Source organism: Galbibacter sp. L-19 (assembly GCF_056857615.1).
In genome coordinates this window covers 117,843-475,229 of sequence record NZ_JBSXNL010000067.1, presented here as the reverse complement: position 1 = coordinate 475,229, position 357,387 = coordinate 117,843, and the positions used below count along the sequence as shown (strand labels likewise).

At 32.7% G+C, this 357,387-nt stretch carries 312 protein-coding genes, 1 tRNA gene, 1 other RNA gene and 3 pseudogenes (1 of these 317 cut by a window edge); 157 read left to right on the top strand and 160 right to left on the bottom strand.

Annotation, left to right across the window (positions count from 1 at the left end; all coding sequences use genetic code 11):
* Nucleotides 1–512 precede the first annotated feature (512 nt).
* On the bottom strand, nt 513–1,406 hold the full coding sequence (locus AC13CQ_RS15395; protein WP_008614916.1) for a helix-turn-helix domain-containing protein: 894 nt from the start codon (nt 1,404–1,406) through the stop codon (nt 513–515).
* 181 nt (nt 1,407–1,587) lie between these two features.
* Here AC13CQ_RS15395 and AC13CQ_RS15390 point away from each other — a divergent pair, with 181 nt between their 5' ends.
* From AC13CQ_RS15390 to AC13CQ_RS15340, 11 genes are all read left to right on the top strand, one after another.
* Nucleotides 1,588–2,325: a carboxymuconolactone decarboxylase family protein gene (locus AC13CQ_RS15390; RefSeq protein ID WP_008614915.1), complete on the top strand. Its 738-nt coding sequence runs from the start codon at nt 1,588–1,590 to the stop codon at nt 2,323–2,325.
* A gap of 102 nt (nt 2,326–2,427) precedes the next feature.
* A complete protein-coding gene (locus tag AC13CQ_RS15385; RefSeq protein WP_008614914.1) occupies nt 2,428–3,504 on the top strand; it encodes an alpha/beta hydrolase in 1,077 nt (358 codons plus the stop codon).
* Between the two features lie 33 nt (nt 3,505–3,537).
* The gene (locus tag AC13CQ_RS15380) at nt 3,538–4,389 is read left to right on the top strand and encodes an aldo/keto reductase (protein ID WP_008614908.1); all 852 of its coding nucleotides are present in this window, start codon (nt 3,538–3,540) and stop codon (nt 4,387–4,389) included.
* A gap of 10 nt (nt 4,390–4,399) precedes the next feature.
* Nucleotides 4,400–4,876 (top strand): cupin domain-containing protein, encoded by a 477-nt coding sequence (locus tag AC13CQ_RS15375; protein ID WP_008614907.1) that lies wholly within the window; start codon nt 4,400–4,402, stop codon nt 4,874–4,876.
* A gap of 10 nt (nt 4,877–4,886) precedes the next feature.
* The gene (locus AC13CQ_RS15370; RefSeq protein ID WP_008614906.1) at nt 4,887–5,867 is read left to right on the top strand and encodes an aldo/keto reductase; all 981 of its coding nucleotides are present in this window, start codon (nt 4,887–4,889) and stop codon (nt 5,865–5,867) included.
* Nucleotides 5,868–5,904: 37 nt separating this feature from the next.
* Complete coding sequence (locus AC13CQ_RS15365) at nt 5,905–6,348, top strand: nuclear transport factor 2 family protein (RefSeq protein ID WP_008614904.1); 444 nt, start codon at nt 5,905–5,907, stop codon at nt 6,346–6,348.
* Between the two features lie 31 nt (nt 6,349–6,379).
* Nucleotides 6,380–6,826, top strand: coding sequence for a nuclear transport factor 2 family protein (locus tag AC13CQ_RS15360; RefSeq protein ID WP_008614902.1), 447 nt, complete (start codon nt 6,380–6,382; stop codon nt 6,824–6,826).
* Nucleotides 6,827–6,922: 96 nt separating this feature from the next.
* The gene (locus AC13CQ_RS15355) at nt 6,923–8,515 is read left to right on the top strand and encodes a carboxylesterase/lipase family protein (protein ID WP_008614901.1); all 1,593 of its coding nucleotides are present in this window, start codon (nt 6,923–6,925) and stop codon (nt 8,513–8,515) included.
* A gap of 24 nt (nt 8,516–8,539) precedes the next feature.
* Nucleotides 8,540–9,679, top strand: coding sequence for an alpha/beta hydrolase (locus tag AC13CQ_RS15350; RefSeq protein WP_008614900.1), 1,140 nt, complete (start codon nt 8,540–8,542; stop codon nt 9,677–9,679).
* 33 nt (nt 9,680–9,712) lie between these two features.
* Nucleotides 9,713–10,324, top strand: a complete 612-nt coding sequence (locus AC13CQ_RS15345; protein ID WP_008614899.1) for a flavodoxin — start codon at nt 9,713–9,715, stop codon at nt 10,322–10,324.
* Nucleotides 10,325–10,750, top strand: a complete 426-nt coding sequence (locus AC13CQ_RS15340; protein ID WP_050989703.1) for a helix-turn-helix domain-containing protein — start codon at nt 10,325–10,327, stop codon at nt 10,748–10,750.
* Between the two features lie 78 nt (nt 10,751–10,828).
* Here the strand turns inward: AC13CQ_RS15340 and AC13CQ_RS15335 are convergent, their stop codons facing one another.
* Together AC13CQ_RS15335 and AC13CQ_RS15330 are read right to left on the bottom strand one after the other, a co-directional pair.
* Entirely contained in the window at nt 10,829–13,084 is a 2,256-nt protein-coding gene (locus tag AC13CQ_RS15335; RefSeq protein ID WP_008614898.1) for a xanthine dehydrogenase family protein molybdopterin-binding subunit, read from the bottom strand.
* Between the two features lie 7 nt (nt 13,085–13,091).
* Nucleotides 13,092–13,550, bottom strand: coding sequence for a (2Fe-2S)-binding protein (locus tag AC13CQ_RS15330; protein WP_008614897.1), 459 nt, complete (start codon nt 13,548–13,550; stop codon nt 13,092–13,094).
* 486 nt (nt 13,551–14,036) lie between these two features.
* Between AC13CQ_RS15330 and AC13CQ_RS15325 the strand changes: the two genes are divergently transcribed.
* From AC13CQ_RS15325 to AC13CQ_RS15290, 8 genes are all read left to right on the top strand, one after another.
* Nucleotides 14,037–14,474 (top strand): ATP-binding protein, encoded by a 438-nt coding sequence (locus AC13CQ_RS15325; protein WP_040879774.1) that lies wholly within the window; start codon nt 14,037–14,039, stop codon nt 14,472–14,474.
* 12 nt (nt 14,475–14,486) lie between these two features.
* Complete coding sequence (locus tag AC13CQ_RS15320; protein ID WP_008614896.1) at nt 14,487–14,972, top strand: hypothetical protein; 486 nt, start codon at nt 14,487–14,489, stop codon at nt 14,970–14,972.
* Between the two features lie 815 nt (nt 14,973–15,787).
* Nucleotides 15,788–17,614, top strand: a complete 1,827-nt coding sequence (locus AC13CQ_RS15315) for an SLC13 family permease (protein WP_474507306.1) — start codon at nt 15,788–15,790, stop codon at nt 17,612–17,614.
* 239 nt (nt 17,615–17,853) lie between these two features.
* Entirely contained in the window at nt 17,854–19,176 is a 1,323-nt protein-coding gene (locus AC13CQ_RS15310; RefSeq protein WP_008614892.1) for a dipeptidase, read from the top strand.
* An 80-nt stretch (nt 19,177–19,256) separates the two neighbouring features.
* Nucleotides 19,257–19,553, top strand: a complete 297-nt coding sequence (locus AC13CQ_RS15305; protein ID WP_008614890.1) for a DUF3817 domain-containing protein — start codon at nt 19,257–19,259, stop codon at nt 19,551–19,553.
* 158 nt (nt 19,554–19,711) lie between these two features.
* Nucleotides 19,712–20,011 (top strand): thioredoxin, encoded by a 300-nt coding sequence (gene trxA / locus AC13CQ_RS15300; protein ID WP_008614888.1) that lies wholly within the window; start codon nt 19,712–19,714, stop codon nt 20,009–20,011.
* 539 nt (nt 20,012–20,550) lie between these two features.
* On the top strand, nt 20,551–20,853 hold the full coding sequence (hpf, locus tag AC13CQ_RS15295; RefSeq protein ID WP_335588065.1) for a ribosome hibernation-promoting factor, HPF/YfiA family: 303 nt from the start codon (nt 20,551–20,553) through the stop codon (nt 20,851–20,853).
* A 124-nt stretch (nt 20,854–20,977) separates the two neighbouring features.
* The gene (locus AC13CQ_RS15290) at nt 20,978–21,379 is read left to right on the top strand and encodes an arsenate reductase family protein (protein WP_474507838.1); all 402 of its coding nucleotides are present in this window, start codon (nt 20,978–20,980) and stop codon (nt 21,377–21,379) included.
* Between the two features lie 113 nt (nt 21,380–21,492).
* On the opposite strand, the gene AC13CQ_RS15285 is transcribed toward AC13CQ_RS15290, so the two are convergent.
* From AC13CQ_RS15285 to AC13CQ_RS15260, 6 genes are all read right to left on the bottom strand, one after another.
* The gene (locus AC13CQ_RS15285) at nt 21,493–22,095 is read right to left on the bottom strand and encodes a nitroreductase family protein (protein WP_335588067.1); all 603 of its coding nucleotides are present in this window, start codon (nt 22,093–22,095) and stop codon (nt 21,493–21,495) included.
* 6 nt (nt 22,096–22,101) lie between these two features.
* A complete protein-coding gene (locus AC13CQ_RS15280) occupies nt 22,102–24,078 on the bottom strand; it encodes an aconitate hydratase (protein ID WP_474507307.1) in 1,977 nt (658 codons plus the stop codon).
* 179 nt (nt 24,079–24,257) lie between these two features.
* Nucleotides 24,258–25,121: a dienelactone hydrolase family protein gene (locus AC13CQ_RS15275; RefSeq protein ID WP_474507308.1), complete on the bottom strand. Its 864-nt coding sequence runs from the start codon at nt 25,119–25,121 to the stop codon at nt 24,258–24,260.
* Between the two features lie 79 nt (nt 25,122–25,200).
* Complete coding sequence (locus AC13CQ_RS15270) at nt 25,201–25,887, bottom strand: YiaD family glycine zipper/OmpA-like lipoprotein (RefSeq protein WP_008614866.1); 687 nt, start codon at nt 25,885–25,887, stop codon at nt 25,201–25,203.
* A gap of 46 nt (nt 25,888–25,933) precedes the next feature.
* Nucleotides 25,934–26,431, bottom strand: coding sequence for a lipocalin-like domain-containing protein (locus AC13CQ_RS15265; protein WP_008614865.1), 498 nt, complete (start codon nt 26,429–26,431; stop codon nt 25,934–25,936).
* 110 nt (nt 26,432–26,541) lie between these two features.
* Nucleotides 26,542–28,545 carry an alpha-ketoacid dehydrogenase subunit alpha/beta gene (locus AC13CQ_RS15260; protein ID WP_474507309.1) on the bottom strand — a complete coding sequence of 668 codons (2,004 nt, stop codon included), beginning with the start codon at nt 28,543–28,545 and terminating at the stop codon, nt 26,542–26,544.
* Between the two features lie 153 nt (nt 28,546–28,698).
* Here AC13CQ_RS15260 and AC13CQ_RS15255 point away from each other — a divergent pair, with 153 nt between their 5' ends.
* The 5 genes from AC13CQ_RS15255 to AC13CQ_RS15235 all read left to right on the top strand — a co-directional run bounded on the left by AC13CQ_RS15255 (nt 28,699) and on the right by AC13CQ_RS15235 (nt 32,890).
* Nucleotides 28,699–29,649, top strand: a complete 951-nt coding sequence (locus AC13CQ_RS15255) for an isopenicillin N synthase family dioxygenase (protein ID WP_008614861.1) — start codon at nt 28,699–28,701, stop codon at nt 29,647–29,649.
* Nucleotides 29,650–29,678: 29 nt separating this feature from the next.
* A complete protein-coding gene (locus AC13CQ_RS15250) occupies nt 29,679–30,008 on the top strand; it encodes a translation initiation factor (protein ID WP_008614859.1) in 330 nt (109 codons plus the stop codon).
* 153 nt (nt 30,009–30,161) lie between these two features.
* On the top strand, nt 30,162–31,094 hold the full coding sequence (locus tag AC13CQ_RS15245; protein WP_474507310.1) for a DUF1835 domain-containing protein: 933 nt from the start codon (nt 30,162–30,164) through the stop codon (nt 31,092–31,094).
* A gap of 1 nt (nt 31,095) precedes the next feature.
* On the top strand, nt 31,096–31,971 hold the full coding sequence (locus tag AC13CQ_RS15240) for a nucleoside phosphorylase (RefSeq protein ID WP_474507311.1): 876 nt from the start codon (nt 31,096–31,098) through the stop codon (nt 31,969–31,971).
* A 67-nt stretch (nt 31,972–32,038) separates the two neighbouring features.
* Nucleotides 32,039–32,890: a substrate-binding domain-containing protein gene (locus AC13CQ_RS15235; protein ID WP_008614845.1), complete on the top strand. Its 852-nt coding sequence runs from the start codon at nt 32,039–32,041 to the stop codon at nt 32,888–32,890.
* Here AC13CQ_RS15235 and AC13CQ_RS15230 read toward each other — a convergent pair.
* The gene (locus AC13CQ_RS15230; protein ID WP_474507312.1) at nt 32,877–33,542 is read right to left on the bottom strand and encodes a uracil-DNA glycosylase; all 666 of its coding nucleotides are present in this window, start codon (nt 33,540–33,542) and stop codon (nt 32,877–32,879) included. The two genes, AC13CQ_RS15235 and AC13CQ_RS15230, sit on opposite strands and share 14 nt — an antisense overlap.
* 179 nt (nt 33,543–33,721) lie before the next feature.
* Here AC13CQ_RS15230 and AC13CQ_RS15225 point away from each other — a divergent pair, with 179 nt between their 5' ends.
* Nucleotides 33,722–35,899 (top strand): endonuclease MutS2, encoded by a 2,178-nt coding sequence (locus AC13CQ_RS15225; protein WP_474507837.1) that lies wholly within the window; start codon nt 33,722–33,724, stop codon nt 35,897–35,899.
* Nucleotides 35,900–36,552: 653 nt separating this feature from the next.
* On the opposite strand, the gene AC13CQ_RS15220 is transcribed toward AC13CQ_RS15225, so the two are convergent.
* Genes AC13CQ_RS15220 through AC13CQ_RS15210 form a run of 3 tightly spaced genes read right to left on the bottom strand, consistent with a single transcriptional unit; the run spans nt 36,553 to nt 38,300 of the window.
* Complete coding sequence (locus tag AC13CQ_RS15220; RefSeq protein WP_482882960.1) at nt 36,553–37,329, bottom strand: NYN domain-containing protein; 777 nt, start codon at nt 37,327–37,329, stop codon at nt 36,553–36,555.
* A 1-nt stretch (nt 37,330) separates the two neighbouring features.
* Entirely contained in the window at nt 37,331–37,774 is a 444-nt protein-coding gene (locus AC13CQ_RS15215; RefSeq protein ID WP_050989702.1) for a DUF6265 family protein, read from the bottom strand.
* A 31-nt stretch (nt 37,775–37,805) separates the two neighbouring features.
* Nucleotides 37,806–38,300: a hypothetical protein gene (locus tag AC13CQ_RS15210; RefSeq protein WP_335588608.1), complete on the bottom strand. Its 495-nt coding sequence runs from the start codon at nt 38,298–38,300 to the stop codon at nt 37,806–37,808.
* 662 nt (nt 38,301–38,962) lie between these two features.
* On the opposite strand from AC13CQ_RS15210, the gene AC13CQ_RS15205 reads away from it, so the two are divergent.
* The 7 genes from AC13CQ_RS15205 to AC13CQ_RS15175 all read left to right on the top strand — a co-directional run bounded on the left by AC13CQ_RS15205 (nt 38,963) and on the right by AC13CQ_RS15175 (nt 44,266).
* Nucleotides 38,963–39,340 carry a VOC family protein gene (locus tag AC13CQ_RS15205; RefSeq protein ID WP_008614828.1) on the top strand — a complete coding sequence of 126 codons (378 nt, stop codon included), beginning with the start codon at nt 38,963–38,965 and terminating at the stop codon, nt 39,338–39,340.
* 30 nt (nt 39,341–39,370) lie between these two features.
* A complete protein-coding gene (locus AC13CQ_RS15200; RefSeq protein ID WP_008614827.1) occupies nt 39,371–39,748 on the top strand; it encodes a nuclear transport factor 2 family protein in 378 nt (125 codons plus the stop codon).
* Between the two features lie 207 nt (nt 39,749–39,955).
* Nucleotides 39,956–40,633, top strand: coding sequence for a response regulator transcription factor (locus tag AC13CQ_RS15195; RefSeq protein WP_008614826.1), 678 nt, complete (start codon nt 39,956–39,958; stop codon nt 40,631–40,633).
* On the top strand, nt 40,630–41,913 hold the full coding sequence (locus AC13CQ_RS15190; RefSeq protein ID WP_474507573.1) for a sensor histidine kinase: 1,284 nt from the start codon (nt 40,630–40,632) through the stop codon (nt 41,911–41,913). The genes AC13CQ_RS15195 and AC13CQ_RS15190 overlap by 4 nt, the downstream gene beginning before the upstream one ends.
* A gap of 237 nt (nt 41,914–42,150) precedes the next feature.
* Complete coding sequence (locus AC13CQ_RS15185; protein ID WP_008614824.1) at nt 42,151–42,597, top strand: PepSY-like domain-containing protein; 447 nt, start codon at nt 42,151–42,153, stop codon at nt 42,595–42,597.
* A gap of 91 nt (nt 42,598–42,688) precedes the next feature.
* Nucleotides 42,689–43,375, top strand: coding sequence for a DUF2490 domain-containing protein (locus tag AC13CQ_RS15180; RefSeq protein WP_245547682.1), 687 nt, complete (start codon nt 42,689–42,691; stop codon nt 43,373–43,375).
* 141 nt (nt 43,376–43,516) lie between these two features.
* On the top strand, nt 43,517–44,266 hold the full coding sequence (locus tag AC13CQ_RS15175) for an SDR family NAD(P)-dependent oxidoreductase (protein WP_008614821.1): 750 nt from the start codon (nt 43,517–43,519) through the stop codon (nt 44,264–44,266).
* Nucleotides 44,267–44,449: 183 nt separating this feature from the next.
* Here the strand turns inward: AC13CQ_RS15175 and AC13CQ_RS15170 are convergent, their stop codons facing one another.
* The 4 genes from AC13CQ_RS15170 to AC13CQ_RS15155 are packed head-to-tail and all read right to left on the bottom strand — an operon-like array spanning nt 44,450 to nt 58,244.
* Complete coding sequence (locus AC13CQ_RS15170) at nt 44,450–46,384, bottom strand: OmpA family protein (RefSeq protein WP_474507807.1); 1,935 nt, start codon at nt 46,382–46,384, stop codon at nt 44,450–44,452.
* Nucleotides 46,385–46,386: 2 nt separating this feature from the next.
* Complete coding sequence (locus AC13CQ_RS15165; RefSeq protein ID WP_008614817.1) at nt 46,387–47,331, bottom strand: PorP/SprF family type IX secretion system membrane protein; 945 nt, start codon at nt 47,329–47,331, stop codon at nt 46,387–46,389.
* A 15-nt stretch (nt 47,332–47,346) separates the two neighbouring features.
* Nucleotides 47,347–55,503, bottom strand: a complete 8,157-nt coding sequence (locus AC13CQ_RS15160; protein WP_474507808.1) for a DUF7507 domain-containing protein — start codon at nt 55,501–55,503, stop codon at nt 47,347–47,349.
* A complete protein-coding gene (locus AC13CQ_RS15155; protein ID WP_474507809.1) occupies nt 55,434–58,244 on the bottom strand; it encodes a PKD domain-containing protein in 2,811 nt (936 codons plus the stop codon). The genes AC13CQ_RS15160 and AC13CQ_RS15155 overlap by 70 nt, the downstream gene beginning before the upstream one ends.
* 291 nt (nt 58,245–58,535) lie before the next feature.
* Here AC13CQ_RS15155 and AC13CQ_RS15150 point away from each other — a divergent pair, with 291 nt between their 5' ends.
* On the top strand, nt 58,536–60,104 hold the full coding sequence (locus AC13CQ_RS15150; RefSeq protein WP_474507810.1) for a M28 family peptidase: 1,569 nt from the start codon (nt 58,536–58,538) through the stop codon (nt 60,102–60,104).
* Between the two features lie 271 nt (nt 60,105–60,375).
* Here the strand turns inward: AC13CQ_RS15150 and AC13CQ_RS15145 are convergent, their stop codons facing one another.
* The 4 genes from AC13CQ_RS15145 to panB all read right to left on the bottom strand — a co-directional run bounded on the left by AC13CQ_RS15145 (nt 60,376) and on the right by panB (nt 63,898).
* Nucleotides 60,376–61,431 carry a vWA domain-containing protein gene (locus tag AC13CQ_RS15145; RefSeq protein WP_337900665.1) on the bottom strand — a complete coding sequence of 352 codons (1,056 nt, stop codon included), beginning with the start codon at nt 61,429–61,431 and terminating at the stop codon, nt 60,376–60,378.
* A 265-nt stretch (nt 61,432–61,696) separates the two neighbouring features.
* On the bottom strand, nt 61,697–62,188 hold the full coding sequence (locus tag AC13CQ_RS15140; protein WP_008614810.1) for a DUF4252 domain-containing protein: 492 nt from the start codon (nt 62,186–62,188) through the stop codon (nt 61,697–61,699).
* A 31-nt stretch (nt 62,189–62,219) separates the two neighbouring features.
* Nucleotides 62,220–62,912 (bottom strand): RluA family pseudouridine synthase, encoded by a 693-nt coding sequence (locus AC13CQ_RS15135; protein WP_008614809.1) that lies wholly within the window; start codon nt 62,910–62,912, stop codon nt 62,220–62,222.
* Between the two features lie 167 nt (nt 62,913–63,079).
* Nucleotides 63,080–63,898 carry a 3-methyl-2-oxobutanoate hydroxymethyltransferase gene (panB, locus tag AC13CQ_RS15130; protein WP_040880132.1) on the bottom strand — a complete coding sequence of 273 codons (819 nt, stop codon included), beginning with the start codon at nt 63,896–63,898 and terminating at the stop codon, nt 63,080–63,082.
* A 500-nt stretch (nt 63,899–64,398) separates the two neighbouring features.
* On the opposite strand from panB, the gene AC13CQ_RS15125 reads away from it, so the two are divergent.
* Entirely contained in the window at nt 64,399–66,240 is a 1,842-nt protein-coding gene (locus AC13CQ_RS15125; RefSeq protein ID WP_456867006.1) for a CocE/NonD family hydrolase, read from the top strand.
* A gap of 438 nt (nt 66,241–66,678) precedes the next feature.
* On the opposite strand, the gene AC13CQ_RS15120 is transcribed toward AC13CQ_RS15125, so the two are convergent.
* The 3 genes from AC13CQ_RS15120 to AC13CQ_RS15110 form a co-directional block, all read right to left on the bottom strand.
* Nucleotides 66,679–66,754, bottom strand: a tRNA-His gene (locus AC13CQ_RS15120).
* Nucleotides 66,755–66,816: 62 nt separating this feature from the next.
* A complete protein-coding gene (gene bshB1 / locus AC13CQ_RS15115; RefSeq protein ID WP_335589036.1) occupies nt 66,817–67,533 on the bottom strand; it encodes a bacillithiol biosynthesis deacetylase BshB1 in 717 nt (238 codons plus the stop codon).
* A 358-nt stretch (nt 67,534–67,891) separates the two neighbouring features.
* Nucleotides 67,892–68,242, bottom strand: a complete 351-nt coding sequence (locus AC13CQ_RS15110) for a 4Fe-4S dicluster domain-containing protein (protein ID WP_008614804.1) — start codon at nt 68,240–68,242, stop codon at nt 67,892–67,894.
* A gap of 179 nt (nt 68,243–68,421) precedes the next feature.
* Between AC13CQ_RS15110 and AC13CQ_RS15105 the strand changes: the two genes are divergently transcribed.
* The 5 genes from AC13CQ_RS15105 (at nt 68,422) to AC13CQ_RS15085 (ending at nt 73,433) form a co-directional block, all read left to right on the top strand.
* On the top strand, nt 68,422–69,480 hold the full coding sequence (locus AC13CQ_RS15105) for an acyl-CoA reductase (protein WP_474507216.1): 1,059 nt from the start codon (nt 68,422–68,424) through the stop codon (nt 69,478–69,480).
* Nucleotides 69,481–69,848: 368 nt separating this feature from the next.
* A complete protein-coding gene (gene serC / locus AC13CQ_RS15100) occupies nt 69,849–70,916 on the top strand; it encodes a 3-phosphoserine/phosphohydroxythreonine transaminase (protein WP_456867013.1) in 1,068 nt (355 codons plus the stop codon).
* A 128-nt stretch (nt 70,917–71,044) separates the two neighbouring features.
* Nucleotides 71,045–71,995 (top strand): D-2-hydroxyacid dehydrogenase, encoded by a 951-nt coding sequence (locus tag AC13CQ_RS15095; protein ID WP_008614801.1) that lies wholly within the window; start codon nt 71,045–71,047, stop codon nt 71,993–71,995.
* A gap of 172 nt (nt 71,996–72,167) precedes the next feature.
* A complete protein-coding gene (locus tag AC13CQ_RS15090) occupies nt 72,168–72,800 on the top strand; it encodes a DUF937 domain-containing protein (RefSeq protein WP_008614800.1) in 633 nt (210 codons plus the stop codon).
* Between the two features lie 156 nt (nt 72,801–72,956).
* Entirely contained in the window at nt 72,957–73,433 is a 477-nt protein-coding gene (locus AC13CQ_RS15085; RefSeq protein WP_008614799.1) for a DUF6146 family protein, read from the top strand.
* 194 nt (nt 73,434–73,627) lie between these two features.
* Here AC13CQ_RS15085 and AC13CQ_RS15080 read toward each other — a convergent pair whose 3' ends face one another.
* The gene (locus AC13CQ_RS15080; protein WP_474507215.1) at nt 73,628–74,182 is read right to left on the bottom strand and encodes a fasciclin domain-containing protein; all 555 of its coding nucleotides are present in this window, start codon (nt 74,180–74,182) and stop codon (nt 73,628–73,630) included.
* A 184-nt stretch (nt 74,183–74,366) separates the two neighbouring features.
* On the opposite strand from AC13CQ_RS15080, the gene AC13CQ_RS15075 reads away from it, so the two are divergent.
* Nucleotides 74,367–75,083, top strand: coding sequence for a hypothetical protein (locus tag AC13CQ_RS15075; protein WP_337900654.1), 717 nt, complete (start codon nt 74,367–74,369; stop codon nt 75,081–75,083).
* Nucleotides 75,084–75,092: 9 nt separating this feature from the next.
* Nucleotides 75,093–75,326 (top strand): putative signal transducing protein, encoded by a 234-nt coding sequence (locus tag AC13CQ_RS15070; RefSeq protein ID WP_474507214.1) that lies wholly within the window; start codon nt 75,093–75,095, stop codon nt 75,324–75,326.
* A gap of 218 nt (nt 75,327–75,544) precedes the next feature.
* Here AC13CQ_RS15070 and AC13CQ_RS15065 read toward each other — a convergent pair whose 3' ends face one another.
* The 6 genes from AC13CQ_RS15065 to ilvD form a co-directional block, all read right to left on the bottom strand.
* On the bottom strand, nt 75,545–77,140 hold the full coding sequence (locus AC13CQ_RS15065) for an NADP-dependent glyceraldehyde-3-phosphate dehydrogenase (protein ID WP_008614792.1): 1,596 nt from the start codon (nt 77,138–77,140) through the stop codon (nt 75,545–75,547).
* 116 nt (nt 77,141–77,256) lie between these two features.
* Nucleotides 77,257–78,498 (bottom strand): threonine ammonia-lyase IlvA, encoded by a 1,242-nt coding sequence (gene ilvA / locus AC13CQ_RS15060; RefSeq protein WP_008614789.1) that lies wholly within the window; start codon nt 78,496–78,498, stop codon nt 77,257–77,259.
* A gap of 123 nt (nt 78,499–78,621) precedes the next feature.
* The gene (gene ilvC / locus AC13CQ_RS15055; RefSeq protein WP_337900652.1) at nt 78,622–80,091 is read right to left on the bottom strand and encodes a ketol-acid reductoisomerase; all 1,470 of its coding nucleotides are present in this window, start codon (nt 80,089–80,091) and stop codon (nt 78,622–78,624) included.
* Between the two features lie 137 nt (nt 80,092–80,228).
* Complete coding sequence (ilvN, locus tag AC13CQ_RS15050) at nt 80,229–80,759, bottom strand: acetolactate synthase small subunit (protein WP_008614785.1); 531 nt, start codon at nt 80,757–80,759, stop codon at nt 80,229–80,231.
* Nucleotides 80,760–80,912: 153 nt separating this feature from the next.
* Nucleotides 80,913–82,646 carry a biosynthetic-type acetolactate synthase large subunit gene (ilvB, locus tag AC13CQ_RS15045; protein ID WP_008614783.1) on the bottom strand — a complete coding sequence of 578 codons (1,734 nt, stop codon included), beginning with the start codon at nt 82,644–82,646 and terminating at the stop codon, nt 80,913–80,915.
* 59 nt (nt 82,647–82,705) lie between these two features.
* Complete coding sequence (ilvD, locus tag AC13CQ_RS15040) at nt 82,706–84,388, bottom strand: dihydroxy-acid dehydratase (protein ID WP_008614770.1); 1,683 nt, start codon at nt 84,386–84,388, stop codon at nt 82,706–82,708.
* A 621-nt stretch (nt 84,389–85,009) separates the two neighbouring features.
* Here ilvD and AC13CQ_RS15035 point away from each other — a divergent pair.
* From AC13CQ_RS15035 to AC13CQ_RS15020, 4 genes are all read left to right on the top strand, one after another.
* Nucleotides 85,010–86,389 (top strand): aldehyde dehydrogenase, encoded by a 1,380-nt coding sequence (locus AC13CQ_RS15035; protein ID WP_474507213.1) that lies wholly within the window; start codon nt 85,010–85,012, stop codon nt 86,387–86,389.
* A 170-nt stretch (nt 86,390–86,559) separates the two neighbouring features.
* Entirely contained in the window at nt 86,560–87,930 is a 1,371-nt protein-coding gene (locus AC13CQ_RS15030) for a TolC family protein (protein ID WP_456867024.1), read from the top strand.
* 9 nt (nt 87,931–87,939) lie between these two features.
* Entirely contained in the window at nt 87,940–89,142 is a 1,203-nt protein-coding gene (locus tag AC13CQ_RS15025; protein ID WP_474507212.1) for an efflux RND transporter periplasmic adaptor subunit, read from the top strand.
* Nucleotides 89,142–92,273 (top strand): efflux RND transporter permease subunit, encoded by a 3,132-nt coding sequence (locus AC13CQ_RS15020; protein WP_474507211.1) that lies wholly within the window; start codon nt 89,142–89,144, stop codon nt 92,271–92,273. The genes AC13CQ_RS15025 and AC13CQ_RS15020 overlap by 1 nt, the downstream gene beginning before the upstream one ends.
* 374 nt (nt 92,274–92,647) lie before the next feature.
* Here AC13CQ_RS15020 and AC13CQ_RS15015 read toward each other — a convergent pair whose 3' ends face one another.
* Entirely contained in the window at nt 92,648–93,493 is an 846-nt protein-coding gene (locus AC13CQ_RS15015) for a DUF2911 domain-containing protein (protein WP_474507210.1), read from the bottom strand.
* A 253-nt stretch (nt 93,494–93,746) separates the two neighbouring features.
* Between AC13CQ_RS15015 and AC13CQ_RS15010 the strand changes: the two genes are divergently transcribed.
* Nucleotides 93,747–95,051, top strand: coding sequence for a cryptochrome/photolyase family protein (locus tag AC13CQ_RS15010; RefSeq protein ID WP_474507209.1), 1,305 nt, complete (start codon nt 93,747–93,749; stop codon nt 95,049–95,051).
* A gap of 343 nt (nt 95,052–95,394) precedes the next feature.
* Here the strand turns inward: AC13CQ_RS15010 and rpsA are convergent, their stop codons facing one another.
* From rpsA to lon, 5 genes are all read right to left on the bottom strand, one after another.
* On the bottom strand, nt 95,395–97,173 hold the full coding sequence (gene rpsA, locus AC13CQ_RS15005; protein ID WP_008614755.1) for a 30S ribosomal protein S1: 1,779 nt from the start codon (nt 97,171–97,173) through the stop codon (nt 95,395–95,397).
* 326 nt (nt 97,174–97,499) lie between these two features.
* Nucleotides 97,500–97,934: an MFS transporter gene (locus AC13CQ_RS15000; protein ID WP_474507512.1), complete on the bottom strand. Its 435-nt coding sequence runs from the start codon at nt 97,932–97,934 to the stop codon at nt 97,500–97,502.
* A 48-nt stretch (nt 97,935–97,982) separates the two neighbouring features.
* Nucleotides 97,983–98,672, bottom strand: a complete 690-nt coding sequence (locus AC13CQ_RS14995) for an MFS transporter (protein ID WP_474507511.1) — start codon at nt 98,670–98,672, stop codon at nt 97,983–97,985.
* Nucleotides 98,673–98,708: 36 nt separating this feature from the next.
* Nucleotides 98,709–99,398 carry a (d)CMP kinase gene (gene cmk, locus AC13CQ_RS14990; protein ID WP_456867033.1) on the bottom strand — a complete coding sequence of 230 codons (690 nt, stop codon included), beginning with the start codon at nt 99,396–99,398 and terminating at the stop codon, nt 98,709–98,711.
* Nucleotides 99,399–99,554: 156 nt separating this feature from the next.
* Entirely contained in the window at nt 99,555–102,005 is a 2,451-nt protein-coding gene (lon, locus tag AC13CQ_RS14985; protein ID WP_335588926.1) for an endopeptidase La, read from the bottom strand.
* A 385-nt stretch (nt 102,006–102,390) separates the two neighbouring features.
* Here lon and AC13CQ_RS14980 point away from each other — a divergent pair, with 385 nt between their 5' ends.
* Entirely contained in the window at nt 102,391–104,289 is a 1,899-nt protein-coding gene (locus tag AC13CQ_RS14980) for a beta-N-acetylhexosaminidase (RefSeq protein WP_474507510.1), read from the top strand.
* Between the two features lie 411 nt (nt 104,290–104,700).
* Here the strand turns inward: AC13CQ_RS14980 and AC13CQ_RS14975 are convergent, their stop codons facing one another.
* The 3 genes from AC13CQ_RS14975 to AC13CQ_RS14965 all read right to left on the bottom strand — a co-directional run bounded on the left by AC13CQ_RS14975 (nt 104,701) and on the right by AC13CQ_RS14965 (nt 107,422).
* Nucleotides 104,701–105,345 (bottom strand): response regulator transcription factor, encoded by a 645-nt coding sequence (locus AC13CQ_RS14975; protein WP_008614727.1) that lies wholly within the window; start codon nt 105,343–105,345, stop codon nt 104,701–104,703.
* A complete protein-coding gene (locus tag AC13CQ_RS14970; protein WP_008614726.1) occupies nt 105,345–106,130 on the bottom strand; it encodes a sensor histidine kinase in 786 nt (261 codons plus the stop codon). Before AC13CQ_RS14970 ends, AC13CQ_RS14975 begins: the two co-directional genes overlap by 1 nt.
* 905 nt (nt 106,131–107,035) lie before the next feature.
* On the bottom strand, nt 107,036–107,422 hold the full coding sequence (locus AC13CQ_RS14965) for a hypothetical protein (protein WP_474507485.1): 387 nt from the start codon (nt 107,420–107,422) through the stop codon (nt 107,036–107,038).
* Nucleotides 107,423–107,640: 218 nt separating this feature from the next.
* Between AC13CQ_RS14965 and AC13CQ_RS14960 the strand changes: the two genes are divergently transcribed.
* Together AC13CQ_RS14960 and AC13CQ_RS14955 are read left to right on the top strand one after the other, a co-directional pair.
* Nucleotides 107,641–108,477 carry an N-acetylmuramidase domain-containing protein gene (locus tag AC13CQ_RS14960; RefSeq protein WP_474507484.1) on the top strand — a complete coding sequence of 279 codons (837 nt, stop codon included), beginning with the start codon at nt 107,641–107,643 and terminating at the stop codon, nt 108,475–108,477.
* Between the two features lie 109 nt (nt 108,478–108,586).
* Nucleotides 108,587–109,174 (top strand): hypothetical protein, encoded by a 588-nt coding sequence (locus AC13CQ_RS14955; RefSeq protein ID WP_337900639.1) that lies wholly within the window; start codon nt 108,587–108,589, stop codon nt 109,172–109,174.
* Here the strand turns inward: AC13CQ_RS14955 and AC13CQ_RS14950 are convergent.
* The 9 genes from AC13CQ_RS14950 to AC13CQ_RS14910 form a co-directional block, all read right to left on the bottom strand.
* A complete protein-coding gene (locus AC13CQ_RS14950; RefSeq protein ID WP_008614721.1) occupies nt 109,163–110,005 on the bottom strand; it encodes a 5-oxoprolinase subunit C family protein in 843 nt (280 codons plus the stop codon). The genes AC13CQ_RS14955 and AC13CQ_RS14950 overlap by 12 nt on opposite strands.
* Nucleotides 109,989–110,723 carry a 5-oxoprolinase subunit PxpB gene (gene pxpB / locus AC13CQ_RS14945; RefSeq protein WP_335588727.1) on the bottom strand — a complete coding sequence of 245 codons (735 nt, stop codon included), beginning with the start codon at nt 110,721–110,723 and terminating at the stop codon, nt 109,989–109,991. Before pxpB ends, AC13CQ_RS14950 begins: the two co-directional genes overlap by 17 nt.
* The gene (gene pxpA / locus AC13CQ_RS14940) at nt 110,716–111,444 is read right to left on the bottom strand and encodes a 5-oxoprolinase subunit PxpA (protein WP_335588726.1); all 729 of its coding nucleotides are present in this window, start codon (nt 111,442–111,444) and stop codon (nt 110,716–110,718) included. The genes pxpB and pxpA overlap by 8 nt, the downstream gene beginning before the upstream one ends.
* A 361-nt stretch (nt 111,445–111,805) precedes the next feature.
* Nucleotides 111,806–111,913: an ATP-binding protein gene (locus AC13CQ_RS14935; protein ID WP_474507688.1), complete on the bottom strand. Its 108-nt coding sequence runs from the start codon at nt 111,911–111,913 to the stop codon at nt 111,806–111,808.
* 54 nt (nt 111,914–111,967) lie between these two features.
* Entirely contained in the window at nt 111,968–112,834 is an 867-nt protein-coding gene (locus tag AC13CQ_RS14930; protein WP_008614716.1) for a hypothetical protein, read from the bottom strand.
* Nucleotides 112,835–113,139: 305 nt separating this feature from the next.
* Nucleotides 113,140–114,675: a YifB family Mg chelatase-like AAA ATPase gene (locus tag AC13CQ_RS14925; RefSeq protein ID WP_474507483.1), complete on the bottom strand. Its 1,536-nt coding sequence runs from the start codon at nt 114,673–114,675 to the stop codon at nt 113,140–113,142.
* Nucleotides 114,676–114,770: 95 nt separating this feature from the next.
* Nucleotides 114,771–116,354 (bottom strand): solute:sodium symporter family transporter, encoded by a 1,584-nt coding sequence (locus AC13CQ_RS14920; RefSeq protein ID WP_474507482.1) that lies wholly within the window; start codon nt 116,352–116,354, stop codon nt 114,771–114,773.
* Between the two features lie 1,045 nt (nt 116,355–117,399).
* On the bottom strand, nt 117,400–117,780 hold the full coding sequence (locus AC13CQ_RS14915; RefSeq protein WP_008614713.1) for a hypothetical protein: 381 nt from the start codon (nt 117,778–117,780) through the stop codon (nt 117,400–117,402).
* Between the two features lie 96 nt (nt 117,781–117,876).
* Complete coding sequence (locus AC13CQ_RS14910; protein ID WP_474507816.1) at nt 117,877–121,074, bottom strand: cytochrome c biogenesis protein; 3,198 nt, start codon at nt 121,072–121,074, stop codon at nt 117,877–117,879.
* Nucleotides 121,075–121,366: 292 nt separating this feature from the next.
* Between AC13CQ_RS14910 and AC13CQ_RS14905 the strand changes: the two genes are divergently transcribed.
* The 13 genes from AC13CQ_RS14905 to AC13CQ_RS14845 all read left to right on the top strand — a co-directional run bounded on the left by AC13CQ_RS14905 (nt 121,367) and on the right by AC13CQ_RS14845 (nt 130,882).
* Entirely contained in the window at nt 121,367–122,134 is a 768-nt protein-coding gene (locus AC13CQ_RS14905; protein WP_335588723.1) for a Rossmann-like and DUF2520 domain-containing protein, read from the top strand.
* Complete coding sequence (locus AC13CQ_RS14900) at nt 122,115–122,645, top strand: KdsC family phosphatase (protein WP_008614709.1); 531 nt, start codon at nt 122,115–122,117, stop codon at nt 122,643–122,645. The genes AC13CQ_RS14905 and AC13CQ_RS14900 overlap by 20 nt, the downstream gene beginning before the upstream one ends.
* Before the next feature lie 216 nt (nt 122,646–122,861).
* Nucleotides 122,862–123,452, top strand: coding sequence for a Maf-like protein (locus AC13CQ_RS14895; protein ID WP_474507514.1), 591 nt, complete (start codon nt 122,862–122,864; stop codon nt 123,450–123,452).
* A 183-nt stretch (nt 123,453–123,635) separates the two neighbouring features.
* The gene (locus tag AC13CQ_RS14890) at nt 123,636–124,175 is read left to right on the top strand and encodes a mechanosensitive ion channel domain-containing protein (protein ID WP_474507515.1); all 540 of its coding nucleotides are present in this window, start codon (nt 123,636–123,638) and stop codon (nt 124,173–124,175) included.
* Nucleotides 124,176–124,541: 366 nt separating this feature from the next.
* The gene (locus tag AC13CQ_RS14885) at nt 124,542–125,381 is read left to right on the top strand and encodes an SDR family oxidoreductase (protein WP_335588721.1); all 840 of its coding nucleotides are present in this window, start codon (nt 124,542–124,544) and stop codon (nt 125,379–125,381) included.
* A gap of 415 nt (nt 125,382–125,796) precedes the next feature.
* Entirely contained in the window at nt 125,797–125,907 is a 111-nt protein-coding gene (locus tag AC13CQ_RS14880) for an Atu4866 domain-containing protein (RefSeq protein ID WP_474507517.1), read from the top strand.
* A 24-nt stretch (nt 125,908–125,931) separates the two neighbouring features.
* On the top strand, nt 125,932–126,837 hold the full coding sequence (locus AC13CQ_RS14875; protein WP_474507516.1) for a helix-turn-helix domain-containing protein: 906 nt from the start codon (nt 125,932–125,934) through the stop codon (nt 126,835–126,837).
* Nucleotides 126,838–127,113: a type II toxin-antitoxin system HigB family toxin gene (locus tag AC13CQ_RS14870; RefSeq protein WP_335588732.1), complete on the top strand. Its 276-nt coding sequence runs from the start codon at nt 126,838–126,840 to the stop codon at nt 127,111–127,113. It begins immediately after the preceding gene.
* A gap of 2 nt (nt 127,114–127,115) precedes the next feature.
* The gene (locus tag AC13CQ_RS14865) at nt 127,116–127,472 is read left to right on the top strand and encodes a helix-turn-helix domain-containing protein (protein ID WP_335588718.1); all 357 of its coding nucleotides are present in this window, start codon (nt 127,116–127,118) and stop codon (nt 127,470–127,472) included.
* Between the two features lie 422 nt (nt 127,473–127,894).
* Complete coding sequence (locus AC13CQ_RS14860; protein WP_040880123.1) at nt 127,895–128,467, top strand: helix-turn-helix domain-containing protein; 573 nt, start codon at nt 127,895–127,897, stop codon at nt 128,465–128,467.
* Between the two features lie 109 nt (nt 128,468–128,576).
* Nucleotides 128,577–130,058, top strand: a complete 1,482-nt coding sequence (locus tag AC13CQ_RS14855) for a serine hydrolase (protein ID WP_474507390.1) — start codon at nt 128,577–128,579, stop codon at nt 130,056–130,058.
* Between the two features lie 273 nt (nt 130,059–130,331).
* Entirely contained in the window at nt 130,332–130,565 is a 234-nt protein-coding gene (locus AC13CQ_RS14850) for a hypothetical protein (protein WP_337900628.1), read from the top strand.
* Nucleotides 130,565–130,882 carry a type II toxin-antitoxin system RelE/ParE family toxin gene (locus AC13CQ_RS14845; protein ID WP_474507391.1) on the top strand — a complete coding sequence of 106 codons (318 nt, stop codon included), beginning with the start codon at nt 130,565–130,567 and terminating at the stop codon, nt 130,880–130,882. Before AC13CQ_RS14850 ends, AC13CQ_RS14845 begins: the two co-directional genes overlap by 1 nt.
* Before the next feature lie 97 nt (nt 130,883–130,979).
* On the opposite strand, the pseudogene AC13CQ_RS14840 reads toward AC13CQ_RS14845, so the two are convergent.
* Nucleotides 130,980–131,147 (bottom strand): annotated as a pseudogene (locus AC13CQ_RS14840) (IS1182 family transposase); the annotation flags it as partial.
* 118 nt (nt 131,148–131,265) lie between these two features.
* Between AC13CQ_RS14840 and AC13CQ_RS14835 the strand changes: the two are divergent.
* A complete protein-coding gene (locus tag AC13CQ_RS14835) occupies nt 131,266–133,647 on the top strand; it encodes a S9 family peptidase (protein WP_474507392.1) in 2,382 nt (793 codons plus the stop codon).
* 204 nt (nt 133,648–133,851) lie between these two features.
* Here AC13CQ_RS14835 and AC13CQ_RS14830 read toward each other — a convergent pair whose 3' ends face one another.
* Both AC13CQ_RS14830 and AC13CQ_RS14825 read right to left on the bottom strand, forming a co-directional pair.
* Entirely contained in the window at nt 133,852–134,337 is a 486-nt protein-coding gene (locus tag AC13CQ_RS14830) for a monoheme cytochrome C (protein WP_337900624.1), read from the bottom strand.
* A 1-nt stretch (nt 134,338) separates the two neighbouring features.
* Nucleotides 134,339–135,559 carry a sulfite oxidase gene (locus tag AC13CQ_RS14825; RefSeq protein ID WP_474507393.1) on the bottom strand — a complete coding sequence of 407 codons (1,221 nt, stop codon included), beginning with the start codon at nt 135,557–135,559 and terminating at the stop codon, nt 134,339–134,341.
* Between the two features lie 126 nt (nt 135,560–135,685).
* Here AC13CQ_RS14825 and AC13CQ_RS14820 point away from each other — a divergent pair, with 126 nt between their 5' ends.
* Together AC13CQ_RS14820 and AC13CQ_RS14815 are read left to right on the top strand one after the other, a co-directional pair.
* Nucleotides 135,686–135,979 (top strand): DUF6787 family protein, encoded by a 294-nt coding sequence (locus AC13CQ_RS14820; protein ID WP_008614689.1) that lies wholly within the window; start codon nt 135,686–135,688, stop codon nt 135,977–135,979.
* A 607-nt stretch (nt 135,980–136,586) separates the two neighbouring features.
* Entirely contained in the window at nt 136,587–138,899 is a 2,313-nt protein-coding gene (locus tag AC13CQ_RS14815) for a TonB-dependent receptor (protein WP_474507774.1), read from the top strand.
* A 186-nt stretch (nt 138,900–139,085) separates the two neighbouring features.
* Here the strand turns inward: AC13CQ_RS14815 and AC13CQ_RS14810 are convergent, their stop codons facing one another.
* The 3 genes from AC13CQ_RS14810 to AC13CQ_RS14800 all read right to left on the bottom strand — a co-directional run bounded on the left by AC13CQ_RS14810 (nt 139,086) and on the right by AC13CQ_RS14800 (nt 141,083).
* Complete coding sequence (locus tag AC13CQ_RS14810; protein ID WP_008614683.1) at nt 139,086–139,385, bottom strand: hypothetical protein; 300 nt, start codon at nt 139,383–139,385, stop codon at nt 139,086–139,088.
* Between the two features lie 96 nt (nt 139,386–139,481).
* On the bottom strand, nt 139,482–140,078 hold the full coding sequence (gene folE, locus AC13CQ_RS14805) for a GTP cyclohydrolase I FolE (RefSeq protein WP_008614680.1): 597 nt from the start codon (nt 140,076–140,078) through the stop codon (nt 139,482–139,484).
* A 153-nt stretch (nt 140,079–140,231) separates the two neighbouring features.
* Nucleotides 140,232–141,083: a hypothetical protein gene (locus AC13CQ_RS14800; RefSeq protein WP_474507396.1), complete on the bottom strand. Its 852-nt coding sequence runs from the start codon at nt 141,081–141,083 to the stop codon at nt 140,232–140,234.
* A gap of 137 nt (nt 141,084–141,220) precedes the next feature.
* On the opposite strand from AC13CQ_RS14800, the gene AC13CQ_RS14795 reads away from it, so the two are divergent.
* From AC13CQ_RS14795 to AC13CQ_RS14755, 9 genes are all read left to right on the top strand, one after another.
* Nucleotides 141,221–141,883: an ABC transporter ATP-binding protein gene (locus AC13CQ_RS14795; RefSeq protein WP_335587837.1), complete on the top strand. Its 663-nt coding sequence runs from the start codon at nt 141,221–141,223 to the stop codon at nt 141,881–141,883.
* Between the two features lie 141 nt (nt 141,884–142,024).
* A complete protein-coding gene (locus AC13CQ_RS14790) occupies nt 142,025–142,789 on the top strand; it encodes a TIGR02757 family protein (RefSeq protein WP_474507384.1) in 765 nt (254 codons plus the stop codon).
* 76 nt (nt 142,790–142,865) lie between these two features.
* Nucleotides 142,866–144,356: a S10 family peptidase gene (locus AC13CQ_RS14785; protein WP_474507383.1), complete on the top strand. Its 1,491-nt coding sequence runs from the start codon at nt 142,866–142,868 to the stop codon at nt 144,354–144,356.
* A 380-nt stretch (nt 144,357–144,736) separates the two neighbouring features.
* Nucleotides 144,737–146,650 carry a BatA domain-containing protein gene (locus AC13CQ_RS14780; protein ID WP_474507382.1) on the top strand — a complete coding sequence of 638 codons (1,914 nt, stop codon included), beginning with the start codon at nt 144,737–144,739 and terminating at the stop codon, nt 146,648–146,650.
* Complete coding sequence (locus tag AC13CQ_RS14775; protein WP_474507381.1) at nt 146,647–147,900, top strand: dihydroorotase; 1,254 nt, start codon at nt 146,647–146,649, stop codon at nt 147,898–147,900. The genes AC13CQ_RS14780 and AC13CQ_RS14775 overlap by 4 nt, the downstream gene beginning before the upstream one ends.
* Before the next feature lie 23 nt (nt 147,901–147,923).
* Nucleotides 147,924–148,253, top strand: a complete 330-nt coding sequence (locus tag AC13CQ_RS14770; RefSeq protein WP_008614665.1) for a membrane protein — start codon at nt 147,924–147,926, stop codon at nt 148,251–148,253.
* A 14-nt stretch (nt 148,254–148,267) separates the two neighbouring features.
* Nucleotides 148,268–148,927, top strand: coding sequence for an alpha/beta hydrolase (locus tag AC13CQ_RS14765; protein WP_474507380.1), 660 nt, complete (start codon nt 148,268–148,270; stop codon nt 148,925–148,927).
* A 25-nt stretch (nt 148,928–148,952) separates the two neighbouring features.
* Nucleotides 148,953–149,339: an SMU1112c/YaeR family gloxylase I-like metalloprotein gene (gene gloA2 / locus AC13CQ_RS14760; RefSeq protein ID WP_474507379.1), complete on the top strand. Its 387-nt coding sequence runs from the start codon at nt 148,953–148,955 to the stop codon at nt 149,337–149,339.
* Nucleotides 149,340–149,470: 131 nt separating this feature from the next.
* Nucleotides 149,471–149,887, top strand: coding sequence for a thiol-disulfide oxidoreductase DCC family protein (locus tag AC13CQ_RS14755; protein ID WP_474507378.1), 417 nt, complete (start codon nt 149,471–149,473; stop codon nt 149,885–149,887).
* 19 nt (nt 149,888–149,906) lie between these two features.
* Here the strand turns inward: AC13CQ_RS14755 and AC13CQ_RS14750 are convergent, their stop codons facing one another.
* From AC13CQ_RS14750 to AC13CQ_RS14705, 10 genes are all read right to left on the bottom strand, one after another.
* Nucleotides 149,907–150,236 (bottom strand): L-rhamnose mutarotase, encoded by a 330-nt coding sequence (locus AC13CQ_RS14750; RefSeq protein ID WP_474507377.1) that lies wholly within the window; start codon nt 150,234–150,236, stop codon nt 149,907–149,909.
* 151 nt (nt 150,237–150,387) lie between these two features.
* On the bottom strand, nt 150,388–151,704 hold the full coding sequence (gene fucP / locus AC13CQ_RS14745) for an L-fucose:H+ symporter permease (RefSeq protein WP_474507376.1): 1,317 nt from the start codon (nt 151,702–151,704) through the stop codon (nt 150,388–150,390).
* A gap of 54 nt (nt 151,705–151,758) precedes the next feature.
* Nucleotides 151,759–152,553, bottom strand: a complete 795-nt coding sequence (locus AC13CQ_RS14740; protein WP_008614658.1) for an L-fucose dehydrogenase — start codon at nt 152,551–152,553, stop codon at nt 151,759–151,761.
* 84 nt (nt 152,554–152,637) lie between these two features.
* Nucleotides 152,638–153,453 carry an amidohydrolase family protein gene (locus AC13CQ_RS14735; RefSeq protein ID WP_474507773.1) on the bottom strand — a complete coding sequence of 272 codons (816 nt, stop codon included), beginning with the start codon at nt 153,451–153,453 and terminating at the stop codon, nt 152,638–152,640.
* Nucleotides 153,454–153,456: 3 nt separating this feature from the next.
* Complete coding sequence (locus AC13CQ_RS14730; protein WP_474507375.1) at nt 153,457–154,317, bottom strand: fumarylacetoacetate hydrolase family protein; 861 nt, start codon at nt 154,315–154,317, stop codon at nt 153,457–153,459.
* Nucleotides 154,318–154,440: 123 nt separating this feature from the next.
* Nucleotides 154,441–156,057, bottom strand: coding sequence for a sulfatase family protein (locus AC13CQ_RS14725; protein WP_482882959.1), 1,617 nt, complete (start codon nt 156,055–156,057; stop codon nt 154,441–154,443).
* Nucleotides 156,058–156,834, bottom strand: a complete 777-nt coding sequence (locus AC13CQ_RS14720) for an SDR family NAD(P)-dependent oxidoreductase (RefSeq protein ID WP_474507373.1) — start codon at nt 156,832–156,834, stop codon at nt 156,058–156,060.
* A gap of 2 nt (nt 156,835–156,836) precedes the next feature.
* Nucleotides 156,837–158,171: an alpha-L-fucosidase gene (locus AC13CQ_RS14715; RefSeq protein WP_474507372.1), complete on the bottom strand. Its 1,335-nt coding sequence runs from the start codon at nt 158,169–158,171 to the stop codon at nt 156,837–156,839.
* Nucleotides 158,172–158,222: 51 nt separating this feature from the next.
* Nucleotides 158,223–159,533 (bottom strand): L-fuconate dehydratase, encoded by a 1,311-nt coding sequence (locus tag AC13CQ_RS14710; RefSeq protein WP_482882958.1) that lies wholly within the window; start codon nt 159,531–159,533, stop codon nt 158,223–158,225.
* 184 nt (nt 159,534–159,717) lie between these two features.
* A complete protein-coding gene (locus tag AC13CQ_RS14705) occupies nt 159,718–160,587 on the bottom strand; it encodes an AraC family transcriptional regulator (protein WP_474506596.1) in 870 nt (289 codons plus the stop codon).
* 420 nt (nt 160,588–161,007) lie between these two features.
* On the opposite strand from AC13CQ_RS14705, the gene AC13CQ_RS14700 reads away from it, so the two are divergent.
* On the top strand, nt 161,008–161,241 hold the full coding sequence (locus AC13CQ_RS14700) for a CBU_0592 family membrane protein (protein ID WP_008614650.1): 234 nt from the start codon (nt 161,008–161,010) through the stop codon (nt 161,239–161,241).
* Nucleotides 161,242–161,355: 114 nt separating this feature from the next.
* On the opposite strand, the gene AC13CQ_RS14695 is transcribed toward AC13CQ_RS14700, so the two are convergent.
* The gene (locus AC13CQ_RS14695) at nt 161,356–161,961 is read right to left on the bottom strand and encodes a TetR family transcriptional regulator (RefSeq protein ID WP_008614649.1); all 606 of its coding nucleotides are present in this window, start codon (nt 161,959–161,961) and stop codon (nt 161,356–161,358) included.
* A gap of 162 nt (nt 161,962–162,123) precedes the next feature.
* Here AC13CQ_RS14695 and AC13CQ_RS14690 point away from each other — a divergent pair, with 162 nt between their 5' ends.
* From AC13CQ_RS14690 to AC13CQ_RS14680, 3 genes are all read left to right on the top strand, one after another.
* Complete coding sequence (locus AC13CQ_RS14690; RefSeq protein WP_474506597.1) at nt 162,124–163,365, top strand: alkaline phosphatase family protein; 1,242 nt, start codon at nt 162,124–162,126, stop codon at nt 163,363–163,365.
* A gap of 4 nt (nt 163,366–163,369) precedes the next feature.
* Nucleotides 163,370–166,468 carry a SusC/RagA family TonB-linked outer membrane protein gene (locus tag AC13CQ_RS14685; protein ID WP_474506598.1) on the top strand — a complete coding sequence of 1,033 codons (3,099 nt, stop codon included), beginning with the start codon at nt 163,370–163,372 and terminating at the stop codon, nt 166,466–166,468.
* A gap of 83 nt (nt 166,469–166,551) precedes the next feature.
* On the top strand, nt 166,552–168,000 hold the full coding sequence (locus AC13CQ_RS14680) for a SusD/RagB family nutrient-binding outer membrane lipoprotein (RefSeq protein WP_474506599.1): 1,449 nt from the start codon (nt 166,552–166,554) through the stop codon (nt 167,998–168,000).
* A gap of 179 nt (nt 168,001–168,179) precedes the next feature.
* Here AC13CQ_RS14680 and AC13CQ_RS14675 read toward each other — a convergent pair whose 3' ends face one another.
* The 4 genes from AC13CQ_RS14675 to pta form a co-directional block, all read right to left on the bottom strand.
* Complete coding sequence (locus AC13CQ_RS14675; protein WP_008614645.1) at nt 168,180–169,367, bottom strand: acetate/propionate family kinase; 1,188 nt, start codon at nt 169,365–169,367, stop codon at nt 168,180–168,182.
* A gap of 179 nt (nt 169,368–169,546) precedes the next feature.
* The gene (locus AC13CQ_RS14670) at nt 169,547–169,831 is read right to left on the bottom strand and encodes a helix-turn-helix domain-containing protein (protein WP_474506600.1); all 285 of its coding nucleotides are present in this window, start codon (nt 169,829–169,831) and stop codon (nt 169,547–169,549) included.
* Nucleotides 169,832–169,839: 8 nt separating this feature from the next.
* Complete coding sequence (locus tag AC13CQ_RS14665) at nt 169,840–170,172, bottom strand: type II toxin-antitoxin system RelE/ParE family toxin (protein WP_474506601.1); 333 nt, start codon at nt 170,170–170,172, stop codon at nt 169,840–169,842.
* Between the two features lie 98 nt (nt 170,173–170,270).
* On the bottom strand, nt 170,271–172,364 hold the full coding sequence (gene pta / locus AC13CQ_RS14660) for a phosphate acetyltransferase (protein ID WP_474506602.1): 2,094 nt from the start codon (nt 172,362–172,364) through the stop codon (nt 170,271–170,273).
* Between the two features lie 212 nt (nt 172,365–172,576).
* On the opposite strand from pta, the gene hutI reads away from it, so the two are divergent.
* The gene (gene hutI, locus AC13CQ_RS14655; RefSeq protein ID WP_474507681.1) at nt 172,577–173,812 is read left to right on the top strand and encodes an imidazolonepropionase; all 1,236 of its coding nucleotides are present in this window, start codon (nt 172,577–172,579) and stop codon (nt 173,810–173,812) included.
* 122 nt (nt 173,813–173,934) lie between these two features.
* Here the strand turns inward: hutI and AC13CQ_RS14650 are convergent, their stop codons facing one another.
* Together AC13CQ_RS14650 and AC13CQ_RS14645 are read right to left on the bottom strand one after the other, a co-directional pair.
* Entirely contained in the window at nt 173,935–175,971 is a 2,037-nt protein-coding gene (locus tag AC13CQ_RS14650; protein ID WP_474506604.1) for a PorP/SprF family type IX secretion system membrane protein, read from the bottom strand.
* Nucleotides 175,972–176,005: 34 nt separating this feature from the next.
* Nucleotides 176,006–178,159 carry a T9SS type B sorting domain-containing protein gene (locus AC13CQ_RS14645; protein WP_474506605.1) on the bottom strand — a complete coding sequence of 718 codons (2,154 nt, stop codon included), beginning with the start codon at nt 178,157–178,159 and terminating at the stop codon, nt 176,006–176,008.
* Nucleotides 178,160–178,501: 342 nt separating this feature from the next.
* Here AC13CQ_RS14645 and AC13CQ_RS14640 point away from each other — a divergent pair, with 342 nt between their 5' ends.
* Nucleotides 178,502–179,011 carry a phosphoglycerate mutase family protein gene (locus AC13CQ_RS14640; protein WP_008614638.1) on the top strand — a complete coding sequence of 170 codons (510 nt, stop codon included), beginning with the start codon at nt 178,502–178,504 and terminating at the stop codon, nt 179,009–179,011.
* Between the two features lie 277 nt (nt 179,012–179,288).
* Here AC13CQ_RS14640 and AC13CQ_RS14635 read toward each other — a convergent pair whose 3' ends face one another.
* Nucleotides 179,289–180,023, bottom strand: coding sequence for a DUF6503 family protein (locus tag AC13CQ_RS14635; protein ID WP_335589094.1), 735 nt, complete (start codon nt 180,021–180,023; stop codon nt 179,289–179,291).
* A 302-nt stretch (nt 180,024–180,325) separates the two neighbouring features.
* On the opposite strand from AC13CQ_RS14635, the gene smpB reads away from it, so the two are divergent.
* A complete protein-coding gene (smpB, locus tag AC13CQ_RS14630) occupies nt 180,326–180,784 on the top strand; it encodes an SsrA-binding protein SmpB (protein WP_335589093.1) in 459 nt (152 codons plus the stop codon).
* On the opposite strand, the gene AC13CQ_RS14625 is transcribed toward smpB, so the two are convergent.
* Entirely contained in the window at nt 180,785–181,048 is a 264-nt protein-coding gene (locus AC13CQ_RS14625; protein WP_008614635.1) for a hypothetical protein, read from the bottom strand.
* Nucleotides 181,049–181,055: 7 nt separating this feature from the next.
* On the bottom strand, nt 181,056–181,697 hold the full coding sequence (locus tag AC13CQ_RS14620) for a protein-L-isoaspartate(D-aspartate) O-methyltransferase (RefSeq protein ID WP_008614634.1): 642 nt from the start codon (nt 181,695–181,697) through the stop codon (nt 181,056–181,058).
* A 267-nt stretch (nt 181,698–181,964) separates the two neighbouring features.
* Here AC13CQ_RS14620 and AC13CQ_RS14615 point away from each other — a divergent pair, with 267 nt between their 5' ends.
* The 7 genes from AC13CQ_RS14615 (at nt 181,965) to miaA (ending at nt 189,370) form a co-directional block, all read left to right on the top strand.
* Entirely contained in the window at nt 181,965–182,933 is a 969-nt protein-coding gene (locus AC13CQ_RS14615; RefSeq protein WP_335589092.1) for a Gfo/Idh/MocA family protein, read from the top strand.
* A gap of 72 nt (nt 182,934–183,005) precedes the next feature.
* A complete protein-coding gene (locus AC13CQ_RS14610) occupies nt 183,006–183,890 on the top strand; it encodes a 3-hydroxyacyl-CoA dehydrogenase family protein (RefSeq protein ID WP_474506633.1) in 885 nt (294 codons plus the stop codon).
* Nucleotides 183,891–184,021: 131 nt separating this feature from the next.
* Nucleotides 184,022–185,254 carry a DUF1015 domain-containing protein gene (locus AC13CQ_RS14605; RefSeq protein WP_474506606.1) on the top strand — a complete coding sequence of 411 codons (1,233 nt, stop codon included), beginning with the start codon at nt 184,022–184,024 and terminating at the stop codon, nt 185,252–185,254.
* Between the two features lie 207 nt (nt 185,255–185,461).
* A complete protein-coding gene (locus AC13CQ_RS14600; RefSeq protein WP_474506634.1) occupies nt 185,462–186,136 on the top strand; it encodes a YggS family pyridoxal phosphate-dependent enzyme in 675 nt (224 codons plus the stop codon).
* Nucleotides 186,137–186,231: 95 nt separating this feature from the next.
* On the top strand, nt 186,232–187,590 hold the full coding sequence (locus AC13CQ_RS14595) for an exonuclease domain-containing protein (RefSeq protein ID WP_456867188.1): 1,359 nt from the start codon (nt 186,232–186,234) through the stop codon (nt 187,588–187,590).
* The gene (locus tag AC13CQ_RS14590; RefSeq protein WP_335588506.1) at nt 187,591–188,463 is read left to right on the top strand and encodes an ion transporter; all 873 of its coding nucleotides are present in this window, start codon (nt 187,591–187,593) and stop codon (nt 188,461–188,463) included.
* The gene (miaA, locus tag AC13CQ_RS14585) at nt 188,453–189,370 is read left to right on the top strand and encodes a tRNA (adenosine(37)-N6)-dimethylallyltransferase MiaA (protein WP_474506607.1); all 918 of its coding nucleotides are present in this window, start codon (nt 188,453–188,455) and stop codon (nt 189,368–189,370) included. Before AC13CQ_RS14590 ends, miaA begins: the two co-directional genes overlap by 11 nt.
* Here miaA and AC13CQ_RS14580 read toward each other — a convergent pair.
* A complete protein-coding gene (locus AC13CQ_RS14580) occupies nt 189,367–189,729 on the bottom strand; it encodes a YegP family protein (RefSeq protein WP_008614626.1) in 363 nt (120 codons plus the stop codon). The genes miaA and AC13CQ_RS14580 overlap by 4 nt on opposite strands.
* A gap of 283 nt (nt 189,730–190,012) precedes the next feature.
* Entirely contained in the window at nt 190,013–191,104 is a 1,092-nt protein-coding gene (gene ychF / locus AC13CQ_RS14575; protein ID WP_008614625.1) for a redox-regulated ATPase YchF, read from the bottom strand.
* Between the two features lie 268 nt (nt 191,105–191,372).
* Here ychF and AC13CQ_RS14570 point away from each other — a divergent pair, with 268 nt between their 5' ends.
* Nucleotides 191,373–192,359, top strand: coding sequence for a YitT family protein (locus AC13CQ_RS14570; protein ID WP_008614624.1), 987 nt, complete (start codon nt 191,373–191,375; stop codon nt 192,357–192,359).
* A 126-nt stretch (nt 192,360–192,485) separates the two neighbouring features.
* Here AC13CQ_RS14570 and AC13CQ_RS14565 read toward each other — a convergent pair whose 3' ends face one another.
* The 3 genes from AC13CQ_RS14565 to AC13CQ_RS14555 are packed head-to-tail and all read right to left on the bottom strand — an operon-like array spanning nt 192,486 to nt 194,717.
* The gene (locus tag AC13CQ_RS14565) at nt 192,486–193,433 is read right to left on the bottom strand and encodes a TerC family protein (protein WP_008614621.1); all 948 of its coding nucleotides are present in this window, start codon (nt 193,431–193,433) and stop codon (nt 192,486–192,488) included.
* 6 nt (nt 193,434–193,439) lie between these two features.
* On the bottom strand, nt 193,440–193,934 hold the full coding sequence (locus AC13CQ_RS14560; RefSeq protein WP_008614620.1) for a hypothetical protein: 495 nt from the start codon (nt 193,932–193,934) through the stop codon (nt 193,440–193,442).
* 18 nt (nt 193,935–193,952) lie between these two features.
* A complete protein-coding gene (locus AC13CQ_RS14555; protein ID WP_474506608.1) occupies nt 193,953–194,717 on the bottom strand; it encodes an MBL fold metallo-hydrolase in 765 nt (254 codons plus the stop codon).
* Nucleotides 194,718–194,802: 85 nt separating this feature from the next.
* Between AC13CQ_RS14555 and AC13CQ_RS14550 the strand changes: the two genes are divergently transcribed.
* Complete coding sequence (locus tag AC13CQ_RS14550; RefSeq protein ID WP_008614616.1) at nt 194,803–196,263, top strand: hypothetical protein; 1,461 nt, start codon at nt 194,803–194,805, stop codon at nt 196,261–196,263.
* Nucleotides 196,264–196,410: 147 nt separating this feature from the next.
* Here the strand turns inward: AC13CQ_RS14550 and bcp are convergent, their stop codons facing one another.
* Nucleotides 196,411–196,866: a thioredoxin-dependent thiol peroxidase gene (gene bcp, locus AC13CQ_RS14545; protein ID WP_335588512.1), complete on the bottom strand. Its 456-nt coding sequence runs from the start codon at nt 196,864–196,866 to the stop codon at nt 196,411–196,413.
* Between the two features lie 56 nt (nt 196,867–196,922).
* Here bcp and AC13CQ_RS14540 point away from each other — a divergent pair, with 56 nt between their 5' ends.
* Complete coding sequence (locus AC13CQ_RS14540; protein WP_008614613.1) at nt 196,923–197,591, top strand: endonuclease III domain-containing protein; 669 nt, start codon at nt 196,923–196,925, stop codon at nt 197,589–197,591.
* Between the two features lie 226 nt (nt 197,592–197,817).
* Here the strand turns inward: AC13CQ_RS14540 and AC13CQ_RS14535 are convergent, their stop codons facing one another.
* Complete coding sequence (locus AC13CQ_RS14535; protein ID WP_008614606.1) at nt 197,818–198,399, bottom strand: RNA polymerase sigma factor; 582 nt, start codon at nt 198,397–198,399, stop codon at nt 197,818–197,820.
* Between the two features lie 347 nt (nt 198,400–198,746).
* On the opposite strand from AC13CQ_RS14535, the gene uvrA reads away from it, so the two are divergent.
* The 3 genes from uvrA to AC13CQ_RS14520 all read left to right on the top strand — a co-directional run bounded on the left by uvrA (nt 198,747) and on the right by AC13CQ_RS14520 (nt 204,064).
* The gene (gene uvrA / locus AC13CQ_RS14530; RefSeq protein ID WP_474506635.1) at nt 198,747–201,524 is read left to right on the top strand and encodes an excinuclease ABC subunit UvrA; all 2,778 of its coding nucleotides are present in this window, start codon (nt 198,747–198,749) and stop codon (nt 201,522–201,524) included.
* A gap of 62 nt (nt 201,525–201,586) precedes the next feature.
* The gene (locus AC13CQ_RS14525; RefSeq protein ID WP_335588513.1) at nt 201,587–202,048 is read left to right on the top strand and encodes a hypothetical protein; all 462 of its coding nucleotides are present in this window, start codon (nt 201,587–201,589) and stop codon (nt 202,046–202,048) included.
* A gap of 864 nt (nt 202,049–202,912) precedes the next feature.
* Nucleotides 202,913–204,064 carry a hypothetical protein gene (locus AC13CQ_RS14520; protein WP_335588514.1) on the top strand — a complete coding sequence of 384 codons (1,152 nt, stop codon included), beginning with the start codon at nt 202,913–202,915 and terminating at the stop codon, nt 204,062–204,064.
* 184 nt (nt 204,065–204,248) lie between these two features.
* On the opposite strand, the gene AC13CQ_RS14515 is transcribed toward AC13CQ_RS14520, so the two are convergent.
* From AC13CQ_RS14515 to AC13CQ_RS14500, 4 genes are all read right to left on the bottom strand, one after another.
* Nucleotides 204,249–205,709, bottom strand: coding sequence for a lipopolysaccharide biosynthesis protein (locus tag AC13CQ_RS14515; protein WP_335588515.1), 1,461 nt, complete (start codon nt 205,707–205,709; stop codon nt 204,249–204,251).
* 4 nt (nt 205,710–205,713) lie between these two features.
* Nucleotides 205,714–206,985 carry a glycosyltransferase family 4 protein gene (locus AC13CQ_RS14510; protein WP_474506609.1) on the bottom strand — a complete coding sequence of 424 codons (1,272 nt, stop codon included), beginning with the start codon at nt 206,983–206,985 and terminating at the stop codon, nt 205,714–205,716.
* A 201-nt stretch (nt 206,986–207,186) separates the two neighbouring features.
* Complete coding sequence (locus AC13CQ_RS14505; protein WP_474507682.1) at nt 207,187–209,640, bottom strand: YfhO family protein; 2,454 nt, start codon at nt 209,638–209,640, stop codon at nt 207,187–207,189.
* A gap of 15 nt (nt 209,641–209,655) precedes the next feature.
* Nucleotides 209,656–209,925: a DUF4834 family protein gene (locus AC13CQ_RS14500; protein ID WP_008614597.1), complete on the bottom strand. Its 270-nt coding sequence runs from the start codon at nt 209,923–209,925 to the stop codon at nt 209,656–209,658.
* Between the two features lie 470 nt (nt 209,926–210,395).
* Between AC13CQ_RS14500 and AC13CQ_RS14495 the strand changes: the two genes are divergently transcribed.
* Both AC13CQ_RS14495 and AC13CQ_RS14490 read left to right on the top strand, forming a co-directional pair.
* A complete protein-coding gene (locus AC13CQ_RS14495; protein ID WP_474507665.1) occupies nt 210,396–211,373 on the top strand; it encodes a transporter in 978 nt (325 codons plus the stop codon).
* A gap of 3 nt (nt 211,374–211,376) precedes the next feature.
* Nucleotides 211,377–212,495 carry a GTP cyclohydrolase gene (locus AC13CQ_RS14490; RefSeq protein WP_335589059.1) on the top strand — a complete coding sequence of 373 codons (1,119 nt, stop codon included), beginning with the start codon at nt 211,377–211,379 and terminating at the stop codon, nt 212,493–212,495.
* A 216-nt stretch (nt 212,496–212,711) separates the two neighbouring features.
* Here AC13CQ_RS14490 and AC13CQ_RS14485 read toward each other — a convergent pair whose 3' ends face one another.
* From AC13CQ_RS14485 to AC13CQ_RS14465, 5 genes are all read right to left on the bottom strand, one after another.
* The gene (locus AC13CQ_RS14485; RefSeq protein ID WP_474506612.1) at nt 212,712–213,800 is read right to left on the bottom strand and encodes an AMP-binding protein; all 1,089 of its coding nucleotides are present in this window, start codon (nt 213,798–213,800) and stop codon (nt 212,712–212,714) included.
* Nucleotides 213,801–213,862: 62 nt separating this feature from the next.
* The gene (locus AC13CQ_RS14480; protein WP_335589057.1) at nt 213,863–214,819 is read right to left on the bottom strand and encodes a CPBP family intramembrane glutamic endopeptidase; all 957 of its coding nucleotides are present in this window, start codon (nt 214,817–214,819) and stop codon (nt 213,863–213,865) included.
* A 92-nt stretch (nt 214,820–214,911) separates the two neighbouring features.
* Complete coding sequence (locus tag AC13CQ_RS14475; protein ID WP_474506614.1) at nt 214,912–215,958, bottom strand: o-succinylbenzoate synthase; 1,047 nt, start codon at nt 215,956–215,958, stop codon at nt 214,912–214,914.
* Entirely contained in the window at nt 215,959–216,636 is a 678-nt protein-coding gene (locus AC13CQ_RS14470) for a metal-dependent hydrolase (RefSeq protein ID WP_335589055.1), read from the bottom strand.
* A gap of 77 nt (nt 216,637–216,713) precedes the next feature.
* Nucleotides 216,714–218,621 carry a tetratricopeptide repeat-containing sensor histidine kinase gene (locus AC13CQ_RS14465; protein WP_474507666.1) on the bottom strand — a complete coding sequence of 636 codons (1,908 nt, stop codon included), beginning with the start codon at nt 218,619–218,621 and terminating at the stop codon, nt 216,714–216,716.
* Between the two features lie 353 nt (nt 218,622–218,974).
* Here AC13CQ_RS14465 and AC13CQ_RS14460 point away from each other — a divergent pair.
* A pseudogene (locus tag AC13CQ_RS14460) lies at nt 218,975–219,294 on the top strand (IS1182 family transposase); the annotation flags it as partial.
* Nucleotides 219,295–219,411: 117 nt separating this feature from the next.
* Here the strand turns inward: AC13CQ_RS14460 and AC13CQ_RS14455 are convergent.
* The 12 genes from AC13CQ_RS14455 to AC13CQ_RS14400 all read right to left on the bottom strand — a co-directional run bounded on the left by AC13CQ_RS14455 (nt 219,412) and on the right by AC13CQ_RS14400 (nt 229,995).
* Nucleotides 219,412–219,714, bottom strand: coding sequence for a hypothetical protein (locus AC13CQ_RS14455; RefSeq protein ID WP_474506616.1), 303 nt, complete (start codon nt 219,712–219,714; stop codon nt 219,412–219,414).
* A gap of 173 nt (nt 219,715–219,887) precedes the next feature.
* A complete protein-coding gene (locus AC13CQ_RS14450; protein WP_474507667.1) occupies nt 219,888–220,478 on the bottom strand; it encodes a hypothetical protein in 591 nt (196 codons plus the stop codon).
* Nucleotides 220,479–221,022: 544 nt separating this feature from the next.
* Complete coding sequence (locus tag AC13CQ_RS14445) at nt 221,023–221,778, bottom strand: LytR/AlgR family response regulator transcription factor (protein WP_337900571.1); 756 nt, start codon at nt 221,776–221,778, stop codon at nt 221,023–221,025.
* 30 nt (nt 221,779–221,808) lie between these two features.
* Nucleotides 221,809–222,717 carry a 1,4-dihydroxy-2-naphthoate octaprenyltransferase gene (gene menA, locus AC13CQ_RS14440; protein WP_008614580.1) on the bottom strand — a complete coding sequence of 303 codons (909 nt, stop codon included), beginning with the start codon at nt 222,715–222,717 and terminating at the stop codon, nt 221,809–221,811.
* 8 nt (nt 222,718–222,725) lie between these two features.
* Nucleotides 222,726–223,340: an SPOR domain-containing protein gene (locus AC13CQ_RS14435; protein ID WP_008614566.1), complete on the bottom strand. Its 615-nt coding sequence runs from the start codon at nt 223,338–223,340 to the stop codon at nt 222,726–222,728.
* A gap of 39 nt (nt 223,341–223,379) precedes the next feature.
* Nucleotides 223,380–224,222, bottom strand: coding sequence for a 1,4-dihydroxy-2-naphthoyl-CoA synthase (locus tag AC13CQ_RS14430; RefSeq protein ID WP_008614564.1), 843 nt, complete (start codon nt 224,220–224,222; stop codon nt 223,380–223,382).
* 172 nt (nt 224,223–224,394) lie between these two features.
* Nucleotides 224,395–224,961 carry a cysteine hydrolase family protein gene (locus AC13CQ_RS14425; RefSeq protein ID WP_474506618.1) on the bottom strand — a complete coding sequence of 189 codons (567 nt, stop codon included), beginning with the start codon at nt 224,959–224,961 and terminating at the stop codon, nt 224,395–224,397.
* Nucleotides 224,962–225,015: 54 nt separating this feature from the next.
* A complete protein-coding gene (locus AC13CQ_RS14420) occupies nt 225,016–225,846 on the bottom strand; it encodes a CvfB family protein (protein WP_008614562.1) in 831 nt (276 codons plus the stop codon).
* A gap of 311 nt (nt 225,847–226,157) precedes the next feature.
* A complete protein-coding gene (locus AC13CQ_RS14415; protein WP_337900564.1) occupies nt 226,158–226,496 on the bottom strand; it encodes a DUF2853 family protein in 339 nt (112 codons plus the stop codon).
* A gap of 38 nt (nt 226,497–226,534) precedes the next feature.
* Nucleotides 226,535–228,307: a 2-succinyl-5-enolpyruvyl-6-hydroxy-3-cyclohexene-1-carboxylate synthase gene (gene menD / locus AC13CQ_RS14410; protein ID WP_474506619.1), complete on the bottom strand. Its 1,773-nt coding sequence runs from the start codon at nt 228,305–228,307 to the stop codon at nt 226,535–226,537.
* Between the two features lie 194 nt (nt 228,308–228,501).
* Nucleotides 228,502–229,566 (bottom strand): chorismate-binding protein, encoded by a 1,065-nt coding sequence (locus AC13CQ_RS14405; protein WP_474506620.1) that lies wholly within the window; start codon nt 229,564–229,566, stop codon nt 228,502–228,504.
* Between the two features lie 3 nt (nt 229,567–229,569).
* Nucleotides 229,570–229,995 carry a PaaI family thioesterase gene (locus AC13CQ_RS14400; protein WP_008614557.1) on the bottom strand — a complete coding sequence of 142 codons (426 nt, stop codon included), beginning with the start codon at nt 229,993–229,995 and terminating at the stop codon, nt 229,570–229,572.
* A gap of 37 nt (nt 229,996–230,032) precedes the next feature.
* Between AC13CQ_RS14400 and AC13CQ_RS14395 the strand changes: the two genes are divergently transcribed.
* Complete coding sequence (locus AC13CQ_RS14395; RefSeq protein ID WP_008614556.1) at nt 230,033–230,593, top strand: GNAT family N-acetyltransferase; 561 nt, start codon at nt 230,033–230,035, stop codon at nt 230,591–230,593.
* Nucleotides 230,594–230,685: 92 nt separating this feature from the next.
* On the top strand, nt 230,686–232,785 hold the full coding sequence (recQ, locus tag AC13CQ_RS14390) for a DNA helicase RecQ (RefSeq protein ID WP_474506621.1): 2,100 nt from the start codon (nt 230,686–230,688) through the stop codon (nt 232,783–232,785).
* A 724-nt stretch (nt 232,786–233,509) separates the two neighbouring features.
* Here the strand turns inward: recQ and dnaK are convergent.
* A complete protein-coding gene (dnaK, locus tag AC13CQ_RS14385) occupies nt 233,510–235,429 on the bottom strand; it encodes a molecular chaperone DnaK (RefSeq protein ID WP_008614543.1) in 1,920 nt (639 codons plus the stop codon).
* 207 nt (nt 235,430–235,636) lie between these two features.
* Here dnaK and AC13CQ_RS14380 point away from each other — a divergent pair, with 207 nt between their 5' ends.
* A complete protein-coding gene (locus AC13CQ_RS14380) occupies nt 235,637–236,167 on the top strand; it encodes a hypothetical protein (RefSeq protein ID WP_335588540.1) in 531 nt (176 codons plus the stop codon).
* A gap of 78 nt (nt 236,168–236,245) precedes the next feature.
* On the opposite strand, the gene fsa is transcribed toward AC13CQ_RS14380, so the two are convergent.
* Both fsa and ffs read right to left on the bottom strand, forming a co-directional pair.
* Nucleotides 236,246–236,902, bottom strand: coding sequence for a fructose-6-phosphate aldolase (gene fsa, locus AC13CQ_RS14375; RefSeq protein WP_008614540.1), 657 nt, complete (start codon nt 236,900–236,902; stop codon nt 236,246–236,248).
* 182 nt (nt 236,903–237,084) lie between these two features.
* Nucleotides 237,085–237,182: signal recognition particle sRNA small type (ffs, locus tag AC13CQ_RS14370), an RNA gene on the bottom strand.
* Between the two features lie 89 nt (nt 237,183–237,271).
* Between ffs and AC13CQ_RS14365 the strand changes: the two genes are divergently transcribed.
* Both AC13CQ_RS14365 and AC13CQ_RS14360 read left to right on the top strand, forming a co-directional pair.
* Nucleotides 237,272–238,324, top strand: coding sequence for a glutaminyl-peptide cyclotransferase (locus AC13CQ_RS14365; RefSeq protein ID WP_474506622.1), 1,053 nt, complete (start codon nt 237,272–237,274; stop codon nt 238,322–238,324).
* A gap of 74 nt (nt 238,325–238,398) precedes the next feature.
* Nucleotides 238,399–238,788, top strand: coding sequence for an acyl-CoA thioesterase (locus AC13CQ_RS14360; protein WP_008614538.1), 390 nt, complete (start codon nt 238,399–238,401; stop codon nt 238,786–238,788).
* Nucleotides 238,789–239,000: 212 nt separating this feature from the next.
* Here the strand turns inward: AC13CQ_RS14360 and AC13CQ_RS14355 are convergent, their stop codons facing one another.
* The 6 genes and pseudogenes from AC13CQ_RS14355 to AC13CQ_RS14330 all read right to left on the bottom strand — a co-directional run bounded on the left by AC13CQ_RS14355 (nt 239,001) and on the right by AC13CQ_RS14330 (nt 245,132).
* On the bottom strand, nt 239,001–240,233 hold the full coding sequence (locus AC13CQ_RS14355; protein ID WP_482882957.1) for a glycosyltransferase: 1,233 nt from the start codon (nt 240,231–240,233) through the stop codon (nt 239,001–239,003).
* A gap of 8 nt (nt 240,234–240,241) precedes the next feature.
* Complete coding sequence (locus AC13CQ_RS14350; RefSeq protein WP_008614532.1) at nt 240,242–240,865, bottom strand: L-threonylcarbamoyladenylate synthase; 624 nt, start codon at nt 240,863–240,865, stop codon at nt 240,242–240,244.
* A gap of 109 nt (nt 240,866–240,974) precedes the next feature.
* Nucleotides 240,975–241,235: pseudogene (locus AC13CQ_RS14345) on the bottom strand (restriction endonuclease); the annotation flags it as partial.
* Nucleotides 241,232–242,215 (bottom strand): virulence RhuM family protein/type II toxin-antitoxin system death-on-curing family toxin, encoded by a 984-nt coding sequence (locus AC13CQ_RS14340; RefSeq protein WP_335588545.1) that lies wholly within the window; start codon nt 242,213–242,215, stop codon nt 241,232–241,234. The gene AC13CQ_RS14340 and the pseudogene AC13CQ_RS14345, both read right to left, overlap by 4 nt.
* Nucleotides 242,216–242,554: a restriction endonuclease subunit S gene (locus tag AC13CQ_RS14335; protein ID WP_474506636.1), complete on the bottom strand. Its 339-nt coding sequence runs from the start codon at nt 242,552–242,554 to the stop codon at nt 242,216–242,218.
* A gap of 247 nt (nt 242,555–242,801) precedes the next feature.
* Nucleotides 242,802–245,132 carry an ATP-dependent helicase gene (locus AC13CQ_RS14330; protein ID WP_008614524.1) on the bottom strand — a complete coding sequence of 777 codons (2,331 nt, stop codon included), beginning with the start codon at nt 245,130–245,132 and terminating at the stop codon, nt 242,802–242,804.
* A gap of 231 nt (nt 245,133–245,363) precedes the next feature.
* Here AC13CQ_RS14330 and AC13CQ_RS14325 point away from each other — a divergent pair, with 231 nt between their 5' ends.
* The 7 genes from AC13CQ_RS14325 to AC13CQ_RS14295 all read left to right on the top strand — a co-directional run bounded on the left by AC13CQ_RS14325 (nt 245,364) and on the right by AC13CQ_RS14295 (nt 251,531).
* The gene (locus AC13CQ_RS14325; protein WP_474506624.1) at nt 245,364–246,638 is read left to right on the top strand and encodes an amidohydrolase; all 1,275 of its coding nucleotides are present in this window, start codon (nt 245,364–245,366) and stop codon (nt 246,636–246,638) included.
* Between the two features lie 23 nt (nt 246,639–246,661).
* Nucleotides 246,662–247,576 carry a sugar phosphate isomerase/epimerase family protein gene (locus AC13CQ_RS14320; RefSeq protein WP_474506625.1) on the top strand — a complete coding sequence of 305 codons (915 nt, stop codon included), beginning with the start codon at nt 246,662–246,664 and terminating at the stop codon, nt 247,574–247,576.
* Nucleotides 247,577–247,847: 271 nt separating this feature from the next.
* Entirely contained in the window at nt 247,848–249,452 is a 1,605-nt protein-coding gene (locus AC13CQ_RS14315) for an FMN-binding glutamate synthase family protein (RefSeq protein ID WP_335589001.1), read from the top strand.
* Between the two features lie 11 nt (nt 249,453–249,463).
* Nucleotides 249,464–249,982: a DUF7935 family protein gene (locus AC13CQ_RS14310; protein WP_008614520.1), complete on the top strand. Its 519-nt coding sequence runs from the start codon at nt 249,464–249,466 to the stop codon at nt 249,980–249,982.
* Nucleotides 249,983–250,350: 368 nt separating this feature from the next.
* Nucleotides 250,351–250,770 (top strand): DUF3995 domain-containing protein, encoded by a 420-nt coding sequence (locus AC13CQ_RS14305; RefSeq protein ID WP_335588998.1) that lies wholly within the window; start codon nt 250,351–250,353, stop codon nt 250,768–250,770.
* 154 nt (nt 250,771–250,924) lie between these two features.
* Nucleotides 250,925–251,230 (top strand): nucleotidyltransferase family protein, encoded by a 306-nt coding sequence (locus AC13CQ_RS14300; RefSeq protein ID WP_008614512.1) that lies wholly within the window; start codon nt 250,925–250,927, stop codon nt 251,228–251,230.
* Nucleotides 251,199–251,531: a HepT-like ribonuclease domain-containing protein gene (locus AC13CQ_RS14295; protein WP_008614511.1), complete on the top strand. Its 333-nt coding sequence runs from the start codon at nt 251,199–251,201 to the stop codon at nt 251,529–251,531. The genes AC13CQ_RS14300 and AC13CQ_RS14295 overlap by 32 nt, the downstream gene beginning before the upstream one ends.
* 215 nt (nt 251,532–251,746) lie before the next feature.
* On the opposite strand, the gene ettA is transcribed toward AC13CQ_RS14295, so the two are convergent.
* Complete coding sequence (gene ettA, locus AC13CQ_RS14290; RefSeq protein ID WP_474506627.1) at nt 251,747–253,441, bottom strand: energy-dependent translational throttle protein EttA; 1,695 nt, start codon at nt 253,439–253,441, stop codon at nt 251,747–251,749.
* Nucleotides 253,442–253,695: 254 nt separating this feature from the next.
* Entirely contained in the window at nt 253,696–253,872 is a 177-nt protein-coding gene (locus AC13CQ_RS14285; RefSeq protein ID WP_085942226.1) for a CAL67264 family membrane protein, read from the bottom strand.
* A 204-nt stretch (nt 253,873–254,076) separates the two neighbouring features.
* Between AC13CQ_RS14285 and AC13CQ_RS14280 the strand changes: the two genes are divergently transcribed.
* Entirely contained in the window at nt 254,077–255,705 is a 1,629-nt protein-coding gene (locus AC13CQ_RS14280) for an acyl-CoA carboxylase subunit beta (RefSeq protein WP_335588997.1), read from the top strand.
* Nucleotides 255,706–255,849: 144 nt separating this feature from the next.
* Here the strand turns inward: AC13CQ_RS14280 and capB are convergent, their stop codons facing one another.
* The 5 genes from capB to AC13CQ_RS14255 form a co-directional block, all read right to left on the bottom strand.
* A complete protein-coding gene (gene capB / locus AC13CQ_RS14275) occupies nt 255,850–257,112 on the bottom strand; it encodes a cysteate-C-fatty acyltransferase (RefSeq protein ID WP_474506628.1) in 1,263 nt (420 codons plus the stop codon).
* Between the two features lie 86 nt (nt 257,113–257,198).
* Nucleotides 257,199–258,059, bottom strand: a complete 861-nt coding sequence (locus AC13CQ_RS14270; RefSeq protein WP_474506629.1) for an SDR family oxidoreductase — start codon at nt 258,057–258,059, stop codon at nt 257,199–257,201.
* 32 nt (nt 258,060–258,091) lie between these two features.
* Nucleotides 258,092–258,955, bottom strand: coding sequence for a cupin-like domain-containing protein (locus tag AC13CQ_RS14265; RefSeq protein WP_335588343.1), 864 nt, complete (start codon nt 258,953–258,955; stop codon nt 258,092–258,094).
* 9 nt (nt 258,956–258,964) lie between these two features.
* Complete coding sequence (gene capA, locus AC13CQ_RS14260; RefSeq protein WP_008614502.1) at nt 258,965–260,005, bottom strand: cysteate synthase; 1,041 nt, start codon at nt 260,003–260,005, stop codon at nt 258,965–258,967.
* 72 nt (nt 260,006–260,077) lie between these two features.
* Complete coding sequence (locus AC13CQ_RS14255) at nt 260,078–262,135, bottom strand: S9 family peptidase (protein WP_482882956.1); 2,058 nt, start codon at nt 262,133–262,135, stop codon at nt 260,078–260,080.
* A gap of 137 nt (nt 262,136–262,272) precedes the next feature.
* Between AC13CQ_RS14255 and AC13CQ_RS14250 the strand changes: the two genes are divergently transcribed.
* Both AC13CQ_RS14250 and AC13CQ_RS14245 read left to right on the top strand, forming a co-directional pair.
* Nucleotides 262,273–262,596, top strand: coding sequence for a YbaB/EbfC family nucleoid-associated protein (locus AC13CQ_RS14250; protein ID WP_335588345.1), 324 nt, complete (start codon nt 262,273–262,275; stop codon nt 262,594–262,596).
* A gap of 42 nt (nt 262,597–262,638) precedes the next feature.
* Nucleotides 262,639–263,076 carry a thioredoxin family protein gene (locus AC13CQ_RS14245; protein ID WP_008614486.1) on the top strand — a complete coding sequence of 146 codons (438 nt, stop codon included), beginning with the start codon at nt 262,639–262,641 and terminating at the stop codon, nt 263,074–263,076.
* A gap of 227 nt (nt 263,077–263,303) precedes the next feature.
* Here the strand turns inward: AC13CQ_RS14245 and AC13CQ_RS14240 are convergent, their stop codons facing one another.
* Nucleotides 263,304–264,404 (bottom strand): OmpA family protein, encoded by a 1,101-nt coding sequence (locus tag AC13CQ_RS14240; protein WP_335588346.1) that lies wholly within the window; start codon nt 264,402–264,404, stop codon nt 263,304–263,306.
* Nucleotides 264,405–264,596: 192 nt separating this feature from the next.
* On the opposite strand from AC13CQ_RS14240, the gene AC13CQ_RS14235 reads away from it, so the two are divergent.
* Nucleotides 264,597–264,917 carry a YegP family protein gene (locus AC13CQ_RS14235; RefSeq protein WP_040879756.1) on the top strand — a complete coding sequence of 107 codons (321 nt, stop codon included), beginning with the start codon at nt 264,597–264,599 and terminating at the stop codon, nt 264,915–264,917.
* A 415-nt stretch (nt 264,918–265,332) separates the two neighbouring features.
* A complete protein-coding gene (locus tag AC13CQ_RS14230) occupies nt 265,333–267,120 on the top strand; it encodes a hypothetical protein (protein WP_337900540.1) in 1,788 nt (595 codons plus the stop codon).
* 92 nt (nt 267,121–267,212) lie between these two features.
* Here the strand turns inward: AC13CQ_RS14230 and AC13CQ_RS14225 are convergent, their stop codons facing one another.
* Entirely contained in the window at nt 267,213–268,247 is a 1,035-nt protein-coding gene (locus tag AC13CQ_RS14225; RefSeq protein WP_337900539.1) for a threonine aldolase family protein, read from the bottom strand.
* A 97-nt stretch (nt 268,248–268,344) separates the two neighbouring features.
* Here AC13CQ_RS14225 and prfB point away from each other — a divergent pair, with 97 nt between their 5' ends.
* From prfB to AC13CQ_RS14210, 3 genes are all read left to right on the top strand, one after another.
* Complete coding sequence (gene prfB / locus AC13CQ_RS14220) at nt 268,345–269,439, top strand: peptide chain release factor 2 (protein ID WP_456867264.1); 1,095 nt, start codon at nt 268,345–268,347, stop codon at nt 269,437–269,439.
* 121 nt (nt 269,440–269,560) lie between these two features.
* Nucleotides 269,561–269,902, top strand: a complete 342-nt coding sequence (gene arsC / locus AC13CQ_RS14215; RefSeq protein ID WP_008614476.1) for an arsenate reductase (glutaredoxin) — start codon at nt 269,561–269,563, stop codon at nt 269,900–269,902.
* A 90-nt stretch (nt 269,903–269,992) separates the two neighbouring features.
* Nucleotides 269,993–272,512, top strand: a complete 2,520-nt coding sequence (locus tag AC13CQ_RS14210) for a TonB-dependent receptor (protein WP_474506631.1) — start codon at nt 269,993–269,995, stop codon at nt 272,510–272,512.
* A gap of 51 nt (nt 272,513–272,563) precedes the next feature.
* On the opposite strand, the gene AC13CQ_RS14205 is transcribed toward AC13CQ_RS14210, so the two are convergent.
* Nucleotides 272,564–272,737 (bottom strand): hypothetical protein, encoded by a 174-nt coding sequence (locus AC13CQ_RS14205; protein ID WP_008614474.1) that lies wholly within the window; start codon nt 272,735–272,737, stop codon nt 272,564–272,566.
* Between the two features lie 438 nt (nt 272,738–273,175).
* Here AC13CQ_RS14205 and AC13CQ_RS14200 point away from each other — a divergent pair, with 438 nt between their 5' ends.
* The 4 genes from AC13CQ_RS14200 (at nt 273,176) to AC13CQ_RS14185 (ending at nt 276,484) form a co-directional block, all read left to right on the top strand.
* Nucleotides 273,176–273,811 (top strand): DUF4136 domain-containing protein, encoded by a 636-nt coding sequence (locus AC13CQ_RS14200; protein WP_474506632.1) that lies wholly within the window; start codon nt 273,176–273,178, stop codon nt 273,809–273,811.
* A gap of 19 nt (nt 273,812–273,830) precedes the next feature.
* The gene (locus AC13CQ_RS14195; RefSeq protein WP_008614470.1) at nt 273,831–274,280 is read left to right on the top strand and encodes a hypothetical protein; all 450 of its coding nucleotides are present in this window, start codon (nt 273,831–273,833) and stop codon (nt 274,278–274,280) included.
* A gap of 93 nt (nt 274,281–274,373) precedes the next feature.
* Entirely contained in the window at nt 274,374–275,771 is a 1,398-nt protein-coding gene (gene fumC, locus AC13CQ_RS14190; RefSeq protein WP_008614469.1) for a class II fumarate hydratase, read from the top strand.
* Between the two features lie 230 nt (nt 275,772–276,001).
* Nucleotides 276,002–276,484 (top strand): hypothetical protein, encoded by a 483-nt coding sequence (locus AC13CQ_RS14185; RefSeq protein WP_008614468.1) that lies wholly within the window; start codon nt 276,002–276,004, stop codon nt 276,482–276,484.
* Between the two features lie 473 nt (nt 276,485–276,957).
* On the opposite strand, the gene AC13CQ_RS14180 is transcribed toward AC13CQ_RS14185, so the two are convergent.
* The gene (locus tag AC13CQ_RS14180) at nt 276,958–278,577 is read right to left on the bottom strand and encodes an ABC-F family ATP-binding cassette domain-containing protein (RefSeq protein WP_008614466.1); all 1,620 of its coding nucleotides are present in this window, start codon (nt 278,575–278,577) and stop codon (nt 276,958–276,960) included.
* A gap of 167 nt (nt 278,578–278,744) precedes the next feature.
* Between AC13CQ_RS14180 and AC13CQ_RS14175 the strand changes: the two genes are divergently transcribed.
* Entirely contained in the window at nt 278,745–280,160 is a 1,416-nt protein-coding gene (locus AC13CQ_RS14175) for a thioredoxin-like domain-containing protein (RefSeq protein WP_335588353.1), read from the top strand.
* 198 nt (nt 280,161–280,358) lie between these two features.
* On the opposite strand, the gene AC13CQ_RS14170 is transcribed toward AC13CQ_RS14175, so the two are convergent.
* A complete protein-coding gene (locus tag AC13CQ_RS14170) occupies nt 280,359–281,864 on the bottom strand; it encodes a DEAD/DEAH box helicase (protein ID WP_008614462.1) in 1,506 nt (501 codons plus the stop codon).
* 260 nt (nt 281,865–282,124) lie between these two features.
* Between AC13CQ_RS14170 and AC13CQ_RS14165 the strand changes: the two genes are divergently transcribed.
* The 4 genes from AC13CQ_RS14165 to AC13CQ_RS14150 all read left to right on the top strand — a co-directional run bounded on the left by AC13CQ_RS14165 (nt 282,125) and on the right by AC13CQ_RS14150 (nt 287,359).
* Nucleotides 282,125–282,553, top strand: coding sequence for an FKBP-type peptidyl-prolyl cis-trans isomerase (locus AC13CQ_RS14165; protein WP_008614453.1), 429 nt, complete (start codon nt 282,125–282,127; stop codon nt 282,551–282,553).
* 212 nt (nt 282,554–282,765) lie between these two features.
* Nucleotides 282,766–283,629, top strand: a complete 864-nt coding sequence (locus AC13CQ_RS14160) for a sigma-70 family RNA polymerase sigma factor (RefSeq protein WP_008614450.1) — start codon at nt 282,766–282,768, stop codon at nt 283,627–283,629.
* A 142-nt stretch (nt 283,630–283,771) separates the two neighbouring features.
* Complete coding sequence (locus AC13CQ_RS14155) at nt 283,772–286,027, top strand: penicillin-binding protein 1A (protein ID WP_474507669.1); 2,256 nt, start codon at nt 283,772–283,774, stop codon at nt 286,025–286,027.
* A gap of 51 nt (nt 286,028–286,078) precedes the next feature.
* Nucleotides 286,079–287,359, top strand: a complete 1,281-nt coding sequence (locus tag AC13CQ_RS14150; RefSeq protein ID WP_335588355.1) for a mechanosensitive ion channel family protein — start codon at nt 286,079–286,081, stop codon at nt 287,357–287,359.
* A 65-nt stretch (nt 287,360–287,424) separates the two neighbouring features.
* Here the strand turns inward: AC13CQ_RS14150 and AC13CQ_RS14145 are convergent, their stop codons facing one another.
* Complete coding sequence (locus AC13CQ_RS14145) at nt 287,425–288,321, bottom strand: DUF72 domain-containing protein (protein WP_456867276.1); 897 nt, start codon at nt 288,319–288,321, stop codon at nt 287,425–287,427.
* A gap of 298 nt (nt 288,322–288,619) precedes the next feature.
* Here AC13CQ_RS14145 and AC13CQ_RS14140 point away from each other — a divergent pair, with 298 nt between their 5' ends.
* Both AC13CQ_RS14140 and AC13CQ_RS14135 read left to right on the top strand, forming a co-directional pair.
* The gene (locus tag AC13CQ_RS14140) at nt 288,620–291,880 is read left to right on the top strand and encodes a SusC/RagA family TonB-linked outer membrane protein (protein WP_456867278.1); all 3,261 of its coding nucleotides are present in this window, start codon (nt 288,620–288,622) and stop codon (nt 291,878–291,880) included.
* A gap of 26 nt (nt 291,881–291,906) precedes the next feature.
* A complete protein-coding gene (locus AC13CQ_RS14135) occupies nt 291,907–293,694 on the top strand; it encodes a RagB/SusD family nutrient uptake outer membrane protein (protein WP_335587924.1) in 1,788 nt (595 codons plus the stop codon).
* Nucleotides 293,695–293,747: 53 nt separating this feature from the next.
* Here the strand turns inward: AC13CQ_RS14135 and AC13CQ_RS14130 are convergent, their stop codons facing one another.
* The gene (locus AC13CQ_RS14130; protein ID WP_474507670.1) at nt 293,748–295,100 is read right to left on the bottom strand and encodes an NAD-dependent succinate-semialdehyde dehydrogenase; all 1,353 of its coding nucleotides are present in this window, start codon (nt 295,098–295,100) and stop codon (nt 293,748–293,750) included.
* A gap of 190 nt (nt 295,101–295,290) precedes the next feature.
* Between AC13CQ_RS14130 and AC13CQ_RS14125 the strand changes: the two genes are divergently transcribed.
* Together AC13CQ_RS14125 and AC13CQ_RS14120 are read left to right on the top strand one after the other, a co-directional pair.
* Entirely contained in the window at nt 295,291–295,698 is a 408-nt protein-coding gene (locus tag AC13CQ_RS14125; protein WP_008614432.1) for a hypothetical protein, read from the top strand.
* A 334-nt stretch (nt 295,699–296,032) separates the two neighbouring features.
* Nucleotides 296,033–296,479 (top strand): transcription elongation factor, encoded by a 447-nt coding sequence (locus AC13CQ_RS14120; RefSeq protein ID WP_008614430.1) that lies wholly within the window; start codon nt 296,033–296,035, stop codon nt 296,477–296,479.
* Here AC13CQ_RS14120 and AC13CQ_RS14115 read toward each other — a convergent pair.
* On the bottom strand, nt 296,476–297,156 hold the full coding sequence (locus AC13CQ_RS14115) for a DUF2461 domain-containing protein (protein WP_335587922.1): 681 nt from the start codon (nt 297,154–297,156) through the stop codon (nt 296,476–296,478). The two genes, AC13CQ_RS14120 and AC13CQ_RS14115, sit on opposite strands and share 4 nt — an antisense overlap.
* Before the next feature lie 272 nt (nt 297,157–297,428).
* Between AC13CQ_RS14115 and epsC the strand changes: the two genes are divergently transcribed.
* Genes epsC through AC13CQ_RS14100 form a run of 3 tightly spaced genes read left to right on the top strand, consistent with a single transcriptional unit; the run spans nt 297,429 to nt 299,930 of the window.
* Nucleotides 297,429–298,217: a serine O-acetyltransferase EpsC gene (epsC, locus tag AC13CQ_RS14110; RefSeq protein WP_008614427.1), complete on the top strand. Its 789-nt coding sequence runs from the start codon at nt 297,429–297,431 to the stop codon at nt 298,215–298,217.
* Entirely contained in the window at nt 298,210–299,097 is an 888-nt protein-coding gene (gene cysM, locus AC13CQ_RS14105) for a cysteine synthase CysM (protein WP_008614426.1), read from the top strand. Before epsC ends, cysM begins: the two co-directional genes overlap by 8 nt.
* Before the next feature lie 11 nt (nt 299,098–299,108).
* The gene (locus AC13CQ_RS14100; protein WP_474507696.1) at nt 299,109–299,930 is read left to right on the top strand and encodes a sulfurtransferase; all 822 of its coding nucleotides are present in this window, start codon (nt 299,109–299,111) and stop codon (nt 299,928–299,930) included.
* Between the two features lie 62 nt (nt 299,931–299,992).
* Here AC13CQ_RS14100 and AC13CQ_RS14095 read toward each other — a convergent pair whose 3' ends face one another.
* The 3 genes from AC13CQ_RS14095 to AC13CQ_RS14085 all read right to left on the bottom strand — a co-directional run bounded on the left by AC13CQ_RS14095 (nt 299,993) and on the right by AC13CQ_RS14085 (nt 302,024).
* On the bottom strand, nt 299,993–300,418 hold the full coding sequence (locus AC13CQ_RS14095) for a DsrE family protein (protein WP_474507697.1): 426 nt from the start codon (nt 300,416–300,418) through the stop codon (nt 299,993–299,995).
* Nucleotide 300,419: 1 nt separating this feature from the next.
* The gene (locus AC13CQ_RS14090; protein WP_474507364.1) at nt 300,420–301,445 is read right to left on the bottom strand and encodes a TQO small subunit DoxD; all 1,026 of its coding nucleotides are present in this window, start codon (nt 301,443–301,445) and stop codon (nt 300,420–300,422) included.
* 141 nt (nt 301,446–301,586) lie between these two features.
* Nucleotides 301,587–302,024: a hypothetical protein gene (locus AC13CQ_RS14085; RefSeq protein WP_474507363.1), complete on the bottom strand. Its 438-nt coding sequence runs from the start codon at nt 302,022–302,024 to the stop codon at nt 301,587–301,589.
* Nucleotides 302,025–302,402: 378 nt separating this feature from the next.
* Here AC13CQ_RS14085 and AC13CQ_RS14080 point away from each other — a divergent pair, with 378 nt between their 5' ends.
* Entirely contained in the window at nt 302,403–303,239 is an 837-nt protein-coding gene (locus tag AC13CQ_RS14080) for a sulfite exporter TauE/SafE family protein (protein ID WP_008614421.1), read from the top strand.
* A 7-nt stretch (nt 303,240–303,246) separates the two neighbouring features.
* On the opposite strand, the gene corA is transcribed toward AC13CQ_RS14080, so the two are convergent.
* The 10 genes from corA to hisG all read right to left on the bottom strand — a co-directional run bounded on the left by corA (nt 303,247) and on the right by hisG (nt 312,215).
* Nucleotides 303,247–304,338 (bottom strand): magnesium/cobalt transporter CorA, encoded by a 1,092-nt coding sequence (corA, locus tag AC13CQ_RS14075; RefSeq protein ID WP_008614417.1) that lies wholly within the window; start codon nt 304,336–304,338, stop codon nt 303,247–303,249.
* 35 nt (nt 304,339–304,373) lie between these two features.
* Nucleotides 304,374–304,970 (bottom strand): bifunctional phosphoribosyl-AMP cyclohydrolase/phosphoribosyl-ATP diphosphatase HisIE, encoded by a 597-nt coding sequence (gene hisIE / locus AC13CQ_RS14070; protein WP_474507362.1) that lies wholly within the window; start codon nt 304,968–304,970, stop codon nt 304,374–304,376.
* 50 nt (nt 304,971–305,020) lie between these two features.
* A complete protein-coding gene (hisF, locus tag AC13CQ_RS14065; RefSeq protein ID WP_008614415.1) occupies nt 305,021–305,776 on the bottom strand; it encodes an imidazole glycerol phosphate synthase subunit HisF in 756 nt (251 codons plus the stop codon).
* Entirely contained in the window at nt 305,777–305,986 is a 210-nt protein-coding gene (locus AC13CQ_RS14060) for an alkylphosphonate utilization protein (protein WP_008614414.1), read from the bottom strand.
* Between the two features lie 115 nt (nt 305,987–306,101).
* Nucleotides 306,102–306,827 (bottom strand): 1-(5-phosphoribosyl)-5-[(5-phosphoribosylamino)methylideneamino]imidazole-4-carboxamide isomerase, encoded by a 726-nt coding sequence (hisA, locus tag AC13CQ_RS14055; protein ID WP_456867293.1) that lies wholly within the window; start codon nt 306,825–306,827, stop codon nt 306,102–306,104.
* A gap of 73 nt (nt 306,828–306,900) precedes the next feature.
* Nucleotides 306,901–307,482, bottom strand: coding sequence for an imidazole glycerol phosphate synthase subunit HisH (gene hisH, locus AC13CQ_RS14050; protein WP_008614412.1), 582 nt, complete (start codon nt 307,480–307,482; stop codon nt 306,901–306,903).
* A 104-nt stretch (nt 307,483–307,586) separates the two neighbouring features.
* The gene (gene hisB / locus AC13CQ_RS14045; RefSeq protein WP_456867295.1) at nt 307,587–308,723 is read right to left on the bottom strand and encodes a bifunctional histidinol-phosphatase/imidazoleglycerol-phosphate dehydratase HisB; all 1,137 of its coding nucleotides are present in this window, start codon (nt 308,721–308,723) and stop codon (nt 307,587–307,589) included.
* Complete coding sequence (gene hisC / locus AC13CQ_RS14040) at nt 308,723–309,763, bottom strand: histidinol-phosphate transaminase (protein WP_474507361.1); 1,041 nt, start codon at nt 309,761–309,763, stop codon at nt 308,723–308,725. Before hisC ends, hisB begins: the two co-directional genes overlap by 1 nt.
* Before the next feature lie 45 nt (nt 309,764–309,808).
* Entirely contained in the window at nt 309,809–311,092 is a 1,284-nt protein-coding gene (hisD, locus tag AC13CQ_RS14035; RefSeq protein ID WP_482882955.1) for a histidinol dehydrogenase, read from the bottom strand.
* Between the two features lie 259 nt (nt 311,093–311,351).
* Nucleotides 311,352–312,215 carry an ATP phosphoribosyltransferase gene (gene hisG / locus AC13CQ_RS14030; RefSeq protein WP_008614408.1) on the bottom strand — a complete coding sequence of 288 codons (864 nt, stop codon included), beginning with the start codon at nt 312,213–312,215 and terminating at the stop codon, nt 311,352–311,354.
* A gap of 425 nt (nt 312,216–312,640) precedes the next feature.
* On the opposite strand from hisG, the gene AC13CQ_RS14025 reads away from it, so the two are divergent.
* Complete coding sequence (locus AC13CQ_RS14025; protein ID WP_008614407.1) at nt 312,641–313,402, top strand: nucleoporin Nup88 family protein; 762 nt, start codon at nt 312,641–312,643, stop codon at nt 313,400–313,402.
* Between the two features lie 194 nt (nt 313,403–313,596).
* The gene (locus tag AC13CQ_RS14020; RefSeq protein WP_008614406.1) at nt 313,597–314,154 is read left to right on the top strand and encodes a hypothetical protein; all 558 of its coding nucleotides are present in this window, start codon (nt 313,597–313,599) and stop codon (nt 314,152–314,154) included.
* A 36-nt stretch (nt 314,155–314,190) separates the two neighbouring features.
* Here AC13CQ_RS14020 and AC13CQ_RS14015 read toward each other — a convergent pair whose 3' ends face one another.
* The 12 genes from AC13CQ_RS14015 to AC13CQ_RS13960 form a co-directional block, all read right to left on the bottom strand.
* Complete coding sequence (locus AC13CQ_RS14015; protein WP_337900513.1) at nt 314,191–315,006, bottom strand: prohibitin family protein; 816 nt, start codon at nt 315,004–315,006, stop codon at nt 314,191–314,193.
* Between the two features lie 32 nt (nt 315,007–315,038).
* Entirely contained in the window at nt 315,039–315,839 is an 801-nt protein-coding gene (locus AC13CQ_RS14010) for an SDR family oxidoreductase (protein ID WP_008614395.1), read from the bottom strand.
* 12 nt (nt 315,840–315,851) lie between these two features.
* Nucleotides 315,852–317,885, bottom strand: a complete 2,034-nt coding sequence (locus tag AC13CQ_RS14005; RefSeq protein ID WP_474507699.1) for a vWA domain-containing protein — start codon at nt 317,883–317,885, stop codon at nt 315,852–315,854.
* Between the two features lie 100 nt (nt 317,886–317,985).
* Nucleotides 317,986–318,732: a 3-oxoacyl-[acyl-carrier-protein] reductase gene (gene fabG / locus AC13CQ_RS14000; protein ID WP_008614387.1), complete on the bottom strand. Its 747-nt coding sequence runs from the start codon at nt 318,730–318,732 to the stop codon at nt 317,986–317,988.
* Between the two features lie 207 nt (nt 318,733–318,939).
* Entirely contained in the window at nt 318,940–319,812 is an 873-nt protein-coding gene (gene sucD / locus AC13CQ_RS13995) for a succinate--CoA ligase subunit alpha (RefSeq protein ID WP_008614385.1), read from the bottom strand.
* A 193-nt stretch (nt 319,813–320,005) separates the two neighbouring features.
* Complete coding sequence (locus AC13CQ_RS13990; protein ID WP_337900510.1) at nt 320,006–320,419, bottom strand: nuclear transport factor 2 family protein; 414 nt, start codon at nt 320,417–320,419, stop codon at nt 320,006–320,008.
* Nucleotides 320,420–320,424: 5 nt separating this feature from the next.
* A complete protein-coding gene (locus AC13CQ_RS13985) occupies nt 320,425–321,354 on the bottom strand; it encodes a UDP-3-O-(3-hydroxymyristoyl)glucosamine N-acyltransferase (protein ID WP_337900509.1) in 930 nt (309 codons plus the stop codon).
* A gap of 90 nt (nt 321,355–321,444) precedes the next feature.
* Entirely contained in the window at nt 321,445–322,011 is a 567-nt protein-coding gene (gene efp / locus AC13CQ_RS13980; protein ID WP_008614379.1) for an elongation factor P, read from the bottom strand.
* 8 nt (nt 322,012–322,019) lie between these two features.
* Nucleotides 322,020–322,814, bottom strand: a complete 795-nt coding sequence (lpxA, locus tag AC13CQ_RS13975; RefSeq protein ID WP_008614376.1) for an acyl-ACP--UDP-N-acetylglucosamine O-acyltransferase — start codon at nt 322,812–322,814, stop codon at nt 322,020–322,022.
* A 6-nt stretch (nt 322,815–322,820) separates the two neighbouring features.
* Nucleotides 322,821–324,224, bottom strand: a complete 1,404-nt coding sequence (locus tag AC13CQ_RS13970; protein ID WP_008614374.1) for a bifunctional UDP-3-O-[3-hydroxymyristoyl] N-acetylglucosamine deacetylase/3-hydroxyacyl-ACP dehydratase — start codon at nt 324,222–324,224, stop codon at nt 322,821–322,823.
* Nucleotides 324,225–324,237: 13 nt separating this feature from the next.
* A complete protein-coding gene (lpxD, locus tag AC13CQ_RS13965) occupies nt 324,238–325,251 on the bottom strand; it encodes a UDP-3-O-(3-hydroxymyristoyl)glucosamine N-acyltransferase (protein ID WP_335587904.1) in 1,014 nt (337 codons plus the stop codon).
* A gap of 30 nt (nt 325,252–325,281) precedes the next feature.
* Nucleotides 325,282–326,505, bottom strand: coding sequence for an HD domain-containing protein (locus tag AC13CQ_RS13960; protein WP_474507222.1), 1,224 nt, complete (start codon nt 326,503–326,505; stop codon nt 325,282–325,284).
* A gap of 43 nt (nt 326,506–326,548) precedes the next feature.
* On the opposite strand from AC13CQ_RS13960, the gene porX reads away from it, so the two are divergent.
* Both porX and AC13CQ_RS13950 read left to right on the top strand, forming a co-directional pair.
* Nucleotides 326,549–328,096 carry a T9SS response regulator signal transducer PorX gene (gene porX / locus AC13CQ_RS13955; protein ID WP_008614368.1) on the top strand — a complete coding sequence of 516 codons (1,548 nt, stop codon included), beginning with the start codon at nt 326,549–326,551 and terminating at the stop codon, nt 328,094–328,096.
* A 195-nt stretch (nt 328,097–328,291) separates the two neighbouring features.
* The gene (locus AC13CQ_RS13950) at nt 328,292–328,675 is read left to right on the top strand and encodes a hypothetical protein (protein WP_008614366.1); all 384 of its coding nucleotides are present in this window, start codon (nt 328,292–328,294) and stop codon (nt 328,673–328,675) included.
* A 41-nt stretch (nt 328,676–328,716) separates the two neighbouring features.
* On the opposite strand, the gene AC13CQ_RS13945 is transcribed toward AC13CQ_RS13950, so the two are convergent.
* A complete protein-coding gene (locus AC13CQ_RS13945) occupies nt 328,717–329,952 on the bottom strand; it encodes a hypothetical protein (protein ID WP_482882948.1) in 1,236 nt (411 codons plus the stop codon).
* Nucleotides 329,953–330,051: 99 nt separating this feature from the next.
* On the opposite strand from AC13CQ_RS13945, the gene tsaE reads away from it, so the two are divergent.
* The 5 genes from tsaE (at nt 330,052) to AC13CQ_RS13920 (ending at nt 333,224) form a co-directional block, all read left to right on the top strand.
* Complete coding sequence (gene tsaE, locus AC13CQ_RS13940) at nt 330,052–330,459, top strand: tRNA (adenosine(37)-N6)-threonylcarbamoyltransferase complex ATPase subunit type 1 TsaE (protein ID WP_008614360.1); 408 nt, start codon at nt 330,052–330,054, stop codon at nt 330,457–330,459.
* Between the two features lie 336 nt (nt 330,460–330,795).
* Nucleotides 330,796–330,951 (top strand): hypothetical protein, encoded by a 156-nt coding sequence (locus tag AC13CQ_RS13935; RefSeq protein ID WP_474507702.1) that lies wholly within the window; start codon nt 330,796–330,798, stop codon nt 330,949–330,951.
* Between the two features lie 94 nt (nt 330,952–331,045).
* Nucleotides 331,046–331,579 (top strand): hypothetical protein, encoded by a 534-nt coding sequence (locus AC13CQ_RS13930; RefSeq protein ID WP_335587901.1) that lies wholly within the window; start codon nt 331,046–331,048, stop codon nt 331,577–331,579.
* Between the two features lie 44 nt (nt 331,580–331,623).
* Nucleotides 331,624–332,823 carry an alanine dehydrogenase gene (locus AC13CQ_RS13925; RefSeq protein ID WP_008614351.1) on the top strand — a complete coding sequence of 400 codons (1,200 nt, stop codon included), beginning with the start codon at nt 331,624–331,626 and terminating at the stop codon, nt 332,821–332,823.
* Nucleotides 332,824–332,825: 2 nt separating this feature from the next.
* A complete protein-coding gene (locus AC13CQ_RS13920; RefSeq protein ID WP_474507220.1) occupies nt 332,826–333,224 on the top strand; it encodes a DUF4258 domain-containing protein in 399 nt (132 codons plus the stop codon).
* 7 nt (nt 333,225–333,231) lie between these two features.
* On the opposite strand, the gene AC13CQ_RS13915 is transcribed toward AC13CQ_RS13920, so the two are convergent.
* Nucleotides 333,232–334,398: a proline dehydrogenase family protein gene (locus AC13CQ_RS13915; protein ID WP_474507219.1), complete on the bottom strand. Its 1,167-nt coding sequence runs from the start codon at nt 334,396–334,398 to the stop codon at nt 333,232–333,234.
* 105 nt (nt 334,399–334,503) lie between these two features.
* On the opposite strand from AC13CQ_RS13915, the gene aroB reads away from it, so the two are divergent.
* From aroB to AC13CQ_RS13890, 5 genes are all read left to right on the top strand, one after another.
* The gene (aroB, locus tag AC13CQ_RS13910) at nt 334,504–335,574 is read left to right on the top strand and encodes a 3-dehydroquinate synthase (RefSeq protein ID WP_008614344.1); all 1,071 of its coding nucleotides are present in this window, start codon (nt 334,504–334,506) and stop codon (nt 335,572–335,574) included.
* 296 nt (nt 335,575–335,870) lie between these two features.
* The gene (locus AC13CQ_RS13905; RefSeq protein ID WP_474507218.1) at nt 335,871–337,268 is read left to right on the top strand and encodes an arginine decarboxylase; all 1,398 of its coding nucleotides are present in this window, start codon (nt 335,871–335,873) and stop codon (nt 337,266–337,268) included.
* Nucleotides 337,261–338,145 (top strand): agmatinase, encoded by an 885-nt coding sequence (speB, locus tag AC13CQ_RS13900; RefSeq protein WP_337900497.1) that lies wholly within the window; start codon nt 337,261–337,263, stop codon nt 338,143–338,145. Before AC13CQ_RS13905 ends, speB begins: the two co-directional genes overlap by 8 nt.
* Nucleotides 338,135–339,109, top strand: a complete 975-nt coding sequence (locus tag AC13CQ_RS13895; RefSeq protein ID WP_337900495.1) for a deoxyhypusine synthase family protein — start codon at nt 338,135–338,137, stop codon at nt 339,107–339,109. The genes speB and AC13CQ_RS13895 overlap by 11 nt, the downstream gene beginning before the upstream one ends.
* A 37-nt stretch (nt 339,110–339,146) precedes the next feature.
* The gene (locus AC13CQ_RS13890) at nt 339,147–339,449 is read left to right on the top strand and encodes a hypothetical protein (protein ID WP_008614336.1); all 303 of its coding nucleotides are present in this window, start codon (nt 339,147–339,149) and stop codon (nt 339,447–339,449) included.
* A 287-nt stretch (nt 339,450–339,736) separates the two neighbouring features.
* Here AC13CQ_RS13890 and AC13CQ_RS13885 read toward each other — a convergent pair whose 3' ends face one another.
* On the bottom strand, nt 339,737–340,282 hold the full coding sequence (locus AC13CQ_RS13885) for a type 1 glutamine amidotransferase domain-containing protein (protein WP_474507217.1): 546 nt from the start codon (nt 340,280–340,282) through the stop codon (nt 339,737–339,739).
* Nucleotides 340,283–340,836: 554 nt separating this feature from the next.
* On the opposite strand from AC13CQ_RS13885, the gene AC13CQ_RS13880 reads away from it, so the two are divergent.
* Together AC13CQ_RS13880 and AC13CQ_RS13875 are read left to right on the top strand one after the other, a co-directional pair.
* Nucleotides 340,837–343,599 carry a gluzincin family metallopeptidase gene (locus AC13CQ_RS13880; protein WP_474507836.1) on the top strand — a complete coding sequence of 921 codons (2,763 nt, stop codon included), beginning with the start codon at nt 340,837–340,839 and terminating at the stop codon, nt 343,597–343,599.
* A gap of 237 nt (nt 343,600–343,836) precedes the next feature.
* Entirely contained in the window at nt 343,837–346,248 is a 2,412-nt protein-coding gene (locus AC13CQ_RS13875; protein WP_008614331.1) for an alpha-ketoacid dehydrogenase subunit alpha/beta, read from the top strand.
* Between the two features lie 46 nt (nt 346,249–346,294).
* On the opposite strand, the gene AC13CQ_RS13870 is transcribed toward AC13CQ_RS13875, so the two are convergent.
* Nucleotides 346,295–347,236 carry a mechanosensitive ion channel family protein gene (locus tag AC13CQ_RS13870; protein ID WP_337900491.1) on the bottom strand — a complete coding sequence of 314 codons (942 nt, stop codon included), beginning with the start codon at nt 347,234–347,236 and terminating at the stop codon, nt 346,295–346,297.
* Between the two features lie 160 nt (nt 347,237–347,396).
* Between AC13CQ_RS13870 and AC13CQ_RS13865 the strand changes: the two genes are divergently transcribed.
* Nucleotides 347,397–348,434, top strand: coding sequence for a GMP reductase (locus AC13CQ_RS13865; protein ID WP_337900490.1), 1,038 nt, complete (start codon nt 347,397–347,399; stop codon nt 348,432–348,434).
* A 295-nt stretch (nt 348,435–348,729) separates the two neighbouring features.
* Here the strand turns inward: AC13CQ_RS13865 and holA are convergent, their stop codons facing one another.
* Nucleotides 348,730–349,731, bottom strand: coding sequence for a DNA polymerase III subunit delta (gene holA, locus AC13CQ_RS13860; protein WP_008614320.1), 1,002 nt, complete (start codon nt 349,729–349,731; stop codon nt 348,730–348,732).
* A 59-nt stretch (nt 349,732–349,790) separates the two neighbouring features.
* Between holA and AC13CQ_RS13855 the strand changes: the two genes are divergently transcribed.
* From AC13CQ_RS13855 to AC13CQ_RS13840, 4 genes are all read left to right on the top strand, one after another.
* Nucleotides 349,791–350,237 carry a type I restriction enzyme HsdR N-terminal domain-containing protein gene (locus AC13CQ_RS13855; RefSeq protein WP_335588583.1) on the top strand — a complete coding sequence of 149 codons (447 nt, stop codon included), beginning with the start codon at nt 349,791–349,793 and terminating at the stop codon, nt 350,235–350,237.
* 40 nt (nt 350,238–350,277) lie between these two features.
* Nucleotides 350,278–351,288 (top strand): glycosyltransferase family 2 protein, encoded by a 1,011-nt coding sequence (locus AC13CQ_RS13850; protein WP_335588578.1) that lies wholly within the window; start codon nt 350,278–350,280, stop codon nt 351,286–351,288.
* Between the two features lie 109 nt (nt 351,289–351,397).
* The gene (locus AC13CQ_RS13845; protein ID WP_008614317.1) at nt 351,398–352,237 is read left to right on the top strand and encodes an OmpA/MotB family protein; all 840 of its coding nucleotides are present in this window, start codon (nt 351,398–351,400) and stop codon (nt 352,235–352,237) included.
* Between the two features lie 86 nt (nt 352,238–352,323).
* Nucleotides 352,324–352,860, top strand: coding sequence for a DUF3124 domain-containing protein (locus AC13CQ_RS13840; RefSeq protein WP_335588579.1), 537 nt, complete (start codon nt 352,324–352,326; stop codon nt 352,858–352,860).
* A 118-nt stretch (nt 352,861–352,978) separates the two neighbouring features.
* Here AC13CQ_RS13840 and glyA read toward each other — a convergent pair whose 3' ends face one another.
* Nucleotides 352,979–354,253 (bottom strand): serine hydroxymethyltransferase, encoded by a 1,275-nt coding sequence (gene glyA, locus AC13CQ_RS13835; protein WP_040879751.1) that lies wholly within the window; start codon nt 354,251–354,253, stop codon nt 352,979–352,981.
* A 111-nt stretch (nt 354,254–354,364) separates the two neighbouring features.
* Here glyA and fahA point away from each other — a divergent pair, with 111 nt between their 5' ends.
* A complete protein-coding gene (fahA, locus tag AC13CQ_RS13830; protein WP_337900489.1) occupies nt 354,365–355,660 on the top strand; it encodes a fumarylacetoacetase in 1,296 nt (431 codons plus the stop codon).
* 167 nt (nt 355,661–355,827) lie between these two features.
* Here the strand turns inward: fahA and AC13CQ_RS13825 are convergent, their stop codons facing one another.
* Nucleotides 355,828–356,280, bottom strand: a complete 453-nt coding sequence (locus AC13CQ_RS13825; RefSeq protein WP_474507835.1) for a GNAT family N-acetyltransferase — start codon at nt 356,278–356,280, stop codon at nt 355,828–355,830.
* 192 nt (nt 356,281–356,472) lie between these two features.
* Nucleotides 356,473–356,859 carry a bacillithiol system redox-active protein YtxJ gene (ytxJ, locus tag AC13CQ_RS13820; protein WP_482882943.1) on the bottom strand — a complete coding sequence of 129 codons (387 nt, stop codon included), beginning with the start codon at nt 356,857–356,859 and terminating at the stop codon, nt 356,473–356,475.
* Between the two features lie 147 nt (nt 356,860–357,006).
* Here ytxJ and clpB point away from each other — a divergent pair, with 147 nt between their 5' ends.
* Nucleotides 357,007–357,387, top strand: the 5' end (the start) of a protein-coding gene (gene clpB / locus AC13CQ_RS13815; RefSeq protein ID WP_474507725.1) for an ATP-dependent chaperone ClpB. Its footprint extends 2,226 nt past the window's final position; 381 of the gene's 2,607 nt are visible here — the first part of the coding sequence; it begins with the start codon at nt 357,007–357,009; its stop codon lies off the right edge, out of view.

Below are 357,387 nucleotides of genomic sequence, written 5' to 3'. Positions count from 1 at the left end.
GGTATACTTGTCTGCTCTTTTATCGCTTCAATGGCTACTTTGGCCTTAAAGGATGCGCTGAATTTTCTTCTTGATGTTTTCATATTGACAGGGTTAAAATTACAACTTAATTTCCTGTCCTAAATTTGGGGAGTATTATAGGCAATGCGGTTGGAAATTGTGTTTTAAAAAATTAATGTGAAAGCATAATTATTTTAAAAAAGCAATCGAGCGTATTGGCGTGCGGCAATTTTACATAACGGCTAATTATAGCTACAAACAGCAGAATGTTTCTTATTTAGTACTAAACCCAAGAGCCTAATGTTTAATGACCCAAGTACTACAGTTTATTGTTTGTACAAGATGTTACCCTCAATTTAAATTCTAGAACATGGCAATACACTTAATAATTACTTGTAACCACTTATGAATAATTGTTTAAAACCATTATTATCTTCACAAATAATAATTTAAAATCTGGAATTCACTTTAAATAGAAGTAATTCGCAATTTAAAAACTGGAACTTTAAAAATTAATTCATCAATCTATAATCATTGGGGGTTGTTCCTGTAACTTTTTTAAACATTTTACTAAAGTGTTGAGGGTATTTAAAACCTAGTTCATAAGCTATCTCAGAGATACTTTTGGAGGGATCAAAAATGCGTTCCTTAGCAATGCTAATTAATTTTAGCTGTATATGTTCCTGAGGAGATTTTCCTGTTTCTTTTTTTATCATATCTCCTAAATAATTAGGGGAGATAAACAATTGTTCTGCACAATAGGCAACGGAAGGTAAGCCAAGTTTTTCAGCCTTGTCGGAATGAAAATAGTCGTTTAGCAGTTTCTCAAAACGAGCTATAATATCTTGGTTCGCATTGGTTCGAGTAATAAACTGCCGATCGTAAAACCGCACACAATAATTTAAAAACAACTCGATATTAGAGATGACCAAACTCTTGGTGTGTTTATCTATAAGTTGCTCTAATTCATGGTTTACCTTTGCATAAACATCTTTAATCATATCCCTTTCGGGTATAGAAAGGTGCAAAGCTTCATTTACTTCGTAATTAAAAAAAGTATATTCCTGCATACGCTGACCAAGCGAAGTTCCAAGAATAAAATCTGGATGAAAAACCATAGCAAAGCCTTTCGGTTGGTAATATTCTGGTTTATTTTCACCGATAACCTGTCCCGGGGCTAAAAACACAAGGGTTCCCTCTTCATAATCGTAATAATTACAGCCATAGCGGAGATCCCCACATTTTATTTCTTTAAAAAAGATTACATAAAAATTATATCGAAAACGGGTAAATTGTCTTAGTTCGGCTTTAGATAAATCTATAATCCCAACCAGTGGATGCAAAGCTTTGTTATTGTTAAAATCGCAGTATTGTTTTATCGTATTGAAGGTGATGATATCTTCCATATTTATAATTTTTTGTTAAAGATACTGCTTGTTATTCATTTAAAATCAACTAGATAGTGTAAAACAGTAATCCGTGTTAGTATAACAGTAATTGGTATACGTAAACAGGCTTAATGTGTTCGGATATTTGCAATGAATACAAACAATACTATCGAAATTACAAACATAAAATAAATAAGACATGCATATTTCTAAAATTTTAACGGTATTTTCTATCTTCTTTTTGGCGGTGGGAAGTACTCAGTCTCTAAATGCTTGCGAAGGAATTTTATCTCAAGAGACGCTTACCGAAAAAGAGAAATCATTGGTATTGGTAGCATCTTATACAGCAAAAGGGGATCTAAAGAAACTAGAGAAAGTGCTTAACGATGGTTTGGATAATGGCTTAACAGTAAATCAAATAAAGGAGGCAATAGTCCATTTATATGCCTACTGTGGTTTTCCAAGAAGTATAAGGGGATTGCAAACTTTTATTAAAGTGCTAGACGATAGAAAGGCAAAAGGAATTGAAGATGTATGGGGGACAGAAGCCTCTCCAATAACAGATAGTAGAGATAAATACGCGAGAGGAAAAACGAACCTTGACAAATTGGTGGGTACAACACTCGATGGGCCTAAAAAAGGATATGCTAAATTTTCTCCTGAGATTGAAATCTTTTTAAAAGAACATTTGTTTGCAGACCTTTTTGAACGTGATGTACTTACCTATAAAGAAAGAGAACTGGTAACTATTTCTGTTATTGCCAGTATACAAAAAGCGGAACCCATGTTGCGCTCACATATGAATATTTGTTTAATCCAAGGTTGGACAGCAGAGCAACTTCAAGATTTTACTAAAATAATTAAGCAACATGTTGGCAGGCAAGAAGGAACAGCTGCAGAAACAGTATTGAAGGAATTATTACAATCTAAAGAATAATAAGTAATGGAAGCCCATAATGGGCATTTAATAGGTATTGACCAATATCTCCTATAAATAATTAAATTATTGGAAAAGAATTAATTATGAAAATTTAAATAGATGAAAAGAATAGAATTATTGATTTTTATAAGCTTACTAACCGTAAATTATAGTATCATGGCACAAAGTACTGTAGAAGTAGCTCCGCTTCAAGAAACATATAAACAAAATCCATTTACATTAGTGTATGCAGGGGCAATTACAGAAAATGTAAAAGGAAAAGTAAATATCCATCCTGTAACCTATAAGTTAAATGGATTAGAGATAGCTGCTAATGTTTATACGCCTGCTAATTATAATCCAGAGAATACGTATTTGGCTATTACAGTTGCGCACCCTAATGGTGGGATTAAAGAGCAAACAGCTGGATTGTATGCTCAACATTTGGCCGAAGCTGGCTTTATAACTATTGCTGCAGATGCTGCCTACCAAGGAGCAAGTGGAGGAGAACCTCGCCATACGGATAACCCATATTATCGTACGGAAGATATTCAAGGTATGGCCGATTTTATAGCTCAATTCCCTGGAGTTGATCCTGATCGCATTGGTGCTTTTGGGATTTGTGGAGGAGGTGGATATACGCTAAAAGCGACGCAATCTGATAAGCGTTTCAAAGCGGTTGCTACCTTGAGCATGTTTAATTCTGGAGAAGTAAGACGTAACGGATTTCAGAATTCTCAGTTAAACACTATTCAAGAGCGTTTAAAACAAGCTAGTGATGCTCGTGCTCAAGAAGCTGCCGGAGGAGAAATTATTTATGCAGGTGTTGCAAGCGTTACTGATAAGGAAATAACAGCTACTAAAACAGATTTATACAGAGAAGGGTATGAATATTATTATAGAACGCATGCACATCCAAACTCTACCTTTTTATACACTAGGAGTAGTTTACTTAAACTTATGACTTGGGATGCGGCTACCGATATGGATTTAATTAATCAGCCTTTATTAATGATAGCGGGTAGTAAAGCAGATACTAAATATATGACAGATGAAGCATTTGCAAAAGCTTCCAATGCAAAAGACAAAGAGTTATTCCTTATTGATGGTGCTACACATATAGAAACTTATTGGAAACCAGAATATGTAAAGCAAGCCGTAACTAAGTTGGTGGATTTTTACCAAGAGTATCTTTAAGAATGAAAATGAAGTAAAAATAAAAAGAATAACATGTATAATATAACATTAAATAATGGAGTTGAAATGCCTATTTTGGGTTTTGGAGTTTTCCAAATTCCTGACCCATTAGAATGTGAGAATTCGGTAATAAAGGCCATTGAAACTGGATATCGTTTAATCGATACAGCAGCTTCTTATATGAATGAAGAGGCCGTTGGTAAAGGCATTATAAACAGTGGAATTAATAGGGAAGAACTTTTTATAACGACAAAACTTTGGGTGCAAGATACGGGCTATGAAAATACGAAGGTGGCTTTTCAAAAATCATTGGAAAGATTGCAGTTGGATTATTTGGATTTATATTTAATCCATCAGCCATATGGAGATGTATTTGGTTCTTGGAGAGCTATGCAAGAATTGTATCATGAAGGTAAAATAAAGGCTATTGGAGTTGCAAATTTTCACCCTGATAGAATTATAGACTTAATTGTGAATAGTGGTTTTACACCAGCTATTAATCAAGTTGAAACACATCCGTTTCATCAGCAAATCCATACACAAGAATTCTTTCAAAAAAACAATACACAAATTCAATCGTGGGGGCCGTTTGCAGAAGGGAAAAATAATATTTTTCACAATGAAATATTGTCTACTATCGGTATTAAATACAATAAATCTGTAGCCCAGGTAATTCTTCGTTGGTTATTACAAAGAGATATTGTTGCGATTCCAAAAACAGTAAGAAAAGAACGTATGAAAGAGAATTTCAATGTCTTTGATTTTGAACTTTCTGCTGAAGATATGGCAAGTATCCAATCTTTAGATACCCAAGAAAGTTTGTTTTTTGATCATAGAGACCCCGAGAAAGTACAATGGTTAAGTGAAAGAAAATTGAATATTTAAACAAAAAAAAATGAAAATAAAATCAATTTTAGTAGCATGTATCCTTGTAGGATTAGCATCCTGCGGTAACCCTAATGATAAAAATACTGAAGATACAGTTTTACTTTATCCAAAAGGAGAAAAGATTACAAATAATAATTTTAAAGGTACTGCCTGGCTAACTTTTTTGGTAAAAGCAGATAGCATAAACCGAAATGGAGTTGGAAATGTTACGTTTGAACCTGGAGCACGCTCCAATTGGCATATGCATCCAAGCGGGCAAATTTTATTGGCAACTGGCGGTGTTGGGTATTATCAGGAAAAAGGGAGTCCAAAAAGAATATTACGTAAAGGAGACGTGGTAAAATGTCCAGCCAATACGCCTCATTGGCATGGCGCAAGTGCTGATAAAGAATTTATACAGATAGCCATTACAGGAAGAGAAAAAGGACCTACACAATGGTTAGCACCTGTAACAGATGAAGAATATTTAGCAGGCGATAAATAAAAAGAAAAACATGAAAAAAAGAATATTAGGAACTAATGGCTTGGAAGTTTCGGCTCTAGGCTTAGGATGTATGGGACTTAGCTTTGGTTATGGTCCTGCTACCGATAAAAACCAAGCAATTAAATTGATCCGTGAAGCATATGAACAAGGCGTTACCTTTTTTGATACTGCTGAAGCATATGGAGCAGCAAACGAGCAACTTGTTGGGGAGGCATTAGCTCCTTTTCGTAAAGAAGTGGTAATTGCTACTAAATTCGGATTTAAAAACGGCGATTCAAGTCAAGGGCAAGACAGTCGCCCAGAAAGGATTCGAGAAGTAGCCGAGAAATCTTTAAAACATTTAAAAACCGATGTCATCGATTTATTCTACCAACACCGGGTGGATACCAATGTACCCATGGAAGATGTAGCTGGGACGGTAAAAGATTTAATACAAGAAGGAAAAGTAAAACATTTTGGACTTTCGGAAGCCAGTGTAGCTTCCATTAGACAAGCACATGCAATACAGCCGGTTACGGCCTTACAAAGTGAATATTCGCTTTGGTGGCGTGAGCCTGAAAAAGAGATTCTCCCAACATTAGAAGAATTAGGAATCGGTTTTGTGCCTTTTAGTCCCCTAGGGAAAGGCTTTCTTACTGGAAAAATTAATTCGGAGACTGCATTTGATAAAAGTGATTTTAGAAACATAGTTCCACGTTTTAGTGAAGAAAACCGAAAAGCCAATCAAGCATTGGTAGATTTATTGGGAAAAATAGCAAATGATAAAAATGCAACACCAGCACAAATTGCTTTAGGATGGTTACTTGCACAAAAACCGTGGATAGCACCCATTCCTGGAACTACAAAATCACATCGATTAACAGAGAATATTGGTGCAGCGGCCATTAATTTATCATCAGAAGCTATTCTTGAAATAGATAATGCCTTTGCCAAAGTAGAAGTACAAGGAGATCGCTATCCAAAACATTTGCAGGAACGCGTAGGAAAATAATAAACAAATATCACCAAACTTTAAAATCAAAATCATTATGAAAACATTTATTGTTACCCTATTCTTAATTATTGCTAGTACACCAATTCTAGCACAAAATGCTCTAGAAGCAGAAGTAAAAGAACTCTCCAAAGAAAAATGGCAATGGATGGCCGATAAGAATGTGGAGGAACTAACCAAACTTTTTCATAAAGACGCACAATTTGTCCACATGGGAGGTGCTTGGGGAACAGATAGAGAACTTGCCATTATAGAAAGCGGAGGTATTTGGTATAAAAAAGCAGACATCCACGAAGTAACTATTGATATAATAGGAGAAGATACCGCCATTGTTTTAAACCGAATAACCTTATTGGCAGAAGTTGGCGGCAACGAAGTCACCAATCCGTTTATGGTAACCGAGGTTTATAAAATGATTGATGGGAATTGGAAATTAGCCAATTTATCTTTTGTAAAACTAATGGAGCGACCAGGGAATTAATTAAAAAATAGAAAATTTAAAACAACTTATTATGAGAACATTAGTTATTGGACTTTTTTTAATCCTTACAAGTACACCAATTTTGGCTCAAAATACCACTGAAACAGAAATAAAAGAACTCTCTAAAAAGAAATGGGAGTGGATGGCCAATAAAAATGTGGAAGAACTTGCAAAGCTCTTTGACGATAAATCAAGATTTGTACATATGAGTGGCTCTTGGAAAAAGGAACGAGAATTAGAAATTATTAAAACGGGGAGTATTTGGTATAAAAAAGCAGACGTTCATGATGTGGTTATAGAAACTTTTGGGGAAACTGTAATTCTGTGGAATCGGATTACACTTTTGGCTGTAGTTCGAGGAAATGAAGTGTCAAACGAATTTACGGTAACCGAAATCTACAAAAAAGAAAGTGGAGACTGGAAATTACTCGATTTAACTTTTAGTAGTGTTCGGGATTCCCATCAAATTGAACATTAAAATTTGAAGTAATATAACGCAATGAAAATATATTTATCCTAATAATTTATTGGGGAAAACGAACAAAAAAATAGTAATAGTCATTAACCATCTACCATGAAAATTCAAAAAATAATAGCCATATTAATTGTTATATATAGTTATACCGTAAAAGCACAGCAGGGGTATCCAAAAGTAGAAACAGTGTCTGGTATTGTACGAGGAGTTACCGAAGGTGGTGTTGATAGTTTTAAAGGGATTCCTTATGCAGCGCCACCTGTTGGAGAATTTAGATGGCGACCAACTCAACCAGCACTGAAATGGAAAGGAGAATTGGACGCAAGTAAGTACGGTTCAGATTGTGCTCAGGCTTCATATCCGCCAAATCCAGGGGCTATCAGAGAAGGTTCATCAGAAGATTGCTTGTCCTTGAATATTTGGAGACCCACTTCGGTTAATCATAAAAGCAAGCTACCGGTGATGGTATGGATTCATGGTGGAGCTTTTGTTTTTGGTAGTGGTTCTAGTCCTGGGTTTTCGGGTGAGAATTTTGCGAAGAAGGATGTTATTCTTGTTACTTTTAATTATCGCTTGGGAAGATTAGGTTTCTTTGCTTTTCCTGCATTAAGTGATGAACATCCAAATGAAGCCAAAGGAAATTACGCATATATGGATCAAATTGCTGCTTTAAAATGGGTGCAAAAAAACATAGCTAATTTTGGCGGAGATCCTGCTAACGTTACAATTTTTGGAGAGTCGGCTGGCGGCGTTTCAGTACATTCGTTATTAACAATCCCTGAGGCTAAAGGACTATTTCATAAAGCAATTATTGAATCTGGAGGTGGTTGTGATGGGGTTTTAACTGGAAGACCCATTGATAAAGAAAATGCCGATTCAAATTATCCAATTTCAGCAGAAACCATTGGAGTTAATTTTGCTCATAGGCATAAAATAGAAAAAACGGATGCCAATGCTTTGAAAAAGCTTCGTTCTTTGAGTGTGGGAGAGATTATTGATGGAGGTCAGGAAACTGATGGTCCGGGAGGTGTTCCTACCTATTCAGGACCTATTTTAGATGGAAAATTAGTAATAGAAACTGCCGAAAGTTCATACAAAGATAATTCACAAACCCAAGTACCCATAATTATTGGTTCTAACAGTGCTGAAGTACCGGCAGGATTTGTGAATGCCAATTCAAAAGAAGAACTATTATCTATGTTTGGGGATTATAAAAATGAGGCATCCAAAGCCTATGATCCAGATGGATCAACCGAGTTTGCAAGAATGCTGACCTTGGTTAATACCGATAAAGTTTGGGCAGAGCCTGCGCGTTTCACTGCAAATGCTTTTGTTTCAGAAGGTATTCCTGCTTACGTTTATCTTTTTTCTTATGTGGCAGAATCTATGCAGGAACGTATGCGATTTGGAGCCTCTCATGCATCGGAAATTCCTTATGTATTTGATAACCTTATGGAAAGAAATGGTTTTGTAGTTACCCCAAATGACAAAAAAGTTGCCAGTATGATGAATACCTATTGGACAAACTTCGCTAAAACAGGGAATCCAAATGGAGAGGGGTTACCAAAATGGCCTGTTCATGATCCAAAAAAGAATGAAGTTTTTGAAATTAGACACGATGGATCGGCAGGAAGTTCTTTAGATGAAAGAAAAGCAAGATTGGATGTTATCAAGAAAGCTTTTTATGAATAACAGATAATAAAAATAAATATTTATATGAAAAAGAAAACGAATAAGATTAGGGTAGGGCTTCATACGCTTATGTTGATTGGTGCAGTATTGTGTATTGTTTCATGCCAACCAAAAAATAAAGAGGAGACCAGTACTAAAATTGATGATAAAAATATTAGTATCCAAAAGCAAGGCAGTTTTACAGTAGGAGGGACTGTAAAAACAAGTCCAGGTACTTTTGATCCTATTAAACACGGTGTTTTTAATCCTTCCAATCAAAGTCAAGAGGGGCAAACCCTTCATGGAGATCATGCTTTTGTATGGTACCAAATACCGACTACCCCTAAAAAACTTCCTCTTGTATTTTGGCATGGATACGGGCAATCGATGAAAACTTGGCAAACAACTCCCGATGGGAGAGAGGGGTTTCAAACATTATTTTTAAGACGCAACTTTCCTGTGTATCTTATAGATCAGCCTCGGCGTGGATTAGCAGCACAAAGTACCGAACCAACTACAATTTCGGCAGCTACCAACGATCAATTGTGGTTTGGTATTTTTAGACTAGGTATTGGTACAGAATTTTACCCAAATGTTCAATTTTCAAAAGACCCTGAAGCTTTGAATCAGTTCTTTAGACAAATGACACCCGATACAGGCCCTTTAAATATCGATTTAAATGTAAAAGCAGTAGCAGAACTCTTCGATAAAATTGGATCGGGAATATTAGTAACTCATTCACATAGCGGCGGAATGGGGTGGTTAACAGCGCTAAAAAATAATAATATTAAAGCTGTAGTTTCTTTTGAACCTGGGAGCAATTTTATTTTTCCTGAAGGTGAAGTTCCTGAGCCTATTTCATATCTCGGTGGAGCTCTGAAAGCCTCAGAAGTTCCTATGTCGGAATTTAAGCGATTGACAAAACTTCCTATCGTTATTTTTTATGGGGATCATATTCCTAATGAAACATCTGAAATTCCAGGGGAAGATCAATGGCGTGCCTCTCTATCGATGGCTAAATTATGGAAAGAAACGGTAAACAAACACGGAGGTGATGTTACGCTTATTCACTTACCAGAAGAAGGAATTCAAGGAAATACACATTTTCCGATGAGCGATTTAAATAATGTGGAAATAGCAGATTTAATGTCTACATGGCTTCAAGAAAAAGGATTAGATAAGTAGAAATAAAGATTCAGCAATTATAAATAAACAAACATGGATAAAACATTAAAAACCTGTTTTCTTCTACTATTGACAATAGTCCCAGTGTTTTTTTGTAGTTGTACTGCTCAAGAATTAAAAAAAGAGAAAGGAAAGCTATTGATTGTATACCTATCTCGAACCAACAACACCAAACAAGTAGCAGAAATTATCCAAAAGGAAGTAGGTGGGGATTTGGTAGCACTCGAATTAAAAGAACCTTACCCAGAAAATTACGATTCTATAGTGGCACAAGTGGCAAAAGAAAACGAATCGGGATATCTACCACCATTGAAAACGCGTATCGATAATTTCAATCAATACGATAAAGTATTTGTAGGTTTTCCTACATGGGGAATGCAATTACCACCGCCAATGAAGAGTTTTCTCAACAAATATAATATGAGTGGCAAAACAGTAATTCCTTTCAATACCAATGCAGGATATGGAGTAGGAAGTAGTTTTAAAACGGTTAAAGAAATGTGTCCAAACGCAACGGTTTTAGAAGGATTTTCTACCAAAGGAGGAATTGAAAGAGACGAAATTTATTTTGTAATGAAAGGCGATAAAAAAATCAAAGTAAAAGAAGAAATAATGACTTGGTTGCGGCGGATTAAGTTTTTATAGATGAAAGATAATTTAGATACATATAAAAATATAAGTGTTGCAAGTCAGCGAATATCAAATGAATTCTTTAAACTTTTAGATAACGAGTATTCTACCAAGGAAGAATTTGGAAAACCAGTGAATCTAAGAGCTCCCGCTGATTTTGCCCAAGAATTAAATATTCATGTGAATCATTTAAATCGGGTGTTGAAGACTAGCACTCAAAAAACAACAACTCAATTAATAGCCGAACGTATTTTACAAAAAGCTACGTATTTATTGAGAGAAAAAAATTGGAACATTGCCGAGGTAGCATATTTTTTAGGGTTTAAAGAGGCTACACATTTTAGTAATTTTTTTAAGAAACATATGGATACCACCCCCCAAGCCTATAGAAAATGTTTGAATATTGTATGTTATTGTTTGATGGATATGGTCTGTTTGTAAATTGTATTCTAAAGTATACTATTAAAAAAACCGTCGGATAGACGGTTTTTCTAGTTAGTTTGAATAGTTATAAGTTTTTTAACCTATAATTTTTTTCTCAATTATAAAAGGTTGTTGGTAATGCCTTTGCCCTGTTGCACGGTATAAAGCATTTGCCATTGCAGCAAAAATAGGAGGGAAAAGAGGTTCTCCCATTCCTGTTGGGCTATGTTCATTTTCAACAAAGTGCACTTCAATAGACTTTGGTGCTTCAGACATTCTTATTAATTGATAACGGTCAAAATTGAGTTTTTGTGGCGCCCCATCTTTAAAGGTTTGTTCACCATAAAGTGAATTTCCAATACCGTCAATAATAGCACCTTCTCCCATGTTTTTGGCAGCATCTTTGTTAACAACAATTCCGCAGTCAACAGCAGCATACACATTATTAACCTTGGGTTTATCATTTTCTATTTCAAGGTCTAAAACTTGAGCTACATACGTATTATGGCAAAAATAGGCAGAAAAGCCTCTTGATTTATCATTTATCTCATCCCAATTAGACTTGCTTTTTACTAACTTAATAACACCGGCATAACGTTCAGGATCGTAATCGTTATTTTCTCCAACTGGATTATTTTTAGCTCTTTCTAAAAGTTCTAGACGAAACTCAATTGGATCCTTCCCAAGTTCTTCTGCAAGTTCGTCTAAAAATGACTGCTCAGCTCCAGCAATAAAATTAGACCTAGGAGCTCTAAATGCCCCGATGGTAATATTTGAAGGAATTTCCCAGGCTTCTGCCAAATAATTTTCTATCGCCCCGGCAGGAAAACGGTTAGGAGCTAGTGGTGATTCAGGAATCCCACCTGCTTTTACATGAAATGCAATGAGATTGTTATTTTCATCCATGGCGGCTTTGTAAGTCGCTGTGTAAGAAGGTCTGTAAATTCCGTAAGACATATCATCTTCACGTGTGTAAACCATCTTAATGGGAGCTTTCATTTCTTGAGAAATAACTGCTGCTTCAATCATATGGTGTCCATAAGCCCGAAGTCCAAAACCACCTCCCATACGGGCTAAATTAATTTGAATCTTGTCTTTAGGGAGTTTCAGCCGTTCAGATAATGTCCCTATGATAAATTCAGGAGCTTGAATTGGGCCATAAAGCTCAGCTTTTTCAGCAGAAACATTGGCAAAACAATTTACAGGCTCCATGGTATTATGTGCTAAAAATGGGGCAGAATACGTCCGTTCCAATATTTTAGCAGCATTTTTAAACGCTTTTTCCGGATCTCCGTCTTTTCTTAGAATATTTCCAGGTTTTTTATTGTACTGGTTCATTTTAGTTTGATGAACAGTAGTACTTTCCAAACCTGCTGGAACATTTATAGCTATTTTATTTCCTCTAGCATCCATTTGAAAAGTATGCTCTGGAGCTTGCTCCCAATCGACCACCACTTCTTTTTTGGCCTGCATGACTTCCCATGTGGAATTACCAACTACTGTAATTAATTCGGTAAAAGTTGTGGTGTCAAAATAATTCCTTGCGTAATCACTTTTTAAGGTATCTATTTTAAATACATCTTTAATACCAGGCATCGATTTGGCTTTTGTAGCATCAAACTTTTTTAGTTTCATTCCAAAAGCAGGAGGATGGATTATCATGGCAATCAACATACCTTCTGCTTGATAATCAATTCCAAACATAGGTTTACCAGTGACAATTTCTGTTCCAGCAACATTTTTTTTGGAGGTTCCTATAATTTTAAAATCTTTAATTTCTTTTAATTCTACTTCTTCCGGAATAGGCTGTATTGCTGCGAGAGAAGCTATTTCACCATAGGAAATTTCTTTATTTGTTGCGGTGTGGTAAAGGATTCCTGCCTTTGCTGTAACTTCATTAACTGGTACTTGCCAATGTTGGGCAGCAGCAGTAACAAGCATTCTTTTGGCGGTAGCACCTGCGGTACGCAAAATATTCCAACCTTGACGAATAGACTGACTCCCGCCAGTAAATTGTCTATCGTAACGTTTAGGATAAAAGTTAGCTTGTTCTACAATTACATTTTTCCAATCGACATCCAATTCATCAGCAAGAATCATCGGCATGGAAGTTTTTACATTTTGACCAAATTCAGGATTAGGATTAAAAAGTGTTACCACTCCATTATCTCCAATTTTTATATAACTATTTAATTCAAACCATTCTTCAGGCATTTCTATTGTAGCAGCTTCTTTTCTATTTGGGATTTCACAGCCCGCAAACCAACTGAAACTAAGCATCATGCCACCACCAGCCAATACGGAGGATTTTAAAAAAGATCGTCTTCCTAATGTTGTCTTAACAGTTGCCATTTTCTTATTATTTTGAGTTAGCAGCAGTTTTAATTGCCTTTTTTATTCGTGTATATGTTCCACATCTGCAAATATTCCCATTCATAGCCTCATCTATTTCTATATCAGAAGGATTTGGATTTTGATTTAGTAGAGAAGTGGCAGACATAATTTGTCCTGCCTGACAGTAACCACATTGGGGGACATCGTGTTCTATCCATGCTTTTTGTACAGGATGGTCTCCATTTTCAGATAGACCTTCAATGGTAGTTATTTTTTGTTCACCAACGGCTGAAACCGGTAGTTGACAAGAACGAACTGCAATACCTTCAATATGAATGGTGCATGCTCCGCATTGCGCTATACCACATCCAAATTTTGTACCTACTAATTGAAAATGATCTCTGAGCACCCATAATAGCGGCGTGGAAGCACTAACATCTACTTGTTGATCTTTTCCGTTGATTTTAAGGTTGTAAGTTGCCATTTTTAATAATTTATTTGAAATAGAAAAAAGGAGTATAAAAGATATTTATAAAAATATCGATTTAATGACTATAAAAATTACAAAATCCAAACAACATACAAGCTGATTCTTATAAAGAACTAGTCTTAATAGTTGCTTAGAGCTACATAAAATGTTTGAATGTTGTATTTTATTGTTTGATGGATGTATGTTTTTAAATGGAACCAATGCTACATTTGAATACACATTTAGTTAGCAGTTATGTACTCTATATCTTGTTTATAATAGCTGTTTACACATTTAGCAAAGGAAGCTGTCCTATCGGGCAGCTTTTTTATGAAATAAATGTATTAATTTTAAATTGTATACTTATATATAATATGTGAGACTGTATAATTATAAAAATAAAAAAGCTAAGACTGTATTTGAATTATTCAAAAAAAGTACCCTGCATTAAGTCCAGCAGAAAAAACAAGAATAATTACTGAAGAGACATTGAAAATATTGATGAAATTCCCACCAACTTCTGATGGGGCACAAGCTAGGGTTTTATTTGTTTTTGAAGAAGCACATTCTTTGGTGCCAGAATGGAATTCTATTGCTAATGAAGGAGATAAAACGGCAGTTAATGGAACAGCTAAGGTAATTTTACAAGGTAGAAAGTACGGCTTGGGAAGCTTGGTAATAACTCAACGTACTGCTAACATTAGTAAAAGCATCTTAAATCAATGTAATACAATTTTTGCCCTAAGAGTGTTTGATGATACTGGAAAACAATTCTTAGAAAATTATATTGGTTCAGATTACTCAAATACACTACCAACATTAGAAGAAAGACATGCTATCGCTGTTGGAAAGGCACTAAAATTAAAACAGCCAATTATTATTCAATTAAATGATAGGAAACATGTTATTAATGGAGAAGGTTTTGATAATGTAGAATAAATTGTTGTCAAAATGAATTCAGAAGAGATTGGAAAACAAATGATTTATGAGTTAGAAAATGATCTCGAATTATATTTGACTCATTGCAAAAATAATTATGTAAAATATGTAAAGGTTGCACAAGTGATTTTCAAAGATATATATGATAAAATGAATCTGTTTGACTATTCGAAGAGTAACCCTGCCGATATTAATTATAAAGCTAAAGAACTTCAAAAAGTCAATGAGTTAGAAACGGAGATTGATGTACTACAAGAAGCAATTTATTCTGAAATATACACACCATGGACTTATGAGCGTTTGGCAATTATATATATCAAGCAAAAGGAATTTGAAAAGGCGTATAAAGTATGTATGAAATGGTTTGAACTAGATTATTGGAAATTACCAAATACATCCGATGGGAGTTTAAGAATATTGAAAAGAATAAATAACTTGGAGAAAAAATTAAATATTTTCAATAAACTGAGAAAATATAAAGGTTATTATTTAATCTAAATTTCACGACTTTTTCACATTATTTTTACAATTTTATTATTATAAATAACTCTAAATGAAATAAATAATAAATTCCATGGCTAAAATCCTTCCAGTTTTTAAATTGTGTGATTCCATGTTTCAAAATATGGGCAACAAGCGCAACGGTTTCTTCTTTTTAGAAAACCGTCACTCAACAACAGTTGTACGTTAATAAAATAACTTCAACTTGCACTATAATTTATATTATGTAAAATAGAATATTTACAACCACTACTCTAATTCCTTTCTTTTGGTTCTAAGTAACAAATTTAAACAGTCATGTCGACCAACGGGAGACATCTCATTAAACTTTTAGTAAACTCAGGATAAAGTATAAAGCATTAGTATTTAAAGTATTATAGTAATGTGATTTCTCCTTTCAGTCGAAATGACTGGATTTAATGCACTCCATTTATATCCCTTTTTGTTAAGCCCATAAAACTTAGAACAGTACTAAATATTGGAATTCGGAGTATTACAGTCATGTCGACCAACGGGAGACATCTCATTACAGAAAGCAAACTATTAAAATAATTTTCTTTACAATAAGCTTTTAATAAACTCAGGATAAATTATAAAGTATTGTTATTTAATATGTTTCCTTGATGTGATTTCTCCTTTCAGTCGAAATGACTGGATTGCTTATCTACTTCTTTGTTTACAATCAAGCTATTATATTAGTAGTAATTGGTTTACGTTTAAATTAAGCTAAAGATTGTTAAATTTATAAAAACGTTACATACAACTAATCATAAAATCAAATATCTTTAAGTAACCAATGTAAAATCTACCAAATGTCTATAGAAATTATATATGTATTTGCAGTGCTATTTTTAGTAGTATTGTTTTTTGCTTTTGAAATATTTCCTGTAGATAAAATTGCGTTTTTTATTATTGTGAGTCTGCTACTCTTTGGGGTAGTTTCTCCTGAAGAAGCTATTAGTGGCTTTTCTAATAGTGCTACTATAACGGTACTCTGTTTAATGATTATTGCCATTGCGTTAGAGCAAAATGGAATTATTAATCTGCTTGCAAATGGATTGAAAAAGTTAAAAACACTCCCCATCCTTTTAATGATTCCTGTTTTTATGTTTATTTCTGGGAGTATTTCTGCTTTTATAAGTACTACAGCCGTTGTTATTGTGTTTATTAAGATCCTAACCGAACTTTCTGTTAAATATAATATTCCACGTTCTAAATTATTACTTCCTATTTCTTTTGCAGGAATTTTAGGTGGTAGTTGTACGTTAATGGGGACTTCTACCAATTTAATTGTGAATTCTGTGGCTACAAAATTTGGTGCTGAGCGGTTTACTTTCTTTGAGTTTTCAATGTATGGCCTTATTTTTCTTGCAATTGGGATTGTTTTCATTACCCTTACTTCTTTTTTACTCCCTTGGGACACTTCCAATAATTTAAATCAGGAGTATGAATTGGATCAATATTTAACGAGTATTGAGTTTGAACCTTCTTCAGAATTGATCGATAAAAAAATAATGGATACTTTTCTATATAACGATCTTGGAATTACGTTGTTAAAACTCACTAGAAATGGAATTTCAAATAAATCGCCTGGAAAATATATTACCCTACAAAAAGGAGATAAGCTCCTCCTCTCTTGTAATATGGATAGCTTGGTTAAGATTAAAGAAACCGAAGGAATTCTGATAAATAATTATGCGGTTTCTGGAATTGATGATAATGAAAAAGAAGACGAATCCAACGAATTTGATTCACAAAGAAATGCTATTGTTGAATTATTAATGCTTCCTGGAGCTCCATTTTTAAAGCGTTCTATTACTGAATTAAAAGGAAAAATGATTCACGGAGGTTTACCATTAGCTATAAAACGAAGAAAAAATATCCAAAACGTAACAGATAAATTACTTAATATAAATGTCGAGAAAATAAAGCTCAAAGTAGGAGATAGATTGCTGGTAGAAATGCCAAAAGACCGGTTAACAGATTTGTCTACCGTAGAAAATATGGCGGTTTTGCAAGAACACACCTCTTATGCTTCGGTTTCTAAATATAAAAAGATGCTTACCTTTTGCATCCTCATAGCAGTTATTGGCTTGGCAGCATCGGGAGTTCTTAGTATTCTTGCGAGTTCTCTTACAGGATGTTTCCTTTTATTAATGTTTAATTGCATCGAATTAAGTAAGGTATACCAAAACATTAACTGGGAAATAATATTTCTATTAGCGGGTATGATTCCTTTGGGAATAGCTATGAATAATAGCGGTGCCGATGTTTGGGTGTCCTCTCACCTCTTAGAATTAATCTCTGGCAAGCAGCCTACAATTATTATCGGACTCATTTTTCTGTTTACTATGCTTTTAAGCGGAATTATCTCCAACAATGCTACTGCTATTATTATGACTCCAATTGCCATTTCCTTAGCATCGGCAAGTAATCTACCTCTTAAACCTTTTATTTTAGCTGTTTTATTTTCGGCTAATTTTAGTTTTTTTACGCCCTTAGGCTATCAAACTAATACGCTTGTATATGGTCTTGGAATCTATAAATTCAAGCATTTTTTAATTATAGGTGGCATGTTGTCTATTATTTTATGGATAACGGCTTCCTTCCTCCTCGGAAATATGATTCCTGAATCTTAATTCTTCAATTTCACTCTTTAAAAAATTAGAAATTCAAAAAAACCGATAGGTATTATTATATAATTCCAATAAGTATATAGCTTTATTTACAGGGATTTGGATGCTTCGATTTATAGTTTTATTTTACAACCTACAAATCAATATTATTTATGAAATGCCCTTTAAAGATTTTATCGAATCAACCTATATGATAATCCAGAGCATTCTACCTGAACTTTTAAAACAATAAATATTAACAGATGAAAAAACTAAACTTATCCCTCCTAATCTTAACTACTGTACTCTCTTTTTCGTGTAAACAGACTCAAAAAGAAGAACCAGCTACTGCGGCGCTTACAGAAGACGAAATCAATGCTAAAGCCCTTAAAATACAAAAGGAAATCATTACGTTAGATACGCATTGCGATTTTAATGTGAATAATTTTACCGACTCTATTAATTACACTCAAGAATTAGAAACACAAATTACCTTACCTAAAATGGAAGCAGGCGGCTTGGATGTAGCTTGGTTTATTGTGTATACAGGTCAGGATTCCTTAACCGAAAGCGGTTACAAAGCAGCCTATGAAAATGCAATGGCAAAATTTAATGCAATTCATAAACTATGTGAAGAAATAGCGCCCGATGAAATTGAATTGGCTTTAACCTCAGATGATGTAAGACGTATCCATGCAAAAGGTAAGAAAGTAGCTATGATAGGTATTGAAAATGGATATTCTATTGGAACAGATCTTAATAATGTAAAGAAATTTTATGACCTCGGAGGTCGGTATATGTCACTTGCGCACCAAGGCCATAGCCAGTTAGCCGATTCTAATACAGGGGAAAAAGACAGTGTTTGGTTAAATAATGGTTTAAGCGAATTAGGAAAACAAGTCATTGCAAAAATGAATAAATATGGAATGATGATAGATGTTTCTCATCCATCCAAAGAAGCTATGAGACAAATGATTGAGCTTACTAAAGCTCCAATTATTGCTTCCCACTCCTCTGCCCGCGCGCTGAGTAACCATAGTAGAAATTTAGATGATGAGCAGTTACAATGGCTTAAAGGAAATGGTGGCGTTGTACAAACTGTTGCTTTTAGTCCTTATGTAAGTGTTACTAAGGATAGTATTTTTAAAAATGAATCCAAGAAAGTACTTGAAGCAGAAGCTCAAAAACAAGGCTTTGAATTACTGGAAAGAGATAGTGTAATGACATTTTCTAAGGAAAAAAGAGAGGCTTATTACCAGAAGTATATCGCTTTAAGAAATAATGCTGCTCCAAAATTAGATTCTCTTAAGAAAGTTGCAGACCCAGTAAACGTTGCTGATTTTGTAGATCATATTGATTATCTAATTGAGAAAGTGGGAATTGACCATGTTGGAATTAGTTCAGATTTTGATGGTGGCGGTGGTATTTATGGTTGGAATGATGCTTCTGAAACCTTAAATGTTACCAAAGAATTAGTAAGAAGAGGTTATACTAAAACAGAAATAGAAAAGCTGTGGAGTGGTAATTTACTACGTGTTTTAGATGAAGTACAAGCAGTAGCTCAAAAAATACAACAAGAAGAATAATGAAGGTTTAAACATACCTTTAACATCTTTAAAGCACCATATCTCAAAATGGTGCTTTATTTTTGTATAAAATTGTATCAATGAATATTAAGAATTTTAGACTTGTCAGTATATTAGAAGGAATTTCCTATTTATTACTTTTTGGAGTTACCATGCCTTTAAAATATTTAATGGATTTTCATGGGCCAAATAAAATTATCGGTATGATCCATGGAATCCTGTTCATTGCTTATGTGGTAATGGCTTTTGTTTTTTATAGAAGATTAAAATGGTCCTTCTCTACCCTATTTATTGTTTTGCTTTGTTCTATTATTCCATTTGGTACATTTTGGATGGAAAGAAAGTACCTACACCCTAATAAAGTACAAGAAAGTTAATTTTCTCTCATCTAAAGAAACGTTTTATACGTATTTATAGAAATTTTTAAGTATTTAAAAAGTTCACAACCAATTTAAATCCTTTAAAGAGGACTAATTCTAAATTGGTTTAGAGCTTTTTTACCAATACTAGAAATCGTAAAAAATAAGTAAAGTACATGAAAAGTAGTTTTAAAGATATTATAGAAGTAAATAAACCTGTATTAATAGATTTTTATGCAGACTGGTGTGGTCCATGCCAAACAATGATGCCAGTATTGGATGATGTTAAAAAAGCAATGGGTAATAACATCAATATCATTAAAATAAATGTAGATAAGAATCAAGAGTTAGCTGGTAGATTTCAAGTACGTGGTGTTCCTACATTTATGATTTTTAAAAACGGAGCTTCTGTTTGGCGACAATCAGGGATGATTTCAAAAAATGATCTAGTTAAAAAACTTACAGAGCATATTTAGGTTTTTTTGTGTTAAGTATTAATTATTAAGTACTTAGTATAAAGTATTAAGATGAAATAAGAACAAAGATAAGTCGGAAGACAGAATGCAGTGTTCAATGTTCAGTAGGCGTACATTTTCAATCAAGAGTCAGGAAGAGACAGAGATTGAAGAAGTCGGAAGTCGGAAGTCCGAAGTAAGGAGAAAAAAGGGGAACAAGAATAAAGAGAAGAGAATATAGACGGAAGGCAGTAGGCAGAAGATTAAAGAATTCGACAATTTACACAATCACAACTTTGCTTCTTTGAACCTTTGCATCTTTGAGTTAAAAAACTGCATACAGCATATAGCTTAAAGCATAAAGCCTCCCAACTTCTTTTCATTCCCACATTCCCACATTCCCACATTTTCAAATCTTCAAATCATAAAAGAGTATTTCATAAATTCATATTAAAACCTAAGGTTTACTTCATCAGCATTGTTAATTTTAGTATTTTTAAGAGAGTTACTTCAATAAAGAAAAAGAAGTACTTAATTGATAACACTAATTAACTATAACTATGCAAATAAATTTTGAGTACGACAATGTTGCTGCTAGCAACCGTTTGGAAGAACTAGCTACTAAAAAGCTTAATAAATTAGCAGATAAATACGATTTTATTGTAAGAGCTGATGTTTTTTTTAAAACTGAAAATACTTCTTCTAAAGAAACTGGAAAAATCTGTAATATTAGATTAAGCGTTCCAGGCCCGAGATTATTTGCAGAGGCTTCTCATGAAAAATTTGAAATGTCTATTGCAGAAGCTGGAGACGATCTAGATAAACAATTGAGAAAGAAAAAAGAAAAAATGAAAGCTAAGTGATAAGGCAAATCCCCTAAAAAATTCTACGCTAAGTATATAGATATTAATTAAATCCTACCTCAAGGCAGGCATTAGAAAATTAAATCCTCTATGAGGTATTAAAAAACATTTATACGTGGAAAAAATGAGCATTATATCAACAAACGACCGACAAATAACTTTTATTTTTGATCCTAGCACTAAATTAGGACGAGAATGCCAAGCTTATGCCCTATCTTCTGAGGCTGAAATTTTAGCAATCGATTTAACGAAAACTAAAATTGCAGATACCGAATGGGTAGAAATAGCGGAGAGAATAGGTAAAACTGTTCCAGAATTGATTGCAAAAGACCATCCTGCATTTACAAATCTTTATGGGGAAGGAATTGAATTGGACAATACAGATGCTCTAAAAGTTTTAAATAAAAATCCAGAAACACTAGTATATCCAATTGCAATACGTGGAGACAAAGCGGTAATGACGCATACATTTTCAGATATCTTAAAGCTTATAAAACCAGATTCTTCTGACGTTAAAATACCATAAAAATTTAATTTATAGACTTGAAGTTTAACAATGGTGATATTTTAAAATATTCCTTAAGGAATAAAAAAGCAGTTATATAGATTCTACTCAAAATAACTGCTTTTTGGTAATAATTACTTCCAAGAATCTTTAAAAGCAAAATCCTCCTGAGGAATCCGGTCTCTTTCACTTTTTTCCATTTCTAGAAGTTCACTATTTAATTTCTCAAAATCGCCTCCATAATATCCTAAAGCAATAGCAGTAGCTACATGAAATCCCTTTGGAATTTTAAATACTTTTTGGGCTTTTTCCCAATCGATTCCAGCCATTTGATGCATTCCTATTTTCATATATTGAGCTTGCACACTCATATTTCCAACGGCTAAGCCCAAATCGTGTAAAGCATGGAAATTTACATCACCCTCTTCTGTATTTTCTTTGTACGCGGTAATCATCAATAAAGGAGCATTGGTAACCCAACTCTTATTAAAATCGCTTAAACAGTCTAAAATTTTATCATAGGTGTCGCTTCCTTTTTCAGCATACATAAATCTCCATGGCTGCCTATTAAAAGAGCTTGGTGCCCACCTAGCAGCTTCAAAAAGCTGTTTTATTTCATTCTCTGGAAGTTTATCTTCTTTAAAAACTCTTGGACTCCAACGCATTTTTAAAAGTGCATAAATCTCATGGTTAGTTTTTGCTATTTTATCTAAATGTAATTGTTCTAATGCTGTCATAATTTTTTATTTTTTTGATGCTAGTTTTTGTTTGAAATCGTTGATTATTCCTCCTTTTAAAATAAGATTAATTTGACGCTCGCTCATGGAATGTTTAGTAAGAATTTCTTCTACCTTATTTTCATAAGAAACAACCAACCGAATTGGATTATTATTTTTTACGTCTTCTAACAGATTTTTAAAAGAAACCATTGCTCCTTGATGGATTTTGTCATAATCTGAAGTAGCTACAAATTCAAGAGGAAGAATTCCAAAATTAACCAAGTTCTGCCATGCAATACGGGCATAACTTTTGGCTACAACAGCTATTTGCCCTAAATATTTAGGTGCAATAGCAGCATGTTCCCTACTACTCCCCTGCGCATAATTATCGCCTGCTACAACAATATGACCTCCATGTTGGTTTTTAGCCTCCATGGCTCTGTCATAAAAAGTCTCATCTATAACCGTATAAGAATATTTACTAATTTCGGGAATATTACTTCTAAAAGGGAGCACTTCTGCTCCTGCTTTTAAAATTTCGTCTGTAGAAATATTGTCTCCCATTTTTAAAACCACAGGAATCTCATAAGTATCATTTAAAGGTTCTATATGAGGCAATGCTTTTATATTAGGTCCTTTCTTTAAAGCCAATTCTTGTCCGTTTTCTGGAGGAGCAACCAACATATCTGTATTAATAATATCTATTTCTGGAGCTTCAAATTCAGGATACTTCATATTAAAAAGCTTTTCCATATCCCTTGGATCGGTAATTTTACCTGTCAATGCTGAAGCTGCTGCGGTTTCTGGACTACAAAGATGCACTTGGTCGTCTTTGGTTCCAGAACGATCAGGGAAGTTTCTCGGCATTGTACGCAAACTAATAGTTCCACTAGCTGGCGCTTGTCCCATTCCTATACATCCCATGCACCCCGATTGATGGAATCTTCCTCCTGCCTTTATTAAACTAGCAAAAGCACGATTATCAATCATATTCTGGATAATTTGTCTGGAAGTAGGATTAATATCAAAGGAAACATCTGGACTTATCGATTTATCTTTTACAATAGCCCCTGCCATCCAAAAATCGCGTAATCCAGGATTTGCAGAAGAACCAATTACAACCTGACTTATATTTTTTCCTTCTACTTCTCTAACCGGAACTACATTACCAGGACTGGTAGGCAAAGCAATAAGCGGAATCAATTCATCTAAAATAATTTCATCCTCTAGATCATATTCACACCCTTCATCGGCTATTAATTCCACCCAATCATCTTCTCTTTGTTGCGATTTTAAAAAGCGCTTGGTCTCTTCATCACTAGGAAATACAGTTGTAGTAGCGCCCAATTCTGCTCCCATATTAGCAATAACATGCCTGTCCATTGCGCTTAAATGTTTTAATCCGTCACCATAATATTCAATAATCTTTCCTACACCACCCTTTACATCATAACGTCTTAACATTTCCAAAATAACATCTTTGGCACTTACCCAGTCTGGAAGTCTTCCTGTTAATTTAACTCCCATAACTTGTGGCATTTTTACAAAATATGGTTGCCCTGCAATTGCCGCTGCAACATCCAATCCTCCTGTTCCTATTGCTAGCATCCCTAAAGATCCAGCTGCAGGCGTATGACTATCTGATCCTACCAATGTTTTTCCTGGCTTTCCAAATCGCTCCATATGGACGGGATGGCTCACTCCATTTCCAGGTCGGCTATACCAAAGCCCAAATTTTTGTGCGGCAGAATGTAGGAAAAGATGATCGTCTGCATTTTTAAAATCTGTTTGCAATAAATTATGATCCACATATTGGACAGCAACTTCGGTTTTTGCAGTATCTAAACCCATTGCCTCTAATTCCAATTGTACCAAAGTACCTGTTGCATCTTGAAGTAACGCTTGGTCAATTTTAATTCCAATTTCGCTTCCAGAAGTCATTTCCCCTTGAAGCAAATGTGATTTTATAAGTTTTTGAGCTACGTTTAAGGGTTTGTTCATTATTAATTTTTTGAGTTGATAATTAATTATTCCCTTTAAGATACAATAGTTTTAACAGCTAACCATGTGTTTTAATGCACTTTAACGGAGGTTTAAGGATTGTTTAACAATACCTTATTTGTAGGAATAAAAAAATCCAAGCTTTCACTTGGATTTAAATAGTTAGGAAGTATTCTATTTTAGAAAACTTCATCTAATAGCTTTTTAAGCTCCTCCCATGATTTTTCATCCGCTTCTTTATTATATGCTAATGGCAAATCAAATTTCTTACCTAAAGAGTCTGCATCTTTACTGGTATATGCATGCACAGCATCTTCATAAGCTATGTACTCATAATCTGCATTTACGCTATCCATTGCTTTTGTATAATTAACAATAGATTCTTCAGAAACAAATGGATCTGCAGCTCCATTACACACTAAAATTTTAGCTTTTATAGCATCTGTAGGCATTACAGGAAGCTGTACTCCACTATGGAAAGCTGCAACTGCATCCAAGTCTTCTCCCATATTTGCCATTGTTAGAACAACACTTCCTCCAAAGCAATAGCCTATAGCTGCAATCTCATTAGCATCTACATGTGGGTTACTTTTTAATGCTTTAAGAGCTGCATCAAATCTAGCTTTAGCTACCTCAATATTTTTCATAACCATCCCAGAGAATTTTCCAGCATCATTAGGATGCTTTGCTTGTTTTCCATCTCCATACATATCTACAGCCAAAGCCACATAGCCTAATTCTGCAAGCATGTCTGCTCGTTGTCTGCTATATTCATTATGTCCCCACCATTCGTGAACAACCAATATCCCAGGTCTTTTTTCTTTTAGTTCGGGATTGTATGCTATATAACCTTTCATGGTTGTGGAATCTGCTTTATAGCTTATTTCTTCCCCTTTAATCATGGTCATTTTAGGACCGCCATGAGGGGTTTCTACTTCAGGTTCCTTAATTACTTCCTCTTTGTTTTTTTTATCACTTTTACAACTTATGGAAAAGGATATCACTCCTATTAGCAATAAAAATTTAATGTTATTAATTTTCATAATATTTACTTTTAAAATAGGTTTAAAACAAAAAAGTCCGATTACTTAAAATCGGACTTTAATTTATTGGTTTCTGAAATTACTCAGATTTAGCCTCTTGAATCATTTCTTGACTTGCAACGATACCAAGCTCTACACGTCTATTTTTAACACGTCCATCCTCAGTATTATTATCAAATTTAGGCTGTGTTTCTCCATACCATTTTGTAGTCATTCTAGAAGAAGCTACTCCATTAGCAGATAAAAAATCTCTAACCGACTTAGCTCTTTTTTCTGAAAGCGACATATTATATGAATCTGCTCCAGAACTATCTGTATGTCCTTCAATTAAAATATTTGTATCGTCATACTCTACAAAAACTTCGGCCATTTTTCTAAGCGTTTCCTGACCTTCAGGAGATATATCAGCAGAATTCAATGCAAATTTAACACCACTATTTTCATCAAAAGTAACATTAATACCTTCTCCAATTCTAGTAACTTCTGCACCAGGAATTGCCTCTTCAATAGCCTCTGCATTTCTATCCATTTTATTACCAATTCTATTACCAACGGCACCACCAACGGCTGCACCAATAATAGCTCCTAAAACAGAATTATTTCCGTCTCCTACATTATTTCCTATAATTCCACCAATAGCCGCTCCAGAACCAGCTCCAATAGCTGTTCCACGCTGTGTGTTATTAGAATTTTTAATAGCTTCACAGCTTATAAGCATTAACACTGAAGTTAATACAATACCGCTTTTTAAGATTATTTTTTTCATGTTGTATAGTTATTTTTATTTAATCCCAAATTCATGGGTTTTATTTTTATCTAAGTGATGCAATTTTGGTAAACTGATACACTACAGTTACAGTTTCTGCGCCTACGCTAGCATCCGCAGAAATTACCATTTGTTGTGGAGATAAAGAATTGATTTGAAATACGTACCCATATCCTCCACTAATATCATTTTTCTTTTCGTCTATAAATTTAAATTGAAAACGGTTTGGAGTACCATTTGCATCGTCTTGAATAGACCAACGGATATTACGTTGTCCTGGAGAACACTCTCCCCCATCTAAAATGTTGTAATACCCTGTACTGTTGTTTGAACGGAAAAACCATTCGCTACCTCTAAAGCACTTTGCAGAAACATCATTAAATAAAATTGACTTAAAATAACCTTCGTTATTTTGATAATCAATATTTGTGAGTTTCCAAGTTCCATCTAAGGTTTTTCGGTTGTCTTTATTTTCCTTGCTAAGTCCGCAGGAAGTTAATACCAAAGACACCATAAGTATAAGAATATACGCCTTATTTTTCATGATTGTTTAGTTTAATAATTATTGTTGATGTAACATCTAAGATAATAAAAATCCGCCTTAAAATAAGTATTTGCTTGTTAAATTAACATTTATTTAATTCTGTAAAAATGCTAATATGAGAGTAAATTCAACAATTCTTTTTCCAATCTAGACTTGGCTAAAAACTGGTTTTCAAGACTTTTAGCAAAAGGAATTGGGGTTTCTAAACTAGCTACACGCTTAACAGGAGCATCTAAATACTCAAAACAATTCTCCATAATTAAGGCTGAAATATCACTTGAAATACCTCCAAAAAGAGTGTCTTCCTGTAAAATAAGGGCTTTTCCTGTTTTCTTTACTGAAGAATAAATCATTTTCGTATCTAACGGAGAAAGTGTCCTTAAATCTATTAGCTCTACAGAAATATCTTTATGTGCTTCTAATACTTCTAATGCCCAATGCACCCCCATACCGTAGGTAATAATACTAACGTCTTTTCCTTCTTTTATAACAGAGGCTTTTCCTAATTCTATATCGAAGTAATTATCTGACACATCTTGATAGACATTTCTGTACAAAGCTTTATGTTCAAAAAACATAACAGGATTAGGGTCGTTAATAGCTGCAATAAGTAATCCTTTAGCATCTTGTGGAAATGCGGGGTACACTACTTTTAATCCAGGCACTTTTGTAAACCAAGCCTCATTAGTTTGTGAATGAAAAGGGCCTGCGCCTACTCCACCCCCGCAAGGCAACCTAATAACAACATCGGCATTTTGCTCCCATCTATAATACGATTTTGCTAAATAATTTACAATTGGATTAAAACCGCTAGAAACAAAATCTGAAAATTGCATTTCTACCACAGCCTTCATTTTATTTATAGAAAGTCCCATTGCTGTAGCTACAATTCCAGATTCACAAATGGGCGTATTTCTAATTCTATCTTTTCCAAATTGCTCAACAAAGCCTTCTGTTATTTTAAAAACACCTCCATATTCTGCTATGTCTTGCCCCATAACAATAAGATTATCATGCTTTTCTAAGCTTTGTTTTAAACCTTCAGAAACAGCATCAATATACCGAATGTTATTTTTTGATTCTGAATTCTTAAATAACTTATTAACAGTATCATAATAAACATCATTTAATTCATTAGTTTCATCAGAAACAATAGAATTTTCAGCATAAGAAATTTGTAAATTCTCATCAATTTCTGCTTGAATACTATCTTTATAATACGTTTCTATATCCTTAGTAAGGATTCCTTCATCATTTAAAAACTTACTATAGTTACTAATTGGATCTTTAGTAGCCCATTCATTAAGCAATTCATCTGGAACATATTTAGTGCCACTAGCCTCTTCATGGCCACGCATTCTTAAGGTTTTAAACTCCAATAAAACAGGTCTCGGATTTTCTCTTACACTTTTAGCAATCTCATTTACTTTGGTATACACTTCTAAAACATTATTCCCTTCAATAATATGAGCTTCCATACCGTAACCAATCCCTTTATCTGCAATATTTTTACAATTAAACTGTTCATTTATAGGGGTTGAAAGTCCGTAACCATTATTTTCAACACAAAAAAGTACAGGCAAATCCCACACCGAAGCAATATTAAGAGCTTCATGAAAATCTCCTTCGCTAGTTCCTCCTTCTCCTGTAAATACAGCAGTTACCTTTGCCTCCTTTCTAAGTTTATGTGCCAATGCAATCCCATCTGCTACCCCCAATTGAGGTCCCAAATGAGAAATCATTCCTACAATTTTATATTCTTGTGTTCCAAAATGAAAACTCCGATCTCTTCCCTTGGTAAAACCACTAGCTTTCCCTTGCCATTGTGAGAAAAGTCGGTTTAAAGGAATTTTTCTTGTAGTAAAAACCCCTAAGTTACGATGCATCGGTAAAATATATTCATCCGGTTGAAGCGCCATTGTAACGCTTACAGAAATAGCCTCTTGCCCTATTCCACTAAACCATTTTGAAATCTTTCCTTGACGCAATAGGATTAGCATTTTTTCTTCTATCATTCTAGATTTCAACATGTTTCGAAACAATTCTAAAAGTATAGGATTGCTAACAAATCGATTATCAAATTCAAAAGAATAAGGCGTAGTAGTATGATTCATAACTAGAGCTTTAAATCAAATTTAGAAAAAAATAGTATCATATAAGCAGTTTTTATGTGTTGAAAAATGTTCTTTTTGAAATTATAGAATCGCATAATAAATCGCTACATTTGTTATATATATGAGGCTTAGGCTTCTAAAAATGTTATAAAAATGAATAAAGTACCCAGCGTTGATTTAAGTGATTTTCTTTCTGAAGACCCTGCTCGAAAGCAGAAATTTATTAATGAAATTGGTAAAGCGTATGAAGATATTGGTTTTGTAGCTTTAAAAGGTCATTTTTTATCAGATCAATTAATAGAAGGTTTATATAGTGAAATTAAGAAGTTTTTTGACCTTCCGCAGGAGGTAAAAGACAAATATGAAATTGAAGGGATTGGAGGCCAACGAGGGTATACTTCCTTCGGAAAAGAACATGCTAAAGGTCGAAAAGAAGGCGATTTAAAAGAGTTTTGGCATTTCGGACAATATGTGGAAGACAATCCTAAATTAGAAAAAGAATATCCAGAAAATGTACAAGTAGCAGAGCTTCCAAATTTTAATGAAGTAGGAAAAGAAACCTATAAACAGCTTGAAAAAACTGCCAAATATGTTTTAAGAGCTTTAGCTTTACATTTAGATTTAGAAGAAACCTATTTTGATAAGTACATTAAAAATGGGAATTCTATTTTACGCCCTATTCACTACCCTCCAATTAAAGAAGAGCCAAAAAATGCTGTAAGAGCTGCCGCACATGGAGATATTAACTTGATTACCTTATTAATGGGAGCTCAAGGAAGAGGACTTCAAGTACAAAATCATGAGGGAGAATGGATTGATGCTATTGCAGAACCCGACGAATTAATGATTAATGTTGGAGATATGCTTTCTAGACATACTAATAACAGACTAAAATCTACTATCCATCAAGTTATTAATCCGCCAAAAGAACTTTGGGGAACTTCTCGCTATTCGGTACCGTTTTTTATGCATCCTGTAAGTGACATGCCATTAGATGTACTAGAAAATTGTATTGATGATGAGCATCCTAAACTTTATGATGATATTACCTCTGGAGAGTTTCTTTATGAGCGTTTAATTGAACTTGGATTAATTAAAGTATAATTTCTTTCTAAAAATTACGAATCGTAAAAATGGACTTACAAGACCAATTAAAAAATTTATTTCCGGAACACGAATTTAAAGAAGAACCAACGCAAAAAGCAGATCCAAACGCCATCTGGATGCAAGAAGACCCGCTTTTATGTAAGTATGAAAAGCGCAAAGGCAAACCTATTACTATAATTGACGGATATACTGGCGCTACAGAAGATTTTAAAAAATTAGCCAAAGAATTAAAAACAAAACTTAGTGTTGGAGGTTCTTTTAAAGATGACAAAATAATCCTTCAAGGAGATTTTAGGGATACTATAATGGAGCTATTAAAAGAAAAAGGTTTTAAAGTGAAACGTGTTGGAGGTTAACAAATTAGTTGGAAGATAAACCATAGCGGGCACTCTCGGATTATTCTAGTTTTTATTCAATAAATATTAATTAGAATCGTTATAGAATTAACGTACTTTTTCTTGTTTATTAAATCGTATTTAATACATTTACAGTCCTCAACCCTATATTAAATGGCTAAGACACTTCATATTACAAACGGAGACAGCTTTACTACTGTCTTAAACGAACTCAATATTTCTGGTGATATAATTACGTGGCGAGAAATGCTATGTGAAGGAAAAACTATTAATGAAGTTGGTAGTGAATCCTTTTGGCGTCAACGCTACGAATTCCTCAACAGAGCCTATAAAATTACAAAAGACACCTTTATAAATAGGACTTTAAAAGAATATAGGAACTTATGTAATCAAAAGAGTCAAGAGGAAATTGTTCTTTGGTTTGAATACGATCTTTTTTGTCAAGTTAATATGATTGCTGTATTGAGTTGGTTAAAGAAAAACCGTAGTGATGCAGATATATTTTTAGCTTGTTCTGGAAAAGAAGATGCTACAGATAAACTATATGCACTTACAGAACTCAGCAAAGAGAAATTAGAAAAACTTTACGAAAATAGAGTTTTACTAACTAAAGATGATATTGAATATGGAGATTATATCTGGCAATTGTATTGTGAGAACAGTCCTATAAGACTTCAAAATGCAATCAAACAAAACACGAGTCAGCTTACCTATTTATCTAAAGCTATGGAATCTCATATTCATAGGTTTCCAAGCTTAAAAAATGGATTGAATGAGTTGGAAAATAAAATGTTGGAAAAAAGTCTTAATAAACAACTAAAGTCAAAAGACGACATTATACAAGAAATGCTTCTAGATCAAGGAATCTATGGTTTTGGAGACATTCAATTTGTAAAAATGGCGAATAATTTAAGACCTTTATTTAAATCTTTTAATCCTGTAAAACTTACCAAAACAGGTGCTAAAGTAGCCGAGAAATTAGAAAATTACTATCCAAACATACGTAGCGACAAGGAATATTTAGGAGGGACTCCAAAATATTCTTTTTTATTTATGGAAGATAGTGAACAACTCCTAAAACTATAAAATGGCAAAAATTGCTGAATCTGAATTGATACTGAATGACGACGGCAGTATTTATCATTTAAATCTTCTTCCAGAAGACATTGCAGACACCATAATAACTGTTGGAGATCCAGACAGAGTGGCTACGGTTTCTAAGTATTTTGATACTATTGAGTTGAAAAAAGGAAAACGAGAGTTTGTAACACATACCGGAACCTTAAATAATAAGCGAATTTCTGTAATCTCTACAGGAATTGGAACGGATAATATTGATATTGTTTTAAATGAACTCGATGCTTTAGTAAATATAGATTTTGCTACCCGCACTATAAAAAAGAAACTCACCTCTCTTAATATTATTAGAATTGGAACAACAGGCTCTCTTCAGCCAGAAATTAAGGTAGACGACTTTTTAATGAGTGAATATGCGGTGGGGTTTGATAGTTTGCTTCATTTTTACCAAAGTGAAGAGATTCAATATACAGACATTCAGCAAAAAATAGTAAAACATACCAATTGGTTTCAGAAAAAATCAATGCCTTATGTTCTTGCTTATGATGAAAGTTTAGCAAGTAAATTACTATCTGAAAATGTACATTTAGGATTTACAGCAACCAATGTTGGATTTTATGGTCCGCAATCTAGAAAATTACGTTTAGAAGTTCAAGATCCCTCATTAAACGATAAATTAGCATCCTTTGATTACAACGGACTAAAGATTACTAATTTAGAAATGGAAACCGCTGGAATTTATGGCTTGGCAAAATTACTAGGACACAAAGCAGTATCTATGAATTGTATTCTTGCAAATCGACCTAACAAAAATTTTTCTAAAGATCCACTAAAAGCTACCGAAAAACTTATTCAATATACACTAGAAAAAATTACGCACATTTAAACTCTTTTATTTAGCTTTGACCTAAGATAAAATTGCTAAAAACCCCCTACATAAAAGCTGTATAAAGATGAAGAAAATTAAAATTGCTGGTGTTCCTGAGCATTTCAATTTACCTTGGCATTTAGCTATAGAAGACGGTGCATTCGAAAACCGAGGAATCGATTTAGAGTGGACAGAAGTTCCTGAAGGTACTGGAAGAATGTGTACTATGCTTCGCGACGGTGAAACCGATATTGCTATTATTCTTACTGAAGGAATTGTTAAAGATATTGTTGCAGGAAATCCTTCAAAGATAGTTCAGGTTTTTGTACAATCGCCTTTATATTGGGGAATTCATGTTGCCGCTAATTCATCTAATAAAAAAGTAGCTGATTTAAAAGATAAAAAGGCTGCTATTTCTAGATACGGAAGCGGAAGTCATTTAATGGCTGTTGTAAATGCCAATAATAATGGTTGGAGTTATAAAAATCTAGAATTTGAGGTTGTAAACAATGTAGATGGCGCTATTGAAGCCTTAAACAATGGTACTGCCGATTATTTTATGTGGGAGCACTTTACAACAAAACCTTTGGTAGATAAAGGCATTTTCCGTAGAGTTGACGACTGCCCTACTCCATGGCCTTGCTTTGTAATTGCGGTTACAGATAAATTGCTGGAGAAAAGTCCTTCTCTAGTAAATCATATTCTTGAAGTTATTAATACTTATACAGAAGATTTTAAAGACATTCCAAGTATTGACAGAATGTTAGCTAATAGATATGAACAAAAAGTTGAAGACATCCAAGAGTGGCTTTCTATTACCCGATGGAGCCAGGAAAACATCACTCCTATTATGGTTAAAAACATTCAAGAACAACTAGAAAGATTGGCTATTATTGAAAAAACACTACCTTATTCTAAAATTGTTACCAAAGTATAGGCTCTTTATTGTTTTTTAGTAAAATCTCATTACACTTACTAAAATGATTATTTCCAAACCAAAATCCTCTATTTGCACTAAGTGGAGATGGGTGTCCAGAAGTTAATATATCATGTTTGTTGGTGTCTATTAATTTTACTTTTCTTTTGGCATAGCCTCCCCAAAGTAAAAAAACAACATTTTCTTTTTTATCAGAAATACTTTTAATAACCACATCTGTAAAAGTTTCCCAGCCCTTTTTTTGGTGACTTCCAGCTTCGTGGGCTCTAACAGTTAAGGTAGCATTTAAAAGAAGTACCCCTTGCTTTGCCCAAGCTTCTAAATTACCACTGTCTGGGTATTCTTTACCTACATTGGTTTGTAGTTCTTTAAAAATATTTACTAGGGAGGGAGGGTGTTTAATCCCCTCCTTAACAGAAAAGCACAAGCCATTTGCTTGATCAACCCCATGGTATGGATCTTGACCAATAATAACAACCTTTACATCATTAAATGGACAGTAACTAAAAGCATTGAATATTTCATTTTCTGGAGGAAAACAAGTGTGGTGAGCATATTCTTCTTTTACATAAGAAGTTAATTCTTTAAAATATTCCTTCTCAAACTCATTATGTAAAACCGTTTTCCAACTAGATTCAATAGCAATATTCATTATTAATAATTTAGAATGGTAAATATAAAAGTTTAGGATTTTATAAATAGAAAATTATACTATTTTCATTTAGTAATTTAAAATAAAGGAGCTAGTTTTTAAAACTCTTATTCGAGTAACTATAAATCCAAATTAGTATGTAAATTTGCAGGAATCCAAAGCATTCGGATCTAATTTATATGAATAAAATACACGATAAAACATTACAAGACCTTGAATTTTCTAAAGTCCTTACACAGGTTTCCGAAATCTGTAATACCGAACTAGGAAAAGAAAGTGCTTTACAAATAAAACCATTTCGAAAAAAAGAGGAACTTTTTACTTCTTTGCATTTAACGAATGAATACCTGGCTTCTTTTGAAAATAATAATAGCATCCCACCTCATTATTTTGATGCTATTTCTAAAGAGGTTCAGCTATTAAAAATTGAAAATACGGTTATTGAAGTTGAAGGATTCAAAAAGATTGCTTCTATTTCTGTAACAGTAAATAATCATATTCTCTTTTATAAAAAATTTCATGAGTATTATCCTACGCTTCATCTACTTGCGCAGGAGATTGAATTTACAAAAGAAATTCAGCAACAAATAGAACAGGTAATAGATCGTTTTGGAGAAATAAAAGATGATGCTTCTCCTTCGCTATTCAATATTCGTAAGGATATGAATTTAGTTCGTGGTAAAATCAATCAAAGTTTTGCTGGTGCGCTGAGTAGTTATGCTTCGGCAGGTTTATTAGACGAAATTAGAGAAACGGTAATTGATAACCGTCGTGTACTGGCTGTAAAAGCTATGTATCGAAAGCGTGTAAAAGGCGCTATTATGGGAAATTCCAAAACAGGAAGTATTGTTTATATTGAGCCAGAAGCTACGCGCCACTATAACCGAGAACTTAATAATTTGGAGTATGAAGAAAAGGAAGAAGTTCAGAAAATATTAAAATTTCTTACCAATTTCATCCGAGATTATAGAGACTTATTAATAGATTATCAAACATTTTTAACACGTATTGATGTAGTTGCTGCAAAAGCAAAGTATGCAGACAAGATGAATGCGCTTTTACCTAAAATTACAGAAGGAAGGCAATTTAACATTATAGATGCTTACCACCCACTTCTCTATTTAACCAATAAAGCTAAGCGAGAAAAAACATATCCGCAAACTATAGAACTGCATCAGGAAAACCGAATTATTGTTATTTCTGGACCGAATGCAGGTGGGAAAAGTATTACGCTTAAAACCGTTGGTTTATTACAGGTTATGCTCCAAAGCGGACTTTTAGTACCTGTACATGAACGGAGTGAAATGTGTTTATTCGACAATGTTCTAACCGATATTGGCGATAATCAATCCATAGAAAACCATTTAAGCACTTATAGCTACCGATTAAAAAACATGAATTATTTCTTGCGAAAATGTAATCGGGAGACCTTATTTTTAATAGATGAGTTTGGAACAGGAAGTGATCCTGAGCTTGGAGGCGCTTTGGCGGAAACATTTTTAGAGGTGTTCTATGAAAGAGAAGCCTTTGGAATTATTACTACTCACTATGCTAATTTAAAAATGCTTGCCAACGATTTACCCCATGCTACTAATGCCAATATGCGTTTTGATAACCGTACGTTAGAGCCTGTTTTTAAATTAGTTTTAGGAGAAGCAGGAAGCTCTTTTACTTTTGAAGTAGCTCAGAAAAATGGAATTCCTTATAGCTTAATTAATCGTGCTAAAAAGAAGATTGAGCGCGGAAAAGTACGTTTTGATGCTACCATTGCTAAACTACAAAAGCAACGGAGCAAAATGGAAAAAACATCTACCAATTTAAAAGAAGAAGAAGATAAGGCGCGTGATGAAGCTAAAAGATTGGAAGAATTAAATGTAAAAATAAAAGCCAAGCTTGAGAATTATCAGCAGTTATACGACCATAACCAGCGTATGATTTACCTAGGAAATAAAATAAATGATATTGCTGAAAGCTATTTTATAAATAAAAAAAAGCGTCCGCTTGTATCAGAATTTCTTAGAATTGTAGAGACAGAAAACTCCAAACGCAAAAGAGAATCGGCTGCTAAAAAGAAAGAAGAACGTGCCAAGAAAAAGGCGGTTGAAGCAGAAGTTCAAAAAGAGGTAAAAGTTATTAGGGAGAAGAAAAAAATAGAGAAAATAGAGAAAGCTAAAGTTCCAGAAAAACCGAAGCATATTTTAAAACTAGGAGATCGAGTGCGTTTGATAGGGAGCAAATCTGTTGGAACCCTCGATAAGATTGAAAAAGGAAAAGCGCTAGTAAATTACGGGATGTTTACCACAAGTTCCGATTTAGATAAGTTAGAATTGGTAGAGGCTGTAAAGAAAAAAGGTTAAGCGGTAATGAGATATCTCCCGCCGGTCGACATGATTGCGATGCTTTAGTCATTTCGACTGAAAGGAGAAATCACATCCCTGTTTAACTCAAAGCATTTGCCGTAATGAGATGTCTCCCGCCGGTCGACATGATTGCGACGCTTTAGTCATTTCGACTGAAAGGAGAAATCACATCCCTGATATTTACCTCATGTATATTTTTAGTGATGAGATGTCTCCCACTGGTCGACATGACTGCGATACTTTAGTCATTTCGACTGAAAGGAGAAATCACATCCCTGTTTAACTCAAAGTATTTGCCGTAACGAGATGTCTCCCGCTGGTCGACATGACTGTGATGCTTTAGTCATTTCGACTGAAAGGAGAAATCACATTAACACAATAATCGAGGCTTGAGTGCTTTAAAGTCTTTCCTGCATCTACCGAAGGGTTTGTTTCAGAGCACTTATAGTGATGAGATGTCTCCCACTGGTCGACATGACTGCGATGCTTTAGTCTTTTATCTTTTTTCTTACAGCGAAGCGGTCTAGTGTTTTTACTCGGATATTAACGAAAGATAATTTTATAATACTGATTTACAGTTAATTAAAACTAAGCAAGAAAATCCTACTTAGCCTTTATTAAAGGATGATTCAACCCTCCTACTTCATTCTTTAGGACTTAGCCTTTATTAAAGGATGATTCAACCCTCCTACTTCATTCTTTAGGACTTCGTATTTATCGAGATTTTCAAACAATTTTGTCAAACTTTTAAAGCCGTAACTTCTAGGATCAAAACTAGGGTCAATTTTTCTGATATTAGCACCTAGTTTGGAGATATGAGCTTCTTCTTCTTCATTTAAAGAAATCTCAAAAGCCTTATTAATAGTAGCTAAATCCTCTTTTGAAAGTTTTGCGGAGGTATTAGAGGATTTTGACTTCCCACTGGTAGCTATAGTTTCTGCTTTTGGTTTTTCCTTGGGTTTTTCAGGTTCTTTAGTAACCAAATTTTCGGTAAAAGTAAAGACCTCACACGATTTTACAAATGCTTCTGGAGTTTTCTTCTCTCCTATTCCCATTACAAAAAGTCCTTCTTCTCGAATCCTTTTTGCAAGTCCCGTATAATCGCTATCGCTCGAAACAATACAAAATCCTTCTATATTTTTACCATGGAGAATATCCATAGCATCAATAATTAAAGAGCTGTCTGTGGAATTCTTCCCTGTAGTATAAGAAAATTTTTGAATCGGACTAATAGAATGCTGATTGATAATTGACTTCCAACTATTCATTTGTTGCGATGTCCAGTCGCCATAAATCCTTCTAATAGTTGCTTTTCCATATTTAGAAACCTCTTCTATTATCTCTTTAATCAGTTTAGGTTGCGCATTATCTCCATCTATTAAAACTGCTATATTAAATTTGGTTTCTGGCAACTTAGAATTCATCATTTTATTCAATTTTTTTAAATTCAAAAGAAATTTTCATTTCCTTATTTGATACTGCTGCATTTAAAGAAGTATCCATTTGTTTATAGGCTATTTTTGTAGGAAATTCAATTTCTTTATTTTCAGCAATAAAACTATTTCCCTCCATTGTTGTTACTTTAAAAACTGTAGGATGTGGTTCTTTAGGTGCCAATACATGCAAATTCCACTTTCCATCAATCTTTAATAATTGCATGTTTTCTTTAAAAATAGTGTCATTACTTTTCAGCGTAAAGCTAAGACCTTTATATTCTTTATCAGTAATTTTCTTCCAAAACTCGTAAGTTACTTTCCCTTCTTCTTCATTAACGCGTTCCCAATTACCGAGAAGCCAATCAAAATTAGGACTTGCTTGTTCTCTACAAGAAAAACTAATAACGAGGATACATAAAATAAAAATACTTCTCATATTTATGGGATAAAAAAGACTCACTTTATAATTACTTGTCAAAATCTATAGACAAATCAAAATACACATTCTTATAGACTACATAAGCAACACCACCAAAGCACAGCAGTGAACTCCCCGACTTAATCAACAAAGTAGAGATTAAAAAATCTGAATTTAATATTTGGTATGAATTGTTAATATTATCAAGGTTTTTCTGACCAAGATTAAGGTCTATAATTGGGAGTAAAATCCAAATAAAAAAAATAGAGATATTTATTAATACCCCCATTCTAAAAACTGATTTTACATCTGCTTCGCTTTTAAAACTAAATGTTGACATGTATTTTGACATTCCCACAAAGGACAAAAGAGCAAAAACAACAGCCATATAGGCCGCTATAGCACTAGCTGTAAACACATTAATAGGAAATATGAATAAAATTCTTTCTAAAAGTTTAAAAAATAAAGTATAAATTCCATAAGGGTAAAATGCTCCAAATAGCATTCCAATCAAAACTAATACATAATTTTTGTTAGGGTTCATTGGTTGATTTGTTAAGTTATACAACTAAGATACTAAATAAAAATAGCGAAACCCTTTTGCTCTTAAAAATTGAGTTGAATTTTATAGATAAAATGAGAATCTTATACGTCTAAAAGCTAAAAATTTAGAGACTATAACTAAACGTTTAATATCTTCTTTTAAACGTTTAAACATATAACCCAAGTGTTTAGCTAAACTCTTGATGTTTTTAGATTAAAAATAGATGCGATAAGGTTAAAAATAGATCTTTTTAGCTCTAACAATCCACATTTTACAACTTTTCATTAAAGTTTTAATTTAAGTGACTAAAATTTGAAAGTAAGCCTTTAAAAATAGTATTCTAAAGCCTTAAAACTGCTTCTTTTTAACCAAAAACATGAGTAAAACACCAAAACAGAATACCTTTTGAGTGAAATGGAGAATCTATTTGAATCTGAATATCTTGACTGATTTCTCTATTTTATTTGCTAAATTAGTTTTATGAATCGTTAATAACCAATTACATAGACTATTTCTATATAATAAATAACTCCCTTGTGAGGGATTCAAATAAAATAAATTAACCTCATTTAAACCCAACAAACCTTTGATAAACTCGATAGGCTTGGTAAAAATTAAATATTTGTAAGTGAAAACCTTAATTTTAAGAAGTAAAATAAAATATGGATTCGAAATTTGAAGCAGGAATAAACATTGCCATAAAAATTCCTAAAAGTAAATATAAAAAGACAGTTGCTTTTTATAAAGATATTTTAAAATTAAAAGTTGAAGAAAAACCAATTGATAACCCTACTGTTTCTAAAACACACAAAGTAGATTTTGGAAATAACGTGATATGGTTAGACTGTGTAGACAACTATACGCATTCTGAAACTTGGCTTCAGCTTAAGGTGCCAAATGTAGAAGAAGCCACAAAATATTTAAAGTTAAAAGGCGTAGAAACTTGTGACGAACTTGAAGAACTTCCAGAGAATATGCATTGGATTCAGGATCCTGCTGGAACAGTTTTTAATTTACAACAAAGAGAAACAGAACTATAAACGGAACACTGATTTTTAAATCTTTGCTAAATGACAAAAATTATTTCAACTCCAAACTGTGGCAATTCTCCTAAAATGCAGTTTATAAAAGAATTCAATATTGCTTTTGCTAAAGGAGATGTTGCATTTATTATTGAAAGTATCGCGGATAATATTGTTTGGGATATAATCAGCTCCAAGAAAATAGAGGGAAAAGAAAATTTTGTGAAAGCGCTTAATAAAATGAAAAGTATTCAAACAACAGAATTAAAACTCGAACAAATTCTATCTCACGGAAAACAAGCAGCTGCCAATGGTATAATTACATTAGAAAGCGGCAAAAAATATGCTTTTTCAGATTTTTACCTCTTTAAAAGTGCAAAAGGTGCACAAATACAATCATTAACATCTTATGTAATAGAAGTATAAGTATAAGTATACTAAATTGCTAGTTTATATTTGCCACTAATTCACAAATGAATTACTACACAGTACTAAGAAAACCTCTCCATTATCCGTATACCTGAGGCTATAACTTAAACTTCCTAAAGATAAAAAGGGCTTTATTTTAGACTATTCTTATAAAAAAGGAAATAATTCCCATTTCTTTCCAATATCAAGGAGTAAATTTGCGACATGAAAATTTTAGTAATCGAAGATGAGCCGCAGTTACTCAATAACATAAAAGAGTCGCTTGAAAAGGAAAAATTTCTTGTTGAAACAGCTTCTGATTATTACAGTGCTATTGACAAAATCTTTATTTATGAATACGACTGTATTCTTTTAGATATTATGTTACCAAATGGGAACGGATTAACCCTTTTATCTGAACTTAAAAAAAAGGGTGAAAATGAAAATATAATAATTATCTCCGCCAAAGATTCGTTAGACGACAAACTCAAAGGGCTAGCGCTTGGAGCTGACGATTATCTTACAAAACCTTTTCATTTAGCCGAACTTAATGCCAGAGTGAATGCTGTTTTACGAAGACAAAAATTAGGGGGTAAAAATACACTTGAAATTGCCAATATAATTATAGATATAAAAGAGCGAACCTTTACTGTTAATAGTAAGGATATTGTTTTAAACAGAAAAGAATTTGATATTATAAATTATTTCTTACTCAACAAAAATAGATTGGTTACCAAGGCTGCTTTAGCAGAACATGTTTGGGGGGATAATGCAGATAATGCTGATAATTTTGATTTTGTGTATTACCAAATAAAAAATTTGAGGAAAAAACTACACTCATGTAATGCTGAAATAGAAATTGAATCTATTTATGGAATTGGATATAAATTGATTGAAATATGAAATTACTAAACCAATCCATAAAATATGTGTCATTTTCTATTTTAGCTATTGTTACAATTTGGGCGGGAATTTTTTATTTCAATATGCTCAACGAAATAAAAAGTAGTATTGACGAAGGACTTGAAAACTACAAACGTATAATCATTCAAAATTCTCAACAAGACACTACGCTTTTAAGCAAAATTTATTTTGACGAAAGCTTTTTTACTATTCAAAGAATTGAGAAAGAAAAAGCGCTGTCTGTAAAAGACAGATACCTAGACACTGTGCTTTATATGCAAGATGCGGATGATGATAAACCAGAGGCAGAACCCGTGAGAATGCTCATTACTGCTTTTGAGTTAAATGGTAAATTTTACGAACTCAAAGTTGCTAACTCAATGGTAGAAGAAGATGATTTAATAAAAGAGCTTCTTAACGATACCATTTGGCTGTATATTAGTTTAATAGTTGGAATAGTTTTTATCAACAATTTTGTATTAAAAAAACTTTGGAAACCTTTTTATGATTTTTTATCTCAATTAAAAAAGTACCGATTGGGAATCACTCAAAGTCTCCCTAAAGTAAAGACCAAAACAAAAGAATTTACAGATTTACAGAATGCAGTTAATGCCTTATTAAAGCATACTACAGAAACCTACGAACAACAAAAACAATTTATAGGAAATGCTTCGCACGAACTGCAAACACCTCTAGCTATTGCTACTAATAAATTGGAGTTGTTAATTGAAAAAGGAAATCTACAAAACAATCAAGCAGAAGATATTGCAGAAGTAATGAGTATAATAGAGCGATTAGTTCGTATAAACAAATCCTTATTGCTATTAACCAAAATAGAAAACAAGCAATTTCTAGATAACCATACGGTATCTATAAACGAAGTTGTTCAAAAAAATATTAACGATTTGGAGGACATTTCATCCTTCAAAGATGTAAAAATTCATTTAAAGGAAGAAGCACAATTGTCAGTAAAAATGGATGCTTCTCTTGCCAATGTAATTATTTCAAATTTATTGAGAAATGCAGTATTTCATAATAATACTAATGGAAGTGTTGTTGTAGAAATTACAGAAAAAAACATCAAAATTAGTAATACAAGTAGCAATCTAAAACTTGATGAGAAACTCATTTTTATTCGTTTTTATAAACCTGGAAACAAATCTATGGGTACAGGGCTCGGATTAGCTATTATTAAAGCTATTTCTGATTTGTACAGCTTTAAAATTTTTTATTCCTACAACAACTCTATGCATTTATTTCAAATTTCTTTTACGGAATAATCTAATTTAAATATTTACATCCCTCTCAATACGTAGTTTACTTTTATCCCTATGAGCAAATTCATTAGGTGCTTAAAAGATGCCAATTAAACATATTTCCTCCCAAAATTCCTTTGACTTGTAGAATAGGTTTTGAAGAATCAACTCTTTTATAAAAGATAAGATTAAATAAATTCTTTTCCCAAGTCTTTCCAAATTTGGGTATTTCATTTGTTGTATAATTAAAAAATATACAAAATGAAAAAACAAATTTTAATTTTCGGTGCAGCAATAGTTATGAGTTCTATTACAAATGCACAAGACATTCCTCAAAGTCAGGTTCCATCAATTATTAATAACGAATTCAATAAACAATTCCCTAAAGCTACAGACGTAGAATGGGAAATGGCTGGTTATTTATACAATGTTGAATTTGAAATTAACTGGAATCAAGATCATGAAATATGGTATAACTCTGAAGGGAAAATAGTAAAACACAAAGAAGATATTTCTGTTAGTGAATTACCTAAAGTAGTAAACAACACCATCAAAAGGAAATTTAATGGCTATTCAATAGACGATTTGAAACGTATTACTGATAACGGACAAATAGTTTATAAAATGGAACTTAATGCCTTTACAAAACAAGATTGGGATATAGTAATAGATAACAATGGCGATGTAATAAGTAAAATAGCTGACTAAAATTCCCGAAATTATGCTAAGAACTCTTATAATTTTCCTTTTAGGATTCATTAGCAGTTCTAATTGCTTTGCCCAATTCTCTCCACCAGGATTGGGCAAAGTAAATACTGCTTCTTGGTTTGCAACTGGGATTAAACAAAGTTTAAATAAAAAAGAAACTATTACCTCTGCTACTTATTTTGGCTCTGGTAGAATTAGTAATCCTGATAATTATAATTTCTTCAACAAACAATCTATATATGTTTTAAATGAAGAAATATCTCACAGGTTTAAAAAAAATTGGAAATATGCTCTTGCGATAAGTTATAGATGGCAAAACAAATTTAAAACTACTCATCCCTATGAATTAGACACACCAAAGGCACGACAAGAATTAAGGTTATATGGCCGTTTTTACTATTTAAACTCTTATAAAATATTAGATTATTCCTTTAGTTATCGTCCAGAAATACGGTTTTTCTATAATCCCGATTTTAAATCAGCCACAAAGAACACTCAGTTTCGTTCTCGTATTCGAGCAAAAGGTTCGTTTAACTTAAATGCTTTAAAAACACGTAGGATTATAATTTCATCAGAATTTTTATTTTCCACAACCAAAACAATAAACTGGAGCAAATTTGAATATCAAGAAAGCCGTTTTTGTTTATACTATTCTTTAATTTTTCCTAGTGAGAAAATTAGATTGAATTTTGGTTATATGAATCAACTTGTCGGAAAAAAAACAATTACCGATGCACACTACCTTGCATTTGATATTATCTTAAAAAATCCGTTTTAATTACTAATCGCTAGCATAAAAAGATTTAGAATATCCTTAACAGTGGTAACTTGTATTTAGCTTTAAAAGGGATTAATTTTAAGGGAAATAAAAAAATAACATTCTAGTTAATTAGAATACATAAATCTTGAATTAATACATATGAAACTTTTAAAAGATAAAGTAGCATTAGTAACCGGAGCGGGATCTGGAATTGGTGAGGCTATAGCAAAATTATATGCTCAAGAAGGAGCAAAAGTTGTTGTAAACGATATTAATGTAGAAAATGGTAAAGCTGTGGTTACTCTAATAAAATCTGAAGGCGGTGAAGCTATTTTTATTGAAGCAGATGCAGCCGATGAGAAACAGGCTAAAAATCTAATTAAGCAAACCGTTGAAAAGTATGGAAAATTGGATATAGCATGTAATAATGCAGGAATCGGTGGAGAACAGAATATAACTGGAGCATATTCTATAGATAGTTGGAAGAAAGTAGTAGATATTAACTTAAATGGCGTGTTTTTTGGATGTAAATATCAGCTTGAAGAAATGGAAAAAAATGGTGGTGGCGTAATTGTTAATATGGCTTCTATTCATGGAACAGTTGCCGCTCCTATGTCTTCTGCTTATACTGCTACTAAACATGCGGTTGTTGGATTAACAAAAAATATAGGTGCTGAATATGGACAGAAAAACATTCGTTGTAATGCAGTAGGTCCTGCCTATATTGAAACTCCACTACTAAATGCTTTAGATGGAGATATGAAAAAACAATTAATTACTAAGCACCCAATGAATAGACTTGGAAGACCAGAAGAAGTAGCTGAATTGGTTTTGTTTTTAAGTTCTGAAAAAGCTTCTTTTATGACGGGAGGATATTACTTAATTGACGGTGGTTACACTGCTGTTTAATCCCACATGAGGGTTTTATTCCCCAGAGCCTGTCCTGAGTTTACCGAAGAGCTCTACGTCAAAATTGATTTAATTATTTTTCCTTTGAATACCTCGTAGTAGTTGATTTTTTTAATATTTTGGAGCTTTTGGAGGTCTTTATTTAATACCTCCAAAAGCTCCTCTTTTATTTTTAGGATCTTTTCACTTCATCTTTAAAATAATAAACTCTGAGCGTCGGTTTATATCATGTTGTTCCTCAGTACATTTAACGCCATTGCTACATTCGTTAAGCAATCTAGATTCTCCATAACCAATAGCACTTTCTATTCGCTGAGATTCAATTCCTTGAGAAACAATATAATCTTTAGTTGCTTTAGCGCGTTTGTCAGATAATTCCATATTATATTCATCACGCCCCCTAGAATCGGTATGCGATTCAATTTTGATTATCATGGCTGGATATTCTTTCATAATAGTTACTACTTTGTCAAGCTCTACAGTAGCTTTACTTGTAATATCCCATTTATCGAAATCAAAATAAATAAGTCCGATTTTAATTTTTAACATGCCATCCTCTTGAACAATTAAATTATGTTTAATTTGAAGAGGAATTTCATTTACAAAATCATTTTCATTAGGACTCACAAATACATTTTCTTGTCCTTCATAACCTTCTTTTGACGCTTCTACTCTATAGGAAGTTTCACAAGAGATAGGAGTTTGGAAAGCATAACTCCCGTCTTCCGCAGAGCTAACACTATCTAGTACCTTGTCTCCCATATATAATTTAACAGTTGCATTAGCTTCAGGAGTACCATTGACAATATTTGTTACCGTTCCTTGAATAGATTGTACACATTTTTTGTCTCTTTGAAACGAATAAATATCATCATCTCCCGCTCCTCCTGCTCTATTTGACGACACATACCCTTGTTGTGTTGTTTCATTTATAATAAAAGCAAAGTCGTCTGCCTTACTATTTAAGGGTCTTCCTAAGTTAGAAGGTTTTGAAAATGTACCATCAGAAATAGTGGTTTCAAAAACATCAAGCCCTCCATACCCTAAATGTCCATCTGAAGCAAAGTAAATTTTATTTTTAGTTACATAAGGAAACATTTCTCTTCCGGCTGTATTAATCTTATCGCCTAAGTTTTTTGGACTGGAAAAGGTACCATCAGCATAAATATCTACTACATAAATATCCGACCCCCCTAAAGTTCCTGGCATATCGGAAGTAAAATATAGCTTTTTCCCATCGGGGCTTAAGCTGGGGTGACCAACAGAATAATCATCACTACAAAAAGGAAGTTCTTCAAGATTTTTCCAATTGTTGTTATGAGCTACTGCTCTATATATTTTCAAATTATTACTCCCTTGAGCATCTCTTTTTAATCCATCTTTTAAATAATTATTTCTAGTGAAATAAATGGTATCAAATCCTTTGGTAAAAACAGCACTTGCCTCATGATATTTACTGTTAATAGATTTTGAAAATGATTTTACATTGGTTAAATCGGTACCTCCAGAAGTAGTATCTGCAATAAATAAATTTAAATAAGGCTGATTATTCCATCGATATTTCCGAGTTGTAAAAACACTAGAATCTCGTGTGGAAGCAAAAACTACATGATTTCCGTAATAAGCAGCTCCAAAATCTGAAAATTTGGAGTTAGAAGATATGTGAGTAACATAAAACGAGGGTTGTAGATTCCGAAGCGCATCTATTAACTTATCGTTGTCTTTTAACTGGTCTACATTAAAAGTAGTATCGTTTAATTTTTCAGTATAAATTTTCATAATCCCTTTAGCTAGAACATAATTTCCAGTACCTTCTAAGGATTGGATGTACCGAAATGCATAGATAGGCTCAAGGTCGTTTTCATATTTTGAAAAAAGTTCGCCATACCATTTGGCTGCATTTTCCATATCAGAATTAAAAAAATACGAATCTCCTAAACGCATTAATGTTTCCTTAGAAGTATCGCCTTTTTTAACTGCACTTTCGTATTGTTGTGCTGCTTTTTTATACCAATAGCGATCAAAGTTTTTATCAGAAGTTCTGTCTTTAGTCTGAGCAAAAGAATAGACACTAACCAAAGTTAAACACACTAAAAATATATTATTGATGTACTTCATATTTAAAAGAATCGTGGTGATTTTAATTTTTCTTTATCTGATTTAAATTCGAAACGAATAAATATTTCATGCGTTCCAGAACTATAGTTTTTCAGATTTGTGGTGGTCATATCATACGCATATCCAAGTCCTATTCCTTCGGTTATTTGAATTCCTAACAATCCGCTAAAAGAATCGCCCCATCTATAGGCTGCTCCTAAACTCAAACGATCGTAGAACAGAAAATTGGCTGAGAAATCTGCTATTACTGGTGCTGCAGGCACATATTTTACCATAAATGCAGGTTTGAATTTTACATTGTAACTTAAATCGAATATTCTTCCTCCAATAAAATAAAAATGAACGCGCTCTACTCCTATTTCTTCCTCTACATCATCGTAATGATCTTCAGCAAAAAAATTAGGAACAGAAAGCCCTAGATAAGATTTTGAAGTATGGTAATAAACTCCAGCTCCTATAGTTGGATAAAATTTATTTATATCTCCTTGAAAAGCAACATCTGGGTTTTGATAAATTCCTTTACTAAAATCGGCATCAAAAAAACGACCTCCTGCTTTTAATCCAAAGGATAAAAGTTCATCATCATTATTCAAATGGACAGTATAAGAAAAATTAGCATCGATATAGAGTTCATTAGTTGGTCCCAAAGCATCATTTACAATGTTAAGTCCTAACCCTACATTTTTCCCAACAGGCGTATCAAAACCAAAGGTTTGCGTTTCTGGAGCTCCTTCTAGTCCTACCCATTGTGTACGATACAGACCTATAAGCGACATATGTCCGCGAGATCCCGTATAACCAGGATTTATACTCATAGTATTGTACATATACTGAGTGTATTGTGGGTATTGCTGAGCAAATGACATTCCGCTACAGATAAAAGCCAACGCAATTAATATATATTTCAAATTTTCTTTCATTCTAATGCTTCTTGTATTATTAGGCATCTAATTATTCTTTATCTACTTGTTAATATATAACCATCCTGTTAGGGGTTCCGAACCATCTTTTAAATCTAAAATATAATAGTATGTCCCTAATGGTAATACTTTATCGGTAGATTTTCCATCGGTAGTTCCATCCCAATCGTTGTTATAACCATCTTCTGCATGTACTAAACTTCCCCAACGGTTATAAACTTCTAAACGGTTTCCTGGGTAATTATTAATACAATCTATATAGAAGAAATCGTTCACACCATCTCCATTTGGAGAAAACTCATTGTAAATAGTTAAACAATTAGGATCTATAGTTGCTTGTGCGCTATCGTTTTCTGGATTGATATCTAATTGATCTAAATAAGCCAAGGATACAATGTTTACATAATCGTTAACATCCAATACTTTAGCAATTATCTCAAGAGTTGTATTTGTGTTTCCAGCAAGTGAACTAATACTCCAAATTCCAGTAGTTTCATTATAACTTCCAGAAGTTGTTGTAGCACTAACAAACTCATATCCGCTTGGTAAGTTATCTTCAATACCAATATTAGTGGCTTCAGTAGAACTTAAATTAGTAGCCATTATAGTAAAAGTAACGTTAGCCCCTATACTTGGCTTCATTTTATCAACAGATTTTTCTAGTCCAATATCTACACTCATTGCATTTACTACCACACTAGCCTCATCGTCATCTGGAATACCATCATTTAAATCATCTGTATCAAAACTTGTATTCGGGTCGCTATCAGGATCGTCAACATCACTAGCTGTAATCTCCGCTCTATTAGTAAAGTCTTCTACATTTCCAGTTGGGGCTTCTACAATAGCTCTAATAGTTAGTGTTTCTGTTTCTCCGTCTGAAATAATATTGTTTAAACTCCAGATTCCAGTAGTTTCATTATAAACCCCTGCTGTAGCAAAATAAGATTCAAAAGTAAATCCAGCTGGGAGTAAGTCTGTTACTTCCACCCCAGTTGCATCATTATCTCCACTATTTTGAAGGTGAAGTGTAAAGCGAATAACTTCTCCTACATTCGGACTCGCATTATCAACTTCTTTTGTTAGAGATAAATCGGCAAGACCCGTAGGGAACGGACTTACAGTTGATTGGTCATCTTCTTCTTCTACATTATTATTAGGAGTAGAATCTGAATCCGTTTGATCTAAACCTACCAATTCAGCAGTATTAGCATACGAACCACTTTCCTGTACAGTTGCGGTAACCTCCAGTGTAACAATATCATTACTTGGTAAACTACCAATATTCCATCCTCCGGTTACCTCATTATAAGTTCCTGCAGTAGTTGTAGCGCTTACAAATTGATATCCAGAAGGTAGTAAATCGTTAACTACCACTCCAGTAGCATCACTCGGACCGTTATTAAGTGTTATAATAGTAAAAACAATCTCATCCCCAGTTTGTGGCTCTTGAATGTTAACTGTTTTTTCTACTTCAATATCTACCGTTACACGTGGTAAAGTCTGTGCTTCATCTTGATCGTCCTCATTATCATCGCCATTAGCAGGTGTTGAGTCGGCATCAGTTTCATTAGCAGCAGTTACCTCAGCACTATTTAAATAGTTTCCGGTAGAATTAACACTCACTGTAATATTCATAATTATTGAAGCACCACTTGTTAAAGTTCCTACATTCCAGATTCCAGTAGTAGGATCATATAAACCTGCACTATTATCGGAAACATACGTATATCCATCTGGGAGCATATCGGTTACTTGAACCCCTGTTGCTGTACTTGGTCCTGCATTTTCTAAAGTTAACGTAAATACAATCTCATCTCCAGTATCTGGACGTAACACATTCACTTCTTTTTCAAGAGAAAGATCTATTATTGATGCTGGAGTTACCAGTACTTCTGAATAATCATCCTCAGAAACATCTCCATTATTCGGAGTAGAATCTGGATCTGTATTATCTGATGCTGTTATTTCTGAAGTATTTAAATATTCATCTGTAGCTCCAGTTGAAGCATTTACACGTGCTATAAGGGTGAGTGTCTGACTACCACCTGAAAGTATAGGTGTATTTATGTTCCATACTCCAGTTGCCGCATCATAATTTCCATTAGTAGAAGTACTTCCAATATAGGTAAATCCACTTGGTAACATATCGGTTACTTGAACTCCTGTTGCAATACCAGGCCCTTGATTATCTACAGTAAGAATAAACTGAATAGGATCTCCCACATTTGGAGTTGCATTTCCTACTGTTTTAGTTAACATTAAATCGGCATTAGCCACAGGAATTACCGTTACAGTAGATTGATCGTCTTCAGATTCCACTCCATTTCCAGGTGTTGAATCTGGATCTGGGGCATCGGCAGCAATTAATTCGGCCGTGTTGGTATAATTTCCAAGTGCCCTTACTCTTGCTGATATAGTTAATGTTACCGTAGCTCCATTGGCTAAATCGCCAATATTCCATGTTCCTACCGACTCATCATAAGTTCCTACAGAAGCACTTGCACTTTCAAAACTTAATCCTGAAGGAAGAATATCTCTTATTACAATTCCTGTAGCGTCACTAACATTAACACCACTATTAGAATTATTTAAAACAGAAATGGTATAATTAATTACATCCCCAATTCCAGGAGTATCATCATCAACTGTTTTTATTACTTCTATATCTGTAGGTCTACGAGGAACAACAGCTATTTGACCAAAATCGTCTCCCGTGCCATCTGCAGGCTGCGAGTCAACATCTTCTTGATCCACAGCTGTAACCTCAGCAGTATTTAAATAAGTTCCTGTAGAATTTACTGTAACATTAAGCTGAAGAAAAACTGTTTCCCCTGCACCAAGATTTGGTAAGCTCCAAACTCCCGTACCATTATTATAAGTTCCGTCTCCAGAAGAAGAAACAAAAGTATACCCACTTGGTAAGGCGTCGGTAACTTCTATATTTGTGGCTTCATTTGGTCCATCATTACTTAATGCCAAAGTAAAATTGATAGTCTCACCTACATCTGGCAATAATTTACTCACTAATTTATCTAAAGAAAGATCGATTAGCGTATTAGGCGTAACCTCTGCATCGTCTATATTATTTGTAGTATCTGGATCTGTTTGATCTGCAGCTGTAATTTCAGCAACATTTAAATAATCTCCCGTTGCATTTACTCTAGCTACTACTAATCCATTTACTTCTGCTCCCACAGGAATATCTCGTCCTATTGTCCAAACTCCTGTAGTGGTATCATAATTACCATCGCCATTAACACCTACAAGCGTATAACCACTAGGTAATAAATCGGTTACTTGTACCCCACTAGCTATTGCAGGTCCGTTATTAGTAACTTTAATTGTAAAACTAACCAGTCCACCTACATCTTGAGTGGAAGGACTTACAGATTTTGTCAATACCAAATCTGCTGGAAATTGAGGAATTACAACAACGGTGTCATAATCGTCTTCAGTAGGATCATTATTAGAAGGCTCAGAATTTGGATCCAATTGATCTTGACCAGTTACTTGTGCTGTGTTTATATAAGAACCTGTGGCTTCAACCGTAGCTGTAATAGTTAAGGTTGCTGTAACTCCAACTGCTAAATTCCCTACATTCCATGCGCCAGAATTAGGTATATAATTCCCTACAGAAGTTGTATGACTCACGTATGAAAATCCTGGTTGGTTTAATTTATCTGAAACAATCACTCCAGTTGCGTCCTGCGGACCACTATTTGTAACTTCAATTGTAAAGACAATATTATCTCCAACAATTGGAGTTAAATTATCTGCAGTTTTTACTACTGATAGATCAATTTGTGTTGGATTCGGAGTTATCTGTACCTCTGCTTGATCGTCTTCTGAATCATCCGCATTGTTTGGAGTGGAATCCGTATCTTCTTCATCGGCACTATATACTTCCGCTACATTTAAATAATTATCAAGCGGAATTGGTTGAGTATCGTCATACAGTAATACTTTAGCAGTAATCTCAAGAGTTGAAGTTCCACTTACCGAGATATTTCCAACCGTCCAAATACCTGTTGTTTCATCATAAGTTCCTCCACTATTGTCTGATACATATTCCAAACCAGCAGGCAATAAATCTTTAACCTCTACATTGGTGGCCTCACTAGGTCCATCATTGGTTACATTGATAGTAAATATAACTTCCTCTCCAATATTTGGAGTAGTGTTGTCTACTGCTTTGGTTAGCGATAAATCGATTTGCGGAATTGGAGTTACAGATGCTTCGGCTTCATCATCATCTGCAATACCATCTCCTAAATCGTCTGTATCAAAACTTACAGAAACATCTGAATCTGGATCATCATTTGCCGAGGCGGTAATTTCTGCTTGATTTAGATAATCTCCTGATGGATTAACAGTAGCAACAATTTGTAAATTATCAACTTCTCCAACTCCAAGAGGACTTGACATCGTCCAATTTCCAGATATTGGGTCATACGCACCTTCCGTAACAGTAGATCCAACATAGGTATATCCGCTAGGTAATAAATCATTAATAACAACTCCAGAAGTAGTGTTAGGTCCGTCATTAGTTACCGTAATCGAGAAAATTACATTCTCTCCAACCTCTTGTTCAGTTACATTAACTGTTTTAGTTAAACTTAAATCGGAGATTAAAATAGCATCTAAATCTACTCCATCTTGATCATCTTCTGTAGCTACATTATTATTTGGTGTAGAATCTGCATCTGTTTGATCTAAATCTACTAGCTCAGCTACATTTGTAAAATCTCCTGATCCTGTAGTTATAATTAATGTTTCTATTGATAATGTTTCGGTTGCCCCTGCTGCTAAATTGCCTACTACCCATGTTCCAGGACTTCCATCTGTATAAAGTCCTGTTGAAGCTACATCCGATTGATATGTAAAATTATCGCCCATACGATCCTCAATAACTACACTCGTAGCATCTCCAGGACCATTATTAGTAACAGAAATAGTAAATGTTACAGTGTCTCCATCTGTTACTGTTTGTACATCTGATATTTTAGTTACTTCAATATCAACAATATTTTGAGGTGTTGTACTTGCTAGTGCAAAATCATCTTCAGTTGGATTATTATTTCCAGGAGTAGAATCTGGATCGTATTGATCGCTTGCAGTAACCTGTACTACGTTTACGTGTGCTGCTAAGGAACCATTCCCTGCTTCTACAGTAGCTGTATATTCTAACTCAACTACATCTCCTGAAAGTACAGTTAAACCATTCCATATAATTGTACTACCACTAATTACTCCTCCTTGATTTGCGGTTAGTGCTGTATAACCCGAAGGTACTAAATCTCTTATCTCTACTCCTGTAGCATCATTAGGGCCGTTGTTACTCACCTCAATAGTAAAAGTTACTGTCTGTCCTAAATTTGGGGTTGAGGTATCTACAGTTTTAGCAATACTTAAATCTGCAGATGCTGGAGTAATTTCTATACTATCTTCATCATCTTCACTTTGATCTCCATCATCGTTATTAGGTGTAGAGTCTATATCCACCTGATCCATTGCTGTTATTTGCGCTGTATTTACATATTCGTTTACAGTTCCTCTTGGAGCTAAAACTTCAGCAGTAAACGAACCTGAAACCGTTCCTCCAGCTGGGACATTAAACCCTGTCCAAGTAACTATACTTCCTATGTAGGAAGCATTGGCATCTACCGAAACAATGGTAAATCCTGCTGGCACATAATCTTGTACAGCAACATTGGTTGCCGCTGTTGTACTCTCATTAGTAACAGATAAGTTAAAAGTTACTACATCGCCTACATTTGGGTTGGCATTACTTACTGTTTTAGATAACGATAAATCTGTTTGTGAAATAGGAACTGTTAATTCAGCTTCATCATCATCTGCTATCCCATCATTTAAATCGTCTTCATCGGTACTTGAGCTTGGATCGCTATCAGGATCATTATTACTAGAATTTGTTATTTCTGCAACATTGGTATAATTAGTTCCAGTAGCATTAGGCATAGCCCTATAAATTAAGGAACTAGTAAATCCACTATTCAAACTAATATTATTCCAAGTAATAGAATTATCTCCTGTATTGTATTGTCCATTATTTGTTGCTGAACCCGTAACAAAAGTATAGCCATCTGGAATAGTATCTTTAACGCTAATATTTGAAGCATCTCCAGGCCCATTATTTACAAGGTTTAGACGAAAAGTTACTTCTTCTCCAATATTAGCTTCGGTAACATTGGCAGATTTTGTTAATTCTAGGTCGGCTGATTCTACCGTTACTAAAACTGAATCCTCATCATCGTCGGCTATACCATCATTTAAATCGTCTGTATTAAAGCCAGTAACAGGGTCACTATCGGGATCTATTTGATCTGACGCTGTAATTAGGGCTCTATTTTCATAGTTTCCTGTTTTGTTTACAGTAGCCTGAAACTCTAAGATTACTGTTTGTCCTAACGCAACTTCAAGATCTTCCCAAAGTATTGCTAAATTCCCAGAGTAATATATCCCTCCATTTGTTGCTGAATTTGGTACAAATGTATATCCGTTAGGAATTAAATCTGCAACAGATATTCCTGTAGCATCTGAAGTTCCTGTGGCATCATTATTAAATACATCAATAGTAAAAGTAACCACATCTCCAGGTGAAGCTGTTGTAGGATTTGCAGTTTTGGTAATCTCTAAATCGGCACTTCCAATAATATCTACTCTAACAACATCTGTAGATTGTGTACAAACCCCGTTAGAAATTGTCCAAGAAAAATAATAAGTCCCTTTAGAAACATTTGCCACCGATGTTGAAGGATTTGCTGGATTTGTAAAAACAGCCGCCGTAGGTCCAGAAACCATTGCCCATGTTCCTTGCCCAACTGTAGGTGTATTTCCTGCCATAATTAACGGAGTAAACTCTGCAATTGTTTGGTTAGGTCCAGCTTCTGCAGTTGTTGGACTTGCAAATACTTTAATTAGCATGCTATCCATATCACTACAACCTCCTTTCTCTGTAGTCCACATCAATTCATAATCTCCAGCCACTAAATCTAACAAGGTAGAATTAGGGTTATTAACATTTCCAAAAGTTGGCGTATTTGGACCACTTACCACCGACCATGTTCCTACGGTTGCATCACCACTAGGGATATCTCCTGCATCCAAAGTAGTGGTTGTGCTTGTTGCTGGAGCTATTAAACAAATTTCTTGATCTGCACCTGCATCTGCAACAATAGGCGGATCATCTGTAAAGGTTATAGCTACTGTATCTTCTGTTGGTGCGCAAGCAGATGGCGCTTGATAAGGTCCCGTAGAAACGGTCCATTTTAATGTATACGTTCCTAATGCTGTAATATTTGAAAGCGTGGTAGTTGGAGAATTTGGACTATCAATAATAGCATCGCCTCCAGAAGGGTCTGTTTCAAAACTCCAGCTCCCTACCCCTGCTGTTGGAGTTACAGCACTCATTTGAGCGGTTAATATACATGCGTTTGTTTGGTCTGGCCCCGCATCTGCTTGAGATGGTTCTGGATATACTACTAAACGTACTACATCTGATTCGGTTGTACAATTTCCTGCACTAAAATTCCACTCAAGAATATAAAACCCTGCAACATCCAATCCTGTAATAGTTGTAGTTGGTGATGATGGGTCTGTAATAGTAGCAACACCACCATCTGGTTGATAAGCTATTCTCCATTCTGCGGTTATTCCTGCTGGAGGGACATTTCCATTTAATGTATATGTATTGACAGGTTGAAGGTCTGCTCGACATAATTCTTGATCTGGCCCTGCTACTGGAGGAAACTCTGGTGACCCTGTATTTATTATAGTTACATCATCCGAAGTAATACACCCTGGACTATCTGTAGTAAAACGAAATACATAATCGGCTCCCGGTTCTATTTGTGCATTGGCAATATTACTATTTGCAGGACTCTGATTTATAACAGCATTTGTTCCTGTAGAAGACACCTGAGACCATGTTCCAGTAGAACCTTCTTCTGCTTGAAGGAATACATTGGTGGCATTACATAAGTTTTGATCTGGCCCTGCATTGGCGGGAGTCCCTATGGTAACTTGAACTTCATCTGTACTGGCCTCACAATTAGGATCGCCTTTAATAGACCATATAAATGTATAGGTTCCTGTTAATAAATTTGTTACTGTGGTATTTGGATTGGTTGGGTCTGTAATAACAGGAGTATTACGCCCCCTGGTCCTACAGTCCAAGTTCCTGTTTCTGTATTTGTATCGTAACTATTTGCCGCTAAAGTTATGGTGTTTCCTCCATCACAAATAGATTGATCCGGTCCTGCATTAGCTATAGTTGAAGGAATTCCCACATTTAGCGTTACTTGATCGCTAGCTGTAGAACATTGACCAGCACTCACCGTCCATTCAAAAATATAAGTTCCAGAATATGTAAAATTAATATCTGTTGTTGGATTTGTTGGATCTGTAATGGTATAGCCTCCTGGCCCAATTATTTGTGTCCATTCTCCTACCCCATTTGAAGAAGTAGCAGTCATTGTAAAAGTACTAGCACAAGCCGTTTGGTCGGGACCTGCATTGGCAGTTGCCTCTCCATCAATTACAATAGAAACAGAATCTTCAGTAGGTGTACAACCATTAATTCTACTTATAGTCCATGTAAAAGTATATTCGCCATCTGCTGGAATTGTAACAGACGTATTTGGATCGTTTACATCTGCTATAACAGGGCCAGCTGGAGAAACTGTCCACAAACCTGTTTCTATTAATGCTGGAGTATTTCCTTCTAAAGAAATTTCTGTGGTACCAGAAGCATAACAACGGTCGTCTCCTGCTTCTGCTTGTGTTGGTCCTGCGGAAGCAGAAGTACTTATAACCACTTCATCACTTCCTATTGAAGAACAATCGGATGTCGTATTTTCTACTGTCCATTGCAGCGTATAAGTAACGTTTTCATCATCAAAACCTGTAGCTATGGTATTTGGGTCATTTGCATCTTCAAAAACAACTGTTTGAGGGGCTCCATCGGCTACTTGAGACCACGTTCCTGTTTGTCCATCCACAGGAGTACTCCCTGCCATTTGCACTTCTATTCCTGTACATAAATCTAATTGATCTGCCCCTGCATCAACATCTCCATCTACAATTTCATCCGATACAGTTACCCTCACATCAGATTGTAACGTTTTATCTGGATTACAAGCCCCGCCAGCTGTATTTACCGTATATCTAAACACATAAATACCAGGAACTAAACCCGTTACAGAAGTTACCCTATCAAAGGGATTCACAAAATTTGCCGTACTAGGCCCTGTAAGTTGTGTCCAAACAGATTCTCCTGAATCTACATTATTTCCCGTAAGTTCAGTTTCAGTTATACCGCATGCTAAAGTTTGATTTGTCCCTCCATTGGCAGGTGTTGGTGCCTTAGAGATCGTAACATTTATTTCATCAGTAGCTACATCACATTCTGAAAGAATATCTCCCGTAACTCTTCTTCTAAAAGACAACACATACGATCCTGATTGTTCAAAAGTTATTTCTAAAGGTGATGAATTCGGAAAACTTTGATATGCGGTTGGATATGAGAAAGCTGATGGCGGACCACTAACAATACTATATTCATTTACACCATTACCTGTTGTGGCAAATGGAATACTTATAGTTTCCATACCACATTCTCCAATAATATCCATTCCGTTATTCACTTCTATAGCTAAGTTATTATCGCTATAACTAACCCTTACATTACTAGATGTAGAACACCCTGTTTCTTCATTTATAATAGTATAATTGAATTGATAGGTATTATTATAAGACAGACCAGTTACTGCCGTAGTAGAACTATTTGGATTAGAAATAGTGGCTGGTGGACCACTTGTTTGTGTCCATAATACTGTTTCTCCTGCATAATCAGGTTCGTTCCCTACCAAGGTAGTTTGTGTTACACTAGAATTACAAAATACTTGATTCCCATTTTGAACAGTAGCTTGTGTAACATCTTGTGAAGCTCCGTCAACAGTTATTGTTACCGTATCAGAACCATTTACACATGGCCCAGAAACAGTCCAACGAAATACATAAGTCCCTTCAAACAATCCAGTAACTTGTGTATTATTATCGTTTGAATTTACAATAGTAGGCTCACGAGTACCAGTTACAAATGTCCATGTACCCTGCTGTCCTCCTGTTCCATTTCCTGCAAAACTTCCGTTTAAATTAGTAGATTGAGATACAGTATAACAACTATTTAAAATTTGATCCGGACCAGCATCAACTGGTTCTACACCTCCATAATTTGTAATGGTAATTTCATCATAAGTCTCACATCTAAGACCAGGAGCATATTCTGGACCACTAATAGTCCACCGCAACGTGGTAGTTCCGGCAGAACCTTGAGACAAATCTAACGTTGTACTAGGAGCAGTAGCATTATTAATAGTAACCCCAGCACCATTATTACCTATAATACTCCACACCCCTGTTTCTCCTGCATTTGAAGGCGTATTTCCTGTAATAAGCACCCCTCCAGAACTATCAGGACAAGAAGTAATATCTGTACCAGCATTAGCTATAGTAATAGGTTCTACAGTTATAGTAACATCTTGAAAAACGGAAACACCATCCCCACACATAGCACTCAACCTAAAAGTATAAGTGTTCCCACCTATCATCCCTGTAATAGCCGTTTCTAAATTATTTGGATCTTCAATAGTAACTGCAGATCCGCTTACCTGACTCCAAACAGCACTACTATTTAAATTTCCTGCAGTAGAACCAGAAAGTTCAAAAGAAGTTATATCCCCACAAATAGTCTCATCAATTCCTGCATTAACACTACAATCTTGAGCATTTGCAGTAAATACACATAAAAATAAAACTAATAAAACACATAGTTTCCCTTGAAATTTAAAATGTTTACTATACGTTTTATAGGATACTGAAATTAAAGACAAAAAAGAAGAGTAATATTTAACCATGTAGATTATATTGACCTGTTAGTTATAAGTACTGATAGTTAACTTGATAAGCAGTAAAAATAAATAAAAAAAATATTTTCTTGCAAACAATGTAATATTAAACTACAAAATATAGAAAACTATCAATTATTAATTAATTATTTTAATAATCAAAAATATGTTCAGGGGAAGGGAAAATCTTATTCATCATAAATTTAAATAATTTTAACATCTAATTATAATAAAAATCAACTTTTTATTTCTTTGTCCTGCCTATATTTGAAAAAAATCAACGTTTAACAATTACTTACAATGAAAAAAATTCTATACGCAGGGCTTTTCTTCGCTTTTGCATGTAATAGTGCACAACAAAATGTTAGCACTAACTCAAACAGTAACACTACGGAAAAATCTGACCGAGTTACTTATGCAAACACTATTACTGAAGGCGAATTAAAAGAGCATTTGTACACCTATGCTTCAGATGAATTTGAAGGTAGAAATACAGGAGATGAAGGACAGAAAAAAGCTGTTGAATATTTAAAAAAGGAATATGAAACACTAGGAATTCCTGCTGCTCAAGGTAATGGCAACTACTTCCAAAATGTACCTCTTGAAGTTAGTGGTGTTCCTACTGGAGCTGTAACTATTGGAAATAACAATTTTAATTTAGGAGAAGGAGTTATAACTTTTTCCTCGGTAGCTAGCAAAGATTATGATATTGTATATGCTGGATATGGAATTGATACCGAAAAATATTCAGATTATAAAAATATTGATGTAAAAGGTAAATATATCCTAATTAAAATAGGAGAGCCAAAAACAGACGATGGTAACTATATTTTAACGGGAACAAAAGAACCAGGAGTTTGGTCTAATTGGAGAGAAACGCTTTCTAAAAGAATTGAAATTGCTACTGAAAAAGGTGCGGAAGGAGTTATTTATTATGATGATGCTTTTTACGATCGTGCTATTAGAAGATACCAACATTCTCTTGAATCAAATGGTGGCGGACAAATGAGCCTAAAAAGCGATGCTAAAAAAATAGCTGCCCTATTTGTTAATAAAGAGGTAGCTACAAAAATCTATAAGAACGTTGATACAGAAGTTAAAGCTAAATCTTTAGACGAAACTATTAAATTAAATGTTGAAAACGCTACAAAAGAAATTTCTTCTGAAAATGTTGCCGCACTAATTAAAGGTAAAAGTAAACCAAATGAATACCTAGTTATCTCTGCACATTTAGACCATGTGGGAGTGGATGCCGATGGAAATGTATTTAATGGTGCCGATGATGATGGAAGTGGAACTGTTGCCATTCTTGAAATTGCTGAAGCCTTTAAAAAAGCTGCAAATGAAGGAAATGGCCCTGAACGCTCTATTTTATTTTTACATGTTACTGGAGAAGAAAAAGGATTATTAGGTTCTGAATATTACTCTGAACACCCAATATTTCCTTTAGAAAATACAGTTGCCGATTTAAATATTGATATGATTGGTAGAATTGATCCTAAAAGAGAAGGCGATAGAAATTACATTTATTTAATTGGTTCTGATAAATTAAGTACTGAGCTACATGAGATTTCTGAAGATGTAAATAAAAAATATGCTAATATAGAATTAGATTACACCTATAACGACGAGAACGATCCAAATCGTTTTTACTACAGAAGTGATCATTATAATTTTGCTAAACACAATGTGCCTATTATCTTTTATTTCAACGGTACGCATGCAGATTATCATAAAATATCTGATACTCCAGATAAAATAAATTACGATTTATTAGCTAACAGAGCTAAATTGGTGTTCCAAACAGCTTGGGAAGTAGCAAATAGACCAGAAAGAATTGTAGTTGATAAAGCAGTTCCAACTAAATAAACCCCTCATTGAGGGTTTTATTCCCCAGAGTCTGTCCTGAGTATCTTGAAGGGTTCTACGTCGAAATGGACTAAATTATTCCCTTTTGAATACCTTGTAGGCTAGTCTTGAGGTAGTTGATATAACTAAGCACAAGTTTTTAATACTTTGCAAAATCTATAAAAAAAACCTGAGCAATTCTTGCTCAGGTTTTTTTATTCTTCAAAAGATTATTTTTTAAAACCTGCTCTGAAATTATCAAAGGGCAATCCCTCGAAATATATAATAATTTTTATTTACATCCTCCAGTAAATCCAGTAGCATCAAATTTTGTTCTAATTGCTCCTTGATTTTGCCCCTGAACAGCTTGAATAATTAAATCGTTAACTCCACTTCTTTTTGGGCTACAATATTCAAATAAGTAATAACTTTTAGCTTGTCCAGCCACATTATCAGAGATTTCTTCAAAAGTATCTTCCAACTCATCTTTGTTGCTTGCAAAAGCAGATGCAGTTTTCCCAATTCTCTGTAATACATCTTCATCTATTTCATCTCCTAAACCTATAGTGAAAAAAGAAATATTGTCATTCGCATTTTCAACAGTACTTAAAGCTGTACCTTCATCTACTCTAGCGGCTTGATCTGTTCCATCGGTAAAAATAACAATAGAAGAAGCAGCTAAAACATCATTTCCTTCATTTTCATTTAAAATATCAGTAGCAATTTTTGTAGAGTTTACTACTGCTCCATAAAGGTTGGTGGAAGGATCGTTACTTATGTCTGTTGTGATGCCATCTACAGCCATTTTTAATTCTTCTCTATTGGTAGTTAACGGATTTAACTCATGTAATTGCTCTTCCCCATCAAACCAATAAATAGCCATTTTATACTGTTCATCTGCAACTTCAGGCATTACTTCATCTATAAAACTAACAGAAGCAGCTTTTAATTCCTCTAAACTAGCACTCAAAACACTATTACTTAAGTCTAAAACTAAAAGTGTATTGGTATTAAATATTTGGGTATTTGGAGAAATTCTTCCATTAGATTCTGATGGAGAAATTGCTCTTGGACAATCGTCGTTTGTTCCTTGCTCAAATATATTAAAGTTATTAGCTTGAAGATTTGGAACTGCATTTCCTTCTGTATCATTTACCTTAAAAAATACAGACACTTTCCCTGGAAGAGTTTCATAGGTATCTTGAATGGTAAGTTTTAAAGTAGCTTCTTCAAAACCTAAACAGTTTGGAATTTCCGCAGAATCATTATAATCATCATCAGAAGAACCACAAGCTACAAGCAAACTGGTCACGCATAAAAAACTCACTATTGTTTTAAATAATTTCATTTGTTTCGTTTTAATTTTAAAAATTTTATTTGAATTTCTATTCCCCTATTTATACGATTATAAATTGTAAATAGACGTTTTAAAAGTGTTTTATCACTAGGCATTAAACGTAAAAAAGAAATTAAAATTATATAGGCATACTAAATGTTTACTACCTAAATAATACTGTTGGGAAATGAATATTACCCATAGATAAAGTAGCTCTATTTACAAATGAAGAAATTATTTTTAAAACCTTACTAATTAGGTTTTTATAAACAGAAATCTAGTATTTTTGATCTAAAGCATTGCTAAACTTAGAAAAATCATCTGTTTCTGCCATTTTTCTAATTTTATCAGCATCAAAATTTCCTTTTAAATAAAGTAAAGAATTATTAGAACCGTTACTGTTATGAAGTATAATTTGTTTAATTGTATTTCCTTGTTCTTTTACTGAAAGAAGACTACGGGTGTTATCGTTATTTTTTCTAAAAACATCGGAATAGCCACTTTTTGTAATCTTATCTATTTCTGTATTTATTTGCTGATTTCTAAGGGAAGAACTGCTAGGAAGATTCATGTATCTAATGTCTGATACATTTCCAATCAATTCATTCATTTCTGGAGATAGGTTTCCTAATAGGGAATACATAAATTTCGGAACTTGAACAGCTGTTACATTGGTGTCGTTCTTATGAGCATCGTAAAAACTTTCTACACTACTTCCACAAGAAATAAATAACAAAATGAATCCAGTAAATAGAATTTTTTTCAGCATGATGTATCTTTTTTCTAAAGATAATAAAAAATTAAACACATGCGTCCCAAAGAGAATCCTTTGGCAATGGAGCTATAATGCTTATTTTTTCTTTTTTTACAGGATGTTCAAATTCTAATTTTCTTGCATGTAAATGAATACTACCGTCTTTATTGCTTCTATCAAACCCATATTTTAGGTCGCCTTTTATCGGACTTCCAATCGAAGAAAGTTGTGAACGAATTTGATGATGCCGTCCCGTTTCTAAATCAATTTCTAATAGATGATAGTTATTTAAACTTTGTAATACCTGATACTCTAAAATTGCCTTTTTACTGTCTGGCACTTCATTTTTATGCGCATACGACTTGTTTTGTTTTGGATTACGCTTCATCCAATGCACCAACTTATCGGTTGTTTTTTCTGGTTTATTCTTTACAATTGCCCAATAGGTTTTTTTAGCATCTTTATCTTTAAAAAGCTTATTGAGTCTGGGTAAAGCCTTAGATGTTTTTGCAAAAAGCACAATCCCAGTTGTAGGTCTGTCTAACCGATGTACAACTCCCAAATATACATTTCCAGGCTTATTGTACTTATCTTTTATATATTCTTTTACAACTTCAGACAGTGGGGTGTCGCCAGTTTTATCGCCTTGTACAATATCTCCTGCACGCTTATTTACCACAATAATGTGGTTATCTTCAAATAAAACTTGTAAGTTATTTTTATTAGAATGCAATGCCATGTGTTGCGTTAATTTAATCCCTCATAGAGGGTTTAATTCTTCAAAGCCTTTTGAATTTATTAAAAGGCTCTGCGTTGAAATGAGTTGATTTTACTTCGTTTAAATACCTTTCCCTAACTTTGCTCTGACAGGTTTCAAAAAAGGTAATTGATTGCAATTCTTATAACCTAATATTGCTCATCATCATTTGGAAAATCCTTACTTTTTACATCGTCTACATATTGAGAAATAGCACCCGTCATCTCATCATATAAATTTAAATAACGTCTTAAAAAACGTGGATGAAACTCATGTGTCATTCCCAACAAATCGTGTAATACTAAAACCTGACCATCAACGCCGTTTCCAGCACCTATTCCAATAATTGGAATAGAAACCGACTCGGCAACTTCTTTTGCTAATTTTGCTGGAATTTTTTCAAGCACAATAGCAAAACAACCTGCTCTTTCCAACAGTTTAGCATCTTCTATTAATTTAAGAGCTTCTTCTTCTTCTTTAGCTCTAACGGTATAAGTTCCAAATTTATAAATAGATTGAGGAGTAAGACCTAAATGTCCCATTACTGGAATTCCAGCATGGAGAATTCTTTTAATAGATTCTTTTATTTCCTTCCCTCCTTCTAATTTTACAGCATGTGCGCCGCTTTCTTTCATAATCCTAATTGCAGAACGCAAAGCCTCTTTTGGATCCGATTGGTAACTCCCAAAAGGTAAATCTACCACTACCAAAGCCCTATTTACAGCTCTAATTACCGAAGAAGCATGATAAATCATCTGGTCTAAAGTAATTGGAAGCGTAGTCTCGTGTCCTGCCATTACATTACTTGCAGAATCGCCAACTAAAATAACATCAATTCCAGCACCATCAACAATTTTTGCCATGGAATAATCGTAGGCTGTAAGCATTGAGATTTTCTCATTATGCTCCTTCATGTCGATAAGCGATTTTACCGTAATTCTTTTATATTCTTTTTTAGCTACTGACATTTGTTCTAATTTAAGCGATAAAATTACAGTTTTCATAACAGATTACCCATTTATATTTAAAAATTTAAAGATTGAAGGATTGAAAAATTGAAGAAGACGGAAGGCGGAAGTCAGAAGATTAAGAATTCGATAATTTACACAATCACAACTCTGTCTCTCTGAACCTTTGCATCTTTGAGTTGAAATTTAAAAATTTAAAGATTGAAGGATTAAAAAATTGAAGAAGTCGGAAGACGGAAGAAAGAAGACGGAAGGCAGAAGAATTCGATAATTTACACAATCACAACTTTGTCTCTCTGAACCTTTGCATCTTTGCATCTTTGAGTTTAAAGCTTACAGCATATAGCTTATAGCATAAAGCCTTCCGACTTCTTGTATCTGTGACTTAATCTTAAAAAATCTTCACATAATTTTTTTTAACGCTATAAAACTTCGCTTTTAAGTACAATTACAATAAATTTGAGTTTCTTATTTAAAACAGCTAATTATAATCTATTCAAATGAAAAAACTCTTATTACTATTTTTATTAGTTTCCTACAGTTGCTTAAAAGCACAATCGGAATATAGTGTTGCCGATAATTATAACAAACAAGAAGTTATGATTACTATGCGAGACGGCATTAAACTCCATACAACTATTTACAGTCCTAAAGACACTTCTAAAAAGTATCCTATTTTAATGCAGCGCACTCCATATAGTTGTCAGCCATACGGAGAAGATCAATTTCGTTCTAAAATAGGTCCTAATGAAACCATGATGAAAGAAGGAAATATCATTGTTTATCAGGATGTTCGTGGACGTTGGAACAGCGAAGGGATTTATGATAATATGCGTGCTTTTATTCCGAATAAAAAGAAAAAAGAAGTTGATGAAGCTTCCGATACCTACGATACTATAGATTGGTTGGTAAAGAATGTAAAAAACACAAATAAAAATGTGGGTGTATGGGGAATTTCTTACCCAGGATTTTATTCAACATATTCTTTATTGAGTGAGCATCCAAACCTAAAAGCCGTTTCACCACAAGCCTGTATAGCTGATTTCTTTTTTGACGATTTTCACCATAATGGGGCTTATTTATTAAGTTATTGGAGAGCTACTGCCCTCTTTGGATATGAAAAAGACAAACCAACAACCGAGTCTTGGTATAAATTTCCAGAATTAAATACAGAAGATCAATATCAGTTTTTTTTAGATGCTGGTCCACTATCTAATTTAGATGAATATTATAAAGAAGATAATGTTTTTTGGCAGCAATTGAAAGATCATCCAAATTATGATGAGTTTTGGAAGTCGAGAGGCATTATTCAACATCTAGAAGATATTAAACCAGCAACTATGGTTGTTGGAGGTTGGTTTGATGCAGAAGATTTATATGGACCGCTTACTACTTATAAAACCATTGAAAAAACTAGCAATAACTATAACACTATTGTTATGGGGCCATGGAGTCATGGAGATTGGGCGCGAACAAAAGAACGCCAGGCAATTGGAAATGTTTATTTTGGAGATAATATCTCTAAGTTTTTTCAAGAAGAAATAGAAACAAAATTCTTTAATCACTTTTTAAAAGAAGATGGAAAAGGCTCTTCTGGACTTCCAGAAGCTTACGTTTATGATACAGGAAGAAATGAATGGGAAACCTATGATGTATGGCCACCAAAAAATATTGAAGAAAAAACATACAGCTTAGGACAACACCAATCTATGGGAGAGCTAATGACAATGCAATACTCTTACGAAGAGTTTGTAAGCGATCCGAGCAAACCTGTACCGTATAGTGAAGATATTAAAATGGTCTTTACTCCTAGAAAATATATGACCGACGATCAACGTTTTGCTGCTCGACGTCCAGATGTGTTAGTTTTTGAAACTCCCGTTTTAGAAGACGATATGACAGTTATTGGAGATATTATGGCAAAGCTGAAAGTGTCTACTTCTGGAACAGCTGCAGATTGGGTAGTTAAAATAATAGATGTTTTCCCTCCAGATGCTGAAGATTATGAAGAAACACAAGATTATTTAAAAATGGATAATTACCACATGATGGTGCGTAGCGAAGTAATGCGTGGTCGTTTTAGAAATAGTTTTGAAAATCCTGAGCCTTTTGTTCCAAATGAAGAAACTGCTGTAAACATTAAGCTCCAAGATATATATCATACATTTAAAAAAGGACATAAAATGCAAGTGCAAATTCAAAGTACTTGGTTTCCTTTAATCGATATTAATCCGCAAACATATGTAGATAATATTTTTATGGCTAAGAAAGAAGATTTCAAAAAGCAAACACATAGAGTTTACAATTCCTCTAAAATCGAATTTAAAGTTTTAAATAAATAAACTTATAAAGTTTCAAAAAATAAAACAGCCCGCTTTAAACTAATTTTAAAGCGGGCTGTTTGTTTGTAACTATAATGTAATTAAGTTTTAAAACTGAAAATTTGTTTGCCACGAATTCACTAATGCATTAATTAGTATTTAGTACAAAGTATTAAGATTTTTTTTATCCATAAATCTATGAGTGAAAATAGTACTAAGTATTCAGTATACAGTATTTAGAAACTCATTCAAGCATTATCCGTGCATCTGTGGCTAAATTCATAGAAACTGAAAATTTGTTTGCCACGAATTCACTAATGCATTGATTAGTATTTATTTAGTACAAAGTAGTAAGTAGTAAGATTTTTTTATCCGTGTATCTGTGGCTAAAAAAGAATTAATCAAATTACAGGAGTAAAACTAAAAAAGGCTTCCTTTTCAGGAAGCCTTTTACTTTTAGGGTGGAAGACCGGTTTCGAACCGGCGACCTCTAGAACCACAATCTAGCGCTCTAACCAGCTGAGCTACAACCACCATTTAATTGCGGATGCAAATGTAATTCATTTTATCACTTCTGCAAAGAAAAAATAAACTTTTTTACACTAAATTTCCTAACTCATTCACTCCCAGCAATCTTTCTACAGTAAAACCTTCAGCGTGCTCCACGCCTATTAATCTCCCTAAGTCTTTCGCTCGATAATCTAGACTATCAAAAAAGTTTTTACTTGTAATTGGAGTCTCTGGTTCTTTACTATTTGGATCAAAAAACTGAGAGCTATACGCTTTAATAGCTTCAATTTTAACATCAATATAACCTGTTACATTCACTACAAAATCTGGTTCTATATTTTTCCATTGAATATAATGATACACATATTTAGGTCGCCAAGCATCTTGATTTTTACCATCCAAAGAAGTTTCAATCTTTTTTAATCCACTTAAAAAACAAGCATCGCTCACTAATTTACTTCCTTTACCATGATCTATATGTCTATCGTCAATAGAATTACAAATTACAATTTCAGGCTTGTATTTACGGATCATTTTAATTACTTCTAATTGATGCTCCTTATCGTTTACAAAAAAACCATCTGCAAAGCGTAAATTCTCTCTTACCTCTACTCCTAATATTTTTGCAGCAGCAGCAGCTTCTTCATCCCTAATTTCAGCAGTTCCTCTAGTCCCTAACTCTCCTCTAGTTAAATCTACTATCCCTACTGTTTTTCCTAATCTTATTTCTTTTGCTATGGTTGCACCACATCCTAACTCTACATCATCTGGATGCGCCCCAAATGCAAGTATATCTAATTTCATGTATCTATTTTATTATTTTTAACGGTTACATGGAACACCCAAATAATCATTTCTCTGTGTCTAAATTCAGACATGGATGTTTCATTTTATAACGTATCTTAATTATTTAGTCAAAAATACATCAATCCTTTTTAAATCCCTCATAGTGGATTTAATTCCCCTAAGTCTGTCCTGAATTTGCCTAAGGTTTTACGTCAAAATGAAAATAATATTTTATTCTGAACAACTCCCAGGATGGCACAACTAGCTTTACATTCATAGGCTTCAAGCTAATCAACTAAAAAAGCTAAACAAAATAGTTTTTATTGTTCAGCTTTTTACAAATAATTGTTATTTATTAGAATAGTTTAGAATAAAATTATTCAGGATGCATAAATTGTTGCTTCCCTAATAATTCTTCTTCACTTTCTACATGGTCATCATCTGGCACACAGCAATCCACTGGACATACTGCAGCACATTGAGGTTCTTCATGAAAACCTTTACATTCTGTACATTTATCTGGAACAATGTAATAAATTTCGTCACTTACTGGATCTTGTGCATCGTCAGCATTTACTGACTTTCCATCAGGAAGTACTACGTCTCCATTTAATGATGTTCCATCACTATATCTCCAATCGTCTGCCCCTTCATATATTGCTGTATTTGGGCATTCTGGTTCGCATGCTCCACAATTTATACATTCATCTGTTATAATAATAGCCATAATTCTACTTTTTCATTTTTTATTGTACTTGCGACAAAAACAAGTATTTATTCTTCTATCGTCGGATTTAAACTTCTCTCCTTTCAAAATAATTTAATAAGAATAAAAGTACGCCTCGGTTCTATTGTGTAAATTTGCCATGTCAAAAATAAAGACAAACAAAATCTTAACCAAATATAATGAGTGACATTCACAACAGAATTGATGCTTTTGTTAAACTTGGTGCTTTTATAGCCCAATTTACTAGCAATAAGAAGCCTGAATTTAATAATGATAAAGAAGCTGATTTTTATGATGGTTTTAAACATCAATTAAAATTAGCACAAGAGCATAATACTTGGTTTACAAACAATAACATACAATTTGCCTTACAAAATTGGGCAGATGCTTTAACCGAATCCAATTTAAAAAAATGGTTGTCGGCATATTTAATTGACGAGGTAACGCCTAAAAAAGTGGCCATTATAATGGCTGGTAACATTCCATTAGTAGGCTTTCACGATTTTTTATCGGTATTAATTATAGGGCATGAAGTTCTTGTAAAACAATCGTCAAACGATAAACATTTACTCCCCTATCTAGCAAAATATTTAGAATCTATTGAGCCTAGCTTTAAAGGAAAAATAACTTTTACCGAAGAACAAATGGAAGGTTTTGAAGCTGTTATTGCTACTGGAAGCGATAATACTTCTCGTTATTTTGAATATTATTTTGGAAGCAAACCTAATATCATCAGAAAAAATAGAAATTCTGTTGCTGTTCTTACCGGAAAGGAAACTAAAGAACAATTAGAGGCTTTAGGAAAAGATATCTTTACTTATTACGGACTTGGATGCCGAAGTGTTTCTAAGTTATTTGTACCTAATGGTTATAATTTTGACGACTTTTTTAAAGGAATGTTTCCTTATGGGGATATTATTCATCAAAATAAATATGCTAATAATTACGATTATAACAAGGCTGTTTATTTAATGAGTCTCTTTAAATTATTGGAAAATGGTTTTTTAATGCTGAAAGAAGACAAAAGTTATGCCTCTCCAATTGCAACCGTATTTTACGAAAAATATGATGATATGGATTCCTTAAAAGAAAGACTCACTGCAGATGAAGATAAAATACAATGCATAGTGGCTGATAATCTTTTTGACAATGAAGTTAATTTCGGACAAACACAACATCCTAATTTGTGGGATTATGCCGATGGAGTTGACACTATTAAATTTTTATTGAAATTATAAGTTTTTTATTCCGAATTTATATTTATTTAACCTTATTGATTAATCTCTCCTAGGAAGAAATAAGATAGCTAGGAATCTGGGTCATAATTAAAATCAATAAAGTGTAAATTTAATGGGTGTAATTTTCATAAAACCTACTAAAAAGATAGGCTAATTGCTTAATTATCTAAAAATTAGCCTTCCCTACATCTCTTTATACAAATTAAGGAGGCTATAGCAACACTCTAAAGTTTTAACATATCGAACATTAAGTATCTAACAACTCCTTTATTTTTGTTAGCAATCAAACAAAATTATTATACTTTTGATAACAGTTTTTCTTTCAGAAATTAGCAACTTTGTAAACAGTAAACACAACTAACTATTGTATGAAAAAGCATAATTTTAGTGCAGGACCCTGCATTTTACCGCAAGAGGTATTAAAAAAAGCTTCAGAAGCCGTTATCAATTTTAATGGTTTAGATTTATCACTTATAGAAATATCACACCGTAGCAAAGATTTTATTGCTGTAATGGATAAGGCTCAGGAATTAGCTTTAGAACATTTAGGGCTTCAAAATAAAGGCTATAAAGCGTTATTTTTACAAGGGGGAGCAAGTTCTCAATTTTTAAATGTTGCTTATAATTTACTTAATAAAAAAGCAGCTTATTTAAATACAGGAACTTGGTCGTCTAAAGCTATTAAAGAAGCAAAATTATTTGGAGAAGTTGTAGAAGTAGCTTCTTCTAAAGATGCCAACTTTAATTACATCCCAAAAGGCTACAGCATTCCTTCAGACATTGACTACTTTCACTGTACCTCAAACAATACTATTTTTGGAACACAGCTAAAAGAATTTCCTGAGGTTTCCGCTCCGCTTGTTTGTGATATGAGTTCTGATATTTTTTCTAGAGTTTTAGATTTTTCAAAATTTGATATTATCTACGCTGGAGCTCAGAAAAATATGGGCCCTGCGGGAACAACACTTGTAGTTGTTAAAGAAGCTATTTTAGGAAAAGTAGAAAGAGCTATTCCTTCTATGTTAGATTATAGAGTACATGCAGAAAAAGACAGTATGTTTAATACGCCTCCTGTTTTTGCAGTGTATGTTTCTATGCTTACCCTTCAATGGTTAAAAGACCTTGGTGGAGTTTCAGAAATTGAAAAAAGAAATAATGCTAAAGCAGCACTTATATATAATGAAATTGACAGAAATCCATTATTTAAAGGATTTGCTGCAAAAGAAGATCGTTCTACAATGAATGCTACTTTTAACTTAGTAGATGAAGAAGCTCATAAAGCAACTTTTGACGCTTTAGCTAAAGAAGCTGGATTAAGTGGAATTAACGGTCACCGTAGTGTAGGTGGATATAGAGCATCAATGTATAATGCTTTACCGATAGAAAGTGTTCAAGCATTGGTTGATGTAATGCAAGCACTTGAAAAACAAGCTTAAAAATTAATCACAATACAAAAATTTACTTTGATTAAGGAAAAGAAGCTAGTGAGACATTAAAAGTATTTAAAATCTATTGTTAGCAATTAAATCTTGATTATTAAGTAAATTCAATAAAAAATAAAAAAATGAAAGTATTAGCAAACGATGGTATTTCTCAAAGTGGGATCGATGCTTTAAAAAGCAAAGGTTTTGAGATTATTACTACAAAAGTAGCGCAAGAACAACTTGAAAGTTATATAAACGAAAATAATATAGATGCGCTTTTAGTGCGTAGTGCTACTAAAGTACGTAAAGAATTAATAGATGCTTGTCCCTCTTTAAAACTTATTGGTCGTGGTGGTGTTGGTATGGATAATATTGATGTAGCCTATGCAAAAGAAAAAGGACTGCATGTAATTAATACTCCTGCCGCTTCTTCTGCGTCTGTAGCCGAATTAGTTTTTGCACATTTATATGGAGGTGTTCGTTTTTTATATGATGCCAATAGAAATATGCCTTTAGAAGGTGAAAGTAAATTTGGGCAACTTAAAAAAGCATATGCTGGTGGCGTTGAACTTAGAGGTAAAACATTAGGAGTTATTGGTATTGGTAGAATTGGGCAAGAAACCGCTAAAATTGCATTAGGAGTTGGAATGAAAGTTGTTGCTTTTGATCCATTCATTGAAAATGTAACGATTCCTGTTGAATTCTTCGACGGACAAAAAGTGGAATTCAATATTAAAACTATTTCTAAAGAAGACGTTTTAAAACAAGCCGATTTTATAACCTTACATGTTCCTGCACAAAAAGAATATGTATTAGGTAAAAAGGAATTTGCTCTTTTAAAAGATGGTGTAGGAATAGTTAACGCCGCTCGTGGAGGTGTTATAGATGAAGTTGCTCTTGTTGATGCATTAGATAATAAAAAAGTTGCTTTTGCAGGAATTGATGTATTTGAAAATGAACCAACGCCAGCTATTAAAGTATTGATGCATCCAAGCATTTCTTTGACTCCGCATATTGGAGCTGCAACTGCGGAAGCTCAGGATAGAATTGGAGTTGAACTTGCAGATCAAATTGAAGCATTGCTGAAATAATCTATTACAAAATAAATTTAAAATTGATAAAAATCAGCTTATTATATAGAAAAATAAACAATACGCTATTTTGATAAAGCGTTAAATTTTCTATATTTTAAAAAAAGTCCTTCCATAGCGAAGGACTTTTTTTGTAACTTGTTGGAGATTATAACCTTTAAAAATATTTCAAATGTCAGGATTAGCATCTTTATTAGATAGCGATATAGGTCGCCAAATTATTGGAGGCATAAGTAGCGAAACAGGAACTTCAGAAGATAAAACTTCTAACCTTTTAGGCATGGCACTACCTCTATTAACTGGGGCTATGAAAAAGAACGCAACAACTCCTCAAGGAGCAGAAGGACTTATGAATGCTATTAATAACAAACATGATGGTAGTATTCTGGATAATTTAGGAGGCTTCTTTGGAGGAGGAGTAGATCAATCTGCTATTAGTGATGGTGCTGGAATTTTAAGTCATGTACTTGGTGGAAATCAACCCAATGTTGAAAATGCTTTAAGTAGCAAAACAGGGATTGATGCTGGTACAGTAAGTCAGATTCTAAAAATGGCTGCTCCCTTAATTTTAGGTTATTTAGGGAAACAAACAAAGCAAAGTAATGTTAGTGGTGCTAATGATATGAGTAGTCTTTTAGGCAGTATGCTTGGCGGACAATCTCAAGAAAACCAAAGTCTAATAACCTCTCTTATTGACAGTGATGGCGACGGAAGTGTTTTAGATGATGTGGCAGATATGGTTATTGGATCTAATAAGAAAAAAGGCGGAATTGGCGGAATGCTAGGAAATTTTTTTAATAGCTAAACCCACAATTCAATAAAGACTTAGAAAGTCAGGTTTCAATAAATCTGACTTTTTTTGTATCTTTAAAATAAAACCCCTCTCAAAAATCAACTTAATTCATTTCGACAGAGCGTCGGGGAATTAAACCTTTTAAAAGGGATTAAAACTTTATTTCTGATGAGATATATTTTCACCTTTTTTGTTTTATTCTTCCTACTTTGGTCATGTTCTTCAACTAAAAAAGCAACAACAACTTCCGAAGAAAATATGGAATTAAATATTTCTGATGAAGAAAAACAAGCTTTTAATGCCAAAGGAGCTCAAGATACAGTACGTATTGCCGATGAAGAAACAGCATATGAAATTATAATAATAGACCCTGGTTTTAACAGTTGGCTCTATAGTATTGCGCAGCCCGAAGGCTATTATTCTCAAGAATTCTTAGAAAGTAGAAATAATATTTATGTAATTAATTGGAATCAACGCGTATTAAATCCACAACGCTACAATCCTAATTTATATGAAATGCAAATAGATTACAGTCCAAATATTGATTATGGATATGAGGTAAACTATAAATTATATAATTACTTTTTATATTTTCAACGTAAATACAATCAGCGATTGGGTCCTTTTTATCCAAGAATAAATTAAGAGGGCATTCGTTTTAGACTAAATTATTAGTATGTAGTACAGAGTATTGAGTATTAAAAAGTTTTTATCTGTGGCTGTAAAAGTATTAAGAAGTTTTATCCATGAATATGTGGCTAAATAAGACATATAAAACCTAAAAAAGACCACTTTTTCAAGTAGTCTTTTCCTTTTTTCTTAAGCAATTAATTCCCAACTTACGGTAATAAAACCGTATTGATAACATGTATAACCCCGTTAGACTGGTATACATCTGCAATGGTTACTTTAGCTTTATTTCCTTTAGCATCCATAATCCATAACTTTTTTCCTTTTTGCATTACTGTTAACTCTTCTCCGTTTACTGTTTTAAGCATAGCTTTTCCCATTCCATTTTTTACAGCATCCATCAACGCTTTTGCATCCATTTTTCCAGCAATAACATGGTAAGTCAAAACTGCCTGTAGTTTTTCTTTATTTTCAGGCTTTAGAAGCATTTCTGCAGTTCCTTCAGGTAAAGCTTCAAAAGCTTTATTTGTTGGAGCAAAAACAGTAAATGGTCCGTCAGACTGCAAAGTTTCTACTAAGTCCGCAGCTTTTACTGCTGCAACTAAAGTTGTATGATCTTTAGAGTTTACCGCATTCTCTACAATGTTTTTTGTAGGGTACATTTCTGCACCACCTACCATTTTAGTTTCTTGTGCTAAAACAACTGTAGATGCTAGAACAAATACTCCTAACAACATTCCTTTTTTTAAGTTTTTAATTTTCATAATGATTTTTTTGTTTGTATTTTCTTTCAATCTCACTTACGTAAGTTTATAGATTAAGGTTTTATGGCAATACATGATTTTCTAATTATTTAACAGAAACACCACTTAAATAGCTAGCTATAAGCACTCTATTAAAAAACATATTTATTAAATTTGAAAATAGTTGAACAATTGAAATTGAAGAATGATGCTGAAAACAACCAATATAGAAGAGAAGCTTCAATCCTACAGAAACAAAACAAGCAATGAAGAGAATATCCTTTTGCAAGTACATTCTATTTTACAAAAAGATGCTACCCATATAGCTCAAATAAAAAGTAACCTTGCAGCTACTACCAAAAAGAATAATGCCTTCAAAATTGATTTATTAGATGCTAACAAAATTTATCACATAAGTCAAATTAAAAAAATATGCATTGATTATAGATTACGATTTTTAAGTTCTAAATATTTTAAAGGACAAATTCCACAAGAAGCAATTTCAGCTATAAAGGAATTAGAGAAATTACATCAAACTACTATAAACGGACATCAAATAATTGCTCCTTCTAAACTTTTTAAACTTGAAAATGCAGATGATCCCCTACTCTTTGCTCCCATAGGAAACGATTATTATTATTTAATATATAAATGGGGGAACGATCTGCATCCGCTAAGAAAATTAGCTGTAATGCCGTTTAAAAATCTTTTTAATCTTATCATTTTAATACTTGGACTAAGCTTTGTTGTTGCAAAGTTGATCCCAATGGAATTATTTACAAGAGAAAAAAGTAGCGTCTATTTTTTAGTGCTCTATTTTTTTATATTTAAAATGATAGCTAGTATTACATTGTTTTATGGAGTTGCATTGGGGAAAAATTTTAACAATGTGATATGGAAAAATAAATATTTTAATGCTTAGCTTTAAGTTATGGAAAACAAAGATTACATAAGAATATTTACTGGGAGTGATATTCAAGGTACTTTTATAAAAAGTAAACTAGAAGAAGTTGGAATTAGTCCAATTATAAAAAATGAAACCGAATCTGCTAGATTAGCTGGTTTTGGTCCTTCCATAGTAAATCAAATACAGATATTTGTTCATAAAGATGAGCATACTGCTGCATTAGAAATATTGGCCACTGTTGATGGTGGAGTTAATTAATCGTCTTTTTAAAATATAAAAAACACTAGGCTGTGTAAAAAGTAATTAAACTCTAAATACCATCCTGATCTTGAAATATAATCCTGAGCTTGTCGAAGGATTCTTTTGAGTGCTAGCTACTTGAAAACTTCGACAAGCTCAGTTCGACAAACTCAGTTTGACTATTATAAATTACTTTTTACACAGCCTAGTGTTTTAGTTTTGAAACTTTTGTTGAATTACAAAATATAATCTGTACTAACAAAGTTAGAAGCTTTACTTCCTAAGAGATCATTTAAAATACGATTATTGTAATCGTTATCTTTAGAAGCTACAAAGGTTCTAATTGAAAAAGAACGTAATGCATCATGCACACTTAAAGTTCCTACAGCAGAGTCTTTTCTTCCTGTAAATGGATAAACATCTGGTCCACGTTGACAAGAACTATTTAAGTTTACTCTACAAACTAAGTTTACTAAAGTATCTATTAGTGGCGCCAATGTACGGATATCCGCTCCAAATAAACTTACCTGTTGCCCATAATTAGAATTAGCAATATCATCCAAAGGCTCATCTATATTTTTAAAAGGAACAATAGGAATAACAGGGCCAAATTGCTCTTCGTTAAAAACCCGCATTTCTTTATTTACAGGGTATAAAACGGCAGGAAAAATATAGTTATCGGTAATTTTTCCTCCTTTTCCATTCACAACCGTAGCTCCGTGTGCTTTAGCATCTTCTATTAACTCTTGAATGTAGTTTGGTTTTTCAGGCTCTGGAAGTGGTGTTAATTTAGCGCCATCTTCCCACGGGTTTCCAAACTTTAATTCGTCTACACGCTTAGAAAAACGTTTATTAAATTCTTCTATAATATCTTCATGAACATACACTAATTTTAAAGCAGTACAACGCTGCCCATTAAAAGAGAGAGTTCCAGCAATACACTCGTTAATAGCTAAGTCTAAATCGGCATCTCTTAAAACAATTGCAGGGTTTTTAGCTTCCAAACCTAAAACTAAACGCAATCTATTTTTATGAGGATGCTGATCTTGCAAAGCAACTGCCGATTTACTGTTTCCAATAAGCGCAAGTACATCTACTCTTCCAGATTTCATAATTGGTGCTGCTACCTCTCTCCCTCTACCGTAAACTATATTAACCACTCCTTTAGGAAAACTATTTCTAAAAGCCTCTAAAAGCGGCGTTATTAATAACACCCCATGCTTTGCTGGTTTAAAAATTGCAGTATTCCCCATAATCAATGCTGGGATTAATAAGGCAAAAGTTTCATTTAGCGGATAATTGTAAGGTCCTAAACAAAGTACAATTCCTAATGGTCCACGACGGATATGTGCATAAATACCATCTCGCTTTTTAAAATTAGCAGAATCTCTATCTAATTGCTTATAGTCTTCAATAGTATCATAAATATATTCTACCGTTCTATCAAACTCCTTCTCCGAGTCTGGTAAATTTTTACCAATCTCCCACATTAAAAGCTTTACAACTTCCTCTCTTTTGGTTTCCATTTGCTTTACAAACTTCTCCATACAAGCAACACGATCTGCAACCTTCATGGTTGGCCATAAACCTTTTCCTTTATCAAAAGCTTTTGCAGCAGCCTCTAATGCTTCGTCAGCTTCAGGCTCGCTCATATAAGGAATACTTCCTAAAAGTGTAGGCTTATAATCTTCTGTAGAAGAAATTGTAGAATACACTTCAGTAGTTTTTCCTGTCCATGGTTTTAGTTGCCCTCCCACCAAAAATTTATTTTGATGTACGAGTTCCGTTATTTGGTATTTTTCTGGTATTTCATTAAAAGTTTTGGTTTCCATAGATTATTTTTTTTAAAGACAGTATACTGCCATTACAAATAGTACCGCTAAAGTTCGGAATTCTAGCATTAAATATCAATATATTTAAGCAGTAATAACTTTATATTAAGATTGCTTTATACCAAATATTGAAAAAGGTCTGGTTTATTATTTAAATACTCTCCAAAGAAATTTTTAGATTTCATTCGTTCAATTAGCGGATCTAAATCGGATGGATTTTTCAACTCAATCCCCACCACTGCTGGAGCGTTTTCTTTCGCATTTTTTTTGGTATACTGAAAGTGAGTGATATCATCCGTTGGTCCTAAAATTTCAGCAACAAACTCCTTTAAAGCTCCTGCTCTCTGAGGAAAACGAATAATAAAATAATGCTTTAAATTTGCGTATAATAAAGCTCGCTCTTTTATTTCCGCAGTTCTCGTAATATCGTTATTACTCCCACTTACTACACAAACAACATTTTTACCTTTCAGCTTATCTTTAAATTGTTCTAAAGCAGAAAGAGTTAAAGCGCCTGCTGGCTCTACAACAATTGCATCTTTATTGTATAAATCTAAAATTTCCTGACAAACCTTTCCCTCTGGAACCGTAATCATTTCATCTAATAATTGCTGACAAATAGCAAAGGTACGGTCTCCCACACGTTGAACTGCAGCGCCATCCACAAATTTATCAATCTCTTGTAGCTCTGTATTTTTTTTATTCTGAAGCGAAGTTTTCATCGAAGGAGCCCCCATAGGTTCTACCCCAATAATTTTAGTTTGCGGAGAAAGAACATCAAAAACACTTGCCAATCCAGAAGCCAATCCACCGCCACCAATGGCTACAAAAACATAATCAATCCTCTTTTTTGTCTGTTCTAAAATTTCAAGACCAACTGTTGCTTGTCCCTCAATAACTTTTTCATCATCAAAAGGATGTACAAATGTTTTTCCAACGCGTTTACATTCTGTCATTGCCGCCTTATAAGCATCATCAAAGGTATCTCCTTCTAAAACAATGTCTATATAGTCTTCTCCAAACATTTGTACTTGCTCAATTTTTTGTTGAGGCGTGGGAGCTGGCATGTAAATAGTACCTTTAATTTTAAGTTCTTTACAAGAAAAAGCTACTCCTTGAGAATGGTTTCCTGCAGAAGCGCATACAATTCCCTTTTCTCTTTCTTCTTTAGTTAGCGAACTAATTTTATTATATGCCCCTCTAATTTTATAAGAACGTACTACTTGCAAATCTTCTCTTTTGAGCATGATATTAGCATCAAATTCTTTAGAATATCTTAGGCTATGTGTTAAAGGCGTAACTGCTGCAACCCCATTGAGGGTAGCAGCAGCTTTTCTTACATTTTCTAATGTTGGCATGTAAACTGTTTTTGTTTCCATAATTATTAGCGTATCTAAAACTCTCCTAAGGATTAAAATTTTAGATGATTTTTAGATTTTCCATACGTTGCCTTTTCTTTCTTGAAGGCTCCTTATGGTTAATTAAACAATCTTTTTCATAGCTGTCATAGAAGTACGCAACCAAGCTCCTACTTCTTCTACAGGGTGATTACGAATTTGATCGTTAATTTCTATCAACTCCTTATTATCAACTCCATTTGTATTTGAAAAAGGCTTGCCAATAATGTTAGTATCAACCTTTTTCATAAAATCGGTTAATAATGGTTTACATGCATGATCGAATAAATAACATCCATACTCTGCTGTATCAGAAATTACTCGATTCATTTCAAATAATTTCTTTCTCGCAATGGTATTTGCAATAAGCGGTGTTTCGTGTAACGATTCGTAATATGCTGATTCTTCAATAATTCCGGCTTCAGTCATCGTTTCGAAAGCTAATTCAACTCCTGATTTTACAAAAGCTACCATCAACACCGCATTGTCAAAGTACTCTTGCTCAGAGATAGCAACATCTGCTGCTGGTGTTTTCTCAAAAGCAGTTTCTCCAGTTGCAGCTCTCCAAGTATGTAAGTTTTTATCGTCGTTAGCCCAATCTTCCATCATTGTTTTAGAAAAATGGCCACTCATAATGTCGTCCATATGTTTTTGGAAAAGCGGACGCATAATTTCTTTTAATTCTTCTGAAATTTTAAAAGCTTCAATTTTAGCAGGATTTGACAAACGATCCATCATATTGGTAATCCCACCATATTTAAGAGCCTCTGTGATAGTTTCCCATCCGTATTGAATTAATTTTGAAGCATATCCAGGGTCGATTCCTTTTTCTACCATTTTATCAAAAGATAGAATAGAACCGGTTTGCAAAAGACCACAAAGAATGGTTTGTTCTCCCATTAAATCAGATTTTACTTCTGCAACAAAAGAAGAACGCAATACGCCTGCTTTATGTCCACCAGTTGCAGCAGCATAAGCTTTAGCTTGCTCTAATCCTTTTCCTTCTGGATCATTCTCTGGGTGTACCGCTATTAAAGTAGGAACTCCAAAACCTCTTTTATATTCTTCTCTAACTTCTGAACCAGGACATTTTGGCGCCACCATAATTACGGTAATATCTTCACGAATTTTCATTCCTTCTTCAACAATATTAAATCCGTGAGAATAAGATAAAGTAGCTCCTTTTTTCATTAAAGGCATAATAGTACTTACCACATCTGTATGTTGCTTGTCTGGCGTAAGATTACAAACTAAGTCGGCTGTAGGAATTAACTCTTTATAAGTCCCTACTGTAAATCCATTTTCTGATGCATTTACAAAAGATTGTCTTTTTTCTTTGATTGCCCCTTCACGTAATGCATAGGAAACATCCAATCCAGAATCTCTCATATTAAGCCCTTGATTAAGCCCTTGAGCACCACACCCTACAATTACTACTTTTTTACCTTTTAACTTTTCTACACCATCACTAAATTCTGAAATATCCATAAATTCACATACTCCCAATTGCTCTAATTGTTGTCTAAGTGAAAGTGTATTAAAATAATTTGCCATTTTGTGTTTATTAATTTTAGTTGTTTTTATTTATTGTCTCACTAAATGAGATTTAATTCTCCGATATTCTACATCGAAATGAATTAAGGTTGTTTCTTTTAAATACCCCGTTAGGATTGCCACGAGGTAGTTTTATTTTATTGATATTGAAATTCTTTTAAAATATTAGAAATTTGCATTTCTGATTTAGAGACTGAAATTCTCCCAGAACGTACAAATTGCATAATCCCATATGGCTTTAACTGTTCGTACATCTCTTCAATTTCTTCGCGTCTTCCCGATTTAGAAATCACAAAAAACTCTGGAGAAACAGTTACAATTTCTGAATGATTATCTTTTATAATATTCTGAATCTGACGTTCATCAAACAACAAATTAGAAGCTATTTTAAACAAAGCTGACTCCTGAAAAATAGTTTCTTCATTTGTATGATAATACGCTTTAATAACTTCAATTTGTTTTTCAATCTGACCTACAATTTTACGTACCCAATCTTCCGTAGAATAAATAACAATTGTAAATTTAGAAACATCCTCAATCTCTGATTTAGAAACATTTAGACTTTCTATATTAATGTGTCTCTTTAAGAATATTCCTGATATTCTATTTAATAATCCTACATTATTTTCAGAATAAACCGATATCGTATATGTTTTATTTTCTTCCATTATTATTTTAGTATTAAGTAGTCGGGAAAGTGTTGAATTATAATTTTCAGTAAATAACAGTTGCTCGTTATCATTCTATTTTTAGAACTTTTTTAACCTTCAACTTTACAAACTTTAAAACTCTTTCAACCTCTCCCTTTACAAACTCATCTCTTAACTTAAACGAATATCTGAAACCGAAGCTCCTGTAGGAATCATCGGAAACACATTATCTTCTTTTTCTACACCAACTTCTAAGAAATAAGCATCTGGAGATGCCATCATTTCTTTAACTGCTGCTTCTAAATCTTCTCTTTTGGTAACTTTTTTAGCTTGAATATGGTATCCTTCAGCAATGGCTACAAAATTTGGATTAGTCATTTCTGTAGAAGCATAACGCTTATCAAAAAACAACTGTTGCCATTGGCGAACCATTCCTAAAAATTCGTTATTTAATACCACTATTTTTACTGGAACTTTAGTTTGAAAAATAGTTCCCAACTCCTGAATAGTCATTTGGTACCCACCATCTCCAATAATAGCTACAACTTGTCTTTCTGGAGCTCCCATTTTTGCTCCAATTGCAGCAGGAAGTGCAAATCCCATTGTTCCTAATCCCCCAGAAGTAATATTACTTTTAGAAGTATTAAATTTTGCATATCTACACGCAATCATTTGATGCTGACCCACATCTGATACAATTACAGCTTCATGATTGGAGGCTATATTTATTTGTTCGATAACTTCTCCCATTGTTAAACCTTCTTTCTCTGGGTGAATATCGTTTTTGATAACCTTATCAAACTCTATTTTATAGCGGTCTTTAAACTCATTATGCCATGCTTCGTGTTTATTTTCTTTCACCAAAGGTAATAAGGCACTTAAAGTTTCTTTTACATTTCCTAAAACAGGTACATCTGCATGCACATTTTTATTAATTTCGGCAGGATCAATCTCAAAATGTATCACTTTAGCTTGCTTTGCATAAGTAGATAAGTCGCCCGTTACCCGGTCATCAAATCGCATTCCTAAAGCAATTAGCAAATCACATTCGTTTGTCAATACATTTGGCGCATAATTTCCGTGCATCCCTACCATTCCTACATTTAAAGGATGTGAAGATGACAAGGCAGAAGCCCCAAGAATAGTCCAAGCTGCAGGAATTCCAGATTTCTCAACAAAAGATTTCAATTCTTCTTCTGCTTTTCCTAAAATAATTCCTTGTCCCCAAACAATCATTGGTTTTTTAGCACTATTAATTAATGCTGCCGCTTCTTCAATTTTAGAAGGATTTAAGGTTGGATTTGCAGTATAACTACGAATAGCAGTACATTTTTGATAATCAAAATCAAACTCCTCAAATTGCGCATTTTTGGTAATATCTACCAAAACAGGACCTGGGCGACCAGATTTAGCAATATAAAATGCTTTTGCCATAATTTCTGGTATCTCAGAAGCCTCTGTAATTTGATAGTTCCATTTAGTTACTGGTGTTGATATTCCAACGATATCGGTTTCCTGAAAAGCATCAGAACCCAATAAATGACGAGCAACTTGACCTGTAATACAGACCATTGGAGTGGAATCTATTTGAGCATCTGCAATTCCAGTAATTAAGTTAGTAGCTCCTGGTCCAGAAGTAGCCATTGCCACCCCTACTTTACCAGAAACTCTAGCATAACCCTGTGCAGCGTGCGTAGCACCCTGCTCATGCCTTGTTAATACATGATGAAGCTTATCTCTAAATTTATAAAGTTCATCGTAAATTGGCATTATGGCTCCTCCAGGATATCCATAAATAGTTTCAATGCCTTCGGCTAACAAACAGTGTATTACTGCTTCAGCACCCGAAATTCTAATCTTAGTTCCGGTCTTACTTTCTTCTTTTTTCAATGTCTTTACTTCCATAAGTACAATCTATTAGTTGCCAACTCACGCTGCAATTATCAAATTGATGTTAGTCTTTTCTAAAATTCATCGGTAACGCACCCTTTTGAGGCAGAAGAAACCGTTTTAGCGTATTTATATAATGCTCCGTTTGTAGCTTTTAATGCTGGGGCTTTCCATTTTGATTTTCTTTCTGCTAATTCATCGTCAGAAATTTCTATGTTAATGGTATTGTTTACTGCATCTATTGCAATAATATCTCCATTTTCAACCAAGGCAATATTTCCTCCTACTTGAGCTTCTGGAGCTACATGTCCAACTACAAAACCGTGAGAACCTCCAGAGAAACGTCCGTCAGTAATTAAAGCTACCTCTTTTCCTAATCCAGCTCCCATAATAGAAGAAGTTGGTTTAAGCATTTCTGGCATTCCTGGTGCTCCTTTAGGACCTTCGTAACGAATAATCACTACATCGCCTTTTTTCACCTTCCCAGTTTTAATCCCCTCATTTACGGCAATTTCACTATCAAAAACATTTGCAGGTCCTGTGAATGACAACCCTTCTTTTCCAGTAATCTTTGCTACTGCGCCTTCTGTTGCTAGGTTTCCAAAAAGTATACGAATATGACCAGTATCTTTAATTGGCTTATCTAGGGTTCTTATAATATCTTGTCCTTCAATTAAATTAGGAACATCTTTTAAATTTTCAGCTAAAGTTTTACCAGTAACAGTTAAACAATCGCCATGCAACATATCATTCTCAAGCATGTATTTTAACACTCCAGGAATCCCTCCTATTGCATGTAAATCTTCCATTGAGTATTTACCGCTTGGTTTTAAATCGGCTAGTAAAGGAGTATTATCACTTATTCTTTTAAAATCTTCTAAAGTAAAATCTATTTTAGCTGATTTAGCTATTGCCAAAAAGTGAAGTACTGCATTGGTAGAACCTCCTAAAACTGTAACAAGTCTAAAAGCATTTTCTAAAGACTGTTTTGTAACAATGTCCGAAGGTTTTATATCATTTTCTAAAAGATAACGTAGCGCTTCCCCTGCCTTAACACATTCTTCTTCTTTTATATTTCCGTTACTAACTGCTGGATTGGAAGAATTAAATGGCAACGACATCCCCAAAGCTTCAATAGCAGAAGCCATTGTGTTTGCAGTATACATTCCTCCACAAGCACCTGCTCCAGGGCATGCTTTATGTACTACTTCTTTAAATTCAGATTCATCTATAGTTCCAGCTACTTTCTGTCCATAAGCTTCAAAAGCAGAAATAATATCTAACTTTTTACCATTATGACATCCTGAAGCTATTGTACCTCCATAAACCAATACAGAAGGTCTGTTTAAACGCAACATCGCCATTAAGGCTCCAGGCATATTTTTATCACACCCAACTACAGTTACTAATCCGTCATAACTCATTGCCTCTACTACAGTTTCCATAGAATCTGCAATAATATCTCTTGATGGTAATGAAAAACGCATTCCTGGTGTTCCATTAGAAATTCCATCACTAACTCCTATGGTGTTAAAAATGAGTCCGACTAAATTGGCATTTTCTGTTCCTTTCTTAACATGGGTTGCTAAATCGTTTAGATGCATGTTACAAGGATTCCCCTCATAACCTGTACTAGCAATACCTACAAAGGGTTTTTGTAAATCTTCATCAGTTAAGCCCAAAGCATGTAACATTGCTTGTGCAGCTGGTAGCGTTGGGTCTTGTGTTACTTGGTGACTAAATTTTTTTAAATTCACTTTATATGTTAAATTTTCGAGTATTATTTAATATTATTCAAAATTATACTATTGTTTTTCTAATTTTTCCCTTATTTCCTTTTTAACTTTAAATCCAATCTTCTTTATAAATAACTATTGTATTGAATACCAACTACTTAAATACATATTTTTAGGACATTCAACGCCTTTATTTTATGAATTTATACTTGTTTTTTCCTAAATTTTTAAAAGTTTATTATATCATTATCAGAAATAAAAAAAGCCTGTATCTAGCATTGATACAGGCTTTTTTTAATCATAGCAATTGTATCAACTCAAATGGAGTTCATAATAATACTAATGACTATAATAATGTTTTGTTTCATACTGTTTCTTTTTACATCTATATGCTTAGATTTTTTAAATGAAAAATATTTAATTTATTTCTCCCCAAAATCTTGAACATAAAACCACTTAGTGGTATAAAAAAAGCCTTCCAAAAAGGAAGGCTTGCTATATTTAATAATATACACTCCTTCCCTATCCCAGTGGAATAATCACTGCGACTTGAATAGAAATGATATTAATTATTTGCTTGTTCATCACTACAATATTAGATATAATTTCTAACTTGAAAAAACTTTTTTTACAATACTATAAATGAAAAATGACATTAAGAAGCTTATAGATGCTCAGAAATCGTTTTATAATGAAGGTTTTACAAAGGATGTGCCTACTCGGAAAAATATTCTCAAAAGACTAAAATCAGAGATTAAAAACCGAGAAAAAGACATTTGTGATGCCTTGTATGCTGATTTTAAAAAATCGGAATTTGAAACCTTATTAAGCGAAACTCAATATATTTTAGGGGAGTTAAACGATGCCATAAAAAAAATTCATTCTTGGACAGGAGAAAAAACAGTAAGCGCATCACTCATTAACTTTCCTTCTTCTGCTAAAATTATAAAAGAACCTTATGGAACTGTATTAATTATTGCTCCATGGAATTACCCTTTTCAATTAGCCATTTCTCCCTTAATTGGAACTATTGCCGCAGGGAATACTGCTATTATTAAACCTTCTGAATTAACTCCAAATACAGCTACTATTATTTCAGAAATCATAAAAGCTGTATTTCCAGAAAATTATGTAAGTGTAGTTCAAGGAGATAAAGATATTTCTACAGCTCTCCTACAAGAACGTTGGGATTACATATTTTTTACTGGGAGTCCGCAAGTAGGAAAAATAGTATATCAAGCGGCGGCAAAGCACCTAACTCCTGTAAGCTTGGAATTAGGAGGTAAAAACCCATGTATTATTGATGAAACTGCAAAATTAAAGCAAGCAGCAAAAAGAATTGTTTGGGGTAAGTTTCTTAATGGCGGACAAACATGTATTGCACCAGATTATATTTTAGTTGCCTCTAATGTTAAAGACAAATTAATTCAGCATTTAAAAAATGAAATAATAGCTGCTTATTCTGAAAATCCAAAAAATTCTTCTGATTATCCTAGAATAGTAAATAAAAATAATTTCGACAGACTTTCTAAATTAATTAATAATGAAGACATTGCTTTTGGAGGAGTTATTGATAAAACCGATTGCTATATTTCTCCAACCTTAATAAATGAACCAAGCTTAGAAAGCGATCTTATGAAAGAGGAAATTTTTGGCCCTTTACTTCCTATTATTAGTTATAATTCAGAAGAAGAAATCCAAAGTATCATCACCTCTTATGAAAAACCCCTTTCTTTATATGTTTTCTCCAATAGAAGGCAATTTTCTAATAAAATAATGAAACAATTCTCCTATGGTGGAGGCGTAATAAACGACACTATAGTCCATTTTTTAAATAAGCGCCTTCCTTTTGGAGGTGTTGGACATAGTGGCATTGGTGCATATCATGGCGATTTAACTTTTGATGTTTTCTCACATCATAAGTCGGTTGTAAGAAGAGGCACATGGCTTGATATTCCCTTAAGATACGCTCCTTATTCCAAAAAAATGAAATGGATAAAAATCTTAGAAAGGTTAAGGTAATTTCTCAACCACTCTTATTGTAAATACTGCTTCATAAATATCACAATTATGCTTTTTATTTTGAAAAGCATCTTATAAATAGTAAATTGTAGGTTGTTGATAATCAGAACTATTAAACTTTGGTAAATTATATCAGGTTTGAAGCATTCCACTACCGGTATCCACAAATAATGTGGATACCCTTAATTTTTTGTGCCTTTTTACTATTTACAAATTGTTCTCCCAAACTAGATCCTGTTGAGGCTCCTATAGACAATCCCGAAGCATTTACACAAACAGGATCTCAAGTAATTCCTGAAAAATGGTGGACTGTTTTTGAAGATGAAAAATTAAATATCCTTATTGATTCTGCACTTAATCAAAACCTAAATCTTGCCGCTACATGGGAACAGGTTATGGAAGCACAAGCAATTAGAAGAAGTGAAGCTTCCTTTCTTTGGCCTCAAGTTGAAGCTAATCTACAAACAGGAATTAGCAGACCACAGCCAGATTTTGCTGGTGGTGAAAATACTCAATTAGGACTTTCTGCTTCCTATGAGTTAGATTTATGGGGAAGGCTAAAATCAAGTAAACAAGCTGCGAATTTTCGCTTAGAAGCTTCATTTTTTGATTACCAAACTACCGCAATGACACTTTCAGCTGAAATTGCTACCACTTGGTTTCAATATTTAACTGCCTTAGAACAGCTAAAACTAGCCAACAAACAAATAGAAACTAATGAGGATATTATGAAGCTAATACGTGTGCGTTTTAGTGGAGGTACTATCCGTGGCGCAGATATTTTACGACAACAACAGCTTTTAGAAGCTACACAAAATCAAAAAATTGTTTATAAAACTAATGTTGAATTACTAGAGAATCAGCTTTCTGTATTATTAGGAAAACCTCCACAAAATAATCTCGAAATACAACCAAAAGGTCTCCCTGAACTCCCACAGATTCCCGAAACTGGCTTGCCATTGGACCTTGTTAGAAGAAGACCCGATGTTCAACAGGCTTACAATTTGGTGTTGGCGGCCGACAGAGATATGGCTTCTGCTATTGCAAGTAAATACCCTAGATTAACACTAACCACAGGAACACAATTACGCTCCAACGATTTTAATAATTTATTTGAAGAATGGGCGTATACACTGGGAGCAAATATTGTTGCTCCTTTAATTTATGGTGGAAGACTTAAAGCAGAAGTAGATAGAACAGAAGCTGTAAAAAACCAAATGCTATATCAATATGGGCAAACAGTTTTAATAGCCTTTCGAGAGGTTGAAGATGCATTGATACAAGAGCAAATGCAAAGAGAACAAATAGCAATATTGGAGAAGCGATTAAACTTGGCGCAAAAAACAAATCGGCAATTACGAATTGAATTTGTAAATGGCCTGAGTGAATATTTAGATGTTTTGTTAGCCTTAGACCAAGAACAACAATTGCGTAGAGATGTACTTTCTGCAAAGCAAGAATTAATAAATATCCGGATCTCTCTTTATCGTGCACTAGCCGGAGCATTTGAAACAGAACGGGAAAATGAATTAGAAGAATAACTAGAAACTATGAGCAACAAAAAGGTCATTTTTATATGTTTGGGTATTTTACTTACAGCTATTGTAATCACTTCCATCATTTTCTTTACCGAACCCACAGCAAAAAGTGAAGGTGCTGTAAAAGAATCAGCGATGTTAGTAAATGTGGTTACCGCTGAAAAAGGCAATTTTAAACCTACCATCGTAGCAACAGGCACTGTTCGCCCAGTAGAAGATGTTGTTATTAGTCCTCTTGTAAGCGGACAAGTAACACAAAGGGCAGCCCATTTCTCTCCTGGAGGTTTCCTAAAAAAAGGAGCTATTTTATTGCAAATTGATCCTTCCGATTATAAAAACATTTTAGAACTCCGAAAAAGTGAACTTCTACAGGCACAAACCAATTTAGAAATTGAAATGGGTCGCCAAGTAATTGCCGAGCAAGATTTGCAACTTATTGAAGGAGATACACTCTCAAAAAAACAACAAGACTTAGTTTTAAGAAAACCTCAATTAAATGCAGTAAAAGCAACTGTTATTTCTGCACAAGCTGCGGTAGATCAAGCACAATTAGACTTAGAACGTACCATGTTACGTGCTCCTTTTGATTCGCATATCATTAACCAGAATGTTACTGTAGGCTCTCAGGTTGCGCCTGGAGATAATCTTGGTCGTTTAGTAGGTACAGATTATTATTGGGTGGAAGTGACTGTCCCTTTAGGAAAATTAAAATGGCTCTCTTTCCCTAATTCAGAAGAGAAAAATGGCGCTAAAGTTAAAATTAGAAACGTTACTGCTTGGGCTGAAAACGAATATAGAATTGGGTACTTAGATAAACAAATTGGGGCTTTAGACAATCAAACTCGTTTGGCAAGAGTACTAGTACGTATTCCTGATCCTTTATCGCATAAAAAAACTTCAGAAGGTAATCATAAATTGATTATCGGTTCTTTTGTAGAAGTTCAGATTGAAGGAGAAACCGTTGAAAATGTTATTCGGATTGATCGAAATTACATCAGAAATAACAATACCGTTTGGACGATGGAAAATCAGAAATTAACCGTAAAAGAAGTTTCCATTGTTTTAACAGATGCCCACCATGCCTATGTTGAAAGTGGAATAGAAAACAACGCTAAAATAGTTACTACAAATTTAAGTACTGTAGCATCTGGAATTCCACTACGAACCGAAGCAGATTCTTCTAAAACCAATAATAACCAGCAAGAAGTAGAATAATGGCAGAAAAACAAGAACATCCCAAGGTTCGAAAAGAAGGAGCTATAGCTTATATGGCTCGTAATTCTATTGCCACCAATCTTTTAATGATTGTGCTTATTGGTGCTGGTATTTGGACTATGTATAACATCCAAAAGGAAGTATTTCCACAGTTTCAATTGGATTTTGTGGAAGTTAATGTGGCATACCCTGGTGCTGCTCCCGAAGAAGTAGAACAAGGAATATTACTCCCAGTAGAAGAAGCCATTCGCGGGATTCAGGGAATTAAAGAAATAACTTCTACTGCAGAAGAAGGTGCTGGAAATGTTTTAATAGAACTGGTTGCCGGTAGTAATAGAATGAAGGCCTTTCAAGATATAGACCAAGCAGTAAATCGTATTCGTACATTTCCAGATGATATTGAAGAACCCGAAGTGGCACTCCAAGATCAACAACGAGATGTGATGCAAATAGCCTTATATGGAGAAATTGATTTTTGGAATTTAAGAAAACTGGCAGAGCGACTCCGAAATCGGTTTCTCAGCAATCCAAACATCACTCAGGTAGAATTAGGCTATGTACCTGAATATGAAACTCGTATTGAAATATCACGACATAATCTCCAGCAATATCAATTAACTTTAGGGCAGGTAGCAAATATTATTGCCAATAGCAGTGAGGATGTTCCTGCTGGAGCTGTAGAAACACAAGCGGGAGAAATTCTTCTGCGAATGCAAGAACGTAAGCAATGGGCTAGGGAATTTGGAGAAATTACAATTATATCATCTCAATCTGGAGCACAACTCAAATTGGCTGATATTGCTACCATTACAGACGGTTTTGAGGAAACTGGGTTTCATGGTCAGTTTAATCAAACTGCATCTATCGACCTTGAAATTTTTCGTGTGGGCGATCAATCGCCTTTGGATATAGAAAAAACAGTACTGCAAATTCTCAACGATTTTCAATTACCTCCAGGGGTGAAATATCGTATCGATTCTAATCGGGCAGAAGACTATAGAGAGCGACTTTCATTACTTACAGAAAATGGAATCATGGCTATTTTTATTGTTTTGATTATCCTTGGTCTCTTTTTGGAATACCGACTCGCCTTTTGGGTGATGATAGGAATGACGGTTTCTTTTATTGGAGGAATGATTTTTTTACCCCTCATTGGTGTTAGTATCAATATGATTTCCATGTTTGGATTTTTAGTGGTAATGGGCATTGTTGTAGATGATGCCATTGTAGTTGGTGAAAATGTATACGAATATAGGCAACAAGGTCTTAGCCCTATTAAAGCAGCAATTGAAGGTACTAAAGATGTTTCTAGACCAGTAGTTTTTAGTATTATAACAACCATCATAGCCTTTGTTCCTTTACTATTTATGCCTGGGGAAACAGGGAAGTTTTGGAAGCCACTACCAGCTGTGGTTATTGTAATTCTAGCAGTTTCATTGCTAGAAGCTTTATTTATACTCCCCTCCCATTTAGCACACCTTAAAAAGAAAAAGAAAAAAGGATGGATTTTAAAACTAGAAAATTGGCAAGGAAAATTTGCCCATGGCTTTAATAAAATAATAGACACCTATTACCGCCCGTTTCTAGACAAATGTTTAAAATTTAGATACGTTACTTTAAGTATCGCAATTGCAATTCTTATTATAGTTGGAGGTTATGGGTATAGTGACCATATGGGAATGATTATGATGCCAGAAGTTGCTGCTGATGAAATCGAAGCTGGGGTAAGATTACCTGTGGGTACTACTCCCGATCAAGCTGAAGCTGTTGCCAAAGAAATTACATCAGCTACACAACATATGTTTGACGAACATAATTTATATGAAGTTGCCGAAGGTATAAAAACCAATGTTCGGGGACAGAACTTTATAGATGTTGAAATTGTAATGCTTCCTCCGGATCAACGTGATATGACAGCTGGCGAGGTAATTGAATTGTGGAGAGATAATATTGGAGATATTACTGGCGTAGACCAAATAACTTTTGAAGCAGAGCGCGGCCCTGGAGGGGCGCAGCAATCAATTAGCGTTGATTTAAGTCACGTAGAAATAGAAGTTTTAGAACGAGCAAGTCAAGATTTTGTAGAAAAAATGAGAGCCTTTGAAAATACCCGCGATGTGAACGACAATTACAACAAAGGTAAATTACAATATGATTTTAAACTTTTGCCAGCAGGTAGAAACTTAGGCTTAACCTCTTCTGAAGTAGGACGACAAGTTCGAAATGCTTTCTTCGGGGCTTTGTCAATGCGACAATTACGGACTATTAATGAAGTAGAAATACGGGTTAAATTACCACTCCATGAACGTAAAGATATTCAACACCTAGAAAATCTCCTTATAAGAACCCAAGATAGCATTGAAGTTCCATTATTGGATATAGTCGAGGTTACACAAAAAGAAGCCTTTACTAGTATTAATAGAAGAGATGGGAAACGTGTGGTTACGGTTGGTATGGATACAGAACCAGCAAATACAGTAGGTAGGGTTATGGAACGAATTAACCAAGAAGTATTACCGCAATTACGTGCCGACTACCCTGGGTTAACATGGTCCTTTGAAGGGAGTCAAGCCGACATGCGAGAATCTACAGAGACCTTATGGAGCGGGTTTCTAATTGCCATGATGCTAATTTATGCACTTTTGGCAGTAGCTTTTAGTAGTTATATCCAACCTTTAGTAGTAATGATGGCCATTCCTTTTGGGACTGTTGGAGCCGTTATCGGACATATTTTGTTAGGATACGACCTTTCTTTAGTCAGTTTAATGGGAGTTATTGCACTTTCTGGAGTGGTAGTAAACGATTCTCTCATTATGATTGATTATGCCAACAATCAACGTAAAAATGGAAATTCTATCTATGAATCGATTCACGAAGCTGGACTTCGTAGGTTTAGACCCATCATGTTAACCACCTTAACTACTTTTGGAGGTCTAACGCCTATCATCCTAGAAAGTTCCAGTCAGGCTTTTTACTTAATTCCTATGGCTATTTCTTTAGGCTTCGGAATTATTTTTGCAACTTCCATTATTCTAGTTATTGTTCCTTGTTTATATCTTATTCTTGAAGATGGTAGATTGATGTTTCTAAAAAGAAAAACAGTTCAACGTGATGAATCCGTTTTAGAATGATAAACTATAAAAATGCTTTTAAATATATTTTTAGAAAAAATTCATTAATGTCCGAGTAAAAATACAAGACCACTTCGCTGCAAGAGAAAAGAACAAAGACTAAATCTTAACTATTACAACATGAGTAGCTTAAAGAAACAACATTACTAAGCTCCTCTTTTTATTCATTTTTATTAATAGCAAGGGGTCTTCTATTTTGAAAACCCCATTTAAACCTTGATATAAGAGGAGTTCAACAAATTCCATAAACTTTTATCGGACAATAATAGAAAAAAAATCAAAAAAAAGAGGCTGAATTCTAAGTTAAAAAACAAGAAAATTCAGCCTCTGCTATTCTATCAGTATAAAGAGTGATACCACTCAAACAAGTGTAATTACTTAGCTCCCCACTCTGCTAATGAGTCTTGGTTTAATTTAACATAGTCTTTATTTCCTGCTTTTTCAGCAGCAGCCAACGACTGTTTTGCAGTTTCTATAGCCCCGTTTGTATCTCCATTTTTTGCTTGGATAAGAGATTTTTGTCGCAACATCCAAAAAGGAGGTTCATTTTGCATAGAAATTGATTTATCAATCCACTCTTGCGCCTGATCTAAATCCTTCCCTTCTTGTAAATAATAAACAGCCGCCGCATAATAATCGCCTGCCTGAGGTCCAGCCATTACCTTTTCTATGCTAGCCATAGCTTTGTCTACCGTTGGAACTTCAAATGGCACTTCAACATAAGTACTCTCCCAAACAATCCCGAAAGAAGCGCCATTGTTTGATAAATTATCTACATCAATAGTAAATGTTTCCACTTTAAAAGGCAATTCGTAAGTTTTTGCAGTAACAGAAGCTACTACCTTACTAGCATCCCATTTTTCTGGATTCCCCCAATTATTGGTATCACTATAAAAATAAACTTCCCAAGAATCTTTATTCGGCTTAGAGTACAAAGCATAACTTCCTTTTTTTACTTCCTTCCCTCCTATCATAACATCATCACTAAAAGTAACAATTGTATTTTGATTGGCGCCTGTTCTCCATAATTCTCCATAAGGAACAAGATCTCCAAAAATAGTTCTTCCACGCATAGATGGACGTGAATACGCTACAGTAACATCTGTTAAACCTACCTTTTGTTCCAATTTAGAAGTTGGACTCGGCTGCGGAGCTGTTACCTGAGCTTCCAATGCATATGACCCTATAAAAGCACATATTACAAGTATTATTTTTTTCATTTTAAATTATTTTTTAATTAGTTAGAACTCCTACGAATTTACATATTTAACAAATCTCATATGTTAACAATATCTTAAAAGAAAAGTTTAAATGCCATTTTTGTTTAAGTTTATTTATTTTTTGATAAACAAAATTAATACTTTTACTCAGTATTAAAAATATAAATACTCCCGACACTTAAACTTTATTTTTCAAGCTTTAACCTATACTTTGTGAGCTAAATCTAATATAGTTTACTTTTAATTTTTTAAAATGAAGAAATGTATTTCCATCTTCTGGTTTAGAAGAGATTTAAGACTAAATGATAATATAGGATTTTTAGAAGCATTAAAAAGTGGAAATCCAGTAATGCCTATCTTTATTTTTGATTCAAATATTTTACAAGAACTTCCTAAAAATGATGCTAGAGTAACATTTATACATGGAAGGCTTCAGGAAATGCGCATGGAACTTCAAGAAAAGTATGATAGCTCTATTGCTCTATATTTTGACACTCCCATTAATGTTTTTAAGTCATTAGTAAAGGAATACGATATACAAGCAATCTACACCAATCGGGATTACGAGCCCTATGCTAAAGAGAGAGATCAGGAGGTTTCTACATATGTATTGTCTAAAAAAATAGAATTCAAAACATTTAAAGACCAAGTTGTTTTTGAAAAAGATGAGGTAGTAAAAGACGATGGAGATCCTTATGTTGTATACACTCCTTATATGAAAAAATGGAAAGAGAATTTTAGCAAAAAAAATGTTACTTCTGTATCTTTAAGTGAATATTTTGATAAGCTAGTAAAGAACACAAGACTTCCACAATTAAACTTAACAGATATTGGTTTTAATAAATCTAGTATTGAAGTAAAGAACTATGATATTACACCTTCTATTTTAGATAATTATAAAAATTTAAGAGATTTTCCAGCACAAAAAGGGACTTCCAATATAAGTGTACATCTAAGATTCGGAACAATTAGCATTCGGCAAGCCATGCAAAAAGCATTGGAGGCTAAAGAGCATACTTTTTGGAATGAACTTATTTGGAGGGAGTTTTTTATGCAAATACTTTGGCATTACCCCGAAACAACACATAATGCTTTTCGTAAGAAATACGATAAAATAAACTGGAGAAATAACGAAACTGAGTTTCAAAAATGGTGCAAAGGAGAAACTGGCTATCCATTGGTAGATGCTGGAATGCGACAATTAAATAAAACGGGGTATATGCACAATCGAGTGCGAATGGTTGTTGCCAGCTTTTTATGCAAGCACCTTCTTATAGATTGGCGTTGGGGCGAAGCTTATTTTGCCGAAAAACTATTAGATTATGAGCTCTCTAGCAATGTTGGTAATTGGCAATGGGCAGCAGGAAGTGGCGTTGACGCCGCTCCTTATTTTAGAATTTTTAACCCTACTACACAGATTAAAAAATTTGATAAAGATTTAAAATATATAAATATATGGGTAGAAGATTTAAATGAACTTACCTATCCAGACCCAATTGTAGACCATAAAGAAGCTAGAGAACGGTGTTTAAAAGCTTATAAAGAAGCACTTAGTTAAGTCATTTCGACTGAAAGGAGAAATCGCATCAACAGAATTACAGAAATTTGATTGTTCTAGATTCTGTCGTATTCTTATAAAAAGTTCTATAAAGAAAACTTTCTTGTTAATGTTTAGAGCGCTCAATCCAAGCTGTTTTTGATAATGAGATGTCTCCCGCTGGTCGACATGACTGTGAGGTGAAAGGAGAAATCACATCCTGTTATTTAACTCATTAATATTTTCGGTGATGAGATGTCTCCCGTTGGCCGGCATGACTAAATTATATAAAAAAACAGAAAGTAAAAACACAAAAAAACCCTCCGAGTTGGAGGGTTTTACTTTTAAATGAATTGAAAAATTATTATTTCCCTTCCATTTTATCTTTCAACGCTTGAAGCTCAGCATTAGCATCACCAAGGGTTGTTTTTTCCGCTTGGTTGCTACGTTTTGCAGCAGCCTTAACGTTTTTCTCTTCTTCTGCTTTGAAGATAGCTGTATGAGAAGCTACTACTCTTTTGAATTCTTTATTGAACTCAATGATTTTGAAATCGGCAGTATCTCCTTTTTTCAACTTCTTACCATCTTCTTTCTCTAAATGACGAGAAGGTACAAATGCAACGATATCTTCGTTGAATTCGATAGTAGCACCTTTGTCTACAATCTCAGAAATTTCTGCATTGTGGATAGTTCCTTCAGCAAATTCTGCTTCGTATTTATCCCAAGGGTTATCTGTAGTTTGTTTGTGACCAAGGCTTAATTTACGTCCTTCAACATCTAATTCAAGAACTTCAACTTCTAATTTGTCTCCAACGTTTACAAATTCAGATGGGTGTTTAATTTTCTTAGTCCAAGAAAGGTCAGAGATATAAATTAACCCGTCAATTCCTTCTTCTAATTCAACAAATACACCAAAGTTTGTAAAGTTACGTACAATTCCTGTGTGCTTAGAACCTACAGGATATTTAGTAGTAATATCAGTCCATGGGTCTGGAGTTAATTGCTTAATTCCAAGAGACATTTTACGATCTTCACGATCTAAAGTAAGAACCACTGCTTCTACTTCATCTCCAACATTAACGAAATCTTGAGCCGAACGTAAGTGTGTAGACCAAGACATTTCAGAAACGTGGATAAGTCCTTCAACACCATCAGCTACTTCAATAAATGCACCGTAATCTGCAATAACAACTACTTTACCTTTAACTTTATCACCAACTTTTACTTCATCACCTAAAGCTTCCCATGGGTGTTTCTGTAATTGTTTAAGACCTAATTGAATTCTAGATTTGTTATCATCAAAGTCTAAAATTACAACATTTAATTTCTGATCCAATTCAACAACCTCATTAGGGTGATTGATACGAGACCAAGAAAGATCTGTAATATGGATAAGACCATCTACGCCACCAAGGTCGATGAATACCCCGTAAGAAGTAATGTTCTTAACGGTCCCTTCAAGAACTTGACCTTTTTCAAGCTGCCCGATGATTTCTTTTTTCTGTTCTTCGATATCTGCCTCGATAAGTGCTTTGTGAGATACAACAACGTTTTTGAACTCATGGTTAATTTTAACCACTTTGAATTCCATTGTTTTTCCAACGTAAGCATCGTAATCACGAATAGGCTTCACATCTATTTGAGATCCTGGTAAGAACGCTTCGATACCGAATACGTCTACAATCATACCACCTTTAGTTCTGCATTTAACAAAACCGTTAACAATCTCTGCTTTGTCATGTGCAGCATTAACTCTATCCCAAGCCTTGATAGTTCTGGCTTTACGGTGAGATAATACTAACTGACCAGTTTTATCTTCGCGAACGTCGATTAAAACTTCTACTTTGTCTCCAACTTTTAAGTTTGGATTGTAACGAAACTCATTTAAAGAGATTACCCCTTCAGACTTAGCGTTGATATCAATAATCGCTTCTCTGTCTGTTAAGTGAACTACAGTTCCTTCTACAACCTCTTCATCAGCTGTATCTACGAAGTTCTCTTCAACTAAATTTTCGAATTCTTTTAATTTAGCATCTTCAACTTGGTCAATACCTTCTTGGTAGTTGTGCCAGTTAAAATTTTGTAAAAACTCTTCCTGAGAAATAGTTTCTTTTTGTGCTGTGTTTTCTTTTGCTTCAGCCATGTTGCTGATAATAATTTGTATTCTGCTTTAAATCAAGAGGTTAACAACATTCAATAACAGAAGGTGTTTATATAAATAATTGATTTTCAATCCCTTTTCCCTCTTGGGGTTGCTAAAAAGGAGTGCAAATTTACAACTTAATTTTTGATTTTCAAATAATTACAAAGATAAATGTTTAAAGATTATGATTAATGTACAAGTGAAACATAAAACAGCTTCGCTAGATGAGCAAAGAACAAAGAATAATAAAATTATCTAGTCTTATTTTGTGTATTAAACTACTACAGATTAATAACGAAGAAAACTAAGGAGTAGTTAAGTTTTGATTATTGGGTAATTGGTTTTTTGTATAGTAAATGGAAAATTAAAATTAATAAGGTATATAGTATTCCTAAAGCTGCTACTCCCTTCCAATGAAACATTTCCCATAACTGAGCGCCTGTAATAGTACCAAGTGCTCCCCCAATAAAATAGATAACCATATATATTGTATTGATACGATTTCCTGCTTCTGATTTGCCAGAGAGAATAATACTTTGATTAGTAATATGCAAAGATTGGAGTCCCATGTCGAGTAAAATAACTCCGATAATCAGACCTATAATTGAAGCTGTAGAGAAGTAAAACACTAACCACGCAGCTATCATAATCAAAATTGCGATTAGAATTACTTTATTCTTATTGATACGGTCGCTTAATTTCCCCATTACATTTGCTGCCAATGCACCACAAATCCCCAATACTCCAAAGGTACCAGCTATACCACTACCATAATTAAAAACATCTTCTAGTAAAAAAACAAGAGTGGTCTAAAAAGCACTAAATCCTGCAAAACCCAATGCTCCTCGGAAAGATGCTAATCGCAGATTACTATCAGACTTAAAATAAAACCATAAAGATGTCATTAATTCCTTATACGTTCCTTTAAATTCTGAAGTAATTGCAGGAAGCTTATAATAAATTAATCCCCAATACAAAGCTACCGCCAAAGCTGCTATATAATACATAGAACGCCATCCAAAATATTCTCCTACAAACCCACTCATAAAACGGCTTCCAAGTATTCCAATTAACAATCCGCTCATGACAACGCCAATAGCCTTTCCTCTTTGGTTAGGATTTGCTAATTGAGCAGCCATTGGAACAAAAAATTGAGGAATTACTGAAGTAAATCCTATCAGGAAACTTGCTATTATTAAAACAACAAGAGAAGGCGCTATAGCGGCAATTAATAATGAAAGTATAATTAATATGAAGTCTATTAATATCAGTTTCTTTGTATTGAATTTATCGCCTAACGGAATTAAAAATAACAAACCAAAAGCATAGCCTACCTGTGTAAATAAAGGAATATTACTTACTTCTGATTCTGAAACTTGAAAACTACGTGCCATTAATCCAAGTAAAGGCTGGTTATAATAATTATTAGCTACTATTAGTCCAGCCCCAAATGCCATTAAATACAAAAGTGATTTTGGCAATCCCTTATTCTCACTCATCCATTTCTTACAATTTATATCAAAAAACTATAATAATTATTGTTTCTCAATAATTCTAAGTGCAAAATTATAAATCCGTTCAAATTGTTCTTTTAAGCCCATATCGCTATTATCAAACTCAATAGCTGTTTCTGCTTGAATTAAAGGAGAATCTTCACGATTTGAGTCTAAATGGTCTCTTTCTTGTACGTTTTTTAAAACCGCATCAAAAGTTACTTCTTCGCCTCTATCCACTAATTCTTTATAACGTCTGTGAGCTCTTGTTTTAGCAGAGGCAGTCATAAATAATTTTAATTCAGCATCTGGAAAAACTACCGTTCCAATATCTCTTCCGTCCATAACAACTCCCTTCTCTGCCCCCATCTTTTTTTGTTGCTCTACCAACTTTTTTCTAACTTCAGAAATGGCAGCTACCGTACTCACTACATTTGACACTCTTAAGGTTCGAATTTCTTTTTCTACATTCTCGCCATTTAAGTACATATCTGCATTCCCAGTTTCTTCATTAAGCTTAAAATTCAAAGTTATTTCTGGCAATTTCTCCACTAAGTTTTTAACTTCTCCAGCTTCATTTATCAAACCATTGTTAAGCGTAAATAAAGCCACCGCACGATACATGGCTCCAGTATCTACATATACATAATTTAGCTTTTTTGCTAATTGTTTGGCAATCGTACTTTTTCCTGTGGATGAAAACCCGTCTATGGCAATGGTTATCTTTTTCATTAAAAACTTTTAAAATTTATTAAAACAGAGCTTTTACTTTGTCAAAATCGGAAAATCAATTCCTCATTTACTTCGGGTAATATTCCTTTTAATTTAATTTCATGCTCCTCAACATGCTCTGGGTAAAAATCTTGACAACTGAATACTGCCTACTAACTAAAGCTCTTTTGCGTTTTTAACAGCTTCATCTGTAATTGCAAGGCCTATTACTTCGCTCATTTCATTTACATAATGGAAAGTAAGTCCTTTTAAATATTCTTCTTTAATTTCAAGAATATCACGCTTGTTTTCATTACACAAAATCAATTCTTTAATACGAGCTCTTTTTGCAGCCAGTATTTTTTCTTTAATCCCACCTACAGGCAATACTTTACCTCTAAGGGTTATCTCCCCAGTCATAGCTATACTTTTCTTAACTTTTCTCTGAGTAAATAGAGAAACTAAAGAGGTCAACATAGTAATTCCTGCACTCGGACCATCTTTTGGTGTTGCGCCCTCTGGAACGTGAATATGCACATTATATTTTTCAAACACCTCCGGATTAATTCCTAAACTTTCGGCATTAGATTTAATATATTCCATCGCAATGGTAGCCGACTCTTTCATTACTTTTCCTAAATTCCCAGTAATAGAAAGCGTTCCCTTACCTTTTGAAAGTATAGATTCTATAAATAAAATATCTCCACCAACACTTGTCCATGCTAAACCAGTTACTACTCCCGCAACTTCGTTGTTTTCGTATTTATCGCGTTCTAAACGTGCTGCTCCCAATACTTTTTCAACATCTTGTGTAGTTACTTTTACATCATACTCCTCTTCCATTGCTATAGATTTGGCAGCATATCTAACCATTTTAGCAATTTGCTTATCCAAACCACGTACCCCAGATTCTCTTGTATATCCTTCTACAATTTTCTCAAGTTCTTTTTTTCCTACTTTTAAATCTGCTGGTTTTAATCCGTGCTCTTTTAATTGCTTTGGAAGTAAATGGCGTTTTCCTATCTCTACTTTTTCTTCAATTGTATACCCCGTAACATTAATAATTTCCATACGGTCTCTTAATGCTGGCTGGATTGGACCTAAATTATTTGCTGTTGCAATAAACATAACCTTAGAAAGGTCGTAGCCCATTTCCAAGAAATTGTCGTAAAATTCTTTATTTTGCTCAGGATCTAAAACTTCTAACATAGCCGAAGAAGGGTCTCCATTATGACTAGAAGAGAGTTTATCTATTTCATCTAAAATAAAAACAGGATTAGAAGTTCCTGCTTTTTTAAGCGACTGTATAATCCTTCCTGGCATTGCTCCTATATAGGTTTTTCTATGTCCACGGATTTCTGCTTCGTCTCGTAATCCTCCTAAAGAAATACGCACATATTCTCTTCCTAACGCCTCTGCAACAGATTTCCCCAAAGATGTTTTACCAACTCCTGGAGGTCCGTATAAACATAAAATTGGCGATTTCATGTCGTTTCTCAACTTCAATACTGCCAAATATTCTATAATACGCTTTTTAACATCTTCAAGTCCGTAATGGTCTCTATCCAATATTTTCTGAGCACGCTTTAAATCAAATTTATCTTTAGAAAACTTATTCCATGGCAAGTCCAAAAACAAATCTAAATAATTACGCTGAATGGAATATTCTGCTACTTGCGGATTCATGCGCTGTAGCTTAGCCAATTCTTTTTCAAAATGTTCTTTTACCTTGGCATCCCATTTTTTCTTATTTCCTTTTATACGCATTTGCTCAATCTCTTCTTCAGACGAAACTCCTCCCAATTCTTCTTGGATGGTTTTCATTTGCTGATGAAGGAAATATTCCCGCTGTTGCTGATTAAGGTCGGATTGCACTTTAGACTGAATATCGTTTCTCAAATTTAACTTCTGAAATTCAACATTCATAAACTTCAAAGTAGCTAAAGCACGCTCCTGAAGATTTTTTGTTTCTAGTAACTTTTGTTTATCCTTTACTTCCAAATTCATATTAGAAGAAATAAAGTTGATTAAAAACGAGTTACTTTCTATATTTTTAATAGCAAAAGAAGCCTCCGAAGGAATATTTGGACTCTCTTTTATAATCTGTAAAGCCAAGTCTTTTATAGAGTCTATAATAGTTGTAAACTCTTCGTCTTCATTAGCAGGTTTTTCTTCTGGTAAATCTTTAATTTTCGCATTAAAATAGGGCTCTGTAGTTGTAATTTCCTCTATTTCAAAACGCTTTTTCCCTTGTATAATTACGGTTGTATTTCCATCGGGCATTTTTAAAACACGAAGAATTCTTGCTACAGTTCCTGTAGTATTTAAATCGGCTATTTCTGGATCTTCAACGGTTTCATCTTTTTGAGATACTACCCCAATTACTTTACTTCCGTTAGAAGCATCTTTTATTAATTTAATCGATTTATCTCTTCCTGCGGTAATCGGAATTACAACACCTGGGAAAAGTACCGTGTTTCTAAGAGGTAAAATTGGGAGTGTCTCAGGCAAAACCTCATTGTTGATTTCCTCTTCATCTTCCGGAGTCATTAACGGAATTAATTCAGCATCATCATCAATATTTTGCAGTGACAAACTGTCCATATTTAAAAATTTGTTATTACTCATAGTTCTTTATAAGTCATTCTGTCATTCAGAATGGGTTTAATTCTTCTTTTTCAGTAGTCCGTTAGCGCCTTAATTTACTGATAGTTTGTGTACAAATTAAGCTTGCCAACATTTTAATCATTCTGTATAGGCAATACCCGTGCCATAATTAACAAATTGTATTTTTACGTTTAACCTCTAGCTATTGTAGATTTTCATTTCACTTTTATCTATAAGTTTCACTTTTTCACTTCCAAAACTTATCCGAAGATTTAGTATCTTTCTCCCTTAATTCATTTTCAACACATGAAAGCCCACAATGGGCATTTAATAGAGAATAATCAACACCAACATAAATAATTTAAATTACTAACAATCAATTCGTTTTTGTAAAAATTTAATATAGATGAAAAGCATTTTTTTAATTCTTATCCTTTCCTTTACCGTTTTTAATGGGTTTTCTCAGGATTTCTCTAAATACTTTATCAATCCGCCACAAGAAATTACAGTTTTAGATTCTTGCGTTTCTTTAACAAGTACAAATGCTAGTCAGCTTGAAAAACTCCTTACTATTACTACAAACATGGATTTTATTGGGTCTATGGATATTGCAGAAAAGATTGGTTTTTCAAAATTACATCTCAATTTTAGTATCGATTCTTTACAGTTAAAGCCTCAAGGATATCGTTTAAAAATAACTACAGACACGCTGCAAGTTACAGGGCAAAATTTAGCCGGACTATTTTATGCTAAACAAACCCTTTCTCAACTCCTTTCGTATGCTATATCCGAAGGTAAGTCGCTTCCTTGTATAGAAATTACCGATTGGCCAAATTTTGAAAGAAGAGGTGTTATGTTGGATGTTAGTAGAGACAAAGTGCCAACTATGGAAACACTTTATCAACTTATTGATAAGTTAGCCGAATGGAAACAAAACGAATTACAACTTTATATTGAGCATACCTTTGCCTACAAAAACCATGAGGAAGTATGGAAAAATGCGAGTCCGTTTACTGCGGAAGAAATTAAACTCCTCGATGCTTATTGTCGAGAAAGACATATTGATTTAGTGCCGAATCAAAATTCGTTTGGGCATATGGAAAACTGGTTAAAGCATGATGAATATTTAGATTTAGCTGAATGTCCTGAAGATTGTGAAACTGTTTGGGGAAAACGAAAACGCACTAGTTTAAATCCGACTGACCCTGCTTCTTTTGAATTAATGAAGAGTTTGTATGAAGAATTACTTCCAAATTTTTCGAGTAAGTATTTTAATATTGGCGGAGATGAAACGGTAGAGCTTTGTTTAGGAAAGTCTAAAGAAGAATGTGAAAAGCTTGGAAAAGGACACGTATATTTAAACTACCTCACTAAACTCAATGAAGAAGTTAATAAGCAAGGAAAATTAGCTCAGTTTTGGGGAGATATTATTTTAAATCATCCAGAATTAATAAGTGAAATTCCTAAAAATATGACTGCGGTAGTTTGGGGATATGATGCCACCTACCCTTTTGATGAAAACTTACCAAAGTTTAAAAATGCAGGTTTAGAATTTTATGTGTGCCCAGGAACCTCTACATGGCGTTCTGAAATAGGAAGAAACACCAATGCCTTTGAAAACCTTAAGAATGCTGCAATTGAAGGGCAAAAAAATAATGCAAAAGGTTTTTTAAACACAAATTGGGGAGATTTTGGTCATTTTCAACCATTATCTGTTACCTATGCTCCACTGCTTCTTGGCGCTTCTTATTCTTGGAATTATTCAGAAAAATCTATTGATAACTTAGCTTTTCATTTAAATCATTATGTGTTTAAAGACGAAACAGCCAATACAGGAAAAGCTATTTTAATGCTAGGTGATGCTTATCTAAAAGCAGATATTCCTGCAGGAAATGCCAATGCTTTCCACTTAATGCTCCGAAGGTTTAAATGGACTATGAAAGGGCACTACCAAACGAAACACCTAACCATAAAAGGATTGGAAGCCGCAGAAAATGAGATTAATAACGCTTTAGCTATTCTTGATAAAGGGAAACCAACTTCTGAGGATGCTGCCATTGTAATTGCAGAAACAAAACAGGCTGCCAAACTTGCATTACATGGAGCTCATTTAGGAGAAGCTCGATTAAAAGCAAAAGGATATGCCACGGAAAACATTCCGGAAGTAGAAAAAGAAAAACTAGCGGAAGAACTCGCGCCAATTATAGAAAATCAAAAGAAAACTTGGTTGCTTAGAAATCGTGAAGGGGGACTTGAAGATTCTACCGATAAATTGAAAGAATTATTAGAGTATTATAAAAATTAATTTACAGCTGTTAAACTGAGTTTCTGGAAGTTTTTAAAATAATGCAAGATCCTTCGACAAGCTCAGGAGGACATAGACAAGCGGACAAACTGCAAGCCTGATATAGCTTACGAAAAGCTCAGGATGACAAACCGCAATCTTAAGATAACTTATTACGGCAAGCTCAGGATAACGTACAACAGGCTCAGGATAACAACTTGCAGCCCTAATATAACTTACTGAAAGCTTAGGATGACAAACCGCAATCTTAAGATAACTTATTACGACAAGCTCAGAATAACGTACAACAGATTCAGGATAAACAACTTGCAATCCTAATATAACTTAAGGCTACAGCAAACCAGACCTAGGATTAACACAATAAATACAACAAGGATGATAAATGGTGCTTTTTAAAAAGCTTCCTTTTATTTACAATTTAATATACTTGTTTTTAATTCCGTAGAGTACTAATCCAATACGACTCCTAACTTGGAGTTTATCAAAAAGACTTTCTCGATAGCCATCTATTGTTTTAGGAGATAAAAACATTTCAGCAGCAATCTCTTTATAAGTCATTTCAGTACAAGCCAATTTTAAAAACTGTATTTCACGGTCTTTAAGCTCCACTCCATTCACTTTATTTTCTTCTTTTAAAACAGCGTCCAACAACTCATTAGTAATTCTATCTGAGTAATAAAATCCTTTATGGATAACATCATCTATAGCTTTTTCCAATGTGTCTGGGTGAATATCTTTTAACAAATACCCTTTGGCGCCATTACACAACATTTTAATTATAATCTCCTCGCTATCGTCCATAGAAAGCGCAATAACTTTTTGTTCTGGATGATTTTTATACAACCACTTCATTGTCTCCACTCCATTCAAAACTGGCATATTTATATCCATCAAAATTACATCTGGCATGGGTTTATGCTGTATTGTGTTTATTAAACTTTGACCGTTAACAGCATGGAAAGAAACTTGGTATTTATCAAAAGAATCTATTAGGGAAGTTAGGGATTTAGCAAATAGCAAATGGTCATCTACAATTGCAATATCATATTTTTTCATTACTCTTTTGGCTTAGTTGGATACACCAAAGTTACAGAAACTCCTTCATTCTTTTTACTTTCAATAGAAAAATCTGCTTCAATTAATTTAGCTCGCATCTGCATATTCATAATCCCCGTTCCATTTTGTGCTGCTTCAACATCAAAACCAACACCATCGTCTACAACTTTTACATATAAATAAGAAGGGGTATATTTTAATAACACTGCCAAGTTAGCCGCTTTAGAATATTTTACCACATTAGAAAAACACTCTTGAAAGATTCTAAAAATAATAATTTCGTCTTTTTTATCAATAGCATAAAAATCGCCTTCAATTGTATAGTTTATACTAATAAAATTTAGCCTTTTAAAACGGTCAATTTCTATTTTTAAAGATTCTTCTAAGCCCCTTCTAGAAATAAAATCAGTATTTAATGTATGAGATAATTGTCTTATTTCACTTACTCCCTGTCCAAGAACATAAACGGCTTCTTCGTAAAATTTTTGCTTTTCTGGAGAGATATCATTCTGTAGCATATTTAATTGCATCTTCGCTACCGAAAGCAATTGGCCAACATTATCATGCAATTCCCAACTAATATTTTTAAGGGTTTGTTCTTGAATTTCTGTTTGAGCTTTTGTAAGCTCCTTTTCATAGTTTTGCTTATCCTCAACTCTTTCTAGTAAAAATTGTGTTTTTTTCTGTTGATATGATAAAAAGTATTTAGTGGCATATATTACAACGATTATTATAATAAAACTGACATATAAAATTAAACCAACAATTTCCTCTTCGTGTTCCATTAATTAGGATAAGTTTTTCTAATATTTAATTCCTCGATAAATCAACTACCTCGAGGTAGTTGATTATAGTTTAATTTAGGATTCTCTCTCTGTTTATAAATAACATTAAATAATTGTTATAAATAAAACATTTGCTGACAAATTTAAATTTTACACCTTCCATTAATAGGGGGCTTTTCCCCTTTCTAAAACACTTTTTTTTGCATTCACTACAAAACCAATAATAAAGCAGCCATAAAGCACTATGTTAGAAAGCAGTAATATAGAAACATAAATTCCTTGGAAATTGTAAAAAAGCCTAGTGAAAATAGTTATAGGTACTGTTACTAAATAATAAAAAAGAGAGCCTATTATAAGCCAAAAAGAAAGTTCTTTATAGATGTTTAAAATTTTATCGGAATCAAAAATCTCATTAAAATAAAAGGTGGTAGCCAATAAGATCGATAAAGTCCCTGAAATACGAACCCACATTAAGCTTTTAGAAAAGAAACCTTCACTCCTTAAAGTTAAATCTAATATCACAAAAACAGTATAAATTAATAATATAACATAGATATACCGCCTATGCTTAAGCTTTTTTAACAATCTTAAAAAATAGTATAAATAAAGATAAAAGGTAATTATTCGAAATATATTAAATGCCCAATAATTTTGTTCTGAAATTACTTCTGGAAGTATTCCCTTAAAAAAAACGGTGAAAGTTGTTTGAGGAAAAAAATGAAAATAGATATAACTATATCCTATACATTCTGTTCCTAACGTTAATAGTAATAAATACAAAAAGTACCGATTGGGGGTATCTCGGTACTTTTTATAGGTAATACTTGCTATAACAGTAGCAGCTATAATAAAAAGAAAAATTAAAATTCGTAAATATAACATATAGCTTCACTAATTTTCTCCACTTAATTAGGAGGCCATCCCATTGATGAATCATTATAAGAATCTACATCTTCTATCATTTCAGGTTCAGCTGCTTTGGCGCTTTTTGCAACAGTAGGAACGTCTTTAACACCTGTAGGCATAATAAACCCAGAGATATTTCCTTCTTTATCGTCGTCATTATATCTTCCTAAAGAAAAACGTAACCCCAAGTCTTTATACCCTTTGTCTTTTGCTTCTTGTTTAAAATATGCAATGTACTCTTCTAACTCTTCTAAAGACCACCAAAACTGACTAGCAAATTCTTTTCCGAATTCTTTTTTAAGCGCTTTTTCAATAGTTTTAGCGTACTTGTCTTGTAGTTTTATCGCTTTTTTGTGTGTAATACACTTTTTTGGTTTTTTCGCCATTTTGTAGTTGGTTTAATTATTTGTTTTAGGTTAAAAATTTTTCTTTCGTCCACTAAAATATATATTTTAACGTTTATATCCGATGGTTTCCTTATTTTTTTGATGAAATACTTATAACCTCGCACAACGTTACTTATTGAAGACATTTTTAAATAGAAACTATTTTGATTATACTAGTTAAAATAAGTAACTTAAAGTGTTCATTAAAAACAACATATATGAAAGTCCTCAAATACAAATCTTCCGACCCCGCAGTTTATCTCTTAGAACAAATTCTCTTTAAATTAGGATACTCCATATATATTTCTAATTACTTTGGAAAAGATACCGATAATGCGGTAAAAGATTTTCAGCAAAAAAATGATTTAGTTGTAGATGGAATTGTAGGAGTAAAAACTTGGAGTAAATTATTAAGCATAGAAAGAGAGCTTTTTAATAATACCGACAAACTACTTTCTGAAAAAGACTTAATTAATTTTGCACAAAAGTTTGAGATAGAACTTGCTACTGTTAAAGCTATAAATGAGATTGAAAGTAACGGAAAAGGCTTTCTCCTTTCTGGTAAAGCTAAAATACTATTTGAAGGACATGTTTTTTGGAGAGAATTAGTAAAAAGAAATATAGATCCAGCCCCTTATGTTAATGAAAATACTAAACATGTACTTTACAAGAAATGGACAAAGAAATATTATGTTGGTGGCGAAGGAGAATACAATAGATTAAGAATTGCTGCAACACTAGAAGCTAATGCAGCTTTTTATGAAAGTGCCCACGCAGCAACCTCTTGGGGAACATTTCAAATAATGGGATATCATTACAAATCTTTGGGATATCCATCTATAACAGCTTTTGTAGAGGCTATGCAAACCCATGAAAGAGAACATTTAAAAGCTTTTGGAAAATTTCTTGAGGTAAATAATTTAATAGGTTACTTAAAAAATAACCAATGGGAAGCTTTTTCTCGTGCCTACAATGGTCCTTCTTTTAAACGTAATCAGTACGACAAACAACTAAAGCTTCTATACTTTAAATATAAAAATATTGACTTACGCTAAATGCCTTTTATAAACGTTTTTAGCTCCCATTTGGTCGAAAACGTAACTAGGTATTTTCCCCTTTTAACTGGCGGATATTTTCTTTATTTTGCTAAAAACAAAAAGCAAGATGACACATACTACCTCTTATTTGGATGTTTTCCAATGTGTAAACTCCAAAACCACCCATTCTGTAGGGAAAATTAAATACTTAATTGAGAATGACGATTTAAGTGCTTCCGATGAATTATACCGTTTTTTAAATGAAATTGAAGATATCTTCCGAAGGAACCAATTGTCGGAATTTACAGCTATAGCAACCTATAGAATTGAATTATTAGCCTCACGTTGGGCTTTGGATCAACGTATTCCGCAAAAGAGGTTTCAATTAGACAAAGCATCCGCTTTAATTCCTAATATTACAAAAACTGTTTCTAACGCCTTAAAACCTATAGAAAACAAAATTAATACGGCTCGTAAAATTATTCAAGAATTGGTTTGTATGGCTTATGACAGTAATATGATTCATTACCAAGAAAAAATAAACTTTGCGGATTTTTCAAACGGTTTATGGACACTTTTTCTTACCCATGATAGTTTCAAGGAAAAAGCTACTTTAGTTTCTAAATCCTTGAGTAAAAACGACATTATTATTTTAATTTCTGAAGAAATTCATCAAAAAGAAAAGATTTCTCCTTCAGAAAAATCACTCTTTTAATGAAAAAATAATTTCTTCATCTGTACGTTTTTGCGCCAACAACGCTATAGCTTCTTCTGTAAGCTGTAAAATTCTAGGATATCCCCCAGTTGTTTGTGCGTCTTTCATTAAAATAATAAGTTTTCCAGCAGGGGTAAATTGAACTGTTCCTGGCAGGGTTGACGAGGTTAAAATAGAATATTTATGTGGAAAAAGCTGTTGCTTTAATTGATATGCCATTCGGCTATTTTCCTTTGCAACATTAAATATTCCGCTTAACACTTGGTTTACTTGGTCTTTAGACAGTAAATTAAATTCTGGACCTTTGTAAACCTCCAATTCTTTATTATTAAAATCGTGATTCATTCCTGGTAAATGTTCTTTTACCTTATATTCTTTCCGTTTAGCTATTTCCAATGTTTTTCCCCTTTGCAAATGAGAATAGTTGGTTAAAGAAACATACCACGATTTACTTCCTAGCACAGTTTCGGTTTTAAATCCGCCTTGAACGGCTAAATAACAACGAAATCCATTTTTTAATTTCCCAAAAGAAATCATATCTCCTTTTTTTATATGATAAACTTCGTCATTATAGATATCATTTCCATTAAGTTTTGGAGAGATAATAGCGCCACTAATAGCTATAAGCGTTTCTTCATTAAATTCTAATTCAGGTCCCGTCATCGTTATTTCTAAAACAGCCGCTTTTTCTGGATTTCCAATAAGTTTATTTGCAAATTTTGCAGAAATCATATCCATAACACCAGAAATAGGTACCCCTTTATCTCGATATTCAAACCGACCTAAATCTTGAATAGAAGAATAAAACCCGGGTTTATGTATTTGTATCATCTAACTCATATGTTTTTAAATGAAAAATTCCAGCAGCTACTTGAATGGTAATTAGTTCGTGCTCGTCTTTATTAATAGGATAAAATTTAATTTTATCTCCTACACTAACGCCACAAGGATTTTCATTATTTGGATTAAAAACTTTAACAGGCGAATTCCCTATAATATTCCATCCACCAGGGGATTCTTGAGGATAAATCCCTGTTTGCTCACCTCCAATTCCTACAGAACCTTGCGGGATTTGCAAACGAGGCACTCCTCTTCTCGGATGATGAAGAGTTTTATTAAGTCCGCCTAAATACATAAAGCCAGGTAAAAAACCAATACAATAAATAGTGTATAAAGGTTCGGAATGGAATTTAATTATCTCTTCTATATTCAACTTTTTTTCTAAGGAAAAAGCTTCTAAATCTATTCCGAAGTCGAGATCATAACAAACTGGAATATGCCATAATTTTTTCTGAATTTTCTCAAAAGTATAATTCTGTTTGTACACTTTCTTTAAGCGTGAGGTAAGCGACTTAAAATCGATTGGTGTTGTTGAAATTAAAGTCAAAGAATTGTATGCAGGAATGAGCTCAAAAGTATCTATTTCCTGAAGGATGGCGTTTTTAAACTTCAAAATATCATTTAAAATAGCTTCATTAACCATTCGAGGCCATTCAATTAACAACGCTTTATTTCCGTATTGCCGATATTCTAATTTGAATTTATCCAATGGTTGCTGTTTGTATGTTATTATATAAAAATTCCACAATCTCCTGTGCATTTTCAGTATCTGAATGTACACAAAACGTAGAAGCATCTGTTGCTACAATTTTATTATTGATAGTAACAACACTGTCATTTTTTGCTATATGAAGCACTTGTTTTAAGACTTCCTCTTTATTTGTTAATATTGCATTAGGAAGCGTTCTACTTACTAACGACAAATCATCATTATAAGCACGGTCTGCAAAAGCTTCATAGAAAATTCGGAATCCATTCTGTAAGGCTTTTCTAGCAATCTTACTTTTATAAGGTACGTAAATTCCCATTTCATTTTTATAATCTCCAATCGCTTTTAAAAAAGTCATTGCTAAATCTTCATCCTTAGCAATATCATTATATAATGCACCATGAGGTTTTATATGATGTAGCGAAGCTCCTTTCTTAGTCAACACCTCTTGGAGCAAGTTTAGTTGTTGCTGTATGGAATTAATAAGCTGTTCTTCTGAAATAGAAAGCGATACTCGCCCGAAATTTTCTTTATCAGGATAGGAAGGATGCGCGCCAATAGCAACGTTATTTTGTACTGCCAATTCCACAACCTTTTCTATGGTTTCTCTATTTCCAGCATGTCCCCCACAAGCAATATTACAGGATTGGATGTAAGGCATTAGCTGTTCCTCATTCCCGATTCCTTCTCCTAAATCACAATTAATGATAATTTCATCCATTTTCTACAAATCCTTTAATTACAAGATTTTAAAAAGTACTAATCGTTATGAATAAATATACTGTAAGTTTTGTGAATGACTAAATTTAATTAGAAAATTATTTATAAAATAACCTTATCTCACTAAACCGCTCTGTTTGCAACTAATTCACAAATAAATCTTTGATTTCCTTGCTTAAAGCACTATTAGTAAGTTCAGCAAAAATAGTAAGTTTAATATCGAGATTTAAAATTTTAGAATAGCAACATGAGGGATTTAATCCATGTCTTAAATCTATAAAGCCACACTAGATACTATCCTAACCACCCTTCTCTATCTAAGCTTCTATATTGAATGGCTTCGCTAATGTGATTTCTAGTGGTCACTCCATTATCTCTAAAACACTTCGTTTCAATTCGGTTAATTCCTTCAGTAATAACACGCAATTATAAGCCATGGAAATCTCTTCAGGCTTCGGGTAAGCTCCCAATCAACAAGAGTTACATCTGTTGTTTTTTTAATGTGGTGGTGTAGTTAATAAGACTTACTCATCATCTAAATTTATTGTAGCGATTAAATTTGAAACATTACTAAAATCAACAGATAATATACGGTTTCGTTTAAATAAATTAGAAGATTTATATGTTTCCCCTCCAACTGTGAAATAAGTAGAGGCAGCAATACTTGCTTTAAATTTGTCTTCTTTAAATAAATTACCTGTTGCAATTGTCAAAGTAACCGTTTCAACATAATAATATTTATCACTATCTTCAAAAGATTGTATTTTTTTTAAATACTTATTATACAATTCTTTATTTATAGAACTTGTAGGTATTGACGCTTTAGCAACATCAACAACTCCAATTTCAATCACTTCTTTTTTACCTGCTTCAAATCCACCAAATACTGTTGAACCATTCAAACTAGAGCCTTCTTCAATATAGCTTTTAAATAAAGCTCCATCATCAATAATGTCAACCTCAATTAGTTTTCCTTCTTTTAATAACTCACCTTCAAGGGTTACTGGTGAGTATTTATTATCTGCCACTTTTTTATAAAATCTCCCTACTACTCTATTGATGTCATAAGAGTTTGCGCTTAATCCTATAAAGAAATTCCTCTCTAGAAATGATTTTGGCAAATCTGAATTAGAATAATCAGTACTCAATTTAGCACTATTTAAACTAATTGAATCGTTGATTATATTTCCTGAAAAATTTTTCAAGCGCTGAGTTTTCATAAATAACTCAGTATTTGAGTATTGCTCATATATGGTATTTAATTCCATATTTTTCTGATTAATCTCAGATTCTAATTCCTTCTGATTAGCTTCTAATGCTGCATATTGTTTTTGTGATATACATCCAATTATTAAAATTGATATTGAGAGAAGAAGTAAAGGTTTTTTCATGATATTTTTATCTTAGATTAAACTGAACTTGAAAATAAGTTAAATATCTGATATTCAAAATAATTATTCTTAAAAATGTATAATATTATTCTATTAACTAAGAAAAATAAAGTGCAAAAAAATAATAGATAAAACCTTTAAATCCTTCATTGAGGATTTCATTTTCTAGAGTCTGCCCTAAGTATCTTGAAGGATTCTACGTCGAAATTGATTAAATTATTTTCCTTTGAATACCTCCTAGGCTTGCCTCAAGGTAGTTAATTTCCAATAGAATATTATAAATATATATAAAACCAACCTAAATATTACCCCAACCATCCCTCTCTATCTAAACTTCTATATTGAATGGCTTCGCTTATATGGTTTCCATTGATAGAAGTTTCATTCTCCAAATCGGCTATTGTTCTAGCTACTTTTAAAATACGGTCGTAGGCTCTAGCAGATAGGTTTAAGCGTTCCATTGCTTTCTTTAATAGTTCCAACGAAGAAACTTCGAGTTTACAATACTCTCGTATTTGTTTTGTATTCATCTGTGCATTGTAATGAATATTTGGTAACTCCCTAAAACGTTGCGTCTGTATTTCTCTAGCTTTGGTAACTCGCTCTCTTATAACTGTGCTTCGTTCTCCTTTTCTATCTTCGGATAGTTTTTCAAAAGGAACGGGAGTCACTTCAATATGAATATCAATTCGATCTAAAAGGGGACCAGAAATTTTGCTCAAATACCGTTGCATTTCTGCTGGAGTGGAGGTTACTGGGGCATTTGGATCGTTAAAATACCCTCCAGGACTTGGATTCATACTAGCCACTAGCATAAAGCTAGACGGATAAGTTACTGTAAATTTAGCTCTAGAAATGGTTACCTCTCTATCTTCCAACGGCTGCCTCATTACCTCTAAAACACTTCGTTTAAACTCGGGTAATTCATCTAAAAATAAAACACCATTATGAGCCATTGAAATCTCTCCAGGCTGCGGATAAGCACCACCACCAACAAGGGCAACATCAGAAATAGTGTGGTGTGGACTCCTAAAAGGACGGTAATTCATAATCCCCGAATTAATAGTCCGTCCAGTTACGGAATGAATTTTAGTAGTTTCTAAAGCTTCATGCAACGTCATAGGCGGTAAAATAGAAGGCAGACGTTTTGCTAACATCGTCTTTCCAGAACCTGGAGGTCCAATTAAAATAATATTATGTCCCCCTGCTGCCGCTATTTCCATACTTCGCTTAATACTTTCTTGTCCTTTTACATCAGCAAAATCAAACTCAGGAAAATCTAATGCTTTTGAAAATTCTTCTTTAATATCTACAATGGTCTGCTCCAGCGGAATTTCTTCATCAAAAAATGCAATTACTTCTTTAATATCTTTTACACCAAATACATTTATTCCTGCTACTATTGCCGCTTCTTTAGCGTTTTCATCTGGTAAAATAAACCCCTTAAAGCCTTCTTCCTTAGCTTTTATAGCAATTGGTAAAGCCCCTTTTATGGGTTGGAGCGTCCCATCTAAAGACAGCTCTCCCATAATTATATACTCTTCTAAACCCGTTGCTTTTATTTGCTCTGAAGCCGTTAATATTCCTATAGCCAAGGTTAAATCGTATGCAGAACCTTCCTTACGCATATCTGCAGGCGCCATGTTTATAGTAATTTTTTTACCCGGAATTTTAAAGCCATTAAATTGAAGTGCAGAAGCTATTCTATAATTACTCTCTTTAATTGCATTATCTGGTAGCCCTACCAAATGATAACCTATCCCCTGCCCTATATTAACTTCTACAGTTATTGTTGTGGCTTCAATTCCAAATACTGAGCTACCGAAAACTTTTCTCAACATGTCATACTTTATTTACATTTATAAATATAATAAAAAAAATAAGCTCCAAAATGGAGCTTATTATAATAATTTATAAAGTTTTATATATCTATAATCTATGCGAAGTACATATAAATTCCTATTACAATAACACATATTGTAATTCCTACAGGCACTAAGAATTTATAAGGTTCAATACTTACTTTTTGAGTGTATTCTAATTCAAAATCTGTTTCCCTTGGCGCAACTTTACCAATAATCAACATGATAAGGATATTGATAACAAATAATATTGCCATTACATGAAGGTAATGCGGCATATTGTCTTCTCCTACTACAAAATACTTCAGTAATAGATATACAATATACAGTAATACTCCAGAAGCAATTGCCACTTTGGCAGCAAGGGCTGGAACACGTTTTGTAGCGTATCCAACCGCAATAATTGTTAAGATTGGAATACTATAACACCCATTAACTTCTTGTAGGTATCCAAACAATCCATTTGGAGCATTTGCAATAAAAGGAGCAATAAGCATTGCTGCAATTGCCAATACAATCCCGAAATACTTTCCATTTTTAATAACGGTAATTTCAGAAGCATCTTTATTGATATATTCCTTGTAAAAATCAATACTAAATAAGGTTACAGAACTATTTAAAGCACTGTTAAACGAACTTAATATAGCTCCAAAAAGTACTGCAGCAAAGAATCCAATTAAAGCTGTAGGAAGAACTTTATTAACCAATAAAGGATACGCCTGATCTGGAGTTTCCAAATCTGGACCAAAAATATAAAAAGCAATAATACCAGGAAGCACAACAATAAGCGGCCCTAATATTTTAATAAAAGCAGCCAATAACAGTCCTTTTTGACCTTCTTTCAGGTTTTTTGCAGCAAGTGCACGTTGAATAATAGCTTGATTTGTTCCCCAATAGAACATTTGTACAAGCATTAAACCTGTAAAAATAGTACTAAAAGGCACAGAACTTGAGCTATCTCCCATAGATTTGAATTTCTCTGGAGCCTCTCGCATTAGGGTTGTAATCCCTTCCGTCATGGAACCATCTCCAATCATCATTAATCCAAAAACAGGAATCATTAAACCTCCTATTAAAAGCCCTACAGCATTTACTGTATCTGAAACTGCTACTGCTTTTAAACCTCCAAAAATAGCGTATATAGAGCCTATAATTCCAATTCCCCATACACAAATCCAAATAGAAGTATTAAGCGAAACGCCTAGCATTTCTGGGATGTTGAACATAGTTGAAATTGCTAAAGAACCAGAGTATAAAACAATTGGTAAAAAAATAACAACATACCCTAACAAAAAGAGTCCCGAAGCTATTGTTTTAGTCCCTTTGTCGTAACGTGTTTCTAAAAATTGAGGAACCGTTGTTAGTCCGCCTTTTAAATAACGTGGTAGTAAGTAAATAGCAGTAATTACCATTGCAATAGCTGCTAAAGTTTCCCAAGCCATTACTAGAATTCCTTCTGAATATGCCTGTCCGTTAAGACCAACTATCTGTTCGGTAGATAAATTTGTTAATAATAAGGAGCCTGCTACTACTCCTGCTGTTAAACTCCGACCTCCAAGAAAGTATCCATCTGATGAGCTTTCGTTTGTTTTTTTTGTAGCAAAATATGCGATTATTGCCACAAGAAGCGTAAATCCTACAAAGGAAAGTATTGCCATGCCAAATAATAGTTTAAGTTAGATTGCGAATATATAATATTTAAAGAAACTTATTTGCGGTTTTAATAATTAAAAAGCTTCATTTTTAATCATATTAACATCTTTTTGTTTCATTGTTAAGTTGTTCTGCCACAAATACACGAATGGCTAAATAGTATTAAGTACTTAGTACAAAGTATTAAGATGAAATAAGAATAGAGAAAGAAGTTGGGAGACAGGAGATAAGAATAAAGAGCAAAGAGTATAGATGCATTCTAACTCTTTTTCGAATTTATAGTTAACCATAAACTTACTGCAAACTGAAGACTGCCTACTGAATACTTTGCTTTATATTTAAAAATTGAAAGATTGAAAGATTTAAAGATTGAAAGATTGAAAGATTTAAAGATTGAAGGATTGAAAAAGTCGGGAGTCTGAAGTAAAAGTTATGCTGTTATGGAGTTACGATGTTACAATGAAAAAAACTGCATACTGTAACTGCCAACTGAACACTTCCGTCTTCGGACTTCCGACTTTTTTTCTCACATTTACAACTTTGCCTCTTTGCCTCTTTGAGTTAAAAGTTATGCTGTTATGGAGTTACGATGTTACAATGAAAAAAAATGCATACTGTAACTGCCAACTGAACACTTCCGTCTTCGGACTTCCGACTTTTTTCTCACATTTCCTCATTTCCTCATTTCCAAATTAGCAAATTAGTACATTCACAAATTTAAAACTTTGCCTCTTTGAGTTAAAAGTTATGCTGCTATGGAGTTACGATGTTACAATGAAAAAAACTGCATACTGTAACTACCAACTGAACACTTCCGTCTTCGGTCTTCGGACTTCCGACTTTTTTTCTCACATTTACAACTTTGCTCCTTTGCCTCTTTAAGTCAGAAGTTATAAAGAAAAAAACTATCCATAAAAAGTGATAAAATAAATCCGGGTATTTGTGGCTAAATAGGTAAGACATAAAAAAGCTGAACAATGAGACCACTGTTCAGCTTTTGTATTATTAATTATCGATAACTCCTACTATATCAAACCAAATGCATCTAGTTTACAATGCATATTTTAAAAGTTTTACCTTTCTATTAAAAGGCTTAAGCTTCTTTTTCATAGACTTTTTGTACTTATTAAAGTCATCTTCCCCAAGGATATCTATTCCCTTCTTTTTAGTATCTTTTTGAAGCGATTTTAAGTCGGCTATTTTTTTATCCTGATCTTTATCGCTATTTAATATGTCTGAAACATTATCCACTAATCCTTTATTCAAATCCTTTAGCTCACTAGATTTATCTGGAGATAGATCTAGTCCGATATCATCAAAACTATTCATTGTATTTAAAAAATCGGCTTTGGGGAAATCTACTTGCGCTGAGCTTGTATTTATAACTACAAGTCCCATAACAAAAGCTAAAATAAATCCTAAATTCTTCATGACAATTAGTTTTTTAATGTTAAACATATATAATTAACGAGTAATAAATATACAACATTAAAAGATTATTCTCACAAAAAAAGAAATAATAAACTACTATTTCTGATTTATTTTCCTATACCTCCAATAACTTACAGCTCCTAATACCAACACAAATGCAACCGAATAATATACAAAAGTTGGGGTTATAATTTTATCTCCACTTGCGTAAGAATGTAAGCCAGAAAGGTAGAAATTAACTCCAAAATAAGTCATCATAATACTAGCATATGCAACAATACTGGCAAAACTATATGTCCATTTACCACGTAAACCAGGAACCAAACGCATATGAATTACAAAAGCATAAACCATAATACTTATAAGTGCCCATGTTTCTTTTGGATCCCATCCCCAATAGCGTCCCCAACTCTCGTTAGCCCATTGTCCACCAAGGAAGTTTCCAATAGTTAACATTACTAGTCCTACTGTAAGTGCCAGTTCATTGATAATGGTAAGCTCTTGAATGCTTAAATCCATCTTAGCTTTGTTCTTTTTAGTAGTAAAAATCATCAAGAAAAGCGTTACAATTCCTAAAATCATCCCTAAAGTAAATGGTCCATAACTACCAGAAATAACCGCAACGTGGATCATTAACCAATAACTATCTAGTACAGGTTGTAGGTTAGCAATAGCTGGATCGAGCCAATTTAAATGCGCTCCAAACAAAATAATAGCCGTTACAAAAGCTGTAGATGCAACTGTAAGCCCACTTTTTCTAGCAAAAAGCAATCCTAATCCCATGGTACTCCAAGCTACATATAGCACACTTTCATAAGCATCACTCCATGGTGCATGGCCACTAATATACCAACGTGTAGCAAGTCCTAATGTATGGAAAACAAATAGAATGAAAATCCCAATGCTACACACTTTTATTAGAATTTTAAGCAGTTTGTTATCTTTAAAAAGCTGAACAATTATAAAAGTAAACATCAAGAAACCTAATAACATGTACCAAACAAGTAACTCCTGAAAAATATTAATCTTATTGTATAATATTTCAGCCTTAACTTTAGCATCCGAAGGCATTACTTCCGCTCCATAATTTTTTTGATTCTGCTTAAACGCTTCAACAATCTTGTCTGCTTGCGAATAATCGCCTGTACTTTTAGCCTGTTGTAAAGACATCATATAAAACGACAAAGATTTATTGATGAAGTTAGCATACAATGAATCTTTTACTTTGTATGCTCCTTTTTGATATGCTGCTGCAGAAATCCACTTATGATTATCGTCATTTGGCAATGGATAAATACGAAGGATCTCTCCTCCTAATGCTTGATTTATCAATCCTAATTTTAAGTCAAAAGCTCTAAAATCTTTTTGAAATTGATTTGGTATTTTGGTTGCATATGCCTCTTCTAAATAAGACGATAGCTTGTATTTAACCCCATCAAAAAAGTCGACTGCCTTTACATATTTTTGATCAGAAGGAACTCCAATAACCGTACGGATACTATCGTTTTTCTTTGTTATATTAATAAAATCTACATTATACCAGAGCCCTGGGTTTTGTAGCATAGAAAGCAATATCTGATTGGCATCCATCCCCTCAAATGTTTCAGAAGAATGTAACTTTCTCATTAATTCAGAAGCAAATGTATTTATAGGTTTCATTCGCCCTTCACTATCTTGCATCACTAAAGCGCCAAACTTAGCAGCATGCTCTTTAGAAACAATGGTCGTTTTTAAAATTGAATCTACTTGACGGTCTGTTGGTGCCGTAACATGCATATGCTCTTCTTCCACCTGCGGTTCTTCTGGATTATCTATGGTTCCATGCATTGGAATATTTTGCGCAAAACCATTAAAAACAGTAAACAATAGTACCACAACAGATAACGCTGCCTTTTTAGCCCTTACTTTCTCTAACATTTCTCCTAAACTAATAAAACGTGTTTTTCCGAAAAACATAATTCCCATAAGTCCAGCATATAATAAAAAGTATCCCAGATATGTAATTCTTGTTCCCCATTGGTCGTGATTTACAGAAAGAATAGTTCCTTGTTCATCTGGGTCAAATCCAGATTGAAAGAAACGATATCCTCCATGATCTAAAACATGATTCATATAAATATCATAATCAAACGGACTCCCATCGTTTACGGTAACTTTACTCATAAAAGAAGAATATCCTTTTTCAGTTCCTGGATATTTTTCAGCTACAAAATCGTTTAAAGTAATACTAAAAGGGATATCAATTTTCCTAGAACCGTAAGATAAATGAAACTCTAACCCGCCTACTTTTACTGTTTTTGGGTCGTTTAAATGTCCTACTCCTCCAAGAATTTTTACTTGCTTAGTTTCCCCATTGGCAGTAACATCTAGAATTATTGCATCCTGATCGTTCTTAGTTTTTACATCCTTTTCTACTATTCCATACTCTCCTTTTATAACTTGATCTGGAAAAACAAATTGCATTCCAGCTGCATTGTATAAAGAGCGGTACATTAAAGGTTGTAAACTATCCTTAACAACAGTTCCTTGAAACTGATCTGCCATTCGCATAAAAGTTCCATCAAATGGAGATTGTATGGTACTTATACTATCATTTATAGTTAAATTAATGGCACCTTCGGTAGGTTTATTTAAAGCGAATAAAATATTATGAATGCTAGAAACCTCTCCGCTTTTTAGGTAATGATCGTGTCTGTTACCGCCACCAGCTTCTACTATTTTTAAATAAGTATCTCCATTTTCAGTTTCTACAAGTCCTTCTTCTGCTCCTTCAATAAAACCAGCATAAGAAATGGTAAAGGGCGCTCCATTAAAATCGGATTTCCATGGCAAAGAAGAGTTAAGTGCTTCTTTGGTAACCATTATTTCATCCTGTAGGGCTTTTCGTTTAGGCTCTCCATCAATTTCTCCATCCACAAAAGCAGAAAGATACTTTTTTTGAGATAAAATATAGTCGGTAGTTTGCCCCTCTCTAATAGGCATTGCTCCTTCATAACCAATATAACGGGTTACAAAAGCTCCACCTATTATTAAAACAAAAGATAAGTGTAATAAAAGTACAGGCCATTGTTCTTTTCTAAATAAGCGGTAGCGTTTTATGTTTCCGAAGAAATTTATCATAAAAAAGAGCATAATTAGCTCAAACCACCAAGTATTGTAAATCCAAATTTTGGAAGTTTCGGTACTGTACCAATTTTCAATAAAAGTTCCAAATGCCATAGCGGTTGCAAAAACTACAAAAAGAATGGCCATTAAACGTGTAGAGAATAGAATTTTCTTTAGGGAATCTAACATCAGTATTATTTGTTTTACTCACATTGTGAGATTTTAAATACCTCGTGGGCTTACCTAAAGGTATTTTTTTAAGTTGAATTTCAGTGCGCAAAAATAAGGCGTTTTTATGATTTATTACGTTAATTTAGGATTTTATTAGCACGGTAAAAAAAGAGATTTTTACTTCTTGTTTTTGTTGGTTAGGACTTGATTGTAAATTCCATTAATAATGATAACGCTACAAACAGCCATTTTATAGTAACTTTTTATGTTATAATTAATCAAAATCAACCGCATTCCGTAATTTAGCAACATGTTAAAAATTGTACTTATTGGCGGAGGTAATATTGCGCATCATTTTTTTAAAGTGTTTAGCAACCATAAGTCTATTGACTTAATTCAATGTTATAATAGGAATCTAGACAAGATTAAGAGTTTTGAAAAATCAACAATAATTACCAATAATTTAAATGAATTACTAGAAGCAGCTATTTATATTCTTGCAATAAATGATGATGCCATCCCCGAATTTTCCAATAAACTCCCTTTTTCAAACAGCTTGGTAGTTCATACTTCTGGAAATGTTTCGATGTTGGATTTAAATGAAAAAAATAGACGAGGAGTTTTTTATCCGCTACAATCTTTTTCAAAAAATAAAGAAATAGATTTTAATGAAATTCCAATTTGTATTGAAGCTGAAAATAAAGCAGATTTAAACATATTAAAAGTCCTTGCGGAAACTATTTCAAGCAAAGTTTTTAAAATCAGTTCTGAACAACGTAAAATTCTTCATGTATCGGCGGTTTTTGTCAATAATTTTGTCAATCAGTTATATTATATTGGTCACGATATTTGCGAAAAACATGACATTCCATTTGAAATTTTACAACCTTTAATTAAAGAAACTTCAAAAAAAATTGAAGAAATCTCTCCTAAAGAAGCACAAACAGGACCAGCAAAAAGAAATGATACAGAAACTATAAATTCGCATTTAGAATTACTAACAAACGAAGATTACAAAAACATATACAAACTATTAACAGCAGCAATAATTAAAACTCATGGAAGAAAAAAGCTATAAAGAATACCTAGAACATATTACCACCTTTATTTTTGATGTTGATGGAGTTTTAACCGACGGCATTATTTCTATTACTTCTGAAGGGGAATTACTTCGGACTATGAATGTAAAAGATGGGTATGCAATGAAAACAGCGCTAAACAAAGGCTACAACATTTGTATAATTTCTGGAGGAAACAACGAAGGCGTACGTGTAAGATTACGCGGACTTGGAATTACAGATATCCACCTCGGAGTAAGTAATAAAATAGATACTCTAGATGAGTATTTTGATGTCTATAATATCAAAGCTGAAAATGCACTTTATATGGGAGATGATATCCCCGATTACCATGTTATGAAGATGGTAGGAATGCCTTGCTGTCCAAATGATGCTGTAGCTGAAATCAAAGAAATTTCTAAATACATTTCTCACAAACAAGGAGGAAAAGGATGTGTTAGAGATGTAATCGAACAAGTATTAAAGGTCCAAGGAAAGTGGAATGATAGCTTTGATGCTAAATATGCTTAGAAATTATAAAATTGGTTGTTAGTTATTCGTTAATTGTTAATGGTTATTGGTTAATTGTTAATGGTTGTTAGTTATTCGTTAATTGTTAATGGTTAATTGTCAATGGTTAATTGTCAATGGTTAATGGTTAATGGTTGATGGTTGTTAGTCTTTTACTTTTAACTTTTAAACTTTTTAACTTTTTAACTTTCGACTTTCGAACTAAAAAACACGCCTATGATTTTAAATGAAAAACTTAAAAACTACAACATAATTCTAGCTTCTGGCTCTCCTAGAAGGCAACAATTTTTTAAAGATTTAGGCTTAGACTTTGAGATTCGTTTGAAAGAAGTAGATGAAATATATCCAAAACGATTGTATAAATACGAAATCTCCGATTATTTGGCACAGTTAAAAGCATTACCTCATAAAGAAACTTTAAAAGATAATGATATTTTAATCACTTCAGATACCATTGTTTGGCATAACGAAGAGGCTTTAGGTAAGCCTAAAGATAAAGAAGAAGCTATTGCTATGCTAAAATCGCAGTCAGGGAAAATGCATGAAGTTATAAGCTCGGTATGTTTTACCACAGCTAAACTAGAAAAAACAATAAACCACATTACTAAAGTTTATTTTAAAGAACTTACCGACGAAGAGATTGATTATTATGTTACCAATTTTAAACCTTATGACAAAGCAGGCGCTTATGGAATTCAGGAATGGATTGGTCACATTGGAATTAAAAAAATTGAAGGTTCTTATTTTAATGTAGTTGGATTACCTGTTTATGAAGTATACAGAACCTTAGAATCATTAATAGACTAATTTTATAATTCATTTTCAATAAATAATTCATTTATACCATAGTTAAAACATAGTCTTTACACTATTTTCTTGTAGTGAGGCGGTCTCGTATCTTTATTCGGATATTATTAAACAAATTAAGTTCTAGTTGCGATAAAAAATAAATCTCTAACGTATCTTTGTGCCTGAATAGGTTTACAATTTATGACAGAATATTTCACAGTATACAGAGAAGAAATCATAGGGACTATCATTGCTATTGTAGTACTTTTCCTTATCAGAATCCTACTATTTAAAACTATAAAAAAAGTAGGAAAAATAGGAGATATTGATAGAAACAGAACGCTCCTTATTTTAAAATATATAGATGTTTTTATTCTGATAGTCGGAATAATTACATTAAGTCTACTTTGGGGAGTAGATTTCAAGGATCTTGGTTTATTCCTCTCCTCTGCCTTTGCTGTTATTGGGGTTGCTTTTTTTGCCTCTTGGTCTATTTTGAGCAATATTACGGCTGGTATTATCCTATTTTTCTCCTTTCCTTTTAAAATTGGTGACAGGATTCGGATTCAGGATAAAGATTTTCCTTCCGAAGCAATTATTGAAGACATCCGAGCTTTTCATTTACACCTGCGTACCGACGACGGAGAACTTATAACATACCCAAATAGTTTAATGCTCCAAAAAGGAATTGTAGTAATAGATAATCCGCAACGAGAAGACGACGGTAAAAGTACATTGTAGTTTTTAGTGATTTATTAGCTCTAATACCAAGTCCAAACGCTAGTGACTTCATGCTTCTCATTTCTTTTGTTCCCAAAAGAAACGAAACAAAGAAAAAGGCGCCATTTGTTAGACAACCAGATTGAAAAACGGTAACCGAAACGCTGCCTCGTTGCACTCCTGATCTCAGAGCTTTGGGTCACTATTCTACGGATAAGGGTTTTAGCCGCGCTAGCCATCAACGCTGTTTTTAACGAGGGCCTTTCTTTGTAACTAATTCGTGCTGTGTCAATTCATAAGTAGATTTGACTACATCTTTCTTAGATATGGAAAAGTGAGAAACCCTTTAATGCACCAATTTTGTGTAATAATTTAAATTCAAAAAACATGAACACAAAAAAAGTATGGTTTATTACGGGAGCTTCAAAAGGGTTAGGGCTAATTTTAACTAAAAAACTTCTTTTAGAAGGCTATAATGTTGCCTCTACTTCAAGAAACAAACAAGCCTTAATTAAGGAAATTGGTGAAGAAAATGAAAAATTCTTACCTATTGAAATGGATTTAACAAAAAATGAAAATGTTAAGAAAGCCATTGAAACTACGATTAGTCATTTTGGTAGAATTGATGTTTTAATTAATAATGCTGGTTATAGCCAAATTGGCACTTTAGAAGAACTTAGTGAAGAGGAAGTAGAAAATAATTTTAAAGTAAATGTGTTTGGATCTCTAAATGTAATTAGAAATGCTTCACAATATTTACGCAAGCAAAAATCTGGACACATCTTCAATATAGCTTCTGTAGGTGGTTACACAGGAAATTTTGCAGGTTTTGGTATTTATTGTTCAACAAAGTTTGCTGTTGCAGGCTTTACAGAAGCTTTAGCCGAAGAAATGAAATTATTCGGAGTATATACAACCATAGTATACCCTGGTTATTTTAGAACCAATTTTTTATCAGAAGGTTCTGTAAAAACACCTAAAAATCCAATTGAAGAATATGAATCTGCTCGTGAAATGGAACAGGCACATTTGAAAGATATAAATGGAAATCAGCCCAACGACCCAGAAAAAGGTGCCGAAGTATTGATTGCTTTAAGTAAACAAGAGCATCCTCCTGTACACTTTTTTATGGGAGAAGACGCCTACCACTTTGCTAATTTGAAAATAGATGCCATTAAAGAAGCCCTAAAAGAACATAGAACTCTAGGAACTTCAACAGGATTTTAGCTATGAAAAACTAAGAACCATCCCACTTCTATTTCTTATTGTCTTTGTGTACATAATTTCCGCTTGTGCTGTTAAAAAAACACAACTACTAAAAATAAAGTAATTATAAAGACAAGATTTGAACAATGGGGAAATTCTGAACGTAATTTTTTTGATTTGCTCGCCACAAATGTAGAATGGAAAGTTATAGGAAAAGCTCCTTATTCTGTAATTAACAAGGGTAAAGATGAATTTATTTAAAAAAACAGTTGAAATATTGTTTTTACCTCAAAATTGAAAAACAATGATAGAAACCAAAGGATGTATTAGAATGTGGGCTACAAAAGGCGAAACATTAGCCACAAACTACTACCCCAATAATTGTTATGACGAAGCTAGAGGGGATAAAAAAACTGTTTATTAAGGAGACTATCATATCATGGGAAATCATATTGACTACAAAGATGATACAGGATTTACCGTAGATGGAGAATATAGAAATGGAATCCTTTATCACTCAGGAATGGTATTATATAAAGAAAATTAATCTTAAATTTAAAAAAAGAAAACAATGTATCGATTTAAATCCATAAGTGAATTTCATACCTATAGTAATTTACCTAAGCCTGAACATCCATTAATTAGCTTAATAGACTATAGCCAAGTAAATTACTCTACAGATTCTGATAAAATTAAATGGATGCAGGACTTTTATTCTATTTGTTTAAAACGAAATGTAAGTGAAAAATTTAATTATGGACAACAAAAGTATGATTTTAATGAAGGTGTTTTTTCATTTGTAGCACCAAAACAAATACTAACAGTTACAATAAATCAAAACATAAAAGTAAATCCGTCTGGGTGGCTACTTCTTATTCATCCAGACTTTTTATGGAATACCTCATTAGCTGGGTCGATTAAAGATTATGATTTCTTTGGGTATGCCGTTAATGAAGCGCTTTTTCTTTCCAACAAGGAAGAAAATATTATTATAGATATTTTTAAAAATATACAAAGAGAATATCAGTCTAATATTGACAAATTCAGTCAAAATATTATCATTTCACAAATAGAATTATTACTCAATTATGCTGAACGTTATTACGAACGACAATTTATTACCCGTAAAATTAGCAATAATCAAATTCTTATAAAACTAGAACAAATATTAAACAGCTACTTTAATAATAATGAATCCCTTATTAATGGAGTTCCATCTGTTACTCAAATTGCAAATGACTTAAATCTTTCTCCTAATTATCTAAGCAATACTTTAAAAATAGTAAGTGGACAAAGTACAAAGCAACACATCCAGAATAAGATAATAGAAAAAGCTAAAGAGAAATTATCAACTACGGAATTAAGCGTGAGTGAAATTGCCTATGAATTAGGTTTTGAATATCCTGCTTCATTTAGTAAACTATTCAAGAATAAAACCAACATTTCTCCTATTGCATTTAGACAATCTTTCAATTAAATAACTTTACTAAACTTTTGGGAGAAACACGCTGACTGTGAAGAACAATTAAAGTCTTGGTTTAGAGAAACTGAAAAATCCGAATGGAAAAATATTAATGAATTAAAAAACGATTATCCAAGTGCAAGTATTTTAAAAGACAATAGAATTGTTTACAATATTAAAGGCAACAACTACCGATTGATTGTAAAATTCAACTTTGAATATCAAATATGCTGGATAAGATTCATCGGAATTCACGCAGAATATGACAATATAGACGCAAATAATATCTGATTATGAAGATAACACCAATAAGAAACGAAAAAGACTATCAAAACGCTCTGAACAGACTTGAAGAAATTTTTGATGCAAAAAAAGGAACTAATCAAGGAGATGAATTGGAAATCCTTTCAATCTTAATTGACAAATATGAAAATGAGAACTTTCCAATTGGAATGCCTGACCCTATTGAGGCAATCAAATTCCGAATGGAGCAAATGGGAATGAAACAAAAAGATTTAGCCGAAGTTGTTGGATTTAAAAGTAGAGTTAGTGAAATTTTAAGCAAAAAACGAAAACTGACTTTAGGAATGATAAGAAAACTGAATTCAACACTTCACATTCCGACTGAAGTGTTAGTTCAAGATTATTGATAAAAAAGTCAGTTGCCAACAATGCTAACCCTTACACAAACCATTAATTTTATAAAAACAAGATAGTTTTAAGCCCTTTTAAGGGCTTTTATTTTACGATCTAATTAAGCTGTAAGTTAAAATTAGGAAGCTTAAAAAAGTAATTATCTTTTAACGTTGTTTCTTTTTCTAGTTCTTGCATTTCAAAAGTTAATAGTAATCCTATGTCAAATTTATGCTAACTTATGCAATAGGCACAAGTTAGCATAAATAATTGCTCAATTTTGGGCTTAACCAAAGGTCGTTGCAAGTTTACTACGTCTGATTTTCCTCGCGGAAATTCCTCGCAAATTTGCTATCTTCGGTTTACGGTGGAAAATCCTCACGGATTTTCATGCAACAAAATCATAGCCAAATACGTTGGCGGTAATTTAAAACAAAATATGTCCAAACTTAAAACCTTAAGAGAACAACAAAATCTAACTCAAGAAGAGTTATCGGAAAAATCAGGTATTTCAGCAAGGACAATACAGCGGATTGAAACGGGAAAAGAGCCCAAGGGATTCACGCTTCGGGCTTTAGCGAAAGCATTAGAAATAGCAGAAAATGAATTGATTTATACAGAAATTAAACAAGAAAAAATTGAAGCTAATAAAATTAAAAAAGAACCCCAAGAAGTGGTTTTGATTAACTACTCTTTTCTAAAAATAATAAACCTATCTTCAATTCCATTTATTTTGATTCCGCCCTTAAATATCATCATTCCTCTTGTTCTGATGTTCATTATGAAACAAAAGAACAGTTTAACCAAACAGCTTATTTCATTACAAATACTTTGGACCATTTTAGCACCTATTGTATTTATGTTGGGGATTTTTTTGAAACTGGGAAACCAGTTTAGTTTAATCCTAATGATACTAATTGTTTTATCGAATGTTTTCATTATCATTCGAAATGCAATTGAAATAGATAAGCGTAAAAAACTTTATTACAAACTGAATTTCAATATGATATAAAGATTGTCGGGTTTTTGTCGAGTTATTGTCGTGTAGATTTTTAGCATACAGAAAATGGGTTTTTAAACTTTGTGCAAAATTATTATTTGCAGCAAAAACAAAACTCAATATGACAACAAAAATAATCTTAAGCCTTATTATTACTTGCTTGCTTTCTCCAATTTGTAAAGCACAAGCGGACAAAAATTCAGAACTTTATAAAACGATACTATCAAAAGACAGTTTGCTGTTTAATGTTGGATTCAACACTTGCGATATTAAACAGTATGAAAATTTATTAAGCGAAAACTTAAAATTTTATCACGACAAAGATGGAATTTCGGACAAAACAAAATTTCTTTACGACCTAAAAAACGGGCTATGTAAAAGTCCCGAAACACGTCAGGTAAAAAGATTTTTAGTAAAAGAAAGTACAGAGGTTTTTCCGCTTTATAGAAATGGCATTTTATATGGAGCAATTCAAAACGGAGAACATTTATTTTACGAAAGTAAAGAAAGTGAACCAGGTTCTGCAAAGTTCTCAAACATCTGGATGTTGGAAAACGGCGATTGGAAATTAACCACATCCTTAAGTTATGGACATCGGGCATATGAAGTACAAAAAACAGATAACTCTATTTTCGATAACGACAAAGACATTGAAAAATGGTTAAAATCAAACAATATCCCAACTTTAGGAATTGGTGTCATCAATGAAGGTAAACTTCAACAAATAAAAGTATATGGCGACCTTATAGATGGAGAAACCGCACCTTATAATACGATTTTCAATGTAGCTTCTTTAACGAAACCCGTAACCGCAATAGTTGCCTTGAAATTAGTCAGTTTGGGCAAATGGAACTTGGACGAGCCTATTTATAACTATTGGACTGATCCAGACGTTGCAGATGACCCAAGAAATAAAAAACTTACTACAAGGCATATTTTAAGTCATCAAACTGGATTTCCAAATTGGAGATATTCAAATAAATCAAAAAAATTGAATTTTCATTTTGAACCAGGAACACAATATCAATATTCGGGAGAAGGGCTTGAATATTTGAGAAAGGCTTTGGAAAGTAAATTTGGAAAACCTTTAAACCAATTAGCCAAGGAATTAATCTTTGACCCCTTGACAATGACCGACACGCAATATATTTGGAATGATAAGATTGACGAATCTCGATTAGCCGCTGGATATGACAACAAAGGAAATACCTATGAAACAGTTAAAAACAAAACAGCAAATGGTGCTGACGATTTATTGACAACAGTTGAAGATTATGGAAAGTTTTTGGTTAGTGTAATGAACGGTGTCGGACTTTCCGAAAAAGTATTTGAGGATATGGTTACTCATCAAGTTGCAACCAAAAACGGAAAACACTTCGGCCTCGGATTTGAAATTTATGATTTTAAAAATGGAGATTACGCATTATCACACGGTGGAGCAGACAAAGGAGTTCAAACCATTGTTTTCATATTTCCGAAAACAAAAAAAGGATTGATAATCTTCACGAATGTAAATGATGGATATAAAGTTTATGAAAAGATATTAGCTCACTACTTGGGCGAGCAAGGAAAAGAAATATTCGAAATTGAAACAGTAGAATAAAAACTACCGTCAACTACACCAGTAACCAGGTTGCATAAGACATTAATTTTATAAAAACAAGATAGATATAAGCCCTTTTAAGGGCTTTTATTTTACGATCTAATTAAGTTGCACGTTAAAATTAGGCAGCTTAAAACAGCATAAAATGTGTTTTAGTAAAAGCTTTGTAAATATACGAGTCGACCGTTGGTAACAAGCTGAAAGATTCGTTAAACCAAGAAAGATATTGATTGAATTTGATAATTTAGTATCTTTGATAAAAAGAAATTCGAAATGAATATAGAAGCTCGAAAAATAGAATTTATTCAAGAATTCTTAAAACTTCAAAGCGAAGAGACAATTTCCAAGCTTGAGAAAATATTAAAAAAGGAAAAAGATATTTCTGACGAAAGACTTTTTAGACCTATGACCATAGATGAGTTAAACAAACGAATTGACAAATCGGAATCGGATTTTAAAAACAATCGATTTAAAACAAGTTCTGAGCTTTTAACCAAATATGAATAATGAACTTTAAAATTATTTGGTCTGACTTTTCTGAAACTCAACTTGACGAAATTTATGAATATTACGAAAAGAAAGCAAGTTTAAAAGTTGCTACTAAAATTGTAACTGGAATAATTAAAGAATCTGAAAAATTAATAAAAGCATCCCTCATAGGACAAGAAGAAGAATTACTAACAGATAGGGTAATTCAATATCGCTATTTGGTTTTCAAAAATTACAAAATGATATATTCTGTTGATGAACAAAACGGATTTATAAAAATTGCTGATATTTTTGATACACGGCAAAATCCGCCGAAAATGAAACGAACAAAATAAAGCCTGATTGCCAACACCAGTAACCAGGTTGCACAAGCCGTTAATTTTATAAAAACAAGATAGTTTTAAGCCCTTTTAAGGGCTTTTATTTTACGATCTAATTAAGTTGTAAGTTAAAATTAGGCAGCTTAAAACAGCATAAAATGTGTTTTTGAAGAGCTTTTAAAAAAGAAGATGAGCCTTTTAAGCTTCCCACTCCACTTTTAGCATGTTTTTGGATGAACTTCAGATACTTTTTAAGGTTGTAGGCAATGGCAGAAAGCTGCCTATATCAAATTTTTGCTACCTTGCGCAATAGGCACGCCTCATTAGAATGAATTCTATTTTCACCAGTTACTACAAATCATTATATTTGGTTTTTCCTATAAATCATAGCAACTATAATGACAAAAAGTTTCTTTCTAAACCTATTCCTATTAGCTAGTATTAGCTTTATTCAAGCCCAAGAAAACAACAATTCAACCCTTAGTATAAAAGAGATTATGCAAGGTGATGATTTTGTAGGGCATTTACCATCAAATGCTAATTGGTCGGTGGACGGCAAAGCAATTTATTTTGATTGGAATCCAGAAAATGCTTACAGTGATTCTCTGTATGCTTACCGAGTTTCTTTAGAAAAAATTGAGAAAATTCCTTTTGACAAAGCCTATAAATTACCGTCTAATTACGGAACTTTCAACAGTACTAAGTCAAAGAAAATATATAGTAAACATGGGGATGTTTTTATAATTGACATTCCTACTTCAGAAATAACACAAATTACAAATACACAAGATAGAGAAAGCAATGTTCATTATACCAAAAATGAAACGCAAATTGCCTATGTTAGAGATAATAACATTTATACTTGGGATATAGAAACTGGCGTTACTAAACAAATAACAGATTTCAGTACAAAAAAAGAAGAGAAAGAAGACAAAAGAAGTGAAAAAGACGAATGGTTACACCAAGATCAATTAGCTTTATTTGATGTTTTACGGGAACGAAAAGAAAAAAAAGATCAGCAAGAAGTTTTTTATAAAAAAGAAAATCTTAAAAAACCACTTGCTATATACACAGATGGAAAATCTATTTACAATCAGCAAAATAGTCCAGATGGAAAATATGTAAGCTACCTAACAGTAAAACGAGAAGATAGTAAAGGGACTATTACACCGCATTATGTTACCGAATCTGGCTACACAGAAGATCAGAATACACGTTCTAAAGTTGGTGATACTCCAGACACATACGAGTTATTTATCTACGATATCGAAAACAGAAAAACCTATCCTATTGTTTTAGATAACCTAGAAGGATTGGATTACGTTCCAGAATATACTAAAGATTACCCAGATAAAGTTTATAAAAACGACAACCGAATTGGTTATATAAGTGGTCCTATTTGGAACAAAGACGGTAGTAAAGCTGTTTTAGATATTAACACCAATGATTATAAAGACCGCTGGATTGTTCTATTAAATGTAAAAGATGGAACAGTAACTAATTTAGATCATCAACATAATGCAGCATGGATTGCAGGACCTGGCATTGGCGGATATCGTGGTGGAGAGCTTGGCTGGATGCCAGATGAGAAAAGTATTTGGTTTCAATCAGAAAAGTCAGGTTATTCTCACCTTTACACTTTAAATACGGAGACTAAAAAAGCAAAAGCCCTAACTTCAGGAGGGTTTGAAATCTACGATCCTAAAATTTCAAACGATAAAAAGCATTGGTATTTTACTGCAAACAAAACTCATCCTGGCGATCGTCAATTTTACAGAATGCCTTTAAATGGCGGAAAATTAGAGCAACTAACCGATATGGTTGGTAGAAATGATGTAACGCTTTCTCCTGATGAAAAACAAATGGCTATTCTCTATTCTTATGCTAATAAACCAACAGAGTTATTTATAAAAGAAAATCCTGTTTACAGCAAAAATACAACTGCTAAGCAACTAACACATTCTACTACTGATGCTTTTAAAAAGTATAACTGGAAAGACCCAGAAGTAATTACTTTTAAGGCAAATGATGGTGCCGAAGTGCATGCCAGACTCTATAAACCAGCAGAAAGTACTAAAAATAAAGCTGCGGTTATTTTTGTTCATGGTGCTGGATATTTACAGAATGCTCATAAATGGTGGAGTTCTTATTTCCGTGAGTATATGTTTCATAATATTTTAGTAGACAATGGTTATACTGTTTTAGATATTGATTACCGCGGAAGTGCAGGATATGGCAGTAAATGGCGCACAGGTATTTACCGTCATATGGGAGGAAAAGACTTAAGCGACCAAGTAGATGGTGTAGCGTATTTGGTAAAAGAGCTTGGAATTGACAAGGAAAAAGTAGGAATCTACGGAGGTTCTTATGGTGGTTTTATTACGCTTATGGCAATGTTTAACGAAGCTGATACCTTTACTGCAGGCGCTGCAATTCGTTCTGTTGGCGATTGGGCAGCGTATAACCACGGATATACAGCTCGTATTTTAAATACTCCAACAACAGACAGTTTGGCTTATAGAAGAAGTTCTCCTATTTATTTTGCAGAGGGTTTGAAAGGAGATTTACTTATTCTTCATGGAATGGTAGACGACAATGTGCATTTTCAAGATATGGTACGTTTGTCGCAAAGATTAATTGAATTAGGAAAAACCAATTGGGATATGGCAATATATCCAGTAGAAAGACATGGTTTTGTAGAGCCTAGTAGTTGGACAGATGAATATACGAGAATCTATAACTTATTCAATAAAAGTTTACTTGGAATAAACGCGAATTAAATAGAATAAAATAATACTTCCTAACTTTTACATTTATAAAGTTAGGAAGTATTTAATCTCTATTGTTAATATCTGAGTATAAATGCGAGACCTCTTCGTTATAAGAAAAAAGACTAAATATTAACTATCATAAAATAAATAGTTTAAAGAAATAATATTACAAAAATACGTTTACATTAACTTGAACGTGAAAAAACTAAACTTTTACTTCAACTCATACCACTCTTCTACCGTTAAATTTTGACGGCGACCTTTATTTTCTGGTGCGTAGTTTTTAGCCAAATAATCTAAAATTATCGACTCTTGGTCGCCTAAATCCCATAAGTTCTGAGTTTTTTGCATCCATCTAATAGTAGTAAGCCACCCTTCTCGGGTCATACGGTTTTGAGTAACAAGTTTAGCAGAATGGCAATTCGTACAATTATTAATCACCGCTTCTAGTCCGTTTGCTGCTATAAAACCTGTTTCTGTATGAATTCCATCTTTAATTTCTATTTCTGAATTTTCTTCGAGAGAGTCAGCAACTACTTCTTCTGTAGTTATATTCGGACTTTTATCGAATAATTTGGTATCTGGAAAAAGAACTAAAAACATCAAAAAAAATCCGATTCCAAAAAAAGCAATTGTAAACAACGATAAACTTTTGGATAAAACTTTTACTTCTTGTAAAAAACGTTCTTTCTTATCCATACTAACTTACCTTTACTGCTATTCTATGACACGCATTATTTAAATACCCTTTTGGATTCCAACCTGGAAGTACCATTGGCTGACTCTTGCCATTACTATCGGTAGCTCGTGCCCATATTTCATAATAACCAACCTCTGGAAAGGAGGTTTTTGCAGAAAAGTGTTGCCAAGCAAGTCTATTTTTGGGAGCGGTAATTTCACATTCATGCCAAGTGGAACCAAAATCAATTGAATACTCCATTTTAGCAACCTCTAAATCGCCTGCCCAAGCATGACCATTAAAAGATAGTTCCTGACCAAGCTTTAACATAGCTCCTGTTTTAGGATATGTAATTAACGATTTTACAGGCATGGATTCTATAATACACATGTCTTTATCTGCTACCTTTTCTCCGGGCGCCACAGGTTTACAAGGCACACGGTATGCTTGTCCTGTCATTTTTGTGCCATCGTGTACTATATTTCGGATACTTATTCTATTAATCCACTTACCAGAAACCGACGCTGGCCAACCACCAGCAACCAAACGCAAAGGATAACCATGTGCTATTGGAATGGCTTCACCATTCATTTCAAAAGCTATTAAAGTTTCGTCCTCCAAAGCTTTTTTCATAGGGCAACCACGAGAAATTGGTTCTTTATCTGGACTTCTACTTAAATGAATGTCTGCTGCATGATATCCTATATAAACAGCATCCTCTTTAATTTCTACATCTTCCAAAACATCGCGCAATCTAACTCCAGTCCATTCAGCGCAATGCACTGCCCCTAGTCCCCACTGATTTCCTTTTGCAGGCGGATTAAACTCTTTACGCCCATTTCCGCCACACTCCAACGTGAGTTGATAAGTATATTGTTTAAACTTACTTTTTAAATCGTTTAAAGTATAGGTTTTTGTTTTTGAAACAGATTCTCCATCTATGGTAAGCGTCCAATTTTCAACATCAATATTTTCAGGAAGTAACCCATTATTCCTAATAAACATAGCTTTATTAGGCGTAATGTCATCATTCAACAAATGTGCTTTAGATTCTATGTTCCATGGCTTGTCATTCAATACCAGCATTTCTTTATCTTTTTTAAACATTGAAAAAGGATCTGGATCTTGAAGTATTAATGGTTTATATCCCTTCGGCAAATACTTTCCGTAAACAATGGAAGTTCCTGCTGCTAAAGTAGCTGAAGCTAAGATAGTTTTACTGATAAAATCTCTTCGTTGCATGAAAAATGGTTAATTAATAAGGATAAATATAGAAATTCTCATACTGTTATATTTAATTTCATGAGAAATTAACACATGTTTTCTCAAGCTAAGAAATTCATTTATATTTGCAATGAAAATTAATCCATGGAAAAATTAAAAAAGCGCTGGGGTATTACCTCTAATTTTCAGCTAACTATCATTTTTATTGTATTTGCAATAACAGGATCTACAGCTGCTAAAGTTGCTGGTCCAATTACCGAGTACATCGGTTTGCATCCAGATGCGCTTCATCCAATTTTATATTGGATTGTTAGAATCTTGTTAATCTTCCCTATTTATCAAGTATTATTGATTTTCTTTGGGTGGCTTTTCGGACAATTTGCTTTTTTCTGGAATTTTGAAAAAAAGATGTTAAACCGATTAGGAATAAAAATCTAATCATTTGAAGGAAATAAAACACATACTCGTAGGTTTTTTCTCTTTATTGCTAATTTCAGCGATATTGATTCCTTCTGCCCTAAAATTTTCTCACTTTTTTATAGCTCATAGCCATGTTGAGTGTAATGAGCATGTAAAAACACATTTTCACCAATCGGATTTTGAATGTAAGCTATTTAAGTTTCATCATACTCATCAAATAAATTTCACCCCAGAGGAAATTACGTTTACTATTCTTACACTTCCTTCTGAACAAAATTTTAATCACTACTTTCATTTAAGTGAATATCAAACTCTTCATTTTTCACTCCGTGGTCCGCCAACTGCATAAAGTATCTTAAGTTTTTTTCGACTTACAAATAAATATATTCGTTTTAAGAAATGTCAGCATAGAAGATAATGTTGCTACTTATTTCTATAAGATGATAAGATTACTGAGTTACATTCGGTAGTTCAAGAAAAAAACTAACTCATTTTAGAGGAGAGTTACAAAACTAAATCTCGATAAACGAGTAAAAATCCACATTAGAACTATTTATAAAGAATTTTTCCATATTAATTATAGCTTAATTAATAATAGAATTCGGAAAAAGAATAAATCAAATACATGAAAAATACATTAATCTTTATACTCTTATTGAGTATTACATCTATCATAAATGCACAAAATAGTATTGGCGGAACTGTTACAGATGCAACCACAAATAACAAAATTCCCTATGCAACTATTTACCTACCACAATTAGAAAAAGGAACTAGTACTAATGAAGATGGAACTTTTATATTAGAAAGTCTACCCCAGGGCACCTATAAAATTGTAGTATCTTCAATAGGATTTAAAACTTTTTCCAAAGACGTTACGGTAAACGGAGCTATTAAATTAGATGTGCAAATAGCGCCATCTGCAATTGAAATGGAAGAAGTTATAGTCTCTACTCCTTTCCATAAATTGCAAAGTGAAAATGTAATGAAAGTAGAACGACAAAGCATGGAGGAGCTCAAAACCAAAGGAGCCATGACCTTGTCTGACGGAATTACAGATATAAGTGGAGTAGAAAGCGTAAGTACAGGAGTTGGAATAGGAAAACCTGTTATTCGCGGACTGAGTTCCAATAGAGTTTTGGTGTACACTCAAGGCGTGCGCTTAGAGAATCAGCAATTTGGAGGAGAACACGGACTTGGAGTAAATGATGCAGGAATAGAAAGTGTAGAGGTTATAAAAGGCCCTGCTACCCTTCTCTATGGATCTGATGCACTTGGAGGTGTACTCTATCTAAATCCTGAAAAATTTGCAGTCCAGAATAGTACCGAAGGAGATGTAAACGTAAATTACTTTACAAACACCGAAGGAGTTACCGCAAATGGTGGCTTTAAAACATCTGGAGATAAATTAAAATTTTTAGTTCGTGGTGCTTATGGCTCACATGCAGATTATCAAGATGGAAACGGAACATATACCACCAATTCTAGATTTAATGAATATGATTTAAAGTCTGGGTTTGGGTATCAAGGCACTAATTTTAAAACCGAATTACGTTATAATTTTAACCGCTCAAATCTAGGAATTCCTGAAGAAATAGGAGTGCAAAATAGAGACCGAGATCCATTACTTCCTTATCAAGAAATAGACAACCATGTTATAAGTTCTAAAAGCACGCTATTTTTTGATAAAAGTAGCTTAGATATTACTTTAGGTTATGTTGCAAATAACCGTAAAGAATTTGAAGACGAACATCATCACGAGGAGCATGGAGATGAACATGAAGAAGAACATGAGGAGCATGGAGATGAAGAACACGAGGAGCACGAAGACGAACATGAAGAACATGCACATGGAGATGAAGCTGCTTTAAATATGAAACTTCATACCTTGAGTTACAATGTACTTTACCACTTACCAGAAACTGGAAAGTTTGAAACCATTTTTGGAGTACAGGGAATGCATCAAACTAATGAAAACTCTGGAGAAGAAGTTTTAATTCCAGATGCTACAACTGTAGATTTTGGTGTTATGGCTACCACACATTACCACATGAAAAATAGCGATATCCAAATAGGTCTCCGCTATGATACCAGAGATATTGAAGCCAAAGAAACTGGAGATGTAGGTAGTGAATCTTATATCCCAGCACTCAATAGAAACTTTAATAGTTTTAATGCTTCTGCAGGATATAGAGTTACCATAGCTCAAAAAATTATAGCACGTCTTAATCTTGCAACAGGCTTTAGAGCTCCTAATTTGGCAGAGCTAACATCCAATGGCGGACATAGTGGTGCTAATAGATATGAAATAGGAAATGAAGCTCTAAAAAATGAACAGAATTTCCAAACAGACCTCTCTTTAGAATACGGAAATGAACATATTGAGTTCTTTGTAAATGGTTTTTATAATGCAATAAGCGATTATATCTATTTACAACCAACGGGACAATTTATTGATGATGATCCCGTTTATCAATATGTACAAGATGATAGTAATTTATATGGTGGGGAAATTGGTTTTCATTTACATCCACATCCTTTAGATTGGTTGCATTTAGAAAGTAGTTTTGAAACGGTTACTGGTAAGTTAGCCGACTCCAATGTGTATTTACCGCTTATTCCAGCTAATAAACTTTCAAATACATTTAGAGTTGAGTTTGACGGAAAGCAAGTTTCTAACAAATATGCTTTTGTTACCCTACAGAATGTATTTAATAAAAATAATGTTGGGGATTTCGAAACTAGAACTGGTGGATATTCCCTCGTAAATCTAGGTTTTGGAGCAACTATCAAAGCTTACAATCAGCCTTTTAATATTAAACTATCTGCCAATAATCTATTTGATAAAGAATATGTTTCTCATTTATCTAGATTAAAACCTGATGGAATTTACAACATCGGAAGAAATATTAATATTGGAGTAACTGTTCCTTTTTAAAGTAAAATTATTTTGAAATAATTCCCTCAAGTCTATATAGACGGCCCCCGAAGTATTTAATATTAAAAATTCGGGGGTTTTTTATTTTTAACTTTTCTTGATTTTTATGGATAGGCAAAAAGTATAGAAATCCCTTCCTCACCTCTACTCTCGCCACTTTTTTATCTCTCCTTTAGACAAAAAAGATTACGAAGTTACTACTTGAGTGGCTTTATCTTTTTTTATAACATAGGTATAAATCCAAGTTAAAGTAAAGGTTGGAATAATATCTAATCCTGGTACTAACTCTTCTATAAAAGTAATTGCCCCTGCTCCTTGACCAATCCGCCCTTTGTACATACGCGTCATTAACCAACCCGAAATTGGTGCCCAAATAATATCAGAAAACTCTCCAATACCAGGAATTGCATAGGAAACCATTCCAAGCGCATCAAATATCAATCCGATAAAAAGTTTTTTGTATTTATTATCGTCAGAACTAATCATACGGTAATTTTTTATAATTATAGAACAATAAAAATGCCAAAATATTGAATTCATCTTGACTTTTTTTGTTTGAGTGAAAAAGTCAAGATATGTTCTTTATCCTAAATCAGAACTTATTAGCTTAAGAAATTCGTTTCTCGTTTCTATTTTTTCAAACTGACCTCTAAATCCAGAAGTGGTGGTAACAGAATTTTGTTTTTGTACACCACGCATCATCATACACATATGCGATGCTTCTATAACTACTGCTACCCCCTGTGGTTTTAGCGTACTATTAATACATTCTAAAATATCATGTGTTAGTCTTTCTTGAACTTGTAACCTCCGTGCATATACATCTACAATACGTGGTAATTTACTTAGTCCAACAATATAGCCATTAGGGATATAAGCAATATGAGCTTTTCCAAAAAAAGGCAATAAATGATGTTCGCAGAGCGAATATAATTCGATGTCTTTTACAATCACCATTTCATTATAATCCTCTTTAAACATGGCTCCTTTTAGTATTTCAGCAGCATTTTGTTGGTAGCCTTGCGTTAAAAACTGCATCGCTTTAGAAGCTCTTTCAGGAGTTTTTAAAAGTCCTTCTCTAGCCGTATCTTCTCCTATCTCACTTATAATATTTTCATACTGATTACGAATAGTTTCAGTAGTTTCTATATTATATTCTTCAAAAGTTTTGTATGCCATTTAATAATCCTATTATATTTTCAACCTTAAAAATACCCTTTTTTTATGAATATAATCAAATAACCAAAGAACCTTAGGAAAATATAGTTATATATAAATATCGTTATTTTTACTTCATACAAAACTATCTATATTCATTAGACTTTATTAATATTATTCGGAAAATAAAATAGCTTCTTGTTCAAAATAATTACTATCATAGTCATCTTTACCATCTCCAGTAATATTATATGCTGCTATATATGTCCATGAATTTATATCAGGATATATCCAATTAAGCAGTTTATCATTAACAAAAGTATTTTTACTATATAGTTTGTTAAAGTAGGAGTTGATTGTTATAAAATCGTCTACTTGATATACATGAATAATTTCATGTGCTATAACATTTGTTTTATTATTATATACACCATCTATTTTGGTTCTATCATACAATATTGTATATGTATATGCAAAAGCTACATAATTAGCTGGAGAAGTATTTGTTGAGAAAACTAAATTTCCTGTTTTTAGAGAAGTATTAATGTCGAAATCTCCTTTAGTAGCAACGTAGATAGTTCTTCCTAAAGCATATGGCATTACTTTAAAATAAAAGGCTCTTTCACCCTTTTTAGGGTTTAAATGATACTCAAATCGAGTAAAACCAATATTTAAGTGCCAACGCTTCCAAAAATCAATATTTGAAGCTGCATTTTCAGTTATTGAAGTTCCTGCTGCATTAACAAGCTTACTGCTCCAAGCATATAGAGGACTCCCTGTATTGGCATAGCCTTGAATAATGTTTTTACTACCATATATTACAGTACCGCCAATAGCTCCTTGCCAAAGCCCCTTTAAAAAGGCATGTCCTAGTTTTTCATTTTCTTTTTTATTGATAGCCGATCCTATTCCACTAAATAACGAGCTTCCTATAACATTATATGTTATTGCTTTACCATGACTTAAATCTTGAGAACTGACTTTTATTATGGAGAATAAAAATAGCATCAAATAAACTCTTATCATTTTAAATATTTTTCATGTAATTTATTAAAATATTTTATATATATAGACTATATTCTTTATTAAAACATATAATGAATTCTAACATATACTTTTGTTTTAAATACTGAATAAGTACCTTAGCAACTTTAGATAAGTTTATGATAAAAGCTACAAACATTCGTAAAACATTTGGGTCTTTAGAAGTTTTAAAAGGCGTTAATGCTACTATAGATAAAGGAGAAATAATTTCTATTGTCGGGGCTTCTGGAGCTGGTAAAACTACCCTTTTACAAATTTTAGGAACACTAGACAAGCCTGATAAAACTAAAGATTTACAGCTACATATTAACGGTATTGAAGTAAGCAAATTAAATGATAAAGATTTAGCTAAATTTAGAAATGAACACATTGGGTTCATTTTTCAATTTCATCAATTATTGCCAGAATTTACAGCGCTCGAGAATGTTTGCATTCCTGCATTTATAAAGAATACTCCAAAAGATGAAACAGAGAAAAGAGCTAAAGAATTATTGGAATTTTTAGGATTATCTCATAGAGTTAACCACAAACCCAACGAATTATCTGGAGGAGAACAACAACGTGTAGCAGTAGCGAGAGCATTAATAAATAGCCCATCTATTGTTTTTGCTGATGAACCCAGTGGAAATTTAGATTCTGAAAGTGCCGACAGACTTCATAATCTTTTCTTTGAATTAAGAGATAAATTCGGACAAACATTTGTTATTGTAACCCATAATGAAGAATTGGCAGATATGGCAGACAGAAAGTTAACCATGGTTGATGGAGATATTGTTAAGTAATTAGCGTTTCAGTGTTCAGTAAGCTGTATTTAATGAAGCAAAAGGACAAAGTTTCTAAACATAATATTCTTCACCTTTACCTTTTTAACTTTATAAACTTTCATACTTTCAACTTTCAACTTTACAACATATATATAACCTTTGAAACAATCCGAATTAAAAGAGTTTTTAGACGAAAAAGCATCATTTTACAATAATCTTGATTTTATTGAAAGCGACCCTATTCAGGTTCCGCACTCTTTTCATCAAAAAGAGGACATAGAAATTTCAGGATTTTTAGCAGCTACCATCGCTTGGGGAAACCGAAAAAGTATTATTAAAAATGCTCATAAAATGATGGATTTTATGGGGAATACACCATACGATTTTGTTATCAATCATTCAGAAGAAGATTTAAAAAAGCTTCTTCCTTTTGTACATCGTACATTTAATGGTCATGATTTTATTCAGTTTATAAAAAGCTTACAGCATATTTATAACACTTATGGTGGGATGGAAACTATTTTTAGAGAAAACGCTTCAAACACTTCTCTACAGCCTGCCATTACTGCTTTTAAAAATGTTTTCTTTGAAATAGAACATCTCCCAAGAACTCAAAAACACGTTTCTAATCCGTTAAAAGGCTCGTCGGCAAAGCGTATTAACATGTTTTTACGATGGATGGTAAGACAAGATACCCGTGGAGTTGATTTCGGAATTTGGAAAAATATCTCTCCTGCGCTCCTCTCCTGCCCACTAGATGTACATTCTGGAAATGTAGCGAGAAAGCTAGGGCTTTTAAAACGAAAACAAAATGACGCAAAAGCACTGGCAGAACTAGATTTAAGTCTAAGAAAGTTAGACTCCAAGGATCCTGTTAAATATGATTTTGCACTATTCGGTCTCGGAGTTTTCGAAAAGTTTTAAGTTAATGCTGAAAAGAAGAATTCATTACTCTTCTTTTTTTCTTATTTTAGTTTCTTAATTAAAAATCCTCTATTACATGTTGAAAAATTTACTTTCGATTTGCATGTTTTTCTGCTGCATTTCAATAATCAATTCTCAGAAATTAAAACTTCCTTCCGATTCTATTGTCTCGACTAAACATCAGGTTTCAATAAATGGAAAAAAGATAAGTTACCAAGCTAACACAGGTACTTTACAAGTTTGGGATGATGAAGGAAACGAAATAGCAACCCTTTTTCATACGTATTATTTCCGAACAGATATAGATGACAACACAACAAGACCCCTTGTAATATCTTTTAACGGAGGTCCAGGTTCGGCTTCTGTTTGGATGCATATTGCTTATACGGGACCTAAAGTCTTAAATATTGATGATGAAGGATACCCAATTCAACCTTATGGCGTAAAAGACAATCCTAATTCTATTTTGGATGTTGCAGATATTGTCTATGTAAATCCTGTAAATACTGGATATTCTAAAATGATAGCCGACAAAGAGGGGAAATATCCAGATAAAGAAAAGTTCTTCGGAATTAATGCTGATATTAGATATTTAGCCGATTGGATTACGTCTTTTGTTACTAGAAATAACCGTTGGAGATCTCCTAAATATATTATTGGAGAAAGTTATGGAGGAACTCGTGTAGCTGGATTGTCATTAGCGTTGCAGGAAAGAGAATGGATGTATTTAAACGGTGTAATTATGGTTTCTCCAGCAGATTATAAAGTCTTAGATGGTGAAAACCCTGTAGCTAAAGCAATAAACTTACCTTATTATGCTGCTACCGCATGGCATCAAAAAGCCTTAACCGCCGATTTACAACAAAAAGATTTGTTGGAGGTTTTACCAGAAGTAGAAGACTTTACTGTAAATACTCTTATTCCAGCCATTTCTAAAGGTGGTTCTTTATCGAAAACAGAAAAAGAAGCGGTTGCCAAACAAATGTCCAAATACTCAGGATTATCAGAAGAGTCCATCCTTCAACACAATTTAGTAGTTCCTACCTCTTTTTTTTGGAAAGAACTTTTAAGAGATAAGAGTTTTACTGTAGGGAGATTGGATTCTCGCTATTTAGGAATTGATAAAATGGATGCTGGTAACAGACCAGATTACAATGCAGAATTAACTTCGTGGTTACACTCCTTTACTCCTGCTATAAATTATTATTTACAGGAAGAACTAAATTTCAAAACTGATATTCCTTATAAAATGTTTGGGAATGTTCATCCATGGAATAAAGAAAATGACAATACTAGAGAGAATCTTAGACAAGCAATGGCAGAAAATCCATACTTAAATGTTTTATATCAAGTAGGATATTATGATGGAGCTTGTACTTATTTTAATACGAAATATAGTATGTGGCAAATGGATCCTTCGGGAAGAATGAAAGATAGAATCCAATTTAAAGGTTACCGAAGCGGACACATGATGTACCTTAGAAAAGAAGATTTAAAAACGGCTAACGACGATATTAGAGCGTTTATACTTTCTACTTCCAATCAAGGAAAAGCTGCTAAGTATTAAATTTTAACAACTAAAACAAAAACGAGAGGTCTAAAAAGTAATTATATTCCAAATGTCATCCTGAGCTTGTTGAAGGGACCTTTTGAGTGTTAGTTGTTTAAAACTTCGACAAGCTCAGTTTGACAACTACAAATTATTTTTTAGACCTCTCGTTTCTTTTTAAAAAGATTACTTTTTTGTTTCAGATGAAAAAATACAAGATAAAAATCTAATTTACAATTACTTATAAAGTAAACTAAAGAATCATTACCTTTTAAAACTTTCGCCTTGTTTATTTCCTTTTATAGAGGCAATTACTTTGTCTATAATAAATCCATCCATGAGGGTTTCAAGAATACTTCTTTAATTGTATCTTTGATTTGAAATTATAACTAAAAGGAATGCAGTTTAAACATCCAGAAATTCTTTGGGCTCTTTTTCTACTTATCATTCCTATTATTATTCACTTATTCCAACTCCGTAAATTCCAAAAAGAAGCATTTACCAACGTTGCTTTTTTAAAACAATTAAATTTACAAACCCGTAAAAGTTCACAACTAAAAAAGTGGCTTGTTTTATTAACTAGATTATTAGCTTTAGCTTCAGTAATTATAGCCTTTACAGAACCTTACTTTGCTAATAGAAATATTAAGACTACCGCAAAAGAAACTGTAATTTACCTAGACAATTCTTACAGCATGGAATTAAAAGGAAGTCATGGTACCTTACTTCAAGAATCTATTAATCAGTTAATTAAAAACATTCCAGAAACAGAAGTGTTTTCTTTATTTACTAATACTGATAGTTATAAAGATGTAAAAATTACAGCTATTAAAAATGAGCTTTTAACCGATTCTTATTCTTCCACTCAATTAGAACTCAATGAAGTTTTTCTAAAAGGAAATCAATTATTTTCTGATAAAAATACTATTAAAGACTTTATCCTTTTATCTGATTTTCAACAGCGTGAGCCTTTTAAAATTGATTCTAAAGAAGATGAAACTCTATATTTTGTTCAGCTACAACCTTCAGAAAAAAACAATATAGCAATAGATAGCGTTTATATTGACAAGAAAGAATTGTCAACCTACGAATTGAAAGTACAGGTTTCAAAAAACTATCCAGTAGATAATCTTCCTATAGCCTTGTATGATGGTGATAAATTAATAGCTAAAACTGCCGTTACCTTTGAAAACAACCTTGGAACCGCCATTCTTTCTGTTCCGTCAGGAAATCTAAAAGGGAAAATTAGTATTGAAGATAATGGTTTACAATATGATAATAGCTTATACTTTTCCATAAATAAAAATGACAATATAAATGTATTAGCTATTAATAATGCTGATGACAATTTTTTGAAAAAAATCTTTACAGAAGATGAATTTAACTACACCAACACTCCTACAAATGCTATAGATTACAATAGTATTCAGCAACAAAATTTAATTGTTTTAAATGAGTTAAAAGTTATTCCAAACTCGTTAATAACAACTCTTTTAGAAGTTAAAAAACAAGGGGCTAGTATTTTAATAATCCCTTCAGTAGAAACAGATTTAAATACTTATAATCAGTTGTTTAAAAACATATCAAACACATCTATAGTTTCTTTAAATAAAAAAGAAAAACAAATTACCACCATTGCATTTGACCATCCTTTATTTAAAAATGTTTTTGATGCTAAAGTCACCAATTTTCAATATCCAAAAACCAAAATCTCTTATAGCTTGTTAAGAACTAATGAAAATGTAATTTCCTATACAGATAACACTCCTTTTTTAGCCGAAAATAATGGGATTTATATTTTTACTTCTCCATTAAATAAGGAGGTAGGAAATTTTCAAAATTCCCCGCTCATTGTACCTACTCTTTATAATATAGCAAAGCAAAGTTTAGCCCTTCCAAATCTATATTATACAATTGGAAAGAATATCACTTTTGATGTAAAGGCAAAACTTACCTCCGACGAAATTCTAACTATAGAAAATAAAAATACCTCATTTATACCGCTGCAACAAACTTACAGTAATCATATTAGCATTACTACTACCAATTTACCTAAAGAAGCGGGCGTGTACACCATTACAAAAAATAAAGAGGAGTTTATGGACGTAAGCTTTAATTTCAGTAGAAAAGAAAGCGAACTGAATTATCTAGATATCAATACAATTACTCCTAAAAATACCTTTTCTAATATTCCAGACGCATTTAAAAATATAAAAAGTGAAAACAATGTCGATGAGCTTTGGAAATGGTTTGTTATTTTTGCATTGGTATTTTTATGTATCGAACTGCTCATTCTAAAATATTTTAAATGAATATCCTTCTAAAGTCGGCTAAAATAATAGCTCCAAACAGCGAATATCATCAGCAAATAAAAGACATTCTTATTAAGGATGGAATTATCTCTAAAATTGATAACTCCATTGCTACTGATAAGGACACAAAAGTTATATCTTATGATAATCTTCATGTTTCTGAAGGTTGGTTTGATAGCAGTGTGAGTCTTGGTGAGCCTGGACATGAAGAACGAGAAACTATTGAAAACGGACTAAAAACGGCTGGTTTAAGTGGTTTTACTGGAATTGCGGTTAATCCAAATGCATATCCAATTGCAGACACCAATGCCGATATAGGATTTTTAAAAGCAAAAGCATCTGGAAATGCAACCAATTTATATCCTATAGGAGCGCTAACAATAAAGAGTGAAAGTGTGGATTTGGCAGAGCTTTTTGATATGAAAAATGCAGGAGCAGTAGCTTTTGGCGATTATCAACAACCTATTAGCAATCCTAACTTACTTAAAATTGCTTTACAATACACTCAAAATTTTAACGGACTAGTACTCTCCTTTCCGCAGGAAAATAAAATTGCAGGAAAAGGAATCGTTAATGAAGAGGCAAATGGTACAAAACTAGGACTAAAAGGAATACCAGCTTTAGCAGAAGAATTACAAATAGCACGCGACTTATTTATATTAGAATACTCGGGCGGAAAACTACACATCCCTACTATTTCCACTGCTAAATCGGTTAGCCTTATAAAAGACGCTAAAGCTAAAGGATTGGATGTTACATGCAGTGTTGCCATACATAATTTAATCCTAACCGATGATGCATTAATCGAGTTTGACACAAATTATAAAGTATTACCTCCATTACGTACTCAAAAAGACACAGAAGTCTTAATTAAAGCCTTAAAAGAAGGAATAATCGACTTTGTAACCTCAGACCATAACCCGTTAGATACAGAGTTGAAAAAGGTAGAATTTGACCATGCCGCTTATGGTACTATAGGTTTAGAAAGTGCTTTTGGAGCCTTACAAACAGTAGTTTCTACAGAAAAGGCAATTGAACTTTTAACAAGTGGGAAATTGAGATTTGGGATTCCTTCTGAAAAAATAAAAGTAGGAAGTAATGCAAATCTGACACTTTTTAATCCTGATGAAACCTATACCTTTGAGAATAACCATATCCTTTCTACTTCTAAAAACAGTGCATTTTTAGGCGAAAATTTAAAAGGAAAAGTTTATGGAATACTAGCTAATAATCAATTATTAGTTAAATAACCTTATATATAAATCAAAATAGAATGGAAATCAAACCAGAACGCGAAGGCAAAACAGCAGCTATTATTGGGTATTTAATGTTAGTTGGTGCTATAATTGCCATTTTTCTAAATTTAGAAAAGCAAAATCCTTTTGCACGCTTTCATATCCGTCAAGGTTTTGGTTTAAGCCTTATGTTTATTTCAATTGGATATGTAATAAGCTATTTTAATTCCTGGATGATTTCTTCTGCTTTCTATCTTTGTATTTCTATTCTATGGATTTACGCTTTTATAGGAATGCTTCAAGAAAAATATTCTGAAGTTCCAGTAATAGGAAAGTATTTCCAACAGTGGTTTACATTTATTAAATAATTAAAATTCGCAATTTGCAAACACAAACACTTTCATTACATCATATAATAAGAGCTCCTAAAGCGCAAAGTGAAAATTCTCCAGTGTTATTTATGTTCCATGGTTATGGGAGCAATGAGGAAGATTTATTTTCTTTTGCTTCAGAATTACCCGACGAACTTTTTATAATTTCTGTAAGGGCTCCACAGGATTTAATGCCTTATGGTCATGCTTGGTACGCTATTCATTTTGATGCCGAAGATGGAAAATGGAGCGATGATGCACAAGCAATTCAATCAAGAGAATTAATAGCAAATTTTATTGATGAGGCTTGTAATGCCTATAAATTGGATGCTACTAATGTTACATTATTAGGCTTTAGTCAAGGAGCTATTTTAAGTTATGCCGTTGCCTTGTCTTACCCAGAAAAAGTGAAAAATATAATTGCTTTGAGTGGTTATGTAAACCAAAGTATTATTACTGAAGATTATAAAGATAAAGATTATACCAATATAAGTTTTTATTGCTCCCACGGAAGTGTAGACCAAGTAATTCCTGTAGACTGGGCACGTAAAACAGCTCCTTTTTTAGAGACCTTACAAATTAAACATATATATGAAGAATTCCCTGTAGGTCATGGTGTTGCTCCACAAAACTTCTATTCATTACTAAATTGGTTGAAAGAGCGAATTTAAAAAGGAAACAATTATCGGATAAATTATGCTAAGTAAAATTCATCATATCGCTATTATTTGTTCTGATTACAAAGTCTCTAAGCATTTTTATACCGAAGTTTTAGGTTTAACTATTCTACAAGAAGTATATAGAAAAGAACGTAATTCTTACAAATTGGATTTAGCACTAAATGGAAGTTACATAATAGAATTATTCTCCTTCCCTAACCCACCAAATAGGGTTTCTAGACCAGAAGCTACAGGACTTCGGCATTTAGCTTTCCAAGTTGAAAATATAGACATTTCCATTAAGAAATTACATCAACATAAAATTACAACCGAAGCGGTAAGAGTGGATGAATTTACTGGAAAGCGATTTACTTTTTTTTACGACCCCGATAATTTACCTATTGAATTATACGAAGTTTCCTAATTGCATTATTCAGAATAGTATCTTTGTTATAAACACTTCAGAAAGTGTACTTAAGATATTGAATAGGACAATAAAAAATCAATACAAAAATCGGAAGATTCAAATCTCAATTATTGAGGAAAACGGAAACAATGGAACTAGAAAGCGGAAAAAAAATAATTTTATTTGACGGAGTATGCAATTTATGCAACCGCAGTGTGCAGTTTGTTATAAAGAGAGACTCAAAAGACGTTTTTAGGTTTGCCTCTTTACAAAGCGATTTAGGAAAAAAGCTTTTAGCAGAAAGAAATATCAATCCGCAAGAAACAGATTCTATTGTACTAATAGATCCAAATGTAGCATATTACACAAGGTCTTCTGCAGCCATAGAAATTGCAAAGGAATTGGGAGGGCTTTGGAGCTTAATTAGTGCTTTTAATTACATTCTTCCAGAAAACATTCGAGACTCTATTTATGGTTTCATTGCTAAAAATCGCTATAAATGGTTCGGAAAGAAAGATGAATGCCCGCTTCCAACACCTGAACAGAAAAGAAAGTTTATTGAGTAGGCTGACTAATTCTGAAGAATTAAAGTTCGAAAATCTTATCCATTAATACCCATTTTTCTCCTGGCTTGGCGAAAGGTAATTTTTGCTGATAATTCCACATTAATTCTTCCCATTTTTGCTCTATTGGGTTTTCTGGATTTCCGATTGTATCTTTTTCAATTGAAAAATCATTAGATACGCTTACTAACATAAAAAGACGATTTCCAACATGAAATATTTCCATATTTTTTACTCCAGATTCTTTTATGGATTGTAAAACCTCAGGCCATACGTTTTGATGATGTTGAATGTATTCTTGAATTTCCTCAGAATCATCTTTCAAGTCTAGCGCGAATGCATATTTTTTCATATTCCACTTACTAATTACTCTTTAAATTTAAGAGAAAGCATAACAGATTTTTCTTCCAATATCAATCCGTTTCCCCCTATTCTTTCATAATTTTCAACCTTTCAACCTTTCAACTATCAACTATCAACTATCAACCATTAACTATTAACTATCAACCATTAACTTCATAAACTCCCTGTTTAGTTATCCAGAAACCATAACTAATAATATAAACAAAGCACACTAATGGCAGTATAAAAGAGATATTTACTTCAGGAAAGCCCATAATTTGAATATCGTTTACGGCGTTCCCTCCAATATCTATTACCATTCCTTGAAATGCAGGCATCAAAGCACCTCCTACAATAGCCATAACCAAACCTGCAGCTCCTATTTTGGATTCATCTTCCGATAATCCATCCAAAGCAATTCCGTAAATAGTAGGAAACATTACAGACATACAAAATGAAACGCCCACCAAGGACATCAATCCAAATTCCCCTCTGCTAAAAATTGTTCCCAGCGTGCAAAAAACGGCTAGTACTCCAAAATACATCAACAATTTAGAAGGGGTTATATACTTTAGCATCCATGTTCCAACAGCTCTACCACCAAGAAAAAGTGCAAAAGCTACAAATTGATAATTGGCTGCTACTTCACTTTTCATTCCGATAGCTTCAGCATATTGATAAATATAAGTCCAACACATAATTTGGGCTCCTACGTAAAACATTTGAGCTATTACACCCAATACATATTTTTTATTTTCGAAAAGTTTCCTAAAAGTATCTCCAATACTAGGTATTTTCCCTTCTCCTTTAGCTTGAGGCATTTTACTGACAAGAATAATAAAAAAGACAATTAAAATAGTAAACCCAAGTACCACATACGGATTTCTAATGACCATTAAATCGGAGGTTCTAATGAAGGCTTTTTTTGCTTCTGCCAGCGAATTGAAATTTTCCAAATCATCCGACTCTAACTTTTTCAATACAAATTGTTGCGCTACTAAAAGTCCGAGCAATAAGCCTACTGGATTAAATACTTGTGCTAGGTTTAACCGTCTAGTAGCAGTTTCTTTACTTCCCATTGCCAAAATATATGGATTGGCAGTAGTTTCTAAAAAAGCCAATCCAAAAGTGAGTATGTATAAACCCAAACAAAAAAACCAAAATTTTTCTGTAGTTGCGGCTGGATAAAACATTAGCGCCCCCACAGCATATAAACCTAAACCAATTAAGACTCCCGTTTTATACGAATACTTTCTTACAAATAATGCAGCTGGCAATGCCATACAAAAATAGCCTCCATAAAATGCCATTTGTACTCCAGCGGCTTGCGAATTAGACAGTTCTAAAACTTTTTTAAAAGCTTGAACCATAGGGTCTGTTACCGAGTTTGCAAATCCCCACAAAGCAAAAAGGGAGGTTATTAAAATAAAAGGCAGTAAAAACTTTTTACTTACCACGGGTGTTTTATCTGCTTTCATTAATTTATGTTTATGGCTTTTATTGGTTAAAATATCATCTTAATAAATTTGATTTCATAAGATTGAAGGCTTTATTGCACGATCCAAGTGTGTATATCCGCCATCAACATATAAAAGTTGTCCTGTAGTATGACTTGATTTAGAAGAAAGTAAAAAAACTGCTGTGTTTGCAATTTCCTCAGGGGTTGTCATCCGATTTTCTAGAGGAATATTATTAGTAATTTCTTTTAGTTTCTCTTTGGGATTTGGTAATGAATTGAGCCATTTTTTATATAAAGGAGTATAACTTTCAGCAACAATAATAGCATTCACTCTAATTCTATAGGGTAATAATTCTACCGCCCACTCTCGTGTTAAAGCATTTCTCCCCCCATTAGAAGCCGCATATCCAGATGTTCCTCCTTGCCCTGTTAACGCTACTTTAGAGCTTATATTTACAATTGCTCCTTGGTTTTTTTTGAGTTCTGGCAAACAATAGTGCGCCATCATATAATAATGTGTTAGACTTTTATTAATAGAATTTAAAAAACTCTCATAATCGCCATTTTCAAGTGATACTCCATCATTAACACCAGCATTATTTACTAATCCATGTATAGCTCCATAAGTTTTGATTACATAAGAAACAGCTTTTTTACAGGCATCAGGATTGGTTAATTCTGCTAAAGCATAATCAACTTTCCCTCCATTATCTTTAATTTCTTGAACTGATTTTAAAACATCTTTTTCCGTACGTCCAACAATAATTGGAAACGCCCCTTCTTTAGCTAAAACCTTGCAAATTCCTAAGCCAATTCCCTTATCGCCGCCTGTTACTATAATAATTTTATCCTTTAGTTCTAAATCCATCTTTTCAATCCTTTAAAGTTCTTATTTCTGTAAAACTTCTTCGTTGTTCAAAACTTATCACTTTTCCTACTTCTTATAAATTAATTATATTTTATAAAATCTTATGGCATTCCCTCCTAGTATCATTTTTAGTTGCTGTTTATCATAATAATTGGTTATAATTTTTAATACTTCATTATACGATGCCGCAACCAAGCACACTGGCCAATCAGAACCAAATAGAAGTCTTTCTGTTCCAAATGCAGAAGTTACCACCTCTAAAAAGACTTTAAAATTATCTGGTTCCGGTTTAAAGCCATCTGTTTCTGTTACTAAGCCAGAAACTTTGCAAAAAACATTCTTATTTTTTGATAATTCTTTGATCTGATTTTCCCAATTCTCATCAATTCCATTAGAAATAGCAGGCTTTGCTATATGATCCAATACAAATTTTTGATATGGAAAATTAGTAGTCAACATAATAGCTTCATTTAATTGATGTGGTTTAATCAATAAATCGTATGTCAACCCTAATTTAGACAAAGCTTTTATTCCTCGCTGAAATTCTTCTTTCAACATAAAACCATCAGGTTCTGCTTGCAGAATATGTCGAACTCCTTTAAATTTTTTATATTTTGAAAAATTTAATAATCTTTCTTCCACATTATGCTTTTGCATGTCTACCCAGCCAACAACCCCTTTTATAAAGTAATTTTGCGCTGCAAGTTTTAATAAAAAAATTGTTTCCTCTTCAGACTGGTCTGCTTGTATAGCTACACAGCCATCCATTCCATTATTTTCTAAAACAGGCTTTAAATCGGAAGGCATAAAATCCCTTCGGATGCACTTCATATCATCTACTATCCAACTATCTCTATCTGGATTATACTTCCAAAAATGTTGATGACTATCAATGTACATTCATTATTCTTTTTGGTATGCCTTTGCTACTTGTTTTGAAACTCCTAGACCTTCAATTCCCAACTCAACTACATCTCCTGGCTGTAAATAACGCTGTGGTTTTAATCCCATTCCTACTCCAAAAGGAGTTCCTGTAGAAATTACATCTCCAGGTAATAATGTCATAAACTGACTAATGTAACTTACCAAGATTGGAATATTAAAAACAAAATCAGAAGTGTTACTGTTTTGTTTTATTTCCCCATTTAGCTTAAGCCATAATTTTAAATTGTTTGGATTTTTAATTTCTTCTTTAGTAGCTATAAAAGGACCTAAAGGAGCAAATGTATCACAGCTTTTTCCTTTTACCCATTGTCCAGAACGTTCTATTTGAAATTCCCGTTCACTATAATCGTTATGTAAAACATAGCCTGCAATATGATTCATTGCTTCCTCCTCAGAAACATAAGATGCTTTTTTTCCGATAACAAACGCTAATTCTACTTCCCAATCGGTTTTTTTACTGTTTTTTGGAATGATTAAATCATCGTTTGGTCCTACAATAGCAGAAGTAGCTTTAAAGAATAAAACTGGTTCTTTAGGAATATCCATTCCACTTTCTTCAGCATGTTTGGCATAATTAAGGCCGACACAAATTAGCTTTGAAGGACGTACTAAAGGTGACCCTAAACGAACTTCATTAGAAATCTCAGGACATTTTTCTTCATTTTGAAGAAGCCATTCACGCAATCGTTTGATTCCATCGTTCCCAAAAAAATCTTCATTATAATCTTGACCAAAAGCAGTGATATCTATACGTTTTCCATTTTCTAGTTGTACTCCTGGTTTCTCTTTTCCTGCTTGTCCAAATCTAATTAATTTCATGTGTTCTTTTATTATTTATCATTATTACGTATAACATTCATTTAATAATTTAATTCCCTTCTCATACCACGCTAACTTATCTTGGCGGCATTACTTTGACGAATCCTTTAGTTAAGTAATTTACTAAGTTCCCGTAATTGCATTTATTTGTTGCCATTGACTGCCATCCATAGGGAGTTCATTTTTTTGTTTTTCTCCCGGAGTACTACGTCCATTTTCAAGAATTTGTTTCATCAATATATGAAGCTCCTCAGCTATCTCTGGATAATTAGCTATTTCATTATTCTTTTCCTGTGGATCTTTTTCAAGATTGTATAACTGAAATTTTGGTAACCCCTTTGTTTCTTCAGCATTTGGTTTAGGGTCACTCCAACCTCCAGACCCTGGGCAAAAAATTAATTTCCATTCTCCTTTTCTAATAGCAAAACTGCCATTTATAGAATGGTGAACTGTCAATTCTCTTTTATAAGCGTTTGCCTTTTCAGATTTAAAAAGGGGGAGCATAGAAAAACTATCTTCTCCTTCGTTATCCTTTAAATCTAAATTCAAAATATCTGCAAGGGTTGCCATCAAATCGGTGGTACAAATAGTTTTTGTAGCCACCGAGTTTGGTTTGATAACTTCTGGCCATTTTACAATAAAAGGCACTCTATGCCCTCCTTCATAAATATCGGCTTTATGACCTCGATATAGGTAACTTGGGTTATGTCCTTTTGATGCTAATTCCACATAATCTGCTTGGGGAGAACAACCATTATCACTAGTAAAAATAACAAGTGTGTTTTTTTCTATACCCGCATTTTTAAGAGTGCTTACAAGTTGCCCCATGTAAGTATCTATCATCATTACAAAGTCGCCATAGGGATTTAAAGCACTTTTTCCCTGCCATTCTTTGGTCGGCAATATTGGGGTGTGTGGCGAAGGCAAGGCTAAATATAAAAAAAATGGTTGCTTAGCCTTTGATCTTGCTTTTATATATTCAATTGATTTTTTAAAAAAATTAGGCGTTACTTCTTCATGAATAAAATCGGCTCCAGTTGGTCCTTCTCTCCACCAACCATATTTAGAGGTATCTACAGTTGCTCTATTGGGCTGAGCAGTTACTTTTTCATTTTCTACATACACATACGGAGCCATATCTAAAGAACCAGAATGCCCATAAGCATAAGTAAAACCAAGACTATTGGGAGAGTTTGTAATCGGTTTACTAAAGTCAATTCCTTCATAATCATCAGGACTCCAACCTTCTCCTATCTCTAAACCGTTTTCTTTTTCTCCCCAATTCCATCCCAAATGCCATTTGCCAATAAATGCGGTATGGTAGCCTTCATTTTTAAGTAAAGAAGCCACAGTAGTTCTTTTTGAAGAAATCAAGGCTTTAGAAGTTCCAGTAAGCACCCCACTTTTTAAAGAGCTACGCCAATTGTATCTTCCTGTAAGGATACCATATCTAGTTGGAGTACATACCGATGACGAAGTATGTGCATCGGTAAATTTCATCCCTTCGGCAGCCAATTTATCCAGGTTTTCGGTAGGTATTTTACCATTAGGATTATAACAACTTAAATCCCCATAACCCAAATCATCTGCTAAAACATAAACAACATTGATTTTTTCGTTATTATTCCTAATTTCTTTTAATTCTTGTTTTTCATCTTTACATGAAACATACGCAACAAGTCCTATTAAAAAGAAACTTCTAAGGGTATAAGATGCTATTTTATGAGGAATCCTCTTCATTTATCCATTTAATTTTATAAATCCGCCGTCAATCGGGAAATCTGTTCCAGTAATAAAAGAAGCTTCATCACTACATAAGTATAATGCTAAATTGGCAATTTCCTCTGGACTCCCCATTCTTCCGATTGGTTGTGTCTTAGATAATTTTTCAAACATTTCCTCTTCTTTTCCCGGATAATTTTTTGCAATAAATCCATCTACAAAAGGAGTATGTACACGTGCAGGAGAAATAGAATTACAACGAATGTTTTCTGCTACATAATCTTTAGCCACAGAATAGGTCATAGTAAGCACAGCACCCTTAGACATGGAATAAGCAAAACGGTCAGAAATTCCAACAGAAGAAGCAATAGAAGCCATGTTAATTATAACTCCTCCTCTACTTTTAATATGCGGAATTATTGCATGCATACAATTGTAAACCCCTTTAACATTAACATTGTAAATACGGTCTAAATCTTCTTCGGTAGTATTTTCAATATTTCCTACATGAGCCACCCCAGCATTGTTAATTAATATATCTATTGAATGACTAGAAACTATTTCTTTAATTACAGATTGTACTTGCTTTTGATTGGAAACATCACATTTTTTCCAGATTCCTTTCCCTCCCTTTACTACAATAGTATCTAAAGTTTGTTTAGCATTTTCCTCATTAAAGTCAATAATACATACAAAAGCACCATTTTGGGCAAAAACTTCTGAAATTGCTTTTCCAATACCGCTCCCTCCACCTGTTATTATTGCGGTTTTATTTTTTAAACTGAATATGGACATATCTATTTTAACGTTATTTCTATAATTGTATCAATATCATTTTGCTTCTCAGAAGGAACATTCAAGGTTAAAGAATTATTGCTTACTTGATACGAAGCTTCTGTTTTATCCTGATAAAAAACGACATCCCTTATTTGTTGATTAAAATTGGGAATTTGAATATTTTCTGAGTCTAAATCAAGTAGATGTAGGTATAATTTATTCCCTTTTTTAGTAGAAGAGACCTTATTTTCGATATAAACTGTTCCTTTTTGAGTTTTGTAAATGGTCTCTCCATTTTCTTCAAGCCATTTCCCCATAGCTTTTAACCGTTCTATATGCTCTTTCTGGATTTTTCCATTAGGCATTGGACCAACGTTTAGTAAGAAATTAGCATTATTCCCTGCCGATTTTACCAAATACTGAATCAATTCTTTAACCGACTTATGTTTATCATCTTGCAAATTAAAGCCCCAAGAAGTATTTATAGTTTCACATGTCTCCAATGGTAACGTGCTAATTCCTGCTCCTCCAAATCCAGTAGAATTCTTCCCTGGAAGGTCTTTTTCAAACATTTGGAAATCTTCTCCTTCAAAAGGCATTTCATGATGATTATTTCCAATAAGTAAGGCGGAATTTACATCATGAATCATTTTATAGGTTTTTTCCAAGTTCCAATCCTCTCCTTTTATTCTATATGTTACTGCTTCATGCCAATCCTTTTTATTTGGCGCCTGATCCCACCATCCATCAAACCAAAAACCAGCAATATCATAATTTTCAGCTAGCTCTTTAATTTGAGCATCTTGATATTCTAAATAGGTTTCCCAATTCCCCGATTCTGGTCTTCCAGTCTTTCTTCCTGTCCATCCTAATGGATAATAATCTTTATGATGCCAATCTAATTGTGAGTAATAAGCAAAGAGTTTAATCCCTTGTTTTTTACATTCTTGTTCTAACATCCTAAGAATATCTTTTCCATAGGGAGTCGCTTTTACTATATTATAATCGGAAATTTTAGAGTTGTACATTGCAAACCCATCATGATGCTTGGTGGTGATTGTTATATATTTCATTCCAGCTTCTTTAGCCAGACTTACTATTTCTTCAGCATTGAAATCTTGTGGATTAAAAAAATCTGGTAAAAGCTCATATCTTTCTACAGGAATATCTTGATTATTCATCACCCATTCGCCATCTCCTAAAATACTATACACCCCCCAATGAATAAACATTCCAAATCTGGCATTCTGAAACCATTCACGCATTTCTATGTTTTCTTTAGAAGGACTATAGGTTTCTTGCCCCATCGCAAAAAAGGAAATAAATAAAACGATTAATGTTTGAAATGTTCTCATTTGTTTTAATGTTTATTAAATTAAACTTATCCCTATTAAAATATTTATTCTTTAAATTATTTCTTTCCATACTTCTCCATCTGGAAAAGTATATTTTTTGATGGAAGTTTCCTTCATTGTAATACTATATCCAGCCATTTTTGGTGGCATATAGGCTCCGTTTTTAATTACTACAGGGTCGTAAAAATGCTCGTGCAAATGGTCAACATATTCAATAATTCTATTATCTAATGATCCGCTAATAGCTATGTAATCAACTATTGATAAATGCTGCACATACTCACACAAACCAACGCCTCCAGCATGCGGACATACAGGAATTTCAAATATAGCAGCCATGAGCATAATAGCTAAATTTTCATTAACTCCACCTACTCTACAGCTATCTATCTGGCATATTTGCATGGCATTTGCTTGCATTAGCTGTTTAAATATAACTCTATTCTGGCAATGTTCTCCTGTAGCTACTTTTATAGGAGCAACAGCTTCTGCAATCTTGGCATGTCCTAAAACATCATCTGGACTTGTAGGCTCTTCTATCCACCAAGGATTAAATTGCTTTAAGGCTTCCATGTTTTTTATTGCTTCATCAACATCCCATTTTTGATTGGCATCCATCATTAGTTTAAGGTCATCGCCAATTTCTTCTCTAATAATAGCTGCTCGCCTAATATCGTCTTCTAAATTAGAGCCTACTTTTATTTTCATGTGTTTAAAACCTTCCGCTTTGGCTTCTCTACATAAGCGACGCATTTTCTCGTCAGAATATCCCAACCAACCAGCCGAAGTAGTATATGCTGGGTAACCATTGCTTAACAAATAATCAATTCGTTCTTGCTTTCCTTCAGCTTTTGATTTTAGAAATTTAACCGCTTCATCTGGAGTAATAACATCTGTTATATAGGTAAAATCTATACAAGAAACCAGTTCTTCTGGAGACATGTCCGACAAAAGTCTCCATAAAGGTTTTCCTTCAACCTTGGCATACAAATCCCATACAGCATTTACAATTGCCCCAGTTGCCAGATGAATAACTCCTTTCTCAGGTCCTAACCAACGGAGTTGACTATCGCCAGTTATCATTTTCCAAAAAGCGCCCATATTGGAAGTTAAGTCTGATAACTTTTTCCCCTTTATTAAATATGATAATGACTCAATAGCCGCCGTACATAACTCGTTTCCACGCCCAATAGTAAATGTAAGTCCGTGACCTTCAAATTCAGAACGATCTGTCTTTAAAATTACATAAGCGGCAGAATAGTCGGGATCCGGATTCATTGCGTCTGAGCCATCAAGAAAGCGACTTGTAGGAAATCTAACATCTTTAACTACTACTTCTATAATTGAAATATCTTTTTTCATTTGTTGCTATTCATTTTTTGTTGGTCAGATGTAATTCGCCAATCCACATTTCGGTAGATACCTAAAATTGTTAAGGCTCATTTCATTATTTGAAAAATTAATATTCTCAAATTTACCTTAGAAGATTATTGATTTCCACCTAAAAAATTACAAACTATGATACTTTTTTTGCTCTATACTTGTATTATGTATACAAATGGACAAATTCAGTAGGTGTCATTTTCTTAATCTTTTTGAATTGTCTATTAAAATTAGAGATATTATTAAATCCGCTATCGTAGCAAATAGAGATTACTTTTTGTTTTCCTTCAATTAAAAGTTTACATGCATACCCAATACGGATTTCATTTAAATAGGTGGTGAAGTTTTTACGATGGATGCGTTTAAAAAACCTACTAAAAGCAGACGGATTCATATTAATTACCGTAGCCACATCTATGGCGCTTATAGGTTGATTAAAATTTTTAAATATATATTCATAAATTACCTTCAAGTTCTTATTATCTCCTTCACTAAATGAAGTTAAAAACCCTTTGCTAGACAATACGCTATATTCTTTATGAGTTGCTAACCGATCTAAAACATCCAGCAATAACAGTAATTTTTTAAACGGTACTATTGTTTTATCTTTTTCTATTCTCTTTAGTAGCTGAATTGTTTCTTTTGATAGATTGTGAAATACCAATCCTAATTGTGCTTTTTGGATGAGGTTATTAATTTGCCTTAACTCTTTAGCTGACATAAAATCTTCTCCTAAAAAGTCTTTTTTAAAATGAATAGAAATTGCATCTGCCTGTAAAATAGATTCCGCATGATAGTAAGCTTCGTCATTTATCCACATATGTGGAAGATTGGAGCCAATTAACACCACATCTCCTTTATTGAATTTTTCAATGCTATCTCCTACAAACCGTGTTCCAGTACTCTTTAAAACTAGAACTAACTCTAACTCTGGGTGGTAATGCCAGACTTTTAAAAAATGCTTATGCTTATTTCTGGTGACGGAAAAAGAATTGAATTGTGTATTCGTTCTGTCTAGATAATGAAGCTTCATAAAATGCAATCCTATATTAAAATATACAATGTACAAATATTTCTAATCTATCCCATTTCGACTTTTAATATCCTCAAATTTATCCATAAACAATAATAATATAACATCCCCAACTTAAGGAATACATAACTATTTACTAAGTTAGCTTGTTGCTTGATCTATTTGATATCTTTGCATATAATTTTTGATAATTTCTGATGAATTACAGACAGCATAACAACATAATCTTTAAAAAAATTAATAAGCTTTACAAAAACTTAAAAAGTTGTTTAAAGAGATTTTACCAGAAAAGATTAGAGACTGCATTGATAGTTTTATTACTGAAAACCGTTACAAATGACTCTAAAAATAGGATGAATACCAGCGCTATAAGCCTGAACAAAAAAGGAAAGTTTATTAAAGAATCTAACTATTTATTAAATGGAGTTTCATAATATTATTGGTTGGATTGGAGCATTTTTATTTGTTATTGCCTATTTCCTTTTAAGCATTAAAAAGCTTTCAGCAGAAAATAAAACTTATCATTTTCTTAACATTCTAGGGGCTGTATGCTTGGTTATAAACGGCTATTATTTATCTGATTACCCAAATGTGGCTGTGAATTTTATCTGGGGATTAATAGGAATTTACGCACTGATAAAAATCTTACAATGACGGAATCAACTACCTTAGGGCAAGCTCACAAGGTATTCAAAGGAGACAAATTTAATTCATTTCGACGTAGAGCCCTTCGGTAAACTCGGCACAGGCTCTGGAGAATTAGCTCCTCTATGATGGATTAAAGTCTAATAAATTTACGGCGTAAGAAACATAAATATCAACTTGTTTTTTATAGGCCTCTTCACTCTCATTAAACAATCCTAAGTAGTAATATCCACCATCAATCAAAGCAAATATTACTTCTGTAACCTCATCAATATTATTATTTTTTATCACTCCATTAGTATGAGCCTCAATTAATTTATCTTTTAAAACTTCATGAAGAAGTTCTAAATAACGCTTAAAACTAGCATTAAATGCTGGCTTTCTATAAACTAAGGCATAACAGCTATAAAATACGCCATCATCAAAATAACGATTCCATTTCCTTGAAAACAAGGTTGTTATAAAATTATGCAACTCTTCTTTTGAATTTATTACGCCACTTTCTTTGGAGCTAACCATATTTAAATGACGTTCCAAAATATATTCATTCAAGCCAATTAATAAATCATCTTTTGTTTTAAAATAATGCATTATGAGTCCGTTACTAATTCCCATTTCATCTCCTACTTTGGCTATAGATGCATTTTCTAATCCTATTTTCTTTGCAACGCTATAAAAAGATTTTATGATTTCTTTTCTACGTTGATCGCTCATATTTTTTCTTCCCACAAAGTTAATTTTCAACAAATATAATACTTACAAAATGCAAAAATTTCCTCAAAAATTCAATAACACTAAATATACATTAAAATAAAGTTTTATTAATTGAACGTTCATTCAATTTATAATTCAATAAAATAAATTTATCCCAACTAAAAAACTTAATCGGTAATGAAAATTAAACACAAAATTGCAACCACATTTATAGCGTGTTTTGCAATACTAAATTTAACAACTGCACAAAGCAAAAAAGCAGTTTTTATCATTGTAGATGGAATAGCACCTGATATGCTAGAAAAAACGTCCACTCCTAACATCGATAAATTAAAAGAAAAAGGAAGTTTTACAGAAGCATATGTTGGTGGAAAAAAAGGAACTTATAGTGAAACACCAACTATTTCTGCTGTAGGTTACAATAGTTTATTAACTGGTACATGGGTAAACAAACACAATGTTTTTGGAAATAGTATTAAAAAACCAAATTACCACTACCCTACTATTTATAGGCTTTTTGATAACCGATATCCAAACAAAAAAACTGCCATCTTTTCTACTTGGTTAGATAATAGAACAAAATTAATTGGGGAGGATTTAGAAGAAACTCAACATATTAAGGTTGATTATGCTTTTGATGGTTTTGAGTTGGACACTATAAATTTCCCACATGATAAAGAACGCCAGTTCATAAAAAACATAGATACAAAGGTTGCTACAAAGGCAGCAGCTTACATAAAAGAAAATGCCCCAGACTTATCATGGGTTTATTTGGAGTTTTCTGATGATATGGGTCATGGTTTTGGAGATAGCAAACAACTCTATGATGCCATTACTTTTGAAGATGAGTTAATTGGTAAAATTATGGATGCTGTAGCTTATAGAGAAGCTAATAATAACGAAGAATGGCTTCTTATTATAACTACAGACCATGGGAGAACTGCTAAAGATGGTAAGCATCATGGAGGGCAATCTGACAGAGAACGTAGTACTTGGATTGCTACAAACTATAAAAACACCAACGATTATTTTAAAAATCAGACTCCAGGGATAGTAGATATTTTACCAACCCTAACTAGTTTCTTAACAGTTGAAGTTCCTAGCGATATTAAGTCTGAATGGGATGGTGTTTCTCTTATAGATTCTGTAGATGCAATAAATCTCAATGCTACTATTAAAAATGATGCTCTAACAGTAAACTGGAAAGACATTTCTAATGACAATACTCAAGTTGAAATCTTAATAAGTACCACCAATAATTTTAAAACTGGTGGCACCGATAATTATACTTCTTTAGGAACTGCAAATCTATCCGAAGAGAAGTTTACTACAACGCTAAAAGCCCCTATTAATGATTTCTATAAAGTGATTTTAAAAACTAAAAATAACACCCTTAATACCTGGATAACAAACAACTAAAAAAATGAAAAAAACAATTACTTTATTAATTTTTGGTTTACTAACCACCCTTGGGTTTTCTCAAGAAATAATTAGCGGAACCATTACAGATACTAACAATGTTCCTTTAGGAGGGGTAAGTGTTAGTATTCTAGACACTCCAAAAGGAACTGTTACAGACTTTGATGGAAATTATGAAATTGAAGCCAATAGTACAGATATCCTAGTATTTTCTTATATCGGGTTTATAGTTCAAAATGTCCCTGTAGAAAATCAAACAACCATAAATATAGTTCTACAAGAAAACACAGAACAATTAAGCGAAGTAGTTGTTACAGCTTTAGGGATTAAAAAGGAAAAGAAAGCCTTAGGATATGCTGTTCAAGAGGTGGATGGCGAAAGCTTAGAAAAAGCTAAAGAACCTAACTTTGTTAATTCGCTTTCTGGAAAAGTAGCTGGTTTAACAGTTAAAAATTCAACCGATTTGTTTCAAAATCCAGAAATAAACTTGAGAGGCGCTAGTCCGTTAATAGTTATTGATGGAATTCCAGATAGAACTACAGATATATGGAAGGTAAACGCAGACGATATTGAAAATATTAGTGTTTTAAAAGGAGCTACAGCTTCTGCATTATATGGGTCTGTTGGTAGAAATGGAGCTATAATGATTACCACAAAAAAAGGCAAAAAAGGAAGATTTACTGTTACTGCAAATAACTCAACCATGTTTCAACCTTCGTTTATTAAAGTTCCAGAAGTGCAAACTACTTACGGAAACGGAAACCAAGGAAGTTATGCCTATGTAAACGGGAGTGGTTCTGGAACAGAAGGTGGCGGTTGGATTTGGGGTCCAAAATTAGATCAACTAGACCCAACAACTCCTAGTGGGTACTTTGAAACCCCTCAGTATAATAGTCCGGTAAATCCAGAAACTGGAGAACTTGTTCCCTTACCTTTTATCTCTAGAGGTAAAGATAATATTGAAAACTTCTTTAGAACAGGATTGATTCAGTCAAATAATATAAGCGTAGATTGGGGAAGCGATAAAGCTAGCTATAGAATGTCTATTGCTAATGTATATCAAAAAGGAATTGTACCAAATACCGACCTAAAAAACACATCTTTTACAGTAGGCGGTTCTTTAAATCCTTCAGAAAAGTTTAGCATTAATTCTTCGCTAACATACAATAAACAATACACAAACAACTTTCCAGAAGTTGGTTACGGTCCTACAAATTATTTATACAACCTCATCTTATGGACTGGAACTGATGTAGATGTAAACAACTTAAGAAACTACTGGAGAGAAGGTGAAGAAGGTTACCAACAAAGACACTTTAATGTTTCTTATTACAACAACCCTTATTTTCAAGCTTACGAATATTTAAGAGGTTATAATAAAGATAACATCTTTGGAAATGCAAATTTTGAATATAAAATCACTTCAAATTTAAGTTTTAAAGGGAGAAGTGGAGTAAATGTTTATAGCTTGTACAGAACTTATAAAGAGCCTAAAAGTTATATTGGTTATGGAGACAAGTCGAGAGGGAATTTTTCTTTACAAGACACCAATTATTTTGACATAACAAGCGATTTAGGTTTTAAATACACTAATGATCTTACAGAAGATATTTCTATTAATGCGGAAGTAGCATATTCTAATTATTATAGAAACTACTCTTTTCATCAATCTGCTACCGATGGATTAAACATCCCTGGATTTTATAATTTAGATAATAATTCTGGTTCTACCCTATTTGGAGAAAATATAGTAGAGAAAGAAACAATTCATAGTTTTTACGGTTTTGTAGATGTTGAATTTTATAATGCCTTTTACTTAACCTTTACCGGAAGAAATGATAAAGTTTCCACCTTACCAGAAAACAACAATTCTTTCTTTTATCCTTCAATTTCAGGTTCTGTAGTATTATCTAGTTTATTTGACTTACCAACATGGACATCATTTGCTAAACTAAGAGGATCTTGGTCAAGAGTTTCTGAAGGAAAAATTGACGAGAATAACCCATATAGTCATATTCAAGCTTATGAAAAAGGAACAAGTTGGAACGGAACTCCTTCTACATATTTTGGAAGTTCTCTTTTAGATCAGAATTTAAAACCTGAAACTTCCGATGCTTGGGAAATTGGAACTTACTTACGATTTTTTAACAACCGTATTGGTTTTGATTTTGCATACTATCAATCTAGAGATTACAACAACTTAATTTACAGTCCTATTTCTGAAACTTCAGGATACAACAGTTTATTATTAAATGGCGATGTATACAAAAGAAAAGGAGTTGAATTTACACTAGACTTTGCACCTGTTAGAAACGATAATTTTAAATGGGACACGCAAATCAATTTGAGTCAGTATAGAAGATACCAAGAAGAAATATACGGTGGAAAAGAGCAAACAGAGAATTTTATTAATGTAGGAGATCGTACCGATGAAATTTACGCTTCTGTTTATCAAACTAATGAAAACGGAGAAGTTATTTTTGAAAATGGATACCCAGTTGCAGATCCTTACAATCGCTATATTGGGTATGACGAACCAGATTGGACGTATGGTATCTCTAACAACTTACGTTATAAAAACTTCAATCTTTCATTTTTATTTGATGGGCGTATTGGTGGCTTAATGTATTCTACAACCAATCAAAAAATGTGGTGGGGAGGTACGTCTCCAGGGACCGTTAATCAATTTCGAGATGCTGCTAATAATGGAGAAAGCACTTACATAGGTACTGGCGTTAAAGTGGTAAGTGGAGAAGCTACCTATGATGTAAACGGTAATATTATTAACGATACCCGTACTTATGCTCCAAATGATGTTCCTGTTAACTATATAAATTTTATGCAAACAACCAGTAATGGGCAAAATAAAAACTACCATTATTATAAGGAAACCTTTATAAAACTAAGAGAGGTTACATTAACCTATAATTTTGGAAAAACCATATTGGATAAATCTCCATTTACCGATTTAAGTCTTTCGCTTGTAGGAAGAAACTTATGGCTCTCTTCCGATATTCCAAATGTAGATCCAGATTCTGGAACTGACAATTTACAGGCTCCCTCTACAAGAAATATCGGATTTAACATCAATGCAAAATTTTAAATAAGAGGATACATCCAAATTTAATTATAAACACACAGTGGAGTAATTATTTGGATGTTCCATATGACAAAAAAAATAAACACATGAAAAATATTAAACATAGTCTATACATCCTACTAGCTTTTCTAGTGTTAAGTTGTAGTAAAACTGAAGATTTACAAGATGATGAAAACAGAGCAACAGCGGTTAGTCCGGAATTAATACTAACCAATGTAGAGGTTTCGGCTTTTAATAATATCAGTCTAAGCGCTGGTCTCGCATCTCGTTATCTTACTAATACTAATGGGGTTAATTCTAATCAATATTATAATTGGCAAAGATCTGATTATAGCACTTATGACGATTTAAAGCAAGTGAGTAAAATGATTGAAGAAGCTAAAAGAACGGAGATAGAAGTCTATCAAATTTTAGCTAAATTCTTTAATTCTTACTTTATTGTTTCACTCACTGAAACATTTGGAGATGTTCCTTATTTGGAAGCAATTAATGCTTCTGAAGGAAATTACACCCCTGCTTATGACACACAAAAATCTATCTACATAAAAGTCTTAAACGACCTTAAAAGCGCATCAGACCAATTAATAGCAAATGATGAAACTATTTTAGGAGATGTTATTTATGATGGAGATAAATTAAAATGGAGAAAACTTATCAATTCTTATTATTTAAGGATTTTGATGAATTTATCTAAAAAAGAAAATGTAGCAGAACTGAATATTAAAAATAGATTTAATGAAGTCTTTACTAATCCTTCAAAATATCCAATATTCGAATCCAATGACGATAATGGGGCGCTACATTTCTATAATATTCAAGACAATAGATATCCTCTTCAAAATAATAATGATTTACAAACGGCCTATTATTTAGAGGAAAGTTTTGTAGAACGTTTGCAAGACTTTCAAGATCCGAGACTCTTTACTTTTGCTGAAAAAAAACCAAATGGAAATAATCTTCCAGATGATGATTTTAATGCTTATGGAGGTCTTTATGGAAGTGGAGATTTAAATACAAACGTTTCTAAAGCTGTAAATGGAGAAGCTTCTAGAGTTCACCCTAGGTATTTTAACGATCCTGAAAATGAGCCAAGTTTATTAATAAGTTATGCTGAAGTAGAATTTATATTAGCAGAAGCTACCGTTAGAAACTGGATAAATTCTAATGCAGAAACGCATTACAAAAATGGTATTCAAGCCTCACTTAACTTCTACAACATTTCTGAGACTGATGCATATCTAAACAATCCAAAAATTGAACTAAGCACAGGAAATGAAATTAAAGCTATTCTAACTCAAAAGCATATAGCTATGTATTTAAATACAGGTTGGCAGTCATTTTTTGAACAAAGAAGAACTGGCTTTCCAGAATTTAATACCGATGGAACTGGAATTCTAAACAGTGGAAACATTCCTAAACGATGGATGTATCCTGCCAATGAAGCCACCAATAACGGGGAGAACTTAAATTCGGCTATTAATAGGCAATTCCCAAATGGAGATACTATAAATGGAGAAATGTGGATTTTAAAATAACTAAAAATCCCTCGTTATTTATTTAACGAGGGATTTTTTTTACTAAGTTAAATCAACTACCTCGAGGCAAGCCTACGAGGTGTTCAAAGGAAAATAATTTAATCCACTTCGACGTAGAACACTTTGATATACTCAGAACTGACTCTGGGGAAAAAACCCTCAATAAAGGATTCTATATATCAATTTATTAATCTATAGGTGTCTTTCGCTATTTCTAGTTCCTCTTGAGTTGGAATTACCAACACCAATACTTTTGAAGTTTCTTTACTAATAATTCTATTTTCAGAAGAACGAACATTGTTTTTATAATCTTCTAGTTCTATTCCTAAATAACTCATATCATCACAAATAAGCTTTCTTAAAACGCTACTATTCTCTCCTACTCCCGCAGTAAAAACAATAGCATCTACTCCATTTAATACCGCTGCATAAGCCCCAATATATTTTTTAATTCGGTAAGCATTCATTTCTAAAGCAAGTTGGCATTCTCTATTTCCTTCTGCTGCTTTTTCTTCAATAATTCGTAAATCGCTATAACCTGTTAAGCCCAACATCCCACTTTTCTTATGGAGTACTTCACTAACTTCATCTAAAGAATACCCGAGGGTATTGACCATATAAAAAATAATTGCTTGATCTATATCTCCACTTCGAGTCCCCATAACAAGTCCATTTACAGGGGCAAATCCCATAGAGTGATCTACACTTTTTCCATTTTTAACAGCCGTTATACTACAACCATTTCCTAAGTGAACAGTAATTAATTTTGATTTCTTTTTACTGATAAAATCCTTAGCTTTCTCTGCTACGTATTTATGACTTGTTCCATGAAAACCATACACACGGATGTAATTCTCGTCTAACAATTTATTAGGAATTGCATAACGATATGCTTTTTCTGGTAAAGTTTGATGAAATGCTGTATCAAAAGCAGCTATTTGTGTAGTGCCAGGAAATACTTCTTCTGCAACTTCAATTCCAGTGTAATTATGCGGATTATGAAGTGGCGCTAAAGAAAACAAACGTTTTATTGTCTTTTTTACTTCAGCATCAATTACAATAGTATCCGAAAAATCTTTTCCGCCATGAACTACTCTATGTCCAATAGCATCAATATCTTCAATACTTTTTATAGCTCCTTTTTCTTCATCCAAAAGTAATGCTGCTACTTTTTTCAAACCAACTTCATGGTTTTCAATAGGCATTATTTCAAAGAAATTCATCTTTTTAGATTTATAGTGAAGCGCTGCATTATCAAGTCCAATTGCTTCAACTAATCCAGAAGCTACAACAATCTCACCGGGCATTTTTATAAGTTGAAATTTTATTGAAGAACTTCCTGAATTGATAACTAATATTTTTTTCATCTCTATTTTAATTATTGTAAAGATGGAATTCCATCTTAAATTGTTTTAGACTACGAACAGTTATTGGTATTACACACAAACAACCTTTCTATTTAACATAGACTAAACCTTTATTTATTTTCTTTTAAATTAAACATCTAAACGTTATTTTTTAAAACCAATGCTAGATTTCCGTACTTCTATTCAGTCTTTAATTCAATTGATATCCCCAAAGCATTAGCTAGTAAAGCAAAATTGGACAAACGTATATCTTCTCCGTTTTCAATCCTTGATATATAAGGCCTTTTTTTTCCGACTTTTTCAGCTAAATTCTCTTGGCTCATATGAAGTTCCTTTCTTCTATTTTTAATAATTTCACCAAAATAATAGGAAAAAGCATCTTCTCTAAATTTTTCACGCTCTTTTGTCCCCTCTTTTCCGTATCTATCGGCAATTAAATCTTTTACATTTATTGACTTCCCCATAATTGCTTTTATTTTAAATAATCTTCTAATATCTTTTCGGCTAATTTAACCGCTTTTATATAGTCTTTTTTGGATTTTTTCTGAAACCCACAAAGACACACAGCTTTAGTGCATTCTGCAAAATTTAAATGATCAATCGCAAAAATCACAATTCTAATTTCATTAGCCGTTTTAATTCGTAATTCATAAAATTGTGTCGATTGTAGTTTCTTAAGAAAATTTGTATTTACTACTCTCACCTCCCCTATAACTTCAAGGAGTTGAAAGAATTTAAGTGACACTCTCTCACTTTGATTATCTATAAATTCTAGACACTCTTCAGTTATATCAATTTTCCTCACATCAACAAATGTAACGAATTAGTTACAAATCCATTTCAATTTTAATTAATATTTCATAGACCAAATTTTTAGTATAAAACATAACATACTATTAGGAATTATATTCCTTGTGCTTGAATAGCGGTAATAATAACTGTATTAAAAATATCATCTACCGTACAACCACGACTCAAATCGTTTACTGGTTTATTTAAACCTTGCAACATCGGTCCTATTGCCAATGCGCCTGTTTCTCTTTGCACCGCCTTGTAGGTATTGTTTCCTGTATTTAAATCTGGAAAAATTAGCACACTTGCTTGTCCAGCCACTTCAGAGTCTGGTAACTTACTCTTTCCTACAGTAATATCTACAGCAGCATCATATTGGATTGGCCCTTCCACTTTTAAATCAGGGCGCTTTTTCTTTATCATTTCTGTAGCTTGACGCACTCTATCTACATCTGCTCCTTTCCCCGAAGTTCCAGAAGAATAAGATAACATCGCAATTTTAGGTGCTATTCCAAACGCTTTACTACTATCTGCAGATGATATGGCTATTTCTACAAGCTCCTCCGCAGTAGGATTTGGATTAATAGCACAATCGCCAAAAATAGAAACACGGTCTTCTAAACACATAAAAAATATGGAAGACACCACAGATACGCCTGGTTTTGTTTTTATAAATTGTAAAGCCGGTCTAATTGTATGTTGTGTGGTATGTACTGCTCCAGAAACCATTCCGTCGGCATGACCTTTATATATCATCATGGTTCCGTAATAAGAAACATCTGTCATCCAATCGCGAGCAATATCCATATTTACATTTTTATGCTTCCGAAGCTCATAGAAAGTCTCTGCATAATCATCAAAGTATTCCGATTTAATTGGGTCTATTATTTCTATTTTATCAATATTTATTTCTATTCCGAGCGTAGTTATTTTATTTATTATTTTTTCTCGGTCGCCCAACAGTGTTATATCCACAATATCAATTGCTAATAAACGTGCTGTAGCATTTAAAACTCGGTCGTCTATTCCTTCGGGAAGAACTATTCTTTTTTTCTGCTGACGCGCTTTTGTTATGAGTCCGTATTGAAACATTCTTGGTGTAATTCCTTTGGGCTTAAAACTAATAAGTCGTTCTGCAAGCGTATCAATAGACACATACTTTTCAAAAGTACTAATAGATGTTTCTATCTTCGGAATGCTATCGGCATAAATATTAGATTTAATACTCCCTACCTGATTGGTAACACTAAAAGTCCCTCCTTCTACAGATACAATAGGAACTACTTGAGACAAACCATCTATTAATTTTAATATGGGTTCTTCAGGAATCAAACCTCCTGTTAATATAATTCCCGAAATACGTGGGTAATTACTAGAAATATTGGCTTGTAAAGCTCCTAAAATAATATCCGCACGGTCTCCTGGGGTTATTACTAAACTATTTTGTTTTAATTTGGTAATATAATTTCGAAGCTGCATTGCTCCAACTCCAAAACTTCCTGTTTGATTGTCTAAAAATTCATCTCCAAATAGCACTTTTCCATCTAGTTCTTCAACTATTTCTTTAATGGTTGGATGTGCCAAAGTTTCAATTCTAGGAATCGCAAAAACTTCTACTTCATCTGGTAAAAATTCTTGTAAAATTTGTTTTGCTATTGTAAGATTATCAGGACTAATTTTGTTAGCAATCAACGCCATCACATTCACGTCTTTATTTACAAATGAATGATATGCCAATTGTAAACTTCCCGCTAAATCTTCTTTTGTTTTGTTCACTCCACTGGCTACTAATATAGCTGGGAGACCCAAATTTTTTGCTATTAATACATTAACATCAAATTCAAAAACACTTCCTTCACCAGAAAAATCAGAGCCTTCTACCAAAATAAAATCAAAACGCTCTTCTAAACGCTTGTATTTCTGTATTATAGTATCAATTATCTCTCCCGATTTTCCAGTATTTCGCTTCTGTATAACCTCATTTCTAGTATAAGCAAATGCTTCTTCATAAGATAAATCAACATCAAAATAGGAAAGTACTGTAGAGATATGATTGTCTTTCCCTCCTTTTTTATCTTCATTAATTATAGGTCTGAAATAACCAACTTTAGCTGTTTTTCCTAATAACGTACGCATTAGACCTAGTGTAACTAAAGATTTTCCACTATCCGACTCTAAAGTTGCAATATAAATACCTTTATTCATCTGCTAATTTTTATTGTTTTTCAATGGTCAGATGTAATGCCCTTAACTATCATATTAATTGGTTTCCAAATTTGTTAATAGGCATTTCATACCAATATTTTATGGTTTCTATCAATAGCGAGGGAAACTATCTATAAATTATACATCAAAATTAAGCTATATAAAAGTGCAATCCTAAATGTTTTAATACCTTTAACGCTCAAATCGATATTATGAGAATATTATACATAAATATAAAAGAATTATTACAGGTTAGAGAAGAAAATACCTATAAAATTAGCGGGAAAGAGATGAGTAAACTTCCCACTATAAAAAATGCTTTCTTACTTATTGAAGATGATTTAATAAAAGATTTTGGTCCGATGGAAACTTTATCTATCGATGCTGTGGATAAGACCATTGATGTAACTGGTAGGATAATTCTCCCTTCTTGGTGCGATAGTCATACACATCTTATATATGCCGGAAATAGGGAACAAGAATTTGTAGACCGTATTAACGGACTCACCTATGAGGAAATTGCCAATAAAGGTGGCGGTATTTTAAATTCGGCTAAAACACTGCAAGAAACTTCCGAAGAAGAACTTTATGAGCAATCTTGTAAGCGACTAGAAACTGTTATGAAAATGGGAACTGGGGCTATAGAAATTAAAAGCGGCTATGGTCTAACAGTTGAAGCCGAACTAAAAATGCTAAAGGTTATTGAGCTACTCAAACAGAATTATAATATAGCTATAAAAAGTACTTTTTTAGGGGCTCATGCTGTACCTTCGGAATATAAAAATAATAAGCAAGCTTATATTGATAAGATTATTAATGAGATTCTTCCAGAGGTAGCAAAAGCTAATTTAGCAGAATATATTGATGTTTTTTGTGAAGAAGGTTATTTTTCTGTAGCAGATATGGAAGCTATTCTGGAAGCTTCAAAAGAGTATCATCTAATCCCGAAAGTTCATGTAAATCAGTTTAATGCTATTGGAGGGATTAAAGCTTCTGTTAAACTCAACGCTTTAAGTGTAGACCATTTGGAAGTTATGAAAGAGGAAGATATTGAAGCCCTAAAAAACACGGAAACCATGCCAGTTGGGTTACCTCTGTGCTCTTATTTTTTGAGTATTCCTTATGCGCCTGCAAGAAAAATGATTGATAGCGGACTCCCATTTGCGCTTGCAACCGACTATAATCCGGGTTCTTCGCCTAGTGGAAATATGAATTTAGTAGTAGCCACAGCATGTATTAAAATGAGAATTACTCCAGAAGAAGCTATAAATGCAGCTACCATTAATGGTGCCTATGCTATGGGACTTTCAAAAACTCATGGAAGTATTACCAAAGGAAAAAAAGCAAACTTTATAATTACTAAAGAAATTCCTTCCTACGGATACTTACCTTATGATTTTGGCAATACTAATATAGAAACTGTTGTCCTAAACGGAATCACTATCTAAATAATACACTCTATAGAATAGTTAGTAAACTTTATCTTATAAAATGGAAAAGGCTCCTTTTTTTCAAAAGGAGCCAAGCCTAACAGTTTTAAATCTATCTATCTATCTATTATGAAAGGCTTTTACTTAACCCATAGTACCCATTTATCTTCAAAATAAGTACCGTTGATATTATTTCGCTGCAAACTTTTTATCGTAAGATAGCGATTTGCTTTATACAAATATACATAGTAATAATTATTTTCTGGATTTAAAAAGAATTTTGGTTCAAATCCATTAGTTTTTAACTTTTCAATAAAGTCATTAAAATAATGTTCTTGAGAAAAAACATTAACCACTAAATAGAATCCCTTTTCAATTCCTGGTGCACTATTTATAGTTTTATAACTTACATCTTTTCCAAAAACTTCCGATGTAATTGCTGTAGAATCAATAGATTTAGTGTCTATTGTATTTGCCACAGAATCACTCCTTCTTAAAAACTCCTGATATTCTGCCTCTATTTTCTCGGCTTCAGTTTGTTGTTTTACCGCTACATTTTCCGAAATTTCATTATTTATTTCAGAAGTTTGAGCTAATTTACTTTCTTCTTCTTTAGAATTTATCTTACTATTAAACTCTTCCTGCGCTGCCTTAGCATAATCTTCTGCATCTGCTTCATATACTTTTACAGTTTCATTTTCTGTAACTTCGGTTTGTTTTCTAGCTACTTCTACTGAGTTTTCTCCTGAAAGATCATCTTTCTGATTTCCTCCATATACAGCATAACCAGTTACTGTAGCTTTTTCAGTAGACACTTCTTTTTCAATTTTTTCTGAAGATTTTTTATCTGCAACAACTATTTCTGCAGAAGGTTTTTCTGAATTTGCATTAGAATTTTCTTGCTTAGCTAACGTTTTATCACTAGCGCTTATTCCTACAACTTCTTCGGTTTTTTCTGCTGACTTTACTCCTGTATTCTCTATTTTGTCTACAGAACTAGTAGTCGATTTTTCCTTAGCTGATTTACCCGAAGTACTTTTAGCAGTAGCTTCTCCTCCATATAAAGCATATTTTGAAGTAGCATCTGTTGAAGGTTTTGCTGTTTCCGTTACTTTTTCTTCTACACTATCATTAATTATTCTATTGGCATCCTCTTCTCTGCGCCTTTTTATTTCTTCTGAAGAAATATAATCTTCTTCATTTATATTTTTAGAAGTTACTGCTTTTCCTCCGCTTGGAGCTGGATTCTTACGCATTTTTCTAGGTCCCAATTCAATCGACGCAATTGCTTCATAAGTTCCTCCGAAAGAATTATTAGTTTTACTGGTTCCTGTTTCATATACCACACCAATACTAATACCATCTCCTATTTTAACTCCTATTCCTCCAGAAACTCCAAAAGTAGTATTATAACCCGCTTGAAACCAACCAGTATACGGAAGATCTATTGTTGAGTTAAATCCAAATTGAAAATCGTCATTAGGTTGTGTTTTTCCATACACTAAGTTTCGCCATTTTGCATCCTCCATAAAACCTACAGCATCATCAAAAGTTTTAGTATACCCCAATTGACCTGAAAATATTTTATCAGAAAAATCGGTTATGGTATTAGAATCGTTGAAGTTATAATCAAAGATATTTTCAGCATAAATTCCGATATCAAAACTATTAACCGAAAGATTAATCCCAGGCATAACCAACATTAAAAAATCGTCTTGATTTTCTAAAACAACAGGGTCTGGCTCTGTAGAACTAATTGCTCCTTTGTTTAATCCACGTCTAAAAAGTGTAGTATTCATCCCAACACTTAACGTAATATTATCTGTAAACTTAACGCCATAAGCATAGTTAAGTATTAATCCAGAATCTACCAGAAGTCCTAAATTTTGCTGATAAAGCCCTAACCCAGCACCAGAATTCTCACTTACTTTTCCAGAATAACTTAATAAATAGGTTTGTGGAGAGTTTTCAATACCCGTCCATTGAATCCGACTCCAAAAGCTCACAGCCTTGGTGTCGTTTCGCACAAAACTATACGTAGGATTCACCAAAAATTTGTTGTATTTGGTTAGGTTGTGCTGTCTCCAATCTACAATAGCGCTCGTATTTTCTACCTGAGAAAATAGCACGTAGGATGCTAAGAGCAAACCGATAGTAAGCAGGTATCTTTTAATCATACAGAACTAAACTAATTTGGGGTTAATTCTAGTTTCAGTTCACTAATGTAATAGAACCTTTTTTAATATTCTTACCTTTTTTGTTAACAAAGTAATAGAAAACTGGAGTTTCTGTAGTTTTATTTAATGAAGTATCAGGCCAATTATTATCGTATTTATTTGTTTTTAAGACAGTTGACCCATAGGAGTCGCATATAACAACCTCTACCTCTGGGTCGTTAATAAATTTTTGTGGAAGTGTCCATTTATCGTTTACCGAATCATCATTTGGGCTAATTACATTCGGAATTTCAACTACATCATTAGAAATAACCTCTACAGTTTTCTCAATAACACATTCGCCAATTTTAGCATACAAAGTATAAATTCCTTCTTCTGCAATAGAAAATGTTGCTGTTTTACTTAAGATATTTCCCTCAGCATCAATCCATTCATAACTTTCTCCTCCAGTAGCATTTGCCTCTACTATTCTATCTGGAGAAATTGTAATTTTTTCCCCTGGATAAACCTCTACTAAGTCTTCTGTATTTCTATTTAAGGATATAGATTTTGAAGTAATTGCACACCCTCCAAAACTAACTTCTACTTTAAAATCCCCTACATGAGTTGTTGTAAGTGTATTCTCTAATCCTGAAGCAACCAAGTTTTCGTTATTATACCAGTTATAAGTAGCGCCTTCAATTTTTGTAGCCGATATAATTCCTTGTGGTTCACTACATGTAATCTCTTTTTCTGTATTTAAAGTAACATCTGGTAAACCTAAAATTATTTCCTGAGCATTAGATTCGAAAGTTTTACCTTTATAAGTAACTTCTAATTTATAAACTCCATTATCTTTATATGTAACTGGAAAAGAAGTGTTTGTAGTTTTTAAATAAGCACCATCTTTTAACCACTTTAGATTGAAGTTATGGAAAAAATCTTGCTGAATAGTAATCTCATCCCCGTTATTCAAGGTTCCTTTTAAACTTGTAATAGCAAGATTGCTAGCAGTTGTTATACATGCATCATAAGCACTGGTTGGTTTAATTTCCGCAGCAAAAGAAATTGGCTCGAAAATTTTAAAACTAGGCGACTTAATATTCCCTTCACAATCATTACCAGAAGAAACTTCTGCATAATACTCCCCTTCTTTATCTACAATTAATGTGGCGTTATTATAGCTGTTTTTTAATGGTTGTCCATCTTTATACCATAAAATTTCTGCCCCCTTATTATTTGTTTTAATAGATAAGGTTGCCGTATTATCACCAATAATCACTGCGTTTAAAGGAGATGTAACTTCTACTATTGTTGATTTATTTTGTAAAATACTAACCTCACTTGAAGAAGAAGTACACCCTCCCTCATTTGTTACTTCTACTCTATAAGAACCAAAATTTTCTGCTTCATTATTTAATTCTATTTTTGGTGTATAGGCTGGCAACTCACCTATTTTCTCTTCATTTTTATACCAAGTATAAATATAATTTTCATTGTCAATAGAAGCTTCTAAAACTATTGGAGAATTAGAACAAGGCTCTACGCTTTTATTTCCCAAAATAGCTACTTCAAAATTCTCCCCTTTCCCTACAATCACTAAATTTGAATACAAACTCCCTGTACAATTTCCATAGTAAGGCTCTGCGTAATATTCACCAGGCTCAGAAACTGTAAGAAAATTATCTGAAGACACTTTTAAAATCTCTCCATTTTTATACCATATATACTCCTTAGCAATATCTTTATTTAATTTAATTGTAGCTCCAGAAGTACTACAAAGACTAATATCTTTATAATCGTTTAAGATTAAGTTTTCGTTTGGAACAAAGAAAGCATCAAAAGCTGGAGTTGCTTCCCCAACAATTGCTGGAGACGTTGCTCTTAACCGTAATTTATAGCCTTCGCCATAAACTTCATCAGGAAGAGAAAAAGATTCTTTGAATTCAAAAGAAAAATTCTCTCCTTCTACAGTCTTTAGAATTGTAGGATTTGAAAACGAACCATTTTTATCAGACAATTCAATATAAAACTTATTATCTGAAGCAAAAGGTTTTTCATTGAAACTAAAAGTAGCTTCAAATGTATTAAATGCATCATTTAAACAAGCGTATTCAAAAGCTAATTGAGGAGCATTGATTTTCTGACCATAGCTGTTTAAAGTAAACAGCAAAAAAATAATTGCGATTGTAGTAGTTATTTTTTTCATAAGTAGTCGATTTTAAAACATTTGGGTATTTCCTAAAATCCTTTTTTATGCAAATTCAATCAAAAACTTATCTTTTTTATCAATTTTGCATATATCAAATATATTAAACAAAAAATAATAATCGTTTAAAAACCTATATTTTCGATGAAATGCACATTTTTTTAAGTCTACTAAAGCAAGAATTGTGATAAAAAAAAGAATGATCCCACAAAAAAACCCTTATTTACAGCTATTTAAAGTCGAAAATTAGATAAGAATGGATATCTAGAAGTTTTTTATTGCTTAATAAGCGCAATACGCTATTTTTGAAAGAAGAATTAAATACCACTAAATATTATCTACATGAAACCTTTTTTTCTGTTACTATTAAGTATTGCTTTATGGAGCTGCAACCCTTCCACTCCCGAAACTAAAAACACCACTACTACTTTTTACTTAATAAGGCATGCAGAAAAGAATAGAGAAAATCCAGATGAAAAGAATCCTGAACTAACAGAAAAAGGCTTGGTTAGAGCAAAAAAATGGAGTGAAGTTTTAAAAAACATACCCTTTGACGCCATATACTCTACAGAATACACTAGGACAATAGAAACAGCCTCTCCCACAGCATACAACAATAATTTGGACATCTTAAAATATGAGCCTGAAAACTTAAACACCTTAGAAATATTCAAAAAAGGATATAAAAATGTGTTAGTAGTAGGGCACAGCAACACGGTTCCAAAATTAGTAAACAAGCTCTTAAAAGAAGATAGGTATGAAGATATTGAAGACACTAATAATGGAAACCTATATATTGTAACTCTAGTTAACCAAAAAGTTGTGTCGGTAAATCTTTTGTCTATTAATTAAAAAGACAGCCTCTTAAATTTATAATTAAAACTCATTAATGTCCGAGTAAAAATACAAGACCGCTTCGCTGTAAGAGAAAAGAACAAAAACTAAATCTTAGCTATTACAAAACGAGTAGCTTAAAGAAACAACAATACTAAACTCCTTTTTTTATTCATTTTTATTAGGGGGGGGCTATTTTAAAAACCTCTATTAACCCTTGATGTATGTGGAATGCAATAAACGCAGTCTGCTTTTATCGGACAACAATAACTAAAATTACAGAACCCTAATAAAACTACTCCTTAACCGTTACGTTCTCTAATTCTATTTTAGATAATAATTCTAATTTACCAGCATCAAAAAGACTGTCTAACTCAATCAATTTAGAAGCTTTAGAAACTGGCTTATAATTATTGTAATCCACAAAGTCGATTCCTTTAATGACTCTCCTATTATAAGCCTCTCGGAAACGCATTCCTCCTTCGTTTACATGGTACTCGTACGCTAGGTAATCTGTCTTAAAAGTTTCTTTATTCACCCAATATATAAAAACATCTTCAAAGTCTTCTCCGCCACCTTCTTGATCAAACCACACTTTAATTTTAAAGTAAGACACCCCTTTAATAGTCGCTTCTCCTAACAATTTTTTATTAACAGCTTGCCCATCCAAACCATTAGGCAAATACGCAAAGTAATGCACCGAGTTTACACTGTTTTTATACTTGTTTTTAGTTGAATCTGCCAACACCACTTCCTTTCCGTTAATAAGTCTAGTAAAGCCGGTATTAGTAATAATATCTGTGGTAGTAACCGAATCCTGAATAATTCTTTTTAATTCAAATTTTCCGTTATCATGATAGGATTCATATTTTTTATCTCTAAAATCAAAAGAAACATGCTTCTTATTTAAATTCTTCATGCCAGAAGCTTGAATGGTCTTATTAATAATACTAGCAGCATCTTCTTTTTGTGCGCAAGCAACACATAAAACTGTAATAAAAATAATTAAAGAAAAGTGTTTTACATTCATTTTAATCCTTGTATTTTTTTATAAATGAACTCGTTTATACCTTTTTTAATTCCTAAAAAATGACTGAAATTTACTTATATCTAACTACTTTTCTTATACGCAGCCATGCTATGCCTTTCAAAAAGCATCTCATCTAAATAAATTTCAGTTTATTTTCGGTTAAAACAAAAAGTATAAACGAGTTCAATAAGACGCAAATATATTGTTTTGATTACACAAAAAAACGACTTACTTTATAAATCCATCTTAAAATAGAAGAATTAAATATTGCGATTCAATAATTGTTCTTATTTTTGACGCTTATGCAGAATAATGTTAACATAAAGAATAAAAAGGCTCGTTTTGAATATGAGATTTTAGACAAGTACATTGCTGGTATTGTTTTATCGGGTACTGAAATAAAATCGATTCGTCAAAGCAGGGCTTCTATTGCTGAAAGTTTTTGTGAGTTCAACGAAAAAGGAGAACTCTTTGTAATTAATATGACGGTTGAAGAATATACACACGCTACACATTTTAACCACCAACCAAAAAGCGCTCGTAAATTATTACTTAATAAACGAGAACTAAAAAAGTGGCATAAAGCGGTAAAAGTATCTGGAAACACCATCGTTCCTTTACGATTATTCGTTAATGATAAAGGTCTTGCTAAAATGCAAATAGCTTTAGCAAAAGGTAAAAAACTTTATGATAAGCGAGAAACCATTAAAGACCGAGACAACAAACGAAACCTAGATAGGGTCAAAAAGGCTTACAATTAATTAGTCTTCTGAATTAACAGAACCATTAGCTTCTGCCAACTCTTTAGGCTTTTTCCAAAATATCAAACAAATTCCTCCTGAGATTAAGGAGCTTATAATAACACCTACAATTAGGATGTTTCTCCCTGGGTTATCTTGATCCAATGTGTAATTCAACACCCCAAAAAGCACAATTCCCAATATTACATCTAGCACCAATTGGATAATCCAATATGCCCAAATTCCTTTTTTTGTAAGTTTCTTTAAAAATAATCTGTCTAACATAAAGTTTTTAATTTTTATCTTCTAATAATGGAACAAATCTAAACTCCCCAAATTCGTACTTTTCAAATTCTTTTGGAGATTTACGAGTAAAGAGCGTCATTATTTGCACTTCGTCTCCAACTGGAATAACAAGTTTTCCTCCCACCTTTAATTGCGCCATTAAAGGTTTTGGTACAAAAGGTGCTCCAGCTGTTACTATTATTCCGTCAAAAGGAGCTTCTGCAGCTAAACCCTTATACCCATCACCAAAAATCATACGCTTAGGCTTATATCCTAATTTTGGTAAAAAGAGATTCGTTTTTTTAAATAACTCTTTTTGTCTTTCTATTGTATATACCGCAGCTCCCAATTCTAAAAGCATAGCTGTTTGATACCCACTTCCTGTCCCAATTTCTAGAATTTTTGCCCCTCGTTTTATCTCTAATAATTCTGTTTGAAAAGCAACTGTATATGGCTGAGAAATTGTTTGGCTTGCAGCTATCGGAAAAGCCTTGTCTTGATACGCATGGTCTTCAAAACTACTATCCATAAACAAATGTCTAGGAATTTTCTTTACCGCATTGATAACTCTCCGGTCAGAAATTCCTTTTTTTTGTAGGGTTTCCGCCAGTTTATTTCGCATTCCTTGGTGTCTATAGGTATCTTTCAAGCTTAGAGTTTTAGCAGTGCAAAACTATAAATTTTTAAATGAATTTTCTCCCTCAAGAAAAGCATAAAAAATTACATCCTTGTTTATGAGAGAATTAAAGTACTAAGAAGTTATCAACATCAAAACAACACCTCAAATAAAATAATAATGCGTATTTTAGATTTTCATTCTCATAGCCTAAAGGTTCCTTTTTATTCATTTATAAAAAAGATAGATATGGTTGAAAGAATGCAGCAATAATCTTATTTTTGTTTAAAAACATAACGTATGCTTAAAGCAGGTGTTCTAGGTGCTGGTCACCTTGGAAAAATTCATTTAAGACTTATCAATCAATCTGATAAATATGAACTCGTAGGTTTTTATGACCCAGACGAGAAAAATGCTAAGAAAATAGTAAAAGAGTTTGGATATAAATATTTTGCTTCTATTAACGATTTAATAGATGCGGTAGATGTAGTAGACATAGTAACTCCCACCCTTTCTCATTATGAATGTGCTTTAAAAGCCATAAAAAAGGGAAGGCATGTTTTCTTAGAAAAACCTATTACCAAAACAGTAAAAGAAGCCGAAGAGCTAATTGATTTGGCCAAACAAAACAATGTAAAAGGTCAGGTAGGTCATGTGGAGCGTTTCAACCCTGCTTTTATTTCTGTAAAAGAAAAGGTAGAAAATCCTATGTTTATAGAAACACATCGTTTGGCAGAGTTCAATCCACGAGGTACCGATGTGCCTGTGGTACTCGATTTAATGATTCATGATATTGATATCATTTTGAGCGTTGTTAAGTCGCCCGTAAAAAAAATAAATGCAAGTGGCGTTTCTGTCATAAGCAAGTCTCCAGACATAGCCAATGCAAGAATTGAATTCGAAAATGGATGTGTTGCTAATCTTACAGCAAGCAGAATTTCGTTAAAAAACATGCGTAAATCTAGGTTTTTTCAACGTGACGCATATATATCAGTAGATTTTTTGGAGAAACAAGTAGAGGTTGTTAAAATGAAAGACGCTCCTAAAAAACCTGATGAATACGCATTAGTATTACAAAATGCTGAAGGTGACAAAAAGCAAATCTATTTTGAGAACCCTAAAGTAACTCAAAATAACGCTATTTTAGATGAATTAGAATCGTTTGCAGATGCTATAAATAATAACACAGAAACTGCAGTGAGTTTAGAACATGGAACAGCCGCACTAAAAGTTGCAATGGAAATTGTTGCGCTGGTTGAAGGCGAATAACACAAAGTTTCAACCTTCAACTTTTATACTTTCAACTTTTATACTTTTTAAACTTTTTTTCAAATGACCGACATAAAAAATATAGCCGTAATTGGAGCAGGAACCATGGGGAATGGAATTGCTCATACCTTTGCCCAAAGCGGTTACAAAGTTAATTTGATTGATATTTCTGAAGTTTCCCTTGTTAAGGGCCTAAATACTATTGAGAAAAATCTTGATAGAATGCTGGCAAAAGAAAAAATATCAGAAGTAGATAAAAAAAACACATTAGAGAATATCTCTACACATACCAACCTAAAGAATGGAGTTAAAGGAGCTGATTTAGTTGTTGAAGCTGCTACAGAAAATGAAGAGTTAAAGCTTAAAATTTTTAAAGATTTAAATGATTTTTGTGCTTCTGAAACCATTTTAGCAACCAATACTTCCTCTATTTCCATTACTAAAATTGCTACTGCTGTTACTAATCCTGCCCGTGTTATTGGAATGCACTTTATGAATCCGGTACCTATTATGAAATTGGTAGAGATAATAAAAGGCTACAATACGAGTGAAGAGGTTTTAAATAGTATTCTAAAACTATCTAAAGCTATAGGGAAAGTTCCTGTGGAAGTAAACGATTATCCCGGGTTTGTTGCCAACCGCATTTTAATGCCCATGATAAATGAAGCTATTGAGACTCTTTATAATGGTGTTGCCGGAGTTTATGAAATAGATACCGTTATGAAGCTTGGAATGGCACATCCAATGGGACCGTTACAATTAGCAGATTTTATAGGGTTAGACGTATGTTTATCTATTTTAAATGTTATGTATGATGGATTTAAAAACCCAAAATACGCTCCTTGTCCACTATTAGTAAATATGGTTACAGCAGGAAAGTTAGGAGTAAAATCTGGCGAAGGTTTTTATGATTATACAGAGAATCAACAACCTAAGGTTAAATCTGCTAGAAATTAGAAGGAAACGATGAAAACATTTCAACACAAATTTGAAGGTATTAAAATCTTACTTAGTGAGCAAAAAAGTAGAGAATATTTCAAAACAGTTTCAGAAATAAACAGATTAGTAATTTCAATATAATATAAAGAATGGTAAAAATAATTCCGTTTACAGCAGTACGTCCAACCAAAGATAAAGTTGGATTGGTAGTTTCCCGCTCTTATGAGGACTACCCTGTAGACGAGTTAAACACTACGCTTTCCTACAATCCTTTTTCGTTTTTACATATTATAAATCCGGGATATAAATTCCATCATGATATTTCTGGAGAAAGACGTTTTTCTCTAGTTAAAAATCGCTATTTAGAATTTATAGAAGAAGATATATTTTTAAAAGACAAGAATCCTGCTTTTTATATTTATAAAATTAAAACTCGAAAAAGCACTTTCTGTGGTATTTTTGCGGGGGCTAGTATTGACGATTACCGAAAAAATAATATTAAAAAACACGAAGCCACTTTACAAACCCGAGAAAAGCTATTTAAGGAATATTTAAAAACAGTGGGGTTCAATGCCGAACCTGTACTCCTAACCTACCCCGACAATAATAGGATTGATGAAATTATAAAATCTATAACAGTTCAAAATCCAGAATATGAATTTGCAACAACCGACAAAGCAATTCATTATTTATGGAAAGTGGATGATGGTAATATAGTTTCAGAAATTCAACAAGTTTTTAAAGAATTAGATTGTGTATATATTGCCGATGGTCATCATCGTTCGGCATCTTCAAATCTTCTCGCTGAAGAACTTCAGCAGAAAAATCCTAAACACACTGGAGAAGAACCTTATAATTATTTTATGAGCTATTTAATTCCAGAGTCGAATTTAAAAATTTACGAATTCAATAGAATGGTTAAAGATTTAAACGGGTTGAGTAAAGAGGAATTTTTAATTCATTTAGATGAATATTTTAGAATTGAGAATCGGGGTGCCGATTTGTATAAACCTTCTAAAATTCATCACTTTGGAATGTATTTAGAAGGCGAATTCTATTCTCTATATTTAAGAAAAAATTACCCTTTTACTAATTCTTTAAGCGAGCTGGATACTCAAATTTTGTTCGTCACAATTTTAAAACCTATTTTAGGTATTGAGGATCTTAGAAACGACAGTAGAATTGAATATGGTTACGGAAAATATAACACTATCAAAATGAAAGATTCAATTGATAATGGTAAATTTAAAGTAGGATTTAGCTTATATCCTGTAAAAGTTTCACAAATGAAGCAAATAGCAGATGATGGATTAAAAATGCCGCCTAAAACAACCTATATTGAACCTAAATTAAAAAGCGGACTCACTATTTATGAGTTTTAATCCTTCACAGAGGGTTTAATTCTCTAAAACCTACCCTGATTTATAAGGGCACTGAGTTGAAATGAGTTAAATGTGTTTCACTTAAAACACCCTTTTGGGCTTGTCTCAAGAGAATTAATTCATTATTAAAGATTTTGTATTGAAACATGGATGTTTCAAAGATTAAATAGAAACACTCACTTTGTGAGAATAATTAGAAAATATAAAATGTCTGTTCAAGAGAATTTAACACATATAAAAAAAGAACTTCCTAAAAATGTTACACTGGTTGCTGTTTCCAAAACTAAGCCAAACGAAGCTATTTTAGAAGCCTATGAAGCTGGACAGCGAGTGTTTGGTGAAAATAAAATTCAGGAAATGACCGATAAATGGGAAGCTTTGCCAAAAGACATTGAATGGCATATGATTGGGCATGTACAAAGAAATAAAGTAAAGTATATGGCGCCTTTTGTAAACCTAATTCATGGAGTAGATAGCTTGAAGTTATTAAAAGAAATAAATAAACAAGCTAAAAAAAATGACCGCATTATCTCCTGTTTACTCCAAATGCATATTGCCAAGGAAAGCACTAAATTTGGAATGGATGAGACGGAAATTAAAAGCCTTATTTCTTCTGAAGAATTTAGGCAAATGGAAAATGTAAAAGTAATCGGACTCATGGGAATGGCTACTTTTACTGAGAATGAAGCACAAATAAAAGAAGAGTTTTCTACCCTAGCATCCCTTTTTAATTTACTAAAAGAAAGCAATCCAACAACAGAAAAAATTGACTTGCAAGTTTTATCTATGGGAATGAGTGGCGATTATAAAATTGCTATTAAATCTGGAAGTAATATGGTTAGAATTGGAAGTAGTATTTTTGGAGCAAGAAATTATAGTTAGATAAGATTAGTAATAATATAAAACAAGAGTTGTAAGTTGTATCCTGCAAAGATTATGATTTAATACTTTCAACTAACACATTACAATACAAAAGAATGTACGCAATACTCGATATAGAAACCACAGGTGGAAAATACAACGAAGAAGGAATTACCGAGATTGCTATATATAAATTTGATGGCCATAAAGTTGTAGATCAATTTATTAGTTTGGTTAATCCTGAGAAGGAAATTCAGCCATTTGTAGTAAAACTAACTGGAATTAATAATAATATGTTAGCTACAGCACCAAAATTTCATGAGGTAGCCAAACGTATTGTAGAAATTACCGATGGAGCAACACTTGTTGCTCATAATGCACAATTTGACTACAGAATATTACAAACAGAGTTTAGACGACTAGGATACGATTACCAGCGAAAATCTGTTTGCACTGTAGAATTAGCAAAAGAACTAATTCCAGACCAACCTTCTTATAGCTTAGGAAAACTTGTTAGATCTCTTGGAATACCGGTAAGCGATCGCCATCGTGCTAATGGAGATGCACAGGCTACAGTAAAACTCTTTAAAATGTTGTTGGCCAAAGACACTTCAAAAAAAATAGTTCAGAGTAACATCCGTGCAGAAAATATAGGTCAGCTCAATCCTAAATTAATAGATATTGTTGAGCAACTTCCTACTTCGGTAGGCGTTTTTTACGTACACAACACCGAAGGAGAGGTTATTTTTTTATCAAAAAGTAGTAATATCCAAAAACGAGTAAATCAACTATTTGCATCTTCTTCAAAAAAGAATAAGCGACTTCAAAAAGAGGTAAAAGCGGTAACTTATGAAGAAACTGGTAATGAATTAATAGCGCTTTTAAAGGAAAATTCAGAAGTAAAAAAGAGCACTCCTATTTATAACGTAAAAAATAAAAAGCTCTTTTCGCATGCACTATATTCTAAAGAAAGCAAAGAAGGTTATCTTACTCTAAAAATTGGAAAAGCAGATAATAGGAAGCAATACATCACTACTTTTTCTAGCTACCAGCAGGCTTATAATGTACTCCATGCTATTGATGAAGAGTTTACATTGTGCAATAAATTAAACGGTTTATCTGAAGCTAAAAAGAATTGTTATAATTATACTATTGAAAAATGTTTTGGAGCCTGTACAAATGAGGAACCTCCGAGCATTTATAATAAAAGAGTACGAAAAGCCATCTACAAATATGGTTTTCAAGATACTAGTTTTATCATTTCAGATAGAGGGCGTAACATTAATGAACGTAGTGTTATTTTAATTCAAAACGGGGAATTTAAAGGCTTTGGATTCTATGAATTAAATCATCAAATTAATAATATAGCTATTTTAGAGTCTATCATTACCCCGATGGAAAACACAACAGATGCTAAACATATAATACAATCATATCTCAGAAAAAAGAAATCGCCTAAAATTGTATCATTATAATTGAAAACTAAAAAGAAAAATATCTCGAAATGGAAACATCGTCTTCATGAAATTATTTATGAAGCAGATACACCCATGGGGAAATGGTTTGATATTATTTTATTTATCATCATTATTATCAGCATTATATTGGTAATGCTAGAGAGTGTAAAAACTATAGATGACAAATATCACAACTATCTTTTTACTGCTGAATGGGTAATCACCATCTTTTTTACCATAGAATACATTGCAAGAATTATTTCAATAAAGAAGCCTACAAAATACATTTTTAGCTTCTACGGAATTGTAGACTTACTATCCACTATTCCGCTATACCTCTCTTTCTTTTTTGCAGGCTCTCAAGTTTTTCTTGCCGTTAGAGCTTTACGCTTATTGAGAGTATTTAGAATATTGAAATTAGTTCGTTTTATGGGAGAAGCTTCCCAATTAAAAGAAGCTATAAAGTCTAGCAGAGCCAAAATTGCTGTTTTTATTTACACTGTATTAATTCTTTCCGTAATAATGGGCACTATAATGTATCTAATTGAAGGGGAAGAAGCTGGTTTTACAAGTATTCCCAGAAGTATATATTGGACTATAGTTACCCTCACAACAGTAGGTTATGGAGATATTGCTCCTGTTACCCCTGTTGGACAAATAATAGCTACTATAATTATGATTCTTGGTTATGGTATTATTGCCGTTCCTACAGGAATTGTTACTGTAGAATTTGCTAAACAAGGAGGTAGTAGTCCCGAAGAAAATAAGAAAAATGAAAATCAAAAAATAATCCACACCAATACCCAAGTATGCCCACATTGTAATGCCGATAACCATAAAGACAATGCTATATTTTGTTATAATTGCGGAAATTATTTAAATGAACACTAAATACCTCATAACCGTTGTTGGTCCAACTGCAATTGGAAAAACTGCCTTAGCTATAAAATTAGCTAATGAATTTGCTACTGAAATTATTTCTTCGGATTCTCGACAATTTTTTAAAGAAACAACCATAGGAACTGCTGTACCAGAACCTGAAGAATTAGCGCAAGCAAAACACCATTTTATTCAACATAAAAGTATTACCGAAGCATATTCGGTTGGCGATTTTGAAAGAGATGCTATTGCGCTCTTAGAACAACTTTACCAGAAACATGATCTAGTAATCATGGCTGGCGGAAGTGGACTATATAACAATGCAGTTATTGAAGGGCTAGATAATTTCCCAAATGTAAGTCCTGAAATTAGAGAACAATTAAATGCTACATTAGAAGAAAATGGAATAGAGACACTTCAACAACAATTAGAAAAATTAGATCCAGTTCACTATAAAAACATCGATATAAACAATCCGCATCGAATTATTAGAGCTTTAGAGATTTGTATCGGAACTGGGAAACCCTATTCTTCTTTTCTTAATCAAGGAAAAAATAAGCGCTCATTTAAAACCATTAAAGTTGGATTGACTGCCGATCGTGAAATTATTTACAATCGGATAAATCTACGGGTTGACCTTATGATGGAAAATGGATTACTAGAAGAAGCAAAAACTGTATTCCCTTATAAACACTTAAATGCTTTACAAACGGTTGGCTACAGAGAGCTTTTCGAATATTTTGATGGAAGCTACTCTCTCGATTTTGCTGTTTCAGAAATCAAGAAAAACACACGTAGATTTGCCAAACGCCAACTCACATGGCTAAGAAAAGACGATTCAATTTTATGGTTTGATTACAAAGCCGATAAACAAAATATAATAGACAAGGTTAAAGCTGTTATTAAGGAAGAGAGTTAGTTCCCAAATACTTCCTCAGCATCAGCAAAAATAGGTTCGTCTTCAGAAAAATCTAAAAATTCTGCCTCAGGAACATATTTCAATATTTCATTAATTCCCTTTTCTAGCATTAATTTAGTAGAGTATTTACGACTTGTAGCAATTACCAACCCGCCAGAAGAAAGTCTAAAATAATGCTTCCCCGAAGGCGTACTTTTTTTTCTGAATGTAAAAAACTGGATGTTCTCTCGGATTCCTTTTATCATTTTTTCACAATCCGTTTTTCTCTTGCAACTAATACTAGTAAAAATAGTTTTTCCTTTTCGATTGGTAAATACAAATTTATAGAGTCCGCTATTTCGTTTACTAATTACAAACATTCAAATCAATTATTTATCTAATTCTCCAATCACAAATCTAAAACAAAATATAAGAAATTCAAGTTTGGATGGCAACAGTATTTGTATAAGAAAGAACAAAAAAAAGACTATCTGAAAAGGAATTCATGGTTGTCAAACTGAGCTCAACCAGCTATCAAACTGAGCTTGTCGAAGTTTTAAACAACTAACATTCAAAAAATCCTTCGACAAGCTCAGGATGACATTTAGAGTTTAATTACTTTTTAGACTAGACAGCCATTTAAAATATTATTCAGCTAAGAAATTATACATTAAAACGGAAATGCATTACATCTCCATCTTTAACAATATATTCCTTCCCTTCTACTCTCATTTTTCCTGCTTCTTTTACTTTCCCTTCACTTCCATAATTTACATAATCATTATATGCAATCACTTCCGCTCGAATAAATCCTTTTTCAAAATCGGTATGAATAACGCCAGCAGCCTGAGGCGCAGTAGCACCTACAGGAATTGTCCAAGCTCTAACTTCTTTAACTCCTGCAGTAAAATACGTTTGCAAATTCAATAATTTATAGGCAGCACGAATTAGTTTTGAAGCACCAGGCTCTTCCAAACCTATATCTGCTAAAAACATTTGTCGCTCTTCAAAGTCTTCTAACTCTGCAATATCTGCTTCAATTCCAACAGCCAAAACAATAATTTCAGCATTTTCTTCTTTAACAGCTTCTTTTACTTTTTCCACCAAAGCATTTCCATCTTTAGCAGCAGCTTCATCCACATTACATACATATAGAATTGGCTTTGCAGTAAGCAGCTGGAATCCTTTCATAAAATCTTCTTCTTCCTCAGTAACTTCTACTGCACGAGCAGAAATCCCACTCTCTAAGGCTGTTTTAAAACGAAGTAACAAAGCCTCTTCCGTCTTTGCATCTTTATCTCCAGTTTTTGCAGCTCTTTTTACTTTTTCTAAACGTTTATCTACAGTTTCAAGGTCTTTAAGCTGAAGTTCAATATCGATTGTTTCTTTATCTCGAATAGGATTTACATTTCCATCTACATGAACAATATTATCGTCTTCAAAACAACGAAGCACATGAATAATAGCATTACACTCTCTAATGTTTCCTAAAAACTGATTTCCTAAACCTTCTCCTTTACTAGCTCCTTTAACCAATCCTGCAATATCTACAATTTCAACTGTTGCAGGCAATACACGCTCTGGGTCTACTAAAGACTCTAATTTCTGTAATCTATTATCAGGAACGTTTACTACTCCTAAATTTGGTTCTATAGTACAGAATGGGAAATTAGCACTCTGTGCTTTTGCATTAGATAAACAATTAAACAAAGTTGATTTTCCTACATTAGGTAATCCTACTATTCCAGCTTTCATGCGTTGTATTTTGAAATTTTCGAGTGCAAATATAATTAAATAAACCCCAAAAATTCATCTATATAATGCTTTAATCTCATTTGCTATTTTATTTACTGTAGAATCTTAATCATCTGGAGAGCCTCAAATCAGAAAATAGCTGTTAAAAATTATTTTATATAAGATTTTAGATGAAAAATAAATTGGGAGTTACTCAAAATATATATCTTTATTCATGGAGACTGCCTCTAAACATTAAATCTCAATTATCGAGTAAATTTCAAATTGCATGAATACATTTTTTAGAAAAATAGTTGTTGATACCGTTCGAAAGAAATATCGAAAAACAGCACATACAGATTATCAAAGTGAGCAGAGTTTTAGAAAACAGGTAAACGACTTAGAGGTTGAAATTACTCATGAAATTCATGATATTATTTATCTTTTAATAGGAGTTTTATCTGCCTCTTTTGGACTTAAAGGCTTTTTGTTACCAAGTTCATTTATTGACGGAGGGGTAACGGGGATTTCCTTAATAGTAAGAGAGCTAACAGAACTACCGCTTTCTATATTAATTTTTACCCTTAACTTACCTTTTGTAATTCTAGCCTATATTGCTATTAGTAAAAGATTTGCAATTAATAGTGCTGTTGGAATTTTACTACTTGCATTTGCTGTTCATTATATTCCTTTTCCTACCATTACTGATGATAAAATCCTAATAGCAGCTTTTGGTGGTTTCTTTTTGGGACTCGGAATCGGAATGGCAATCCGTGGAGGTGCCATTATTGACGGTACAGAAGTTCTAGCTATTTACATTAGTAGGAAATCTAGTTTAACCGTAGGAAATGTTATTATGCTTTTTAATGTATTTATTTTTATGACGGCTGCCTATATTTTATCTACAGAAATTGCTTTGTACGCTATTCTTACCTATTTCTCTGCCTCTAAAACAGTAGATTTTGTTATTGATGGTATTGAGGAGTTTATTGGCGTTACCATTATTTCAGAAAAGCATGAGGAGGTACGTAAAACTATTATCCATAAAATGGGAAGAGGCTGCACTATTTACAAAGGTCAAAGAGGTTTTTCTGTGGACAATTCTCCACTAAATAATATTGATATTGTATATACAGTTATAACACGATTGGAAATGTCTACTCTTAAAACTGAAATTGATAAGATTGACAAAAAAGCATTTATTATTATGAATTCGGTTAAGGATACCAAAGGGGGAATGATTAAGAAAAAACCTCTTACAAAGATTAAATCTTAAAATCAATTACCTCGGGGCAAGCCCACGAAGTATTCAAAAAATATAAACTTAACTTATTTCGAGGCAGAGCCCTTTGGTAAACTCAAGACAGGACAAGCTCTAGGTAATAAAACCCTCTATGACAGATTAAATCTTTTCCTTTTTTTCTTTGTGTAATGAAAACCAAATTCCAGCTCCTAATGAAGCTCCAATTACTGTAAGAGATAGCCATTCTGGAATTTCCACATGATGAGATAAGATCATTTTAACCCCTACAAAACTTAAAATAACAACCAAACTATATTTTAAGTACCCAAAACGCTCCAACATATTTGCTAAAAAGAAATACATAGACCGTAAACCTAAAATTGCCATGATATTGGAACTAAACACCAAAAAAGGGTCTGAAGTTATGGCTAAAATTGCTGGTATACTATCTAATGCAAAAAGAATATCTGTAAATTCTATAATAATAAGCGCAATAAATAATGGGGTAGCTACAAGCAGATGCTTTTTTCTTATAAAAAAATGCTCACTATTCATGTGGGTTGTTACAGGAATAATTTTTCTGATGGTTTTATAAACAAAAGAGTTTCTTGGGTCATAAGCATCATCCTCTTTTTCTATCGCTAATTTTATAGCAGTATAAATTAAAAATACACCAAACACATAGATTATCCAATCAAATTTCTTGATTAAAAATACTCCGAATAATATCATTAAAGCTCTAAAAACAATCGCTCCAATAATCCCCCAAAACAATACTCTGTGTTGATATATTTTTGGTATTTTAAAAGAAGTAAATATAACTGCAATAACAAATATATTATCTACACTCAAGGATAACTCTATTAAATATCCTGTAATATATTTCATTAAAGCGCTTGTAGGAGTAAGATTATCTACATTATCTACCCAATCATGCTTAAATATAAAAAATACTACTAAAGAAAAAAGTAATGCTGTACTTACCCATATAGCAGTCCACACACTTGCTTCTTTATTAGTAATTTCATGTGGATTTTTATTGAAAACTCCTAAATCTAAGGCTAGGAAAATTACAATCAGAACAATAAACGATATCCAAACTATCATAATATATTAACTTCTAGTATATAATAAATGATCTAATAAAGTAAAATCTACGCCCATATCTTCTTTAAGTTCGTATTTTATAAACAGTTCACCCCAGTACTTTCCGTCAGAAAAATCGGCAATAATCCATTTATGATTTAACACTTTAATCTTATTAATTTTCATTGGAGCCCCAGACATTCCATCATATGGAACTAATGGGTTGTTACCTTTCTGCTCATTTGTTTCTAACAACTTATCGGCAATGTATCTAGATGGTCTTTCAAGTTTTAAATCATCATAATATGCCAAAGCATCATCATTATTCTCCAAAGAAAAATATTGTAAATCTAGTTTATCTAAAGATAGATTTTTTATTGAATCCTCAAGCTTTGAATTTTCTTCTTTTAAGTTTTCTATCTTAACAGTTTCAACTTCAAAATACTTCTTCGCACTTACATACTGGTATACAATATAAAGTACAGCAAAGAAGAAAAGATACATAAAAATATTACGTCTCATAAAGTGGGGTATTTAATTTTATAGTTCAATAATTAGGTTATCATAAGCAATGTAAACATTTGGCGGCAATTCTGCTTGCGCTTCCTCATGAAAGCCTAACATCGGACTAATATGAGTAAGATATGCTTTTTTAGGAGCCACTTGGGCTATAAATTCTAAAGCTTCTTCTAGATTAAAATGCGAATGATGTTTTTCTTTACGCAATGCATTTACTACCAACACCTCTACTCCTTTTAATTTTTCAATTTCTTCTGTATCGATACTTTTAACATCTGTGAGGTATGCAAATTTATCAAATCTAAATCCAAAAACTTGTAATCTATTATGAAAAGCATTAATTGGAATAACATTTAAATTTTCTAATCTAATAGGCTTGTTATTTTCAATTATATTTTCTCTTACCGCCGGAGCTCCAGGATATCGATCTTCCGTAGTAAAAATATAATCAAATTTAATTTTTAAAGATTTCAATACTCTTGGATGGGCATAAATAGGAATATCTCCTTGTCTAAAAAAGAAAGGACGAATATCGTCAAGTCCCATAATATGGTCTGCATGTTCATGTGTAAATAAAATCCCATCAATTTTTTTAACATCATGCGCTAACATTTGCTGTCTAAAATCTGGTCCACAATCAATAATATAGCAGTTGGAGTCCCATTCTATCATAACAGAAACCCTTAAACGCTTGTCTTTAGGGTTTTTACTTTTAGAAACAGGGTCATCACTCCCTATAATTGGAATTCCTTGTGATGTTCCTGTACCGAGGAAGGTAATCTTCAAAACACTAATTTTTTATCAAATTTATCATTTATATTCTGAATAGCTTCATGAATCTTTTTAACTTTGCGGTAAATAAAAAACTGCAATGACATTAGTTTTAAAAGGGGATAAGAACTTTGAGAATGTTCCATCGCTAAAATCCAAAGCGTTACGAATAAATCTGAATGAGGATATTTACGGAACATTTGCTGAAATTGGAGCTGGACAAGAAACTGTAAGGCATTTTTTTAGAGCTGGAGGTGCTTCTGGAACAATTGCAAAAGCCATGAGTGCTTACGACAAAAGTTTTAGTGATGCTATCTACGGAATAGAAGATGACGGTAGGTATGTAACCGAAGCTCGCTTAAAGAAAATGCTGTCTCATGAAATGCGCCTAATGGAAGAGCGTATCCCAAGAGATGATAATCCAAACAAAATATTTTTTTCCTACGCAAATACGGTAGCTACTATAGATTTTGCTAAGAAATTTAAAGGACATGGTTGGCTTGGAATTCGTTTTCAATTAGATCCTAATGAAGATTATAATGAAATTGCGCTTCACATTCGTTTTAAGCAAACCGAAGCTCGTTTACAACAAGAAACATTAGGGATTGTTGGTGTGAACCTTATATATGGAGCCTTTTACAAGCATCATAAACCAAAAAAATTACTAAAATATCTATACGATCATATCGATAATGATACAATAGAAATTGATACTATCAATTTTTCTGGTCCACGATTTGAAGAAGTAGATAATCGTTTAATGAGCTTACAACTTGTTAAAAATAATATGACCGATGCTGTAATGTTTGGTCCTGACGGAAACAACATTCTACCAGCATCTATTCTATACAAAAAAAATATTTTAGCACTGCGTGGTAGCTTTAGACCTGTTACCATGGTAAATATGGACATGTACAAAAAATCGTACGACATATTTATTAGGGAAAACAAAGTGGATATTGATAATACCGTTGTGGTTTTTGAAATTACACTTTCTAACTTACGTGCTGAAGGAGAAATTGATGAAGAAGACTTTATGGATAGAGCGCGTTTACTTTGCTCTTTAGGTCAGACAGTAATGATTTCAAACTTCCAGGAATATTATAAACTTGTAGAGTATTTCTCTGAATATACTAAAGAGCGTATGGCTCTTACTATGGGAGTTAATAATTTAGTGGATATTTTTGACGAAAAATACTACCGACATTTAAGTGGTGGAATTTTGGAGGCTTTTGGTAAACTCTTCTACAAAGATTTAAAAGTATACCTCTACCCTATGATCGATCAAGAAACTGGTTTAACAACTACCAGCAACAACCTAAAAGTACATCCACGTATGAAAGAGCTTTATAAATTCTTTAAATACAACGGAAAAGTTGTTGATATTTTTGATTACGACGATTCTATTTTAGATATTTTCTCAAGAGAAGTTCTTAAAAGTATTGCCGAAGGAGAAGAAGGATGGGAACATATGCTCCCTAAAGGTATTGCAGAACTTATCAAAGAAAAAGGATTGTTTGATTACAAATCCAAAAAAGAAATTGAGGAGAAACAAAAATAATTTTGTGTTTTACCTATAAAAAGAGGTCTTCTAAAATGTAATTTTTAGTTATCAAGCTGAGCTTGTCGAAGTTTTAAATAATAAATTCGGCAAGCTCAGTTTAACATTTAGGGTATAGATACTTGATCCTTAATTCTTCGTTCTTGCTTACGAATCAAGTATTTGAGAAGCATGGTCTTTTGTTTTTACCTTATCTATAACGCGGGTTACTACTCCATTCTCATCAATAATAAAAGTTTTTCTATGAATTCCGTCATACTCTTTTCCCATAAACTTTTTAAGTCCCCAAACGCCAAAAGCATTAATAACAACTTTTTCTTCATCAGCTAAAAGAGGAAAAGGAAATTCATATTTATTTTTAAAATTTGTTTGTCTTTTTTGAGAATCTGCGCTTACTCCTAGCAAACTATAACCTTCTGCTTGGAGTTCTTTGTAATTATCGCGTAAATTGCAAGCTTCAGCAGTACAACCAGGGGTAGAAGCTTTTGGGTAGAAAAAAACAATTAATTTTTTTCCTTTATAATCAGCTAAAGAAACCTCATTTCCATCTTGATCTTGCACCGTAAAATCTGGTACTTTATCTCCTACTTTAAGTGTATTCATAAACATTTTTTTTATTTGAACTTTGTTCTACTATTTTTGTTTAAAATTACATAAAAATGACCAAAGCAGAAAAGGTTGATTTTGTTGTAGATACTTTAGAAAGTATTTATCCAACCGTTCCAATTCCCTTAGACCATACAGATCCTTATACATTATTAATAGCCGTTTTAATGTCTGCGCAAAGTACAGATGCTAGAGTAAACCAAATTACTCCACTGTTATTTGACAGAGCCATTAATCCGTATCAAATGGTAAAACTTACTGTAGACGAAATTAGAGAGATTATAAAGCCTGTTGGACTTTCTCCAATGAAAGCAAAAGGAATCCATGGCTTATCACAAATTTTAATAGATAAATATAATGGAGAAGTTCCTGCAGATATGGAAGCGCTAGAGGCTTTGCCAGCAGTAGGACATAAAACAGCTAGTGTGGTAATGTCTCAAGCCTTTGGAATTCCTTCATTTCCTGTAGACACTCATATCCATAGATTAATGTATCGTTGGGGGTTGTCTAATGGTAAGAATGTAGTTCAGACTGAAAAAGATGCCAAGCGTTTATTCAAAAAAGAATTATGGAATAAACTTCATCTACAAATTATTTATTACGCTCGTGAATATTCACCAGCTCGTGGGTGGAATCTCGATAAAGACATCATCACTAAAACAATTGGTAGAAAATCTGTAATTAAAGAATATGAAGCTTCCAAAACAAAAAAGACCCGTTGATTTACAACAGGTCTTTTTAGAAAAAGTTTAGTTTAATATAGTATCAAACGCTAACTTTTTATACTTCATAACACTTAAAGCCTTAGAATAACTAAGTAAAAATTCAATAGTCGATTCTTTGGGTTTTAATGGCTCTGATTTTGATTTTTGATAAGAGTAAAGTTTTTGCATGCCCCAAATTTTGTTATTAATAATAAAATAACGGAGCTACTCTCTTTATATTGTGTTAATTAGTTAAAACAATATTATTTTTTTCTACCATCTTTCTCAAATTTATGATAGCATAACGCATTCTACCCAAAGCTGTATTTATACTTACATTTGTTTGTTCTGCAATTTCTTTAAAACTCATGTCTTTATATAATCTCATATACAAAACCTCCTTTTGATCTTCTGGAAGTTCATCTATCAATTTTTTGACATCTGTTTCTACTTGATCTTTTATTATTTGCTTCTCTGCATTAAGGGCTGGATCTCCAAGAACGGAAAATATATTAAAGTCTTCACTCCCTTCAAATTTTGGCATTCTTGAATTTTTTCTGAAATAATCTATAACAAGGTTATGAGAAATTCGCATCACCCAAGGTAAAAACTTTCCTTCTTCATTATAATTCCCTCTTTTTAATGTTTTTATAACCTTAATAAAGGTATCCTGAAAAATATCCTCAGTAACGTCTTTATCATAAACTTTAGAAAAAATAAAGCTATAAATACGTTGAGAATGCCTATTAATTAATATTTCGAGTGATTTTTCATCGCCTTTTATATACTGTGCTACTAAAGCAGAGTCTTGAAGAGTTTTCTCCATACAATTACTTTTTAATAAATGTGAGTGTTGCCTACTTGGCAACGCTGTGTTAATACATTAGTTTTAAAGTAATTTTATGATATAGGCGTCTATTTTTTAAGTTGATTCGGAATCAAATATAATATAATTCTTAATTAAAAAACAAATTTCTCTGCAAATTCTCTAATTATTTCTACTGATACGTTACAATATCTCAACAAAAAGTGCGTTTCGCTAATCGTTTAAAATTAAGTAGACTTCTCATAATCAAAGAGATTAACAATTTATTCTTACTTCATAAATCTTCTTATAACATCACTTACAAAAGCTCATTTTAGATTCTTATCTTTGTGGTTTGTTTTATTGCTATGGTAGATATTAATACGGTAAACCCGAAAGAAAACATCATTATAAAAGGAGCTAAACTCCACAATCTTAAAGATATAAATGTAGTTATTCCACGAAATAAATTAGTGGTTTTAACTGGACTTTCAGGTAGTGGGAAATCATCTTTAGCCTTTGATACACTTTATGCCGAGGGACAACGTCGTTATGTTGAAAGTTTATCTTCTTATGCAAGACAGTTTTTAGGGCGATTAAATAAACCTAAGGTTGATTATATAAAAGGAATTGCTCCTGCCATTGCTATTGAGCAGAAAGTAAACTCTACAAATCCACGGTCTACCGTTGGTACAACTACAGAAATCTATGATTATTTAAAACTCCTGTATGCCCGTATTGGCAAAACTTACTCCCCTATTTCTGGTAACGAAGTCAAAAAAAATACAGTTACAGATGTTATTAATTATGTAAAAACATTTGAAGAACGAAGTAAGCTTTTATTACTAGCTCCTGTTCATATTCCTGAGGATCGAAATGTACTTAAAACTTTAGAAATCCTTGCTCAGCAGGGATACGCTAGAATAAAATATAAAAATGAAGTTTTACGAATTGAAGAAATCGAAACAGAAATTGAGAACGATTTCTTTTTAGTAGTAGACCGTATTATTGTTAAAGATGATGAAGATTTTTATAACCGTTTGGCAGATGCAGTAGATTCCGCATTTTTTGAAGGAAAAGGAGAGTGTATTATTGAAGATTTATCTGCTGATAAACAAATGCATTTTAGTAATAAATTTGAGCTAGATGGTATTCAGTTTTTAGAACCAAACGTACATTTATTCAGTTTTAATAATCCATACGGCGCGTGTCCAAGTTGTGAAGGATACGGGGATGTAATTGGCTTGGATGAAGATTTAATCATTCCCAATACAGGTTTATCTATTTATGATAACGCCATTTTTGCATGGCGTGGAGACAGCATGAGTTGGTACCGAGATCAACTTGTAAATAATGCCTATAAATTTGATTTTCCTATCCATAAACCTTGGTTTGAATTAACCGATAAACAAAAAGAATTAGTTTGGGAAGGAAATAAATATTTTACTGGATTGACTGCTTTTTTTACTGAATTAGAAGAAAAAAGCTATAAAATTCAGAATAGAGTGATGCTTTCTCGTTATCGAGGAAAAACAAAATGTTCGCTTTGTAAAGGCAAAAGACTAAGAGAAGAGGCAAATTATGTAAAAGTTGGTGATAAAACCATTACAGATCTTGTAGAAATGCCTCTAGACAAACTTCAAGCCTATTTTGAAGATTTAAAACTAAACGAAAACGACAATGCAATCTCCAATCGTTTATTGAAAGAGATTAATAGTCGACTCCAATTTTTGAGTAATGTTGGATTGGATTATTTAACGCTAAATAGAAAATCTAATTCTCTCTCTGGCGGAGAGTCTCAACGTATTAATTTAGCAACCTCATTAGGAAGTAGTTTGGTGGGCTCCATGTATATTTTAGATGAGCCAAGTATTGGATTACATCCAAAAGATACCGAAAAATTAATTGGAGTTCTACAATCGCTTCGAGATTTAGGAAACACAGTTATTGTAGTTGAGCATGATGAAGATATAATGAAAGCTGCCGATGAAATTATAGATATTGGTCCAGAAGCTGGAACCTTAGGAGGGAATGTAGTGGCTACAGGTTCTTACAAACAACTCTTAAAAGCAAATACACTTACTGCTAAATATTTAAACGGAAAGGACGAAATTGCTGTACCTAAGAACAGACGTAAAAGCAAAAATTATATTGCCATAAAAGGTGCTCGAGAAAACAATTTAAAAAACATTGATGCTACATTTCCACTAAATACACTTACGGTAGTTACAGGAGTCTCGGGTAGTGGTAAAAGTACCTTGGTAAAGAAAATATTGTATCCAGCAATATTAAAAGCTACTGGAGGGTATGGCGAAAAAATAGGTCAGTTTTCTGGTATTGAAGGAAAATACAGCTCTCTTACTTCCGTAGAATTTGTAGATCAAAATCCTATTGGACGTTCGTCAAGATCAAACCCAGTTACTTATATTAAGGCGTATGACGATATTAGGAGTTTATTTTCAAAAGAGAAATTATCAAAATTACGCGGGTATCAACCTAAACACTTTTCGTTTAATGTAGACGGAGGACGCTGCGAAACTTGTAAAGGAGAAGGAGAAGTTACTATAGAAATGCAATTTATGGCAGACGTACATTTAGAATGCGAAACTTGCCATGGTAAACGTTTCAAAAAAGAAATTTTAGAAGTAAAATTCAACGATAAAAATATCGATGATATTTTAACTATGACCATTGATGATGCCGTTGCTTTTTTTAATGAACACAACCAATCTAAAATAGTTTCAAAACTTAAACCCTTACAAGATGTTGGTTTGGGGTATGTTACTTTAGGGCAATCCTCTTCTACCCTTTCTGGAGGTGAAGCCCAGCGTATCAAATTGGCTTCCTTTTTAGTAAAAGGACAAACAAAAAATAAAACCCTCTTTATTTTTGATGAACCCACAACAGGGCTACATTTTCACGATATTAAAAAACTCCTTAAATCTTTTGATGCATTATTAGAAATTGGACATTCAATTATTGTTGTGGAGCACAATTTAGATTTAATTAAATGTGCCGATTATATTATTGACCTCGGACCATTAGGCGGAGAAAAAGGTGGAAATTTAATTGCTGAAGGAACCCCCGAAGAAATTAGTAAAATAAAAGAAAGCTTTACTGGACAGTATCTAAAAGAAAAACTCTAGCCAAAAGCAACCATATACCATTTTTAACATCTTAGGAATGATATTCATTTAAAAATATATTGATGAAAACTATTTCTTTGCCTTTAGTATTCCTTTTAATTTTTATTTCTTGTAATAGTGATGATAATGTTACCGATTTAAATAACACCCCTACTTCTATTGATATAACGGGAAATTGGTATTTAATTGAAATGAGTGGAAACATTCCAAATTCTACCACCACAAAAAACGATATGGAATGGCAAGAAACATATACCTTTAATCAAGACAGTACCTTTACAAAAACTAGATTTGATGAAGGTAATAATACTACCATAAAAATATCTGGCACCTACAAGCTTAAAGCAACAGAAGAGGAACGCGGACTCAACCTTTATTATAATGAAGAAAGTTCTATTATAGGCTCTTGTTCCAATGCAAGAGAAGAATACCTATATTTTTTAGATAACTCTCAAATACGAAGTAATTGGTGGGCATGCGACGGGCCTGGTTTGCTTTATGAAAAAGGTAATTATTTAGATTAACACAAGCTTAACTTCCACCATTGTAAGAAATTCCTTTTAAAAGAGACCTAGTAGATATAGCTTAGAAATATAATAATAACTTTATATTTAAAAGTATTGTTGTCCGATAAAAGTTAACGGGATTTATTGGATTTCACTTATATCAAGGTTCAAAATGAGGTTTTCAAAATAGCCCCTTGCTATTAATAAAAATGAAAAAAGAGGGTTTTTAGTTTTTTTTAAACTACTCTTTTTATGATAGTTAAAGTTTAGTCTTTGTTCTTTTTTCTTATAGCGAAGCGGGATTGTATTTTAACTCAAGTAATTAATCAACTACCTCAAGGCAAGCCTACGAGATATTAAAAGAAAATAATTTAATCCATTTCGACTTAGAGTCCTTTGGTAAACTCAAGACAGGCTCTCGAGAACAAAACCCTCAATAAGGGATTTAAAAGCAAATAATTAGTTAAAATAGTTGAGCCATATATTTTGGCACGCTGTTTGAAATAAACACTATAAATTTCATAGTTGAATTTTTTTTTGGTTGGTTAGTTGAGAACACCGCACCTAAATTTGTTAAATCAAATGGTGAGGTGTTCTTTTTTTATAGCTTTTTTATTTTCTATGAAAGCCTATTTGCCACGAATACACGAATATTTTTTTATCTCCTGTCTATCCGTAATTGAAAAATAAATAAATCCGTGAATCTGTGGCGGAAATATAAAGCAACTATAAAAATAAAATAAAATTAATCTTTAAAATGTTGATATTCAATAATTTAAATCCTATCATAAAATACAAAGCATTTTTTGGCACGCAGTTTGATTTCTAATATGCGAGAGTCATTTAAAAATGATTTTTGTTTAATTAAAAAACCTAGAAATTATGAAAAAGCTATTATTTATTTTTATTTCTGTCTTTCTTGGTACAAGTACAAGCTTTGCTAATTCAGATACATCAAAAACAACATCAAGTTTTGGATATAACAACTCATTCATCTTTACTGAAAACGGAGTAACATTTTCTGTTTATCCAGATGGAGAATTTGACTTCTATATTGATAATCCTCAATACTTTGGAGCAAGTATAAATACTGGAAATGTAAGCATAACTTTCAATTCTGGATACCGATATGATGCCTATGTTCAATATGATGATTATGGTGCTGTAATTCAAGTAGAAAACACTCCTATTTACTATGATTTCTACGGAAGAGTAACAAGAATTGGAATGGTAGATGTTTTATACAGAGGAAACTATGTTAACAGAATTGGTGGATTAAATATTTACTATAACGGAAATGGCGTTTATACACATTCATCGGGTTATATTAATGTATATAATAGAGCTTATGTTTACAGACCTTACCACAGATATTTTGTAAGACCACGTCCTTCATATTGCATGGTTTACTATCAACCATATAGAAGGTATTATAGCCCAGTTAGATATACATATTACAAACCGTATAAAAATAACAGCAGACGTTCGTATGCAAGTGTTGGAAGAAACTATCATTATAAAGAAAACAACTCAAGAAGAAATATTTATCAAAATGATAGACGTGTAAGCAAAAGAAGCGATGCGCAGGTTACAAGAAATGTACGTAGTAGAAGTTTAGCTTATGAAAGTAATAGAAGTAGCGCTAATAGAACTACTTCTAATACAAGAACTAGTTATTCTGCAACACGGAATTCTAATTCAAATAGAGCTACAACTACTTCAAACAGAACAACTCCAACGAGTACTAGCAGAAGTAGTAACGCTACAAGAAGTTCTAATAGTTATACAAAATCTCCTAGTAGATCTGTAAAGACTAGTACTAAAAGTACAAGAAGCACTACCAGTCCAGCTACTAGAACCTCTACTAATAATAGATCAAGTAGTAGTAATAGTAGAAGTTCTAAAAATAACAATTACTCAACTTCAAGTAGGAGTTCTAGATCTAGTAATGTAAAGGCTACAAGAGCTACTCCCTCAAGATCTACATCTGCAACACGATCTTCTTCTAGTAGAAGTAGTAGTAGAAATTTATAAAATTTAGTTCGTTAATAGGAAAGATCCGTAAGCAGCAATGTTTACGGATTTTTCATTTTTATAGATATTGAATTAACTATTATGAGATAAGTTTTTAAAACGAAATAGTTTTCGCTCATTTCAATACAGAAATACCCTTCAATAAATTCAGAAAAAAATCGTGAGATAAACACTTTATGAGTGATTAATAAAATCGACTTATGTTTTTATCAATAAGTAAATTTATATCTTCGGAAAGCTTTAATTTATATAAGAAAAAAACAAACACAACTCCTATCAAAGTAGACTTTAAAACAATATTAACTATCGGATTAAAGTTAAAATCCCAATAATAAAAGGCTCCTAACAAAGTAACAATCAGTAAAAAAGTTTTAAGGGTATTTTTTGTAAAAGGCTGTAAATGAAGTTTTGCTTTAACAAAATACAATTTAATAGAATTGTAGAGTGTAAATGCTAAAAAAGTAGCAAACGCAGCTCCATTTATTCCAAAAATAGGAATAAAAATAACGTTTAATATTACTGTTAGAACAGCTAATAGAACTCCAAAAAACAATACCATTCGGTAATAATCGGAGTTAAAAATAATAGCATTATTATTCCCTATTAAATTATCAAATAACTTGGCCAAAGAGATCAGAAAAACAACCGTTACTCCTCCACTGTATTGTACTGGCAATAATTTATATAATTCGTTTATATTTAAAATAATCAGTAAAAAAATAAATCCGCCAACAATAAAAAGGTTTATCGAACTCTTTTTATAAAGCACATCCAGCTCTTTAAAGTTTTTAGTATTTAAGAGTTTACTTGTAATTGGATAAGTAATTTGATGCATTGCCCTTGCAGGAACTGCAATTACAATAGCTATAAACACCGCCACATTATAATAAGCAATATTTTCAATATCCTTAAACTGCCCGAGCATTACCTTATCTATATCCAATAAAACTGCGGCAATAGAACCTGTTAGGATTATTAAAAACGAATATTTTAAAACATTTATATAATTAGTTGGTAAGCTAAATACAAAATGAGGTTTTTTAATTATAAAAGCGCTAATTAACATTAAAAACATTCTACTAAAATAAACTCCAATTAAAGAATAGATAAACATTGGAATAGTAAGAATCTCAAAATACACTAAAAAAAGAAGTACCATAACTACTAATCTATGGTAAACTTCTTTCAAAAAATTTCCATAAACACTTTTCATATGTACTTTTGCCCAGGCATAAAAAACCTCAAAATAAGCCATTGAAAAAGCTAATACAAAAATAGTCCAAACATAGGGTTCTACTATTTCATTTGTAGTCGATAAATATTCTACAATCCAATGATAACATAACAATCCAATAATTCCTACAGGAATAATTATTACTAGTGGGAGCAAAAACATAAAACCTGTAAAGGCATTTTGCTCCTGCTCATTTTTGTAGGAAGTATAAAATTTAATTAATGTGTTTTGTACTCCAAAAGCAAGAATAGGCATTACTATATTTGCAGCGGAAAGCAAGTAAGCTACCAATCCATAATAAGCATCTGTAAGGAAATTAGTATAAAGAAAAAGGGTGCTTATGGCACCAATACCAAACCCGATGTAGGTAACTACAGTGTTTTTAAATGTTTGGTTAAATACAATTCCCATATTCTTAAATGATACTTGCTAAATGCTTAGTAAGCGATTTCCGATGATATTTATCTATGTCAACCGAATTTACATACAAATTATCATTTTTATAAGCTTTATAGAACGAAAGTAATGTTTCTTTTAGTTTTTCTTTCTCCGTATAATCAAAGTACACTCCTGCATTAGTTTCTTCTAGAATACGAGCAACATCCCATTGTTTTGGACCCAGAGCTATAATAGGTCGGGTAGCTGCCATGTACTCAAACAATTTTCCAGGAATAATCCCTCTCGTTTTTTCTGCATCAATCTCTATTAAAAGTAAAACCTGAGTAGCCCTTTGCAATTCTATTGCTTTTTGATGTGCTACATATCCTAAAATCGAAAGATTCTCATCAATATTATAAGCTTCTATGGACTCCAAAACCTCTTTACTTACTGCTCCAGCTAATTGCAATTGAAAATCCTTTTTAAAATCTGAATTTTCCTCTAACAACTCCCCTATTACACTCCATAAAACTTTTGGATTTCTGCCAGACAACAAAGACCCTATATGAGATACCGTAAACTTTTTATCTATCTTACTTTTTTTAATTTCGGGAGTTATAAAACCATTTGTAATAACTTCAATAGGCTTAGAACTAATAGTTTCAAACTCAACTTTAGTAGTATAACTGGTAGTTACAATAAGGTCGGCTGAATTGAGCACCTCATGCTCTAATTTTTTATGTTTTTGTTGCGAATTTTTAGTGAGTTTTAAAGCAGAATGATATCCAATATTTGTCCAAGGATCTCTAAAATCGGCTATCCATTTTAGGTCTAATTGCTTTTTAAGCTTCATTCCTATTAAATGTACACTATGTGGTGGCCCAGTAGTTATAATGGTTGTTATATCCTCTTTTTCTAAATATTTTTTTAAGTAGTTTACCGAGGGTTTTACCCAAAAAACACGTGCATCTGGAATGAAAAAATTTCCACGAATCCAAAGTAAAACCTTTTCTGTAAACGATTGTTTTTTATTAGAAATAATCCCCTTACTAATCTGTTTTGTCTTTTTTCCTGAAAAAATTGAAGCAAACTTATAAGGCTCAAAAATAGGCTGCTTTAGTATTGTTACCTCCTTTGGAACTTCTGCTAAAAAAGAAGCATCTTCCATTGGATAATCCGGATTTTCAGGAATATAAACAACAGGTTCTATACCAAATTCAGGCAAAAATTTTACAAAGTTCAACCAACGTTGCACTCCTGGCCCTCCAGCAGGAGGCCAATAATAACATATGATTAAAACTTTTTTCACACGAATATATTCAATTTAAATACCTCATTAAGGGTTTTATTTCCGAAAGCCTGTCCTGAGTTAACCGAAGGGCTCTACGTCTAAATGGATTAAATTATTTCCTTTGAATACCTCATAGACTTGGCTCGAGGTAGTTTATTAATTGATTTTAGATGATTAAGCTAAAAATTAATCCTTCTATGAGGGTTTCATCAATACAAATTAATTTTCTTTTGATGTGCGATTCTTATACTGATAAAAAACACCTCCTAATAGCAACAAAAACAATAAAACATTACTTGCTAGACTAATAGTACTGCCCGTTTTAACAACCTGAGGATCGAATTCAAATACAATGGTATGATTACCAGCAGGTAGTTCTAACGCTCTCAATGCATAATTTACCCGAAACTCTTCAACAAATTGTCCATCTACAGAAACTCTCCAACCGTGCGGATAATACATTTCAGAAAAAACAGCTATTCCTTTATTAGGGTTTGAACTTTTATAAGTTAACATATTAGGCTGATAATCTGTTAAATCAATAGTAGCAGCACTGTCTACAGTAAAAGTATTTTCTGCTATATTATTAAATTTACTTTTATCAAAAAGAGCTGTAGTTTTAACATCCAAATCAGCAAGCCCTTTCATTTCTGCATCTGCATTTTCTACTGCTTTTAATTGATTTACAAACCACGCAGGACCATTTGCATACGGATTATTTGCTGGATATAACTGTCCCTTATCATTAGGTCTAATTATATACTTTACATTAAGCATGTTTAAAACCGATACATTGTTATTTGCTATTTGATATTCAAACAAATCCTGTAAACGCTTTGGCTTAGCAGCATGATAACCTCCTAACGATTTATGATAGAAAGAAGTACTAGCCCCATTTATACTTTCTTGGGTATTAAAAACTCGATAATAACCTGTGTCTTCTAAAATTTGTTTATCAACTTCTGAAGTTTGAAAGGGCTTGTCTAAAACTCTAGCAGAAACAAAGTCTTCGTTGTTTACATATTGTTTGTCAATCCCTACTAAATCTACTAAAAACAAAAGTCCAAAAGCAAGAATAGCATAATTTAATTTTAATTTCTGTTTGATAAACATCCAAATAACCCCAGCAGAAATAGCTACTAAAACAAGAGTTCTAAAGAGGTCTTTTGTATAGAGAGCCATTCGATCTTGTTTAATACTTCCCATCAATTGATTTAATCCCATCTGGTCAAATTGTTGTCGGTAATAAGCATCATTTGCATGCGAAAAATCGAAAGTACCTTTTAATAAAAATAATAAAACAACCGTTCCTCCTGCAATAACCGACGACCATTTCAAAGCATTCAATTTCTGGGTATTATCTACATTATTACTAAGCAACTCTTTCAAACTAAGAATGGCTAAGACTGGAAAGCACAATTCTAAAAGCACCTGTATAGAAGTTATTGCTCTGAATTTATCATATAAAGGAAAATAATCAATCATAGCATTTGTTAAGATGCTAAAATTATGTCCCCATGAGAGAATAAGAGATAAAATGGAGCCCGCTATAAGCCACCATTTTAAATTTCCTTTCAGCAAGAATAAACTCATCAGAAATAAAAAGAAAACAACAGCTCCTACATAAGCAGGACCCGCTGTACCAGGCTGATCTCCCCAATACATCATATGTGCTGCCTGATTTTTTACAAAATCTTGAGCTTGAGCAGGCGGAACTCCTTGCTTTACTAAATATTCATAACTATTAGAATCTTTTCCTAAATCTTCATCATTTCCCCCACCAAGGAGTCGTGGTACAAACAGATTTAAAGATTCAAAAATACCGTAGCTATAACTTGTTATATATTCTTTATCTAATCCACTTGTATTTACCTTAGGAGAACCATCGGGATTGATAGTTAAATCGCTTTTCCCTCTTGTACTCCACTTTGCATATTCCTGAGTAGCCAAAAGGTTCGTTGCATTGGTTGCAATAGCCAAAACTACAGCAACAACAAGAATGCCAACAGTTTTAAAGAAATGAGGAAGTTCTTTCTTTTTAAAGGCATCTATTAAATATACAATTCCAAAAACCAATACTAATAACATTAAATAATATGTCATTTGGAAGTGGTTGGCGTTTATTTCTAAAGCCATTGCAAATGCGGTTACTAAAAAACCTGCTATATATCGTTTTTTAAATGCCAATAATATTCCTGCTAAAACAAATGGAAAATAACCAATAGCATGTGCTTTTGCATTATGACCAACCCCGAGAATTATAATTAAGTAAGTAGAAAATCCAAAAGCCAAGGCTCCAATACCTGCCAATTTCCAATCTACTTTTAACACCAACAGAAGTATGTAAAAACCAATAAAATAAAGGAATAAATAATCTGCAGGACGAGGTAAAAAATGAATCGTTTTATCTAATTTTTTTATATAATTATGAGGATAATTAGCTCCTAATTGATACGTTGGCATTCCTCCAAAAGCACTATTTGTCCAATAAGACTCCTCCCCTGTTTTGTCTTTAAAATCGTTGCGTTCTTTAGACATTCCGATATACTGAACAATATCACTCTGGAAAATTTTCTTTCCTTGCAATACAGGAGAAAAATAAATTAAGGAGGTAAGTATAAAAACTAAAAATACCACAAAATGTGGTAGTATTTTTTTTAATTGGTTAGTCATTAAAATTAAATTTAGTTAGTCAATTTCTTCATATTCGATGTATTCTCCAACTTTTTCTGAAGAATTTTTATCAGAATTAGTAGGTTTTTTATCTATTACTGTTTCTCCTTCTTTGTAATTTGTTTCTTGACGACGTTGATTTTGCTGTTGTCCAAATTGCTGACTAAACTTCTTCTCCATCTTTTTAGATGCGTATTTTATTAGATAAGGTCCAAATAAACGTGAAAGTATTTTGAACCCGTACCAAACAAGAAGTATAATTAAAATTGTTCTTAATAATTGCATTGAATTTCACTTTGAAAATACTTTCAAAAATACAATACATTGAGCGTAAAACAGGATATAAATCCTTAAAAAAATAATAAAATCAGTAAAAAAACAGTTCTATTAAATGATGGATGTAAAATCCTTGAGGAAAAAGATATAATTTTCACGATATTTACATCCCATTTTTACCTTAAAAAATTTATTTTCGTTATAAGTAATACTCTTTTAAAAACATTAATGTCCGAGTAAAAATACAAGACCGCTTCGCTATAAGAAAAAAGAACAAAGACTAAATCTTAACTATCATAAAATATGCAGTTTAAAGAAACAACATTATTGAAAATCCTCTTTTTATTCATTTTTATTAATAGCAGGGGGTCTATTTTGAGGATATCATTTAAACCTTAATATAAGTGGAAGCCGATAAATTCCATTAATTTTTATCGGACAACAATATTTTAAAAACAGAGAACAAACCAAATTTTGATATGAACAAACTTTGCCTTTTTATTGCTATTTTATTTTTATCAGCCCAACAAATTCAAGCTCAATATACAGAAGTAATTAATTCCAATCGCCCAGGAGCCTCCTATAGTGCCTTTGCTGTTGGTAAAAATGTTATTCAGGGTGAAGGTGGCTTATATTATGAAAGACAAGAACATACACTATTGGAAACAGAAGCCAACAGATATGGTATGGATTACGCTATTCGCTATGGCTTTTTGTTTGAACAATTGGAAGTTATATTGGATGGAACTTTTATGAAAGAAAATTTAACCGATTTCTCTACTTCTCCGTCTGTTGATTATACGCGTAGCAATTTTACTAAAAACACTCTTGGATTTAAATATTTAGTATACGACCCCTATAAAGATGCAGAAAAAAATAAACCAAATTTATATAGCTGGAAAGCAAATCACCATGTACAATGGAGAGATTTAATCCCTGCGGTTGCAGTTTATGCTGGTGCAAATTTTAATTTTGGAGATAATCCATTCTATCCAGAAGATCCGCAAATTAGTCCTAAAGTAATGATAGCTACCCAAAACCATTTTACAGCAAATTGGGTATTGGTTATGAATTTTATTTATGACAAATTTACTTCAGACGATCCTTTGTTTAATTATATAATCACCTTAACCCATGCCCTTCCAGACCATAGATATTCTATCTTTGTGGAGCACCAAGGATATAAAAGTGATGCCTATGGGGATGGAATTTTTAGAGGAGGTACTGCTAGACTATTCAGTAAAAACTTACAAGTAGATGCCTCTTTAGGAATTAATATAAAAGACACTCCATCTCGATTTTTTGGTTCTATAGGTGTATCATACCGAATTGATAACCATAGTGATAAACCAAAACAAATAGATAATCTTTCGGACGAAGACAAAGAATTTATCAAAGAAGCTAAGAAAAAACGTAAAAAGAATAATCCTTTCGAGGAAATTGACACTAATGAGTAATTTATGATTGAAGTAAAAGAAGTTACTACTAAAAAGGAATTAGAACAGTTTGTAAAATTTCCTTTTTCACTTTATAAAAAATCTAAAAATTGGGTTCCTCCAATTATAAAAGAAGAGCTTAATAATTTTGATAAAGATCAAAATCCTGCATTCAAAGATGCGAGAGCTTGGTTTTTATTAGCTTATAAAAACAATAAAATTGTTGGTCGTGTTTGTGCCATTATTAATTGGAATGAAGTAAACAATTTAGGAAAAAATAAATTGCGTTTCGGATGGTTTGATGCTATTGAAGATCCAGAAGTTACAGAAGCCTTATTCAATAGGGTTTTTGCTATTGGAAAGGAAAATAATTTAGAATATTGTGAGGGTCCAGCAGGGTTTTCTAATATGGACAAAGCAGGAATGCTTATTGAAGGCTTTGATAGAATTGGGAGTATGACTACCAATTATAACTATGCTTATTATCCTGAATTGATGGAAAAAGTAGGTTTTTCTAAAGAAGTTGATTGGAAAGAGTATGAGATTATTACTCCTGATAAGATTTATGAAAAACTAGCTAAGTTTTCAAATTTAATCATGCAAAAATACAATTTGAAACTTATTGATATTCCCACTACCAAATCTTTACTGCCTCATGCGGAAGCTATTTTTGACTTAATGAATAGATCTCACAAAGATTTAGAGTCTTTTGTTCCTATAAAACCATATCAAATTGAACATTATAAAAACAAGTATCTCAAGTTTTTAGATCCAGATTATGTAAACCTAATTGCCGATGAAAATAATAATTTAGTCGCTTTTTCTGTTATTATGCCCTCTTTTTCTAAAGCTTTACAAAAAGCAAATGGTAAGCTTTTCCCTTTTGGATTTTATCATCTTTTAAAAGCTCAAAAAAAGAACGACAAAGCCACCATGCTTTTAATTGGTGTTGCTCCAGAATATATGAGAAAAGGGTTAACAGCTATAATTTTCCATAAAGTAAATGAGGTTTTTGTAAATAAAGGGATTAAAATTGTAGAAACAAATCCTGAATTAGAAACAAATAATCAAGTACAAGCGCTTTGGAAAGATTACAATCCGCAACTTATAAAGAAATGGCGTACGTATAAAAAAATATTGTAGCAATTTTATTGGTCATTGTTATTGCCTTGATAATAATTAAAAAAATCAACTACCTCGGGGCAAGCCCGCGAGGTAGTTAAAGGAAACAAATTTAACTCATTTCGACGCAGAGTACTTCGGCAAACTCAGTACAGGCTCTGGGGAATTAGACCCTCTATGAGGGATTAAGGCAATAACAATGACTCTTTTATAGAAATCAATTCTAAAAACCTGTTTTTAAGCTCCTAGAGCCTTATATACGCTGGGTTCTCTAATTACTTTCCCGTTTTCAGTCTCTAAAAACTTATCTAAAAAGTAAATAGATTTAGGATGTTCAAATTTCTCTAAATCCCCCACTTTCTTTATTTCTGTTTCCAATTTAGAATCTTCTTTCCCTTCTACAACCATTATTAATTTTTCTCCTAGTTCGGCATCTTCAATTCCGTATACAAAAAACCGTTGTTGAATTATGGGAGCAAGTTTCTTTTCAATCTGTTCAGGAATAAGTTTTACCCCACCAGAGTTTATAATATTATCGTAGCGTCCTTTCCAATCAAATTCATCTGCGCTAATTAACGCTACAATATCATTGGTTACAATAGTTTCTTCAGCAATATAAGGAGCATCAATTACCAAACAATTACGCTTATCTAAGGTAACCTTCACATTTGGAAGTACTTTAAAATGTGCGTTCTCCATAGCTTCAGCAGACCTAAAATTATTAATTTGCTTGGCTGCTATATGCGTAACAGTCTCTGTCATTCCATAGGTCTCATACACCAAAGTGTCTTTATTCTGAACGCTTTCAATAAGTTCCTTTTTTACAGCTGCACCACCAACAATAAGTTGTTTTATATTGTTTAATTTGTCAAGAGAATTATACACCTGTAAAGGAATCATTGCAGAAAAATCATATTCCTTCTCAATTAACGGATGTAATGTTGGCGCTACGAGGTCTATTTCTAAACCGAGAATCATAGCTCTAACAAGCATCATCTTTCCGGCAATATATTCCGCAGGTAGACAATGCAAAGCTGAATCTCCTACAGAGATATTAAAAAAATCTCCAGAAGCTATGGCAGAATTCACCATAAACTGTTTTTGAATTCTGATATGTTTTGGCGTCCCCGTAGAACCAGAAGTACGAACGTATAAATGGTCTTTATTGTTGAGCCAGTCCATTAAAAAATCGCCTATAGATTGCTCATAAGGCTCTCCTTCTTTTACAAAGCTATAAGCTACTTCCTTTAGATCTTCCCGGTCAAAATAAGTTCCGTTAAGTTTAAATCTTAAATGTACTTTATCAAAAGAAGGTGTATTTTCCATTGCTGATGTTATTAATCATTATTCAGCAATAAAATTAAAACGGTTTTAGTTGATAAAAAAGTTTAAAGCGGATTTGTTTCGGATATTTTTTCAACAACCATAGGTGCTGTAATTTTTCCTGTTAATTTTTCTTTCCAATCCGACCATTTATAAACTTTAGAAAATATAAAAAGTAAAGTTGGGAACACCACTAAAACAGGTATATAAATATCCCATCCTAATTCTGGATTAGAAACATCCTTGTATATAGAATGTGTTCTAAACGCTGTCCAATCTGCAGTAACCAGCAAAGCAGTAATTAGATTATTTGCTGCATGAAATCCGAGACTTAGCTCCATTCCATCGTCCATTAAAGTTAAAATTCCTAAAAACAATCCTGTTCCAATATAATATACCATAATCTCATATCCTAATTTAGCTACTTCAGGATTAAAGGCATGCAAACCACCAAAAATAAAAGAAGTTAATAAAAGTGGTGCCCATTTATTTAAAAACAAAGCTCCAAAACCTTGCATCAAATACCCTCTAAAAATATATTCCTCCAAACTGGTTTGAATTGGAATCATAATAATTCCTATCAAAAATAAAATTACAAATGGAACTAGTTTAAAATTGTACTCATAATTTTCTGGAGCTAATTGAATGTCTATTATTACCAAAACAGCTGTAATTCCTGCCCATAATAAAAAAGAAAATTTTACGCGCTTCCAATCTATCTTTTTTCTTGCTGTAGTTAAAGATATGATTGACTGCTCATGAAACTTTTTAACCCATAAAAATAACAAGGGAAGACAAACAGCAAATGGGAGCATTAATAAAAACAAATTTAAATTGGGTTCTAAAACACTTAATAACTTATAACCGTCTCCAGATTCTAATACGCTAACCCCTTCTTTGTAAAGTACCGCTAATACAAATGGAATTTGCATAATCTGACTAACAAAAATTATAACTATAGAGCCTAATAAATACCTCCAAAATTCGTGTTTATATTTAAATACTTGTTCTATATACTTCATCCGTTACTATTTATTATTTTTCAATGGACAACTGTAATGCCCTTAACTATTATATCGGTTGGTTTCTAAATTTATTAATGAGCATTTAAAAATCAAATAGATTTTAAAAGACTCATATCCCAGTTCTTATTTATGTTATAATGTAAAGCCCCATTCTTTACTTCCAAGGCGCTCTCAATATTATTGGTATATAAACTTCCAGTACCCAAACCTTGAGGCATTTTATTTTGTAATGTTGCTGTCCATTGTGCTATGGCATTTAAACCGATATTACTCTCTAAAGCGCTTGTAACCCACCAACCAATATTTAACTCCTGGCATAGCGAAATCCATTCTTGAGAACCTTTAAACCCTCCAACCAAACTTGGCTTTAAAATAATGTATTGTGGCTGTACTGTTTGTAGTAATTCTCTCTTTTTTGTTACAGAAAATACCCCTATTAATTCTTCATCCAAAGCAATTGGCAATTCTGTATGCTTACAAAGCTTAGCCATTTCATGCCAATTCCCTTGTTTTATAGGCTGTTCTATGGAATGCAAGTCTAAAGATGCTAATCTTTCTAGTTTATTTTTAGCTTCATGAGTAGAAAACGCACCATTGGCATCTACTCGTAATTCTATTTCTTTTGCTGAAAAGTTTCTTCGGATAGCTTTTAAAAGCTCAAATTCTGCATCAAAATCTATGGCTCCAATTTTCATTTTAATGCAATCAAAGCCTGCTTCTATTTTATCTTTAATCTGCTCTTTCATGAAGGCCTCTTCTCCCATCCAAATTAATCCATTTATAGGGATTGAAGCTTTTCCTTTAGAAAAATCCGAAGGAAATAATTCAAAAGAATTTTTACTTTCAAAAGATAAAAATGCTTGTTCCACTCCAAATTGAATTGAAGGAAACTCTATAAGCAACTCCCAGAGTTTGTCTTTTCCTAAATGGATATGCTCGCAAACCCATTTCAGCTTCTCTTCATAATCTGATCGATCATCAATACTTAATGAGCGAAGAATTCCACATTCTCCAATACCAAACTTAGTACCATCTTCTATAATTATAAACCAAGTTTCTTTGGTTGTAAGCACGCCTCTTGAAGTTCTACTAGGACGTTTAAATTCTAAAATATACTTTTTGTAAGATACTTTCATTTATAACTCTATACTTTCACCTATTTCAAGAAGCATCAAGTCTTTTCCTGCATTATAAAATTGCTTTTTTGCATTCTCATGGTCTATTTCAATATAACCAAAAGTATCAAAATGGTAGCCTAAAACCTTATCACATTCTACAAAGTTTGATGCATAGATAGCCTCTTCTATTCCCATTGTAAAGTTATCTCCAATTGGTAAAATTGCTAAATCTAATTTTGTAAAAAGCGGAATAAGTTTCATATCCATAGTAAGTCCAGTATCTCCAGCTATATAGATATTTTTATGTTCTCCTTCAATAACAAACCCTCCTGGCTGCCCACCATAAGAACCATCTGCAAACGAAGAAGAGTGTGTTGCATTTACATACTTTACTAGACCAAACTCAAAATCCCAGCTTCCGCCGTGGTTCATAGGATGTGTTTCTATATCCATTTTAGCAAAATGTCCAGCTATTTCTGCATTTGAAATTACAATTGCACCTGTACGTTTAGCTATTCTTTCCACATCTAATGTATGGTCTTGATGCGCATGAGTTACTAAAATATAATCGGCTTTTATGGCTTCTATATCAATATGCGAAGCTTTTTCGTTTCCAGAAATGAATGGGTCTACTAATACATGTACATCTTCTACTTGAATCCCCAAAGCGGCATGCCCGTAAAATGTAATTTTCATAATTCTAAATTTTAAAAGTTCTCAAAAAAGTAATTAAGAAATTATAACTCTTTTTCAGCTTCTAAAATTAAAGAAAATTAATTGAAATTAAACCAAAAACGAACACCTACACCTTCGGTATCTATATTTAAAGAAGAACGAAGTTGATTGGTTAATCTACTTATAAGGTTCATCCCCATTGAACCAGACGCTTTTACATCAAAATTTTCTGGAAGTCCCATTCCATCATCTTTATATTCAAAATGAATTTGAGAGTTCTCTTTTAAAAGATTGATATAAATATTTCCATTTTTATCATTTTGAAAAGCGTATTTAAAAGAATTCGATATTAATTCATTTAAAATCAGTCCAATAGGAATTGCTCTATCCACATCCAATTCGGTTTGTACCGCATTGATATGAAGATTAATTTTATAACCATTCTTTTTGTAAACCGATTGTATACTGGCAGCAAGAGATTCTATATACTCTTGCATTTTAATAACCGAAAGATCCTCGTTTTGATATAATTTCTGATGAATAAGAGCCATTGCTTTTACGCGACTCTTACCTTCTTCCAAGGCATTTATAGCGGCTTTACTTTTAGTGTTTTTGGTTTGAATACTCAACAAACTAGAAACCACTTGAAGGTTGTTTTTAACACGATGATGAATTTCTTTAAGCAGGGAATCCTTTTCTATTAAAGAGTTTTCTATAATTTTCTTTTGATTCTCTATGAGTCGCTTATTTTTAATACTTCTAGCGTACGCTATTATAAGTCCTAATACAGATATAAAACATAATATAAGTGCAGACACACTTAAATAAATTGTTTTCTCCCTTTCTAAAATTTCAGTTTTATTTTTTTCTAAATTAAGACGTTGCTTCTCTATAGTTTCCTTTTGGTTATTCAAATCAAACTGAACTAACAAACTCAAAAGTTGCTTTTTTCTACTGCTATAATCCAGAGAATCTTTTAGTTTAACATACTCTTTAAAAAATAAAGAAGCAGAGTCTGGGTTGCTATCTTTTAAATAAAAATTAGCACGTAATCTATTGTAGTTTACAATATTAGATTTTACTATTTTCTGATCTAAAACAATACTATCCAGATACTTATGAGCAATTTCTAAATTACCTATTTCTAAATAACACTCCGCTAAGGCTTCCCATAAATTTACAATTGTTTTGGAGTACTTTCCTTTATCATGAATTTTACTTGAAGAAATTCCAGCTTCCAAATACGGAATAGCTTCTTCAAATTTATTCTGAAACATTTTACATTTCCCTAAATTACTGTCTATTTTTCCTTTTAAATAAATAGCTTCATTAAATTCTTTTACAGATAAATTTCTATTAACAATTAAGAATTTATTAATCCGATCTCTAGCGGTTTGGATGTTTTTATATGCGGTATAAATAGATCCATCTTTTAACAAATAAGACCCTAAAACATTGTAATATTCTGCCTCATATAATTTGTTGCCAGAACTTTCAAGCTTACTTTGATTTGCTATAATATATTCCATCATAGCCTGCCTGTATAAACCTAATTCTGCATAAACATCATACAATACAATATTCTCCCCTAAACCTTTTAAGGCTCGTCTAGTTTCTAGTTGTTTATCATAAATTTGAAGTTCTCTATAAACTACATCGAGGGTTTTTAGGATTTCTACTTTTATGTGTTTATCAAGCTTTTTTTCTTCGGTATATAGCAATTCTCCTATCAACGCACTTCTGTCGTAATTACCAATATCGTAATACAATTTCATCAGCATTGTTTTATACTTAAAAACTGCGGTAGAATCGCTATTTTTTTCTGCTACATCAATAGCCTCATTTACAGAATCTATCCACTTATAAGCAGAACTTTCTCTATAATGATCCGTTTCTTTAAAAAAATAATCAAAGCGTTCTTGGACAGAATTTATTTTGATGAAATTGTTTAGAGGGTCCTCTTGAGACGTGCTATTGTTTTGCCCAAAAGAAAATAATCCCGACAAAAGCAGTAGCAATAGAAGTGAAAAAACGCTATTTTTAAATTTAAGCCCCAACTTTTTATTGATTTTTTTTCCTATAAACTATAAAAAAGCCTAAACATTATATTTAGGCTTTTAATAATGATATATAATAATAACTCACCAAACAATATTACTATATAATTAACATCTTAACAGCGGGATAAACTTACTATTTATTATACTTAAAAATAAATATTTGTTGTATAAGAATGGTTTTATGTGGTAAAATGATGATGTAGTAAAAAGTGGCTGTATTTTCGAATTAACACAGAACCGGATTTATATTTTCTTATTTTAAAGCATAATTTAAAGATTGAAGGAGTCGTGTACTTTACGATTGCAAGACATGCCCGATAAAACAGCAATGTATTGGTAAGAGTCATGAAAAGCGGATCAATATTACCGCTTACCGCAAAGAATATGAACGCAATTTATGGGACCTAGAAAAGTCAATACCATTGGCATTAAACAAGCCAATAAGTGTATGCAGCTCTCTGCCATTGCCTACAACCTTAAAAAGTATTTAAAGTTCATCCAAAAACATGCTAAAAGTGGAGTGGGAAGCTTAAAAGGCTCATCTTCTTTTTTAAAAGCCCTTCAAAAACATCTTTTATGCTGTTTTAAGTTCCCTAATTTTAACGTACAACTTAATTAGATCGTAAAATAAAAGCTCTTAAAAGGGCTTAAAACTATCTTTTTTTATAGAATTAATGGCTTGTGCAATGGTTACTGGTGTTGTGCGTTCGTTTTTTTATCAAGCATTCTTTTTAATTTATTCGCAAAATCGATTTTGTCTTATTAGCGTTATTACCCAATTCATTCCAAAGAGCCAGGAAAAGAAAATTATTCCAATCCAATAACTCTGAGATATTAATCCGAAAAACAAAGCCATTACAGAAGTAATATAAAACGTTCTGACTACAGAAAAAGAGTATTCAATTTTTTTCAGATTACTATCTAATTTTAAATATCCTTTATCTACAGGAGCCATTAAATGCCATCTTCCTTGTCCGTTAAAAAAGGAATTTTCAAATTCAATTTTCAAATCAGAACGATGGATTTTGTCAATTCTCAATCGAATCAACTCTTTTTCAATTTTGTCAAAGATTTGTCTACTATCAGATTTTGAATTTAGTATTCGTTTATATTTTATATTCAGAAGAAACAATTTTCTTTTTTCGCTTTTATCGCATTTTCCGTGAATGAATGGTTTACATTGTGGGCAACGGTTACTGGTGTTGGCAAACGTTATTTTAACTCTAATGTTTGTAAAATTTCATTTAAATATCCGAGATTATTTCTTTTTTCCATAAGTGTATAAATTTCCTTTTTGTTAAGATCATATCCTCCTGGATTAATCAATTTGGATTGATATAATAATAAATAAATCTTTTCTTTAACGAAAAAATAATATTTTGCAGTAAATTCGTAGCCTTTGAGTTCAGTTTTATTATAATCTTTGAATGATTTTATTAAACTTAGAGAAAAAAATACATCGATATTGTTAATCTTAGTTATTCCGTCTATATCATTTTCTTTAACAAAATCTTCACTTACCATAAAGAATTGTTCTAAACTTGATATATCTGAAATGTCTTTTATATTCTGATCCTTTGGATTAATTCCAGACTCAATTAGTGTTATTTCTTGTGCTATTTCGATCTTATCAACACTTTCAAATTTCACAATTTTTATTTTATTACTTTCATTATCAGATATTTTGAAGTTTTTATCAATTTGGAATTTAAAAATTTCATTATCAATTTCGATAGATTGTGAAAATAGGACGTGTGAAATTGTAAATAGAGAGATAAGAAATAAAAGATTTTTTTTATTCATTTTTTTTAGTTTTAATGTTTGCAAACAACAGAGTAAACTTACTCTTATAATCCAAAAAAGTAAATATTTACTATGTTAAAATAATATTTTGTAGTATAAATAACATTGTTATAAAAAAAAGAGTTTTAAGTAGCTACTTAAAACTCTTTATAATAATCATGAAAAATTCTCTTGGTAACAAACCAATATTTTTATTATCAACAGTACTAACTTATAAGTTAAAATTAGAAACACCCAAATTTTGTTGTGTAAACAAACCTAAGTGTTGTATAAGCTAAATTATATTGTTTATGGAGAAACTAATACTAAAAAAAAGAGTCCTAAAACGATTTAGAACTCTTTTAAAATACTATCATTAATTGGTTGTTATAACAATAGATATTACATAGTCTTGGGGGATATTAATTTAAATTAATATTTGGGGCTCATCAATCTAAATTAATTACAATCCAAATATATACCTCTAATTAAACTCCCACAAATTAATGTTGTAAATACCTCTTTTTATATTGCTAAACCTCTTTTTTATGTTGTAAGAATATGTTTACGAATTCATGTTAGAAAGAATAAACTCTCTAAATTCTTTAGAGATAGGAATATTTTTTCCATTTATTAAAATGTCTTTTGTATTAATAGCTTCAATCTGATCAATGTTAACTATATAAGATTTATGAGCTCTATAAAACTGTTTTGAAGGTAATTTCTCTAAATAATCTTTTAAAGCAGATCTTACTAAAAATGTTTTATCTTCAGTATAAACCTCTAAATACACATTATCCGCTTTTACATACTGAATCTCATCAAAAGGGATTCTGTAATAATGTTGGTTCTTTTTTACAAAAATAGAATTACGCAACACCGAATTAGAAACAAGCTTTCCATCTGCTTCTTCAGTGGTTTCTTTTGCTAAAGACACCGTGTCATTATTAAAGTTTGAAAGGGCTATTTCTATAGAAGTAAATAGATCTTGCTGTTCAAATGGTTTTACAAGATACCCATTAGGCTTTACACTTTTAGCATTTTCTACAGTTGCTTTGTCGGAGTTAGAGGTTACAAAAATAAAAGGAATGTTATAATTTTCTCGAATGTGTCTTCCTAAATCTATTCCTGTTTTTTTTGATGCTAAGACAATATCTACTAAAGCTAAATCGATATCTAAAGTAGCTAGCGCATTTGCTGCTCCTTCGTAATCCACAACATTCGCTACTATATTATAGCCAATATCTTCAAGCATGGATTGCATATCGTCCGCAATAATAACATTATCCTCAACGATAAGAATTTTAATAAGTTGGTCCAAAATTTTTTGCTGTTAAAAATCAGTTTAAAACTACAAAAAAATATTATAACTAAGCAAAAACAATATAGCAAATAGGAAAGTACTCAAGGCTAGTTTCTTTAATTCTGGATCTAATGTTACAGAGGCTTTATTAAGAAAAACACGTTTTAAGTGTAAACTAATTGGTATATAGGATATTAAAAAAAGTAAATTAATAGGCGATGTATAATTTAATCCTACATATAATAGTCCGGTAATCATTGCGGTAATTAGCAGTACAAAATGATATTTTTTCGCTCTTTCTAAGCCTATTTTTACTACAAGAGTATTTTTATTGGATTTTTTATCACTGTTAATATCTCTCATATTATTGAGATTAAGCACCCCAACACTTAAAAATCCTATACTAATAGCAGGTAATAATACTTCAAAATGTAACTCTTTAGTATATAAAAAATAAGATCCTAAAACGCTTACCAATCCAAAAAAGATAAAAACAAAAACATCTCCCAAACCATTATAACCATAAGCAGACTTTCCAACAGTATATTTTATTGCTGCTATAACCGCAGCTATTCCGAGGAAAAAGAAGAAAAAGGAATAAGAAAGATTATCTCCTCTAAAAGATAAATATATAAGGGTTATTGCAGAAAACAAAGTAAGTATTGTGGTTACAATCATAGCTCGTAACATTTCTTTATCAGAAATAATACCACTCTGAATTGCCCTCATCGGCCCTACTCTTTCTAAATTATCGGTACCTTTTACACCGTCTCCATAGTCGTTTGCAAAGTTTGATAATACTTGCAAGCCAACAGTTGTTATTAAAGCAAAAATTAAAATAGTATAATTAAAAAATCCTTCTGAGAAAGCAATTGCAGAACCAACAATAATTCCAGAAAGAGATAAAGGCAACGTACGTAATCGGGCTGCCGATAGTAGAGTTTTAGCTTTTGTCATGTATATTTTTATAAGGCTTCTTCTATTTTTAAGCGCTTGCCATTTTGATAAGAAGCTACAAATGCATCCTGAAATCCAAGTGCTATTAATTCCTTTCTAAATATTTTTGCATCTTCTAAAGAAGTAAAATTACCTAAAGAATACTTGTTAAAATCTTTGTCTTTATACTGACTAATATTTCTTAATTCCTTAGAATATAAAGAGAGGTCTTTGTTTTCTAATGCAGCTACTTGAACAGCATAAATTACTTCAGAGTTTAAATCTCGGTAATCTAAAGTATCTAATGCTGAAGGTGAAGGAAGATTATTCAAAGTAGTTTCTAAAGATGAAATTTGCTGCTGATACTCGCTTAATTCGCTTTCATTGATTAATAACTTATTTTCTGATTGAAGAAATTCATCACTAACATATAAAGAAGGTTTCGCTATATACAAAACTACACCAAATAATAGAAGTAATCCGAGTGATATTGAACTCCACTTAAACATATTTTTGGCACGATAAAGTCTCTCCTTCTCTGCTCTATTTTTGCGTAACTCCTCTAAAAGTCGCGCTTCTGTTATTTCTTTAGACTCGATTGTCTTATGCAAGTTAACTAAATGATTTTCGTCTATGTAAGGCATATTCGATTGTTTGTTTTTAATTAAACATTTATGCTCTTGCTAAGGAATCCATTTTATATCTTTAAAATTAGGTTTTCTCTTTTCTAAAAACGCATTTCTACCTTCTTTGGCTTCTTCCGTCATATAAGCCAATCTAGTAGCTTCCCCTGCAAAAACTTGTTGTCCAACCATTCCATCGTCTGTTAAATTCATTGCAAATTTCAACATTTTAATAGAAGTTGGCGATTTTTCTAATATTTCTTGCGCCCATTGATAGGCGGTCGCTTCTAATTCTTCGTGTGGAATAACTGCATTTACCATTCCCATTTCAAAAGCTTCTTGGGCTGAATAATTTCTTCCTAAGAAAAATATCTCTCTCGCTTTTTTCTGTCCCACCATTTTAGCTAAATACGCAGATCCGTATCCGCCATCAAAGCTGGTAACATCGGCATCTGTTTGCTTAAAAATAGCGTGTTCTTTACTTGCTAGTGTCATATCACAAACAACATGCAAACTATGTCCGCCACCAACAGCCCATCCTGGAACAACTGCTATTACCACTTTAGGCATAAAACGAATTAATCGTTGTACTTCTAAAATATTAAGTCGGTGCATTCCATCTTCTCCCACATATCCTTGCTCTCCTCTAGCCTTTTGGTCGCCACCGCTACAGAAAGAATACACTCCATCTTTTGTTGAGGGTCCTTCAGCAGAAAGTAAGACTACACCTATACTTGTATCTTCTTGTGCATCATAAAATGCTTGATACAACTCACTTGTTGTTTTTGGTCGGAATGCATTTCTAACATTCGGACGGTTAAAAGCAATACGTGCAACACCATTTGCTTTTTTATAAGTTATATCTTCAAATTCCTTGGCAGTTTTCCACTGTGGTGAACTCATTCTAATTTTATTTTTTTCAAAAGTAAAAGATATACTTTTTAATATTAAATTATTTTAAAGGTTTTTTATAGCTCCCATAGGCTATTTTTAAATCTAAAATCGGTTAAATAAGTTCTAAACCACTGAACTAACTTAACAGAATTTATGAAAAAACAAAATTATGCAAAGGTTATTATACTTTATCCATCAATTGTTTATAACTCAAAACCGTTGCAAATTCATCATTTAAATTAGCAAGGGTTGTTAAATGGATGATCTCTGCATCATATTTCTCTCCATTTATTCCCACCCTATCAAAGGCTGCTGTAGCGTCAGAAATTAGATAAGTTTCAAATCCGAAATTTCCTGCCATTCGAGTAGTAGTAGAAACACAGTGGTTGGTAGTAATTCCAACAATAACCAAAGTATTTACACCCAAAACTTCCAATTCTTTTTTTAAATTAGTTCCTATAAAGGCGCTATTTACGTTTTTTGTTATTACAGGTTCTCCTGTTAACGGCGTAACATTTTTATTAAACTGAAATCCTTCATTGTTTACATTTAATTTAGATTCTGGATTTGTAGAACTGTGTCTAATGTGAAAAATTGGCAACTCTAACTCCCGCCATTTACTTAAAATTTTACCACAAATAAGCTCAGCATCTTTATTATTTCTATTTCCTCCCCAATATTCGTCGTCTAAAAAAGCATTTTGAACATCTATTAAAATTAATGCTGGTTTTTTATCTCTTAATTTCATTTAAAACTTAACTACGTTAATAAGAATTGATTTTTTATTTAAGATGAAAGGAAACTAAATAAGCTTAATTCCGTCTTCCTGAATAAGAATGCGTTTATCTTTGTATAAAGAACCAATTGCCTTTTTGAAGCTTTTTTTACTCATTCCTAGTATTGCTTTTACATCCTCAGGATCACTTTTATCATGAAGCCCTAAAAAGCCATTATTTTTACTTAAAGCATCCAACACTTTTTGAGAAGAAGGCTCTATATTTTTATAACCAATAGGCTGTAAACTAACATCTATTTTATTATCTGGTCTTATTTTCTTTATATATCCTTTGAGGTTTTGACCCAGTTTTAAATCGTTATATATTTCATCATTATAAACTAAACCTTTATGCTTTTCGTTGATAATAACCTCTACCCCTAACTCGGTAAAACGGGAAACTATGAGCGCTACTTCTTCATAAAGCTCAACCGATAATTCTTCATTATTAATATATTGATTGGTTTTACTAGATGCTACCATCCTATTAGATTCATCATCTAAAAAAGCATACACCAAATATCGTTTTCCTTCTTCCATTGGGCGCGCTTGTTCTTTATAAGGAACAAATAAATGTTTCTCTAACCCCCAGTCTAAAAAAGCACCAATTTTATTTACTTCTATAGCTTTTAGCAACGCAAATTTATTACGGGTTATTTTAGGAATTAGGGTAGTTGCAATAGGTCTTTCTTCATGGTCTAAATAACAAAATACAGCTAGCGTGTCGCCAATTTCATATTCCTGAGGCACATATTTATTGGGTAATAAAATATCGTTCCCTTCTTCATCCCCCAAAAAAAGTCCAACAGATGTTTCTCTTAATATTTCTAGTGTATTGTATTCGCCTATTTGTATCATCTAACTTTAAAATTTCTATAACTTCTGCAAAGGAAGTTATTTAATTTGAACAATTTAAATATTATACCAGTTATTGATTGAATTTACCGTAAAATAAAATGATGATTTTTTTATTTATATAAATCAGAAAATAAAGCCTAGCCTTGGCTACGGACTCTTTTTATCTTGAAATAAAAGGAAAAGCACATTTTATTTCAGTAAATTGAATTGGAAAATGGTATTAGCATAAAATATACTGTACCTTTCAAAAAAGAACACATAAAAAAAGGCATCAAAAATGATACCTTTTGTATATAAAATTTATTTATAATCTAATATGCTGATTCTTTTTTGAAGTGCTTAACCAATAAATAATAAACTACTGCTCTGTATTTATTACGATTAGATCTTCCGTATTTTTCTATCACGGAATCAATAGCACCATCTAAATCTTCCGAAGCAGAAAGACCAAGTTTCTTAATTAAAAAATTGTTTTTAATAGTTTCTAGTTCCTTTTGATCGGTTCCCGATACCATTGAAGCATCTGCATTATACACTGAAGGACCTAAACCGATAACTACTTTTGTAAGTAAATCTTTATCTGCTGTTACCCCACATTTATCTTTTAGATCTGCTTCGTATTTTTCAATTAATTCGTCTCTTTTACTCATGATTATTTTTTTAAATTAAATAAGTTGTCTTAAAATTATTAATTTTTATTCAAAAAACTAAAATAATTGAGTAAAATTTCATCATTAATTTTTCTTGGCGTAAATACTTCTAGTAATGATGGATTAGCGCTACTTTTATAAAATTCTTGTAATGCTTCTACTAATGTTTCTTCTGAATCTACCGACTGATAATTAATTCCATACGTACTACAAATCCCTCTTGCGTTAAGCTGGTGTGTAGTCTCAAAATAGTCATCAAAATTCTTAGAATCTTTGTCTCCAGGAAGGATTCTAAAGATGCCTCCTCCTCCATTATTTATAACAATTATTCTAAACTTACTATTGATATAATTATTCCAAAGCGCATTAGAATCGTAAAAAAAGCTCAAATCTCCTGTAATAAAAACTACTGGGTTTTCTGAAACTACAGAAGCCCCAACAGCAGTGCTCGTACTTCCATCAATACCACTGGTACCTCTATTGCAGAAAACCTTTAAAGATTCGTTTAGCTGAAATAATTGTGCATACCTAATTGTAGAACTATTACTTAATTGCAATTGATAATTTTCTGGAATAGTTTTTAAAATCCGCTCGTAAGCCTTAAAATCTGAAAACGGAATCTGAACCACATATTCTTTGTGCAACTTGCTTCTATTGGCTTTAACCGACAACCAATAAGGCTGAAAATCGCTTTTCTGTATTTTTATTCCTTCAGAAAAAACTTTCAAAAATTTGTTTGGAGTAGTTTTAAAATGTTGATTTAAACAGTAAAAAGTATCGTATGCCTTTTTGGAATCTATATGCCAATGATGCTTTGGTTGATACTTTCTTAAAAATGCTTTTATTTTTTTTGAGATTACCATCCCTCCAAAAGTTAACAATACATCGGGTTGTAACTTCTTAAAATAACTATCTGCATCTTCTAATTTCTCAATCGGTGCAATAATTTTATCGATATTCGAAAAGAAATTTGAATGATTTAAATTCGAAGTTGTCTCTGTAAAAACCACCACAGATTCATCCGTAGCTAATAATTCTAATATCTCTGTATCTAAGGTGTTTGGAGGGTTCACTCCTACTAAAATCATTTTACGGGCTGCGCCATTCCAAATATCTACAAAAGCTTGTAAGGTTTCTTTAGAATACGATTTTTCTGTATTCTGAAATGGAATATTCTTAGGAGAAACAAATTGCTCATCTACTTTTGAGTAAAGTGGTTCTTCAAAAGGAATATTAATATGTACGGGACCATTTTCTTCAAAAGATGTATTTAAGGCAGTATTAATTTCTTTTTCATTAAACTCTTGAACTCCTTGTTGCAACGCAATCGGATTAATTAATTTATCCAGTTTAGAAGGATTCTTACCATCGCCTAAAACTTTTAAATCTTCCCCACGTATGTCTTGTTTTAAATTTGCCGAGTATAAAATATGCCTCGCATATACATTGTCTTGTCTAATAGTTTGCCCATCTCCAATATCTATACGGTAGGAAGGTCTATCGGCAGAAAGTATTACTAACGGAATATCGCTATAAAAAGCTTCAGCAATGGCAGGGTAATAATTCAATAATGCCGAGCCAGAAGTACATACTAAAGCGGTAGGTTTTTTTAATTGCTGTGCAATTCCAAGTGCAAAAAAAGCTGCACTTCGCTCATCTACAACGCTATAGGTGTTAAAGTAATTATCTTCTGTAAAACTTATAGTTAAAGGTGCATTTCTGCTCCCTGGAGAAATTATAATATGTTCAATTCCTTTGGCTTTACACAAAGCTGTAACAGTTTGTGCTAAGGGGATGTTGGAATACTTCATTAAATAATAAATAGTGTGATTTCTAACTACACAAAAGTACTCAAATTAGTCTGTTTTTTAATCGATAATCGAGATTTTAATGTTCTAAAGCGTGTCCTAAGCTCTCCTAAAGGATTGCTTCAAAATGTTTTTTTGTTTTTCATTCTAACACCTAATGGGCTTGCTTCAAAATAGTTTACTAAAAATTCCCTGTTTTATTTTGTAAGTACATCTAACATAGTTTTTGTTTTATTCTCGGTTTCGTCCCACTCTAACGTAGCGTTAGAATCTTTTGTAATTCCGCCACCTACATACAAAGCAAGCTTTTTGTTTTCCACATATTGCATACAGCGTAAATTAACAAAAAGTTCGGTTTTCTCATTTTCAAAATTCAACGCTCCCAAAAAACCAGTGTAAAATTCTCTGTTATAACCTTCGTTTTTTATAATGAAATCTTTAGCTGCTTTCATTGGCAAACCACATACAGCAGGCGTAGGATGCAAACTAGAAACAAAATCTTTAATTGATGCATTTTCTATCTGCCCTTTAATAGCTGTTTTTAAATGAAGTAAACTTCCTGCTTTTACTGTCTGTACTTCAGAAACATCTATAGCAGAAGCAATAGGTTTTATATTTTCTATAATTGATGAAGTTACCAAAGCTTGCTCTTCCTTCTCTTTTTCTCCCCATAAAACATTGATTGAACCCTCATATTTTTGAGTTCCTGCCAAAGCCATGGTTTCAAATTCTTTATTGTTTAATGTTAATAAAGTTTCGGGAGTAGCTCCTACCCAAAGACCAACTTTTGGATGATACCATACATAACAAAAAGCCTGTGGGTATTTATAGACTAGCTTTTTAAAGATTGAAACAAAATCAAAATCCTCTATTAATACTTCTTTTTTTCTCGAAATAACAATCTTTTTAATCTCCGAGTTTTTAATCTCATTAATTGTTTTTTCAACTAAATGAATATGGTTTTCTTTTTCTGAAGGATAACTTATATTTTTTATTGAAAAAACATTTTTAGAAGTAACTTCTTTATAACATTCTATACTTTCAGAATGATTTAAAGGAATTAAAATAGCTTCCTTCTCTACATCAAATGGGGCAAAAACAAATCCTGATTCTTTATAATTAACAGTATTATAAACATCATCGTTTTTTTGCAATAACCCACTTATTCTATTAGAATTAGGCTTGTTATAAATTACAAAAGGAAGTTTTGTATTGAAGTGTTCTAAAACTTTATTATAAAAAGATTCCGAAGAGACTTTCATTAACTATTTAGATTTTGGTAATGCAATTGTTGTTAGTTTACAAATAGAAATAAGATTTTTTTCTGAATCTGTAATTTTAATTTCCCATAATTGAGTAGTTCTTCCCTTATGGATAAAAGTAGCTTTTGCAAAAACCCAGCCTTCTTTAATACTTTTTAAATGATTTGCAGAAATTTCTATTCCACGGATAAAAAAGTCTTCGGTATTTAAAAACAAATAAGACGCTGCACTTCCAACACTTTCTGCTAAAGCCACCATTGCTCCTCCATGCAGTACTCCATCTGGTTGATGTACTTTTGACGTAACTGGCATTTTAGCAATTAAATAATCTTCTCCTATTTCGGTATATTCAATTTCAAGGGTTTCCATAAGCGTATTTTTACAACGCTCACGTATATTTGCTAATATTTTTTCTTTATCAAGATTCATAACGCTACTTTTGAAGTGTAAAAATACAACAACCGCGATGAATATCCCGACCCTTGAAAACGAAATTGTAAAACTGATGCCTTTGTCTCTCGACAATTTCAAGAATTTATATGCAATAGCTTCTGAAAAAGATTTGGTACAATACTCGCCTTCAAATATATCCACATTACAAGCGCTAACCGATTATGTGAAAACGGCTCTTGATCATGCAGAAAAAAATTTGGCGGTTCCCTTTATTATATATGATAAAAGAACCGAGCGCTATGCAGGAACTACTCGTTATATGAATATCGACTGGAATAATAAAGTGCTTCATATAGGTTCTACATGGATAGGAAGAGATTTTCATGGAAACGGACTTAATACGGTTATGAAACATTTAATGCTGGATTATGCTTTTTATAAAATGGAATTTGAAAAAGTAGAATTTAGAATTGACGAACGTAATATTCGTTCTAGAAGAGCCGTTGAAAAATTAGGCGCTAAATTTGAAGGACTGTTAAGGAAAAATGTATACCTACTTAATGGTTTTAAAAGGAATACATGCTGCTACGGAATTCTTAAAGAAGAATGGGATTACTACAAAAAAGCAAAGTAGAATCTTACTTATCCACTTCTTATTATTATTTCTTATCAAAAAACATCCAATTAGATTTCAACAGTGATTAGTATTCTGTTTCTTTGCAAATTATGATTGAAGAAACTACCATATTAAATACCCTTAAAGAATATTTTGGGTACGATTCGTTTAGACCGCTACAAAGAGAAATTATTGATACCATTTTAAATGGAGATGATTGCTTGGTTATTATGCCAACTGGTGGAGGTAAGTCTATTTGCTATCAATTACCTGCATTACTACAAGATGGTTTAACTATTGTTATTTCTCCTCTTATCGCTTTAATGAAAGATCAAGTGGATGGGTTAAATGTAAACGGAATTCCTGCTTGCTTTTTAAATAGTAGTCAATCTACAGCAGAGCAAGAAGTTATTTTTAACGATATAGAAGCCAAAAAAGTAAAACTTCTGTATGTTGCGCCCGAGAGTCTTTCGTATTTGGAAAATATTTTTAGTTCTACAAAAATTAGTCTTATTGCTGTAGATGAAGCGCATTGTATTTCCTCTTGGGGACACGATTTCAGACCCGCATATACACAACTTGGTTTTTTAAAAAACAGGTTTCCTAATACTCCTCTTATTGCACTTACTGCTACTGCAGATAAAGCTACGAGAGAAGATATTGCTAACCAATTAAATATTTCCAACGCTAAAAAGTTTGTAGCTTCTTTTGACCGTAAAAATTTGAGTTTAGAAGTACGACCGGGTACAGATAGAATCAAACAAATAATTCAGTTTCTAAATAAGCGTCCAAATGAAAGTGGTATTGTTTATTGCTTAAGTAGAAAAACTACAGAAAGTATTGCTGAAAAATTGCAACAAGCAGGTTATAATGCAGAAGCATATCATGCTGGAGTTAATCATGATGGCCGCTCAAAAGTTCAGGAAGATTTTATAAATGATAAAACCCAAATTGTTTGTGCTACCGTAGCTTTTGGAATGGGAATAGATAAGTCCAATGTACGCTGGGTAATTCATTATAATTTACCTAAAAATATAGAAGGTTACTATCAAGAAATTGGTCGTGCTGGTAGAGATGGACTCCCATCTTATACGTTACTTTTTCATAGTTATGCTGATGTAGTACAGTTGCAAAAATTTGCTGAAGGTGCAGGAAATAGTGAAGTACAATTGGCAAAGCTAGAACGAATGAAACAATATGCCGATGCACTTTCTTGTAGAAGAAAAATATTGTTGAGTTATTTTGGAGAGTTCATTGAAAAAGATTGCGGTAATTGTGACGTCTGTAAAAACCCGCCTCAATTTTTTGATGGAACTATTACTGCCCAAAAAGCACTTTCTTGTGTAGCAAGATTAAAAGAAAATGAAAACATCGGACTTGTTATAGATGTTCTAAGAGGATCTCATAATCAACAGGTATTAGAAAACGGTTATCAAAACTTAAAAACATACGGTATTGCCAATGATATTTCGTGGAGAGATTGGCAGCATTACATCATCCAAATGGTAAATCTTGGATATTTAGAAATTGCTTTTCATCAGAAAAACACATTAAAGTTAACACCACAAGCCAAAGAAGTCCTCTTTAATAATAAAAAGGTAGCACTCACAAAACCACAGGATACACTAGTAACCGAGAAAGCTGCAAATACAAAACAAGAAAAAACAAAAGACACGCTATTTGAGCGGTTACGCAAATTACGCCTCTCCATTTCTAAGGAAGAAGATATCCCTGCTTATCTTATTTTTAACGATGCCACTCTGAAAGAAATTGAAGCTGAACGCCCTCTAACCGATGAAGATTTTATGCAAATAAATGGTGTTGGTAGACGTAAAATGGAGAACTACGGATATCAATTCATTAAAGAAATTATAAAATTCAACAAGGAAAAAGAACAGAAAAAAGGTCGGAAAAAAGGAAAAACATATCTAGAAACATACCAACTCTATAAAGATGGTCTTTCTATCGAAGAAATTGCAGGACAAAGAAAACTAAGCCTTACTACCATATATTCCCATATTTCCAAATTACACGAAGACGGAAAAGACATTAATTTAATGCAATTTATTAATGAAAACGACCTAGAAGCTGTTAAACAAGCTAAAATAACGCTAAACGATCCAGATCAATTGAAAACATATTATGAGTATTTTGAAGAAGCTATTGATTATTGGACTATTAGGCTGTGCCTTACCATTTTAAAAAAATAATCACTAATGTCCGAGTAAAATACAAGGACGCTTCGCTGTAAAAACAAAGACTAAATCTTAACTATCATAAAATAAGCAGCTTGAAGAAAAAACTTTACTAAAACCCTCTTTTTATTCATTTTTATTAATAGCCAGGGAGCCTTATAAACCTCATTTAAACCTTGATATAAGTGGAGTTCCATAAATTCTGTTAACTTTTATCGGACAGCAATAAAAAATAATAAGAATCTACAAATGTTAAAGTTATTTAAAAGCTTATCCTTTTAAGCAACCATTATACGTATCTATCATCATATAATTGCAATGATAAAATAAAAGATAATGGATACAGAATCGTTTTTAGTACAAATAGGTAAGTTAGCTGCAGCTTTAGGTTTAGCAATATGGTTAATTAAAGAAGTTGGTTTTTTTCTTTTACGAAAGAAAAAACATTCTTGAAGAAAGATTAATCTTAAGAATGAACTAGAAAAAAATTACACGAATTACATGTATTCCAATTAACATAATTAAACTCAATATACTATATTTTTAGTTCTAGATTAAATAACAGATATAGTGGATGGATTATTAGTTTCAATTGGAGTATACTCAGCTATCTCTGGTCTTATTATTTTTATATGTTTAGAAATTTATAAAAATTTAAAATAGTAAGAAATTTGATTAACGTTTAAAAAAAAACCCAAAACTTTCGTTTTGGGTTTTTTAATAGTATAATGTAAGTGTATTACTTAACTTCTTCAAAGTCTACATCCTGCACATCGTCTCCTTCTTTTGCACCGCCTTCTGCGTTTGCATCTCCTCCTTGAGCATCTCCAGTTGGAGCGCCATTTTGCTGCGCCTCTGCTTGTGCTTTATACATTTCTTCAGAAGCAACTTTCCAAGCTTCGTTGATTTTATCTAAAGCTGGTTGAATGGTATCAACTTCTTTAGTTTCATAAGCTTTTTTCAATTCTTCTAAAGCATCTTCAATAGGTTGCTTTTTATCAGCAGAAAGTTTATCTCCAAACTCTTTCAATTGCTTTTCAGTTTGGAAAATCATTCCATCTGCTTCGTTAAGCTTATCTACTTTCTCTTTCGCTTTTTTATCAGCATCGGCATTTGCTTCTGCTTCTTGCTTCATCTTTTGGATTTCTTCATCTGTTAATCCAGAAGAAGCTTCAATACGGATGTTCTGCTCTTTATTTGTTCCTTTATCTTTTGCAGAAACATTGATAATTCCGTTAGCGTCAATATCAAAAGTAACTTCAATTTGAGGTACTCCTCTTTGTGCTGGTGGAATTCCATCAAGGTGAAAACGTCCGATAGTTTTGTTATCCGCAGCCATTGGTCGCTCTCCTTGTATAACGTGAATTTCTACAGATGGCTGATTGTCTGCCGCAGTAGAGAATACTTGAGATTTTTTAGAAGGAATTGTTGTATTCGCTTCAATTAATTTAGTCATTACTCCTCCCATAGTTTCAATTCCTAAAGAAAGTGGTGTAACGTCTAATAATAATACATCTTTTACATCTCCAGTTAATACTCCCCCTTGAATAGCAGCACCTACGGCTACAACTTCATCTGGATTAACTCCTTTAGAAGGTTTTTTTCCAAAGAATTTCTCTACAGCCTCTTGAACTGCAGGAATTCTTGTAGAACCACCTACTAATATAACCTCGTCGATGTCGCTTTTAGAAAGACCTGCACTTTTTAATGCTTTTTCGCAAGGCTTAATTGTACGTTCTACTAAATCTGCAATTAATTGTTCAAATTTAGATTTAGTAAGCGTTTTAACTAAGTGTTTAGGTCCGCTTGCTGTAGCTGTTACATATGGTAAATTGATTTCTGTTTGGTTTGCAGAAGACAATTCAATTTTAGCTTTCTCAGCAGCTTCTTTTAAACGTTGAAGTGCAATAGAGTCTTTTCTTAAATCGATATCTTCTTCAGCTTTAAACTCTTCAGCTAACCAATCGATAATTTTTTCATCTACATCATCCCCTCCTAAGTGTGTATCTCCATCGGTAGCAAGTACTTCAAAAACGCCATCTCCTAATTCTAGGATAGATACATCATGTGTTCCTCCACCAAAATCGAATACTACAATTTTTTGGTCTTCTCCTTTTTTATCTAATCCATAAGCCAATGCAGCTGCAGTAGGCTCATTTATAATTCTATCTACTTTTAATCCTGCAATCTCTCCAGCTTCTTTTGTAGCCTGACGTTGAGAATCGTTAAAGTATGCAGGCACAGTAATAACTGCTTGCGTTACATCTTGCCCTAAGTAATCCTCAGCAGTTTTCTTCATTTTTTGAAGAATCATAGCCGATAATTCTTGTGGGGTATATAAACGACCATCAATATCTACTCTTGGTGTATCGTTATCTCCTTTTGTTACTTTATAAGGTACTCTTCCTACTTCTTTTTGAGATTCAGAGAACTTGTTCCCCATAAAACGTTTAATAGAATAAATCGTTTTATTTGGATTGGTTACTGCTTGACGTTTTGCAGGATCCCCTACTTTAATTTCTCCGCCTTCAACAAAAGCAATCACAGAAGGTGTAGTTCTTTTTCCTTCAGCATTAGGTATTACAACAGGTTCGTTTCCTTCCATTACGGAAACACAAGAGTTGGTTGTACCTAAGTCAATTCCAATAATCTTACTCATGTTTATGTTTTTATAGTGTTTGAAATTCTATTTTCGATTCGTGTTGTAAAAGTCAATCTTTGTGCCATTACATTAAAAATGACAAACTGTCAGAAAAGAATCTTAGACCTGAAGCATTAACATATCCTTACAACTCCTTGGCAAGCCATTAACATCTAACACGCTGCTAAATGCGTATATTAAAGTATAATCAAAACAGAAAAAGACATGAAAAATTTAATCGTATTATCTGCAATTATTTTGACATCTACCTTTGCGTTTTCGCAAAATAAAAATGTTTTAGAAGAAACAGTTACTAAAACTACCAAGATTAAAACAAATAAAGGAGAACAAGAATTAAAAGAACAAGTTCAAGTTACTCAAGAGCAAGATGTTCAGTTGGATGCTTCTGATAGAAATAAAATTAATCAGGATCTTACTACATCTCCTGTTAAAGTAACTAAACAGGAAACGGTTATTGAAGGAGATAGTAAAATTATTCTTGACAAGAAAACTAATTTTGTATGTGAAGACGCTAAATGCGATTTTCTTCCTACTGAAAATGGATTTACTATCAATTCTTCAAATAAGGATTTAAATGCCACTACGTATCAATCAACAAACAATAAATATATTGTTGAGACAAGTAATGGTAAAGGGATTGGATATTTTGATGGAGATGAGAATTTCATTGTTGAAATCCATGATAAAGACAATAATACCGTTATAAAAAGAGTTTACAAACAACAACCGCAATAATAATAATAATTGATTACCATATAATAAAAAAGAGCCGTCTATAAGCGGCTCTTTTTGTATCTAAAATATTTCTAAATTCTATTTATTTCCTTTATTGTAATCTGCCAAGAATTTCTCTAAACCGATATCTGTAAGTGGGTGGTTTAATAATCCTGTAATTGCAGAAAGAGGGCCTGTCATTACATCTGCACCTAATTTAGCACAATCAATAACATGCATTGTATGGCGTACAGAAGCAGCAAGAATCTCTGTTTCAAAGCCGTAGTTATCATAAATTAAACGGATATCAGAAATAAGTCCTAATCCATCTGTAGAGATATCATCCAATCTTCCAATAAATGGAGAAACGTAAGTTGCTCCAGCTTTAGCCGCTAAAAGCGCTTGTCCTACTGAAAATACAAGCGTACAATTTGTTTTTATTCCTTTGTCAGAAAAATATTTAATTGCCTTTACACCATCTTTAATCATTGGTACTTTAACAATTATTTGCTCGTGTAGAGCAGCTAATTCTTCTCCTTCTTTTATGATATTGTCATAATCTGTTGCAATAACTTCAGCAGAAACATCACCCTCAACAATATTACAAATGTCTACGTAATGTTTTAAAATATTCTCTCTTCCTGTTATTCCTTCTTTTGCCATTAAAGATGGGTTTGTTGTAACTCCATCTAAAACTCCTAAAGCTTCAGCTTCCGCAATTTGCTCTAGATTTGCTGTGTCTATAAAAAATTTCATAGCTTATTTATATTCTAGTTTTACATTAATTATTAAGTAAAGATACTGCTCTATTTTGTCTTTTTAGCCTAAAAAACAAATATGCTATACAAAGTTATAATTTATTTAATATTCCAGAGAACAATTAGGGAAACTTTAAAAAGAAGAATGCCAATATAGAAAAGTTAAATTTATGGCATAAAAAAAGGCAAGCTACCTACATCGCACCGCTCAACCATATACCCTTGCTACGTTCCCGTCCTGGGGGATTCTACAGGAGCTAGTCGTGTAGGACTTGCCGGGTGCAAATTTACAAACTTTTTATCTTTACGCAATAATTTTACAATCTTAATTTTATTAAATAACTTGCCTAAAAATTAATAATAGCCCATGTATTTCTATAAGTTTTTAATCATCAGCTTTTTAGTTGTTTCTATTGGTGGATGCAACTCGAATAATTCTTCTGAAAAAAAGTTATTTTCATTAAAAATAAGTTCAGATTCTAAGAAAATTCAGCAAGGAAATGTCTTAAAAATCCAATTGGAGAATAAAAAAAATAAAGAAATTGACTCTATTTCGTATCAATTACACGGAAAAAGAATCAACGTAACAAACAATTCTTTTAAATTGAATGCCGATAAATTAGGTATTCAAAAACTAGAAGCTACTGTATATTTCGAAGGGGAAACGGCTACGGTGTCAGAAAATATTACTGTTCTAGCTTCTCAAGCTCCAAAAGTTTATACCTACGAAATTATAAACACCTATCCTCACGACATAAAAGCATATACTCAAGGTTTAGAATTTTATAACGATACTTTATATGAAAGTACTGGTAGAAAAGGGATTTCTTCGCTTCGAAAAGTAGATTATAAAACTGGAGATATATTAAATAAAATTGATTTGGACAACTCTTACTTCGGGGAAGGAATTACTATTATCAACAATAAAGTGTACATGCTTACATGGCAAGCTGGCAAAGGCTTTGTGTACGATTTAAATACATTTGAACAACTCGATTATTTTACCTACAACCAAAGCAAAGAAGGTTGGGGACTTACACATACTCCCGATGGTAAAAAGATCTATAAAAGCGATGGAAGTGATAAAATATGGATTTTAAATCCTGATACTTTAGTCGAAGAAGATTTTATTGAAACAGTTACTAATTCTTCTGTTTTTAATAAAGCTAATGAATTGGAATATGTAGACGGAAAAATATATGCCAACGTTTATTTAAAAGACAGCGCCATGATTATTGATGCTAAAACGGGAGCTATTATTGGAGTTATCGATTTTAGAGGGCTTAAAGACAAGGTAAAACAACATGCCGATTTAGATGTTTTAAACGGAATTGCATACAACCCTACTTCTAAAACGTTTTTTGTGACAGGTAAAAATTGGGATAAAATGTTTGAAGTAACTATTAAAGAAAAGAAATAGGCTTTAGGCTTTAGGTAAAAAATATAATTTCATTTAAAATTCAAAATTCAACACTTAAAATTTAAAATTAGGATTTGAAAGAGTTTACAGAAATAATTACGGTTAAGGAAGACGATTTAGATGACTTATTTCATGTGAACAATGTACGTTACCTTCAATGGATTCAAGACATTGCAAAGAATCATTGGCAAACGGAAGCTACCACAGAAATGCTGGATAATTATATTTGGATGGTTCTTAATCATTATATAGAATATAAAGGACAAGCTTTTTTAAATGATGAAATTCTCCTAAAAACATACATCAAAAAAGCAGAAGGCGTTACCTCAACACGGATTGTAGAGATTTACAATAATACTACCGATAAGTTATTGGTAAGCTGTAAAACCAATTGGTGTTTAATAGATAAAAACAGTAAACGCCCTATTAGACTTACAGACGATTTAAAGAATTTATTTACTTGATAATCGAGATTTGAATAATCCTAGATAGTTTACATAATTTTACTAAACCTCTATGGACATAAAGTCTGTTATGCCACGAATACACAAATAATTTTTAAATGCAAACCAATATATATTCGTGTATTCGTGGCGTATAATAAATTTTTAGAAGTTAAAGCGGATGAATTATGCTTTTCTGAAAAATATGTTAGATGAGAAAAGAATTATGACTTTTACAGCTTTTTATTCTTCTCTTCTATCCACTTTGACAAATATTTACTTGCCTGTGTAGTTTGCTGGAGTAGCATACTACCTATAAAATTACTGGTTCGATGCGCATTTATATCTTCAGAAATTATATCGAGCGTAGTTTTAAAATTCAGTTTATGTACTGAAGCATCAAAACGCATATTTAAAATTCTATTCCCATTTTTTACTGCTTGTTGCCACTGCTCTTCTTCTAAATATAAAGCCACAGAAGCATGAGCAAAATCCATTGGGTTATCAAATATAAATCCGTTCCAATTATAATTCCCATTAATTCCCTCTGCCCCTACAGAGGTGGTTACACTTGGAGTTTGTGCCTGCATGGCTTCAAGGAGTTTCCCTTTTAATCCAGCACCAAAACGTAATGGAGCAAGCATAATACGTGCTTTTTGGATTACCTCAAAGGAATTTTCTGCCCAACCGTGTACTAAAAAGTTCTCTTTTTCATTATGAAGATTGTAAACCTTTTCGGTAGCATAGGCTCCATAAATATGCAATTTTGCTTTTGGTAATTCTTTTCGGATAATAGGCCAAACAGTTTCTTTTAACGCTAAAACCGCATCCCAATTGGGAGCATGAATAAAGTTTCCTATAAAAATAAAATCCTCTTTTTGTTGAAAGGAAAACATATTCTCTTTCTTTTGCGGAAGAAGAAAAGGAAGGTAACAAAGTAGCTTTTCATCTACCTTAAAAACCTCTTTTAAAAGCTTCATTTCCACTTCAGAAATAATTAATGAAACATCACAACGGTAAATGCTAGCCAATTCGCGCTTTGCTAATTCGCTATTTAGCAATACGTCATTAGTAATATCTGCACTTCCTTTTAAAGATTTCTGTCGCTCATTCCTTAAAAAATGCAAATCCTCTGTATCCAATATTCGCATAGCATTTGGAGCGTGTTCAGCTACACGCCAACCAAATTGCTCTTCCATCATATACCTATCAAAAACAACAATTTCTGGCTGTAAATCCTTCAGAAAATCGTCAAAAGAAGTATTATTTAATTCTATTTCTTTTTGTTGAACTCCTTCGGAGAGCAAATTATGAACATGCACACTCTGCTTTGCAGGTGATGAAAAAACAACCTTCGCGCCTAAATTCTTAAAAAAATGAATCAATTGAAGCATTCTACTACCAGCAGCAGAAGAGGTAGGTTCTGGCCATACGTAACCTATAAAGAGAATAGTTTTATTTATCATTCATTAAGTTATAAAACATCATCAATATCTCCTTTTCCCTCACGAACTATTACAGGTTCACTCCCCGATAAATCTATAACTGTAGAGGCTACATTATCTCCATAACCCCCATCAATTACAACATCAACTAAATTATCCCATTTTTCAAGAATCAATTCTGGATCTGTGGTGTATTCTATAAGTTCATCTTCGTCTCGAATAGAAGTTGACACTATTGGATTTCCTAATTGTTCTACCAAAGTTCTCGCTATATTATTAGCTGGAATACGTATTCCAACAGTTTTCTTTTTCTTAAAATCTTTAGGAAGCGAATTATTTCCTGGCAATATAAATGTATAAGGACCAGGTAGCGTACGCTTTAATATTTTAAATGTAGCTGTGTCTATCTGGCGGATATAATCGGATAAATTGCTCAAGTCTGCACAAATAAAAGAAAAGTTAGCTTTCTCAAGTTTCACCCCTTTAATACGCGCTATCTTTTGCAAGGCTTTAGAATTGGTAATATCACAGCCTAAACCATAAACGGTATCGGTAGGATATATTACCAATCCGCCGTTACGTAACACCTCCACTACCCTTTGAATCTCTTTAGGGTTAGGGTTTTCTTCATAAATACGAATTAGTTCTGCCATATTCTTTCTATTTTAAGTGACATTTTATTATCTCTTGATATACTAATTATCAAACTAACACTTAACCCGCTATTACTTATACACATCTTTGTTACCTGCTGGCTTTCTTCCGTTCTGCATAATCTTTGGCTTGTCCTAAACCTTGTGTATAATACTCATCTCTTTTTTTGGCTACTACAATTCCAATACGTCTGTTTTTGTATTCCAAAACATAATCGGCAAACAAAGTTGTGGCACGCCTATTTTGACCAATAAGACGACCTTTAGTAATAGGAAACTCCAAACGCAAACGACTGCCCTCTACAATATCCCAACCTGCCTTGCGTAAAGCAGGTTCTATTAAATCGTGTTTGGTTTGTGCTTCATTCATCTGTTTCGGTTTAATACACTAATTACAAGACGTTTTACAGTTTCCATTTCCTCTGGTTTACTTGAAGCGATAAACAAAGTTATACTTGCTAAGGTATCATTGCTAATTATAGGCTGTTTTTTACTGTTAAAAAGCATCTTGTTTTGCTCTAAAAATTTCAAAAAACAAGCGGCTGCTATACGTTTATTACCGTCTACAAAGGCATGGTTTTTAACTACCAAATATAATAAAGTAGCTGCTTTTTCTTCAAGTGTTGGGTAAAAATCTTCTTCTCCAAAACCCTTTTCTATTTGTGCAACCGAACTTTCAAAACTTTTATCTTTTTCTTTACCAAAAACATCACTATCAAACTCCGTAAGCATTTGACTTATAATTGCTTGATAGTCTTTTAAACTTGGGTAGTTGGCTTCTTTTTTGGTTAGTCCTTTGGTATCTAATTGCTCATGGTCATAATCATCTAGTAGGCTCAAACCTTTTGCAAAAGTTTCCAAAATAACATTGTCTGAATCTTTTTCTTCAATAGCAATAGTTGCAACTCTGGTTAAAATATGAATACCATCTTTAAGCATTCTTATTTCTTGTTCTTTTTGAGCTAGTCTTTTTTCATTAATGGCATAACCTTTTACTAAATAATCTTTTAATACTTGGTTTGCCCAAATACGAAACTGTGTTGCTCTTGCTGATTTTACACGATAACCTACAGATATTATAGCGTCTAAATTATAGTGCAGTTGCTTACGCTTTACGGTTCTTTTACCTTCTTTTCGAACTTGTAAGAAATCCTTACAAGTTGCTGTCTCGTTTAACTCTTGCTCTTTGAAAACACCTTTTAAATGCATGGTTATGTTTTGCGGTGTTGTTTCAAAAAGAACAGCCATTTGTGCTTGAGTAAGCCAAACAGTATCTTGCTCAAATTGTACCGAAATTTGAGTTGAGCCATCTTGGGCTTGATAGATTTCTATTTGGTTGTCAATATTCATTTATGCATTTTTTGCATATGCCTTATTCATTGTTAATTCATCATTATCCATTGTCAACTCACCCGAAAACACTTTTTGTAAAATGGATTTTTTGAGGTCTTCTAAGTTGATGAGTTTTTGTTGGTAGTAGGATTCTATTACACTTATACTCTCAACTAACCCACTACAAAGTCTTACAACATCTTTTTGTGTTTCCAAATCGGGAATATGTATTTCTAATGCTTTTACATAATTCAAATTAAATCCTTTTACTGTCATTCCAATTCCATCATTTTCAACTTTTCTTGCGATAGATTTATACCAAAAGAATAAAAACTCTCTATTTAGGTCTTTGCTAATTGGATATCAACTACCTCGAGGCAAGCCTACGAGGTATTCAAAGGAAACAAATCAAACCCATTTCGATGCAGAGCACTTCGGTAAACTCAGTACAGGCTCTGGGGAATTAAACCCTCAATGAGGGATTAAGCCTTTCAAATCCTGATTAATAGCGGTGTTTTGATTTAAAAGACAAACTTTCCCAAACCCTACTCTCTGAATACTGAACACTCCCCTTCAACTTTACCTACTTTCCAAACTCATCTCCCTATCCAATTACTTCCAATTTTGCAAAACGGAGTAATAGTTTTTTCAGCCCTCCAGTATCAAATCTAATTTCTGCTTTTTTGTCATTTCCAACCCCTTCAATACTAATAATAACTCCATTTCCAAATCGGGTATGAGATACCTTATCTCCAACCGACAAGCTGTTATGGTCTCCTCCATCTTGCGCTACAGGCTCTCCTAAATCGGGTTTTAATTTTCTTAGTTTTCGCAATTTCTCTTCAGAAGGTTTATGTGAAGTTGGCGGAGTTCCTGCTGTAGGTTTTTTTAGTCGGAATTTACTCTTATCCACTTCTCCAAAAATATCAGCATCTATCATTGGTTTGTATCGATAGCTTGCATCTAATGGAGGGGTTAAATACTCTATATATTTATCTTCTATTTCTTCAATAAAACGACTCGGTTCTGCGTCTATTAATTTCCCCCATCTATACCTACTTTGTGTATACGTAAGATACGCTTGTTTTTCTGCTCGTGTTAGAGCAACATAAAAAAGTCTACGCTCCTCCTCTAGTTCACTCCGCGTGCTCATACTCATTGCCGACGGAAATAACTCTTCCTCCATTCCTACAATAAATACATAAGGAAATTCCAATCCTTTTGCCAAGTGAATGGTCATTAACGCAACTCGGTCATCATCTCCAGTATCTTTATCTAAATCGGTTACCAAAGCAACATCTTCCATAAACTCCGCTAAATCCCCTTTAGCATCGGCTACTTCCTTTTGTCCCTCTACAAAATCTTGAATTCCGTTAAGAAGCTCTTCAATATTTTCCATACGAGCAATCCCTTCTGGAGTTCCGTCTTTTTTAAACTCTTGTAAAAGCCCAGATTTTTTAGTAACGTGCTCTGCTAACACAAAAGCATCTGCTGATTGATTTGTTACCTGAAAACTCTTAATCATAGTAATAAAATCCTCAAGCTTTCTTCTCGTTCCCGAATTAATTTTTAAATCTATTTTATCGAGATGCTCCATCACTTCAAAAATAGAACGCTTATAATGATTTGCTGCTACCGTAAGTTTCTGAATTGTTGTTTGTCCTATTCCCCGAGCTGGATAATTAATAACTCTTACCAGTGCCTCTTCATCTTTCGGGTTCAAAATGAGTCGCAAATACGCCAACACATCTTTTATCTCTTTCCGTTGATAAAATGAGAGTCCGCCATAAATTCTATAGGGAATATCCTTTCTACGCAATGCATCTTCAATGGCTCTAGATTGGGAATTGGTTCGATACAAAACTGCAAAATCTCCGTCTTTTAATTGAAGTTGCATTTTGTTATCAAAAATAGTTGAAGCCACAAATCGCCCTTCTTCAGCATCGGTTACAGAGCGATGTACTTTTATAGCATTTCCATCGTCATTATCAGTCCAAACAACCTTGTCTAGTCGCGTTTTATTTTTTTCAATAACTGAATTTGCCGCATTTACAATATTTCGAGTAGAGCGGTAATTTTGCTCTAAACGATACATTTGAACATTATCATAATCTTTTTGAAAGTTCATAATGTTATTAATATTAGCCCCTCGGAAAGCATAAATACTCTGCGCATCGTCTCCAACTACGCATATATTCTGAAACCTGTCGGACAATGCTTTTACAATTAAATATTGAGAGTGGTTTGTATCTTGGTACTCATCCACCAAAATATATCTAAAACGATCTTGATATTTAGCTAAAACTTCTGGAAAACGAGTTAATAGCTCGTTAGTTTTCAGTAATAAATCATCAAAATCCATTGCTCCCGCTTTAAAACAACGCTCACAATAAGCTTGGTATATTTCTCCCAAGCGTGGTTTTTTTGCCATAGCATCGGCTTCCATCAACTCAGCATTATTAAAGTATGCCTTAACTGTTATTAAGCTATTTTTATAAGAAGAAATTCTATTTTGAACTTGCTTGTATTTATAAACGTCCTTATCCAATCCCATTTCTTTAATAATAGAATTAATAAGTCTTTGAGAATCTTGAGTATCATAAATAGTAAAATTGCTAGGATACCCTAGTTTATCGGCTTCATAACGTAATATTTTAGCAAAAACCGAATGGAATGTTCCCATCCATAAATTTTTAGCTTCACTGTTACCTACAATGCTGGCAATCCGTTTTTTCATTTCTCGGGCTGCCTTATTCGTAAAAGTTAAAGAAAGAATATTAAACGCATCTACCCCTTGATTCATCAAATACGCAATTCTATAAGTTAACACTCTTGTCTTTCCAGAACCCGCTCCAGCAATAACCATTAGGGCACCATCTTTATGCAATACAGGCGCACGTTGCGCTTCATTCAACTCTGCTAAATACTTTTCCAATGTAATTCTTAATTTTTAAGGTATTGTAAGCTACAATATAAGTAGATTTTATCGCACTAAAATATAATTAAAACATATAAAATAACGCAATTTATTTAGTCGGTCAAGTTACCTAATATGTAGCTATTTTTTCAGGATAAATATAAAAATTTATAAACATAACTATTAAATTAGGTATATTTACTATTCAATACAATTTAGTATCATCTCAATAACATAAACCTTAAATTAATGATTAAAACATATACGCTACAATTTCTGTTTTTGTGTGTTAGTTTTCACGCATTTTCACAAAACAATCTCGATGCAGACATAGCTTCTGTAGAACAAAAAGTTATTGAATGGAGACACTATTTTCATGAAAATCCAGAATTATCAAATCGTGAATTTAATACTTCTGCTAAAATAGCCGATCATCTTAAAAGCCTTGGTTTAAAAGTAACTACAGGAGTTGCTAAAACAGGAGTTGTTGGTATTTTGGAGGGCACTAGTCCTGGAAAAGTAATTGCTTTACGTGCAGATATAGATGCACTCCCTGTAACAGAACGTAACGATTTACCATTTAAATCTACTGTTACAGCTACCTTTTTAGGCGAAGAAACTGGGGTTATGCACGCTTGCGGTCATGATACCCATATTGCTATTATGATGGGCGTTGCTGAAGTGCTCAGTAAAAACAATGACTTTGCTGGGACTGTTAAATTTATCTTCCAACCAGCAGAAGAAGGTCCGCCACCAGGAGAAGAAGGTGGCGCCAAACTTATGATTAAGGAAGGTGTATTAGAAAACCCAAAAGTAGATGCTATTTTTGGACTTCATATAAATTCTGAAACTCCTGTAGGCACTATTCGGTATAAACCAGGAGGAACAATGGCCGCTGTGGAACGTTTTGTTATTGATGTTAAAGGAAAACAAACCCATGGTTCTGCTCCTTGGAGCGGTGTAGATCCTATTCTTATTTCAGCAAAAATTGTGGATGGTTTACAAACTATTATTAGTAGAGAAGCTCCTTTAGTAGATGAAGCCGCTGTAATTACTGTTGGGAAAATTACTAGTGGAGTTCGTTTTAATATCATTCCAGAAACAGCACAAATGATTGGTACAGTTAGAACGTTAGCCCCAGAAATGCGTACTCTTATTCTAAAAAGAATGAAAGAAATGGTTCCTGCAATTGCCAAAGCCTATGGTGGAGAAGCTTCGATTGAAATTGAAAATTTTACAGCAATTACGTATAATGATGAAGCACTTGTAACACAAATGCTTCCCTCTCTTCAGAAAGTAGCAGGAAAAGACCATGTAGAATTAGTAAAAGCCACTACTGGCGGAGAAGACTTCTCTTTCTTTCAAGAAAAAGTTCCAGGATTTTATTTTTTCTTAGGAGGAAAACCTAAAAATGCAACAGAAGCTGCACCACATCATACTCCAGATTTTTATATAGATGAAAGTGGACTTATACTTGGAGTGAAAACTTTTACACAAATAGTAAACGATTATTTAGCAGAGTAACCAACAAACTTTATCCTTAAAAAATGAATCGATTGATAAAATCCCCTTCTACTAAAAGAGAGTTACCAATAATGCTATTAATTGCATTATTTTTCTTAATTCCTCTTTTTGCTACATCTCAAAATAACATAGAATTCTATCAAACCTCATGGGGGAAGGATACTAATTTCTCAGAATTCTGTAAACAAGCAAAAAAAGATGGCTATGCTGGAATTGAAACAAGATTACCAGAAAGCAATAAAGTGGAGCAAGAAGAACTAAAAAAGGCATTAAAGGACACTAATTTAAAACTTATTGTGCAGGCCTATGTAAACACTAATGTACCAATTGATGAAGCTTTATTGTTATATGAAGAGTTAATCGAATTGGCTGTTAGTTTTAATGCAGAAATGATAAATTCCCACACGGGTCATGATTTCTTTTCAGTAGAAGACAATATGAAGTTTATCAATCTTGCGAAGCAATTAAGTGAGAAGCATCATATTCCCATTTATCATGAAACACATCGATCTCGGATGAATTACAGCGTTCCAGTAACTAATCATTATTTATCTTTAGATGACCAATTTATGCTAACACTCGATATTAGTCACTGGATGGTGGTACACGAGTCTTTATTAGAAGGAAAAGATGATTTTTTAACTGAAATTCTAGATAGAACCCGATTAATTCATGCACGTGTAGGACATTATGAAGGCCCACAAGTAAACGATCCCAGAGCTCCAGAATGGAAAAAAGCGGTAGACAGACATATGGATATTTGGGAAGAAATTATCCGAAAAACATGGTCTCGTGGTGAAACCATGAAAATTACTACCGAGTTTGGCCCTGCAGGATATTTGCCAACCTTACCCTATACACAACAACCCGTTTCAGATCAATGGGAAGCTAATTTATTTATTATGAAAGCTATTAAAGAGCGAATGAAAATTGATTAATTTTGTATAAAATTTGAATAGAACTTAGATTAACTTCAATGTAAATACAAATCAGTTATTATATAGTTCTTCAAATCAACTACCTCGAGGCAAGCCTACGAGGTATTCAAAGGAAACAAATTAAACCCTCAATGAGGGATTAAAGTTTACTTCCTCTAAGCAAGCCAGCTAGGCATTTGGAGGAAACTCTAAAAAGTATTTCGAAAAGCGTTTCAGTAAAATCAGAACAGGCTTTGAAACATTAAAACCTCACATAGTGAGTAAGATAGATATGCAAATAGTATTAGATTTTTTAACAAACATTAGTTGGTGGGTATGGGTGCTCATCGTATTAGGTCTTATTGCCATTAGAGATATATTCTTTAATAAAAAACACATTATAACACATAACTTCCCCGTAGTAGGACATATTAGGTATTTACTAGAAAGTATTGGTCCAGAATTACGCCAATATATTGTAGCTAATAATAGAGAAGAACTCCCTTTTAACCGTATTGAACGGGGATGGATATATGCTTCTGCAAAAAATGAAAATAATTATGAAGGCTTTGGTACCGATAGAAATATCCATGAGTCGCATTACGTTTTTATTAATAATGCAATGATGCCTTATAAAATAAAGATGGATCATCCCAATGCAAGCGATCCTTACTTTTTGCCCTGCGCTAAACTTATTGGAGAATACAATAAAAGAAAACGTCCATACAGACCAGCATCTATTATTAATGTTTCTGCTATGAGTTTTGGTTCGCTTTCTGCACGCGCCATAGAATCTTTAAACAAAGGATGCTATTTAGCCCATGCGTACCATAACACAGGAGAAGGCGGACTCTCCCCTTACCACAAAAAGGGAGCTGATGTAATTTTCCATATTGGAACAGGATATTTTGGGGTTCGAGACGATCAAGGAAATTTTTCTATGGAAAAATTAAAAGCCTTGGTAAACGAATATCCTCAGATTAGAGCTATCGAATTAAAGCTTTCTCAAGGAGCAAAACCTGGTAAGGGCGGAGTACTTCCTGCCTCTAAAATAACAAAAGAGATTGCAGAAATACGCCATGTTCCTTTAGGAAAAGATGTTTTATCGCCTCCAAATCATTCTGCCTTTTCAAATGTGGAAGAAATGGTTGATTTTATAGAAAAGATTGCTGAAGAAACAGGCCTGCCTGTTGGTATAAAAGCTGCAATTGGAAAATTAGACCAATGGCGAGAGCTTGCCAGCATTATGAAACGCACCAAAAAAGGCCCCGATTTTATTACGGTTGATGGTGGTGAAGGTGGAACAGGTGCTGCTCCACCAAGTTTTGCCGACCATGTATCTTTACCGTGGGTATATTCTTTTAGCGATTTATATCGAGTTTTTAAAGATGAAGAAATTACCGAGAGAATAGTTTTTATAGGAAGTGGTAAACTAGGATTTCCATCAAAAGCAGCTATGGCATTTGCTATGGGAGCAGATTTGGTAAATGTTGCCAGAGAGGCTATGCTTAGTATTGGATGTATTCAAGCCAAAGTTTGCCATAACAATACCTGTCCGAGTGGTGTGGCTACACAAAACAAATGGTTACAAGCAGGTATTAACATTGAAGATAAAGCCGAAAGAGTAAGTTATTACTTTAAAAATTTCAAAAAAGAATTGATAGAAATAACACATGCTTGTGGTTACGAACACCCTTCTCAACTCACCATGGAAGATGTAGATATTAATTTAGGCGATAAAAGTTTAACCCAACCCCTAGCAAATGTATATGGCTACAATAAAGTAGAAGTTCCTTTTAACGGAACAGAAAGTTTATTAAATTGCCCTCACTTAGGTGGACATTATACCACTAAAACAGCTATGGATAAATTTAAAAATAAACAAATACGCTATTAATTAAAATCCCCATGAACGAATCTAAAATTATCGAACTTTTATTTTTCATACTCCCTGCATTACTTACTGGAGCAATTGCCTATTATTTTTTTAGCCTCCATACTAAAAATGAAGAAGGAAGAAGACGTTTTTTACTCCATAAGGAAATGGATAAAAACACCCTTCCCATTCGCTTACAAGCATACGAGCGGATGGCACTGTTTTTAGAGCGAATTAACCCTTCTAAATTACTCATAAGAGTGGCTCCTGAAAATGCTGATAAAGAATTATATGAAGCGCAACTTATTGCTACGATTGAAAATGAATTTGATCATAATTTAGCACAGCAAATTTATATTTCCGACGAATGTTGGAATGTTATCAAAGCTTCAAAAAATGCAACCATACAAATTATTCGAAAAGCAGGAATGAATGCTGATAGCGCTAACAAATTAAGAGAAGAGGTCTTAAATAATTTTCTCGACAAACAACCGCCATCTAATGCCGCTTTAGGTTATATCAAAAAAGAAATCCGAGAACTGTTTAGTTAGTTGTTAAGCATTAAGTAGAAAATTGTATTTGAATGATAAAACATTATAATTATTATAAAGTTCACTTACCCAACAAACAGTATAAAGGAGAAAGTGAAGACGAAATAGCTGAAATTTTAATGGAGAAAGTTCACTTGGCTTCCAATGGATAATGGACTAAAAACTATACTCCTAACAATCCAAAAACTAACCAATTGGAAATAAGCCTATATCCATCTATTCTCTAAACTACCAATAAACTAAACTATTCTGAAAATATAAAAAATTAAACTTCAAAATACCATAAAATATTGCATAATAATTATAATTTCAATATTAAATTCTAACTGTAAAATTTTAGAAAAAAGACATTTAACCATACTAAAATTATGATTCTATCAATTTTATTAAGCTTAATCCTAATTGTCCTTGGAATGATTCATTTAAATTGGGTTATTGGAGGAAAATTTGGATATGTAGAATCCTTACCTACCAAAGAAAATGGAGAAAGAGTGCTGAATCCTAAAAAGATTGATAGTGCAATAATAGGAATTGGATTAATAGCTTTCGGTATTTTTTATATGATTGAGTCTGGACTTATTGAATACAATTTACCTGAATGGATTATAAAATATGGGAGTTGGATAATCCCAATAATATTCCTTTTAAGAGCAGTTGGCGAATTTAAATATGTAGGTTTTTTTAAAAGTGTGAGAAAAACTGACTTTGGAAAACTGGATACAAAACTCTTTTCTCCTTTGTGCTTGATAATTGGAATATTAGGTATAATAATCCAACTTATAAAATAGAAAAAGGCACACGACCTACTCCCTTGAAAAACACATAGATTTTCTCATAACGAAACCATATCCAAACATGTTGCCGTAAGTTGACAAAAAATCTAGATTCAAAAAAATACATTATATTAGTATTATGACTTTAAAAGAATCTATTAAATATAAAATGGCGGAATTCCTTTCATTATGTAAAGCTCATAATGTAAAGAATTTATATGCCTTTGGTTCTTCTATTACCGATCAATTTAATGAGGATTCTAGCGATATAGATTTATTAATTGAAATTGACAGCGTTGATCCAATTGAACGAGGTGAAAACTTAATGAACATTTGGGATAAATTTGAAGTTTTTTTTCAAAGAAGAGTAGATTTATTAACCTATGTTTCTATTAAAAATCCTATCCTAAAAAAGAATATCGATTCAACAAAAATTTTAATCTATGACGGAAAAGAGCAGAAAGTATCTATTTGATATTTTATTAGCCATCGACTTAATAGAAAAATTTATAGTTGACATTACAGATTTCAATAGTTATCAAAATGATTTAAAAACCCAAAGTGCAGTTGAAAGACAATTAGCAATTATTGGAGAAGCTTTAAACCAACTCAAAAAAATCGACCCTGATTTGGAAATTGAGAATGCTAAACAAATTATTGCATTTAGAAATAGATTGATTCACGCTTATGACAGTATTGATAATTCAATAGTTTGGGCTATTATAAATCGATTCCTAAAAAATATAAAGGCAGAAATACAAGAGCTAATTAAATAAAAAACCTACTACCAACACTGTATCTTATAGTTCTTTGTGTCTAACTTTTCTACAAGAAAAATCCATACGGATTAGCAAGTAACAAAACCATTACCAAACATGTTCATAAACATTATGAACAAAAAATAAGGAATTAAAAAAACCGAGAAGTTATACATAACTTCTCGGTTTTATATTTTTTGTACTAAAATCTCAGTACTAATTGGCTACTGCAATTAACCTCTTATCAATTTTTTGTATTTAATACGTTTTGGAGTTACATCTGCTCCTAAACGTTTGCGTTTATTCTCTTCATAATCAGAAAAACTACCTTCAAAGAAATACACTTCAGAGTTTCCTTCAAATGCAAGAATATGAGTACAAATACGATCTAAGAACCAACGGTCGTGAGAAATAACCACAGCACAACCTGCAAAATTCTCCAACCCTTCTTCTAAAGCACGTAGGGTATTTACATCCAAGTCGTTTGTAGGCTCATCTAGTAATAATACGTTTCCTTCTTCTTTTAGTGTCATTGCCAAATGCAAACGGTTACGTTCTCCTCCAGAGAGTGCTTCTACCTTTTTATTTTGCTCACTTCCAGCAAAGTTAAATCTACTTAAATAAGCACGAGAGTTTACTTGCTTTCCTCCCATCATTACTAATTCTTGTCCGTCAGAGAAGTTCTCATAAATAGATTTAGTAGAATCAATATTAGAATGCGATTGATCTACATATGCTATCTTGGCTGTTTCCCCAACTTCAAACGACCCTTTGTCTGGTTTTTCTTCTCCCATTATCATTTTAAAAATGGTTGTTTTACCAGCACCATTCGGACCAATAATACCAACTATTCCTGCTTGCGGAAGTTTAAAGTTTAAATCTTCATATAAAAGTTTATCTCCAAATGCTTTAGAAACCCCTTTGGCTTCAATAACATTAGTTCCTAAACGTGGTCCATTTGGGATATAAATTTCTAATTTTTCATCTAGTTTACTTTGGTCTTCATTCAATAATTTATCATAATTATTTAAACGTGCCTTTTGTTTTGCTTGTCTTCCTTTAGGAGCCATTCTAACCCATTCTAACTCTCGCTCTAAAGTTTTTTGACGCTTAGAAGCTTGTTTTTGCTCCTGTGCCAAACGTTTTGACTTTTGGTCTAACCAAGATGAGTAATTTCCTTTCCAAGGAATACCTTCTCCTCTATCCAACTCTAAAATCCAACCTGCAACATTATCCAAGAAATAACGGTCGTGCGTCACAGCAATTACCGTTCCTGCATATTGTTGTAAATGTTGCTCTAACCATAATACTGACTCTGCATCTAGGTGGTTAGTTGGCTCATCCAATAGTAAAATATCTGGTTGTTTTAATAGTAATCTACACAATGCCACTCTTCTACGTTCTCCTCCAGATAATACACTTATTGGCGTATCTGGCTCTGGAGTACGCAAAGCATCCATAGCAATCTCAAGTTTGGTATCTAATTCCCAAGCATTACTCGCATCAATTTTATCTTGAAGTTCTGCTTGCTTATCCATCAGTTTTTGCATTTTATCTGCATCTTCATAAACTTCTGGTAAGCCAAACATATCGTTTATTTTATTGTATTCATCTAAAATAGCAACCGTTTCCGCAACCCCTTCCTTAACAATTTCTATTACTGTTTTAGACTCATCCAATTTTGGTTCTTGCTCCAGATACCCCACAGAATATCCTGAAGAAAAAACAACATCTCCTTGGAAGTTCTTTTCTTCTCCAGCAATAATTTTTAATAAAGTAGATTTACCAGAACCATTTAAACCAAGAATACCAATTTTAGCCCCATAAAAGAAACTTAAATAGATATCTTTTAAAACTTGTTTATTAGAACTTTGATAGGTTTTTGACACCCCCGACATGGAGAATATCACTTTTTTATCATCAGACATATATTGTTTTATTTTAAATTTTGAATGTTGAATGTTGAATGTTGAATTCTATATGTTGTGTTGAATGTTGAAAAAAATTATGTTATTTCTACCTACTAAAAAATAATTTTTTTCTTAAACACCTTCTATTTTAACTTTTTACTGTTAAATGTAAATTTCTGAAAAAGAATTATGCTATTTCTAACTATTAAAAAAACTCTTTAACTCTTTAACTCCTTCACTTTTAACTTTTTTACTTTCTAACTACTAACTTATTAAACTCTTCCTTTTAATGCATTGAAGACCCATGCAATGGCAAAAAAACCAATTCCAACGGCACCAAAACCGTAGCCTGCAACCTCATTATATCTAAACGCTCCCAATGCAATTAATGCAAGTCCTACAATTATCATTATCCATGTTGCCCATGCTAAAACTGTATTTTTATTCATTCCCATTTTATTGCTTTTATTAAGTTTAGGGGTTATTTTTTAAAAGATGACAAATATCGTACAATTTAAGGAATTATTAGCCATTTACATAAAGGTTGATTTCGTATTTTAGCAGTATTAATAGGAGTTTTTAATTGATTTTTTTATTTTCTAAGTGAAGAAACTTAAAAATAACCTATAAAACATTTGAAACAAGCGCAATAGATGGATTTAAAATTCAATCAAAACGAAGATCACAACAAACTTTCCGTAGCAGATTTAAGACGAAAACTAGCACATGTAGCATTGGGCGGAGGAGAAAAACGTATTGAAAAACTACATAGTCAAGGAAAAATGACAGCTAGAGAGCGTATAGAGTACGTACTTGATAAAGACAAAAATAGCATTGAAATAGGTGCTTTTGCTGGAGAAGGAATGTATCAAGAACACGGTGGATGCCCTTCTGGTGGTGTTGTTGTTAAGATTGGATATATTAATAATAAACAATGTATTGTTGTTGCAAATGATGCTACCGTAAAAGCAGGAGCTTGGTTCCCAATTACAGGAAAAAAGAACTTGAGAGCGCAAGAAATTTCTATTGAAAATAGACTTCCTATAATTTATTTAGTAGATAGCGCTGGAGTTTATTTACCTATGCAAGACGAAATTTTTCCCGATAAAGAGCATTTTGGTCGTATTTTTAGAAATAATGCCATAATGAGCAGTATGGGAATTACTCAAATAGCTGCCGTTATGGGGAGCTGTGTAGCTGGAGGTGCTTACCTCCCTATTATGAGCGACGAGGCTATTATAGTAGATAAAACTGGGAGTATTTTTCTAGCAGGGAGCTATTTAGTAAAGGCTGCCATTGGAGAAAATATTGATAACGAAACTTTAGGTGGTGCAACTACGCATTCCGAAATTAGTGGAGTTACAGATTACAAAGCGAAAGACGATAAAGATGCGCTTGATAAAATTAGAAATATAATAGATAAGATTGGCGATTATGACAAGGCTGGATTTAGTAGAAATAAAGCTATCAAACCGCTAGAAAATCCTCAAGATATTTACGGAATTATTCCAAAAAATAGAACTGAGCAATACGATATGAAAGAAATTATTTCTCGTATTGTAGATGCTAATTCTTTTGAAGAATACAAAGAAGGTTTTGGAAAAACTATTATTACTGGTTATGCCCGTATTGATGGTTGGGCTGTTGGAATTGTGGCCAACCAAAGAAAAGTTGTGAAAACTAAAAAAGGAGAACTACAATTTGGTGGGGTTATTTACTCTGATTCTGCCGACAAGGCTACTAGATTTATATCCAATTGCAATCAGAAAAAAATTCCATTAGTATTTCTACAAGATGTTACTGGTTTTATGGTAGGAAGTAAATCGGAACACGGTGGTATTATAAAAGACGGCGCTAAAATGGTTAACGCTGTTAGCAACTCGGTAGTTCCTAAATTTACTGTTGTTATAGGAAACTCTTACGGAGCTGGTAATTACGCTATGTGTGGAAAAGCTTATGACCCGCGATTAATATTTGCATGGCCAAGTGCAGAGCTAGCAGTTATGGGAGGCTCTCAAGCTGCTAAAGTTTTATTGCAAATTGAAACAGCTTCCCTTAAGAAAAAAGGAGAAGAAATTACAAAAGAAAAAGAGGAAGAACTTTTTAATAAAATAAAATCTAAATATGATGAGCAAGTATCTCCATATTACGCTGCAGCACGTTTATGGACCGATGCCATTATAGATCCGCTCGATACGCGTAAATGGATTAGTATGGGAATTGAAGCTGCAAATCATGCTCCTATTGAAAAACAATTTAATTTAGGGGTTATACAAACCTAAAATAGCTGAGGCTTCCTGAGTTTATAACACCATTTTTTTAGAGTTTACAGCTAGTGCTTTCCCTAAGGGAATTGATTTTAAAATTATATAAAACAAAAAATCCGCTTTTCAGCGGATTTTTTGTTTTATATAAGCTTCTAATTCTTATTTATCTCCCATAGCTGCTTCTACTGCAGCAGAGAGCCTTTTGTAGGTTCCATTTTCTAATCTGTCTCTAATTGCAGAAAACGCTTCTAATGTAGCCTCAATATCTTCCATTGTATGAGTAGCCGTAGGAATCATACGTAAAAGTATCAATCCTTTAGGAATTACTGGATATACAACTATAGAACAGAAAATGCTATAATTTTCTCTTAGGTCTTTTACAAGTGCCATTGCTTCTGGGATATTTCCGTTAAGGTAAACGGGAGTTACACAACTTTCTGTAGTCCCAATATCAAAACCTCTATTTTTTAATCCGTTTTGCAATGCATTTACATTCTCCCAAAGTTTAGCTTTAAGTTCTGGCATAGTTCTTAACATATCCAAACGCTTTAAAGCTCCTTTTACAAAAATCATAGGTAATGATTTTGCAAACATTTGAGAGCGTAAATTATATTTTAAATAATCTATTACTTGTTTATCTCCTGCCAAAAAAGCTCCGATACTAGCCATTGATTTTGCAAAAGTAGCAAAATAAACATCTATCTGATCTTGCACCCCTTGCTCCTCACCTGCACCAGCTCCAGTAGCACCTAGTGTTCCAAATCCGTGAGCATCATCTACAAGTAATCTAAAATTATATTTCCCTTTTAAGGCAACTATTTCTTTTAATCGTCCTTGTTCTCCACGCATTCCAAAAACACCTTCAGAAATAACAAGTATCCCACCACCAGTTTGTTCTGCCATTTTGGTAGCACGCTCTAAGTTTTTCTCAAGGCTTTCCATATCGTTATGTTGATATGTAAAACGTTTTCCCATATGCAGACGAACCCCGTCAATAATACATGCATGAGAATCTACATCATACACAATAATATCATCTTTAGTAACCAAAGCATCTATGGCAGATACCATTCCTTGATAACCAAAGTTTAATAAATATGTTGATTCCTTTTTTACAAACTCAGCAAGTTCGTTTTGTAATTGCTCATGAAGGTCTGTATGCCCACTCATCATTCGTGCTCCCATTGGGTATGCGGCACCATGTTCAGCAGCAGCTTCAGCATCTGCTTTCAAAACTTCAGGATGATTAGCAAGACCAAGATAATCATTGATACTCCAGGTAATTACTTCTTTCCCATTAAACTTCATTCTGTTTGAAATATTCCCTTCCAATTTAGGAAATACAAAATATCCCTCTGCCTGAGAAGCCCATTTTCCTAATGGCCCTTTGTTCTCAATAATCCTATCAAATAAATCTCTCATGTAAATGGAGTTTCTTTTATGTTCAAATAAACGTTAAATTTACAGCACGCAAAAGTAACTAAATTTAAACTCTTATCATAAATTTTTTACTTTTCTTCTACAAGTTTCTTAAACTGTTTTTTAAACATCTTATCTAAGAACTTATCTGGAAAAACATGAATTGCTAGCCAAAACAACCACTTTTTAGGGGCTACCAAGTAGCGAGTCTTGTTCTTCTTTCCTTCATATATTCCGTAGATTAAATTCGACACTTCACTAGCTTCTAAAGCAATACCTTCCATTCCTTGTACGGCTTTATCCATATTGTCGTAAATTTTTTCATACGGAGTATTTTTATATTTATTTACCTGTGTTTCTGCATCAGCTTTTGCTTTATTCCAAATTTCAGATTTTATTGGTCCTGGTTCTATTACTGTTACCTCTATTCCAAAGTCACTTAATTCTCTTCTAAATCCATCCGATAATGCTTCTACTGCATATTTAGATGCTGAATAAGGCGCCATAAAGGGTCTTGTTACTCTCCCAGAACCACTACTAATATTAATAATTCTTCCTTTAGGACGATTATTATCAAAACCTAAAAGAGGAAGAAAAGCCTGTGTAACACGTAAAACACCAAGTACATTTATGTTTAACTGACTTGAAAATTCTTCAATAGGAATATACGCTAAGGGTCCGTTTACAGAAACCCCAGCATTATTTACTAAGCAATCTAAGGACGCTCCATCTAAAATGTTTTCAACTTCTAAGGATGCTTTTTTTATAGCCTCTTCATCTATAACATCAAATAGAAGCGGATGAAAATTTGCTCCTAATTTTTCTTTTAACGCTGCAGCATCTTCTTTTTTTCTAACGCTACCAAAAACTAAAAAACCCTTATCTAAAAATAATTTTGCTGTTGTATAGCCTATCCCAGAAGAAACTCCTGTTATTAATATATTTTTCATTTATACTTTTTTATTGCGATGCTCAATCTTCTTTATACTGATTTTATTTCTTGCATCGCCTTTATTGCATTTTCCTCAGCTTTTTGATCTTTGTAATGTTTCCATTTTTCTCCTGCTAAGTAATTCATTCCATTATCTACTGTAAAAAGTCGCACTAAATTAGACAAACCTTTTGCTTTAGTTTTTAGCGAATTGTTAGCTCTAAGTGCTAATGAATAGCCTCCTTTAGAATAATACACATAATGCCACCACAATTTAGGAATAAATAATGTTTCTCCATGTTCTATTGTAGCCTCTAAGCCTTTAGCATATTTATAAGCTGGATATTTATTATAATCTGGATTTAAAACATCCAAATGTGAATGATTGGTATATGGTAATTTATATAGTAATTGTGATTGCTCTTGCGGAAATAAATATACTTTTTTCTGCGTTTGAAAATGCGTTAAAAACACATGAGAACAATCTATATCATAATGAAGGTTAAGTGCCGATCCTTTTCCTCCAAAAAACATTAAAGCAAACTTTAAAAAGCCATTCATTATGGTTGGAGTTTCATAATCTTTTGCAAGTTCTGGAGCTCGTTTCATTATTTGAAAATTATGAAATCTTAAACTTGTAGGCTTTGTCTCTATAATATTTAGATAATCTCTAAATTTTTTATGAGAAACCGGTTTCATATAACCATTCCCTGGGTTATGATAAGAATCATCATACATAGGAATTTCCCAATCTCCGTAATTTTCTTTAAAAAAATCAAAAGTCCATTTCGTAGTCGCTCTCCAATTTTTGGCTAAGTCTTTAAATATTACTGGTGTATTGGTTGAAAGATACCTTTCTTTAAATTCCTTTTTGGTGATGTTTTCTACTTTATCAACCAAATTGAAATTAGACATCTTATAATTTTATTTTATATATTCTATTTTTTGTGTTTCTTCTGTATTAATAGCATCAAAAAATCCTTGAGCTCTCATCCAATCGTCGCTATATATTTTACTCATATATCTAGAACCATGGTCAGGAAAAATCATAACTACATTACTATTTTCATCAAATTCTCCTTCTTCTGCTAATTGTTTCACGGCTTGCATAACAGCGCCACTTGTATAACCTACAAAGCAACCTTCAGTTTTAGAAATCTCTCGGGCAGTATGGGCACTTTCTTCATCTGTAACTTTGATAAATTTATCTATTACATCAAAATCTGTTGCCGTTGGAATCAAATTTTTTCCTAAACCTTCTATTCTATATGGATAGATTTCATCAGAATCAAACTCTCTTGTTTCGTGATACTTTTTGAGTACAGAACCGTAGGCATCTACTCCTATTACTTTTACAGCAGGATTTTTTTCTTTTAAGAATCTAGCAGTTCCAGAAATAGTTCCTCCAGTTCCACTACAAGCTATAAAATGAGTTATTTGTCCGGCTGTTTGCTCCCAAATTTCAGGACCTGTAGATTGGTAATGCGCATCTATATTAAGTTCATTAAAGTATTGATTAATATAAACAGAACCTTTCATTTCGTCATGCATCCGCCTTGCTACTTGATAGTAAGATCTAGGATCGTCTGCACTTACATGCGCTGGACAAACATATACTTTTGCGCCCATGGCACGTAACATATCTATTTTATCGGGAGAAGATTTAGAACTAACGGCAAGAATACAATCGTATCCCTTAATTACACTAACCATGGCAATACTAAAACCAGTATTTCCAGAGGTAGTTTCAATAATTGTGTCGCCAGGTTTTAAAATTCCTTTACGTTCTGCTTCTTCAATAATGTGTAGCGCTATACGATCCTTACTAGAATGACCCGGGTTGAAAGCTTCTACTTTAGCGTAAAAATTTCCGATAAGATTTTGGGTTATTTTTTTAAGCTTTAGTAATGGGGTATTCCCTATTAAATCTAAAACATTATCGTAAGCATTTATCTTTTGTTTCATATAAACAATTTGGTTAGATACAAAATAGTTTTGAATTCCTCCAAACCATGCAAATTTAATTATTTTTTTTAATTACTGCCGGATTCCTTCCAAATCTAATAGGAATGCATACTCTTCTGCAACCTCTTTTAAGGCTTCAAATCTTCCCGAAGCTCCCCCATGGCCTGCATCCATATTAATATGAAACAATAAAAGGTTATCGCCTTTTTTAACATTTCTTAACTTTGCTACCCACTTTGCTGGCTCCCAATATTGCACTTGAGAATCATGTAATCCTGTTGTGACTAATAAATTTGGATACACTTTTTCTTCCACATTATCATATGGGGAATACTCTTTTATATAGTTGTAATACTCCTTATTGTTTGGATTTCCCCACTCATCATATTCTCCTGTTGTTAATGGAATGGATTCGTCTAACATAGTAGTAACTACATCTACAAAAGGAACTGCTGCAATAACTCCGTTATAAAGTTCTGGAGCATTATTAATTACAGCTCCCATTAGAAGTCCCCCTGCAGAACCTCCCATAGCATACAAGTGCTTATTGGAAGTATAATTTTCTTCAATTAAAAATTTAGAACAATCTACAAAATCGGTAAATGTGTTTTTCTTTGTTAATAGTTTTCCATCCTCATACCATTTTCTTCCTAAATATTCCCCGCCACGAATATGTGCAATAGCATAAATAAATCCACGGTCCAATAACGATAATCTAACGGTAGAAAAATACGGATCTATAGTAGCCCCATAAGAACCATATCCATATAATAGTAATGGATTTTTACCGTCTTTTTTAATTCCTTTTTTATAAACTAAGGAAATCGGAATCATAGTTCCATCTCCAGCTTTTGCCCAGATACGCTCAGAGACATAATTATCTTTATCGAACTTCCCTCCTAGCACTTCCTGCTCTTTTAATACTGTTTTTTCCTTAGAAATCATATCAAAATCTACCGTACTCGAAGGCGTTGTCAAAGAATTATACACATAACGAAGCGTATCTGTATCAAACTCTAAATTGGTGGATGGAAATACTGTGTAAGTTTCATTATCAAACGGAATGTAATATTCATTAGTTCCATCCCAACGGGTAACCTTAATTTTATTTAACCCATTAGAGCGTTCACTAACAACCAAGTAATCTTTAAAAATGTCGATATCTTCTAATAATACATCTTCTCTATGCGGAATAACTTCCTCCCAATTTTCTTTTGTGGTTTTATCCACAGAAGTTTTCATCAGTTTAAAATTGGTTGCTTTATCTGCATTGGTAATAATGTAAAACGAATCTTTATAATGAGAAATACTGTATTCCAAACCTCTAATTCTAGGTTGAAAAACGGTTAATTCCTCATCTGGGTTATCTGCATCCAAAAAGCTATATTCAGAAGTTAATGTACTTCCTGAACCAAAAACAATATATTTTTTAGACTTCGTTTTGTAAACAAAAGCATTAAAGGTTTCGTCTTTTTCGTTATAAACCAGCTCATCTTCAGCGTTTTTCTGCCCTAAAATATGCCTGTAAACTTTATCAGACCTTAAAGTTTGTTCATCTTTTCGAGTGTAAAACAAGGTTTTATTATCATTTGCCCAAGTACTTCCTCCTGTAGTATTTTCTATTTTTAAAGGAAGTATTTCTCCTGTTTCTAAGTTTTTAACTTGAAGAGTATACTTTCTTCTACTTAAAGTATCCACTCCAAAAACAGCTAATTTATTATCTGGACTGATATTAATTCCTCTTAAATTGAAGTAAGAAAAATCTTTTGCCATTTCATTACAGTCAAACATAACCTCTTCCACAGCACCATCAACATCCTTTTTACGAATATAAACAGGATAATCCTTCCCTTCTTCATACTTGGTTATGTACCAATACCCATTGTATTTATAGGGTACCGACTCATCGTCTTCTTTTATACGCCCCTTCATTTCTTTAAACAAATCCTCTTCAAAAGCATCGGTATGTGCGGTCATTTTTTCAAAATAAGCATTTTCACGCTCTAGATAATCAATTACTTCTGGATTCTCTCTTTCGTTCATCCAATAGTAATCGTCTATTCTTATATCTCCATGTTTTTCAAGGGTTACAGACTTTTTATCTGCAATTGGAGGGGTAATCTCTTTCATATTTTTAGTTTCTTTCTTTTTACAGGAAGCCACAAAAATAAGACATAGCAAAGGAATGAGAAGACGGATATTCATATTAATTTATTTTAGATACATTCTTCTAATTTAGTAATTTTGTTGAAATAAAATATAAAATTATGTTTGGAGACCTAATGGGAATGATGGGGAAATTAAAAGAAACCCAACAAAAAATAGAAGAAACTAAAAAACGTTTAGATACAATAACGGTTTCTGAAGAGAGTGCCGATAAGCTTTTATCTATAACAATGACTGCAAATCGTGAGTTAAAATCTTTAGAAATAAAAGATGAATTATTGCAGGATAAAGAACAATTAGAAGATTATTTAGTTTTACATATAAATAAAGCAATTGAACAAGCTACTAAAATTAATGAAGCCGAATTAGGAGCTGTAGCTAAAGAAGGAATGCCAAATATTCCTGGAATGGATATGTTTAAATAGTTTTTGGCTTAGTCTTTGCAATAAAAACTTAAAAAAATATAAATGAAGATTTTTATTTCCCTTTTCATAACTACTTTTATGCTTACTTCTAGCACAAATAATGTAGAATGGTATACCGATTTTTCTGAAGCAAAAAGTATAGCTAAACATGAAAAGAAAAATATAATGATGTATTTTACTGGAAGCGATTGGTGTGGCCCTTGCAAAATGCTAAAAGCAGATTTATTTGACACGGATGAATTTAGAGAACTGTCTAAAGACTATGTTCTTGTAAAGGTAGACATTCCAAGAAGAGTGGATATTATTTCTCCTGAACAACTTAAAAAAAATAAAGAATTACTTTCCGATTATAATTCGCAAAAAGTATTTCCTAAAATTGTTTTTTTAAATTCTAGAGGAAAAAAAATAGATGAAATTGAAGGGTATAATTCACTTAGAGATCCTCGTAATTATTTTAAAATGATAAAAAAGCATCAATAAACTTCAATATTTAATACAGAAGTTTGTTTACCACGAATTCACAAATGTATTTTTATCTCTGTGAATTAGTAGCTAAGCATAAAAAAGAGCTGTTTTCACAGCTCTTTTTTTTTGAATCCGTTCCATAGAAACCTATTCCTAAAGATTCAAACATAACAAAGTAATTCATTTCGACTCAAATTACCGAGAATTAACCCGTTATGAGGGATTTAAATTGAAAAAGTTGGTTAGTTATTTATCAATCTAAATTCTGTTCTTCTATTTACTGCATGCTCACGTTCTGTACAAGATACTCCGTCTGAACATCTGTTTTTAAGTTTTGATTCTCCATAACCGTTTGCTACTAATAAACTTCTATTAACTCCTTTTTCTACTAAGTAATTAGCAACCGCCTGTGCTCTTCTTTCAGATAATGTTTGGTTACTCTCTTTAGTTCCTCTAGAATCTGTATGAGAAGCTAACTCAACTTTAACCCCAGGATTCTGTTGTAAAACAGGCATTAAGTTTTCGTCTATAATTCTCTTAGCTTCTGGCGTTAATGTATAACTTGCTAAATTCCAATTTATAGGTAATGCGTTATATTCAACCAGCGTACACTCTACTTCTTTCCATGTTGTTAAACCTCCTTTTGTTTGAAGTACTTCATGAGAAACTGTATTGTAAACCGCAGGTATTGTTTCCTCCACTGTATAAGCATCTTTTACCAATACAGTTTTAGTAATTTCATCATATTCAGCAGGAATTTCTACCTCTTCTACTCTTGCTGGTTCTACAATTACTTCTTTAGTATAACTGTCAGACCTTTCTGCAACTGGAGAAGAAACTGTTGAAGCATCTGCGGCTAAAACTTCCTTTTGAAAGGTTTCATACTCCGCAGGATATCCTTTATAACACCAATACCTACAATCGTCTGGGTTAGACGATTCACAATCTGGTGCCGGAGCGCCTAATTCCCATTGCGCATATGCAGGTTTCATCTCTATAGTTTCTGAGCTTGGAGAAAAAGTTGCAGGCACAATTTCTAACTCATTAGAAGGTTCTTTAGAAACATAAGAAACTGTTTCTGTACCCCATTTTGCAGGAACAATAGTAAGTTTTTTACTAGCTTCTTTTACCAAAACTCTTTCTGTTACCGTTTTGTATTCTGCGGGATAGGTTTTTAAAACCTTATATGCTGGTTTTACCATAATTTGTACATCTTCATTAACATAAACATCTGGCGTTGTACAACGAACATAACACTTTCCCGGTTCTGGATTCTCTGGCAAGTCTTGAGAAAATGCCCCATAACTACATGCCAATAAGAATAAAAATAAAATTCTTTTCATGATTTTTTAATTAAGTGATTAGTATTAAGCAACATATAGTGCTTGAAGGAAAGAGTATTTAACATAAAATTAGGAATAACTTTATAAAATATCAAATTAATCCTCATTAAATTATCATTAAAAATGCCTATTTTTCTGTCCTATTTGAAGCTTACTATTAAATTTCGGACACAAAAACTAACTATTTACTATATGTTTAAGATTTTATTGATAAAAAATAAAGCCTTAGTCGCTTTTGAGTTTAAAACTCCAAATAACCAACTATTATTTACTAGTAATTATTACGCTAGTAAAGAACAAGCCCTTGCTGTTATTGAGGCTATAAAAGATAATACTCATTATAAATATGAAAGAAAAACGAATGTAGATGGAAAGTTTTATTTTGTGATAAATACTAATAATGGAGAAATTATCGGTAAAAGTCAGGTGTATTCTTCAGAAGCAGGAATGGAAAACGGAATAAATACAATGAAAAAAAATATCCCTTCAGCTGCCATAAAAAGTATAAACTAAAATTCATTTTTCTTTATTGTTGCCCGATAAAAGTTAACGGAATTTATTGAACTCCACATATATCAAGGTTTAAATGGAGTTTTAAAAATGGACCCCTTGCTATTAGTAAAAATGAATAAAAAAGGGAATTTTTGAAATGTAGTCTTTTTAAGCTACTTATATTGTGGTAGTTAAGATTTAGTCTTTGTTCTTTTTTCTTATAGCAAAGCGGTCTTGTATTTTTACTCGGACATTAATGATTTTTCTTATAAAAAACCTTTTTCTTCCATAAAAAGATACATGCCTATCTTGCAAAACTGACATTTGTCATATTTTTTATAATTGCAATTAAATAATATTGCACAGCAGAGCATCCTAGTTGGATACCATTCTAAACTAAATACAAGGATTTACTCTTAAACTGAAAACAAAAAATATGACACCCAAACAGCATTCCTTTCACATTCCAGTAATGGGAATAGGTTTCACCATAGACTCTCCTTTAAAAGTTGCGCATTATGGAATAGACTCTACTATTTCTTTGGTAGATGATGTTCTCATTGAAAAAATGAGAAAGCATTATTGCGAAAAATACAATCTTATTTATACTGAAATTTCTGAAAAGATAGACGATTTTAGAGCGAAGCGTATTACTTCCTATTTAGATTTAATGAATACTTTAATCGACTCTAAGGTTGAGCAATTAAAAAACACATCGATTGAAACGATTGAAGAGTTAAAAAGCTATTTCAATATTATTCCTTCTAAAAAAGAAGAGTTTTTAAAGAAACTCTCTTCTACCAATTGCTTTGGAGACATAAAAGATTGGCTTCAGAAAAACATTCACAAAGGGAGCATTGATGTTAATATAATGACCAAAGTTGATAAAGACAATTACAAAGACAACGTTCAATTGCCTACTATTTATAATGACGCACATGCAGCATTAAGAGGTTTTGCAGAGAGCAATGTAAACGGATCCTTAATTCTTTCAGCAGGCATGAATCCGCGTTTATATGGATATATTGAAAGTTTTAAAGATTTTTATCCTGAAAATAATACACTCAAGAAAAAAGTAGTTTTAAAGGTAAGCGATTATAGGTCGGCTTTAATTCAAGGAAAATTCTTAGTAAAAAAAGGAATTTGGGTTTCCGAGTTTAGAGTAGAATCTGGGTTAAATTGTGGCGGACATGCCTTTGCTACCGAAGGTTATTTATTAGGTCCAATACTAGAAACATTTAAAAATAATAAAGAAGTTTTAACCTCCGAACTTCATGAAATATATAAAAAAGCATTAAATACTAAGGAAATTCAAGCTCCAGCTTCTCCACTTCCAATAAAAATTACTGCGCAAGGAGGTGTTGGAACACACCAAGAACACGAGTTTTTGTTAAACTATTATAAATTGGATTCCGTTGGATGGGGCTCTCCCTTTTTACTAGTTCCAGAAGCCACCACTGTAGATAATGCAACACTAAAAAAATTGGTTAATGCTACAGAAAAAGACCTTTATTTAAGTAATATCTCTCCTTTGGGAGTTCCTTTTAATAATTTACGAGGCAACACCAAAGACATAGAAAAAGATAAACTTATCCAAAAAGGAAGACCAGGTAGTTCTTGTCCTAAAAAATATGTTTCTCTAAATAAAGAATTTACTGAAAAAAGTATTTGTACGGCATCAAGACAATATCAACATCTTAAAATAAATGAACTCAAACAGAAAGAGTTAACATCAGAAGAATATCTAAAAGCTTATAATAGAATTATTGAAAAATCTTGTATTTGTGTAGGCTTGGGTACTTCTGCACTTTTAGCAAATAACCTTCCTACAAAACAAGAAGGAAAAGGCGTTTCTATATGCCCTGGCCCCAATATGGCTTATTTCTCACAAATTTTAAAATTAGAAGAAATGGCACAACATATTTATGGGGAAACAAATGTTATTTCAAGACAAGACCGTCCGAATATGTTCATAAAAGAATTGAATCTTTACATTGATTACCTAAAAAAGGAAATTGAAAATCTCCCAAAGGTATTGGACAAAAAACAAGAGAAGTACATTAAAAATTTTACCAATAATCTTTTAGAAGGAATTAATTATTACACTTCTATATTCAAAAACTCCTCTGATTTTATAAATAGCAAAAAAGAGCTATTAATTGCTGAATTAAATTTTGCCAAAATCAACTTAGAAAAAGTACAGCAAAAAATTGTTTTGGAATAATATAATGAGCAACCAATCTAAGCGTAGTTAAAAATTTTGGGGGAAATTTTTCAACTAAGCTTGGTTGCTTACTATTCTTTAAAATATAAACACTAGCGTTTTTTTACTTCTAATTCTGATAGTGTTTTTAAAACAATCTCATGCATTTGAGATGTATAATCTAAATGTGTTACAATACGTAATTTACCTTGCCCCATATTAATAATAGAAATTGATTTTTTATGGAGCGTTTCCATAAATTCAGCAATATCTATATCATCATTTAAATAGAAAATTAAAATATTAGTCTCTACAGGGTCTATTTTTTTAATATAAGATGTTTTGGAAAGCACTTCCGCCAGTTCTTTAGCTCTTTTATGGTCTTCTGCCAGTCTCTCTATGTTAGCATCTAATGCATAAATTCCAGCCGCCGCCAAATACCCTGCTTGTCGCATTCCTCCGCCCAAAACTTTCCGAACTCTCAATGCTTTATCCATAAACTCTTTACTTCCTGTTAGCACAGATCCTATTGGGCATCCTAGTCCTTTACTCAAACAAACAGAAATAGAATCGAATACTTTTCCGTATTGTAAAGGAGTTTCATTTTTTGCCACCAAAGCATTCCAAAGTCGCGCTCCATCCAAATGTAATCCCAAAGAATTTTCATCACAAACTTTTCTAATCTCTAAAATTTCTTCGAAATCCCAACAAGCGCCTCCCCCTCTATTTGCTGTATTTTCTAGACAAACCAATGTGGTAAGCGGACTATGATAAAAATCTGGAGGATTTATAGAATCAATTACATTATTTGCGGTAAACCTACCATTATCGCCATCAATTAATTTACAAGACACTCCACTATTAAAACTAACGCCTCCCCCTTCATAATTAAAAATATGAGCATCTTTATCAGCTATCAATTGTTCTCCGGGTTGCGTATGGACTTTTATAGCGGTTTGATTAGCCATAGTCCCGCTCGGAAAAAATAACGCTGCTTCTTTACCAAACATTTTAGCCACTTTAGCTTCCAGTTCGTTCACCGTAGCATCATCTTTAAAAACATCATCCCCAACGTTAGCATTCATCATTGCCTCCAACATTTCTTTGGATGGTTTAGTTACTGTATCGCTTATTAAATTTATATTCATGAAAAAACACTATTTTTTTTTGTAAAGTTACTATACATCCTTTAAAAACTTATAATCATTTAAAAAAGTGTTTTACTTTTGAAGAAAATATAGATTTATGATTACTACCGATCAGGTAAAAAATCTTGCAGAAAGAACAGCCGATTTAAAAGGATACCTCAATATTGAACAGAAACTTATTGAAATCCAAAATGAAGAAGAAAAGACTTTTGCTCCAGATTTTTGGGATAAACCAAAAGAAGCAGAAGCTATAATGAGAGCGTTACGTACTCAAAAAAAATGGGTAGAAGACTACAATAAAGCAAATACATTGGTAGCCGAGCTTGATGTTTTGTTTGAATTTTATAAAGAAGGAGAAGCCACAGAAGAAGATATTGTAACACAGTTCGAAAAAGCTAAGTCGCTAATAGAAGGCATGGAATTTAAAAATATGCTTTCTGAAGAAGGAGATAGTATGAGTGCAGTTTTGCAAATTACTGCTGGGGCTGGAGGAACAGAAAGTTGCGATTGGGCTTCTATGCTTATGCGGATGTATTTAATGTGGGGAGAAAAAAATGGATATAAAATAAAAGAACTAAACCACCAAGAAGGAGATGTTGCAGGTATAAAAACGGTTACATTAGAATTTGAAGGCGATTTTGCTTTTGGTTGGTTAAAGGGCGAAAATGGTGTACATAGATTGGTACGTATTTCTCCTTTTGATAGCAATGCAAAACGGCACACCTCATTTGCATCGGTTTATGTATACCCACTTGCGGATGATTCTATTGAAATAGATATTAATCCTGCTGATATTTCATGGGATTTTGCTCGTTCTAGCGGCGCTGGTGGTCAAAATGTAAATAAGGTAGAGACAAAAGCCATCCTTACTCATCATCCAACTGGAATTATAATCCACAACTCAGAAACACGTTCGCAGTTAGAAAATAGAGAAAAAGCCATGCAAATGCTTAAATCGCAATTGTATGAAATAGAGCTTAAAAAACGTCAGGCGGCAAGAGATGAAATAGAATCTTCCAAAATGAAAATTGAATGGGGATCTCAAATTCGTAATTATGTAATGCATCCATATAAATTGGTGAAAGATGTACGTACAGCTCATGAAACAGGAAATGTAGATGCCGTAATGGATGGAAATATTGATGAATTTCTAAAAGCCTATTTAATGATGATGGGACAAAAAGACGAATAACTTAATGCAAATAACATTTTACTATTCAAGTATAAATTAATCAAATAATTCACGTTTATTTTAAAGCAGAATTAGCTTCATCTTTGTGAGAAGCAATATAATTTTCAAAATTCTAAAAATCATGATTAAAATATATCATAATCCTCGTTGTAGAAAATCTAGAGAAGGACTTCAAATAATTGAAGAATCGGGAAAAGAATATGAAGTTGTAAAATATTTAGAAGAAATTCCTTCAGAAAAAGAACTTCGAAAAATAATTAATTGTTTAGGAATTAAACCCATCAATTTGGTTCGTAAAAATGAAAACATTTGGAAAGAAAATTTTAAAAATAAAATTTTAACAGATGATGAAATTATCGAGGCTATGATTGAAAACCCTAAACTTATTGAACGCCCGATAGTTATAAAAAACAACGTAGCAGTAATAGGTAGACCGCCTGAAAATATTAAGGCAATTTTATGATAAGTTTAACCAAATAGGGTTAAACCATCGTCTAAATTTGGCGTCAAAGTTATGAAAATAACTAAAAACTACTACTAATAAACGCATGCTATGAAATTTAGACACTTCTGCATTTTTGCAGCAACCCTATTTACTACCTTTTTATTTGCGCAAAATCCAAATAGAAATGGAGGAGGACAAATTACCGTATCTGGAAAAGCAATTGATGCAGATACTTCAGAACCTTTAGAATATGCTACTCTTGTTTTGCAAAGTTTGGACGATCCAAACCAAGTTACTGGTGGAGTTACCGATCAAAATGGTAACTTTAGTGTAGATGCTCCTGCAGGTAAATATAACATAAGACTTGAATACATTTCCTATAGACCTTATACATTAAACAATCAAAATCTTACTGCCGATAAAGATTTAGGTACTATTAAATTAGCTATAGATGTAGCACAATTGGATGCTGTTGAAGTAGTTGGAGAGAAAACTACCGTAGAAGTTAGACTGGATAAAAAAGTTTACAATATAGGAAAAGACCTTACCACTAGCGGTGCTTCTGTAAGCGACGCTTTAGGAAACGTTCCTTCTGTAACGGTAGATGTTGAAGGTGCTATTAGCTTAAGAGGAAATGAAAATGTCCGTATCTTAATTAACGGAAAACCTTCTGCCATGGCAGGATTTGGCTCTACAGATGCGCTAAAACAACTTCCTGCAGATGCTATTGAGAAAGTGGAAGTAATTACGAGTCCATCCGCTAGATATGATGCTGAAGGTACTGCTGGTATTTTAAATATCGTTTTAAAGAAAGAAAAAACACTTGGTTTTAATGGTTCTGTAAATTTAAATGCAGGATACCCATCTACAAGTCAGGTAAATACAAACTTAAACTTAAGAACTAATAACTTTAATTTATTTACAACCTTAGGTTATTTTTACCGTGAGCCTCCAGGAAATGCAAATTTTGACAATTATTATTACAACTCTAAATTTAGTAGAATTACTGAAGACAGAGATATGTTCCGTAGAAATAAAGGTTTTAATGTTAATTTAGGAATGGAATATTTCTTAACTGAAAAATCTTCTATTACTGGTAGCTTTTTTACTCGTTTTTCTGATGAAAGAGATGGCACCGAAAATAATACCGTAAGATATATAAATGATGTTGTTGATAGTAAAACCTTAAGAGAAGAGGTAGAAAATGAAGATGATAACACCTATCAGTTTTCTTTAAACTATACCAATAACTTTAACGATGAAGGGCATAAATTAACAGCAGATTTTCAGTACTCTACTGATAACGAAGAGATTAATACTAATATTGCTGAAAATCAATTCTTCCCTACCGAAGAAATTATCAACTTAGAAAGAGTTTTTGAAACTGAAAAAGAGACAGAATATTTAGTACAAGCAGATTATGTATTACCTATGGGAGAGGCACAATTTGAAGCTGGATATCGTGGGAGTTTCGAAAAAAATGAAAACGATTATAATTTAGACACTTACAATCCAAACACAGATAGCTATGAAACAAATTATAGTCTTTCAAATCTCTTTACTTACGAAGAAAATGTAAATGCAATCTATTCTCAATATGGTAATAAATATGGTAAATTTTCATTTTTATTAGGACTTAGATTAGAGAATACTCAATTAAAAGGAAAAGTAACCTCGGAACTAGACGACGAAGCGTTAATTGACACTTTAGGGTTTAATTTTGATCCTGACTTCAACAAAAAATATTTAAACCTCTTCCCTACTGTAAATGTAACTTATGAATTGGGAGACAATGAAAATGTTACTTTAGGATATAACAGACGTATCAACCGTCCTAGAGGTTGGTTTATCAATCCTTTTCCTTCTAGATCTAGTAGAGCAAATATATTCCAAGGAAATCCTGATTTAAATCCTGCTTTTGCAGATGCTTTTGATTTAGGGTATTTAAAAAGATGGGATAAATTAACATTAACTTCTTCTGTTTACTACCAAAGAGAGACCGATGCTTTTGAGAGAATCCAAACGGAAACAGGGCAACAAACTTCCGATGGAATTGATATTATCCGTACAATCCCTATTAACTTGGCTACAAACCAAAGGTATGGTGGAGAAGTCGGAGTTATGTATAGTGCTATTGAATGGCTTCAATTTAACGGTAGTTTTAACTTCTTTAAATTTGATACTGAAGGAGAATATGAAGGAGTAGATTATGGTGCTTCAAATACAAGTTGGTTTTCTCGTTTAAGTGCTAAAGTGAAACTTCCTTCAAAAATAGACTGGCAAACAAACGGTTTCTATATGGGTCCAAGAGAAAATTCTCAAACAAAATCTGAAGGAATGCTTTCTATTGACATGGCATTAAGTAAAGATATTTTAGATGACAATGCTACAATTTCTATGAATGTAAGCGACTTGCTAAACTCTCGTAAAAGAAGATCTTACACAGAGTCTTATAACGATGCTGGGCAACTATCTTTTACTTCCGACAGTGAGTTCCAGTGGAGACAACGCCAATTTACCGTGTCTTTTATATACCGATTCAATCAGCCTAAAAATCAACGTGGAGAACGTGGTAAAAGAGGTAATGATGGAAATGGTGGTGATGAAGGTGGAGAATTTGAAGGATAAAAAAATATCAACAAATAGTATACAAAAAAAGAAGCCGATTGGCTTCTTTTTTTATTCTTCTAACTTTGCTTTTTTAGCTGCTCTTTTCTCTTTTATCAATTCAATGATTGATCCTCCTAACCAATAAGGAATTACAAAGGTTAATAAAAAAATCATTAACCAAAATCCTATTGTAAGGATAGATAAGAACGCTAAAAAGCCAAGATACTGATCAAATTCGAACATAGTTTCCGGAAATTTTCTGAATTCGCCTCAAAGATAAGCACATTTCTCAATTTATTCCTCAATAAACATGATTATTTCTAATAAAAATTAAGAATCAATTGCTTCAGTCAAGCTCTCAAAGTATTCTAACAAAACAAATTTAATTCATTTCGATGCAAAGTTCTTCAGTAAACTCATAGCTTCTTTTATGGTATTCGCTTCTTTATGAGGGATAAAACCCCTTTAGCAAACTACTTCGAGACAAGCTCATGAGGTATTTAAACTGGGTAAGCATTTTGATTTCGAGCTAAGCCTCGGAGTATTTAAATCTCGATTATCGAGTAAAAAAATAATTATTTCTGTTTAAATAAAAACTCTTTTAATTAATTTTATATTTGAAGAGAAAATCCTACATCTAGAAATAGATCCCCCTCCAATATTAACTTAACAATAAAGAACATGAAAAAATTACTAGCCCTTAGTTTTTTATCAATTACGCTACTTTTAACAGCCTGTAGTGATGATGATGATGACATTTCTGATTACGACAGAGTTGTTACACAGCATTCTGAAAATTACTGGAATACAGAAAGCCCAACAACTTATTATCTTGTTGATAATATCCGATGGATTGAAGATCAAGATGGAAATGGAAATTCAAATCCGGCTATTACACGAGATTATGATGACGCTATTCTTTCTAGTATAGATTTAAATATGGGAGAATTAGGGTACACCAAAGTAAATACTATTGACGAAAACAATCTTCCAGACTTAATTATTACAGCTCAAGCTTTAGCTACTACCTATGCAGATATTGATATTATTTGGGATGGATGGTACGATTGGTGGGGTTATTATGATCCTTTCTATCCAGGATGGTATCCTGTTTATTACGAATGGACAGAAGGTACTATCTTTATTGAAATGGGAGATGCTAATACTTTAGATGAAGAAGAACAACAGATCGATATTGTCTGGGGAGCAGGAATTAACGGACTTGTTAGGGGTTCTCAAAGCGGAAACATACAGTTTATTAATGACCAAATCGACGAAGCATTTGACCAATCCGACGACTATTTAGAAATTAACTAATCAGTAAATAACTATTTCAATGAAAAAATTAATTCTTTTACTACTAATCCTAAGTGCAGGAGTAACAAAAGCACAAGACAGTCAAGATTATATAGATTTAATAAAAGCTAATCTTAACCTTGAACTTAAATCGTTTATCTATGAAGAATTGGAGCTTTCTCCTTCAGAAGAAGAAGCCTTTGCTCCTATTTTTGATAAATATTTGGATGAAAGCGGTGAGATTGCTGTTGAAAAAGCAGCTTTATTCGAGTTATATTCTAATAATCTTACAACATATACAGAAGATCAAATTAACGATTTAAACAAAGAAGTTATTAAAACAGATCTTCAAAAAGTAAAAACCGATAAAAAATATTACGGAAAATTTGTAAAAGCAATTGGCGTTAAGAAAACTACAAATTTCTTTTTCTTAAAAAGGTATCTCGACAATGTTGTTGATGGTGCTAAATTAGATTTTTTAGCAGAATAACATTTGTTTTTAAAGGTGTTAATCTACATTAATAAAGCGGTTTTTTAATTGATAATAATGTAAATTTGTACTACAAAAAGATTAATTCAAACTATGGATTTTAGAATAGAAAAAGATACAATGGGGGAAGTAAAAGTTCCTTCAGATAAGTTATGGGGAGCGCAAACAGAACGTTCTAGAAACAATTTTAAAATAGGAGCTCCTGCTTCTATGCCTCTTGAAGTAGTATATGGGTTTGCATACCTAAAAAAAGCTGCTGCTTATACCAATTGCGAACTCGGAGTTTTACCTATTGATAAAAGAGACCTTATTGCACAAGCTTGCGATGAAATTTTAGAAGGTAAACACGACGATCAATTTCCGCTTGTAATTTGGCAAACTGGTTCTGGTACGCAAAGTAATATGAATGTAAATGAAGTTATTGCAAACCGAGCTCACCAATTAGCTGGTAACAAAATTGGAGAAGGCGACAAAACCTTACAACCAAATGACGATGTAAATAAATCACAATCTTCTAACGACACTTTTCCTACAGGAATGCATATTGCTGCCTATAAAATGGTTGTAGAAAATACCATTCCTGGAGTAACTCAACTGAGAAATACTTTAAAAAAGAAATCGGAAGAATTTAAAAATGTAGTTAAGATTGGAAGAACGCATCTTATGGATGCTACACCACTTACATTAGGACAAGAGTTTTCTGGATATGTTTCTCAATTAGACCACGGTTTAAAAGCATTAAACAACACTTTAGAGCATCTTTCTGAACTTGCCTTAGGTGGAACTGCTGTAGGAACTGGTTTAAATGCCCCAAAAGGATATGCAAAACGTGTAGCTGAATTTATTGCAAAATTTACAGAACACCCTTTTAAATCGGCCGACAATAAATTTGAGGCTTTAGCTGCTCATGATGCTTTTGTAGAAACACATGGAGCTTTAAAGCAGTTAGCTGTTTCTTTGAATAAAATTGCAAACGATATTAGATTAATGGCTTCTGGCCCTAGAAGTGGAATTGGAGAGATTAATATTCCTGCTAACGAGCCAGGAAGTTCTATTATGCCTGGAAAAGTAAATCCTACACAATGTGAAGCATTAACAATGGTTTGCGCGCAAGTAATGGGGAATGATGTTGCTTTAACTGTTGGAGGAGCTCAAGGTCATTATGAGCTTAATGTTTTCAAACCTATGATGGCGGCAAACCTATTACAATCGGCTAGACTTATTGGAGATGCATGTGCTAGTTTTGAAGAGCATTGTGCTAGCGGAATCGAACCAAATACAAAACGTATTAAAGAACTTTTAAATAATTCTTTAATGCTGGTAACTGCTTTAAATACTAAAATAGGATATTATAAAGCTGCGGAAATTGCAAATAAAGCGCATGAAGAAGGAACTACCTTAAAAGAAGCTGCATTAGCATTAAATTATCTTACTGCTGAAGAGTTTGACGAATGGGTAAAACCTGAAGATATGGTTGGTGGATTAAAATAATCCGTTCAATTAATCATAAAAAAATTGTAAAGTGGCTGCCTAAAAAGTAATTTGTAGTTGTCGAACTGAGCTTGTCGAACTGAGCTTGTCGAACTGAGCTTGTCGAAGTTTTACACTACTAACTCTCAAAAAAATCCTTCAACAAGCTCAGGATGACATTTAGGGTTTAAATACTTTTTAGACAGCCACTATTTTTATTATTTTTCTGAATCAATTTATAAATGCCATATATGAAAAATAGCGTCAAATTCTGTTTAACTGCTTTAACTTTATTAAGTTTTTCATGTAAAGAAAAGCCAAAAGAGAAAGAAGAAAACATTATAGAACTTGGGAAACTAAACAAAGAAACCATTCTAGACCAAGTCCCAACAGCAGAATGTTACTTATTTGTTCAAGGAAAAGATTCCATTAAATTATCCATAGAAAAATCTGAAGATGTTGTTACTGGAAGTTTAGCTTATAAATTTTATGAAAAGGATAAAAGCTTTGGAACAATTAATGGAAAATTAAATGGCGATATTTTAAAAGCAGATTATACGTTTCAAGCGGAAGGAACTACATCTACTCGTGAAGTTATTTTTATGAAAGATGGCGACAAATTTATTCCTGGATATGGAGAAACTATCGATAAAGACGGGAAATTTGTTTTTAAAGACAATACAAAACTTGATTTTAATACCACACAAGCGCTTATCAAAGTAGATTGCGAATAATCCTTCTACGACTATAAACACACAGGGTTTTTAGTAGACTATTTTATTCTGTTTGTAACAAATTTACAAATATGCTTTCTATTCCTTTCTTAGTCCTCCTGTAATAAAATTGTAGGGTTTTATTTCATATTAAAAACAATTGTTGTCCGATAAAAGTTAACTGAATTTATTGGACACTACTTATATCAAGGCTCAAATGAGGTTTTCAAAATAGACCCTATGCTATTAATAAAAATGAATAAAAAGAGAATTTTTAATAATATTGTTTCTTTAAACCACTTATTTTATGACGGTTAAGATTAATTTTTTCTCTTGTCTCTTATCTTTTGCCTTTTGTTCTTACAGCGAAACGGTCTTGTATTTCTATTCGGGCACTAATGATTATAAAATAATAAAAAAAGCCTATCAAAACATAATTTTTGACAGGCTTTTAGATTTGTTATATTCTAAAAAAAGCTAACTATATAGTTTAATTAGCTTTTATACATTTTAGCACGTTGCTCTTTAATAGAATTATCGCTCATATAATCATCAAAAGATAAATAACGATCTATTGTTCCGTTTGGTGTTAACTCAATAATTCTGTTAGCAATAGTTTGTGTAAACTCATGGTCATGAGAAGTTAGCATTATTGTTCCAGGGAACTTCTTTAATGAGTTGTTAAATGCTGTAATACTCTCTAAGTCTAAGTGATTTGTAGGCTCATCTAGCATTAACACATTTCCTCTTATCATCATCATTCTACTCAACATACAACGTACTTTCTCCCCTCCAGATAATACACGCCCTGTTTTTAACGCTTCTTCTCCACTAAAAAGCATTTTTCCTAAAAACCCACGAACAAACACCTCTTCTCTTTCTTCTTCTGTTTTTGCATATTGGCGTAACCAATCTACTAACGTATCATCATTATCAAAAAAGGAAGCGTTATCTGCTGGTAAATAAGCTTGAGTGGTTGTAATTCCCCATTGGAATTTCCCAGAGTCTGGCTTAAGATTGTCGTTTATAATTTCGTAAAAAGCAGTAGTTGCTCTAGAATCTTTTGAAATAATAGCCACTTTATCTCCTTTTGCCAAATTAATATCTACTCCATTAAATAAAACATCCCCATCAATACTAGCAGTTAATCCTTCCACATTTAGTATCTGGTCTCCAGCCTCACGCTCACGCTCAAAAATAATAGCAGGATAACGTCTACTAGAAGGTTTTATCTCATCTACTTTTAATTTTTCTAACATTTTTTTACGAGATGTAGCTTGTTTACTTTTTGCTACATTGGCGCTAAAACGTTGAATAAACTCATTTAATTCTTTAGCCTTATCTTCTGCCTTTTTATTTTGTTGTGCTCTTTGTCTAGCGGCAAGCTGACTACTTTCATACCAGAAAGTATAGTTTCCACTGTACACATTTACTTTTCCAAAATCTATATCTGCAATACTTGTACAAACAGCATCTAAGAAGTGACGGTCGTGAGAAACAACTATTACCGTATTTTCATAATTAGCTAAGAAATTTTCAAGCCAAGAAATGGTTTCAAAGTCCAAGTCGTTCGTAGGCTCATCCATAATAAGCACATCTGGATTTCCAAATAACGCTTGTGCTAATAAAACACGTACTTTTTGTTTCCCATCTAAATCCGACATTAAACTATAATGTAAATCTTCAGAAATTCCTAAGTTAGACAGTAAAGCAGCAGCATTACTATCGGCATTCCAGCCATCCATTTCTTCAAACTGAACTTGCAACTCCCCTATTCTATCTGCATTTTCATCGGAATAGTCGGCATACAGCTCGTCCATTTCTTTTTTTATGGCAAACAAAGGTTTATTTCCGCTTAACACAGTTTCTAAAACTGGAGTATCGTCATAAGCATAGTGATCCTGTTCTAAAACAGACATACGCTTACCTGGTTCCAAATGAACATGTCCGCTAGTGGGATCTTGCTTTCCAGATAATATTTTTAAAAATGTTGATTTTCCGGCACCATTAGCACCTATAATTCCGTAGCAATTTCCTTGAGTAAAAGCAACATTTACTTCATCAAACAAAACTCTCTTTCCAAATTGTACAGATAAATTAGAAACTGATAACATTCACTATTGTTTTTAATTATTCGCGCTGCAAAAGTAACAAAATTAACACACAATTAGGGTACAATGGTAAACGTTAAAAACACTTATTTAACTTCATGTTAACATTAAACTATACTCGGCTTTTATAGATTTGTTACATATGATGCTTAAAAACATCAAAACGTTATATGAAGTACTCTTTTTTAGCGCTAATTATCGCCCTCACCTATAGTTGTTCAGAGTCTCCTACAAAAACTTATTTTGGCGGAGAGGTTGTCAACCCTAACTCCGACTATGTCTATTTGTACTATGATAATAATGTTATAGATTCCTCTAAAATTGACCAAAGTAATCGTTTTTCGTTCAAATTAGACAATGTTAAAGATGGCCTTTATCACTTTGATCATAATGAGTATCAATACATTATATTAGAAAAAGGCGATAGCTTATTAATGCGACTTAATACCCTAGATTTTGATGAATCTTTGGTGTATTCTGGAATGGGTTCAGAAAAAAATAATTTTTTGATAGACATGTTCCTTATTTATGAAGATGAAGAAAAAGCGGTGAATAAGTATAGTGAACTCTCTCCTGAAGAATTTTTAACTAAAATTGATTCGCTTAAAAGCATGAAAGAAACGCTCTTAAACGATATTAATACCAAAGATCCTTTATCTCCAATTGCCAAACATATTGCACAAGGCGCTGTTAATTATAGATATTTTACCGATATGGAAGAATATCCATTTATTAATAAAAGAAGAAACGGTTTAACAAAAATAGCCAATTTACCAGCTAACTTTTACAGCTTTAGAAAAGAAGTTGATTATAACGATACGTTGTTAATGTATTACAAACCATATTTTAATTACCTAGTAATTCATTTTAACAACCTTGCATACAATTATTGTAAAAATGAATGTAATGGAGATTTAAATTACATAGAACGCTCTTTGCACTACAGTACTCATAAACTACAATTAATTGATAGTGTTGTTACAAAAAATAAAACCATAAGAGATAATTTAACTCGAAATGTAGCTTTTTCTTTCCTATTAGGGAGACACTCAAGAGCACATAATGAAGAATTTATGGACGCCTTCCATAAATACGCAGGTAAAAATCAGCATGAAGAAGAGATAAATAATTTTTATCAAAACGTTCAGAACTTACAAAAAGGGCTAACGCTGCCTCCTATTCATTTAGTAGATATTAAAGGCAATAAGGTTACAATAGACTCCATGTCTTACAAAAAGAATACTGTTTTTTACTTTTGGAATTACCACCAAAGAGACCACCAAGCAAATGTTTTAACTCGAATTGAACGCTTAAAGAAAGATTATCCTAATTATAATTATGTAGGAATAAATGTTAACGAAGATCGGTCAGAATGGTTACAAAATTTAGCTTCTATTTCTAAATTAGGAGATACTTTAGAACAATACCAAACTGATAATATTGACGAACTTCTAGGAAGTTTGGTTATAAAAAGCTTAAATAAAATTATAATAGTAGATAATAAAGGAAAAATAATAGATGGATTTGGAGATATTTATCATCGTAAAAGCTTAGAGACAAGCCTAAGCGATAGTATGAAAAAATAATTTTTTTGTCAATTATCTAATAAAAAGAATCAATTAATAAGAGGCTATCTAAAACCTATATGCCGTCCTGAGCTTGTTGAAGGACTTTTTGAGTGTTAGTTGTTTAAAACTTCGACAAGCTCAGTTCGACAAGCTCAGTTTGACAACTATGAATTAATTTTTAGATAGCCTCTAATTAAATAATATACAATTATAGTTTTACGACTGATATTCTTTCACAATATTCATTCGAAGTTTCCTAAAGTAATCTTCCGCCAACCAATCGCGGTAATTTTTAGTACTTTTACTTATACAGTATGAATAGCGTTTAATTCTGCTATCAATATCGTCTTTCAGCTCCATTGCAAGCATTCTAGCTTCATAAGCATCTTCACTATTATCAACACACATTTCTGTATGCTGTTTTAAAGAACGCTCCAATATAATTTTTGAACGCAATCCTTTTTTTATTGTTTCATCATAAATTTCTTCAATATTTAAAGAAACATCATCCGTTTTTTCAAACTTTTTTCGGAGTTGAGCTGGCATTTCGTAAACAAAATTGCTTTCAATTTCCTCATCATCTTTAATATTCTCCAAGTAAAAATCTGGATACCTAAAAATATGTTGCCAATCTACTGGTTCACTCCACAAACCAAAACGAGCCACGTTATTTCCTAAATCAATTACAGTAAATTTATCTTTCCCATCTAAAACTCTTGATCCACGACCTATCATCTGGAAATATAAGGTTAGAGAACGTGTTGCTCTATTTAAAATAATGGTTTCTACAGAAGGTTCATCAAATCCAGTTGTAAGAATACTCACCGAACTTAAAATAGCATCAGGAGTATTTTTAAACCACTTTAAAATCTCTTTTCTGTCTTTATTACTATGCGTATTATCTAAATGACGAACAGGATATCCAGCCTCTCTAAACATTTCATAAACATACCAAGACGTGTTAATTCCGTTATTAAAAATAAGCGTTTTCTTCCCTTTAGATTTTTCCTCATAAGCAAATAAAAGCTTTTCTTGCATTTCTAAATTGGAGTACAAAGCTTCGGAAGATTTAACGGTATAATCTCCATTAATACCCACTTTAAGCGTTCCTAAACCAACATCATAAGAATAGGTTTCCGCTTTAGCTAAGAAGCCTTTTTGGATTAACGTTTTTATAGCCTCTCCAATTATAAGTTCGTTATAATTATCCTTCATCGGAAGTTTTATATTTGAACTCAATGGTGTTGCTGTTACTCCAAGAATAAAACTATTCTTAAAATAGGAAAGCAATTTTCTGAAAGAATTATAATGTGCCTCATCAATAATAACCAAACCAACATCGTCTATTTCCAGTTTATTATCGTTCAGTCTATTTTTAAGAGTTTCCACCATGGCTACAAAGCACATATACTCCGCTTGATCTGGAAGTTCTTTTACTTTGCTATTAATTACTTTATTCTTTACATTAAAGCCACGCAGCATTTTTGAGGTTTGTTTACTTAACTCAATTCTATGTGTAAGCACAACAACCTTTTTGTTATATTCTTGAATGTAGCGACGTACAATTTCAGAAAATATTACAGTTTTCCCTCCCCCTGTAGGCAATTGATACAGCAGATGATAATTATTATCTTGATTCTGGATACGATCAAAAATTTGGTCTATGGCCCCTTTTTGATAGTCGTAGAGCTCCTTTTTATCTTCTTCTTTAATCGTAAGCATACTTATTATTATGGTAAATAGTTAAACGTGCAAATTTAGCTAGTTTTATGGTTAAAGTGAAATTTTAAGCCTAGATAAACATAAGATTAACAAAGAAACTTAATTTCCTTATACTTTATCACATCAAAATAACTGATAACTAGCCTTTTATAGAATCCTTAACATTATTGCTATTGCCTTTCCATTAATTTACTGTAGTTTCGTGGCTTAAATAAAAACAAAGGTTTGTAACGGTTTACAAACACAATTAAAATTTTTATATGAGTCAAGTAAAGGAAAACGACACAGTTAAAGTTCATTACACAGGAAAATTAGTAGACGGACAAGTTTTTGATAGTTCTTTAGAAAGAGAACCATTAGAATTTAAGCTTGGAGAGGGTCAGTTAATTCCTGGATTTGAGAACGGAATTTTAAATATGGCGGTTAACGAAAAAAAGACTATTAATATTCCATCTTCTGAAGCTTATGGAGAAGTAAGACAAGAATTACTTCAAGAAATTCCAAAAAATGAACTTCCAGAAGATATAAAACCTGAAGTAGGAATGGGACTTGTTTCTCGTACTCCAGAAGGAAGAGAAATCCAATTAGTGGTTGCAGATGTAAAAGACGAATCTATCGTTGTTGATGCAAATCATCCATTAGCTGGAAAAGATTTAATATTTGAGATTGAAGTTTTAGAGATTAAATAATCCAAACTTTGTAAAATATGTAATGCCTGAGGATGTAAATTTCTCAGGCATTTTTTTTATAATATTTTCTTAACAAAACAACGAAAATCCTCTCAACTCTTAAATTTAACCCAATTTATCTATCCAAAAGTCAATAAGACCCCCATTTATTTGCTTTTTTGAAAAAAAAATCGTACTAATGCGAGGTTATTATCAAAATATAGAAAAAATATATGAGACAACTAAAAATTATAAAGCAGGTAACCAACCGTGAATCTAAATCGTTAGATAAATATCTTCAAGATATTAGTAAAATCGATATGATTACAGCCGATGAAGAAGTTGAGTTGGCACAACGTATTAGAGAAGGTGACCAAATTGCTTTAGAAAAGTTGACAAAAGCTAACTTACGCTTCGTTGTTTCAGTAGCAAAACAATATCAAAACCAAGGATTAAAACTTCCCGATTTAATTAATGAAGGAAATCTTGGACTCGTAAAAGCTGCCAAAAGATTTGATGAAACCCGTGGTTTTAAATTCATTTCTTATGCGGTATGGTGGATTCGTCAATCTATTCTTCAAGCCTTGGCAGAACAGTCGAGAATCGTAAGACTCCCGCTTAATAAAATTGGTTCTATCAATAAAATCAATAAAGCATACTCCTTTTTAGAACAAGAACACGAAAGAGCTCCATCTGCAGAAGAAATAGCTAAAGAGCTTGATATGACAGTGAAAGATGTAAAACAGTCCATGAAAAATTCTGGAAGACACCTTTCTATGGATGCTCCTTTAAAAGAAGGAGAAACCTCTAATTTATATGATGTTGTTCGTTCTGGAGAATCTCCAAATCCAGATAAAAATCTTTTACACGATTCGTTAAACATCGAAATAAATAGAGCTTTAGAAACGCTTACTACTAGAGAAGCCGATGTAATAAGACTAAATTACGGAATTGGCGACCAGCAACCAATGACTCTTGAAGAAATTGGGGATGTTTTTGATTTAACAAGAGAGCGTGTGCGACAAATAAGAGAAAAAGGAATTAGAAGACTTCGACATAATTCGCGAAGCAAAATTTTAAAAATGTATTTAGGATAGTTTTTAATTCTTTTAAAAATATTCATTCTAAAAATCCCGCTTCATCCAAGCGGGATTTTTTTTCGTACATACTGTATCAAGAAGGATAACTTTAATAGTCCTTTAACCCAACTTCATTTAAATATTTTGTTTGTTTGTAATTATGATAAAAACCTACTTTAAGAAGTATAAAAAACAGATTTTAATAGCTATAGCTAGTCTTTTTGGCCTATTTATAATTTTTATATTAAGCGTTTATTTGGGTGCATGGGGACATATGCCAAACGAAAAGGAATTAGCCAATTTACAACTCGACCAGGCTACAGAAATCCTTTCAGACGATGGAACCTTACTTGGAAAAATATATATTAACGACCGCCAACCTGTTCCTTTTGACAGTATTCCTAAAAATTTAATAGATGCATTAGTAGCCACAGAAGATGCACGCTTTTATGAGCATAATGGGGTAGACAACCGCAGCTTGCTTAGAGTATTTTTTAAGTCGATTTTACTACAAGATGAATCTTCTGGAGGAGGAAGCACTATAACACAACAACTAGCAAAAAATTTATATCCACGGAAAAATTTAGGTTCACTTGGTATTATTGTACATAAATTAAGAGAATCTATTATTGCAAAACGACTAGAAGATGTGTATTCCAAAGATGAAATCTTATTACATTATTTAAACACCGTTCCGTTTAGCGATAATACTTTTGGAATTGAAAGCGCCTCCAAGCATTTTTTTAATAAGTCTGCCGTAAATCTATCTACCATTGAAGCGGCTACTTTAGTTGGGTCTTTAAAGGCTACGTACTACTACAATCCGAAGTTGTTTCCAGAAAGAAGTAAACAGCGTAGAAATGTAGTTTTGAGTCAGATGAAAAACTACGAATATTTAAACGAAGAAGCTTATGATACCCTTTCCAAAGATTCTTTAAAACTAGACATTCAGCAATATAGTTATAACGACGGATTAGCTCCTTATTTTAGAGAACACGTACGTTTGTACCTAAAAGAATGGTTAAAACAGTATAACGAAAAGAAAGACACTTCTATAAATTTTTATACTGATGGGCTTAAAATCCACACTACTATTAATTATGAGATGCAAAAATTGGCGGAGGAGTCCGTACAAGAACATCTGAGCAAGCTCCAACAACAGTTTGAAGAAAGTTATGGAAAAAATGCTCCTTGGCTAACTGACAAAGATTTGATTGAAACAGAACTTGCAAAAACCATAGCTTACAAGAAACTAAAAACTCAAGGATTAAAGAAAGAACAAATAGTAGACTCCCTTCAGCAGAAAAAAGAAATTACTGTGTTTAATTGGAACGGAAAGTCAAAAGAAAATTTAAGTACTCTTGATAGTTTACAGCACTATTTAAAATTTCTTAATTGTGGTTTTGTGGCTATAAATCCAAAAAATGGAGCTTTAAAAACTTGGATTGGCGGTATTAATTATGAATATTTTAAATACGATCATGTAATCCAAAGTAAACGGCAAGTAGGCTCCACATTTAAACCTTTTGTATATACTACTGCCTTGGAAAATGGAATCGATCCATGCACCTATTTTTCGGTGGCGCCAGTTGCTTATGAGAATTTAAAAGGTTGGGAACCCACAAACGCTTCCAACAAAGAAGAAGAGGAATACATGAACTATTCTATGGAATATGCCTTGAGTAATTCTATAAATACTATTGCAGTGAAAGTATTGGAAAAAGCAGGAATACAAAATACCATTTTACAAGCGCAGAAAATGGGAATTAGCTCTACCCTTCCAGAAGTTCCTTCCATTGCGCTTGGAACGGCCGAAGTAAGCTTAATGGAAATGGCTAAAGCCTATACCACTTACGTAAATAATAGTGTGCCTACTACTCCATTTTTTATCAATAAAATTGAAGATGATAAAGGAAATGTATTATTGGAGAATAAACAGAAGGAAAAAGAAGGAGAGAAGGCTTTTTCTGATACTACAAGAGAGATTATGCTCCAAATGATGAAATCTACAATTAACAGTGGAACAGCTACTAGACTTCGAAATAGTTACGGTTTAAAAAATGATATTGCGGGTAAAACTGGAACCACACAAAACAATAAAGACGCTTGGTTTGTAGGAATTACACCTAAACTGGTTAGCGTTACTTGGGTAGGGCTTGACAACCACAAAATAGGCTTTAAAACTACAGCCATGGGGCAAGGCGCTAATGCTGCGCTCCCCATTTTTGGGCGATGGATGCAAAAAATGAATCGGGAGAAAGAATTAAACCCTGTTACTCAAGCTAAGTTTGAAACACCTTCTAAAGAGATATTGGAAAGCTTGGATTGTAATCCAGAAAAAAGAGATGGCTTTTTTAAACGATTGTTTTCAAATCCAGATAAAAAGAAAAGTAAAAAATTTAAAACTAAGGCATAATTGAATTGCCTCTCTACTTTTTAAACTAAATTTGCAGAGAATATTATTTTTATGAAGGAAAATCAGGAACTTCTTGCTCGTTTAAGTTGTTATATACACGATTGGCTACTAGATAGTGGCTACGCTATTGGAACAGCACAAAAAATTAACCTTTTAGTTAATATTGTTGTTGTAACCGTTGTTGTATATATTATTGACATTTTACTGAGAACTTTTGTAGTAAAATTCTTTTTAGCTTTTACCAATAAAAGTAAAACCACTTTTGATGATTATCTTGTAAAAAGTAACTTTCCAAAATACATAGCGCATATCATTCCTTTTATAATTATTAAGAATATGATACCCTATGTATTTACAGATTTCCCAGGGTTACATGTGTTTTTTTCTAAGGTAACAGATATTTACCTAATCCTTCTTGTTGTTTTTATCCTGAGAAGTATTGTACGGACAACAAAAAATTACTTACGAACTACCGATAGATTTTATGACAAACCACTTGATAGTTATGCACAGGTAGTAATTATATTTATTTGGTTCTTCGGATTGATTTTTATCTTTTCGGAATTGGCTGGAATATCTATTGTAAAATTCTTAACTACTTTAGGAGCAGCTTCTGCAATTTTACTTTTAATTTTTAAAGACACTATTTTAGGGTTTGTTGCAAGTATCCAAACGTCTGCTAACGATATGGTTAGAATTGGAGATTGGATAACAATGGAAAAATATGGAGCCGATGGAGATGTTGTTGAAATTAATTTGGCTACCGTAAAAGTTAGAAATTTCGATTATACAATTACTACTATCCCTACCTATGCTTTAATTTCTGATTCTTTTAAAAATTGGAGAGGAATGCAAGAAAGTGGCGGTAGACGTATTAAGAGATCTATTTTTATTAAGGCTGCAAGCGTAAAATTCCTTTCTGCGGAAGATTTAGAAAAATATAGTAGCATTCAGGCCGTCCAGCAATATATAAACACTAGACAAAAAGACATTAATAAGTTTAATAAAGAACAAGGTTATAATAAAGACCTAAACATTGTAAACGGAAGAAATCAAACCAACCTTGGGATTTTTAGAAAGTACTGCGATTTATACTTACAAAATCATTCTGCTACCAATAAAGATATGCTAATGATGACAAGACATTTAGCACCTACAGCACAAGGTATTCCAATAGAAATTTATGTGTTTTCTAGTGATAAACGCTGGGAAAATTACGAACGTATTATGGCCGATATTTTTGAACATATCATTGCTGCAGTTCCGCACTTTGATTTAGAAATATTTGAATCGCCTTCTGGAACAGATATAAGTAAACTAAATAACTCCTAACATAATTTATGTTTATAATCAATTAAAAATTTTTAGGCAATTCTTAATAAACCCTTACTAAGGATTTAAAAAAGTGTTGGCACATCCCCATCTTTAGTTTTTGGAACCACTAGATCCGTTCCCAACTCTTTATTGAGCTTTTTAATAAAATAAGCCGATAGCAATGGCGAAGCTTCTTCTAAATTTTGATGCACAAAAAAGTTCACATTAGACAAACCTTGAGTTTTCCATACTTTTATGCGTTCAATCCAATCGTCTAAACGTTTATAATCTGTGGGATGGTTTGCTCCTACATATCTAATAAAAGCTTCATTATTAGTTAACCTCATATGCAATAAATCTCTTCTCCCAGCAGTATCAACCAAAATATTTGCAACATTATTTTCTTCTAATAAATTATATAATTCTTCTGCAACCACCTCATCATTAAACCAGTCTGTATGTCTAAATTCAACAGCCAACGGAAGTTCCTTTGACCAACTTTCAACAAAGGCCACTACTCTATCAAAATTTTTAGGTCCAAAATTGTTGTGCATCTGTAAGAATATTGTTCCTAATTTATCTTTAAAATGAACCACTCCATCCAGATATTCAGGTAAAAAATTTTCAAAATCTATAAGTCTTTTCATGTGACTAACCATTTGGTTTACTTTTGGAAAAAACTTGAAATCTACTGGAACCTTATCATACCATTTTTCAAATTGTTCAATTGGAAAATTTCGATAAAAAGTAGAATTCATTTCAATAGAATTAAACTGAGTTGCGTAATAAACAAGCTCATCTTTTGTTCCCCGAGGATAAAAATTCTTTAAATCCTGTTTATTCCATTTTGCACATCCTACATGAACACTAAATTCTAACTTTTCTTCCTTAAAACGTGCTAAGGTTTTCTTCGTATTTGGGTGATCCTCACAGAGATAAAAATCTATGTTTTCTGGGTTATTTACTTTTCCAAACTTCATTTTAATAAAATTTATATAAAGTTATAAAATTCAAACATAGTACAAGAGTTAATAATTTTTTAATCTTTAAAATAACATACCATTAATCTTTCATTAATTTATCATTAATACTTCATCGATTATTTTCGTACGAAAATACACTATTATTAAATTCATAATTTATACATATCAATAATGATAAATCTCTAATTATTTGAATAAAAATTTTACAATTACATTAAATTTTACCTATTTTTAACCGAATTATGATATCATTAACATAATTCTGCTAACTAAATGTTTAACCAAAATTAAATGTGTGAAAAACTATTTGACAACTTTCAAAAAGCTATTTTTCCCTTTACTGCTAACACTTTTTAGTGTAAGTATGTACGCTAACAAAGGGGATCTGATTAAAGAACAATCGGAAGATCAAGAACAAGTAACCGGAACTGTAATAGACGCAGAAACCGGAACTCCTATTCCAGGAGCAACTGTAATTGAAAAAGGCAGTACAAACGGTACTACTACAGATTTTGATGGAAATTATTCTATCTCGGTAAGTAGTGATGCTGTCTTGTCTTTTTCTTACATAGGGTTTCAAACCCAAGAAATTCCTGTAAACGGACAAACAGAAGTCAATGCAACTCTTTCTCAAGATGTCACCGCTCTTGATGAAATTGTAGTTGTAGGTTACGGTACGCAACGTAAGCAAGACTTAACGGGAGCTATTTCTGTAGTTAAAACAGATGAATTAGTACAACAGCCTAGTGCTGAAGTTACCAATCAGCTTCAAGGTAGAGTTTCTGGGGTTACTATTACTGGAGGTGGACAACCAGGAGAAGCTCCTCAAGTAAAAATACGTGGCGCTAATACGTTTGGAAACAATACTCCTCTATATGTAGTAGATGGTATTCCTACAGACGGAATTGGAGATTTAAATCCAAATGATGTAGAAACAATGCAAGTATTAAAAGATGCTGCTTCTGCTTCTATTTATGGTTCTAGAGCTGCTAATGGAGTTATCATTATTACCACTAAAAAAGGAAAAGGTAAAATGAAAATCTCTTACGATACTTATTATGGAATGCAATTGGTACAAAGCGGAAATCCATGGAATATTTTAGATTCTCAGGAAATGGCCGACTTAAATTGGATAGCACAACGTAATACAAATCCAGGGACAGCGCCTTCAAGTTCTCAATACGGAAACGGTGCAAATCCTGTTTTACCTAACTACATAGCCCCTGTGGGAGCTAATACAGTTAACGAGGCACTTTACAACGTAAATCCAGAATACACCAACCCAAGTGATATTGATAATTTCTATAGAATTGTAAAGGCTAATAAGCAAGGGACTAATTGGTTTCAAGAAATATTTAGTCCTGCAAGTATTCAAAGTCATAACTTATCGGTTAGTAATGGAACCGAAAAAGGAAGCTATATGTTTTCTTTAAATTATTTTGATCAAGAAGGTACTTTAGAAAACACCTATTTGAAGCGTTATACTATCCGTGCTAATTCTTCTTACAATATTGGAGAGAATATTAGAATTGGAGAAAACATGAGTTTCACTATTAGAGATAATCCACAAATTGATGCACTTACAGAAGGAAGCGCTATTGGAATGGCCTTTAGAAATCAACCTATTATTCCTGTTCACGACATCATGGGAAATTATGCTGGTTCTTTTGGAAGTGGATTAGGAAATGCTAAAAACCCAGTTGCTATTCAAGATAGATTACGTAACAATAGAGGGGTTTCTTCTAGAGTATTTGGAAATATTTTTGCTGAAATAGACTTTTTAGATCATTTCACTTTCAGAACTAGTTTTGGAGGACAATATTATTCCAATACCTTTAATTCCTTCCAGTTTCCTGAATATGAAAATTCTGAAAACTTATCTGTAAACCAGTATACTGAAGCAGCAGCTACGAACTTTAATTGGACATGGACAAATACCGTTAAATACCAAAATAGTTTTAATGATGTTCATAACCTAACCGTTCTTCTTGGTACAGAAGCGTACCAAAACAAAGGACGAGAAGTTGGAGGAACTACACAAAGCTATTTCTCTTTTGATCCAGATTATGTAACCTTAGACACGGGTTCTGGAACTCAAACAAATTACAGTTTTAAATATGCTGATGCACTTTCTTCTGTGTTTGGTAGACTTGATTATAATTATGACGACAGATATTTAGTAAGTGCTACTGTAAGACGTGATGGTTCTTCTAGATTTTTGAATGAACAATTTGGATGGTTTCCTGCATTTAGTGCGGGGTGGAATGTAACAAACGAAAGTTTTTTTCCAGAAACAAATTGGTTAAATGATTTAAAAATAAGAGGTGGATATGGAGTTATGGGGAATCAATTAAACGTAGATCCAGCCAATGCATTTACAACATTTGGAGGTAACAACAGAACTTCTTTCTATGCAATTGGAGGCGGAAATTCTTCCATCTCTGAAGGATTCCAACAAACAAGAATAGGAAATCCTGATGCAAAATGGGAAAAAAATATCAATTCAAACATCGGTATTGACTTATCTCTTTTTAATAGTACAGTGCAGTTAACTGCAGATTATTATAGAAAAGATATTGAAGACCTTTTATTCAATCCTAACTTACCTGCAACTGTTGGTACAGCAACTGTTCCTTATGTAAACATTGCAGAAATGACAAATAGTGGATTTGATATGGATTTATCAACCTATTTTAAATTAGGAAAAGATTTAAGATTAAACACCACTTTAACTCTTACAACTTACGATAATGAAATTGTTAAAGTTGCAGATGGTTTCCAGTATTTTGACTTAGAAGGAAGACGTTTTAATGGTAGTTCTATTATTAGAAATGCGGAAGGCAATTCAGTAAGTCAGTTCTTTGGATATCAAGTTGACGGCTTTTGGGATTCTCAAGATGAAATTGATCAAGCAAATGCCGATGCAATTGCAGCTACAGGAAACTCAAATGCCACCTATCAAAACGACGTAGCCGTTGGTAGATTTAGATACCAAGATATTAATGGAGATAATATTATTGACGATCAGGATAGAACATTTTTAGGAAATCCAAATCCAGATTTCACCTACGGGATAAATATTGAACTTATCTATAAAAATCTAGATTTTAGTATGTTTTTATATGGATCTCAAGGAAACGATATCTGGAACAATGTTCGTTGGTGGACCGATTTCTACAGTTCTTTCCAAGGAGCAAAAAGTCATACCGCCTTATACGACTCTTGGACTCCACAAAACACAAATGCTTCTGCTCCTATCCAGGAAACTACAGGTTCGTTTAGTACTGCTAATGTTCCTAATTCTTATTTTGTGGAAGATGGTTCTTATTTAAGAGCTCGACAAATACAATTAGGATATACGCTACCAAGCTCTTTATTAGATAAAATTAATATCACAAAATTAAGGTTATACGCCCAAATGGTAAATGCATTTACTATTACTTCATATTCTGGTTTAGATCCAGAAATCTCTGGAGACACTGTTAATTTTGGTATTGACGAAGGAGCATACCCTAATCAAAGACAAATTTTATTAGGACTTAATGTAATATTTTAATCATGAACCGAAATAATATAAAACATATGAAAATTATAAAACAAATAGGAAGTTTATATGTACCTATTTTAACTCTAATACTTTTATTTGCCTCTTGTGCTGATAGCTTTTTAGAGCAACCAGCATTAGGTGCATTGAGTGAAGATGTAGTAGCAAACCAAGATGGAGTTGAAAAACTTCTTATTGGAGCTTATGGTGCATTAGATGGTCAAGGAGATGATTCTGCTCTTGGGGGGGGTAACCCTTGGGAATCTGCTCCAGACAACTGGATTTACGGAGCTGTAGCTGGAGGAACTGCTAGCAAAGGAAGTTTTGGAGGGGATCAGCCTGCAATAGATCCAATTGCTAAATTTACAACAGATCCTTCCAATGGTTTTTTTAATACTAAATGGAAAGCTTTATATGAAGGAGTTGCTAGATGTAACAATACACTAAGTATATTAGAAAAAGCAGAAGATGTTTCTGAAGCTGATAGAAAAAGTATTGCTGGTCAGGCACGTTTTTTAAGAGGTCACTATTATTTTGAGCTAAAGAAAATGTTTAATATGGTTCCTTGGATTGATGAGACCACCGAAACTCCAAAGCAGCCAAACGATCAAGATATCTGGCCGATGATTGAAGCAGATTTTCAATATGCTTATGATAATCTAGCGCCTACGCAAGGTGAGTTTGCTAGAGCAAATAAGTGGGCTGCTGCGGCATATTTAGGAAAAACATATTTATATCAACAAAAATTTGGAGAAGCTAAAACAATTTTTACTGATGTAATTAATATGGGTGTAAATTCTGCTGGTGAAAAATATGACTTAGTAGCTAACTTTAAAGATAACTTTGACGCTGCCACCGAAAACAATGCAGAAACTGTATTTGATATTCAAATGGTTGCTAATGATGGTACTGGATTAATTACAAACTCTAATCAAGGGGGGAAGTTAAATTTCCCATATAACAGCCCGTTTAGATGTTGTGGCTTTTTACAGCCAACACAAGATTTGGTTAATTCCTATAAAACTGATGAGACTACAGGTCTTCCAGATTTAGATAGCTACAATCAAGATCCTGTTAAAAACGATATGGGTATTTCTGCTGATGCTTCTTTTACTCCATATACAGGTTCTTTAGATCCTAGAGTAGACTGGACAGCTGGTCGTAGAGGTGTTCCTTTCCACGATTGGGGTTATCATCCTGGCGCTGCTTGGGTTAGAGATCAAGCTTACGGAGGTCCATATGCTCCTAAAAAGAATATTTATTGGCAAGCAACTCAAGATCAATATGCGGATCAAAGCTCTTGGGCACCTGGTACTGCTATAAATGTACATATTATCCGTTTTGCAGATGTATTACTAATGGCTGCCGAGGCAGAAGCACAAGCAGGAAGCCTGCCTGTAGCTATGGAATACGTTAATCGTGTGAGAAGAAGAGCTGCTAATCCAGATGGATTCTTAAAAGATTATATAGACCCTAGTGATCCACTAGCTGGTTTTGACGAAAGCACTAATGCTGCTAATTATAATATTAGCGAATATACAACTGCTCAATTTGGAAGTAAAGAAAATGCTTTAAAAGCTATTTATTTTGAAAGAAAATTAGAATTAGCCATGGAAGGACATCGTTTCTTTGACCTCGTACGCTGGGGTATTGCTGAACAAACTTTAAATGCATATTTTGCTTATCAAGGTAGCATTACAACCGACGTAAGAGGTGGAAAGTTTATTCCTGGAAGAAGCGAATACTATCCTATTCCTCAAGCGCAAATTGATTTAAGTGTTGATGAAAGCGGACAACCTACATTAACGCAGAATCCTGGATATTAATAGTTAATATGCTGTAGATAATTTAAAGCCTCCTATGTTCTAGGAGGCTTTATTTATTTTACATAGACCGTTTTTATATTTACAAACTCCTTAATACCAAAACTACTTAGCTCTCTCCCAAAACCAGAAGTTTTAATGCCTCCAAAAGGTAACCTCGGATCAGATTTTACAAGTTCGTTTATAAATACTGCACCTTCTTCAAACTTAGAAACGTTTTCCAGTACTTTATTAATGTTTTTTGAAAATATGGAAACTCCTAAACCAAATTCAGAATTATTGGAAATTTCTATAGCTTCTTCAAATGTTTTAAATGTTTTCACAGCAATTACTGGTCCAAAAGTCTCTTCTTTAAAAACTGGCATTTCATCTGTAACATCTGTAATAATTGTTGGAGCATAATAAGCTCCCTTACGTTCTCCTCCTAATAAAAGCTTCGCTCCCATTTTTACTGAGTCATTAACTTGTTTTTCTATATCTTTTGCCAAGCCTTCTCTTGCTAATACTCCTATATAAGTATCTCCTTCTAAAGGATTTCCACTCTTAAGTTTTTTTACTTTCTCTACATATTTTTCTAAATAAGCTTCTGCAATATCCTCTTGTAATAATAATCGTTTTGCCGCAATACAACTCTGACCAGTGTTTTGATAGCGTGCATTTACTCCTACTTCTACTGCTTTTTCTAAATCTGCATCATCTAAAACAATAAAAGCATTATTTCCACCAAGTTCTAGTACTGCTTTTTTAATTTCTTGAGCTGCAACACCAGCAACAGCGCTCCCTGCTGGTTTACTCCCAGTTAAGGTTACTGCTTTAATCTTTTTATTTTTAATTACAGATTCTACTTTATCGCTCCCAATAACTAAATTCTGAAACAATCCTTTAGGAAACCCTGCTTCTTCAAATACTTCTTGAATATTATTTGCACTTTTCATTACTGATGAAGCATGCTTTAATACTCCTGCATTTCCAGCCATTAATGCTGGAGCTGCAAATCTAAACACTTGCCAAAAAGGGTAATTCCATGGCATTACAGCCAATACAACTCCTAAAGAATTATAAGAAACATAACTTTTTTGGGCATCTGTTTCAATAAACTCATCCTTTAAAAAACTTGCTGCATTTTCTGCATAATACTCACATACCCACGCACATTTTTCTACCTCAGCAATAGCCTGTGTTATAGGCTTTCCCATTTCCTTTGAAATTACTTCGCCATATGCTTTTTTTCTCTTTTTTAATTCCTCTGCAGCTTTCGTCATTAATTTAGCTCGTTCCCTAAAAGATGTTTTCTTCCACTCTTTCTGAACTAAATCTGCTTCATCAATCTTTTCTGAAATTTCTTTTGTTGACAAAGGGGTAAAACTATATATCTTTTCTCCTGTATAAGGATTTATAGAGTGAATCATAACTTATATTTTTCAATAACCAATTTTTAACACTTCAAAACTTACGCTGAAGCAGTACACTAATTTACCATTTTGCATTTCTTTCTCTTCTTAAAAGAATGTTATTTGTTTATAACATCGTTGAAAACTATCTAACGCTATCAATTTTAAGCGCTTTAATAATTTATACCTTTAGTAAAACTTCACAATTATGGACACTAGAACATCGGATTTACTAAGTGTACGTCCAGAAATTCCATCAGCAATTATTTACGATTCAATGAGCAAAGACGAGCGTTTCCAAAACGTTACGCTACGACCCGTTATTAAATTGCAAAACGATTTATTATTAGAAGCTTTTAAGAATTATGCAAATAAGCACAAAGGTGTATTCTTCACTTTTTCGCTTGAAAAAAGGTTTCATTATATTGAAAACGCCATTCAGAAAGACATTAAGTTTCGAAACTCCTTAAAAGGAATTATTATTGGTCAGTTTACAGTTGATGAATATCTTATTTATATTGAAAATTCTTCCGCATTAAATAAACGAATGATGAATATTGTTGTGGAACGTTTGAAAGATCAAATTCAGCTTTTAGAAAACGAAGTATTGGTTTAGTATATCATTGATTTTATACTAATTAAACAACTAAAAACTCTCTACAATAGTTGCAGAGGTTTGTAGCGGACTTAAAACGTGTTTGCAACAAATTTACAAACACCTCTTTACCCCATATCATTCCATATCTGCAACCCAACAATGGAGAGAATTATGCATTTGTAATATTTGCAGCTAAATTTTTAATACCTAAAAAGGGCTGTAATAAAATTGCAAAGTTTTAGACCATATTAGAGACCAATAAAAACTCAAAATAACTATTTTTTAAATAAATTTTAGAAAATAGAAGCTTATTATACGCTATTTTTACAATAGATATTAATGAATATAACTAATGATTAAAGAACAATTATACCGTAAATGCTTAGACATTTTAAATGAAAGAATAGAACGCTATAGAACAGAAATAAATATAATTAAAGAGTCTGTAGAGAATGAAGACAAAACAAAAGGCGATGAAGATGAAGGAAGCAGCGGCAGTGGATATGGCAGTAATTTCACTAAAATATTAGAATATTTAGACGAAGCAAATAAGCTGAAATCAAAACTTAAACAAGTTGATATTTTTCAATCTAATGAAGTTGTCAAACAAGGGAGTTTAGTGGAATGCAGCAATGGAAATTTCTTTCTTTCTATTCCTTTAGGAAAAATTACCTTAGATAATACCACTTATTTTGCTATCTCTAAAGAAGCTCCTGTAGGTCAACTTTTAATAGATAAAAAAGTAGGAGAATCTATAAGCTTTAACAATAACACATTTAAGATTATAAAGATTTATTAATCTAATAACGAAACCCCATTTAAGTCGGTTGTTAAAACATCGCTCATATAATCAAAAAATGGGCGAACTGTTTTAAAAGCTTCATCTATTTTATCAATAAAGTTAACATCCAATGCATCGTTATCTGTAAATTTTTTAATAACGATATACTGCTTTTTGCGTATTAAATCTATTGCTGGATGCTCTTTATCAAAACCTCTAGGAGCAGTTTTAAGCTCCTCTCCTTCTATGCTTCCAAATTGCTTTTTAAAACTGTCCTCATTTAATATTTCTCGAATCTCTTGATCGTCCAACTCAAGCTCTTTTCTAATTCTTTGTAAGTCTTCTTTTTCGGGAGCCCAAAATCCACATGCTAAAAAAGTATTCCCAGGTTCTATATGTAAATAATACCCGCCTCTTAAGCGTGGCTTCACTCTACTAAAAGACCCCGATAAATGCTCTTTATAAGGTTGTTTATTAGCCGAAAACCGAACATCTCTATATATTCTAAACATCTTTAAATCATCAATCTCATCATGCATTCTCATTTTTATCATTAATTCTTGATAAAATCCTTTCACCTTCTTTTCTTCAGCTTTAAACTCCTTTTTATGCTCATTAAACCATTCTCGGTTATTATTTTTTTTCAATTCATTTAAAAAATTATAGGTAGATTTTGAAATGTGAGTATTGGACATACGACTTAACTGTTTTGTGAAACTTCGATAAAGTTATACAAATAGAATGTGTTTAAGTAGTAATAATTCTTAATTTTGAAATATCAATTAGAGAAGTTACTCTACCGAGTAATTAGAGAGTATTTAAAGTGAATACCTGAAATTATAAAACAAACTCCCTCGAGCAAGCCTAAATATGGCTTGAAAGGGAAGATATAAATATTTCGATATAAGCGTCGAGGCATTAAAATCTCGATTATCGAGTAACGCATATAAAATGTAAATTGCGAAATATGGGAACATCTATTATTGAAAGTATAAAAGAGCATAAACAACAACCAAATTTAAAATTTAGATTAAAAGAAACAGCCGAAAGATTTACAGATATCTTATTTTATACGCTTTTTGACGCAGAAACTCCAGTGGAAGAAAACATGAAGAAGCTAGAAGATACCTTTGAAGAATTGGTAGATTTAGCATGTTGGGATGTTGAAAAGCCTTGCGCAAAATTGTGGGATAATTACATTAAAAAGCTTCCTTATATATTAGAATTACTAAATCTAGATGCTAAAGCATTTGTAGAAGATGACCCTGCAGCACTTTCTAAAGAAGAAGTTTATTTATGCTACCCAGGTTTTTATGCTATTGCAATATATAGATTAGCGCATGAACTTTATGCTGTTGGTTTTCCTTTAGTACCAAGACTCATGACAGAATATGCACATAGACTTACAGGGGTAGATATTAACCCTGGTGCGGAGATAGGAAAGTCTTTTTTTATAGACCATGCTACTGGGATTGTAATTGGAGAAACTGCTGTGATTAAAGACCATGTAAGAATTTACCAAGGTGTTACTTTAGGAGCATTGTATGTTGCTAAAAACCTACAAAACACAAAAAGACATCCTACAATAGAAAAAAACGTTACTATATATGCAAATGCAACTATTCTAGGAGGAAATACTGTTATTGGAGAAAATAGCATTATTGGAGGAAATGTATGGTTAACAAAATCAATTCCCGCCAATTCTATAGTTTCTCACACTCCAGATATTAAAATAAAAACTGTTACTAATGAATAGTACCTCAATATTAGATCAAATAGGAAATACCCCTTTGGTAGAAGCCAAAGTATTAATAAAAAACCCAAACGTAAAACTACTTTTAAAATTAGAAGGCAATAATCCTGGTGGGAGTGTAAAAGACCGCCCCGCTTATAATATGATAAAAAGTGCTCTTGAAAGAGGCGATATCACAGAAAACACAAAGCTAATTGAAGCTACAAGTGGCAATACAGGAATTGCACTTGCCATGATTGCTAGTTTGTTTCATTTAGATTTAGAACTGGTAATGCCAGAAAACTCCACTAAGGAACGTGTCCAAACAATGCGTGCTTATGGGGCAAAATTAACGCTAACTTCTTCTGAAGTTGGTATTGAGGGCGCTAGAGATTATGCCGAAAATAAGGTTAAGAATGAAGGTTACGTAATGCTTAATCAGTTTGGAAATGACGATAATTGGAAAGCACATTATAAAACTACAGGGCCTGAAATCTGGCGTGATACCGATGGGAAAATCACCCATTTTGTGTCGTCCATGGGGACTACAGGAACTATTATGGGAACTTCCTCTTATTTAAAAGAACAAAATCATCAAATACAAATTGTAGGTGTACAACCTACAGACGAAGCTAAAATTCCAGGAATTAGAAAATGGCCAGAAGCTTACCTTCCAAAAATATTTAATCCAAAAAAAGTAGATCAAGTTATTGAAGTAAGTGAGGAAGAGGCTAGAAATATGGCTAAAGAACTTGCAAAAAAAGAAGGGATTTTTGCTGGAATGAGTAGCGGAGGTGCCGTAGCTGCCGCATTAAAACTTGCTGAAACCATAGAAAAAGGGGTTATTGTTGCCATTATTTGCGACCGTGGGGATCGTTATTTATCGTCCGATTTATTTGATTAATCTCTTAGCTTGTGAGTAAAAATATTGTTTCCACAACTTGGCTTGCTAAAAGAATAGATAATCCTAATCTTATTATTCTAGATGCTACATTTCCTTCTAAAGTTCCAATGGAGTTAGAAGGAAAGTGTATCAAAAATGCTCAGTATTTTGATTTAAAAAATGATTTTAGCAATCCAGAAGCAAGGTTTCCGAATACATTTCCTTCCATAGAAAAGTTTGAAAAAGGATGTAGAAAACTCGGAATTCATAAAAATAGTGACATTATTGTTTATGATATAGATGGTATTTATACGAGTCCTAGAGTTTGGTGGATGCTTAAAACTATAGGATTTGACAATGTATATGTACTTAATGGAGGACTCACTAAATGGATAGCTGACGGATTTGAAGTAATTAATAACTATAAAACCGATGTAGCAACAAGTAATTTTAAAGCAGATTTTCTAAAAACAGATGCGCTGAGGAGTTATCTATTTATTAAAAAGCATATTTCTTCTGAAAAAATTATTACTATTGATGCAAGGTCTAAAGGAAGATTCAATAATACTGAAGACGATCCGCGGAAGGAATTAAAAAGTGGGGCTATTCCAAATTCTATCAATATTCCTTATTCTGAAATATTAAAAAATGGATGCTTTAAGTCTGAAGCTGAATTAGAGGTTGTTTTTAAACATATTTCAGCAATAAACCCTTCAGAATTAGTTTTTTCCTGTGGTTCTGGAATTACTGCATGCATAGTTTTATTAGCTTCTGAAGGTATCATAAACTGCAAAAAATCTATTTATGATGGCTCATGGACAGAATGGGCTACTTTGGAAGGACATTTAAAGTAGTTTTGGTGTTACCGCTAAATACCTTTAAAAAAGAGACTGTTTAGTAACAGCCTCTTTAATAATTATAAACTTACACTCAAAAATCCTTTTTTCTGAACTTGAAACGCGTATAAAATTCCATTTTCTTTCACATTAATACCAATAGGCAATTCTTCCTCTTTTACATTAAACTTCTGTAAAGAGAATCCACAGGCAAAAACTTTAATTTCATTTTTTAATAGTAAATCTAGATATGGATTTATAAGTTTTTTATCCACCAATTGCTCTACTGCCTTTCCGCAGATAACCACATGAAATTCCCCATAACTATTCCCATCTTCTAATTTAAGTTTTTTAGCAGCTAAAGCTATTGGTTTTAGTTGCTCTATCTTTCTGGTTAAAACAAAATAGTTATGCAATACATCTTTCTCTACTTCTTGTGCATTTGCCATACTTCCTATAAAAGTTAGTATTATTATCAATCTTAAAATTATTACTTTTCTTATCATTTTATTTAATTATTATTTCTTTTTCCCAAAAAATCCCACTAACATCAGTAAGAGTTAATGTATACTTTCCTTTTGAGAGTTGATTAAATTTATTATCATTCAAATTTATAGTAGCCTTAGCCCCTAATGGTATTATTAAGCTATGCTTTCCTGGTTTTACCTTAGCGATATAGTAATTTTTAATTTGATCCTTTTTTAAAGCTGCTAATGCTTCGCCATTTATACGGTAAATGTCATTCTCATTACTATCTTTTAAAGAAACACTAATTAAAAATGAGCCGTAAACATCAACACCTTCCACTCTATAAACATCAAATACTAAACTAGATTCTTTAATAGATGCCTCATAAATCTCTACTTTAGGTTTCACAGATTTATTATGTAATGTTCCCCAGAGTCCTCCATGAAAGTATTGATTAGTATAAAGCGTTATAAAAAGTATAATAAAAGCTCCCACTAAGCCAATCCGCTTATAAACAGCAAGGTTAATGGGTAACCTGCCCGATCCAATCCAATTCCAATACCTCCATTTAGTAATTCGGAATTCTTTTTTCATAAGATATTGGTCGAACGAAAAATATCCGCTACCACTCAAAAACAGAGTAAAGCCAGTTGCAATTCCTAAAACGCCAATTTGCCACTCGTCTAAGCATGTTGTACCAATCCATCCAGAACCAAGTAAAATCCCCATTGCCAAGCCAAAAACTCCTACACTCATAGCGCGCGTAAATAACCCAAACATTATAAACAGCCCTACTATTCCTTCAATAATAGTAAAGCTCATCATTGCGAACCATAAATGATCTGGGGTTTCAACTAAAAACTGAATAATCGGCTTTATACCTAAGGCATTAGGAAGAAAATGATTAAACTTCTCCCCTATATATCCCGGAAGTTCTGGATCTAATTTATCCTTTAGTATTAATCGCCTCCAAAAGGCAGAAAAATATGTCCACCCTACCACCAAGCGCAGCGAGAGTGTAAAAAGTCCAGCCATAGAAAATGACTGCTTATTAATTTTATTCATCAATTTAAATTTTGTGTTAGAATATTTTGCTTTCCTTATAAAAACAATTGCATAGGAAGACCAATATTCATCTCTAATTAACTTAATAGAATAATTAGAAAGTCTTCCTGAGGAATAAAATCCTCTTCAAAATGCTGGTATTTACATAAGGTAAGTTTGCATATTCTCATACAAAATATACATAGGAACCCCTAAATGATTGTAACAATACAGTATTGAAGAATCAAATTTCCCATTTTGATTTCTTGCTGAAAAAGTAATTATAGAAAATTTGAAGAAATAAAGTTTAGTAAGTGCTATTTGTACTCTTTTAACCTTAGATCTTCCTTCTTTATAATGCTTACTTATTGCTACGCATCTATTAAAGGTTTGTGCTGTTTTGCTTTTATTAAGCGTAGAAGTTTTTTCCAAACCTGCAAAATCCTGCATGGAGTTTCTAGCAGAACATGGAGAGCTTAAAAGTAAAATACTTAGCAGTATAAGCACAAAATAATGTGCCTCAAATTTTATTTTATAGCCCTTTAACATCACTATCGCAAAAATAAGTTTATAAATAAGAATGATTGTTAAAAAATTCATATTTATAAACATATATGTCCGAGTGAAAATACAAGACCGCTTCGTTATATGAGAAAAGACTAAATCTTAGCTACCATAAAAAATAAGCTGTTTAAAGAAACCATATTACTAAAATCCTCATTTAAAGCATGTAATTCTTTGGTTCAATAAATTCCGTTAACTTTTATAGCACAACAATAATTTATAAATTAGATTCCTAAACCCTACTAAAAAAACCATAAAGCCAAACACTATTTAAAATAATTAAGTTACAAAATAACTATTCTGAAAAGACATTTGAAGTGATTTTGTACTTGCTACTAACACTCCCTATTAAGCTAATAGATTTTCTTACAAAAGAAATGTTCTAAATTTGTAGTAATACAACAATTTACAACTATGGAAACAGTAATCATTATAACCATTATCCTTATTTTAATCAGTTTTACCATTAGTATGTTTGGATCTGTAGTTGGTTTTGGTGGTGGAATATTTATGGTTCCTATTTTAATTACTGTTTTTCATTTCCCACTAACAACGGCAGTGGGTTCGGTAATGATTTCTCTAATTCCCTCTTCCTTAATTTCTACTTATTTAAACCGAAAGGAAGGTTTTGTGGATTTTAAAATGGGAATCCTTTTGGAAATCCCAACTATTTTTGGAGTCGTATTAGGAACCTTACTACTCTCCTATATTTCAGCAGAACATTTAGAAATATTATTTGCAATTTTAGTTCTTTTTCTTGGAATCTCTTTCTTCTTAAAAAAAGGGAAAAAAGACAAAAAAGGAAACGGAGGTTTTTTCTATCATTTAAATAAATACAAACCTCGATACATTATTAAAAACACAAAAAACCACGTTGCCTACCGTTTTAGTGTTTGGATGGTTTTATTTTTTGGGCTTTTAGCAGGTACACTAGCAGGGCTTTTTGGAATAGGAGGCGGATTTTTAAAAACACCTATTATGCTAAAAGTATTTAAAATGCCTGCCAAAATTGCTACCGCTACTGCCCTATTTATGATTGTTATTACTAGTACTACAGGAACATTTAGTCATTTTATACTCGGTCATATCCAATTTGATAAAGCATGGCCAATTATGCTCGGTTTTGCAGCTGGTGCTTTAGGAGGTCAGCGATTAAATTTAAAAATGAAAAATAAAACCCTAGAAAAGCTTATAGGAATGGGGTTGGTACTAGCCGCTTTAGTTATGATGTCTAATTTTATTATAAAGTAGTTTTAATTCACAACCACTTCTTCCTTTTAAAATACACCAGCATTAATACTAGAATTAAAAACATAATTCCCAATACAATAAAATACGAGTATTTATTATGCAATTCGGGCATATAATCAAAATTCATCCCATAAATTCCTGCAATAAAGGTTAACGGTATAAAAATACTCGCCATAATTGTAAGTACTTTCATTACTTCATTCATTTTATTACTCACATTACTCATATACATTTCCATCAAACTCATACTCATTTCTCGAAGCATTTCAATGGTTTCATGTATTTGAATGCTATGGTCGTTTACATCACTTAAAAAAAGTTTTGTCTCTGGATGAAATAAACGATGATCGGTTTTTACTAACCTATTTGAGATCTCTCTTACAGGAAATACATTTCTTCTAATTGCTAGCACTTCTTTACGCAAAGCCTGAATATTAGAGGCTATTTCTTGTTCCGGATTATTATAAACACGCTCTTCTAATAGCTCCGTTTGATTTGTTAATTCTTCTAGAATAACAAAATATTGATCTATAATAGCATCAATTAAAGCAAAAAAAAGATAATCGGCTCCTCTAGTTCGAATACGACCAAATTTATTAGCTAAACGCTCTCTAACGCCTTTAAAAACATCATCCTCCACTTCTTGAAACAGCAATACCGCATGCTCTGTAAGAATCAAAGCTACATGTTCGGTTATAAGCTTATAATTATCATCTAAATAAAGCATCTTTAAAACACAAAACACATAATCGTCGTACTCATCTACTTTTGGACGCTGATTGGTATTTACTAAATCTTCTAAAACAAGCGGATTAATATTGTAGTATTTTCCTAGTTTCTCAATCTCTGCCTCGTTGCTTAAACCCTGTACATTTATCCAAGAAACTGTATCGGTATCTCTAAACTTAAAAGCGTCTTCAACTTTTGCAAGTGTTTCGGCTTGGTAAAAATCGTCCGCATAATCTGTTACAGAGACTTTGTAAGTACCATCTTTACGAAGCCCCATATAGGTAACAGTACCAGGAGCTTTACCAACTTTTTGAATAGATTTAAAAGGACGTCGAATTTTATCTTTTAGATTTAGCTTTCTTTTAGTCATATTCTAATAATGCTTTTTATAAAGATATGAAAAACTTAATGTCTCTCTTCAAGCACTCTTGCAATGTCTTTTAATGTGTAACCCTTAGCTTGAAGTAGAATTAAATAATGAAAAAGTAAATCGGCACTTTCATTTAAAAACAATTCTTCATTATCATCTTTAGCTTCAATAACTGTCTCCACAGCTTCCTCTCCTACTTTTTGAGCAATCTTATTTATTCCACTTCTAAAGAGAGAAGCTACATAACTCTTTTCATTATTTTGGTTTTCTTTTCTATCAGAAATTATTTTTTCCAATTCGCTTAAAAAACCAAAACTGGTTTCATTTTTTTCCGCCCAACAGGTATCGGTCCCTTTATGGCAAACAGGCCCAACAGGATTTACTTGAATTAAAAGAGTATCGTTATCACAATCAACCTTTATGTCTTTTAGCATTAAAAAATTCCCACTTTCTTCACCTTTGGTCCACAAACGCTGTTTAGTTCTACTATAAAAGGTAACTTTTTGTGTCGCTACAGTTTTTTTATAAGCCTCCTCATTCATGTACCCAAGCATTAATACTTGCTTTGTATTGGCATCTTGAATTACTGCAGGAACCAATGTATCGTTATTTTTATTAAAATCAATTTCCATTTTCTATCCTTAAATTCTTATTTTTTGATATTCGCAAAAAGAGTTTCAATTTATAATCGAACTGGAATATTATTCGTTCTTAAAACTTCTTTTAAATCGTTAATTTCTATTTCTTTAAAATGAAAAACACTAGCTGCCAGTGCTGCATCTGCTTTTCCCTTAATAAAAGTATCTGTAAAATGTGCTATTTTCCCTGCTCCTCCAGAAGCAATAATTGGAATATTTAATTCCGTAGAAAGTTTTGCCAACGCTTCATTTGCAAAACCATCTTTTGTTCCATCATTATCCATAGAAGTAAATAGTATTTCTCCTGCTCCACGTTGTTCCACTTCTTTAGCCCATTCAAACAGATTAAGATCGGTAGGAACTTTCCCTCCTACCAAATGCACTTTCCATTGACCATTAATCTGTTTAGCATCAATAGCAACCACTACACACTGACTTCCAAATTTAGCTGACAAATCGTTAATTAACTGCGGATTTTTAACTGCGGAAGAATTAACAGAAACCTTATCGGCACCCGATTTCAATAATACATCCACATCTTCCACCGAAGAAATTCCGCCTCCAACAGTAAAGGGAATATTTACATTTTCTGCCACACGAAGCACTAAATCTATTAAGGTTTTTCTACGCTCTTCTGTAGCAGAAATATCTAGAAACACCAACTCATCTGCTCCATTCTCTGCATATAATTTTGCCAGTTCAACAGGATCACCAGCATCTCTTAAATCAACAAAGTTCACACCTTTTACAGTGCGTCCGTTCTTAATATCCAAACAAGGGATTATCCGTTTTGTAAGCATTTACGATTTCTTTAAAAATTGAGTTTTTAGAACAATAGTACTTTTTCCTACTCTACATTCTACTTCATCTGGAGAGCCTGTTAACCTAATATTTTTAATAACATTTCCTCGTTTTAGGGTTTTAGACATCCCTTTAACTTTTAAATCCTTTGTTAAATGAACCGAGTCTCCGTCGTTTAACACATTTCCATTACTGTCTTTTACTTCCATACTATTTATATTTTGATACTTATAAAACGTTCTGTTATATTGAACGATACTGAACTACTACTAACTTTCCAATTCCTCCCGATAGGATTTCAGAGAAAAAGACAGCGTTTAAAAATTACTTGTTAAGTATATAGTTTTCTAATTGTTTTAAACTAATTCTTCCTTCGTAAATAGCTTTTCCAATAATAGTTCCTTCACAACCAATCTCCGCTAATTTTGGCAACTCATCAAAGGTTGAAATTCCTCCAGATGCAATCAGTTTTATTTTTTCTGAATTTTCTATAATTCGCTTATATAAATCAAACGAAGGTCCTTCTAGCATCCCGTCTTTACTTATATCGGTACAAATTACATATTCTATTCCTTTTTGTAAGTATTTAGCGATAAAAGGCACTAATTTTTCCTCAGATTCTTCTTGCCAGCCAGAAATGGCTACTTTCTCTTTGTCGGCATCGGCTCCTAAAATAATTTTATCATTGCCATATGTGTTAATCCAATTTTCAAAAATTTCAGGCTCTTTAACCGCAATACTTCCCCCAGTAATTTGATTAGCGCCACTTTCAAAAGCTATTTTCAAATCCTCATCCGATTTTAATCCGCCTCCAAAATCTACTTTTAAGCTTGTTTTAGAAGCAATAGCTTCCAAAACCTTATAATTTACTATATGCTTGCTTTTAGCGCCATCAAGATCCACCAAATGCAAGTGCTCTATTCCGTGAGCCTCAAACTCTTTAGCAACCTCCAAAGGATGCTCGTTATATATTTTCTTGGTATTGTAATCGCCTTTAGAAAGTCGTACACATTTCCCATCTATTATATCTATTGCAGGTATTATTCTCATTGCTCTAAATTCTTTGTTCTATACTCTCTTATCTTTATTCTTTGTACTAAATACTTTGTACTTTTAATCTCATCTACAACTTCAAAAAATTCTCCAACACCCGCTGTCCTGCACTACTACTTTTTTCTGGATGAAATTGAGTTCCATAAAAATTTTCTTTTTGCAAAGCTGACGAATAATCCAGTTCATAATTAGAAATGGCTATAGTTTCCGAACAAATGGGTGCATAAAAACTATGAACTAAATACATGTATTCATTTTCAGATATCCCATCAAATAAATCTGTTTTTAATGCTGATATTTGGTTCCATCCAATTTGAGGAACTTTTACTTTGTTGCTAAATTTCTTTACTTCAGCATCAAAAATACCTAGTCCATTGGTATTTCCTTCTTCAGAAAATTTACACATTAATTGCATCCCTAAACAAATTCCTAAAACGGGTTGGTTAAGAGTCGGAATTAAAACATCTAATCCAGTTGCTTTTAATTTTTTCATAGCACTGCTTGCTTCTCCAACTCCTGGAAAAATAACTTTATCTGCTTTCAATATTGTTTCAGAGTTATGAGTTAATACTGGATTAATTCCTATTCTCTGAAAAGCAAATTTTATACTTTGAATGTTTCCAGCTCCGTAATCTATGATTGCTATTTCCACTATTATATTTTAAAAATTCTATTAAAAAAGTAAAAAATAAGCTATGTGTATATTTTCTACGTTGATATTTAATTAATTAATCACCAGCTACATACACTTTTAATCTAAAGCATTCCTTTAGTAGATGGTAAAATCATTTTTTCTGAGTCTCTTTTAACAGCCACCTTAATTGCTTTAGCAAAAGCCTTAAAAATAGCCTCTATTTTATGATGCTCATTTTGGCCTTCTGCTTTGATATTTAAATTGGCTTTTGCTCCATCTGTAAACGATTTAAAAAAGTGATAAAACATTTCTGTTGGCATCTGCCCTATCATCTCTCTTTTAAAATCGGCTTCCCAAACCAACCAATTTCTCCCTCCAAAATCAATAGCAACTTGCGCTAAACAATCGTCCATTGGAAGACAAAATCCGTAACGTTCAATTCCCAACTTATTTCCTAAAGCTTTACTAAAAACTTCACCTAATGCAATAGCAGTATCTTCAATAGTATGATGCTCATCTACCTCTAAGTCCCCATTAACTTTAACTACAAGATCCATTTGCCCATGACGTGCTATTTGATCCAACATATGGTCAAAGAAAGACAAGCCTGTATTAATATCGCTCTTTCCTGTTCCATCAAGATTCAAATTGATAAAAATGTCTGTCTCGTTAGTTTTTCTTTCAATCTGAGCAGTACGATTATCTAGTTTTAAAAACTCATAAATAGCTTTCCAACTTGCTGTTTCCAACGCTATAAAAGAATCTAAATCAGTTCTTTTAACCGAAATTTCATCAGCTCCCAAATAGCTTTCATCATTAATAAAAATAGCTTTAGACCCTAGGTTTTTAGCAAGTTCCACATCGGTAAGACGGTCGCCTATTACATAAGAATCCTTTAAATTATATGCCTCTGAGAAATACTTAGTAAGGAGTCCTGTATTGGGTTTTCTTGTAGGAGCATTATCTTTTGCAAAGGTTTTATCAATAAAGACTTCATCAAAAGCCACTCCTTCATTTTCAAAAGCACGCATTATAAAGTTATGCACTGGCCAAAACGTGTTTTCAGGATACACTTCAGTCCCTAGTCCGTCTTGATTTGTTATCATTACCAGCTCATAATCAAACTCGTTTGCTATTTTTTTCATGTATGTAAATGCTTCGGGATAGAAATCCAATTTATCAAAGGCATCTATTTGCTCATCAGCAGGTTCTTTTATAAGCGTTCCATCACGATCTATAAAAAGTACTTTTTTAGCCATTATAATTCTTTTAAAACTTTTATTAATTTTTTGTTTTCTGAAGGAGTTCCTATTGTAAATCGGAGAGTGTTTTCACATAAAGGCTGCGTAGAACGATTACGAATTACAATACCTTTATCTAGCAATTGTTGATAACGTAAATTAGCATTATCAACTTTTACCAACACAAAATTAGCATCCGACGGATATATTTTTTGCACAAAATTAACTTCAAGTAAAACTTCATATAAAGCACTTCTTTCAATTAAAATAGAGCTTATTTCATTTTTAACAGACTCTTTGTCTAAAACTCTATCTAAAGCTTTTTTTTGAGTTAACTCATTTACATTATAAGGAGGTTTAATTTTATTTATTACTGAAATAATTTCTTCTGAAGCATAACAAATCCCCAATCTAATTCCAGCCATTCCATAAGCTTTAGACAAAGTTTGCGCAACTATTAAATTAGGATACTCTGAAAGTTTTGACACCCAAGTTTGCGACTCAGAAAAATCTATATACGCCTCATCTATAACAACAATTCCAGGAAAGCTTTTCAACAAAATTTCAATTTTATCTGCTTTAAAAGCATTCCCTGTAGGATTATTAGGTGAACAAATAAATAACAACTTAGAATTAGCATCTGCCACTCTCAAAATCTCTGTTACATCTGGCTCGTAATCTTCTGTGAGTAGAACTTCTCTATTCTCCACATCGTTAGTTTCAGCCAGTACTTTATACATCCCATAAGTTGGAGGAAGTGTAATGACATTATCAATTTTGGGCTCGCAAAAGGCTCTATAGATAAGATCGAGCACTTCATCACTTCCGTTACCTAAAAGTATTTGAGAAGCTTTTATTTGTCTCTGTAAAGCCAATTCTCCCTTTAGAGAGCGTTGCTGTGGGTCTGGATACCGATTCACCCCATTATTATACGGGTTTTCATTCGCATCTAAAAACACCATATCCTTATCAAAGTCCTTAAATTCATCCCTCGCGGACGAATAAGGTTTTAGTTTCTTAACGTTCTCTCGAACTAAGTTATTTATATTGAATGTCATTTATAATTATTTGTTTATAACCTACCTCTCTTGACTTGTCTTTTGCTACTGCAAATCTTTAAGACGTAATGTTACAGCATTTTTATGTGCTTGTAAACCTTCTACCTCCGCCATTAATTCAATAGCTGATCCTATGTTTTTTATTCCCTCTTTAGTTATTTTCTGAAAAGTCATACTCTTCATAAAACTATCCAAATTAACGCCGCTATACTGTTTTGCATATCCATTAGTTGGCAACGTATGATTGGTTCCTGAAGCATAATCTCCAGCACTCTCAGGCGTGTAATCTCCTATAAAAACCGAACCCGCATTGGTAACACCATTTACATAAAAATCTTCGTTACTTGTTACAACTATAAAATGTTCCGGACCATACTCATTAATAAGTTTTAGCGCTTCTTTATCATTTTCAACTAAAATAAAACGAGAATTCTCTATAGCTTTGTTTGCAATTTCAACTCTTGGCAATTCTTTTATTTGCGTTTCTATTTCTTCGGAAACCGCATCTATTAAATCTTTTGAGGTAGAAACTAAAATAACCTGACTATCAGTACCGTGTTCGGCTTGCGAAAGTAAATCGGAGGCTACATATCTTGCATTCGCTGTTTCATCTGCAACAACCAATAATTCCGACGGTCCAGCAGGCATATCGATTGCCACATTATACCGTGTTGCCAATTGTTTTGCTACCGTTACAAACTGATTCCCTGGACCAAAAATTTTATAAACTTTAGACATAGTCTCGGTCCCAAAAGTCATCCCCGCAATAGCCTGAATCCCTCCAACCTTGATTACCTTATTAACCCCACATAGTTTGGCGGTATATAATATTGCAGGATTTACCTTTCCTTCTTTGTTGGGTGGAGTACATAAAACTACTTCTTTACAGCCTGCAATTTGCGCAGGCACAGCCAACATTAGAATTGTAGAAAACAAGGGAGCTGTTCCTCCTGGAATATACAAACCTACTTTTTCAATAGGTCTTTTTTCTTGCCAACACAAAACTCCATTGGTTGTCTCAATCTTTACCTTGTCTGTTTTTTGTGCTGCATGAAAATTAGTAATATTCTCTTTTGCTAGGGCAATAGCTGCCTTTAAGTCTTCTGATATAGATTTGCTAGCTTCTTTAAATTCTACTTCGGAAACTATATTTGTATCTAATGCTACTCCATCAAAAAGACTCGTGTATTTCTTAATCGCTTCATCGCCTTTTTGCCTTACCTCCTTAAAAACTTCACTTACTGTAGCTTCAATATCGTCTATTGTTTGCGTTGGACGCTTTAATATCTCCGCCCAATCTTCTTGTTTCGGATTGTATATTTTATTCATCTGTTGCTATTTTTTTATTTTTCATTATTGCCCAATAAAAAGTAACCTGATTTTATTAAACTCCAGTTATATCAAGGTTTAAAATAGATTTTCAAAATAACTCCTTGTTATTAAAAAGTATATTTTTTAATAGTTATGATTTACTCTTTTTTCTTACACCAAAGCAATCTTGCATTTTTACTCGAACATTAATGTTTATTTTTTTAATTGGTCAGATAGAAATCGCCAACTAATATTTTGGTTGTTGGTTTTCCAACAACTACATTACCATTTTTTCAATTGGACATACTAAAATTCCTTCAGCACCAACAACTTTTAGCTCATCTATAATCTCCCAAAAACGGTCTTTATTTATTACGGTATGGATTGAACTCCATCCCTCTTCCGCTAAAGGTAAAACTGTAGGACTACGCATTCCAGGCAGCAGTTCTATAATTTTATCAATCTTCTCATTTGGCGCATTTAAAAGCACATACTTAGAATCCCTAGCCTTTAAAACCGATTGTATTCTGAATTTTAATCTTTCAACAATGGGTCTAATTTCATCTTCAATTTGCGGAGGCGCAACCAAAACTGCTTCACTGTTTAATATAGATATTACTTCTTTTAAATTGTTTTTAAACAAAGTGCTCCCACTCGAAACAATATCTACAATAGCATCTGCTAATCCAATGTTTGGAGCAATCTCTACAGAACCATTGATAATATGAAGCTCGGCATTTATTCTTTCTCGTTGTAAGAATTCGTTTACCGTATTTGGATATGAAGTTGCTATACGCTTTCCTTCTAAATCTTTAACCGATTTAAAGTCAGTGTTTTTAGGAACTGCCAAGGACACTTTACACTTAGAAAAACCTAATTTCTCTACTATCTGTAAATCTTTCCCCTTCTCTATTAATAAATTCTCTCCAACAATTGCTAAATCTACTACTCCATCTCTTAAATACTGAGGAATATCTCCATTTCGTAAATACATTACTTCCAGAGGAAAGTTTCTTGCCGATGCCTTTAATTGGTCTATTCCATTTTCTATAGAAATACCACAATCTTTTAGAATCTTTAGAGAATCTTCGTTCAATCTTCCTGATTTCTGAATTGCAATTTTTATTTTTCTTTCTTCCATTAGTTCTAATAATATACTTTAAATTTTGGTATGATTCTTTTTAAAATTTTTCAATAAAAAAACCCGTTTGATTACTCAAACGGGTTTTTATTATGTTAAAATCACACATAACAATCTCACCTCGCTTGAGCGCAAGTATGAAAATGATGATGATGTGATGTATATAATGTCATTGTCTCTTTTATATCCTACAAATTTAAATCATTCTAAAAAATATATGCAAATTATATTTTGTTTTTTATCAGAAAATTATAAAATCTATCTATTTTAACGTAAAAAGTTATATTTTTCTTATTTCTGTATTCAAAATTGATAATTCCTCTATCAAAAAAATAAAATTATAAAGGTTTCCACGCTTCTTTATGTCATATTACTAAAAAATAATATCTTGTGCTGCATTTTAAAATAATAATGATACTTATATAATGAGAACTTTTACTACTATTTTGGTTTTATTAATACTAACTATTACCAGCCCCCTTTCTGCTCAAAGTAAGAAAGATTTAAAAGAAGAAGTTGCTACGTTAAATGAAAAGCTAAAAGTTTTAAGACAAACCGAAGCCGATTTAACTGTTGCACAAAATAAGATTAAGAGTCTTGAGTTTCAAGTAACTCAACTTGAAGAAACCAACCAAGGACTTTTAGATAACATGAATAACTTCTTATCTACATCCACTCAACAATCTAACAGTATTAGTAGAACTTTAGAAGCTTTAAGAAAAAAAGAAAAACAAATTAAAGGCATCAGAGATTCTTTTAGTGCGAACGATTCTATTGCTTTATTAGTACTTACCGACCTAAAAAAAACTTTAGGAGAAAGCGCTCAAATTGGTGTTGAAAAAGGAGCCATTATTGTAAAAATGGAGAATACTTTTCTATTTGGAGCTAAAGAAGGTAATTCTGCTGTAGAAGCTTCTTCAAAAGACTTTTTAAATAGAATCTCTGCTACAGTTAACAAATACCCTGCACTAAACGTTTCCATCCAAAGTGCTGGTGGAGATTGGGGAATTAACGCTTTGAGAGCTTCTTCTGTAGCTAAACTATTACAAGAAGAGTTTGAAGTTACTCCTACTAGACTTGAAGTTACTACAAAAGCAGGCGGTGGAAATGTAACTTATGTGTTTTTACACCCAGATTTTAATGCTTTCTATCTTGATGTTCGAGAAGAATTGAAAAACCCTAACTAATAGCGTTTTCTACTTCTGATTAAAATATTTAAATGCCTCTCATAATTCTAATGAGAGGCATTTTTTTTGGCGCGATTAAAGTAATCCTATATTATTTCAGGAAAAAATTAAATACTTTATCCCTATTTTTATAAATTAGTGGCAACTAAATACATACCTACTCAATAATTTTATATGATTCTATTCTCTTTGTAATGATAGCACAAATTAACCCCTCAAACATTACCGAAATTCCATATTTCATTCCTATTGCCATTACCTTTGCTTTCTTTGTCGGTTTATTTATAGGACGCTCTCTAAAGAACAATACATACAAAAATGAACTCGAAAAATGTCTTCTCGATAAGAGCACCTTGGTTAATAACTTAAAAAGTGAATCCATTAATTTTAAAGAAGACAATAAAATTAAAGCCATTCAAACACGTGGAAGAAGCGGGATGGCGTTAGAAGGCGATCTAAAAGTTGCGAAAGTTAAAAAAACAACGACTTCGCTTAAACTCGATTTTAACACTATTGGAATTGCTTCTGAGGAGGCAAAAGACGATCTTAAAAAAATTGAAGGAATTGGCCCTTTTATTGAAAAAAAATTAAATGGGATTGGTATTTATAAATACGACCAATTAAGTAAACTTAGTGATAAGGACATTGAAATTGTTACTGAGCTTATTGAATTTTTCCCGGGGCGAATTAAAAGAGACGATTGGAAAGGAAAAGCACAGTTGTTAAAAGAAAATCGGGATAAAAAAAACTGAGCCTCTAAATAGAAACTCAGTTTTTATATTTCTGCATTATTGATTCCCTAGAATAATAGGCAATCCTTTGTCTCCTCCACCTATTATAATAACTTTTGAGTTTGGAGATTCTGAAAGTCTATTTGTTGCTTCAATTCCTTTGTCTTGAAGAATTTTATCTGTTAAAGACGCACTCAATATCTGGTTTGCATCTGCCTTACCTTGTGCTTCAATTATTTGTTTTTTAGCTTCTTTTTCTGCCTTTTCAATTCTAAATTCGTATTCCAAAGATTCTTGCTCTTGGCGTAATTTACGCTCAATTGCATCTTTTATTGTTGCTGGCAATGTAACATCTCGTACTAATACTTCATTTAATTGCACATATTGATTTTTTAGTATTTCTTTTGTTTCAACAAAAATTTCTTCTTGGATAGCATCTCTTTTACTGGAGTATAATTGTTCTGGAGTATATCTCCCAACCACACTTCTTGCTGCAGACCTTATTGCAGGTTGTAAAACTCGAGAAACATAATCAACTCCTTTTTCTTGATGTAAAGAACCTAATTTATCATATTGAGGTTGAAACCAAATAGAGGCATCCAATTTAATCTCCAATCCATTTGAAGAAAGTACTTGCATTTTTTCTGAAACTTCTTGCTGACGCACTTCATAAATAGTGACTCTATTCCAAGGCGCTATAATATTAAACCCCTCTCTTAAAGGCGGTTCATCTGTAACCACCCCTCCATCAAAGGGTCTAAATAAAACTCCAGCCTCTCCAGAGTCAATATCTACAGCAGATTTAAAAAGTATAATAATAACTGCAATAGCAATTATAACAATAGGTATTCCAATTTTAGGTAATTTGTTCATTTGTTAGTTTTTATCATTTTAAAAATTAATTATTAGCCGTTATCTACAAACCCAGGATAGAGTGTCATTCCTCCATCTACAAATAAAGTGGTTCCGTTTACATATTCCGATTTATCAGAAGCTAACCAAATAGCTGCTTCCGCTATATCTTCTGGCTCTCCTAGCCTATTATAAGGAATTAATTTTAATAAATGCTTATGTTTTTCATCATCTTTCCAAACATCTTCATTTATTGGAGTTTTAATAGCTCCAGGCGCAATACTATTCACTCTAATAAGTTTATTTGCAGTTTCTTGAGATAGGGAGCGCATCAATTCTGTTAACCCTCCTTTAGAAGCAGAATAATTAATATGTCCTGCCCAAGGAATTTCTTGATGCACAGAACTCATAAAAATTATTTTTCCAGCAGATTTGCTAATTCCTTCCACCACCCCTCGTTTTAAAAAGTAGTTTACTGCTTCTTTAGCACACAAAAAAGCCCCTGTAAGATTTGTACGGATTACAGCATTCCAATCTTTTAACGTCATTTCATGGAAAGGCGCATCTTTTTGAATCCCTGCATTACTTATTAATATATCTAAATTTCCGTATTCATTAAAAACAGCATCAAACATCCGAGCTACATCTGCTTCATCTCCAACATCTGCTTGAACTGCAAACGCTTTTTTACCTAGAGCTTCTATACTTTTAACAACGTCTTCTGCGCCTTCCTTATCAGAATAATAATTAACAGCTACATTAGCTCCTTCTTTAGCCAAATAATAAGCAATAGACTTCCCTATTCCAGAGCTTCCTCCTGTAACTAAAGCAACTTGATTTTCTAATAAGCCCATTTTTTCAAGTTTTTAGATTAAACCATTATATTTTCTTAAAAACCATTCAATAGAAAGGGTTCCAATTAGCACAAAAAGCAACCATTTCCAGCCTATTAAAGATACAATATTTTCTTTACTTTTTTGAATGGATTGATAGCTAGCATCCGACAATAACTGTGCTTTTAACGCTGAAAAATCAGCAGAAAAATACATATCTCCTCCTGTATTATCCGCCAATATTTTAAGCCTTTCTGTATCTGGATTTACAAATTGTTTCTCTACATCAAACGCTAAAATGGTAAAGCTCCCAGATTTAGCTATTTTTTCTGAAGGTACTTTTACTGTAAAATCGTATTCTGATGCTTTTAGAGAACTTAAATCTACTTCATAAGTATTTCCTTTAAAAAGCATTGGAAAGGTAGTTGAAGTATTACTATTTTTATCTTTTATAACAACCTCCATAGAAGCATTTGCATCAAAGATAAAATTCTTATCAAAATATGAAGCTGTGATTTTTATCGATTCATTTCCGTAATAAAACGATTCATTTTCAATAGTAAGTCTATCTCTTTTCTTAGTGGAAGAAACATATTGGATGAGCTTTCCAAAATAAGCATCAAAAGCTTCTGTATTTTCATTTTTCAAAAAACTAGCAGCACGCCACTTCCATATTCCCTCTCCTAATAAAATAGCCGACTTCTGTTCGTTATTTTCAATAGTCACTAATTGCGGCTCAGCGGTATCAATATTTCCAATTTTCTTAAACAACAGCGTTTGATAGGATTCCAAAAAAGAAACTTCTCCTAAATTATCCAAAAGCGGAGGGAAATCGTTAAAACCAATATCTTCTGTTTGAAAAGTATTATAATTTTCATTAAAAGCAGGCAACACATCTTCCTCTCCAGCACTTAGGGAGCGATCGAATCCTAACTCCATCGAATTGATAAAGTTCCAATCTGTATCCACTCCAGAGATAATCCAATAATTATGTTTTTGAGTTTTTATTTCCTCAATAACTTCTTTAAAAGCCGAATTTGGTTGGTACAATATTACTAATTGATACTCGCTAATTTGTTTGCTCTCCTCTTCTACATTTAGAATATCTGCAGTTCTAAACTCATTGCTCTCTATTGCTTTTTTTAATGCGCCAATATCTGGATGTAACACATCTGTAACAATAGCAATTTTATTTTTTTGATCGATAACTTCTAACGCAAAAAGTTTACTATTATTGGTTTTATTTTTCTCTTCTGAAAGCGGTTCTATCACCGCTTTTAAAGTTTGAACTCCTATTTTATTTGCCAAAAGTTCTGTATTTACAATTTTGGAAGCATTCTCTGGAGTCAAAGATATTTTTTCTGAAAACAACACCTGATTCCCATTATATATTTTTAAAGTTGAATTCACTGCTGAAGCTCCTTCATAATTTACAAATATCTCTACAGGAAATTTATTCTTAAAATATGCGTATTTATTTACATTTAATTGACTAATCCGTAAATCGTTAAACACTATAGAATCTCCTAAAACAACTGGAAAAACGCTATTCTTCAAGCTTTTTGAAGCATACTGATAATCGGTTCCAAAAGTTTGATTCCCATCAGAAAGCATTACAATAGCATTATTTGAAGTTTGATTAATACGCTCTATAGCTTGTAAAGCATTGGTAATATTTGTTTGAGAACCCGAAAAACTCAGACTATCATTAGAAGATAACTCTTCATTAAATGTATATTTTTCAACAGAAAACTTATTATTTAACTCCGCATCATTTATGATTTCACCTAAAAAATCTTTTGCTATATTTTCATAACCTAATGCCTGTATCGAGCTAGAATTATCGGTTAAAACAAAAAGTTTGGGCTTTTGAGTGTAATATTCTTTAGTAGAGAATTTTAAATTTAAGAGAAGTAGAAGTACGATAAATATACTTACAAAACGCAACAATGCCATCATTATAAAAACCCTTCCAAGACCTCTATTTTTACGATACATAAACAGCGTAATTAAGAGGGAGATAATTGCGGCTACGACTATGTAAATAACATGACTTACTCCAATCATTAACAGGGTTTTTATTTCTTCAAAAGATAAAGAAAAATAATTTTAGAGCGCAACCTAAAACAATAGATTACGCTCTAAATATAAGTTTATAAGCTAATTTTTAGGTAAGCATTCCGCCATCCACTTGTAATACTTGACCCGTAATATAATTTGACATATCTGAAGCTAAAAATACACAAGCATTTGCAATATCTTCTGGGTTTCCTCCTCTTTTTAACGGAATGGCATCTCTCCATCCTTGAACTACTTTTTCATCTAAAGCACCTGTCATTTCAGTCTCAATAAACCCTGGAGCTACCACATTGCTTCTTATATTTCTAGAACCAAGCTCTAAAGCAACAGATTTAGAAAAACCAATAATTCCAGCTTTAGAAGCCGCATAATTTGTTTGTCCTGCATTTCCTTTAACCCCAACAACAGAGCTCATGTTAATAATAGAGCCTTTACGTTGCTTTAACATTGTACGTTGTACAGCTTTAGTCATATTAAAAACTGACTTAAGGTTTACTTCGATAACTTTATCAAAATCTTCTTCAGAAATACGCATTAAAAGGTTGTCTTTAGTAATTCCTGCATTATTTACTAGAATATCTATAGCACCAAACTCTTTAATAACTTCATCTACCAACTCTTGAGATTCTGAAAAACTAGCGGCATTACTTTTATAAGCTTTCGCTTTTACACCACTTGCAATTAACTGAGCTTCTAATTCCTTAGCTGGGCCTTCGGATGCGCTATATGTAAAAGCTACATTTGCGCCTTGCTTTGCAAATTCTTCTGCTATTCCTTTCCCTATACCACGACTAGCACCAGTGATAATCGCTGTTTTACCTTCTAAAAGTTTCATGTGTTTATTTTTATTGTTTTTTAACGGTCGCACGGAACATCCAAATAATCCTTCTGTTGTGTCTATAGATTAGACATGGATGTTTCATCTGTAATATTAGATCTTAAATTTCTATTATCTTTTATCAAAGATAGCAAATACGATGTTTTCCCAACAAAAAACCCTACAAAAATGCAGGGTTTTATAATTTATATGATACTATTTTAATTAGCCAATTACTTCGGCTACTTTTTTACCTATTTCAGCAGGAGAATCTACTACATGTATCCCACATTCGCTCATGATACGCTTTTTAGCTTCTGCAGTATCATCATCTCCACCTACAATTGCACCAGCATGCCCCATTGTTCTACCTTTAGGAGCAGTTTCTCCAGCGATAAAACCAACAACTGGCTTTTTATTTCCATTTTCTTTTACCCAACGTGCAGCATCCGCTTCTAATTGTCCACCAATTTCTCCAATCATTACAATACACTCAGTTTCTGGATCGTTCATTAACAATTCTACAGCCTCTTTAGTTGTAGTACCGATAATTGGATCTCCACCAATACCAATTGCTGTAGTAATTCCAAGTCCTTGTTTTACTACCTGATCTGCCGCTTCATAAGTTAAAGTTCCCGACTTAGAAACGATACCTACTTTACCTTTACTGAATACAAAACCTGGCATAATACCTACTTTTGCTTCTCCTGGAGTAATTACCCCTGGACAGTTAGGACCGATTAATCTACAGTCTTTATCTTTAATATAGTCTGAAGCTTTAATCATATCTGCAACAGGAATACCTTCCGTAATAGTAATGATAACTTTGATACCTGCATCGGCAGCTTCCATAATAGCATCGGCAGCAAAAGCTGGCGGCACAAAAATAATAGATACATCTGCATCTACTTGATCTACCGCTTCTTTAACGGTGTTAAAAACAGGTTTTCCTAAATGCTCTTGACCACCTTTTCCTGGTGTTACACCACCAACTAAATTGGTTCCGTATTCAATCATTTGTTCGGCGTGAAAAGTTCCTTCACTTCCTGTAAATCCTTGTACTATTATTTTAGAATCTTTATTTACTAATACACTCATTAGGGTTGAATTTTATTTAAAGCTTTACAAAAATAGCTTTTTGAATACGATTTGAGAAATCTACTTCAAAAAATAATTAATTATTTTACTCGATAATCGAGATTATAGTATTCCGATGGTTACCTCGGAATGTTTTTAGTTTTTATTTCTAATACCTCCACGCTTGCCAAAGGTAGTTTACTTCTGTTATTTTTTATCTTTTTATTGGGATGAAAGAATTAAGATTTACTGGATTATCATCTGCTAGTTGACTAATCTCATATCCTTTGTACAACTTCCCTTCATTAAACTCCCAAATAGTAATAAAATGCGCTAAGGGTTGTTCTTCGTCTGGGTTCTCAATAGTTTTTACATGATAGGTATAACGCACTGTTACGGCGTCTCCATCTTTTAACAAATGACTTATTTCTGTTCTTATAGATTGATATGCTTCTGACATATTTTCTGCTAAAAGAATGAGCTCTTGCTTATTTAGCTTCGTAAATCCTTTACTACTATTCCAATAAAGCTCACAATCATCATGAAGATATTCACTTAGAACCTCTCTATTTTTGATAGGCTCTAGCTCATAAAAATCTTTTGTTATCTTTTTTATTGATTGCCCCATAATACTTATCCTAATTTTTCAATTATTGATGGTATTTGGCGTATAGACGCCAACTCTTTATATTTTTTTCTCGCTTCTTCTGCCGGATAACCAAAATAAGTTTTATTTGCTTCTAAGGACTTACTAATACCAGATTGCGCTAATAAAACTGCTTTTCTTCCAATTATAATAGCACTAGCAATTCCTACTTGCCCCCAAATAGTAACTTCATCTTCAATAATAACACAGCCCGCAATTCCTACTTGAGAAGCAATTAAACACTTTTCTCCAATTACAGTATCATGCCCTACATGAACTTGATTATCTATCTTGGTTCCCTTTTTTATTAAAGTATCTCCAGTAACACCCTTATCAATAGTACAAAGCGCTCCTAAATCTACATTATTTTCTATAACTACACGCCCTCCCGAAAGTAATTTATCAAAACCTTCTGGTCTATTTTTATAATAAAAAGCGTCTGCACCTAAAACAGTTCCGGCGTGTATGGTTATATTATCTCCTAAAATACAATTATCATAAATACTAACGTTGGAATGAATCATACAATTTTTACCAATAACAACATTGTTTCCTACAAATGCTCCTGGCTGTATTACTGTTCCTTCTCCTATCTTTGCAGAAACGGCTATTAATGATGTTGCCTTTTCAAAAGGTTTAAAAAAGTTTGTCAACGTATTAAAATCCCTAAAAGGATCATCAGAAATTAATAATGCCTTTTGAGGCGGACATTCCACTTCTTTATTAATTAAAACCACTGTTGCAGCAGATTCTAATGCTTTGTCGTAATACTTAGGATGATCCACAAATACAATATCTCCAGCTTCCACCACATGGATTTCATTCATTCCAAGCACAGGAAAATCATCATCACCTACATAATCACAATTTAATATGGTTGCTATTTGCTTGAGGGTATGTTTTTGTGGAAACTTCATTGTATTAAGCTATAATTTAATTTCAGAAAAAATAAAAGATTATCAATAAAAAATCTCTTTTTGCGAGACCTAAAAATTAGTTTTAAGGGTTTACCCTTTGTAACGCTCCATATAAGCGCTTTTTTCAGTATCAATCTTTATTTTATCTCCTTCATTAATAAATAAAGGCACATTAATAGTAGCTCCTGTTTCTACAGTAGCTGGTTTTGTTGCATTTGTAGCTGTATTCCCTTTTACACCAGGCTCTGTGTGAGTAACTTCTAACACAACGTGTGCAGGCATATCTACAGAAAGCGGCATACTATCCTCTGTATTAAATAAAATAGTAACTACTTCTCCTTCTTTTAACAAATCTGGAGTATCTAATGACCCTTTCTGAAGGGTTATTTGATTGTAATCATCGGTATTCATAAAATGATATGTATCTCCTTCAGCATATAAAAACTGATAAGATCTTGTTTCCACACGAACATCTTCAATTTTATGTCCTGCAGAAAAAGTATTATCTAACACTTTTCCAGAAGTAACACTTCTAAGTTTTGTTCTCACAAAAGCAGGTCCTTTTCCTGGTTTTACGTGTAAAAACTCAATGATTTTATAAATATCGTGATTGTATCGAATACATAATCCTTTTCTAATATCTGATGTAGTTGCCATATTATTTTTTAATGATTTGAATTTGAACTAAAATAACCCTTCATGATTCCTCTTTGAGAATCTTTTATAAACTGCAATATTTCATCCCGTTCTGGAGTTGCCTCCATCTCCGCTTCAATAATTTCTACAGCTTGAGAATTGTTATAATTTTTCTGATATAAAATTCGGTAAATATCTTGTATTTCTCTTATTTTTTCTGCTGAAAATCCTCTTCTTCTTAATCCTACAGAATTAATTCCTACATAAGAAAGTGGTTCTCTCGCAGCTTTTGCATATGGAGGTACGTCTTTTCTTACTAGTGATCCTCCAGTTACAAAAGCATGATTTCCGATAGAACAAAACTGATGTACAGCTGTCATACCTGCTAAAACCACATAATCCCCAACGGTAATATGTCCTGCAAGCGTACTATTGTTTGAAAAAATACAATGGTCGCCCACAAAACAATCGTGTGCTATATGGCTATACGCCATAATCCAACAGTTTTTACCGATAACGGTTTTCATTCTGTCGGAAGTTCCTCTATTAATAGTAACACACTCACGGATGGTAGTGTTATCTCCAATTTCGGCTGTTGTATCTTCGTCGTTATATTTTAAATCCTGAGGGATTGCAGAAATTACTGCTCCAGGAAAAATATTACAATTTTTCCCTATTCGAGCTCCCTCCATTATTGTTACGTTACTTCCAATCCAAGTTCCCTCTCCAATTACCACATTATTATTAATGGTAGTAAAAGGCTCTATCACCACATTTTTGGCGATTTTGGCTCCTGGATGAACATATGCTAGTGGCTGATTCATTATCTACTATTCTTTAACTTTTACTATTTGAGCCATTAGCTCTCCTTCCGTTGCAATTTTACCATTTACATAAGCATATCCTTGCATATGGCATATCCCTCTTCTAATAGGCGATATTAATTCCATTTTAAAGATAAGTGTGTCTCCTGGCTGTACTTGCTGTTTAAATTTAACATTATCCATTTTCATAAAGAAAGTTAGATAATTCTCTGGGTCTGGAACAGTATTTAAAACTAGAATCCCTCCTGTTTGCGCTAAAGCTTCTACTTGTAAAACTCCAGGCATAATAGGTGCTCCAGGAAAATGTCCCACAAAGAAAGGCTCGTTCATGGTTACATTTTTCATTCCAATTACATGTGTATCAGACATTTCCAAAATACGATCTACTAACAAAAAAGGAGGCCTATGTGGCAACATTTTCATTATCTGATTTACATCCATCAATGGAGGCTTACTAAGGTCGTATTTAGGAACTTTATTTCTTTTTTCTAATTTGATAATTTTAGATAGCTTTTTAGCAAACTGTGTATTAACAAAATGCCCTGGCTTATTAGCTATCACTTTACCTCTAATTCTCATCCCTACTAAAGCAAGATCTCCAATTACATCTAGTAATTTATGTCTCGCTGCTTCGTTAGGATGATTTAAAGTAAGGTTATCTAAAATTCCATTTGGTTTTACAGAAATAGAATCCTTATTAAATGCTGCTCTAAGCTTTTCCATTGTTTCATTAGACAATTCTTTGTCTACATATACAATAGCATTATTTAAATCTCCTCCTTTTATCAAGCCATGTTCTAAAAGCGTTTCTATTTCATGTAAAAAGCTAAACGTTCTAGAATCTGCTATTTCCTTTTCAAAATCAGAAATGTGCTTTAATGTAGCGTTTTGAGTTCCTAAAACTTTAGTTCCAAAATCTACCATTGCAGTTACTTGATATTCGTCAGAAGGAATAATTGTAATTTCACTTCCAGACTCTTCGTCTGTATATGAAATTACATCTGTAACTATAAACTCTTCTCTTTCTGCCTCTTGCTCAACAATACCTGCTGTTTTTAGCGCTTCGATAAAATACTTTGAAGAACCATCCATTATAGGCGGCTCAGGAGCATTTAACTCTATTAAAACATTATCGATTTCCAGTCCTACTAAAGCTGCTAAAACATGCTCTGAGGTTTGAATTTTAACTCCTCTTTTCTCAAGATTTGTCCCTCTTTGCGTATTTACCACATAATTAGCATCTGCCTCAATAACAGGTTGCCCTTCTAAATCTACACGTTTAAAAGCATATCCATGGTTCTCTGGAGCCGGTTTAAACGTCATAGTAACATTTTCTCCTGTATGCAATCCTACACCAGTTAAAGAAACCTCTTTAGCAATGGTTTTCTGTTTGATAACCTGATTACTCATTGTTATTTATCTTTTACTTTTTTTCTAGTTGATTAATTTTGTCTACAAGTTTTGGCAAATTCTTAAAGTGTACATACGACTTATTAAAATCTCCATAATTAAGCGCTGGCGAGCCTTGCAAAACTTCATCATCCTTTACATTTCTTCCAATACCAGATTGTGCTTGGATTCTAACTCTATTTCCAATAGTAATATGTCCTACAATCCCTACTTGCCCACCAATCATACAATTCTTACCAATTTTGGTAGAACCTGCAATTCCAGTTTGTGCAGCAATTACAGTGTTTTCTCCAATTTCAACATTATGTGCAATTTGTATTTGGTTGTCTAACTTAACTCCTCTTCTAATAATTGTAGATCCAAGTGTTGCTCTATCTATTGTAGTTCCTGCACCAACATCTACATAATCTTCAAGGATTACATTTCCTGTTTGTGGTACTTTTTGAAACTCTCCTTCTTCATTTGGAGAAAAACCAAAACCATCGGCACCAATTACACATCCGCTATGGATAACACAATTTCTTCCTATTTTAGATTCTGAATAAACTTTTGCCCCCGCAAAAATTACTACATTATCCGATATCTCTGTATTATCTCCAATATAAGCGTTTGGATAAATCTTAACATTATTCCCTATCTTAACATTTTCTCCTATATAAGTAAATGCTCCTATATAAACTTCTTCTCCATAGGAAGAAGATGCTGCCATAAATATGGGTTGTTCAACGCCAGTTTTATTCAATTTAACTTGGTTATAATACTCTAGAAGCTTTGAAAACGACTTATATGCATCTTCAACCTTAATTAAAGTTGTATTTACATCATGATCTAAAACTAATGTTTTGTTCACTATCGTTATCGATGCTTCTGTTGAATATATATAATGAGTATACTTTGGATTTGCTAAAAAAGTTAGCGAACCATCAGTTCCTTCTTCTATTTTAGAAAGTTTAGACACTTCCACTTCTGGATTGCCTACTATTTCACCCTCTAAGATTCCTGCTATTTGAGTTGCTGTAAATTTCATTTCCACGCAAAAGTATAAAAAATTGTGCTTTTATTTTTTAGGATAGCACATGTAATATTTTGTAACTGGTTTTGACAAGGCTTTTATATTGAATTGATCGGAAGCTTTTGCTACATCAACAATTTTACCTGACTTCATTAAAATATGAATGTTTTGCTTGTCAATATAATAGGCTTGATTCTCAATTAACCCGCTAAAAACAAAGTATTTAGCCTCATTTTCCGTTACATTATATTTATTAATAAATTCATTTAAATGAGCTTGTACTCGCTCTTCTTTTATAGGTTTCTTTTTAATTTTAATCTTTAGAAGATCCCTTTCTAATAATATTTTACACAAATTAGAAAGCACAAAATCTTCATGAAATTGCCATTCTTTCATTGCCGATAAAATATCTATATCATCCAAACGTGAAAAAGTTTCTAATATTTGCTCGTTAAAATCTGTTTTACCTATTTCGTTATCCAAGAAAAACTCAAGCGCACTACTTGCATGTATTGCCCCCCCTCTTTTATGCAACTCTTTTACGCGCTGCAACACCTTAATAAGTAATTGTTCTGCGGCCAAACTTGTTTTGTGCAAATACACTTGCCAATACATTAATCGGCGAGCTACTAAAAATTTTTCAATAGAGTAAATCCCTTTTTCTTCAACCACCAACTGGTCATCAACAACATTTAACATTGAAATGATTCGTTCGGAATTTATATTTCCTTCAGAAACTCCAGTATAAAAACTATCTCGTTTTAAATAATCAGCTCTATCCATATCTAATTGCCCAGAGATAAGCTGGTTCATAAACTTTCGCTCATACTCTCCTTTAAAAATCTTGATAGCTAGCGTTAAAGTTCCGTTAAACTCTTTATTTAAAGCCTCCATAAATTGAAGCGAAATATATTCATGAGAAACTCCATTTACAATACTATGTTCCATTGCATGTGAAAACGGACCATGACCAATATCATGCAATAAAATAGCACTTAGCAAAGCCTTTTCTTCCTCTTCAGAAATCTCAACCCCTTTAAAACGAAGCACTTGAATAGCTTTATGCATTAAATGCATACACCCAATAGCATGATGAAAACGGGTATGATGAGCTCCAGGATACACCAAATAAGAAAGTCCCATTTGAGAGATTCTGCGTAATCGTTGAAAATACTTATGCTCAATTAAATCGAAGATCTGTTCGTTCGGGATGGTAATAAATCCGTAAATTGGATCGTTGAATATTTTAAGCTTGTTTGCTGTGTTCAAACTGAATAAATTGTAAAATTACGTACAAATATACATCAATAGAATGAATGACATAAAGATACTTTGGGTAGATGATGAAATTGAACTCTTAAAACCACATATTCTCTTTCTTGAAAAGAAGAATTATACCGTTAACACGTGTCAAAGTGGAACGGAGGCTGTTGAGGAAGTCAAAGTAAACAATTTTGATATTGTTTTTTTAGATGAAAATATGCCAGGCCTCTCAGGCTTAGAAACTTTAAGCGAAATTAAAAGCTTAAAACCTACACTTCCTGTAGTAATGATTACCAAAAGTGAGGAAGAAAATATAATGGAAGAAGCAATTGGAGCTAAAATTGCCGACTATTTAATTAAGCCAGTTAATCCAAATCAAATTCTTTTAAGTCTTAAAAAAAATCTGGACCACTCTAGACTTATTTCAGAAAAAACAACTTCAAATTACCAACAAGAGTTCCGTAAAATAGCGATGGACTTAACTATGGTGAATTCTTACGAAGAATGGGCAGATTTATATCGAAAATTAATTTACTGGGAAATTGAACTTGAAGATATTGAAGATACTGGAATGACCGAGATTTTAGAATCTCAAAAGACAGAAGCTAATACTCAGTTTGGAAAATTTATAGAAAAAAACTACGCAAAATGGTTTAATGGGGAAGATGCTCCCGTTATGTCTCATACACTCTTTAAAGATTTAATTGCTAAAGAAATTAACAAAAAGCAACCTACACTTTTAGTAGTTATAGATAATTTGAGGTACGATCAATGGAAAACTTTTGAAGGTACTGTTACCAATTATTATAAAAAAATTACAGAAGCTCCCTATTTCAGCATTTTACCTACAGCAACTCAGTATGCTAGAAATGCTATTTTTTCGGGACTTATGCCTTCTGAAATGGAAAGACTTCATCCTAAGTTATGGAAAAATGATACTGAAGAAGGCGGCAAAAACCTACATGAAGCGGATTTTTTAGAAGCTCAAATTCGTAGATTAGGGCTAGATATTAAATGGGAATATCATAAAATATCCAGTTTAAAATTAGGAAAACAACTCGCTCAAAATTTTAAATCGCAAAAAAACAACGATTTAACCGTTGTTGTTTATAATTTTGTAGACATGCTTTCGCACTCTAAAACAGAGATGGAAGTTGTAAAGGAATTAGCTTCTAACGATAAAGCATACCGCTCTTTAACCCAAAGCTGGTTTAAAAACTCTCCTTTATTAGATATTATCCAACAAGCTCAGCAATTAGGATTTAAATTAATAATAACCACCGATCATGGAACTATAAATGTAAAAAATCCTTCTAAAGTAATTGGAGATAGAGACACCAGTTTGAATTTAAGATATAAAACTGGACGAAGTTTATCTTACAATGATAAAGAAGTTTATGGTGTAAGAAATCCGAAAGAAATTCATTTACCTACAATTAACATGAGTAGTTCCTTTATTTTTGCTAAAGAAGATTTATTCTTTGCGTACCCAAATAACTACAACCATTATGTAAGTTATTATAAAAACACTTACCAGCATGGGGGGATTTCATTAGAGGAAATTATTATCCCTTATGTAGTACTGAGTCCTAAATAGCAGCATTTGACATACTCTTTTTAATATCGTAATAATGCATTTATACTCATATTTGTAGAAAAACATATACCTAGGACTACACTAATTCTAATAAACTAACTCCATGTAAGTGTTAATTTTATGTGAAAAAAATAAAAAACTTGCATTTAATAGAGTTTTTTTTCTATTTTTGACCAAACCCTCAAAATTAGCAAAATGGCAAAAGCAATTGATAGAATTTTTTCTATTATCCAATCTCTTGGAATGAGCGCTAGACAATTTGACATGTCTATAGGCGCATCGAATGGTTACACTTTACGTATGAAAAAGAATAATGCTTCTGTAGGAAGTGATATTCTAGAAAGAATCGTAGAAAAGTATCCGTTTGTAAACATTAACTGGGTAGTTACTGGTCATGGTACTATGTTTGGAACTGATTCTAGTTCCGCAGAACAACATATGCCAGAAAAGAAACTCACCTATAAAGAGGTTGAAGCGATAATAGAGCAAAAGATTAAAGCGCATCAAGAAGATGAATTAAAGAACTTGATGGACAAGATTAAAACAGAAATAAGTACTGCTAAAAACGAAGCAAATTAGTTTTATTTTTTCTGTATTTAGAAAACAAAAAACGTTCACTTCTATTGTGAACGTTTTTTTTGTAATAATTTTTTATGCAACACTTCTAATTCCTTCAAATAATCATCTGCTTTATAGGCACTTTTACTTTCCATAAGCCTAGCTAAATCAACTTTAATTTGATTATTTCCTTCTTCATCTTCTTGGTGAGCCAGAAAAGATATCACTTTAAAAGTTTTAACTTTAATTTTATTTTTAAGCTTTTCTACCTTAGTGAAGTTATTTATTTTAATGGAAAGAAAAATCAAAAATAACATTACAGGAAGTAACAATGGAAGTGCTTGCATTATTTCATTTTCATTTATAAATCTCACATTTACATTAAAAGTTCCAATAATTTGATAACTAACAATAATAATAGGGATTAATAAAAAATATTTCCACCAATACCTACTCGTTAAAAACCAAATAGTTAAAGCTAAAAAAGAAGTTATTTTAAGCATTGTAAACCAAAGAAATATAAAAACGGATTGAAACTCAAATGAACCCATTGTAATAAATCCTAAGTCCCATGTCTTATCATCTGGCGCAAATACATGTAGCTTATCTAGTAACAACAAAGAAAGTATTAGTAAAAAAATTAAAACCCCTCCTATACTTTTCCCTTTAAGGCTTTTATCAAGTATATTTGATTGATTTTCTTCTTTATTAAAATTATCTTCAGAAATCAAAACTGCTTTTGCTACCAATTCTTTTAAATTGGTTATGTTTGATTTATACGCATCTTCATCAAAGCTATTTAATACACGTGTATAATGTTTTGAATTTTTAAATTTATAACGGAGAACTTCTTCAGAATCAATAGCGTCTAATGTTAATCTATTCCATAAAGGATAATTTATTTTTTTACCCACTAAATAAACTAAATAACTACATAGTAAAGTCAAAAAATAGATTGATATTTTTTTTGTTAAACCAGAACTCTCTACCTCAAAAAAAACAACAATGGAAAAATTATAAAAACTCATCATCAACACTATAAAAATAGCTATTTTCCACCAATACCTACATGTAATATACCACAAGGAAAGAAGCAATGATTGAGACAAAAATAAAAGCACAAAAAAACAATACATCTGTGCTGAATTATAATGTGTTGAATTGAATTGAAAAAAAAATGTTGTCCAAGTAGATGTGTCAGGACACAATACATGAAGATAAGTCATAAATGAAGAACTAATAATTGTAACCACAATCATCAGTTCATATAACAAAACTCTTTTTCTTTTTAAATGCAAAGGGATGATATTTATTTATCAAAAATAGTTAATATATAATTCTAAATATAAGAAAGCATATAATAAAAGGATGTTTAAATTTGCTCAAAATTTAGGATAATGAAACAAAAAACTTATAACCTTCAAGATATTAATAAAGTAGCGCAAGAAATAATTAAAGAAGTTACTTCTAAAATCATTATTTTTAATGGAGAAATGGGAGCTGGAAAAACTACTTTAATAAAAAAAATAGTTGAACTATTAGGTAGTAATGACCATGTATCTAGTCCAACTTTTTCCTTAGTAAATGAGTATAAAAATAAAGAAGGCTCTATTTTTCATTTCGACTTATATAGAATTAATGACATAGAGGAAGCTTATCAAATCGGAATAGAAGATTACCTCTACAGTGGTTCTTGGTGCTTAATTGAATGGCCAGATAAAATTATAGATTTATTACCAGAAGAAGCGGCCATTATCGACATAAAAGTACTTTTTAACGAAGAAAGAGTTTTGATTATCAACTAAATCACTATCTTTAAACACTTCATATAGTCTCAGAACTAGTTGTATATTAAAAACTTACTAATGTACGACAAAGGTTTTTATTTTCCGCACCCAATTTTTTGGTAGGTTTGAACCATCAAATAACCAAAAAATATTCTATAATGTCTTTCAAAAAAATAACTTTCGTTCTAGCTTCAATTGCTATACTTTCTATCTCTTTAACTTCTTGTTCTAATGATAACGTTGCAGATCAAGATAGTCTATACAACACTCATGCTGTTGATAAAACTAAAATGGAAATGCCTTCTAACGGTTAATCAATATCAAAAGAATACCCTAACCTTTAAAAATACTATTATGTCTTTCAAAAAAATAACTTTCGCTATAGCTTCAATCGCTATACTTTCTATCTCTTTAACTTCTTGTTCTAATGATAATGTTGCAGATCAAGATAGTCTATACAACATCCAAGCTGTTGATAAAACTAAAATGGAAATGCCTTCTAACGGATAGCATGTTCAAATATATCTTCTTAATTGAAGCTATTATTTGCTTATTATTTTTGGATTCGCTTAATTTGTCTTAATGATCCAAATCTTAATAACCCGTGAAAAAAAAGAGTAAAAGCTCATCAGGTATTGAAAAGAGTAGAAAAACGAGAGCACTTGCCTTAGGCTCTGTTATGGCTTTTATAATTGCCATTTCTCCTTACTTCTTCTATTTATACGAGAGCTTTCCTCAAGATCAAGTTTGGGAAACTTTTTTTATTACTTTTAAAACCTCTTATTACTCCTCATTATACATGGCAGCATGGAATGTAATGAATAAATTTGTTCCATTAATGTTACTAATTATTTGGTTTTTTACCTGTAAGCATTGGTGGTATCATGTTATTCTCATTCCTATCAGCATGTATATTTTTCAACTAGTTAGCACGTTAAATGACGATATAAGATACGTAGACGAATTTGAGATATACTACATCATTCCTGTTATGATGATTGTAATTCCTATTGTATATCTTATTAGATTAAAACTATTTGACAAATTAGTACATGGAATTGACTTAGATAGAATAGATAAAGAATTAAAAGAGTACCAAGACAAAGAAAGGGATCTCTATAATGAAACAAATTCCTAATAGACATAAAAAGTTTGACTACCTTTGAATTTTAAGCTATAAAAATGTCATATCCTAATACTCCATTTACCAAACAAGAGCTTATTCCTCAAGAGGAAACCCTAGAGTTATTAAAACAAAAAGGAGAATTATTTATTGGGATTCCTAAAGAAGTTTCCTATCAGGAAAATCGTGTTTGCTTAACTCCAGATGCTGTTAATGCATTAACCTCACATGGACATCGTGTAATAATAGAATCTAATGCAGGATTTGACGCTAATTATTCTGATAAAGAATATAGCGAAGCTGGAGCGGAAATTACTACCGATACAAAAAAAGTATTTTCATGCCCGATTATACTTAAAGTTGAGCCGCCTTCTTTAAAAGAATTAGAACTTATAAATCCGCAATCTATTCTTATTTCTGCGCTTCAAATTAAAACACGAAGTAAAAAATACTTTGAAACTCTAGCCAGTAAAAGAATAACTGCCCTAGCCTTTGAATTTATTAAAGATGATGATGGCAACTACCCTGCCGTAAGAGCTTTAAGTGAAATTGCTGGTACTGCCTCTGTACTTATTGCCGCAGAACTTATGACAAATGCAAATAGTGGTAACGGACTAATGTTTGGAAATATTACAGGAGTTCCTCCTGTTGATGTTGTAATTATTGGTGCCGGAACTGTAGGAGAATTTGCTGCTAGATCTGCTATTGGCTTAGGCGCAAGTGTAAAAGTATTTGACAATTCTATTACAAGATTACGTTGCATTCAAAACAACCTCGGTAGAATGCTTTATACCTCTACCCTACAACCAAAAAACTTACTAAAAGCTTTAAAACGCTGTGATGTACTTATAGGTGCGGTTAGAGGAATTGATAGATCTCCAGTAGTAGTCTCCGAAACTATGGTTGAAAACATGAAAAAAGGAGCTGTTATTATTGATGTAAGTATTGATATGGGAGGCTGTATAGAAACTAGTGAAGTAACCTCTCACGATAAACCAACTTTTATTAAACATGGAGTTATTCATTACTCCGTACCAAACATTCCAGCCAGATATGCCAGAACTGCCTCTGTTTCTCTAAGCAATATATTTACTCCTTATCTTTTAAAAATTGGAGAAGATGGCGGACTAGAACAGTCGCTTAGATTTGATAGAGGCTTAAGAAACGGACTTTACTTTTACCACGGAATTTTAACTAGTAAATCGGTTGCAGAATGGTTTGACCTTTCCTACCGCGACATAAATCTTTTGATATTTTAACTATGCCATTAATAAAAAGAATCGGTTTTTATCTCATCGGTCTCTCTCTAGGATTAATTTTTCTTGCATACTTTTTTAAAGAAAAAAGAGCTGAATTTTGTTACTTGCCTAATTGCAGAACACTAAAAGCTATTAGAACTCAAGAAGAAGTTAATTTTTCGCCTAAAATTCAACAATTAATAGACAACAATACCATCTCTGAAGAGCAGATTGATTCTGTCTTAACATATGGAGAAGTTAATTTTTCAAAAAGCAATATTGACAGAGAGCAAACAAATTCTGAAGATAAATGCAGTACTTATTATATTGATGGGGAAATAAACAACGAGCCCGTAGAGCTCGTTGTTAAAAACTGCAAATTTGTTGCAGATATTTTAGATGTCAGTAAAAAAACTCAATAAAAAAATATTATAGTTTTCTACGTTTTCTTTCTGTTGAAAGTAGTGTTAGTTCCCTTGTAGTTTGTCCAGCAACAGAGGTGTTTTCTTCGGCTCTTCTTATAAGGTAAGGCATTACATCTCGAACTGGACCAAAAGGTAAATACTTGGCTACATTATATTCTCTATTTGCTAAATTATAGCTTATATGATCACTCATTCCATATAACTGACCAAACCATACACGGTCATCGTTCTTTGCAATTCCCTTTTCTTCCATTATAGACAATACCAACAAGGTGCTCTCTTCGTTATGCGTTCCTAAAAACAACACCATACTATCTAAATTGTCCATCATATAATGTACAGCTTCATTAAAATTATCATCAGTAATTTTTTTAGAAGCACAAATAGGAGTTGAATATCCTTTCTCTTCCGCTCTATCATGCTCTTTTTCCATATAAGCACCACGAACAAACTTCATCCCTATAATAAAACCTTCTTTTTTAGCACGTTTATGTAGTTCTTTTAAATAATCAAGCCTATCCCAACGGTACAATTGAAGCGTATTATAAACTACAGCTCTTTCCTTATTATAGATACGCATCATCTCCTCTACAATAACATCGGCTGCAGTTTGCATCCAGCTTTCTTCTGCGTCAATTAAAAGAGAAACTCCCAATTCACTAGCTTTTTCGCAAACAGTATTAAATCTTTTTTTAACCCGATCCCATTCTTCCTCCTCTTCAGAAGTTAATGTTTCTCCTTCTCCAACCTTGACATACAAATCAAAACGCCCCATAGCAGTTGGTTTAAAAACCGCAAAAGGAATGGCTTGCTTTTCTTTTACAAAATCAATAAGCTTTAAGGTACGCGCAACAACAGCATCAAACTCTTCTTCTGTTTCTTTCCCCTCAACAGAGTAATCTAGAACAGAACATACTCCAGCTCTATGAATTGCATCTACAGTTTTCATACAATCCAACTCGCTCACACCTCCGCAAAAATGATCAAAAACAGTAGCTCTAATAAGTCCCTCTACTGGTAAATGCGCTTTAATAGCAAAATGAGTAACCGCTGTACCAATTCTCACCAAAGGTTGGTGTGCTATCATTTTAAATAAAAAGTAAGCTCTTTCAAGCTCAGAATCGCTTTTTAGCTTAAAAGCAATCTCTGTGTTATCAAAAAAATTCTTCATTCAATAAACCACTATAAATTTTTGCAAATATAGTGTTAGAAAAACTACATTTTTATATGAAAAACTCGTTATTTTGCTAGTAAGTAAAAATAAATTTCAATTTCAATGCTCAAATCCATATCTAGCAACGGTTGCCAAGTACATTTTAACGAAAAATCTTACGAAGAATTAAATAAACATCTAAACAATCAAGGGTATTCTAAGATTTTTATTTTAGTTGATGAAAATACGCATACCAATTGTTTGCCTGTTTTATTAGGTAAAATTGAGCAAGTTTATGATATAGAGATTATTGAAATAGGTGCTGGGGAAGCACACAAACAAATTGAAACCTGTACAGAAGTTTGGAAAATTATATCTGAATTAGGTGGCGACAGAAAATCGCTTCTCATTAATTTAGGAGGCGGTGTTGTAACCGATTTAGGAGGATTTGTAGGAGCAACTTATATGAGAGGAATTGATTTTTTAAATATCCCCACAACCCTACTTTCCATGGTAGATGCCTCGGTAGGCGGAAAAACGGGAGTAGATCTTGGCCCATTAAAAAATCAAGTAGGCGTTATTTTAAATCCGTTAATGGTTTTAATTGATACTGAATATTTAGCTACCCTTCCTCCAAATGAATTAAGAAGTGGATTAGCAGAGATGTTAAAACATGGCCTTATTTATGATGAAGCTTACTGGAATGAACTTAAAAACCTCGCCCAATTAACTACTAATGATTTGGATGAACTAATCCATCGGTCTGTTGTTATAAAGAATGAAGTAGTTACTGAAGATCCAAGAGAATATGGCTTAAGAAAAATCTTAAACTACGGACATACTTTAGGGCATGCTATAGAATCCTATTTCCTACAATCGGGTGACAAAACCACTTTATTACATGGAGAAGCAATTGCAATAGGAATGATTATGGAAACTTATTTATCTTCTGAATTATTAAACTTCCCTAAAGATAAGTTAGATGAAATCAAAGCTACCTTTTTAAATTACTTCGAGAAAGTCACCATTACAAATGAAGATATGGAAGCCATTATTGTATTGATGAAACACGACAAGAAAAATGCGCATGGAAATGTAAATTTTGTGTTGTTAGAAGATATCTCGAAACCTAAATTAGACATCACCTCAAATAAAGAACTATTAATCAATTCGTTAGAATACTATAAAAAATAATTTTTTTTCTTGGTTATTAAAAAAAAATAGTGACTTTTGTTTTTGTATTTTATAGAATTTAATGAGTGGTTTTTCAAACTCCGTGTGTGTAAATATCAGGAAGTCATATTTACACGTATCTCGTAGAACGAGGTCTCGGTTCTTAAATTTAACTTCCGAAGACATCATAAAAAAATCTGCCACAATTCCTGTGGCTTACCTCCCTGCCTATTTACGTATTTGAATAGAAATGCTATTTATAACATAAATTTAAAATTAAACAAATATCATTTTTATAATATTACAAAAAAGTAACTATGAAGACGAAGTATTTCGATCTTATAGATCAGACTTATTATTTTCCTCAAGAGGAATTTAAATTAGATAACGACCAATTAAAATTCCATGACATCGATTTGATGGGATTGGTAGAAAAATATGGTGCGCCATTAAAATTCACCTATTTACCTCAAATTTCTAACAATATAAAAAGAGCTCAATATTGGTTTAAAAATGCCATTGAAAAACAAGGGTATGAAGGAAATTACCACTATTGCTATTGCACAAAGAGCTCCCATTTTAGTCATGTTTTAAATGAAGCATTGAACAACGATATCCATATCGAAACTTCTTCAGCTTTTGACATTGACATCGTTAAAAGTTTAATTGCTAAAGGAAAGCTCTCTAAAGATAATTATGTAATCTGTAATGGATTTAAAAGAGATGAATACATTGAAAACATAGCAGAACTTATTAATGGTTCTCATAAAAAATGTATTCCAATAATAGATAATTACGAAGAATTAAATCTTTTAGATGAAGCCATCAACGAGCCTTTTAATGTAGGAATTAGAATTGCTTCTGAAGAAGAGCCTAAATTTGAGTTTTATACTAGCAGACTTGGTATTGGATATAAAAACATAGTTCCATTTTACAATCGTGAAATAAAAGACAATAAAAAAGTGAATTTAAAAATGCTTCACTTTTTTATCAATACTGGAATACGTGACACCGCGTACTATTGGAATGAGCTATTAAAATGTTTAAAAGTTTACATCCAATTACGCAAAATCTGCCCTACAGTTAATTCTTTAAATATTGGTGGTGGATTTCCTATAAAAAATTCATTAGCATTTGAATACGATTATGAGTACATGGTTAATGAAATCATTCATCAGATAAAAACAGCATGTACAGAGGCAGACGTTCCTGTACCCAATATTTTTACAGAATTTGGAAGTTTTACTGTTGGAGAAAGTGGTGGAGCCATTTATGAAGTTTTATACCAAAAGCAGCAGAACGACCGTGAGAAATGGAATATGATAAACTCATCTTTCATTACCACGCTGCCAGATAGTTGGGCTATTAGTAAGCGTTTTATTATGCTAGCTATTAACCGTTGGAACGATGAATATGAGCGTGTACTTTTAGGCGGACTTACATGTGATAGCGACGATTATTACAACTCCGAACAGAACATGAATGCCATTTATTTACCTAAATACAGCAAAGCAAAACCACTTTATATTGGTTTTTTTAATACTGGAGCCTACCAAGAAACTATTGGTGGCTTTGGAGGACTACAGCATTGTTTAATTCCTTCTCCAAAACATATTTTAATAGATAAAGACGACGAAGGAAACATTACAACTAAATTATTTTCTGAACAACAAACAGCAAACGACTTTTTAAAAATTTTAGGTTACAATGAGTAAGAAAAATTATGCCGGTATCCCGGAAAAATATGCACGTCTGGATGATGCTCAAGTAGTACTTATTCCAGTTCCATACGACGGTACAAGCACTTGGCAAAAAGGTGCAGATAAAGGCCCTGATGCTTTTTTAAATGCTTCAGAAAACATGGAGCTTTTTGACATAGAAACAAGAAGCGAGCCCTACAAAAAAGGGGTGTACCTTGCTCCTGCTGTTACTGAAAATAGTTCCCCAGAAAAAATGGTGGAAACAGTTCATAAAATCACTAAAAACTATATAAAACAAGATAAGTTTGTTACTTTATTTGGTGGTGAGCATTCTATTTCTATCGGGTCAATTCGCGCTTTTAATGAGTGCTTTGACGATCTTACTGTTTTACAAATAGACGCGCATGCAGATTTAAGAGAAACATACGAAGGTTCTAAATGCAACCATGCTTGTGCTGTTTATGAAGCTAGTCAGGAAACAAAACTAATCCAAGTTGGAATCCGTAGTATGGATATTTCTGAAGTTGATAATATGATTGAAGACCAAACTTATTTTGCTGAGGATATTAGTATGAGCGATGAGTGGATGGACGATTCAATCCATCAAATGACAGAAAATGTTTTTATTACTATTGATTTAGATGCTTTCGACCCTTCTATTTTACCTTCAACTGGAACTCCAGAGCCAGGTGGATTATTATGGTATGAAACTTTAGATTATCTAAAAAAAGTTTTTAAAAAGAAAAATGTAGTTGGCTTTGATATTGTAGAGCTTTGTCCAAATGAAAATGAAAAATCTTCAGATTTTTTAGCTGCAAAGTTGTATTATAAAATGTTAGCTTATAAATTTAAGTACGCAAACTCAAAAAATCAAGACGACGATGACGAATAAAGGAGCAATTTCTAATTTTATAGAAAAATATTATTTACACTTTAATGCTGCTGCTTTAGTAGATGCTGCTAAAGGTTATGAAGCACAATTAGCAAACGGTTCCAAAATGATGGTTACCCTTGCTGGTGCAATGAGCACAGGAGAACTAGGTAAGATTTTTGCTGAAATGATTCGTCAAGATAAAGTGCAAATAATTTCTTGTACTGGAGCAAATCTCGAAGAAGATATTATGAATTTGGTAGCACACTCTCATTATAAAAGAGTTCCAAACTACCGAGATCTAACTCCACAAGAAGAATGGGATTTACTAGAAAAAGGTCTTAATAGAGTTACCGATACTTGTATCCCTGAAGAAGAAGCCTTTAGAAGACTACAAAAGCATATTCATAAAATCTGGAAAGATGCAGAAGCTAAAGGAGAACGCTATTTTCCTCATGAGTATATGTATAAAATGTTACTTTCTGGGGTTTTAGAAGAATATTACGAAATAGACTTAAAAGACTCTTGGATGTATGCCGCAGCAGAAAAGAACTTACCTATTGTTGTTCCTGGATGGGAAGACAGTACTATGGGTAATATTTTTGCTTCCTATGTAATGAAAGGGGAATTACAAGCCTCTACCGTAAAAAGCGGAATTGAATACATGGGGTATTTAGCAGATTGGTATATTAAAAATTCAGATAATGGCGTTGGATTCTTCCAAATTGGTGGAGGTATTGCAGGAGATTTCCCTATCTGTGTGGTTCCGATGTTATACCAAGACATGGAAATGGAAGACACTCCTTTTTGGAGTTATTTCTGTCAGATTTCAGACTCTACCACCAGTTATGGGTCGTATTCTGGAGCTGTTCCAAATGAAAAAATCACTTGGGGTAAACTAGATATCGATACTCCAAAATTTATTATAGAATCTGATGCTACCATTGTAGCTCCGCTAATTTTTGCGTATTTACTAGATATGTAACCTAAACGATTTAAAAACTTACATAATTATCAACAATATGAAACGCGTAATTGTAGATTACAAAAAATTGACTAACGAAATCCTATCGATGCTCGTAGAAAAATATCCTGACGGATATGGTGATGATGATATCATTAAATTTAAAAATGCGAGTAATGAAACTGTAGAAGCTGTAGAAGTTAGAACTGAAGACACCGTTTACTTAGTAAAAGTAAGTACTCGTTTGGCAAATACTATGGAAAAATTTGAAGATGATGATGACGATGATTTTTCTGATGACGAGACATTAGGAGCCGATAATCTAGAAATTCCAGACGATCAAGAAGAGGATGAAGAATAACAAACCTCTATAATAACTAGAGAATTATAAATAACTTAAGAGGCTGTCTAAAAAGTGATTCATAGTTGTAAAACTAAGCCTGTCTAAGTTTTAAACAACTAATACTAAAAAAATCCTTCGACAAGCTCAGGATAACATTTAGAGTTTTATTACTTTTTAGACAGCCTCTTATGCTTTAAATCCATTAATATCTGGATAAAAATAAAAGATCACTTTGCTCTATAAGATTAAAGACTAAAGAAAAAAGACCAAAGATTAAAGATTAAATGTAAACTAACACTATCCCTTTAAGCATGTTGCCGTTCATGCTTCCCTTCTTTAATCTCCTCAATAAGTTTTTTATTAAATGCAGGTAAATCATCTGGTGTTCTGCTAGTTACTAGCGCTTCATCTACCACTACTTCTTTATCAACCCATTTTGCACCTGCATTTTCTAGGTCTTTTTTAATAGATCTATAAGAAGTTAATGTTCTTCCTGATACTACTTCTGCATTTATTAAACTCCAAGGCCCATGGCAAATAGCTGCCACTGGCTTGTGCTGCTTAAAAAAATCTCTTATAAAAGCTAATGCTTTTTCATTAGTACGTAAATTATCTGGATTGATTACTCCTCCAGGAAGTACCAATGCATTATAATTTTCGGCTAATCCATCTTCTACCGTTAGCGTTACGTTAAAAGATTCTCCCCAATTTCCATCTTTCCAAGATTTAATAGCTCCAGGTTTTAAACTCACAATATGAGCTTCCCAACCTTCGTTTTCTATAGCTTCTTTTGGTGATGTTAATTCAGATTCTTCGAATCCATCGGTTGCTAAAATTGCTATCTTTTTCATAATATTTACTTTTTTATGGTTCTCAGATAAAGTAACCATAATCTTACACGATCTCTGTTAGTGAAAACTTAAATCTATGTTAGTAAAAGCATAAACATATGAATATTGATTGCTTATATTTTTCATGAGGTAAAAAGAAAAGCAGTATCAAGGAAACAATGTGGTAATTGTAAGTAAGGTTTTATTTTCATATAAATTACACTACACAAATTCCACTTTAATGAAGAAAATAAATAAACTAACATAAATCAACCCACAAAGTCTTTAACTGGAATAAGTTTACTTCAGTTTAATGAAAAAAGCATAGACAAACTTAGGATAGACTTTGAGAGATTAAACCTCTATAAAGGATTTAACATCATATTTATTTTAACATGTATATATTGTGAATTTTTTTGCATAATATTGTAAGCATCACAAAATATCCGAATGAACTTAAGCATCAACTTTAACCAACCTAAAAAAAATAAAAATACCATTAAAACTAACCCTTGTTAATGTTGAGCCTTCTTAAAAAACACCTTTTCTTTCTAGCCCTTCTCTGCATAAACATAATGTGGAGTCAACACAGTCAAAAAATAAAGGCAAGCCTAAATGCTGATGAACATCTTATTAAAATTCAGCAAGAAATAACATACAACAACACTTCCAAAGACACGTTAAATTCTATTTTTTTATACGATTGGAACAATGCATATGCCAATAAAAGCACCGCATTAGCTACTAGATTTGCTGAAGAATTTAATAAAAGTTTACACTTAGCAAAAGAAGAAACTAGAGGAAATACAGAAATATTAACTCTAAGCGATAAGAACTTTAATTATCTAAATTGGGAACGTACAGAAGGGGACGACATTATAAAAGTGCAACTAAAGTTTCCCATATACCCTGGACAGCAATATACCCTAAACCTTTCTTATGTAGTAAAATTGCCTAGCGCAGAATACACAGGATATGGGTATACCGATATAAACAATTACAACCTTAGATATTGGTATTTAACTCCAGCTATTTATGATACGCAGTGGCGAGAATACCACAATAAAAATTTAAACGATTTAAATACGCGTAATAACGAGATAGAAGTTGCCTTTAAATATCCAAACTCCTATAAACTTATAACAGATTTCAACACTACAAATAGCGAGCAGAACGACTCCACTACTACAAGCTATTTGCAAGGAACAAATAGAGGCGATTTAAAACTATATCTTCTAAAAGAACATACCTATTCGATATTTAAAAATGATAAATTAGAGCTCATTACCAATATTGAAAGTAAAGATTTAAATAAAATTACAAAGGCCAACTCTGCCGAACGTGTAATTAACTTTATAGATAGTACCCTTGGCCATTATCCACATAAAAAACTATTAATTACAGAGCAAGATTATAAAAAGAATCCACTTTATGGAATTAATCAGCTTCCTTCATTTTTAAGACCTTTTTCAGAAGAGTTTCAATACGAATTAAAGCTTTTAAAAACGAGTCTTCATGAGTACTTAAACAATAGTATATATCTAGACAATAGAAAAGAAAACTGGATAAAAGATGGGATTGAAACCTATTTATTAATGAAATATGTTGATGCGTTTTATAAAGACACTAAAATGCTTGGGAAGCTATCTAAAGTATGGGGACTCCGTTCTTACCATTTGGCGCAAATGACATTTAACGACCAATACCCATACCTATATATGTTGATGGCACGCACCTACTCCGACCAACCATTAACAACTTCGAGAGATTCTCTCATAAAATTTAATGAGAGAATTGCAAATAGATATAAATCGGGGGTTGGTTTAGCCTATCTAAATAGCTATTTAGGAGATGGTTTTATTGACAAGAAAATAAAGGAATATTACACTGAAAATACAACTAAGAATTCTACTTCTGAAGATTTTGAATCGCTTTTAAAAACAGATGCACCTAAAAATATTGATTGGTATTTCTCTACTTATGTGGCTACCGATAAGAAGATAGATTATAAAATTAAGAATTTCAAAAAAACAGAAGATTCACTTCTCGTTACCTTAAAAAACAAAAGAAAAACCAATACTCCCATTACACTATTTGGTATTGACCGAAACGATTCTATTTTGTTTAAAAAATGGTATCCTGATGTTGAAAAAACCAAAACGGTTGCTGTTCCTCGAAAAGATGTAAAAAGATTAGTTTTAAACTACGATCGTGTGATTCCAGAATTTAATGAACGCGACAATTGGAAGTCTGTTAACGGCTTTTTCTCCACTAATAGAAAGCTAAAATTTAAATTTTTTAAAGATACCGAAGATCCTTATTACAATCAGATTTTTTATGTACCTGTACTACGTTTTAATATTTATGATGGTATCACACCTGGAATGAGATTATACAACAAAACTTTTTTAACAAAACCATTTGTTTACGATTTACAACCCTCTTATGCTTTTGGTGAAAATGCTATAGTAGGGTCTGGTTCTTTGCGATTACGAAAGTATGTAAACCACGATAATATGTATTTAATTGATGCGTATTTAGCAGGTTCCTCTTTTCATTATGCTGATGGATTGCGTTATAGCACCATCACACCATCTGTTACTTTTAGATTCCGAAATGACGATTTACGCTCTAATGAACGTGAATTATTTAATATACGTTATGTAAATGTAATTCGAGATAATTCTCCTACCATCGACACCGATCCAGATTACAGTGTTTTTAATGCCCGTTATGCCTATGGCAATAATGGAATTATAAACTACAAGTCTTGGTTTGTAGACTTACAAGTGGCTAGTGAATTCTCTAAAATTTCATTTAATTGGGAATATAGAAAGTTATTCCAAAGCAACCGCCAGCTTAACATTCGATTTTTTGCAGGAAAGTTTATTTATAACGAAACAAATTCAGACTTTTTCAGTTTTGCATTAGACCGTCCTACCGATTATTTATTTGATTATGATTATTTAGGACGTTCCGAAGAAAGCGGAATTTTTAGTCAGCAATTAATTGTTGCGGAAGGGGGATTCAAATCTAAACTCCCAAATCCTTATGCTAACGACTGGATTGTAACCTCCAATACCAGTTTTAATATTTGGCGTTGGATAGAACTCTATGGAGATGTGGGAATGATTCGCAATCAAAATGAAGATGCCCGTTTTGTGTATGATTCTGGAATCCGTTTAAATTTAGTAACCGATTATTTTGAGCTCTACTTCCCTGTCTATTCTAACAACGGTTGGGAAATTGCACAACCTCAGTATGACGAAAAAATAAGGTTTATTGTTACATTAAGTCCTAAAACTCTCATTGGACTTTTTACCAGAAAGTGGTTTTAACAAAACTATTCTTAATAAAACTTACAATTTATTTCTAGCGTAGAGGTAAAACAGTATTGCACAAAATATCCTAAAACATTAAAAATAACGCATTAAAACACCCCTGAAATAACATTTTATTGAATATAATTCATTATTAACATTTTAAATTGAATAATATTCATTTTATCGCATGATTTTTTAATTGCAAAGTCCATTCTTTTTGGCTACTTTTGCTATCGTCTCATAAAAAATCCTATGCAAACAAAACCCGATATAAAACAAGATATTTCCTTTGAAGATTTTAAAAGTCAAATACTCGATGATTATAAAATAGCTGTCACGAGTCGCGAATGTAGCTTGTTAGGTCGAAGAGAAGTTTTGACAGGAAAAGCAAAATTCGGAATTTTTGGTGACGGAAAAGAGCTCCCACAACTTGCCATGGCAAAAGCTTTTAAAAATGGTGATTTTAGAAGTGGGTATTACCGAGATCAAACTTTTATGATGGCTATCGGAGAATTTAGCATAAAAAACTTCTTTGCAGGACTTTATGCGCACACCGATATAGAAAAAGAACCAATGAGTGCTGGAAGACAAATGGGTGGGCATTTTCTTACCCAAAGTAATAATCCAGATGGCTCTTGGGTAGACCTTACCAAACAGAAAAACAGTAGTTCCGATATTTCTCCTACAGGAGGGCAAATGGCTCGACTTCTTGGTTTAGCGCAAGCCTCCAAAATTTACCGTAATGTAGCAGAAACAAATGCTGAAGGCTTTTCTGAAGAAGGAAATGAAGTTGCATGGGGAACAATAGGAAATGCCAGCACAAGTGAAGGGATCTTTTTTGAAACTGTTAATGCTGCTGGGGTAATGCAAGTACCAATGGTAATTAGCATATGGGATGACGAATACGGAATCTCTGTACATGCCAAACACCAAACCACAAAAGAAAACATCTCTGAAGTTTTAAAAGGTTTTCAACGAACCGAAACCCAAGATGGTTACGAGATTATTGTAGTAAAAGGATGGGATTATCCTGCTTTAATAGAAGCTTTTAATAAGGCTGGAAAAATTGCTAGAGAAGAGCATATTCCTGTAATTTTACATGTTATAGAATTAACACAACCACAAGGACATTCTACCTCTGGTTCTCATGAACGTTACAAGTCTGAAAAACGTTTAAAGTGGGAAAAAGAGTACGATTGTAATCTTCAGTTTAGAAAGTGGATTATTACAAATAATTTTGCTACAGACGAAGAGTTAAATCAACTAGAAAAACAAATTAAAAAAGAAGTTCGCGATGGCAAAAAAGAAGCTTGGAGCGAATTCTTAACACCCATAGTATCCGAAAAGAAACATGTTGTTTCTTTACTTTCAGATTTAGCTAATAATAGCAGTAACAAAAGTTTTATCAACCGACTTAAAAATGACCTTATCTCTGTTGACGAACCTTCAAAAAGAAATATTCTTTCTACAGCCAGAAAAGCATTACGCTATGTTAGAACAGAAGAATCGGAAGCTAAAACAAAATTAAGTAACTGGATTGAGTCTTTCTACACAAAAACACAACCAGAGTACAGCTCTCATCTATATAGTGAAACTAAGCACAATGCAACTAATATTGCAGAAGTTGCAGCAGTTTATGAGGAAAATGCCGAGTTAGTAGATGGTCGTGTAGTATTGAGAGATAATTTTGACAAAATCTTTGAAAACAATTCAAATGCCTTAATTTTTGGAGAGGATAGCGGTAATATTGGAGATGTAAACCAAGGACTTGAAGGACTTCAGAAGAAATATGGAGAATTAAGAGTTGCAGATGTAGGAATTAGAGAAGCTTCTATTATTGGACAAGGAATTGGAATGGCGCTAAGAGGTCTCCGTCCTATTGCTGAAATTCAATATTTAGACTACATTTTATACGCTTTATATGTGCTAAGCGACGATTTAGCATCACTTCTATACCGAACTGTTGGAAAGCAAAAAGCACCTTTAATCGTTAGAACTCGTGGTCACCGATTGGAAGGGATTTGGCATGCAGGATCACAAATGGGAGGTTTAATTCATCTATTACGAGGAATGTATATTTTAACCCCTCGAAATATGACAAAAGCGGCTGGTTTTTACAATACATTAATGGAAAGTGAGGAGCCTGCATTAGTTATAGAAAGTTTAAACGGATATCGTTTAAAAGAAAAACTTCCTTCTAATCTAGGAGCATTAAGAACTCCAATTGGTGTTATTGAAACTATAAAAGAAGGAACAGATATTACTATTGTTTCTTATGGTTCTACTTTAAGAATTGTTGAACAAGTAGCTAAAGAATTACTGGAAGTTGATATTAATGCTGAAATAATTGATGCACAAACTTTATTGCCATTTGACATTAATCATGATACTGTAAAAAGCATTAAGAAAACTAATAGATTATTGGTTATAGATGAGGATGTTCCTGGAGGATGTTCTGCTTATATTTTACAAGAAATTGTAGAAAACCAAAATGGTTATCAATATTTAGATAGTGCTCCGCAAACATTAACAGCAAAAGCTCACAGACCTGCATACGCAAGTGATGGTGATTATTTTTCTAAACCTAATGCAGAAGATATTTTTGAAAAAGTGTATGAAATAATGCATGAAGCAAACCCAACAAAATATCCTAAATTGAGATAAATAAACTAATCAAAATATACAAAATAGCATTTGTTAACAGCAAATGCTATTTTTTTTGCTTTCCTTCTTCAGAATTCAACTTTAATTTATCTATAAAGCTAATAGGCAATTCGGTCTCTTTACCATACAATTTAATTTCTTGAATATCTGCTGGCATATAATATCCGGCATCTTCTAAGGCTTCTTTTACCCTTCTAACTACATTTCCTTTAGTAACTATTGCTTGCATCCCAAACTCTTTTGTATCCACCCAGAAAAAAACTTTTAAATTTACTGTACTGGTATCCAATTTATCTTCAGTTACAAAATTTTGATGCGCTTCATCACTCACCACCTTAGATTCTTCGCTCAAAGCCTTCAAAACAACATTTTTGGCGCCATCAATATTATCTTCATAAGCAATACCAATTACAAAATCCCATCTAAAAAAGCCATCTTCAGTATAATTTGTTACAGGTAACGTTATTACATCACTATTTGGAATATAAACGTCTTTTCCATCAAAAGTTTTTAACTTAGTATATCTAAACTCTAAAGTTTTAACCTTACCAAAAATATCTCCAATCTCAACAGTATCATCCACGTCAAAAGGGCGATTAAAACTTAGTATTACACCTGCTATAAAATTCTGTCCTACATCTTTAAAGGCAAATCCTAGAACAACGGCACTAGCCCCTGCTGCTGCTAAAATTCCCGCAGAAATATTGCCTAAACCCGCAGCATCTAAGGCTAACATTATAAAAATTAAAATCAATATAAAACGAATCCCCCTACCTAGAAACTTGCTCATAAGCGGATCATCAGTTCTAGATTGAATTCTTCTTTTAGCAAATTCACCAATCCATCCTGCTATTAAAATTCCTAAAGCTAAAATTAGTATTCCTAGAACATACAATGGTACTGCCTCAATAAATCGGTCAAAATAAGTCACAGTAGAACTTTTAACATCGTCATATAAATCTTGATTTGCAATAAATAAATTATACATAAAGCTAGTATTAGTTGGATAGTTCTTTTAAAAATACTAAATAAAAATCAATTTACTACTCTTCAATACTGTATCAATTTTTAAAGCTTAAAAAATGACAGAAGTCTCCCAATTCAACTTTTTATTTCTTAAATTTCACTTATAAATCAGGAGCATTGTTATGAGAATAGAAAATGAATTAAAGCTAGGTTTTAAAGATGTTATGATTCGCCCAAAGAGATCTACTTTAAAGTCTAGAAGCGAAGTAACATTAGAAAGAGAATTCAAATTTAAACACAGCAGTTATGCCTGGAAAGGCATTCCAATTATTGCTGCTAATATGGACACTGTTGGTACTTTTGAAATGGCTTCTGCTTTAGCTCAGCATCAACTTATTACAGCAATTCATAAACATTATACCTTGGCAGATTGGAATACCTTTTTGGCAGATAAAGATGAAAGTATATACAATTCTATTGCTATTAGCACAGGAACCAGTAAAGATGATGCTTCAAAATTAAAGGAAATTTTAAATGTTCATTCAAGTATAAAACTCATTTGTATAGATGTAGCTAATGGATATTCTGAACATTTTGTTGATTTTGTAAAATACGCCAGAGACAATTTTCCAGACAAAGTAATTATGGCTGGCAATGTAGTAACTGGAGAAATGGTAGAAGAGCTTATCATAGCAGGTGCAGACATTATTAAAGTAGGTATTGGACCAGGAAGTGTTTGCACTACCCGCGTTAAAACGGGAGTTGGATATCCTCAACTATCTGCCATTATAGAATGCGCAGATGCTGCTCATGGTTTAAGCGGACAAATAATTTCTGATGGGGGGTGTAAAATTCCAGGAGATATTGCCAAAGCTTTTGGTGGAGGTGCCGATTTTGTAATGCTTGGTGGGATGTTGGCTGGCCATACAGAAAGTGGAGGAGAAATAATCTCTAGAAACGGAGAGAAGTTTAAAGCTTTCTACGGAATGAGCTCTGAAACGGCTATGGAAAAACACGCAGGAGGTGTTGCTAATTACCGTGCCAGTGAAGGTAAAACTGTTGAAATTCAATATCGAGGTGATGTAGCTCATACCATACAAGATATTTTAGGAAGCTTACGTTCCACATGCACCTATGTTGGTGCTAGTCGTTTAAAAGAATTGACTAAACGAACTACTTTTATTAGAGTACAAGAACAACATAACGAAGTATTTTCTTAGTAAAATCTATTCAGAAGAAAATAAAAATAATACATTTTAATGCAGCGTTCTTCTGCAAACTCAGAGCAGGCTTTTGGAGATTAATTCCTCTTTTTAGGATTGAAGGATTTAAGGATTGAAAAATTGAAATATTGAAAGATTGAAAGATTGAAAAAGTTGGGAGTCTGAAGTCCGAAGTTGGGAGTCGGAAGGAAACAAGAATAAAGAGAAAAGAATATAGATTTTTGCATTCTTATTTTTTTGACATTTGTAGTTTACCAAAAGTCTACTGTTTATTTATTTATAGGTTGAAGAATTAAAAAATTACTATTAACAGCTCTTTCAATAAATCGGCTTGAGTGGCACTTACCGCCCCTACTCCTTTGCTTTTTACATCTATAGTTCTGAGATGACCAACAATTCGGCTACAATCTTTCATGGAAAAATTACGCCCAGCCGTAATATACTCCCCTACAAAATAAGGACTCACTTTTAATGCAGAAGCCACACTCCCTTTGGAATGATCTTTTAACCCATGAAAATGCAGTAATTGCGCAAAAAAATTATTCAGTAAAGAAATAGTTACAATAATTGGATTATCCTTAGGGTTTTGCGCAAAATAGTTCATTATTTGAGTTGCTTTCAGCACATTACGCTCCCCTATTGCCTTCCTTAATTCAAAATTGTTATAATCTTTACTAATTCCAATATTATCTTCAATTAGCTTTGGTGTTATTTCCTCCCCTTTTGGAAGAATTAACTGTAGTTTCTCTAACTCATTATTGATTTTTCCTAAATCGGTACCCAAAAATTCTACTAGCATTTGTGCTGCTTTTGGAGTAATACCATATTTTTTTCCAGCTAATACACGCCTAATCCAATCGCCAACTTGGTTTTCGTATAGCTTTTTACTTTCAAAAATATAACCCGACTTTGAGATTGCTTTATAAACTTTTTTACGCTTATCTAGCTTTTTATATTTGTAGCAAATTATTAACACTGTAGTAGGCTGCGGATTTAATGCATACGCTTCCAACTGTTCTATAGTTCTAGACAAATGTTGGGCTTCTTTTACAATAATTACCTGTCGTTCTGCCATCATTGGGTAACGTTTGGCACTAGAAACTATTTCATCTATAGAGACATCTCTTCCGTATAAAACAACTTGGTTAAAACCCTTTTCTTCTTCAGTTAGAATAGATTGTTCCATAAATTGGGAAATCTTATCTATATAATATGGTTCTTCGCCCATTAAAAAATAGATAGGTTTAATAGCACCCTGTTTTACTTCGTTTACAATCTTTTTAATTTCATCCATAGAAAAAGAATCTGTATTTTTTTAAAAGTCTTTAATTGATAATTATGATATTTGCCAGCATGCAGCAATTAAATTTTCCAGCTTATCCATTTCGATTCAAAAATAGGGAAAATAAAGTCTATATTTTTGATCAGATACGTAAAAAATTCATCCAATTACAACCCGAAGAATGGGTAAGACAACATGTTGTATCTTTTCTAATTTCTGAAAAAAAATACCCTAAATCGCTTATCAATGTCGAAAAAGAACTCATAATCAATACTTTAAAAAAACGATACGATGTTTTAGTGTATCATACCGATGGAAGCATAGCACTTATTGTAGAATGCAAAGCCCCATCAGTAAAAATTACACAAACAACATTCGACCAAATTGCACGTTACAATCTTACTGTAAAAGCCAAGTTTTTAATGGTGACCAACGGAATTGACCATTATTTTTGCAAAATGGATTATGAACAAGAAAAATACATTTTTCTAAAGGATATTCCAGCTTATATGCTTTAATTTGCAATCTTCTTAAACCCCGTAGCGTTATAAATTTTAAATGAAAATAGCTGTTGTTATACTGAATTGGAATGGTAGTAAACTTTTAGAAAAGTTTTTACCATCTGTAATCAGCTATTCACCAAACGCTACTATTTATGTTGCAGATAATGCTTCTACTGACAATTCTATAGTCTTTCTTAAAGAACATTATCCTTCAATAAAAATTATTCAGAATACCACTAATGGAGGTTATGCCAAAGGTTATAATGAAGCTTTGCAACAGGTTTCTGAAGATATTTTCTGTTTGTTAAACTCTGATATAGAAGTAACTCCAAATTGGCTTACTCCAATTGAAAATGCTTTTAAAGAATTTAAAGATGTTGCTATTTTACAGCCTAAAATTTTAGATTATAAACAGAAAAATTACTTTGAATACGCTGGAGCCGCAGGCGGATATTTAGACCGTTTAGGCTACCCATTCTGCAGAGGTCGGATTTTTCAAACTTTAGAAGAAGACAAATCTCAATACAACGACATAAAAGAGATATTTTGGGCTACTGGCGCATGTATGTTTATTAAAAGAGATATTTTTAATGCATTAGGTGGTTTTGATGAAGATTACTTTGCCCATCAAGAAGAAATAGATTTGTGTTGGAGAGCACAAAATCACAACTACAAAATATTGTATGTAGGCACATCAAAAGTATACCATGTAGGTGGCGCCACCTTAGGTAATATGAATCCTAAAAAAACATTTCTTAACTTCAGAAATTCGCTTTTTTCTATTACAAAAAACTTACCTAAACGTAAGGTTTTTCCACTTATTATAGCTAGATTGTTCTTAGATGGAATTGCTGGAATTCGCTTTTTATTTCAATTAAAATTCTTACATTTATTTGCAATAATAAAAGCACATTTTAGTTATTACTATTACTTTTTTAGGATCTTTAAAAAACGAGATACTATTAATAAAGATATTAAGTACTTTGAATGTACTTCTATAGTTCTTAGCTATTTTTTAAAACAGAAAAGGTATTATTATGAAATTGTAAATCAGCGTACTTCGTGATAATCCTATTGATTTAAGAGAAAATTAACTAAAAACGATGTACACGAACTTGCTTTTTATCTAATTTTGTCCTAAAATGTTAAAACGTTAATTAAGTAAAATTATAATCATGAAAAGAATTTTTTTATTAGGTGCTTTAAGTGCCGTTTTCCTTACTTCTTGTGTTTCATCTAAAAAATATGCTGAGCTACAGTCTAAGCATAAAGAAACTCAAGACCTTTTAAATTCAGCTACCGTGAAATTAAACTCATGTCTTGCTGAAAAGGAAAACTACAAAGAGCAAATGGATTTGCTTAAGGCAAACAACAAAGAATTAATAAACAATATGGGTAATTTAACTACCCTTACTTCTAAAGGTGCTGATAACTTAGAGAAATCTCTTGAGAGTTTAAGAGAGAAAGATCTTACAATTAGAAAATTGCAAAATGCAGTTACTCGTAGAGACTCTGTTAACTTAGCACTTGTACAAAGCTTAAAAGGAGTTTTGGGTAATTTAGATGATGAAGACATCAACATTAGTGTAGAAAAAGGTGTTGTTTATGTAAACATTTCTGATAAATTATTATTCTCTAGCGGAAGCACAACAGTATCTGCAAGAGCTAAAGAAGTATTAGGAAAAGTTGCTACTGTAGTTAAAAACAAACCAGATTTCGAATTTATGGTTGAAGGTCACACTGATACAGTGCCAATTCGCACTTCAGCAATTAAAGATAACTGGGATTTAAGTGTTTTAAGAGCTACTTCTGTAGTTAGAATTTTACAAGACGAATTTGGTGTTGCTCCTGCAAGAATGACTGCAGCTGGTAGAAGTCAATACGTTCCTGTAGCTTCTAACGACACTAAAGATGGTAAAGCTAAAAACCGTAGAACAAGAATTGTTATTCTACCTAAGTTAGACCAATTCTACAGTATGATAGAAGAAGGAATGAAAGATCCTAAAATTAACTAAGGACACTTTCTAACAATACAATTTACGAGAAAGCATCGCCATTGGCGATGCTTTTTTAGTATCTTTATTTTATAATAACATTTAAAATGAATAAAAATACACCAATACCATATCTTCTAGCTCTTTTTGCTATTCTTACAGTACTTTCTTGTGAAAAAAAAACCAATAATACATTGGACGACATAAATTTCCATAAAGAAGATTGGAACAGTAGAACAGCAAAGGTATCTGCAAAAGACTCCTTAATTAAAGGACAAACTTATCTTTCTATTTATTCCCAAATTTATAGCTATACACAGCACGGAAAACACGATTTAACAACTACAGTAAGCTTACGTAACACAAGTAATAAAGATACTGTTTACATTTCTAAAGCTGATTATTACAACGAAAAAGGAAGTTTAATACGTTCTTACACTTCTAATACCATCTATATTGCACCTCTCGAAACTATAGAAATTGTAATAGCAAAAGATGATAACGACGGTGGCTCTGGAGCAAACTTTATTTTTGATTGGGCTACAAAGAAAAATAGCCCATCACCATTTTTTGAAGCCGTAATGATTTCAACAGCCGGGCAGCAAGGTTTATCTTTTACCACACAGGGGGTACAAATAAAGTAGAGAGATTTATTATCTTACATAAAACAAAAGAGACTGTTTAAAAAGTAATTTGTAGTTGTCAAACTGAGCTTGGATACTTTTTAAACAGTCTCTTTTACGTATATTTAGTTTACTAAACTTATGCTTTAAACAATGGTCTGTGCGCCATTAATCTATAAACATGATTCTTAGCAGCTTCAATCTTAGTATTATCTTCACGATTCATCAATACTTCATCAATAAGATTTACTACAGCTTCCATATCCTCTTCAACCAAACCTCTAGAAGTTACAGCCGCAGTTCCAATTCTAATTCCACTGGTTACAAACGGACTCTTATCGTCAAAAGGAACCATATTTTTATTCACAGTAATATTAGCTTTCCCTAAGGCCTCTTCCCCTTCTTTTCCAGAAATATCTTTATTTCTAAGGTCGATTAACATCATATGATTGTCTGTTCCATTAGAAATAATATTATAACCTCTATCTACAAATGCTTTTGCCATTGCTGCAGCATTTTTCTTAACCTGAACAATATAGTGTAAGAAATCTTCACTTAAAGCTTCTCCAAATGCAATTGCTTTAGCAGCAATAATATGTTCTAAGGGTCCCCCTTGATTTCCTGGAAATACAGCACTATCTAAAAGAGAAGACATCATACGTAAGTTTCCATTTTTCAATTTTAATCCAAATGGGTTTTCAAAATCTTTCCCCATTAATATAAGTCCTCCACGAGGTCCTCTTAACGTTTTATGAGTTGTAGTAGAAACAATATGACAATGCGGAATTGGGTCGCTTAAAACTCCTTTAGCAATCAAGCCAGCAGGGTGAGAAATATCTGCAAATAAAATTGCACCTACACTGTCAGCAATTTCTCTAAATTTTTCAAAATTGATATCTCTAGAATACGCAGAAGCACCAGCAATAATTAATTTTGGTTGCTCTTTTTTAGCAACTTCAGCTATTTTATCATAATTTAAAAGTCCTGTTTCCTTATCAACTCCATAAAACACAGGGTTGTATAATTTCCCAGAGAAATTTACAGGAGAACCATGCGTAAGGTGCCCTCCATGCGAAAGATCAAAACCTAAAATTTTATCCCCTGGTTTTAAACAAGCTGCAAAAACTGCAGTATTTGCCTGAGATCCACTGTGTGGTTGAACGTTTGCATAAGCAGCTCCAAAAAGCTCTTTAGCACGTTCTATTGCGATAGTTTCTACCTCATCCACAACCTCACAACCACCATAATAGCGTTTTCCTGGGTATCCTTCAGCATATTTATTAGTTAGTACAGAACCAGCAGCTTCCATTACCTGCTCGCTTACAAAATTTTCTGAAGCGATGAGCTCAATCCCTTCTAATTGGCGTTGTTTTTCAGCCTCAATAAGATCAAAAATTTGTTCGTCTCTTTTCATTTTGGAGTATTTCGTTAAAGAATGGTCAAAAATATAAAATAGATTCGTTAAATTCATATAAAATGCTACCTTTAAATTCTAATTTATCAAACAATAATTAACAAAATTGTCATGCCTGATACAGCTAACAATCCAAATAGAAAATCATGGATATCTGTTCCAACAGATTCCGATTTCCCAATACAAAATATTCCCTTTGGAGTTTTCCTAACTAGAGACGATGTTATCACCATTGGTACAAGAATTGGTGACATTGCTATAGATCTTGGAGCGCTTCATCAATTAGGGTATTTTAATGAGATCCCTTTAACGGATGATATTTTTCTACAAGACACTTTAAATGATTTTATTTCTGACGGAAAAAAAACTTGGCGATTAGTTCGAAATAGAATTGCTGAGATTTTTGATGTTAAGAATGAAACTTTAAAGAATAATGAAGAGCATCGAAAAATCGTACTTTTTACATTGGACGAAATTGAAATGCAATTACCTGTACAAATTGGAGATTACACCGACTTTTACAGTAGTAAAGAACATGCAACCAATGTAGGAACTATGTTTAGAGATCCTGATAATGCATTATTACCAAATTGGCTACATATTCCTGTTGGTTATCATGGTAGAAGTTCTTCTATTGTTCCTAGCGGAATTCCAATTCATCGTCCAAAAGGACAAACAATGCCTGCCGATGCTAGCGAACCCGTTTTTGGCCCTTCAAAGTTGGTAGATTTTGAACTAGAAATGGCTTTTATCACTACAGATGCCAATCTTTTAGGAGAGCCTATTCCAATTGAAGAAGCGGAAGATTATATTTTTGGAATGGTACTTTTTAACGATTGGAGTGCAAGAGATATTCAGAAATGGGAATACGTACCATTAGGACCTTTTTTAGCAAAAAACTTTGCTTCTTCTGTTTCTCCGTGGATAGTAACCCTAGATGCTTTAGAGCCATTTAGAACTGATGGACCTAAACAAGATCCTAAACCACTTTCTTACTTAAATTATAAAGGCAAAAAGAGTTTTGACATCAATTTGGAAGTTGATTTATCTCCAGAAAACGGAGCTCCTACTACCATTACAAAGAGTAACTTTAAGTATATGTATTGGAATATGTCCCAGCAACTGGCGCATCATACCATTAATGGATGTAAGGTTAACAGTGGAGATATGATGGGGAGTGGAACTATTTCTGGCTCCACACCAGACTCCTATGGCTCTATGCTAGAGCTTACTTGGAAAGGTGAAAAGCCAATTAAAATGAGTGATGGCACAGAACGCAAATTTATTAATGATGGCGATACCGTTACCATGCGAGGTTATTGTAAAAATGATAAAGTGCGGATCGGTTTTGGTGAAGTTTCCAATAAACTACTCCCTCCTTTTAATCCGAAAAAAGTAAAAAAATAGTAAATAAATGATTTCATTTTAAAAAGAGGCCGTCTGAAAAGTAATTCATAGTTGTCAAAAGGAGTTTATCGAAGTTTTAAACAACTAACACTCAAAAAACCTTCTACAAGCTCAGGGTGACATTTAGAGTTTAGATACTTTTTAGACAGCCTCTTTTTTTATCTCGTTTATAGGGAAGTCTTTTTAAAGCAAGCACTTAAATTACTTCCAACATACTGTCCGTAATTTGGGATTTGCTCATAGCCATTCTTTAAATACAAAGCTATTGCGTCTTTGTATTTACTTCCTGTTTCCAATACTGCTTGTTTAAAACCTAATTCTTTTGCCCAATCTTCTAACTCCATTAATACCATCGAAGCCACTCCTTCTCCCCTACATATTGGATTTACATACATTCTTTTAATTTCTACAATATCAGTATCATATAACTTAAAAGCACCACAAGCAATGGCTTCATTATTTTTATATGCTAAAACCACTTCTTTAAGGTTATCTATTTTATTATACTGACTATAAAAATTGTGTGCCTCTCCATCCATTTCTGCTAAATACACATCTAAATGCTGTACTAAACTTTTAAAATCTGGATGAGAAGAGTTCGTTCGAAGTAATGTTATCATTTATATTAACTTTCTTAGGCTTGAATTTATAGGTAGAATAATAGTATTTGGACAAAAATAAAGACTGCTTCATTACAAGAAAATAGCGTAAAAACTGAATTATTATCACTATAAAATCTTTAATATTCCGCTTTTCTATTTTTAAATAACAAAGGAGTACTGTTCTTGAAAATATCTTTGTCAACCCTCGGATTAAATAAACTTTGCTATTTCTTCAGCATCAATTTGCCCATGAGACTCATTATATACAACTTTTCCGTTTTTAATAATTAATAATTGCGGACTTTCATGTATCACACCAAACTCATTAGCTATAGCATTAGACACATCTCTGTGGTTTAAAATATCTAGAAAATACAATTTAGCATCATCAGTCGGAATTTTATATGTCGCCTCAAAGTTATTTAGTGCAAACCTACTAATTCCACAACGGGTGCTATGCTTAAAAACCACAACACAGATAGACTTAGACTCTTCTTTAATTTTCTCAAACTGAGAAACATCATTTAAAGAATTCCAATCCAAGGAACTCTCTTTATTTTCTTCACTTCCACCGAAGATTGACTTCAAAAAATTCATAACTTTATATATAAAATTCAGTACCCCCCTAATCTTTATAAATGACTAAACGTCAGTATAAATCTTTATTTATACTGTCAAAAAGTCATAAAACAGAAACGGAATACTAATTGCTAAACAAATATCGATAATAAACTTTGAAATATAATGAACTTAAACAATTTTACAATAAAATCACAAGAGGCTATCCAACAAGCACAACAAATTGCTCAGGGATATGGCCATCAACAAATTGAAAACGAGCACATTTTCAAAGCCTTATTTGAGGTTGATGAGAATGTACTTCCCTTCATTTTAAAAAAGCTAAATGTAAATATTACCTTACTTAAACAGGTTTTAGACAGTACGCTAAATAGTTTTGCTAAAGTTGAAGGCGGAGAATTAATGCTTTCTAGAGATGCAGGAAGCATGTTAAACGAAGCGAGTATTATAGCTAAGAAAATGAACGATGAGTTTGTTTCTATTGAGCATTTAATAGTAGCTATATTTAAATCTAAAAGCAAAATAGCACAGATTTTAAAAGACCAA

Bases quoted from the DNA above. Each gene is read 5' to 3' on its own strand.
- AC13CQ_RS14450 (WP_474507667.1), bottom strand. From the start codon at position 220,478: ATGAATAAAAAAAATCTTTTATTTCTTATCTCTCTATTTACAATTTCA.
- AC13CQ_RS15200 (WP_008614827.1), top strand. From the start codon at position 39,371: ATGACAAAAATTATTTCAACTCCAAACTGTGGCAATTCTCCTAAAATG.
- AC13CQ_RS14730 (WP_474507375.1), bottom strand. From the start codon at position 154,317: ATGAAATTAATTAGATTTGGACAAGCAGGAAAAGAGAAACCAGGAGTA.
- AC13CQ_RS14415 (WP_337900564.1), bottom strand. From the start codon at position 226,496: ATGAGTAAAAGAGACGAATTAATTGAAAAATACGAAGCAGATCTAAAA.
- AC13CQ_RS15020 (WP_474507211.1), top strand. From the start codon at position 89,142: ATGGCAGAAAAACAAGAACATCCCAAGGTTCGAAAAGAAGGAGCTATA.
- AC13CQ_RS14710 (WP_482882958.1), bottom strand. From the start codon at position 159,533: ATGAAAAAAGATATTTCAATTATAGAAGTAGTAGTTAAAGATGTTAGA.
- hisD (WP_482882955.1), bottom strand. From the start codon at position 311,092: ATGAATAAAATATACAATCCGAAACAAGAAGATTGGGCGGAGATATTA.
- AC13CQ_RS14780 (WP_474507382.1), top strand. From the start codon at position 144,737: ATGCAGTTTAAACATCCAGAAATTCTTTGGGCTCTTTTTCTACTTATC.
- AC13CQ_RS15155 (WP_474507809.1), bottom strand. From the start codon at position 58,244: ATGGTTAAATATTACTCTTCTTTTTTGTCTTTAATTTCAGTATCCTAT.
- AC13CQ_RS13990 (WP_337900510.1), bottom strand. From the start codon at position 320,419: ATGGGGCAATCAATAAAAAAGATAACAAAAGATTTTTATGAGCTAGAG.
- AC13CQ_RS14855 (WP_474507390.1), top strand. From the start codon at position 128,577: ATGACAACAAAAATAATCTTAAGCCTTATTATTACTTGCTTGCTTTCT.
- AC13CQ_RS13920 (WP_474507220.1), top strand. From the start codon at position 332,826: ATGCCATTAATAAAAAGAATCGGTTTTTATCTCATCGGTCTCTCTCTA.
- AC13CQ_RS14640 (WP_008614638.1), top strand. From the start codon at position 178,502: ATGAAACCTTTTTTTCTGTTACTATTAAGTATTGCTTTATGGAGCTGC.
- pta (WP_474506602.1), bottom strand. From the start codon at position 172,364: ATGAATAAAGGTATTTATATTGCAACTTTAGAGTCGGATAGTGGAAAA.
- AC13CQ_RS14250 (WP_335588345.1), top strand. From the start codon at position 262,273: ATGTTTGGAGACCTAATGGGAATGATGGGGAAATTAAAAGAAACCCAA.
- AC13CQ_RS15305 (WP_008614890.1), top strand. From the start codon at position 19,257: ATGAATATTAAGAATTTTAGACTTGTCAGTATATTAGAAGGAATTTCC.
- AC13CQ_RS14775 (WP_474507381.1), top strand. From the start codon at position 146,647: ATGAATATCCTTCTAAAGTCGGCTAAAATAATAGCTCCAAACAGCGAA.
- AC13CQ_RS14060 (WP_008614414.1), bottom strand. From the start codon at position 305,986: ATGGAAGTAAAAGACAGTAATGGAAATGTGTTAAACGACGGAGACTCG.
- AC13CQ_RS14950 (WP_008614721.1), bottom strand. From the start codon at position 110,005: ATGATACAAATACATAAACCCGGGTTTTATTCTTCTATTCAAGATTTA.
- AC13CQ_RS14160 (WP_008614450.1), top strand. From the start codon at position 282,766: ATGAGACAACTAAAAATTATAAAGCAGGTAACCAACCGTGAATCTAAA.
- AC13CQ_RS15250 (WP_008614859.1), top strand. From the start codon at position 29,679: ATGGACTTACAAGACCAATTAAAAAATTTATTTCCGGAACACGAATTT.
- AC13CQ_RS14400 (WP_008614557.1), bottom strand. From the start codon at position 229,995: ATGAATCTTGATAAAGAAAAAATATTAGCAAATATACGTGAGCGTTGT.
- panB (WP_040880132.1), bottom strand. From the start codon at position 63,898: ATGTCAGTAGCTAAAAAAGAATATAAAAGAATTACGGTAAAATCGCTT.
- gloA2 (WP_474507379.1), top strand. From the start codon at position 148,953: ATGCTAAGTAAAATTCATCATATCGCTATTATTTGTTCTGATTACAAA.
- pxpA (WP_335588726.1), bottom strand. From the start codon at position 111,444: ATGGATGAAATTATCATTAATTGTGATTTAGGAGAAGGAATCGGGAAT.
- AC13CQ_RS14920 (WP_474507482.1), bottom strand. From the start codon at position 116,354: ATGGCAATACTTTCCTTTGTAGGATTTACGCTTCTTGTGGCAATAATC.
- porX (WP_008614368.1), top strand. From the start codon at position 326,549: ATGAATGACATAAAGATACTTTGGGTAGATGATGAAATTGAACTCTTA.
- AC13CQ_RS14720 (WP_474507373.1), bottom strand. From the start codon at position 156,834: ATGTCCATATTCAGTTTAAAAAATAAAACCGCAATAATAACAGGTGGA.
- AC13CQ_RS15335 (WP_008614898.1), bottom strand. From the start codon at position 13,084: ATGGCAACTGTTAAGACAACATTAGGAAGACGATCTTTTTTAAAATCC.
- AC13CQ_RS13845 (WP_008614317.1), top strand. From the start codon at position 351,398: ATGAAAAGAATTTTTTTATTAGGTGCTTTAAGTGCCGTTTTCCTTACT.
- AC13CQ_RS15380 (WP_008614908.1), top strand. From the start codon at position 3,538: ATGTATAATATAACATTAAATAATGGAGTTGAAATGCCTATTTTGGGT.
- AC13CQ_RS14350 (WP_008614532.1), bottom strand. From the start codon at position 240,865: ATGGCAGAACTAATTCGTATTTATGAAGAAAACCCTAACCCTAAAGAG.
- hisC (WP_474507361.1), bottom strand. From the start codon at position 309,763: ATGACATTCAATATAAATAACTTAGTTCGAGAGAACGTTAAGAAACTA.
- AC13CQ_RS15395 (WP_008614916.1), bottom strand. From the start codon at position 1,406: ATGGAAGATATCATCACCTTCAATACGATAAAACAATACTGCGATTTT.
- AC13CQ_RS15325 (WP_040879774.1), top strand. From the start codon at position 14,037: ATGAAATTCCCACCAACTTCTGATGGGGCACAAGCTAGGGTTTTATTT.
- AC13CQ_RS15345 (WP_008614899.1), top strand. From the start codon at position 9,713: ATGGATAAAACATTAAAAACCTGTTTTCTTCTACTATTGACAATAGTC.
- AC13CQ_RS15010 (WP_474507209.1), top strand. From the start codon at position 93,747: ATGAAGAAATGTATTTCCATCTTCTGGTTTAGAAGAGATTTAAGACTA.
- AC13CQ_RS14900 (WP_008614709.1), top strand. From the start codon at position 122,115: ATGGAAGAAAAAAGCTATAAAGAATACCTAGAACATATTACCACCTTT.
- AC13CQ_RS14680 (WP_474506599.1), top strand. From the start codon at position 166,552: ATGAAAAATATTAAACATAGTCTATACATCCTACTAGCTTTTCTAGTG.
- lon (WP_335588926.1), bottom strand. From the start codon at position 102,005: ATGAGTAATAACAAATTTTTAAATATGGACAGTTTGTCACTGCAAAAT.
- AC13CQ_RS14170 (WP_008614462.1), bottom strand. From the start codon at position 281,864: ATGCTTACGATTAAAGAAGAAGATAAAAAGGAGCTCTACGACTATCAA.
- uvrA (WP_474506635.1), top strand. From the start codon at position 198,747: ATGGTAGATATTAATACGGTAAACCCGAAAGAAAACATCATTATAAAA.
- AC13CQ_RS15360 (WP_008614902.1), top strand. From the start codon at position 6,380: ATGAGAACATTAGTTATTGGACTTTTTTTAATCCTTACAAGTACACCA.
- AC13CQ_RS14830 (WP_337900624.1), bottom strand. From the start codon at position 134,337: ATGGATAAGAAAGAACGTTTTTTACAAGAAGTAAAAGTTTTATCCAAA.
- folE (WP_008614680.1), bottom strand. From the start codon at position 140,078: ATGGCATACAAAACTTTTGAAGAATATAATATAGAAACTACTGAAACT.
- AC13CQ_RS14850 (WP_337900628.1), top strand. From the start codon at position 130,332: ATGAATATAGAAGCTCGAAAAATAGAATTTATTCAAGAATTCTTAAAA.
- AC13CQ_RS14875 (WP_474507516.1), top strand. From the start codon at position 125,932: ATGTATCGATTTAAATCCATAAGTGAATTTCATACCTATAGTAATTTA.
- AC13CQ_RS13970 (WP_008614374.1), bottom strand. From the start codon at position 324,224: ATGAGTAATCAGGTTATCAAACAGAAAACCATTGCTAAAGAGGTTTCT.
- AC13CQ_RS13855 (WP_335588583.1), top strand. From the start codon at position 349,791: ATGCAGCAATTAAATTTTCCAGCTTATCCATTTCGATTCAAAAATAGG.
- AC13CQ_RS14130 (WP_474507670.1), bottom strand. From the start codon at position 295,100: ATGATTCACTCTATAAATCCTTATACAGGAGAAAAGATATATAGTTTT.
- AC13CQ_RS14625 (WP_008614635.1), bottom strand. From the start codon at position 181,048: ATGTTAGACAGATTATTTTTAAAGAAACTTACAAAAAAAGGAATTTGG.
- AC13CQ_RS14525 (WP_335588513.1), top strand. From the start codon at position 201,587: ATGAAAACTATTTCTTTGCCTTTAGTATTCCTTTTAATTTTTATTTCT.
- hisG (WP_008614408.1), bottom strand. From the start codon at position 312,215: ATGGAAGAAAGAAAAATAAAAATTGCAATTCAGAAATCAGGAAGATTG.
- AC13CQ_RS14905 (WP_335588723.1), top strand. From the start codon at position 121,367: ATGTTAAAAATTGTACTTATTGGCGGAGGTAATATTGCGCATCATTTT.
- AC13CQ_RS14245 (WP_008614486.1), top strand. From the start codon at position 262,639: ATGAAGATTTTTATTTCCCTTTTCATAACTACTTTTATGCTTACTTCT.
- ilvB (WP_008614783.1), bottom strand. From the start codon at position 82,646: ATGGAAGTAAAGACATTGAAAAAAGAAGAAAGTAAGACCGGAACTAAG.
- fucP (WP_474507376.1), bottom strand. From the start codon at position 151,704: ATGAAAGCAGATAAAACACCCGTGGTAAGTAAAAAGTTTTTACTGCCT.
- AC13CQ_RS15350 (WP_008614900.1), top strand. From the start codon at position 8,540: ATGAAAAAGAAAACGAATAAGATTAGGGTAGGGCTTCATACGCTTATG.
- AC13CQ_RS14605 (WP_474506606.1), top strand. From the start codon at position 184,022: ATGGTAAAAATAATTCCGTTTACAGCAGTACGTCCAACCAAAGATAAA.
- AC13CQ_RS15255 (WP_008614861.1), top strand. From the start codon at position 28,699: ATGAATAAAGTACCCAGCGTTGATTTAAGTGATTTTCTTTCTGAAGAC.
- ychF (WP_008614625.1), bottom strand. From the start codon at position 191,104: ATGAAAGCTGGAATAGTAGGATTACCTAATGTAGGAAAATCAACTTTG.
- AC13CQ_RS14300 (WP_008614512.1), top strand. From the start codon at position 250,925: ATGGCGGAATTCCTTTCATTATGTAAAGCTCATAATGTAAAGAATTTA.
- AC13CQ_RS15170 (WP_474507807.1), bottom strand. From the start codon at position 46,384: ATGAAGTACATCAATAATATATTTTTAGTGTGTTTAACTTTGGTTAGT.
- ilvA (WP_008614789.1), bottom strand. From the start codon at position 78,498: ATGCCAACATTAGAAAATGTAAGAAAAGCTGCTGCTACCCTCAATGGG.
- AC13CQ_RS15310 (WP_008614892.1), top strand. From the start codon at position 17,854: ATGAAAAAACTAAACTTATCCCTCCTAATCTTAACTACTGTACTCTCT.
- AC13CQ_RS14700 (WP_008614650.1), top strand. From the start codon at position 161,008: ATGGAGTTTCATAATATTATTGGTTGGATTGGAGCATTTTTATTTGTT.
- AC13CQ_RS14405 (WP_474506620.1), bottom strand. From the start codon at position 229,566: ATGAAAGTCTCTTCGGAATCTTTTTATAATAAAGTTTTAGAACACTTC.
- AC13CQ_RS15175 (WP_008614821.1), top strand. From the start codon at position 43,517: ATGAAACTTTTAAAAGATAAAGTAGCATTAGTAACCGGAGCGGGATCT.
- corA (WP_008614417.1), bottom strand. From the start codon at position 304,338: ATGACTAAAAGAAAGCTAAATCTAAAAGATAAAATTCGACGTCCTTTT.
- AC13CQ_RS14890 (WP_474507515.1), top strand. From the start codon at position 123,636: ATGACAGAATATTTCACAGTATACAGAGAAGAAATCATAGGGACTATC.
- AC13CQ_RS14135 (WP_335587924.1), top strand. From the start codon at position 291,907: ATGAAAATTATAAAACAAATAGGAAGTTTATATGTACCTATTTTAACT.
- AC13CQ_RS14815 (WP_474507774.1), top strand. From the start codon at position 136,587: ATGAAAAATACATTAATCTTTATACTCTTATTGAGTATTACATCTATC.
- glyA (WP_040879751.1), bottom strand. From the start codon at position 354,253: ATGAAAAGAGACGAACAAATTTTTGATCTTATTGAGGCTGAAAAACAA.
- AC13CQ_RS14615 (WP_335589092.1), top strand. From the start codon at position 181,965: ATGCTTAAAGCAGGTGTTCTAGGTGCTGGTCACCTTGGAAAAATTCAT.
- ilvC (WP_337900652.1), bottom strand. From the start codon at position 80,091: ATGGCAAATTATTTTAATACACTTTCACTTAGACAACAATTAGAGCAA.
- AC13CQ_RS14005 (WP_474507699.1), bottom strand. From the start codon at position 317,885: ATGATTGGAGTAAGTCATGTTATTTACATAGTCGTAGCCGCAATTATC.
- AC13CQ_RS14980 (WP_474507510.1), top strand. From the start codon at position 102,391: ATGAAAAGCATTTTTTTAATTCTTATCCTTTCCTTTACCGTTTTTAAT.
- capA (WP_008614502.1), bottom strand. From the start codon at position 260,005: ATGAAACAAAAGATAAATGCTTACGATAATGTTTTAGATTTAATAGGG.
- AC13CQ_RS14145 (WP_456867276.1), bottom strand. From the start codon at position 288,321: ATGAAGTTTGGAAAAGTAAATAACCCAGAAAACATAGATTTTTATCTC.
- AC13CQ_RS14515 (WP_335588515.1), bottom strand. From the start codon at position 205,709: ATGGGAATTGTATTTAACCAAACATTTAAAAACACTGTAGTTACCTAC.
- cmk (WP_456867033.1), bottom strand. From the start codon at position 99,398: ATGAAAAAGATAACCATTGCCATAGACGGGTTTTCATCCACAGGAAAA.
- AC13CQ_RS14210 (WP_474506631.1), top strand. From the start codon at position 269,993: ATGAAATTTAGACACTTCTGCATTTTTGCAGCAACCCTATTTACTACC.
- AC13CQ_RS14185 (WP_008614468.1), top strand. From the start codon at position 276,002: ATGAAAAATAGCGTCAAATTCTGTTTAACTGCTTTAACTTTATTAAGT.
- sucD (WP_008614385.1), bottom strand. From the start codon at position 319,812: ATGAGTGTATTAGTAAATAAAGATTCTAAAATAATAGTACAAGGATTT.
- AC13CQ_RS13935 (WP_474507702.1), top strand. From the start codon at position 330,796: ATGTCTTTCAAAAAAATAACTTTCGCTATAGCTTCAATCGCTATACTT.
- AC13CQ_RS13825 (WP_474507835.1), bottom strand. From the start codon at position 356,280: ATGATAACATTACTTCGAACGAACTCTTCTCATCCAGATTTTAAAAGT.
- AC13CQ_RS14010 (WP_008614395.1), bottom strand. From the start codon at position 315,839: ATGGGCTTATTAGAAAATCAAGTTGCTTTAGTTACAGGAGGAAGCTCT.
- AC13CQ_RS14155 (WP_474507669.1), top strand. From the start codon at position 283,772: ATGATAAAAACCTACTTTAAGAAGTATAAAAAACAGATTTTAATAGCT.
- AC13CQ_RS14475 (WP_474506614.1), bottom strand. From the start codon at position 215,958: ATGAAAGTATCTTACAAAAAGTATATTTTAGAATTTAAACGTCCTAGT.
- AC13CQ_RS14380 (WP_335588540.1), top strand. From the start codon at position 235,637: ATGAAAAATTTAATCGTATTATCTGCAATTATTTTGACATCTACCTTT.
- AC13CQ_RS14925 (WP_474507483.1), bottom strand. From the start codon at position 114,675: ATGTTGAGAAAAGTTTTCGGTAGCTCAGTATTTGGAATTGAAGCCACA.
- AC13CQ_RS15105 (WP_474507216.1), top strand. From the start codon at position 68,422: ATGAGTGACATTCACAACAGAATTGATGCTTTTGTTAAACTTGGTGCT.
- AC13CQ_RS13985 (WP_337900509.1), bottom strand. From the start codon at position 321,354: ATGAAGTTTCCACAAAAACATACCCTCAAGCAAATAGCAACCATATTA.
- AC13CQ_RS14180 (WP_008614466.1), bottom strand. From the start codon at position 278,577: ATGTTATCAGTTTCTAATTTATCTGTACAATTTGGAAAGAGAGTTTTG.
- AC13CQ_RS15260 (WP_474507309.1), bottom strand. From the start codon at position 28,545: ATGAATCATACTACTACGCCTTATTCTTTTGAATTTGATAATCGATTT.
- AC13CQ_RS13865 (WP_337900490.1), top strand. From the start codon at position 347,397: ATGAGAATAGAAAATGAATTAAAGCTAGGTTTTAAAGATGTTATGATT.
- menA (WP_008614580.1), bottom strand. From the start codon at position 222,717: ATGACAAAAGCTAAAACTCTACTATCGGCAGCCCGATTACGTACGTTG.
- AC13CQ_RS13890 (WP_008614336.1), top strand. From the start codon at position 339,147: ATGAAACGCGTAATTGTAGATTACAAAAAATTGACTAACGAAATCCTA.
- AC13CQ_RS15025 (WP_474507212.1), top strand. From the start codon at position 87,940: ATGAGCAACAAAAAGGTCATTTTTATATGTTTGGGTATTTTACTTACA.
- AC13CQ_RS14150 (WP_335588355.1), top strand. From the start codon at position 286,079: ATGAAGGAAAATCAGGAACTTCTTGCTCGTTTAAGTTGTTATATACAC.
- AC13CQ_RS15365 (WP_008614904.1), top strand. From the start codon at position 5,905: ATGAAAACATTTATTGTTACCCTATTCTTAATTATTGCTAGTACACCA.
- AC13CQ_RS14895 (WP_474507514.1), top strand. From the start codon at position 122,862: ATGATTTTAAATGAAAAACTTAAAAACTACAACATAATTCTAGCTTCT.
- AC13CQ_RS14975 (WP_008614727.1), bottom strand. From the start codon at position 105,345: ATGAAAAAATATGATATTGCAATTGTAGATGACCATTTGCTATTTGCT.
- miaA (WP_474506607.1), top strand. From the start codon at position 188,453: ATGAACACTAAATACCTCATAACCGTTGTTGGTCCAACTGCAATTGGA.
- ilvN (WP_008614785.1), bottom strand. From the start codon at position 80,759: ATGGAAGAAAATAAAACATATACGATATCGGTTTATTCTGAAAATAAT.
- AC13CQ_RS13915 (WP_474507219.1), bottom strand. From the start codon at position 334,398: ATGAAGAATTTTTTTGATAACACAGAGATTGCTTTTAAGCTAAAAAGC.
- AC13CQ_RS15150 (WP_474507810.1), top strand. From the start codon at position 58,536: ATGAAAAAAATTCTATACGCAGGGCTTTTCTTCGCTTTTGCATGTAAT.
- AC13CQ_RS15085 (WP_008614799.1), top strand. From the start codon at position 72,957: ATGAGATATATTTTCACCTTTTTTGTTTTATTCTTCCTACTTTGGTCA.
- AC13CQ_RS14825 (WP_474507393.1), bottom strand. From the start codon at position 135,559: ATGCAACGAAGAGATTTTATCAGTAAAACTATCTTAGCTTCAGCTACT.
- AC13CQ_RS14770 (WP_008614665.1), top strand. From the start codon at position 147,924: ATGGAAATCAAACCAGAACGCGAAGGCAAAACAGCAGCTATTATTGGG.
- aroB (WP_008614344.1), top strand. From the start codon at position 334,504: ATGCTCAAATCCATATCTAGCAACGGTTGCCAAGTACATTTTAACGAA.
- AC13CQ_RS14690 (WP_474506597.1), top strand. From the start codon at position 162,124: ATGAAAATTAAACACAAAATTGCAACCACATTTATAGCGTGTTTTGCA.
- hisB (WP_456867295.1), bottom strand. From the start codon at position 308,723: ATGGCTAAAAAAGTACTTTTTATAGATCGTGATGGAACGCTTATAAAA.
- AC13CQ_RS15185 (WP_008614824.1), top strand. From the start codon at position 42,151: ATGAAAAAACAAATTTTAATTTTCGGTGCAGCAATAGTTATGAGTTCT.
- AC13CQ_RS14860 (WP_040880123.1), top strand. From the start codon at position 127,895: ATGTCCAAACTTAAAACCTTAAGAGAACAACAAAATCTAACTCAAGAA.
- AC13CQ_RS14325 (WP_474506624.1), top strand. From the start codon at position 245,364: ATGATTAAAACATATACGCTACAATTTCTGTTTTTGTGTGTTAGTTTT.
- AC13CQ_RS15220 (WP_482882960.1), bottom strand. From the start codon at position 37,329: ATGATGAATTCTAAGTTGCCAGAAACCAAATTTAATATAGCAGTTTTA.
- AC13CQ_RS14020 (WP_008614406.1), top strand. From the start codon at position 313,597: ATGATAGCACAAATTAACCCCTCAAACATTACCGAAATTCCATATTTC.
- AC13CQ_RS14125 (WP_008614432.1), top strand. From the start codon at position 295,291: ATGGACACTAGAACATCGGATTTACTAAGTGTACGTCCAGAAATTCCA.
- AC13CQ_RS14670 (WP_474506600.1), bottom strand. From the start codon at position 169,831: ATGGGGAAGTCAATAAATGTAAAAGATTTAATTGCCGATAGATACGGA.
- AC13CQ_RS14995 (WP_474507511.1), bottom strand. From the start codon at position 98,672: ATGAGTGAGAATAAGGGATTGCCAAAATCACTTTTGTATTTAATGGCA.
- AC13CQ_RS15375 (WP_008614907.1), top strand. From the start codon at position 4,400: ATGAAAATAAAATCAATTTTAGTAGCATGTATCCTTGTAGGATTAGCA.
- AC13CQ_RS14675 (WP_008614645.1), bottom strand. From the start codon at position 169,367: ATGAAAAAAATATTAGTTATCAATTCAGGAAGTTCTTCAATAAAATTT.
- AC13CQ_RS15095 (WP_008614801.1), top strand. From the start codon at position 71,045: ATGAAAGTATTAGCAAACGATGGTATTTCTCAAAGTGGGATCGATGCT.
- AC13CQ_RS15210 (WP_335588608.1), bottom strand. From the start codon at position 38,300: ATGAACCCTAACAAAAATTATGTATTAGTTTTGATTGGAATGCTATTT.
- holA (WP_008614320.1), bottom strand. From the start codon at position 349,731: ATGGATGAAATTAAAAAGATTGTAAACGAAGTAAAACAGGGTGCTATT.
- AC13CQ_RS14960 (WP_474507484.1), top strand. From the start codon at position 107,641: ATGAAAGTCCTCAAATACAAATCTTCCGACCCCGCAGTTTATCTCTTA.
- AC13CQ_RS14195 (WP_008614470.1), top strand. From the start codon at position 273,831: ATGAAAAAATTAATTCTTTTACTACTAATCCTAAGTGCAGGAGTAACA.
- AC13CQ_RS14930 (WP_008614716.1), bottom strand. From the start codon at position 112,834: ATGAAAAAACCTTTACTTCTTCTCTCAATATCAATTTTAATAATTGGA.
- AC13CQ_RS14705 (WP_474506596.1), bottom strand. From the start codon at position 160,587: ATGAAGCTTCATTATCTAGACAGAACGAATACACAATTCAATTCTTTT.
- AC13CQ_RS14970 (WP_008614726.1), bottom strand. From the start codon at position 106,130: ATGGAACACGAAGAGGAAATTGTTGGTTTAATTTTATATGTCAGTTTT.
- AC13CQ_RS14365 (WP_474506622.1), top strand. From the start codon at position 237,272: ATGTATTTCTATAAGTTTTTAATCATCAGCTTTTTAGTTGTTTCTATT.
- hisA (WP_456867293.1), bottom strand. From the start codon at position 306,827: ATGAGAATAATACCTGCAATAGATATAATAGATGGGAAATGTGTACGA.
- AC13CQ_RS15110 (WP_008614804.1), bottom strand. From the start codon at position 68,242: ATGGCTATTATTATAACAGATGAATGTATAAATTGTGGAGCATGCGAA.
- AC13CQ_RS14435 (WP_008614566.1), bottom strand. From the start codon at position 223,340: ATGCCTTACATAGACGAAAATCATTTAGTTAACTTGCATAAGACAATC.
- AC13CQ_RS15215 (WP_050989702.1), bottom strand. From the start codon at position 37,774: ATGAGAAGTATTTTTATTTTATGTATCCTCGTTATTAGTTTTTCTTGT.
- AC13CQ_RS14165 (WP_008614453.1), top strand. From the start codon at position 282,125: ATGAGTCAAGTAAAGGAAAACGACACAGTTAAAGTTCATTACACAGGA.
- AC13CQ_RS14965 (WP_474507485.1), bottom strand. From the start codon at position 107,422: ATGGCGAAAAAACCAAAAAAGTGTATTACACACAAAAAAGCGATAAAA.
- rpsA (WP_008614755.1), bottom strand. From the start codon at position 97,173: ATGGCTGAAGCAAAAGAAAACACAGCACAAAAAGAAACTATTTCTCAG.
- AC13CQ_RS13905 (WP_474507218.1), top strand. From the start codon at position 335,871: ATGAAGACGAAGTATTTCGATCTTATAGATCAGACTTATTATTTTCCT.
- AC13CQ_RS14685 (WP_474506598.1), top strand. From the start codon at position 163,370: ATGAAAAAAACAATTACTTTATTAATTTTTGGTTTACTAACCACCCTT.
- cysM (WP_008614426.1), top strand. From the start codon at position 298,210: ATGAATAGTACCTCAATATTAGATCAAATAGGAAATACCCCTTTGGTA.
- AC13CQ_RS13840 (WP_335588579.1), top strand. From the start codon at position 352,324: ATGAATAAAAATACACCAATACCATATCTTCTAGCTCTTTTTGCTATT.
- AC13CQ_RS15320 (WP_008614896.1), top strand. From the start codon at position 14,487: ATGAATTCAGAAGAGATTGGAAAACAAATGATTTATGAGTTAGAAAAT.
- AC13CQ_RS15290 (WP_474507838.1), top strand. From the start codon at position 20,978: ATGAGCATTATATCAACAAACGACCGACAAATAACTTTTATTTTTGAT.
- AC13CQ_RS14230 (WP_337900540.1), top strand. From the start codon at position 265,333: ATGACACCCAAACAGCATTCCTTTCACATTCCAGTAATGGGAATAGGT.
- AC13CQ_RS14305 (WP_335588998.1), top strand. From the start codon at position 250,351: ATGATTCTATCAATTTTATTAAGCTTAATCCTAATTGTCCTTGGAATG.
- AC13CQ_RS14795 (WP_335587837.1), top strand. From the start codon at position 141,221: ATGATAAAAGCTACAAACATTCGTAAAACATTTGGGTCTTTAGAAGTT.
- AC13CQ_RS13870 (WP_337900491.1), bottom strand. From the start codon at position 347,236: ATGTATAATTTATTTATTGCAAATCAAGATTTATATGACGATGTTAAA.
- AC13CQ_RS14115 (WP_335587922.1), bottom strand. From the start codon at position 297,156: ATGTCCAATACTCACATTTCAAAATCTACCTATAATTTTTTAAATGAA.
- AC13CQ_RS14750 (WP_474507377.1), bottom strand. From the start codon at position 150,236: ATGAAAAAATATGCATTCGCGCTAGACTTGAAAGATGATTCTGAGGAA.
- ytxJ (WP_482882943.1), bottom strand. From the start codon at position 356,859: ATGAATTTTTTGAAGTCAATCTTCGGTGGAAGTGAAGAAAATAAAGAG.
- AC13CQ_RS14645 (WP_474506605.1), bottom strand. From the start codon at position 178,159: ATGAAAAAAATAACTACTACAATCGCAATTATTTTTTTGCTGTTTACT.
- AC13CQ_RS15240 (WP_474507311.1), top strand. From the start codon at position 31,096: ATGGCAAAAATTGCTGAATCTGAATTGATACTGAATGACGACGGCAGT.
- bshB1 (WP_335589036.1), bottom strand. From the start codon at position 67,533: ATGAAATTAGATATACTTGCATTTGGGGCGCATCCAGATGATGTAGAG.
- serC (WP_456867013.1), top strand. From the start codon at position 69,849: ATGAAAAAGCATAATTTTAGTGCAGGACCCTGCATTTTACCGCAAGAG.
- AC13CQ_RS13885 (WP_474507217.1), bottom strand. From the start codon at position 340,282: ATGAAAAAGATAGCAATTTTAGCAACCGATGGATTCGAAGAATCTGAA.
- AC13CQ_RS14535 (WP_008614606.1), bottom strand. From the start codon at position 198,399: ATGGAGAAAACTCTTCAAGACTCTGCTTTAGTAGCACAGTATATAAAA.
- AC13CQ_RS14095 (WP_474507697.1), bottom strand. From the start codon at position 300,418: ATGATAAGAAAAGTAATAATTTTAAGATTGATAATAATACTAACTTTT.
- efp (WP_008614379.1), bottom strand. From the start codon at position 322,011: ATGGCAACTACATCAGATATTAGAAAAGGATTATGTATTCGATACAAT.
- AC13CQ_RS14885 (WP_335588721.1), top strand. From the start codon at position 124,542: ATGAACACAAAAAAAGTATGGTTTATTACGGGAGCTTCAAAAGGGTTA.
- AC13CQ_RS14560 (WP_008614620.1), bottom strand. From the start codon at position 193,934: ATGAGACGTAATATTTTTATGTATCTTTTCTTCTTTGCTGTACTTTAT.
- AC13CQ_RS15065 (WP_008614792.1), bottom strand. From the start codon at position 77,140: ATGGAAACCAAAACTTTTAATGAAATACCAGAAAAATACCAAATAACG.
- recQ (WP_474506621.1), top strand. From the start codon at position 230,686: ATGATTGAAGAAACTACCATATTAAATACCCTTAAAGAATATTTTGGG.
- AC13CQ_RS15275 (WP_474507308.1), bottom strand. From the start codon at position 25,121: ATGAAAATTAATAACATTAAATTTTTATTGCTAATAGGAGTGATATCC.
- AC13CQ_RS15390 (WP_008614915.1), top strand. From the start codon at position 1,588: ATGCATATTTCTAAAATTTTAACGGTATTTTCTATCTTCTTTTTGGCG.
- AC13CQ_RS14540 (WP_008614613.1), top strand. From the start codon at position 196,923: ATGACCAAAGCAGAAAAGGTTGATTTTGTTGTAGATACTTTAGAAAGT.
- AC13CQ_RS14835 (WP_474507392.1), top strand. From the start codon at position 131,266: ATGACAAAAAGTTTCTTTCTAAACCTATTCCTATTAGCTAGTATTAGC.
- AC13CQ_RS13880 (WP_474507836.1), top strand. From the start codon at position 340,837: ATGTGGAGTCAACACAGTCAAAAAATAAAGGCAAGCCTAAATGCTGAT.
- AC13CQ_RS14800 (WP_474507396.1), bottom strand. From the start codon at position 141,083: ATGATAAGAGTTTATTTGATGCTATTTTTATTCTCCATAATAAAAGTC.
- AC13CQ_RS14425 (WP_474506618.1), bottom strand. From the start codon at position 224,961: ATGAAATTAAGAGATAAAAAACCAGCATTAATTTTAATAGATGTTCAA.
- AC13CQ_RS14285 (WP_085942226.1), bottom strand. From the start codon at position 253,872: ATGAATAAAAATACAGTTTTAGCATGGGCAACATGGATAATGATAATT.
- AC13CQ_RS14420 (WP_008614562.1), bottom strand. From the start codon at position 225,846: ATGATACAAATAGGCGAATACAATACACTAGAAATATTAAGAGAAACA.
- AC13CQ_RS15315 (WP_474507306.1), top strand. From the start codon at position 15,788: ATGTCTATAGAAATTATATATGTATTTGCAGTGCTATTTTTAGTAGTA.
- AC13CQ_RS14200 (WP_474506632.1), top strand. From the start codon at position 273,176: ATGAAAAAATTACTAGCCCTTAGTTTTTTATCAATTACGCTACTTTTA.
- AC13CQ_RS14820 (WP_008614689.1), top strand. From the start codon at position 135,686: ATGGAAAAATTAAAAAAGCGCTGGGGTATTACCTCTAATTTTCAGCTA.
- AC13CQ_RS15015 (WP_474507210.1), bottom strand. From the start codon at position 93,493: ATGAAAAAAATAATACTTGTAATATGTGCTTTTATAGGGTCATATGCA.
- AC13CQ_RS15135 (WP_008614809.1), bottom strand. From the start codon at position 62,912: ATGGCATTGCATTCTAATAAAAATAACTTACAAGTTTTATTTGAAGAT.
- AC13CQ_RS15225 (WP_474507837.1), top strand. From the start codon at position 33,722: ATGAATAAAATACACGATAAAACATTACAAGACCTTGAATTTTCTAAA.
- AC13CQ_RS15070 (WP_474507214.1), top strand. From the start codon at position 75,093: ATGGAAAACAAAGATTACATAAGAATATTTACTGGGAGTGATATTCAA.
- AC13CQ_RS14085 (WP_474507363.1), bottom strand. From the start codon at position 302,024: ATGAATTTTTTAACAATCATTCTTATTTATAAACTTATTTTTGCGATA.
- menD (WP_474506619.1), bottom strand. From the start codon at position 228,307: ATGAAGTATTCCAACATCCCCTTAGCACAAACTGTTACAGCTTTGTGT.
- AC13CQ_RS14315 (WP_335589001.1), top strand. From the start codon at position 247,848: ATGCAAATAGTATTAGATTTTTTAACAAACATTAGTTGGTGGGTATGG.
- AC13CQ_RS14500 (WP_008614597.1), bottom strand. From the start codon at position 209,925: ATGCAATTATTAAGAACAATTTTAATTATACTTCTTGTTTGGTACGGG.
- AC13CQ_RS14845 (WP_474507391.1), top strand. From the start codon at position 130,565: ATGAACTTTAAAATTATTTGGTCTGACTTTTCTGAAACTCAACTTGAC.
- AC13CQ_RS14550 (WP_008614616.1), top strand. From the start codon at position 194,803: ATGACATTAGTTTTAAAAGGGGATAAGAACTTTGAGAATGTTCCATCG.
- AC13CQ_RS14080 (WP_008614421.1), top strand. From the start codon at position 302,403: ATGGAAACAGTAATCATTATAACCATTATCCTTATTTTAATCAGTTTT.
- AC13CQ_RS14865 (WP_335588718.1), top strand. From the start codon at position 127,116: ATGAAGATAACACCAATAAGAAACGAAAAAGACTATCAAAACGCTCTG.
- AC13CQ_RS14580 (WP_008614626.1), bottom strand. From the start codon at position 189,729: ATGTTTGTAATTAGTAAACGAAATAGCGGACTCTATAAATTTGTATTT.
- AC13CQ_RS14490 (WP_335589059.1), top strand. From the start codon at position 211,377: ATGATTGAAGTAAAAGAAGTTACTACTAAAAAGGAATTAGAACAGTTT.
- AC13CQ_RS15080 (WP_474507215.1), bottom strand. From the start codon at position 74,182: ATGAAAATTAAAAACTTAAAAAAAGGAATGTTGTTAGGAGTATTTGTT.
- AC13CQ_RS14785 (WP_474507383.1), top strand. From the start codon at position 142,866: ATGTTGAAAAATTTACTTTCGATTTGCATGTTTTTCTGCTGCATTTCA.
- AC13CQ_RS14015 (WP_337900513.1), bottom strand. From the start codon at position 315,006: ATGAACAAATTACCTAAAATTGGAATACCTATTGTTATAATTGCTATT.
- AC13CQ_RS14090 (WP_474507364.1), bottom strand. From the start codon at position 301,445: ATGAATAAAATTAATAAGCAGTCATTTTCTATGGCTGGACTTTTTACA.
- AC13CQ_RS14915 (WP_008614713.1), bottom strand. From the start codon at position 117,780: ATGAAGAATTTAGGATTTATTTTAGCTTTTGTTATGGGACTTGTAGTT.
- AC13CQ_RS14755 (WP_474507378.1), top strand. From the start codon at position 149,471: ATGGAACTAGAAAGCGGAAAAAAAATAATTTTATTTGACGGAGTATGC.
- AC13CQ_RS14320 (WP_474506625.1), top strand. From the start codon at position 246,662: ATGAATCGATTGATAAAATCCCCTTCTACTAAAAGAGAGTTACCAATA.
- AC13CQ_RS15265 (WP_008614865.1), bottom strand. From the start codon at position 26,431: ATGAAAAATAAGGCGTATATTCTTATACTTATGGTGTCTTTGGTATTA.
- AC13CQ_RS13895 (WP_337900495.1), top strand. From the start codon at position 338,135: ATGACGAATAAAGGAGCAATTTCTAATTTTATAGAAAAATATTATTTA.
- AC13CQ_RS15330 (WP_008614897.1), bottom strand. From the start codon at position 13,550: ATGGCAACTTACAACCTTAAAATCAACGGAAAAGATCAACAAGTAGAT.
- AC13CQ_RS15125 (WP_456867006.1), top strand. From the start codon at position 64,399: ATGAAAAAACTCTTATTACTATTTTTATTAGTTTCCTACAGTTGCTTA.
- AC13CQ_RS15035 (WP_474507213.1), top strand. From the start codon at position 85,010: ATGAAAAATGACATTAAGAAGCTTATAGATGCTCAGAAATCGTTTTAT.
- AC13CQ_RS14505 (WP_474507682.1), bottom strand. From the start codon at position 209,640: ATGACTAACCAATTAAAAAAAATACTACCACATTTTGTGGTATTTTTA.
- AC13CQ_RS14480 (WP_335589057.1), bottom strand. From the start codon at position 214,819: ATGAAGTATATAGAACAAGTATTTAAATATAAACACGAATTTTGGAGG.
- AC13CQ_RS14340 (WP_335588545.1), bottom strand. From the start codon at position 242,215: ATGAATATTGACAACCAAATAGAAATCTATCAAGCCCAAGATGGCTCA.
- AC13CQ_RS15195 (WP_008614826.1), top strand. From the start codon at position 39,956: ATGAAAATTTTAGTAATCGAAGATGAGCCGCAGTTACTCAATAACATA.
- AC13CQ_RS14810 (WP_008614683.1), bottom strand. From the start codon at position 139,385: ATGATTAGTTCTGACGATAATAAATACAAAAAACTTTTTATCGGATTG.
- AC13CQ_RS14735 (WP_474507773.1), bottom strand. From the start codon at position 153,453: ATGTACATTGATAGTCATCAACATTTTTGGAAGTATAATCCAGATAGA.
- AC13CQ_RS15230 (WP_474507312.1), bottom strand. From the start codon at position 33,542: ATGAATATTGCTATTGAATCTAGTTGGAAAACGGTTTTACATAATGAG.
- fabG (WP_008614387.1), bottom strand. From the start codon at position 318,732: ATGAAACTTTTAGAAGGTAAAACAGCGATTATCACTGGTGCTAGTCGT.
- AC13CQ_RS15385 (WP_008614914.1), top strand. From the start codon at position 2,428: ATGAAAAGAATAGAATTATTGATTTTTATAAGCTTACTAACCGTAAAT.
- speB (WP_337900497.1), top strand. From the start codon at position 337,261: ATGAGTAAGAAAAATTATGCCGGTATCCCGGAAAAATATGCACGTCTG.
- AC13CQ_RS14270 (WP_474506629.1), bottom strand. From the start codon at position 258,059: ATGAAAAATATATTAATAACAGGAGTTTCTTCTGGGATAGGCTATACA.
- AC13CQ_RS14255 (WP_482882956.1), bottom strand. From the start codon at position 262,135: ATGAAAGAGATTACCCCTCCAATTGCAGATAAAAAGTCTGTAACCCTT.
- AC13CQ_RS15145 (WP_337900665.1), bottom strand. From the start codon at position 61,431: ATGAAATTATTTAAAACAATAGTGAGTTTTTTATGCGTGACCAGTTTG.
- hisIE (WP_474507362.1), bottom strand. From the start codon at position 304,970: ATGGAAATTGATTTTAATAAAAATAACGATACATTGGTTCCTGCAGTA.
- AC13CQ_RS15340 (WP_050989703.1), top strand. From the start codon at position 10,325: ATGAAAGATAATTTAGATACATATAAAAATATAAGTGTTGCAAGTCAG.
- dnaK (WP_008614543.1), bottom strand. From the start codon at position 235,429: ATGAGTAAGATTATTGGAATTGACTTAGGTACAACCAACTCTTGTGTT.
- AC13CQ_RS13950 (WP_008614366.1), top strand. From the start codon at position 328,292: ATGGCAAAAGCAATTGATAGAATTTTTTCTATTATCCAATCTCTTGGA.
- AC13CQ_RS15190 (WP_474507573.1), top strand. From the start codon at position 40,630: ATGAAATTACTAAACCAATCCATAAAATATGTGTCATTTTCTATTTTA.
- AC13CQ_RS15285 (WP_335588067.1), bottom strand. From the start codon at position 22,095: ATGACAGCATTAGAACAATTACATTTAGATAAAATAGCAAAAACTAAC.
- AC13CQ_RS15355 (WP_008614901.1), top strand. From the start codon at position 6,923: ATGAAAATTCAAAAAATAATAGCCATATTAATTGTTATATATAGTTAT.
- AC13CQ_RS14265 (WP_335588343.1), bottom strand. From the start codon at position 258,955: ATGTCTAATTTCAATTTGGTTGATAAAGTAGAAAACATCACCAAAAAG.
- prfB (WP_456867264.1), top strand. From the start codon at position 268,345: ATGATTACTACCGATCAGGTAAAAAATCTTGCAGAAAGAACAGCCGAT.
- AC13CQ_RS14355 (WP_482882957.1), bottom strand. From the start codon at position 240,233: ATGATAAATAAAACTATTCTCTTTATAGGTTACGTATGGCCAGAACCT.
- AC13CQ_RS15140 (WP_008614810.1), bottom strand. From the start codon at position 62,188: ATGCTGAAAAAAATTCTATTTACTGGATTCATTTTGTTATTTATTTCT.
- AC13CQ_RS15165 (WP_008614817.1), bottom strand. From the start codon at position 47,331: ATGCCTAATAATACAAGAAGCATTAGAATGAAAGAAAATTTGAAATAT.
- AC13CQ_RS14120 (WP_008614430.1), top strand. From the start codon at position 296,033: ATGATTAAAGAACAATTATACCGTAAATGCTTAGACATTTTAAATGAA.
- AC13CQ_RS15270 (WP_008614866.1), bottom strand. From the start codon at position 25,887: ATGAAAAAAATAATCTTAAAAAGCGGTATTGTATTAACTTCAGTGTTA.
- AC13CQ_RS14025 (WP_008614407.1), top strand. From the start codon at position 312,641: ATGAGAACTTTTACTACTATTTTGGTTTTATTAATACTAACTATTACC.
- hisF (WP_008614415.1), bottom strand. From the start codon at position 305,776: ATGCTTACAAAACGGATAATCCCTTGTTTGGATATTAAGAACGGACGC.
- fahA (WP_337900489.1), top strand. From the start codon at position 354,365: ATGCCTGATACAGCTAACAATCCAAATAGAAAATCATGGATATCTGTT.
- AC13CQ_RS15030 (WP_456867024.1), top strand. From the start codon at position 86,560: ATGTGGATACCCTTAATTTTTTGTGCCTTTTTACTATTTACAAATTGT.
- tsaE (WP_008614360.1), top strand. From the start codon at position 330,052: ATGAAACAAAAAACTTATAACCTTCAAGATATTAATAAAGTAGCGCAA.
- AC13CQ_RS15280 (WP_474507307.1), bottom strand. From the start codon at position 24,078: ATGAACAAACCCTTAAACGTAGCTCAAAAACTTATAAAATCACATTTG.
- AC13CQ_RS14650 (WP_474506604.1), bottom strand. From the start codon at position 175,971: ATGATTAAAAGATACCTGCTTACTATCGGTTTGCTCTTAGCATCCTAC.
- ettA (WP_474506627.1), bottom strand. From the start codon at position 253,441: ATGTCTGATGATAAAAAAGTGATATTCTCCATGTCGGGGGTGTCAAAA.
- AC13CQ_RS14395 (WP_008614556.1), top strand. From the start codon at position 230,033: ATGAATATCCCGACCCTTGAAAACGAAATTGTAAAACTGATGCCTTTG.
- AC13CQ_RS15370 (WP_008614906.1), top strand. From the start codon at position 4,887: ATGAAAAAAAGAATATTAGGAACTAATGGCTTGGAAGTTTCGGCTCTA.
- epsC (WP_008614427.1), top strand. From the start codon at position 297,429: ATGGGAACATCTATTATTGAAAGTATAAAAGAGCATAAACAACAACCA.
- lpxD (WP_335587904.1), bottom strand. From the start codon at position 325,251: ATGAAATTTACAGCAACTCAAATAGCAGGAATCTTAGAGGGTGAAATA.
- AC13CQ_RS14570 (WP_008614624.1), top strand. From the start codon at position 191,373: ATGAATACATTTTTTAGAAAAATAGTTGTTGATACCGTTCGAAAGAAA.
- AC13CQ_RS14310 (WP_008614520.1), top strand. From the start codon at position 249,464: ATGAACGAATCTAAAATTATCGAACTTTTATTTTTCATACTCCCTGCA.
- AC13CQ_RS14595 (WP_456867188.1), top strand. From the start codon at position 186,232: ATGTACGCAATACTCGATATAGAAACCACAGGTGGAAAATACAACGAA.
- AC13CQ_RS14485 (WP_474506612.1), bottom strand. From the start codon at position 213,800: ATGGAAAATACACCTTCTTTTGATAAAGTACATTTAAGATTTAAACTT.
- AC13CQ_RS14470 (WP_335589055.1), bottom strand. From the start codon at position 216,636: ATGAAAATTACATTTTACGGGCATGCCGCTTTGGGGATTCAAGTAGAA.
- lpxA (WP_008614376.1), bottom strand. From the start codon at position 322,814: ATGAATCAGCCACTAGCATATGTTCATCCAGGAGCCAAAATCGCCAAA.
- bcp (WP_335588512.1), bottom strand. From the start codon at position 196,866: ATGAATACACTTAAAGTAGGAGATAAAGTACCAGATTTTACGGTGCAA.
- AC13CQ_RS14955 (WP_337900639.1), top strand. From the start codon at position 108,587: ATGACACATACTACCTCTTATTTGGATGTTTTCCAATGTGTAAACTCC.
- AC13CQ_RS14600 (WP_474506634.1), top strand. From the start codon at position 185,462: ATGTCTGTTCAAGAGAATTTAACACATATAAAAAAAGAACTTCCTAAA.
- AC13CQ_RS14295 (WP_008614511.1), top strand. From the start codon at position 251,199: ATGACGGAAAAGAGCAGAAAGTATCTATTTGATATTTTATTAGCCATC.
- AC13CQ_RS14235 (WP_040879756.1), top strand. From the start codon at position 264,597: ATGTTTAAGATTTTATTGATAAAAAATAAAGCCTTAGTCGCTTTTGAG.
- AC13CQ_RS13875 (WP_008614331.1), top strand. From the start codon at position 343,837: ATGCAAACAAAACCCGATATAAAACAAGATATTTCCTTTGAAGATTTT.
- AC13CQ_RS14910 (WP_474507816.1), bottom strand. From the start codon at position 121,074: ATGTTAGATTCCCTAAAGAAAATTCTATTCTCTACACGTTTAATGGCC.
- AC13CQ_RS14635 (WP_335589094.1), bottom strand. From the start codon at position 180,023: ATGAATGTAAAACACTTTTCTTTAATTATTTTTATTACAGTTTTATGT.
- fumC (WP_008614469.1), top strand. From the start codon at position 274,374: ATGGATTTTAGAATAGAAAAAGATACAATGGGGGAAGTAAAAGTTCCT.
- AC13CQ_RS14225 (WP_337900539.1), bottom strand. From the start codon at position 268,247: ATGAATATAAATTTAATAAGCGATACAGTAACTAAACCATCCAAAGAA.
- fsa (WP_008614540.1), bottom strand. From the start codon at position 236,902: ATGAAATTTTTTATAGACACAGCAAATCTAGAGCAAATTGCGGAAGCT.
- capB (WP_474506628.1), bottom strand. From the start codon at position 257,112: ATGAGAGATTTATTTGATAGGATTATTGAGAACAAAGGGCCATTAGGA.
- AC13CQ_RS14280 (WP_335588997.1), top strand. From the start codon at position 254,077: ATGGATTTAAAATTCAATCAAAACGAAGATCACAACAAACTTTCCGTA.
- AC13CQ_RS14740 (WP_008614658.1), bottom strand. From the start codon at position 152,553: ATGGATTTAGAACTAAAGGATAAAATTATTATAGTAACAGGCGGCGAT.
- AC13CQ_RS15090 (WP_008614800.1), top strand. From the start codon at position 72,168: ATGTCAGGATTAGCATCTTTATTAGATAGCGATATAGGTCGCCAAATT.
- AC13CQ_RS14565 (WP_008614621.1), bottom strand. From the start codon at position 193,433: ATGATAGTTTGGATATCGTTTATTGTTCTGATTGTAATTTTCCTAGCC.
- AC13CQ_RS13925 (WP_008614351.1), top strand. From the start codon at position 331,624: ATGTCATATCCTAATACTCCATTTACCAAACAAGAGCTTATTCCTCAA.
- hutI (WP_474507681.1), top strand. From the start codon at position 172,577: ATGAGAATATTATACATAAATATAAAAGAATTATTACAGGTTAGAGAA.
- arsC (WP_008614476.1), top strand. From the start codon at position 269,561: ATGATTAAAATATATCATAATCCTCGTTGTAGAAAATCTAGAGAAGGA.
- AC13CQ_RS14205 (WP_008614474.1), bottom strand. From the start codon at position 272,737: ATGTTCGAATTTGATCAGTATCTTGGCTTTTTAGCGTTCTTATCTATC.
- AC13CQ_RS14715 (WP_474507372.1), bottom strand. From the start codon at position 158,171: ATGAGAACATTTCAAACATTAATCGTTTTATTTATTTCCTTTTTTGCG.
- AC13CQ_RS14725 (WP_482882959.1), bottom strand. From the start codon at position 156,057: ATGAAGAGGATTCCTCATAAAATAGCATCTTATACCCTTAGAAGTTTC.
- smpB (WP_335589093.1), top strand. From the start codon at position 180,326: ATGCAGAATAATGTTAACATAAAGAATAAAAAGGCTCGTTTTGAATAT.
- AC13CQ_RS15245 (WP_474507310.1), top strand. From the start codon at position 30,162: ATGGCTAAGACACTTCATATTACAAACGGAGACAGCTTTACTACTGTC.
- AC13CQ_RS15205 (WP_008614828.1), top strand. From the start codon at position 38,963: ATGGATTCGAAATTTGAAGCAGGAATAAACATTGCCATAAAAATTCCT.
- AC13CQ_RS14175 (WP_335588353.1), top strand. From the start codon at position 278,745: ATGAAGTACTCTTTTTTAGCGCTAATTATCGCCCTCACCTATAGTTGT.
- AC13CQ_RS14240 (WP_335588346.1), bottom strand. From the start codon at position 264,404: ATGAAAAGAATTTTATTTTTATTCTTATTGGCATGTAGTTATGGGGCA.
- AC13CQ_RS14430 (WP_008614564.1), bottom strand. From the start codon at position 224,222: ATGAGTTCACCACAGTGGAAAACTGCCAAGGAATTTGAAGATATAACT.
- AC13CQ_RS15235 (WP_008614845.1), top strand. From the start codon at position 32,039: ATGAAGAAAATTAAAATTGCTGGTGTTCCTGAGCATTTCAATTTACCT.
- AC13CQ_RS13850 (WP_335588578.1), top strand. From the start codon at position 350,278: ATGAAAATAGCTGTTGTTATACTGAATTGGAATGGTAGTAAACTTTTA.
- AC13CQ_RS15075 (WP_337900654.1), top strand. From the start codon at position 74,367: ATGATGCTGAAAACAACCAATATAGAAGAGAAGCTTCAATCCTACAGA.
- AC13CQ_RS14520 (WP_335588514.1), top strand. From the start codon at position 202,913: ATGAAAAAGCTATTATTTATTTTTATTTCTGTCTTTCTTGGTACAAGT.
- hpf (WP_335588065.1), top strand. From the start codon at position 20,551: ATGCAAATAAATTTTGAGTACGACAATGTTGCTGCTAGCAACCGTTTG.
- AC13CQ_RS14495 (WP_474507665.1), top strand. From the start codon at position 210,396: ATGAACAAACTTTGCCTTTTTATTGCTATTTTATTTTTATCAGCCCAA.
- trxA (WP_008614888.1), top strand. From the start codon at position 19,712: ATGAAAAGTAGTTTTAAAGATATTATAGAAGTAAATAAACCTGTATTA.